We start from the raw sequence: 461373 nt of genomic DNA on the forward strand, positions 1-461373 counted from the left end.
TGACCGGATGCACCATGCCGTAACGCCGGCCCGAGGTCCGGTCACTGAGAACCGCCGACGGAATGGCAAAACAGACCGGATGCAGCGTGTTGCTGGTGATCCGCACCGGGAAATGCTCGGCAACGCTGGCCGCCACATCCGCCGGCGCATCGCGGTCGACAACGATGGTCGGGCCGCTTCCGTCCAGGCGCGGCGTGTGAAATGCCTCATGCAGCGACATGCCGCCATCAACCACATAGGAAATCAGCTGGGTCAGGGCCGGAAAGATCTGCCGTCCCCCGGCCGCACCGATGGCAAGCCAGGGCCTGCCGTCGCGGAGCAGGATGACGGGAGACATATTGGCCAGCGGCTGCGCGCCGGGCGCAATCGAGTTCGGCACCCCCTCGCGCGGGTCGAACCACATCATGCCGTTGTTCATCAGGATGCCGCTTTGCGGCAGCAGCACCTTGGAGCCGAAACGCGAAAGCAGCGTATTGGTCAGTGACACCATGTTGCCGGCCGCATCGACCACAGAGACATGGCTGGTGCAGTCCTCGCCCTTCTTGCTCGCATGCCCCATGGTCTTGAGCCGGTCCTGGTAGGTGCCGCGGATGGCACGCGCATAGGCGGAAGCGGCACCGGCACCGGTGACTGCGCCATCGGGCAGGCTCTCCCGCAGTGTGTCCATGGTCTGCAGCAGGCTTGGACCGCCACACAGGCCGGGAACAACATGCACATCGCAGTCGCGATAGGCACTGCTCTGCGACGTGGCCCAGCGCGGCGCATAGACGGCGAGATCCTCAAGGTCGATGACGGAGCCACCGGCCTGCAGGTCCTCGACAAGCCCGCGGGCGATCTCGCCCTCGTAGAAGTCGCGGGCGCCCCGCTGCGCCAGCTTGCGCAGCATTTTCGCCTTGGCCGGCATCGGCAGATAGGTTTCCTCGCCGGTCTGCGCCACCTTGCGAGGTTTGCCCTCGTCCAGAAACAGCGCCGCGGTATCGGGAAACTGAGACAGGCCGGCAAGATCGATGGTCAGGCACAGAGAGGTGAACCAGTCGACGATCATGCCGCGTTCGGCAAGCGCGATCGCCGGTTCGAGCGCTTCGGCCCAGCTCAGCGTGCCGTATTTTTCAAGCGCTGCGGCAAAGCCGGCAATGGCGCCGGGCACACCGATCGATGTGTAGCCGGTGATGTTGCGGTCACCCTCGACCGCCGGCCAGTCGAACCAGTCTCCGTCCCGACCGCCCTTGAGCGGGTACTGTTCGCGCGAGACATTGCGGCTGGCGCGGACATTGAAGTCGAGCGTGTCGACGGTTGTCCCGTCCGCATCGGCCCACAGCAACAGGCCGCCGCCACCGACGCCGCTGAGCCAGGGCTCGACCACAGACAGCACAAGCGCGGTGACCACCGCCGCATCCATGGCATTGCCGCCATCCGCCAGCACCTTGGCGCCGGCTTCGGCGGCCTCGAAATGCTGGGCTGCGACAATCCCCTTGCCGGTTTCCATCTGGCGCTTGTCTATGTTCCAGGTTTGCATCACGCGCCTTTCCAAGCCGGGTGATTGAACAGCGTCTCGGGGATGTCCGGCGACACATCATTGAGCCCCGGCGCCACCGCCCGGTGATGGGCGGCGACCTCCCCCACCGTTGCCACCCAGACATCGGAGCGCGACATCACCTCGGCCAGCAGCTTGTCGAGCATGGCCACCCGCGCACCCCGCCCGGAAATCCAGTCATGCACCGTCAGCATGAACAGCGATCCGAAGTCGAAACTGGCGAAGAGCTCTTCCTTCCAGGCGCCGAGCACCTGGTCGGTGCCGACCGGCGGCCAGCTGTCCATGCCGGGGCCGCCGAGAAACTTGAAGAAGATCGCATCATCCGTGGCCCAGTTGACCGGCACCTCGGTGATGCCGTCGACCGAATAGGGCGTGTCGTAACCCATCAGCGAACTGTCGTAGAAACCGTGGCGCTTGATCTCGGCCAGCATGTGCGGCGTCATTTCCCAGGCCGGAGACCTGAACCCTGCCGGTTTTGCCCCGGTCTGGGCGACGAAGAGATCGATCGAGGCCTCGAGCACGCGGGAAAACTCCTCGTTCTCGGTCTGGGTGACGAGCTCGTGGAAATAGCCGTGCAATCCGACCTCGTGGCCGGCGGCAACCAGTTCCGGCAGCATCCAGGGATGCGCTTCGGCAACCGCACCCGGCACGAAGAAACTGCCCTTGATGCCATAGCGCTCAAGCAATTGCGCAAACCGCGCCATGCCGACCCGCGGGCCGAAATGACGCTGCTCGAGCTGCGACAGCAGTGCCGGCGGATTGTCGCGATTGTTCCACATCCATGGCGAATGCGCGTCGACATCGACCGAGAAACAGAAGGCGGATGTCTTGTTGTCAGGCCACGGATAGGCTGCGGGAGGGGTCAGGCTGCTCATAGCGGTGTCTTCTTGTCCTGGTACACATCAAGGGTGCCGATCGAATTGCCGCCATCCACCGTCAGCGTCGCGCCGGTGATGTAGCCGGCATAGTCGCTGGCCAGATACATGGCAGCCGGCCCGATATCATCCATCGTGGTCGGGCGGCCGAGCGGGATCGCCTTGGTGACGCGAGCAACGTGTTCTTCCGACAATTTCGATACTTCCGAACCGGCGGAGAAGCCCGGCTCCAGTGCATTGACGCGAATGCCGAACAGCGCCAGTTCCTGGCCCATGCCCTTGGTCAGCCGGTCGAGCGCTGTCTTGGAGATGCAATAGGGCGCCGCCGTCAGCCGCATCTTGCGCGAGGCGCCGGAGCCAATATTGATGATGCTGCCCTTCACGCCCTTGCCGATCATCTGCTTGCCGAAGCCGCGGGTGAGGATGAAGGGCGCGCGCAGATTGACGCTCATCATCTGGTCCCAGTCCTCGATCTCCATGTCGAGCATGAAGTAGCTCGGATAGATCGCCGCATTGTTGATGACGACATCGGGCGCGCCCCAGTGTTCACCCACGGCGTCGATCAACCCGTTGAGATCATCGGTGTCGGTGAGGTCGCCGGCATGGGCAAAGGAGCCCTCGACACCCAGCTCTTCCACCAGCTTTTCAAGCCCCGCCTGGTCACGGTCGGTGACGCAGACTTTTGCACCCGCCCCGGCGAATGTTTCAGCCAGGCCGCGGCCGAAGAGCCCGAGCGCTCCGGTGATCACGACACCCTTGCCGTTGAAATGGTCTTTGAAGTCCATGGTACCTACCGCGATTTTGGATTGAGATATTCGCTCAGCCGGTCACCGATGAGGTTGACCGAGAGCACGAGAAGAAACAGGCAGATGCCGGGGAATGTGGCGATCCACCAGGCATTGGTGACATAGTTGCGGCCAACGCTGAGCATCGCGCCCCAGCTTGCCGTCGGCGGCTGGACGCCGAGTCCGAGGAACGACAATCCGGCCTCGAACAGCACCATCAGACCGAATTCGAGCGTTGCCACCACCGCCATGGCGGCAATGATGTTGGGAAGGATGTGCAACAGCAGAACCCGCGGCCAGCGCGCCCCCATTGCGCGGGCGAGCCGCACATAGGGCATGCTCGACACCGTCAGCGTCTGGCCATAGGCCACCCGGGCGTAACGCGGCCAGCGGGTCAGGGCCAGCACCAGGATGACATTGATGAAGCCGGGTCCGAGCACCGCGACTGTGATGATCGCCAGCAGGATCGCCGGGATCGACAGGAAGACATCGACCAGCCGCATGATGATGGTTTCGGTCCAGCCGCGCATGTAGCCCGCGGCCATGCCCAGCACGGTGCCGACACAACCCGACAGCAGCACCGACAGGAACGCCACCGACAGCGAGATCCGCGCGCCATAGATCAGGCGGCTGAGCAGATCCCGGCCGAGTTCGTCGGAGCCGAGGATGTAGAGCACGCCGCGTGCTTCCGTGCCCGGCGCCTTGAGCCGGCCCATCAGGTTTTGCGAATTGGGCCCTTCCGGCGCCAGCAGCGGCGCAAAGATGGCAATCAGCACCAGTGCGGCGACAATGATGACGAAGACGCCGACCGGAATGCCGCTTGAGTCGCGCGGAAACAGGGCCGCGCGGATTTTGCCCAGGGTCGCGCTCATCCGTCTGCTCCACCCAGGCGAATGCGCGGGTCGACGAGGCTGTAGAGAACATCGGCGAAGAAATTCATCAGGATCGTCACCAGCGCGCCGAGAAGCACCACGCCCTGCACCACCACGAAATCGCGCGAGACCACCGACTGGACGGTGAGCAGGCCGAGACCCGGCCAGGCAAACACCGTTTCCACGATGACCGCGCCGGCAAGCAGCTGCGAGATTTCCAGAGCCGTGATCGAGATCACCGGAATGGCCGAATTGCGAAGGAGATGATGGGTTACCAGCCGGCTCGTGCCGACGCCACGGGCGCGGGCGGAGCGGACATAGTCCTTGGACAGCTCTTCAAGCACCGAGCTGCGCATGATCCGGGCATAGGTGGCCATCGACAACAGCCCCAGCGCCACCGAGGGCATGATCATGTGCGACAGCGTTCCCGAGCCCGACGGCGGCAGCCAGCCGAGCCAGACGCCGAAGAACAGGATCATCAGGATGCCGCTCCAGAAGGTCGGCATGCTCTGGGCCGCCAGGACGATGCCCATCAGGCCATTGGTCCAGCGCTGCTTTCTGGCCAGGCCGAGAAGCAGGCCGACGGGAATGCCGATGGCGACGGCCACCACCAGCGCACCGCCTGCAAGCTGCAGCGTATAGGGCAGACGCGAGGCGATGATCGTGGTGACCGAAACATTCTGGATGAAGGATTTTCCGAAATCCAGATGCAGCGTGTTCCACAGGAAATCGAGATATTGCACCACCAGCGCCCGGTCGAGACCGAGTGCATGGCGCATGGCTTCAATGTCCTCCTGCGTGGCTGTTTCGGGCACAAGCAGGTAAGTCGGGTCTCCGGTCAGGCGCTGGATGAAGAACACCAGCGTCATCACCCCGAAGAGCGCAACCAGGGACTGGCCCAGCCGTCGCAGGAGGAATCTTGTCATGCTTTCGTTCCTCAGTCCGACCAGGACATGCGATTGAGGAAGAGGCTCTCATTGGCAGTCGGCTGCCATTTCAGGCCGGCATTGGCACCGTAGAGAACGGCTGCCTGATAGAGCGGCAGGATATAGGTGTTCTCTTCGACGATCTTCTGCACCTGGGCATAGGCCGCAAGACGGGCTTCCTCGTCGAGCGTGGTGCGTCCGGTTTCAAGCAGCTTGTCGAGTTCCGGATCATTGACGCGCGACCAGTTGGACGAGGAATGCAGCAGCGGATACTGCACGCCGTCGACATCCTGGCACGCACAGGACCAGCGGCCGAAGCTGAGATCGGGACGCTGGTCCTGCTCGGGGCTCTGGGCCAGCTTGAGATAGGTCGCCATGTCGGTCATCGAGATCTCGACATTGAAGCCGGCCTCGTTGAGCATCTGCTGGATCGCCTGGACAATGCGCTGGTCATAGACCGGCGAGGTCGCAAACTGCATCTGCACCTTGGCGGCATCACCCTTGGACGCGACGATCTCCTTGGCTTTTTCCAGATCGTATGGGATCGGTTCCGCACCTTCGACAAAGCCGAAATGGGAGGATGTGGCGAGCTGGGTGGCAACGCTTTCGCCACCCTGCAGAATGCCTTCGACGATGCCTTCACGGTCGATCGCCATGGCAACCGCACGGCGCAGTTCCGGATCGTTGAGCGGCGCCCGCACGGTGTTCATGCCCATGAAGCCGACGCGTTCGGTGGCTGCAGTGAGCACCTGCGTGTCGGCATTGCCGTCCAGCTGCATGGCAATATCGCTGTCGAGCGACACAACCAGGTCAGCCGTGCCTGCGCGCAGGTTGGCAACGCGGGTCGACGCATCGGGAACCGCCTTGAAGACCACGGTTTCAAAAGCGCCGGCATCGCCCCAGTAATCGGCGTTGCGGGTGAGCGTCACCTGGACGCCGCGATCCCAGCTGCCGAACTTGTAGGGGCCGGATCCGACCGGCGCTTCGTTGAAGCCTTCCTTGCCGAGTTCGGAAGCGACATGTTCCGGCACCACCGAGAGCTTGACCAGCTGCGCCATCAGCGCAGGGTAAGGCTCGCTGGTCACCAGGACGACGGTGTCCTCATCGACCTTCCTGGCGTCGACGATGGAGTTGAACTGACCGAGCTGCGGGCTCGAGAAGTCCGGATCGGTGATCCGCTTGACCGAATAGACCACATCATCGGCCGTCAGCGCCTCGCCGTCGTGGAAGGTGATGCCTGAACGGATGTCCATTTCCAGTTCGGTATCGGAAATCTGCTTCCAGCTTTCGGCCACCTGGGGAACGATCTTGCCGTCATTGTCGCGGGTGACGAGATTGTCGAAAATGTTGCGATAGACATAATAGCTGTCCGGATTCCACTGCATGTGGGGATCCAGCGTGGCTGGTTCATTGACCAGATTGATCACCAGTTCGTCCTTGGCAAGTGCTGCTTGCGCAGGCACGAGCGTCGCCAGGACGATGGCAATGGCTTTGAGTGAATTTGTGACAGACACGTTTGAAGCTCCTGTTGTCAGTGCGAGCGCTTGGTGCGTTCGCTTGGGGCAGTTGCGGCCGGCGATGTGAACCGCCGGCCCGGATTCAGCCTATTCCGACCAGCCCATGCGGTTGAGGAACATGCTTTCATTCGAGGTCGGCTGCCATTCCAGCTGCTCCGACGCACCATAAAGGATGGCGGCCTGGTACAACGGCAGGATAGCAGCCTTTTCGAGCGCGATCTCATTGATCCTGGCATAGAGCGCAGCGCGCTTTTCGAGATCCAGTTCACCACGTGCCTCGTCCAGCATGGCGTCGACTTCGGGATCGGCGAAGCGCGACCAGGATGATGAGGAGTGCAGCAGCGGATACATGATGCCGTCGGGATCCTGGCAGGCACAGGACCAGCGCGAGAATGTCAGCATCGGCGCCTGGTCATTGCTGGTCTGCTGATCCTTGAGCCAGGTGGCCATGTCGACGGTTTCGATCGAGGCATTGAGACCGACCTCGGTCAGCATCTGCTGGATGGCCTGAACCACGCGCTGGTCGAAGACCGGCGAGGTGGCAAGCTTCATCTCGGCCTTCGCCGCATCGCCGAGACCGGAAATGATCTCCTTGGCCTTTTCCGGATCATAGGCATAGCCGGTGATCCCGTCTTTCCAGCCGAAATGCGCCGGCGACAGCATCTGGTCGACGACCTTCGGGAACCCGCCAAGCAGGCCCTCGACGATAGCTTCGCGGTCGATCGCATAGCCGATCGCGCGGCGCAAGTCGACATTGTCGAGCGGCGGCAATGTGCTGTTCATGGCAAAATAGGCGACACGCTCGGTGTTGACATTGAGCACCTTGCCGCGGCCGCTGGCTTCGAGCTGCTGGGCCAGGTCGGCATTGAGCGTGACCACCAGATCGGCGGTGCCGGCCTGAAGATTGGCCATGCGGGTCGAAGCATCCGGAACGCCCTTGAAGGCAACGGTGTCGAAGGGTCCCTTGTCACCCCAATAGGCGTCGTTCTTCTCGACCACGACTTCGACGCCGCGGTCCCATTTGGCAAATTTATAGGGGCCGCTGCCGACGGGGGCCGCGTTGAATTCTTCGCCGCTCATCGTCGAGGCCACATGTTCCGGCACGATCGAAAGCTTGACCAGCTGCGCCAGCAGCGCCGGGTAAGGGCCATCAGTGGTCAGCTTGACCTGGTAGTCGCCAAACGCTTCGGCCTTGATGATCTTGTTGAACTGGCCAAGCTGCGGGCTTGCAAAATCGGGATTGGTGATGCGCTCGACCGTGTAGACCACATCTTCGGCGGTGAGCTTTTCGCCATCGTGAAACACGACATCGTCGCGCAGATCGAAAACGATCTCGGTGTCACTGACCTGATCCCAGGAGGTCGCGATCTGCGGCATGATCTCGCCGGCATTGTCGCGGGTCAGCATGTTGTCGAAAATATTGCGGTAGACGTAGTAGCTGTCCGGGTTCCATTGCTGGTGCGGATCAAGCGTCGCGGGTTCATTGACCAGGTTGATGGTCAGAAGTTCCTTGGCCGTGCTCAAGGCGGTGCCGGCCATGACCAGCCCGACCGACAGCAGCAACGGCGCCAGCCGCCGCGCAGTTCGCGTTATTGTTTTCATGATTCAATCCCCTTGTTGGATAACCGACCGCCTGAGGAGACGCGGATCGGTTCTTTTGAGGGCGCTGACTGTTTTTGCTTTTGATTGGGCGCCCCCGGTTTCAATTCTCCTCTGTCCATCGTCAGTTCGCTGCTGTCATTGAGCAGCGCCAAACTGACGAAACTTTGAAACTTTTCGATTTCGCGCGTCCGCGCCGCGCAAACCGCATCGGCGTCACCGGCGCGATAGGCCTCGACCAGCGCATCGGCATCCATTGCGCCATAGGGTGCGGCACCGCCCAGTTCGAGAAAGCGGATGATGCGGTCCGACTGGGCCCACAGGCTCGACAGGAAACTGGAGATGATCGGATTGACGCCCGCCAGCAGGATCTCCATCAGGTCGCGCTCATAGCCGCGCCGGGTGAGCAAGGAACCCGCCTCCACCCTATCGCCGATGATCGTGATCATGTGTGCAAGGCTCGAGGCTGCCGAGAGCGCTTCCTGGCTCAGCACCGCTTCGCCAAGCGCCGGCTCGACCAGGCGCCGGGCCGAGATCACCTGCCCGATCAGCGCACCGGACATCGGCAGAACCCGCCAGCCGAGCCGGGGAATCGGATGCATCAGGCCAAAGGCCGACAGCTTGGCCAGCGCCGCCCGAGTGGCAGCCCTGCCCAGGCCGAACCGTTCCGCCAGCTCGACTTCGGTTGCCGTCGAACCGGGAGTCAGCTCGCACCACAGGATCGCCTGCATCAGCCGGTCTTCGGCAAACTCGGTTTTCTGCCGTGGCTCGAGCGCGCTGGGCTTGGCGGTGAAGGGCGAATTGCGATCATACATGGACATGTCCTATTCTTCATATGGAAATGTCCATTAGGAGTGATGAACATGTCAAGGCTGTTTCATTGACATGGCAAAGAAAAAGCCGGGCGCGGGCCCGGCTTGATCAATCTGGAGGCGGAATGCCTGTTCAGGCGGCAGTTCGTGCCCGCGCCAGCGCCAGCCACAGGCCGATGCCGCGTTCGAGAATGGCATCGGGGAAGTCATAGGCGGGGTTGTGCAGGGGCGCGACATCGCCGGAGCCCAGGAACAGATAGGCGCCGGGACGGGCATTGAGCATGTAGGAAAAATCCTCCGTCCCCATTTTCGGCGCGCAGTTTTCCTCGATCGCCGCATCGCCGAACGCCGTGCGCGCCGCCGACAGCGCCGCCGCCAGCTGCGCGTCGTGATTGACAGTCACCGGATAACCGCTCTGGATCTCGAGGCCGATCTCGCAATTCTTGCTGATCGCCAGGCCCCGCGCCAGCCGTTGCATCCGCTCGATGACGTCGGCCATCGCCGCATCCGACAGTGTGCGGATGGTTCCGCCCAGATGCACCGACTGCGGAATGACATTGTAATTGTTGCCGGCGTGGATCTGGGTCGGCGATATCACCACCGCCGCGATCGGATCGATCTCCCGCGCCACGATGGCGTTGCAGGCATTGACGAAATCCATCGCCACGGCGATGCCGTCAATGCCGGTATGGGGCCAGCCGGCATGGGCACCCTTGCCCTCGATGCGAAGATCCCAGGCCCGCGCTGCCGCCATAACCGGACCGGGAACACCGGCAATCTTGCCCGGCTCAATGCCGGGCATGTTGTGCACGCCGAAGACTTCATCGCAGGCGAAGCTTTCAAACAGGCCATCGGCGATCATCTTCTCGCCGCCGCCACCGAATTCCTCCGCCGGCTGGAAGATCACCACCACGCGGCCTGGAAAATCCCGTGCCGCGGCAAGCGTCTTGGCCGCCCCCAGCAACATCGCCATGTGGCCGTCATGGCCGCAGGCATGCATGACGCCGGATGTCTTCGAGGCATGGGCAGCATTGGTCTGCTCCTCGATCGGCAGGGCATCGAGCTCGCAGCGCAGGCCGATCGATTTGCCGGGAGCGCCACTGCCCTCGATCACCGCAACCACCCCGGTGCCGCCCAGGCCGCATGTCGGCTCCAGTCCGAATGAGCGCAGCTTGTCGGCCACGAACCGGGCGGTTTCGGTCTCGACAAATTGCAGTTCCGGATGCGCGTGAAGGTGTCTGCGCCACCCGCGCGCCTCTTCGGCAAGACCGTTCAGATTTTCTAGCATCAGCTGCCTCGTTGTGATTTCGCGTTCGAAATGAGCGGTTTTTCCGGCTTCGAAAACCAATCCGGGGCCGGCACCGCGACTGGAAAGCGCGAATTAATGATCGGACCGGTGCCGGTTTGGCAAGAGCTGGCCGCGATTTTCCGCCCGGCGCATCCGCAATCGCCTGAACGTCTTCTCACCGCATAGGGGTGCGAAAGACACAAAACACGCCCTCCGATTGCATCATTGTTAACCTCCGGGAGTTATTGATTTTTCGACGACAGGAAAGTGGGGGCTTCTGCATGGATTCGACGTTTTTGCTGACCATGATCAATCCGGTCGCGGCCCTGACGTTCTTCATGACCTTCTACCTCGTCTGGCGCCAGCAGCCGCATCGCCGCTACATCATGACCTGGGCCTGGGGCTATGCCGCCGCCGCAATCGGCTTCGGATTCGAATGCGTCAACATCCTGGTCCCGGCGGTGCCGATCTGGCTCGGGTTCAACATTTTCCTGCCGGTCAGCGGCTGGTTTTTCGCCAGAGGCATGTGCAGAAGATATGGCGACGCGGTGCCCGAACGGCTGTTGCTGGCAATTCTGGGCCTGACCGTTGCCGGGGTGTTCTGGCTGGGTTTTGTCTCGCTCAGCGCGCTGGGCCGCGGCAGCGCTGCCAGTATAGGCCTGGCCGTGATCCTGATGGTCGGTCTGCGGGCCATCAGGCGAAGCCGCAAGAAAGAGACCCTCGACTTCGGCATCATGTTCGCGATCCTGGCGATGGTCTTTCTGTTGCTGGCGCGCCCGGTCGTCTCCTACATGCTGGAAGGCAATCCGCCGATCGGCCCGCTCGCGCTGAGCTCGTTCTGGGTGGTCTCGCTCAAGGTGCTGGGGCTGTTTGGCTGGATGCTGTTTGCCATCCTGTTCCTGGTGCGCATTGCCGACGATCTGCTTGCCGACCTGAAACGCCAATCCGTCACCGATTCGCTCAGTGGAATTCTCAACCGCCGCGGTTTCTTCGCCGCCGCCCAGCCCATGGCAGACGCTGCGGCCACGACGCTGCCAGCCTGCATGCTGATCCTCGACATTGACCATTTCAAGCGGATCAATGACAGCCATGGCCACCAGGCCGGCGATGAAGTCATCAAGCAGATTGCCCAGGTGATGCAGGCCGCAGCACCTGAAAATGCGGTGGTTGGACGGCTCGGCGGCGAGGAATTCGCCATCTTCCTGCAAAACACCGCCGGCCCGGCCGCCCGCGGATTTGCCGAATCGCTGTGTGCCGCCCTGCGGCTCCAGCACCATGCGGGAATTCCCGACGGCAGCCCGGTCACCGTCAGCATCGGGGTCGCCGAAGGACATGGCGAAAGCCTGGACGAGATGTTTCAGCGTGCCGATGCAGCGCTCTACCAGGCCAAGCATGACGGACGCGACCGGGTGCAACTCTCCGGGCCCGCCTGCCGAGACCCCGCAGCAGTCGCATCCCCTCAGCCTATGATGGCTGACAACGCCCCATGCCGCAGCGAAACCAGCGCAGCCCGGGCAATGCTTGGTTGAGCAGCGGTTCGGCTAAATCACCGGCCTGTCGCGGGTTTCTCGCCAGCGGCCGGTGCATCCTGTGTCTCGAAGTCCTGCACCATTCCATCATAGCCGGGATGGACCGTGCCCATCATCCGGTCCCAGATGGAAAAGAAATTGCCGTAATTGTAGCGGAACGATGAATGATGCAGGTCATGAAACGACGTGCAGATCATCGGCGACGGCCAGCGCGAGGTGGGCGAGGCAAAATATTCAAACCCCGAATGGCCGATCATGCCGGAAACTTGGTCAAACAGCCGCTGTGCGGCCAGCGCCAGAGCCGGCATCGGCAGCACGAACCAGACCACCAGATAGTAGCCGTGCTCGATCATGGTATCGATGGTGGTGGATGAATCATTGCTCCACACCGTGGGTGCGACCGACCGGTGATGCGGTGCATGCCAGCGGTAAAACATCTTGAGATGCAACAGCCTGTGGCCCCAGTAGAACCAGGCGTCATAGAGCACCATGGACACCGCAAACATCAGCGGCACCGACCACCAGCTTGTCTCGATCGGAGTGATGGTCCAGCCGCGGACCTGGGCGAAATAGCCGAATGACAGCATCGCCGCTGACACCGCCAGCGCCGACAGCGAGGAGCGGATCTCGATCCATTTGCGCTTGTCGCCATTGCGGGTTTTCTGGATGCGGCGCTCGGGATGACGGCGGTTGAGGATCGTGATGCCGATGCCGGTGGCGAAATAGACCGTCACCGTGGCGCCATAGACCACGGCGAAATACAGCAGATATTGCAGACCCGACTCCATCAACGAAGACATCATGCCGATACCGTTCTCCTGGTTGCCCGGCTGCAGTGCATTGGTCCGTTCCGGACCCGGGCAAGCCCGACTATTCCCATAAAGCCCGTCCGCTGCGCAAGCCGAATCGCCCTGATCCATTGCCGCACCGTTCCGCGACAGGAAGCCTGCCATGAAACACGCGCCAGGTGTCACCGTCATGGCAGCCCGGTCAAACCAGGTGGACAGGCCAAGACCGGCGTTGAAGCCGCACTCATTTGTCCGTAAGCTCGGCGGCAACTGGAATTTTCCAAAAAGCCGGCAATCGGATGAGTGCTGAAGCTCTTGTTCGGGGCGGAAGCGGCAGCCGCGCCTGTCATGCGAGGTTGAGAAGCCTCTGCAAAACAGACTTTCGGACAGGGACCATGGATCGTTGATGACCTTGATAGCGGAATTTGCACTGTTCTGGGCAGCGGCCTATGTGGCCGGCGTGACGATCATGTTTGTCGTCGCCCTTGCGGTGATCGCGATCAACAGGCGCCACCCGGAACGTCGGATCCAGAAGCGGCAGCCGACCCATTCCGCCCGCAAGGACATCATCTCGTCGCTGGGCCAGATTGCCGTGACCGCGACCTGCCTTTCGGCCGGCCTTTTTGCCCAGTGGAAGGGCTGGACCATCAACCCGGTTGCGCTGAGCTGGTGGTCGTTTCCGCTGTTTTTCGCAATCAGCGTCGTCCTGCACGACGCCTGGTTCTATTTCGGCCACCGCCTGCTCCACAGCAAGGCGTTCTACCGCTTTCACAAGCAGCACCACATGACCGTGACCCCCACCGTCTGGTCCAATGATGCCGGCTCGTCGGTCGACACGCTTTTTGCCCACAGCTATTACGCACTGGTGCTGTTCGTGATCCCGATACCGGCGCTCAGCCTCATCGCCCATCGCCTGTTCGATCAGGTCAGCGCCATCATCGGCCATTCCGGCCATGAATATTTCGCCAATGCCACCAGCCGCGCGCCATGGCCGCTGATCTGCGTGACCTATCACGACCAGCATCATTCCGAATTCGTCTACAACTACGCCAATTATTTCAGCTGGTGGGACCGGATCTGCGGCACCATCCACCCCCATTACGACCGCATCATCAAGGGCTGGGAAGAAACTGACGCCCGGCCACCCATGCCGAAGGCCAAGGAAAAGATTTCCGGCTAGCTCGTTTGCATCGAGCGCCCGTCATCCGCGCCGGGCCCTGCCCTTTCCGGTCCTCGCACGAAACCCGGCGCAGCCTGATACAGGCCGTTTGGAGCATTCAACCACCACCGGCATGGGTGTTGCGGGCGGCATCGAATGCTGCGATAGGTGGCGCTGTCCCGGCAATTTTTGCACATGCCGATGAGACCTGACGAAGTCTGGGGGATTGAAGCTGACCATTCGCCCGTATCTCCGCGAAGATGGCGCCAGCATGCATGTTGTCATCACCGGTGGGTCCAGCGGCATCGGTGCCGCGATCGCCCGGATCGAGGCGGCGCGCCGGGCGCGGATTTCCCTCATTGCCCGGCGGCTGCAGCCGCTCGAACAGATGCGCGGCGAACTTCTGGCACAATTCCCGAGCGCGCAGATCCGCATCCACGCGGCCGATGTGACCGATACAGCGGCACTGACGACAGCCATTGAGAATTGCGAAACAGAGTTCGGGCCATGCCACCGGCTCATCGCGTCCGCCGGCATTGCCGTGCCGGGCGAGCTGATGTCCCAGCCGCTGGAAACTTTCCGGGCGCAGATCGAATCCAACCTGTTCGGCACGATCAATGCGGTCCGCGCAGTCTATCCCGGCATGGCGCGACGGCAATCGGGACAGATCGTCATCATCTCGTCCGGCGCCGGGCTGATCGGAATTCACGGCTATACCGCCTATTGCGCCTCCAAACATGCGCTTGTCGGATTTGCCGAAGCCCTGCGGCAGGAGGCGCGGCCCGACGGGATCTCCGTCTCCATCTGCTTTCCGCCGGATACCGAAACACCGCAACTGGCGGCCGAAATACCGCTAAGGGCGCCCGAGGCACTGGCCATCACCGGGCTGGCAAGCCCCTGGTCCGCGGCCCGGGTCGCCGGTGTCATCGTCAAGGGCGCCGATCGCGGCCGCTTCGCGATCTATCCGGGCTTGAAGATGGCGCTTCTGGGACGTTTCGGCCAGGCCATCGCCCCAATCCTGCGCTGGTATTTCGACCGCAAGATCGCCGCCGCCCGCAAGAATTCCGGCCGTTGAGCGGTCCGTTTTTCACAACGCGACAAGCATCCCATCCGGCCCGGCATCCGCAATGCGCTGCTTCCCAAGCCACGGCCGTTATGCGACACAGGCACAGACCGTAAGCGCTGGAGAGTTCCTTGAAACCACTTGATCTGATCAAGACGCCGCTATACCTGGCGCAACTGGCCAGCGGCGCCAAGTCATTCAAGAAAAACCCGATCATCGGCAGTCCCTGGCTCAACCGGCACGGCTTGCACACTGCCCGCCTGCGCAGCGCCGAAAGCATGGCCGACAGCAGGCGGCGGCGGCTGACCCATCTGGTTGACAGCGAGGACGCTGAAAGCTTTGCCCGCGACGGCTATGTGGTGCGCCGCAATGCCCTGCCGGACGACGTGTTCACGCGGCTGCGCCGGCAGGTGGAAGACCATGAATTCGCCGCCCAGGAAATGCTGCAGGGCAATGCGGTGACCCGCTTCATCCCGATCACCCGGGCGATGATGGACACCCATGCCGATCTCGGCGCCTTTGTGCGCGGGCGATTGTTCCAGGGATTGCTGCGCTATGTCGCCGCCGCCAATGCCGATCCGATCAATTTCATACACACCGTCTTCGCCGAGCCCGCCAGGGGCCCGCGCGATCCACAGACCCTGTTTCATTCCGACACTTTCCATGCCACCGCCAAGGCCTGGTATTTTCTGTCCGACGTGACCGAGGACGGCGGGCCCCTGACCTATGTGCCGGGCTCGCATCGCATGACACCGGCACGGCTGGCATGGGAACATCAACAGAGCCTGACCGCCCGCAGCGACCCGAACGGCCACCACGCCCAAGGTTCGTTCCGGGTTGCCGATGAGCAGCTTCAGGAGCTGGGCTACAGAGCGCCGGTGCGTATCGCCGTGCCCGCCAACACGCTGGTGGTCGCCGATACCCACGGATTTCACGCCCGCGCGGTCAGCGAAAGGCCGACCACGCGGCTCAGCCTCTATGGCTCGCTGCGGCGCAACCCGTTCCTGCCCTGGACCGGACTGGATGTCTTTGACCTGCCGGGATTGAGCGGACGCCAGGCGGAAATCCACGATGCGATCAACAGCTGGAAAGCCAGACGGGGCGCGACGGGCCAGCCGCCGGTGGGCCTGGTCAGGCCGCTTGATCCGCCGCGGCGCTGGGAATAGCCCAGCTGCCAATCAGGGCTGCGGCAGACGCAACTCGCCCAGCATGTACCAGTGTTCGATATTGTCGATCACCAACGGCTCGAAAATATCGTTGAATTGCGCAATGGTTGCGTCGACCGGATAGGACCGCTCCGCGTCCTCCGTCCTGGCCAGAGGCGGCAGGACGCAGAGCGTGAACCGCGCGCCGCTGGTGCGTTTGAGATAGACCGGCACCAGCGTGCCGCCGGTGGAATTGGCGAGCTTGATCGCAACAACCGCATTGCCCTTGTCCGGCGGCGCGCGCCCGAACAGCGGCAGGTGAACCTGACGCGCGCGGACCTCATCGATGAAGATGGTCATCGACGCCGCGCCGCCACCGGCCAGCAGGCGCTGCAGCCGGAAAGCGCTGCGCTGACCCGGCGGAAAGATATACTGGTTGCGCCGCCGGCGGCTGTCATGGACGATCCGGTTGGTGAACCGGCTCGGCTCCGGTTGGAACGGACCGATATTGGGTGGGGCGATGCCCTGCTGGGCGGCGGCAAAAATGGCCTCCCAGGTCGACAGGTGTATCGATACGAAGATCAGCGGACCGCCTTGCGCCCGCGCCGCCGCCAGATTGTCAGCGCCTTCAACGGTAATCCGCCCCTTCGGCCAGAGCTGGTTGACGACGGAAAATTCGGCGATCGACCTGCCGATATTGCTCCACCAGGAGAGCAAGGCGGCCCGGTGGCGCTCGGGCGTGCCGCAGCGCTCCGGCGCAAGCCGCTGCAGGTTTGAGGAAATCCGTTTGGCGAAAATCCTGTTCCTGTAGCGCCAATGGGCCAACCGGCTCAGCCTGCAGGCAAGGTCCGAACCGAGATCGCAGGGAAGCAGCCGGAACAGCGCGTGGGAGATCTGGTTGACCCGGCCTTCAACCGGCTGCTTGAGCCAGTAGAGCCGGGCGCTTGCGCGCCGGTCGGACTGTTTCGCCCAGATATCGTGAAACGGCGGCGCGGCAGGTTCCTGCGGACAGGTTTCGGCAAAGGGAACCTCGGCCAGCGTCAGCGCGGGCCATCTGTTTCCGGTACTGCCCTGTTGCTTCGCCATCTGCGGTTCAAGCGGATCGGGCGTGAAGCGTCATCGGCAGCGTCTCGCCCGGTCGCAGCGTCAGCCGGCAGACCGGCTGCACATCGGTGCCGGGCTTCAGCCGCAGATCGAAATGCCGCGCCAGCATTGCCAGGCTCAGTATCGATTCGCTCATGCCGAATTGCAGGCCGGGGCAGATCCGCGGGCCGATGCTGAAGGGAACATAGCCATATTTGCCGGGTTTCATGCTGTCGTTGAGAAACCGTTCCGGCCAGAATGTATCGGGCAGATCCCACAGCACCGGATTGCGGTGCATGAGCCATGGAACCACCAGCACCAGCGAGCCTTTGGAAATCGGCTTGCCGCCGATTTCGGTCTGTTCGGTCGCCTCCCGCGCCAGGATCGGCACCGGCGGGTAAAGCCGCAGCGTCTCCTCGATCACGGCGCGCGTATAGGGCAGGCTGGCGATATCCGAAAATCCGGGTGTCCGGTCGCCAAGCACCGTGTCGATTTCGGCCTGCAGCCTGGCCGCAACGCCGGGCGACTGGGACAGCAGATACCAGGCCCAGGCCAGCGTATTGGCGGTGGTCTCATGTCCGGCCATGAAGATCACCGCGGCCTCGTTGCGGATGGCCTCGCGAGACAATGGCTTGCCCTGATCATCGCGGGCTTCCAGCAGGCCGCCGATCACCGAGGCCTCGCCGGCCTGCTTCTGCGCGTGGTAGCTGTCGATGATCTCGTCGAGAACGTCGAGAATGCGCGCCTTGGCCTTTTTCAGAGCGCTGCCGCGAAACCGTGGAAGCCATTCCGGCAGGCCGAAAATGGCGATCAGATCGACCTGGTCGATGTGTTTCTGGTACTCGGAGAATCCCCGCACGACTTCGCTGGCATAGTCCTTGCCGAGCTGACGCCCGAATATGGTGCGGCTGATGATTTCCGCCGTCAGATGCGCCATTTCGGCAAGCGCATCGACTTCGCTCCCGTCCGGTTTCGCCGCCCATTCAGCACGCTTTTCCGCGATCGTATCGACCATGATCGGGGCAAAGCCCGGAACCCGCGAGCCGTGAATGATCGGCGCGACCAGTTTCCGCCGCTTCGCCCAGGTCTCGCCATCGCTGACGAACAGGCCATCGCCCAGCAGCGGCTGCAGTGCATGGCGCATCTGCGGGCTCTTGCGTTGCAGGGCGGCATGATTGGACTGGAAGGCCTGGCGGACGACATCGGGCCGGTTGCACAGAATCAGCTCGCGACTGAAAATCTTCATGCTTCTCAGCCGCCCCTGGAAATCCCGGACACCCCAGACCGACAGAAAGTTCTTCTTCGCCAGGCCGATCAGCGTCCAGACCGGCGGCGTGACCTCATGGCGAAAGGGATAGGGCGGGACGAAATCGTCCCTCTGCTGGTTTTCGGCGACAGGGTCGGTCAGGCTCACGCCGGCTTCCACTTCAGCTGTCTCGTGTCCGGAATGGACTTGGACTGATTCAGTTACCCCTTTTCGCACGAATGGACCGGTTTGCCCAAGCGAATTGGCTGCGGGCGCGGCACGCGGTCACGACAGCCGGCAAGGCTGGCGCTCTTACCGCCATGACCGCGCGCGGCCTGCGACGACAAAGCCGTCCCCGTGCCCTTTCGCAAGCCCGGCCGGATGCGGTATAGAAGCATCACACCCGAGAGTGCAGCGCGGATTGTCGGCGGCCTTGTATCCTTGCGTGAGGAGAACCCCTGAAATGATGGCAATCACAAATACCGGCGATGCCGATGGCTGGGTTGCGGTCGCGGGCGAATTCGGTGTCCTGTTCGCCGTGGTCCTGCTTGCCCTGGTGATCGTGCTGGTCAGCGTCGGCCTGCTGTTCGAGTTTCTCAACGCCCGGCATCCCGAGCGGAAGATACAGAAGGGCCGGACCAACAAGCGCAAGTGGAAAGAGCTCTACCGCGCTCCGGGATCGCTCGCCATCATCGCATTGTGCTTTTCGGGTGGCCTGTTCGCGCAGATGAAGGGCTGGACAATCACGCCCTACCCGCTCAACTGGTGGACCGGCCCGCTCTTCCTGGTCGTGTCGGTGTTTCTCTACGACACCTGGTTCTACTGGATCCACCGGCTGCTGCACTGCAAGCCGTTCTACCGTTTTCACGCGCTGCATCACAAAAGCCTGGCTCCGACGGTGTGGAGCAACCACAATGAATCGCTGACCGAAGCCTTTCTCAACCAGGCCTTTTACCTGATCATTCCCTTCATCCTGCCGATACCGTGGCAGATGCTGGTGCTGCAGAAGCTCTATGACCAGATCAGCGGCATGCTGGGCCATGCCGGCTTCGAGCATTTCGCTTCACCCGCGGGCCGCAGGCCGTTTCCGCTGGCCAGCACCGTTTTCCACGATCAGCACCATTCCCATTTCGCCTATAATTACGGCCACACATTCTCGATCTGGGACCGGCTTCTGGGCACGCTCTACCCCAAATATGACGACACGCTGGAAAGCTTCGAAACCGGCAAGCCGGACAAGCGGGCGTAACGCACCGGTCATCAGCCTCGCCGCTGAAACGGACGGCAGAACTCAATTGGCCGTTCCGGGGACTTCGAGCCATTTTCTGCGCGCGTCCGAAGCATCATTTTCCCCGGTGATGCCGGACGGATCGCTGACGATGAGGAAATTGAAGCGCGGAATATCGGTCGGCTCCCTCGACAGCGACATGGTGTTGCCATTCCCCTCGATTGCGAACGGCTCGAACCGGCGCAATTTTTCCAGAACCGCAGGCTGATCGCCCCATCCGATCGCGTCAAGGATATCGACGGCGGCGGCAACCGCCTGCCCGGCCACCAGGTCCGATATTCCGCCATCGAGGAAATTCACCTTCAGCCGCACCGATGAGACGCTGTCGCTGCCCGTGCCGCGAGCCGAGACGAACAGCGATCCGGCGACCAGGGCCGGATCGTCAGCATCGGGCACAACCTTTTCGGCACCGCAGCTCCAGGGCCGGTCACCCGGCTCCGCCGCCTGCCAGTCCTGGCTCACCCAGCCCTGCTTCTGCAACGCGCCGCAGACATCGTCGCGACCTCGGCTGATGGTGCGGCGAAAGCCGTTCTGCGGAGCCGTTACCGGCGGATCCATCATCCGCTCCGGCATGTAGATCACCGGTTCCGGCGGCTTGGCACTCTGCACTGTTTCCGGCGCCGGCTCATCAACCAGCGGCGGCAGCGGTGGCACCGTCGCTGCGGAGCTGACACCGAACCGGGCGAGCAGCAGATCGAGATTGCGGGAATTGTTGGCGAGCAGCACGACACTGGCGAGCCCTCCCGCAATGACCAGCACCGCCACCAGGAACAAAGCCTTGCCCCTGCGTGGTGTCCTAGTCATGTTCCCATTGCCATTCATCGCTGGCTTTCAGAATTACCGGATGCATTCACATGTCGTGCTGTAAGGCACCCCATGATGATCAGAGCAATTGCCTGTTTGATCATGCCAATTTGGTGCCGGGCTGTCACTTCGGTCAATCCACAAGGCCGTCATACCGCAAATCGCGGTTAACTTCCCGTGCCCGTTGACGCCAATGCATATCTCCGGCATGCCGCAGTCAAGATTTTGCCACGACCGCAAAGCCGCGCGCAATCATTTCCGTTGCAATATCAAGCGTTTCACTGCCACATTTGACCGCCGTCCAGTCATCGGCTTCCTCGACAGGCAGGCAAAACACCTTTGCAGATGATAGCAGCTCCTCGAACGTGGTGCGGGCAATGATACCGCAGCCCCAGCGCCTGCCCTGCCGGTCGAGACAGATCTTCGAATTTGCCACCGGGTCAGCGCCCGCCAGCCGGTAGTTCTTCTTGTTGTAGGTAAAACTCACACTGTCGCGAACGCGGAAAAATCCGCGGATGCGAAACGAGCCTGCCGGCCGCGCATTGGGCGATGCCGTGGGCGGCCGCGGCGGCAGTCTTTCGTAATCCTGGGAGCTCGGGTCGACACGGCGCACTTCGCTGGGCCACAGCACCTCGTCGGCATGAGCCGGCTGCGAAAGCACCAGCATGGCAGCCGCGAAGACTGTCCCCGACCTCAGGCAGCGCCGGCTCACGTTCCCACGAAATCCATTACGTCGCTGATATCGATGGACGAGATGTCGACACCGAGATCGACGATCACCTGCAAGGCCTTCGCCGTCTCTACCGCGGCAAAGGCAAGCTGTTCTTCGGTGTGGTCGAAATTGATGAAGAAGCGCAACCGCGCCGAGCCTTCCGGTACCGCCGGAAACAGGATCGGCAGGACATTGATGCCGGCCTCGAGCATGGCCCCGGACAGCATGGCCGCCCGGATCGAATCCCCGACCATCACCGGAATGACCGCAAATCCCGCACAGGAGCCGGTGTCGAGACCGGCCGCTTTCAATTGCCCGACGAAATAATGCGACCGGTCGTGCAACCGGGTCACGCGCTGCGGTTCCTCGACGATGATGTCGAGCGCCTTGCTGGCAGCGGCAGCCAGCGAGGGAGGCAGTCCGACGCTGTAGACAAAGCCGCCGGCATAACCTTTCAGGCAATCGATCAGCTCGGCCTTGCCGGCGATATACCCGCCGCAGCTTGCGGTGGTTTTCGACAGGGTGCCCATCCAGATATCGACCTCGGCCGGATCGACACCGAAATGCTCGGCCGAGCCGCGTCCCGTGGCGCCAAGAACGCCGACGGCGTGGGCCTCATCGACCATCAGCCAGAAGCCGTGCTTCCTGCGCAGCTCGATCAGCCGCGGCAGATCGGCCAGGTCTCCGTCCATGGAATAGAGGCCCTCGACAATCACCATGACCCGCCGGTGCCGCGCCGACAGCCGCAGCAGACTGCGTTCGAGATCATCCAGATCATTGTGCTTGAAACTGCGCCGCGTCGCGCCGCAGGCCTGTGCCCCGGCAAGAACGCTGTTGTGGATCAGCTCGTCATGCAGGATCAGATCGGTGGCGCCCATCAGGCAGGTGATGGTGGTCAGATTGGTCAGATAGCCGCTGACCATGGCAACGGCGGCTTCGACGCCGTGAAACGCGGCCAGCTTGCCTTCCAGTTCCTGGTGAACGGGCCGTTCGCCGGCCACCAGCCGGCTGGCAGAGGATGAAACCCCATATTGCGCAATCGCCTCGACCGCCGCCGCCCGCACCCGGGGATCCTGGTTGAGGCTGAGATAGTCATAGGACGCGAAATTGGAATAGGTCTTGCCGCTGATCACCGTCATGGCGCCGGGAGCGCCCTCATGCGCCCTGTAGAACGGGTTTTCGATGCCCAGGGCGACGCCGGCGGCCTGATGCACTTTCATCTGCTTGTACTGGGGCAAATCGGAGAAAGCCGGAACCGGCCGCAGCGGCGCAGACCCGGAACCGCCCGGTTTCGCCTGCCGGCTGTCCGGCTGCGCTTTTGCGGTCTTGCTCCGCATGAAGTCCAGCGCGGCGCGCTTGGTGCCACCATCGGCCGCCGGGACGGGCTTGGTGTCATTGGTCATGAGGCCGATGCCTTTGCTTCCCTGGCTTTCGTGTGTCGCGTTGCCAGTTCCTCGACAATGTCCTTGTTGTCCACGTCCGCACCCTGTTCGCTCGTTCCCAGGATGCGCAGATAGAGCTTGTGACTGACATCGCCCACTGTGGTCGCATCGGTGATATTGTTCAAGGGCAGATTGAAGCCGGTCTTCTGCTGGAAACTCATCCCCAGTTCCATCGCCATCAGGCTGTCGATGCCGATATCCCTGATAACCCTTGTCCGGCGGATCTCGCTTGCCGGGATGTGCAATGTCCGGGCAATCTCGCCGGCGACGAGCTCGTAAATATAGGTCTCCGCCTCATCCGCCGACTTGCCTTCGATGGCGGCGGCGAGATCGAGCTGCCCGTCACTGAGCTCGGACGGATTGAGCTTGAGGATCCGCGAGGGAACATTGAACAGCGGCGAGCCGACGATTTTGAGGTTCTGCGCCGCGTTCCAGTGGATATCGGCAATATAGATCGCCGCCGCATCGACCGTGCCGGGGTCGATCGACAGCACTTCGCCCAGCCTGTCGAGCACATCGCCGGAGGTCATCGAGAATTTCTCGAGCCGCTTGGTCAGGGCAGCCTTGGCGTCCTCATCCGTCGTCAGATAGCCGACATCGGAGATCGCGGAAAAACCGACGGTGAGCGCCGGAAGCTTCATCTGCCGGCGTTCTCTAGCCAGACCCTCGAGATAGCCGTTGGCCGCCACATAATTGGCCTGCCCCGGATTGCCGATCAATGTGGTCATCGAGGAAAACATGATGAACTCCCTGATCGGGTCTTTCAGTGTCAGCCTGTGCAGCAATTCGGCGCCGCGCGCCTTGGTGTCGATAACCGCCTTGTTGCGCTCCGGCGTGAGATTGACCAGCAGCGCGTCATCTAGCTGCATCGCAGCATGGACGATGCCCGACAAGGGGCCATCGGCGCGAAGTTGCGTCAGCAGCGCCTTCAGATCGTCTTCCGAGGTCACATCGCAGGCATGGATGCTCACGCGGACACCAAGCCGCCGCCAGCGGGCAACCTTTTCCGTGCCGCTTTCGCTCAGGGCCCCGCGCAGCGAGGCCAGCGCCAGCCGCCGGCAACCGCGCTCGACGAGCCACTCGCTGGCCGCAAGCCCAAATCCGCGCGTGCCGCCGAAGACGAGATAAGCGCCATCCGTCTCGTCAAGCCGGATGCTTGCCGGTTTGCGCGCCACCGGATCCTGGCCGGGCCTTGGCGGCACCACGAGGATCTTGCCGATATGGCCGGATGCCTGCATCAGCCGGAAGGCGTCGCGGATCTCGTCATAGGCAAATTCGCGATAGGGCAGCACATAGTTTTCGCCGCTGTCGAACAGCGCCGCGATCCGCTCGAACACATGCGCGGTGATGCCGGGACGCGATTGCAGAAGCTGATCGGCGTCGATGCCGAAATAGCTGATGTTCTGGCGGAACGGCCGCAGCCCGATCTTTGTGTCGGAATAATAGTCGCGTTTGCCCAGCTCGAGGAAACGCCCGAAGGGCTTGAGCAGCGAGATGCTCCGCTCCATCGCCTCGCCGAACAGCGAATTGAGCACCACGTCGACGCCGCGGCCATCTGTGATCTCGTGCACGCCGTCGACAAAATCCAGCGATCGCGAATCGAACACGAAATCGGCGCCCAATGTCCGCAGCAGATCGCGCTTCTCGTCGGTGCCGGCCGTGGCAATCACCCCGGCGCCGACGCCCTTTGCAATCTGCAGCGCCGCCAGCCCGACTGCGCCCGCGCCGCCATGGACCAGGACGGTTTCGCCGGCCTGCAGGCCACCGAGTTCAACCAGCGCGTAATAGGTGGTCAGGAACGCCACCGGCAAGGTCGCCCCGGCCACGACAGGCACCGCGTTCGGAAGCTTCGCCACGCCCCGGGCGTCGGTGACCACATGGGTGGCAAAGGCCTGCGGCGCCACGCCGATGACGCTGTCGCCGACTGAATAATTCTTCACGCCTTCGCCAATTTCGGTGATCCGCCCGGAAAATTCCATGCCGATCGACGGTCCGGCAAAGCCGTCCTCGAAGGCCTCTTCCGACAGGAGTCCCATCGTCCACATCAGGTCTCGGTAGTTGAGCGCCGTTGCGGCCACTTCCACCCGCACCTCGCCGGCCTCGACCGGCCTTTGCGTGGCGACCTCCCAGCCCAGCGTGGCAATCGACGACACCGCATCGCTGCGCACGATCGCCGCCTCGTAGGACCGCGTCAGGTTCACCCCCGGCGTCGCCGGTCCGGGAACGGCACGGATTTCGCACAAGCCGCCCTTGCCCTGATCCCAATACCATTCCTGGTTGGCGCTTTTCGTCTCGCAGACCTGGCTGGCGAGCCTGACCTGATCCGCGATCGAAAGATCCGATCCGGAAAGATCGAACGAGTGGATCTCTATCGCCGGATATTCGTTGCGGGCCACCCGCAGGAACTGCCAGAGCCCGGCATTGCGGGCAGCGGCAAAGCTATCCGAGGCCGTGGCCAGCAGCGGCGCACCGCCGGGCAGCAGGACCGCGAGTTGCAGCGGCGCGGCGTCGGGATCGGAATCGGAGGCAGCCGGATGGTCAGCGGCCTTGACGAGGAGCGAGGACAGGATCTCGATATTGGCGAGCAGCGCGCGCGAACCTTCCTCCTCGCCAAAGCTCTCGCACATGACGGTCAGCACGGTGCCGGGCTGCCATTGGTCAGGGCCGCTTTCAAAAACCAGGTCGCTGTCGGTCTGGACAAGCCAGCGCGGCGCATCGGGTTTCCGGGCCGCGCCAGCCGCAGCATCGATGGTCTGCCGGCTTGCAATCACAATCGAGGCTACGGGCTGATCAAGCCCGGCCGGCACGGAGACTTCGCCGCCCCAGGCCAGCATCATGATTTCGCCGATCGGCGTGGCGATCAGAGCCTGGTCACTCTTGCCGACGGCAAGCTGCTCGGCGAGGCTCCGCCAGTCTTCGCTGCCCGGCTGATCGCTGATCGGAAACCGGGAATCGAGTGTGCCGGAGAACCAGCCATCGCGCAGGCCGAACACGAAGTCGTCGAAGAAGCTGCCGGTATCGACACAGGCGAGAAACGCGCCGCTGTGTTCCAGCACATTGACCAGGAATGTCCGGCCGGGTCCGTCCGCGGCGAGCTGCTTGTAACTGCCGGTCGACGCGCTGACCACGATGTCGGCATGCAGACCGGCCGGCGGTTCGGCCATCACCTCGACATGCGGGAAGGTGTCGAAAGCAAGTTCGAGATCACTCCGGCGCCGCTCATTGGTCTCGATCACCGTGAATTTGGCGCCAAACGTCTCGGCCAGCGCCGCCAGGTGCTGCGAGAAGATCTTGGAAACCGAAGCCAGCTCGACGATCTGGCGCACCGGCCGGTGCTCCTTCCTGCTGGCTTCCAGTGTCTGGCGCAGGGCCGAAAGCAGATATTGCGTCCGTGATCCGACCGTGCGTCCGTGGCTGTGAATATGCTCAAGCGTGCTGGCCGACATCTGCTCCATGACGCCATCGCAACCCTCCGGCTCCGTGGCGCCTGGCCGCAGGTTCAGCGCCGTGTAGTAGGCATCGTTGAGCAGGATCGCCTCGACCGAACGGGCGCCGTCTTCCTTGAAGAATTCCTTCAACAGATCGGCAAATTCCGGCAGCGGGCAATCGGCGGCCAGTTGCCAGCTTTCCCCGGCCTCGTCCCAGGACGCCAGATCAACCGGCACCAGGGCCTGAAGGCAACTGACGATGAAGCAGTCAACGGATTTGTCCGCTCCCAGATCCGCCATCGTCACACGCCCCGACGCAGGCGCCCAACGCCGGGTGACATCATAGGCCGCGCGGAACAATGCCGCCTTGAGGATTTGCGTGGCATCGGTTTCCGCTGGATCTGCGATGGCCTCGAGATCGAGCGTTGCCAGATCCACCGGTACGTCGGGCCTGAGCGCAGCGAAATTGTCCACCGGCACCGGCAGATCACTGGCAATTGCCTGATGGTGATAGGTCTGTGCCGACAGGGTTCTCCGCGCCTTCAGATGGGCGCGGCGCAAGCGGCAATCGCGCAGCCGGGCGACGATGACACCATCGGCATCGAGCAGGTCGAGGTTGGCCTTGATCGAATATTTGCTGGCGCGCTCGATGGAGATGACGGCCCGCCTGACCACGCAGCCGGGTTGGTAGACCTGGATTGCACCGAAATGCACCGGAATATAGGGCGCAGTGCCGTTGTCCGGCGCGAGGTGACCGAACAGCCCGACAAGCCCGTGCAGGGCGGCATCGGTCGAAATCGGATGCAATTCATGGCTGACATAGGGGTGACCTTCGCCAGCCGGCGCAGCCAGTTCTATCTCGAGATGCCTGTCGCCAAACCGCCGGACCTGCTTCAGCAGCTGGAATTGCGGGCCGTAATCCAGTTTGAACCGCTTTGCGATCCTGTAGACATCATCCGCATCGATTGTTTCGGTCGGCTCGGCAAGGGGCGTATTGATGGCGGTCGAGGCGGTGCTGGTCGACCGCCGCGTGCGGGCCACGACATTGAGCGACCAGTCCGCTTCGTTGAGCCGCTCTCGCGACTTGATCTCGACATGACCGGTTTCTGCCGACAGCACGGTCGCCACCTCGAGCACCTTGGTGGACGACAGCGCGAGCGGCTGCAGGATTTCGAGATTGGTGATTTCGAATGCCTGGTCGCCGTGAAATCTACGCGCGGCTGCAATCACCATGTCGATGAAGGCACTTGCCGGCAAGATCGCATTGCCGTCGACAACATGCTCGGCCAGGTCTGGATAGAGATGGGCGTCGATATTGTTGTGCCAGACATGGCTGGACAGGTCGACGCGCCAGCCGATCAGGGTGTGCACGTCACGCCGGCGGTCGCCGTAAAGGTCGAGCGCCTCGATGGTTCTCGGATAGACCGGCGCCTTGGCCTGGAATGGCAGCGGCGGCAGTTGCGCAAATGCGTTGCGGGCACCGATGGCTCGCGTTGTGTCGAAGGACGCGCCGGAGGCGGCAGCCTTGCAGAAAGACCGGAAGACCGGATCATGTTCGGACGATTCCTTGACCTCGAATGTCGAGATCACCGCGCCATTGACCTCTTCGGAGGCAACAAGCTCGCGCAGATAGGAGGCCAGGATCGGCCGCGGGCCGATCTCGACAAAGACTTCGGTGCCTTGCCGGATCGCGGTCTTCGTGGCTGCGATGAACTGGACCGGGCGCTGGATATTCCGCCACCAGTAATCGGGTCCGAAGTCGCTGCCCTCCAGGATCTCGCCGGTCACCGACGAAATGCAGGGAATCTCGGTCTTGCGCAAATCGATCGACCCGAAATCCCGGACGAATTCGTCATGGGCCGATCCGATCATCGGATGGTGGAAAGGGTAGTCGATATCGAGCACGCGCGCGGCAACGCCTTGCTTGCGGGCAACATCCCTGAAGGCCGAAATCTCGTCGGCAGGGCCGGAGATGGTCGATGATTTCGGACTGTTGAAGGCAGCGCAGACGATGTTTTCAAGCCCGGCGGCAACCGCCATGGCAACCGCGTCCTCCGCACCCAGCGCGACGGCAGCCATGCCGCCCTTGCCCGCCAGCGCATGCTGGTATTTCGAACGCAGGAACACGATCTTGACGGCATCGACCAGTGAAATTGCGCCGGCAAAATGCGCAGCAGCGATCTCGCCGATCGAATGGCCGTAGGTGATGTCGGGCCGCAGCCCGATTTCGGTCAGGCTGTGGGCCAGCGAGATCTGCGTTGCAAACAGCAGCGGCTGCGCGATCCGGGTGTCGGCCAGTTTGGTCTCGAGCTCGGGATCGGTCAGAAGCTCCGTCAGCGAGAAATCCGCAACAGTGCTGTAAAGCGCATCGATGACCTCGAAATGCCGCCGGAAACTGGCGGAGTTCTTCAGCGCATTGACACCCATCCCCACCCATTGCGACCCGTTGCCGGAAAACACGAAGGCGGTTTTCGCCTGGTTCTGGAAGGTGCGGCCGACCGCCGCGATTTCCGGCGTCTCGTCACTGAGATAACGCTCGATTTCCTCGCTCACCGCGGCCGGGTCACGCCCGTCCATCACGAAGCGGTGCCGCATGTGATGGCGGTTCGCGCCTATGGCGGAGAAGAGATCGGGAAGCTTGGACGCGTCGGTTGCGGCAAAGATTTCCTGATAGGAGCCAAGCAGCTGCCTGAGACTGTCTTCGCTCTGCGCGCTGACAAAGAGGATCTGGTTGTCTGCATCCTGGCGTTTCGGCACCGCGCGGTCGGGATCGCAGATGACGACATGCGCATTGGTGCCGCCGAATCCGAAGGAATTGACGCCGGCATAGCGGATCTGCTTGGAAGACAACAGGTCAAGCCCCATCGAGGCAACGCTGACATTGAGTCCCTTGAAATCGATCTCTTCATTGGTGTGTTCGGCATGAAGCGTCGGCGGAAGGAAGTCGTTTTCCAGCGCGAGCATCGCCTTCATCAGGCCGACCAGCCCGGATGCGGGCTCCGTATGTCCGACATTCGACTTGACCGAGCCGATCGGGATTGGCGCATTCCGGCGCTGGCCGATCTCTTTGCCGATGGCCCAGACTTCCGCGGGGTCTCCCACCTTGGTGCCGGTTCCGTGACCTTCAATGAACGCCATGCGCGAAAGATCGATGTTTTTGCTCTGGTAGATCGAGCGCAACAGGCTTGCCTGGGCCTCACCCGACGGCAGGGAAATACCGTTGGTATGCCCATCGGAATTCACACCTGTTGCAACGATCCGGGCATGGCTGCGGTCGCCCATCGCTGCAGCGTGCTCGGTCTTGCGCAGGATGATGGCCACGCCGCCTTCCGAGCGGACATAGCCTTCGCCGTTGTTGCCATAGGCCCGGCACAGCCCTTCCGGCGACAGCATGCGCGCCTGCGCAAAGCCGACAAAGGAAAGGGGATGGCCCAGGATATTGATGCTGCCGACAATCGCCGTGTCGATGTCGCCGACTTCCAGCGCGCGGACCGCCAGATCCAGCGCCACCATGCCCGACGAGCAGGCGGTGTCGATGGTCATGCTCGGCCCGCGAACACCAAGAACATGCGAAATCCGGTTGGAAACGATCGAAAGCGTGCTTCCGGTCATGAAATAGGGGCTGGCACCGGCCGGATCGCCGACAGCCAGATTGCCATATTCCACGTTCGAGGCGCCGACATAGACCCCGACCCGCTCATTCTTGAGGTCGTCGGCAGTCAGACTGGCATCTTCCATCGCGCGCCAGACCATTTGCAGGATCACGCGCTGCTGCGGATCAAGGCTTTCAGCCTCGCGCGGCGATATTCCGAAGACCGCGTGGTCGATATTCAGGGTATCGGGAACAATGCCTGCGGCAAAGGTGTAGGTCTTGCCCGGCACACCCATCTGCGGGTGCCAGTAGCGCGACTTGTCCCAACGATCGTCGGGAATCTCGCTGATTGTGCACCTACGCTCACACAGCAGCGTGAACAGCTCTTCAGGAGTATCGGCACCGGGCACTCGGCACGCACGTCCGACAATTTCAATACTCAAAGGCAAGCTCGCTTTTCTAGTCGCCTAAAATGGTTTCTCTCCAGCTTCCCTAGCAAGAAAGTGCATACATTAAGGCCGTTCATTGGATCAAGTTGAAACTCCCGATCCAAGCCACTGTTGCTGTATACGCCGAAGCTTTGGATCTGGTCCAGTTTTTGCTTCTTTTTCGGCCTCGTTCCGACACTTCTTACTATATCCGGCCCCGTCGAATCGTGCCTCCGCATCAAGGCGAGGCGCGTCCCCGGCCGGACCTGGCCGGTGATTCGGCGCTGCAACGCCAAATTGTACCGCAGCGGGCTCACGCTTCAAGGCGCGGTGTGTGTTCGCCCTCCATCCGCGGCGGCACCTCGACGAAGGCATCAGGGCAATTGACGGTGCCGCTGAGGATGCGGGACACGATTTCGGCTATGGCAACCTTGCGCCCCGCCCTGTTGTAGAAATCGCCCTTGACCTGAACCGTGGCGGCCAGCGCCCGGACATAATCGTCGCACAGATCGGGATCCACCGGCGCGGGGTCGGTCCAGAAACTGTCGAGGCCGGCCTGATGCGTCAGCCCCTCGACGTTATAAATGGCGCTGCCCAAAACAATGGTTGGCCGCCCCGACGAAATGCTGTTGAGCCCGACCGTCGAATTGACCACCACAACGCCGCTGACCTTCGGCATCAACTTGCCGATATCGCCCGTGTCGATAAAGTCGACGCGCGCACCGACACCATGCTCGTCGGCGATCCGCATCACCACCTTTTCCCAGCGTTCCAGGCCGTTGTCGAGCGGATGCTCCTTGACCACCAGGCGGGTGTGGTCCGGCGCGTGGGCGGCGAAAGACCGAATGACTTCCTCAACCATTTCCGACAAATGCGTATAAGGCGAATTCGTCCGGATCTGGTAATCGCTCTGAAGCTGCAGGGCGAGCAGGTAATGAGCCGGACTCCCCTCTCCCACATAGGCGTCCGGCATCACTTTCGGCCTGCGCAGCATGCGTGGCAACCACATCAGATATTCGTACATCGGGTTGTAATATTTGTCTGACTGGTAGTGCGGGAAGACCGGACGCCCGAAATAGGCCGCCAGATTGTACAGCACCTCATTGGCCGCTTCATTCCAGAATGAATGCGCATAGCGCACAACCAGGTCGACCGGACCGACCTGGCGGGCGATCGCCGATATCTGTTCCGGCTGATTCGGAAAATGCGAAAGCCGCCCCATGCCGCCGCGCTCCAGCGTGACCCAGTCCGGACGCAGATAGCCGTACTCGACCGCATGGCACCTTACGCCGAGGTCCTTGGCGACCTCATGAGCGATGCGGTGATAGGGTAGCTGGTCGGCGTAATAGAGAATATCGGTGATGTTTTCGCCGATGATCAGCTCTCTGACATAGTCAGCCCAATCGGACAGCGGCTTCCTGAAGTTCCGCGCACCGCGCTTCCACCAGTAAATGCGATCGCCGAGCGAAAAATTGACATGATGCGTCTTCGCCCCCGCATTTTCGAAACCCGTTGCAAGTTCGCGCCAGAACACGGATGGCGGCCCCTGAAGCAACAAAATGGCAGGATGCGGCACTCGACTTTGCATGGATCGACGCTTTCCGTACGCAACAACATCTTGGGGGCCGATCCGGACGACCGCGCCACGCTGTCATGAATTCTGCGACACTGTTGACGGACAACCGCACGCGCAATTTCCGTTTGCCTCATACTTGATAACGCAAGCAAATGAAATTCAATTGACCGTACGAACCGATCAAATAAGGGGATAAATCAACAAACACAACCACTTTGCTATGGGAGTGGCTACAATTTGTTGCCCGGAATACAACACTTCCAGTCAAGACCAGCGGCTGCAGACTGCGGTTGCCACCTGCCCGTGCATGAATGATAAGTGGCCGACAAGCGACAGCAGTGTTTGGGAATTTTTATGGCGCCTCTGACAATCCTGTTCCTGCAGGGACCCTCGTCACCGTTCCTGAAAAAGGTGGCGGACAATCTCGTCCGCAAGGGCTGCAGGATCCGCAAGCTGCATTTCTGCATTGGGGACGCGCTGATGTGGTGGCCCAAGCGGGGAGACTGGTTCAAGAAAAAGACCAGCGAATGGCCGGCCTTCCTCAGTGACTATATTCACGCCCATGGCGTGACCGACATCGTCATGCTCGGCGATGGCCGCACCCGGCATGCCGAAGCGCTCAGGGTCGGGCGGGAACTGGGACTGCGGATCCATGTCTTCGAGCACGGCTATCTGCGCCCAGACTGGCTGATGATCGAAACCCGCGGGGCTTCGGATCGCAACATGACAGCCGAATTCGATGGCAGTGCGGTAATACCCGATGCCGGAGCGGACCCGTCGCTGACCCGGGAGGTTTTTGTCCAGAGCTTTCTCACCTCATCGCTGTACGACCTGATGTTCCACCTGCCCAATGTCTTTTTCGGGTTTCTGGCGCATCCGCATTATGTGACCCACGGACCGGTCCACCCGCTTTCGGAATATGCCGGCTGGGTGAAGAAGTGGCTGCTTCTGAACAGCCGAAGGCGCATCGCACGGCAATTGCAGACCCGGTACCTGGAGGGCGAGACCGACTATTTCCTGTTCGCCTTGCAACTGGTCGGGGACTACCAGATCCGCAACCATGCGCCGTCCGGCGGGCTTTACAGGATCGTCAACGGCGCCATCAGCTCCTTCGCGCGCTCCGCGCCCCCTCACTCCCGGCTGCTGCTCAAGATCCACCCGCTCGACAATGGGCTTCACAACTGGACCCGCCACATAGCAGCCGAGGCCCGCAAACACGGGGTGGAAGACCGTGTCGACGTCATCGACGGCGGCGATCTCACGGCCCTGATCGGCAAATCGCGCGGGGTGGTCACAGTCAACTCAACCGTGGGTGTGACCGCCCTGCTGGCCCACAAGCCGGTTCTCGCGCTTGGCCGCGCCATCTATGATCGCGAAGGCCTGACGCATCAGGCCAGCCTCCGCGAATTCTGGACCGCACCGCAGTCCCCTGCTCCGGGCATGCCCAAGGCCTTCGCCGCCAGGCTGGTCGAATCAACCCATTTTCGTGGTGGCTTCATCGGCACGCCCGCCATGGAAGCCGGCGGCCGCAACATGGCGGACCGGATCCACGCCAATGCCATGAAAACCAGCCACGAGGTTTTCGCCGGCGCAGCCCGCTTCCGCTATGAAAGCGAGATCTTCGGCCCCTCCGGCGGCGAGAAAACTCGGGATTCAGCATGAGCGGATGTGGCAGATCGCTGATCCAGCGGCCTCCCGGGTCCGCGTGCGCCCGTGCGTTCTGACGGCACTGTAACCCGGCTGACATTTCTTAAGGAAATTGTGCAAAATTGACACACCACACGGGCGGACTAAAAATTATGCGCATGCTTCTCGTCATTGCCGCTTTAAAACTGTAGAGAATGTGCGACTACGGCATGGAATTGTTTGGGGATCTGGTTTGAGACAATCTAGAGTGATGACACATCTGGTGACACTTGGGCTTTGCTTGTCCCTGGGTGCATGCCAGATGGTCCCCGGCCAGGGCCCCCTGACCTCCGAAATCGTCGGCAATGCAGGCCAATCGGCAAAGGAGCTGTCGCTCCCGCACGCCACCGTGTTTGCGCTGGTGGAAATGGACACGCCGATCGCCAGGCTGCTGTCGCGCTACCGGTCCCGGACATTGAACACCCGGTTCGGCTTCGGTGATGGCCGCAATTCGGCTGCCATCGGCGTCGGCGACCAGTTGAAGATCACCATTTTCGAAGCCGGCAGCGACGGACTTTTCTCGACCACCGACACCAAGCAGATCTCCTTTGACCTGGTCGTCCAGCCCGACGGCACGGGCGCGATCCCCTATGTCGGCGATGTCCGCTTTGCCGGACGGACGCTTGCCCAGGCGCGCGCCACCATCAAGGCGGGGCTCGAAGGCAAGGCGGTTCAGCCCGACGTCATCGTCACGGCCGTGTCGACCGCTTCGCGCACCGTCACGGTCTCCGGCGCTGTCAATTCCGCGGGGCTGATTCCGATCAGTCTCGACGGCAGCCAGATTGCCGAAGTCATCGCCAAGGCCGGCGGCAACAGCGCCGAACCCTATGAGACCTATGTCACGGTGATGCGCGGCAACAAGATCGCCCATGTGCTCTACAGCTCGATCATCGAGAATTCGAACGAGAACATCTTCATCTATCCGGGAGACCAGATCTTCTTGACCCGGGACCCGCAGACATTCACCGTCCTGGGCGAAGCGATTTCCAACAAGCGAGATCGAATTTGGCTCCAGCAGCCTCAACCTGGCTGAAGCTGTGGCGCTGGCCGGTGGCGGCCAGGACAGCCGGGTGGATGCGAAAGGGTTCTTCGTGTTCCGCTTCGAACAGCGCGAGACCATCGAAGCCGTGCTGGGCAAGGACCGGTTCCGGGACCTGCTCGCCAAGGGCATGGAGCCGGATGAATTCGACCGCTACCCCATCGTCTACCAGTTCGACATGAGCAAGCCCGACAGCCTGTTCATCGCGCAGAATTTCCGCGTCAACAGCCACGACATCGTCTACCTGTCGCGCCATCCGGTGGTCGACATGGCGAAATTCGTGGCCGTCCTGCAGGGACCGCTGTCAATCGCCTCCTCCGTCACCAGCATCGCCAATCCCTGATCCGCAGCGCGCAGATCGTGCTGATTCAGGGTCCGGGCTGCGGGCAAGGTGACACCGGACAGCACCCCGTGTATCTTGCCCGAAAGGGCACCGCGAAATGCACATCAACGGCCTTGCCAATCAACCGCTCGCTCAGCAAACTGCTCACAGTGCGCTGCCGCGGCGAAGGCCGACAGCGCATGCCGGCACCAGCCTTCCCGCGGTGAGCCGGATTGCTTGCATCGCCGCATGCGCCGGACCGCATGGCGGCAGAATTCGAGTTCAGGATTGATCTTTCAGGCATGAGCATCATGCAGAACGGAGCCCTTGGAATGAACAAACAGGCATATAATGTCTTGCTTCTCTATCCTCGCTTCTCCGCGGGATCGTTCTGGAACTATGGCGCCACCTGCGAACTCATCGGCGCCAAATATCCCGCCCCTCCGCTGGGATTGATCACGGTCGCGGCCATGTTGCCCGAATCCTGGAATGCCCGGCTGGTTGACCGCAACACCGATGAACTGACCGATGCCGATTTCGAATGGGCCGACATGGTGTTCACCGGCGGGATGCTGCCGCAGCAGGCAGACTCGCTGAAAATGATCCGCAAGTGCAAGCAGATGGGCGTGCCCGCCGTCGTGGGGGGTCCCGATGCGACATCAAGCCCGGAAATCTACGCTTCGGCTGACTTCCGCGTTCTTGGCGAAGCCGAAGGCATCTTCGAAAAATTCCTCGAGGCCTGGGACCGCGGCGAGCGCAGCGGCACATTCGCGGCGGAAAAATTCAAGGCCGACGTGACCACCACGCCAATTCCGCGCTTCGACCTGCTCAAATTCGAAAACTACGTCCAGGTGAACGTGCAGTTCTCGCGCGGATGCCCGTTCACCTGCGAATTCTGCGACATCATCGAGCTCTATGGGCGCAGGCCGCGGACCAAGAACAATGCGCAGATGCTCGCCGAACTCGACCGGCTCTATGAGCTCGGCTATCGCGGTCATGTCGATTTCGTCGATGACAATCTGATTGGCAACAAGAAGGCGGTGAAGGCCTTCCTTCCGGAGCTGATCGAATGGCAGAAGAAGCACAACAATGCCTTCGAGATGTCCACCGAAGCCTCGTTGAACCTCGCCGATGACGAAGCCCTGCTGAAAATGATGCAGCAGGCACGGTTCTTCTCGGTGTTCATCGGCATCGAGAGCCCCGATCCAGACGTGCTGATTGCGGCCCAGAAGAAACAGAATACCAGACGCGACATCGCCAAGAGCGTGCACCGGATCTACGATGCCGGAATCTGGGTGCTGGCGGGCTTCATCGTCGGGTTTGACGAGGAAAACGATCATGTCGCCAACGAAATCTCGGCGCTGATCGAAGAGGCGGCAATCCCGGTTTCCATGGTCGGCCTATTGTTTGCCCTGCCCACCACCCAGCTGACCCGCCGGCTTGAACGGGAAGGTCGTCTGCACACCACCTTCGACACCTTCGATGAAGACACCGAAGATCATTTCGGCGACCAGTGCACGGCCGGCCTGAATTTCGAGACCAAGCGTGACCGGGTCAGGATTCTCAAGGACTACAGGGATATTGTCGACCGGATATACAAGCCGGAAGCCTATTTCAGCCGGGTACGGGATGTCAGCGACCGGCTCAACATGCAGGGCGAAAACGGCGCGCTTCTCGGCGCGGGCTTTCTTCACGACCTGAAGATCTTCGGCAAGCTGATCTGGTCGATGACATTTACCAACACCACCTATCGCGGACCGTTCTGGCGCACCCTGATCCACACCGCGTTTCACAATTTCCGTGCGATCAAGCCGGTGATGATGATGATCGCACTTTATGTGCATCTGGGCCCGTTTTCACGCTATGTCGTGCAGCAGATCGACAAGCAGATCGCCGAAGTTGAAAGTGGTGAATGGGTCGAACCTGCACTGGTAGCAGCGGAATAGCGCCAGCCGCGCGGATCCGTCTTGCCGTTTGACCGGCATGACCGGAGCGAGCCGCACCGCGGGACCTCGTCTCAGATCTGCGCCGGGGCGTTGACGGCCACGGGCCCGACCGGGCGCCAGATATGCCGCTTCTTGAGATATTTCTCCTGCGCGTCCGAGACGGCCATGAACAGCTGCATCTCGCGTCCGCGAATCCCGGGCAGCGCCTTGGGATCAAGCCCGGTCCAAGGCAGAAACGGATTGCGGCGCATGTGCCAGTGCAGTTCGCAGCGGATCGTCGGCTTGTCCGATGGGCTACGCCCGTGAAATGCAAAGGTATCGGCGACGATCAGCGTATTGGCGCGCACCGCCATGCGCACCGGTTGCGGCAGGCCGAGAGCTGACAATTCCTCCGTCCGCACCCGGAACGACCCGCTGGCATGATGGCCATCCGGATCGGCCGCCGCGGACAGGGAGCATTGATGCTGCCACTCCAGCCGCTCGGGCGTGAGCCGGTGCGAGCCCGGAACGAAGCAGAACGGGCCATCCTCCTCACCCACATCCTGCAAGAACAGCCATGCCTTGGATGTGGCATGAAACGTGTCCGAATGGATGCTCGTCTGCGGATCCTTTGCGCCCGAAGGGTCGACAATCACGGTCTGGAAAAAGCCGATCGGCTCGCCGCCCTGTGCGGCGGCGTAGCGGATCTGCGCAAGCGCGCGCGGGTCGCGAAGCGCGCGGGCCACCGCCGGGTGCCGTTTGAGCACCTCCGGCGGCAAGGGCACCATCCGGGTGATCGCCTGGCCCTGTCGCATTTCCCGGGCATCGAATCGCTCTTCGAATGCCGCCTTGCGCAGCGCCTCGAAATCGTCCCGGGGCAGAAAATCCTCGGTCAGGAAATAGCCGTTTTCGTCAAACGAGGCGCGGTCGGCGTCGGACAAGCTCGAAGCCAGCCGTGCACGCCGCATCCTTGCCATCCGCGCTGCCAACGACACGCGGCTGCGGTGCAGGCCGATCCGGTTCAGGAACGGACTGCCAAGGACAGGATTCTTTCGAAGCGACTTTTCCGAGCCGGCGACGCCGAGAAGCCAGAGCGGGAACTTGAAATAGGCAAGAGCCTTCATCGACCGGCATTCTCCAATTGTATCAACTTCTTGGCATGCTACGATCTCTTGGGAACGTTCTCCATAGCCTTTCTCCACAGGAAAGCCGCCCTGAAAGCATTCCCGGCACCCTGCAACGCTTTATGCTCCTGACAATCCGGGTCGCTTTGCTGCAAGATGCCGATCGCACGTCACCGCCATTGGCCAGGACAGGATATATTTTCATTGCTTTATGCGCTCAAGGCTTTACTTCAAAACCCTCTGAAAAGGAGAGCGTCATGAAGGGGATCATACTTGCCGGCGGCAGCGGCAGCCGGCTGTATCCGATGACCCAGGCAATCTCGAAACAGATGCTGCCGGTCTACGACAAGCCGATGATCTATTATCCGCTCAGCGTGCTGATGCTGGCCGGCATCCGCGAAATCCTCGTCATATCGACCCCGCGCGATCTGCCGATGTTCAGGCATCTGCTCGGCGACGGCAGGAAATACGGCATATCGATCGATTATGCCGAACAGGCTGCCCCCAACGGGCTGGCCGAGGCCTTCCTGATCGGGCGCAGTTTCATCGGCCGCGACAGCTGCGCGCTGGTGCTCGGCGACAACATCTTCTACGGCGCCAGTTTCTCCACGATCTGCAACGAAGCGACGCAGCGCAGCTCAGGCGCCACGGTGTTTGCCTACAATGTCCGGGACCCGGAACGCTACGGCGTGGTGACCTTTGACAGCGAGACCGGCCAGGCGCTGGACATCGAGGAAAAGCCGCAGGTGCCGAAATCGAGCTGGGCGGTCACCGGCCTCTATTTCTACGACAACGACGTGCTCGACATTGCCGCAGCGATCACGCCGTCCAGCCGCGGCGAACTTGAAATAACCGACGTCAACCGGGCCTATCTGCAGCGCGGCGATCTCTTCGTGCAGAAACTGGGCCGCGGATTTGCATGGCTCGACACCGGCACGCCCGACAGCATGCATGAGGCGTCATCCTTCGTCCGCACCATCGAGCATCGCCAGGGCATCAAGATCGCCTGCCTTGAGGAAATCGGCCTGGAAAGCGGCTGGCTCGACGCCGAACAGGTTCTGGCCATCGCTCACGACCTGGGCAAGACCGATTACGCCGCCTATCTGCGCCGCCGGGTCGGGGATCTGGCCTGATGCCGCGATTTGTCGAACTCGCCATTCCCGGGCTGATCGAAGTCATCCCCGATCGCCATGGCGACAGCCGCGGTTATTTCTCCGAAGTCTACAACAAGGCGCTTTGGCTCGACGGCGGCATTGAGGCCGATTTTGTCCAGGACAACCATTCGCTCAGCCGCGACACCGGAACCCTGCGCGGACTGCATTTTCAGACGCCCCCCATGGCCCAGGCCAAGCTGGTGCGTGTCGCCCGCGGCCGGGTGTTCGATGTCGCAGTCGACATCCGCCAAGGTTCGCCGACCTTCCGGCACTGGGTCGGCATCGAGCTGAGTGCGGAAACGGGCAATCAGCTGTTTGTGCCGGCAGGCTTTGCCCACGGGTTCCTGACGCTTGAGCCGAATACCGAATTTCTCTACAAGGTCTCGGCACCCTATTCCCGGCCGCATGACCGGTCCATCCGCCATGATGACCCGAGCATCGGCATCGACTGGCCGATCGGGGTCAATGTCGACACCCTGTCGGCAAAGGATCGTGACGCGGGCCTGCTGGACGAGACTGATACCGGTTTTGTTTTTGAAGGATGCAGCCCGATGAGGTTTCTGGTCACCGGCGGCGCCGGATTCATTGGCTCGGCAGTGTGCCGCCGGCTGGTGGCCAATCCGCAGCATCGCGTCATCAATCTCGATTGCCTCACCTATGCCGGCAACCTGGCCTCGCTGCAGCAGATCGAGAACTACCCCAATTACCGCTTTGTGAAGGCTGATATCTGCGACAGCCAGACCGTTGCCGAGATCCTGCGCGACGAAGACATCGACGTGATCATGCATCTGGCAGCCGAAAGCCATGTCGACCGCTCGATCGACGGGCCGGAAGCCTTCATCGAGACCAATATCATCGGCACCTTCCGCCTGCTCACGGCAGCCCGGGCCTATCGCGACAGCCTGCCGGCCGAACGCGCCGCGCGCTTCCGCTTCCATCATGTCTCCACCGACGAGGTCTTTGGCGACCTGCCCTTCGACAGCGGCATCTTCACCGAAGACACCCCCTATGCGCCTTCTTCGCCCTATTCGGCATCAAAAGCCGCCTCCGACCATCTGGTCCGGGCCTGGGGCCACACCTATGGGCTGCCGGTGGTGCTGTCGAACTGCTCCAACAATTACGGACCGTTCCATTTCCCCGAAAAGCTCATTCCGCTGGTCATTCTCAATGCGCTCGATGAACAGCCGCTTCCGGTCTATGGCAAGGGCGAGAATGTGCGCGACTGGCTTTATGTCGAGGACCATGCCGCAGCGCTCGAAGCGGTGGCGACACGCGGCCGGCCGGGTCAGAGCTACAATATCGGCGGCCGCGCCGAACGCCGCAACATCGATGTGGTCGAGACAATATGCCGGATTCTCGACGGCAAACGGCCACGTGCCGGCGGCAGCAGCTATCTCGACCTGATCACCATGGTCTCCGACCGGCCCGGTCATGACCGGCGCTATGCAATTGATCCGCACAAGACCGAGACGGAACTGGGCTGGAGCGCCGACGAGAGCTTCGAAAGCGGCATGGCCAAGACCATCGACTGGTATCTCGCCAATGACTGGTGGTGGAAACCGATCCGTGCGCAAAAATATGCCGGCAGACGGCTAGGCGAAAGGGCCGGTTGAGATGATACGGATCGCAGTCACCGGCAGGCACGGCCAGCTCGCCCTTTCGCTGCAGGAACGCGCCGCAGCCGATGCAGGGATCACCCTGATCTGTCTTGGCCGTCCGGACCTGGACCTCTCCCGGCCCGGCACCATCGCCCCGGCGCTTGCCGCCTGTCAGGCCGATCTTGTCATCAATGCCGCCGCCTATACCGCGGTCGACGCCGCCGAAAGCGATGCGGAGGCGGCTTTTGCCGTCAACGCCACCGGCGCCGGTGCGGTGGCCAGTGCGGCTGCAGGGCTGGGATTGCCGGTGATCCAGATCTCCACCGACTACGTCTTCGACGGTAGCGCCGGCGCGCCCTATTGTGAAACAGCGCCGACCAACCCGGTTTCGGTCTACGGCGCCAGCAAGCTGGCCGGAGAGGCAGCCGTGGCTGCGGCCAATCCGCGTCATCTGATCATCCGCACGGCCTGGGTCTACAGCCCGTTCGGGGCGAATTTCGTCAAGACCATGCTCCGCCTGGCGGGCGAGCGCGACACGCTGCGTGTGGTCGATGACCAGATCGGCAATCCGACATCGGCGCTTGACCTCGCCGACGGCATGCTGGCCGCGGCCCGCACGGTTCTGCAACCAGGCTTTGACAGATGGGGCGTCTACAACATTGCCGGCTCCGGCTCGACCTCCTGGGCCGGGTTCGCCGCTCATGTGCTTGCTGAAAGCGGCCGGGCCGGCGGCCCGAGTGCCAGGGTCGAGCCGATTCCCGGGTCGGATTATGTCACCGCCGCAACTCGACCATCGAATTCCCGGCTCGACTGTGCAAGGGCCGAAACGATCTTCGGCTACCGGGCACCGGACTGGCGGCAGTCTTCGGCGGAAGTTGTCCGCCGGCTGCTGACCAAGGTCTGACGACAGCCCGGATCCCCATCGGGCAAGGGCCGCGCGATGCTCCGGCCTGCCGCGCCTTGCCGCCCCGACACCCAAGCAGTGGTGAATGCTGCCGGCCAATTCTCTGGACGGGCCTATGTATTCTTTATCAAAAGATCTTGATTTTCTTGCCCGAGGGGTGAATAGCCCTATGTATGGCGATCGCTCGAACGTCAGGCCATCCGGGCGGTTGGAACGCAACCTGTCATCAGCGACCCCGTCAATCGCGCCATAGAGACGTGAAGTTGAATGTGATGGAATATCTGCGGGTCGCGCATGCTGATCCAGAATGGATGAATATCAAGATATTCGAATCCCTTGAACAGACATTGCCACTCCGGAAGTGCCGGTGCCCTGCGCACGGGTATTGTCCATCCTACGACCTTGGCCAGAGACGGAACCTTTCATGATTGACAGACTCTCAAAGGGCGCTCTTCGGCTTCGCTTGGAGATCCAGAGACGATTGGCGAGCCTGTCGGCACTCTGGAAGCCGCGCCTGCCCGTCAAGGACAATCTGGATTTTCTCAGTTCCGGCGGCTCATCCGCAACCGGGCAGTTCATGCAATATGAAATGCGGCTGCCCGACCATCAAAATGCAATCGATCTCCTGCCCGGATGGAGCTCGGCATTTCCCTCCGAACTCGGGCTGACGGCAGGCAGGATCCCGCTGTTTTCAGATGCAAGGATCCTCGCCGCGCTCGACACCTATGGTCCGATCAAGGGCCAGACCATTCTCGAGGTGGGACCGCTCGAAGGCATGCACACTTATATTCTCAACCAGCGCGAGCCCGCGCGGGTGGATGCGGTCGAGGCCAACAAGCTGTGCTTCCTGCGTTGTCTCGTCACCAAGGAAATCCTCAAGCTCAACCGGGTGAATTTCCATCTGGGCGATATCCGCAGCTGGCTGGCCGAAAAAGACACGGTCTATGACCTCTCGATCGCCTCCGGCGTGCTCTACCACATGCATGACCCGGCTGAATTCCTGTCGCTGATTTCGGCGCGCTCCAACGCTATCTTCATCTGGACCCATTTCTATGACGAGGCGGCGATGCCCCCGTCCGATCTGCGCAACCTGCCCTTCAGCGGCAAGGTGGAGATCCGGGATTTCGACGGATTGAAACTGCACTATCACGAACGCAGCTATCAGCATGCAAATACCGACGCCTCGTTCTGCGGCGGCATGCGGGACCGTCATTACTGGATGCGCAAGGACGAGATCCTGTTGCTGCTGGCGCATTTTGGCTACACTGACATTGTAGAACTGGATGTGAATCTGGACCATGCCGGCGGTCCGTGTGCCTCGATATTCGCGCGGAAACAGCCGGAATCGGTCCCTGCAGAACCATAGACGGGTCGCTCAATTGCTGTTCAATCTCGAATACGATCGCGAAGACATCATAGAGGGCTACCTCATCCCGGACGGTTTTTCCAACGAACCGGTGGTGAAGGTCACGCTGGATGACGGATCGTCCTTTCTGCAGCCTTGCGACCAGATGCGCCAGGCCGCGCTCGACGCCGGCCGGCATGCGACCGGACTGGTCGGCTTCCGGCTCGATGCGAGTAACACCCCTGACCTGGCCGCACAATCGGGCCTGTCGGTCCGCGACGCCGACACGGGCCTGCTGATCTACCGCCGGCCCGGAGCGCGCAAGACGCTGGACATGAAACTGTTCCGGCTGGAGCTGAGAATGATTCCGGCGATAAAGCTGGACAAGCAGTGCGGACACAAATTCCAGTATGCCATGTCGGCAGCCGAGCGGTTCGGCAACGAGACGACATTGCAGATGTTTCATCTCAACGCCATCAACTCGATCTATGTCAGCGGCCGCCTGCCCTTGCGCGGCTATGAAGAATTTCTCGACAAGGGCTTCCATTTCGTCGGCTCGATCCCCGAGCCCTATTATGAAATGGCCAGCCGGCTGTTTATTCTCAAGCGCCTGTCCCGCGAGCCGGTGACCTTCATCAGCGACCGCGATCAGATCTTCCTGCAGCCTGCAGCGCGGCATTTCGCCGAGGTCAACCTGCAGGACGAGGGCGCGGTCAGGCGCGCGCTCAAACGGGCGGACGGCAAGGTCAGGAACGTCCTGGTATCGCCGGTCACGCGGCAACTGGTCTGCAGCGACCCCGAACAGCAGGTGACCCGCCGCGACATTGCCGCAGCAATCGACGCGGTTTCCCGTTTCACCACGGTGGGCTATGACAATGATGTCGGCCATTTTCATCAGGCGATCGGAGAACTGCTCGACATCCCGCCCGTCGAACTGCCGATCACGCCCCGTTATGCCTTTCTTGAGGAAATGGCCGAAAGATTGCGCACCATGCAGATCGCCGAAACGATGTTGGAGGAGGATCTGATTTTTGATTACTATGTGCGCCAGGCTGTGGCACCGGAGCCAGCGACATTGACTGAGGCATCCTCATGACAAAGCCGCTCGACGCGCGCACGCAAACCGGTCAGCCGGAGGTCGACATGGCCAAGTCCGCGCCGCGTGGCTGGCTGAGCCGGCTTGGCTCGGACAGGCGCCGGCAGGTCCCGCCGCAGACGATCCCGACGCTGACCTTCGATCCGACGGTCGCGCCGGTTGCGCAGGCGGGCGGCAAGCCGCCCCGGGCGCTGATCAGCTTCTTCCTGATGGTGATCATCCCGTCGCTGATCTCGATCTTCTATTTCACGCTGCTGGCGTCCGACCAATTTACCGCCGAAGCCCGGTTTGCGGTGCGATCGCTGGCCGATGACAGCACGGAGGCGAGCCCGGGCGGAAACCTCTTCACCATGCGCGCGGCGAGCCAGGATTCCTATGTCGTCACCAGCTTCATCCATTCCTCCGAGATTCTGAGCCGGCTGGATGGCAAGATCGACTACAGGGCCATCTTCGAATCCCCGGAAGCCGACTTCTGGAGCCGCCTCGATCCGGAGGCGTCGCGGGAGGAATTCCTCGATTACTGGGCCGACCACGTCACGGCCTATATCGACGGCCCGTCTTCCATCGTCACCCTGACGGTTCGCACCTTCAATCCCGACGATTCGGTCCGGCTCGCCACCGCGATACTGGAAGAGAGCGAAAAGCTGGTCAACGAGCTGACAATCCGCGCGCGCGACGACCTTCTGGCAAGCTACCGCCAGGAGGTCGACAGAACCACCGTGCAATACCAGCAGGCCCTGTCCGACCTGAACCGGCTGCAAAAACAGACCGGCTTCCTGAGCCCCGATGACGAAGCCAAGCAGACCGGCACATTGCTCACCGGCCTGCTGTCCCAGGCGATGGAACTCGACAGCCGGATATTCGTCCTGCGCCAGTCAAACGGCACCGGATCCCCCAGCTATCAGCAGCTTCTCAATGCCAGGGAAAGCCTCACCCAGCAGATCGACAATCTGCAGCAGCGGCTCGTCGGCAGCGATGACTTGGCGCTGACCAACCTCATCACCGAATATTCGGAGGTGGAGACCAACCGCATCGTCGCCGAGAAACTGTTTGAAACCGCCAAGCAGAACTATGACCAGGCCTTTGCCGCGGCGCTGCGCAAGGCGCTCTACCTGACGGTCTTCATCGATCCGTCCCTGCCCGAGGAATCCTTCTACCCGCGCCGCTTTGTGTCTCCATTGCTGCTGTCGCTCGGATTTCTGGTGTTCTGGTCGCTGCTCTCGCTGGTGTGGGCATCGGTTGAAGACCACAGGCTTTAGGGTGCCGCAGTGATCCGGTTCAAGAACGTTTCCAAGCACTTCAAGACGCAAAAGCACAAGAAGATCATTCTCGACCAGGTCGATTTCGAGTTTGACAGCAGCCATTCCTATGGCGTCCTGGGCGTCAATGGCGCGGGCAAATCCACAACCTTGCGGATGATCGCCGGCACCATCCTCCCCAACTCCGGATCCATACGCAAGAACGTCCGGGTGTCATGGCCGCTTGGCTTTGCCGCCGGCTTCAACGCCCTGATGACCGGCAAGGAAAATCTGAATTTCGTTGCCCGCGCCTATGGCGAGGATGTCGTCAGGGTCGCGCGTTTCGTGGAGGATTTTGCCGAAATCGGCGATTACATCAACGCACCCGTCAGGACCTATTCCTCCGGCATGATGGCGCGGCTGGCCTTCGGACTGTCAATGGCGATCGAGTTCGAATGCTACCTTGTCGACGAGATCACCGCTGTCGGCGACGCCAGCTTCCAGCAGCGGTGCAAGACCGCCTTTGACAGCCGCCGCCGGAATTCCACCATCATCATGGTGTCCCACAGCATGCACACCATTGACGAATATTGCGACAAGGGCATCCTGCTTGTTGATGGTCGCATGATGCTCTATGACGATGTCGGACAAGCCATTGCAGCTTATTACCGGTTGAATCGATAGTCTTCGCAGCCAACGATCAGCCGGAATGACGTTGGAACAGGCACATGGAAAGCGTGGATACATATCCGTGACGCATACTGGTCAGCACGAAGACAATTCGGGTCGTCAGCAGGTCGGGATTCAGGCCAGTCGCGACGTGTCGGCGCGGCTGACGGCGGCCGCCCGTCTGCTGCGGCTCTCGACCTCCTCCAGGAGCAACCTTTTCAAGATCGTCGGGCTGCGCCCGCGCATGCTCGACCGGCTTTTCACCATCGTCTCGATCTTGCTGCTGGTCTTCTGCCTGATCGTGCCGAGTGTTACCGCGCTGGCCTATTACGGCTATTTCGCCTCCGACCAGTATGAATCCGAAACGCGCTTCACCGTCAGGTCCTCGGCCCCTGCGCTGGGCAATGACCAGATCGCCGAGGTTACCGGCATTCCTTCAGCGAAGATCGTCCAGGACACGCAGATCGCCATGAATTTCATCGGCAGCCACGAGATGCTCGATGTGCTGGAAGAGCGCGATATCAGCCTGCACGAAATCTACGGCGACAACTCCATCGACTGGTGGGCGCGGCTGCCCGACGATGCATCGCGGGAGGACCTGCTCGAATACTGGAACCACATGGTGTCCACATCAGTCAGCCCCTCGAGCGGAATTGTCGTGGTCACGGTGCGCGCGTTTACGGCCGAGGATTCCGCGCTGCTGGCACGCGCGATCCTCACCGCCGCGGAATATGTCGTCAACCGGGTGAACGACCGGATCTGGAAGGATGTCATCGAGACATCCAACACCAATCTCGAAAATGCCAAGACCCAGTTGCTCGAAGCCCGGCAGGCCCTGGCCCGCGCCCGCAACCGCGACGGCGTGCTCACCGTCGAAGGCAGCTCCGCCATCGTCACCAATCTGATCAGCGCGATGGAAGGCGAGAGGCTCAACCTGCAGCACCGCTATGATGCCAATCTCGCCGTGGTCTCGCCGACGGCGCCGCAAATGCTTGTGCTCAAGCGCGAGATAGAAAGCAAGCAACAGCAGATCGCCGAACTCAAGAGCCAGCTGGCCGGCAGCGCCGAGGGCGCGCGCAACCTCGCCGATGTGTCACAGGAGATGTCGCAATTGCAACTCGCCCAGAGCCTGGCCGAACAGCAATTCGCAGCCAGCCTGAAGACGGTCGAGCAGATCCAGTTCGTCAGCCGGCAACAGCTCCTGTATCTCGAGAGCTTTCTCGATCCGCGCACGCCGGACGAGGCGATGTATCCGAAGCGGATCCTGTCGATCTTCCTCAGTTTCCTGGCCAGCCTTCTGCTGTGGGGGGCGCTGCTGGGCATCCTGCACACCATACGCAACCAGATTTCGAATTGAGCCGGTCATGCTGATGCGCGGTTCCGGCATATGCAGACTGCCAAGGGCCTCCGCCTCGCGTGATGGCGCCGGCGGAAGGGCGCTGCCTCTTCCACATCCAGAGCCAGTAAACCGATGAGCGTGACACCCAGCGAGATACAGCCAAGGACCAGCATCGGGGCCGCCCTGCGGGAGAAGCGGAACGTGATGGGGGCTGTCATCCTGCGGGATGTCAGAAGCCGCTATTTCAATCACGGTCTCGGCTTTCTGATCGTCTCCATCTGGCCGCTGGTGCACATGCTGACCCTGCTTGCCATCTACAAGTTCATCGGACGGCAGGCGCCCTATGGCGACAGTCTCAACGTGTTCTTCGCAACCGGCCTGATTCCAACGCTGTCCTTCATGTATGTCTCGCGTTTCATGTCGCTGTCGCTTCTGCTCAACCGCCCTATGCTGGCCTTTCCGGTTGTCACCGTGGTCGACATTATGGCAGCGCGCGCCTTTCTCGAAATCACCGCAGCCGTGTTGACGCTGTGCTTCCTGTTCTCCATCCTGCTTTTCCTGGGCGACAACCCGTTTCCGGCTGATCCACACCAGGCGGCCTATGCCTATCTGGCAAGTCTCCTGCTGGCGGTCGGCGTCGGGTCGATTGCCGGTGTGATCGTCATGTTCATGCCATTTTTTGCGACCGTCTACGCCCTGACCATGATCTTCGTCTATGTGCTGTCCGGCATCCTGTTTGTCCCCTCCTCGCTGCCCGAACCGATCGCCTATGCCTTGTCCTGGAACCCGGTGCTGCATCTGGTCGAGTGGATGCGCACGGCCTATTATCTCGGCTACAGCGACAAATATCTCGACAAGACCTATGTGCTGGGTTTCGGCATGACATCGCTTTGCCTCGGATTGCTGATGGAAAGGGTGTTTCGCCTCAGGATGCTCGAATCATGAGCGACGCCATGGGGCTTTCCGTAACCGCAGGCGGTGATCTCGAACCCGATGCCGCCACGGGAGGCAACGCCTGGCAAAGCACCGGCAACGATCCGTTCTTCAAAATCCGCTACCCGTTGTTTCGCCAGCCGATCGTGGTCGCCTTTCTCAGGAGCGATCGCGACCTGATCGACCCGAAAGCCTATATCGACCGTGGCTCCGGGTTCCGGGAAGACGACGCCGTCACCTTCAGGTCCGGCTATGGCTTCATCATCATCGCAGATGTCGGGAGACTGGGACTCAACCGCTCGTTTCGCATCGATCCGGCCACCCTTCCCTGCGAATTCAAGTTTACCGTCGAGACTTTTGCAAACCGGGCGGATGCCGAGCGCGCCATCGGCCTGCGGCAGGCCCGCGACATGGGGCAAGCCCGGCGCTGCGATCTCGGGCGGCTTCCCCGCTTTACCCTGTCCCTAGATTTCGCTCCCCGGCGCCGCTCCAGAAACCGGGTCTCAGCCTTCGTCGACGCCCAGTACCGGCTAGCCGAAGCCGCGCCGACGGCGAAGCTGCCGCAGGACGATGGCATCTGGCTGAGCACCGTGGTGCCGGTCTACAATGCGCCACGGCGGCATCTCGATGATCTCCTGCGCTCGTTCGAAAGCCAGAACATTGCTGGCACGGAACTGATCCTGAGCGACGATGCCTCGACTTCCGAAGAAACCCTTAAATGGTATCAGGACCTGGGCGCCCGCGACCGGGTGCAAATCGTCCGCAACCCCGTCAATGGCGGCATCGCCAGGGCAACCAATGCCGGCCTCGCCGTGGCATCGGGCACCTGGGTGACCTTGCTCGATCATGACGACGTCGTCGCGCCGCATGCGTTCAAGCTGATCGCCAACACACTCGCCAGCCAGCCCGAAGTCCGCTTCCTCTATACCGACGAACTGGTGGTCAATGACGACCTCGCCCCAAAAGGGGTCATGCTCAAGCCCGCCTATGACCCGGTTTTGCTCACCGGGATGAACTACATCAACCACTTCTCGCTGTACCGGCGCGACCGGCTGCAGGCGATCGGCAATCTTCGCCTGGGTTTTGACGGGTCGCAGGATTACGACCTGCTGCTGCGTTACCTCGAAGGCCTGCCCGAAGGCCAGATCCTGCATCTGCCCTATTTGGCCTATTGGTGGCGCCGAAGCGGCGATACCTATTCGCAGCGTTTCATCGACAATGCCACCGTGGCGGCGCGGACCGCCATCAGCGAACGCTTTGCGCGCGCCGGCATGGCCGTGAACCTTGAGCCGGCACTGACCCCGACCTTGCACCGTGTCACCTTCCCGGTCGACAAGGAGACCTGCTGGCCGAAAATCTCGATCATCATTCCGAACCGGGACAAGTTCGAGCTGATCTCGACCATTATCGCCAATCTGTACGAGCGCACGGACTATCCGGATTTCGAGGTCATCGTGATCGACAACGGATCGACAGATGCCCGGGTCCTGGAGCTTTACGCCGGATATGAGCGCACGCAGCCCGGTTTCCGCGCGCTGATCAGGCAGGAGCAATTCAACTTTGCGCGCGCGATCAACCGCGGGGTCGCAAGCGCTTCCGGCGCGCATTACCTGATGCTCAACAATGACGTGGAGGTGATCGAGGCGGATTGGCTCAAGGAAATGGTGTCGTGCCTCAATTTTGACGGCACCGGCATCGTCGGCGCAAAACTGCTCTACCCCAATGACGTGATCCAGCATGCAGGCGTTATCGTCGGCTTCGGCGGCCTGGCAGGGCACTGGTATCACAACAAGCCACGCGACTTCGGCGGCCCGATGAACCGGCTGCACCTGCGCAATTCCATGACCTGCGTCACCGGGGCAGTGATGCTGATCTCCGGCGAATGCGCCCGCGCGGTCGGCCTGTGGGATGAAGAGCATTTCGCCGTGGCCTATAATGATGTCGATTACTGCCTGCGCGCCCACAAGGCCGGTTTTCGCATCGTCTGGACGCCCTATGCCTGCCTGTATCACCATGAATCGCTGTCGCGCGGTGATGACAAGTCCGGCGAACGCAAGCTCCGTTTCGACCAGGAAAAGGCCAATCTGCAGCGGCTGCACGCAACGGCCGGATTTCAGGACCCGGCAATCAACCCGGGATACCAGAGCGGCCAGTCTGTGCCGGGCTTGCAGATACCCGAAATGTTGTCTGAGGCCCGACCCGGCTTTCGCAGCGGAAGCTCCGGCAAGCAGGCTTCCGGCAAGTCCCGACACCAAAACTCTGCAAACATCGCCCGGCAGCAAAAAGAATAGATTTGATCGATACCGATTTGCTATAGAAACAATCTGCGGACAGACCGAATCCGGGCACGCTTTCCGGCGAAGCGGATATGGATATAGCGCCGCCGGGTACATCTGTGATGGCAGCGAGGCAGAATGTTTTCAATGAATTGGAAGGCCATGCGGCGCGCCAAGCCCCACCGAAACCTTGGGCGCCTGAAACTGCAGCGCTCCAAGCTTGCCATCGATCGTCTGTCCCGCTTTCGTCTCTTTTCCTCGTCGGATTACAGAGCCCGGCACGCGGACATCAACACCATGCCCTCAACCATGCACTTTGTCGGTTATGGAGCCGACGAACGGCGCAAGGCTGCAAACTCGGTGCACATCGCGCGCATCCTCGGCGAGTTTGCAAACACTCCTGTGCCGCGCACCGGTGCCACAGGCCCGACTCCTGATACTCGCCCACTTACTGTCGGGATCTTTGTCAGCAGCCTCGGCAACATATTCATGCGCGAGATAGCCTGCTGCCTTGGCGACACGCTTAGATCAGCCGGACATACGGTCATCGAGGCGGACGAGAATTCGGATATTGACGCCCGGCCCGAGCACTGCATCTATGTGTCGCCGCATGAATTCTTCTTCCTCGGACGCGGGCCGGAATGGGTCCGCGACGACGTGCTGGAATCGGCCTGCATGTATTGCACCGAACAGGTGCAAACCTCCTGGTTCTGGCAATGCCTGCCCATTGTTTTGATGGCAAAATCCGTCATCGACATGTCGCTGCCGCTCGCATCCGCCTTTTCAGAGGTAATGCCGGCTGCCTGCGTCTTTCCCTCTGTCGGCAAGACACCACCTCCGGTCAGCCCGGACCTGCTCGACCACCCGATGCTGCGTGCCCAGCGGTGGTGGACCAGCACGGCCGCAGACGGACCTGAGGGCAAGCGTCCTCTCGACGTGAGTTTCTTCGGGACCACAAGCCCCCATCGAGCCCGCTTTTTTGCGCGCAATGCGGAACGGCTCAGCCGTTTCGAAACCATGATCTATCTGCGTACGAAAAATGCTCTGGAACCGATGAATGCCGCAACCGGCGAGACAGGTCTGGTGGATGTGGCCCGATATGCCGCCCGCCATGCCCGTATATTGCTCAATGTGCATCGCGACGAGTTTCCCTATTTCGAATGGCACCGTCTTGTCTATCAGGGCATGGCCAACCGCAGCGTGGTGGTGTCCGAGCCCTGTTTTGCCAATCCGGGATTCGAGCCGGGCGTCCATTACCTGGCCGAGGAATCGCATCATCTCATGCATCTGCTGGAATGGGTCCTCAACGACAAGGATGGTCAGGACAAGGCCGATGCCGTCGCAGAAGCCGCGTTTCTCGCAGCCCATGACCCGATCGACGAAGCAGCACGAGCCCGAACGCTTGTGGCCATCTTGACAGCCCGGGGGCCGGCACATGCGAACCAGTGACAGCCGTACGATTCTGCAATGGGGGAAAATCCCCGCCGATACGGGCGTGTCCGTCGCCATCAGCCTCTACAATTATGCAAACCATATCGAGGAGTGTCTCGACTCCGTCGCCGCCCAGGACTTTGCCGACATCCAGCTTGTGATCGTCGATGACTGTTCGCGCAAAGACGATTCACTCGCCGTCGCAAAGGCATGGATGCAGGAGCACCAGGACCGTTTTCCCAGCGGCCTGCTGATCGCCCACCAGGCCAATTGCGGCCTCGCGGAAGCCCGCAATACGGGCTTTCGGGCTGCCGGATGTGACACGGTTTTCGTCATGGACGCCGACAACACCATTCACCCGTGCTGTATCCGCAAGCTTCACCGTGCCCTGCATGCCTCCGAAGCCGAGGCGAGCTATAGCCAACTGGTAATGTTCGGCGATGTCACCGATGTGGGTTATGCCGACTATTGGTCGAAACCGCTTCTGGCCAAGGGACCGTATGTCGACGCCATGGCCTTGGTGCGAAAACGCATCTGGGAGCGCGCTGGCGGCTACACCCACATCGACGGGGGGTGGGAGGACTATGATTTCTGGTGCAAGCTCGCCGAACTGGAAGCGGAGGTCTGCTTTGTCCCCGAACTGCTGTGCAGCTACCGGGTACATAAAACATCCATGCTGCGCACCGATACAGTGAACCGTTATGAAAGCCTCAAGAACGTGATTTCGCTGCGCCATCCCTGGACCCGGCTCACATGACCGGTTTGGCTGCCCGTGCAATGGACCCGCGGCGATGAACGGGAAACCGCATTTCCCCCGGCAAACCGCCGGCGTCCTATTTGACGACACCATACCGGCCATTCTCGAGGAATATGCGCGGGCCGAGCTCGATGTCGTGACACTGAGCCGCGTTGCCCCCTGCCCCGGCCCGATCATGTTTTCGGTCATGCGCGATGAAATGGAGATCATTGCGGATTTTCTCGAGCACTACCGCAATGCCGGCATCCGGAAATTCGTCATTCTCGACAACAATTCGACCGACGGCACATTCGAGCATCTCGGCAAACAGACCGATATCGACCTTTATCGCACCGGCGCTGATTTCACGACGATCCGCAAACAGGCCTGGCTCAACCTGCTGCTTGATACCTACAGATCACCGGGACAATGGTTCCTGTGCGCCGATGCAGACGAGCACATCGTCTTCGATGGCATGCAGGACGGACGGGATTTCCATCGCCTCGCCGCAGTGATGGACAAGGCAGGCATCCGGCGCGTTCGCGGCTGCCTGGTGGACATGTATTCCCACCACCCGGTTGCCAACACAAGTTTTCGCAAGGGAGAGACACTGATTGAAGCCTATCCGCTGTTCGACAGAACCGGTTACCGGGAATATGAGCTTCCTCCGCTGATTGCGCGCGAAGGCGGTCCGCGGCAGAAGCTGTTCGAGGACTCTTCGACCGGTGTGCAGCCGCAACTGACCAAATACCCGATGTTCAGGCTTGAGCCGGAAGACTTCTTCGTCAATCCGCATTTTCTCTGGCCCTATGATCAAAACTTCGCATCGAAATGCTATCTCGGGCTGCTTCACTTCAAGTTCGTGCCGCATTTCACCTCGAAAATGGATCGCGCGATATCCGAAGGCAACTATTGGGAGAACAGCATCGAGTATCAGATTTCCAAATCGGCGCTGCTGAAACAGCAAGACTTGTCATTCATTGGGGAAAACACGGAATTCTACAGAAATCCCGGCTCTCTTGTGGCTTATGATGTTATCGCGCCCATTCCCTGGTAGCGCGGCATCACATGATCCCTGGAGCAGGGCAGTCAGGTTTTGGTTCAGACAGAAACGCGCAGCTTGCGACCCCCGGACTCCCCATGTAGAGGTTATCAGGGGGATGAACAGAAATAGGTTCGAAATCTCATCACTGGACTGGAAACAATGGTGAGTACGGAATTGCATATCGGCAAGGGCATGGAAGATTTGTTGGACAACACCCCGCAAAAAGCTGAAGTCACTTTCGAAGAGAAATCCTACTATTTTTCCCATTCCGATGAGAAAGATCACATCTATTCCATCATACGTGACAAGGGTGAGTTCTACGAGCAGGAACTACTCAGCGCGCTCCGGCCCCTGCTTAATCCGGGCGACTGGGTTGTCGATGCAGGTGCCAATATTGGCAACCACACCGTCTATTTCGCCGGCGTCTGCGGCTGCAATGTCATCGCCTTTGAACCCAATCCGGTTGCTGCACGCCTTCTGCGGCACAATATCGAACTCAACGGGCTGCAGGATCAGGTCCAGGTTCACGAGATTGCTCTCGGCTCCCAGCCAGGCACGGGCAGCATCGTTTCGCCAGGCGACCACAATCTCGGCATGGCCGAAATTCACAGGACCTTGGGAGACACCGGCGCGGTGCGGATCGGCCTGCTGTCCGACCATGTCGGCGCACACCGCATAAGCCTGATCAAGATCGACACCGAAGGCATGGATGTCGAGGTGCTGCGCGGCGCGGCCCCGGTGATCGAGCGTGACAGGCCCGCGGTGACCATTGAAGCGTCGAACCGGGACCATTTCCTGCGCATCTCCGGCATGCTGGAGCAATATGGCTACACCGCCGCGGGCTCATTCAACTACACGCCGACGCATCTGTTTCTCGAAGATGACGGAAGCCGGCCGCACCGCACGCTCTCGCTGGTCGCCAGTGCAATCCGCACTCGACTACATCGATCATGCCGCACTGCGCGACGCGCTCAATCGCGGGCTGCGCACGGCCAACATCCAGCGCGAGCAGCAGTCGGCAAGACTGTCGGACTTTGCAAAGGATCTGCCGGCCCGGCTGAGCCAGGCCCAGGAGGAGACTGCCGGCAAGCTGCGGGATCATGTGTACGGCGAGATTGCCACGGCCACCGCGCAAATTGCCGGGCTTGCTTCCAAAACCGGCGCGCTGGAGGAAAATCTCGGCCGGCATATCCAGTCAGGCACACAGGCCACGGACCGGATTTCCTCCGAACTCAGCGCCCTGCAGTCAAGGATCGCAGGCATCGACGCGGCGGTTGAATCGGTCAAGGACCGGAGCGCCCGCACCGAGGGCAGGCTGGAAGCGCTGCTCGACGCGACGCGCGGGCTTGGCGAGAAACTCGACAGCACCACCCGGGCAATCATCGAAAAGAACGAACTGCTGAGCCAGGCCATCCTGCAGCTTTCGCAAGTGGCCGAACGCTCCGACAGCCGGCTTGACCGGATCGAGCAGGCCATCGGCCAGATGGACCAGATCCAGGCCGCCCGGCACGAGCACGGCGTTGCGGCCACGAGCGCCAACAGCGCGATGATTGCGCGCCTGCAGGGCAGCATCGAGGACATGGCGCAGCTCGCCGTTCTCTGGGCGGAAACCGGCACTTTGCACGAGGCGGCGCAAAGCCAGGCCCAGGCCCGGATGCAGCGCGACATTGAGCAGATCAAACGCCACAGCCTTGGGGATGCGGGAATGCCGGTCGGCACGGACAGCGCCCCGCTCCGGCTTGAAACCAGACAGACGGCCGACAGCAGCCCCACCGACAAGAGCTCGGTCTGGCGCGTGGTGCGCAAGGGCGCCGGCACACAACAGACGGCAATCGCCAGCACCGACCGCAGATCGGGCACGACCGCCCGCCGCGCGGTGGAACCGGAACTGATTGCCGATGAGACATTTTCGGCCACCTGGGACGGGCTCGGCTGGCCCACCGGCAAGGCGGCGCTCGACCCCGGGGGCATCGTCCGTGCGACAGGCGACACCGGCGCAGGCTTCGTCACCCGGAAATATCCCTTTGCCGAGGGCGGCCTGCTCGAAATCGAGATCGAGATGGCCGGAGAGCGGGCCGGCTCGCCGGGACCTGTGCTTTCCATCGTTTCGGATGCCGATGAAGGCATCGGTCCGGAGACGGCGCTCGAACCGGGCATCACCACCGTGCGGGCATTTGCGCCCGGCCGCACCCGCGAGATCAAGCTTCGCATCCATGCCCGCCAGACCCGGACCGGCGACAGCTTTGCAATCCGCCGGCTGGTTGTCAGGCGCATCGGCCTTGATGCCCATCAGCGCGAAGTGCGGGCCCGCATCGGCGAACCGGTGCTGGCGTCGATGGCCTCGATCCCGTCGCGGCGGACCATGCTCGCAGATGCAGTCGACAGCCTGCTGGCGCAGTGCGACCGGGTGCGGGTGTTCCTCAACAACTATCCCGACGTGCCCGATTTCCTGCTGCATCCACGCGTCGACGTGCGCCGCTCGCAGGACTGGGACGACCGCGGCGATGCCGGCAAGATGTTCTGGCTCGAGCATGACAAGCAGCCCGGCTACCGCCTGATCGTGGATGACGACCTGGTCTTCCCGCCCGATTTCTCCGATGTCATGTGCGGCAAGGTCGCCGCCAGGAACAAGCGCGCGATCTATGCCACCCACGGGGTGCTGCTGCGCCAGCCGGTGAGCAATTACTACGACAACCGCTCGCGCGCCGCGACCTTCCACTTCGAACACGCGCTGCCGGCCGATCGCCGGGTGCATATCGGGGCCACCAATGCGCTGTGCCTGCACAGCAGCGCCGTGTCGATGCACTGGGATGATTTCAAATATTGCAATTCCGCCGATGTCTGGCTGGCGCTGCATGCGCAGCACAACGACCTGCAGGTGCTCACACCGGCGCGGCGGGCGAACTGGGTGCGCGAAAACCGGCATGCCGCGCCGGAGGAAACCATCTACAGGCACTCGCTCAACCGCACCCGCACCCGCTTTGACAGCTCGCTGGTGCAGGACGCCGTGCTCAAGCACCACTGGCCGCTGACCATCAAGGCCGGCGAAGACCGCAAATATGCCCTGCTGCTAAAGCTCGACACTGTCGATGGCCTGGCCGCGCATCTCGAGCGCTGTCTCGCACTCGCCGCCAGCGAAACCGCGGAATGGGTGGTGCTGCTGGCCTATGACCGCGGCGATGCGGCGCTGGAAGAGGCCGTGGCCGCACTGCCGGTCGACCGCGAAACCCATCTCATCGACACCGCGAAAGGCGAGGCGCTGGCGCAGGCCGCCGGGCTGATGACAAAAACCGGCATCACGGCACTGCTGGGAATCGAGGCAGCAGCGCTGGCCACCGCGCCCGAGGGCGAAGCGCCGGGCACAGGCAAGCCGGTCAGCTGGGGCGGCCTGCAGATGGTCCGGCTCAGGACGGGCAGGCGCACCGCCGGCGCCATTCTTGCCGAAAGCAGGGATGATGCGGCCACCCTGCTTGCCCTGACCGGTGACCTGCGGCTCAAGCCCGCAAGCGGGCGCAGCGCCTTTGCAACCCCCGCCCCCGAACCCCGCGCTGCCCCGGCCGTGATGACCGGCGCGTCCGGAGCGACGATCAATTCCGTCTTCGAGCAGGTCCGCGTGCTCAATCTCGACCGGCGCACCGACCGCTGGGACAGCGTCTCGCGCAGCCTGGCGCTGGCCGGCATCACCGCCGAACGGTTCAGCGCCGTGGACGGCAGCCTGCCCGAGGTGGCGGCGGAATATGAGGCCTATCTGCGCGAGCCGCCGGTCACCGTCTCCGATGCCGTTCCGCCGATCAATTCGCAGCGCGATTTCTACATGGATTACGCCAGCCAGATGGCGCGCGTGGCCTATCTCGAACGCGACGGCAGGAAGGCCGTCGCCTCGCGCGGCGCCTGGGGCTATCTCAGATCCTACGAGGCCATTCTCGAACAGGCGCTTGCCAACAACAATGACAGCCTGCTGGTGATCGAAGACGACGTGATGCTGCACAGGAACGCCCAAGCGCTGTTTGCCGAGGCGATGACGCAATTGCCCGATGACTGGCTGATCCTGCAGCTAGGCACCCTGCAATACAACTGGACGCCGCCCTGGGCAGAGCCCGTCTCGCCGCTGCTTTACCGCACCAATGGCTCGGCCATCGGATCGCACGCCGTCGGCATGCGCTTTGATGTCATTCCCTACCTGCTCGACCAGACCAAGCGCCACGACATGCCCTATGATGTCGGCGCCCTGAGCGCCGCAACCCGCGCCTTCCCGGACCGCTGCTACGTCATCACCCCCCACCTCGCCATCCAGAGCCTGGTGGATTCGGATATCGGCACCTCGGATTTCCAGCAGGGAAACAAGCGCGAGGACATTGCAGCGACATACCGGTGGAAACTTGACGACTATCAATGACGCCCGGACCGCAAATCCGCAATTTCAGCCGGGGCCGCGCTGCCCTGCCAGTGACGACAACAGGAAAGGGATCAGGATTTTGCGTTTTTCAATCATCGTTCCCGTCTACAACAATCCGGCGGATCTGAGGAACTGCATCGAAAGCCTCAAGGCGCTTGATTATCCCGCGCAGGATTACGAGATCATCGTCGTTGACAACAATTCGACCGACGACACCGCCGCCGTGGCCAGGGAACTGGGCGTCACCTGCCTGTCGGAAACCCGGTTTCAGAGCTCCTATGCTGCGCGCAACACCGGCATCAAGGCGGCCAAAGGCAGCTTCATCGCGTTTACCGATTCCGACTGCGTGGCCGACAAGGACTGGCTCAAGGCCATTGACGCCGTAAGCGGTGACGAAGCCGCGGGCTGCTTTGCAGGCGAGATCCTGTCGGTGCCGCCGAGCACCACCGTCGAGCGCTTTTCGGACAGCATCGGGCTGTTGCGCCAGAAAGGCCCGCTGTCGGGCTGGCACTTCAAGCCCTATGCGCAGACGGCCAATGCCGTCTATCGCAAGGCGGTCTTCGACAAGATCGGCCTGTTCGACCCCACCACCAACTCCGGCGGCGACGCGGCCATCGCCTGGCGCATGCTCGACAAGACAGCCTACACGATCCGCTTCGTGCCCGAAGCCATCGTCTACCATCACCACCGCACAAGCGTGCCCGACCTCTATGCGCAGTTCCACCGCTATGGCGGCGCAGATATGGCCTTGGCCCTGCTCGACGAAAACTACCAACAACCTGCAGTCTCAGCGCTTGAAAATGATGTCATAGACCTGTCGGCCAAGCATCTGCAACAGATGGAAGACGCTGGCGTCGACGATGAAATTATATTTTCAGGATTGGAGTTGGTAGCGCGCGCAGCTCGTCTCTCAGGTTATCAGACGGCGATGCTTGGTTGCACAACAGAAGGTGCGCCGATTGACGAAATCCCCGGCATCGCTCGCAAGCGCGCGCCAACCTGCAATATTTGTGGATCGAAAAATTTTGAAGCCGGTCCAAACGGACGTCTCTTCGAGGGAAGAGCCCCAAAATGTATAGAATGCGGTTCATTGGAACGTCACCGCATGTTGTTCGGCTACCTCACCCGCAGATGGAATTCGCTAGGTAAATTGGCTGCCCAATGCGTGGGAGCGAGTTTGCCACGGCGAGCAACCATGGGCTTTGCATCATTTGAACACGTCAAAGAAGCGGAAATCACCAACCTTCCATCGCCCGCTCGATACGATATCGTTTTCTCCACAAACCAGTTGGCAGGCAAGTCGGTAGACGAGATCGGCGACTGGCTCGAGCAAGTCACGCTTGCCTTGGAAGACACAGGAACTCTGCTGCTGCTAGAGACCAAGCCCCGCCTCAATGTGCAGCAACTTTCTTCGACATTATCCGGGTTTTTGCCTTCCATAAAGGTGTCATCTGTCTTGCTACGAGACACGGTCACTGGCGATAGCGGAACGCTTCTGGTTCTTGAACCGGCAACAGCAAACGCGCGGGAGAACATGAATGCCTGAATTCGATTTTCAGAAGCTTTTCTCTCAGCCGGTGGTACCCGAGTATGTGGCAACCGTCATGAACGAGTACATGGATGTCACGCTTGAACGGTTGAAGATTTCAGAAGGTCATTCAAGTCCCGAAAATCCTGTCGTCATATCTGTGGTGCGCAATGAGAACGAGCGACTGCCGGATTTTTTCAGGCACTACCGGCAGGCTGGCATCGAGAAGTTCGTGTTCCTGGACAACGGCTCCAGTGACGGCACAACCGAATTTCTTGCCGAGCAGGCTGACACTGATGTCTACCGTTGCACGCGGCCATTTGACTGGATGAAAAAACATGGCTGGATCAATCTGTTGATTTCCATGTACGGCCGCGAGCGCTGGTACATTTATGTCGATGGCGATGAGCATCTGGTATTTGACGGAATTGATGAGGGGAAGACTTTTGCAGACGTGGCTAAAGTCATGCAAGACAGGGGCCTCCGCCGTGTCCGCGGTTGTCTGATCGACATGTATTCCGACGGCCCGTTGCTCAAATCAAGCTACAACCGTGGCGAACGCCTCCTTGAAGCCTACCCCTATTTTGACGGTGAGGGTTACAAGGAAGAAAAATACAAGGAAATCATTTCGCGCAAGGGCGGCCCGCGCCAGCGCGCCTTTGGACAGGCAGACAAGAATTTCCGGCCGGAAATGACCAAATATCCGATGTTTCGCCTCTCCGGGCATGACGTGTTCGCCAACCCGCATCACATCTGGCCCTATGAAGGCAATTTCGTTTCAGAGTGCTATTTCGGCATTCTCCATTTCAAGTTTCTACCGGATGTCCAAAAGAGGATAGAGGACGCCATAGAAAATGAAAACTACTGGGGAGGAAGCCTAGAATACAAATGCTACCAAAAAACACTAAGAGAGAACAATAGCACAACACTACTCTCTCCAATTAGCCAGAGATACAAACACGTATCGGACCTAGTGGAGCTAGTACATATATCAAAAATTCCAAAACGGTCAGTATAACCGGGTCGTAGCAAGTGCTTTCGACTGCCAAAGCCTTCCCATTTTTTCCAATGTGTATTCACTTAGGGAGAAAAAATAGACCAAATCCGAAGAACCGGTGACAACGTCATAGCCTGCGACTGAGACGGAACTCAACCCAGCAATCTGCTTTACGATACGCTGCGGAAAGTCTGCACCATAGTCGCGATAATGCTCAGCTATCTTAGGGTCAGGAAATCCCCAGTCTTTTGTCGTCCATGTGTGCGTGGGGGTGGGAACACATACATGAACCACCCCTTCCGAACCAACTAACCGAAGCGATTCGCGCATCGCTGCCATGTCGTCTGAAACATGCTCAAGTACATGAGTTGATGCGACGAGCTCAAATGAATTGGAGGCAAGGCCCGTATCCATCATGTCCATGGAGTTAACCCCCCATAAGCTGAGGGCACATATTCTTTAAACCAGGATCGATCAAAACTGCGGTCCGGCGCAAAATGAAGCGCTCTCCAATCCGACAGTATCGGACGGAGAGGCAAGTAAATTTCGCGAACTATTCGATGCCGTTCAACGCACTTGCAGTTCGCGCACATTGGCGCTTGACCGTTGGTCATCCGCCCTTGGTAGCCAGGAATAAACTCAGAATGTTCGCAAATACTGCAGCGCAAATCGTACCTCTAATCAGTTTCAGGGTGTGAATTCGATATTCAAATGCCGTGAACCACTGGACACCAAGAAAAGTGGGCAACAGCCGAAATAGGTAGATATTTCTTTTCATTCCTGTCTTGACGCAACTAATCAATAGATCTCCGGGCCGCCCACTGTCCAGCATGATCCATCAGCATAATCTCAAAATTATTCTGGCGACAAAAATCACGCACAGCACGGAACACACCATAGTGCCGGTGCTCTCTTCTGCACCAACAATCGTCTCCAAAGAGTATCCCATCTGGCGCCAACTTAGTAGCCAGTGCATTTAGCTCCGCCAGCGTCGGCTCATACTGATGGGTAGAATCAACATAGGCCCAATCCAAACTGGATTCATCCAGAGAATTAATCCACTCCACCCCCTTGCTGGTTACAATTTCAACCTCCGGAAACCTGCTCAGCCGATGTGACGCAGCTTGGTATGCAGCTTCGGTAGAGAGAGTACCGTTGGCGGTATATTCGCCCCAATTAGGGAAATGCTCTCCAAACGCCAGTTCCCAAGGGTCAACTGCAAAATATTTGATCGGCTTAGCAATCTGAATCAGCAGCTCTGAAAATTGACCTGTGAACACTCCAATTTCAGCTCCGCGCTTCCATTTCGGTATATAATTCAATATTGGCCGACGACGTTCAAACCTGGGATCTAAAACCGCTTCGACCTTTGCCAGCACCGGGTAGCGCGCATATACTGGCGACATATCGACCTGATCATGTGTATTTTCACTCATATTGTATCTACTTTTCCGCCCGAGAATTACTCACACATTTGCCATCGATCATTTAAGAGTGGCTTCATATTTCACCTGTTGGTGTGACCCGAATTTCTGCCGGTTCATAATCCTCAGAAATACGGGTCGGCACGTGACTGGTGCAAGATGTCCTAGCACCTTTGCTAGCAAATCGTAATCGCCTCAGTCCCTAAAGTGTACCATTTGGAGAATCTTGCTTAACTCTTGAATTATCGTTGTATAAAAATGCACACAAAATTGATGTCCGAGCCGTATCAGGATATGAAGGCTGGAACTCAGGATTCATTGATTTAATTCCAGAAATAGGTGAGAAAAATGTCCAAGGATTTTGATCAGGCGGAGTTTTGGATCAACCGTCATATCGTTTATAAAGATGACCCAAGATCGGTGGGAAATGCCGCGGTGAGCGTAGAGGCGAATTTGGATGGCGAGAAAGATTTGCAGGCGGCTATTGCTCAGCTTGCCAAGCGCTTTTCATCGCATAATTACTCCACTGTTTTGGATTTGGGATGCGGATATGGGCGCGTTGCGGATAGCTTCATATCCAATGGATTCAAGTATACCGGCATAGACATCTCGAAAGACGCACTAGAGACCGCAAAAAAACAATACCCACAGGGGAAGTTTATTCAGGGCGACTTACGAAATATAAAACTGGATAGTAAATTCGATGTCGTTTCAATTTTATACGTATTAGTGCATTTTGTAGATGATAGCGACTGGAAGTCATTTCTCCGCACAGCCTGCGAATATCTCACTCCGGGTGGGAAGCTTGTTTTTGCAGATCACTTTCCAACTGAACGCTCTTCACCAGTTGCACACGCCGTCTCTAGACCAATCGGCGACTATATTGATTTCTTCCGCGAAGTTGGAATGGAACTCGATAGCGAACTGCAGAAAGATTTTGCTAGCGAACCGTTTGCGTGCGTGCCGGCTTTTCGGTTTGCAAAGAAAGCCTAACTAGAGACGGCGCAGCGCAAACGAATCGTGACCGTTCGGCTCAACTGTTAGGTATGCAAATTTCCACCCATATTCCACACAAAATTTAGTGCAAGCTTCGACTACTCCATACGGCCAGGGTGTGATTACATTGCCGACACAAAAATCGTGCCCGGCAATGAAACCATCAGCCTTGACTTTTTCATTTGCAATTAGGAGCTCCGCCCAAGTTGTAAGATAGCTGTGATCGGTATCGATATATATCCAGTCAAACAGGCCATCTTCGAATATAGGTAAAATCTCCGTGGATAAACCAGTATTAACAACCATGCTTCCGCTGTCTATCAACTCAGAATGTTCCGACTCGATCGCCGCTAACCCGGCCTTGTAACGTTCCGAACTCCACACATCGACAAGATGAATTTTGCTGGGTTCATTTCTCTTAATAATCTCTCTTGTGAAATCACCAAAGGCAACGCCAATTTCCGCCACGACGCCATTTTTTGGCAATACATCCAATAAGGCCAATCTATCTGGCAGCAATCTTGCTCCCTCTAGGTTCTCAGGATTTAAGTAGACATGGGGACTTTGGCGTTTGATTGCTCTACGGTCATCAGGGGTCATAAAAAGGATAATCTCCGCGGTGTGACTAGGATTTTCAATGCTTTGAAGTGGATTTTATCCCCCAGTTTGTATGCCGTGGCAAGATAGAGCGGGAACAATTCAAAAGGAGTTTCCCTCATGTCTAACCTCTCTCCCCGTCACGCCCTGCCTTTTCTCTCCCCGTCCCAAGCCCAGAAACATGTCACGGTCAATGAAAGCCTGCGGCTGGTCGATGCGCTTTTGCAATGCGCCGTGGTTTCGGCCACCGTGGAGGTCGAGCCGACCGGGCCCCAGGACGGCGAAGCCTGGATCCTGCCGGCCGGCCGGTCCGGGCCGGCCTGGGATTTCATCGCGCCGGGACGCATCGCGGCCTGGATCGATGGCCGGTTCACCCCGATTGCCCCGCCCGCGGGTTTCCTTGCCTATGTAATCGACACGGGCGCCTTTGTGCTGTTTGACGGGACCGGCTGGTCGGCGATCCCGCTTTCTGGCGCCAATGTGCCGAGCTTCGGCATCAACACGACTGCCGACACCACCAACAGGCTGGCGGTCAAGGCGGATTCCGAACTGCTCAGCCACGATGATGTAACGCCCGGCAGCGGGGACGCCCGCAAGATCATCAACAAGCTCGATGCCGCGCACACCGCCTCGCTGGTGTTCCAGAGCGGCTATTCCGGCCGTGCCGAGATCGGTCTGATGGGCGACAACCAGCTCGCCTTCAAGGTCTCCGCCGATGGCGGCGCCTTCACCGAAGTGCTCCGCGCCGACACCGTCACCGGCCATTTGGCCCTGCAAAGGCCAAGCGCCGAGCGCACGCTTCATCTCGGCGGGCCGACCAATCCCGGCATTCGCCTGCAGGAGGATGGTACGGCCGGCTATGGCGAACTGGTCAATGTGAGCGCCGGGCAAACCCTGCTCAGCCATGTCTCGCCGCCCGGCGAAGGCGCCTTGATCGACCTGGCGCCGATCCCCGCCGACGGCACCAGTTCGGCTGCATTCCGCTTTTTCCGCGGCACCAACACCAGCCATGGCTGCTATCTCACCATCCATGCCGGCGATGGCACCGCCACCTATAATCACCAGCTGTCCGGCAAATGGGACTCCTATCTCAACGTAACCTACGGCAACCTGCGGATAGGGTCGGCAACGCCGCCGGTGTGCAAGCTTGATGTCGCCGGGCCGGTGCGGGTCGGCAGCTATGCGGTCGCCGCGCTTCCGGCCGCCTCAGCCGGAGCCGGACAGATCATCTATGTCCCTGATGAAACCGGCGGCGCCGTCCTCGCCTTCTCCGACGGCACCAACTGGCGCCGATCGACCGACCGCTCCGTGGTAACCTGACCGCGCCGGAGCGCCACGCCCACAGGCCAATGCGGGTTTGCCGTCTTCGGCAATGCCGGTTATGATCCCGGACACTATGGGCGTCCGGGGTCGCAATGAACGACAAGTCACCAAGTTTGTTGCGTTACCTGGATGATGAGGAAAACCGGTTCTGCATAGATCTGCCGCCGGAACTTGTTCCCGCCGAGCATTTTGCCGGCAGCGATCTGACCCGCCATCGCTTCTCCTTCTATGGCGAAAGCTTCGATCTTCCCGCCGGCATCGATTGGGAGACAAATCCCGGCACCTCGCAATGGGGCCATGATCTCAACCGGTTCGGCTTTCTGGTTCTGCACAGCCCGGATGACGAACAGCAGGCGCGCGCCATGGAGCGCCTGATCATCGACTGGATCCGCAAGAACGGGCCGGTTCGAAATCCTCAAAGTCCCTACGCCTGGCAGAACCTGCTCAATATCGGCATCCGGATCGAAAACTGGTGGCGCTTCCTGGCCCTTCGCCAGGCCGAGGGCCGATGCGGTTTCTCGCAAGCCGAGTGGAGACTGGTCAAGCACAGCGTGCTGCGGCAACTGCTGATCCTGCTGCGCCTGATCGATGAGCGGGGTCATGAGAGCAACTGGGCCCCGATCGGCCTGCGCGCCGCGCTGTCCGTGCTCTATGCCTCGCCCAAACTGCCGCTGCGCGAGAGGCTCATCCGGATTGCCTGGCGCGGCATCGAAACGGCGGCGGAGCGACAGGTTCTGCCCGACGGCGCCCAGCAGGAGCTCTCGCCGCATTATCACTGGGTCGCACTCGAACTGTTTGCGTCCTGCCGTGCGATGGCGCGCCAGGCCGGGCGATCAGAGTACCGCGCGCTGGATGAAACCATCATCGCTATGGCGCGGTTTCTCGATTCGCTGATTCTCCCCGATGGCGGCATCGTCGCCTTCGGCGACAGTGATTTCGATTACGGTCCGCGCATCAAGCTGTTTCTCGATGGTCTCAAGTCCGAACTGCCCGTTCCGCAGGCCGGACCGGTTTCGATCCATCCTTATGCCGGTATCGCCGTTCTGCGCAACGATGAGGACGGCCACGTCCTGGCCTTTGATGCCGGACCCTACGGCACGGCGCACCAGCACGAGGATGCCCTGTCCTTCTGGCTCACGGCATTCCGCGAGCATTTCCTCGTCGATCCCGGCCGCTATCTCTACGAGTACAAGACGGGGAGCATGTACACCCACCTCACATCCACGGCGGCCCATTCCACAGTCATGATCGCCGGTCACGGACAGGACGCCAAGGCGCGCCGGGACAGCTGGCGCCGCACCGCACCCGCCGGTCCGAACCTGTCACATCAGCAAGGAAAACCCTTGCTCACCGGTCGCTACGACGGCGGCTATGGCGAGACCTATCCCGACATCATTCACCAGCGCACAATCGAATCTGACATGACCAGTGCCAGTTGGCTGGTCCACGACCAGCTTGAAGGCAAAGGCAAAGTTCCGGTGGAACTGCGGTTCCAGTTTGCGCCATCGGCCTGGTCACTTGAAGGAAATACCTTTGTCTGCAGGCGCGGCGAGGTGGAACTGACGCTTGAATTCGGCAGCGAATGGCGCCCCTCGGTGAGCGAAGGGCAGATGTCGCCGAAATCCGGATGGTACTCGCCCGGGCTGAACCGGATCGAGCCTGCGCCGTGTCTGCTGCTTGAGGCCGAGATGGTGCTTCCGGTCGGGTTCACCACGCGGATCGAGGCCCGCCGGACCGGCACCGCCGTTCTTGCCTTCGGCGGTCAACCCGCTAATGTGCCACCGAACGCAGAATCGACGTCCGGAGAGCATTTCATGTCACGCAAGCCTCGCCAGAAAACCGTCACGGCCGCCCCGGGCGCGGCCGCCCCGGCGCCGCTGCCACAGGCCGTGCCGGACGCCCTGACCGGCGACACCGCCGCCCCGCCGGTCGACAGCGGCCACCCGATGCGCGATGCCTTTGCCCGCATGCAGGAGCTGCTCGGCGAGCGCATCGACAAGACCCGCGACAGGCTTCGCAGCAACGAGGAAAGTTTTTCCCGGATTGCCGATTACGAAGCCCGGATCGACCGTCTCGAGGCGGAGGTCAGGCAGTTGCGGCAATCCGAAAAGGCCTTGCAGATCCAGTCCAACCAGATGAGCGCCGAAAACGCGGTGTTGCGCAACCGGGTCGAGGCACTTCAGCATGTCAGCGCCGAGTCCGACAGGCTGCGGCAGGTGATCCAGCATCTGCACAAGACCGCCTGCGAAGAGGTCGGCCGGGTTGTCAGGGCGCTGCTGCCGGTCAAGAAGGGCGGCCTGGTCAAGAAGAACATGCCGTTGAGCGAACAGGCGCAGCTTCTCATCGACACCGGCGTGGTCGACGCGGAATGGTATCTCAGGCGTCACCCTGATGTTGCGGAAGTCGGGATGGAGGCCGCGGTCCACTACGTCCTGCACGGCGCCGAGGAAGGCCGGGTCCCCGGACCGGCGCTGGACCGGGCCGCCGAGGAAAAATGACAGCGCTGATCCCACCCGCACAGCCTTTCAGGCCCGGCCGCGGCACCGTCTGAACCGGGGCGCAAGCCAGCGTCCCGACTGAGCCACGGCATCCGACCAGGGCCGATACCGACTGCACGCGCCGGACAAGTCCGGCCTGTGTGACACTTCCAGACGAATTGGTCGTTCCGGCCGGTTCCAATCGCAAGCTCCGAGGGCATTCATGGTTCAGATTACAGTTGTCGGCATCGGATATGTGGGGCTGTCGAACGCGGTGATGCTGGCCCAGCACAATGATGTCATCGCCTATGACATCGATCCGAAAAAGGTCGAGATGCTCAACAACCGGATCTCGCCGCTCGCCGACGCCGACATCGAGCACTATCTGGCCAACCGGCCGCTGCGGCTGACGGCCACCAATTCGACAGCACAGGCCTTCGCCAGCGCCGATTTCATCATCGTCGCCACGCCGACCAATTACGATCCGCAGACCAATTCCTTCGACACCAGCAGCGTCAAGCGGGTGCTCGACGAGGTCCGGAACATCAACCCGATGGCGACCATCGTCATCAAGTCGACCATTCCGGTCGGCTACACGGAATCGATCCGTCAGCAACGCGGAGACGAGCGCATTTTCTTCTGCCCGGAATTTCTGCGCGAGGGCAAGGCGCTGCATGACAATCTCTACCCGTCGCGCATCGTGGTCGGCGCCCACACCCCGGAGGCGCATCAGTTTGCCCGGCTGTTGCAGGAGGCCGCAATCAAGCCCGACATTCCGGTGCTGTTCACCGGCGCCGGCGAAGCCGAAGCAATCAAGCTCTTTGCCAACACCTATCTCGCCATGCGCGTGGCCTATTTCAACGAACTCGATTCCTATGCCATCACCCATGGCATCGCCACCCGCGACATCATCGAAGGCATCAGCCTCGATCCGCGCATCGGCAAGCACTACAACAACCCCTCTTTCGGCTATGGCGGCTATTGCCTGCCCAAGGACACAAGGCAATTGCTGGCCAATTTCAGCGAAACGCCGCAAAATCTCATCGGCGCCATTGTCGACGCCAATGCGACGCGGATGGATTTCCTCGCCGCCGACATTCTTGCCCGCCAGCCCGGCGTCGTCGGCGTCTACCGGCTGGCGATGAAGCAGGGATCGGACAATTTTCGCGAGTCCGCGATCCAGGGCATCATGAAACGCATCTGCGATCGCGGCATACCGCTCATCGTCTACGAACCGGATTGTCCCGACAGCGATTTTTTCGGATCCGAAGTGGTCGCCGATCTTGCCGATTTCAAAAGCCGCGCCGACATCATCATCAGCAACCGGCGCTCGAGCGAGCTTGATGACGTGCCCGGCAAGGTCTATTCGCGGGATATCTATGGTACAGACTAGCCCGGCCGGATCATGAGACGCGGTATTCGTCCTGGCTCATGCGCCATGCCCCGGTCAGCGCGGGAAACACGATTCCCCATCAACATCAGGATGGACAGATGCCGGATACTATCTCTCATGATCCCACCCGCATCCTGGTAACCGGGGGCGCCGGCTATATCGGCTCCCATTGCTGCGTCGAACTCATCAACGAGGGCTATCAACCGGTCATCCTGGATGATTTTTCCAATGCCCAGCCCGGCGTGGTTGACAGCATCGAGACGATCACCGGCAAGCGGCCACCGGTCATTGCCGCCGACATTCGCGACCGGGCCGCCATCGCAACCGCCCTTTCGGACCAACGGATCGGCGCGGTGATGCATTTCGCCGCCCTGAAGGCCGTCGGCGAGTCGGTGCGTCTTCCGCTGGCCTATTACGATGTGAATGTATCCGGCACGCTGGCGCTGCTCGGCGCGATGCAGCAGCATGGTCTCAAGACCATCGTGTTTTCGTCCTCGGCCACGGTCTACGGCATACCGGACTCCCTGCCCGTGCGCGAGGATGCCCCGCGAATGGCGACCAACCCCTATGGCCGCTCCAAGATCATCGCGGAGGATTTCCTCACCGACCTCTTTGCCGCCGAACCGGACTGGCAGATCGCCGTGCTGCGCTATTTCAACCCGGTTGGCGCCCATCAATCCGGCCTGATCGGCGAGGATCCGAGCGGAATACCCAACAATCTGATGCCTTTCGTGGCTCAGGTCGCATCGGGAAAGCAGCCTTGCCTGTCGATCTTCGGCGATGATTATCCAACGCGGGACGGCACAGGCGTCCGCGACTTCATCCATGTCGTCGATCTGGCGAAGGGCCATGTCGCCGCCATCAGGCATCTCGAGACAGCCCCCGGGCTGATGACGCTCAATCTCGGCACCGGAACCGGCTATTCGGTCCTGGAACTGATCGAGGCCTTCATTGCAGCCAGCGGACGCGAGGTTCCCTACCGGATCGAGCCCCGCCGGCAGGGCGACGTCGCCGAGATCTATGCAGACCCTTCGCTTGCAGGCACGCGCATCGGCTGGCAAGCCACACGGACACTTGAGGACATGTGCCGCGACACATGGAACTGGCAATCCCGAAAGCCCTGACAGCGCGGGCGACGCAAGTGCTGGTGAGAGCATTGTGATACGGATCGGTCTTGCAGGGCTGCGGGAAGAGAGGAATGCAACGGATGGACGTCAAAGAGATTGCGATGCCGCAAGCGGATCTGTTCGGTGATGATCTGCGTCTGATTTCAGACCGGTGCGCGGACGAGAACCTGCCGGGGCTTCAGCGACTGCTGGAGGTCTACCTCCCCCATTCAGACGAGATCTCGCGCAGCCTCTACACCCGATTGCCCGTGGACGACCGGCCTGATTTCCTGGCTTTTCTCGCCAGGCGCTGGGCCGGCTTCGATCTTGTTCCAGACAGTCGGCTGAGAGCCTATGACGCTACGATTGCCGAAGCCCGCGCCCAACCGGCATCAGCCGTCACCGTCGCGGGACAGCGTTATCTGCGCCGGAATTTTGCGGCCCAGGGCGCCGACATCGATCTGATCGGATATGAGGCAGCGCTCTGTGTTCATACCATTGGCCTCGATCAGTATCGCCACAGAGACTTCTCCGTTGCACCGGGTGACATCGTCATCGACGGCGGTGCCTTCATCGGCGATACCGCTGTCTATTTCCACCATGTGACCGGCCGCCAGTGCCAGATCCACAGTTTCGAATTGCTCTCGGAAAACGCCGCGCTGTTCGAGGCGAACAGGCAGTTGAACAGGATTTCTTCTGACGAGATGGTGCTCAACCGCCTCGCCCTGTCCGACCGCTCGGGTGAAACCATGCGGATTGCCAACACATCCGCACCTGCCGCAGCCCGCGCTTCGACCAACGATGCCGGCGAAGCAATCCAGACCATATCGATCGACGACTATGTCGAAAGCCGCAATCTTGACCGCGTCGACGTGATAAAGCTCGACCTGGAAGGCGGCGACGTTCCTGCCCTGGCTGGAGCACGCGCGACAATCCGCCGTTTCCGCCCGAAACTCGCGCTCTGCCTCTACCACCGCTGGGACGACATCCTGGCGATCCCCGCCTTGATCCATGCCTCCGGCGTGGATTATCGCTTCGTGTTCAAATGGGTGCATCTGCGCGCAGGTTGGGAAGCGATCCTGATGTGTACACCGGTTTCGCCCGCAATCCCTTCGGCCGAGATCGACCAATCATCCCTGCGCGATTGACCGGGGCCGGACCGGTTTACCTTCCCGGCTCGATACAGGCGCCGCAGCCCCCGAACTCGGTGATGTCCTGCGCATCTTCGATCGCTTGTGCTTCGCAGATTTAACCCGGTCGCTAGGTCATCGGAAGCGCGGAAAGTCGCTCCCCGGCAGCGGAAAACTTTGGCAAAATGGTCCGGCAACCGCGAGCCGCCATACCTCTCCCGTCCGCCGTCCGGCAGCCCGGATCGCCTTCCCCCAATACGACGTTCCGCAACACCCTCTCGCACCAGAGCTGCATGGCAAGTTCTTGCCGTCGCGGCCCGGGCACAGATCCGCACCAAGGGTTCAGCCCTGAGACTGTAATATTAAACCAGACTCATTAAGTCTAATTCACAATGTAAGCGTAGCGTAACAAGTAGCTTCGTAATTAATCTTGACAAAAATTGTAACTGATACTTACTCTGAATTGCGTCAAAGACAATGTTTGACACCGTACAATCAGAAGGAGTTGGGAAAATGAAGAAACCGGACATCAGGGTCATGGAAGGCAAAAAAATCGAAATGCGGTTGCCGGTAAAGGATGTCGTGCGGAAAATGTCGCCGGAGGTGCGCAAGCAGGTTCAGGTGGCCGCTGAAAAGCGCGGCATGGAAATCGAGCAATTCGTCCAGGAACAGCTGACGGCACAGCTTGTCGACCAGGACCTGTTCCTGATGACCGCGATTGATTGGGATATCCGCGCCGACAGCAACCCGAGACGCGGCGATGTGCGTGTGGGCGGCGGCATTGGTGGCCGCTTCTGACTGCCTTTCTTCGCAACCGCAATTTGGATGACCGTGGCCCTGTGCCGGAACCGGGACTGACCGATCAGTTCCTTCCGGTTCACCGCGGCATTCAGCCCGCGCGCCGATCTCCCGCAAGGCGGACCATGCCCGGGTAGTGGGCGTGGCGTGAAAAGGGGCGTCCATGGATTTTGCAGATGCAGCACGCTTTTCGTCCTGTGAAGTGGCGCTGGTCGTGCCGCCATTCGCAGATGTGTTCCAGGCCAATCTGGCTTGCCATCTCCTCCAGGCCTGCGCCAAGGACGCCGGTTTCGATGTGAAGATCATCTATGGCAACATGCTGTTCGCCTCGATGGTCGGGCCAAGGGTCTATCGCGAGCTCATCACCGAACGCCTGGCGCTTGAGGCCGTTTTCCGGCGCGCCGCCTTCGGGGCTTTCGACACAGATCTCGACAGACGCCTTGCAAAGTCCGAGGCCTTTCAAAAGGCAGATGCATGTGTGTCCCCCTGGCTCGATGCGATCTCGGCGATCGTCGGGCAAATGGCGCCCCGGATTGTCGGGGCAAGCTGCTCCTTCGAGCAGATCACCTCGAGCATTGCCCTGCTTAAGCGGTGCAAGCATGACTTTCCCGATATCGTCACGCTCATCGGCGGTGCAAATTGCGAGGCGGACATGGCCGAAGGCCTGCTTTCAACCGGCGCCCGCATCGATCACGTCGCCTCGGGGGAGAGCGAGGACACCTTCATCACCCTGCTGCGGCAGATCCTGCGCGAGGGCACTGTCCCTGACCGCATCATCTACGGCAAGCCCTGCATGAAGATGAACGCGCTGCCGCTGCCTGACTATCATGCCTTCTTTGATCAACACGCGCTGTTCCTCGCGGGCAAGGACGGCGCCATCCAGGAGCCTGCCCTGCCCCACGAAAGCAGCCGCGGCTGCTGGTGGGGCGAAAAGCACCATTGCACATTCTGCGGGCTGAACGGCGGAGGCATGGCATTCCGGGAGAAATCCGCCGACAGGATCGTTAGCGAGATCGAGACATTGTTCGAGTGTTATCCGATCAAACAGCTCAACATGACCGACAACATCATGCCGCACCGGTATTTCCAGACGGTGCTGCCGCGGCTGGCCTCAAGCCTGCCGCCTGACGTGACGATCTTTTATGAGCAGAAGGCCAATATCAGCCTGGACAAGGCCCTGCTGCTGCGCGACGCGCATATTACCGAAATCCAACCCGGCATCGAATCCCTGAACACCGACCTGTTGACCCGCATGAACAAGGGCACCACTGCCGCGTTGAACCTGCGGCTGCTGCGGCTGGCGCGGATCCTCAAGATCGACGTGTCGTGGAATCTTCTGGTCGGCTTTCCCGGTGACAGGGCGGAAAGCTACACCGAGATGTTGCAGCTCATGCGCAAGATTCCGCACCTACAGCCGCCCAGTGACTTTGCCTTTCTCCGTCTCGACCGCTTCAGCCCGTATCACGAAAACCCGGCGCATTTCGGGATCGAGAACCTGCGCCCGCAGGAGATCTACCGGCAGCTTTTCCCGCCGCAGACCGATATCGACAAACTCGCATATTATTTTTCCGGCGATTACCAGTCCGGCGCTTTCGAGTGTCCCGACACAATCGAACAGATCAAGGCGGAGGCGAAGACCTGGCACGACCGGTGGCAGAAACGGGGGAAGCCGGCCTTGTCCCTGGCCCATCTTGCCGATGATCTCTACGCCCTGGTCGACACCCGGTTCGAGGGCCGCGGCACCCCTCTGGAGATCATTTCGACGCAGACGGCGCAGGCCGTGATGAACCCGGCGGACAGGATGAGCGCGTCTACGCGCGATTGGCTGTTGCAACGCGACATCGTGGCCGAGCTGGATGGCGCTCTGGTGCCCCTGGCCACCGCTCCTGTTGCACTGTTGCAGCGGTTCTCACGACCGGCGGAAAACCAGACACATGCCGATCTTGATGCACAGCTTCCCGCGGAATGATCCCGCCATGGACCGGAAAGGAGAATGCGCGCCATGCAGATTCAGACAGTTCCCATAGAGACACTGTTGTTGCCCGGTGAATTCGACGCCTATGTCCGCCCCGGCGGGCAGCCGGTGATTGCGCGCGGCTGGATGCATGGCTGGCCCGCGATGGACAAATGGGACTTCTCGTTCTTTCGCGATGTCTATGGCGACGATCCCGTCAAGCTTGCCGCGGATTCAATGAGCAACGAGGCAGCCTTCGTGACCACCATGGCGGCCTATATCGGCTACATCCTGTCGGATGCCACCGGATCGGAACTATCCGCAAAACACGCGGAGATCGGTGCAATACGGCCGTTTTACTGCACCTCCTACAAGCCCTTCGCCCACCATCCCGAGCTCGGAGATGATTTCGCGCTCCCGCCCTTTGCGCTCGACTGGTGGCCATGGATCAACCCGGCGTTCCAGGACGCGCATTTCCCCAACACCCAGGGATGGTTGCTGATCAGCCCAAAGGGGGCCGCATCGCGGATGCATATCGATTCCCACCACACTATCACCTGGCTCGCGCAGGTGCGCGGGCGCAAGACCGCCTATCTGTTTTCGCCGCAAGATTCCGAGGCAGTCTACAAGGGGGCAGTCGACCCGGCCGCGCCGGACTATGCGCGTTTTCCGAAATTTCGGGACGCGACCTGCCACAAATGCACATTGGACCCGGGCGACATGCTCTTTCTGCCGCCGGATTGGTGGCACCATGTCGTCACCGAGGAAAACTCGATCACGGTCAGCCAGAACCTCGTCAACCACACCAATTTCGGGCTCTATATCCGCCGCGCCTATGGCGCGCAATTGCCCGCATTCCTTGCCAGCCTGCCGCCCGACGGGGCAATGCGGTCCGGAGCAGAAGAGGTGTTGCGGGAGGAAATGAGCGATGTCTAGCCGCCCGACAGACCCTGCAGTTGCGGCGCAATGGTCGCTGGAAAAGCTGATTGCCCCCGTGTCGGCCGAGGACTTTTTCTCGACCTATCTGGAGCGCGATTTTCTGCATGCCACGCCGCGAACCGGCCGCTCGCTCGCAACACTGTTCCAGCTCGGCGATCTCGAGAAACTCATTAGCCAGATGCAGGATCCGGACGCCGTCAGGACGACGGGAGGGCGCGGCGGGAACAAGGACGGCCCAAATCCCTCGGCACGCGGAGGTACGCGGATGGGCAGTCTCTATGCCGACTATTCGCGTGGAAAGACCATTGTCGTCAACGGCATCCACCAGAGCTGGGAACCGGTCCGCGACCTGTGCGCCGCACTGACCTCCGATCTGGCGATGGCGCTTCAATGCAATCTCTATGTCACGCCTGCCCATGCACAGGGTCTTGATTGCCATTGGGACGGGCATGACGTGCTGATCCTGCAGGTGGACGGGTCCAAGGACTGGACACTCTACCCGATGATCGACACCCTGTCGGCGCCCGATGATGAGGGAAAGAGTGTCAGCCCCACCGCAGCGCCGCTCATGCAGCTGACGCTGCGCGCCGGAGATGTGCTCTACATGCCGCGCGGAATGCCCCATGTCGCCCGGGCGACGGACGAAACATCCGCGCATCTGACGATCGGCCTGATCGGGGTGACATGGCGCGACCTGATGCAGGCCGCCGTGCATGTCGCAGCCGAGACCCGACAGGACATGCGCCGGGTATTGCCCCCGGACTGGCTGTCAAAGGGCATTGCCGGGCCGTCCCTGCCAATGGCCTACAGGCAAGCCATCGCGGTGCTGGCGGATGAGGATGTGCTGCGCCGCGCCCTGGACCTGGTGGCGGCAAAGGTCATTTCCCAGTGCGCCCGTCCGGTCCAGCAGTCAGTTTCTGTCGCTCGATCTTGCGGATGCGATCACCCTCGACACCCGGGTGACGCGGCCATCGGCAAATCTGGCCCGCTGCGTGACCGGCGACGAGGGCGTCACCCTGCATTTTCCGGGCGGACAGATCACCAGTTCGGACAAGGCCCTGTGGGCGTTCGGTTTCTGTGCCGAAACGCCTGAGTTCCGTGTCCGCGACATTCCCGGATGGTACAGCGACGACGAACGCCTGACACTGGCGAAACAGCTGATACGGGCCGGCATGTATGCCATTTCGCACCTGCCCGAGCCTGCCACCTCAACCGACGCGCCGGCGCAGCCCGTGGCCGGCACAGGATGAGTGCCCCGCGCCATGCGACGCCTCGGGAGCAGGCCGATGGATGACACCCACGCACTCGACGACCAGCGCTACCGGCTCAACCCGCGCCTCAGGCTGACGCAATATGGGGGCGCGTTCTATGCCCATGATGCAGCCCTTGCCCAGGAACCGATGGTGCATATCGCGACCCAGAGGATAGCGGAAGCAGACTTCGCCACGCTTCGCGCGCTCAAGGGGCAAGGCCTGTTCATCGAGCCCGAGACAATGTCGTCCCTCAAGGCCGCGGTTTTGGCACTCGACGCCGATGCGGCAGCGCTTGACCGCTGGATCAAGGCGCGGTTTCTCCTCAGCCACACCTCCCCGGCGCAACAGGTCGAGGCGCGCCTGCTGCAAAGACTGTCGGATGACTTTGCGGCCATGCCGCAGCGCAGGGAATTTTCCGACCTTGAAACCAATCAGAGATTTTTCGCGCCGAATACATTCTTCAACCTGCCGCGCGATGTCGATCCGTCGCGGGCCCATGTCGGCATGATCGGGCTGCCCTTCGCCTCCCTGCCGGTCAGCGCGGGCACCCAGACCGCGCCCGAAGCCTTGCGGCTGCAATCGCGTGCCGTCTCCTGGCTCGATCTGCACAAAAACGGCGCCTATTCGGACATCGTCCTGTCCGGCGGCCGGCCCGGCGTGATCGGCCGGGGCATTGTCGTGCAGGACTGCGGGGATCTGCAAAGCCCGGACGGCACCCCTTGCGGGATGCTGGGCGCCCTTGAAATGCTTCTGGACCGCCTGGCTGACGACACCATTCGCCCGCTTTTTGTCGGCGGTGACCACGCCGTGACCTATCCGGTCATCAAGGCCATGCTCGCACGCGAGCCGCGCCTTGGCCTGCTGCATTTCGATGCGCATAATGACCTGTTTTATCAGGATGCGATCAGCTACAACCACGCGGCCTTCCTGTCCAACCTGATCCGCGACACCGACATCGAAACCGTGGTCTCGCTTGGCCTGCGCACAGCGCTCGACCAGCGCACGCAGGTGATGGACCGGGCCTATGCAAGCCATGGTGTTGGCGCTCGCGTCACATTGCTTCCGCTGATGCGGCTCAAGCAATTGCTGGCCTCCCCGGCCGCGCTGTCCGAGGCGATCGCCGCACTTGCGGGCCGTCCCTACTACATCACGCTTGATCTCGACGTCATGTCCGAAACCGCAATTGCAGGCCAGGTGTCAACGCCCTGCGGGGCCGGACTTGAATGGCACGAACTTCACACGCTGCTCCAGGCGATGTTTGCGCATCTGGATATTTGCGGCGCGGATGTGGTCGAATTCAATCCCGGCAACGGAAAAGCCGGAGGCGCGGCGCGTGCGGTCAACGCCATGCTGGTGCACCTGATCGACGGGCTCGCCAGATCGGACGGCAAGCCACCTGCGCCGGCACGGGACGAGCAAGACGATGCCCCATCAGACCGGCCTTGATCCCGCTGCGGCCCGGGGCGGATTCCTCGGCGAAACCGGAGAACTGCATCTCGCCTGCGCACCTTTCCTCAGACGCGAGAAGACGCCGCAGGGATATCTGGTGCAGGCGCCGATCCTGCAGGAGACGGTCGCACTGGATGCGGAGGACTGGGCCTTTCTCGATCACTTTCGCGGTCTTGAGACGGCCGGCGACGTTGCCGCTCTGCTGCTGTCGGAGGCTCAAAGCGCCGGAAAGTACCAAAGCCAGATGGAGATCTATCTCGGCGTGGAGCGGTTTCGCGCGATGGGGCTGCTGGTTGAAACCCGGTTGATGCCGGTGGCGGAACTTGCCACGCTCCTGCGTCCTGATCCCGGCATGCAGCCGGCATACGGCACGCCCGAAGACCCGGTGGCCATCACAAGGCGCATGGACGGGCGCTGGATCCTGGTGCAGGGCGACAGCGCCGTTCGCGCCGCCTTGCGCAGGCAGGTCCCGCTGCGCGCCAGCATTCTGAGCCATCCAGCGGCGCTGGCCCGGCTTGCCAGCCTGCCGGACGAATTCTTCGGCACGGCGCGCGGCGGGATCCCCTATCAGAGCATCTTTCACGAAGATGTGGAGATCGTGCGCGGGCGCAGGCCGGATCTGCACGAGCGCTTTGCCAAGATCGACCCTGCCGATCTGGTGGGCAAACGAGATCCTCGATCTCGGATGCAACATCGGCATGAACAGTTTCCAGGCGGCGCATCTTGGTGCCCGCGCCGTCCTGGGGCTGGACCTCGCCGCCTTTGCGGCGGCGGGACGGCGGCTCAATCTGTTTTTCGATGCGCCCTGCCGCTTCGAGGCGCAGGATCTCAACCTTGCCCCGGCATCCGTCGAGCCCTTTGACACCATTTTCCTTTTTGCGGTCCTGGGCCATCTGCAGACCCTGGACGGGATCGTGTCGACCATCAGGCGAAGCCGTGCAGGATCCGTCTATGTCGAGACCCATTGCGACCGCCAGGACCAGGGGCAGACAGAGGCGTTCCTGAACCTTGCTTTGTTTGAAACGGTCACGCCCCTGGGCCTGAGCTTCGACAATATCGTGCGCAAGACCCGGTCGAGACAGGTCTACAAATGCCGTATCCGCCCGTGATCCTGTGGCCCGACGCCGACGGCTTTGTCCAGCCCATGGCCAGTCTGGCAGCCATTCAGCCTGCCTGGCGCGCACCGCTCGACGAGATTGCGGCAACCTGCCGAAGCGCCTGCGGAAACAGCTTTCACAGCCTCTATATCCGGGGAAGCGTTGCCCTGGGACAGGCCCGAGACCGGCTGTCGGACATTGATGCCATCCTGCTGTCGGAAGGAAACATGGACACCCTCGACAAGCCCTGGCGTGACCGCCTCGGCGATCGGATCTCTAGATCATGGCCCTTTGTGCAGGAGGTCGAATTGCTGCCGGCGTCGGTTTCAAGCCTGCGCCAGTCGGACAAGCTGTGCGCGCTGTTGAAGACCCAGTCGGTCTGTTATGCGGGGGCGGATGTGACGGCGCACTTGCAGCCGCGGCGACTCGGCCTTGACCTGGTGTTCGAAGGCTGGAGCCTGCCCAACGACATAGCGCTGGCCCGCAAGCTGCAGACGACGCCGAAGGCGGGCAAGGCCAGGTCCTGGATGGCCAGGAAAATCCTGCGCAGCAGCTTCGAACTGGTGATGTGCGAGGCGGGTTGCTACACACGCGACCTTTCCGCCTGCCGCGCCTGTTTCCTGCGCGTCCACCCGGACCAGGCGCCCATGCTGAACGCCGCCTTCGACCTGGCACTCGGCCGGATTTCAGAGCAACCCGTCTTTGCCGCCCTCGCCGATTTCGGCACCGGCTGGCTCTACCCGGAAATCTGCCGGACCTACGGCGCCGACCTCATCACCCGCAATGCAAGCTCTGCTGTCACTGGCGCCCCGTGACCCCATCTACCATCAACACCGCCGTTCTTGCGCGGTGTGCGAGATCCAGAATTCATGCGCCGAACCGCTGTTGGCGTTGACGCCCTGATCGCTTCCCCGATCCGCGAGACGCTGCGCATGTCCACGCGGCTTCCGTCACCTTGCGGCGTCACCACCAGCACAACATCATCGGCAAGATAGAAGACCAAGGTGCGCACGGTTGCCTCAAGCCGGTGACGCTCCGCATCCGCGGCGACGATTTCCCAGCCCATGTCCTGTGCGACCGCCAGTGCGCGTTGACACGCTGCATCCGCGGGCAGTTCCGTCTCCAGCGGCGCGATGTCGGGATAGGTGGCTTTCTGCGCTATGGAAATCAAAGGATTGATTGATTTGCTGGCTGAAGTCGCCAATCGGACTTCGCACGCCCCGAAGTTGGGGGGATTTTTGGTAGCGGGAGAGGGACTTGAACCCCCGACACGCGGATTATGATTCCGCTGCTCTAACCAGCTGAGCTACCCCGCCGCCAGCCGCCGAAATTGATCGGGCCGGACGGGCGGCATATAAGGTGCGGCTTGCATCACTGTCAAGCAGGCATCGGGCTTTTCTCGCCTGTTTGTCGACATAGTTTGCCGGCGCCGGCGGCAGGCCTGCCCCGGCCCGGGTTTTGCCGTCCGCACCATCTGCATTTTGCCGGTACCGGCGCGCCGTTAGCAAGCCCCAAGGGCTGCTGGCTGACAGCGGCATGGCCTCGTCGGGCCTGCAGGCAGATATGCGCGCTGCGGTGCTTGCCCGCGGACGGACATAGCTCCGGTCCTGCCCTGCCAGCAGATATGCACGCTGCGTGGTCTGCCCGCGCCCGGACCTAAGCCGCGGCCCTGCCCTGCCGCCGCGTGGAGCAACGCGTGGTCTGCCCGCGCCCGGACCTAAGCCGTGGCCCTGTCCTGTCGCGCGCCAGTTCCCTGCCTTCGCCCGGCGTGCACCAGCGCCTTGCCTTGCCTCGGCGCGGCATCGGGTCTAATCCATGGCGCAAAGATCACGAGAAAGCACAGGACCAGCCATGCAAAGCGCTCTGCCCCCCAGGATTGCCGTCGTCGGCTGCGGTTATTGGGGATCCAACCATGCCCGCACATTCGCCGAACTCGGCGCGCTCCACGCTGTGTCCGACCGCCATCGGGACCGGGCCGACACACTGGCGGCCACCCATGGCGTCAAGGCCATGGCGTTCGACGCGGTGCTCGCCGATCCGGAGATCGACGGCGTGGTTCTGGCCCTGCCGCCGCATTACCATGCCGACCAGGCGATCGCGGTGCTGGAAGCCGGCAAGCATCTGCTGGTGGAAAAGCCCATTGCCCTGTCGGTGGCCGACGCCCGCCGGGTGGTGGACGCGGCCAAAAAGGCCGGCAGGGTGGCTATGACCGGCCATGTGCTGCGCTTCCATCCGGCCTTCGAGGCGCTCGAGGCGATGATTGCCGCAGGCGAGCTCGGCGCCATCCGCTACATCCATTCCCATCGGGTCGGACTTGGCAAGTTCCACGCCGAAAACGACGCGCTGTGGGACATCGCCCCGCATGACCTGTCGCTGATCCTGGCGCTGACCGGCGAAAAGCCGGTCAATGTCCGCGGCGTCGGCTCGGCCATGCTCAACCGGCTGTCGGATTTTGCCCATCTGCACCTGCAGTTCCCCAGCGGCGTGCGCAGCCATGTCTTCGCCTCGCGGCTCAATCCCTACCGCGAACGCAAGCTCACGGTGATCGGCTCAAAGGCCATGGCGGTGTTTGACGATGTCGCGCCCTGGAACCAGAAGCTGGCGATTTTCCACCACAAGGTCTGGGAAGACGACAATGGCTGGCAGTCGGAAATGGTGGATCCCGACTATGTCGACATCCCTGACGGCATGCCGCTGACACGCGAATGCGAGCATTTTCTCGATTGCATCCGCACCGGCGCCGCCCCGCGCACGCCGGTATCGGACGGCCTTGCCGTCATCGAGATCCTGTCGGAAGGCACCGTGCGCCACGATTGATCCGGCGCCGCGTCGCGCCGCCTCTGCAGCCGCGTCAGGGCCTGCAGCAGCCCCGCCTCAGGCGGCCGGCTGCAGCAGGCTCGACAACAGCGCCTGGGCTTCAGGCGAGCGCTCCGAGCGGTCTATGAAGCCGCCGCCGAGCACCCGGGCCTCGTCGCCCGGCGCCGAATAGAGCACGCAGGCCTGGCCCGGCGCCACGCCGGCCTCGCCATCGACCAGTTCCACCGAGATCTCGCCGTCGATTGCGCGCAGGATTGCCGGCTTCGGCGGCCGGGTCGAACGCACCTTGGCAAAACATTCAAATCCGTCGGCGCCGCTGGCTTCAAGCGGCGCATCGCCGAGCCAGTTGACATCGCGCAGCACCACACGGCGCGTCTCCAGCGCCTCGCGCGGACCGACGATCACCCGCCGCGAGCGGGCGTCGAGATGGACCACATAAAGCGGATCGCCAATGGCCACGCCGATGCCGCGGCGCTGGCCGATGGTGTAGTGCACGATACCGGGATGCTCGCCCAGCACCCGGCCGTCCATATGGACAATCTCGCCGGCCAGCGCAGAATTGGGCCGCAGCTTCTCGATGACATTGGCATATTTGCCCAGCGGCACGAAGCAGATGTCCTGGCTGTCGGCCTTCTTGGCCACGCCCAGGCCCATTTCTTCCGCCAGCTCGCGGGTGCGGGCCTTGGACAGCTCCCCCAGCGGAAAGCGCAGATAATCCAGCTGGTCCTGGGTGGTGGCAAACAGGAAATAGCTCTGGTCGCGCTCCGCATCGACCGGGCGGAACAGCGCCCGCCGGCCCGGATTGTCCGGCGAGGGATTGGCGCGTGAGCGGATGTAATGCCCGGTCGCCAGCGCATCGGCGCCGAGATCGCGCGCGGTAGCCAGCAGATCGGCGAACTTGACCGTCTGGTTGCAGGCAACACAGGGGATCGGCGTTTCGCCGGCGACATAGCTCTCGGCGAAGGGGTTGATCACCGCCTCGCGGAAGCGCTTTTCATAATCAAGCACATAATGCGGGATGCGGAGCGTTTCGCAGACCCGCCGCGCATCGTCGATATCCTGGCCGGCGCAGCAGGATCCGGCCCGGTGCACCGCAGCACCGTGGTCATAGAGCTGCAGCGTCACGCCGAGCACATCATAGCCCTGCCGCGCGAGAATGCCCGCCACAACGGAGCTGTCGACGCCGCCCGACATGGCAACCACCACCCGCGTGTCGCGGGGTTCTTTGTCAAAATCTAGACTGTTCACTGTCATCCCCGGCATTCAACAGCGTTCAAGGCGCTGATCAAGCGGTTGCAAGATATCCATTCAGGACACCCCCTTTATAGGGTTTGCGGCGATCTGCAACAAGATGCCGGATGGACGCACCGCACCTGTGCCAAATCTTACCAAATCATTGCCGCACCCTTAGGCAAATTTTAAACCCCCACCTGTAGGGTCCGGTGCATAGGTCTTGAGTATGTAAGAGAGTCCAATGACCGATATGGTACGACCCCGCGTCAAATATGTGATCGGCCCCGACGGGAGCCCGTTGACGATCGCTGATTTGCCACCCGCCAACACCCGTCGATGGGTCATAAGGCGAAAAGCTGAAGTGGTTGCCGCTGTTCGCGGCGGCCTTCTCAGCCTCGAAGAGGCCTGCGAGCGCTATACGCTGACAGTTGAGGAATTCCTCTCCTGGCAGTCGTCCATCAGCGACTACGGCCTTGCTGGCCTGCGCACGACGCGCATCCAGCAATACCGGCATTAGACCGCCATGCGTCCGCTCGGACGTGCAATGGAAGCCGCCTTTCCTTGAATTCAGCCCATAGCCTGTGTGACCCGGTTTTCGCCTGGCCGCATCGGCAATGATCTGCCCAAGTGGCTTAACTGTTGTCTGAAAATCCAGGCATTCGGCAATGGATGCCGCCCGGTCCGGACCGGGATCCCGCCATAGGCAGGGTCCCGGTTCTGGTCGCGGTGTGCGATCAGGCCCCGGCAGCCTTGCCATGCCTGCTGGCAAGCCCGTGCGCCAGCGCTGCCATCAGCGCCGATCCGGCGTAAAACCACAGTCCCGGCTGTGAAAAGGCCTCGGCGATGCCGCCGGTCTTGGCGGCGACGATCACCAGCGCCACCAGCACGACATCCATCAGCGACCAGCGGCTGAGATGCGGCACCAGCCGCATTGCCAGGCCGGACCGGTTTTCAATGCCCACCGCCTCGGCCATGATCGCCATCAGCTTGATCACCGGAAACACGACCGAAACCAGCGCCACCACCACGGCCAGCACCGGATCTCCGCCTGTCCACAAGGCCGCCACGACGCCCAGCAGCGATGGCGACTGGTTGAAAAAATACAATGTTTCGAACCGCACCAGCGGCAAGATGAGTCCCAGGCCGAAAAACAACGGCGCCAGCACCAGGGCTGCCGCGAGCACCAAACGCATTCCACACACTCCCCGGAAAACCCTTTTCGCGCCCGGTCCGGCGCGCCAGTCTGCACTGGACGGGCTCGACCCGCTGACGCGAACAGGACTTGCCCGCAACGCCTGCAGCGTCACATATTCGCTCGGCCGCGCAAAGCTGGCTGTAGCAGTTTGGCACGATGCATGTAAGCATGAAGCATGCAAGCCGGGTCCGGAAAAATCCCGGCTGGACACGGGCCTCGGCAGCGAGCCCGCCGGTGGCCGGCCGCGCGATCGGCCATTGACTATCGACAGGGAGTGAAACCATGGACATCGTTGATGAAGCCGGCCCCAGCGGCGGTCGCTACATTGCGCGCCTTGACGGCGTCGAGGCCGAAATGACCTTTTCCCGTGCATCGCCGCAGCTCGTCATCATCGATCACACCGGCGTGCCGGATTCCCTGCGGGGCAAGGGCGTCGGTCAGGCCCTGGCGCTTCACGCCATCGAGGCGGCGCGCGCCGGCGGCTGGAAAATCATCCCGCTTTGCCCCTTCTTCAAGGCCCAGGCCCAGCGAAATCCGGATTGGCGGGATGTGGTCGTATAGACGATCCCGCCCTGCCCCGGGCAAGGCCGTTCGGAACAGCGGATCCGCAGGCCCGCGGATCCGCAGGCCCGGTCGGGCCGGCCTGCACGCAAAAGCACCTGCGACCGGCCAGATGACCGGTCGCAGGCGATTGCAGGCATCAATGAATGTCGTGTTCCAGTGAGATCACCCGAACACGACATGCATTCATTCAGACTGCCCGGTTCGACCGATGTCCGGCATCACGCTCTTCAAGCGCGGTTGCCTTGTCGAACTCAGCCTGCGCCTCTTCGAGCGCCAGTTCAGCCGCATCAAGCTGCACCTTCAATTCCTTGATTGAGGTTTGCAGATTGTCGGATCGCTGGCGCGCCGCCTTGGCGAAGGTCGGATAGGCGAAATGGGAAGGATCGGTGTTACCCGCCTTCTTTTCCTCGGCGATGATCTGGTACTCCAGTTCGGCCGCCATCTTTTCCATTTCTGCCATCATCAGCTGGATCTGGCCCAGTTGACGGGTTTTTTCGTTGACCTGAAACTGTTTCAGGCGAACATGGCTCTCACGCGACTTCATACGCAATACTCCCGTGATGCGAGATCCCGGTTGGTGAAACTCGATACTCTGGCGAATTCACCAGTCCCGATTTGCAAATAATGACCGCAGCGTTAACTTTTTATCCACAGCGGTAACCATTCGTTTACGGGCATCATTAATAATAGCCGTCATGGTTTAAGGCGGAGTAAACGGGAACAATGATTTTTTCCGGCCTTTTTTCCAGAGTCCTTTGAATCACTTGGGTCGGTTTCGTGAAGTGTCACTTCAAGAAATCCAAGAGAATTTTTGGGAATGAAATCATGAGTTTGCCAGTGAAAATTAACATTGTGATAGTGGTTGCATAACCTGATCAGAATTTGTTAACCATTCCGTGGCAGCCTCCAAATCAGGCAACAACTGGATCCGTATAGCGTAAGTGGATCTCGAAACCTTGCGGCGGCGGAAAAGGGGATTAAAAAATGCGGGTTCTATTGATCGAGGATGACAGCGCGACCGCGCAGAGCATCGAACTGATGCTGAAGTCCGAAAGCTTCAACGTGTACACCACGGATCTGGGCGAAGAGGGCGTCGACCTCGGCAAACTGTACGACTACGACATCATTCTGCTGGACCTCAACCTGCCGGACATGTCCGGTTACGAGGTTTTGCGCACTCTCAGGCTTTCCAAGGTGAAGACACCGATCCTGATCCTGTCCGGCATGGCCGGAATCGAGGACAAGGTTCGCGGTCTCGGCTTCGGCGCCGATGATTACATGACCAAGCCGTTCCACAAGGACGAACTTGTTGCACGCATTCACGCCATCGTGCGCCGTTCGAAGGGCCATGCCCAGTCGGTCATCACCACCGGTGACCTGGTCGTCAATCTCGATGCCAAGACCGTGGAAGTCGGTTCGCAGCGCGTGCATCTGACCGGCAAGGAATACCAGATGCTGGAGCTGCTCTCGCTTCGCAAGGGCACGACGCTGACCAAGGAAATGTTCCTCAACCATCTCTATGGCGGAATGGACGAGCCGGAACTGAAGATCATCGACGTCTTCATCTGCAAATTGCGCAAGAAGCTCGCCACATCGGCAGGCGGCAAGAACTACATCGAAACGGTGTGGGGCCGCGGCTATGTTCTGCGCGAGCCGGAAGAAAACCAGATTCTCGAAAGCGCCTGAACTTCCTCCCTTTTTCAGGACTGCAACGAACAAGAACCCGCCTTTGTCAGGCGGGTTTTTTCATGGCTCAAGCGCGTGCGGAGAACAGTTCGGCATCCGGGATGCCGGCGTCAGGCGACGGCTGCCGCATAGGGCGCGAAGGCTTCGGTCAGGCTGCGCCGGTCAAAAGGCTTGAGCAGGAAATCATCCGCGCCCGCCCGTTTGCCGGCCATCATCTGCTTGAATTCCTTCTCGATCATCAGATAGTGGATCCGGACAGAATCACCGCCCTCCATCTGACGCACCGAGGCAATCAGGTCCAGGGCGCCGGTCATGCCGGCATCCACGCACAGCACATCGGGAAGCTGTGCATCGCACATGATCATGGCTTCGCCGGAATTTGACGCTTCTATCACGAGATAATCCAGCCCGCTGAGGATGCGCTTGGCAACCTTGCAGATAACGGCAGAATCATCGGCGATCATAAAGCGGCGCATGGCAGCCTCCCTTGGCTTCTTCCAGACCAACCCGGAACGGATCCGGTATTGTTGAGATGAAGTCTATTCCAAGGGAGCAAAGATTCCGTAATCAGACAGGCTTAACGGAGCGTTTCCGCCATGGCCTAAGCCGTCTCAGGCGGCGGCTGGGCGTTGCGCGGTAAACACCACTTCGTCCGCATTCGCCGAGCACGACAGCTCCAGTCCGGCTTCGTCGGCCAGCAGCACCGTGTAATAGGGCTGGATGGAATGGGCATCGACAGCTTCTTCCATTTCGCCCGAATAGATCTCGAGGAATTTCGGCGGCACCCGCACCATGCGGCCGCGGCAGGCCAGGCGGAAGCGCGGATCGGTTTCCGGCGTTTCAACCGTCACATCGATCTCGCCACCGCGCGGGATCGCGCCATAGGCAACCAGGAACAGGTTGAGCAGCAGTTTCACCTGGTTTTTCGGGATGATGGCGCGCGGACCGTTCCAGTTGACTTCGGTTTTCTTGTCGGCCGAGACATAGTCGATCACGGCTTTTTCGGCCTCGCCGGTGTCGATCGATGCGCCAACCGAGCCGGATGCGCCAAAGGCGAGCCGGGCAAATTTCAGCCGCACCGAGGCGTTGAGCGCGCTGGTGCGAATGAGATCCATCGCATCGGCGTCGGCGCCGCCCTCATCGAGCAGTTCGAGACCATTGTTGATCGCTCCGACGGGAGAAATGATGTCATGGCAAACACGGCTGCACAAAAGCGCGGCAAGGTCCGGTCCTGCCAAAGTCAGATTGAGGTTCTTCGACATAAAATTCTCCTCTTTGCGCCCCACGCCGAATCAGCGCGGTTGGAAATTCGCACCCGGTGCGGTCAATCGCAAGCACTGTCGGTCAGAAGTCGTTCAATGGCCCATTGCCGATGGCAACGTAAGCCGTCCGTTCCTAAAGACACCATATTTGGTAAACTGCTTATTAAGATCGGCGCGTCACAATGTGATCAATGTTTTCTGCGGTACCTACCGTCCCATCAACGGAGTGGATCTAATGATCGCGTCCCGCCTAGGCCTTCGCGCTTATGCCTCTATCTTTCTCTGCCTGCTGCTCATCGCCGGAGCCGCACCGGACGCGCGTGCGCAGTCGGCAAATGCCTCGCAATACACGACGCAGGAAATCGTCGATGCAGGGCACGGATTTTTCGGATCCACCTCCGGCGGCCTGGCCAAGATCGTCGAGAAGGCATTCCAGTCCTACGGCCTGCCCAATGGCTATATTCTTGGCCAGGAAGCCTCCGGCGCCTTCATCGGCGGCCTGACCTATGGCGAGGGCCAGCTGTTTACCAAGAATGCCGGCCAGCACGATGTGTTCTGGCAGGGTCCGTCGCTGGGCTGGGATTATGGCGGCAACGGCAACCGGACGATGATGCTGGTCTACAATCTTCCCAGCATCGAGGCTGTCTATGGTCGCTTTGGCGGCGTGTCGGGCTCGGCATTCGTGGTTGCCGGCCTGGGCATGACCGTTCTCAAGCGCGATGATGTCTATGTCGTGCCGATCCGGACCGGTGTCGGAGCCAGGCTTGGCATCAATATCGGCTATCTGAAAATGACACCCGCGCCGACCTGGAATCCGTTCTAGACGACCGTTTGCCTGACCTGCCAAACACCGGCGTCGCCGCGGGCATTGTCAAGAGACGCGCGGCGTACGGCGGCAAGCAAAACCGGGGTCTGTTCTTGACAAGCCAACAGTCTCTTCCTTCGCTTGCTGCTTGCCGAGGCCGGATGACCATGCTTAAAGCTCCGGCGGGCCTTTGCGGGGCCTTTTGAGCCCTGTTCCTGATTGTGTGGATTTGCCGTGATCGAGTTTGTGCTGTTATTCGCATTGGGTTTTCTGGCCGCCGCCCTGGTTGCGCTGATTGCGGCGCCGATCATCCAGCGCCGTGTCGTCAAGCTCACCGAACGCCGCATCCGTGCGAGCGTGCCGCTGTCGGCAGCCGAAATACGGGCCGAAAAGGACATGGCGCGAGCCGCCTTCGCCGCTGAAACCGCCCGCCTGTCTGTCGATCTCAAGCACAACCGCGAACAGCTCACCCAAAGCGTTGCCCGCAGCGCGCGCTTGAGCAATGACCTGGTGGCGCTGCGCAGCGAAAAGATCTCGGTCGAAAAGGCGGTGGAAGAGCGCGAGGCCGACATCCGCGATCTCCATGCCAAACTGAACGAGCGCGACACCACCATCGCCACCCTGACCGGCAATTTCAGCGACGCGGCGCGTCTGAGCGAAGCACTGAAACGGGAACTCGCCGCCCGCGATGACAAGATCAACCGGCTCGGCGCCGAGCTGGAAGAGCTCCGCATCGACCTGGTCACCCTCGACACCGAGGCTGAAAACTTCAAATCGCAGATCCGGGAACTGCGCGACGAGCGCAATGCCTTGCGTGATTCGCTGACCAAGGCCGGAACCGCCAACAGGGACCTGGAAATCCGCTTGAAAAACCATGACGAGCGACTGGCGCAAACCCAGGAAAAACTTGCCAAGACCATCACCGCGCTGACCGATCGCGAAAACGCGCTTGACCGGCGCGTGGCCGAAGTCGAGCGGTTCCGGCAGAAAAACCGGGAACTGTCCGACGAGATGCGGGCCCTCAAGAAGCAGGGCACGACCAACAGTGCCGCCCGGCAGCAGGCTGCCGAACAGCCGCCGGCCGCGCTCGTCAGCAGCAATGAGGCGCCGGTCACGGCGCCGGATGAATCCGATGAGCCGGCAGAGGATGCGGCGCTGCACGAGGAGCTTCCGGAAGCCGAAAAGATCGACCGGCTGCGCGCCCGGCAGGCGGCACTGGCCGAGCGGCTGCTCAAGGCCGACAAGAACGGCAATGATGCAGCCCTGCGCCGCGAGATCGCGGTTGTGGCGGCGATGATGGTGGAACTTACCGCTGCCCGCGACGGTAGCACCTCGCCGATCCACGCCATCCTCAAGGGCAGCGAGGATCCGTCGCTGTCGGGACGGTCCGACCCCAGTCTTGCCACCCGCGCCCGCGAGCTGCTTGTCTCCAGCCGCTGAGCCGGCCGGCACCCTGCCGCGCAAACGGCACGGCCGGTCAAGCGCTGCGGTTCAGACGCGGCCCATGCGGCAGGCCGCCTGCCACAGCGCGATGCCGCTGGCCGTTGCCACATTGAGGCTGTCCATGCCGGGCGCCTGTTCGATCCTGAGCGTGGTCAGCCGCTCGAGAATGTCGGCCGGCAGGCCCTCGCCCTCGGTGCCGGCCAGCAAGGCCACCCGGCGGCCGGGTTCAAACGCGCTGAGCGTCTGACTGCCCTGCGGCGACAGGCCGATGACCTCGAACCCGTTCAGCGTCAGGCTGCGCACCATCTCTGCGATGGATCCGGCGCGGCAGAACGGCACCCGCAACGCCGCGCCGACCGAAACACGGATCGCCTTGCGGTAGAGCGGATCGCAGCAGGACGAATCGAGCACGACGCCATCGGCGCCGAACACCCCGGCATTGCGGAAGATGCCGCCGATATTGTCGTGATTGGAAATGCCGCAGGCCGCCACCAGCAGCGCCCGGTCCGGCAGCCGCGACAGGAAGGCGTCGAACGAGGCCGGCGGGACATGCCGGCCGACGGCCAGAATGCCGCGATGCATGGCAAAGCCGACCGCGGCGTCGAGCACATCGCGTCCCGCCACATAGACCGGGCAGCCGGGCTCCACATGGTCCAGCAGATCGCCGGTGCCCTCGACCCGATTCTCAAGGAGCAGGATCTTTTCAAGCACGAAGCGCGCGTCGCCCGCCTGGGCATCGACCAGCGCCTGCAGCACGACCCGGCCTTCGGCGATGAAACGGTCGCCGCGGCCGGCCAGGTCCCGGTCGCGCATGGCGGTGAATTCGGCGATGCGCGGGTCGGCCGGATCATCTATGCGGATGAAACGCCCCTGCCCGTCCATGATCAGCGATTGATCACGACGATGTCGCCGACGATCCGGCCGACCGACATGTCATGGATGATCAGCCGTTGCGAGCCATCGGCGGCCCGACCGAAAAAGGCGATGCGGTTGCCATCAAGCGAGACGCTGTCGACCACGAAACCGTCGGGCAGGGCCGCCACGGCGGCGACCGGCGCATCCGAGGGCACGCTCATCGACGGCGAGGCCGACTGGCTGACGGGTGCACCCGCATCACCGGCCTGCGTGAATTTGTAGACAATTGCGCCCAGCACGGCCATAAGACCGATGAACATGACGCCGATCGACACGGCGAGCAGCCGCACCATCTTGCGCCGTACCTTTTCCATCTCCGGATCAAGCGGCTTTTCGTCGAGATCGTCGTCATTCACTGTCGACATTTCCATTCCTTGCCGGGCGGACCCTGATATTGAAGAACGCGACATCGTTTAGCGAAGCCCAGCCCGATAGGGAAGCCCAACCGGCTGCGAAAACCCTGGTTGTTGGCGAGGAGGATTCCGGCCGGCTCGATGCCTGGCTGGCAGCAGCGCTCGAACCCGACCTTTCGCGCAGCCGTCTCAAGGCGCTGATCGAGGCCGGTGCGGTGATGGTCAACGGCGTGGCCGCCAAGCAGGCCGGGCACAAGATCGCGCCGGGCGACCGCATCGAGCTGACAATTCCCGACCCCGAGGATCCCGAGCCGATCGGCGAGGACATCGCGCTGGAGATCCTCTACGAGGACGATGACCTGATCGTCATCAACAAGCAGGCCGGCCTCGTGGTCCATCCCGGCGCCGGCAACTGGACCGGAACCCTGGTCAATGCGCTGATCCACCATTGCGGCGACAGCCTGTCGGGCATCGGCGGCGTGCGCAGGCCCGGCATCGTGCACCGGCTCGACCGCGACACCACCGGGGTGATGGTGGTGGCCAAGAACGACATCACCCACCGCCATCTCGCCGAGCAATTTGCCGATCACGGTCTCACCGGCCCGCTGGAGCGCGCCTACAAGGCGATTGTCTGGGGCAAGCCGGACGGGCTCAAAGGCACCATCGACGCAAGCCTCGGCCGCGCCAAGGACCGGATCCGCCGCGCCGTGCGCACCGACGAGGGCGACGATGTGCGCCATGCCGTCACCCATTACCTGGTCTGCGAGCGCTACCAGGAAAAGCCCGACGGAAGCAGTGCGGCGACACTGGTGGAATGCCGGCTGGAGACCGGCCGCACCCACCAGATCCGGGTGCACATGGCCCATATCGGACATCCGCTGATCGGCGACCTGGACTATGGCGCCGCCTTCAAGACCAAGGCCAACCGGCTGCCCGACGCAGTGCGCGACACCGTGACCGGCTTCACCCGCCAGGCGCTGCATGCGTTTCTGCTGGTGATCGAGCATCCGATCACCGGCGAGACACTGCGCTTCGAGGCGCCGCTGCCGCAAGACATGGAGCAATTGCGGCTGGCGCTTGCCAATCTGTAAACCAGCCTTGCGCTTCACGCGACCGTGATGGGGCTTGCACCTTGATACCGGGTTTCGCCACAATTACATGACACATGGGTTGGTTCGGATGCGATGTTCGGTCCGAACCGTTTGGCTTGCCGCAAGGAAGCCGGAATCCGGGAATCAGGGGGTGCTGTTATGGCCCAGGGAAGTTTACCGTCCATTTCTGCCGGCGAGAACGGTCTCAACCGTTATCTCTCCGAAATTCGCAAGTTCCCGATGCTGGAACCGCAGGAAGAATACATGCTCGCCAAGCGTTTCCTCGAACATGAGGACACCAAGGCGGCGCACAAGCTCGTCACCAGCCATCTGCGCCTGGTCGCCAAGATCGCCATGGGCTATCGCGGCTACGGCCTGCCGATCGGCGAGGTCATTTCCGAAGGCAATGTCGGCCTGATGCAGGCGGTCAAGAAATTCGACCCCGAGCGCGGCTTCCGCCTTGCCACCTACGCGATGTGGTGGATCAAGGCCTCGATCCAGGAATATATCCTGCGCTCCTGGAGCCTGGTCAAGATGGGCACGACCGCAAACCAGAAGCGGCTGTTCTTCAACCTGCGCAAGGTCAAGAGCAAGATTCAGGCCGTCGAGGACGGCGATCTGCGCCCCGATCAGGTGGCCGAGATCGCCACCAAGCTCAACGTGTCGGAGGCCGAGGTGATCTCGATGAACCGCCGGCTGGCGGGCGACGCCTCGCTCAACGCACCGATCAAGGCCAGCGAAGGCGAATCCGGCCAGTGGCAGGACTGGCTGGTCGATGATTCCGACAGCCAGGAGGACATGCTGGTCGAGCAGGACCAGCTCGAGACCCGGCGCGGCATGCTGCAGGGTGCGCTCGACGTGCTCAACGAGCGCGAACGCCGCATCTTCGAGGCCCGCCGCCTGCGCGACGACCCAATCACGCTGGAGGACCTGTCGACCGAATTCGACATCTCCCGCGAGCGCGTCCGCCAGATCGAGGTCCGCGCCTTTGAAAAGGTGCAGGACGCGGTGCAAAAGGCCGCCGCTGCGCGTGACAAGGCGCTGGTCACCGTCGCCGACTGATCTGACGCCTGACGATAAAGGACCCCGGAAGCGGAGACGCTTTCGGGGTTTTTGTGTGGTGGGGTTTGAACTCGGGGCAACCCCACTTCCGTCATGCCGGACACCGGTCCGGCATCCGGTACGCCCAAGTCCTTGGGCTAAAGGAGTATCGGGCCCGGCAGACGCTCGCCCGCTGGATACCGGATCTGGTCCGGTACGACGGGTGTGAAGATCTCGCGGCCACTCCGTCCCCGCCCGGCTACTGTCTTCCGGACGCGCCGAAATCAGCGTCTCCGGCATCGCGCCACTGGTCTGCACCTATCGAGTAGCGGATGTGGTTGACCCATTTGTCATAAAGCCATTCGGCATTCTCGATCGTGCCCTGATCTGAAAGCCCGAGCCGTTCGCAGACCGCCCGGCTTCGCATGTTCCCCTCGGCCACCGGAATATCCACCCGCTGCAGACCGAGTTCCGTAAACGCATAATCGATGAAAAAAGCCGCGCAGCGGGATATGATGCCGTTTCCCTGATGGGCTTCAGCCAACCAGTAGCCGATGACAACGGACCGAGTGTGCGTGTCGATTTCATGGAACCCGCACAGGCCGACAAGCCTGTTGTCCCGGAACACACCACAGGCAAAACCTTTGCCTGCATCATGCTGATGATGGATGCTTTCAATGAAGGCGCGCGAGTCTTCCCGTGTGGTATTGCGATCGAGCCAGGGCAACCACTGCCGCAAATGGGCCCGGTTCTGGTCGACCACCTCAAACAGCAGATCGGCATCGTCAGGCTGAAGAAGCCGCAAGGACAAATTGGGGGCAATGTCAAATCTCATGGCGAAATATCTGCCATGGTTGACGGTGGAGGAAAACCCCACGCCAAAACCCCGCGCGCGAAACAAATTTCGCCGACGGTGTGGTGGCAGTCTCGGGGTCCGGCAGAAACCCGGACTCGTGGGGCGCGGGCGACGTGCCCGTGGTGGTCAAGAAGATGTGGCTTGGCGCGTGTCCCGCGCCCCACCGGTGAGGGACAGATGCGCCTTCCGGGCGCAAATGGGGCTCCTCCCCGCAATCAGGGCGACGCAGTCCCGGGCAGTTCGTCTTGTTCGGCTGAACCGCCAACCGAACCCGCCCTTGCCTGCCCGCTCCCGGCCTCAATACCGTCCAGCGAAACAGGCCTTGTCAGGACCGGCGTGTTTTTTGACGCCGCCGGTGCTGGTGCGGACCAGCAGGTCTCCGGTTCCGGCGCGCAGGCCGGGGTGTTCCCGATCGCGAAGCTTCTGACGCCGGGTGCGGCCCCCGCGCGCCAGAACTCACCGCCTTCCGCCGGCCAGGGCTCCGTGGGCCCGGGCCATCCGTTCGGGACGGAAGGCGCAGAAAGTGTGCCACGGCATCAAGGGGTGTGGAAATTTTAAGGGATTTTTTTGTCGGCGGAAGTTTTTTCGCGCGGCGCTAAGCTGGGCCTGAGGACGACCCGGCGAGGATGCCTCAGGCCGCAGCGCGGGTTTCGGTCTGCGCAGCGCTGTGCGCCTGATGCCGGGCGCCAAGTTGCTCGCGCAGGATCGCGACATTGCGCAGATTGGCCTTGAAGCCGACATCGAACAAATCGCCGATCACCGGGACCAGGCCGATGACATAGTCGGCGGCCGAATTGGCAACCATCCGGGCAATATGCCGCCGGCCGATCCCCATCTTGTGGCCGCGCCAGATGATCCAGGCCGACGGTGCCGCCACCAGCGTGTCGCCGATGCCCGGAATAAGGCCGACCACCGTGTCCAGTCCGAAGCGGATCGAGGTGCCCGGCAGCCGGAAGCGGCTGTCGAGTGTTTTGGCCAGCCGGTTCAAATGATCCAGCTCGCGCTCGATCACGATGAGGTCCCGGTCAAAATGTTGCGCTGTGTCTGTCATGGCAGACTAACTGTTTCGGGCGGGTTTGGTTCCCGTGGGGGGGCATCGGGGGAAGTGGCGGGCGTGTGGACAGGCGTCCACCGGTGAACACCGCTGCGCTTCGCTCAGGACTTCTTGGACGCAAATCACGGCGCCTCCGCCGGCCAAGTCTCCGTGGGCCCACCCATCGGTTCGGGACGGTAGGTAATGGTAGTGTGACACCGTGGAAAGGGTGTGGAAAAACTCGAGGAACCTTCGGGTTCGGGGCAGGTGAGGATTGCTTCAACAAAAATTGGGTTGAATCAAATCAACGTTGCAAGCATAGGGTCATCGAGTACAATGAACCCACTACTTCAAATTCGTAGTTAATGCGTTTTAGTGCGGGACCATATCTCGACGCTTGACATAGACAAGGGGAGCAAGATAGGCCGACAGCCAATCAGCATCTATCACTGCAGGCTCATGCCCGTCGGAAATTGTTGTGAAACTGAAGTGGTTTTGTAACAAAAATGATTTTCGCCCGCTTGGAAGAAGCTCCTTGCCGCAGGCTGAAATTCGCTTGCTAGCCTCATTTCAAACTTAGGTTAGTGCCTTTCGACAACGCCACATTTTAGATTGACAACAGCCACTTAACATCGACTTGCGACGAATTATGTTGGAAAGAACATTCACCAATGAATACACTTAGAGACTTACCTTCTTTTGGAGCAATTGCTGCAGAGGACGACGCTGTCTTGGAATACTTCCTTACTACAGATGCCGTGGAAAGTATTTCAAGCGGTCAAACTCTTCTCGTTCTAGGGAGAAAAGGAAGCGGAAAAACCGCATTGGTGAAGCACTTTACGGAAACATTCCCTGAAAAGCATGGTAAGCCACTTTCTCTTCGTAGTTATCCTTGGAACGCTCACGCGGGACTCGTAGATAAAGGTGCATCCGACACGGAGGCTTATGTCGCATCTTGGCGTCTGCTGATAGCGATTAGATTGGCCAGTATGGTAGTAAACTTAGGTGAAGGGAAATACACAGATACAATTGCAGGATTAACCAAATTTTTAATAAGCAATTTCGGAACAACGGAACCGGAGACTAGATCGATACTTTCTCGTCAGCGATTAAAAATAGTTGGGCTAACCCTAGGACCGCAAATAGCCGGGGTTTCCCTTGGCTCTATATCATTCGGTGATCGCGCAAATTCAAACGTCTTGGGCCTCGAACTGGATAGCCTAGCTAACTCGTTGTTGAAGGACGTCAGCACCGCAATCGAACAATTAAATATAGATAACTTATATTTGCATTTCGACGAGCTTGATCAAGGTCTGGACACTCTAGACGACACAAAAAAACGTATGCTTATAGGATTGGTTCTCGCAGCTCGCGAAATAAAAGGCTCAGGAAAATTTCGAGGGAATATTTCCCCCATAGTTTATTTGAGGTCTGACATCTGGGAACAGGTTAATTTTTCGGATAAGAATAAAATCACAAGAACCTCCACAGTTCGTTTGGCCTGGGACGAAGCCAGTCTAAAAACATTAATAGAAAACAGGTTAAGGTCAAAATTGGGAGCGACCATCACTTGGGAGGACGTCGAAGACGGCTCCAAAATGCGAGGATCCCAACCTAAGCTTCAACATATGTTCTCACGCACTCTTCTAAGGCCTAGGGATGTAATTCAATTTCTAAATGAGGCATTGGCTGTTGCTAAATCCAGAAGCGATGAACCTCTTATTTTTGTTAATGAAGACTTTAATGCATGCCGCGAGCAGTACTCCGAATATCTAAAGGAAGAGCTTGACGACGAAATAAATCCGCACTGGCCCCAGTGGACCCAAGCACTACAAGCATGCTCAAAAACTCAAACTATCACGTTTGAAAGAGATGTTTTTATTAAGAATTACAAGGCATTAAAAACGCCTGACAATGGGTTTTCCGCAGAATCCGCGTTGGAACAATTATATCGATTTTCAGTGGTAGGCTACCTGCAACCATCTGGTGGCGGAGGCTCAAGTTGGTTGTTTCGATATACCGACACTAGTTCGGCTTGGGATTCTACTGCTACAAGATTGAAAGTACATATCGGTCTAAAAGAACACGCTAAATTGAAAGAAGAAAGAATACCCGGCGCATGACAAGTACAGCAGTTGAGCAGGGCTTTAGCAGAGCATCAGCCACTTGGGGAAGGCCAACATCGTTACGCCCTCACAGCGCGGGTGTGACCGTCGCCTGAGTGTTCAGCGCCTGATTGAACACTTTCAGTTCAGCTGGAATCCTTTTCGAGTTTGATCAGCGCCTATCGGCCGCTGGCATAGACCACGAGGTTGTCGATCCAGTTGTGCTTGCGCAGCAGATCGATTTAGTATTAGCGTCGCGCGCTTCCAAAAAATAGTTGAGCATCGCCAAGCCAAATTCCGAGATGATCTTGGCCGGCGGGGCGATTAGCGGATGCCCCTCCCCCAACCTTGCCCCAAACCCGCGCACGCCTTCGCACTCAGTCTTCTTTCATGAGCCATCGCGGCATATGCTCGACGGAAAGCCTAGCAATTCCCTGGACACCCCATGCAACGCACCTTCTCCCTGATCCTGCTGGTCATCCTCGTCTCCCCCCTCTCCGGCTGCACCGGCGTGTCCTACTACGCGCAGTCTCTCTCTGGGCATGTCGAGGTGATGGCGGGGCGGCGGGATGTGGGCAGGCTGATCGAGGATGCTTCGACGCCTGACACCTTGCGCGCAAAAATGGCGGCGGCGCGGGACATCAGGCTGTTTGCCAGCGAGGCGCTGGCGCTGCCGGACAATGCGAGCTACCGATCTTATGTCGATATCGGCCGGGACTATGTGACCTGGGCGGTGTTTGCCGCCCCCGAATTCTCGCTTGCGCCGCGGATCTGGTGTTTTTCGGTGTTCGGCTGCGTGCCTTACCGGGGCTATTTTTCGCGTGAGACGGCGGAGCGGACCGCGGCCGGGCTCGCGCGCCAGGGATTTGACGTGCATGTCTCGGGCGTCACCGCCTATTCGACGCTGGGCTGGTTTAGCGATCCGCTGCTGTCGACCATGCTGCGCCGGGACGAGAGCTTTCTCGCCGGCCTGGTGTTTCACGAGCTGGCGCATCAGCGGGTCTATGTCGACGATGATTCCGCCTTCAACGAGGCCTTTGCCGTTGCGGTGGAACAGACCGGGGTGAAATCATGGCTGCGCGCGCGCGGCGACACGGCCGGCCTGCGCCGCTACGAGGCCGGGCTGACCCGCAATGCCGCCTTCCTGGCGCTGGTGGCGCAGACCCGGGTTGAATTGCAGGCTATCTATCAGGGGCCCGGCAGCGCCGCCGAGAAACGGGCGGCGAAGGCGGACGCGATCGAGCGGCTGAGGGCGCGCCACCGGCGGATGCGCGCGCGCCGCTGGGGCGGGTATTCAGGCTATGACGCCTGGATCGCGGCGCCGATCAACAATGCCAAGATCGCCGCGACCTCGGTCTATAATGACCGGGTGCCGGCATTTTTGCGGCTGTTTGCGCTCTGTACGCAGGATTATCCGCGGTTTTACGCTGCGGTGGCGCGCTTGGGCGCACTCGACAAGGCTTTGCGCGCCAAAGCAGTCGAGACCGCGGCCACGTGCGAGTGACGGCTCCGGTCTGACGGCTGGCGGGATGCGGTGAAAGCGGAATGCGGGGGCATTACCCCCTCTGTCGGCTGCGCCGACATCTCCCCCGCAAGGAGGGAGATTGAAGGGCGGCGGGTCAGTTCTGGGGGGTGGCGCGGGCCCAGGCGTCCAGCGCCTGGTTGAACACCTCGGTGCCGCTGGCGCCCTTTTCCAGGGTGATCAGCGCCTGGCGGCCATTGGCATAGACCACCGGAATGTCGATCCAGTTGCGCTGGCGCAAGAGATCGGTGTTGAAGGTGCGCGCCTCGTCGAGATCGTTGAGCGCCACCATGTAGAAATCCTGGGTGATCTTGGCCGGCACGGCCACCAGCGGATTGCCCTGGTCGGCCTCGGTCTGCTTCATGGCGATGCGCTGCAACTGGTCGATCGAGCCGCCGGCGAAATCGGACGGCACGGCGAAGACGACCTCGACAATGTGGCTGGCCGGCAGCGACGGGTCGGTGTTGCGCTTGATGGTGAGCAGCGCCGACAGGCCGGTGTCGGGATTGTTGATCTCGCCGCGGATCACCTGCTCGTCCGGGCCGTCGCCGGAGGCCTCGCTGACCAGGGTCCAGACCACGGTGCCGTTCTTGACCTCGAGCGACTGCTGGCCGAGACGCTCCTCATACAGGATCATCTTCTGCGCCACGCCGAGCGGCTGGGCATCGGGAGCTGCGGCATCGCCGGGCGCGGCTGCGGCATCGGCGGAAGTGTCCGCCGCCACCGCATCCTCGGCCGGGCCGGCATCGGTCAGCGCTGCAACCGAGCGGCCCTCGACCGTGTCGTCGACATCGGGGCCGGGCGCGGGGCCGGCATCGGTTTCGGTGCCGTCCGGATTGAGCCGCTGGGTGAACTTGGTGTCGTCGCCTTCAGCCGCGGTGGCGGGCACCTCGGGCGCGGCCGTTTCTTCCGGCGCGGCGGGCTCTTCCGCCGGGGTTTCCGGCGTCGCCAGCGCGGTTTCGGTCTCCGCCGGGGTTTCCTCGGTGGCGAGCGGCGTTTCCACCGCGGTGGAGCCGAACATCGCCGTCAGCGTGTCCTTGTAGGTCCAGCCGGCATAGGCGATGGCGCCGAGCACCAGGATCAGCGCCAGGATGGTCCAGCCGCCCTTGCTCGGCTTGTCCTGCCGCGCGGGCGCAGGACCGGCATCGCGCCGCGGCGCGGTGTCGAGACCGAAGGCTTCGTCATGGGCAGATCCCGCCAGGTCCGGCGGACGCGTGCCGGCCACGGGCTGCACCGGATCCATCTCGCCGGTCTCGCCCGGAAGCACCGAGGCCGCGCCGGGCTGGGCCACTTCGGCCGGAATCACCGGCGCGTCCGTTTCCGGCTCGGGCTCGGGCTCAGCTTCGGACCCGGATTCGGCTTCGGGAGATGCGGGCGCCGGCTCGATCGGCTGCGGCTCGGGCGGTTGCGGCGCCGGCTCGGCAAGCACCGGGCTTTTTTCCACCATCGACTCGAGTTCGGCCATCAGCGCATCGGCTTCGTCATCCTCGGCCGGAAGCGCCTCGGCATGTTCGGTCTCGACCTCGTCAATGGCCTTGTCGAGCTTGTCGAGCTGGCGGGTCATCACCTCGTCGGAGGGTTGCGGATTGATCGCCTCGAGCTGGCGCCGGATGGCAGCCCGCGCCTTGTCATAGACCCTGCTCCGGTTTTCCGGCGTGTTCTCGGGCAGATTGTCGACTGCCTTCCGGATGACTGCTACAAAATCCGCCATAATTTACCCTGGTTCGATCACGTCCTGCGCCGCATGGCCATGCGCGCTAACCTAGTCTTCAAACGGGTCCGTCACAAGTATCGTGTCGTCGCGCTCGGGGCTTGTGGACAACAGCGCCACCGGCGCGCCGATCAGCTCCTCGATCCGCCGCACATATTTGATCGCCTGCGCCGGCAGCTCGGCCCAGCTGCGCGCGCCGACGGTGGTTCCGTCCCATCCTGCGATGGTCTCGTAGATCGGTGTCACCCGGGCCTGGGCGCCCTGGCTGGCCGGCAGGTGATCGACGCGCTCGCCGTCGATCTCGTAGCCGATGCAGATCTTGAGTTCCTTCAGCCCATCGAGAACATCGAGCTTTGTCAGCGCGATGCCGGTGATGCCGTTGACCGCGACGGCCTGGCGCACAAGCGCTGCATCGAACCAGCCGCAGCGGCGCTTGCGCCCGGTGACGGTGCCGAATTCATGGCCGCGCTCGCCCAGGAACTGGCCGGTCTCGTCATTGAGTTCGGTCGGGAACGGGCCCTCGCCGACGCGGGTCGTATAGGCCTTGGTGATGCCCAGCACATAGCTCAGCGCACCCGGCCCGAGGCCCGAACCGGCAGCCGCCTGGCCGGCGATGGTGTTGGACGAGGTGACGAAGGGATAGGTGCCGTGATCGACGTCGAGCAGCGTGCCCTGGGCGCCCTCGAACAGGATGCGGGCGCCGGCGCGGCGCTTCTTGTCGAGAAGCAGCCACACGGTCTCGCGGAACGGCAGGATGCGTTCGGCGACCGAGGTGAGTTCGTCCAGAATGGTCTCGACGCTGAATTCGGGCTGGCCGAGGCCGCGGCGCAGCGCATTGTGGTGGGTCAGCAGCCGGTCGACCTTGGCCGGCAATGTTTCGAGATTGGCCAGATCCATCACCCGAATCGCCCGTCGGCCGACCTTGTCTTCATAGGCCGGGCCGATGCCGCGGCGGGTGGTGCCGATCTTGGTGCCGGAATTCGACGCGGCGTCTTCGCGCAGCGCGTCGAGTTCGCGGTGCAGCGACAGGATCAGCGTGGCATTGTCGGCGATGCGCAGATTGTCGCCATTGATGACGACGCCCTGCTCGGCCAGCCGGTCGATTTCGCTGACCAGCGCATGCGGGTCGATGACCACGCCATTGCCGATGACGCCGAGCTTCCCCGGCCGCACCACGCCCGAAGGCAGCAGCGACAGCTTGTAGACGGCGCCGTCGACGACCAGCGTGTGGCCGGCATTGTGGCCTCCCTGGAAACGCACGACCACGTCGGCCCGCTCTGAAAGCCAGTCGACGATCTTGCCCTTACCTTCGTCGCCCCATTGCGACCCGACAACAACTACGTTGGCCATATCATCCCCTTGGCGTGCGGACTCTTCCTGAGAGGCCCGGAAAACAAAACCCGCGCATGCATACAGACTCGGCCAACCAAAATCGACCCTCCCGCGCGGCGAAGAGCCGTTATTAAGTGACAATTTCACAAAAGCGGGAAAAACCAAACGGCCCGCCATGGAACACGCATCATTTTGCAGCACAAACCGCCCTGCCCGGCACTGAACCGGTGTCATAGCGCAGCGATATTGCGTCTGGCTGGACAGAATCGGTGTGTCAGGTAAGGTCCGGTCGGCCACATCCGCATCGGAGGTCATCCTGCCAAGCCCGGCCCGAGCCAGAAAGTCCCGTCGTGATCCTGCGCGCCTATCTGTTCCTGATCATCACCGCCCTGTCCTGGGGCGGCAATGCGGTGGCCGGCAAGCTGGCCGTCGGCCATATTTCGCCGATGATCCTGACCTCGGTCCGCTGGGCCCTGGCCTTCGCGATCGTGCTGATGTTCGCCCTGCCGCAGGTGCGCCGAGACATCAAGACCATCAGGAAACACCTGCCGCTGTTGTTCTGCTACGGCATGTTCGGCTTCACCTTCTTCAATGTGCTGCTGTATTCCGCGCTCGAACACACCACGGCGATCAATGTCGCCATCGAGCAGGCGGGCATGCCGATGGTGATCTTTCTCGCCAATTTCATCCTGTTCCGGATCAGGGTGACGCCGGCGCAGATCATTGGCTTTGCGCTGACGCTGATCGGCGTCGGCATCACCGCCGCAAGCGGCAGCCTGGCCCGGCTGATCACGCTGGAGCTCAGCCGGGGCGACGCGCTGATGCTGCTGGCGGTGCTGTTTTACGGCGGCTACACCGTGGCGCTGCGCTACAAGCCGGTGCTGCACTGGCAGTCGATGATCACGGTGATGGCGGGGTCGGCCTTCCTGACCTCGCTGCCTTTCGCGGCCTTCGAGCTCGGCCGCGGCACCGCCATCCTGCCCGACACCACCGGCTGGCTGGTGGCGATCTTCACCGCCGTCTTCCCGTCGCTGGTGGCTCAGGTGCTCTATATCAAGGGCAACGAGATCATCGGCTCCAACCGCGCCGGCATCTTCATCAACCTGGTGCCGATCTTCGGCACGATCCTGTCAGTGCTGATCCTCGGCGAGATCCTGCATCTCTATCACGTGGTCGCCCTGGTTCTGGTGCTGAGCGGCATCTGGCTGTCGGAGCGGCGCAAGGCCAATCCCTCGCTTCGCCCGGGCTGAGACCCGGGCCTAAGCGGCACCGCTCACGTTCCCGCGTCTGACGTGGAGCACAACCGCTCGGCAATCTGGCGGATCACCCGCGCGACCGGCGGGATCCGCGCCGGCCATTGCCGCCCCTTGCCGGAGATCAGCCACAGCTCGTGACTGCGGCCTTGCGGCAGGCCGACGATCTGCAGCCGGTCGCGCTGCGGATAGGCGTCATAGCCGCTGCGCGGCAGCAGCGTGTAGCCGATGCCATGGGCGACCGGCGCCGGGATCTGGCTGATCTGGTTGACGAAGGCGCGGACGCGCAACCGGTCGGCGCCGCGGAATTCATCAGGGAAATTCAGCGCAAACAGATCATCGGCATAGGCAAACCCGTCCGGATGGGCAATGAACCCGCGGGCGTCGAGATCCGCGAGGCTGAGATCACCCGGCACTTCGCCGGCTGGAAGCAGCAGGCACAATTCCTCGACGCCGAGACGGGTGGCCTCGAGCCGCGGGTGATCGGGCCTGTGGCCGACAATGCCGAGATCGAGCCGGCGGTCGAGCACAGCGGCAATGATGCCGTCGCGCGGCATGGCTTCCAGCCGCACGGTCAGCTTGGGCGCGGCCTGCATCAGCGGCAGCAGGCCGGGATAAAGCAGCATGGCGAAACTTCCGGAACAGCCGATACTGACCTCGCCGATATCGGGCGCGTCATGGGACACCGACTGCATCAGGCTCTGCTCCTCGCGCCGTCGCAACCGTCCCACCGCCAGCACCGCCTCGCCGGCGGGTGTCAGGCTGAAACCCTTGCCCTGGCGGGAAATCAGCGGATGCCCGACCTGGTCCTCGAGCTTGCGCAAATGCTGCGAGACGCCCGGCTGGGTCATGCCGCGCAATTCCGCCGTGCGGGTGAAATGCCCAGTTTCACACAGCGTGGTGAAGGTGTCGAGCCAGCCGGAATTCAGCATGATCATTCCATTTTGTTATTATTATTCTTATAAATGATAATTTCACATATTCAAGCGGCACGCCTATATCGGCCTCATCGCAATAGATAAAGGAGGCTGCCATGCTGCCGACACCGAGAAGTTTTTCCCATATCGGACTGTCCGTCCCCGACCTCGACGGCGCCGTCAAATTCTATTCCGAGGTGCTTGGATTCTACACCATCATGCAACCGACCGAGATTGCCGAGGACGACAGTGAAATCGGCCGGATGTGCACCGATGTCTTCGGACCCGGCTGGAAAAAGCTGCGCATCGCCCACATGGCCACGGCCGACCGGATCGGCATCGAACTGTTCGAATTCGACGGCAACCACGCCCCCGCCGACAACATGGATTTCCGCCAGCACGGCACCTTCCATTTCGCCATTCAGGATCCCGATCTCGAGACGCTTCTGGAAAAGATCGTCGCCGCCGGCGGCAAGCAGCGCATGCCGGTGCGGGAATATTTCCCGGGCGACAAGCCCTACCGCATGGTCTATGTCGAAGACCCCTTCGGCATCGTCTTCGAACTCTACAGCCATAGTTATGAGCTGACCTATTCGTCTGGGGCCTATGGCTGAACGAACGTGAGTGCGCCGCGCAGAGCAGGTGCGACTTTGTGAACGCATCTGACTGCGCGCGGGCGTACCGCAAACGGGCCATTGGAAGGGCTGCCGTTCATGGCCGTTTTCGGCCCTTTTGTATGTGCCGGCTGCTGTTCGCAATCGAGAAATTGGCACGATTTTCGGAAATCGCTCATATGTATCCGGCCTGTTGATCGGCTCGCGGGCCGTGGCCTTGATGGGGTTACGCACGCACCTTGGTCTCATTAGCGGATAGGTCTCTGAAGACCTAAAGGGCCGTCAGACTCTGGGGGCGTATCTTCTCCGTTCCATGCTGTCCTCTCTATCGCGAACTCCTTGGTGACCGTGGAAGGCGTCAGATCGCTTCCATGGCCGCGTCTTGTGGGGCATCGAACCGGGTGCCATTGCGCAGAATGCTCCAGGCGGTTCGAGCGAGTTTGTTGGCAAGCGCGATGGCCGCTTTGTTGCGCGGCATACGGGCTGTCGCCTCCGTCAGCCACGAGCCGAAACTGAAGTCGGACCATCGGTGTGGGCGCATCATAATCACTTTCGCCGCCTGCACGAACAACATCCTCAGATAGCGGCTGCCGCGTTTGGTAATCCGGCCGAGAATGGTGCGGCCACCGGTGCTGAATTGTCGGGGCACCAAGCCGACCCATGCCGCGAAATCACGCCCCCGGTCGAATGCCTCGCCTTTGCCGACGGCCGCGACCATCGCTGTCGAAATCATTGGACCGATGCCGGGTATTGTCATGATGTTGGCGCAGTTCTCTTCGGTGCGGCTGATCTCTTCGATCTCGCCAGAAACATCCTCGATCCGTTTGTCCAACCAGAGCCAATCGCCATAAAGACCAATCAGGATGCCGCGCATCCGAGGCGATATCTCATCCCGCCGCTGTTCGAGGATCGTCTCGAAAGAATTCTTCAGTGCCCGCAGCCCCGTCCTGACGGTGATGCCCTGTTCAATCAGAAAGGCCCGGATTTGGTTGATGGTGGCCGTGCGCCGCGAGACCAGCCGTGCCCGGACCCGGTGCAAGGCCTGAAGGTCGAGCTGATCCTGGTCCTTCTCAGAAACGGTCCGAAGGTTGGGCCGCAACGCTGCCTCTGCGATCGCCTCAGCGTCGTTGTAATCGTTCTTCTGTCCCTTGTTGAACGGCTTCACGTAAATCGCCGGGATGATCCGCGGCTCGAATCCCATGCCCCGCAGCGTTCGGCTGACAAAATGGGCGCTGAGGCAAGCCTCCATTCCCACGATGCAGCGCGGGAGTTGCTCAAAAGTGGTATTCAGGGCCAAGCGCTTGATCTGCTTGCGCATGACCAGCTGGCCGGACCGGTCGAACCCGACCAGGTGAAACGTATCCTTCCCGATGTCGATTCCGACGACGGCGAGGTCTTCGATGCTTCCTGTCTTCTTTGCACACATGGCTGCTTCTCCTTGTTGCGCGGTTGATTCCGGTTAAGAATAACCCAACGGTGAGGGGAGCAGCCGGCACATCCCATTAGCAGACATTCGGTGTCACGACCGCTTCTGCCGCGGCAGGCCAAACCTGACGATCGCGGTAGATGCGCGCCTCTATGGTGATCTCCTACCCTGTTCGCATTAAATGAGACCGAAGCATTGGATGAAGTTCGAAGTTCAGCGCTTCTGGCTCTTCTAGAAGCTCAATGTACTCGTGAGTATATGGGAAATGCGTGACACCGTTTAATTTTATCAGCAAGCACCCACATTCTGTAAGAAAATCTACGTATTTCTCAACAATGTCAAATTCATTTTTTGCATCAGCGGATTGGAACTTTACGCTATTTACTCGTCTTTCTTGAATCGCTGCAAGTAACTCTTGGTAAGACAGTTCAGACTGATTTGAAAACAACTCTCGAAGGATCACCTGGATGTCCGAAACTATATCTTTGTAGCCCGACGTAATCTGTTGCATCGAATGCTTCCCTGCCGCGGGTAGCGTTTTCTCAAGATGGAGCTTGCAAATCTTCTTTCGGCCTGCTTCTTCAAAGGCAAGCGCCAGCCAGACAAACAGATCTCTAGGGCCGCTCCTAAGGTTGGCGAACACATCTCTTTCGATGTCGACTCCCGTCTCGTCTATAAAATCACTTAACTTAACTCCAGCAGCGTTTAGCCTAAGCTTCAAAGCCCCACTTAAATCTGATGCCCCCCAAGTGAGTGAGGAAATGCGCGCCGGAAAAATGTTTGCGGTCTCCTCATAATCCATCACCCTGCGATAAAGGTGCGACTTCAAGAGCACAGTTACGTCAAAAACACCACCGAAGTTGGTATTTACTTGATCGGCCGCTTGTACCAGGCCAGCCAACGCGTCCCATCCTGTCTTCTCTGTTCCAAGAAGCATTTCTGGATCGTCGAAGAAATAATGAACTCTGATCTTTTGGGCCCTAATTGATGCGAATAGCTCGCGCGACGCCTCTCTATCGAAATTCTGAATTCGCGCGTCAACATCCTCGCTCAAATCGAATTTGAAGCCAAATGCTCCCGTCAGTCGTGCTCGCGCCTGCGAAAAAAGTACTTCAGTAGGGCCCTCTACCGGCCCGATAATGTCCTCTATCTTACTGAGAAATTGACGCGCTTTCGAACGTGGAGTCAAATTGTTTGCGCGGAAGAATGAAATTGCGCTCATGAGTAAGATGTTATAGAGGCGCTCGCGGTATTCGCCCGAGGTCCCTTTCGACAATTTTAATAGCTGGTCAGACCCCGGTGAAAATCCGAGCCGAAATACTCTCATCTCGCTTTCTGGGTTTCCTGTCGGCTGAGTGAAGTATTTGAATGCCGTAGATTTACCAATCCCTTTTAACCCCAAAACCAGTGAGATAGGCTCCGCTGCGGTCGCGATCGTGGACATACTCTCTGTGTCATGGGTATATTCGAGGACTTGGTCGTCGGCTCGTCCATCAGTTTTCTTGAGAAGCGATGACAACAGATTTGATTTTTCCTGGTCCATTTTCAAACACTCCAGAAAATTCTTTGATGCATCGCCATTCTAGATTGCCGAAATTCGAAATCGTCATTGAGAAGATCAAACATCTCTAGGCACTGGGCGAATTTGAACTCGTTTATACCAGGGCGCACTTCATCATAAAGCGAGCGAAGCGTGGGTGCGGAAATTGGAAAGTCTGCGGCTGATTTGTTTATTAACCGATTTCTGATGGTATCTTGTATCTGCAAAAAGCCAAATCCCTTTGGCTGGCAGAAGTCGTGAAGCAGCTGCCGAAGTTGAGTTTGAAAACCAGTAAGATTTGTTGACCCCATTAAAGGTGGGTTTGGCACAAGATCGCTGGTCAAAACCCCCAGATCAACGGACAGAGAAATGTATTTCGCTATTGTGTTGGCCTTAATCGGCAGGAGTTGATTGAGGAGAGAGCGCTGAAATGCGGACGGTCGCCCTTGCTTGATGCGTGAGGCGTTGTATTTTTCAACGCTACTAGCAAGAGCGAGCATCGTCGCGGAATTGATTCCCGCCGAGGTGCGCATGATCTCATACTGTCTAATAACGGAGTTTGACATCACTCTCTCAATATTCAGTTTCAACCGCCACCAAGAAGCCATCTGTGCTGTACTAGGTCAAGATGTATTGTATGGTCGGGCCTCGAATTTAACTGCTTTGAGAATTTTCCTTTGTCCACCTTCGCATCTGCCGCAAGTCTGCTTTCCGCCCATTGCAGTCAACCGGGAGCTTCTTCCAGAGGTCCACTCGGCATCCTTCGGCATCGCAGGTCATTCACTTTCAACTGCGCTAAGAACGACAGTATCTGTATCGGCAGAGCCCAAAAGCAAAACTGCCCCCCGAAGCTGGACGTCAGTTTCGGGGGGCAGAATATTCAGGCTTTGAACAGCGTCAGTCTCAATCCACGTTAAACACCAGCGGCTTGGCCTGCTTGATCGCGGCGTGGGCGGTGAGCTTGTCGAGCACGTCCTGGCTCACAACGCCGTCGACATAGAGCAGTGCGATCGCCTCGCCGCTTTCCTTGTCGCGGCCGAGCTGGAAATTGGCGATGTTGACGCCGGCGTCGCCCAGCGTGGTGCCCATGAAGCCGATCATGCCGGGCACGTCGGTGTTGGCGATGTAGATCATGTGCTGGCCGACATCGGCGTCGAGATTGATGCCCTTGATCTGGAGGAAGCGCGGCTTGCCGTCCGAGAACACGGTGCCCGCGACCGAGCGGGTCTGGCGCTCGGTGGTGACGGTGAGCTTGATATAGCCGTCATAGACGCCAGTCTTGTCGCGCTTGACTTCCGACAGCACGATGCCCTTTTCCTTCACCATGATCGGCGCCGACACCATGTTGACGTCGGAAACCTGGTTGCGGATCAGGCCGGCCAGAAGTGCCGAGGTCAGCGCCTTGGTGTTCATGCCGGCGGTGACGCCGTCATAGAGGATCTCGATTTCCTTGATCGGGCTTTCGGTGACCTGGCCGGCGAATGAGCCGAGCACATCGGCAAGCCGGATGAAGGGTTTGAGGATCGGCGCTTCTTCCGCGGTGATCGAGGGCATGTTGATGGCGTTGGAAACAGCACCGCGGACCAGATAATCCGACATCTGCTCGGCCACCTGCAGAGCGACATTTTCCTGGGCTTCGGTGGTGGAGGCGCCGAGATGCGGCGTGCAGACCACGTTGGGCAGACCGAACAGCGGGCTTTCGGTGGCGGGCTCGACCTCGAACACGTCAAAACCGGCGCCGGCGACATGGCCGGACTTGATGGCTTCGGCAAGGGCTGCCTCGTCAACCAGGCCGCCGCGGGCGCAATTGATGATGCGCACGCCGGGCTTGGTCTTGGCCAGCGCTTCGGCGCCGAGGATGCCGCGGGTCTTGTCGGTCATCGGCACATGCAGGGTGATGAAATCGGCGCGGGCCAGCAGCTCGTCGAGCTCGACCTTGGTGACACCCATCTCCTCGGCGCGCTCCTTGGACAGGAACGGGTCATAGGCAACCACATGCATCTTCAGGCCGATGGCGCGCGAGCAGACGATGCCGCCGATATTGCCCGCACCGATGACGCCGAGCGTCTTGCCGGTGATTTCGACACCCATGAATTTCGACTTTTCCCATTTGCCGGCCTGCGTCGAGGCGTCGGCTGCGGGCAGCTGGCGGGCGACGGCGAACATCAGCGCGATGGCGTGCTCGGCGGTGGTGATCGAATTGCCGAAGGGCGTGTTCATGACGATGATGCCGCGGCGCGAGGCGGCCGGAATGTCGACATTGTCGACGCCGATGCCGGCGCGACCGATGACCTTGAGATTGGTCGCGGCCGAAATCAGCTTTTCGGTGGCCTTGGTGGCCGAGCGGATGGCCAGGCCGTCATATTGGCCGATGATTTCGAGCAGTTTGTCCTTGTCCTTGCCGAGCTTCGGCATGAAATCGACATCGACGCCGCGGTCGCGGAAAATCTGGACGGCGGTTTCCGAGAGTGCATCGGATACGAGTACGCGAGGTGCCATGATGGCCTCCATTGCTATGATTTAATTATGAGAATTGGGCAGGTGGGCCACGCAGGATCATACCGGCGCGGCCGCCAAAGCAAGATCAGGCAGCCTGCCTGAGCGCGGCCTTTTCCTGGGCAAAGGCCCAGCTGAGCCACGGCATCAGCGCTTCGAGATCAGCGGTCTCGACGGTCGCGCCGCACCAGATCCGAAGACCGGCAGGCGCATCGCGATAGGCGCCGATGTCGAGCGCCACGCCTTCCTTGTCGAGCCGGCCCACCATCGCCTTGGCGAAAGCGGCCTGGGCGTCGGGCGCAAGCGCTGCAATTTCCGGATCGGCGATGACCAGGCACACCGAGGTGTTGGAGCGGGTCTCGTCGCGCTTGGCGAGATTGGCGATCCAGCCATTCGCCGCAACAAAGCGATGCAGCACATCGGCATTGGCGTCGGCGCGGGCCATCAGCCCCTTGAGGCCGCCAACGCTTTCGGACCATGTCAGCGCATCGATATAGTCCTCGACGCACAGCATCGACGGCGTGTTGATGGTCTCGCCCTTGAAGATGCCCTCGATCAGTTTGCCGCCCTTGGTCATGCGGAAGATCTTTGGCAGCGGCCAGGCCGGAACATAGCTTTCGAGCCGCTCGACGGCGCGGGGGCTGAGGATCAGCATGCCGTGACCGCCCTCGCCGCCCAGAACCTTCTGCCAGGAGAAGGTGGTGACATCGAGCTTGGCGAAATCGAGATCCTGGGCAAAGGCTGCCGAGGTGGCGTCACAGATGGTGAGGCCCGCACGGTCGGCAGGAATGAAATCGGCGTTCGGGACGCGGACGCCGGAGGTGGTGCCGTTCCAGGTGAAGACCACGTCGCGATCGAAATCGATTGTCGCGAGATCGGGAAGCTCGCCATAGGGCGCGGTGATCTTGCGCACATCGTCAAGCTTGAGCTGCTTGACCACATCGGTGACCCAGCCTTCGCCAAAGCTTTCCCAGGCAACCATGTCGACGCCGCGGGCGCCGAGCATCGACCACAGCGCCATCTCGACGGCGCCGGTGTCGGACGCCGGAACGATGCCGATGCGGTAGTCGTCCGGAACGCCCAGAATCTGGCGAGTCAGGTCGATGGCGTGGCCGAGTTTGGATTTGCCGATCTTGGCCCGGTGCGAGCGGCCCAGAGCCGCATCGATAAGCGCTTCAGGCGTCCACCCGGGACGCTTGGCGCAGGGACCAGAAGAAAAACGGGGGTTTGCCGGACGCAGGTCCGGCTTCGTCAGATCAGTCATTTGGCTATCCTTCCAGATAGTGGCCCCTCGTTGGGGAGGGGTGGCCCACTGGCGGGATTAGACCTCGGCAAAGTCCGAGTCAAGCGGCGCGATGCAGCGCAGCACAAAAAAGAGGGCGGTCATGCCGCCCTCCCCTCGTCACTTCTGCAGGTCTTTGGCGCCTACCAGATCGAGTAGCGCAGGCCGACCCGGATCTCGTGCTTTTCAAAACCGTTGTCGGAAACCTTGATGCCGGTTGCGCCGGCCGCAGCGCTGGTGGCGTCAAAGCCATACTGGTCGCCGGAGCGGATCTTCGAATATTTGTAGCCGAGGTCGATCTTGAGATCCTTGGTCAGATCGTAGGAGGCACCGGCCATCAGCGCATAGGTGAAGCGCCAGGTGTCAGACCCGGGATAGGTCCGGTCGGTGGCGGTGCCCGTGCAGATATTGCCGACTGCCGAGATGCAGCTCTGGTCGCTGTTGGCGGGTTCCCACAGCACGCGGGTCACGCCGGCACCGGCGCCGACATAGGGGGTGAAGCCGTTGACCGTGCCCAGATCGACATAGGCATTGGCCATGAAGCCATATTGCTCGAAATCCTGCGATTCGGCGCTGGCGCATTGTCCGGCCGCCAGTCCGGTGCAGCTGCCGGTGGAGCTTGTCGAGCCCGCGAAGCGGCCGCGGCTGTAATCAAAGGTGACGTCGGCGCGGAGATAGTCGGTGAAATTGTAGCCGGCACCGAAGGAGCCGGACCAGTCGCCGTCGAGCGAGGAGCCGGTGAAGGTCGCGCCGGTATAGGTGGCCGGCGGCCCGGCGCTGAAGATCGAGTAATCTGTCGCCACGCCGCGGGTCTTGGTGGAGTAGCCCAAATCGCCGCGCAGATACCATCCGGTGCCGATTTCGACCGGCTGGGTCACCGGCAATTCCGGTGCATAGATGATGTCATCAAGATCTGCGGCCTGAACCGGCGCCGACAGCGCGGTCAGGGTCACGATGCCCGAGGTCAAAGCAATTCGCATGAACATGGCCGATTTCCCTTCAATAGATCCGGTCTCGCTCAGTGCGTTCCGAATGCCTGTTGAGGGCACTATGGCCAAGACTGGTTAAGTCCCGGTTAAGCATGCTTGTTAACCGTGTTTTGCCGTGCATTTTTTACCGGCGGCCCGGTTTGGCTCAGCGCGAGACGGCCAAAACAAAACCGCCCGGCAGCACTGCCGGGCGGTCAAGATGTAAGCTTCGCAGGATTGAGGCGGGTGTCTACTTGTAGACAGCCGGCATGATCGGCGCAGGCTCGATATAGACTTCTTCCTGGGCGCAATCACCGGCACCGAGGCTGTAGCGAAGACCGCCGCGAACTTCGTGCGAGGCCATGTTCTTGTGATAGCCCTGCGTGCCATTGCTGTTAAGGCTCATGAACATCGCGCCGCTTGCCACATTGCGGTAGCGATAGCCGACATCGGCCTTGAGCTTGCAGGTCAGATCAACCGAGGCGCCGGCCATCAGCGCATAGGTGAAACGCCATCCCTCGACACCACGGTGGATCTCGGTCGGGTCGCACAGCGCCGGGTTGGCCGAGCTGCACGAGGTGTTGCTCAGGTCGTCCCACCTGACATAGGTGCCACCGATACCGGCACCGCCATACAGGGTGTAGCGGCCCGACTTGTAGAAATCGACATAGGCATTGGCAAGCAGGCTCAGGCCTGACACGCCGCTGATATCGGTCGATGTGCAGGGTCCGGCCGGCAGCACGCCGCAGCCGCCCGTGGTCGAGCCGCGGAAATCCGCGATGCTGAAATAGTCCAGCGTCACGTCCGAGCGCAGCTTGCTGTTGATCTGGTAGCCGACACCGCCGCCGACGCTGTAGGACGAGCGCAAGGATGCTGTGGTGAAGGGAACATAGGTGTTCAAGTCGCCTTGAAAGAAGGTGGGCTTCTCGGTCCGGTTCCAAGCATAGCCGGCATCGCCGCGGAGATACCAGCCGCTGGCGGCGGCGACCGGCTGGTGCACCGGCGTCTCATAGACCGGGGCATCGATGACCGGCGCTTCAATGACCGGCGCAGGATAGATGTCAGCAGCAGAGGCCGACCCTGCTCCGACAAGCACCATGGCTGCTCCAGCCAGCAAGATCTTGTTCATGGTAGACTCCATCGTCGAGACATGCGCTGTCACCGGTTCCGGAGACGACACGCTTAAGGTTCGGTAACGATAATGGAGCACAAAGGTTAAAAGCGGTTTAACCACGCTTCTTTACCAAGAAACGCAAAATATCCGCCCTGCAACCGACCCCGCAACAGGTATTTTTGGCGCACGGGGCGGTCATGATCGGGCAAACACCTATCAGCCGGAAATCCGGCCATGAGGCTTTGCAAGGATGGGGAAGAAGCGCCAGGAGGCGAAGCCGCCGGTCTGTACCGGCGGCGTGCTCAGGCGGCGTTGCGGACGCCGGAGATCACATTGATCAGCTGGTCGACCACTGTCTCGATCTGGCCGCGGTCATCGCCCTCGGCCATCACCCGGATCAGCGGCTCGGTGCCCGAGGGGCGGATGACAAGACGCGCCGAACTGCCCAGCGACGCCTCGGCCTCGCTGATGGCTGCCTTGACGAAGCTGTCATTGAGCGGATTGCCGCCCGAGTGCCGCACATTCTTGAGCACCTGCGGCACCGGTTCGAACCGGCGGCAGACTTCCGAGACCGGGCGTCCCATGCGCTGCACACAAGCCATAACCTGCAAGGCTGCAACCAGACCGTCGCCGGTGGTGGCGAAATCGGTAAGCACGATGTGCCCGGACTGCTCGCCGCCGACATTGAAGCCGTTCTGGCGCATATGCTCGACAACATAGCGGTCGCCGACCTTGGTACGGGCCAGCGACAGGCCGATATCGCCGAGAAACCGTTCGAGCCCGAGATTGGACATCACCGTGGCGACGATGCCGTTGCCCTGCAGGGTGTTGTCGGCGGCCCAGGATTCGGCAATCAGCGCCATCAGCTGGTCGCCGTCGATCACCGCACCGGTCTCGTCGACAATGAGCACCCGGTCGGCGTCGCCATCGAGCGCAATACCGATATCGGCACGGACTTCGTGCACCTTGCGGGCCAGAGCCACCGGATGGGTCGAGCCGCAATTGAGATTGATATTGGTGCCGTTCGGCTCCTCGCCGATGGCGATCACATCGGCGCCCAGTTCCCACAAGGCGGCAGGCGCCACCTTGTAGCCGGCGCCATTGGCGCAATCGATGACGACACGCAGGCCCGACAGGGTGATGTCCTTGGGCAAGGTGCGCTTGGCAAATTCGATATAGCGGTCGTGCACGCCGTCGATGCGCTTGGCCCGGCCGATGGCTTCGGGCCGCGCCAGCTGCAGATGGATGTCCTCATCCATCAGGTCCTCGATGCGGTGCTCGAGCTCGTCCGACAGCTTGAAGCCGTCCGGTCCGAACAGCTTGATGCCATTGTCCTGATAGGGATTGTGCGAGGCGGAGATCATCACGCCGATATCGGCGCGCAGCGAGCGGGTCAGCATCGCCACCGCAGGCGTCGGGATCGGACCCAGCAGGAACACGTCCACGCCGGCGGCGGTAAAGCCGGCAACGAGCGCGTTTTCGATCATGTAGCCGGAAAGCCGTGTGTCCTTGCCGATCACCACCCTGTGCCGGTGCTCGCCGCGTCGAAACAGGTTGCCCACTGCAATACCGACCCGCATTGCCAGATCCGGCGTCATCGGTGCCTTGTTGGCCTGACCCCGGATCCCGTCAGTGCCGAAATATCGTCTGCTCATGGAGCCCCCGTCCTCGTCCCGCATGTCACTATGTGTTTTGACTGTACTCCACCAAAATCGCGGCTGGATACAATCAGATTATGTTACAAACCGTTTCAATATACACAAAACAGCCGCCGAATTGGCGGCTGTTTCGGGGTTTTCTGGTTTTATAGTTGACGCGGGCGCCCGCTCACTGAGGCTGCGGTTCCAGACCGGAGTCCGGCTCGTCGCCCTTCTTTCCGGCACCGCCCTTCTTGGCACCGGCAGTCGGAACGGCGGTGCCACGGCTGGGCGGCGTGTCGTCATCGGTGTCGCGCGCAGGCTTCTCGCCGCGGATCAGCGCCTTGATTTCCTCGCCTGTCAGCGTCTCGTATTCGAGCAGGCCTTCGGCGATGGCGACAAAGCCCTTCTTGTGCTTGGTCAGGATCTCGCGGGCCTCGTGATAGGCCTGATCGATCAGGCGGCGCACTTCACTGTCGATGGTCTGGGCCGTGGATTCGGACACGTTTTTCTGCTGTGCCACGGAGTGGCCGAGGAACACTTCCTGCTGGTTCTCGCCATAGGCGACCAGACCGAGCTTGTCGGAAAAGCCCCATTCGGTGACCATGGCGCGGGCCAGTTTGGTGGCCTGGACAATGTCGGAAGACGCGCCGGAGGTGATGTTCTCCTTGCCGAAGGTCAGCTCTTCGGCGACACGGCCGCCCATCATGATGGCCAGACGCGAGACCATCCACTTGTAGCTCATCGAGTAGCGGTCGCCTTCCGGCAACTGCATGACCATGCCAAGCGCACGACCACGCGGAATGATGGTCGCCTTGTGCACCGGATCGGCGGCGGCAACATGCAGCGCGACGATGGCATGACCGGCCTCGTGATAGGCGGTCAGTTTCTTTTCTTCCTGGGTCATGGCAGTCGAGCGGCGCTCGGCTCCCATCATCACCTTGTCCTTGGCGTCTTCGAATTCGGCCATGGTGACGATGCGCTTGTTGCGGCGTGCGGCCAGCAATGCGCCTTCATTGACCAGGTTCATCAGGTCGGCACCGGAGAAACCGGGGGTGCCGCGTGCCAGCACCTTGAGGTCGACATTCGGCGCCATCGGCACGTTGCGGACATGGACCTTGAGGATCTTCTCGCGGCCATTGACGTCGGGAAGCGGCACGACGACCTGGCGGTCAAAGCGGCCCGGACGCATCAGCGCGGGGTCCAGCACGTCTGGACGGTTGGTGGCGGCGATCAGGATGATGCCCTCATTGGCTTCAAAGCCGTCCATTTCGACCAGCAACTGGTTGAGCGTCTGCTCGCGCTCGTCATTGCCGCCGCCGAGACCGGCGCCACGATGACGGCCGACCGCATCGATTTCGTCGATGAAGATGATGCAGGGCGCGTTCTTCTTGGCCTGTTCGAACATGTCGCGCACGCGGCTGGCGCCGACGCCGACGAACATTTCAACGAAGTCCGAACCGGAAATCGTGAAGAAAGGCACATTGGCCTCGCCTGCAACAGCGCGGGCGGTCAGGGTCTTGCCGGTGCCGGGAGGGCCCACGAGCAGAACGCCGCGCGGGATCTTGCCGCCGAGCCGCTGGAACTTCTGCGGATCACGCAGGAACTCGACGATTTCCTCGAGATCCTGCTTGGCCTCATCCACACCGGCGACATCGGCGAATGTCACCCGGCCATGGGCTTCGGTGAGAAGCTTGGCCTTCGACTTGCCAAATCCCATCGCGCCGCGGGAGCCGCCCTGCATCTGCCGCATGAAGAAAATCCACACGCCGAGAATCAGCAGGATCGGCAGCCAGGAGATCAGATAGCCGACAAGCGTGTTGGAGCTGTCGACTTCCGGCTTGGCGACAACCGTCACATTCTTCTCGCTCAACCGCTGTACGAGCGAAGGATCGCCCGGCGAATAGGTCTGAAACCCGGTGGCGGAATCGGTGTAGTTGCCCGAGATTCTCTCGCCGATGATGGTGACATCGCGCACACGACCGGAATCTATGTCCTTGAGAAACTGGGAATAGGCGATGTCACGCCCGGTTGTCCGTTCGCTCGGGCTTTGAAACATATTGAACAAAGCGATCAACAGGAGCGCGATGATTGCCCAGAGGGCAAAATTACGGAAGTTGGGGTTCATGCTCTTCCTCGGGGATCATGGTCAGCGGCCACCGGCGCACAACCGAATTTCGAATACTCAGCCTACAACATAGGAGCCCGACAGGTCATTGCCAAGGCTGCAGCATGCCTTTGTCATAGCACATCGGCCTTTGCGGACGCCAATTCACCTTTCGGCGTGTCCCAGGGACATGGCGGCGGTCCACCGGTTTGCACCAGACGGGCCAGGGATTGCGCCAGCGGCAACTCGCAAACCGGCAGGATTGCCGAGCTGCGGCCCAAGAGACGGCGGGATCTGAAACCGCCGATCACCTGTTGTGTGTTGCTCCACACTGTCTCTGGATGCAAATCGCGTCCAAACGAGGGCGAGACACCGTCACATCCGCCCGCAGACACGGTCAGACGGGCTTTTGCGTCGAGATTTTGCACCCGGTAGCGACCATCCCAGTCCGCGACGGCGCCCGGCGCAACATCAAGGGTTTCCAGCCCCCTGCTCTCCCGGCGGATCAGCAAATCCCTGCCCCTGTGGCGCAGCAGCGCGCGCCCGAGGGTGACAGCCCGATGGCTCGTGTCAGGTCCTTTGATGCAGTCCTTTGCCAAGGCGGCAAGCGTCGCTTTGCCGCGCCTGTCGAGCGGCTGCGCCGCCCCGCCGCACAGATCGATCAGCGCCGCAATCACGGCCGCCACCACCTCCGCGTCGTCGCCGGGACTGCAGCGCATGCGGATCGTCTCATCCTCGCCCGCGCGGCACCGGGCCCCGATGAAGGCAGCTGCCGATTCGGCAAGCCGGGACCGGGCTCCAGCAATCGCTTCGCTGTCCTGACCGCCATGCGCCGCCGGCCGGTCCTTGAGTTGCGCGCGCACCCGCACCCGCTCGAAACGGAGATCGCGGTTGGAGGGATCCTCGATCCAGTCCACCCCGGCATGGGCGAGATGAGCGCGGATCTCGGCCCGGGTGACGTCGAGCAGCGGGCGCAGCACCCACAGGCGGCCGTCAAACAGCGTGGCGCGGGAAATCCCGGCAAGGCCGGGCGCAGATTCCGACGGGCTGCGGGACCGGCGCATTTCCAGCGTCTCGTCCTGGTCGTCACTTGTATGGGCGGTCAGCACCGCGGCGAGCCCCAGCCGCGCCGCAGCCGAGCCGAGCAGCCGGTAGCGCGCCCGCCGCGCAGCGGCCTGCAGGCCGGCCTTCGGTGGTTCGGCCTCCCACACAAGCGTCTCGTGACAGATGCCGAGCCGGCGGCAATGGGCCTTGACCCGGCGGGCTTCATCCGCCGACCCGGCGCGCAGGCCATGATCCACCGTCAGCGCCACCAGCTTGTTGGGCGCGGCAAGACCGGCCAGGCCATGAAGCAGACCAAGCGAGATCCGAGCCGCCGGATACGGCCACGCCCAGCGGCCGGCGGTCGGTCAGCCGGGACAAAAAATCGGACAGGGATGAAATGAAACGGGAAGGCGTGGGAGCCGGACGGCCGGACAAAGGCGGCGTCATCGGCCGAAATCCGGACTCAGCAGCTCGCCAGTATCTGCTCTTCGCTGACCTTGGCACGCACGGCGGCGGAGGCGCCGGGATAGCGGATCAGGACTTCGCGCAGGGTGGCGCAGGCGGTATCGCGGTTGTCGAGCTTGGCCAGCGACATGCCGAGTTTGAGCAGCGCGTCAGCGCCCTTGTCGGCGCGCGGATACTGCTTGTGGGCATCGAGAAATGTCTTGGCCGAATCCTGGTAGTTGCCCTGCGAATACTGGGCTTCGCCAAGCCAGAACATCGCATCCGCAGCCCGCGACCCCTCGGGGTGATTGGCGACGTAATCGCGGAACACCTGCTCGGCCAGCGCGTAGTCTCCGGCCAGCATGTGGTTGTAGCCGACCTGGTAGAGGTCATCGGGCGAGGACAGCGCGGCGGTGTCTGTGCCGCGGTCGGGCTCTATGATGCCGCCGATCAGGTCGCCCTTGTCGTCGAACTGGATCGATCCGAGATCGGTCGCAGGCGCGCCGGTGCCCAATTCGCCCTGCCCGGTCGACGCGGTGGCCTGATCGCCGCTGTCGGGCAGCGTCATGATCGAGCCGGCGTCGCTGCGCTGGCTGCCACCCTTTTCGAGTTCCTGGAAGCGGAACTCGTTGTCCTGCTGCATCTGCCGCATCTGCTCCTGCATCTGCAGCATCTGGAACCCGAGTTCCTCGATGCGGCCGTTGAGAGCGCGAATCTGCTCTTCGAGCTGACCGATGCGGAACACGGGATCGCCCGACTGCGCCAGAACCAGCGGAGCCTGTTCGGGGGCTGCGGAGCTGATCCCGGCCGGCGGGAGCGGCGCGCTTCGTTCAAATCCGGACAACAGCGGCGCCGCATTGACCGGAAACGCGAGGGCGCCGAGCGCCACCACGGTTAGCAATCTTGGAATGATCTTCATCTGCCTGACCTCATTACACGGGCAATCGCCCGGATATATCGAATACCGCATGGCGGGTCCTCAAATCAACGCACAAACAGGCCAAACTATGGTCATGTCCCAATCCAACGCAAAGAGGGCGACCCGATGGCCGCCCTCTCGCCTGCAAACAGGATCAGCTTTTAGCTGCCGGCGCCGCCAAGGGCCGTGACTGCGCGACGGTTCTGCGACCAGCAGGAAATGTCGTCACAGACCGCCACCGGGCGTTCCTTGCCGTAGGAAATGGTGTTGATGCGGTTTGCCGCAACACCACGGGTGGCGAGATACTGCCGTGTCGCAGACGCCCGGCGGGCGCCCAGGGCAAGGTTGTATTCGCGGGTGCCGCGTTCGTCGGCATGGCCTTCGACCGTGATCTGGTAGTTCGGATACTGGTTGAGCCACTGCGCCTGACGATCCAGCGTTGCGGCTGCATCGGCACGGACCACCGAGGAATCGGTGTCGAAGAAGATCCGGTCACCAACATTGACGGTGAAGTCCTGCTGCGAGCCCGGCGTGGCATTGCCGGCAAGGCCGAGATCGGCCGCGTTGTTGGGCAGGTTGTTCTTTTTCGAGGCGCAGCCGGTCAGCACGAGCGCTGTGAAAAGCGCGAGCATTGCCGGGTTGCGGGCAAGAGTTTGCATGCGGCCCATGGCCGGTCTCCTTGAAAGTTTTGGTTGACCATTCGTAACCGGTCGCGGTTAACCGGCATTGAAGGAACATGGTTAAATTTGTCTAATTCGACGTCCCGAAAGGCGGATCTGACTGCACAATGAGGCGCAAACACGGCGAAAATCCGCCCTTTCGGAGAACTTGCTCTATTCCAGCAACGGCGACCATGCCGGATCCGACGCATAGGTCGGTGTCGGCACAAGCTGCTCATTGTAACCGGTCAGGTCGATGGAATAGATCTGCGGCCCGCCGGCGCCGGCAGATTGGCGGAAGAACATCAGCACCCGGCCATTGGGCGCCCAGGTCGGTCCTTCATTGTGAAACCCGGTGGTCAGGATCCGTTCACCGGAGCCGTCGGTGCGCATCACGCCGATGGAGAACTTGCCGCCCGACTGCTTGGTAAAGGCGATCAGATCGCCGCGCGGCGACCAGACCGGGGTTGAATAGGAGCCGTCACCGAAGGACACCCGGCGCTGGTTGGAGCCGTCCGCGCCCATGGCATAGAGCTGCTGGCGGCCGCCGCGGTCACTTTCGAAGACGATCTGGGTGCCGTCGGGCGAATAGGAGGGCGAGGTGTCGATCGCCGCCGTGCTGGTCAGCCGTGTCGTCGCCCGCGAGCGCAGGTCCATGGTGTAGATATTGGCATTGCCTTCCTGCTGAAGGCTCATGATCACCTTCTGGCCGTCCGGCGAGAACCGCGGCGAGAATGTCATGCCGGGGAAATTGCCGACCAGTTCGCGCTGGCCGGTCTCGAGCTGCAGCAGATAGACCCGCGGCTGACCGCCCTCGAACGACATATAGGTGATTTCCTGGCGCGATGGCGAGAACCGCGGCGTCAGCACGATGTCATTGGCATTGGTCAGCATGCGCAGATTGGCGCCGTCCTGGTCCATGATCGCCAGCTGCTTCTTGCGGTCGATCTTCGGGCCGCTTTCGGAAACAAACACCACGCGGCTGTCGAAATAGCCCTTTTCACCGGTCAGCCGCTCATAGATGGCGTCGGCGATGATATGGGCGACCCGGCGCCAGTTTTCCGGACGGGTGAAGAACTGCTCGCCGGAAAGCTGCTGGCTGGCGAATGTGTCCCACAGGCGGAATTCGGCGCGCAGCCGGCCATCGGCCTCGCGCACCAGCCGGCCGGTGACCAGCGCCTGGGCATTGATCACCTTCCAGTCGGCAAAGCGCGGCGCGACATCGGGATTGGAGATCTTTTCGATAAAGGCAGCCTTGGCGATCGGCGCGAACAGGCCGGAGCGCTTCAGATCGGCGGCGACAACCTCGGCGATCTGCGCGCCCACGGCGTCATTCGAGATGAAATCGGTGATGGCGATCGGCAACGGCTCGACATTGGCGCGGTTGATATCGATTTCCACCACGGCGCGCGCCGGGCTCGCCGCAAACACGGCAAGTGCAGCGGCCATCACCAATGGCAGGACAAGAATTCGGTTGATCATTTTCATAATGCAGCCTTTCAGCGCCATTTCTGTCACAGTCTTGTACCCCGCCTAGAACATCTGGCTGGGGTCGAAATTCACGATCACTTCGGACCATGAATCAAATTTCTCTTTGGGCAACTGGTACGGCTGGGCCTGAAGCACCGCGCGCCGGGCGCTGCCGGCGAGTGTGCTGCGGGTCGCAGCCGATCCGCCCGTGGCGGTCACATCCGGCTGGCCGACGATGTTGCCGGTCAGGTCGAGCCGCATCTTGACGATCACCCGGACATCACCGCCATCGGCCATGCCCGGAATGATGCTCCAGTATTTCTGGATCTGGCCGCGCAGCGCATCCATTTCGCTCTGGCTCAAAGTGTTGCCGCGCGTGGTCTGGGTTCCGCCGAGTGATGCCGTCTCGGTGGAGCGCTTGGCGCCGCCGCCGGCAGCCTCCTGCTTGTTGAGCAGGGCCGCAACCGCGTCGGCATTGAAATCGCTCTGCTTCGACGACGCCGATTCCGAGGCCGCCGGCTTGGCCGCAACCTTCGGCTGCTCCGGCTTGGGCGGTTCGGGTCGGGCCTGCGGCACCGGACCGGCGCTGGGCAGGGCGGCAAATTCGGGTTGCGGCGGGGCCGCCTCGGAGATTGCCTCGGCCACCGGGTCAGGCTTGGTTTCGGCCGGCAGGGCCGCGACTTCCACCGGCGCCGGCTTGGGCTCGGCAGGCTTTTCCTGGGCGACGGGCTTTTCCACCGGCGGTGTCGGCGCCGGTTTTTCAGCGGGCTTGGGCTCGGTCACCTTCACGGGCTCGGGCACGGGCTCTGGCGCCGGGGCCTCCGGTTTGGGCTCGGGCTTCGGTTCCGGCTTGGGCGCAGGTTTTTCCGCAGGCTTGGGCGGCGCTTCCGACACCACTTCCTTGGGGCTCGGCTTGGCGGCCTTCGCCGGGTTCAGATCAACGCTGTTGTCGCCGACATTCTGCGCATCAGCCACGGGATCGGGCCGGGCGGTGGGAATCGGCGCGGATTTTTCTGCCAGCGGCGCGGTCTTTTCGCCCTGCTGGATCTGGGTGATTTCCTCGATCGGCACGATGGCGACGGGGAAGGACTCCACATTCTCCACCTCAAGCGTCTTCGGCGCGCTGAAGGTCGACAATGCGAAGCCGAGCACCGCAATGTGCAAAACTGTTGATGTCGCCAGGCTTCCCTTCATCAGCGCGCCGTCAACTGTCCTGTTCCTGAAGCGTGACCAGGCCGAGATTGGTAAATCCGGCCGCGGAGATGCGCGCCATCACTTTCATGACGGTGCCATAATCCGCATTGGTGTCGCCCCGGACATAGATCCGTTCCTTGTAGCCGGTGGTGGCGATGGCCTCGAGCTTGGCCACCACTTCCTCGATCGGGATTTCGGTTTCCTGCAGATAGATCTGGCCATCCGAATTCACCGAAACCGTGATCGGCTGGGTGTCGGAATTCAATGCCTTTGCCGCCGTTTCCGGCAGGTCGATCGGCACGCCGACGGTGAGCAGCGGCGCGGCGACCATGAAGATGATCAGCAGCACAAGCATCACGTCGACAAACGGCGTGACGTTGATTTCGCTCAACAGCTGCTTGCGGCCACCGCGGCGTCCGCGGCGCGAGCCGCCGCCGGAACGACCTTGTGCGGACATGCCCATCCCGGCCCCCTATTCCGCGGCCTGACGGGCGTTCTGGCGCTCGTCGATCTGGCGGGAGAGGATGCCGGAGAACTCGTCGGTGAAGCCTTCCATGCGGGCCGACAGCTTGGCCGCATCGGAGGAAAACTTGTTGTAGGCGATCACCGCCGGAATGGCCGCCAGCAGACCGATGGCGGTCGCCAGCAGGGCCTCGGCGATGCCGGGCGCGACCACGGCGAGATTGGTCGATTTCGAGCCGGCAATGGCCTGGAACGAGGTCATGATGCCGACCACGGTGCCGAAAAGTCCGATGAACGGTGCCGCCGAGCCGATGGTCGCCAGCGAGCCGAGCTTGGATTCAAGCGCATCGGCTTCGCGCGCCAAGGTCACATCCATGGCCTTGTCGATGCGCATCTGCAGACCGATCGGCGATTTGGCGCCGCGCTCGAAGGATTTCTTCCACTCGCGCATAGCCGAGACGAAAATGGCGCTCATGCCGACGGACTTGCGGTCCGACAGCGTCCGGTACAGCTCTTCCAGTGACTGTCCCGACCAGAACACCTGTTCGAACTGGTCAAGCTGGCGGCGGAATTTGCCGAACGAGATCCACTTGTCGGCGACAATGGCCCAGGTCCATATCGATGCGCCGATCAGGCCGAGCATCACGAACTTGACCACGAACCCGGCCTGCATGAAGAGCGACCAGAGCGTCACTTCGCTGGTTGCCGCAAGTCCTACTTGTTCCATTCAAATAACCCTCAAATCCAAACGCCCGGTTTTGTCACCGGGCGGCCAAGACGTCACTTTTGCCGGGAGTCCAGAAGTGAGTGACCTTCGCCTATTCACTTTCCAGTCCTTCTCGCGGTCAATTTTGGTCAAAGGATGGCGCACCCAATCCGCGCAATCCTAACGGTTCAGGTAATAAATAATTATGGTTAAGGTTCCGTTAGGACTCGGTTTTAATGCGACGGGGGCAAACCGGGCCGCATCAATCGGGAAATGTGAGGATGATCGGACCGTTGCGGCCGGCAACGACCGTGTGCTCGAATTGCACCGTCAAGGCGCGCGGAACCGAGTGCAGGGTCCAGCTTGAGCCCTCGTCGTCGTCTTCGGCGAAGGTGGCGCCCAGGGACAGGAACGGCTCGACGGTGAAGACCTGGCCTTCCTTCATCACGCGCTTTTCGTGCCGGTCGGGCCAGGTCGCGATTTCCGTGGGATCTTCATGCAGGGACTGGCCGACACCGTGGCTGGCGAGATTGCGGATGAGCGTATAGCCATTCTTCCTGGCGAATTTGCCGACCGCGTCACCGATGGCGCCATAGCCGGCGCCGCTTCTGACCTGGGTGAGCCCCGTCGACAGCGCCCGTTTTCCGTCACGCAGCAGGCGCGCGGTCTTCTGCGCCACCGGAGCAACGCCAAAGGAGGCGCCGGTGTCGCCGAAATAGCCGTCCTTGAGCGCAGACACATCGATATTGACGAGATCGCCGGGCGCGATGACGCGGTCTCCGGGAACGCCGTGGGCCACTTCCTCATTGACCGAAATGCAGGTGGCGCCCGGAAATTCGTAACAGAATTCCGGCGCCGAGAGCGCATCATGCGCCTCGAGATACTGCCGTCCGACCAGATCCAGCTCGCGGGTGGTCATGCCCGGCTCCATCGCCCTGGCCATCACCTGTATGGTGTTGGCGCATATGCGCCCGATCTCTCTGAGCTTTTCCAGCTCTTCTTGCGTCGTGACCACCAAGGCGATCATCCTTTCGATGGGAGTTCAGGCGACCTGGTCGCCACTCAAACGCGCCAGCAGCGCCTCGGGCAACCGTCGCGCCCGGCCATGGCCATTGACCACCGCGACAGTGACCGCCGCCAGCGCCAGGGTGTCATCGCCGCGCTTGATGATCTGTTGCAACTGCATCCGCGCGCCGCGGATCTCGGCCGGCGTGGTGAGAATGGTCAGCACATCATCCATCCGCGCCGGTGCCTTGAAATCGATCTCCATGCGCCGCACCACAAAGGCCACGGCGTCCGCCGGCTCGGCGCCGGCATGCAGCGCACCCTGCGACACACCCAGCAGCCGGATGTAATCGGTTCTGCCGCGTTCGAAGAAGTGCAGGTAGCGGGCGTGATAGACGAAACCGGAAAAATCCGTGTCCTCGTAATAGACCCGCTGCGTCAGCCGGTGGCCGCCGTCAGCCAGGTGTCCCGACAGGGATTCATCCATGTTTTCAAACCTCGCTGGCATATTGCCCCTTGTTTTTTCACAGCCATCCGATGCATTTGGGGGCAATCGTCATTCTGTCATAAAACCGATCTATCAGGATTGAAACCGGATGGGCACAGGAGAATCATCGATGAAGATTGCAATCATGGGCGGCGACGGCTTTGTTGGCTGGCCAACGGCACTGCACCTGTCCAACGCCGGACATGAGATCCACATCATCGACAACCTGTCGCGCCGCTGGATCGACACCGAACTCGGGGTGCAGTCGCTCACCCCGATGGATTCGATCCAGGAACGCACCCGGATCTGGCATGCCGAGACCGGTCGCAAGATCCATTTCCATCTCATCGACCTGGCCCGCGACTATGATGTGCTGAAAAACTGGCTGGCCGAAGAGCGTCCCGACGCCATCGTGCATTTCGCCGAACAGCGCGCCGCCCCCTATTCGATGAAAAGCGACCGCCACAAGAATTACACCGTCAACAACAACGTCAATGCCACCCACAATCTGCTCAATGCCATGGTCGAACTGGGCCTCGACGCACATCTGGTGCATCTGGGCACCATGGGCGTCTATGGCTATTCCACCGTCGGTGCTGCCATCCCCGAGGGCTATCTGCCGGTCGGCATCGAGACCATGGATGGCGAGACGGTGCAGCAGGACATTTTGTATCCGGCCAATCCCGGCTCAATCTACCACATGACCAAATGCCTCGATCAGCTGATCTTCCAGTTCTACGCCAAGAACGACGCGCTCAGGATCACCGATCTGCACCAGGGCATTGTCTGGGGCACCCACACCGACCAGACCCGGCGGCATGACCAGCTGGTCAACCGGTTCGATTATGACGGCGACTATGGCACAGTGCTCAACCGTTTCCTGATCCAGGCGGCGATCGGCTATCCGCTCACCGTGCACGGCACCGGTGGCCAGACCCGCGCCTTCATCCACATCCAGGATTCGGTGCGCTGCATCGAGATCGCATTGAGCAATCCGCCGGCGCGCGGCTCCAAGGTCGAGATCTTCAACCAGATGACCGAGACCCACCGGGTGCGCGATCTGGCCAGGATGATTTCCGCCATGACCGGCGCCGAGATCGCCTGGCTGCCCAATCCGCGCAAGGAAGCGGCGGAAAACGATCTCGTCGTTCACAACGAGAAATTCCTCGAGCTGGGGCTTGAGCCGACGACGCTGAAGCAAGGGCTGCTGGGCGAAGTTGTCGATGTGGCCAAAAAGTTCGCCTATCGCGTCGACCGCTCGCGGGTTCCCGCCGTCTCGGCCTGGACCAAGGACATTGCCACGTCGATCAACCGCGATCCCGAAGGCAAGAAGCTCAAATCCGTCTCATGAGCAAAGTGGCAGCGACGCAGACGGGCGTGCAGGGCGGCAAGGCCGCTTCCGCGCGCGCCTTTGTCACGCTTGTCACCAATGCGGATTACGCCATGGGGGCTGTGGCGCTGGCCCGATCGATCGGCCTGAGCGGAAGTGCTGCCGATATCGTGGTGCTGCACACCGGCGCTGTGGTCGGGGCCGATCTGGCGCCGCTCGCAGCGCTTGGCTGCCGGCTGGTCGAGGTCGATCATTTGCCGCTGTCGGACGCCTTCAACCAGCGCCATGCCCGCGGCAATCTGCATGCAGCAGCGCCCTTTGCAAAAGGCCGCAAGCCGGCCTTCCATTCGCCGCTCGACAATTTCTGCAAGCTGCGGCTCTGGCAACTCACCGAGTACGAGGCTTGCGTCTTTATTGATGCCGACGCGCTGGTGCTGCGCAACATCGACAGGCTGTTTGACTATCCGGAATTTTCCGCCGCCCCCAATGTCTATGAGAGCCTGGGCGATTTTCACCGGCTCAATTCCGGCGTCTTTGTCGCCCGTCCATCTGAGGCGACTTTCGCCGCCATGCTGGACATGCTTGACCAGCCGGAAGTTTTCTGGCGGCGCACCGACCAGACCTTTCTGGAGACGTTCTTTCCCGACTGGCACGGGCTGCCGGTGTTCATGAACATGCTGCAATATGTCTGGTTCAACCTGCCGGAGCTGTGGGACTGGAAGCAGATCGGCGTGCTGCATTACCAGTATGAAAAACCCTGGGAGGCGGGCCATCCGAGATCAGCAGAGCTCAAGCCGCTGATCGATCTCTGGCAGGCCTTTTATGAGGGCGAGGCGATCCCCGACATTGCTTCGCTTGCAGGCCCAATCGCGGTCGCGAACGCATGAAGGCACTGATTTCCGGCGGCACCGGCCTGGTCGGCCGCTACATTGTCGAAGCTTTGCTGGACGCAAACTATGAGATCGTGGTCGGCGGGCGGACCCCGCCGGCAGGCGGGCTGTTTTCGAAACCCGTCGAATTCCGCCCGCTCAGCCTCGATCCGGACCGGAGCCCCGGTGACATGTTCGCAGATGTGGATGCCTTCATCCATGCAGCCTTCGATCACCTGCCCGGACGCTATCGTGGTGGCGAAGGCGATGATCCGGCCCGTTTCCGGCGCAGCAACGTTGAGGGAACGATCAATCTGTTCGAAGCCGCGAAGCGCGCGGACGTCCGGCGTGTAGTGTTTTTGTCCAGCCGCGCGGTCTATGACGGTGTGCCCCCGGGCACCCGGCTGACGGAAACCCTCGATCTGCAGCCGGCCTCGCTATACGGCGAGATCAAGCTTCTGGGTGAACGGGCGCTTGCAGGGTTGAATGCGCCAGATTTTGTTACATCAGGTCTGCGTTTGACTGGAGTTTATGGCGAATTGCGCCCAAACAAGTGGGACACGTTGTTCGCCGATTTCCTTGCTGGCCGCGAGATACCGGTTCGCGCAGGTTCAGAAGTTCATGGCCACGATGTCGGCCAAGCCGTGCGGCTGATGCTGGAATCCGAGCTGAAAAAGATCGGTGGCCAGGCATTCAATGTCTCTGACCTTGTAGCTGACACGTGCGACCTGCTTGAAACGCTGCACCAGAACAATCCAGGCTCTCCAGCGCTCCCACTTGCGGCAGACAAGTCGGGTGTGGCCGAGATGGATACGAGCAAAATCAGACGGCTTGGCTGGATACCTGGAGGTTGGCCATTGCTGAAAAAAACCACAGCAGTGCTTAGCCTAACTCAATGAGCAAGATTTCCGGCCAAGCGCCGATCCGTACCGGAAGTATCGAACAGCCCAAGCCCTTGGACACGATCATGTCGCGATTTTCCTCACGGTAGTGACCGAGTGGATACCGCCGCGACCCTGCGGACGCCGCCGCCGGTCGCCAACCGAATATGTTGACCTGACCGCCATGAGTGTGACCGCACAGCGTAAGGCTTACCCTGTCCGGTACACTGGGAAAAATATCCGGTTCATGCGCCATAAGGAGAACAGGAGCTTCGTCAGTTACCTGCGACAGCGTCCCGCGGAGATCATCGATCCCGACGACAGACGATCGTCCAGAGCCTGATCCCGGCAGGAGCGCCAATTGATCGCCAAGTCCCGCAATCCAGAAAGGGCGCCCATCCTTCTCCAACCGAACTGAATCGTTGATATAAGTCGCAATTCCCGCTTTTCGTAGCGCACTGGCCGCGATGTTTTCCGACCGCTGATCTTTCTGGAAAGCGAGGTCTTCCCAATAGTCGTGATTGCCAAGAATGGCGTGGACACCGAGGGGTGCCTGAAGAGACGCCAGTGCGCGAGACCAGTCCGCGGAATTAACGTAATCACTCACCAGCCGCGTTCCCGCAGCATAGTCCCCCAGCAGGAGAATAATGTCTGCCTCAAGCGAATTTGCCTTCTCACAAATCGACTTGATGCGTGACAGGTTCATCCACGGCTCGCAGGCGTGAAAGTCGGCAAGCGCGCAGATCCGAAGCTTCAATCCGTCTGTCCAGCCGGGCGGCTTGAGCGAGTAGCGCGTCACGCGAGGTCTGGCGAGCACTTCGACAAATGGATAGGCAGCGAGACCGGTCAGGCCCACAGCTCCGACAAGCATTGTCTTGAGAAAGGTCCGGCGCGTGAGCATTCATTCCTCTTCAAACAGGCTGGCCTGGGTGGCGGCGAGATCCCCGGGCGGGTTGAGCCCCATATGACCCCAGGCGCGCTGGGTCAGCACCCTTCCGCGCGGCGTGCGCTGCAGGAACCCCTGCTGGATCAGATAGGGCTCGATGATGTCCTCGATGGCATCGCGCGGCTCCGACAGGCCGGCGGCAATGGTTTCGATCCCCACCGGGCCGCCGCCGAAATTGCGCACGATCATGTCGAGATAGCGCCGGTCGAGCTGGTCGAGCCCGATGCTGTCGACCGAAAGCCGGGTCAGCGCTTCATCGGCGATGGCCCGGGTGACGGCCTCGGCCTTTGCCACTTCGGCAAAATCCCTAACGCGCCTGAGCAGCCGCCCGGCAATGCGCGGCGTGCCCCGCGACCGGCGGGCAATCTCCAGAGCGCCCTCGTCAGTCATGCCCAGCCCCATGATGCGGGCGCCACGGCGCACGATCAGCTCAAGCTCGGCAACGGTGTAGAACTGCAGCCGCACCGGAATGCCGAACCGGTCGCGCAGCGGATTGGTCAACAGCCCCAGCCGGGTGGTGGCCGCCACCAGGGTAAAGCGCGACAGGTCGATTTTCACCGAGCGCGCCGCCGGGCCTTCGCCGATGATCAGGTCGAGCTGGAAATCCTCCATCGCTGGATAGAGGATTTCCTCGACCGCCGGACTGAGCCGGTGGATCTCGTCGATGAACAAGACATCGCGGTCTTCAAGATTTGTCAGAAGCGCCGCCAGATCGCCGGCCTTGGCGATCACCGGACCGGAGGTGGAGCGAAAATTCACCCCCAGCTCCTTGGCCATGATCTGCGCCAGCGTGGTCTTGCCGAGACCGGGCGGGCCGACAAACAGCACATGGTCGAGCGCTTCGCCGCGGTTCTTGGCCGCCTCGATGAACACCTTGAGATTGGCGCGCGCATCGGCCTGGCCGGTGAACTCGTCCAGCGACTGCGGCCGCAGCGTCGTGTCGATGTCCTCGCCACGCTTTTCAGCATCGATCAAACGGTCGGATTCGCTCACGACAACAACTCCATGCCGGGCACGGATGCGGCGGCCTTTTTGTCAAAGGTCATGGTCTTCTCGCAGCCATTGTCCCGGTTGATCCCGGCGATGACGACATCGGAAAAATCCGGATGTGGCGAATGCAGCCATTCGGCCCAGTTTTTCATATGCAACATCTCCGGCACCTTGATTTCCACCGTGTCGAGCAAACCCGCCACCTGGCTGCGCGCGGTTTCCCGATCAGTCTTGTACACCCGTTCCAGCACCCAGATGGTCTCGGCAATGACCATCGGGTTGACGAAGAGCGGTCTGTCGGCGCCGCTGGCCTTGACCAGTGCTACCGCAGCATCAAATTGCGTCTTGTCATCCCGGGTCAGAAGCCGGACGATGATGTTGGTGTCAATCCCGATCATGCGAGTGCTCGTACCGATCGGAAATGACCTCGCCGATTGCCTCGTTCATGGTCTCCACTGAAACCGGCGCGCGATCCGGCTCGAAGAGAACGCCTGCAAAATCGAGCGCGCTTCGGTTCTTTGGAACCAGCACAACCTTGCCCTTGACGAATTCATAGCCGATGCGATCGCCCGCGCCGATCTTGAGATAGTCCCGCACCTCGATCGGAATCGTCGTCTGACCCTTGCTGGTAATCTTGGATTCGATGCCCATTTCCTTACCTCTACGCATATTCCTTACCTGTTATAATAGTAAGGAATAAATCTTCTTGCAAGGAAAGCCCTACCGGGCCAGTTCCTTCAGCCCCAACCGGATCAGCTTGGCTGAATCGACGTCCTCACCGGCAAGCTTCATCGCCGCAGCCACCGCATTGGCGGCCTGATCGCGGGAATAGCCCAGATTGGTCAATGCCGACACCGCATCGGCCACCGGTGCGGCGGCCACGCCTTCGCCCAGTTCCTGTTTCAGCCCCATGGCCTCCCCGGCGTCAACGGCATAGGCGGGAACCTTGTTCTTGAGTTCGGTGACGATGCGCTGCGCCACTTTCGGGCCGATGCCCGGCGCGCGCGCCACGGTGGCCTTGTCCTGCAAGGCGATCGCATTGGCGAGATCGGACGGCGTCAGCGTCGAAAGCACCGCCAGCGCCACCTTGGCGCCAACGCCCTGGACGCTTTGCAGCAGCCGGAACCATTCGCGCTCGAGCTGGCTTTCGAAACCGAACAGCCTGAGCTGGTCCTCACGCACATAGGTCTCGATGAACAGCACCGCCGCCTCGCCGGCCGAGCCAAGCCGCGACAGCGTGCGCGCCGAACAATAGGCCACGTAACAGACCCCGTGCACATCGATGAGCACATGGTCCTCTGCGATTTCTTCAATGCTGCCCTTGAGTTTGCCGATCATTGAACTCTCACGGATGGGTGTCGGGCGAAATCACCTCGACATCGGGGAAATAGGCTCTGTAGCCTTGCGGATCACGGGTCAAAACGGAATAGCCGCGCACGGCGGCATGCGCACCGATGAAAAAATCCGGCAGCACCTTCTCCCCGCGCCCTCCCCTCATCCGGTAGAGCCTGAACGCCTGACCTGCGGCAAAGGCCGCCTCCCAGGGCAGGTTCTCCCGCTGGATTCGTCCAGATCAAGCGCCTGGATCGCCGCGTCATAGCTCTCGTAACGCACGCTGAACTCGGAAAAGACGATCGGATTGATGACCAGCCTGCGCTCGAAAGCCTGCGTCAGTGCCGTTTGCGACCAATCGGCCCAGGCAGGATCGCCGACTGCCACATCCACCAGCACATTGGTGTCCACAAGCACCCGCATCACCGGTCCCGCGTCATCTGCATCAATTGATCGGCATCGATCGATTGATCGCCGGTTCCTTCCAGCCTGCGCAAGGCCTGCATGAATTGCTCCAGCCGGGCGCGATTGGCTTTCTCCTCCTGCCGGTCGGCTGCCGCAATGATCAGTCTTCCGCCGTCAAAATCCACCGTCACCTCGGAATTCGGCGCGATTCCAGCCCGTTCCCGGAGGTGTTTGGGGATTGTAATCTGGCCTTTTTCCGACACGCGCATCGCATTTTCCCGGTTTGAATTTGTAGGAAAATGTCGGAACCAAGAGAACATGTCAAGAACAAATAGGCTAGATCATTCCGCCGCCATGCGCCAGGCCGGCGATGTGCGGTGATGCGCATGACAGATGGCGATCGCCAGAGCGTCGGCAGCATGTTCGCTGTCAAAACTGGCCTTCGGCATCAGCATCTTGACCATCATCACGATCTGTTTCTTGTCACCATGGCCGACGCCGATCACCGCCTTCTTGACCGCATTGGGCGCATATTCGGCAACCCGCAATCCGGCGCGTGCCGGCACCACCATGGCAATGCCACGGGCCTGGCCGAGCTTCAGCGTCGCGGTGGCGTCCTTGTTGACGAAGGTGTTTTCCACCGCCGCCTCGAACGGCTGATATTCATGCAGGACAGTTTCAAGACCGTCGTAAAGCTGCATCAGCCGAGAGGCGAGATCGAGCTTGGCATCGGACTTCACCGTGCCGGAGGCGACAAAATGCAGGGAATTGCCGAGGCTCTCGACAACACCCCAGCCGGTGTTCCGCAAGCCGGGATCAATCCCGATAATTCGAATCGCTTCTCTCATCAAAAAACCCTAGCTTCCTGCGTCCGACCTTTCCATCAAAATGTGAACAAAGCAAAAACAAACCTCCTGATCACGAAACAGTTTTTGGCTTTCCACCGGTGACGTCCTACATGGTGGGAAGTAATTCACAGCCCCCTGCACAGCTTCGAAAGACACTTCATGACCGCGATTTCAATTCTCGATCTCTGCCCCATCGTCGAAGGCGGCACCGTCAGCGATGCGCTGGCCGCAACTCCGCTGATGGCCAAGCGCGCCGAGGACGCCGGTTACACCCGGTTCTGGCTTGCCGAGCATCACGGCATGAAAGGCATTGCCAGTGCGGCGACAGCGCTGGTGATCGCCGAGGCCGGACGGGCGACCAGCACTATCCGCATCGGCTCTGGCGGCATCATGCTGCCCAACCACGCGCCGCTGGTCATTGCCGAACAGTTCGGAACGCTCGAAGCGCTGTTTCCAGGTCGCGTCGATCTCGGCCTCGGCCGCGCGCCGGGCACCGACATGAACACCGCCCGCGCGCTCAGGCGCAATCTGGAAACCGGGGCCCAGAGCTTCCCCGATGACATTCTCGAATTGCAGCACTGGCTGGGCGAGCCCGACGACACCAAACTGATCGCCATCCCCGGCGCCGGCTCGCATGTGCCGCTGTGGATTCTCGGATCGAGCATCTACAGCGCCCATCTGGCTGCAGCACTTGGCCTTCCCTATGCCTTCGCCTCGCATTTCGCACCCGACATGCTGCTGGAAGCGCTCGATATCTATCGCGACAAGTTCACCCCGTCCGCCCAACTCGACGCGCCCTTCGTCATGGCCGCCGTGATGGGCGTGATGGCCGACACCGATGATGAGGCCGCGCATCTGTTCACCACCCTGCAGCAGAGCTTTGTCAACATGCGCCGCAACACGCGCGGGAAAATGCCCCGCCCGATCGCATCCATGGATGGCTACTGGAACGAGATGGAAAAGATCAATGTCGAGCACATGCTGCGCTATGCCATCGTCGGCGGGCCCGAAAGCGCCAAGGCGCAGATGCAGGATTTCATCAAGGCCACAAGGGCCGACGAGATCATGATCTCGATGCCGATCCATTCGCTCGACGCACGGCTGAAATCGGTCGATCTCTTCGGCGAGATGCGCGAAACGCTCTGAACAAGACAAAACCGCCGGCCCTGGAGGCCGGCGGTTGATTGTCTGCAGCAGTCTGACCGGTCAGGCCGAGAGCTTGGCCATGACTTCGTCGGAGACTTCGAAATTGGCATAGACGTTCTGCACGTCATCGTCGTCGTCGAGCGTGGCGATCAGCTTGAGCACCGATTCCGCCTTGTCCTCGTCGACCGGCGCCGTGGTCTGCGGCTTCCAGATTGCGCGGATCGACTGCGCTTCGCCGAGCGCCTCTTCCAGCGCGGTGGAGACTTCGCCGATATCCTCGAAGGCGCAGATGATGTTGTGTTCGTCTTCGCTGCTGGTCACGTCTTCGGCGCCGGCCATGATGGCGGCTTCCATGATCGCGTCGGCGTCGCCGGCTTCCGGCGGATAGATGATTTCGCCGACGCGCGAGAACATGAAGCCCACCGAGCCGGTTTCGCCCAGCGCGCCACCGGATTTGGTGAACGCCGCGCGCACATTCGACGCCGTGCGGTTGCGGTTGTCGGTCAGCGCCTCGACGATGACGGCAACGCCGCCCGGGCCATAGCCCTCGTAACGCACTTCATCATAATTCTCGCTGTCGCCACCGGTCGCCTTGTTGACGGCGCGCTGGATGTTGTCCTTGGGCATCGACTGCGCCTTGGCGTTCTGGATCGCCAGTCTCAGCCGCGGGTTCATCGCCGGATCGGGCGCGCCCATCTTGGCGGCGACGGTGATTTCGCGCCCCAGCTTGGAGAACATCTTGGAACGGACGGCGTCTTGCCGTCCCTTGCGGTGCATGATGTTTTTAAATTGTGAATGGCCGGCCATGACGCCTCTGTGGTTTGCTCTGGACTTGGGTTGCCCGCCTTATAAATTGCTTACTCCAATTCGTCCAGAAGGTTCCGGCCATGCATCACACCATCGTCCCGCCCCTGCCCCTGAGCGGCGGCTGCCAATGCGGCAGGATCCGCTACCGGCTGCGGGCGCGGCCGTTGGTGTTTTATCTGTGCCACTGCTCCGAGTGCCAGCGGCAGACCTCCTCGGCCTTTGGCGAGAGCCTGCGGATCCGGAGCGAGGGTCTCGATATCGACCCGGGCCTGCGGTGCATGAGCCGCGAAAGTGAATCCGGCAAACAGCGCCAGGGCTGGTTCTGTCCCGATTGCGGCGTCCGCATCTGGCACGGCACCAGCGGCTCGGAGGAGATCAACATCAAGGCCGGCACGCTGGATGACACTTCCTGGCTGATGCCCGCCGGACACATCTGGGCCAGTTCGAAACAGAAATTCATGGCGATCAGCGCCGACGAGATCAGTTATGAACGCCAGCCTGAGGACAATTACGCCGCGCTGAAACAACGATGGCAGCACATGACTGGCTAGGGTCGCACCATATCGGACTGAAGACAGGTCTTTACCTTGCGTCAGACTGCCCTACACTTAGCCAAGTGAAAGACATCAGCCACGGAGCCACCATCATGCCCCGTATCAAAGCCTTCATTCTTGTTGCCGCCACCTTGTTTCTGGGATCCCCTGCCACAGCCCAGGAGGGCCAGCGCCCGTTCAGCCAGTGCATGGCCGTGGCCCAGTCGCTGCCCGGCGTGACCTATGCCAATCTGACGCCGGCCGATACCGTCTCCGGGCGGGTTCAGCTCGCGGCAGCCGGATCCGGCGAAGTCGAGATCATGTTTGCCGGCCATTCCACCTATGTGATCACCACACCGGCCGGCATCACCATTGCCACCGATTTCAACGGCTGGGCCGGACGCGTCTCCATTCCCGATGTCGTCACCATGAACAAGGCGCATTCCTCGCATTTCACCCTGGCGCCGGACGAGCGGATTGACCATGTGCTGCGCGGCTGGAATTTCGACCAGAGCCCGGCTGAGCACCATCTGGTGGTGGACGATGTCTACATTCGCAATGTCACCACCGACATCCGCAATTTCGGCACCATGGAGCCCGACGGCAATTCGATCTTCATTTTCGAGGTCGCCGATCTGTGCATCGGTCATCTGGGGCATCTGCATCATCCACTGGAGGACCGGCATTTCGCGCAGATCGGGCGGCTCGACATTGTCATGGTGCCGGTCGATGGCGGATTGACCCTGAGCCATGAGGGCATGACCGGGCTTGCCCGGCGCCTGCAATCCTCGATCCTGTTGCCGATGCACCGTCGCGGCGCGCCGCTGTCGTCCTTCATCACCATGATGGGTGACCGGTTTCTGGTCGATTACGTCAATGCCGACAGCTTCACCATTTCCGCCCGCAGCCTGCCGCGCCAGCCGACCATTCTGGTTCTGAAGGGGATCTGATGATCACGCGGCGCAATGTTCTGGGCCACCTCGCGATGCTGGCCGTGGCTGCTGCAAGCCCGTCAGTGCTGCTGGCGGACACCGCCAGTCAACGCGACAGGCTGTTTGCGGCATTGAAGGCGGCCAGGACCGAGCAAGAGGGACGCGAAGCCGAGAACGCGATCTGGCGCTGGTGGCTCGACCAGGCGCCGACACTGGAAATCCGCGATGCCATAGATCATGGCATGGAGCGTCGCGAGAGCTATGATTTCGAAGCCGCGGAAACCGCCTTCGACATCGCTGTCCGCGATGCGCCGGACTATGCCGAGGGCTGGAACCAGAGGGCCTTTGCCCGCTTCCTGCGCGACAATGCCGACGGGGCGCTGTCTGATCTTGAACGCGCGGTTGAACTCGAACCGCAGCATTTCGGCGCCTGGTCAGGCATGTTTCACATCTTGTTGCGGATGGGGCGCACCGAAGTGGCCTATGCGGCGCTCGCCCGCGCCGTCGCCATTCATCCCTGGCTCAAGGAGCGTGGCATGCTGCCGCCGGATGCCGATGCCGAACGGCCGCCGATCAAGGGGCTGGAGCAGGATCTGTAGACGTCAGGACGGCCCGCTGGGTCAGCTCCAGAAATCCGGCATGGTTTCGCTCAGCCGCGGCCCGATCCTGAGCGGCGCGATCTTTTCGGCCAGCCCGGTGCGGTCGGAGACCTCGACGCCGACGCCGCTGATCGTCGCCGGCCCGGACGCCGCCTCGAAACGGCCCTTCGGAATCCGCGACAGGAACCGGTTGATCGGTTCTTCCTTTTCCATGCCGATGGAGGAATCATAATCGCCGCACATGCCGGCATCGGTCATATAGGCGGTGCCGCCATTGAGGATCTGCGCATCGGCCGTGGGCACATGGGTATGGGTGCCGACCACGAAACTGGCCCGGCCATCGACGAAATGCCCGAAACAGAGCTTTTCGCTGGTGGCTTCGGCGTGGAAGTCGAACACCACCGCATCGGCCTGCTCGCCCAGCGGACAGGCATTGAGGATCGCCTCGCCGGCCGAAAACGGATCGTCGAGATCGGGATGCATGAACACCCGGCCCATCACATTGGCAACGAGCACGCGCGCGCCGTTGCGGGCGATATAGAGATTGGAGCCGCGACCGGGAGTCCCGGGCGGATAATTGGCCGGGCGCAGGAACCGGTCCTGCCGGTCGGCATAGACCAGCGCCTCGCGCTGATCCCAGACGTGATTGCCGGTTGTCACCACATCGGCGCCGGCTTCCAGCGTTTCGAGAAAAATCGCTTCGGTGATCCCGAACCCGCCAGCGGCGTTCTCACCATTGACGATGACAAAATCCAGCTTGAGATCGCGGATCAGGCCGGGAAGGCGGTTCCAGACCGCGGTGCGGCCGGATCGTCCGACCATGTCTCCAAGAAATAACAGGCGCATCGGCTCTCTATAGAGATTGCGGACATGAGCGCAAGCCCAGCTCGGTCAGGATCATCGACAACGGCACGTCATGCGGCTCGGCGGGCACATGGTCAGCCTGCTGAAAGGAAAAGGCCGTGCCGATCAGTCGGGGTGCCAGACCCTTGCCGCGCAGCCGCGCAATTGCCCGGTCGTAATGGCCCGCGCCATAGCCGAGCCGGTTGCCTTCAGCGTCAAACGACGACAGCGGAACCAGCAGGATCTCCGGATCAAGAATCTCGGCCTCCGGGCCCGGGCCCGATGTGCCGAAACCGGTCTTGACCAGATCGGCGCCGCGAACGAAGTCGCGAAACACGATGGTTTCGCGGTCGAGCACCACCGGCAGGCACAATCGCGCGCCGCGGGCCCGGAACCGTGCCATCAACGGCCGCAGATCCGGCTCGGAGCGGATCGGCAGATAGCCGGAGATCACGGTGCCGGGATCAAAGGCAATCGCCTCGGCGTGGTCGGCCATGGCAAGGCTCATTTCAATGCGGCGGTCCGGCGCCAGCTGATCGCGCTGCGCTAGCGCCGAAGCGCGAATGACTGCCTTGCTGTCCATGAACGTCTCCAACCGGTCTTTGCGAACAAGGCGTAAGCCGGATTCCCGCTCAAGGTCAATCTCCGGGGCGGTTTTGCGCCAGGCCGGGGCGGGTGTGTCTCATTCTGGACACCCGCTTACGCATTATACACCGTTGTACCCGGGATCGGGTTGTCGCGGGCCTCGCGCCGGGGCTACACAAATCTCCACCAATTTTTCACTGGTCACATTTGCGGGTCTTGATGATTATCTCCTTGGAACCATTGACCAGTCCGGAACGGATCTGCCTGCAGCTGGTGGCGCGTGGCCGGGCGCATGACATCAAGGCCCTGACCTCTGCCTGCCGCAAGCTGATGGCCAGCACCACGATCGAGGCCGTCGCCCGCGCCCTCAAGCTCGGACTGATCCACTAGACAGGCCGCAGACCACCCTTGCCGCCCAAGATGCGGTGCAGGCAGATCCTGACCACAGGCCGCGCCCTATTGTGGGGCACTCATCAATAGCCCTCGACAGGCTCGATCATGGCCGTCGGAAAATCTTCAAAGGCCCAGCCATCGGTGCCTTCGGGAAACCAGAACACGCGCTCATAGCCATATTCCAAGGCGCGCTTGGCGGCATTCCACGACATCCAGCATTCGCTCAGGCAGAAGAACACCAGCGGCCGCGAGACGTCGCCATCTGTCGCGGCATCAAGGCCGTTTCGGAAATAGGTTTCGGTGACGGCAGCCAGCTTGCCATAGCCGACATTGGGCAGCCAGACTGCGCCGGGAATGGAAACGCGCGGCTGCTCGCGCCAGATCGTGCCTTCGGGCAGATTGTCCGGCTTGGGCGCGCGCGGCAGCACATCGACAAAAACCACCCGGCCGGTCTTCCACAGCGCGAAAGCCGCCCGGGCATCGACCACGGTCGCCCCGCTCAAGGTCAGCGGGACCGGGCCGCGATAATGTTGTGTTTCATAGTCTTCAGGCTCCGCTACGCCCTGCGCCAGCGCCGCCACAGGCAGCAACAGCGCAAGAATTGCGGCTTTGAAGATCACTGCACCGGGTCCAGCAGATCCGTTCCCATGTCATTGATCAGCGGCACCCCGGCCTCGCTCAGGATGGCGTTGATCTCGGCCTGGTTGCGCCGGATCAGCGAATTCAGCTTTCGCTGCCAGACCTTCTCGCCCTGGCGCACACCCATGGTGATACGGAAGAACAGCCGTGGCGGATGGGTTTCCTTGAGCAGCGGCGTGACCTTGAGGTCCGGAAAGCCCTGCTTGACCAGCGGCCCCGCGATCGGTCCCCAGACCAGCGCGCCGTCGATCTTTCCCTCCTTGAGGTCATTGAGCATGTCGGGAATCGGCGATTCATGGCGCCGGTCGACAAACAGATTGTAGGGCCGCGCCTTGCCGATCAGGCCGTTGCGGGCCAGATGGGTTGCCGGCGGCGAGCCGGCCACAATGCCAAGACTGAGCCCTTTCAGGCGGGAATCGGACAGGCTGTCGACATCGGCAATCGGGCCATCGGACCGGGTCACCAGCGTATAGGCCGAGGTGAAGTAATGATTGGTGTTGAGAACCATCTCGTGGCCCTGGGCATAGCCGATGACGACATCGCAGCGATTGGCGCGCAGCGTGTTGCGGATGAAGCCCGTGGCCATCGGGTACCATTCATACTGCACCGGGAGCTCAAGCCTGGCCGCGAAGAACTCGGCCAGCCTGTTCTCGAACCCGGTGCCGTCACGCGCGGACATCGGCGCATTGGCCGGATCGGCGCACACCCGGAAGCTCGACTGCGAGACCAGATCCGAAGTTTGCGCTGCCAGGGCGGTGGCCCAGAGCGCGGCGCCGCAAAATGCGAAGGCACTAACCCATGCACGCATTTTCATCCTCACGGATCACGTCGGATTTCGGTTCCTTCGCACCCGGACGACCTCTCGGGACGGCTTCCGTGCCGCGGGCCTTGAGATAGACATAGATGTCATCAAGGTAGCACATGACATTGGGGTTGTCGCCAAATGCCGGCATCACGGAATTCTCCGACGCATTGACCCGTTTGCGGCCGTTGACGACGACATCGATGAAATCATAGTAGTCGAGCTCGATGGCCGATTTCTTCAACGCCGGCGCATAGGTGGAGCCTTCGCCTTCGGGGCCATGGCAGACATGGCATTCGGAGTGATAGCGGCGGAAGCCGGAATAGGTCAGCCAGTCGATCCTGCCTTCTTCGTCGATATTGTAGGTGGGGATGTCGTCTTCGGTGAAATACCGGCCATTTTCCGAATAGGCGGCGTCAATGTTCGAGCTGTCCTGGGCCAGCGTGACCGACCCGGTTGACATCAGTACTGCCGTCACCAGCAGGGACGCGATATTCCGCATTAGTGTAACCTCTGAAAAATCTGAGCGAAGGATTGGCGCCGCCCGAAGGCCGCGCCAATCCAGATTGGTGAAGCATCCGCCTCAGTTGGGCAGGGCGAACACGGTCAGCTGACCACCAAGAGCGGTATAGTCGCTCAGTGCAGCGTAACCACCCACGGCACCCAGACCATCATTGGGGTTGGTCAGGCCGGCCGCAAGGCCGATCCCGGCCCAGCCGCCGACACCCGAGAGGATCCCGATATACTGCTTGCCATCATAGGTGTAGGTCATCACGTTTCCGATGATGCCCGACGGGGTCTTGAACTTGTAGAGCTCCTCACCCGTGGTGGCATCGACGGCCTTGAGATAGCCTTCGAGTGTACCGTAGAACACCACATTGCCGGCTGTTGCCAGCGCACCCGACCACACCGAGAACTGCTCGGGCAGCGACCATTCGATCTGGCCGGTCTTGCCGTTCCAGGCGATGAAGTTGCCCATGCCGCCATGGCTGTCGGGGGCCGGATACATTGCAAGCGTTGCACCGACATAAGGCTGGCCCGCAGTGTAGCTGACGCGGAACGGCTCATAGTCCATGCACACATGGTTTGTCGGCACGTAGAACAGCTCTGTCTGCGGCGAGTAGGCTGCAGGCTGCTGGTCCTTGGTTCCGAGCGCCGCCGGACAGATGCCGGTGGAGTTCACGTCTTCGCCGTTCTGCTCGGTCGAATATTCGGCAACGACCGCCGGGCGGCCATAGGTGCTGGAGTCCGGATCCATGTCGACACCCGTGGTCCAGTTGACGGCCGGGTCGAATTTTTCGGCCACCAGCAACTCGCCGGTCACCCGGTCCAGGGTGTAGCCCAGGCCGTTGCGGTCAAAGTGGGTGAGCAGCTTGCGCTCGACACCGTCGATTTCCTGCTCGGTCAGGATCATCTCGTTGATGCCGTCAAAGTCCCACTCGTCATGCGGGGTCATCTGATAGAACCATTTCGCAATACCGGTGTCGGCATCACGCGCCATGATGGTCATCGACCAGCGGTTGTCACCGGGGCGTTGCGCCGGGTTCCATGTCGAAGGGTTGCCGGTACCGTAATAGACCAGATTTTCATCCGGATCATAGGAATACCATCCCCATGTGGTGCCGCCACCGATCTTCCACTGGTCACCTTCCCAGGTGTTGGTGCCGGAATCGGCGCCGACCGGTTTTCCGAGATGGGTCGTCTTCTCGGGGTCAACCAGGATGTCGCTGTCCGGGCCCATCGAATAGGCGCGCCAGACCTGGCTGCCGTCCGCAATGGAATAGGCGGTCACGTGACCGCGCACACCGAACTCGCCGCCGGAAATGCCGACGATCACCTTGTCGCCGACCGGCAACACGGTCGCCGTGTTGGTTTCACCGATGGCCGCATCGCCGTTCATGACGCTCCAGACCTCGGCACCTGTCTCGGCATCGAGCGCGACCAGTTTCGTATCCGCCTGATGCAGGAAGATCTTTCCGTCAGCATAGGCCACACCGCGGTTGACGGTGTCGCAGCACATGACGGGGATCACGTCAGGGTCCTGCTTCGGCTCGTATTTCCAGATGATCTTGCCGTCATTGGCGAGATCGAGCGCATAGACGATGTTGGGGAACGGGGTGTGCACATACATCACGTTGCCGATCACCGGGGGCGAGCCCTCGTGGCCACGCAGGACGCCGGTGGAGAAGGTCCACGCAACCTGCAGATTGCCGACATTGTCCTTGTTGATCTGGTCCAGCGTGGAATAGCGCTGGTTGGAATAGTCTCCGGTTTGAATCGCCCATTGATTGGGGTCGTCAATCAGTCCTTTCAGCCCGTCGTTGGCCGAGACCATGGCGGTCATCCCCAACACAAGCGCTGATGATAAAGCCAGTAACTTTCTCATAGTCGTCTCCTCCCAAAGGTATGGTTTGCAGGCTATCGCCAATCCGGGCGGCCCTGCGCCTGCTGTAACAGGCAGGTCCCATTGGCAACTCGACAGAGCCAAGGGGAATTCAGTCGCGCGATCAGCCCTCCAGTGCCGTTGATCGTGCGAGATGAGCGATGTGGCCTGCGCGTGTTTCCTCCATGCGCAAACCGTCCAATATGTTCCCCGCGCCGACCCTGCCCTCCCGTGGCAGTGTTCGAGGCAGCTCCCCTGCCTCACGCGTGCGAACATTGTCCCTGGTTGCGTTCGGTGCGATGCCCGCCGCAAAAACTCCAGTGATGTCATGATCCTGCGTTCCCTGAAGGGGCGCAACCCGAACAGGCAGGACCTGAGCCGCGGCGAAACCGGCAGCAAGGGCGGGCACTTCGCATAAGCCGGTCATGTCTGCTCTCCCTTTCTGTCCCCGTTCGTCAGTGATCGTGCAATCTTTCGGCGTGCCAATGGACATGGTCCTCGGCAAAGCTCGAGACGAAGAAATAGCTGTGGTCATGGCCTGCGTGGGTCCGCAACACGCAGGGCTGCCGGCGCTTGGTCGCCGCTTCCGCGAAGGCCTGCGGCCGCAGAAGGTCTATGAACTGGTCGTCGGCGCCCTGGTCGATCAGGATGTCGCCGTGCCAACCGGCCTCCGACATCAGGATGGTGGCGTCGTATTGCGACCATGTCGATTCATCCTCGCCCAGATAGGCGCTGAACTGCTTGCGCCCCCAGTCCGACTGGCTGGGATTCATGATCGGGGCAAAGGCGGACAGCGACACGAAAAGCGAGGGGTTGCGCATGGCGATCGTCAGCGCGCCATGCCCGCCCATCGAATGGCCGGTGATGCCGTGGCGGTCCATGATCGGCAGCTTGTCGAGAACCAGATCGCGCAGTTCCTTGACCACGTAATCATACATCTGGAAATGCGGCTGCCATGGCTGCTGCGTGGCATTGAGGTAGAAACCGGCGCCGATCCCCAGATCATAGGCCTCGTCATCGGCCACCCCTTCGCCGCGCGGGGACGTGTCGGGAAACACCAGCGCAATGCCCTGTTCGGAGGCATATTTCTGAAATCCGCCCTTGGTCATGGCATTCTCGTGGGTGCAGGTCAGCCCCGAGAGATACCACAGCACCGGAACCGGTTCGCGGCGCGCCTGCGGCGGCAGATAGACCGCGAAGGTCATGTCGACGCCGCACACATCCGACGCGTGTTTGTAAACAGCCTGCTCGCCTTCAAAACATCTATTTCGAGAGACGAGTTCCATCGATCAGAACTCCACGACTGCGCGGATGCTCTCGCCCGCATGCATCAGATCGAAGCCCTTGTTGATCTCGTCAAGGCTGAGCTTGTGGGTGATCATCGGATCGATCTCGATCTTGCCCTGCATGTACCAGTCGACGATCTTGGGGACATCGGTCCGGCCGCGCGCGCCGCCAAAGGCGGTGCCGCGCCAGCTGCGTCCGGTGACCAGCTGGAAAGGCCGGGTGCTGATCTCCGCCCCGGCAGGCGCCACACCGATGATGATGCTTTCGCCCCACCCCTTGTGCGACGCCTCCAGCGCGGTGCGCATCACGCCGACATTGCCGGTGGCGTCAAAAGTGTAGTCCGCCCCGCCACCGGTTAGTTCGACCAGATGGGCCACGAGATCGCCCTCGACCTTGGACGGATTGACGAAATCGGTCATGCCGAAATGCCGGCCCATGGTTTCCTTGCTGTCATTGAGGTCGACACCGACAATCTGGTCGGCCCCGGCAAGACGCAGCCCCTGGATCACGTTCAGGCCGATGCCGCCCAGCCCGAAGACGATCGCCCGGCTGCCGATCTCGACCTTGGCGGTGTTGATCACCGCGCCGATGCCGGTGGTCACGCCGCAGCCGATATAGCAGATCTTGTCGAACGGAGCGTCCTTGCGGACCTTGGCCAGCGCGATCTCGGGCACAACCGTGTGGTTGGCGAAGGTCGAGCAGCCCATATAATGATGGATCGGCGTGCCATCGAGCATGGAAAACCGGGTGGAGCCGTCCGGCAGCAGACCCTGGCCCTGGGTGCTGCGGATTTTCTGGCACAGATTGGTTTTCGGGTTCAGGCAATATTCGCACTCGCGGCATTCGGGCGTGTACAGCGGGATGACGTGATCACCGACGGCGAGCGTGGTCACGCCTTCGCCGATCTCGAGCACAACGCCGGCGCCTTCATGGCCTAAAATAGCGGGGAAGATGCCTTCCGGGTCGGCGCCCGAGCGGGTAAATTCGTCGGTATGGCACAGGCCGGTGGCCTTGATCTCGACAAGGACCTCGCCCGCTCTGGGGCCGTCGAGATTCACCTCCATCACCTCAAGCGGTTTGCCAGCTTCGACTGCGACGGCTGCACGTGTGCGCATCAATATACCCCCAAAGGACCTGTCGGATGTTTTTCGATCCTTCCAAAAGTTAGTCGTAGGACGCCCTTCCGGACAACTACGACTTTGGTAACTGTTTCGTCGCGGCGGATTTGACGCCTTAGTGCAATGGCAATGGACTTAGCTGGCCGTTTTGCCTAGATTCCACGAGGGAGATCGCTGATGTCGCAGATACCAATCCTCGTCGTTGCAGCCCTTGCAGTGCTGCAGACCGTGCCCGCGCTGGCCAAGGATTTTTCCGACCCGACCTGGCCCTGCATACAGCGCAAGGTGGACCAGCTGTCGCTCGGTTTGATGTGGCCCTATCCCGTGCCGGAAGCTCAACTGGCGCCGGAGCTCAAGCCCGGGGCCGATGAACTGGTCGACACGCTGGTGTTGCGCCGGGTCTCGATGGACGAGGCCGAGGCGCTGGTCGCCGATTTCGACCGCGCCAACCCGGAGCTCACCGTCGAGGATCACGGCCTGATCTTCAAGGCGGTGTTTGACGACATCAACCATGACCGGTCGAGATTGATCGAGGGGATTTCCCGCTACTCGCTGCACCAGATCGAGGCAGCCGCGCGGATCGAAGCCACGCGCCAGGCCATCGACGCCGAGATGGCGAAAGACGAGCCCGATTATGACCGGGCCGATGCGCTCGAAGAGCAGCTTCACTGGGATGAACGCATCTACCAGGACCGCGCCCAGTCGCTGATCTATGTCTGCGAAACCCCGGTGCTCCTGGAAAAGCGGGCCTATGCCATCGCCCAGGCGCTGTCACGGGTGGTCAATAACTGACGCCGCCGCCAGGCTTTGGAACGGCTGGCTGGCTCGGATGCCCGGTGCCGGCGGATCATTCCCATTCGAGTTCGGTATAGGCCACCGTCGCATTGCGCGGATTGAACAGCTCGAACAGCGCCCAGTGATCCGACTGCGACTGGGCAACGGTTTCGGCCGCCTGCCCCAGCGTGTCGCCACGGGCGATTGCCGCGCGCGTGTCGTCGATCAGCACATCGAGATAGTCCTGCAGCGGTGCTGCAGCTTGCGGCCAGTCCAGCAGCGGCCCGCCATGGCCCGGCACGATCTTCTGGTAAGGCAATGCCTGCAGCCGTGCCAGCACGTCACGCCACCCCAGCGCCGAGCCGTCGAGCGCCGGGGCATGCTCGTCAAACAGCAGATCGCCGGCAAACAGTATGCCGGTGCGTGGGTCGCCGACCGTCAGATCGGTACCGCTATGGGCATCCGGCCAGGCCTGCAATGCAAGCACGCGGTTTCCCAGGTCGAGCTCCGCGGTCTGGTCGACCACGCTGTCGGGCAGCACCACCTCGGTTCCGAGAAATCCGGCCGCGCCGATCAGCCGGCCGAAATTGGCAAGATAGGCCTCCTGCCGGTCCTGCAGGGCGCGCGGCAGGCCGGCATGGCCGATCACCCTGGCACCGGCCTCGGCAAAGACCGATGCGCCCAGCACGTGATCGGGGTGCATATGGGTCAGGATGACATAGCCTATCGGAAGCGATGTCTGCCGCCGCACGGCGCGGTAGATGCTTTCGGCCACCTGGCGCGAACCGCCACTGTCAATCACCGCAACCACGCTCTCGCCGATCACGAAGCCGACATTTGACACATCGCCCGCATTGCCGGTCGCCGCATCGCTGATCATGCCGCGATGCACGAACACGCCGGGCGCGACTTCGCCGAAGCTCGCCACCGGCCCGGCGGGCGCGCAGCGGGGCTCGCCGCTGGAAAACCGGACTTTCGGGCCGGGATCCGGCCGGGGGATGGACTGGGATTGGCTATCGGCAAGCAAGCGCTCGCAGGCCGCGCGCGTGCCGGCTTCATAGCCTGGAACCAGCATATCCCGGCACAGCGCCGGGTCAGACAGCAGGCAGAGACCTATGATTGCCTCGAACAAGGGGCCGCCTCCTCCTGAAGATCATCGCTTCGGGTATGGCATCAAATCACAATCGCGCGAACACAGACCAAGGATTATAGCGCCACAAGCCGCAATTGTGCTAAGAATTGGCGCGACGGACGGAGGAACATGATGAAACATCTTCTCATAGCATCGTTGATTTCGCTCATTTCCCATGGCGCGATCGCCCAGGAAAACCTCTTGATCGACAGTACAAGCTGGGCAGAGCTTCAGGATGACTTCGTCGATGCGGCCGGCCTCAAGGATGGCGCGGACCTGTTTGCCGTTGACGCCCCCTATCGCGCGCATGATGCCGCGACCGTTCCGGTCACGATCTCCCAATCCGCCGATGCCGCGCCGATCGACCGCGCCATGGTGATCATTGATGAAAATCCGGCGCCGATGGCGGCCTCGCTTGTGTTCGGCGCGGCGATGGCGCCGCTGAACTTCGAGCTTCGCGTCCGGGTCAACCAGTATTCCAATGTGCGGGTGATTGCGCAGACGGCGGAAGGCAGCTTCATGAACGGGCGCTATGTCAAGGCCTCGGGCGGCTGTTCGGCTCCCGCCTCGCGCGACCCGGAGGTGGCGCTGGCCTCCATGGGACAGATGCGGCTGCGGCTGTTCGAACAACCCGCGCAGATGTCGGGACAGCGCCGCGAAGCGCAGATCATGATCCGGCACCCGAACTATTCCGGCCTGCAGCGGGACCAGATCACGCAGCTTTTCATCGGCGCCCATTTTATCGACGAGCTGGAAGTCTATCAGGGCGACGAGCTGCTCTTCAGTCTTGAGGGCGGCATTTCAATCAGCGAGAACCCGGTCTTCCGCTTTGGCTATCGCGACAATGGCAGTGCGGCATTCCGGGTACGCGCCAGCGACACCGAAGGCAATGTGTTCGAGCAGACCCTGCCCAAGGCGACGCAGAGCTGAACAGTGCCTCAGCGCTGGAAGCACAGGATTTCGGCTTCCGCCTGCGCCCGACGCAGCTCGGCAACCAGCGCATTGGCAGACGCCGCGGTGCGGAAGATCGCCATGCGCTCTCCCCCGACCTGCCGCATCGACAACACCGTCTCGGCCTCGACATATTTCTCATAGGGCAGGATCGTGGCGATATGGTCGATCGAGCAGGAGCACTTGATCAGCACGTCCTGTCCCTGCCCGTTGGCGGCCATGCAGCCGAACACGTAATCGGCCCGCGCCGCAGTGGGATAGTCATTGAGACGCTCCGCCACCGTCTGGGCGCTGGCCGTCGAGCAGCCGGCCAGCAGGGCGAAGAGGATGGCGAGCGGTCTCAACGGCTCTCTCCACCGGCGACCAGCACCAGGCTGTTGCTGTAGCCCGCAGCCCCGTCCGCGCCCGGCGCCTTGGCGGACAGCGAGACATACCATCCCGGCACCTCTTCGGACATGGTGAAGGTCAGTGCAAGGTCGGCATAAATTCCCATCTTGTCGCGGTTCTTGTCGGTTTCGAACGGATGCAGGGTGATCTGCTTGGCGGCCACCTGCCGCGAGCCGAAGGCGACCATCTCGTCTTCGACCGGCGCGGTTCTGTCCAGCGCGTCCTTGATCCGGTTGCGGATATAGAACGGGCTGCCGCCCGCCTCCTGCGCGACATCGCGCAGCACCGTTTCGACGAAATACATGATGATCGGATTGCCGACAGTGGCGGGAAACCGGCCCAGATTGCGGTACTGCTCTCCCTTGACGAAACGCAGCGCCGCCATGTCGTCGGGCGCGAATTCAAGTTCGACCTCGCCGGTGTTGCGTGCGGCAAATTCCGGATTGCCGGCGACGACGACCTGGCGCTGATAGTGCAACTCCGCATCTTCCGCGACATCGTCGAGCGTGCCGGTCTTGAAGATCAGGTCATAGGTTTCCGCCGCGTGCAGCGGTGTCGTCAGCAGCAGCGCCACAATCAGGCTTCGCAATAGTCTCATCATGCCCACCTTGTTGTTCGCGACCAGCCTACCCCCTCCGTCGCAAACGTCATTGCAGACTTTGGTCTTAACGGTCGTCGTTGACAGGCGGCGCGCGCCGTGTCTTCCAGTCGATCAGCGGCCGCAAGCGGGACAGTTTCACCGGCTTGGTCAGCACCGAGAACCGGTGCTGCACGCCCAGATCCTTGATCTTGCTTTCCTGATGGCCGGTGATCACGATCGCCGGCAGATCGACGCCGGTCTGGCGCCGCAGCGCCAGGATGCTGTCGACGCCCGTATCCGAGCCGTCGAGCTGGAAATCGGCCAGGATGATATCCGGGCTCATGTCGATGTCGGCGACCATCTGCAGCGCTTCGGCGGTCGAGGCGCAGGCCAGGACGCTGGCGCCCCAGCTTTCGAGCTTCTGCGCCATTGCAAACAACACGTCGGGGTCGTTTTCAATGAGCAGGATGATCAGATCCATGGCTGTGGAGGGACTGACCGAGGGATTGGCCTGATCAATCTCCGCCATCTCGCCGGTTTTTACCATCGGAAGGGTGATGGAAAACACCGACCCGACGCCGGGCTTGGAGCGGACCGCGACCTCGTGGCCCAGATGCGCACAGGCACGCTGCACGATCGACAGGCCCAGGCCCATGCCGTAATTGCTGCCCGAGGAGGAATCCACCCGCGTGAACTCCTGGAATATCCGCACCTGGTCGCGTTTCGAAATGCCGATGCCGGTGTCCCAGACCTCGAGCACCACCTTGTCGCCGCGCCGCCGGCAGCCGACCAGGACCCGGCCCTTTTCGGTATACTGGATGGCATTGTTGACGAGGTTCTGCAGCGAGCGCGACAGATAGCGCCGGTCGCTGCGAACCCAGACCCCGGACGGCACCACGCTCAGCCGCAATCCCTTTTCGGCCGCCAGCGGCCCGATGTCTTCGACAACCTTGTTGAGCACCGAATCCACGGCAAACTCGCTCACCTGCAGCTTCATGTCGACCGATTCCAGCCGGGCGATATCAAGCAGTCCGTGCAGCAGGGTCTCCGTCGAGCGGAACGAGCGGTTGAGGCGATGCACGATCTCCTCGGTCTGCGCGTTCAGCGCCATGTCGCCGAGCGACGAGATCAGCAGCTTGGCCGCATTGATCGGCTGCAGCAGATCGTGGCTGGCCGCGGCGAAGAACCGCGTCTTCGATGTCATCGCATTCTCGACCTCGGCCTTAGCAAGCCGCAGGTCTTCCTCGACCTGGGCCAGGGCCGCATATTGCCGGCGCAGCTCGGTGTTCACATTGGTCAGTTCCTGGGTTCGCTTCTGCACCCGGTTTTCCAGCTCCTCGGTGGTCTGCGACTGGGCGGTGACATCGACCACATTGACGATGCAGCCGCCGTCCGGCAGCGGGCTCACATCGATATCGAGCACGGTGCCGCTGGCGTGCCGGCGGCGCAGATGCAGGCTGTTGGCGCGCAGCAGATAGCGCATCAGCCCGGGGAAACTGCTGTGCGGCAGGGAGCCGACAAGTTTGCGGGAATCGAGATATTCGGTGATCTGGGCGTAGGAGGTGCCGACCCGCGTCAACTGGATCGGCAATTGCAGCAGGCTGACAAACTGCATGTTCTTGATCAGCAGGGTGCCGTCGGCGGAAAAGGTGCACACCCCTTGCGGCATGTTGTCGACCGCAGCCTTGAGGAAATGCTCCTGCGCGTCGATCAGCCGGTTCTTTTCCAGGCGGTTGGAGCGCACGATCGCGGTGATCTCGGTCTGCAGGACAACGGTGTTGTTGCGGCTGGTCTGGCGGTAGTTGATGACGAACCAGCGATCGTTCTTCAGGGCGAAGACGAACTGCGCCACGCCGCTGCCGCGTTGCAGCCTCTGCACGGTCAGCGGACCGGTGTCCTTGGCCGGCGTGACATCGCTGCTGTTGGTCACCGCATCGAAATATTGCGTCAGCGTCAGCCCCGGTTCGACAATGCCGCGCACATCCGAAATCAGTCCCTTGAAGAAGTCATTGCAGACCCGCAGCTTGCCATCGGTAAACAGCGCCAGTCCGCCATCGATCGATTCCAAGGCGTCGGTCAGGCTTTGTTGAGTCTGGTTGCGCGCCTCTTCCGAAGTTTCGAGTTCGGTGCTGGTCTGGCCCAGCGTGTTGAGCGCCGCCTCGAGATTGCGGGTTTTCTCGGACACCTTGCTCTGCAGGGTGACGGCCGACTGGAACAGCGAATAGGCCGAATGGCCCAGTTCGTGACGCTGGTTTGCCCGCCGCACCAGCGCCTTGATGATCTTGTCCTGCTTCGCAACCTGGATCTCAAGCGGCTGATTGTGATCGATCATAGAGTGATCTCGCGGCGGGGCGTGAAGAACGCGATGCCCAGGAAGGTCTGGTTCATGTGGATTCCGTCAAACTGTTCGCCATAGGTGTTGAAACCCACCACCCTGCGCTTTCGCAGAATGTCGGAGGCAGCCTCCGACAGGTTTTTCTGGTCGATCTCCAGGCGCCGCAACACGCAGTCGAAACCCAGCACGAAATGCGGCGCTTCGCCCTTCGGGCCGGCCACCGCCAGTTCGGCATTCATGGTCTCGATGATTTCCTTGCCGCGGCCCAGCGTCAGCACCAGCCCGTTCTCGATGGCAGACAGGAATGCCAGCGACCCGTCCTCCAGCGCCTCCTGGATCGCCCGGACGTACCAGCTGTCCAGATTGCGCACCAGCACCGGATTTTCGGCAAAGACCCGCGGCGACAAATCGGCCAGCTCGCAGCCGATCAGCCTTGCATATTCCTCCGCGGCGGGGCTGCCGTTTATTTCGTTGACGATCCGGTCCTCGGGATTGGCCTCGGTCACCACCAGCTGCTGTTCCGTAGGGGTGATGTGATCGAACTTGATGCGTTCGAAGTCGAGATCGGTTTCAACGATCAATAGCACCGCTGCATTGTCGTAGAACTTGCCGTCATGCAGCACATAGGTCGCGTCATAGGCAACGCCGTGGCCGGCCGAGCCGCCAAAGACCGGCATTCCGGCCAGCCCGGCCTCGAGCGCGGCCACCAGCACGTCTTCCTGTTTCGACAGCCCGTCGGCAATGGTGATTGCAAACCGGTTCCAGTTGGCCGTGGTGTGAAACCGCCGCGCCAGCGTCTGCGCTTCCAGCGCGGTCTTCTCGATGGAGACCGGCTTGAGCGGATGAAACAGCTTTGACGAACAGCGGAAATGGGCGCGCAGAAACGCCACCAGCACCAGCGCCTGGTCGGCATAGCCCTGCGGAGTGATCTGGCCGGCGCTGGTGCAGCCGAACATCGGCGTCTGCGGCAGATGCCGGTTGAGCGCGTCCGCCACCGAGGTTTCGCTCAGCCGCTCCGGCACGAACACCAGAATGAAACAGATGGCATGGTCGGACAGCTGGGCCGCGGCCTCGGCCACGGCGCTTTCGGCGTCTTCAGCCGTAGAGACCCCCACCGATACAATGCGTGACGTGGCAAAGGCATCATCGGTCTTGTTCATCGCATGCCTAGCTCAGCTGTCTGCGTGCATCGATGTCGGAGAGCTGGCTGGACATGTCCGGCGCGACATTGCTGACCAGCACCGCGGCCTGGGTGCGGTTGCTGACCCCGAGCCGGCGCAACAGGGCGGTGATATGCGCCTTCACCGTCCCTTCCGCCACCGACAGCTCATAGGCAATCAGCTTGTTGGGCTTGCCGGCACAGATCAGGTTCATGATCCTGGACTGCTGCGGTGTCAGCCGGGCGATCCGCTCCGAAATCTCGTGCACATTGATGGCATTGTGATCCTCGGACCGCGGGATCGGACAATAATTCGGCGGCAGAAAGATCGAGCCGTCCTGAACTTTTTCCAATGCCTCGGCCAGCACCGTTCGCGGCGCATGCTTGGGCACGAAGCCGGTCGCGCCCGCCTCCATCACCGCCTGGATCGTCTCGTCACTGGAATCGGCCGAGATTACCAGAATCGGCACATCCGGCAGGATGTCCTTCAGACTCAAAAACCCGCTGATTCCCTTGGCATCGGGCAATCCCAGATCCAGGATCACCAGGTCCGGCACAACCCCGGCCGACAGAAATTCACGCGCCTCCCGCAGTGAATTGACCGCCTTGACCTGCTGGATCCTGAAAGCCGTGGACAAAGACGCGGCCATTGCGTCGCAGTAAAGCGGATGGTCGTCCACAACCAAGGTCAGGTTGATGGATACACTTTTGGCCTTCCCGTTCTCTGGCATGTTAAATTCCTCCCGCGCCAATGTTAACGCGACCTCTGCGGGAGGCAAGTAAAGTTATATGAATTTAGGGGATTAACGTGGTTCAGCATCGGCGAGACTGGTGCGAAAACTGCGGCTGAAGTCCGCCTGCTCCGATTGAACCGGCGTCCTGCTGAACAAGACCTCGTCCAGCTGCGCCAGCAGCGTCCGGCGCGCCTCGGACGGCGCATGCAATGCATCCAGTGCGTGTGCCGTGCGCCGCAAGGTCACCGCGTCCTTGCGCCGCGCCGCCCGATCAAAGCGCCACAACAGCCGCTGCCGTCTGATCCGGGCTGTCAGGGGGCAAAAGACAGGCTGCGGCCGGATGACAGCGCAAACAGTGCCGCACCGAACGCCGCCAGTCCGGCCATTGCCACCAGCACCGGCCGCTGCCGGCTCTGGATGATCTCGACAGGTTCGGTCTGCCGGGCAGACCCGGTGACATCGCCGAAGGCGACCCGTTGCGCCGAGATCACCACATTGCGCATCTCGCGGGCCACGGTGTCGAAATAGCTGAAACGGATCGGCTCGAGAATCGCCGCATTGCCGTTTGTCGGCGTCACCGTCCAGCGCCAATAGGCAATCGCCTCCGGCCCGCGCGGGGTAAGGTCGACAAGACGTTTTTCCGGATGCGCGAATATCAGCGCCGACGGTGATTTCAGCTCCGGCATCGGCGGGATCATGTCCGGGCTTGCCCCGAGAGCCGACACGCGCACCACACGTAGCACGCCGGCGCCTTCGGCAAGCTGATCGGGTGCATTGGACCAGTTGTCGGCCACCTGCAGGCGACGGACGGGAAACCACCAGCCTTCCACCGCGGGTTCGGGCGACACCTCGATCGTCAGCGGTTCCGACTGCACCGTATGTTCAAACCACTTGTTGTCCTCATCCAGCAGGGTCAGCCGATGCTGGAAGGCGCCGATTTCCAGGCGGCCCGCCCTGTCCGGGAAAAGCGCCATGCGGCGGCGCATGTTCTTGACCGGAAGCCCATCCACCATGCTCTCGAACCAGTCGTCGCGGCCGAGCTGCATCCAGTTGAAGCCGTCAAGATCGGGTTGCACCAGCTGTTCCCGCGTGATGTGCCGCTTGTAGACCCCGTGAATGGTCACGAGGATCATCTCCTGCCGCAGCAGGGTTTCCGGCAGGGTTTCGACGCTCACGGTCAGGCTGAGTTCGGACGGATCGACCTGGCGGCTCTGGCCCCACCCCGGCACGGCCAGAACGATGACGGCCAGCGCCGCCACAACCAGTCGAAGAGCGATTACCATTCGGTGTCCTCCGCGATCTGCCCGGTGCCTTCGGCGCGGCGGCGCTTGTGTTCATGGCTGATGCGCTCGTTCAGATAGGCGCCCGGCACGTCTTCCAGCGTGGCGAGCCATCTGGCATTGGCGGTGATGAACTTGTCGTCAAAGACATGGCGGACCTGCTGTTCACGCCGTTCGATCGCCATTTCGGCCAGACCGAGCGAGGCCCCGGTATTGGTCACATCCGCACCCGATCCCGCCCCGCGCGCATTGCCGCGCGCAATCGGCGCCGGCGCCGTCTCGCCCTCGCGGTCTTCGGTCAGAAAGAAGGCGTCAGCATCGATGGCGGTGCCGGTGTAAACGGCGCGCAACAGATCGAAATTCGCCTGCGCCTGCGGATCATATCCCCTCGACAGCACCAAGTCATAGGCCTCCAGCGACGCCGCATAGGCGCCGCGCCGGGCATGCGCATTGCCGAGATTGTACAGCGCCTCCGGACCGGCCCGGTCCATCACGGCGGCCGCGGCATCGTAGTCACCGGCCCGGTAATAGGCCACGCCCTGCCACGCCGGATCGGAAAACAGTGTGGCTGCCAGCCGTGGCAAGCCGATGGCCAGCGCCACCCGCCCGAACGGCGCCGTGCCGCCGGCCAGCAGGGCTGCGCCCAGACAGACCAGTGCGGCAAGGGTGGTGATCCGGAGCATCAGCCGCGCTCCCTGCGGAAGAACATCAGCGCCGGCAGCAGCGCCAGGAACAGAAGGTAGCGGCCATAATCGACAAGCAGCAGCAGTTGCAGATCCTGCCGCTCCAGCCGCGCCGCGCTGGTTTCGCCGAAATCGGCCATCACCGCTTCCAGATCGCCGGTGTCATAGACCTTGCCGCCGCCCACCCGGGCGAACGTATCGAATGTCGCCTGGCCGACCGGTGGCGCGTCCGAGACCGTGGTCCGGCTGACGACGACGGACAATCGCCCGCCGATATCGGCGATGCGCTGCGCCGCACGCAGGGCATTTGCGTCCAGCCCCTCGCCGTCGGTCATCAGCACCACATCGCCGGCAAGAATATCTGCCGCCTGCAGCACATCGGCGGCGCGCCCGAGCGCCAGCGCAGGCCGGTTGCCGCGATCGGGCATGGTGTCCTCGTCAAGCAGCGAGACGGCCTGGCCGAGCTGCACGTGATCGGTGGTCAGCGGCGAAGCCAGATAGCTGTCGCCGCCATAGACGATCAGCGCCGCCGGCTTGCTTCCCAGAACGCTCAGCCCGGCGCGCGCCACATTGACCAGCTTCGGCCAGCTCTCGTCGCGCACCATCGAGCCCGACACGTCGATGACGAAGATCACCCCGTCGAGATTGCGAAAGGTCTGCGCCTCGCGCCGTTGCACCGCAGGCCCCGCCAGCGCCAGCACGACCGCACCGGCAACCAGGAAAGGAACCGAAGAGCCCAGACGGCGGCGCCCGGTTTCCACCCGTCCGAGCGCGGCCATGGCGGCCAGAAGATGCGGCTCGATGGTGGCCTGCCAGTCGCCCGGCTGTCCTGCGCGGCGAAGCCGCCAATCATCAGGCCGATCACGACCGGCAGGGCCAGCAGCCAGAAGGGCCGCAGCAGGACGATATCGGACAGGCTGTTCATGCCCATGACCGCAGCCCCAGTCCAAGGCCGAGCAGGCCGGCGAGCAGGGCCGGCCAGAGCCATAGCTCGTCATAGGCCTGCGCCGACAGGCCCGAGCGCGCGGTGGGTTCGAGACCGTCGAGCGTCCGCGCCGCCTCGCGCAGATCCTCGGTGGTGCGCACCCGGAACATCTCCCCGCCACCGATATCGGCCATGGCCTGCAGGGTTTGCGCGTCGACGGCCCCGCGTTTCTCCTCGGTTTCGCCCAGCGCGACCGGACCGAGTGCGATGGTGTGGATCCGAACCCCCATGCGGCTCGCCAGCCCCGCCACATCGCGCGGCGTGGCGGCACCGGCATTGTTGGCGCCGTCCGACAGCAGGATGATCACCCCGGTCTGCGCATCCGAGTTTTCCAGCCGCTTGAGCGAGATGCCGACGCCATCGCTGATATTGGTGGCGCGCCCCGATATGCCGATCACCAGCTCCGAGATGATCTGAGCAACCGAGTCGGTATCGAAGGTGGGCGCGGCGGCGACATAGGCTTCCGATCCGAACACCACCAGTCCGACCCGGTCTCCTGCGCGCGCCTTCACGAAACCGGCGCCCACTGCCTTGACCGCGTCCAGCCGTGTCACCTGTTTGCCGTCGAGTGCAAAATCCTCGCGCACCATCGACCCCGACAGGTCCAGCGCCAGGATCAGGTCACGACCGGACATCGGCAAGGCCTGCTGTGGCGCCAGAACCCGCGGTCCGGCCAGGGCTGTGACCAGCAGCGCCCAGATCAGCAACGGCGCCACCCGGCGCATGTCCCAAATGGCGGCAGATCCATGCGCGGCCCCGCCCAGAATGTGACGGCTGACGCCTTCGGGCACGATCAGCGCGCTGCCGCCCGGGCTGCCGCCGGGCGCAAGAAAATAGACAAGCACGGGAAGCCCGAGCAGGACGAACAGCCAGGGATCGGCAAATTCAAGCATCGGCTTTCATCCGCGACATCAGCACCGCTTCCAGCCTCGCCGCCTCGGGAAAACCGCCACGCCTGTAGAGCGAGGCGCGCAAACCGGGCAGCGCGTCGGGCGCCGTGGCCCTGATCAGCGACAGCAGCGCCAGCGCCCGGTCCTCCTCCGGCAATGCGGCAAGTGCGGCGATGCGGTCCGCCAGCGCCAGCTCCGCGGCAGGCTTGGGCGGCGGCCGCGTGACAAGCTTCAGCAGCACCGAAACTGCCAGCGCCAGCACCAGTCCAAGCCCGATCACCGCAATGAGTTCCGCCGCCAGCCCGCCCGGCGCCTCAGCCGGCAGCCGGATATCCTGCAACCCCACCAGCATGGTCTCGGCGCTGACAGCATCATCGGCCATGGTCTATCCCCAGGCCTGCGTCATGGCGTCATGGGTCGGCATCCCGGCATCAATGCGCAGGAGGTCATACCCGTCAACCTTCCGGGCCGCGTCCGGCCTTGCCGCGGCGCTGCGAAACCGCGCCGCCCGCCGCCGTCCATCGGGTCCGCGTATCGGGTAATGACCGGAGGGAAGCTCCTGCAGCGCGCGATCCTCGATCAGCAGGAACATCGGCCTGTGGTAGCGCGAAAGATTGCCAACCACCGCATCGAACCCCTCGCCCAGGCGATCCAGCGCGCTGGCGATGACCACGGATCCGCCGCGCGGCACGATCCGCTTCAAACCGTCAAGCGCCTGGCCAAGCTGCGGCTCATCGAGCCGGGTCGACTGACCGGCGGCAGCAAGGGCGGCCCGCATCGCGCTGTCATGCGCCTGGACCAGGCCGCCGATGACGGCGAGCATGCCGCGCGTGCCGCCGCGTGTCCCGACGATCAGCGGCGCCTCGGCAGTGATCGCCAGCAGCCCGACGCGGCCGCCGGCCTCGACCGATTGCCAGCCCAGCCAGGCCAGCGCCTCCGCCGCCGCCACGGACCGGAACGCCCGGCGCATGCCCCACAGCATTGACGGACGAAAATCGGCCACCAGAAAGGTGACCCGGTCGCGTTCTTCATGAAAGGTGCGCACATGCAGGATCCCGCTCCGCGCGGTGGCGCCGCGGTCGACATAGCGGATCTCGTCGCCCTGCACGAAGACCCGGCTGTCGGCGATCACCTGCCCCTGCCCGCGCTTGGAGATGGCAAAGCCGCCCGGCAGCGCACTGGTCGGCGGCGGTGTCCGCATCTGCTTGAGGACGGCCCGGCGCTGGTCGATCAGCATCTCTGCCGTCACGGTCGTGCCATCCCCGCCCGTCATAAGGCTTCGGTCTCCTGCAGCACATCCGCAATCACGTTCCTGGCCGTGCGGCCATCGGCGGATGCGGCCCATTTCAGCACCATCCTGTGCGCCAGCGCATCCGCGGCGACCGCGTCGACGTCTTCGGGCGTGGCGTGGTCACGGCCCGACAGATAGGCCCGCGCCCGCGACGCCGCGGCCAGGGCAAGCGATCCGCGCGGAGACACCGCATGTTCGATCTCCGCTGCGCGCGGCAGCGTGCGCGTCGCCATCACCAGGCGGACGATGTAATCACGCAGGGCGGGCGACAGATGCACCTCGGCGACATCGCGGCGGGCCTGCCTGATGACATCGAGATCCAGCGCCGGCGCCTTTGCCGTGCCCTCCCGGCTTTCGGTTTCGACCAGGTCGAGGATCCGGCGCTCGGTCGCCAGGTCGGGAAGCTGCACGATGACATGCAGCAGGAACCGGTCGAGTTGCGCCTCCGGCAGCGGAAACGTGCCTTCATGTTCGATCGAGTTCTGGGTGGCAACCACGAAGAACGGCTCTGGCAAGCGGTGGGTCTTGCCGCCGCTGGTGACCTGGGTTTCCGCCATCGCTTCAAGCAGTGCCGATTGCACCTTGGGCGGTGCGCGGTTGATTTCGTCGACCAGCACAAGATTGTGAAACACCGGACCGGGCGCAAAGGCGAACAGTCCCGATTCGGGGTTGAACACATCCGTGCCGGTAAGGTCGGCGGGCAGCAGGTCGGGGGTGCACTGAACCCGGGCGAAGCTGCCGCCGAGTGCGGCTGCCAGCAATTTGACCGCGCGCGTCTTGGCCAGACCGGGAGCGCCTTCGATGAGCAGATGTCCGCCGGTCAGAACCCCGATCAGCAGGCGTTCGATCAGCAGGTCACTGCCGATCAACCCGGCCTCAAGCTGCTGTCGCAGATCCTTGATCTGCTCGAAACAAGGTGTTGATTTGCTCTCAGGCACGGTCCACTCCCCAAACGGCCCATTGCCGCCACCCTGCTGCAAAAACCGGGCAAACAAAACCGGGCCAAAAGTCTACGGTTGTGGTCAGCGCGGCAGCGCCAGGCATCGTTGATCCAGCAGCGGCCGATAGGCGGGATTGTCAAGTGTCCGCACCGACCTGTCCAACAGCTCGTCAAAATGCGCCTTGATGAAGACGATCAGCTCATCGGAATTGACCGTCTCGAGATTTGCCGCCGCCAGCGAGTGCAGCATGAAGACATCGAAGGCACACAGCCCGCTCGGATTGCTCTTGAGCAACCCGGCCATGAAGCTTTCGGACTGCCAGGGCAGAAGGCGCAGATTGACCGGTCGCTCCTGCAGCTTGGACAGGAACGGTGTCTCGGCATCGAACTTGGCCACATCCCTGCCGAAACTGACGACCTGAAACAGCTCCTCGATCAGGATAGAGGTGAAATAGTCCCGTTCCAGCCGGGTCAGGTCGCGATGGTCCGGCTGGTTGACCAGCAGATGCGCCACCGGCCCGACGGCTCCGAAAAACACATTGACCTGCGCCGGCGTTGCCACCGGCTGCGCCCCGTGCGAGGGCAGACGGATGTCAAAATCGTGATCCAGCTGCACCAGATCAGCCCGGTAAAGCGCCGTCGGCAGCCGGTCGTCGTAAAGCCGCACATAGACCCGTTGCCTTGACGGGCAATTGCTGATGTCGCGCCCGGCAAAGGTAACGGCAAGGCGCCGGTCATAGATGTCGCGCAGCAGGTCGTTGAAGACGCCGATGATCTGCCGCGACAGCGCATGCGGCGGCGCGCCGAACAGGCAGATCTCGCCCTTGGCAACCTCGCCGCTGTTGAACCGGATCGGGGGAAATGCGGGGCTGCGGCGCTTGCGCGACGAACTCAGCTCGAAAACCCAGCCGGTCTGCGCCAGCCGCAGATAATCGTCACGTGTCGGCTGCGGTGCGTCGTCCGCGACACCGGGCGAAACGGACATCAACAGAGCGATGATCAAACCCCATATTGCCATTCCTGTCGGTCGCATCTGTCACCAATTCCAAAAAACACGCCCCTTCCCTAGCATAGATTGGCCTGTTCCGGACCGTCAATCGCACCGGACCAGCGGGCACAGCAACGCTTCCGTCACGACGGTTTGCCGCCCGGCCCCTTTCTGGCCATGCCGAAGGCCGGGTCGTAACCGATGATGCTGCCTGCGAGAAACACCGCAAAGGAAGCCAGCACCCAGATCAGTGCCACGCCGTTGAACTGTTCATACATCGCAAAGCGGATCAGTTCGACAGCATAGGTAAACGGGTTGAGCGCGCAGATGTCGCGCAGCAGCGGCGAGCTTTCGGCCATTTTCCACAGCGGATAGAGCGCGCTGGACATGAAGAACATCGGGAAGATGACAAAATTCATCACCCCGGCAAAGTTCTCCAGCTGCTTGATCGTCGAGGAGATCAGCAAGCCGAGTGCGCCGAGCATCAGCCCGCTCAGGATCAGCGCCGGCAGGGCATAGAGATAGCCCCAGAGCGGCAGCGTGATCCCGAACAGGGCGGCGATTGCCAGAAACACATAGACCTGCAGGATCGACACTGCCACACCGGCCAATAACTTGCTGAACAGCAACCAACCGCGCGGCAGCCGGCTGGTCAGCAACAGCCGCATCGAGCCCATTTCATGGTCGTAGACGAGGCTAAGCGATGATTGCATGCCGTTGAAAAGCTGGATCATGCCGCACAGCCCCGGAACGATGTAGACCTCATAGGTGATGTAGGTCTGGTAGGGCGCAATGATCGACAGGCCGAGCGCTGCCCGGAAGCCTGCGGCAAAGACCACCAGCCAGACAAGCGGGCGCACCAGCGCCGCCAGAAACCGCGAGCGCTGGTTGACGAAGCGCATGGCCTCGCGCCGCGTGATGGCCCAGAGCGAGATCAGATAGGGCATCACAGGCTTGGCACCGGCGTTTCTGTCATCGCGATGAACGCATCCGTCAAACTGCGGCCTCCCGAAATAGCTCTCGCGGTATCATGGGCCAGCACATGGCCCTTGTGCAGCACGACGACATCATCCTCCGGCCGGATTTCATCGACCAGATGGGTTGCCCACAGAACCAGCAGCCCGCTGTCGGCGAGATCATGGACATGGCCGGTGATCGCCTGGCGGCTGGCGGTATCAAGCCCGACGGTCGGCTCGTCGAGCAGCAGCACCTCCGGATCATGGATCAGGGCGCGGGCGATTTCCATGCGGCGGCGGTGACCGCCATTGAGGCTGCGGGCCTTTTCACTCGCCCGCTCGCGCATTGCCAACCGGTCGAGTGCCGCGTCGATGTTGCGTTGGGCGGTCTTGCCCGACAGCCCCTGAAGCGCTGCGAAATAGCGCAGGTTCTGCGCCACCGACATGTCGAGATCGATGGTTTGCTGCTGGAACACGATGCCGATCTTGCCCAGCGCCGCCCGCGGCTCACCGGCGAGATCATGGCCGGCGACGCGGATTGTGCCTTCGCTTGCCACCAGCAGTCCGGTCAGCAGCGAAAACAAAGTCGATTTGCCGGCGCCATTCGGCCCCAGCAGCGCACAGAAACGCCTCTGCTCAAGATCGAAACTCACAGTGTCGAGTGCCGTCTTGGCCCCATATTTATAGGTGACGTTCTGAACGCTCAGGGTGCTCATGGATTATTCGATCACGATTTCGACCCGCTGGCTCTCACCGGAGGACCCCGGCTGGTGCAGATCATATCTGCCGGGCTTGATCGCGACAAATTCGATTTCCATGGTGCCGGCCTCGTCAAACTCGACGCTGTCGATCCCGAGCGGGCGGATTTCCAGGCCGTTGATGACGATTTCATTGATCCAGATGGCGCGGAAGAAGCCGGCCCCTTCCAGCGCCAGCTCGCCGGTGCCGTCGGAAATGATCTCGATCTCGTAGGCGGTTCCCGATTTCAGCATCAAGGGAGCTTCGGCGATCGGCTTGCCGACCGACAATGTGATCGGTGCGAGGTCTTCCTTGTTGTTGGCCGACAGCACGCCGGCGAAACCGAGATCATGGGCTGCGACCGGTGTGGCCAGCATGAGTGCTGCCAGAAATGGTAAGATCTTCATGGTCTTGTTCTCCTAGGTTACGAGGGTTGCGGGGTGACCACCAAGGGTCAGGATGCGGGTCGCAAGACGTTTCGCCTCGCTTGCCGAATGGGTGACGAAAATCGTTGCCGGGTGGGTCTTGGCAATCAGGCTTTCGGTCAGCGACAGCATTTCATCGGCTGCCTTTGCGTCCAGCGAGACAAAGGGTTCGTCCATGATCAGCAGGTCCGGCTCGCCGGCAAATCCGCGCGCCAGCGACAGGCGGCGCTGCTGGCCCAGTGACAGCTGACCGGGAAACAGATCGGCCTTGTCGGAAAGGCCGACATCCTCCAGCGCGGCACAGGCCGCCTGTTTTGTCAGATGCGGATGCACGAGACGGATATTGTCGATGCTGGATCGCCATGACAGCAGGGTCGGCTCCTGAAAGACGATGGCGATCTTGTCCGGCCGGACGATGCGGCCTTCGAATTTCGGATCTATGCCGGCGATCAGGCGCAGCAATGTCGACTTGCCGATGCCCGAAGGCCCGAGCAGCGCAATCGTTTCCCCCGCCGCCAGATCGAAACGAATGTCCTTGAGCACCTGCACCGGACCGTAATGCTTGGCGCGCACATCAACGCTGATCATGCGCCCCTCCATCGCCGGGCACGGGTTTCCCACGGCTGCAGGAAAAGCCATTCGACCACCAGCATGAAGACGATGAAGGACAGCGCATATACCAGCACCAGAGCGACATCGAAGAGCTGGAAATAGAGATGGATCTGGAAGCCGATGCCGTTCGAGCGGCCCAGAAATTCGACCACAAGCACGATCTTCCAGATCACCGCCACGCCCGATCGTGCCGCAGCGGCAATGAAAGGCGCAAGTTGCGGCAGCATGACATGACGCAGCACACGGATCCGGTCCATCCGGAACACCCGCGCCATCGCCGCAAGCTGCGGATCGAGCGCCCGGGCACCTTCGCGGATCACCGTGGTCACATTGGGGATCTTGTTCAGCGTCACGGCGATGATGGCCGCCGTTTCGTTCAGCCCGATCCAGAGATAGCACAGCACGATCAGTACCAGCGCCGGCAGATTGAGAAACACCACCAGCCAGGGATCGAGCCATTGATCGAGCTTCGGAAACAGCCCCATGACCAGACCCAGCGCCATCCCGATCGACATGGCCAGGGCGAATGCCCAGACCACGCGGATCACCGTATGGCTGAGGTGGAACAGCAGCTCTCCCGAGGCGATCTCTGTCCACAGCGGCGCGAGCAGCTCCTGCGGCATCGGCAGGATCTGCGGATCTGCCGCGAACCAGGCAACCACCGTCCAGAGGCCCAACAGCCCGAGCAGAGAAAGAATCCGGATGGCCACGCGGTGGACTGCCAATTCAGTCCAGACCGACAAACAGCCCGTCCGGCAGCGTTGTCGCATTGCCGACAAGTCGCTCGCCACCCAGTTCCGCCATCAGCTCCAGCAATTGGCCGGCGCTTTCGGTGTTGACCGAGCCCGGATCAGGAATGCCCGCGCGGAAATCGTCCCGCAGCGTTTCGAATTGGGCATCATTGCTGGCATTCATCTGCGGACGGATCTCGTCCCATGCCGCGTCATCGCTGCGCAAGAGCTCCTTGGCATTGCGTGATGCGCTGTAGAGCGCTTTGGCAATGCCGGGATTTTCGGCAATGAAGCTCTCTCGCAGGACATAGCCCAGCAATGGCACGTCCGGATCAAGCCCGAGTGCGGCGGTTGCCTCTTCCACCGAAATCAGCTGGCGCATGCCACCGGCTTTCATCTTTGCCAGGAAATGCCAGAAATTGATGGCGCCGTCGATCTCGCCGGAAAAGGCGGCCTTCATGATCAGCGGCGGCGCGCCGAAGACTTGTTCGGTCTCGGCGGCCAGGTCCATGCCGAATTCCTGCACGGCATAGGCCTGCAGGATAAGCCAGCTCTTGTCGACCGGTCCGCCGGCGATGCCGATCTTGCGCCCGGCGAGATCAGCAAGCGTCCTGGCGGTACTGTCATTGGACACGACCAGTCCACCCACGGCCTTGGAATAGGGAATGAAGACATAGTCCCGGCCTTCCGCCCGCTGCTGCGCCACCCAGATCCAGTCGGCGACGAACATGTCGGCCTCGCCCCCGGCGACCGCGACGCGGGTGGCGCCATTGTCGGCATAGGGCTGCATTTCCAGCCTGAACCCGTTGTCGACATCGAAGCCGTGCCGGGTGATCGTGTCCAGCTCCCAGTTCACGGTGCCGATCTTCAGCGTGGCTGCCCGGATCACCGGCAGGTCGGATTGGGCAGAGGCTGCAACGGAGCCCATGACGAGGCCCAGCACGGCAAGTGCCGGTAGTAAAGTCCGTCCGAATAGCGACATCATCCCATCATCCCTTGATAAGTGGTTTATTGCTGTATGACGGCCACGCCCCAGGGCTGCTGCCCCACCTGGATTGACTTGACGGCCTTCTGGCTGGCCACATCAATGACGGTCACGTCATTTGAATTGCCATTGGTGGTGATCAGGAATTCCTCGCCGGGCGTGAACGCCATCTGCCAGACGCGCTGCCCGACCAGGATATAGTCGACGACCTCGAGCGTGTCGACGTCGATGACGGCAACGCGGTTTGCCGGTCCCAGCGCCACGAACAGCCACTTGTTGTCGCTTGTCACCTGCATTCCGACCGGCTGCAGCCATTCGGGCTGGACGCCGGACACGGCAAAGCTGATCTTGTCGGTGAGCACCGGGCCGCCTTCGGCGTTCGGATCAATCACGCTGACTGTCCCACCGATCTCGGAACTGACGAACAGCTTGCTGCCATCGGCGGTGTAGACCGCATAGCGCGGGCGCTGGTCGACCAGGATATTATGCTTGATCTTGTAGTCGGCGGTCGAAATGAAATGCGCCATATTGGTGGTTTCGGAGGTGTTGATCACGAAGCCCGCATCTGGGCTGATCGCCATGCCTTCGGGCTCGACCCCGACCGGGATCTCGGCGATGATCGTCCGGCTCCCGGTATTGACCACGGTGACGATGTTGTCGTCCTCATTGGCGACATAGAGCAGTTCGCCCGAAGGATGGATGGTAAACAGTTCCGGATCCGGCCCCGAGGGCAGCGTCCACAGCTCCTCATAGGTTTCGGTGTCAAACACCCGGATCGTGTCGTCATCGGATGCGCAGACATAGAGCTCTTTTCCATCGGGGCTGACGCCGATTCCGCGCGGGCGGTTTCCGCCCGGGAATTCCGCGATCTGCTCCCAGGTGTCGCTCTCGATCACTGTGATGGTGTTGCCCTTTTCATTGCTGACGAAAACCTTGGCCGCCAGCGTCTGCGACGTCAGGCCTGCGAGGGCCACACAGGCGCCAAGCAAAAGTTTGCGGTATCGCTTCATCTCATGCCTCTCATTGTTCAAACACCGTGCAGGCGCTTTCCGGCCGGTCAAGACCGAGTGTGTCCAGTGTTGAAACCTGGTGCAGATAGCCCTCCTGCGGCGAAACGCTGACCGTGATCTTGCTGTCGGTCAGCAGGATCGGCTGACGCAACTGGCCATTCCAGGATCTGAAGCTCACGCCGCGGCCCTTGAACGCCGCCAGGTCGAACTGATCGCTCAGCGCATAGGCCCTGAGTTGATCCGGCGCTGCGGAACTGGTCCGGATCACCGCCTCGCCGATCACCCGCAGCGCCAGCCAGACCTGGTAATCGGCCTCCTGCAGGAACCGGCCCGACAGGGCCTCGAAACGGCGTTGAAACTGGGTCGCGCCCCAGGCCTCATGCGCGGGATGAAAGGTGACCGGGCGCAGGCCGCCCGACCCCATCACCGGCCGCGGCGTCCACAGATGAAACGGAAGGTAAAGGGCAAACACATCTGATGCGTCGGCCGCGATCACCACGTCATGGTCTTGTGCATTCTGGGTAAAAACCGGGATCTGGCGCTGCACCAGCACGTGACCGGTATCGGTGCGCCGTGATCCGCCGGTGTCTTCAAACTCCCGCTCTTCGACAATCTCAGCCCCGAATTTGGTCGCCGCCCTGCGATAGGCATCGGCGAGAGCATGGTCCGCCGGATTGGAGCCGTGGATCAGAAAGACCTCGCGCCATTTCTTCCACACCGCGAACTGCATCACCGCATCGGCCATCATGTTCTGGCTCGGCGCTACATGCAGCACATTGGCGCGACACTTGTCGTCGCGCAGCGCGACATCGCGCGCCGTGGCATTGATCACCAGAACCCCGGGCCCGGCCCTGTCGGCGATGGTCAGCAGATCCTCGGCATTGGCCATCACCACCAGCAGATCGGCGCCGTCCTGCAGGATCTTGTCGAGCTGCCCGGTCAGCGCCTCGGGCGGCGTGGCAACCACGGCGGTTTCGAAATTCATGCCGAGAAAGGTGCCGGTCGTCTGGTTGTCCTCATCGGCCAGCGCCGCCCCGGCAAAGCCCAGATCATCCGGGTGCAGGTCATAGCGCGAAATTGGCAGCAGTGTCGGATAGTCGACGCGCAGCACCGTGGCGCGGATATCGAGCGCTTGCGCCGGGATCACCCCAGACACCAGCACAACCATTGCGGCACACAGATACGCGACTGCCCTCATGGCTCTGTATTTCCTCCCTGCGCCACGGGCCCTGAAACAGCGCCCGCCTCCCGGCACGGACATGTTGCACTGAAATGGAATGAAAACAAAACCATGACCTTTGGCTTATTGCCAGCTCTCGCGCGCCGCAGCTACTCTTGCCCACTGGCAATCGATCGACCTGCGGTCGCAGACAGAGAAATTTCAACCGACGACGCCACTGGAGTGAAAAAATGAAACTGAGCCGGCGACTTATCGTGCTGCTAGCAGTCTGCCTGCCGATGGTGGCCCAGGCCCATGGCCCCACACGGCAGAAGGTCACCCTGTCGGTCGAGGTCAGCGCACCGCCGGCCGAGGTCTGGGCGGTGATCGGCAATTTTCAGGACATGAGCTGGCATCCGGCCGTGTTTTCCAGCACCGGCACCGGCGGCAATGAAATCGACGCCACCAGAAAGCTGGTGCTGGGTGCGGAAGGCGGTCCGACCATCGACGAGATCCTGTACAAATACTCCGCCGATAAGATGAGCTATTCCTACCGCATCACCGAGGTCGCGGTCGAGGTTCTGCCTGTCACCAACTATTCCTCGCATCTCACGGTCAAGCCGGCCGGCGACGGCGGTTCAATGGTCGAATGGCGTGGGGCCTTCTATCGCGGCTACCCCAACAATGATCCACCGCCGGAACTCAATGACGAGGCGGCCATTGCCGCGGTGTCCGGAGTGTACCAGGCCGGACTTGACGCTCTTGCTGCACGCTTTGCCGGCAACTAGGAGGGCGGGCCTCATCACGCTGCTGGTGCTGGCCGGCACCTTGCCCGCAACGGCCGATATGGCGTTCGTGACCAATCAAAACAGCAGCGATCTCAGCATTGTCGACATTGACCGGCAGATCGAGGTCGCCCGCATTGCGGTTCCGGGCGAACCGGCAGGCATCGCGGTCGACGCCGCCCGCGGGGTGTTCTTCACCGTCAGCGCCGGCTCCAAGACGGTCCGCAAATTCGAACTGTTGACGGGCAATCAGCTGCGCGCGGTCGCCTTGGAGGGCGGGCCCATCGGCGTGGCCGTCCATCCCGACGGGGAGCATATCTATGTCTCGGACTGGTACAACGCGCTGATCCGGGTGCTTGACGCGTCGGATCTGTCGGAACGCGCAACACTGCCAACGGGAAGCGCCCCGGCGGGGCTGGTGGTCGATCCGGACGGTAACTGGCTGGCCTCTGCCGACAAGGACGCCGACCAGGTGTCGATATTCGACCTGGCAAGCAACACATTAAGGCACAGCGTTGCTGTCGGGGAACGGCCATTCGGAATTTCGGTCGGGCCGCGTGGCCGGATCTATACTGCAGATGTCGGCTCCAATTCCGTAACAGTTCTTGATCCGGATACAGGACAGATCATTGGCACGGTTCCCGTCGGCGAGCGGCCTTACGCTATTTCCTTTGCCGCAGGCTCCGGATTTGTTACAAATCAATATGCCGATACTGTCAGTGTCTTTGGCCTTGACGATCTGAAGGTCCATGCGACGATAGATGTTGGAGAATACCCGGAGGGGATCGACGCAAGCGCCGACGGCAGCCGGATCGTCGTCGCGAACTGGTTTTCGAACGCCGTCAGCGTGATCGACACCAGAACGCTGACGGTCATTGCCGAGATCGGCACCGGGGACGGGCCCAGGGCCTTCGGGCGTTTTCTGGCACCGGGATTTGGGGAGGAGACGCAGCCATGAAAGCATTTGCGGTGATCGGCGCACTCGGCGTTCTGATAGCAAGCCAGGCACACGCGCTGGAGCCGAGCTGGCCCGATCTGCGCGAAGAGCTTTATGGCGGCCAGTTCCTGGTGGAGACCGGCGACACGATCAGCATCGATGCGCCCTACCGATCCGAGATGGATTCGCGCACCCGGATCGGCGCCACGGTGACAGCACCCGACGGCGAGACGCTCGACAGCGTCACCGTCATTCTCGACGAAAACCCGATGCCGGTTTCGGCCGTCTTCCGCTTTGCCCGGCCGGTGTCGTCGTTCTTCTTCGACATCACGATGCGCGTCAACGGACCGACCCCGCTGCATGTCGTCGCCCGGACCGTGCGCGGGCAGCTTTTTGTCGCGGACAGCTTTGTCAAGACATCGGGCCAGGGCGCCTGTTCGGCACCGCCGGGTACCGATCCAGAACTGGCGCTGGCCACCCTTGGCGACATGACGGTGGAGGTGCAGCAGCTTTCGGACAGGCCGCCGCTGCTGCAGACAGCGCTTTCCGGATCCGCGGCGGCCGGCCTCGACAACGCCAAGCGCATGGACCTCGCCGTGCAGCATCCGAGCCACTCCGGCATGCAGATGAACCAGATCACGCTGCTCTACATCCCCGCACGCTATATCGACACCATTGCGGTCGATCTCGACGGCGCGCCTTTCGTCGGCATCACCGGCAGCATATCGCTGAGCGAGAACCCCGAGATCCGCCTGTCGATCCCGACATCTGCGCAATCCATCGACGTGACGCTGACCGATACCGGCGGAACCCGGACCACGAAGCACCGGTCGCTTCCGGGTTTTTGAACCAATACATGCAGCGCCAAATAAAATTCCGGCGACGTCAGTCTTCCGGTTGCGCCCAAACCGGCGCTAAAGTGCATATCGACTAAACTGTCCTCCATCGGCTCAAATATACCGGCACGTACTGTGCGGAATATTCAATTTCTGTAGGGAGGACACCATGTCACACAAATATGAGGGCGGCTGCGCGCATGTTCATACACATGCCGATGCCGAACCCATCGACAATCACACCTGTCACTGTTCCGTCTGCAAGGGCGTCACCGGCCAGCCGACGACCCATGTCGCCTTTTTCAAGCATGACGACCTGGCCGTCGACCACCCCGACAAACTCAACCGCCAGCCCTTCAATGCAAGCAATCCCGATGGTCCGCTCGAATTGTGCACCTGCCAGGAATGCGGCACCCCGATCATGCTCGACGACAAGCAGAACCGCATCCGGGCGATCGTGCCCAATCTGATGGGCTATGACGGGTCGTTTCCGGCAGCCAGCTATCACGCGTTCTATGACCCGTCGACCGGCGTGCCCAGACCGAGCGACGGCCGACCGGTGAGCGAAGGGTTGCGGTCCGATTTTGTCTGGCCCTCGCCTGCCTGAAGCGTGTTCCGCCAAGGCCTGTCAAGGCGATGCAGGGGTGTGGTCGGCATTGGCCGCCCGCCCCTGCCCGTTTCGCGCCGGCATGCCGGCAGATCTCGCGCGAAGGCGCGGATCACGGTTCGAGCCAGGGGCGACGCCGGAGTGCTGGGAAGGTGCGATCCACGACAACCGATGGATGTATTGATCCTGGGAACCTACAACGTAGGTGGGCGCCATGTGTCCGGACCCACGAGTCCGGTCAGGGACAGCACCCTATGGATCAATTAAGGCCCCAGGGTTCGTGTATCCTGTCGTGAGGCGCAGATCGCTTGCTGTATATAGGTCATCGCGTGGCTTCCGCCAATGCGCAAATCGGGAAATCGCACAACCGCGATTTTCGGATCATGTGACGGGGATTTCTGCCAAATCTCCGGCCCGCAAATCGCGGCGGAACCGGTCGTCCCAGGCGGACCTAATGGTCAGTCCCGCCCGCCAGCTTGCCGGCGATCTTCTCGACCTTGCCGGCCACCTCGATCAGCGCCTCTGTGATATCGCTGTCGACCTTGTCGACCTTGCTCAGCGCATTGTCGCGGGTCTTCTTCAGGGTTTCGACCTCTGCCTCGAGTCCGCGCATCCGCCGCTGCAGCTCGTGCAATTCGTCCATCACCATGATCCCGGCCATCACGGTGATCCGCAGATCGCCGATTTCGCCAAACTCGCCCTTGAGATGGCCGACATAGCGGTCGAAGCGGCCGGCAAGCTCGGTGAGATGCTTTTCCTGTCCCTCTTCGCAGGCCATGCGGTAGGTCTTGGAGTCAATGGTAACCGTGACTTGTGCCATTCAACATGTCCTGTACTGCATCAGCATGGGCGATCCGGCCTGTCTCCGGCCCGTTCCGCGTCTATCAGCGGTCTAACACCGCCCGGATTGTTTCCATGGCCGTCACCAGCCGGCGCGACACCTCGCGATTGGCCTCTTCCAGACGGTTCGCCCGGTCCTGCGCCTGGTCCAGCTCGAGCGCGATCCGCGAGCGGTCCTCGATCATCCGGTCGAGTTCCGCAGCGCTCTCGCTCGAACTGCGCGTGGCCTCGACTTGCCGATCAACCTCATTGTCAAGCTGATTCAAAGCCTTGTTCAACGCCTCAAGTGCTGTTTTCAATGTTTTTTCGGCAGGCATCGGTGGCTTCCCTGGATCTGGACTACAAGCCGAATCGCTTGAATTCCGGATACTTGTGGGGGCCAGTTTACGCATCAGCGCAACTATGCGTCAACAAAACCGAGCCCTGCATCCCCAGTCCTGAACATTCGGCCCGAATGTGGCCTGAGGCGTTTGCATGCCACGCCTTTGTTGACTCCGGCGAAGCAACTGCTATTTGTGCGCGGCCTTCGATCCGGACTGCTTTCGGCCCGGACCTGACCTGAACGCGACTGGCGGAACCATCATGATTTCACGCGAAAAACACGACCGGATGGCGAATGCAATCCGGTTTCTATCCATGGATGCTGTAGAGAAAGCCAAATCCGGGCACCCCGGCCTGCCGATGGGCGCAGCCGACGTGGCCACAGTGCTGTTCTCCCGTTATCTGACCTTTGATCCGAAAAAGCCCGACTGGCCGGACCGCGACCGCTTCGTGCTGTCGGCCGGCCACGGCTCGATGCTGATCTATTCGCTGCTGTATCTGCTTGGCTATGACGATATCTCGCTCGAAGATATCAAGAATTTCCGCCAGCTCGGCTCACCGACCGCCGGCCATCCCGAATATGGCCACGCTGCCGGCATTGAAACCACCACCGGCCCGCTCGGCCAGGGCCTGGGCAATGCTGTCGGCATGGCGATTGCCGAGCGCAAGCTCGCCAATGAGTTCGGATCCGACCTGGTCGAACACCACACCTATGCGCTGGCTGGCGACGGCTGCCTGATGGAGGGCATCAGCCAGGAAGCGATTTCGCTGGCAGGCCACCTCAAGCTCAACAAGCTGATTGTCATCTGGGACAACAATTCGATCTCCATCGACGGTCCGGTCTCGCTTACGGATTCGACCGACCAGCTCGCCCGCTTCGCGGCCTCCGGCTGGAACACGCTCGACATTGACGGTCACGATCCCGATGCGATCGCGCAGGCCATCGAGGCCGCGCAGAAATCCGACCGGCCGACCCTGATCGCCGCCAAGACCGTGATCGGCTTTGGCGCACCCAGCAAGGCCGGCACCAGCGGCGCCCATGGCTCGCCGCTCGGCGACAAGGAAATCGCCGGCGCCCGCGCAGCCCTTGGCTGGAGCGACGAGCCTTTCGTCGTCCCGTCCGACATTCTCGACGCCTGGCGCCTGGCCGGCCTGCGCTCGGTCAAGGACAGGAAAGCCTGGGAGTCACGCCTCGCCGGAACCGAAAATGATGTGCGGATGTCCTTTGAGCGCCGCATGACCGGCGAATTGCCGGGCGAACTCGAGCCGGCCATCCTTGCCTACAAGCGCAAGCTCGCCGACGATCAGCCGACCGTTGCCACCCGCAAGTCTTCGGAAATGGCGCTGGAAGTCATCAATGGCGTGGTGCCCGAGACCATCGGCGGTTCGGCCGATCTCACCGGCTCCAACAATACCCGCACCAGCCAGACCAAGGCGATCACGCCGGACGATTTTTCCGGACGCTATATCCATTACGGCATTCGTGAACACGGCATGGCCGCAATCATGAACGGCATCGCCCTGCATGGTGGCCTGATCCCCTATTCCGGCGGCTTCCTGATCTTCTCGGATTACTGCCGGCCTTCGATCCGCCTGGCGGCCCTGATGGGCATCCGGGTGATCCACGTCCTGACCCATGATTCCATCGGCCTTGGCGAAGACGGCCCGACGCACCAGCCGGTCGAACAGATGGCCGCCTTGCGCGCCATCCCCAACCTGCTGATGTTCCGCCCGGCCGATGCCGTGGAAGCAGCAGAATGCTGGCACATCGCGCTTGAATCGCAAAAGCGCCCCAGCGGCATTGCCCTGACGCGTCAGAACCTGCCGACCGTGCGCACCGACTACACCGAAGAAAATCTCTGCGCCTATGGCGCCTATGATCTGGTCTCCGTCAGCGAAGCCGAAGTGACGATCTTCGCTTCGGGATCGGAAATCGAGATCGCGCTGGAAGCCCGGCAGCAGCTTGAGGCGAATGGTCACACCACCCGCGTCGTCTCCGTACCCTGCTTCGAACTGTTCGAAGAGCAGAGCGTGGAGTATAAAAAGGCGGTGATCGGCGATTCCACCATCAAGATCGCCATCGAAGCCGGCATTCGCCAGGGATGGGACCGCTTCATCGGTTCGGACGGCCTGTTCGTCGGCATGACCGGGTTCGGCGCATCCGGACCCTACAAGGAACTCTACGAGCATTTCGGCATCACTGCCGAGGCCGCAGTGGCTGCGGTTGAAGCCCGCCTGCATGACAAGGCCTGATCTTATCCAAGACAGGCGCTCGCTGACCCAAGACGGAGAAACAGCATGAAAACCAGGATTGCGATTAACGGATTTGGCCGTATCGGCCGTAACGTGGTGCGTGCCATTTATGAATCCGGCCGCCAGGACATCGACATCGTTGCCATCAACGATCTCGGCCCGGTTGAAACCAACGCGCACTTGCTGCGCTGGGATTCGATCCACGGCAAGTTCCCCAAGACCGTTGAAGTCGACGGCGACACCATCAAGATCGAAGGCGGCGATTCCTTCAAGGTCTTCGCCGAACGCGACCCGAAAAACCTGCCCTGGGCCGATCTCGACATCGACATCGTGATGGAATGCACCGGCATCTTCACCGCCCGCGACAAGGCCGCTTTTCACCTCGAAGCCGGCGCCAAGCGGGTTCTGGTGTCCGCACCTTCCGCCGGTGCCGACAAGACCATCGTCTTCGGCGTCAACACCGATGTGCTGACCAAGGACGACCTGGTCGTCTCCAATGCCTCTTGCACCACCAACTGCCTGGCGCCGGTCGCCCATGTGCTGCACAATGCCATCGGCATTGAAAAAGGCATGATGACGACGATCCACTCCTACACCGGTGACCAGCCGACACTCGACACCATGCACAAGGACCTCTACCGCGCCCGTGCAGCCGCCATGTCGATGATCCCGACCTCGACCGGCGCCGCCAAGGCTGTCGGCCTTGTCCTGCCCGAGCTCAACGGCAAGCTCGACGGCATGTCGATCCGCGTGCCGACCCCGAATGTCTCGGTGGTCGATCTGAAGTTCATCGCCAAGCGCTCGACCTCGGTCGATGAGATCAACGCTGCGATCCGCGAAGCCGCCAATGGCGCGCTCAAGGGCGTCCTCAGCTTCACCGACGAGCCGAATGTCTCGATCGACTTCAACCACAACCCGCATTCGTCCGTGTTCCACATGGACCAGACAAAGGTCATGGACGGCACCTTCTGCTCGATCCTGACCTGGTATGACAATGAATGGGGCTTCTCCAACCGCATGGGCGACACCGCGGTTGCCATGGCAAAGCTCATCTAGGCCCTCGAATCAGCCCCGCTGATCCGACCGGATTTGTGACGATTGCGCCGCCGCCGTTTGAACCAACGGCGGCGGTGCTGATTCCGGCCTCGATCGGTTCGGAAATTTTGCGAGCCGGGCTCGCATATCTGCTCATTTTGACAAACTCTCACCTTGTTTGCGCGTGAATGTCCCGGCTTCGGCCTTCGGGACATTGCTCCGGGTGCCGCCATCTTTCATAATTGAAATCGATTGACTTCTTGCGGCTCACCTGTGGCGCCAGAACAAGGGACAAAGGTTGGACACTTTCTACATCGTGACATTGGCATCGATGTCACTCATTCTCATTGCTGCATTTTCCAGTCTCCTCGCCGAACGGTTCGGCGCACCGCTGTTGCTTCTCTTCCTGCTCATCGGACTTTTTGCCGGGGTCGATGGTCTTGGCATCGATTTCAGCAACAATTCCGGCGCCTTCATGCTCGGATCGATCGCGCTTGCGATCATCCTGTTTGATTCGGGCTACGGCACTTCGCTGCAATCATTCAGGCAGTCGGCGGTGCCGTCCCTGACACTGGCCACCCTCGGGGTGCTGTTCACCGCCATCCTGTTTGGCGCCGCCGCGCGCTTCCTGCTGGATTTTTCCTGGCTCGAAGGCCTGCTGCTGGGCTCCATCGTCGCCTCCACCGACGCCGCCGCAGTGTTCTTCCTGCTGCGCACCGGCGGCATCAACATCCGCGACAAGGTGCGCTCGACGCTGGAAGTCGAATCCGGCACCAACGACCCGATGGCGATTTTCCTCACCGCGGCGCTGGTCTCCATCATCGCCAGCGGCGAAGGGCTGGAAAGCGCCGGGCTGGATCTGCTCATGCTGTTCGTCAAGCAGATCGGCCTCGGTCTGCTGCTCGGGTTTGCCGGCGGGGTTCTCATCGTTCTTATCATCCGCCGTGTTGCGGTGGAACGCGGACTCGCCCCGATATTCGTGCTGGCGCTGGCCTTGCTGGTCTTCGCCTTCACTTCGGTGATTGGCGGCAGCGGCTTCCTCGCGGTCTATGTGGCCGGCATCTATGCCGGCAACAAGAAGATCCGGCCCAAGGCCTCGATCATGCGCTTCCAGGAGGGCCTGACATGGCTGGCGCAGATCGTCATGTTCCTGGTGCTCGGCCTGCTGGCGACACCGTCGCAGTTTCCGCAGATCATCCTGCCGGCCGTTGCGCTGGCGATCTTCCTGGTCTGCATTGCCCGGCCTCTGGCGGTGTGGCTGTGCCTGCTGCCCTTCGACTATACCCAGCGCGAGACCGGCTTCGTGGCCTGGGTCGGCCTGCGCGGCGCGGTGTCGATCCTGCTGGCAATCCTGCCGATTCTCGGCAATCTCGAAAACGGCCAGCTCTATTTCAACACAGCCTTCATCGTGGTGATGGTGTCGCTTGCCATTCAGGGCTGGACCGTCAAGCCGATTGCCCGCCGCCTGGGATTGATCGTCCCGCCGCAGATCGGCGCCATCGACAAGTTCGAGCTCGATCTTCCCGGCACCGCCAACCACGAATTGCTTGCCTACCGGGTCGCCGCCGACAGCCCGGTGCTGCGGGGTGAACGCATTCCGCGCTGGGCGCGGCCCTCGCTGGTGATCCGCGACGGCAAGTCGATGCGCTACCAATATGCCGGCCGGCTGCAGGAAAACGACCTGGTCTATCTCTTCATTGCCCCGGGATTTTCCCGCCTTCTCGACCGGTTGTTTGCCTCCCAGGTCGCCGTCGGCGAAAACGACAATGAATTCTTCGGCACCTTCACCATTGATCCGGGCCGGACCGGTGAGGAACTCGACCGGGCCTATGGTCCGGGGCTGCTCAGCGACGCCGACAAATCCCTCACCATTGCCGAATTGATGGAGCAGCGGCTGGGCGGCCGACCCGATTATGCAGACCGCGTCAAGATCGGCCGCATCGTGCTGATCGTCCGCCAGACCGATGACAAGGGCGACATCAAGACGGTCGGCATTTCGCTTGAACCGGTCGCCCCCGCCACCCGGCTTCCGCTGTTTCTCAATTTCCGCGAAATCATTCAGGGAATACGGGACTATGCCCGCAAACGCCGCGGCTGAAGACGAATTAGGAGACAGGAATTTCGGCTGCCCGCCTTGCGTCACAAGCCGGGCGGTGTAAATTCGCGCCGAAAACCCGCCGGACACCAACACGACGATCGGACCCTGCAATGCCCGCTTTCAAGACCCTTGATGATCTCACCGATGTTTCCGGCAAGCGCGTTCTGCTGCGGGTTGATCTCAATGTCCCGGTCAAGGACGGCAAGGTCACCGACACCACCCGCATCGAACGGGTCGCGCCCACCATCATGGAACTGTCCGGCAAGGGCGCACGGGTGATCCTTCTGGCGCATTTCGGCCGCCCCAAGGGCCAGGTTGTTCCCTCCATGTCGCTTGATCCCATCGCGGCCGTGGTCGAAAATGTTCTCGACCACCGGGTTCACTTCGCCGAAGACTGCATCGGCGAACCCGCGCGGACTGCGGTGGGAGCCATGGTCAAGGGCGACATCCTGCTGCTGGAGAACACCCGGTTTCACGCCGGTGAGGAAGGCAATGACCCCGACTTTGCCAAGGCGCTGGCGGAAAACGGCGACATCTATGTCAATGACGCCTTCTCTGCGGCGCATCGTGCCCACGCATCGACCGAAGGCCTGGCGCATCTTCTGCCCGCCTATGCCGGCCGCACCATGCAGGCCGAACTGATCGCGCTGGAAAAGGGTCTTGGCAACCCGGCCCGCCCGGTGGTGGCCATCGTTGGTGGCGCCAAGGTGTCGAGCAAGATCGATCTGCTCAAGAACCTGGTCAAGAAGGTCGATTCGCTGGTGATCGGCGGCGGTATGGCCAACACCTTTCTTGCCGCGCGCGGCATCGATGTCGGCAAGTCCCTGTGCGAGCATGACCTGGCCGAAACCGTCAGGGCCATCGAAGCCGAGGCAGAAGCCTCGGGCTGCGCGATCGTGCTGCCCGTCGATGGCGTCGTCGCGCGCGAATTCAAGGCCGGCGCCGACAACGAGACCGTCGACGTCACAGCCATTCCCGCCGATGCGATGATGCTCGATGTCGGGCCGAAATCGGTCGAAGCGATCAATGCCTGGATCAGCAAGGCCGACACACTGGTCTGGAACGGCCCGCTCGGCGCCTTTGAAATCCCGCCTTTCGATGCCGCCACCGTGTCGGCAGCCCGGCACGCCGCGCGCCGCACCGCCGAAGGGCTGCTGGTATCGGTGGCAGGCGGCGGCGACACCGTCTCCGCCCTCAACCACGCCGATGTGGCCGACGAGTTCTCCTATGTCTCCACCGCCGGCGGCGCATTCCTGGAATGGATGGAAGGCAAACCCCTGCCCGGCGTCGACGTCCTCAAAAGCTGAAACCCGCGCCATGGTCTCCCGGGGAGACCATGGCGGTTACCCAGCCCTTCAAAAAGCCATGTATATTCAATCGATTAAAAGATATTCAATCGATTCAAGCACCCGCCAGCCTATTTTCTCCCCGTTGCTGCATCTGTTAAAGCAGCCTCAGGATAGTGACAAACGGGGACCAAGGCATGATGAACCCAACCATGGCGCAACAGATGGCGGAGAAGGACGGCTTTATCGCCGCGCTCGATCAGTCGGGCGGCTCGACACCCAAGGCGCTGAAGCTCTACGGCGTCAACGAGGACGCCTATTCCAATGAGGAGGAGATGTTCGCACAGATCCACGCCATGCGCGCTCGCATCATCAAGTCCCCCGCCTTCACCGGCGAAAAGGTGATCGGCGCGATCCTGTTCGAGCGCACAATGGACGGCGAGATCGACGGCATAGCCACGGCCGATTATCTCTGGGACAAGCGCGGCATCGTGCCGTTCCTGAAGGTCGACAAGGGCCTGATGGAAGAAGACAACGGCGTGCAACTGATGAAGCCGATGGGCGATCTCGATGCGCTTCTCGACCGCGCCGCTGCCAAGAACATCTTTGGCACCAAGATGCGCTCGGTGATCAACGCCGCCAACAAGGACGGCATCGAGGCGATCGTCGCCCAGCAATTCGAAATCGGCAGGCAGATCCTCGGCCACGGGCTGATGCCGATCCTCGAGCCGGAAGTGAACATCAAGATTGCCGACAAGGCCGAAGCCGAGACATTGCTGCTGGCCGCGATCCGCAAGCACCTCGATGCCGCGCCTGCGGACCAGCGGGTGATGTTGAAACTGTCGCTGCCGACAGTGGCCAATCTCTACAAGCCGCTGGTCGATCATCCCGGCGTCATGCGCGTCGTTGCGCTGTCGGGCGGCTATTCCCGCGACGAGGCCAACCGCCTGCTCAGCACCAATACCGGCGTGATTGCCTCGTTCTCGCGGGCGCTGACCGAAGGTCTGTCCTATGGCCAGCCGGATGCCGCCTTCGATGCGACACTTGCCGCCACCATCGACAGCATCTATGAGGCCTCCCGCGCTGGCTGACCACCGGTCAGTGCCAATCCGGATTTGTTTCAACCCGCCGTGGCAACATGGCGGGTTTTCTTTTAAATTGCGATCGCAGAGACAATCATGATGAACAGGACTGGGGCACCACGCGCATGAACACTTTCCTGTCCGGTCCGGTCAGTTGGCTGCTTGCCCCGCTGGCCCTCATCAAGGGCCTCGGCGTGCGCAGGCTTGCGCCGCGGCTGCCGCCCCCGAGTGGCCGTCCCCGAGGCCAGGTCGGCGACGGGCCCGCGCAACTGCGCCTGCTGGTGCTGGGCGATTCGTCAGCCGCCGGGGTCGGAGCCGAGCGGATCGAGGATACTTTGGGGCCGCAGATCGCCGCATGTCTGAACGCCGCCACCGGCAAGCCGGTGTCCTGGCGCAACGCCGGCGCAAATTCCGCCATTGCCGCCCAGATCCGCGACCATGTGGTTCCCAATATCGAGGACCGCGACTACACCCATGTGGTGCTGGCAGTCGGCACCAATGACGCCAAGAATTTCGTCACCCGTTCGGCGTTCAAGAAGGGATTTGGCGGCCTGCTCTACGCTGCCCACGCCCGCTGGCCTGACGCGCGGATCTACTGGTCACCGGTTGTCGACATGAACCATGTCCCGGCCCTGCCGGCCTCGCTGGCCTACGTGCTCGGGCTGCGCGCCGGCATCATCAACACCATGGGCATCCAGCTTTGCCGCGAGCGCTACGCCACGGCCGCCGCTCCCCTTCAGATCGAGGGCCCCGAAGGCTTTGCCGCCGACGGTTTTCATGCCAATGCGCTGGGCTACCGGCACTGGGCCGCCCATCTGGCGCGGTTCATTGCGGACGCAGAACCAGCGCCATCATCATCGCAAAAACCAGGATAAGCGCGATCTTCCAGACGTCGGACCGGCGCTTGAGACCGGGAAGACCGAAGGGTTTGATCAGGTGCAGGACCATGGCGACCAGCACCAGAACAAGCAGTATTTTGGTTGACATGCGCTGCGCCTATTCGTGCTCTAGCCTTAAACCTGACATGATCGAGCTCAATCAGCTAGGCTGCTTGTTCATATCCGGTTTTGATTCCCGGTTCGCTCGATTTACGAAACGCTTTAACACATTGGTTCGTCATGCACCGCAATCTACTTCCAGTCCTTTCCTTGCTTTTGGGGTCGGCTTTTCTGCTGGCCGGCAACGGCCTGCACGGCCTGCTGCTGCCCATGCGCGGAACCGAAGAAGGCTTCTCGCCCACATCGCTGGGTCTGCTCGGCACCGCCTGGGCGTCAGGCTTCGTCCTTGGCTGCATCTATTCGCAGCGGCTGGTGCGGCGCATTGGCCATGTCCGGGCATTTTCGGCCTTTGCCGCGATGATTGCCATCATTGCGCTTCTGACCGGACTGCTGGTTGACCCGGTAAGCTGGATCCTGCTGCGCGTGATCACCGGCTTCTCGCTCGCCGCCTCCTTCATGATCATCGAAAGCTGGCTCAATGAGCGTGCGACCAACGAGACCCGCGGCCTGATCTTCTCGCTCTACATGACCGTCAATTACGTCGCCATCGTCGTCGGGCAGATGAGCATTGCCCTGGGCGACGTTTCTCAATCCACCTTCTTCATGATTGCCGGCATTCTCTATTGCCTGGCGCTGTTGCCGACAGCGGTGTCCACCGCATCGAGCCCGGCTCCGCTCAAGGAGGTCAAGCTCGACCTTCCGATGATCTTCCGCAATTCGCCGGTTTCCTTCGTGGCCATGCTGATGATCGGCGTCGCCAATGGCGCATTCGGCACGCTGGCGCCGGTGTTCGGCGCCAATGTCGGCCTGACCACCATCATCGTCGCCACCATGATGTCGATCACCATCTTCTCGGGCGCCGTCATGCAGATCCCGGCCGGCCGCATGTCCGACCGCATGGACAGGCGCTACGTGCTTGCAGGGCTTTCTGCAATCGCCGGGATATCCGGACTGGCCATCACCATGGTCAAGCCATCCAGCATCGCCGTGCTGTTCGGTCTGATCTCGCTCTATGGCGCGATGTCCTACACGCTCTATTCGATCATCGTCGCGCATGCCAATGACTATGCCGCAAGCGACCAGTTCGTCACCGTGTCGGGCGGGCTGCTGCTGCTGTATGGCATCGGCACCATTGTCGGGCCGCTTCTGGGCGGCCTGGTCATGGCCTATGATCCGTATATGCTGTTTGCAGTGACCGCTGCGGCCCATATCGCGGTGGCGATCTATGCTCTGTACCGCTCCCGCATGCGCGCGGCGATTCCGGTCGAGGACCGCGACAACTTCTCGTCGACGCCTCTGGCGCGCTCCGCCACGCCGGAATCGATCACGCTCGATCCCCGCGCCTCCGCGGCCGACGAATAGACGTCGGCCGCAAGACGCCGGGCAGCATGGTTCAGCTCACGTCGAGCACGATCTTGCCGATGTGATCGCCGTCTTCCATCCGCTGATGCGCCGCTGATGCCTGGTCCAGCGGGAAGATCGAATCCATCACCGGCAACACCTTGCGCTCGCCCAGCAACGGCCAGACATGCTGGCGCAGCTCCGCAGCAATGACCGCCTTGAAACCGATGTCGCGCGCTCGCAGCGTGGATCCGGTATGGGTCAGCCGCTTCATCATCAACAGCGCGAAATCGGCTTCGGCCTTGCGGCCGTTCAGAAAGGCGATCTGGACAATCCGGCCCTCGATCGCGGCTGCCTGGTAGTTGCGGTTGATGTAGTCGCCGCCGACCATGTCGAGAATCAGGTCGACACCCTTGCCGTCGGTTGCCTGCTTGACCTCCTCGACAAAATCCGTGTCGCGGTAGTTGATCGCCACATCGGCGCCGAGATCGAGCATTGCTGCGCATTTGGTCTCGGAACCGGCCGTGGCCAGCACCCGGGCGCCAAATGCCTTGGCGAGCTGAATGGCGGTTGTACCAATTCCGGAGGTACCGCCGTGAACCAGGAATGTTTCGCCCTTCTTCAGGCCGCCGCGCTGAAACACATTGTGCCAGACGGTGAAAAATGTCTCGGGGATCGCCGCCGCTTCCGACACAGTCAGGCTGTTGGGCGCCGGCAAGGCATTGGTTTCATCCACGGTGCAGAACTCGGCATAGCCGCCGCCGGGCACCAGGCCGCAGACCTGATCGCCGATCTTGAAATGGCTGACTGCCGCGCCGACTGCCACGACTTCACCGGCAATCTCGAGGCCGGGAATGTCGGACGCACCCGGCGGCGGCGGATATACGCCTTGCCGCTGCAGGCAATCGGGCCGGTTGACGCCGGCTGCCATGACCTTGACCAGCAGTTCGGTCTCGCCCTGGACCGGCTTGTCGCGCTCGGTCAGGCTGAGGACATCAGGACCGCCGGGTCGAGAAATTTCGATTGCACGCATTGATTCATTCTCCTGCTGATTTTTTCGCAACCTACAGCACTGTTTGGTCAATTGCACGGCGCTGTCGGCCCGGTCTATGCTCGAGACAGGACCTGCCTGCACCCGGCGCTGCGAGCGAACGGGACGGCACAGAAGCGTGCAGTGAGGAAAGCCGATGTTTGCAGATGACGACCGCCCGAAACCGAAAAAGCTTCACGAGCTCGGATGCGACCTGACCTACCTTTCAGCCGGTGAGCTGGAAGAGCGAATCACCTTGCTGAAGCAGGAAATCGCGCGTCTTGAAGCAGACAAGGCCTCGAAAACGTCCAGCCGCAGCGTTGCAGAGGGTTTATTCAAGTCAAAATAGAACAGAAAATCCAAATTCTTATCAAAAAACCGCCGCGAGTTAAGCTTCGGTTAAGCTTTACAAGTCTTTACTAATGGTATCCAGTCATTCTGGATTCGACAGCATGCCCCTGGGTCATTCTGTTTGACGCCTCCCTGTTAAACTCTTGAGAGCCGCTGATGCGGCTCTTTTTTTGTTCAGAATTCTGGGCAAAACTTCATCGCACCGGTTGATTGGACTTCCTCCCTCCAGACGGGTCCGGTACTGTGGCGAAGCACTCAGGAATGGCGAAAGAGAACCGGATCCCGCGACAGAAACGGGCCTGAGCGCGAACCAATCTGCACCTTTCCGGCGTTAACCCTTTCTTAAGAATAACCTTGCCGGAAGGCCAGCGTCGGTTCAGACTACAGATGCCCAGTGCCGATATGTGGTGCCGGGCGACAGCCGCCTAACCCAGTATTTTGTAATCAGGAATTTTCGGCCCATGTCTGAAACCAGCCGTAACACAGTCAATCTCGCGGATCGCATGGCCAATTCAGCCCAGTTCAAGGCGCTTTATGCCGAAGGCATGGGACTGGTTGAGGAAACCGCGAATTATCTTGATGGCCCTGGCCGTGCGGCATCAAAAGGCCTGCCACGGATGGCCGGTGTTCTCTATGCGGCGGAGTCGATGCGCCTGACCACACGCCTGATGCAGATGGCTTCCTGGCTGCTTCTGCAGCGCGCAGTCAACAATGGCGAAATGAACCGTGACCAGGTGCTGGCCGAAAAAAGCAAGGTCCGTCTCGACAGCTTCAATTGCGACCGAACGGCCCAGGGCTGGAACGATTTGCCTGAAACCTTCCGCGATCTGGTGGAGCGCTCGCTGCGCATCCAGAGCCGCGTCGCCATGCTCGACCGCGAGATCTACCGTCCGGAGGAAGCCGCAGCACTGAAGCCGGACAACGAAAACTCGGTCCAGGCCCAGCAGCATCTGTTGCAGACGGTGTTCAGCAAACGCTGACACCTCTCCCCGATACGAAACTATCCGGCAAGGCCTGCGAACACTCGCGGGCCTTTTTGCTATGGGCGGCAACGCCGCCATGGTGGTGTTGCGCAAGATTGACAAGACGCAAAAAAGCCCGCCGGAAACCGCGGCGGGCTTTTGCAATACTGTGTCTGCCGACCTGATTACAGGTTGAGGCCTTCGAAGCGCTTCTTGAACTTCGAAAGACGGCCGCCACGGTCCAGCATCTGCTGGTTGCCACCGGTCCAGGCCGGGTGCGAGGTCGGGTCGATTTCAAGATTCATGGTGTCGCCTTCGGAACCCCAAGTGGACTTGGTCATGTACTCGGTGCCGTTGGTCATGACCACCTTGATCATGTGGTACTCGGGATGGATATTCGCCTTCATCTTACTTGTCCTGCCGTTGGAAGGCCCTGCGCAACGATGCTTGCGGCAATTTGGCCAAATACGTAAATGAAGCCGATGCCAGTCAGGACAACGACTTCCCAATTCGATGGCGAGCCTATACATGAAGGCCCTGTCGATAACAAGGGCCGCGTCTTTTTTGCAGGCCCGCGCATGTGCTGAGCAGGCATACCAGGAGAAGATGTGGCTGAACAAACCGACACCCCCAAAAAGGCCTCCCGGTCCGTCCGCCCACTCGCACGACTTTTCCCCTATGTCCGACGCTATCCGGGTCTGGTGATCGGTTCACTGGTCTTTCTGTTGCTGGCAGCCGTCACAACCCTGAGCCTGCCGATGGCAGTGCGCCGCATGATCGACAATGGCTTCTCCGCCCAGGACGCAGGTTTCATCAACAGCTATTTCTCCATGCTGGCAGCGATCGCCATCCTGCTCGCGCTGGCCTCGGCCTGCCGTTACTATTTCGTCATCACGCTGGGCGAGCGCGTGGTCTCCGATATCCGCCGCGATGTCTTCGATCACGTCACCCGCCTGTCCGCCGCATTCTATGACGCCAACCGCTCGGGCGAGATCGTCTCGCGGCTGACCGCCGACACCACCCAGATCAAGTCGGCCGTCGGCGCCACCGCATCGCTGGCCCTGCGCAACACAATTCTGTGCATCGGCGCCGGCGGCATGATGTTCATCACCTCGCCGCAGCTCTCGGCCCTGGTGCTCGGCGCCATCCCGCTCATCGTCTTTCCGCTGGTCGGCTTTGGCCGCAAGGTGCGCAAGCGCTCGCGGGACGCGCAGGACAGACTGGCTGACGCCATGACCTTTGCCGGCGAGGCCATCGGCGCGACCCGGACCGTGCAGGCCTTCAACACCGAAGCCGCCGCCCAGGCCGGGTTCAGCCAGGCCGTGGAGGCCGCCTTTACTGCCGCCCGCAAATCCATCCTGGCGCGCTCCATCCTCACCGGCTTTGCCATTGCCATGGCCTTTGGCTCCGTGGTGGCAGTGCTGTGGTACGGAGCCCAGTCGGTGCTGGTCGGCGAAATGTCGCCCGGCACCCTGGGCCAGTTCCTGCTCTATTCGGTCTTTGCCGCAGGCAGCCTCGGCACCCTGTCCGAGGTCTGGGGCGAACTCTCGCAGGCCGCCGGGTCCGCCGAACGGCTCAGCGAACTGCTCGACGAGGTTCCCGGCATCCAGGCGCCGGCCTCGCCCGCCCCCATGCCGAGCCCGCCATTGGGCGATATCCGCTTCGACAATGTGCGCTTCGCCTACCCTGCCCGGCCCGACACCTCGGCGCTCACCGGCACCAGCTTTCATGTCAGGCCCGGGGAAACCGTGGCCGTTGTCGGGGCTTCCGGCGCCGGCAAGTCGACCCTGTTTTCGCTGATCCTCCGGTTTTACGATGCAAGCGCGGGACTGGTGCTGGTCGATCACGTCGATGTCCGCAAGGCCGATCCCGCAGATGTGCGCGCCCGCATTGCCATGGTGCCGCAGGATGTAACGATCTTTGCCGGAAGCGTCGGCAGCAATATCGCCTTCGGCAAGCCCGGCGCCAGCCAGGCGGAGATCGAGTCGGCGGCCCGTTCGGCCCAGGCGCATGATTTCATCATGGCGCTGGATGAAGGATATGAAACCCCGGTCGGCGAGCGCGGCATCACACTGTCCGGCGGCCAGCGCCAGCGCGTGGCCATCGCCCGTGCTATTCTGCGCGACGCCCCGATCCTGCTGCTCGACGAAGCCACCTCGGCGCTCGATGCGGAAAACGAGACCCTGGTGCAAAAGGCGCTGGAAGGGCTGATGCAGGACCGCACCACCATCGTCATCGCACACCGGCTTGCCACCGTGCTGCGGGCTGACCGCATTCTGGTGATGGACAAGGGGCAGATCGTCGAGGAGGGCACCCATTCCGAACTGGTGGCCAAAGGCGGCCTCTATGCCCGTCTGGCCCGGCTGCAGTTCGAGCACGGTGCGGAAGCGCTGACTCTCGAAGCCGGACCGGGCCCTGCGACGATCGCGACGCAAACGGCGTAAATTTACCCTGCGGCAGCTAGGCAACAATCTTGTGAAATCCCTCAAATCAGGGTAAAACTCCGGCGTTCGTCTGGAAGCCACGCGGGGGGACGGGACACCGGTCCGCGGGCTATAACGGGAACGTTCAGAAGGTGTATCCACAATGCGGAATGACGCGGAGTGGCGGACCCTGCTATTGGCAGGAGTTTGCTATGCTGTGTGGTTGTTGCTTGTATTCGGGTGGGCTGACATGCCGGACGTTGCGCGCGTCCTGCTGCTGATCCCTGCCATTACGCTGCATTCATCGCTACAACATGAATTTTTACACGGTCATCCTTTCAGGAACCAGAAAACCAACGATCTCTTGATCACCCCGCCAATTGGAGTGCTTGTGCCTTATCAGCGCTTCAAATCCTGCCATCTCACCCATCACATCAACGAAAACATCACCGATCCCTATGACGATCCGGAGAGCTATTATCTCGACCGCGATGTCTGGGTGGCGATACCCGGCTGGCTCAAGGCCCTGCTGGTGGCCAACAACACGCTGGCCGGTCGCATGACGCTCGGGCCGATGCTCGCCACCGTCGGCTTCCTCCGCAGCGAAAACCGCCGCATCAGGAACGGCGATCGGTCCATCCTTACGGTATGGTTGCGTCATATCCTGGCAGTAGCCTTGCTGTTCATGCTGATCGCTCGATTTGGCAGTCTTCATCCCGCAGCCTATTTCATCGCCGCCTATTTAGGCATGGGGCTGTTGATGGTGCGCTCCTTCATCGAGCACCAGGCGGTCGAAAAGGCCAATCAGCGCTCGGTGATCATCGAAACCAGCGGCCCGTTGAGCCTGTTGTTTCTCAACAACAACTATCATTCGGTGCACCATGCCTATCCGTCGCTGGCCTGGTATCGCATCCCGGCATTCTTCCGGGAAAACCGCAGCCGGTTCCTGCGCATGAATGGCGGCTACCGTTTCGAGAGCTATTGGGAGGTGTTTCGCCGTTTCGGATTCCGCCCCAAGGAACCGGTGGCCTGGCCGATCCAAGCCAGGCGCAAACGCCGCAGTGATGCGAAATGAACCCAGGCTCAAACCAGCGAGGCAGCGCCGTGAGTGGCGCGGCCTCGCTGCCGATGTATGACTGGCCGGAAATCCGTGATGCCACTGACACGCTCTGGACAGCCATTCGCGAGCAGCTGCTGCAGCGGGGCATCGACGCGCCTGTGCAGCTTCAGCGCCCTGCCGACCCGGAGCCGCTGTGGACCGCGCCGGACCTGCTCCTGTCACAGACCTGCGGTTATCCCTATGCCAACCGCCTGAGAGGCAGGGTGATGCTCTTGGGCACGCCTGCCCATGCGGTGACGGGCGCGCGTCCAGGGCATTATTTCAGCGTTCTGATCGCCCACAGAGACAGGCTGCCCGAACATGCGGGTGATCTGGCGGACAGACGCCTGGCCTTCAACATGACCCACTCGCAATCAGGTTTTGCAGCGCCGGTCCGGTTGCTCGCAGCAGGCGGCCATGCATCCTGGCCCGAACCGCTTGAAACCGGCTCGCACCGGGGCTCGATCAAGGCGGTGGCCGATGGCAGCGCCGACTGGGCGTCGATCGATGCGGTCACCTGGGAACTGGCCATGCGCCATGAGCCGGCGGCCGCGGATCTGGCAGTCTTCGCCACCACGCCGCAAACACCGGCGCTGCCGCTGATTGCCGGCGCAGCTTTTGCCGGCCAGTCGGATGCAATTGCCGGAGCGGTCGAGGCCGCCATCAAGGGCCTGGACGCCGGCATCCGCGATGCCGTGCTGATCACCGGGCTGGCACGGTTCAAGCCGGAGGATTACGCGCCGCTCGCTGCGCCGCTGCCGGTAGACAAGGCGTTGCCGACTTTGCCGCGCTAGCGCTCGGTAAGCTTGAGCTCGATGCGGCGGTTGGTGGCGCGGGCCTCGTCGCTGTCGCCGTCGGCAATCGGCTGGAATTCTCCGAAACCTGCCGCCACCAGGCGATTGGCCGGCACGCCGCCGGCAATCAGGTATTTGACCACCGAGGTCGCCCGGGCGCTCGAAAGCTCCCAGTTGTCGGCATAGCGACCATTGCCCGACAAAGGTACATTGTCGGTGTGACCATCGACGCGCAGCACCCAGTTGATCTCGTCGGGAATCTCCCGCGCCAGCTCGATGATTGCAGATGCCAGCTTGCCCATCTGTTCCTGCCCGGCCGGGTTGAGTTCGCTGCCACCGGACGGAAACAGAACCTCGGACTGGAACACGAACCGGTCACCCACCACCCGAACATCCTCGCGGCTCGACAGGATTTCACGCAGGCGCCCGAAGAAGTCGGACCGGTAGCGATTGAGCTCCTGCACCCGCTGGGCCAGCGCCACATTCAGACGGCGGCCCAGATCGGCGATCTTGGTCTGGGTCTCGCGGTCCTTGGTTTCGGACACCTCCAGCGCATCCTCGAGCGCAGCAAGCTGGGTTCTCAGCGCGGAGATCTGCTGGTTGAGCAATTCAACCTGGTTGAGCGCCCGCTGCGAGACCTTCTTTTCGGCATCAAGCGTTTCCGACAGCGCGCCGATCTTGGCTTGTGCCGTGGCGCTTGCACCGGTGCCGCTGGCCAAGAGTTCCTGCAGGCGGGAGCGGTCGGATTCAGCTTCGGAAAGCGACGACTGCAGATTGGCCAGCGTGTCTTCGAGGTCCTGCTTGCCTGAGCGCTCGAGCGCCAGCAGCTGGGTCAATTCATTGATCTGGCTGTTGAGCCGGTTGAGCACCTGGTCACGGCCGGAAATTTCGCGCGACAGGAAGAACTGCGCCAGCACGAACACGGTGAGCAGGAACATGATGGCCAGCAGCAGGGTCGACAACGCATCGACAAAGCCCGGCCAGTAATCGACCGATCGTTCCCGCCGCCGGTTTCGCGCCAGCGCCATGTCCTACTTGTCCCCGATCTTGTCGGCCAGCTTGTCCAGCGTCTCGCGCATCCGCCGCGACTCGACCTGCTGCGCCTCGATCCAGTCCCTGAGCATCTGCTGTTCGTTGCGCATGTTCTTGACCAGCCCCTGAATGCCTTCGGCAAGGCTCGCCATCGCCGCGGTGGTGCGCGGGGTCATGCCCGAATCCTGCGACAATTGCTGCATCCGCTCCGACAGCATGCGGATTTCTTCCGTCGCACCCGCACCATCGGAAGCAATGGACACCCCGGAATCAAGGTCAGTCATCGTCGACAGCCAGTTTTCAAGCTCGGTGTAGAAGCGGTTCTGGGCGCGGCCGGCCTGCAGGTCGAGAAAGCCGAGCACCAGCGATCCGGCCAGTCCGAACAGGGAGGACGAGAACGCCGTACCCATCCCGTCGAGAGGAGCCGACAACCCGCTCTTCAGCGTCGAAAGCACATCCTCGGTGCCGCCGGTCCCCGGATCGAGCGACTGGATCACCTGGTTGATCGAGCCGATGGTGCCAAGCAGGCCCCAGAAGGTGCCGAGCAGACCGAGAAAGACCAGAAGTCCGATCAGGTAGCGCGAGGTGTCGCGGGATTCGTCAAGCCGCGTCGCGATCGAATCGAGGATGGAGCGCAGCGACGAGGTCGACAGCGCCATTTCCTGGCGGCGACCGATCAGTGCCCGCATCGGCGCCAGCAGTACCGGATCGCGGCCCACCTTCTCGGCATCGCCCGTGGCGCGCAGCGAATTGACCCACCGCACTTCGGGACGCAGACGGAGCACATGGGTGAAGACCAGCAGCACCCCGACCCCGAGCACGCCGACGATCAATCCGTTGAGACCCGGATTGGCGACGAAGGCTTCCTGTATCTGGCGGTAGAGAATCGCGGCGACAAATCCGGTCAGGATGAGAAAGATCATCATGCTCCAGAAGAACACCATCGGGCTGGACAGTTTGTGCGGATCAGCTCCGCTGCCGTCTTCGGAGATGCCCCATCCAGACAATGTCAATTTTGCCATGCGTCGCCCGTCCCGGCCTGTGTCCCAAATCAGTTACTGCGGGAAACTCTAGCCGATTATGGGGCCGAAATGAAAGCATGCTTTCCAAACAAGGCCATGACTGCCGCGTCAGTTGCCCGGAACGGGCCGCTGCACCAGTTCGAGCAGGCCCTTGAGAATATATTCATTGCCCGCCGCGACCGATCTGGAGCCGAACATGTCGGTTCCGCCGGCCGTATCGGAGACGAACCCGCCCGCTTCGCGGATCAGGATAAGGCCGGCAGCCATATCCCAGGCCTCGAGCGGCTTTTCCCAGAATCCGTCAAGCCGGCCGGCCGCAACATAGGCCAGATCCAGGGCTGCAGCCCCCATCCGCCGGATGCCGGCACATTCACCCATGACATGGCGCAACTCGACCAGGAACTTGCCGTGATGGCCGCGTCCGAGATGGGGAACACCGGTGCCGATTACCGCATCGGACAGGGCCTTGCGGCCCGCGACCCGCAGACGTCGGTCATTGAGAAACGCGCCGCCGCCGCGCTCGGCGGTGTAGAGCTCATCCGTGGCCGGGTTGTAGATCACGCCGGCGACGATGTCGCCATTGCGCTCAAGCGCGATCGAAACCGCGAAATGCGGAATGCCGTGCAAAAAATTGGTGGTGCCATCCAGCGGATCGACGATCCAGCGATGGGCGCCATCGGTGCCGATCAGCTCCTTGCTTTCCTCGCCCATGAAACCATAGGTCGGGCGCGCCCGCAGCAATTCGGTCTTCAGGATGGTTTCGGCCTTGTGATCGGCCTGGCTGACAAAATCACCCGGTCCCTTGAGCGAGACCTGGAGGTTCTGGACCTCGCCGAAATCGCGGGACAGCGAGCGGCCGGCCTTGAGCGCCGACTGTACCATCACATTGAGAAGGGCAGAACGCGCCATCTATTTCATTCCTTGGTATCGGCGGCACGCTGACGCAAACACGCCAGACGCCGCAATCGACGGGTCCAGGCCGAAGCAAGGCTGCTTCGCCCGAATGACTATTCCGCAATGCGCCCCGGTCATACGGGGACGCAAAGGGCACTCTGACACTTTGACATTATGCAGGGCGTTCGGGATCACATGAACTCAGATGAACCCGGCTGCATCAATCCGCACGGCGCAAATAGGTCAATTCATTGGTATCGACAATCACCCGCTCACCGGCAGAGATGAAGGGCGGGACCAGAATGCGGACACCATTTTCCAAAATGGCAGGCTTGTAGGACGACGCTGCGGTCTGCCCCTTGACCACCGGGTCAGCCTCGGCAATCGCCAGGGTGACATGATCCGGCAGCGAAATGCCGATCGGCCGGTCTTCATAGAGCTCGACCGTCACCATCATGCCGTCCTGCAGGAAGGCGCGGCGGTCGCCGACGAATTCCTTCTGCAGTTCAAGCTGCTCATAGCTTTCCAGATCCATGAACACCAGGGATTCGCCCTGCTCATAGAGAAACTGGAAATCCTTCTGCTCCAGACGGATCCGCTCGACCGTCTCGGATGCCCGGAACCGCTCGTTGAGCTTGGTTCCGTCGATGAGATTCTTCATCTCGACCTGGTTGAATGCGCCACCCTTGCCGGGCTTGACAGCATTGGTTTTGACCACGGCCCACAGCGTCTTGTTGTGCTCAAGCACGTTGCCGGGGCGAATTTCATTTCCATTGATTTTCATGTGAGCGTTCCGCGTCAGCTTGATCCGGGCCGGTTTTCGGCGCCGCTTGGCGGCTTCAAGACCACAAATGACACAGCTTTTCAAGTCTGGTGCGGCCGGAGTTCATATGCATCGCTGCAATCGGCAGCACTCAAGCGCAGTTGAGTAGCCTTCCAATCCACCCCGAGAGTGGGCCGCATCCACCGGATCGAGAGGCCGATACCCGCAGCGCCGGCTGCCCGCTTCAGCGTTTGCCGAACCGGTTTGCCGCCTCAATCGCCTGTTTCTGCTGATCTTCGGTCAGGCCCTGGTAGAAATCGTCGAGCGAACGGTCGTTGAAACCGGCGCGGCGCGACAGGATGTACCATTTGCCGGCCTCGACCGGATCGCCGAGCGTGCCGATGGCATTGATGTGCAGCACCGCCATCCGGTTTTGCGCAACCACATTGCCGCGGTTGGCTGCAACCTGCATCCAGCGAAAGCCGTTTTCATAGTCCTTGGCGCCGCCGATGCCGTCGATCAGCCATATTGCGTAGTCGAGCTGCGCGGTGTCGAACCCTGCCCGCGCGGCCTTTTCCATCAGTTCGCGGGCCCGTCCGCGCTTTTCGTCCGAAATGCCGTTGGTGTTGCTGTAGATCTGCGCCAGCGCATATTGGGCGTCGGGTACGCCCTGCTCGGCGGCCCTCTCGAAATAGGGCAAGGCCTCGAAGATACCGGCATCGCCGGGTTTCTGCGAAACCAGGAACTGCGCGTGATTGAACTGGGCGAAGGCATTGCCGGCATCCGCCGCCTTTTTCATCAGCTCTTCGGCGCGGGCGCGATCGGCTTCGACATATTTGCCCTCGAGCAGCATGACGCCATATTTGAACTGGGCGGAGGCATCGCCGCTTTCGGCGGCTTGCGCATACCAGAAGGCGGCATCGCTCATATTGCGCGGCACGCCCAGACCGGCGGCGAACAGCTCGGCCAGCAGGGTCTGCGCCGCCGGATCCCCGAGCCGTGCTCGCGGAAGCGCCAGTTCCATCGCCGTGAGATAGTAGCCCCGCTGGAAGGCGCCGAACGCCCGCACGGTCGCATCAGACGGCGACGGTCCGGCCTCGACCGGCGCCGGTGCTGCGCTTTCGGCATCCTGCGCCAGAGCGCCGCCGCCATGCAGGGCCATCAGAACAGCGATCAACGGCATCCGCAATGAACGGCGTGACGCAGAACCGGTTCGCCGTGAAATCAAAGCTTCAATTTTGAACATCGGTCGCATTATCGGCCGAAACGTGGCGCTTTTTCGTCAAGCAGGGCATTGATTTCGGCTACGATGCGCGGCGCCTCTGCAGGATCGGCAAAGACCGCCTTGCCGAAGGCGATGAACTCGGCGCGGGTCTGCGCCATCTCTTCGGCAAAGGCGGTGCTGGTGCCGCCCATCAGGATGCAGGGAATCTCGATCATGTCGGCCCACCATTCAGCAAGCGCGATGTTCTTGGAATGTGGCTCGGGCTTGATGTCGCCGGCCACCGAGCCGAACATCACGTAATCCGGCTGCGCTTCCCCGATTGACAGCGCGGCGTGACGTTCGCGCGCGTTGCCGCCACCGACGATCAGGCCCGGGGCATGCTGCTGAACCGCTTCCGCCATGGCCGTCGGCCCGACTTCAATATGCAGCCCGTCGGCACGCACCCGCCCCGCGACCCGGGTGTCGCCCGCCACGAGGGCTGCCGCGCCCGCTGCCTGAATGACCGGGATCAGCGCTTCGCAACGTCTCTGAAAGCTTTTCTCGTCAAGACCATGCTGCGGAATGATCACCGAAGCGACATCGCCGCCGCGCAACGCGTCGCCGGTTATTGCAGCGAGCTGCGCCGCATCTTCGATATCAGGTGTCACCAATACGAGACGGCAGCGTTTGATCGGGTCTGTCATGGGAATTCCTGTCGGGTTCAACACTGAAAGCCGATATGGCCAATTGATTGCAAACGGGATAGACCGGCGCGGCACAAGGATCAACCACTGCGATGATGACTGACCCGTTCTTCTATGCCACGGCCATTCCTGCCGTGATCCTGGTAGGGCTCTCCAAAGGCGGTTTCGGCGGCGCGATGGCGCTGCTCGGCGTGCCGTTGATGGCCCTGACCATTTCGCCGGTGCAGGCCGCAGCCATCCTGCTGCCGATCCTGATCGTCATGGACATGGTCAGCCTGTGGACCTGGCGCAGCCACAAGGACACTCGGACACTGGTGATCATGTTGCCTGGCGCGCTGGTCGGAATCGGCATCGGCTGGATCACCGCCGCCTGGGTGACCGTCGCCATGATCAAGCTGATCGTCGGCGCGGTGGCGCTGTGGTTTGTCTGGCGCTATGTCGCGCAGAACCTCGCCGCCGCCCGCAATGGCGCCGAACATGCCGCCCGCGGCCACCGGCCGGTGCAGGGTGTGCTCTGGGGCACCTTGTCAGGGTTTACCAGTTTCGTCTCCCATGCCGGCGGCCCACCCTACCAGATGTACACCCTGCCACTCAGGCAGGACCCGAAGACCTATACCGGCACCAGCGTGCGGTTCTTCACGATCATCAATGCCGTCAAGCTCGCGCCCTATTTCGCACTCGGGCAGTTCGATTCAACCAATCTGTCGACTTCCCTGGCCCTCGCACCCCTGGCTCCGGTGGCGACGCTGGGCGGGGCCTATATCGTCAAGCGCATGAAACCGGACATTTTCTACCCCTTCATGTATGCGATGGTATTGCTGGCGGCGCTGAAACTGATCTGGGACGGCATGGTTTATCTCATGGCCTGATGACAGCCGGGCGTTGAGATGATTTGATGCCCCTCCGACGATCCACGAGGCACAGGAACCAGATCTTGAGCGCCAATCCCTACGAAACAGATCTCGATCGCAATCCCGCCAATTACCAGCCGCTGACGCCGCTTGCCCATCTCGAACGCGCGGCACTGATCCATCCCGATCACGTGGCCATCATCCACGGCAATTTGCGGGTGAACTACGCCAGCTTTCTCGAGCGCTCCAGACGCCTTGCCAATGCGCTGTCGGATCTCGGCATTTCCGGGGGCGACACCGTTTCGGTGATGCTGTCCAACACGCCGGCCATGCTCGAGGCCCATCACGGCGTGCCGATGACCGGCGCCGTGCTGCACTCGATCAACACCCGTCTCGACGCGCAGGCCATCGCATTCCAGCTTGACCACGCCGAATGCAAGGTTCTGATCGTGGACCGCGAATTCTCCGGCGTCGTCGCCGAAGCGCTGGCACTGGCAGAGATGCGCCCCACCGTCATCGATTATGATGACACCGAATATCCCGAGGATGCGCCCTTTCCCAAGGGCGAGCGCATCGGCACGCTCGACTATGATGACTTCGTGTCCGCAGGCTCCGCCGATTTCAACCGTACCGTACCTGTCGATGAGTGGGATTCGGTCTCGCTGAACTACACCTCCGGCACCACCGGCAATCCCAAGGGCGTGGTCTATCACCACCGCGGCGCGGCCCTGATGGGCTATGCCAATGTCATCGCCTCGGGCATGGGCCGTCATCCGGTCTATCTCTGGACCCTGCCGATGTTTCACTGCAATGGCTGGTGTTTCCCCTGGACGCTGGGCGTTGTCGGCGGCACCCATGTCTGCCTGCGCTGGGTGCGCGCCAAGGCCATGTATGACGCCATCGCCGATCATGGCGTTACCCATCTGTGCGGCGCCCCGATCGTCATGTCGACGCTGCTCAATGCGCCCGATGATGAAAAGCGCGACTTCTCGCACACCGTCAGCTTCAACACCGCTGCCGCCCCGCCGCCCGAGGCGGTGCTTGCCGGCATGGCCGATGCCGGATTCGAGGTGGTGCATCTTTATGGCCTGACCGAAACCTACGGCCCCGCCGTGGTCAATGAATGGAAAGACCAATGGTCCGAGCTCGAGCTCGGCGCCCGCACCACGAAGAAGGCCCGTCAGGGGGTGCGCTACCCGGCGCTGGAAGATCTGGCGGTGATGAATCCCGACACCATGGAAAAGGTGCCGGCGGATGGCGAAACCATCGGCGAGGTTATGTTCCGCGGCAATATCGTCATGAAGGGCTACCTGAAAAATCCCGCTGCCAGCGACGAGGCCTTCCGTGGCGGCTGGTTTCACTCCGGAGACCTCGGGGTCATGCACCCCGACGGCTATTTGCAGCTCAAGGACCGGTCCAAGGACATCATCATTTCCGGCGGCGAGAACATCTCCTCGATCGAGGTCGAGGATGCGCTGTTCAAGCACCCGGCGATCATGGCTGCCGCCGTGGTGGCACGGCCCGACGACAAATGGGGCGAAACCCCTTGCGCCTTTGTCGAACTGCGGCCGGGACACACTTTGACCGAAGCCGAGGTGATCGAACACTGCCGCGGGTTGCTGGCACGGTTCAAATGTCCGCGCACCGTGATCTTTCACGAAGTCCCCAAGACATCGACCGGAAAGATCCAGAAATTCCTGCTGCGCAATGAAGCCAAAACGCTGGGCTCGTCCTCATGAGGCCCATGCCCTGAAATGGACGAAAGACCGGAGCCGGAGCTGACGGCGTGATGTCCGGCGCTTGAGGATCAGCACAGCAGTTTTTGGCGGTGCGGGTGCGATAGTCTTGCAAACCGCCCGGTTTGACTGTGCCTGTGCCGCACAATGTCTGCCGCTGCAATGCACAAAAAAGCTTGCCCGGATAAACTCTTTGATTTAGCTTTGTTTTATGACCACGGATGCTTTCCAAGCTATCGCCGATGCCAACAGGCGCTATCTATTGGAAGAGTTGCGACGCCATCCCCGGACCGTCAATGAACTGGCCGCCGGCCTGCCGATCAGCCGTCCCGCGGTTTCCCAGCACCTCAAGGCGCTTCTCGAAAGCAATTTGGTGACGGTCAGCAGCCAGGGCACACGCCGGATCTACGCGATCAACACCGCCGGTTTCATGCATCTCAATCTCTGGATCGACCAGTTCTGGGATTGATCTCCCGTTGCAGCCTGCACCCGGCCGTGGCGATGCCGTCCCGGCTCGAATTCCGGTCACAAAAAAGGCGCGGGATGAAACCCCGCGCCGTGTCATCATGGTGTCACGCGAATCTGATCAATGCTGGGTCTCGGACCTGAGGCGGTTGATCTGATCCTTAAGGCGTAATTTGCGTCGTTTGATGTCAGCGATCATCTCGTCATGGACAGATGGCTGGGTTTGGACTGACCGAAGTTCAGCCTCCAGATCACCGTGCTTCTTTTCGAGTGTGGCAAGATGAGCATCAATCGACATGGGCGTCTCCTTTGTTGGGATGCGCCGGCGCCGGAACACCGGTGCAAATCACTTGTTGACGGCTGGAAGTGTGCCACGGCTTTTTCCTTTTGTCGAAGGTGATTTCTATCTGGGGATAACTTCCCGTTACACCTGTTTATGTGGTAGGAGCGCGGCAACGACAAAAAGGTCGGGCACGCGCCGACAGGATGAATAAGACGGGGAAACTGCATGTCCGATCAGGAACAGGCGGAATTGCGCATGTTGGTGGCACGGTTGCGCCATGAGCACGAGGACTTCGATGTCGCAATCAACGCCATGATCAAGGTGGGTTGTGACCAGCTGCGCATCCAACGCATGAAAAAGAAGAAACTTGCGATCAAGGACAAGATCAGCAAGATCGAAGACCAGATCATTCCCGACATCATAGCCTGACCTCGCGGAGCTGCGCATGACTGACAACCCGATTCCGAAGGTCGCCGTGATCATGGGGAGCCAGTCGGACTGGCCCACGATGAAACACGCCGCCGATACCCTGGCCGAGCTCGGCATTGCCCATCAGCCCCTCATCATCTCGGCGCACCGCACACCGGACCGCCTGGTTGCCTTTGCAAAAGGCGCCCGCGCCGACGGCTTCCAGGTGATCATTGCCGGAGCCGGGGGTGCTGCCCACCTGCCCGGCATGACCGCGGCCTTTACGCCGTTGCCGGTGTTCGGGGTTCCAGTCGAGTCCAAGGCGCTTTCGGGACAGGACAGCCTGCTCTCGATCGTGCAGATGCCCGCCGGCATCCCGGTCGGCACCCTGGCAATCGGCAAGGCAGGCGCGGTCAACGCCGCCCTGCTCGCCGCAAGCGTTCTGGCGCTCAATGATGCGGCGCTGGCTGACAGGCTCGATGACTGGCGCCAGGCCCGCACCGATGCCGTGGCCGACGCACCGGTCGATCAGCCATGAGCGCGCAGCCGCTGGCGCCGGGCGCCATGATCGGCATCATCGGCGGCGGCCAGCTTGGCCGGATGCTGGCGATGGCCGCAGCGCGCCTGGGCTACAAGACCATCATTCTCGAACCCGATATCCATGCGCCCGCCGCCCAGGTCGCCAACAGCCAGATTGTCGCAAGCTATGACGATCCGGAAGCCCTGGAGCAACTGGCCGAATTTTGTGACGTGGTCACCTATGAATTCGAGAACGTGCCGGTGGCAGCGGTTCAGTGGCTCGAAGCCCATGTCGCGGTCAGGCCGGGATCCAAGGCGCTGGAGGTGGCGCAGGACCGGCTGCTGGAAAAGACCATGGCGCGGGACCTCGGAGCCGAAACGGCCCTGTTCGCCGCAGTAGCGACCCGCTCCGAGCTGGACACGGCCATCACCACCACCGGGCTGCCGGCTGTGCTCAAGACCACCCGTCTGGGCTATGACGGCAAGGGCCAGGCCAAGCTGGTCAAGCCGGAAGACGCCGATCCCGCCTTGGCTGCAATGCACGGCCAGATGGCCATCCTCGAATCCTTCGTTCATTTCGATTGCGAAGTCTCGGTGATCGCCGCGCGCGGCCTGTCGGGTGAAGTTCGCGCCTTTGACGTCGCCGAAAATGTCCATCGCAACCATATCCTGCACACATCCACCGTGCCCTCGACGCTTGGAGCCGAAGCCCGCGCCGAGGCGATCAGGATCGCCGCCGCGATCGCCGGTCATCTGGAGTATGTCGGGGTGTTTGCCGTCGAATTCTTTGCCGTTCGCGATAGGGAGCGGCACCGGCTGCTTGTCAACGAGATTGCGCCGCGGGTTCACAATTCCGGTCACTGGACGGAAGCCGCCTGCGCCATTTCGCAATTCGAGCAGCATATTCGCGCCATCACCGGCCTTCCGCTGGGCGACCCCGCGCGGCATTCCGACTGCGTCATGGAAAACCTGATCGGCGACGACATCACCCGCGTGCCCGGCTTGGCGACCGAATCCGGCACCGTGTTGCATCTTTACGGCAAGTCCGACGCCCGCCCCGGCCGCAAGATGGGCCATGTCACCCGGATCAGCCCGCTGACATAGGCGCCAGGGGCCGGATTCAGGAGGGAAAAGGTCCCCCCGGAGTTGACAGCAAATGCCCAAGCGGCTACATGCGGTCCAACCGATGAGCGCGTCCCTTGGTGGCGCGTTTTTGTTTGAATGGGCAGCCTCTTTCGCCCGCATAACCCGCGGATCAGAACAATGAAGATCAAGAATTCGCTTAAATCGCTCAAAGCACGCCACCGCGACAACCGTCTGGTTCGCCGCAAGGGCCGCGTTTACATCATCAACAAGCAGAACCCGCGCTTCAAGGCTCGTCAGGGCTGAAGCAGCAGGTCGCTTTGCGATCACTGAAATTTGCATTTGATCTTTGGCGCAGACGGTCTAGTTTTCCGTCATGCGCCATTTTTCATTTTCAAGATTTTTGTTCCTGACCGTAGCTGTGGCCCTGTCCACGGCCATGGCCGGACATTCGGCTATGGCCCAGACCCGGCCCGAGCCGCTTCAATCGAGCGTCTCCGAGGCACCGGCAGACACGCTCGACAGCCTGTTTTCCCAGCTCAAGCGCACCCGCGACGCCAGGCAGGCCAAGCGAATCAGCGAGCGCATCTGGACACGCTGGCGCGATTCGGGAAGCGCCACCACCAACCTCCTGCTGCAATGGGCCGACAAGGCCATATCCGACCAGAAAAACGGGCTGGCGCTCGATCTGCTGGACCAGGTGATCGTGCTCAAACCGGATTTTGCCGAGGGCTGGAACCGGCGCGCCACGCTGCATTACATGATGGGCAATCATTCGAAATCGATGACCGACATCAACCGCGTGCTGGCGCTTGAACCCCGCCATTTCGGCGCCATCGCCGGCCTGGCCGCCATTCTCTCCGATTCCGGAAATGACGAGCTTGAGCTGCGCGCCTGGGAGCAGATGCTCGAGATCTACCCGGCTAATCACCAGGCCCAGGAGAAGGTCGCGGACCTGACCGACAAACTCACCGGCAGCAAGATCTGAGCTCCCCCTGAAACTTTTCTCTCTTGAAACAGTAGCGCATGAAAGGGCCTCCTGCCCTCGCCTTCAGCCAGATAGCGTCGCCCCTTGATGTTGCCCCACAGACCGATCCTCACCACCATGATCTATATTCTCGCCGCCCTGTTTCTGCTGATTGCCGGCCTTGCCATCTGGACCCGGATGAAGGCCCGCGAGATCGAGGCGCTCTATCCGCCGGTCGGCGAGATGATCGATGTCGGCGGGTACCGGCTTCACGCGGTCCACATTCCCCGCCCCGACACCGCCGACCTGCCGCCACTGGTGTTCATCCACGGCGCCAGCGGCAATCTCTTAGACCAGATGATCCCGTTCAGGCCGCAGCTCGAAGGCCGCGCCGAGATGCTGTTCATCGACCGGCCGGGCCATGGCTGGTCCGAGCGCGGCGATGCGGCCAATGATACGCCCGACGGTCAGGCCGCAGCCATCGTGCAGGCGATGCAGGCCAAGGGCATCTCCAAGGCGGTCATCATCGGCCATTCCTTCGGCGGAGCAATCGCGGCGAGCCTGGCGCTCGGCCATCCCGAGGCTGTTGCGGGCCTCGTGTTCCTGGCACCAGCGACACATCCCTGGCCCGGCGGCATTGCCTGGTATTACGGCCTGACCAGCACGCCGCTGATCGGCAAGCTGTTTGCCAATGTGCTGGCCCTCCCGGCGGGGCTGACACGGCTGGAAAGCGGCTCGGCCTGCGTCTTCGCCCCGAACCCGACACCCGCCGGCTACATATCTGAAACCGCACCGGCCCTGGTGCTCAGGCCACGGGCCTTTCGCTACAACGCCATCGATGTCTCGAACCTGAAGCCCTATGTCACGCGCATCGCCCCGCGCTACACCGAGATCACGGCGCCGACGGTGATTGTCACCGGCGACAGCGATGCGATTGTGCTGGCGCACATACATTCGGAAGGTCTGGCGCGGGATATCGAGGGAGCGGAACTGGTCTGGGTTCGCAATCTCGGGCACAAGCCTGATCACGTCACGACGACGCTTGCAGTCGCCGCCATCGAGAAGGTGTCCGGCCTCGAAGTGGATCTGCAGCAGGCTGCCGCGCGCGCCGAGACCGCGCTGGCCAATGACCATGCCAGCTGTCCCGGCGAAGTTTCCTCCGCCGGGTAAGGTTTTACAGGCTGATCCAAAGTCGCTCAGATGCCGGTCATGCCGTCAGAGCCGATATAGGCAATGCGCAGCATGTTGGTCGAACCGGGGGTTCCCAGTGGCACGCCAGCCGAAATGATGATGCGATCGCCCGGCTTGCCGAATTCCTCGCGGAACGCGATGCGGCAGGCGCGGTCGACCATGTCATCGAGATCGGTCGCATCATCGGTCACCACGCAATGCAGGCCCCAGACGACCGACAGCCGCCGTGCGGTCTGGATCACCGGTGACAGGGCAATGACCGGCACGTTCGGCCGTTCACGTGCCGAGCGCAGCCCGGTATTGCCGGACGAGGTGTAGCAAACAATCGCCGACAGATTGAGTGTTTCGGCGATTTGACGCGCCGCCAGCGAAATCGCATCGGCGCCGGTGGCGTCAGGCAGCGGGCGCTGGGAATAGATGATGCCGGGATAATTCGGATCACGCTCGACCTTGCGGGCAATCGAGGCCATCATCTGGACCGCTTCAACCGGATAGTCGCCGGCAGCGGATTCAGCCGACAGCATCACCGCATCGGCGCCTTCGAACACGGCCGTGGCCACATCGGACACTTCGGCGCGGGTTGGAACGGAGGCGGAAATCATCGATTCCAGCATCTGGGTCGCCACCACCACCGGCTTGCCGGCCTTGCGGCAGGCGCGGATAAGCTGCTTCTGGATGCCCGGCACCGATTCCACCGGCATTTCCACACCGAGGTCGCCGCGGGCCACCATCAGGGCGTCGGACAGTTCGATGATCTCGTTGATACGCTCGAGCGCCTGCGGCTTCTCGATCTTCGACATCAGCCCCACCCGGCCGCGCGCGATCTTGCGCACTTCCGCCAGATCTTCCGGCCGTTGAATGAACGACAGCGCCACCCAGTCGACATCGTCGACCGCCAGAACGGCGTCCAGATCGCTCCTGTCCTTCTCGGTCAGCGCTCCGCTTTCGAGCAGCGTGTCGGGCAGGCTGACGCCCTTCCGGTCGGAAATCTTGGTGCCGTTGACCACGGTGCAGGTGATCGAAGTCTTGTCGCTTTCAACAGCAATCAGCTGCAGCCGTCCGTCGTCGATCAGCAACCGGTGGCCCGGCTGTACCGCTTCGAGGATTTCAGGATGCGGCAGGAACACCCGCGTCGCGTCACCGGGAACATCCTTGTTGTCGAGCGTGAAGGTCTGGCCGGCAACGAGCGTCGCCGCGCCATCGGCAAATTTGCCCACCCGCAGCTTCGGGCCCTGCAGGTCGGCGAGAATGCCGATCGGGCGTCCGCATTCCTTTTCCACCGCGCGAATGCGGGAAACCAGTGTCCGCATCATCTCATGGGTCGAGTGACTCATGTTGATGCGAAACAGGTCTGCACCTGCCTCATGCAGTTTCTTGATCATCGCCTCCTCAGACGACGCTGGTCCGAGTGTGGCGAGAATTTTTACGTTGCGTAGCCGCTTCATCAATCTTGGCTTCCTGGCGCTTCCGGGGCATCCGACAGCTGGACCATCCAACTTCCCTGCCTTCCGGTATCGTATTCCTTGAATCCCACGCGCTGAAAGCCGCGCGCGAAACAGTCTTCGACCCCGACGATCCGGAATTCATTGTCAGCGACGCACATGTTGATGTCACCGCCCCAGCGGCCACCGCCGCCGGCATCCTCGGCATAGAGGTAATAATACCGCGACCGAATCTGACCTTCAATCAGCGTGGCGCAGGAATTGGCGGGAATCTGCCACCAGCCCTCCGTGACCCACCCCTCTTCGGTACGGTAACCGATCGCGCCCCCGACCAGGGACTGGGTGCCATTGCACACCCGGAAATCGGCTTTGGCCTCTCCCACGCCGGCAATCGCCAGCGCCCCGAGGGTCAGGGAAACGAGCGCAGCAAATTTGGCGATGGGGAAACAGGTTCGTGGCAACTCGCGAAACATCAATTCCGGTCAGTCTCCGCTAAAGGCATGTGCGTTGCTTTTTGCGCCGCGAGGCCGTGAAAGTCAACGAATGCAGCCCGACTAAAGTCGAGCTTCGCGCGCTTTCCCCGGCAATTATATGCCACGGGCGAGGAAAGACCGGATCGTGACGGTTGCCCGTGGGGAACGGCTGTGCAATTGATCGCGCGGTACCGTCCTTTCTGCACTCTGTTCAAAAATCTGCGATGTCCGGCTTCCAACCTTTTGAAATCATTCCCGGCGACCCGAGCCATTCACTGGTCCTGCTCGCCGATCATGCCATGAACCGCCTGCCCTCCGAATATGGCGATCTCGGCCTGCCCGCCGAGGCATTCGGCCGCCACATTGCCTATGATATCGGGGTCGAAGACGTCACCCGCGGACTGTGCGAACGGCTTGGCGTTCCGGCCGTGTTGGGGTGTTTTTCGCGGTTGCTGATCGATCCCAACCGCGGCGAGGACGATCCGACGCTGATCATGAAACTGTCCGACGGAATGGTCATACCCGCCAATCATCCGTTGGCCGAAGCAGAGCGCGAGCGCCGTCTCAACCTGTTCCACCGCCCCTATCATGACGCGGTCTCGACGGTGATTTCAGAAACATGGCGCAAGTCCCGCAAGCCGCCGCTGGTGGTTTCCGTGCATTCCTTCACCCATGCCTGGAAGGGTGTGCCAAGACCGTGGCACGCGGGCGTGCTGTGGGACACCGACCCCCGGGCGGCGCGGATGATGATAGAGCAGCTGGCGGCAGATCCGGCCCTGATCGTCGGCGACAATGAACCCTATGACGGCGCACTCAGGGGCGACACCATGCACCGGCATTGCTCGATGACCGGAATTGCCCATGCCCTGCTCGAGATCCGCCAGGATCTGATCGGCGATCAGGCCGGCGTCGAATCATGGGCCGACCGGCTGGCGCCGATCCTCGCCACGATGACCCGGCAGCCGGAACTGCACCAAATCGAATTGCACGGTTCCCGGGTGATTTGAGCGCATGATCCGGTAGCATCTCCACAGGATGTCGATTATTCAACCCCTATTCCGCAAACGCCCTTGACCCGACGGCCTCGTTTGGGCACTGAAGCGTCTTGCCATTGACCCCTCATCTGTCCTTTCAGGAGTGACCCCATGTCTGATGCCGGCGCCGTCGCCCGCGACCAGCTCCGTTCCTTTGTCGAGCGCATTGAACGGCTGGAAGAAGAAAAGAAAACCATCGCCGACGACATCAAGGATGTCTATGGCGAAGCCAAGTCAACCGGCTACGATGTCAAGGTTCTGCGCAAGGTCATCGCCATCCGCAAGCAGGATGCCAATGACCGGATGGAGCAGGAAGCCATTCTCGACACCTATCTGCATGCCCTCGGCATGGCTCCCGAGCCTGAAGACGCAAGCTGAGCCCTGCGCGCGACGCTTCGCGCACGCTGCAAGACCGTGACGCCATCATGGCCGCTCGATCGCGCTGATCGAGCGGCCATTTTCATGGTCATGTCCTGGAGTGTGGCGGGGCAGCCGGTACAGCCGGAAAAATCAGTTTCCGAAGCGGGCGACGGAGATGAAGTTGACCGCGGATCCGGTGAACTCGTTGTGCGGAAGATCGCCGCCTGGCGCAAAGGCATTGGCATAGACAACGGTCGGCGCGGCGCGCAACTGGTTGACGACAAACCGCCGTCCCTTGCCCGGCAAGGTCGACATCCTGTTCACCCGTTCCTGGGACAGCGCCCATGTCGAGATGATCGTGTCGGTCAGCTTCGGCTCGGTGCGGATCGCGCGTGGTTGCTGATCGACAACCGCGGTGGCGGTGGGCCGGTCACCCTTTCGGGATGCGGCCGCAGCGACAGAGGCTGCCTCAAGACGTGCGCCACGCTGCGCCGGGACCGGTACAGGCTCCAGCGATGCGAGTTCGATTGACGGACCACGGTCCCCGGTACGGTTGGCCGGCCTGCGGATCGGCAGCGGCACGAAATCATTATCTAGGGGCAATGGCACGCTCGCACCGGCAGCCGTGGCCGCTGCAGCAAGCTCAGGCTCTGGCGCCGGTGCCGGCACATCCGAAACAGGCTGCGCAGCATCGGCGAGCATCCGGGCTCTCAGGATATCGGGAACCGGCGGATTGGGAATCGCTAGGGCGGCGACCTCCACTGCAGGCGCCTCGGAGACATCCACAACCGGTTTTGGCGCAAGGGCGCGCTCGGCCAGCAGTTCCGGTATCGGCGCGCGAATTGAGGCCAGATCGATTTGCGCCGGCGGAAGCGTCGCAACATCCGCATTGGCGGCCGCAGCGAAGGCCTCGACCTCAGCCTGCGCCGGCAGCACCGGTTCCGGCGGGGCCAGCGCGGCCATCACCACCGGAGCCTCGGTTGTCGGCCGGGCGACGGGCATCGGTCCGCGGGCCGGAAGTGCGAAGGCCAGCTCGGCCGGCGGAGCATCTGCGGAGACGCCTGGCAGGGCCGCAATTTCGGTCTGCTTGGGCGCAGCCTTCGGAACCGGCGCTGCCGCGATTGCTTCTGGTTCCTCATCCTCGTCGCCGCCGCCAAACAAGGCTGCCAGCAATCCGCCCGAGCGCTTCTTGTCGGAGCCGGAGTCGCCGCCGCTGGTCGTCACGATGGCACCGCCGCGCCGCTTGTAGTCGGCCAGCGCGACCTGGTAGCCGGGAAGCGGCTTGCCGTCCGGCGGAAGATGCAGGGTCTTGCCGTCAGGAAACAGCTTGCTGAGCTCCTGACGGCTCATCCGCGGCCAGGCGCGCACGCTCGCCACATCGAGATGGACGAAAGGCGAACCGGATTTGGGATAATAGCCGACGCCGCCCCCCTGGATCTTCATGGCGGCACTGCGAAGCGTGGAGAGTTTCACGCCGGGAATGTAGAAATCCATGGCCTTGCCGACCATGTGCTGGCTTTTCTTGGCCTGACCGCCGCGGGTCCGGCGCAGCATGTCATTGGTGGCGGGAGACCGGTAGGCGGAAATCACGTTGATATAGTCGCGACCGCCGACCCGGTTGTAGACTTCCCAGACCAGATCAAACAGCCGCGGATCCATCTTGGTCGGCTCATTGCGGCGCCAGTCGCGCAAAAAACGGTTGAGTTTGTTCAAGCCGGCCTGATCATATTTGCCATTGCGCTTGAAAACGATCTCGGCCTTTTCCTTGGTGTGGATGTAGTAGAGTTTCAGCGAGCGGGTCTCGGCCGAAGCGCTGACGGTTGCCGCCAGCCCTGCAGACGCCGCGATCAATGCCAGCAGGCAGATCCGCAACGCCGCAAACAGCGCTGCCCTGTGCGACCGCGCCAGTATGCGCGCAACTGCCGACCATGCGGCCAGCGCCAAACCTGAATGTGTTGTCATTTTCGCCAAAGCTGTCCCCGAACGCCGGAAAACCGTGATCGATCATCATTTGATGACCAAATGCGGTGACACAATGGCAACACCTGCCATGTATCGCTGCGGCACAACTTATAGTGAATAATCACTTAACAAGGAATGAAGCAATTCGTCCGGAGAACAGCTTTTTTACTCCCGCAGGATCTTGGTTCAGGCGGCCTCGCGGTCCGGATCGTCGGGATTGATCGCGTAATCCTTGAGCTTGCGGTACAGCGTTGACCGGCCGATGCCGAGCCGCCGAGCCACTTCGCTCATCTGTCCGCGGTAAAACGAAAGCGCAAAACGGATGAGTTCTTCCTCGACCTCGGCAATCGGGCGCACTTCGCCCTCCGGCGTCACCGCGTTGACCGCAGGCACGCCGGCGCCCATCGGGGTGATCGGCGCCACGATGTCGGACGGTTCGAAACTCATCCGGTCGGCAGCCCGGGCCTGTTGCATCGGAGCCGCGACCGCGGTCCGCAGATCGGCCCACTCGGTCGGCTCCGGCTCATTGTCCGATGGCGAAAGCCGGTAACCGGGCACCTGGGCGGCAATCTGTGGAAACAGATCCACCGTCAGCGTGTCGCCGTCGCACAGCACAATCGCCCGGTGCATGGCATTTTCGAGCTCGCGGATATTGCCCGGCCAGTCATGTGCCGTCAGCAGCGCCATGGCATCCGGCGCGACGCTGCGCGCGCGGTTGCCGCCGATCGCATTCGAGAACCGTTTGGCGAAATGCCGCACCAGTTGCGGAATGTCTTCCTTGCGCTTGCGCAGCGCCGGGACATGGATCGGGAACACATTGAGCCGGTAATACAGATCCTCGCGGAACCGTCCTGCCTTGACCTCCGCGATCAGGTCCTTGTTGGTTGCCGAAATCAGGCGGATATCCACCTTCCTCGACAGCCGCGCGCCAACGGTCTCGATCTCGCCCAGTTGCACCGCGCGCAGCAGCTTGACCTGGATTTCCGGCGGAAGCTCTCCGATTTCATCGAGAAACAGCGTGCCGCCATCGGCTTCGGCAAACTTGCCGGCGTGGCGTTCATTGGCGCCGGTGAACGCGCCTTTCTCGTGACCGAACAGGATGCTTTCGACCAGGTTTTCGGGGATGGCACCGCAATTGACGGTGACGAATGGCTTGTTGCGCCGGCTGCTTTCCGCCTGGATGGCGTGGGCGATCATTTCCTTGCCGACGCCGGATTCGCCTTCCAGCACGACCGGAATGATCGATGCTGCCGCACGGCGGCCGAGCGAAATCACCCGTTCCATCGCCGGGCTGGCGGCAACGATATCCTGGAACCCGGTGTCCTTGCGCGACGGCCTGGGCACTGCGCCGATCCGGGAAGCCTTGAGAGCATTGGCAAGCGACAGCCCAAGCCGTTCGGGCGAGACAGGCTTGACCACGAAATCGAATGCGCCTGCGCGCATGGCCTTGACCACGGTCTCGATGCCGCCCTGGCCGGTCTGCACGATGATCGGAACGGAAATGCCTGCAGCATGCATGCGATCGAGCATTTCCAGGCCACCCATTTCGGGCATCATCAGGTCGAGCACCACCGCATCGATGTTCTGCTCGGGGCTGGTCAACCGGGCGAGCGCCGTGCGCCCGTCCTCAAACAGTTCGGTCTCGTACCCGCAACGTTCAGCCGCGGCCTTGAGCAGGCGACGCTGAACCGGATCGTCATCGACTATTAAAACACGATTGGACAAGGGTCTTGCTTCCTCACTCCCGATGATGCGGGCAACGCACTTTGGTTAGGACCCGAGGTTGCCAGAAAAGGCTGAAAAACGGATTTCGAGAAATGTTTGCATTTTAATCGTCGCTGCCAGTAAAACCGGATTACAGCTTCGCGATCCCGATTTTGAAAGTGAGTGCCTTCATGCCGAATTCAGTTCTGGGCCCTATGCCCGTCCACGCGCCCGCGACGTCCGGTGGACAGGATGCCGCCCTGGGTCAGTTGCCCGGATGGAACCTCGATGATCTCTACACCGGACCCGAAGCGCCCGAATTCAAATCCGATCTCGCCGAGGCGCTGAGCCGCGCCGAGGCATTCGAAGCGCGCTGGAAGGGCCGGATCACCGAGGCTGCAAGGACCTCCGGCGATGAAGGTCTGGGTGCGGCGATCGAGACCTATGAACAGCTCGAGGAACTGATGGGCCGCATCATTTCCTACGCCGGGCTGGCCTATTTCACCGACACCTCCGACACCAAGATCGCCAAATTCTACGGCGACGTGCAAAGCGCGATGACCGATGCCAGCGCCCATCTGCTGTTCTTCGGGCTGGAGCTCAACCGCATCGAGGATTCGGTGATCGAGGACAGTCTGAGCCGCGATCCCCGCGCCGCACGCTACACGCCCTGGATCCACGATCTGCGGCTCGACCGGCCCTACCAGCTCGAAGACCGCATCGAGCAATTGTTCCACGAAAAATCGATGACCGGCCACGCCGCCTGGAACCGGCTGTTCGACGAAACCATGGGCAGCCTCGAATTCACCATTGACGATCAGGCGCTTCCGCTGGAAGTGACGCTGTCGATGCTGCAGAATTCCGACGGCGCCAAGCGCAAGAAAGCCGGCCTGGCGCTGGCCGCCACCTTCAAGGAAAATCTGCGCACCTTCACGCTGATCACCAATACGCTGGCCAAGGACAAGGAAATCTCCGACCGCTGGCGCGGGTTCGAGGACATTGCCGACAGCCGCCATCTGGCCAACCGGGTCGAACGGCCGGTGGTCGACGCGCTGGCCCAGGCTGTCCGCGAGGCGGCGCCGCGTCTGTCGCACCGCTACTACGCGATGAAAGCCCGCTGGCTCGGGCTGGAAAAGCTCGAGTTCTGGGACCGCAACGCGCCGCTGCCCGAAACCCCGAGCGAGACCATTTCCTGGGATGAGGCCAAGAACACGGTGCTGTCGGCCTATCATGGCTTCGCCCCCGAAATGGCCGATATCGCCCGCCGGTTCTTTGACGAACGCTGGATCGACGCCCCCAGCCGTCCGGGCAAGATGTCGGGCGCTTTCGCCCATCCCACCGTGCCTTCGGTCCACCCCTATGTGCTGGTCAACTATCTGGGCAAGCCACGCGACGTGATGACATTGGCTCACGAGCTCGGCCATGGCGTGCACCAGGTGCTGGCCGCGGACCAGGGCGCGCTGATGTCATCGACACCGCTCACCCTTGCCGAGACAGCCTCGGTGTTCGGCGAGATGCTGACCTTCCGCGCGCTTCTCGAACGCACCACCGACCGCCGCGAGCGCAAGGCCATGCTGGCTCAGAAGGTGGAGGACATGATCAACACCGTGGTCCGCCAGATCGCGTTTTATGAATTCGAGCGCCGGGTCCACACCGCGCGGCGCGAAGGCGAGCTGACCTCGGAACAGCTCGGCCAGCTCTGGCTGGATGTCCAGTCCGAAAGCCTCGGACCTGCGGTTGAACTGTCGGACGGTTACGAGACCTTCTGGGCCTATATCCCGCATTTCATCCACTCGCCGTTCTATGTCTACGCCTACGCATTCGGCGATTGCCTGGTCAATTCCCTTTACTCGGTCTACGAAAAATCGCCCGAGCAGTTCCACGACCGCTATTTCGACATGCTCAAGGCCGGCGGCACCAAACATCACTCCGAACTGCTGCTGCCCTTCGGGCTCGACGCCTCCGATCCCGGCTTCTGGAACCAGGGTCTGTCGATGATCGAGGGCCTGATCGACGAACTGGAGGCGATGGACAGCTGAGCATCTGATTTCGCTTTATTGTAACAACAAAGTATGATTTACGCCGCCGCTACCGCCGCAGACGGCTGCAGCGCTTGTTAATGGAGCGAATGGCATGACCCAGCAGGATTATCCCGTCTATGGCGAGATCACCGGACCGATCGTATTGATCGGCTTCGGTTCGATCGGGCGTGGCACGCTGCCGCTGATCGAGCGTCACTTCAAGTTCGACAAGAGCCGGATGGTCGTCATCGACCCGCGTGATGACGCCGATGACATGGAAATCCTTGCCCAGCATGGCATCCGCCACATCAAGGCGCATGTCACCGGGGACAATTACAAGGACCTGCTCAAGCCGCTGCTGACCGAAGGCGATGGCCAGGGCTTCTGTGTCAATCTCTCGGTCGACACCGGTTCCGTCGACCTGATCAAGCTCTGCCGCAAGCTCGACGTGCTCTACATCGACACGGTGATCGAGCCATGGCTCGGCTTCTATTTCGACAAGAGCATGAAGAACTCCGAGCGCACCAATTATGCGCTGCGCGAGACCCTGCGCCATGAGAAGAACAAGAATCCCGGCGGAACCACCGCCGTCTCCACCTGCGGCGCCAATCCGGGCATGGTGTCCTGGTTCGTCAAGCAGGCGCTGGTCAATCTTGCCAGGGACCTGGACATCAAGTTCGACGAGCCCGACCAGAACGACCGCGAAGGCTGGGCCAAGCTGATGAAAAAGGCCGGCGTCAAGGGCGTCCACATCGCCGAGCGCGACACCCAGCTGACCAAGAATCCCAAGCCGCTCAATGTGTTCTGGAACACCTGGTCGGCGGAAGGCTTCATCTCCGAAGGCCTGCAGCCGGCGGAACTCGGCTGGGGCACCCATGAAAACTGGATGCCGAAAAACGCCAAGAAGCACAAGAAGGGCTGCAAGGCCGCCATCTATCTCGAGCAGCCGGGCGCCAACACCCGCGTGCGCACCTGGTGCCCGACACCGGGCCCGCAATACGGCTTCCTCGTCACCCACAACGAGTCGATCTCGATTGCCGACTTTTTCACGGTCCGCAACAAGGACGGCGACATCACCTATCGCCCGACCTGCCATTACGCCTATCACCCGGCCAATGACGCGGTTCTGTCGCTGCATGAAATGTTCGGCAATGGCGGCACCCAGCAGCCAGTGCTGCACGTGCTTGACGAGCACGAGCTGGTCGAGGGTCTCGATGAGCTCGGCGTGCTGCTCTATGGTCACGACAAGAATGCCTACTGGTACGGCTCGCGCCTGTCGCTGGAAGAGACCCGCCGCCTGGCCCCCTACCAGAACGCCACCGGCATGCAGGTGACCTCGGCGGTTCTGGCCGGCATGGTCTGGGCGCTCGAAAACCCCAAATCCGGCATCGTCGAGGCCGACGAGGTCGACTACAAGCGCTGCCTCGAAGTGCAGAAGCCCTATCTCGGCCCGGTCGAGGGCCATTACACCGACTGGACGCCGCTGACCGGCCGTCCCGGCCTGTTCCCGGAAGACATCGACGAGTCCGACCCGTGGCAGTTCCGCAATGTGCTGGTGCGTTAGACCGGCCACACAGGAGACAAACCGGACCGGCCGTCAGGCCGGCCGGACTGCCGTTGCCTTGCTTTCGCCGCGTGGTCGCGGCATTGTTGAAACCTTAGAATCGTATCTGCCATAGCTCGAGGGGAGCACCGCGCCATGAAACTGCACCGCATCATCGCCATCGGCGCGCTTGCCGGCCTTTTGGCCGCCTGCCAGTCACCCTCCTACAGCCCGCGTCCTATCGCGGTCCAGCCTCAGGGCATCGAAGGCCAGTGGGTTGATCCCAACGGCATCATTTCGAGCTTTTCGGCCGGCCGGTTCGAGACCCGCACCACCGACACCAATTCGCTGCTGGCGGAAGGATCCTACCGTCACATCTCCGACCAGATGGTCGAGATTGAGCTGACCTCGTTGCTGCGCCAGACCACATCGCGGGTCAATTGCGCGCTTGCCGGATCGTCCCAGCTCAACTGCACATCTTCGACCGGCGCGCAGTTCACCTTGGTACGCCGCGTCTAGGCCACTGCAGGGCCGGACTGAACCATAGGGCGTTCCAAGCAAGCACAGGCCGCACCGATGACCAGCCATTTCGACGATCGCGAAACCCGCACGCCTGACAGGCGCGAACGGGAAACCTTCGAAAGCCTGCGGACATTGCTCGAGCGCAGCCACAAGCGGCTGCCTGCGCTTGATGCCTGGCTCGGACATCCCGACCCGACAGCCCTTGTGGACCGGGCCGCGCTGGCGAAACTTCCGGTCCTGCGCAAGCCCGACCTGATGCAGATGCAGGAGGCCAGCCCGCCTTTTGGCGGTCTTGCCGATCCCGACGCCCTGAAGGGCAACCGCGTGTTCATGTCGCCCGGACCTGTCTGGGAGCCGCAGGGGCTGGGCATCGACCCCTGGGCCTCGGCCCGCGCCCTGTTTGCCGCGGGCTTCCGCTCCGGCGACGTCGTGCACAATGCGCTCGCATACCACATGACCCCGGGCGGGTTTATCCTCGACGAAGGCGCCCGGGCGCTGGGATGCCTGGTCTTTCCCGCCGGCGCAGGCAACACCGAAGCCCAGATCGACGCCATGGTCCGGCTCAAGCCATCGGGCTTCACCGGCACGCCGGACTATCTCAAGATCATCCTCGAAAAGGCCGACGAACTGGGCCACGACGTCTCCTCAATCAAGCGCGCACTGGTCTCTGGCGGCGCGCTGTTTCCGTCCCTGCGGCAATATTACGCTGACCGGCAGGTCTCGGTGCTACAGTGCTATGCGACAGCGGATCTCGGTGTCATCGCCTATGAGAGCGCCGACGCCGAGGGCGGCTTCCATCCCGGCATGATCGTCAATGAAGCAATCATCGTCGAAATCGTCCGTCCCGGCACCAATGATCCGGTGCCCGAGGGCGAAGTCGGCGAACTGGTCGTCACCACCCTCAATCCCGGCTATCCGCTGATCCGTTTCGGCACCGGCGATCTGTCTGCAATCCTGCCGGGCCAGTCGCCCTGTGGCCGCACAGGGCCGCGAATTCAGGGCTGGATGGGCCGCGCCGACCAGCGCACCAAGATCAAGGGCATGTTCGTCGACCCCAAACAGGTGGCCGAGCTTCTCAGGGCGCATCCGGACATCGCCCGCGCCCGGCTGGTCGTCAGCCGCGCCAGCGACGCCGACATGATGACGCTGATGGTCGAACCGGCACCGGGCGCAACACCGGACACAGCCGCAATCGAAGCAACATTGACGGCGCTGACCAAGCTGCGCGGCAAGGTCGAGATTGCAGCCTCGGCAAGCCTTCCCAATGACGGCAAGGTGATCGCCGACGAGCGTGATTATTCCGCTTGAAAACCGCTGGAAACAGAGCCGCCCCGCCGCTTGGCTCTTGATGTTGTCCGCCGATAATGAAACCATCACCCAAAGCCTCTGGCAAGCTCCGCACATGGGGATTGCCAACAGGGTCAGAGCACCAAAACAGGGAGCCATTCCATGAACACACTCATCAAACGGGCGCTTTTGTCCGCGTCCATACTGGGCCTGAGCTCAGGCGCGGCCTTTGCCGATTACACGCTGAACATCCTGCATATCAATGACTGGCACAGCCGCATTGAATCCAACAACAAATATGAATCCACCTGTTCGGCAGAAGATGAGACCGAAGGCAAGTGCTTTGGCGGCGCCGCACGTCTGGTGACAGCCATCGCCGACCGTCGTTCCGCGCTCGACGGCAGCAATGTGCTGCTGCTCAATGGTGGCGACAACTTCCAAGGCTCGCTGTTTTACACCACCTACAAGGGCACCGTCGAAGCCGAGTTTCTCAATCTGATGAAGTTCGACGCCATGACCGTGGGCAACCACGAGTTTGATGACGGCGAGGAAGCTCTGGTTCCGTTTCTCGACGTGATCGAATTTCCGGTGCTTTCGGCCAATGTCGCAGCCAGCGCCTCCTCCAAGGTCGGCGACCGGATCAAGCCGTCCATCGTCCTTGAGGTCGGTGGCGAGAAGATCGGCATCATCGGTGCGGTCACCAACGACACTCCCGACATTGCCTCTCCCGGCCCCAATATCCTGATTGCCGACGACATCCAGACAATCACCGCCGAGGTCGAGAAGCTGCAGGCGCAAGGCATCAACAAGATCATCGCGCTGACCCATGTCGGCTATCCGCGCGACAAGGAATTGATTGCGAAGATCCCGGGCGTCGATGTCGTTGTCGGCGGTCACTCGCACTCGCTGCTGTCCAACACCGACGACAAGGCCGAAGGGCCTTATCCGACGATGATCGACAACCCGGACGGTTACAAGGTTCCGGTCACCCAGGCCGCGTCCTACTCGAAATATCTCGGCGAATTCACCGTGACCTTCGATGACAACGGCATCGTCAAGGAAGCCAAGGGCGATCCGCTGCTGCTCGACAGCTCGATCACCCCCGATGAAGGCGTGCTGGCACGCATCAAGGAACTCGGCGCACCGATCGAGGAACTGAAGACACGTCTGGTCTCCTCCACTACCGCACCGATCGACGGCGGCCGCGACACCTGCCGCGCCGGCGAATGCGAAATGGGCAACCTGGTGGCGGACGCGATGATCGACCGGGTCGGCGATCAGGGCGTGACCATCGCCATCCAGAACGGCGGCGGTCTGCGCGCCTCCATCGATGCCGGTGAAATCTCCATGGGCGAAGTGCTCTCGGTGCTGCCGTTCCAGAACACGCTGGCCACATTCGAGATGAAGGGTGCCGACATTGTCTCTGCCCTCGAAAACGGCGTCAGCCAGATCGAGGATGGCGGCGGTCGTTTCGCACAGGTCGCGGGTCTTCGCTACACCTTCGACAAGAACGCCGAGGCCGGCTCGCGGATCGTCTCCGTCGAAGTCAAGTCGGGTGACGGCTTCGAACCCATCGATCCCGATGCCGTCTATGGCGTGGCCACCAACAACTACATGCGTGGCGGCGGCGATGGCTATTCCATCTTCGCGTCCGCCGGTATGAACGCCTATGACTTCGGCCCCGGCCTTGAACAGGTGGTTGCCGACTATCTGGCCAAGAACAACCCCTACACACCCTACACCGATGGCCGGGTGGTGGCCGCAGCAACCGAAATGGCGCCAGCCGCCGAACCTGAGGCGGAAGCGGCTCCGGCTGCCGAGGCAGCGGCACCTGCGGCAGAAACAGCTCCTGCTGCAGAGGCTGCACCTGCAGCAGAAACCGCCGCGGAACCGGCGATTGAAATGACCCCCGGCACGGCGCCGGTTCAGGTTCCCGAGCCGCTCGCAGGCTTCAAGGATCTCAGCAATTCCGCTCCGGTGATTGCCGAGGAGGCCAAGCCCGCCGAAGATGCGGCCATGACCAAGGAGGCGCCTGCAGCCACCGACGCCGCCATGCCGGCCGAGCAACATGTCGTTGCTGCCGGCGACACATTGTGGGATCTCGCCAAGACCTATTATGGCGATGGCGCAATGTGGACGAAGATTGCCGAAGCCAATGCATCCGCAACGGCCACGGACCTGACGATCGGATCCACCCTGACTATCCCCGCCAAGTAGGGTATTCCATCACGCGATTTGCAAGGGCCCGGTTCTTCCGGGCCCTTTTGCGTTGGAGCAAGCGCATGCACGGGAATTAGCCGCACCCCGGATGATTGATTTGTCCGATCGTGCCACTATGTTCCGACACAACGCATCAACGATCCTGCAAACCGAATGAAATGGACACCATCTTGAACACTCGCGTGATCCTGTCTGACGAGGCCAGCCGCAGCGTGGGCGAACTGCCGCCCGAACATCCGCCGGTCAAAATCCAGAAGATCGGCGTTCTGCTGGTCAATCTCGGCACGCCCGACGGCACCGATTACAAGTCGATGCGGCGCTATCTCAAGGAGTTCCTCACCGACAGGCGGGTGATCGAATGGTCACGTGTGTTCTGGTACCCGATCCTGTTCGGCATCGTTCTCAACACCCGGCCCGGGCGTGTCGGCAAGGCCTATGAGACGATCTGGAACAAGGATCTCGATGAAAGCTATCTGCGGACCTATACCCGCAACCAGGCTGACAGGCTCGGCGCCTCGCTGGCGGCCCATCCCTCGGTCAAGGTCGACTGGGCAATGCGCTATGGCCAGCCTTCAATTCCCGACAAGCTGCAGGCGCTCAAGGATGCCGGCTGTGACCGCATCGTGCTGTTTCCGCTCTATCCGCAATATGCTGCCGCCACCACCGCTACGGTCAATGACAAGGCCTTCCAGGCGATGATGGACATGCGCTGGCAGCCGGCGCTGCGAACCGTTCCGCCCTATCATGACGATCCGGCCTATATCGAGGCGATCGCCAATTCGATCGAGACCCATATCGCCGGTCTCGACTGGAAACCGGAAGTGGTTCTGGCCTCCTTTCACGGCATTCCGCAATCCTATTTCCTCAAGGGCGACCCCTATCACTGCCAGTGCCTGAAGACCGCGCGGCTGGTCCGCGAGCGGCTGGGCTGGTCGAAGGAAAAGCTGGTCCCGACCTTCCAGTCGCGCTTCGGGCCGGAAGAATGGCTGCAGCCCTACACCGACAAGACCGTCGAGAAGATGGCCCAGGACGGCGTCAAGCGCATGGCGGTGATCAATCCCGGCTTCGTCTCCGACTGCCTCGAAACGCTCGAGGAAATCGCCGTCGAGGCAGCCGAGACTTTCCATCACAACGGCGGCGAGCACTTCACCCATATCCCCTGCCTCAATGATTCCGATGGCGGTATGAAAGTGCTTGAAACCATTGTCAGGCGCGAATTGCAGGGCTGGGTCTGAACCGCGTTCTCGCCCTCCGGCCCAAAGTCTGACAGTTTTGCCAAGATAATCGCCCTGCGGGATCGTTAGGTCTTGCCGGACCGGCCGGCTGTGTGAAAGGGTCCGCGGAATCCGAGTTAAGAGGCTGAGGAGGCCTGGGGCATGTTGGGACTGGATATCACGGTCATCGTCGTCGTCGTCATCGCAATTCTGGTGCTGTTTTCCGGGATCAAGACTGTGCCGCAGGGCTTTGCCTTCACAGTCGAGCGCTTTGGCCGCTACACCAAGACGCTGACGCCGGGACTGAACATCATCGTTCCCTTCGTCGACCGGATCGGCCGCAAGATCAACATCATGGAACAGGTGCTCGACATTCCCACCCAGGAAGTCATCACCGGGGACAATGCGTCGGTTTCCGCCGATGCGGTGTCGTTCTACCAGGTCCTCAATGCTGCCGAGGCCGCCTACGAGGTCTCGAATCTCGAACAGGCGCTGCTCAATCTGACCATGACCAATATCCGCTCGGTGATGGGGTCGATGGATCTGGACGAACTTCTGTCCAACCGCGACGCGATCAATGACCGGCTGCTGCGTGTCGTCGATCAGGCCGCAGCTCCCTGGGGCATAAAGATCACCCGCATCGAGATCAAGGACATCGCCCCGCCGGTGGATCTGGTCGAAGCGATGGGCCGGCAGATGAAGGCCGAACGCGAAAAGCGCGCGGATGTGCTGGAAGCCGAAGGCTCGCGCAATGCCCAGATCCTGCGGGCCGAAGGCGCCAAGCAATCCGCCATCCTCGAGGCCGAAGGCCGTCGCGACGCCGCATTCCGCGACGCCGAGGCCCGCGAACGGCTGGCCGAGGCCGAGGCCAAGGCGACGCAGATGATGTCGGTCGCGATCGCCGAAGGTGATCCCGCAGCGATCAACTACTTCGTTGCGCAGAAATACACCGAAGCGCTGGGTCAGATCGCCTCGGCAAAGAACCAGAAGGTCATCTTCATGCCGCTCGAAGCCTCCGCCCTGATCGGCAGCCTGGGCGGCATCGGTGCAATCGCCCGCGACGTGTTCGGCAGGGATGGCGACCCGTCACCGGCCAGTCCATCGTCCGCGCCGCGCCAGTCGCGCAGCACCACCACCCCCGGCATTTCCGCCGGACTGACCCCGGAGCGGGACGCATGATTGCCGGACTGGCAGCCGAGCTCGGCCCGTGGATCTGGTGGATCATCGGGCTGGTGTTTCTCGGGCTCGAGATCCTGATCCCGGGCGTCTTTCTGCTCTGGATCGGACTGGCGGCGATCATCGTCGGCGCCCTGTCCTTCCCGCTATGGGGCACGCAAGTCTGGGGCTGGCAATTGCAGGTGCTGATTTTCGCTGTGCTGGCGGTGGTGATGGCGCTTGTCGGCCGCAAGCTCACCGGATCGAATGCGGAAAGCGACCAGCCAATGCTCAACCGCCGCACCGAAGGACTGGTCGGACGCACGGCAACCCTGCAAGATGCCATCAATGACGGCAAGGGCCGCATCAGGCTTGATGACACGACCTGGATCGTCGAGGGCCCGGAACTGCCCGCCGGCGCACGGGTGCGCATTGTCGCCGCGCAAGCCGGCAGCCTCACTGTCGAGCCTGCCTGACGCCTGCAAGCTGCCAGCGGTCAGGCCACGCCGATCCTGAGCAGATCATGGAAATGGACGATGCCGATCGGCAACAGGTTCTGATCGGTCACGATCAGCGCGCCGATGGCATTCTGGTTGAGGATGGCCATGGCGGTGCTGGCAAGCGCTGTCGGCGCGATCGTCTTCGGCGCGCTGGTCATGATCGTGTCGATCGGCCTGTCGACCAGGTTTTGCCCCAGATTGCGCGCCACATCGCCATCGGTGACAATGCCGATCAGCCGGCCATCGGGACCTGTCACACCCACACATCCGAACTTGCACTGGGAAAGCGTCATGATGGCTGCCTGCGCCGGCGTGCCCGAGGGCACCAGCGGCACCGAATCGCCGGTGTGCATGACATCGGCGACATGCGCCAGATTGGCGCCCAGCTGGCCGCCGGGATGGAAGGTGTGAAAATCGCCGGCTGTAAAGCCCTTGGCTTCCAGCAGCGCAACCGCCAACGCGTCGCCCAGGGCCAGTTGCATCAGGGTTGATGTGGTCGGCGCCAGGCCATGCGGACAGGCCTCCTGCTCGCGCGGCAGCAGCATGACGATATCGGCTTCCCGCGCCAGGGTGGATTGCTCGCCGGCCGTGAACGCCACCAGCGGGATCTGGAACCGGCGGGAATAGGCAAGGATGCCCTTGAGCTCGGCGCTTTCGCCGGACCAGGACAGCACCAGGATCGCATCGTCGCGCGCGATCATTCCCAGGTCGCCGTGATTTGCTTCCGCCGGGTGGACGAAATGCGACGGTGTCCCGGTCGAGGCCAGCGTTGCGGCGATCTTCGCGCCGATATGTCCGCTCTTGCCGACACCGGTGACAATCACCCGGCCGGTGATCACGCCCAAGGCCTCGACAGCCCGCACGAACGGCTCCGCCAGACCATTTTCCAGGGCTGCGGCGAGCGCATCCAGACCATTCTTCTCGGTCCGGATCGTGCGCCCCGCCGAAAGCACGATATCTTGGGTCGGGTAGTTTTCCAGGATCTTCTTCATCAGGCGGGAATATCGCGTTGCCGTGGCCGTGTCCATCAAGCAGGCGATCAATCTGCCAAAAGCCGGACCGGAAACCTTGCGTTAACCACAAGTGTTTACGGTTTCACAAGATTTGGATGAGTCCGGACCCGACCACGCATGCGCAATCCCAGCGACAAGATACAGACGAAAGCGACAGCGCTCCGCGCGGGCTATCGCCTGGGCGTGTCCGCGGCCTGCCTGCTGTCGGCGCTTGCTGCCGCTCAGGCGCAATCCGTCAATGGTTCGTCCACCCTCCCCGAGACCTACGACTTGCGCGGCACCACCACCCAGGCCTCCACGCCGCAATCAAGGGCCGCAGCCACCCTGTATGGCGCTCTGCCGACAAGCCGCGATGACCAGGCTTCGCTGCCCGGCATTGAGGAGGCAATCGGCACCACTCAAGCCGACGCACCGACGCAGCAGACGGATACGGCGCAGCCGCAAGACCAGACCGGCAGCATTGCCCCGCCCACCCAGCTGAGCCAGGCCGACCAGGACTTTGCCGACAGTCTCGGAGCCCAGAATGCCCGGATCGGCACCGTCGACGGGCTGCCTGAAGCAGAGCAGCCCGATCCCTCTGCGGTTCCGGGCTTCATGCTCGGAACCTTGACGCTGCGACCGACAATTGATCAGAAGATCGTGCGCGAGACCGTCAGCTTCGGGGCGGACAAGACCAGCCGGACCTACAGCGAGACGACCGTATCCGGCACCCTGCAGTCGGACTGGTCGCGCCATCAGCTTGCCATCGACGGTTCGGCGAGCTGGGAGGAAAACATTTCCGGCACCGGCACAGAATCGCCGGAGGCCGATCTCGATGCGCGTCTGAACCTTGATCTGGCAAATGACCTCACTGCGATCATCGGCGCGGGTTACAGCTATTCCCAGGAAAGCAGCACCGATGCCAATGCCATCGCCGGTGCGGCAACACAGTCAGGCATCCACGATCTGCGCGCCAGCGTCGGCCTGCAGCGGGATCTCGGCCTGTTGCGCGGCACCACCACTCTGGAAATGACCCGCACGCTCTATGGCGATGTCACCCTGCCCGATGGCGGCACGGTCGCCGTCAATGATCGCGACACCGTCGGCGCCGAACTCACCACCCGCATCGGCTATGCGCTGTCACCGGCGCTGATTCCCTTTCTGGAAGCCTCGGTCGGGCGCGAGAAATACGACCAGCGTATCGACAGCACCGGCGCCGAGCGCTCCTCGAACACCTATGGCGTGCGTGCCGGCGCCGAGATCGACATGGGCGAGAAGCTCTCCGGGGAACTGGCGGCAGGCTATCTTCTGCGGGAGCTCGATGACGCCAGCCTGAATGATATTTCCGGTCTCACCCTGGACGGCACCCTCACCTGGTCGCCGCTTCGCGGAACCAGTGTCCTGCTGGGCGTGGCCACGACGGTGGAAGCAGCCACGGCAGCCGGCGAATCGGGCGCGATCGTCTACCAGCTCAATTCCGGCCTGACCCAGCAGATCCACAGTGCCGTTGTGGCCCGCCTGGGCGGCACGGCGGAGTTTACCAATTACACCGCTGGCGGCGGCCGCGGCGACGAGCGCATCTATGGCGCCTCGGCCGGCCTGACCTGGAGCATCAACCGCTATCTCGACCTGGAGGCCGAGGCCAGCTACGAACTGACCCGCAACCCGGGCATTCCCGACGAGAAGACCACCCGCATCGGGCTCGGCCTGAAATTGCGGAGATGACCGGCCGGACCAGCGGCCCGGCACGGTGATCCTGTCAGCAAAGAACGCTAGGCGCGGTTGATCAGGCTCTTCAGCGCGGCTTCGACGCGCGGCCGGATATCTTCCCGTTCAAGCGCAAAGGCGACATTGGCCAGGATGAAACCTTCCTTGGAGCCGCAGTCATAGGTTTCTCCGCCAAAGGGATAGGCCGAGAAGGATTGCTCATCGGCAAGCTTGAGCATGGCGTCCGTCACCTGGATCTCGTTGCCGGCGCCACGTTCCTGCCTGGACAGGATGTCGAAAATTTCCGGCTGCAGGATGTAGCGGCCATTGATGAAGAAATTCGACGGCGCTGTGCCGGCGGCGGGCTTTTCGACCATTTCGGTGATGCGGAAGCCGCCGTCGAGCTCCTCGCCCTTGCCGACGATGCCGTATTTGTGGGCGAGATCGGGATCACACTCGCCCACGGCGACGATATTGCCGCCAACCTTGTTGTAGAGCTCCACCATGCCCGTCATGCAGCCGACCCGGTCGCGCATCACCATGTCCGGCAGCAGCAGGGCAAAGGGTTCGTCACCGACGATGTCGCGGGCACACCACACGGCATGGCCCAGGCCAAGCGGCGCCTGCTGGCGGGTGAAGCTGGTGGCGCCCGCCTTTGGCAGCATGTCTTCGAGCGATCGCAATTCGACGGTCTTGCCGCGTTCGCGCAGCATTGCTTCCAGTTCGAACTGGATATCGAAATGGTCTTCGATCACCGCCTTGTTGCGTCCGGTGACAAAGACAAAATGTTCGATGCCGGCTTCCATCGCCTCTTCAACGACGTATTGGACCACCGGCTTGTCGACAACGGTCAGCATTTCCTTGGGCACGGCTTTGGTCGCCGGCAGAAAGCGGGTTCCCAGTCCGGCAACCGGGAGAACTGCTTTTCTGATCTTGCGGAATTCGCTCATATTTTTCCCTCATTCTTCATCGATAAACCTGTCGGTTGCATCCTGGCCGCGCAATCTTGCACGACTGCACAAGCATTGGGAACCGGCAAAGGCTGCATCGCGTGTCTTTATATGGTAAACGATTTGTTGACGGCTACGGGTTATGATTGCCTATCAGTCACCCCTTGAAGCCCCAACGACAGGATGCTTGGAACATGATCCGATCGCCCAGGAATTTTGCTCGCGCCGCCGGCCTTTGCCTCTTTGCCGGAATTCTGGCTCCCTTGCCCGCCCATGCTGACGCCGGCTTCCGGCAATGGGTCTCAAGCTTCTACAGCACAGCGGCAAAATCCGGAATCTCGCGCTCGACCTATGAGAAGGCCTTCAACGGCGTCACCACGCCGGATCCCGAGGTCCTGGAAAAGGCGCGCTACCAGCCTGAATTCACCACCAAGGTCTGGGATTATCTCGATTCCCGGGTCAATCCCTACACCATTGCCAAGGGCCGTGAAATGGCGGCACGCCATGCCAAGACCCTGGCGGCCATCGAACGGCATTTCGGCGTGGACGCCTCCGTTCTTCTGGCGATCTGGTCGATGGAATCCAATTATGGCGAGATCCTCACCAAGACGGACCGGCTGCACTATGTGCCGCAAGCCTTGGCCACACTGGCCTATGCCGACAAGAAGCGCGCCAAGTTCGCCCGCAACCAGCTGGTGGCAGCGCTGAAGATCCTTCAGGCCGGCGACATCTCGACCCGGGAAATGACCGGGTCCTGGGCCGGAGCGATGGGCCACACCCAGTTCATTCCCACAAGCTATCTCGCCTTCGCCGTCGATGCTGACGGCAACGGCCATCGCGACATCTGGAACTCCATCCCCGACGCCTTGTCGACCGCGGCGAACCTTCTCAAGAAGAACGGCTGGAGACCCGGCGAGACCTGGGGTTACGAGGCCGTCACCCCACGCGGCGGCGCCAAATATTCGGGCCAGACCAAGACCCTGTCGCAATGGACGGCACTCGGCTTCACCCGGCCCGACGGCAGGAATTTCCCCAACGGGGACAGGCGCGCCGAGCTGAAAATGCCCGGCGGCGCCAATGGTCCGGCCTTCCTCATGAGCAAGAACTTCTTCGTCCTCAAGCGCTACAACAACTCCGATTCCTACGCGCTCGGCGTCGGCGTGCTGGCCGATGAGATCGCCGGCTATGGCGGCGTCGACCAGCGCTGGCCGCGGCCCGCGGGCACCCTCGACGTCAAGGAAAAGTTCGAGCTGCAGTCGCGACTCAAGAAACTTGGCTATTATGACGGCGAGATCGACGGCAATTTCGGCTCCGGGTCACGCGCCGCGATCGCCAGCTTCCAGTCGCGTGCCGGCTTGACCGGCGAAGCGATTCCGTCGCAGAAGATACTGGAGGCGATCCGCCGCCACTGATCACCGGTGAGCGCTGGGTCGCGACTGTTCCGAGGTCGAACCGGAGATAGATCCCGCGTGTTTGCTCGTTTGCCAATCCTGCGCCTTGTGGCCGTCCTGCTGATCGCTGTCCTGGCGGGCGGGACGGTGCTGCAGGGTGCGCAGACGGCTGCGGCGCAGGAGCGCGTCGAGCGCAAATCCATCCTGCAATTGCTGTTTGGTGGCAACAAGAGCCAGAAACCCGCGGCCTCCACCGCCACGGCGCCGCGCACCAGCCGGGTGAAGAAACCCGCACGCACCACCAGGGCAGCCGCCCCGCCGGAGCCGAAGGTGGAAAAGCTCGAAGACGCACGGAAGATCCTCGTGCTCGGCGACTTTCTGGCCAATGGCGCTGCAGACGGCCTGACCGAGGCCTTTGCCGAGGCGCCGGGCGTTGTGGTTGTCGACCGGACCAATGGATCATCCGGTCTGGTCCGTGACGATTATTACAACTGGCCCGAAAACGCGCCCGGTATCGTCGAAGAGGTCCAGCCGGCGATCATCGTCGTCCAGGTCGGATCCAATGACAGGCAGCAGCTCGTCGTCAATGGCGAGCGTGAGGCCGTCCGCTCGGTCAACTGGATGGCCGAATATGAGCGCCGCACCCAGCAGCTGATCAGGATCCTGCGGGCCGGCAACACGCCGCTTGTATGGATCGGCCTGCCGGCCTTCAAATCCCCCAGCATGACCACGGACATGGTGGCGCTCAACGGCGTCTACCGCAAGCTCGTCGCCCAGGCCGGCGGCGAATTCATCGACATCTGGGACGGCTTTGTCGACGAGGAAGGCAAGTTCATCTTCACCGGCTCCGATATCAATGGCCAGCAGGTCCGGCTTCGCGGCTCGGACGGCATCAACCTGACCAAGGCCGGCCGGCGCAAGATCGCGTTCTATGCGGAAAAGTCCGTGCGAAGGCTGCTTGGCGACGCTGCGGCATCCGGCGTGACCACGATGGATGATTCGGTATTTCCGGAACTGTTCATGCCGACGGCTCCCGGAGAGACTGCCGTCGCGGTGATGCGGACCATGCCCGTCGCCATGACCGATCCGGATCTGGACGGCGGTTCTGCCCTCCTGGGCGACATGCCGGCTTCAGCGAGCCTTGTCCGGTCGCCGCGCGACATGCTGGTGATTGACGGCATTCTGCCAGACCCGCCCGAGGGGCGCGCCGACAATTTTGCCTGGCCCAGGGCCAATCGCTGAATTCACACTGTGAGATTGCTTCTACTGCAGCTGTCCCCCCAGCGGGAGACAGCCGAGATGTTCCGTGCTCGTCGATCAGCGCGGCAGGTCGGTCGCGCCCATCAGGCTGAGATCGATTTCCCGCGCAGCCTGACGGCCTTCACGGATCGCCCACACCACAAGGCTCTGGCCACGCCGGACGTCGCCGGCCGCCCACAGCTTGTCGACCGATGTGCGGTAATCATCCTCATTGGCGACAATATTGGTCGAGCCGCGCCGGTCCACGCTCAGCGACAGCTTGTCGCCAAGCTCGCTGATGACACCGGTCTGCATCGCGCCCCGAAAGCCGATGGCGACGAACACCAGATCCGCCTTGATAACGAATTCGGATCCGGCAATCGGCTTGCGCTTTTCATCGACCTGGCAGCATTTCACGCCGCTCAGGACCCCGTTCTCGCCGATCAGTTCGAGCGTGCCGACCTGGAATTCGCGCACAGCGCCTTCGGCCTGCGAGGAGGACGTGCGCATCTTGGTTGCCCAATACGGCCAGACTGCGAGCTTGTCTTCCTTTTCAGGCGGCTGCGGCCGGATGTCGAGCTGCGTGACCTTGACCGCGCCCTGACGGAATGCCGTGCCGACGCAGTCCGATGCGGTGTCACCGCCGCCGATCACCACCACATGCTTGCCGCCGGCCAGCACCGGCTCCGACGGCCAGCCGACATTGTCGATGCTCTCGCGCGCAACGCGCTTGTTCTGCTGCACCAGATAGGGCATCGCATCATGCACGCCGACAAGGTCAGCGCCGGGAATGCCGACATCCCGCGGCGTCTCGGATCCGCCGGTGTAAAGCACCGCGTCATACTCGCCGAGCAATTCCTCGACACTCTTGTCGACACCGACATTGACGTTGCAGAAGAAGGTGACGCCCTCGCCTTCCATCTGCTCGATACGGCGGTCGATGAAATGCTTCTCCATCTTGAAGTCGGGAATGCCGTAGCGCAACAGGCCGCCGGGCTGGCTCTCGCGCTCATAGACGTGAACCTCATGGCCGGCACGGCCAAGCTGTTGGGCGGCCGCCATTCCGGCAGGACCGGAACCGATCAGCGCGACCTTCTTGCCGGTCTTGCTGGTGACGGCCTGCGGCACGATGAACCCGAGCTCATAGGCCTTGTCGGCTATTGCCTGTTCCACGGTCTTGATGGTGACCGGCGCATCCTCGAGATTGAGCGTACAGGCTTCCTCGCAAGGCGCGGGGCAGATCCGGCCGGTAAATTCCGGGAAGTTGTTGGTCGAATGCAGGTTGCGGATCGCCTCTTCCCAATTGTTGTTATAGACCAGATCGTTCCAGTCGGGGATCTGGTTGTGCACAGGACAACCGGTCGGTCCATGACAATAGGGGATGCCGCAATCCATGCAGCGTGCCGCCTGCTTCTGCACCTCCTGGTCGCTCATCCGGATGGTGAACTCGCGGAAATGGCGAATACGGTCCGACGCCGGCTGATACTTCGCCGTCTGCCGGTCGATTTCGAGAAAACCCGTTACCTTGCCCATAAATCTGTCCTGTTCACCTGAGAACCACGGCCGTTCCCGAGGCTGAAACCATCAGCATCGAGGAATTGCCACCGGCGGAGATGTTTTCATAATCGAGATCGATCCCGACGACTGCGTCGGCACCCATCCGGCTGGCCTCGTCCTGCATTTCGCGAAGCGCGATCTCACGCGCCTCACGCAAAGATTTTTCATATGACCCGGAACGGCCGCCGACAATGTCGCGAATGCCGGCGAAGAAATCCCGGAAGATATTGGTGCCGAGAATGGCTGCGCCCGTGACGATGCCCTTGTACTCGACGATCTCCCGCCCTTGGATGGTGTTGGTGGTGGATGTGATCATAGATCTCATTCCGCCGCCACGCCCATGCGCATCCGCTCCATGTCCTCAAGCGCACGCCGGTACTCGACCGGCATCACCTTGCGGAACTTGGGACGATAATCGGCCCAGTTGTCGAGGATTTCCTTGGCCCGCGTCGACCCGGTATAGTGCATGTGGTTGGAGATCAGCTGGAACAGCCGTTCCTCGTCATGCCGGGTCATGTCGCCGCTGACATCGACCCGGCCCTTGTGGGCAAGGTCGCCGCCATGGTGGTGCAGCTTCTCGAGAATGTCGTCTTCCTCGGGAACAGGCTCCAGCTCGACCATGGCCATGTTGCAACGGCTGGCGAAATCGCCGGCTTCATCCAGCACATAGGCCACGCCGCCGGACATGCCGGCTGCAAAGTTGCGCCCGGTTTCGCCGATCACCACGACCAGGCCACCGGTCATGTATTCGCAGCCATGGTCGCCGACGCCTTCGACCACCGCGATGGCGCCCGAATTGCGCACGGCAAAGCGTTCGCCGGCCACGCCGCGGAAATAGCATTCACCCTCGATGGCGCCATAAAGCACCGTATTGCCGACGATGATCGAGTTTTCCGCAATGACTTGCGAGTTTTGCGGCGGCCGCACGATGATGCATCCGCCCGACAGGCCCTTGCCGACATAGTCATTGGCGTCGCCTGCAAGATCGAAGGTCACGCCATGGGCCAGGAATGCACCGAAGGACTGCCCGGCGGTGCCGGTGAGCTTGACCGTGATGGTGTCTTCCGGAAGGCCCTTGTGACCGAACCGCTTGGCGATCTCACCTGACAGCATGGCGCCGGCGGAGCGGTCGACATTCTTGATCTTGACGTCGAACTCGACCTTTTCCCTGCTTTCAAGCGCAGGCATGGCCTTTTCGATCAAACGTCTGTCCAGTACATCGGCGATCGGATGGTTCTGGCGCTCGGTCCAGTAGGTCTTTTCCTTTGGCGCATCCGGCTTGTAGAAAATCCGGCTGAAATCGAGCCCGTTGGCCTTCCAGTGATCGATCATGCCATCCTTGGCCAGAAGCTCCGACTGCCCGATGATCTCATCGAGATTGCGATAGCCCATGGCGGCAAGCCATTCGCGCACTTCCTCGGCAACGAAGAAGAAGTAGTTTATGACATGCTCAGGCGTGCCCTTGAAGCGCTTGCGCAACACCGGATCCTGGGTGGCGACGCCGACCGGACAGGTGTTGAGATGGCACTTGCGCATCATGATGCAGCCCGCGGCAATCAGGGGTGCGGTGGAAAAGCCGAATTCATCGGCGCCCAGCAGCGCGCCGACGATCACGTCGCGGCCGGTCTTCAGCCCGCCGTCGACCTGCAGCGCAATCCGCGAGCGCAGCCCGTTGAGCACCAGCGTCTGGTGGGTTTCGGCAAGGCCGATTTCCCGAGGGCTGCCGGCATGCTTGAGCGAGGTCAGCGGCGACGCACCGGTGCCGCCGTCATAGCCGGACACGGTGATGTGGTCGGCGCGCGCCTTGGCCACGCCGGCCGCAACCGTTCCCACGCCAACTTCCGAGACCAGCTTGACCGAGATCGCGGCTTCCGGATTGACGTTCTTGAGGTCGAAGATCAGCTGCGCCAGATCCTCGATCGAATAGATGTCATGGTGCGGCGGCGGCGAGATCAGGCCGACGCCCGGCGTCGAATGCCTCGTCTTGGCAATCGTCGCATCAACCTTGTGGCCCGGCAACTGTCCGCCTTCGCCGGGCTTGGCGCCCTGGGCCACCTTGATCTGAATCATGTCGGCATTGACCAAATATTCGGTCGTCACGCCAAAACGGCCCGAGGCCACCTGCTTGATCGCCGAGCGTTCCGGATTGGCTCCGCCGCCATAAAGCGGCAGATAGCGATCGGGCTCCTCGCCGCCTTCGCCGGTGTTCGACTTGCCGCCGATCCGGTTCATGGCGACCGCAAGCGTCGAATGCGCTTCCCGGCTGATCGAGCCGAACGACATGGCGCCGGTCGAAAAACGCCGCACGATATCCGCCGCAGGCTCCACCTCGTCGAGCGGAACCGGCTTGCGGCCGCTGTCCTCACCCGTGCGGATCTCGAACAATCCGCGTATGGCGTTCATCCGCAGGGTCGAGCGGTTGACCATTTCGGCGAACTCGCGGTAGCGATCCTGCGCATTGCCGCGCACCGCATGCTGCAGCGCTGCCACCGCATCCGGCGTCCAGGCATGTTCCTCGCCGCGCATCCGGTAGGCATATTCGCCACCGACTTCCAGCGAGGTCGCCAGCACCGGGTCGTTGGAAAAGGCCAGACGGTGACGTTCCGCGGTTTCGGTTGCCACCTCGGCCAGTCCGACGCCCTCGATCGTGGTCGCCGTGCCGGTGAAATAGGTATTGACGAAATCGCTCGACAGTCCGATCGCGTCGAAGATCTGCGCGCCGCAATAGGACTGATAGGTCGAAATCCCCATCTTCGACATCACCTTGAGGATGCCCTTGCCGATGGCCTTGGTGTAACGCGCGACAACCTCGTATTTGTCGACTTCCGGCGGAAACTCGCCGCGATTGTGCATGTCGAGCAGCGTGTCGAAGGCCAGATAGGGATTGATCGCCTCGGCGCCGTAGCCGGCAAGACAGCAGAAGTGATGGATCTCGCGCGGCTCGCCGGATTCGACCACGAGGCCGACCGATGTGCGCAATCCCTTACGGATCAGATGATGATGCACCGCCGCCGTCGCCAGCAGAGCCGGAATCGCGATCCGGTCGGAACCGATCTGGCGGTCGGACAGGATGATGATGTTGTAGCCGCCGGTCACAGCCTCTTCGGCCCGGTCGCACAGCCGCTCCAGCGCGGCTTCCATGCCGCCCGAGCCCTTTTCGCTGGCATAGGTGAAATCCAGCGTCTTGGTGTCGAACCGGTCTTCGGTGTGGCCGATCGAGCGGATTTTCTCAAGATCGCCATTGGTAAGGATCGGCTGACGAACCTCGAGCCGCTTCTTCTTGGCAGCGCCCTTGTGATCGAGAAGGTTCGGCCGCGGTCCGATGAAGGACACCAGGCTCATCACCAGTTCCTCGCGTATCGGGTCGATCGGCGGGTTGGTCACCTGGGCGAAATTCTGCTTGAAATAGGTGTAGAGCAGCTTCGACTTGCGCGACATCGCCGAGATCGGCGTGTCGGTTCCCATCGAGCCGATGGCTTCCTGGCCGGTGGTCGCCATCGGCGCCATCAGGATCCTTGTGTCTTCCTGCGTGTAACCGAAAGCCTGCTGGCGATCGAGCAGCGACACATCCTTGCGCAGCGCGCGCGGTTCAACCGGCTTGAGATCTTCCAGAATCAGCTGAGTGCGTTCGAGCCACTCGCGATAGGGGTGCTTGTCCGCCAGTCCTGACTTCACTTCCGCGTCGGAAATGATGCGGCCTTCCTGCATGTCGATCAGCAGCATCTTGCCCGGCTGCAGCCGCCACTTCTTGATGATCGAGCTTTCGTCCACCGGCAGGACGCCGGCTTCGGATGCCATTATCACCCGGTCGTCATCGGTGACGATATAGCGTGCCGGGCGCAGCCCGTTGCGGTCGAGCGTCGCGCCGATCTGGACGCCATCGGTAAAGGCAACCGCCGCCGGTCCGTCCCACGGCTCCATCAGGGCTGCGTGATACTCGTAGAACGCCTTGCGGTCCGCGCTCATCGACGTGTTGCCGGCCCAGGCTTCCGGGATCAGCATCATCACCGCATGGGCCATCGAATAGCCGCCGCGAATCAGGAATTCGAGCGCGTTGTCGAAACAAGCCGTATCGGACTGGCCCTCATAGGAGATCGGCCACAGCTTGGAGATGTCGCTGCCGAACAGGGGCGACGAAACCGATGCCTGGCGCGCCGCCATCCAGTTGACGTTGCCGCGCAAGGTGTTGATTTCGCCATTATGGGCGACCATCCGGTAGGGATGGGCAAGCTTCCATGACGGGAAGGTGTTGGTCGAAAATCGCTGGTGCACCAGGGCGACGGCGGATTCAAACCGCGGGTCGCTCAGGTCCTTGTAATAGGCGCCGACCTGATAGGCCAGGAACATGCCCTTGTAGACGATGGTCTGCGTCGACAACGAGACGAAATAGAAGCCGTTGTCGCGCCCGTCGGTTTCGGAATAGACCCGGTTGGAAATGACCTTGCGAAGCACGAAGAGCTGCCGCTTGAACACGCTCTGGTCTTCGACGCCCTCACCACGGCCGATGAAAACCTGGACATGGCGGGGTTCGGTCGCTGCGATTTCCGGCGCCTTGGACAGCGACGAGTTGTCGACCGGCACGTCGCGAAAGCCGAGCAGGGTCTGGCCCTCGGCCGCCACAACCTCGGCGATGATGCCCTTGAGGTGATCGCAGAGCGCTTCTTCCTGCGGCATGAACACGAAGCCAACGGCGTAGTCGCCGGCTCCGGGCAGCGTCACGCCCTGGGCAGCCATCTCCTCGCGGAAAAACCGGTCCGGGATCTGCACCAGAAGGCCGGCGCCGTCACCCATCAGCGGATCGGCGCCAACGGCGCCGCGATGGGTGAGGTTTTCGAGCATGAACAAGCCGTCGCGCACGATCTGGTGCGACTTCACGCCTTTCATATGCGCGACAAAGCCGACACCACAGGCGTCATGTTCGTTGCGCGGATCATAAAGACCCTGTTTGGCCGGCAATCCAAAGGTCTGCACGGTGACAGGCTTGGTCTCGGCCTTGGCCGTACCAGCGCTCACATCCGTCCGAGATGGTGAAAGGTCTGCCATCTTCATTCCTCCTTCAAGACCGCCGCAGCGGTTGATTCCGGCTCGCCACCCGCCACCGCCGGGTGCGGCGACGCTTGCGTTCCGGATGCATCTGTCGTCTGGCCTCGCGTGCATGTTCTGCCTCACCCGGAAAGTCGCGGGCGCGCGGCGCGCTTTTGTATCATGAAGGGGCAAGACGGTCACCTTGAACCGGATGCTCGCGGAACAGCAATTTGCCATTCACATCCCCCTGCGCCCGCCTCGGCCTCAGCCAGGTGGCCAGAGCAGACACAAATAGGACAGTAAGGCTGTCCTATTTCGAGTGTTCTATGACAGAATGTATCCGCCTGCGCAAGATAGCGAAGCCAAAAACCTGATCGTCGCGACCGTAAATAATCGAAACGGGCGCCATGGCGCAAGATACTTACGTTGACATGCGGTTTTCCGGCGTTTTGCTGTTAAAGACCGAACCGGAGCGCTTTGCCGCTTTTTTGCACGCACGCCCTCTGGCGACGCACCGAAGACGCTTCAAGCCTGAAAGGTATTTTGAAAACAGCGGCATTTCGTGCCATAGCCTGTGCAACACCAGCTTCGGAGATTTACCGGTCATGATTTTCACTTCGGACAATTGGGCTGGCGCCCATCCTGCCATTTCCGCCTCGCTCTCGGCCCATTCAACCGGCTTCAGCGCGGCCTATGGCGCCAGCGATCTCGACCGCAAGGTCGAACAGACCTTCAATGATCTGTTTGAACGGGAGGTCGCGGTCTTCTTCGTCGGCACCGGCACCGCCGCCAATTCGCTGGCGCTTTCAGCGGTCAACCGGCCGGGCGGCGTCGCGTTCTGCCATCGCGAGGCCCATGTCATTGCCGATGAGTGCGGCGCCCCGGAATTCTTCAGCAATGGCGCGCGGCTTGCACCGGTGGATGGCGCTGCGGGCAAGATGGATCCGGCAGTTCTGGAAACACAGATCGGCCGCTTTCCCCCGTCCTTCGTGCATGGCGGCCAGCCCATGGCCGTGACGCTGACCCAAGCCACCGAGGCCGGCACCGTCTATACCGCCGATGAAATCCGCGCCATCTCGAAGATTGCAAAGGCCCATGGCCTGCCGCTGCACATGGACGGCGCCCGGTTTGCCAATGCCCTGGTGGCGCTTGACCTGACGCCCGCGCAAATGACGGTCGATCTCGGTGTCGACATCGTCTCCTTTGGCGGCACCAAGAATGGCTGCTGGTGTGCCGAAGCGCTGGTGTTTCTCGATCCCGCGATGGCCACCCAGGCGCCCTTCATCCGCAAGCGTGCAGCACAGCTGTTTTCCAAGAGCCGGTTCATCGCCGCCCAGTTCGACGCCTATTTCGAAAACGGCCTCTGGCTTGACCTCGCCCGTCACGCCAACGGTATGGCCGATCGCATCCGCAGCGGCATTGCCGCGTCAGGCCGGGCGCGGCTGGGCTGGGACAGCTCCGCAAACGAGATCTTCCCGATCATGCCCAAGTCCCTGTCCAAGGAGCTGATGGCGAAAGGCGCGATGTTTTACGACTGGACGCCGCCCCAGTCCGTATCCCATCTCGTCGGCGCAGACGAGACCATGCTCAGGCTGGTCACCAGCTTTGCGACAACTCAGGATCAAGTCGACAGGTTTGTCGAATTGATCGCCTGATCATGCAGATCGGCATGACGCCCAGTGAAATGCGGGAGATTTCACCGGGTTCTGGACGCATTTTGCAGCATTGTTGCGGATGATCATGTGCATCGATTTCGTTCACGCCCAACTCACGCGCAAGTGATGCCGAATAACGCGCGCTTGATTTCCATGTTATTGTGCAATTTGCCATTCTCCACGGGCCGGAACGAAAAATTCCGGAAATTGGGTTGAATAATACATTCAAGGAGAACAGCATGACGCAGAAAACACTTATCGGTGCATCAGCACTTGCAGGCGCAGTGGCCATGGCCATTTCGGGCGCAAGCTTCCTCGCCTCCACCGATGGCGCTCTCGCAGCCACCGAAAAATGCTACGGCGTGGCCATGGCCGGCAAGAATGATTGCAAGGCCGGCGCAGGCACCACATGCGCAGGCACCTCCACCGTCGACTATCAGGGCAATGCCTGGAAGAGCGTTGAAGCAGGCACCTGCACCACCATGAGCCTTGATGGCGGCCGCATGGGTTCGCTGACCGAACTGGATCGCGACCTCCCGGCCTGAACCGGATCCACTTGTTAAACGGGAGTTTCGAGATGACGCAGTCCGCCCCACATTTGCCGATTGTCGGGACGTCCCGTTTTCCAAGCATCCCGCTTCCGCCTCGCGCGGGAGCGGGACTGAAGACCGAACATGTCGACGCCATTCTGGCGGATGACTACCAGATCGGCTTTCTTGAAGTTCACGCCGAAAATTTCATGGGCGATGGCGGCCCCGCCCACCGCGCGCTGGCAGCCATTCGCGAGCGCTTTGCGCTGTCCATACACGGCGTCGGCCTCTCGATCGGCTCCGAGGGCGGCATCAGCAGCGAACATCTGGAACGCCTCGCCAGGGTCGTCGAGCGTTACGAACCGGCGATGGTGTCCGAACATCTTGCCTGGTCCAGCCATGACGCCGGCTATTTCAACGACCTTTTACCCGTCCCCTACAATGCCGAGACGCTCGAAAGGGTGGTCTCCCATGTCGGCCAGATCCAGGACCGGCTCAAACGCCCGATCCTGATTGAAAACCCCTCGACCTATGTGGCCTTCGAGCAGACGACGATGAGCGAGACCGATTTCATCCGCGAGATTGCCCGCAAATCCGGTTGCGGCCTGCTGCTTGATGTCAACAATGTCTTCGTGTCGGCCACCAATCACGGCTGGAAGCCGATGCATTACATGCGCGATTTCCCGCTGGAACTGGTCGAGGAAATCCATCTTGCCGGCCATGCCGAGGATGTCGACGACGAGGGCGACCCGCTTCTGATCGACGCCCATGACCGACCGGTCGCCGACGCGGTGTGGAAACTCTATGAAATCGTCATCAGCCAGGCGGGTGCGATCCCGACGCTGGTGGAATGGGACAATGACGTGCCCGAATGGCCGGTGCTGCGCCGTGAGGCCCAGCTTGCCGACGCCATCCTCGCCCGTTTGGGACCGGCGTCCTTGCTCGGGTCTCGTCATGCCGCGGAATGATGAACTCCCGCCGGCAGCGCAGCTCGGGTTCGGATCGGCCCTGCTGAATTCCGACCTTCCGGTGCCTGAAGGGGTGATCGGTCCGCGCGGCAAAAGTGCGACCAAACGGTTTGCAGTCTACCGCAACAACATGACCGTCAGTCTGATCGAGGCTCTTGCAAGCATTTTTCCAGCCGTTGAGCGGCTTGTCGGCGAAGACTTCTTCCGCGACATGGCGCGGGTCTATCTGCTGGAAGAACCTCCGCGCACACCCTTGATGTTTGAATATGGCGGCGGCTTTGCCGCCTTCCTCGAAGGCTTCGAGCCGGTGGCCAAGCTGGTCTACCTGCCGGACGTCGCACGACTGGAACGCGCCTGGCTCGACGCCTTTCACGCAGCCGACGCTTCGCCATTGCCCCCCGGGGCGCTGGGCGCGATCCCGCCCGAGTGCCTGGGAGACGTGGTTTTCACGCCACATCCGGCGACACGCCTGGTGCAAAGCCGATACGCCTCCGTGTCGATCTTTTCGGCCAGCCGTGAAGAGCGACCGCTGGATGCCATCCGGCCGCTTGACCCCGAGGACGGCCTGATCACCCGGCCGCATTACGACGTGCAGGTCCGGCAATTGCCGCCCGGCGCCGCGGTGTTCTTCAAAGCCCTTATGGCCGGAACTTCGCTTGGTGACGCCGCCGGCCTGACACTGGAACAGCATCCGGGATTCGATCTGCCGTCCGCCATTTCAGCCATGCTCGAAGCCGGCGTTTTTTCAGCCTGTTCTCCCGGTCGGGCCCATTCGGAGCACAGCGCATGACATCCTCAATCAATTTTCTCACCGACCTTCATAACCGGGTCTTCGGTTTTCTCGAACGGATCGGCGACAGCTGGCTGCTCGGGCTGATTGCCCGCTTTGCCTTTGCCTCGGTATTGTGGATGTATTTTCTCAATTCGGCGAAAACCAAGGTCGGAGACGGCCTGCTCGGGTTCTTCTCGGTGTCCTCCGGCGCCTATTACCAGATCGCGCTGCCGGCTGTCGAAGCTGCCGGGGGCGATGTCGATGCGGTGTCCTTCCTGCCCTGGGGCCTGATCGTCATCCTGGGCACCTATGCCGAATTCATTCTGCCGCTGCTGATCGTCATCGGCCTGTTCTCGCGCCTTGCCGCGCTGGGCATGATCGGCTTCATCGCGGTGCAGACATACGTCGACATCACCGTGCATGACATCGGCGCCAAGGCCATCGGCGCCATGTTTGACCGCTTCCCCGACGTCGTGGTGGCTGACCAGAGGCTGCTGTGGCTGGTGCCGCTGCTGGTCATCGCCATCAAGGGTCCGGGACTGTTGTCGGTCGATGCGCTGCTGGCAAAGCGGCGCGGCTGACGGACGGCCAGAACGGGACTCCGGGCCCCGACTTTGCTGAGATACAAAAAATGGCGCCCAGTTTCCTGAGCGCCACATGGCCTGCCCCGAAAGGGGTTGAAATCAGGCCGTTGTTGCTTCGATCTGCTTGGGCTCTGCCCCGGCATCGCTGGTAATGGCGATACGGCGCGGCTTCATGGCTTCAGGAAGCTCGCGAACCAGATCCACATGCAGCAGACCGTTGCGCAGCGAGGCTCCGGTCACTTCGACATGGTCGGCCAGCTGGAAGCGGCGTTCAAACGCGCGTTTGGCAATGCCGCGATAGAGGTATTCCGAGCCGGAATCCTCATTTTCCTCGACCTTTTCACCCTTGACCGTCAGCGCATGTTCGCGCGCTTCGATCGAGATCTCGGACTCTTCGAAACCGGCCACCGCCATGGTGATGCGGTAGGTGGTCTCGCCGGTCCGTTCGATATTGTAGGGCGGATAGGACTGAGCCTGATCCGGTGTGGCCAGGCTGTCGAGCATGGTCAGCAGTTTGTCGAAACCGACAGTGGAACGATAGAGCGGTGCAAAGTCAACGTGACGCATAAGTGTCCTCCTTGAGAGCGACTAGGGTTAAGCGTTCTGGCCCTTGGGCTGCCCCGCATTGGGCGGCATCCCGGCCAGCAGACCCGACAATCGGCGCCTGCGAGACCAATGTGGGAATTGCCGAAGGCCGGTTCAAGATCTTTTCAATGCAGATGTGAACCGCACAAGACGGGATGAATGCGGGATGAACAGCAGGTTCCGGGAGCGTTCATCTGCCATCGGCAATGATCGCACCTGTCAGGCCAACACGGGCCTGTCCCGCCCGGAACATCCCGTCCCTTCTGTTCCAGGCACCTGTCCGGGGCCGCATCCGATGCGGCTCCGGACCTTTTTCCTTTTGACCTTGGCCTGGGGAAGCACTAATCCCGATCCCATGAGCGATGATCCTCCCCAGCTGATCGAGACCGATGGCAATCCGGTGCCGGGCAACCATGTGGTTGGCTGGTTCAACGGTGTCGGCGGCAAGCGGCTGCGCTATGCGATCTTCAAGTCCGATGTCCCGGTGGCGGCCGGCACCGTGGTCTTGCTGCACGGCCGCAATGAATGCATCGAGAAATATTTCGAGACCATCCGTCATTTCACCGATCGCGGGCTCTGGGTGGCGACCTTCGACTGGCGCGGACAAGGGCTGTCGCAGCGGCTGCTGAAAAACCCCTTGCGCGGCCACCTGCGCCGGTTCCGGCACATGGAAGCGGATCTGTCGACTTTTCTCGAAACCATCGTATTGCCGGAAACAAGACTGCCGTTCTGCCTGGTCGCCCATTCGATGGGGGCGCTGGTGGCGCTGTCGATGGCGCCCCGGCTTGCCAACCGCATTGAACGCATGGCGCTGATTGCCCCCTTTGTCGAACTCTCCAACCAGCCGATCTCGTCCTGGACCACCCGGGTGATCACGCGGGCGCTTCGCCTGGCAGGTTTCGGCTGGCTCAGCTCCGGCAAGGATCGCTTCCCGCAGCCTTTCAAGGGCAATGCCCTGACCACCGACATCGACCGGTTTTCCCGCAACCAGGCACTCTATCTGGCCCATCCCGAATTGCGCCTTGGGCCGCCCACGGTCTGCTGGGTCAGCGAAATGCTGGGCGCGATGGGGCGGGCCACCAGCTTCGAGCATCTCGACCAGGTCCATGTCCCGACCCTGCTGATCGGAGCCGGCAACGACCCGATTGTCGCGCCGCATGCCATCGAAGCCGTCGGCAACCGTTTCCGCGCCGGCCGGGCGATCATGATCGATGGCGCCCGCCACGAAATCCTCCAGGAGGCCGACCGCTACAGGCTGGCAGCACTGGCTGCGATCGATGCCTTCATCCCGGCCGATCAGATGTCGAAAGTGCTCACGAAAAAAGCCGTCAGCCAGCCCGGTTGAGCAGCTCCAGCGCCGCCTGGTGCAGCTCGGGCGAGCCGCTGGCGACAATGCTGCCGCCATGTTCGGGGCGATCGCCGCTCCAGGTCGTCATCACCCCGCCTGCCTGCTCGACCAGCGAAATCAGCCCGCCGACATCATAGGCCTTGAGCCCGGACTCCACCACCAGATCGATATGTCCGGCAGCAACCATGGCATAGGCGTAGCAATCGCAGCCATAGCGGGCGAGCTGAACGGCATCTTCCACCCGCTTGTAGGCCGGCTCCAGATCGGCGGGGAAAATCGCGGGCGACGTGGTCATCATGGTCGCCTGGCTCAGCGGAACCCCCTTGCGGGTCTGCATCCGCGTTGACTTGCCATTGCGCCAGACGAAGGCGCCGTCGGGTGAGCCGATGAATCTCTCGCCGGTGAAGGGCTGGTCCATCATGCCCATCACCGCCCGTCCCTTGTGATAGAGCCCCACCAGCGTGCCCCAGACCGGCAAACCGGAAATGAAGGCGCGGGTGCCGTCGATCGGATCGATCACCCAGACATAATCCCGGTCCAGGCCGATATCGTCCTGCTCTTCGCCGAGAATTCCGTGGTCAGGATAACGTTCGGTGATCACCTGCCGGATGGCTTTTTCGGCCTCGCGGTCAGCCTCTGTGACCGGATCAAATCCGCCGACATGCTTGTTGTCGACGGTGACGGCCATGCGAAAACGGGGAAGCGTTTGCGTCGCCGCGGCTTCGGCGATGGTGTCGAAAAAGGCAATTTCAGGAAGCACAGCGAACTCCGGACTGGGACAGGATTGGGGGCGGGGCAAGGGATCCGTTTTTACGCATCTGTCCTGACCCGGGCCGGTATGAAAAGCAAGTGCGGCAAGCAAAGGCTCGACGGACTCTTCGCACATGCAAAATAATTCTTCGGCACAATTGACTTTTGTGCAATGCAGCATTAACAATTACTGACAGTCTTTTGACTGCAAATGCCCTCCTTGGGCGTTTCCTCCCTAGATTTTGCCGCGCCTCGTGCGCGGTTTTTTTTGGTCTTGCATCCCGGGATCAGCTATTCGGCGGCAAGGCGGTCATCACCGAGATCTTCGCGCACATGCGCCATCATCTCGCCGGCAAACTCGCCCAGATCGGCTTTCAGCAGGTCGAAGCCAGCGGTCTTCTCGAGCGTATCCTCATTGACATAGAGTCCGCGGTTGATCTCGATCTGCAGCGCATGCAGGCCCCGCGCCGGCCGGCCGTAATGCTCGGTGATGAACCCGCCGGCATAGGGCTTGTTGCGCACCACATTGTAGCCGAGGCTCGACAGGATCGACACCGCGGCGTGCGAGAGATCATGGGCGGCGCTGACGCCGTAACGGTCGCCGATGATCATGTCCGGCCGCCGGTTGCCGCCGGCCACGCGGATATTGGCCGGCATCGAATGGCAATCGATCAGGATCGCCTTGCCGAACTGGACATGGGTCTGGGCAATCATCCGGCGCAAGGTGGCGTGGTAGGGCCGGTACACCCGCTCGATGCGCGAGAGCCCCTCCTCCACGCTGAGCCGTCCCCGGTAGATATCCATGTTTTCGGCCACCAGCCGCGGAATCGTGCCAAGCCCCCCGGCCACCCGCATCGAGCCGATATTGGCAAATGACGGCAAGGTGCCGTCAAACATGCGCGGATCGAGCTCATAGGGTTCGCGGTTGACGTCGAGCCAGGCCCGCGGAAACTGCGCCGCCAGCAGCGGCGCCCCCAGCTGGATCACCCCGGCAAACAGTTCATCGACATAATGGTCCTCGGACCGCCGGATCGAAGTCCGGTCAAGCCGCGACATCGCCAGAAACGCGTCCGGATAGACCCGCCCCGAATGCGGCGAATTGAACACGAAAGGCTCGGTCTGTTGCATCGGGCGGCGAATCTCGAAGGGCGCAACAGCGTGCGAAACTGTGTCTGGCGCGTTGTTCGCACCCGGCATATCAGCTTCGCGCATATCTTTCCCTTTGCTGCAACCGCTTGAATCACCATGCCATCTGCCTCCACAGCTGTCCAGTGCGTCACAACTTGACCGCAAAAGCGCCATCATTCACCTGATGTTTACCGGAATTGCACATAGATGACTCAGGCAGCGCTGCGAGCGCACGATGACAGGTTTGGAAAAAGAAATGACGCCGAAGATCCTCCTCGCCGAAGATGACAACGACATGCGCCGGTTTCTGGTCAAGGCACTGGAAAAGGCCGGCTATGAAGTCCGATCCTTTGACAATGGCGCAAGCGCTTACGACCGGCTTCGTGAGGAACCCTTCAATTTGCTGCTGACCGACATCGTCATGCCGGAAATGGACGGCATCGAGCTGGCGCGCCGCGCCACCGAACTTGACCCCGATCTCAAGGTCATGTTCATCACCGGCTTTGCCGCCGTGGCGCTCAATCCCGATTCCAAGGCGCCCCGGGATGCCAAGGTGCTGTCCAAGCCGTTCCATCTGCGCGACCTGGTCGACGAGGTCAACAAGATGATTCTCGCCGCCTGACGAACCGGCCGAACCTCGTTCCACCACCACCCCGCATGCCCCGTTTCCCGCGGGGATATACTGCTTTCCGATGCCGCTGACGCCGTTGCGACGCAGGCCGCGACGCCTCTCCGCGCCATCGCGCCGGCCAGCCCGCAAGGGGCATGAAAAAAACCGGTGGATTTCATGTTGACGCGACAGGGTATTGTGTGGTGTATGCGGCGCATCGGATGGGCGTATAGCTCAGCGGGAGAGCACTACATTGACATTGTAGGGGTCACAGGTTCAATCCCTGTTACGCCCACCATCCGATCCTCTCATTTCAATAGCCGACGCACACGCGCCTAGAACCGGCGTGATGTCTTGCGCGGTTCAGTCGCGCATTTCGGCCCCGCCCAAGGGCCGGGCGGCACGCTCAGCGCTAGGCCGACGCTCCGGATTCCGCGGGAATCGCCTCGCGGCCCCATTCCCCCCGTTCCGCCATGCCCCCGATGCAGTTCAAGGCGCGGTCTGCAGCGGCAAGCCGAGCGAGGCACCGGCCTCAGGACTGACCCTATCAGAACAGATCCGTCGGCCCAAGGCAGGGCCCGCGCGACAACAGCGGCTGCAGCGCGGAAGCAACGCGCAGGGCTTCTCGCCCCCGTCCGCGCAACTAGTGCAGCGCAAAACAAGTCCTTAAAATGACTATTTCACACTACTTTGTTTGAATTCAGACATGTCGTTTTGAGACAACCCATAGTTTCCGCGATTAAGAGAAAGCTAATATAAAGATAACAAGTCGAGATTTACAAACTATAATATTTGTTTAGTATTTCCTCCACGAGATGTCAGCTTGGGAGAAATAATATGTCCATTGACGCGCCCGGTGTCGATATTCGTTACCCCACGGACGGACCACCACTAATTGCTGAGTTGAGCACCTCGGTTACTGCCTTTGTCGGCCCGACCCGCGTCAAACCCGCCGGTTCCGGAGGCAACATGGTGGTGCAGAAAATCCGGAGCTCCGATGAGTTCCTGCAGTCCTTTGGCACCCCGGGCGCCAATTACGGTCCGGTCTCCCTTTCCGGCACCGACAAGACCGACGTGGATTTGATGGGCCACAACATTCGCGGTTTCTTCGCCAATGGCGGATCGGAAGCCTATGTCATTTCGACGTCGGGCAACGGCGCTGCAACCGCTTCCCAGACCTATGCCTTTGACGGCGAGCCTCCGCTCAAGTTCAACGCAATCGCGGCCTCCGGTGGGCTCTGGGGCAATCAGGTTAGCGTGAGGATCACCAATTCCGCGGCCGCCAACCGGGTAGATGTCGAAATAACCTCCACTCTCGCCGGAGATGACGGCGATGTGGTCCGCACCGAACGCTACACCGCGGTTGAGGCGACTGCCGCCTCGATGACGGCACTGGCCTCTCAATTCGTGACCTTTGTCGCAATCGCGGAGGATGAGGTCGTTGCCGGGGCGCGGACGCTGGATCTGACGGCTGCGGCTGCCGGGATAAGCTTCGATCTGACCGGTGGCGCCGATTCCGGCGCACCGGCCGCAGATGCCGTCAGCTCGGCGATTCCGGAACTCGAAAAGCTCGAGGATGTCAGCCTGATCGTTCTGCCCAACAATGCCTGGCGCAACACCGATCCGCTGACCGCCAATGATGACTATCTCTTGATGGTGTCCCATGCCGAGGAAATGCAGGACCGGCTGGTCCTGGTGCATGTCGATGATTCCGTCGCGACCTTCGAGGCCAATGCTGCGGGCCTGCCGCTTTCCTCCTACATGGCCGCTTACTACCCCGCCGGCAAGATCGTGATCCCGCTGACAGGTGACGCGCTGTTGACGCAATCAAGCGGGCTGATCGGCCATGTCGCCGGAGTCTATGCCCGCTCAGACAACCAGATCGGCGCATGGCAAAGCCCGGCCGGATTGCAGGCCGACTTACGGGCCGTCACCGAATTGAGCAAACCGCTCAACCGCAAACAGCAGGCGCCGATGAACCAGAACGGGGTCAACGCGCTGCGCATCGTCAACGGCATCCAGACCGTCTATGGCGCACGCACGCGCGATATTGGCGGCCTCTATCAATATGTTGCCGTGCGACGGACGGCCTTCCTCATCGGCGACAGCCTGAGAAGCGCGCTGCAGCGGGTTGTCTTCGCGCGCAACATCGAATCCACCTGGCAGAATGTGAAGACCGCGGTCAATGGCTTCCTGCGATCCCTGTTCAACCGGCAAGCATTCCAGGGTGCGACGGCCGAGGAGGCCTATCAGGTACTCTGCGGCCTCGGCGAATCCATGACCCAGACCGACATCGACAATGGCAAGCTCATTGTCCGCGCCCGTTTCAAGGCCGCCAAACCCGCAGAGTTCATCACCGTTTCGATAGAGCAGATACTTCAGGGTGAGACCTGATGAGTGCCATTTGCCGACACGACACCGCGCCCCAGGGAGATTGAGACATGGCTGAAATCGGACTCTTTGACCCGTTTCTCACATTCAAGTTCAAGCTGTATTTTGACGGGGGTGCCCAGCCTGTGGCCGGAATCCAGAAAGTGGGGCCCATCAAGCGCAAGACCGAAGCGATCATGTGGCGCGATGGCGCCCATCCGCACAATTCCCAATCGGCCATCCCCGGCGGCAGCACCTTTGAAACCATCGCATTCGAACAGGGTCTTGGCCTTGATGACGGGCGATTTGAGGACTGGGCGCTCTCTGTCTCTGACTGGAAGAACGGCGACGGCGCTTTCAAGAAAGCCAATTACCGCCGGACATTGCGGATCGAGTTTCTCGACATGACCGGCCAGCTCGCCCAGACCACCGGAGGCAGGAAGCTCAATTATGTTCTCGATGGTGCCTGGGTCTCCGAATACCAGGCGCTGCCCGAACTGGATTCCAAATCCATGAACACCATCGGAATCAGCTCGTTCACCGTGAACATAGAGGGCTGGCATCGTCAGCAATAGGTGAGTGATAGCATGAGGGCGGGCAGCAATATGGTTGGCGCATATCCGGAGCCCGCTCACAGCCATGTCCGGATCGACCTTCAGGCGCGTCTGGACTGCATCGCCGCCATGATCGCGGACGAAAACGCGGCCGCGAGAACCTCCAGACTGATTTCCGTCCTGTTTGAAGATATAGCGGAAAGCCAGGCCGACAGGCTTTCCTCGAACCAGAGGCAGGTGCGGCTGCTACAGAAAGCTCTGGAACTGGGCCGGTGGCCGGCGCATTTCGTCACAACCTGCCGGCATTGCAAGGTTCTGTCCGATGTAACGGTCTCGCGGCAGGATTTTCAGGATTCGATCCAAAGCCAATGCCCTGCCTCCTGTCAGTTGACGCTCAACGGGCAGACGCTCACCTTCCGCGCCCCCACCGGCATCGAGGAAAAGACCGTGCTGGAGGACGCCGGCCTCGGCAGCGCCGCCTTGCTCGGCATCCTGCATGTGCCGCGCGACGCATCGCCCGCGGCAAACGGGTGCGAGGATGGCGAAGCATTGCCGGCTGTATCCGATGAGGATGCCGACGCGCTGCTGGTGAAAATCCTTGAAGAGTGCAGCCCCCCGGTCGGCGTTCTCAACCTCGATTGCCCCTCCTGCCAGAACCAGATCAGGTTCTGGTTCGACAGCATCGACTGGATTTCGCGTCATGTCTGGTCGGCCATCGACGAGGTGACTGTCCTGGCCCGGGCCTTCGGCTGGACGGAAGAAGCCATCTGCGCCCTGCCGCAATCGCGGCGTGAGCTTTATCTGAAAGAAGCGCGGGGGATGGTGCAATGAGCGGCATGCACCTGTTCCGGGCAATCGCATCCCAGCGCCGCTTTGACGTGGATACAGCCATTCCCAAGCCGGGCGCGGGCATTCCCGAGAACCGGTTTGCCGCATCCGGAAACCCGGACGCGCTTCTGATCGTGGATGATTTCACTGAGCCGGAAGACCAGCCATTGGCCCCGCAGGCGGACATGGACACTGCCGTTCACGGCACGGCGGACGGCATCAACGCACAGCTGGCGGACAACACGCGGAAAACCACGCCACTGGACTCAGAAAGGGACCTCACTCCCAGGACTGATGCCACGCGCGAGCCTCGGAATCACCGACCGGCTGCGCGCACCGTTGCACGAGATATTGCGGACGACGCGGAGCAAAACGCGTACCAGCCCGCCCAGGGTGGACCAGGCCGGACTGACGAGCCGGCGCCGGCCCTGCCCCGGATCGGCGACTTGGAACCGACCGAAACGCCGGGCACGCCCGGCAGCGACGTCATCCGTTTCCGCCGTCCGCAAACAATTCCGGAACAACCCGGTAGACAGCCTTCGATCGAGGAACGGGTGCTGCAGGAAATGTCCCGGCTCTCGGGGCTGGAACAGGTCGAAGATAATGCTGCCCAGGATGTCTCCGGCTTTGACGGCTTTGTCGATCCGCCGCGGGCGCCGGTGCATGATGTCCCGTCCGCCCCTGCGAGGGCGTCGGACACGCAACAGATGGCGTTTCCCGCGTCGGAAAAATTCGCCCCGTCCGGTTCCGCCGTGCAAGCCGCGCCGAGCCTTTCCATCGGCCGCATCACCATCAATGCCGAGACACCGCCGCCCCGGAAAACGCCGGAGCCGAAATCCCGGGCGCCGGATGTTGCAGGGCAGCTTCGCCGCGCCGGTCTGCAAAGGTTGTGACCGGTGGCTTTCGCACCCAGCCATTTCGTAGATGTCATGGGCCGCATGCGGCAGGTGCTGATTGATGAGCTCGCACCGCACATTCCCGATGTCCAGGTGGAAGTCGGATACCCGGCACAGTTCAAGGTCGGCTCTCGCCCGCTCATCACGCTGTTTCTCTACCGCATCGAGCGCGTTGGACAGGCGGTCGCGCCGGATCCCGGCCTGCCTGTGGGTCTGGCGCTGCACGTGCTGTTGACCGCAATGTCTCCGCCCATTGCCGGAAACGCCAGCATCGAGACCATCGGCATGCAGGAACTGAAAATCCTTGCCCTGGCTGCCCGGGTCTTTGGCGGGGATTATGATCTCGGATCCGTTCCGATCGCCGATGTGCCGGAGATCGGCCTGCTCGCGAAGATGCGGCCCGAAGATCTGCACGCGAAAGTGTCGCTGCAGAATCTCGACAATGAGGACATCAATCACATCTGGATGACCCAGACCGACACACCCTATCGCACCTCGATCGGCTACACCGTGCGTTACGGCCTGCTCACGCCATTTCATGCGCCGGATGAAGGGCCGCAGGTTCTGTCGGTCGAGCAGGACATGCAGGCCTATGACACAGCCGCCACGCTGCCGCTGCCGACTGATCCCGCCGAAAGCGTCCCGCTGACCCGTGTCTCCACCATCAACGGAGCCTTCATGCTGCTTGATAACGGCAAACTGGCGACCTCGACGACGGTTGAGCGGGACACCGACGAGACCACCGACATAGACCTTTCCCTCATCACCAGTGCGCATGATGCCATGCCGGTGGCGCTGGAGCTGGATGTGCTCGGCGCCGACAATGTCTGGGCGGAAGATGACGAGGACAAGCTGTCTCTGGCCCTGGTCAACGCGGTTGCAGCCCGTGATCTGCCGCCGGATCTCGCCGATGCGGCTGTCAGCGCCACGATATCTCCCTCGGGGACCGACACCGGGTTTCGCATCCGCGCAGCCCGGCAGGATGGCGCCGCCTTGCCATTGTTTCCTTCAATCGTTGTCTTGGTGGACCGCCCGCCCGGGGAGGCGTGACCATGCCTGACTTCGTCACACTGGACACGGGGAGCGGCGCCGATTCTCCTCTCATCAACCGCCTGGCGGCGGAATGGGAGCGGGCGTTCCAGCTTCTGCAGATTGCGGTCAGCCACCGCAAGGACAAGCCGGTCAGCCCCGACATGATGAACGCGCTGGCCCAGTCTTCGATACAGGTCGACACGCTGCGAAAATCCGGCGGATGGAAGCCGGTCGAGAATCTGACCGGGTTTCGCGCCGGCGGCAACCAGCTGCTGTTCGACCTGGTCGCCCTGGCAATCCTGCCCACCGTGCGGCCGTCCGCGGTCTTCGGCCTGATGAATTTGCAGCACCCCGCATCGACCGACCCCGCCCCCACTGCGGCCGCCATCTATGACATCCTGGCTCTGGACGGTCGCGATGACGCGGATTTCGCCCGGGCGCTGGCCGACATCGATGAGCTCGCCACGCGCGGCATCATGCGGTGCGACGGCGTCGGGCCGCTGAGAAGCTTTCATCCCGGCGCCCTGCTGACCACGCTGCTGTCTGGCACCGACCAACCGGTTTCCACGCCGGGAGGCGTCGTCCGCATGCCGGAGGGCAAGCCGCTTGAGACAGTGATCCTGCCCAAACAGAACATTCCGCGATTGCTGGAGGTTCTCGACATTGCGCGCTTCAAGGATCACGCGCGCAAGAATGGCGAGCATCTGGGCGGCCCGCTGGTTCTGCTCGCCGGTGGTCCCGGCACCGGCAAATCCTACGCGGCAAGCGCGCTTGCCCGCGAACTCAAGCGTCCGCTCTACCGCGTCGATTTCGGCATGGTGATGAGCAAATGGGTGGGCGAGACCGAGCGCAATCTCAACAGGATATTCGATTCGCTGAGCGGTCTGGGCGCGGCACTTCTGATCGACGAGGCCGACGCCCTGCTGGGCAAGCGCGTCATGGTCAAGGAAGGCCGCGACCAGTATGCCAATGCCACTGTCGGGCATTTGCTGGCCCGGTTTGAACGTCACGATGGCGCGGTCTTTCTCACCACCAATCTGATGGAGAACATCGACGACGCCTATTTCCGGCGGTTCGATTTCGTCATCGGTTTCCCCCGTCCCTCGGAAAGCGCCCGCAGAAAGATCTGGAACAACCATCTGCCCGGCGAATGCACCGGCGATGATCGCTTCGCCCTGATCCAGATGGCGGGAACGGTCTCCCTCACCGGCGGCGAGATCGCCAATGCCGCGGCCATGGCGCGGGCCTTCGCCCATGCCGGAAACACCCATGTGTCCGCCGCCCATCTCGCCCATGCGGTGTGGCGCGAGGTGACCAAGACGCCTCGCACGGTGGCCCGGCGCGATCTGGCAGCTCTTGCCGACTTCCTGAAAGCGGAGGAAGACTTGTGAAACCCCTGTCTCCCAGCCGCAATGGACTGAGCATCGGCTCGATTTCGATTGATGCCGGTCGCCTGAGCGCCGACGAAGCGCGTGCTTTCGGCGAGCGGCTGCGCATGGCGGTGGCCGGACTTGATGTGCCGAGCCTGACCAGACCCGTGCATATCGATGCCCTGTCGGTCCGGCTCCCCCAGTCCAAACGGCTGGCCACGCCCTCGATCAGGGCCGACGCGGTCCGCCACGCCCTCAATGACGCCATCCGGAACCATCTCGCCACCAAGGGAAGACTGTCATGAGCGCTCCCAGCCGCGGCGTCCTGATCGAATACACTGCCGCGTCCGACGCGATCATCCTGCCGTTTCAGTACAATATGGAAACGATGACCCGGACCCGCGGGGCCGCGTTGAAGGTAGCGGGAAGCGCAAGCGTTGGCGGCAGTTTCGCATTCTCGACGCCGATGGAAACACCGCGCGTCATGCAGAGCGCAGAGCTGGAAGACGAGACCCTGTCGATGGAGCTGATCTTCAGCGCCGGCGATTACATGGACCGGGATGGCTGGGAGCTCGGCACCGCCGGGATCGCGCCGGTGCTCGACGCGCTGCGATCGCTGGTCGAGCCGCGGTCGCAAAGGCCGGGCAGCATGCGGATCATGGGGGAACTGGGGCTGCTCGGCGACCGCGCATTCCAGCGCGATGTCTCGCCTTCGGTCGTCCTGTTCGTGGCCGGCGCCTATGTGCTGCCGATGGCGATGAAGAGCGTCAGTTACACCATCGAGGAATTCTATCCCAACCTGGCGCCAACCCTGGCCCGCGCCCAGATCGCCATGCAGATCATCGAGGCGAACAATCCATTCATCTTCGCCGAACGGCTCCGCCAGCAACGCAGCGCGCTGCGGCTGAAGGAACGGCCGGAATCCATCATCCCCGACCTGAAGGACATCTTCTGAGGACGCCATGGCAGAGAGACCGGAAAATCGCTACTCAACAACCGCGCCATTTGTTCCGCAGATCGGCGACCCCAACCCGTTTCGGGGATTGAAACCACGCTTGGTGCGGACCTTGCCCGGCTATGTCGAGCACACGCTCGCGCCCAGCGACCGCCTCGATACGCTCGCACTTTCCTATTTCGGCGACCCGCGCCTGTGGTGGGCCATTGCGCAGGCGAATCCGGCCGTCTTCTTCCCGGCCGACCTGGTCTATCGCGCCAACAGCGAGGAGGTTCCCGTCGCAGCATTCGGGACCATGCCCGCCAAGGCCGGCACCAAGATCCTGATCCCCCGCAAGCCGGAGACATCGACATGATCCCGAAGCTGCCGTCGATCTTTCCCGAAGGTGCCTCCGGCCCGGCTTCGCCGAAGATCTTTCTCGGCTCGTCCCCGGTTGAGGCCTCCGATGTCTACGGCTCGCTGTCGACCATCAAGGTCAACACATCACGCAAGGGACCAGCGCTCGCGACGATCGAACTGACATGTTTCCGGGATGAGGCCGGACGCTGGCCGATCATCGACAATGGCTATTTCCGACGCTGGAAGGCCATCCGGCTGGAAGTCGATTTCGAGGCCTTCAGCCAGCACTTGCTGACCGGCTACATCCTGAAAATGACGCCGGAATTTCCCGAGGATCGCGCCGAAGCCAAGCTGACCGTCGAAATCCAGGATGAGACGGCCCTTCTCGACAGGCAGCAGAAGGAGCGCATCTGGCCAAGCGACGGCTCCGGGCAAAGTGTCAGCGACGATTTCGTCGTCCGCGCCGTTGCCAACGACTACGTGCAGCCGCTGAGCCTGTCGCCCTACTCCGCCGAAGGCCAGATTTCCCGGACGCTCAATCAGTCCAAGACCGATTATGCCTTTCTTCTCGAGCGCGCCGACGCCAGCGCGTATGAATTCCGGATCGTCGACAGCGAGATCTATTTCGGCCCGCCCCGGCTGAGCAGCTCGGCACAACCGGCACTGCTGGTATATGCCGGTGGTGATACCAACACGACCGGTTTCAAGGTGGAAGACAGCGCCGACGCACCCGAGGCCGCAAACGCGGCGGCCACCGACGCGGCATCTGGCGCCGTCAACGACAACCGGATCACGCCGGACCTGCCGATTCTGGGTGATGTCGCGGTGGAAACCGGCGATGGCGTAGCGCCCTATGAGCTGCGGGTCGCCCCCCAAGGCGATCTGTCCGAATCCGCGCTGCGGGCGCTGGCACAAGGCCAGATCAACGAGGCCAGTCTGTCGATCCGGGCCGAATGCGAGATCGACGGCACGCTCTATGGGCATGTCCTGCTGCCGGGCCAGCTGGTCGAGGTCGACGGTGTCGGCGACCGTTACGGCGGCGCCTGGTATGTCGACACGGTCGAGCATGAGCTCGATGCACTGGGCTACAGGCAAAAGGCCGTTCTGCTTCGCAACGGCGTCGGAAGGGAGGTTGTCTGATGGCTGACATCGACATGTCCTCGATCAACGACGTACTGTCGGAGCTGCAGACCAAGAAATATGGCCGCTACAAGGGCGTCGTGACCGACAACATCGATCCCGACAGACGCGGACGTGTGAAGGTTCAGGTCGAGGCCGTGTTCGGTGCCACCGAAACCGACTGGATCGAAGGCATCTTCCCCCTGGGCGGCAATAGCGACGAGAGCTTTGTGTTCGTTCCGGCCATCGGGTCGATCGTGACGGTGGAATTCATCGGCGGCGACATTTCGGCCCCGGTCTGGACAGGGACCTATTACGCCCCGGACGTCACCCACACCGAAGCGCTCGATGAGGCGGGTGATGTGCTGTCGCTGATCCGGACTCGCTCCGGCCTGGAGATACGAATCCGCGACGATGGCGAAAAACACTCGCTGAAAATCCTCACCGCAGAAGGCGCCGAGATCGGCGTGGACGAGGACGGCAACCTGAAAATGACCGACAAGAACGGCGCCGGTGTCGAGATTGCCGCCGATGACAAGAGCGTCAAGCTCCAGGGCCACGGCCAGGGCAGCCTCACCATCGATGACAGCACCGTCACGGCGACCGATGGCAGCGCGTCGATCGAGATCAGCAACGGCAACATCACGATGGATGCCACCTCCATCAAGCTCAATGGCGACCAGGTCGACCTGGGCCGCGGCGCCTCCTCGCCCATCCTCAATGCAACGGCCTTCATGCAGCTTTACGCGGCGCATGTTCACACGCCGGCGCCACCCGGACCGCCGACCCCGCCGATTGTCCTGCAGGCCGTCAAACTGCTCAAGGTGAAGGGAGCATGAGATGAGTCTGCCTGATCCCATCAATGCACCCGGCGCCTATCTCGGCTTCCCCCTGCGCATCAGCGGCGATGGGGCACGCCAGTCCGGGCGCAAGCTCCATCTCAAGGAACTGGTGATCCAGTCCTTGCTCACGGCTGCCGGCGAACGCGTGTTCGTGCCGAATTTCGGCATCGGCATCCAGAGATTTGTCTTCGCCCCGATGACCGAAAACCTGTGGGAGCGCATTGAAAACAGGCTGATCGGCGATCTGTCCGAAATCCTGCGCGGCGATGCCGACACCAACAGCATCAGCGTTTCGGCCCGGCCCGATGCCGGGCAATCGGAAATCCTGCGCGTCGTGGTCCGCTACAGGCTGATTGCCATCGATCGCGAAGACAGTGTCGAACTGGCCATCAGCGGCGATGACATGATGAGCGCCGAAACCACCCAGAAGGAGCTTCGCTGATGGCCGAGCGCCCGCAACCCGAACTGGTCTGGGATGATGGCTGCCCCGATTGCGGCACCCGAAACACGGCTCTGCCTTCCGGCAGGGTTCCGGTTCTGGATGATTTCGACTGGTCGGTGCGCGATTTCGAGGGTTTTCGGCGCGTCATGCTCGAAGAGCTCGCAGCCGCTGATCCCGCCCGGGAGAAATGGACCCAGGGCGATCACGAAATCGTTCTGGTGGAAGTGCTGGCCGCAGCCCTCGACCGGTCCAGTCACGCACTCGACGACATCTTTTACGAACGTTTCCTCGAAACCGCGCGGCGCCCGGCCTCCGTCGTCCGCCTGCTTGAAGCCATTGACGGACGTGATGCGGCCGAATGGGCAATCGAATCCGTCATCAGCGTCAAGGAGGCGGAGGAATACGGCTTTGCCTCCACCGGCGGCGGCGACCGGAGGCAGGCCTTGCTCAACGCACTCGCGGCACGCCCGGACTTCATTCCGCTTGCCAAAGCCGCAGGTTCCTCGGCCCTGACCACCAATATCGCCCTGATCACCCAGGAAGACGTTGACCGGGCCCTGCTGGAATGCCCTGCCGTCGTGCAGTCGAGCACCCTGTTTTCGCTGGAAAAGGGCCTGCAGATCTATGGCGCGCGCATCCTGCTCAAAGGTTCCGGAGACCTGCTGCTGCACGATCTGGCGGGCGGCCTGCAGGAAGACGATTTTACCGATTTCAGGGACTGGTACGACCGGCGGGAGAATCTGACGATTCCGCCTGCAACCGACGATCCTGACAGCGGCAAGGTCGACGAAGACACCCTGAGGAACATGACGATCCGCACGGCCATCAAGCGGGTTCTAGAACCGCTACTGCCGGTAGGCTCGCGTTTCATGCTGACCGATGGCAAGCGGGTCGGCCTGTATCTGCGACTGTGCGTCAAGGTCGCGTCCAACCGCTACAAGTCGGAAATGCAGGCGGCTGTCCGCGCCGCGCTGCGTGCCTTCTTTGACGCCTCGTCCTGGCCCTTCGGCCTGCCGATCCGCGAAAGCGACGTGATCGAGGCGATTGCCGGGGTTGATGGCGTCGAGGGCATCATCATCAGCCGGATCAACATCGTCGGGCGTCCGCAGCTTTCGACCCGCATTGTCGAACCCTTGCCGGATGAAGCCATTGTCTTCGATTTTGAAAGCCCGTCGCCGACCGACGGGTACCTCGTTCTCGAAATCAAGGGAGGACGGCCAGGATGACCATGGCAAGGGATCTCACCCGCTGGAACCGGTCGGGCCTGTCCCGGTTCGACTATGTCAATGGCGGCGCGGCGGAGTGGCTGGAAGCGCTCAGGGTGCATTTCCTGCAATTGTCGGCCGGAAAGAACAATGGCAGCGTCCTGCCCGCCGCGCTGCCAAGCGATTCCGGCGAGTTTTCCGCCATGCTGGCGGGCGACAGCGCGCTCTCCATGGACGAACTATCAGCCCTTGGCGCCACCTGGCAATTTCTCGAAGCCCGCGAAACGGATCCGAAATTCAGGGGCTCGAACCGGGCGCGCAGTTTTGAAGAGGGGGTTCTTGCCCGCTACTACAACAATTCGCCTGACCAGGCGCAGCATATATCCCGCGCATTCGCGCGCGCGGTCTATCTGCTGTCGCGCTCGCTCGATGCCTATGCGCAGGAAGGCTTCATAACCACGGTCACCCAGCCGGAAAACATGCGCCGGCTGCTGGCGATGACCGGCTTCCGGGCCACTCCGCCCTCATCCGCTCAGATGCCTGTCGCGCTGATCCTGAAAGCGGATTCCGCAGACGAGAGTTTCGAGGCCGGCCTGCAGATCGAACCGAGGGTGCCAGGCGAAAAGGCGCCGCTGACATTTGAAAGTCTCGATCCGGTTGACGCGACGCCGGTTCTGAACAAATTCGACGCGGCCGGTAAATTCGAGCCCAGCGTGGCCTGGTCCGGCAACAGGACATCCGAAACCCTGGTCCGCTTCACCACCCTTTCTGCAGTCGAGGGCGTTGCCCGGCGCTCGATCGGCCTTTTGCTTCGCAGCAATGGCGCGCCCTTGCCCTTGCGCGTTGTCGAGATAGACGGCCGGCAGATCTCTGCGAACAGAATTCCCGCGGCAGCAAGTCCGGCCCAATCCGAAAGCCTGCTGCTGGCGCCATCCGTGTCGGCCGTGCCCCGGAAGACAGGACCGGGCTGGTATCCCTTGAACAGGGATCACGGATTGCGCATCGGCATGGCGGTGGCACCTTCTGCCTCGGCCACGAGCGGATACAGGATCTCCGCCGTTGCGGGCAGCGATGTCTATCTGACCGATCGCGACGGCGCGCCTGCCACCGCATCCATCTCGCAACTGTTCGAGGCCGTGCCCGAATCGGTGTTGGCGAATGCGAGCCGAAACGCGGCTGCCGTCCCGCCGGTGCCGACACTCCCCTTTCTGCTCAACACCTCGCCCGCGGATCTGAACGCGCTGACGGTCAGTCCGAGCGCCGGCCCCTTGCCGGTCAGCGACAGCATTCGCAACAGCCCGGAGAAACAGCTCTTCATCGACAATGTGGATGTGAAAGTGCTGGAACCGGGAGCGTGGCTGGTTGGCGAACTCGAGGATGGCGGGCTTGCAGCCTTTCTCATCATAGCCAGCGGCCAAGCCGATGACAGCACCTGGGTCGAGCTGGAGGCAGCCGACGGCCAGGACACCATCCACGCGATCAGAACCATCACTGCCGGCTTCAACGCCTCGCCTGTGATCGCCCGTGAGAAGCGCTCCAACAGCCCGCTGGTCCAGGCTGGCGGCATGATCAGGACCGGGCTTGCCCCGGACGCGATTGCGGAAACCATTCTGGGCCGCAGGCGAAATTTTCTCGTCGTTCCCGACGCGCCGGCCGGCGGTGCCGCCTATGCCATCTCCGGACGGCTGCAAAGGCAGGGCCAGTTTCTCCGCATCAACATCGACACCGGCGCCGCGCTGCAGGACTTGCGCAACAGTGCCCTCACAGCGGGCAACGTCAGCATCCATGGCAATGTCGTCACCTTCGGGCACGGCAAGACCATGCCGCCGACACCGCTGGGGTCCGGCTCCGGCACGGTCGAGGGGCAGTCCTTCAGTTTTGCCGGCGGGCCGCTGGCAACACGTCTCTCCGCCTTTGACGAAGGCGGCGTCGCCCCCGATCTGACGGTGCATGTCGGCCAGCGGGAATACCGACGGATTTCCTCGCTGGACAAGCTCACGGGAGAGGATGAGGCCGTCTATGACATCCAGGTTGATGTCGACGGGCGAAACCGGTTCATCTTTCCGCGCCGATTGCCCACTGGAACCGACAATGTGGTGATCTCCCGGCTGCGCATCGGTGCCGGCGAAATCGGCAACAGGGTTCCCGAATATGCCGTCACCAAGCTGTCGAAGTCGAAGGGGAGCATTGCTTCCGTGGTGCAGCCGCTGGCGCCGCAGCTTGGCCGCGACCTTCAATCGATCGAGACCCTGAAAAAGGACAATGGCAGGGCCATTCGCAATGTCTCCCGGGCCATCACCGACGAGGATTTCGCCATACTGGCGGAACGCCACGCAGGGGTGTGGCAAGCCAGTGCGCGCTCGACCATTGACGGCTTCGGCGGTGGACGCATCGTGGTTGCGGTCACCATCGTGCCGGCCGGCGGCGGTTCCATCGATAGCCTCACCGCGCCTCTTGCTGCCAGTTTGCAAGCCGCGGCCATCCCGTCGGTTTCGGTGCAGATATCGCGTTTCGTGCCGGTTCGGCTCACATGCAGCCTGACCTGCGTTTTGAAAAGCGGCTACACGGCCAGCGACGACATGGTGTCCGAAATCAAGGCCATCGTCCTGGCCCGCTATGGCCTGCAATATCGAACCATCGGCGACACGCTGTTCGTTTCGGGCATCGTCAGCGCCGTCGAGGCGCACCAGGCGATTGATTATCTGGATATGGAAACGGACCTCAAACCGGAGGCGAACGGAACCCTGCCTGCGGTGAAGGTGGTGCGCAATTCGGACGACAGCCTGCAATCCGTGATCGCCGGCAAGACCGAAAGCATCTTCATCGAAAGCGATGACCTGACCGTCGTCCTCACACCATCAACGGAGCGGTGAAATGGCAAATGATGTCTTCGACAGCCGCGTTGGCGCCCTGCTCTACAGCGAAGTCCCGGAGGTCTATCGCCTGTATGACGACCGGATCGCTCCCGGCGATGCCGGCGAGGCCGGACGCAAGGGCGATCTGGAGGCCTATCTCTACGGTCTCGGGCATCTGCTCGATCGCTTCGATTCCACCCTGGTTCAATTCTATGCCGATGGGTTTGCGGTCCCCGTCGAGGAGTTTGACGGCCGTTCCATGCAGCCTTGGCTGCTGTCCTATTACAGCAACCTGTTCGGTGTGGAGCTCCGGTCGCCGACACATGAAGGCCGGCTCAATGAATTGCGGCTGAGCAACTGGCTGGTGCGCCGCCGCGGAACAACCATCGGCATAGCAGAGGGCGCCCGCGCTGTCTTAAACCAGGCAAGTGTCGCGGTGCATGGCATGGACCGCATCTTGCGCGCGCCGCATCTCAAATCCGGCCTGACCACGCATTTTGAAGTCAGCCGCATCTGGCACCCGAAGGACGCGGTCATCATCGCCAAGCCATTGCCCGGCGGCGCCGAGGAAGTGAAGGGACTGTCGGCGCGCCGTCCCCGGAATCATGGCGGACTGCCAAACGGCACCCCGCATTTCGGAAAATTCATGCGCGCCCGCGCATCCGGCCTGGAAGCCTCCGACGCCGAAAGATGGCCGGCCGCGCTTTCCACCGGAACCACGGAGACGCCGGGTTTCGTGGTCAGGGACCGCCGCGGCTATCCCTGTTTCCCCGAGGGCTATGATGACCGTTCGATGCGCACCCCCGATATCCGCCAGGAGCGACGCAACCGCCGCAAGCATGTCGGCCAGACCAACCCGCGCACCCTGACGCTGTTTGTCAGGCCGCCGACAGGGATTTTCACCGGCGCGGAAACGGTCGTAACCAGTTCGAACCCGATTGAGAAAATACAGAAAATTCCACCTGGAACACCTCCGGGCCCGGCGACGGTCGCTGTGAGAGCGCAAAGACCGCTGGTCGCCGACAAGGAGATCCTGCACCGGCGCAACCTCATCAAGATCAGCAAGAAAACCGCCAATGACGACAACGGGGGATTTCGCCAGAACGCCAACGAGCTTCTCATTCGCGATCTGAAGCTGGACGGCGAGATCCTCATCACCCAGACGGACGGATCGGGCGACAAGACGATCATTTTCGAAAACTGCGCCATCCGAAAGGTCACCATCAACAGGTATTCGGCCCGGACCGCCCATGTCTTCGCGCATAACTGCATATTCGACGAGTTCTACCGCGACACCCATCAAGGCACCGGCAATGTCATATTCGAATATGTGACGATCATGGGCCGGGCGCGGATCGGACGGGTCTTTGCCTCCGACAGCCTGTTTGCCAATCTGCAAGTGCTGCAATCGCCCGGAAGCGACTGGTTCGGATGCATCCGTTACAGCCGGCTGCAGGCAGGTGCGCTGTCATCGGAAGACCGGCGCTTTCACGCCTACAAGTCCACCGAAGGCGGCATCGATTTTCTGCGTGTGCCCTGCCTGGCCGACCTTGATTCCGAGGAAGAGGTTCCGCCCCGGATCACCCGCATCGCTGCCTTCGGAGAGCCTGGATATGGCGTCCTTGATGATCAGGCTCCGACGGAAATTGCCGAAGGCGCAGAGGATGGCGGCGAGATCGGCGTCTACCACCGCGCCGCGCATCTGGCAGCCCTTGGCGCTGCCGGCGACAAGGCGCGCGATCTGATGCCGCCGCAACAGGGAATCTACATCCGCTACGACAACCGGTTGATGGTTCCGCTTGAAATACAGGACTAGGGAGAGAAATCATGAAGGGTGAAATCGGCAGACTGAGCCACGATCCGGCGAAGCGACTTTCCCTGCTGCCTCTGCAGGCGGGCTCCATGGTCACGGCGGAAGATCGTACCGAAGCCGACCAGATCCTGGCGGAATTGACCACCCAGGTCTCAAGGCTCGCCATCCGCACCGGCGTGCCGCAGGATGTCGGAATCCTCGATTTTGAAACCCGCACCACCAGCACCGGACGCGAACGCCTGGCGGTGTCACGGATCAAGCCCGGATTCTGCGTGGCCGGCGGACGCGTCGGCGAACTGGTCTGGGACGAGCTCGACAACCCGGTCGACTTCATCGGCCTGGAAGCGGACGAGATGGATGGGCCGGTACTTTGCTATGCAGATGTCTGGGACATGGACCGCTCGGCCGCTTCATTGCCGCGCCTTGTCGACGCGGCCTATCTGGGCGCCCGGACGTCGAATGCCTCCCAGCGCGTAGTCCAGATCAAGACGATGCCGGTTCGGATAGACGAGCTGGATGATGCGGCGTATCGCGATGCATTTTACAACCATGACATCCGCCTGCCACGCTTCGGCGTGATGCGGCTCATCTCGGTCGAACTGACCGATCCTGTCGACAGCCAGGACCCCTGCGATCCCTGCGCGACCGATTTCAATGATGAAGCGATCAACATCGGAAATCACCTGTTTCGGGTCGAGGTGCATGACAGTGACCTTGCCCAGCCGCATATGACCGCCGATGGCAAGGTCTTTCCCCATGACGGGGCTGACTCGCCTTCCATTATTCTCAAATGGAGCCGGGACAATGGCGGCCTCGATTTCGAGCGTTCGTCATCTGCCGTCGACGATCTCAGGACTGACGCGCGGTATCAGACCGCCTTGTTCGAGTTGACGTCCTTGCGCGGGGATCAACGCCAGGGCTCGAAGCTGCGCGGCGATGAGCGGCATTCGCGCCTTGTCGATCATGACGGCCTGCTTGCAGCTCTCGATGCCGATGAAGATTTTGCCTTCATACGGATATGGGACGGAGCGGCAGAATTCAGCTTCGACGGCCCGAACTCGGTGACGGTCAATCCGGTGGCAAATTCAGGTGCCGTTGCCGAATTGAGCAATTCACCCGATCCAGGCGTCCTGATGGTCAAGACAGCCGGCTTCGCGCTGAAATTCGCCGGATTGTCGATCGAGGAGGAGACGGAAGTGCGCGGCTTCGTCTTTCCGGGCGATGCATGGGTAGTCGAGATCCGCGAATTTGCCGCCGGAACACCTGAAGAGCCCCAGCTGATCTGGAAACAGGAACCGGTCGCGGTGCATCATGACTATCTCTTCATCGGCCTCAGCGACGAGGGCAAGTTCCTCTTCGATGATTCCACCGACATACGGGACCGCAATTTCCCGCCGCTCACAGATCTGGAAGCGCGCGATGTGTTCTTTGACAATGTCCGGGTGGGAACCGATGCCGCCAATGTCCAGGAGGCGATCGAGGACCTCTATTTCCGCAATTCCGGCGGATGCGGCGAAATCCCGGTGCCACCGGGGGTCAATCTGGCGGACTTCCTCGACAGCCTCTGGGCCACCGGCGTGATTGCCAATGGATCCGACCTGAAAATCTGCCTGGGCGCGCGGACCCATCTTTTGGACCGCCCGGTCCGGTTTCAGAACCTGGGCCATGTCACCATCACCGGAACCGGGGATGGCAGCACCGTTCGGATCCGCGTCGGCGATTTCGGCATGCAGTTCATTGGCTGCAGCAAAGTGTCCTTGCGGGATTTCAAGATCACGCGATCTGATGATCTGGTTTTGTGCCTGAACATCGAAAAATGCAAAACCGTATCGATGCAGGATATGCATATTGCCACCACGGGCAGTCCGAAACAATTCAAGCAGCATTCTGTCCGGATATTCGACAGCAAGAACGCCTCGTCAATTCAGCCGGATGTGACAATCGAGAAATGTCGCTTCATGGCAGCCCCACACAGCTCCGCCCTGCTGATCGTGGATCCTCGCAGACTTGTGGTGAGAGACAATATCTTCACCGGTACCAACCAGAATTTTGATTTGAAGAGTTTCCTCGAGCACAGCAACGGGAAGCAAATTCTGGCTCGGACACTGATGGACAAGATCGCGATGTTCGATCGGAAGATCGGCAACGAAACCTTCAACACGCTCGCCGAGAACGGGCACACACGGAGGATTCGCGTCAACATCGGCCAGGAGGTATGGGCGAAAAATGAAACCCAGTTTCTGACCGACTATGATTTTGACGATGTCGATTTCTGGTTGAAGATCTTCCGTTCAAACCGCACCAGCGGGAGTAATTACTATTCCTATACGCGTTCCTTTCGCAAGGCTCTGGCGAGCTGGTTGACGGGTGACGGCGACAGTTCCGTCTCACTCGACTCCGTCGCAAGGGCGCGTCTGACACAATTCGGAGAAAAGATTGGAAGGATGGTGCCCAAATCAGCAGCTGATTCAGCGATCTCGGTGGCATTCAATTCATCCCCTGAAATCACATTGGAGAATGATTTTACGGGAGGCCCCGATTTGGCCACGCCGGTCCTCGCCCAGTCTGACAATATGAATTCGGTTCTTGTCACCGGGAATTATATCGAGGGATATGCGCGGGGCATCTCGGTTGGCGCGAGTAAGAAAGGTCAGGCCGTCATCTATGATGAAGAGGAATTCCCCAGGATGGTCAGCGGGTTCTTCAGCTATTGCGGCCATGTGACCATCTCGGACAATCACATCCGATTGTCACTTCCTGTCTACCTGTCCGGCCGGTTTGGAGTTTTCGTCGGCAATGCCATCACGGCGACAATATTGCACAACCGGATCGAGAACCGGTATGCGACCGAATTGGAACCCCGGACGGTCCGCTGGCAGAACAGCGATGTCAAAGCAGGAAATTTCAGCAAGGTCACGCTCGGCATGCAGGACGTGCCTGACAGTCAGGGCGTGCGGCTGTGGGGGAATTACGCACAGCATGTCGACGTGAGCGGCAACAGCCTTTACGGATTAAGAACAGGAATTCAATTCAAGGAACTGAATCTTGCTGTGGCACAGAATGGATCTGTTTCAACACCAATCAAAAACGTAAGCTTCGAAAGAAACAGCTATTTCGGTCCAGGCGAGGCATTAATGAACTTAACCTAGAGCCACATTCCTGTTATACTTCATTCACCCGAGCGGTTGCTCGCTTGGTGTGTGGTTGGCGGAACTCAAGTGTCTCGCGAAAATTCCCGTCGCTTCGGCGACGGGAATTTTGAATTGCTACCGCAGATTTATCCGATTGAACCGGGACGATTTGTTCCATGGGCGATAAAAGCCAGGAAAAATCAAAGGATAAGAAGGCGCCGCTTGCGGGGCTTGCCGGCGCTGCGCCCTCCCCGCAAATTGCCGAGCAGAAGAAGGACGTCCGGGCGCTCACCCGCGGTGATGATCCGGGCGGAGGCGGCGGCGGCGGAGAACTGATGGTCGGCGCGGCCACCGATGCCGCCGAAAAGGAAGCTGACGCCCTGGCCGAGAAGGCCGTCGCGACGCCGGATCTAGACAAGGAAGCCGCCGGGGTAGAGCCCGCCGAAGCGCCGGCCCCCGAACAGGACAAGGACACCGCGTCAGCCCAAGTTGTGGAGCTGAGCAGCTATGCCGACGAGCGAAGGCCGGGACGCGGACCGCCTGAGACCCACAGCGGCCTTGATCCGCCGGCATATGCAGCGCAACCGGCTCCCGGTCCTCAGCCTGTCACCGGGACCGATGAAATTATCCGCCGGACGGCCGATCCCGACAGTCAGCCGGACACCGACACGCTGTCCAGCGTTCCGGCACTCGACCCCGGCTTGGCCGAGGTCAGCGTTTCCGCTCAGGAAGAAACCGATTTCGAGGAAACACTGGATGGTGACTGGTCGACGATGGAGTCTGCCGGCAACATCATGATGACACGCGACAGGGCGCCTGGTGCGGCCTTCCTGGCGTCGAGGAGTCTTTCCGGACGGATAAGAACCGCATCCGGCGGAGCCCGTCTGCCGGACCAGCAGCGCCGGCATCTGGAACGGGTGTTCAACAGCCGGCTCGATCACGTGCGCATCCATGTTGCGCCCGACCTGGTGCGAAGCATCGGCGCACGGGCCTTTGCGCGGCAGAACAACATCTGGCTGCGAAGTGCCTCCGACATGCACGACCGCAGATTGATGGCGCATGAGACCGTTCATGTCCTTCAACAGACACCGGCGCGCGGGCCACCGATGAGGGCGAACCACCAGGTCCATTCACGCGCGCCACCTTCCAGGCAAGCGCATGCACGCGCTCCGCCCGGGCGCAATCGTGATCGCACAAGTCACCGTTCTTCCCGGAACGAAGTTTCGCGCCGCAGCCGCGCCTCACACCCGTCCGCCCACCTCCGCAAGCCTCTCCCCCTCAGCCCGATACCAGCGCTAACGGTCGTTGAGACCGGCACCGACCGGATCGTGCGCCGGTTCACCCAGGGCGAGCCCGAACCCGAACAGGATACCGGCATGCTCGCGCGCGGTGCCGAGCGGCTCGCCGACAATCTCGACAGTTACCAGGTGCTCAAGGTCATCGTCGGGCGAAAGCTCTTCACCGGCGAAACCATCACCCGCAATGCGACCAATTTTCTCGGCGCCTTCATGCGCTTTGTCGGCGCTGAAGAGACCTTTGAACAGATGCAGCAATCGGGGACCATCGAGAACGGGTTCCGCTACATATCCGACCGCTTCACCGAATATGACCTGACCTGGGATCGGGTCAACCGCGTCTTCCAGCGTGCCTATGACGATTTCGACTGGTGGAGCCCGATCGAGAGTTTCACCGCAATCTTCGGCCCATTCTTCAAGGATGTGCTGAGCTTTGCGGCCGATGTTCTCAAGAAAATCGCCGAAATGGTGGCCGAGGCCTTTGTCATCGGCTTTGGCCCGCGCGGCCGCGCAGTGTGGGAAAAGATCGTTTCGATCGGCGAATCCATCTCGCTGGTCATCGCCGATCCGGGTGGCTTTGCCCTCAACCTGATCCGCGCAGTGGTGCAGGGCATCCAGGGTTTCGCGTCGCGGATCTGGACACATATCAAGAAGGGGTTCCTGTCCTGGATCCTCGGGCCCTTTGCCGCGATGGGCATAACGCTGCCCGAGACGCTTGATCTGCGCGGCATCATGAGCATCATCCTGCAGGTTCTCGGCCTGACCTATCCCCAGTTGCGCCCGCGCATTGTCAAGAAGCTCAATCCCTATGGCGAGATCAAGGTCGCGGTTGTCGAGAAGATGATCGAGGTCGTGCAGCTCATCCGTGACGAGGGCGTCGCCGGCGTCTGGCGCAAGCTGATCGAATATGCCGGAAACCTGCAACAGGCGGCAATCGAATCGATCAAGGGATGGGCCATCCAGGCAATCGTCACGGCGGGCATCCGCATGCTCGCCAACTGGACCAACCCGGCCGGCGCCATCATCGAAATCCTGTTCGGCATCTACAATCTGATTATGTTCTTCATCGAGCGGTTCGAGCAGATACTCGATTTCGCCAATTCGGTGTTTGAATCGATCGCCAACATTGCCCGCGGCCAGCTCAACCAGGCGGCCGACTATATCGAAAACGCGATGGCGCAGACGATTCCGATCATTATCTCCTTCCTGGTCCGGCTGCTCGGCCTGCCCGATATCGGCGGCGCGGTGCGGCGGTTCATCACCGCCATCCAGGAAAAGGTGCATGCCGCCTTCGACAAGATGCTGGACTGGATCCTGAACAAGGTGAAGAAGCTTTTCGCCAGGCTCGTCTCCCGCTTCAAGACCCAGAAGGGACCGCCGGAGGACACAATCACGCTTCAGGGAGAGCCGCACAAGATGGCACTGGAGCAGGCGGGCAGCGCCCGCAAGCTGATGATCCGCTCCGAAGCCACCGAGATGACCTCAGACTATCTGCAGGCCCAGACCGCCCGGATGGGCAGCATCTGCGAGGAGCCGCTGACGACCGAACTCAAACCCAATCTGGAAGCCGCCGGAACCGAGCTGCAGAAACTGGAGCGCGACGAGGCAGCGCTTGCGAGAAAGCCCGAACCCAATCGCGACACGCCCACGGAGGCCGAGCGGCGCGACCGGCAATTGGCGACGATCAAGACCAGGCTGGAGGCCGGGACCAACCAGGAGATCCTGACCGATCAGGAAACCGACACCGGTACCGAGGTCAACCCCGATCAACTAGGCACCGAGGAGGAAGTCACCGCAGACACCATTCCCGAACACCAGAAGGACCAGGTCAAGAATGATTTCGACAAGCCGGTGTTCCGCTTTGTGCTGCTCAACGAGAATGTCGATGGCGAGGGTTTCTCCGGACCCTGGAGCGAAGCCAAGGGCAAACGCGACGAGATCAAGGCCAGCTTCAACAATGGTGATGACGACAAGTCGGCAGGTGCCAAATATCTCATCGAGCTGGACCACAATCCGGAGCACCAGATTCTCTGGCGGCTTGCCTTTCTCGAACTTGATCCGGCCCCGCCGGAGCGCGTCGACAACCCCGACACGGCGGTGGAGACCGAGCCCAAGCGGAAGTTCCCGGGTCTTGCGGCGCAGTACAACAAGGACCCAAGCGCGCCCAGCGGATATGAGCGCGACTGGGGCCCCGGCGCCATGGCCATGGCCACCCGCCGCGAGGTCAACACCAGCGAGATCAATTTCCAGGCCGAGAGCGTCAAGGCGCTCGAGGCGGTCGCAGAATACAAGGACACCCGCAACCGCTATGTACATGACCCGGCCAAGCCACTGCCGGATTTCAAGGGTCTGGTGCTGTCCAAGGCCGGCGAGCACAAGAATGCGCTGATCGCAAATTACAAGAAATTCTATGATGCCAAGGACACGGACCAGCCGACATTCGATGCAATTCAGCGGAATGGACAGGGCATCATCAATGCCACCGCCGCCTATTTTGACGGCGCGACCGAGCCGGGATGGTCTTCGGCTGGTTCCGGGTCTGCGAACCTGTCCGGCATCGGGCTGAGAGCCGATCCGGTGGAGGCCGAGCTGCAATATGGAAAATACGCGGATGCGCTGGGCAAGAAGAAGGAAAAGGAGTTCGGAAATGTGCTCGAAACCCACCACATGATCGAGCAAAGCGTCCTGCGCAAATTACGGGAGAAAAGCGCCGAACCGCTCAATGTCGGCCAGATCATGAAAGGCGGCACCGAGGGACTTGGCGGCTGGGCGCCATCGGGACAGACAGCCTATGACGTACTGGCCGAGACCGTGGCGGACAAAACCACCGCTGAGGGCGGCCCCATCAACCAGGCAACTGAAAAAGGCGTGCTGTCCAGGATGCCGACGATAAATGTCAGCGGCGCCTTCGACAAGACACGCGACATCACCGCGGACGGATTCTCCGTCAATGTCATGCGTCAGGTCAACCAGTTGGCCAGAAGCAGCAGCGCCGATCAGCCACTGGAGACCATCACCACGCGCCAGAATGAAATTTTCGATCAGGCGAACCTGCGTGCCCAGAACGCGATCCGCCAGGCCTATGGCGAACTGCCTGACGAGGGCATCACCAAGCAGAACCTGACCGAAAGCCGCGCCAGGGCCAAGAAGCTGTTCACCGATGCGGTCTCCGGCAACAGCGACATGCAGCAGCGCGACGCCGTGAGGCAAGCCATTCATGATGCGGCTTCCACCGCCCACGCCACTTTCAGGCGGCTCCAGACCGATTCGATGAACATGATCACCCCGACCGAGGAAAGCGCACCGGTCTATGATGACTACACCGATGAACGCGGCCAGATCCACAGCCCGCGGCGTGTTCTGGCAGACCTGCGCCAGCGCGATGCAGCCCTTTCGGATGCCGCCTTGTTCCAGCAGGAAAACGAGAAGATCTGGCTCGTCTGAGGCTGCCGCCTCAAACCGGGTCGGGGCAAGACCGGCGACAGCGCCCTCCATGCCAGCGGATGCGCAGGCATTCGGTAACGCCTTGAATTGATGAATGGACGCTACCGGTCATGCGTGACCGTTTCGGGCGGCGGGACGCGGGATGGGCGCATCCTGTCCGGGCCGGGTTCCCGCTGACCTGACAAGGTTTTGCCCCGCCCATCCAACCAGTGAAGCAGCAGCTCCGGATATCGTTTTTTGGCGTTTACCTGCCAAAATCGTCGATCTAATGGATTTAATCGTGAGTTATTGACAATATTCGGCTCACTGCGTACTGAGGATCACCCGCGCCGGTTCCGGCTGTGCGCCTGCCCGAACCCGATGGGGAATCCGATGATATCCAAGTCCGCACGTGCCGATCTCCCCTCGCCGGCGCCACGCAGCTCCGACCCGGCGACACTGGCTGCGGAAATCATCGAGCGTCTGACCTATTCGATCGGCAAGGACGCCAAGGTCGCCCAGCCGCATGACTGGATGACGGCCACGATCCTGGTCATCCGTGACCGGGTCATCGACCGCTGGATGGAATCGACCCGCAAGACCTATGAGACCGGCGGCAAGCGGGTCTATTATCTCTCACTGGAATTCCTGATCGGCCGCCTGACCCGCGATGCGGTCTCCAATCTCGGCATGCTCGAAGAAGTCCGCCAAGCGCTGGAATCGCTCGGGGTGGATTTCGATGTGGTCGCAGCGCTTGAGCCGGATGCGGCGCTGGGCAATGGCGGTCTCGGCCGGCTGGCCGCCTGCTTCATGGAATCCATGGCGACCGTCGATGTTCCGGCCTATGGCTACGGCATCCGCTATGTCCACGGCTTGTTCCGGCAGCAGATGAGCGACGGCTGGCAGGTGGAACTGCCCGAGACCTGGCTTTCCCACGGCAATCCCTGGGAATTCCAGCGCAGCGAAAGCGCCTATGAAATCGGCTTTGGCGGCACGGTCGACATTCGCGAATCCGACACCGGCGAGACCCAGCGCTGCAGCTGGAAACCGCAGGAACGCATGATCGCGGTTGCCTATGACACGCCGGTGGTCGGCTGGCGCGCCAACCGCGTCAACACGCTCCGGCTCTGGACCGCGCAGCCGATCGACCCGATCCTGCTCGACGCCTTCAATGCCGGCGACCATATCGGCGCGCTGCGCGAGAGCAACAAGGCCGAAGCGCTGACCCAGGTGCTCTATCCGGCCGACGAAACCCCGGCCGGCCAGGAACTGCGCCTGCGCCAGGAATACTTCTTCTCCTCCGCCTCGCTGCAGGACATCCTGCGCCGCCATCTGCAGCAATATGGCGACCTCACATCACTGCCCGACAAGGTGGCGATCCAGCTCAACGACACCCATCCGGCGGTTTCCGTGGCCGAACTGATGCGGCTGCTGATCGATGTCCATGGCATGGAATTCGAACCGGCCTGGGACATCACCCGCGAGACCTTCAGCTACACCAACCACACGCTTCTGCCCGAAGCCACTGGAAAGCTGGCCGGTGCCGCTGTTCGAGCGGCTGCTGCCCCGCCACATGCAACTGGTCTACGCGATCAATGCCAAGGTGCTGGTCCATGCCCGCAAGGAACGCGGCTATGACGATGATCAGGCGCGCTCGGTCTCGCTCATCGACGAGGGTGGCGAACGCCGCGTGCGCATGGGCAATCTGGCCTTTGTCGGCTCGCATTCCATCAACGGGGTTTCGGCGTTGCACACCGATCTGATGAAACAGACGGTGTTCTCCGATCTTCACGGGCTTTACCCGGACCGGATCAACAACAAGACCAACGGCATCACCCCGCGCCGCTGGCTGATGCAGTGCAATCCGGGCCTGTTCTCGCTGATCCGGGACGCCATCGGTGATGACTTCATGGATGATGCGGAAGCCCTCAAGGCGCTGGAGCCTTTCGCGTCGGACGCCGAATTCCGCGCCCGTTTCGCCGCGGTCAAGCGCGACAACAAGACCCGCCTGGCCAATCTGGTGGCCCGCCGCATGGGCATCAAGATCGATCCCTCGGCGATGTTCGATATCCAGATCAAGCGCATCCACGAATACAAGCGGCAATTGCTCAACATCATCGAGGCCATCGCTCTCTACGACCAGATCCGCTCTCACCCCGAACGCGACTGGACCCCACGGGTGAAGATCTTCGCCGGCAAGGCGGCGCCGAGCTATCACAATGCCAAGCTGATCATCAAGCTGGCCAATGATGTGGCGCGGGTGATCAATCATGATCCGGCCGTCCGCGGCCTGCTCAAGATCGTCTTCATCCCCAATTACAACGTCTCCCTGGCCGAAGTGATCGTGCCGGCCGCCGATCTCTCCGAACAGATCTCGACCGCCGGCATGGAAGCCTCGGGCACCGGCAACATGAAATTCGCGCTCAACGGCGCGCTCACCATCGGCACGCTCGACGGCGCCAATGTCGAAATTCAGCAATGCGTCGGCGAAGACAACATTGTCATTTTCGGACTGACCGCAGCCGAAGTTGCCGATCGTCGCGCCTCCGGCCACGATCCGCGGGCCATCATCGAGGCCTCGAGCGAGTTGTCGCAGGCCCTCACCGCGATATCGTCCGGCGTTTTCAGTCCCGACGACCGCAACCGTTTCACCGGACTGACCGACGGGCTCTATGAGCATGACTGGTTCATGGTCACCGCCGATTTCGATGCCTATGCCGAAGCTCAACGGCGGGTTGACAGTTTATGGCTTGACGAAGAGGCATGGTATGGCCGTACTATCCTCAATACCGCGCGTGTCGGCTGGTTCTCCTCGGACCGGACAATACGTCAGTATGCAAAGGAAATCTGGAAAGCCGGCCCATGACCCCAAAGGGAACCGTGCACGACACCGACAGGAACAGCTTTCACCTGCCGGCGGACGAAGCAGAAGCGATTGCTTCCGGAACGCATGGAAACCCTTTTTCTGTTCTCGGCGTGCAGCAATTCGGTGACGGCTTTGTCGCGCGGGTGTTTGCACCCGGCGCCGACGACATTGCGGCAGTCACGCTGGACGGAACCCCCGTCGGTCAACTGGAACCAGGCGCAGCCACGGGCCTGTTTGAAGGTCCCATCACCATTACAGCCCGCCAACCTCTGCGCTACACCGCAGCCAATTCAACCGGCAGCTGGGACATCGAAGACCCCTACAGCTATGGTCCCGTGCTTGGCCCGATGGACGACTACTTCATCGCCGAAGGTTCGCATTTGCGGTTGTTCGACAAGCTCGGCGCGCATCTGATCCATCATGAAGGCGCTGACGGTGTGCATTTTGCCGTCTGGGCGCCCAATGCACAGCGGGTTTCGGTCGTCGGCGATTTCAACGACTGGGACGGCCGCCGCCATGTGATGCGCCGCCGCGCCGGGATCGGTGTCTGGGAAATCTTCGTTCCCGGCATCAAGCCGGGCGCTGCCTACAAATATGAAATCCTCGGCCCCGGCGGCGAGAGATTACCGCTCAAGGCCGACCCCTTTGCCCGCCGCGCCGAGATGCGTCCCGCCACGGCTTCGATCGTTGAGCCCGATCTCGACCATGACTGGAAAGACAGCGCCCACCGCGCCCACTGGAGCAAGGTCGACGCCCGCCGTCAGCCGATGTCGATCTACGAGGTGCATCCCGGATCCTGGCGCCGGCACGTCGACGGGTCGTTCATGTCCTGGGACGAACTGGCCGCCGAACTGATCCCCTATTGCGTCGAAATGGGCTTTACCCATATCGAATTCCTGCCAATTGCCGAACATCCCTATGATCCGTCCTGGGGCTACCAGACCACCGGTCTTTATGCGCCGTCGGCCCGCTTCGGCGAACCCGAGGGCTTTGCCCGCTTTGTCGATGGCGCCCATATGGTCGGCATCGGCGTTCTGCTCGACTGGGTGCCGGCGCATTTCCCCGTCGACGCCCATGGTCTGGCCCGTTTCGATGGCACGGCCCTTTATGAACATGCCGATCCGCGCCAAGGTTTCCATCCCGACTGGAACACCGCCATCTACAATTTCGGCCGGCGCGAGGTTTCGTCCTTCCTCCTCAACAACGCCCTGTTCTGGGCCGAAACCTATCATGTCGACGGATTGCGCGTCGACGCGGTCGCCTCGATGCTTTATCTCGACTATTCCCGCAAGGAAGGCGAGTGGGTCCCCAACAAGGATGGCGGCCGCGAAAACCTCGATGCAGTCGAGTTTCTAAGACAGATGAACAAGGCGGTCTATGGCAGCCACCCCGGCATTGTCACCATTGCCGAGGAATCGACGTCCTGGCCCAAGGTCTCGGCGCCGGTGCATGAGGGCGGGCTCGGCTTTGGCTTCAAATGGAACATGGGTTTCATGCATGACACGCTGTCCTATTTCCAGCGTGACCCGGTGCACCGCCAGTTCCACCATGACGAGCTGACCTTCGGCCTGGTCTATGCCTTTTCGGAAAATTTCGTGCTGCCGATCTCCCATGACGAGGTGGTGCACGGCAAAGGCTCCATGCTGACCAAGATGCCCGGCGACGAATGGCAGAAATTTGCCAACCTGAGAGCCTATTATGGCTTCATGTGGGGCTATCCGGGCAAGAAGTTGTTGTTCATGGGGCAGGAATTCGCCCAGCGTGGCGAATGGAGCGAGGCTCGGCAACTGGACTGGGATCATCTTGATGACCTGCGCCATCACGGCATGCAATGCCTGGTGCGCGATCTCAACCGGCTCCACGCCAGGACCCCCGCCCTGCATGGCCGCGATTGCGAGCCCGAGGGCTTCGAGTGGCTCATCGCCGATGACAAGGCCAATTCGGTATTTGCCTGGGTCCGCAAGTCACCGGGCGAAAAACCGGTTGTCATCATCTCGAATCTGACGCCCACTGTGCGGACCGGATACCGCATTGCCATGCCGCAGGACGGGGTCTGGCGCGAAATTTTCAACTCGGACGCCACCGTCTATGGTGGATCCGGCAAGGGCAATCTCGGTGAAGTTGTCACCCGTCTCGAGGACGGGCGCGCGATCTCGGAACTGACATTGCCGCCACTGGCGACATTGATGTTCACCACCGGCTGACCTGGCCGGGAAGGACACGAAAGGGAGGAAGAATGGAGAACAAGAGGGTCCAGCCTTTGGCGCGCGACGCCATGGCCTATGTTCTGGCCGGCGGCCGTGGCAGCCGTCTGAAGGAACTCACCGACCGCCGGGCCAAGCCTGCGGTTTTCTTCGGCGGCAAGTCGCGGATCATCGACTTCGCCCTGTCCAATGCCCTCAACTCCGGCATCCGCCGCATCGGGGTCGCCACCCAGTACAAGGCCCACTCGCTGATCCGCCACATGCAGCGCGGCTGGAACTTCCTGCGCCCCGAGCGCAATGAAAGCTTCGATATCCTGCCCGCCAGCCAGCGCGTGTCGGAAACCCAATGGTATGACGGCACCGCCGATGCGGTGTTCCAGAACATCGACATCATCGAGAGCTATGCCCCCAAATACATGGTTATTCTGGCCGGCGACCACATCTACAAGATGGACTATGAATTGATGCTGCAGCAGCACGTCAATTCCGGCGCCGATGTCACAGTCGGCTGCCTTGAAGTCCCGCGCATGGAAGCCGTCGGCTTCGGCGTCATGCATGTCAACGACAAGGACGAGATCATCGCCTTTGTCGAAAAGCCTGCCGATCCCCCGGCCATGCCCGACAAGCCGGATATGGCGCTCGCCTCGATGGGCATTTATGTCTTCAACACCGATTTCCTGATGGATGAGCTGCGGCGCGATGCCACCAATCCCGATTCCAGCCGTGACTTCGGCAAGGACATCATCCCCTACATCGTCGAAAACGGCAAAGCCGTGGCGCACCGGTTTGCCGAATCCTGCGTCCGCGAAACGCCGGAGAAGGAAGCCTATTGGCGCGACGTGGGCACGATCGATGCCTATTGGCAGGCCAATATCGACCTGACCGACATCCTGCCGGAACTCGACCTCTATGACCGGTCATGGCCGATCTGGACCTATGCCGAGATCCGGCCACCGGCAAAATTCGTCCACAATGAGGAAGGCCGCCGCGGCATGGCGCTGTCTTCGCTGGTCTCCGGCGACTGCATCATCTCGGGTTCGGAACTGCATCGCTCGCTGATTTTCACCGGCGTTCTGTGCCGCTCCTATTCGAAACTCAACGAGGCGGTGGTGCTGCCCGAATGCGTCATCGGCAGACATGCCAGCCTTTCCAAGGTGGTGCTTGATCGCGGCGTGAAAATTCCCGCCGGACTGGTCGTGGGCGAGGACCCTGAACTGGACGCCAGCCGTTTTCAGCGATCGGAATCGGGGATCTGCCTGATCACCCAGGACATGCTTGACCGAGCGGGATTGATTTACGAATGAAGGTTCTCTCCGTCGCATCCGAAGTCTATCCGCTGATCAAGACCGGCGGGCTTGCCGACGTCGCGGGCGCCCTGCCCGCGGCGCTGGGTGCCCATGGCGTGGACATGCGGGTGCTGCTTCCCGGCTACAAGCAGGTGCTGGCCAAGCTCAAGAAACCCTCGGCCGTGCTCGAATTCGCCGATCTGTTCGGCTCCAGCGCCACGGTGCTTGCGTCGAAGATCGACGGCGTGCAGTTTCTCGTTCTGGACTCACCCGATCTCTATGATCGCGACGGCGGGCCTTACACCGGTGCGACCGGCGCCGATCACCCCGACAACTGGCGCCGTTTCGCGGCACTCTCCCGCGCCGCGGCAATCATCGCGGAAGACGGGCTGGGCGGCTGGATTCCCGACATTGTCCATGCCCATGACTGGCAGGCAGGCCTGGTTCCCGTCTACATGAAGCAAGGCAAGGCCGCGGCCACGCCAACGGTCATGACGATCCACAACATCGCCTTTCAGGGCCAGTTCGGTCCCGACATCTTCCCGCAGCTCGAGCTGCCGCAATCGGTGTTTTCCGTCGATGGGCTTGAATATTACGGGGATGTGAGCTTCCTCAAGGGCGGCCTGCAGATGGCCACCGCGATCACCACCGTGAGCCCGACCTATGCCCAGGAAATCCGCACCCCCGCCTTCGGCATGGGCCTTGACGGCCTGATCAATGCCCGCGCCGACGCTCTGCACGGGATCGTAAACGGGATTGATTCCCAGGTATGGGATCCGGCGATCGATCCCCTGGTTCCGTTCCATTACAGCCACTCCAAGCTCAAGAAACGTCAGTCCAACCGCGAAGCGCTGGCCGAACGCTTCGGTTTGGCGGGCACCGACGGCCCCGTGTTCACCGTGGTCAGCCGCCTGACCTGGCAAAAGGGCATCGATGTGCTCACCGAGCTGGTGGACGACATCGTCGCCATGGGTGCCAAGCTCGTGGTGCTGGGCTCCGGCGACCAGGCGCTCGAGGCAGCGCTCGAGGCCGCCACCGCCCGCCATCCTGGTCATGTCGGCGTTGTCATCGGCTATGACGAACCGCTGTCGCATCTCATGCAGGCCGGCGGCGATGTCATCCTGGTGCCGTCGCGGTTCGAGCCCTGCGGCCTCACCCAGCTCTACGGGCTGCGCTATGGCAATGTTCCGGTGGTTGCGCGCACCGGCGGACTGGCCGATACCATCATCGACGCCAACGAGGCGGCGAGTGCTGCGCGGGTGGCGACAGGTTTCCAGTTCTCGCCGGTCACGCCGGACGCCCTGCGCGAAGCCTTGCGCCGCGCGGTTCGCGCCTTTGCCGACCCGAAGGTCTGGGCGCGGCTTCAGAACCAGGGCATGAAGGCCGACGTCTCCTGGGACCGCAGTGCCCTGCGTTATGCCGATCTCTATGCCGAACTTCTCGCGAATAAAGAGTGAAACTTCATGAACCGGACTGTATCCGTCACCCCTTCCCTGATCAGAAACCCGGCACATCGGGGCTTCGCAAGAAGGTCCCCGTGTTTCAGGAACCGGGCTATACCGAAGCCTTCATCCAGTCGATCTTCGACAGCCTCGAGGGCATAGAGGGCAAGACCCTGGTGATCGGCGGCGATGGCCGCTTTTACAACCGCGAAGTCATTCAGACAGCTATCCGCATGGCCGCCGCCAATGGTTTCGGGCGCGTCCTCGTTGGCCAGGGCGGCATATTGTCGACACCGGCGGCCTCGCACCTGATCCGCAAGAACAAGGCTTTTGGCGGATTGATCCTTTCGGCAAGCCACAATCCCGGCGGTCCCACCGAGGATTTCGGCATCAAGTACAACATTTCCAATGGCGGCCCGGCACCGGAGAAGATCACCGAGGCGATGTATGCCCGCACCCAGACCATCGACCGCTACCTGATCGCCGATTTCGATGATGTCGACCTCGACCAGACTGGCGTCTTTGAAGCCGGCGGCATGGCGATCGAAGTTGTGGACCCCGTCACCGATTACGCCGAACTGATGGAAACCCTGTTCGATTTCGACGCGATCCGTGCGCTGGTATCAGGCGGCTTCATGGTTGCCTTCGACGCCATGCACGCCGTCACCGGTCCCTATGCGCGCGAGATCCTTGTGCGCCGGCTCGGCGTCGACCCCGCTCTGGTGTTCAACGCCACGCCGCTTGAGGATTTCGGCGGGCATCATCCGGATCCCAACCTGGTCCACGCCAGGATGCTCTATGATCTGATGATGGGACCGGACGCTCCGGATTTCGGCGCAGCGTCTGACGGCGACGGCGACCGCAACCTGATCATCGGCCGCAACATATTCGTCACACCATCCGACTCGCTGGCGATGTTGGCAGCCAACGCCCATCTCGCCCCGGGCTACAAGGGCGGCCTCAAGGGCATTGCCCGCTCAATGCCGACCAGCGGCGCCGCCGACCGGGTTGCCGCCAAGCTCGGCGTCGAGATGCACGAGACCCCGACCGGCTGGAAGTTTTTCGGCAATCTGCTCGACGCCGGACGCTGCACCATCTGCGGCGAGGAAAGTGCCGGCACCGGCTCCGACCATGTCCGCGAGAAGGACGGGCTATGGGCGGTGCTGCTGTGGCTCAACATCCTTGCGGTCCGGCGTCAAAGCGCGCTGGAGATCGTCCGCGATCACTGGGCCGAATATGGCCGGACCTATTATTCCCGTCATGACTATGAAGCCATCGAGACCGAGAACGCCAACCGGTTGATGGCTGCTCTCGAGGACAGTTTCGGCAGCCTTGCCGGTCGCCAGGTCGGTTCCCTGACCGTCGAAAAGGCCGACAGCTTCTCCTATCACGACCCGGTGGATGGATCAGTCAGCCGCAATCAGGGCCTGCGGATCTTTTTCGAAGGCGGGGCACGGCTGGTCTTCCGCCTGTCGGGCACCGGCACATCCGGCGCCACGCTTCGGGTCTATATGGAGCGCCACGAGCCGGACGTCTCGCGCCACGACCAGGAAACCCAGACCGCCCTGGCGCCGGTCATCGAAGCTGCCGAAACACTTGCGGGCATCCGCAAGCACACCGGGCGCGACGCTCCCACCGTCATCACCTGATGGGTGCACTCGCTGACTTGGACGTTCCGCCGAAGCCGGGCGCGGAACTGACGGCTGACGGCGTGCGTTTTTCGGTCCGGGCGCCCGCGGCAACTTCGGTTGCTGTGTGCCTGTTTGATGAGGCCGACACCGAAATCGCCCGCCACGACCTTGCAGCTTCCGACGATGCCCTCTTTTCCGGTGTCGTGCCTGGCATCAAGCCCGGAGCCCGCTATGGGTTTCGCGCCGAGGGTCCCTGGCAGCCGGAACAGGGCCATCTCTTTGACAGCTCGAAACTGCTCGTCGATCCATTTGCCATCCGGCTTGATCGCCCCTTCGCCCATGATCCCCGCCTCGGGATATTCGGCGAAGACACCAGGGCCATCGTCCCGAAGGCGATTGTCGAAACGCCGTTGCCGACGCTCAATCCGGGACGGCCGGCGGTCCGGCCGGGCGGCCTGATCTACGAGCTGCCGGTTCGCGCCTTCACGCTTCTGCATCCCGAGGTGCCCGAGCAGGACCGCGGCAAGCTGCGGGCGCTGGCGCATCCGGCGATCATCGCGCATCTGCAGTCGCTGCATGTCAGCGCGGTGGAACTGATGCCGATTGCCGCCTGGATTGACGAAAGGCACCTTCCGTCGCTGGGGTTGAGCAATGCCTGGGGCTACAATCCGGTTACCATGCTGGCGCTCGATCCGCGGCTGGCGCCCGGCGGCATCGCCGATCTCCGCTTCGCAGCCGACGCCCTGCATGCCGCCGGCATCGGCGTGATCCTTGATGTGGTCTTCAACCACACCGGGGAAAGCGACCTAGAGGGACCGACCCTGTCGCTGCGCGGGTTTGGCAATGCCGCCTACTACCGTCACGCCAGCGATGGCACGCTGATCAACGACACCGGCTGCGGCAACACCCTGGCCTGCGACCGGCCGGAAGTCCAGGAACTGGTGCTTGCCACCATGCGCCACTTCGTAACCCAAGCCGGCATTGACGGGTTCCGCTTCGACCTGGCCCCGATTCTCGGCCGCGACGCCAATGGCTTTTCGGCCGAGGCGAATATGCTGCAACTCATTGTCGATGATCCGGTGCTGCATGACAGGCTGCTGATCGCCGAGCCATGGGACATCGGACCGGGCGGCTACCAGCTTGGCAATTTCGGCCCGCCCTGGCTGGAGTGGAACGACCAGGCCCGCGATGACATCCGGCGCTACTGGCGCGGTGACGAGGGGATGACCGGCGCGCTGGCGACACGGCTGTCGGGTTCATCCGACATTTTTCACCACAACGGCGCACGCAGAACCCGCAGCGTCAATTTCATCGCCGCTCATGACGGTTTTCCGCTCGGTGATCTAGTCGCCTTCGAGACCAAGCACAACGAAGCCAATGGCGAGAACAACGGCGACGGACACAATGCCAATTACTCCTGGAACGATGGCGTGGAAGGCGACACCCGCGACCCCGCCATCCTTGCAAGCCGCGAAGCCGATGCGCAGGCGCTGATTGCCACTTTGTTTGCCACCCGCGGCACCATCCTGCTCACCGCAGGCGATGAATTCGGTCACACCCAGGGCGGCAACAACAACGCCTACGCCCAGGACAACGCCGTGACCTGGCGGGACTGGCAAGGCCTCAATCACCAGCGCCTTGCCTTCACCCGCGCCTGGGCTGCGTTCAGACAGGCCTCGACGCAATTGACGCGCACGGGCTTCCTCAAGGACCCTGACGGTTCCGACAATCCGGACCAGGTCGCCTGGCTGACCCCGGACGGGCGCATGATGACTCCGGACGAGTGGGAAGATCCGCAGACACATGCATTGATGATGGTACTGGGACTGGAGGGCAACCGAACGGCCATCCTTTTCAACCGCGCCCGGCACCCCGTGTCATTCCGGCTGCCGGACACAGCCGGCCGGTGGAACCAAGCCACGCCGGCTGCATTGGGGGAAGGAACCGTGCCTCCCCGCGCAGTCATTAGCTGGCAGGAGACAACCGGTCATGAACGGTAGTGAACCATAACGAAGCAAAGGGTGCCTTTGTCGATTTGGGAAGTGTAAAGCTATCCTCAGGGTGGTTTCGATATACAGATGCAATGCCTGCGCGATCACCCTAGATTTGAGACGAGGCCAATGACCTGACACCCCGGGAGAAATATGTGAAGCGAGTGATTTCAATTGCCGAGGTCAAGGATCTGGTCGGCACCGAAGTTGGCGTCTCCGACTGGATGAGCGTGCCGCAATCGCGCATCGACCTGTTTGCCGATGCCACCGACGACCATCAGTTCATCCATGTCGATCCGGAGCGGGCGAAGGACACGCCGTTTGGCGGCACCATCGCGCATGGCTTTCTCACGGTGTCGATGCTGTCGGCCATGCATTCCGAAGCGGTTCCAGGCCTGCGCGAAGACAATGTCGGCATCAATTACGGGTTCAACAAGATCCGCTTCATGGCCCCGGTACCTGCCGGCGGACGGATCCGTGGCCGTTTTTTTCTCAAGGAAGCCCGGATGCGCGGCCCCGGCATGCTGATGACCACCTTTGACGTGACGGTGGAAATCGACGGCGGCAAGAAACCGGCATTGACGGCTTCATGGATGACCATCATCCAGTTTGATCCCAAGGATGTGCCGGGAGCCTAGCCGCTTACGCCAGGCAATCCTTGGCGGCTTCTGACAGCAGGGCAAAGGCGTAATCCGAGAACGAACGCCAGCACTCCACCCGGAACTCGGTCTCTCCGGTCCGAATGATCACCACCTCGATCTTGCCCATCACCGTGCGGCTTGCCGCGCCGACCGGAAACACATCATTGTTGAGATTCTGCGGGCATCCCGATGCCAGCGTCTCGCGCGCGCCCTGGCCCGAGACCAGGATCGCCGTGTTGCGGTGGGAAATATCAACCGCAGAATGGAGTACCTTGGCTTTGGCCAGATCCGTCATCGGATCGCCGGTTTCGTCAATGATCAGCCATTCGTCTGGACCGAGCCAGATGGCCAGACGGCCGCGCTCACTGCGCAGCGAGGATTTCGGCTCCACCGGCAGGTCGAGCCCCAGTGCCTTCGACAACGCCTTGGCATTGGAGGGATCGGCGCGCAACGACACGCGATTGGCAGGGGCAGCCGGTGCCAGGGCCACGCCTGCAGCGCTGCTGACCCGTCCGGCAAGCGGCTCGGCGCGGACAGCTTGAGCGGATTTAGCCATTGAGACGCACTCCCTCTTTGTCGATGAACACGGCATCGGTGATTTCTACTTCAATGGTCCGTTCCGGCATCGGCACATAGAGCGTCTGCCCCTTGCGCGCCCGGCCGTCGACAACCAAGCCCATGGCAATCGACCGGCCGCAATTCTCCGACCAGTAGGAGGATGTGACGTGGCCGATCATGGTCATCGGCACGGCCTGGTTCGGATCGGCAACGATCTGCGCGCCTTCTTCCAGAACAATGTTCGGATCCTTGGTCGTCAGGCCGACTAGCTGCTTGCGCCCGCCGCCAACCAGGTCGGGACGCTTCATGCCGCGAATGCCGACGAAGTCTGGCTTTTTCTTTGCCACCGCCCAGTTCAGCCCGGCATCGTCCGGTGTCACCGTGCCGTCGGTGTCCTGACCGACAATGATATAGCCCTTCTCGGCGCGCAGCACATGCATGGTCTCGGTGCCATAGGCGCAGGCGCCAAGTGGCTCTGCCCGCGCCCACAGCGCCTTCCAGACCGCCTCGCCATAGTCAGCAGGCACATTGACCTCGTAACCGGCCTCGCCGGTAAACGACATCCGGAACAGCCGTGTCGGCACACCGCAGATTTTGCCTTCGCGGACGCTCATATGCGGCATGGCTTCGGTGGAAAGGTCAATTCCCTCGACCAGCGGCGCGATGATCTCGCGCGCCCTGGGGCCCTGAACGGCAATCACCGCCCATTGCTCCGTTGTCGAGGTCGGCCAGACTCTCAGATGTGGAAACTCGGTCTGCAGATAGTCTTCCATATGATGCATGACCCGCGGCGCCCCGCCGGTGGTCGTGGTCACGTGGAAACGGTCTTCAGCCAGTCGTCCGACCACGCCGTCATCATAGATGAAGCCGTCCTCGCGCAGCATGATACCGTATTTGCAACGGCCCGGCTGCAGCTTGTCCCAGCCATTGGTGTACATCAGATTAAGGAACGCGGCCGCATCCGGGCCGACAACCTCGATCTTGCCCAGTGTCGTGGCATCAAACAGGCCCGCACTTTCGCGCACCGTCCGGCACTCGCGATTGACTGCCTGGTGCATGTCCTCGCCGGCGCGCGGATAATACCAGGCGCGCTTCCACTGGCCGACATCCTCGAACACCGCGCCATGGGCTTCTTCCCAGCCATGCATCGGTGTCCGGCGTGTCGGATCGAACAGATCGCCACGCGAATGATTGACGATGGTTCCGAAGGTCACCGGCGTATAGGGCGAGCGGAACGTGGTCAGGCCCACCTGCGGCAACGGCTTGTCGAGCATTTCTGCCGCAATCGCCAGGCCATGCATGTTCGAGGTCTTGCCCTGGTCGGTGGCCATGCCATTGGTGGTGAAGCGCTTGACGTGTTCAATCGAATGCATGCCCTCGCGCACCGCAAGCCGGATATCCTTGGCGGTCACATCATTCTGGAAATCGACAAAGGCCTTCACGGTGGTATCGGCACCCGCACCGGCGGCCGAGCCCATCATGCTTCCGGCCCAGGAGGTTTGCGTCTCGGCATCCGGCGCGGTCCAGGCCTTGCGGCTCTTCACACCGGCAGTCTTTGCTGCCTCGTGACCGGCTTTTGCGGCACCGGCAACCGCATCACCCAGATCGTCGACACCGTTGCAGGCGCCGATGCTGACACAGTCCTGAACATTGCGGCCGGGCAGAAAGCGCGCGCTTGCCTCGTCCCAGACCACCTTGCCGCGCGACTGCGAATACATGTGCACCGAAGGGGTCCAGCCAGCCGACATGATCAGCGCATCGATCTCGATGCTCCGCGCCGAGCCGCCGGACGGCCTACCGACCTTCATCGACTTGACCCGCAGCGCGCCGGACGTGTCGAGCACGGCCTGACCGGCCAGAACCTCGATGCCCAGTTCCCGGGCCTGCGCCACCAGCGCCGGATCGGGATCGGGGCGCACATCGACGATGGCCGGAATCGAAACCCCGGCCCGCTTGAAGTCAAAAGCGGCGTACCAGGCCGAATCGCAGGCCGTGTAGACGCCGACCTTTGCTCCGACGGCAACGCCGTAATGATTGAGAAATGTCCGCGCCGCCGAGGCCAGCATGATGCCGGGGCGGTCATTATTGGCAAAGACCATATGCCGCTCGATGGCGCCGGTGGCGATGACAACCTGTTTGGCCCGAACCTGCCACAGCCGTTCGCGCGGCAGGGCCGGATCCGGATTGGCAAGATGCTCGGTGACCCTCTCGACCAGTCCGACATGGTTTTGCGCCTGGTAGCCGAAGGCGGTGGTTCGCGTCAGCACCCGGACATTGTCCATGGCGCGCAGCTCGGCGGTTACCTTCTGCGCCCAGTCCCAGCCCGGCATGCCGTCAATGGTCGCATCGGTCTCGTGATGAAACGCGCCTCCGGTTTGCGGCTTTTCATCGCACAGGATCACGCTGGCCCCGGCATGTGCTGCGGCAAGGGCTGCCGAAAGACCGGCCGCACCGCCCCCGATCACCAGCACATCGCAATGGGCGAAATGATTGGCGTAATGATCCGGATCCGGCTGGCTCGGCGATACGCCAAGCCCCGCTGCGGCGCGGATGATCGGCTCGTAGATTTTCTTCCAGGCCGCTTTCGGCCACATGAAGGTCTTGTAGTAGAACCCGGCGGCAAAGAACGGCGAGGCATAATTGTTGAGCCCGCCGACATCGAAGGCCAGCGAAGGCCAGCGGTTCTGCGACTGCGACTGCATGCCGTCAAAGACTTCCTGCACGGTGGCCCGCACATTCGGTGTCCGCCGCGCGGCGTCCCGGCCGACATCCATCAGTGCATTGGGTTCTTCCGGACCCGCCGACAGCATGCCGCGCGGCCGGTGATACTTGAACGACCGTCCGGTCAGATGGATGCCATTGGCAATCAGCGCGGATGCCAGCGTGTCGCCTTCGACTGCCGACAGCGCCTTGCCGTCAAAAGTGAAGCGCACGACCCTTGCAGGCGTCAGCCGTCCCTGTCCCTTGATCCGGTTGGCGCCGCTCATTGTTCTGCTCCCTTGACCATCAACACCCCGTCCTCACCGCGCACCACGTCCACGCGCGGCTCGCCGGCCTTGTAGGTGGTGACAAACCGGTCGCTGACCGTGTCGCGTACGGCGTTGAAGAAACGCGCGCAGCCGTGAATGTGCCGCCAGCGCTCATAGGACACGCCCTTCGGGTTGGTCCGGATGAAGAAGAACGCCTCGAAGTCCTCGTCGCTGATGGCGGCGATATCTTTCGGCCGTTCGATATGCGCCTCGCCCGTGTTGCGGAATTCGAGCTCGGGCCGTTCTTCCTGGCAGTAGGGACAGTGGATCAGGAGCATTTTGCGTGGTCCTTGGTCAGATCTTGGTTTTGATCGCAGCGGTTTCGGGATTGCCGGTATTGGGCGTGCCCGCAGGCTCGATGATGAGAAGGTGAGTTTCCGCGTCGGCGCGCGGACAATGTTCAACGCCTCTGGGAACGACATACATCTCACCGGGTCCCAGCACGACATCGCCGTCACGCATCTGGATGGTCAGACGCCCCGACAGCACAAGAAAGAAGTCATCTGTGTCGGGATGGGAGTGCCAGTTGAAGTCACCATTGGCCTTGACCACCATCACATCATGGCCATTGAACCCGGCCACGATCTTCGGCGACCAGAGATCGGCAAAGCCGTCGAGTTTGTCTACCAGGTTGATGGGCTGACGGGTCATCGGCTCGGGCCTCAATGCGCCACGGCGGCAGCCGCCGCCTCATCGATCAGGCGACCGGTCTGGAATCGCTCCAGGTTGAAGGGCGCATTGATCTTGTGCGGCTCGTCGCGGGCAATCGTGTGAGCAAAGACATTGGCCGAACCCGGTGTCGCCTTGAAGCCGCCGGTGCCCCAGCCGCAATTGACATAGAGACCCTTGATCGGGGTTTTCGACAGGATCGGCGACCGGTCCGGCGTCACATCAACAATGCCACCCCAGGAGCGCAGCATCTTCATCCGGGTGAAGATCGGAAACATCTCGCAAATGGCGTCGAGCGTGTGGCTGAGAATGTGCAGCCCGCCGGTCTGGGAATAGGATGTATATTGGTCGGTGCCAGCGCCGATGACCAGCTCGCCCTTGTCCGACTGCGAAATATAGGCATGCACCGTGTTCGACATCACCACGCAAGGGAAGATCGGCTTGACCGGCTCGGACACCAGCGCCTGCAGCGGATAGCTTTCAAGCGGCATGCGGATGCCGGCCATTTCCATGATCACCGATGTGTGCCCGGCAGCGACGACGCCGACCTTTTTGGCGCCAATGAAGCCGCGGCTGGTGTCGACGCCGGAAACTGATCCGTCATCGCCGCGGCGAACGCCGGTCACTTCACAATTCTGGATGATGTGAACGCCCATGTCGGCGGCGGCGCGCGCATAGCCCCAGGCGACAGCGTCATGGCGGGCGGTGCCGCCGCGCCGCTGCAGAGCGGCGCCCACCACCGGATAGCGCGCCGACTGGTGGATGTTGAGCGGCGGGCAGAAAGCCTTGGCCTCTTCGGGTGTCAGCCACTCATTGTCGATGCCATTGAGCCGGTTGGCGTGAATGTGACGCTTGAACACCTGGGTGTCGTGGACATTGTGCGACAGCATCATCACGCCGCGGGCCGAATACATCACATTGTAATTGAGGTCCTGGGACAGGCCGTCCCACAGCTTGAGCGCGTGATCATAGAGCCCGGCGCTCTCGTCATAGAGATAGTTGGAGCGGATGATGGTGGTGTTGCGGCCGGTATTGCCGCCGCCGAGCCAGCCCTTCTCGATCACCGCGATATTGGTGATGCCGTGTTCCTTGGCAAGGTAATAGGCCGTGCCCAGCCCATGCCCGCCGGCGCCGACGATGATGACATCATAGCTCTTTCGCGGCTCCGGCGATGTCCATTGCGCCGGCCAGCCCTTGTGGCCGCGCATTGCCTCACGGGCAACGGCAAAAGCGGAGTATTTGCGCATGGCTGTCTGGCTCCCAATGTTCCTGGTATGCTATACCCCAGCAAGAGCAAATTCATTCGTCTTGCATCGGCTCTTTTGCGACCTCTGGACCACCATCAATGTCGCAGTAGCTTTTGTCGCACTTTTCCCTGCCGGGACGCGACAAAATCAGAATGGCCGGTAAGGAGATGAAAAATACGGGAGCGTCCCCAATGTCAAGTTGCCGGGGGACTGGACTTGCGCGTTCGAAACTGATATTTGCCACCTCAATCGTAACGCCCTTGGCCGAACGAACGGAATTTTTGTTTGCCAGGGTTGCTTCAGCAACCAAAAACTCGAAGGAACGGGATCAACGTGCAGGTACTTGTCCGCGATAACAATGTCGATCAGGCGCTCCGCGCTCTTAAAAAGAAAATGCAACGCGAAGGCATTTTCCGTGAAATGAAGATGCGTGATTTTTACGAGAAGCCGTCGCAGAAGCGTGCTCGCGAAAAGGCAGAAGCCGTTCGCCGCGTTCGCAAGCTGGCGCGCAAGCGCGCTCAGCGCGAAGGTCTTATCGGCGGCGGTCGTCCGGCTGCACCGACCCGTTGATCTAGTCGTTTTTCTGCCCATATGGGCTTGCATGAATGTGAGGCGGGGACGATGATTCGTCTCCGCCTTTTTCAGTGGCGGACCGGCTTTGTGCCGTTAGAGCAATGTGGGACCTACAGAATGCGTTTGATTGCACCAGCGAGAACACGAGACACAGGCGCAGCTCGTTCAGTATTGCTGGTCGCAGCAGCCGTCCTTACGCTGGCGGTATCGGGGTGCTCGACCACAGCCCCGATCGACGCGATTTCAATCGACAAGACCCAGGGCACGGACGAGAACATCTCGTCCCTGACCGACGTGATCCGCCGCAATCCGCGTGATCCGGAAGGCTACAATGTCCGCGGCGCCGCCTATGGCCGCTCCGGCCAGTACCGCAATGCGCTCGAGGATTTCGACCGCGCCATCCAGCTAAATCCCTCATTCTACCAGGCCTATGCCAACCGCGCCCTGATCCACCGCTCGCTGGGCAACCAGAACGATGCCGCACGGGACTACAACCGCGCCCTGCAGATCAATCCGCGCTATGACGTCGCCTATATCGGTCGCGGCAATCTCTACCGCCAGGCCGGACGGATGAACGAGGCGATGAATGATTACGATCGTGCCATCGGCCTTCAGACCACCGATCCGCGCGCCTATCACAATCGTGGCCTGATCAAGCAGCTGCGCAATCAGCATCCGCAGGCCATCGAGGATTTTTCGACCTCGATCTCGCTGGCGCCGAACTCGCCTGAGCCCTATAACGGCCGCGGCATTTCCTATGTCGCGCTCAATGATGACGACAATGCCTTTGCAGATTTCAATCGCGCCATCGAACTCGACCAGCAGATCGCCGAGTCCTGGTCCAACCAGGCGCTGATCTATGAGCGCCGCGGCGACAAGAAGCGCGCATCCCGATCCTATGCGCGGGCTGCCCAGCTCGATCCGAAATACCGCCCGGCCATCGACGGTCTCGCCCGCGTTCGCTGAGCAGCAACCATCTGCCCAGGGCAATGGAATGCTGTGCGGCCCCATGCCACAAGATGGTGACCCCGCAAATTGCATCATCGGCACCGCTGCCGGAACCATTTTCACGCGAGCCCGTTGATGGGATGAACCAATCAACGGGAAAGTGAATATTCATGATCAACACCACCAAAATGACCGCCGCAGCAGCACTCGTCGCCACACTGAGCCTGGGAACGGCAACCATGCCCGCCCATGCTGACAGCGTCGAACTGGGCCTGCTGGAATGCGTCGTCGAAGGCGGTACCGGCTTCATCTTCGGATCGTCCAAGGACCTGGCCTGTGAATACACCCCGGCCAATGCCGATGCAGCCACGGAGCCCTATTTCGGCGTCATCAACAAATACGGCATCGATATCGGCGTCACCGGCGCGTCCGTGATCGCCTGGGCTGTTCTCGCCCCGACCAGCGACTATGAATATCAGCCTGGCTCGCTTGCTGGCGATTATCGCGGCGTCTCCGCCGAAGCCACGGCAGCAGCCGGCGCCGGCGTCAATGTTCTGGTTGGCGGCTCCGACGACACCTTCTCGCTGCAGCCTGTCAGCGTCCAGGCCCAGGAAGGCCTCAATGTCGCCGTCGGCATCGCCGAGATCCAGCTGCGCTCGGCAGCCAACTGATTTCTGACACATGAATGAAAACGGGCCCGGAAGTGACTTCCGGGCCCGTTTTGTATGGTGACATCACTGATTGACGTGATCAGTGCTCGATGGCCTTGACGATATCATCGGTCATCTTCTTGGCGTCGCCCAGAAGCATCATCGTGCTGTCCTTGTAAAACAAGGTGTTGTCGATGCCGGCATAGCCCGAGCCGAGCGAGCGCTTGACGAAGAGGCAGGTGCGCGCCTTGTCGACATCCAGGATCGGCATGCCGTAGATCGGCGAAGACTTGTCGTCACGCGCTGCCGGATTGGTCACGTCATTGGCGCCGATCACATAGGCCACGTCAGCCTGGGCGAATTCCGAATTGATGTCTTCGAGTTCAAAGACTTCATCATAGGGAACATTGGCTTCCGCCAGCAGAACGTTCATGTGGCCAGGCATGCGGCCGGCCACCGGATGGATGGCGTATTTTACCTCGACACCGAGTTCCTTGAGCTTGTCGGCAAGCTCGCGGGTAGCGTGCTGCGCCTGGGCCACGGCCATGCCGTATCCCGGAACGATGATCACCTTGGAGGCATTTGCCATCAGGAAGGCGGCGTCATCGGCCGAACCGAGCTTGACCGAACGGTCGATGCCGTCGTCGCCGGCCGCTGCGGTTTCTCCGCCAAAGCCGCCGAGGATGACCGAAACGAACGACCGGTTCATGCCCTTGCACATGATGTAGGACAGGATCGCGCCCGAGGATCCCACCAGCGCACCGGTGATGATCAGCGCCAGATTGCCGAGCGTGAAACCGATGCCGGCTGCGGCCCAACCCGAATAGGAGTTGAGCATCGACACCACCACCGGCATGTCGGCGCCGCCGATCGGCACGATGAGCAGAACGCCGAGCGCCAGCGACAGCACAACGACCATCCAGAACACGGTATAGCTTTCTGTTGCCACAAGCACACCCACTAGCACGACGATGCCGATCAGCAGGCCGGCATTGATGACGTGACGCATCGGCAGCATGATCGGCTTGCCGGACATCCGCCCGTCGAGCTTGAGAAAGGCGATGATCGAGCCGGTGAAGGTGATCGCGCCAATGGCGACACCCAGGGACATCTCGATGAGCGCCTGCGCATGGATCTCGCCGACTTCACCGATGCCGAAGGCATGCGGCGAATAAAGTGCGGCGGCAGCCACGAGCACGGCAGCTAGGCCGACCAGGCTGTGAAAGCCCGCCACCAGCTGCGGCATCGAGGTCATGGCGATCTTGCGGGCGATATAGGCGCCGGCGCCGCCACCGATGACGAGACCGGCAACAATCATCCCGACGCCGCCCAGCGATGGTTTGGCCAGCAGCAGGGTGGTGATGATGGCGATGGCCATACCGACCATGCCATAGGTGTTGCCCTGACGGCTGGTGGTTGGGTGCGACAAGCCTCTGAGCGCCATGATGAACATGACACCGGAAACGAGGTAGGCGAATGCGGCGAAATTCTCTGACATCAGCCGGCCCTCACTTCTCTTTTTTCTTGTACATGGCCAGCATCCGCTGGGTGACGAGGAATCCGCCGAAAATATTGACCGAAGCCAGCACCAGAGCGACAAAGCCGAAGCCGGTGGCCCAGCCCGACAGCGACGCTCCGACCGCCAGCAGCGCACCGACCACGATCACCGAGGAGATCGCATTGGTCACCGCCATCAGCGGCGTGTGCAGAGCAGGCGTCACCGACCAGACCACATAATAGCCGACGAAAATCGCCAGCACGAAGATCGCCAGCCGGAAGATGAAGGGATCGATCGCCCCGCCGCTTGCCGCATGAACGGCCGCGGCAACGCCGTCGCCGGCCGGTCCGGCATTCTGGGCAGCCTCGCGGACTGCGCCTAAGGCCTGCTCCAGATTGTCAAGAGCGGTATCAAGTGCGGACCCTGCCATCACGCTGCTCCCTTTGTGTCTTCGCCGCCAAATGCGGGATGAATGATGGCGCCGCCATGGGTAAGCGCCGTTGCCTTGACCAGCTCGTCATCGAGGTTGACCGAAACCGTCTTGGTTTCCTTGTCGATCATGGTGTCGAGGAAAGTCAGGAGGTTCTTGGCATAGAGCAGCGATGCACTTGCCGCGATCTGCCCAGGCATGTTGAGAATGCCGATCACCGTCACGCCATCGACAGTCACGGTTTCGCCCGGAATGGCGCCCTCGATGTTTCCACCGCGCTCGACTGCCAGGTCGACGGCCACCGAGCCCAGACGCATGCTCTTGAGCATGTCGCGCGAGATCAGCTTCGGCGCCGGGCGTCCCGGGATCAGTGCGGTGGTGATGACGATGTCCTGTTTGGAAATGTGGTCGGCGACCAGGGCAGCCTGCTTGGCCTGGTATTCCTTCGACATTTCCTTGGCATAGCCGCCGGAAGTTTCCGCGGCCTTGAACTCGTCGTCTTCGACGGCGATAAACTTTGCGCCGAGCGAAGCAACCTGCTCCTTGGCGGCCGGGCGCACATCGGTTGCCGACACGGCAGCACCGAGACGGCGTGCGGTGGCAATCGCCTGCAGACCGGCAACACCGGCCCCCATCACGAAGACCTTGGCGGCGGCAACCGTGCCGGCCGCGGTCATCATCATCGGCATTGCCCGGTCAAACACATGCGCAGCCTCAATCACCGCCTGGTAACCGGCAAGGTTTGCCTGCGAGGACAGCACGTCCATCGACTGGGCCCGCGTGATGCGCGGCATCAGTTCCATGGCGAAGCTTGTCACCCCGGCCTTTGCCAGGGCGGCAAGCGCCTGTTCATTGCCGTAGGGGTCCATTTGGGCAAGCACGATCGCGCCTGATTTGAGAGACTTGATGTCCGTTTCCGACGGCCGCCGCACCCGCAGAACAACATCGGCCTTCTTGGCGCTCGCTGCTGTTCCCGTGGTTGCTCCTGCTGCGACGAAATCCGCGTCGGTGATCCTGGACTTCTCGCCAGCGCCCTTTTGAACGATGACTTCCAGGCCGAGCGCGGTCATCTTTTTCACGGTCTCCGGCGAAGCGGCGACGCGCGATTCAAGCGAGATCGGACTCTTTGGCTACAAATACAGTGGCGCCCACGAGAGCCCCTCCTCTAACAACAGGATGAGACGCGCCGGAACTGATCAATCATATCCCGGTGCGTGCGAATGATTCAGCGGGCGAGAATACATCCGCCGATGCTCAGAACCAGGAACGTCAGGAAGCTCACAATGGCGCCGGCGCCCGAAAAAAGAACACCGCCATGGCGACGAACAAAGCCACAATGCTGATTGTTCCGTATTTTGAGGCGGCAAGAAACCCGGCATAGGTCTTCTCGTGCTCGGCATAATCCATTGCAGCGCCAGTTTCGACAGGACCATCCATCTGCTTAGCCATGCTGTAACTCTCCTAATGACAATTTACCGAGGGATTACACAAAGCGCCGCCAATGTGCAATGGACAAGCCGCGGTAAAGCAAGGGATATATCCTGCCGGACGGCCGCAAGGCCCCCGCCATGCGCGCAAATTCGCGTGTCTTCAACCTGCCTGCTGAAGCGCGTAGCGTGCCGTCGGAAGAATTGTCAGCGGTGTGAGGCCGAGCACTTCGCGCGGCGCGAACATCATCTTGCGCTCATGCGGCTGCGAACGGAAAAACGGGTACCGGTCAAAAAGAGTTCTCTTCAACTCATGCGCATTCGCACCGTGCAGCTCGATATTGCTGTTGTAGCGCTCGAAATAGCGAGGTTCGGTCAGTTCAATTGACTGGAACACACGCTTGTAGAAGGCACGATGGTTGGGCTTGATCACCGAGAGACAGTAATCCACGTCGAAGAAGACCGTCGCCATGGTGGCGACCCGCAAGGTGAGATAGGGCAGCGCCGGATATTCGCGCATGATGTCGGGATCGGCCGCAAACCGCACCGGATCGATGAAGGTCTTGCCCGCATCCAGAAACGGATTGATGATATCGGGGAAATGCGACACCGCGACGCTGTCACGTTCGGCGGCGGTCACATGATGCACCCGGATCGTGGACACCAGCTGTTCATCGAAGAAGATGCCCATCACGTGAGCATTGGGCTTGAAGTCCAGATCGTCGATCAGGTGGGTTCCGTTTTGCGGGGCCAGGCCGACTGCCGAAAAGGCTTTCTGGCGAATACGCGCCACATCTTCAAGATCATCAGCATTGTCGATGCGACGATACTCGATGCTCTCGAGAAATCTCATCACGCTGGATCCGAACCCTGATACATTGCCTGGAGTAGCTATTGCCATCGATGACATCATCCCCATAATTACACAAAGAGAATGATATCTTTAATTTTTCATTAAGCAATCATATTGCGCCGTTAGTATCCTGTTAACACTCTATTATGGTTAACAAAACCGTCTGGACCCGGCAACGGCCCGCCACTGCCTGATCAATGCCGGCAATAAGGGATCAAGGGCTTGAAGACAGAGTCCGAGTTCTGACGGACCTGATTGCCGCGAACGCTAGCTGCGCGAGGGCTGGGTCAGCAGCCGGGCGTCCGAACCCGCCTTGGTCACGCCCGCTTTGGACAGCTTGGTGGCAAGCTCCAGAAACGCGCCTTTCGGCATCGGCGTGCCGAAAATGTAACCCTGGATGAGATCGGCGCAATTGTTCTCGCGAATCATCACCAGCTGCTCTTCGGTCTCCACCCCTTCGACGACAACATCGAGCCCGAGCTCGCGCGCCAGATGGACGACACCGCGCAGCAGTTTCAGCTTCTTGGCGTCCTCGGCCAGGTTGCGGACAAAGGAACGATCGATCTTGACCTTGTTGAGCGGCAAGATGTCGAGATAGCTGAGGCTGGAATAGCCGGTGCCGAAATCGTCGATGGCGATCTGCATGCCCATCGCCCGCAATTCGGTCAGGATATCGCGAGCCACTTCGAGATCGTTCATCAGTCCGCTCTCGGTGATTTCAAGCTGCAGCCGTTCCGGCGCCAGGTTGTAGCGGTCCAGCGCATCGGTGATCACAGAGACGATGGTCCGGTCACTGAGGTCATGGGCGGACAGATTGACCGAGACAAACAGCTCGCCGGGCCAGCTGACGCAGTCACCCACTGCCTTTTCAATCACGCAGCGGGTCAGATCCCCGATGATCCCCATCTCCTCGGCAAGCGGGATGTAGATCGCCGGTGACACCGGTCCGAGTTGCGGATGATGCCAGCGCGACAGCGCCTCGGCGCCGGCAACCTGCGTGCCTGCCGGGTTGAACATCGGCTGGTAGAACAGACCCATGGAATTGGTCCGGACCGCCTCGCGCAGTTCCAGCTTCATCCGCTGCCGCTCGGAATATTGCTGATCCATCGTCTCTTCGAACAGCGTCCAGCCATTCTTGTCTCGGCGCTTGGCTTCATAGAGGGCGAGATCCGCCTGGATATGCAGCTCCTCGATCTGCACCCCTTCGACCGGCACCATGGCCACGCCACCGGACAGGCTGATGAAAAGCTTGTGCCCGTCGATCATGTAGGTGCCACGCAATGTATCGATCACGTGGTCCATGATGGTCCTGAGTTCTTCGGCATTTTCAACATCGGGAAAGAACAGCACGAACTCGTCGCCGCCAAAACGCGAAATCACGATCTTCTGCCGTGACAGAGACCGCAAGCGGTTTGCGACAGCGCTGAGCAGCCTGTCGCCATTGACGTGACCCATGGTGTCGTTGACATGCTTGAAATCATCGATATCGAGCACCGCCAGCGCCAGGTTCTGGCGAGGTCTGGCCTTGGCATTCTTCAGCGCGACGATTTCCTTGAACCATGACCGGTTGGGCAGGTTGGTCAGGCTGTCGAAGCGCGCCATCTGCAAAATGCGCTTTTCCGATTCAATCCGGTCCGTAACATCTTCGAAAATCAGCACAACGCCCTTTTCACCCCGGTGCCGGGCACTGAATTCGAGCCAGGACTTCTTGTCCAGGCGCACCAGCGAACGGTCTTCGTCACCGCTGATCAGCTTTTCGAGATGTTCGTTGATCTGGGCGAAGTTTTCCTTGGCGATCATGCCGTTGCGGGCGCCGAGCCGCATCGCAGCCTTGATCGCCCGACCGGTCAGGTTGATATCGCTGTCGATATTGAAGAATTCACGCGCCTTGCGATTGGCGACCTCGATCCGTCCATCGCCATCGAGCATGAACAAGCCATGCGACATGTTGTTGAGCGCGGTGTCGAACCGCTCGGCGATCTCGGATGTCTTGCGCTCCGCAGTCACCGAATTGTAGAGGAAATCCCGCACCCCGTTGGCCATCGACCGCGTTGTCAGAAACAGCGGCAGCAGCAGGATCGCCATCAGGCTCATATAGGGATCGCGGGCCATGAGAAGCCCGGCCATCATCGGCAGGCAGGCGGCCAGAATGATCATGTCGACATTCAGCCGTGATCCGAAATTTCGCCCGACAACGGAAATCATGGTGGCCAGGATGACGGAAATCGAGACCAGTTCCGCAAACGGATCCTGCGCCACAACCAGAGCATGGCCGCACATGATGCCCAGGATGAAGGCCGCGACCAGCGCACCGGCAACATAGCGTCTTTCCCAATGCAGCGTGTCACTGAGGGTGAAGGTGGATTTGTCCAGCTTGTCGAAGGACAGCATGTCGAGATTGCGGAAGGCCCAGACCAGGAAGAGCGCGAAGCCGGCATAGAGATAAAACGGATCGTCAATGCGCAGATAAATCAGCATTGTGGTGAGCACATGCGCGATCATACCCGCAAACAACGTGCCGCGCTGCTGGTAGAGCGAGACTACGAAGGAGAGTCGTACGTCGTCTTCGAATGCTGTGTTTTCTGCTCGTTGCATGAACACTCACCTTGGAATTTAAGGTGCCAACGTAACCCGCGGAAATTAAGAACACATTGACCGCAGAGGGCTTTTTAATCAGAAACTCTCGATATTTGCCTATCAGGACACGCCCAGACGCCGGTCAAATGCCGTTTCAGCCCGTTTTTACAGCCATGGATTGCCGCACAAGAATATTCGCGTAAAGGGCATTCCCCACGGCGCAGCCGCTTCGGCGTCGGCCACGCCTTCGCCGCACCGTTTCTCGCTCCCGTCCCTCCGGCCTATTCGGCCGCCATGGCGTGAGCGCCCTGGTTGCCTGCGCGAATGGATGACGCGAGAGTGTCTTTTTTCGCATAGGCCTGCTGCTTGTTGCGCTTCTTGACGTGGCCATAACCGGTGATCCCCATCGGGTAGGACAGGAATTCCGCGATCTGCCCGGCATTGTCCGGGCGCAGCAGCGCGGTCATGTCTTCCATCTCGGCCATGAACTGCGCAAGCAGCCGGCGCTCCATGCGCCGCTCTTCGCTGTAGCCGAACACATCAAATGCCGTTCCGCGAAGAAACTTCAGCCTGGCGAGCACCGGAAACAGCGCCGACATGCTGCGGCCAAACGAGGACTTGACCGGATGACCATCGGAATCCTTCCGGCCCAGGACCGGCGGCGCCATATGGTATTCCAGCCTGGTGAAGCTCTCGAACTGCCGGGAAAGCTGGCGTTTGAAACTGCCGTCGCTGTACAGCCGCGCCACCTCGTATTCGTCCTTGATCGCCATCAGCTTGAACAGCGACCGGGCCGCAGCAGCCGACACCTCTCCGGGACGGCCGCAAGTCAGGGTTTCGGCTTCCACCAGCGGCCTCAGCGTCTCCCGGTAGGTCTCGGACCATGCCCTATTCTGATAATCCTGCAAAAACGCCGCACGTCGATCAATCAGGTCCGAAACGGTCTCTTCGCCTGTCTCGTCCGGAGCCGCAGCCGCACCGGAGACGATCGCCAGGACAGATTCAGGATCGTGTCCGGCCTTGCGGCCCCAGCGAAACGCTTCGATGTTCATGGCCACGGACTGGCCATTGAGCCGGATCGCCTGCTCGACCGACTCGGGCGACAGCGGCAGGGCGCCCTTTTGCGAGGCCATGCCGAGCATGAACATGTTGGCCGCTATCGCATTGCCGAACAACCGGGTTGCAGCCATGGTCGCGTTGAAGAAGCTGGTGCGCTCGACGCCGGCAGATTTGACAATGGCCTGCTTGAGCCGCTCGGTCGGCAGAGAGAAATTCACATCTCGGGTAAATTCGCCCGGCATGACCTCGCTGGTGTTGACCAGGAACGCGGTCTCGCCCTCACGCACCGAGGCCAGTACCTTCCGCGATCCCGACACCACCAGATCGCAGCCAAGGATCAGGTCGGCCTTGCCGGCCGAAATCCGGATGGCCTGGATGTCTTCCGGCGCGCGCGCGATCCGGACATGCGAGAACACGGCTCCGCCCTTCTGGGCGAGGCCGGCCATATCGATCATGCCGCACCCCTTGCCTTCCAGATGCGCGGCCATGCCCAGGATGGCGCCGATGGTGACAACCCCGGTTCCGCCGATGCCGTCGATGATCGAGGCCCATCCGCGTTCCAGCGACGCGATTTCCGGGGCAGGCAGCCCCAGCAGCGGATCCGGCGCAGATTTGAGAACGGTACTGTCGGCCTTGCGGATGCGCGCGCCATGCACGGTGACAAAGGACGGGCAGAATCCTTCGACACAGGAAAAATCCTTGTTGCAACTGGATTGATCGACCCGGCGCTTGCGTCCGAATTCGGTCTCGACCGGCTGGATCGAGACGCAATTCGACTTGACGCCGCAATCGCCACAGCCCTCGCAGACCAGTTCGTTGATGATGACGCGCTTGTCCGGATCGGGATAGGTCCCGCGCTTCCTTCGGCGGCGCTTTTCGGCCGCGCAAGTCTGGTCGTAAAGCAGCACCGATACGCCCGGCACATCGCGCAGCTCGCGCTGGACGGCGTCGAGCTCGGTGCGGTGATGCAGGCTCATGGCGCTGGGCCAGACCGTGCCGGCCGGGTAGCGATCCGGATCGTCGCTGACCAGCGCGATCCGCTCGACCCCCTCCGCGCGCACCTGCCGCGCGATCGCATCCGCGGTCAGGCCACCCTCATGGGTCTGTCCGCCGGTCATCGCCACCGCATCATTGTAGAGGATCTTGTAGGTGATGTTGGCGCCGGACGCGATTGCAAAGCGCAGCGCCAGCACGCCGGAGTGATTGTAGGTCCCGTCGCCCAGGTTCTGGAAAATGTGATCGCGCGTGGTAAATGGCGCCTGGCCGACCCACTGCGCCCCCTCGCCGCCCATCTGGGTGAAACCGACGGTGTCGCGGTCCATCCACAGCGCCATGAAATGGCAGCCGATTCCGGCGGCGGCGATCGAGCCCTCGGGAACCTTTGTCGAGCTGTTGTGCGGACAGCCGGAGCAGAAATACGGCGTACGAGAAGCCACATCCGTGACTGTGGCCAGCATGCTTTGGAACTGGCGGATGCGCTTGACCTTGGCGTCAATGTCCTCGGCATGGCCGATGACCCTGAGCACCCGTTCACCCACGGCAACCGCGATGTCGTTGGGATCGAGCGCGCCCTTGACCGGAAACAGCCAGTCGCCGCGCTCGTCGCGCTTGCCGACCACCACCGGCTGACGCGCCGTGCCATAGAGCGCCTCGCGCAACTGGCTTTCCAGCAGCGAGCGCTTTTCCTCGACAACAATCACCATATCGAGGCCGTCGACGAATTCGCTCATGTCGGCCAGATCGAACGGCCATGGACAGGCAACCTTGAACAGGCGCAGGCCGATCCTGTTGGCGCGCGCCTCATCAATGCCGAGATCGTCAAGCGCCTGGCGCACATCCAGATAGTTCTTGCCGACCGTCAGGATCCCGAGCTTCGGATTGGTGCCGCCGGAATAGACGATCCGGTTGAGTCCGTTTGCGCGGATATAGGCACTTGCCGCATCGCGCTTGAATTCGTGAAGCCTCATTTCCTGGCCCAGGAAATCGAGATCATTGGCGCGGATATTGAGCCCGCCCGGCGGCAGCGAGATTTCCGGCAGGATGATGTTCACCCGGTCCAGCCCGGCCTTGACCGAAGCGGTGGATTCGACATTGTCCTTGACGCATTTGAGCGCCGCCCAGGTGCCGGCGAAACGGGAGATGGCGAAGCCATGCAGGCCGTAGTCGATCATTTCCTGCACGCCGGCCGGATTGAGGATCGGGATCATCGTGTCGACGAAATTGAATTCGGTCTGGTGCGCATTGGTGGAGCTTTCCGCGGTGTGGTCATCCCCCATCAGCGCTAGCACCCCGCCATGCCGGGACGACCCGGCAAGATTTGCATGGCGAAACACATCGCCCGACCGGTCCACCCCCGGCCCCTTGCCGTACCACAGCGAGAAGACCCCGTCATACTTGCCGGTGCCGTCGAGACCTGCCTGTTGCGAGCCCCAGCAGGCGGTGGCCGCCAGCTCTTCGTTCAGTCCGGGCTGCAACACGATGTTGCGCGCCGACAGGGATCTCTGCGCGCGCATGATCTGCTGGTCCAGACCTCCCAGCGGAGACCCGCGATAGCCGGACACAAAGCCGGCGGTATTGAGCCCGGCGAGCCGGTCACGCTCATGCTGCATCATCAGGAGGCGGACCACAGCCTGCGATCCGGTGACAAAGATCCGATCCTTGCTCAGGTCAAATTTGTCGTCGAGCGATACATCATGTGCTGTCATCTGCGGCCTCCTCAAACCATAAAGTTCAGGCTTCCATCGAACCGCACCCATCGCGGCGGTGACTGAAACTGCACTCCCGATGCATGATCTTTGGACCAGTTGGCCCGTCGGTCAATCGAATTCATGGCACTGTCGTCACTGCGCAATCAGATGGATGGCACAGGCGGGCAAACGAAATTTTCTGTCGTGCGGCGAGACTTGAGCGACACAATCAACGGGCGATGGAATGGCCGCCATCGACCGTGATGGCGCTTCCGGTCATGTAGGCACCGGCTTTGGAGGCGAGAAGAAGAACCGCGCCGTCAAGATCATTCGGACTGCCCAGCCGTCCCAGCGGGTTCTGCCCCGCCATTACTGTCGAGCCCGCACCCTTGAGAAAGGGATCGGTCAGCGCCGTTGCGAACCACCCCGGCCGGATCTCGTTGACCCGGATCCTGTGCTTGGCCCACTCCAGCGCCAGGCAGCGTGTCATCTGGCTCAGGGCCGCCTTGGAGGTGCCATAGGCCGCCACCTGGCGCACCGGCACCTCGGACAAGACGCTGGACACATTGATGACCGATCCGCCGCGACCATCGCGGATCATCCGCCGCGCAGCCTCCTGCGCCACCATGAAGGCGCTGTCGACATTGACCGACATGACATTGCGAAGCGTCTCGCGCGAAAGCTGTGTCGCTTTGTCGCGATGGGCAATGCCGGCATTGTTGACCAGCACGCCGACCGGCCCGGCCCGGTTTTCGACCTCGTCAAAGGCTGTGCCGATCATCTCGTCCCGGCGCACATCAAGCGGCACCCAGATCGCCCGACCGCCGAGCGCGCCGATGGCTTCGGCCGCAGCCTTCAGGATTTCGGGCTTGTTGCCGGCAAGCGCCACAGTGGCGCCGTGAAGCGCCAGCGCCCGCGCCATGGCAAAGCCCAATCCCGTGCCGCCGCCGGTGATCAGGGCAACTTCGCCTGACATGTCGAACAATTCGCCTGCGCCCACCTGATTCCCCTTTTGGCTCCAATTCACCAAGCCTATAGCCACTGCCGGCAAAAGACACCACCGGGCTGCGTCTTCATCCTGCAAAACCGGCGCGGGGACAACTGGTAAAACAACTGCACCACTCGTTGCGTTGCATGCCTTTTTCCTGATATGGGCTGGCGCCGCACCGCGTAGATGGTATGGATGAACAACGGGAACCATGGTTGATCGCACTCCTATCAATTGGAGGCGAAACAACCGGGAGGACAATATGGGAAGTCTTTTGGCGTTGAGCCGGTTTATCGACCGGATCAACGAGTTTTTGGGTCGCAATGTCGCCTGGCTTATCCTGGCGGCGGTGCTGATCAGCGCAGGCAATGCGACGATCCGCAAAGTGTTCGACATGTCGTCAAATGCCTGGCTGGAGGTGCAATGGTATCTCTTCGGCACCGTGTTTCTGATTGCCGCGGCCTATACCCTGCAAAAGAACGAACACATCCGCATCGACTTCTTCTCCAACATGCTCACCAAGCGCACCCGCGACTGGATCGATCTGGTCTGCCACATCATCTTTCTGCTGCCGTTCACGATCCTCATCACCTATCTGTCGCTTCCCTGGGTGCTGAAGTCGATTAACTCGGGCGAGATCTCGGCAAACGCGGGCGGCCTGGTTCTGTGGCCGGCAAAGATCATGGTGCTGATCGGCTTCTCCCTGCTCACCCTGCAAGGTGTCTCCGAGATCATCAAGCGCTGGGCGATCATCACCGGCATCCTCGACGATCCGGCCGAAACCCATGACAATCCGCCCGCGGTCGAGGAAATGCTCTCCGCAACGCCGAAGGTGCACGGCAAATGATCGACCTTATCGCCCACAATCTTGCACCGATCATGTTCGTGTCCGTCATGGCGATGCTTCTGATCGGCTATCCCGTCGCCTTCACACTTGCCGCAGGCGGCCTGATCTTCTTTGTCATCGGCGTCGAAATGTCCAGCATTTCGCCCGAGATCCGCCTGTTCTGGCCGCTGTTGCAGGCCCATCCCGAGCGCATCTACGGCATCATGTACAATGATACCCTGCTGGCGATTCCATTCTTCACCTTCATGGGGCTGATCCTCGAACGATCCGGCATGGCCGAGGATCTGCTGGAAACCATCGGCCAGCTGTTCGGCCCGATCCGCGGCGGCCTTGCCTATGCGGTCGTCCTGGTCGGCGCGCTGCTGGCCGCCACGACCGGTGTGGTCGCGGCTTCAGTCATAGCCATGGGCCTGATCTCGCTGCCGATCATGATCCGCTATGGCTACAACCGCTCGATGGCGACCGGCACCATTGCCGCTGCCGGCACCCTGGCCCAGATCGTGCCGCCATCGCTGGTGCTGATCGTCATGGCCGATCAGCTCGGCCGCTCGGTCGGCGACATGTATATCGGCGCGCTCTATCCGGCCCTGATCATCGTTGCGGCCTATTGCCTCTATATCTTTGCCGTCACGCTGATCAAGCCGCAATGGGCGCCGGCGCTGCCGGTGGAAGCCCGCACGCTTGGCCGCGGCGTGACCTCGCTGCTGGCCGTGCTGGCGATTTCCATCGCTGTGCATTTCCTGGCCTACCACTTCATCTTCGACAGCCTGCGCTACGAGACCCGTTTCGTCTGGTCCGCAACCAGCGCCGCCGCACTGGCGCTGGGAATCTCGATGGCCAATCGGAAGTTCCAGCTCGGACTGATGTCGCGCCTGGCCGAACAGGTCGTGATCGTGCTGATCCCGCCGCTGGCGCTCATCTTCCTTGTGCTCGGAACCATCTTTCTTGGCATCGCCACACCGACCGAAGGCGGCGCCATGGGGGCCACAGGAGCCCTGGTGCTGGCCATCATCAAGCGGCGCATGAACACCAACACGCTCAAGCAGGCGCTGGATTCGACCACACGGCTCTCGGCCTTCGTCATGTTCATCCTGATCGGCGCCCGCGTCTTCGGCCTCACCTTCTACGGCGTCAACGGCAATGTCTGGATCGAGGAATTGCTGCTTGGCCTGCCGGGCGGCACCAGCGGCTTCCTGGTCGTGGTCACCGTGCTCGTCTTTGTTCTCGGCTGCTTCCTGGATTTCTTCGAAATCGCCTTCATCATGGTGCCGCTGCTGGCGCCGGTGGCCGAAAAGCTCGGCATCGACCTGATCTGGTTCGGCATCATTCTCGGCATCAACCTGCAGACCTCGTTCCTGACACCGCCATTCGGTTTTGCGCTGTTCTATCTCCGCTCGATCGCTCCGATGAAGGAATGGATGGACAAGCCGTCGGGACGCATGCTTCCGGGCGTGAAGACGACGGAGATCTACAAGGGCGCACTGCCCTTCATCATCATCCAGTTCATCGTCATCCTGCTCGTCATCGCCTTCCCCCAGCTTGTCACCCATTACAAGGACGACAAGGCGGTGCGCGATCCAAACATGAAGATCGAGATCCCCGGCTTCGGCGGCGGTGCTCTGGACGGCGGCATGCCCGGCATGACACTGCCGTCCCTGGGCGAGAATGGCGGCAATGGCTTGCCCGGACTGACGCTGCCAAGCCTTGGCATGCCCGGCGCCGAGCCGGCTGTTCCGGAAGAGCCCGCACCGGGTATGGATCTGAGCCAGCCGCCGAATTTCAACTGAGCCATCATCGAGCATATGAGAAAGCCCGGGACCACGATCTCGGGCTTTTTGCATGCGGCGCCCGCTGTTCCATGTCCTGCCTGCCCAGGTCCTGCCCGGCCGATCGATCGCTGGCGACGTGACGGCAAGCCGCGCAAGGCCGAACGGTGCCACAGGAATATCGGCCGCCGGTTGCCGTCACGCCGGGGCCATGGTCTCAGGGCAACAAAAAACCCCGGAGACGTTGCCATCTCCGGGGTTCAAGACAGTCAGGCAGGAAAGCTTAGAGCTTGCCTGAACGCTGCTGGATCATCATGTAGGTGTCGAAAGTGTATTCCGACAGCTGCTGCCAGAGATAGGCATCCTTGGCATAGGCGAGCTGCGAGTCGTAGATCTTCTTGAAGGTCGGGTTTTCGGCCGTCACTTCAGCATAGACTTCCTGGGTCGCAGCGTTGCAGGCATCAAGAACTTCCTGGCTGAACGGACGCAGCACGGCGCCGTCGGCCACCAGTTCCTTCAATGCAGTCGGGTTCTTGGTGTCGTATTTTGCCAGCATGGTCGCATTGGCAAAATAGCTGGCATTGGCCAGGATCGCCTGATAATGCGCCGGCAGTTCGTTGTACTTTTCCAGGTTCGTAAACGCGTGCAGCGCAGCGCCACCTTCCCACCAACCCGGGTAGTAGTAGTATTTGGCGACCTTGTTGAAGCCGAGCTTCTGGTCATCATAGGGTCCGACCCACTCGGTGGCGTCGATGGTGCCCTTTTCCAGCGCAGCATAGATGTCGCCGCCGGCGATCTGCTGCGGCGCAACGCCGAGCTTGCCGAGGATCTTGCCGGCAAATCCGCCGATGCGCATCTTGAGGCCATCAAGGTCGGCAACGGTGTTGATTTCCTTGCGGAACCAACCGCCCATCTGGGCGCCGGTGTTGCCGCAAGGAATCCCGTGCAGGCCCTGGGTGTTGTAGAATTCGTTCAGCATGTCGGTGCCGCCGCCTTCGATGAACCAGGCATTCTGCATGCGCGAATTCATCACGAACGGTGTCGCGGTGCCGAGCTGGAAGGTGGCGTCCTTGCCCCAGTAGTAATAGGACGCGGTGTGGCACATTTCGACGGTGCCATCGGAGACGGCATCAACAGCCTGAAGGCCGGGAACGATTTCGCCGCCGGCGAAGACCTGGATATCAAAGTTTCCGTCGGTAGCCGCTCTGACGTGATCCGCCAGGGTCTCGGCAGCACCATAAATGGTGTCCAGCGACTTGGGGAACGAAGACGTCATGCGCCATGTAATTTTCGGCATTGTCTGTGCAATGGCCGGTGCGGCCAGCGTGGTGGCAGCTGCAGCGCCTGCACCGGCTACCCCAGCCTTCTTGATAAATGAACGACGATCCATAAAAAACCTCCCAGTTGAAGCGAAGCCGCGAGCCCGAATGATTATTGACGGTAATAGCCCGGCGACCTTGCTGGACATAACCATGTTGCGCCGGGCCTTTCAAGCGAAAGGCCGCAAATACCGTGGCAAAGGTCAGGATTTTTGACCAGTCGGTCAGTCGGTCGAACCGTCCCCGGAGCACCGGAAAATAATGCCGCCGGAGCACCCATTCGCCGAATTGACAAAATCCGCGTGAAACGTGAAAACCAATAGGGCCGGATACACGCCGGCAGCTCCACAGACCAAAGGAATGACGCTATGCACAGCGGACTTGTTGCGATACCGGCCGACATTCGCAGCCTCGACGGCTATGTGTGGCACGCCGCGCCGGACCAGTACATCATGGCTGCCGTCAACGGCTCGGATGTCCTGCCGCTGATTGTGCCGGCCCTGACGGACGGAACCGATGTCGACATGGTGCTCGACCGGGTCGACGGCGTCCTGATCTCCGGCTCGCGCACCAATGTGCACCCCTCCCATTATGGAGAGGAAGAGACCGAACACCACGGCCCGTTTGATCCGGCCCGTGACCGGCTCTCCATGGCGCTGATCCGCCGCTCGATCGAGCGCGGCATCCCGCTGCTGGCAATCTGCCGCGGCATTCAGGAGCTCAATGTCGCGCTTGGCGGATCACTCGCCACGGAAATCCAGGAGCTTCCGGGGCGGTTCGATCACCGCAAGCCCGAGACCGAAGACCGCGATATCGCCTTCGGCATCCGGCACTCGATCACGGTGAAGCAAGGCAGTTGCCTGGCCTCGATCGTCGGCGATGGCGAGGTCCGGGTGAACTCGCTTCACCGCCAGGCGATTTCGAAACTAGCGCCACGGCTGGCCGTTGAAGCGGTTGCCGAGGATGGCACGGTCGAAGCTGTCAGCGTCATCGACGCGCCGGGCTTTGCCATCGGCGTGCAGTGGCATCCGGAATACTGGGTGGGCAGCGACACCATTTCGGACAAGATATTTGCGGCCTTCGGCGACGCTGTGCGCGCCCGGCATGCCCGTCCCGCCGAGGCTGCGGAGTAACCCGCAGCCTCGGTCAGGCATTCAGTCAGGATGGTTTTCTGTCCAGCGCCGCGCATTCAGGCACCGGTGTCAGCGCCGGACGGCCATCGAGCCATGCGGCAAGGTTGTCCACCACAAGATCGGCCATGGCATTGCGTGTCGAGACCGACGCCGAGGCCACATGCGGCAGCAGGCAGGCATTGGGCAGATCCATCAGCGCCTGCGGCACATTCGGCTCATCAGCAAAGACATCCAGTCCGGCCGCGGCGATCATGCGCTCGGCAAGTGCGGCAATCAGCGCCGGCTCGTCGATGGTCGATCCGCGACCGACACTGATCAGCACGCCATTGGGACCAAGCGCGCCGAGGATCTCGGCATTGACCGCCTTCTCGGTGGCAGCACCGCCCGGCACCACCACAATCAAAGTGTCGACAGCCGCGGCCAGGCTGGCCAGGCTGTCATGCCATGGGTAATCCACATCATTGCGCTTGGTGCGGGTGTGGTAGTGGATCGGCAGACCGAAGGCTTCGAGCCGCTGGGCAATCGAAAGCCCGATCCGTCCCAGCCCGAAGATGCCGACCGTCCGGCCACGCAAGGTCAGCGGCGTCAGCGGGTAAGCCCCCTCCGCGGCCCAGCGGCCGGCGCGCAGATAGGCTTCCGCCTTGGGGAATTCGCGCAGCGTGTTGAGCAGCAGGCCGACGGTGGTGTCGGCAACCTCGTCGGACAGCACGTCCGGTGTATTGCTGACCATGACGCCGCGGCTGGCGGCATGCTTGGCGTCCACCGCATCGTATCCGACGCCGAAACTTGCGATGATCGACAGGTTCGGAAAAGCATCGATGAAGTCTGCGTTGATCGCGGTCGAACAGGCAATGCCGCTGATCTTGGCACGGGCTTCCGCATCCATCAGCGAGGCGTCTGCTGATGCGATGGCAACGGCATCGAATTCGGCTTCGACCCGCTCACGGACGCGGGCATTGATATTGCCGGGGATCAGGACTGTCGGACGTGTCGCGCTCATCGGCCAGCTCCCGGGTTCAGCGGTGAAGTTGATTGCCTTATGCGCATCTCCGGCTTGATCAGGTGCAAGCCATCGGCCTCGCTCGAGCCATTGAGCTTGTCGAGCAGCGCCCGGGCGGCAAAGCGGCCGACTTCAGATTGTCCGTTCCACACCGTAGTCAAAGCGGGCGTTGCAATCGCCGCTTCCTCGAGGTCGTCATATCCAGTCACAGAAATATCCTTTCCAGGCGTAAGGCCTGCACGCGCGATGCCATTCATCATTCCAATGGCTACAAGATCGTTCCAGCACACGGCTGCAGTCGGTTTTAACGGATTGGCGAGAAAATTCACAGCCGCTTCAAAGCCGCTCTGCTTTGTTCGCGGCCCGGGAATGCGCAGCGCCGGATCAACCTCGAGACCGGCCTTGCGCAGGGCATCGGCATAGCCGGCATAACGGTCCCGCCCGGTCGATGTGTGGTCGGTGCCGCCGATCATGGCGATGCGGGTGTGGCCCAGACTGATCAGGTGATTGGTCGCAAGCGAGGTTCCGAAGGCGTCATCGCCGCGAAAGGTCGGCACATCGATTTCCGGCACCGATCGCGCGATCAGGATCGCGGGCATGCCGTTGTCCTCCGCCAGCCGGATGTCCGAGGCCGGCGTTCCGATCGCCGGCGACATGATCACGCCATCGCCGCCCAGCTGCAGCAGGGTCTCGATGAAATTGCGCTGCTTTTCGACCGAATCATAATGGTTGGACAGAATGAATGTCTGACGGCTGCGGTCGAGCTCGGTCTCGATCGACTTGAGAATTTCCGCATAGAACGGGTTCATGATGTCGTGCACCACGACACCGATAATGCCGGAGCGCGATGTTCTCAGCGATGCCGCCCGGCGGTTGTAGATATAGCCGAGCTCGATGGCCTTTTCCTTGATCCGGTCCCGGGTCACGTCAGCGACAAGCGGACTGTCACGCAGCGCCAGCGAGACCGTTGCCGTCGAGAGCCCCAGGGCCTCGGCAATGGTTGAGAGTTTTATCTTCTGAGCCAAATGCAATTTCCCCCGCCGGAGCAATGCTCCGATTCAAACGTTTAAACAAACTTAAAAGGTTTAAACCGCACTGGCAATCAGTCAGTTTGCGAAGGCAGGTCGTCTTCGCCGTTCCCGCCCTCGCCCACAACACGCCGGGCGCGGATTTCCGCGGCATTATCCGCTGATGGCGCACCAGCAAGTCCCAGGGTTGCGGCAATACTGGCGTCCACCCGGGACAGAAGATCGAGAAGTTCGGCAACCTCCTTTTTCTTCAATCCGGCAAAGGCCGCCTTTTCCGCCCGGCGCTGCGACTTTCGCACCGACCGGATCTGGTCGCGGCCCGCATCCGTCAGGAACACAAGCATCATCCGGCCGTCATCCGGCGAGCTCTGCCGCCGCACAAAGCCTTGAGCAGCCAGCCGTCCGATGGTCTTGGTGATGGTCGGCGCCTTCACGCCCAGCAAGGCCGCGATGGATCCCGGCGTCTGTCCGTCCTCGGCGTCCAGCGCCAGCATCACTGAATCCTGGCCGGCATAAAGACCGAGATCCAGCAGATGACGCGACAGCGCGGTCCGGGCGTTCCGGGCAACCTGGGTGATCATCGACAGCGCTTCGGCCTGATCGGACTTGTCGGTCTTTTTGACCTTGTTCTTCTTTTTCCGGACATGGACAGCTCCTTCTCGCGGACTTTGTTCCATCACCCTGGGGCGCTTGATGGTTTCATCTCACCATGAAGCGTTCTAGTGTCCAAACCCTAACCAAGCCTGAGCGGAAAAACCACCTTATGCCCGAACAATCCGTGCCGATCGCGATACTACCCCTGGGCGCCCATGAGCAGCACGGTCCGCACCTGCCGTTTGAAACAGATGCACTGATTGCCGAAGCCGTCGCGCAACGGCTTGTCGCTTCAGCGCCATCGCCCGTCGATCCGCTGTTGCTCCCCGTCGAGCCGGTCGGCTACTCCATCGAACACATGGATGTGCCTGGCACCCAAAGCCTTACCTATCACGAGGCCGTCGAACGCTGGCTCGGCATCGCCGCCAGATGTGCGGATCGGGGAATGGACCGGTTGATGCTGCTCAACGCCCATGGCGGCAACGCACCGCTTTTGACCCTCGTCGCCACCGAAGCGCGCGTGCGCTTCAACATACTGGTGGTTGCGACCAGCTGGACCCGCTTCGGCGTTCCCCCGGGCATCATCAGCCCGCAGGACAAGGCCCTCGACATCCATGCCGGCGATATCGAAACCTCTGTGATGCTGGCCATTCGACCCGATCTTGTTGGGCTGAACGCGCTGCAGGATTTCCCCTCGCGGCAGGCGGAATACGCCCGGAGATTTACCCATCTGCGCGCCTATGGACCCCACGCCTTCGGCTGGAAAATGTCCGACCTCAACAAGGACGGCGCCGTCGGCAAGGCCAGCCTGGCAACGGCCGAAAAAGGCGAAGCCATCCTCGCCCACGTCGTCGAAGGGCTTAGCCAGTTGCTTGCCGATATGGCCGCATTCGATGTGGACGAACTCACCTAGAGCCCGATGATCAGCCTGCCTTGAATTGCGCGGATTGTTGCTAGTTTGTGAGAGACAGGATTTCACCCGCATTCAGATAGGTAAATGCCATGTCCGACGCCGATATTGTTGTCATAGGCGCCGGCCTGGCCGGATTGACGCTCGCGCGCCAGCTGGCAAATGCCGGCAGGACGGTGGTGATTGTCGAGAAATCGAAATCGCCCGGCGGCAGGCTTTCGACCCGCCGCAGCGCGCATGGCGCATTCGATCACGGCGCGCAATACCTGACCTGTCGAACGCCGGAATTCACCGGCCTGATCAATCAGCTTTCCCAAACAGGCGACATGGCCAAATGGCAACCCGGCGGCAAGGACCGAAGCGGCGACTGGTGGGTCGGGCAACCCTCGATGTCGGCGCTCGGCAAGGCCCTGGCCCGGCCTCTCGATATCCGGTTCAAGACCCGTGCGATGCGGATCGAGAAGCAGACAGGGCACTGTCTGGTTCATGCGGAAACGGAAGGCGGTAGTCCCGTGATCTTTTCGGCATCGCGGGTCATCGCCGCCATCCCCGCGCCGCAGGCCTTCGTTCTGCTTGGGCCCTTGGACCCGGCATTTTCCCCCTTGAACCAGGTCGGCATGGCGCCTTGCTGGACAGCGATGTTGGCGTTCGAGGCGCCTTTGCCGGGGGTGCCGGATCTGCTCAGAGGCCGCGACGGCAGCATTTTGTCGTTGATTGTCCGCAACGGGACAAAACCCGGCCGCAGCGGCGAAACCTTCGTGCTGCATGCAACACCGCAATGGAGCCGGGCCCAGATGCAAGCCGGTCCGGACTCTGTCAGATCTGCGATGCTTGAAGCGATGCGGATCGAAACCGGGCTTGGTGCGGATCTGCCAACACCTGTCCATTTTGAAACCCATCGCTGGCTCCATGCGCTGGTGGAAAAACCGCTCGGAAAACCCTTCATCGGCAATGCCGACGATACGCTGTTTGCCTGCGGCGACTGGTGTATTGCGGCCAGGGCGGAGTCCGCGCATCAGTCCGGGCTGGCGCTCGCACACCACATCATTTCCTTGTGAGTGGCATAAGCCGGGCGAAACGCCTATATGGGGTCAAACACCCATTTCTGACAGAGAGAACTCATGAGCGAAGCGCCAGTCTCCATCCCCGTGGCCCCCATCCCCGTGACCGTGCTGACGGGTTATCTCGGCGCCGGCAAGACCACCCTGCTCAACCGGATTCTCTCCGAGCCGCACGGCAAGCGCTATGCGGTGATCGTCAATGAATTCGGCGAAATCGGCATCGACAATGACCTGATCGTGGAATCCGACGAGGAAATCTACGAGATGAACAATGGCTGCGTCTGCTGCACCGTGCGCGGCGACCTGATCCGCGTTGTCGAAGGCCTGATGCGCCGCCCCGGCCGGTTCGACGCCATCATCGTCGAGACCACCGGCCTCGCTGATCCCGTTCCCGTCGCTCAGACTTTTTTCATGGACGAGGACGTTCGCGCCAAGACCAAGCTCGATGCCGTCGTCGCCTTGGTCGACGCCCTGCATCTGCCGGCCCGCCTCAAGGACAGCCGCGAAGCCGAAGACCAGATCGCCTTCGCCGATGTGGTGATCCTCAACAAGACCGATCTGGTCACGCCGGAACAGCTCGAAGCCATCGAACGCACCGTGCGGGCGATCAATCCGTCAGCCCGTATTCACCGCACCGAACGCGCCGCCGTCCCGCTTGATGCCGTGCTTGACCGTGGCGCCTTTGATTTGAGCCGTGCGCTCGACAACGATCCGCATTTCCTCGATCACGATCACCCCGATCATGCCTGCACCCCGGATTGCGAACATGATCATGACCACCATCACCATGATCACGGGCATGACCACCACGGTCATAGCCATCATGATCATGCCGCCCCGTCCGATATTCACGATGCCACCATCGAGTCGATCTCGCTGCGCGCCGGGCCGCTCAACCCGAAGCGGTTCTTTCCCTGGATCGAAAAGATCACCCAGCTGGACGGTCCCAACATACTCCGGCTCAAGGGCATCATCGCCTTTGAAGATGATGCCGACCGCTACATCATCCAGGGCATCCACATGATCGTCGAGGGCGATCATCAACGCGCCTGGAAAGAGGACGAGAAGCGCGAAAGCCGCATCGTCTTCATCGGCCGGGATCTTGACCGCGAGAAGCTCGAGCGCACCTTCCTGGCCTGCCAGGCCTGAGGGAATTCGATCATGCCAACTGTTGCCCCGATTGACCTTGATGACCACTGCCTTGCCGTCGCATTTCTAGAAGACGTTCCGGTCTTTGCGCTGGCCTCGGGTCAGGTGGTCCGCCTTGACCACGGAACCCACCGCCATGACCTCCATGACGGCTTGCTTGCCACAGCCGTCACCCTCGATGGCAAGAGCCTGATCAGCGGCGGCGAAGACGGCAAGGTGATGCGGCTTGACGCCGACGGAACCGAAACCACGCTGCGCCCCGCTGCCCGCAAATGGGTCAACGCGGTAGCCGCCGGGCCGCAAGGCGTTGTTGCCTTTGCCGATGGCCGCACGGCCACGGTATTGTTGGCTGACGGAACAGAGCGGACATTCGAGCAGGCCCGCACCATCGAGGGCCTTGGCTTTGCGCCCAAGGGGCTGCGGCTGGCGATGGCACGCTACAACGGCGTGTCTCTGGTCTTTGTGCAAGGCAGTGCGCCGGCGATCGATTTTGAATGGAAGGGCGCCCACAATCAGGTGATGTTCAGCCCCGACGGCCGGTTTCTGGTCACCGCCATGCAGGAAAACGCGCTGCATGGCTGGAGGCTTGACGGCAAGCCCGGCACCGAACAGCGCCACATGCGCATGACCGGCTATCCGGCCAAGGTCAAATCGCTGTCCTGGTCCAACAAGGGCAAATGGCTGGCCTCCTCCGGGGCATCGTCGGCAATTGTCTGGCCGTTTTCGGGCAAGGACGGCCCCATGGGCAAGGGCCCGCTGGAACTCGGCCAGCGCGCCGACACGATGGTGACCTGCGTTGCCTGTCACCCGGTCGAGGATCTCGTCGCCATCGGGTTCGGCGACGGCATGGTGCTCGCCGTCCGCATTGCCGACAGCAAGGAAGCCCTGCTGCGGCGTCCGGGCAAGGGACCGGTCACGGGCTTGGCCTGGAACAAGACTGGTCGCCTGCTCGCGTTTGGATCACAAGCAGGCGATTGCGGCGTGGTCGACATAGCAGGCTGAAACCTTTCCCGGTCAGCCCCAGGACAGCTCCAGTTGCGGACGTCCGTTGGAGGTGCGCGCCCGGCTGACGCCGTCCTTGCCGATCACCCCGTTGACCCGTTTCCGAAAGGCCGAGAAGCTGTCGAAGGTGACAACATCGACGGCTTCATCCAGATCCAGCGACACCCGGAAATGTCCCGGCGTCGAGGTGATCGCCTGGATGCCGACTATTCTGGCGGTAAAGGGCTGTCCCAGATAGGCACCGCTGACACGGCTGCCGGGCGCGAGGCTTTCGGGTCCGGGCCGGTTGCCCAGCGCCGCATGCAGGGTGTTCCAGTCGTTGAACCCGTGCTGCGCGGCGATCAGCTCAAGCGCCTTCGAGTGGCCGATGGTTTCACCATTGGACTGTAGCCGGCTTCGCAGGCGGCGCGCCTGGTCTTTCAATATATTCAAATTTGGCAAAGGCGTGAAATCACGCATGACAGGTCTCCTGGTCGTGCATGCCGCAAGTGAGGGGTGTCCGCGTTCCGCCATCTGGCATGTCATCGAAAAGGTGACTGCTCGAAAGCTGGAGACTTCACCATGGCACAATGCCTGCGAACGGCCGGGGCTCCAGACCCGAGGGAGCTCAAATAGGTATGCCAGCAATGATTGTCAATCTGTGGCACAATGGCGCCACTTCAGCGCAAATCGGGCGTGTCTGCCGGGGCACGAGGAAGACGGAACCATTTTCGGCACCCGGCGTTGGGAAACAGGACCAGCAAGGAGATTTTCATGACCAAGCCAAAGTCCACCCTCCCGCTGAACGCCACCCGGCGCAGCATTCTGATCGGAGGATCGGCCCTGGCCGCGTCTGCCTTCGCTCAATTTCCAAACAATGCCTTTGCCGCCACCATCGATGCCGACGGCTTTCTGGAATTGTCCAAAAAGCTCACCGGCCACTCCGACCTTTCCGCCGACGACGCCCTGAAGATGTTTGAGGCTTTCAAGGCCATCGGCAAGGGCGACGACCTTGCCGCACTCGCAGAGGGTGATGCAGATCCGGAACTGGGCAACGAGGTAGTCGCCTCCTGGTACAGCGGCGTTTCGCCCGACCCCGACAGCGAAGAGGTGATCACCTATACCGAAGCCCTGATGTGGCCGGCGATGAGCTATACCAAGCCGATGGGCTATTGCGGCGGGGAAACCGGCTACTGGGCCGATCCTCCGGAAAGCTGACGCTTTTATATTCGTCCATATTTCAGATATTCCCGGGAGCCAGCATTATGGCCAATGACATCACCGCAGACATTCTCATCATCGGCACTGGCGTGGCAGGAGCCATTGCAGGCGCCAAGCTCGCCGCCAAGGGCCTCAGCGTCGCCTTTCTCGAAACCGGCAAGCGGATTGACCGCTACGAAGCGGTCGAGAAATTCTGGAACGCCAAGATCAAGGTGCCGGAATCGGCCTATCCGAACGACCCGACAGCCTCGCATCCGCTGACCCACCGTATCGAGGATTTCTACCAGCAGACCGGCCCGGAACTGTTCCGCTCCACCTATATCAAGGTGGTCGGCGGCACCACTTGGCACTGGCTCGGCACCACGCTGCGCAACCTGCCTTCGGATTTCAAGCTGAAAACCCTTTACGGCCACGGCGTCGACTGGCCGATCAGCTATGATGATCTTGAGCCGTTCTATCTGGCCGCGGAAAACGAGATCGGGGTTGCCGGCGATTCTGCCGAGGACCTGGGCTCGCCGCGCTCGGGCGAGTTCCCGATGCCGCAAATTCCGATGACCTATCTCGACAAGCATTTCGCCTCGGCGCTGGATGGCACCGCCTATCAGGTCCGCGCCACCCCGCAGGGGCGCAATTCCGTCTTTCACGGGGACCGGCCCGAATGCTGCGGCAACAATTCCTGCATCCCGATATGTCCGATCCAGGCCAAATACGACGCCACCGTCCACGTCGCCCTTGCCGAACAGGCCGGCGCAAAGGTCCACGAACAGACCACCGCCACCGGGCTAAATGTCGGCGAGGACGGCGAGATTGCCTCGGTCGACTTCCGACGCGCCGACGGAACCACCGGCACGGCATCGGGCAAGGTGGTCATTGTCGCAGCCCACGCGCTCGAAACACCCCGGCTGCTGCTGAACTCTGCTCAGGAAAAGGCGCCCAATGGCGTGTCCAACAGTTCCGACCAGGTCGGCCGCAACCTGATGGACCACCCGTCCCGCCTGAGCTGGGCCATGGCCGCCGAACCGGTCTGGCCCTATCGCGGACCGCTGGCCACCTCAGGCATCGAAAACCTGCGTGACGGCGAGTTCCGAAAGGAACGCGGCGCATTCCGCATTGAAATCGGCAATGACGGCCACAGCTGGCCGACCGGCGCACCGACCACCACGGCGTCGGACCTCGCTGCACAGGGCCTGCGCGGCGAAGAGCTTGACGCGGCAATTAAGGATCTGACCTCTCGCCAGATCCGTCTCGCATCGCTGATCGAACAGTCCCCCGACGCCGAAAACCGCGTGACGCTTGATCCGAAGAAGCGTGATGCCAACGGCGTGCCCCTGCCCCGCATCCACTATGATTTCGATGAATATACCCGCAAGGGTCTCGACGCCGCGGAAGCTGCGCATAATGAGGTGTTTGCCGCCCTGGGCGCGACCGACGTGCAGCATTCCTCCGTCATCCAGGGATCAGGGCACATCATCGGCACCGTGAGAATGGGGTCCGATGCCGGCTCCGCCGTGGTTGACGCCGACCAGCGCAGCTTCGATCACCGCAATCTGTTCCTGCTCGGTTCAGGCACCTTCCCGACCTCGGCCACGGCCAATCCGACGCTGACCATCGCGGCCCTGTCGCTGCGGTCGGTCGACGCCATTGCCGCCTCGGTCAAGTAAGCGCAGGCCTGCTGCCGGCCAGTCGCCTAATGGGTGATGACGCCGGCCAGCGCGTTTTCGCGATATTCCGTCGGGCTGACCCCGACACGCTCGCGGAAAGCCCGGTTGAACGGTGCCAGTGACGCGTAGCCGAGGCTGAAGGCGTGCTGGATGATCTGCTCGCGCGCCATCTCCGGATCCGACAGCCTCCGCTTGGCTTCGCGGATCCGGTAATCATTCACGAACGCCGCGAAATTGCGGTAACCGAGGCCGCCATTGATCAGCCGCCGCAGCCGGTGCTCGGGAACGGACAACAGATCGGCCAGCGCGCCAATGGTCAGGCCCGGTTCGAGATAGAGCCCGCCATCCATTGCCTTGACCACCCGGTCCAGCTCCAGCCGATCGGCTGCCGACAATTCGCCACGGCCGGCTTCGGCAACCGCCCCGTTGACCGGGCGCTGGAACAGGCCGTCCTTCAGCGCGGTCAGCCAGTAGGAGAACCCCAGGGCCAGGCAGAAATAGACGGCTGAATAGATCAGGCACAATTCCGCATTGAGCGGCGCCTCGATGCTGATCAGGTTGGCGACGAACACGAACAGGGTGAAGGGCGGCACCGTGAACGCCAGCGCCAGGCTGAAGCGGCGACGATCTTCGATCAGGTCGCTGGCCCGGTTGCGCAGTGCCCGGTAAATGATCAGGCCGAGCAATGTCGCGTTCATCACCACCAGTCCGACAGTGAAAGACAACCGCAAGCCTTCCGGCGCGAAAACTGCGCCTGTAACCAGCGGAATGGCAATAGCCATCGGCCAGAACATGGCCGCATGCCAGCTGAAGCGGTCGTCAAACAGCGCCATGACGAACCACCAGAGAAAGATGAAATGCATTTGCTGGAATGTCAGCACCAGGCCACCGGGTGGCGCCAGCATCTCGACAATCGTCGGGGCGTTGAGCAGGATTTCGACCAGACCGGTGACGCCGAACAGCACGCCGGTGAGGCACAGCGGGCCGAAATCCGGACGCCGCAGGAAACGCGTCACGAGCAGCAACAGGATTCCGAAGGTCGCACCGCGCAGGATGAGGTCGACAAATCCGGCCAGGGTCAGTTCGATTGACATGTTCGGTCCGCGAATTGCGCATCACCGGAACTGGTGCGCGTCAGCATGGCTCCGAGATAAGGACGATCGCCCGAACAGTCCAATCGATTCCGGAATTGTCGCGTCGAAAATGAAACTTCTGCTGCGGATTTCAAAGTCGCGGGGCGTTAGGGCCGTCCAATCCCCAGATTGCTGTCATCGCCGGTACCGCTCAGTCCTCCAGTAACAGCGGCACAGGCCAGACACATTCAAACCCGCTCTCAAAGGAGACAATCATGAAAAACCTGACCGCAGCCCTGGCCCTTTCTCTTGCCGCTGTCCTGCCCTTCACCGCCTCGGCTTCCCTTGCCGAAACCGCCGGCACCCAGGCCGACCTTTGCGTCACCGCGCCGGCCAAGGCCGCCAAGGCAAACATCGACTGCTCCGCAACGTCGAGCTTTGACCGCGAAGACAACGCCGCTGCCAAGAAATATCCGGCGGGTCCTGTCTACTCCGGCGGCGGGATCGCATTCTGAGCTCCTAGCAACCTGATGGCAGCGCCGCACCGTTTCGAGCTGCGGCGCTGTCTCACCCCACGCAAGCCGCATCCACTCGAAATCCCCTCCGGTTTCACGCGTCTTGCGCCGGCAGATGCGGCCGCTGCTCCAACCCGGGGCAGTGGCCGCATCCGCTTTGCCGGCACCAGTATTTGCCAAATGCACAACTCACGCGAGATCCTTTATCGCGCTGCAACGATCGGCTGTTTTGCCTTTGCCCCTTGAAAAACGCGTATTCTGAACGAATATCCGGTACCTGTTCAATTGCAACGACATTGACAGCGTCTGCCCCGGCCCGGCGCGAACCTCAAGGATCAGCCTTTCATGGATACATTGACCCGGATTCGCGCCTTTATCGACGTGGTCGAGGCCGAAGGCTTCTCGGCCGCCGCCCGCAAGGTTGGCCGCTCCAAGGCGCTGCTGTCGAAATATGTCCGCGAACTCGAGGACGACCTGGGAGCCTTGCTGCTCAACCGCACCACCAGGCAGTTTTCCCTGACCGAGGCCGGGCATATCTATTTCCGCACCGCCTCCGACATTCTCAAGGAAATCGACAATCTCGCCGATCTGGTGCGCGAAGGCTCGACGGATCTCAAGGGCCGCATCCGGGTGTCGGCTCCACGCACCTTCGCCGATGCCGCCATCGGCCGGTCGCTGATCGAGTTCGCCGCCGCCCACCCGGATGTCAGCCTGGAAATCATCTCCGATGATCGTTTCGTCGACCTGGTCGAGGAAGGCTATGACGTGGCGATCCGCATCACCAAGCTCGAGGATTCCGGTCTCATCGCCCGCAAGCTGTCCTCCTTTTCGCTGATTGCCTGCGCGTCACCGGAGTTTCTGGAAAAGCACGGGCCGATCACCCACCCGTCCCAGCTTGCCAATGTCCCCTGCATTGTCGACACCAATGGCCGGACGCTGAACAACTGGCGTTTTGAGAACAAGGACGGTTCGTCCTTCTCCGTCACTGTCCATGGCCGGCTCGAGGTCAACAGCCCGCTGACGGCCATGCGCGCAGCCGAAGCCGGGCTGGGTGTGGCGATTCTGCCTGACTTCATTTTCCGGGAACGCCAGCCGGTCGGCACGCTGGTGCCGATCCTTGAAGAGTACCTTTCCCATGATCGCGGTATCTATGCGATTTACCCGCATCGCCGCTATCTGCCCGCCAAGGTTCGCGCCTTCGTCGACTTCCTGAACCAGTGGTTCAAGAACAATCAATGAATCCGGTTTCCGGATAATTCCGGACCTGCCGGATTTTCGTCCAAATTCGGTGCCACCACACCATCCGCAACGGCACAAACAGATTGGCCAATCATGACCATGCACTTGACGCGACACCTGCCGGCCGCCACGGCGCTTGTTGCCCTTCTCGCTGCCACGCCTGTTTTGGCGCATCCGCATGTCTTTGCCGAAGCCCGGCTTGAGATCGATACATCCGCTGATGGCCGCGTGACGGAATTCCGCAATGTCTGGCGGTTTGACGAGGTGTTCTCGTCCAGCGTCATCCTGGATTTTGACGAGAACGCCAACATGGTGCTTGAGCCCGCCGAACTGGCCAAGATCGGCGACATGGTGACCCAGTCTCTGGCCGAATTCGACTATTACACCACCATCACCGTCAATGGCGCGGACAGGGAAATCGTGCTTCCCGAGGCGATCAAGGTCGACTACCAGGACGGCCAGCTGCTGATGTTCTTCGCGGTCCTGCCCAAGACCGAGCTGCAGCTCGACGGCAGGATTGCGGTGGGCGTGTTCGATCCGACCATGTATGCAGCTCTCGATTTCATCAATGACGAGGACATGATGGTGACCGGCGGCGGCGCCACCCAATGCACGCGTCAGGTGGTGCGGCCCGACCCCGACGAGGTGATAGCGCAGAACCAGGCCTCCCTGACCGAAGCCTTCTTCGAGACAACCACCAGCAATGACCTTTCAAAGCTGCTCGCGACGCGGCTGGAGCTTGATTGCCAATGAAACCCGTTCGCTTGCGCGTCATCCTCGCATCGGCCGCAATGCTGGTGCTTCTGGCCGGCGTCGCCCATGCCCAGTCCTCGCTCGGCATCGGCTCGGCCGAGCCCGCCTTTGCCCCCACAGGATTTGGCGGGTCCTTTCTCAACTGGATCAATCAGCAGCAGCAGGCCTTCTACCGGTTGCTCACCGGCTCGCTGAAAGCCATGCGCACCGACCCTTGGCAGATGTGGGGGCTGGTCGGCCTGTCGTTTCTCTATGGCGTGTTTCATGCCGCTGGCCCCGGCCACGGCAAGGCGGTGATATCGTCCTACATGCTCGCCAACGAGGTGGCGCTGAAGCGCGGTGTGGTGCTGGCGCTGCTTTCGTCCATGCTCCAGGCGCTGACGGCGATCACGGTGGTCGGCGTCGCCTATTACCTGCTGCGCGGCCTGTCGGTGTCGATGACCCAGGCAACCCATTTCATGGAAGTCGCCAGCTATGCGCTGATCGCCGCCTTCGGCCTCTGGCTGTTGAGCCGCAAGCTGCTTTCCCTGCGCCGCGTCCAACCGGCGCTGGTGGCTGCCGGGCTGCCCCAGCATCTGCATGTGGATCACGACCATGATCACGATCACCATCATGACCATCATCACCATGCTGCACATCACCACCATGCCCATGATCATGGCCACGATCATCACACCCACGCGGAAGGTGAGGTCTGCGCCTCGTGCGGTCATGCCCACTTGCCAGATCCGGGCCTGATTTCGGGCAAGGATTTCAGCCTGCGCGAAGCCTGGGGCGCTGTGGTGGCCGTGGGATTGCGTCCCTGTTCAGGCGCCTTGATCGTGCTGACATTCTCGATGCTCAACGGGCTCTGGCTGGCTGGCATCGTCTCGGCCTTCGCCATGGCGATCGGCACCGCGATCACGGTGTCAGCCCCGGCCACGCTTGCGGTGATGGCCAAGGGCGCAGCCGTGCGTCTGGCCGGCGCCAATATGGGCGGCCATGTCGGTACCTTCATCGAAATCGCTGGAGCGGCGATGGTGTTTGCGCTCGGAATGCTGCTGCTCGCTGCCTCGCTGCAATCCTGACCGGTCTATTCCGGGCGGTCGTCGCGCTTTTGCTGACGCTTGCCGCGCAGCCAGAACACTGCAAAGAAAGCCAGCACGAAGCTGATCGCCAGGGCATAGGACAGCCAGGGCGAGATTTCCGACAGGCTTATCATCATTGCCGGCATGAAATAGAACACCAGCCCGGTACCGCCGAGAATGATGGCTGCGGCGATCGCCGCAGACCGGCCTGAAGTTGCAGGGTCGCTCATGAACCGATTCCTTGTCTGGTGACGATCACGTCCCTTGAACATTGACTGGCGGCAGCGGCAAGGCGAGCCTTGCTTTCGAACTTCACTGTACCACCCCGATGTCCCGCATGCCGGTACCGGCCTCCGGGACATCAGCGGACATATGGACCACAACCCGGTCGGGTGCAATATCCTCATGATCGATGGTGAAGCCCTGTCTCTGGTACCACGCCAGCGCAGGGTTGAGGCTGTTGGTGATCAGTTCGACGCGATCCAGCCCAAGCTCCCGCGCCCGCGCAAATGTCGCCTCGAGCAGCAGGCGGCCCCTGCCCGTTCCCGCGGTCTGCGGCGCCGTGCCGATGGATTCAAGGAATAGCCCGTCCTCCATCAACCGCAGGATCAGGACCCCGGTGAGCGCGCCGTCATGCTCGTCGAGCCAGACCTCGCATTCCCTCATGATGGCTGCATAATCCCATTCGAGCGGGATCGCCCGCGCCCCGACAGCGGCTTCGGTGCGCGCATAGGCCGCGCGCTGGAATGCCTCGACCCGAGCCTGTTCATCTGCCCCGGCGCGGCGCAGCCCCTCATCGGCGAGCCTGCCGGATCTCCTCCAGCCGCTGCTTCTGGCGGCTATCGGAGCCGAAATTCGAAGGATCGAGCCATGCCTCGAAGGCAGCCTTGAGATCCGGCCACTCGCCATCGATCATCGAGAACCAGGCGGTGTCGCGGTTTGCCCCCTTGGACACGATATGCTGGCGGAAGACGCCTTCGAACTGGAAGCCGAGCCGGATCGCGGTGATCTTGGAGGGCGCATTCTCGTTGTGGCACTTCCACTCATAGCGGCGGTAATCTAGATCCTCGAACACATGCCGCGCCATCAGGTAATGCGCTTCCGTCGACATCGGCGTGCGCGCCATCGCTGCGCCATGGGCAACCGCGCCGACCTCGACCACGCCATTGGCCGGATCGGGCCGCATCAGCGACGCCATGCCGACGACCTCGCCTGTCCGGCGGCTGCGGAAAATGCAGACCACCACCCCCGTCCTGACGGTGCCCGCCAGGAAGTCTGACAATTGGCTCGGCCGTTCGAATGGTCCATTGGGAAAATATCGGATCAGATCATTGACGCCGATGCCACCCAGCGCGTCCCAGAGCGCAGTTTCGTGCACCTCGCGATCAAAGGGTTCGATCATCACATGGCGTCCCGTCACCGAGAAACCTTCGGGAGCCGGGCGCGGTTTCCAGTTGCTCAAGTCGTGCATCGGGGTCGCCTGAATTGAATTTCGCATCGGGATAGGACATGACTCTTGTTCGCAACACAACCATCCGGACAGGAAAAAACGTGATGATAAAGCCAGTCGCCGCTTTCGACCGCATCGGCGAGGAAAATGCCTTCGCCGTGCTGGCCCGCGCCACCGACCTCGCCAATCAGGGCCGGGACATTCTCAACCTCGGCATCGGCCAGCCGGACTTCAAGACCCCGGCCCATATCGTCGAGGCCGCCGTCAAGGCATTGCGCGATGGTCATCATGGCTACACACCCGCCAATGGTTTGCTGAAGACCCGCGAGGCCGTGTGCCGCCGGACGCTGGCGATGACCGGTGTCGAGATCTCGCCGGAATCGGTGATGATCATGCCCGGCGGCAAGCCGACCATGTATGCGGCCATCCGCATGCTGGGTGAGCCCGGCGTCGACATTCTCTATCCCGACCCCGGCTTCCCGATCTACCGCTCGATGATCGAGCATGTCGGCGCGCGGCCGGTTCCGGTGCCGATGCGCGAAGAGAACGGCTTTGCCTTTTCGGCCGAGGAAACGCTGGCTCTGATCACGCCGCAGACCCGGCTGCTGATCCTCAATTCCCCGGCCAACCCCACCGGCGGCGTCACTCCGAAGACCGAGATCGACAAGCTTGTTGCCGGCCTGGCTGCGCATCCGCAGGTGGTCATCATGTCCGACGAAATCTATGATGTGATGACCTATGACGGCGAACGCCACACCTCTCTGCTGAGCTATCCCGAAATCCGCGATCGGCTGATCGTGCTCAATGGCTGGTCCAAGACCTGGGCGATGACCGGCTGGCGCATGGGCTGGTCGATCTGGCCCGACAGCCTGATCGGTTATGTCCGCAAGCTCGCGGTCAACTGCTGGTCCTGCGTCAATGCGCCTTCGCAATTTGCCGGCATCGCCGCCATCGACGGGCCTCAGGATGCAGTGGCCGAAATGCTCACGGCTTTCGACCGCCGTCGCCGGCTGGTCACGGATCTGCTCAATGCGCTGCCGGGTGTGTCCTGCGTCCTGCCCAAGGGCGCCTTTTATGCCTTCCCCAACATCTCGGCCACCGGCTGGAAGGCCAAGCCGCTTGCCAGCGCGCTTCTCGAAGAAGCCGGCGTCGCCCTGATCGGCGGTCCGGACTTCGGAATTCTCGGTGAAGGCTATATTCGCGTCTCCTGCGCCAACTCCGATGACAACATCCAAGCTGCGATTTCACGCGTCGGACATTTTCTGGAAGGCAGCAAGACCTGAGCCTCTCCCGAAACAGATAAAGGGCGGCTTTCGCCGCCCTCATCCGTCATGCCGTTCTTGGGAGGAGGTAAGAGGCATGCCTGATCATCAGGCTGCGCCCAAAATCTTAACAAGACCTTAACACGAAATGACCGGTTCTCGCCCCTTATTCTCGGTTTTGGACAGCACGAGACGACCTTCCAAAATCCGCGTTTATCGGCACGGTCGGCGTGGTCAGAGCCCGGGCGAAAGCAGTTTGGCGCCGGCAAGGCCAAAGGCCATTGCGAACACCGCCTCGAACCAGCGCCTGAGCCGGACATAGATCGCCACAATCCGCGGATTTGAGAAAAGCAGTCCATACCCGACGAACACCGGCAGGCTCAGCAGGCCGACCGCGACCACCGCGGCGGCAATCTCCTCAGCTGCGCCACAACGGCCTCAGACAAGACTTCTGCTGAATCCATCCATCACCGGATGATCAAGGAGAGCGTCCTCGCCCGGCCCGAGACGTTGTTTCATCCGCCCGCACAGGTTAGGGAAGGACGCCGGCTGTTCCCGGCAATTTTGAAACCGAGACAGGGCCCCATGGGCCTTGATGTCCATCATGGTCAATCTTCCCTTAGCCTGGCTGGTCAGCGTCCTGGCGACAATTGCCGCCGTTGCCTTGCTGACAAACGGCAGAATGCCCCTGGTTGTTCGCATGTTCTTCGGCGTGTTTCTGATGGCGCTTGCCGCCATCGGCCTGCTCGTCGGCTTGCGGCTGTCCTTCGCGATGACCTGGCTCAGCCTTGTCCAGCCATTGATTGCACTGCTGCTCGGCCCCTCCGCCTATCTCGGGTTTTTCGCACTCACGCAGGAACATGGTGAAGCGCTGAAAAGGCCGCTGGCGATCAATGCCGCGATCGTGGTCACTGCCCAGCTTGCGATGCTGGCATCGTTTCCGGTCTCTGCCGACATTTTCGTTCTCGCCTTCAACACCGTCTATCTGGTCCGGATCGCCGTCTTCCTGGGACGGGATCCGGACGACTTCGTCCATGTCTCGCCCCAGGCGATGCCCGTCATGCGCTCGGCGCTTTACGCAACCATTGCGCTGCTCGGCCTGATGGTCGTGGCGGATTTTTCGATCGGGGCAGCGATCCTCATGGCTGGCGACGGCCAGGCGATGCAATTGCTGTCGGGCGCGGCCGGAATCATGGCCGCATTCTGCTTCGCCGTTGCGCTGATTGTGGCGCCGCAGGTACTGCGCATGCCGATGGCCGGAGCACCCCGCCAACACGCGCAACCGGCGCCGTCCGAAGACGACCGCCGGCTGCTGGCCGCTCTGGACGCGATGATGGAGCAGACCAGACTGTTCTCCGACAACACCCTGACCCTGGTCCGCATCGCGCGGCGCATGGGGGTTCCGGCCCGCCAGATTTCCAATGCCGTCAACCGCTGCACCGATGACAATTTTTCGCGCTACATGAACGGATATAGGATCCGGCACGCGCAGAAGCTGCTGCGCGAAACCGATCTTCCCGTCACCGAAATCATGCTGGAGGCGGGCTTTGTCAGCAAGTCCAGCTTCAACGGCGAATTCCGCCGCGTCACCGGCGTGACTCCGTCGCAATACCGGGCCGGCAAGCCGTCTGCCTAATCGGCGATGCAGACAACCTGATCGGCATCCGGGCCAAACATATCCTCAAGCAGCGACTTGCCCGGATTGAGCACAAAGCCGTGCCCGACAGACAGACCTTCCTGAATGGCGATCTGGTCATCCGAAGATCTGCCGACACGGTACTGGTCGCTGACGATGTCGTCCCCGGAAATCAGGGCCTGGACAAGCCCTGCATCATTGAGCGTCAGGCGTATGGTCTCGGCCCGGGTGGTGCCTATGCTGTCTCCGCCGAAATCTCCGGCAACAAATCTTAACGGCACCCGCAGGCAATTTTTACCGCCGGTCTCGCGAAGCAGCGCGAAGCCGCTGCCGGCAATGCCGCGCAAGTGCAGCAGAGAGGCTTCGCGGGCGTCTTCGACGATGACCACCCCGAAGGCGCCTCCGGGGATTGCCTCGCCTTGCAGGGTCCGGACCGTGGCGGCTGCGGTTTGACCGGCTTCGCTTTCGGACTTGGCAATGAGCGATGTGCCGAAAATCGCGACGGCGGCGAGGATTGCATAGGTATAGATGACGTGTTTCTTGTTCATCGGCATGGCGGGCTCCTTCGGGATGCGCTTGATTGAACTGCAGCGATACCGCCGCAGGTGAGTGCATCTGGCAGGATGTTTCCCGCCGCCGCGCCCGGAAGCGCGATCAAGGACGTCCGGAATCGCGATCTGGAACCCTGGTCCCGGTCAACCGACAAGATTCAGACGTTTGAAACCGGACAAAAAAAGGGGCGCTTGCGCGCCCCCAATTTGAATTTGGGTTTTGTTGCTCTGAGGTTCCCAATACCTATCTGGTGACGATCTCCGGTCCCATCAGACTATAGGGCAGCCAGGTCGACAGCACCGGCACATAGGTGACGATGATCAGGAACAGGAACAGCACGGCGACGAACGGCATCGCCGCGCGCACCACCTGCACCAGGCTCATGCCGGTGATGCCCGAGGTGACGAAGAGGTTGAGCCCGATCGGCGGGGTGATCATGCCGATTTCCATGTTGACCACCATGATGATGCCCAGATGCACCGGATCGACGCCGAGTTCCATGGCGATCGGAAACACAACCGGCGCCACGATCAGCAGCAGCCCCGAGGGCTCCATGAACTGGCCGCCGATCAGGAGCAGGATGTTGACCGCGATCAGGAAAGTGAACCAGGTGAAGCCGTAGCCCAGCATCAGTTCGGTGATGGCATCCGGGATCTCGTTCCGATGTCAGCACATGCGCAAACAGCAGCGCATTGACGATGATGAACATCAGCATGATGGTGGTCTTCGACGCATCCACCATCACCTTGCGGGTGTCTTCGTTGAAGAACGCCCGGCCGGCATTGCGGCCCATCAGCTTGAGGTTCCGTCCCCATACCGGCAATCCCGCAAGCAGCGCCGACGGCACGCCCGTAAGACCCTTGTCGCCACGCCAGGTGGTATAGGCCACCAGGATGATGAATGAGATCAGCAGACCTAGATTGGACCGGCCGGCGAATGTGATGGTTTCGGAATCATTGGTGGCAAAGAACGACAGGATCATCCAGACGAAGTAGAACGCCAAGGCATAAACGACACCGGAAAAGCCGGCGCGGGCAGGCTTTGAATCAGTCTCGCTGACCCAGGGCGTGCCGGCCATCGGTCCCATGTCGCGGTAGATGAAGATGGCGATGAAGAACGAATAGACTGCCGCCACGGCCGCGGCTTCGGTGGGAGTGAACACCCCGCCATAAATGCCGCCGATGATGATGATGATCAGGAACAGGCCCCAGCCGGCCTCCTTGCCGCCGGCGACAATCTCGCCAAATCCGCGCCAGGGTTCAGCCGGCAGTCCCTTGATCCGCGCCACGATATAGATCGCGATCATCAGCATCGCGCCCGCGACGATGCCCGGGATCACACCAGCCAGGAACATGCGGCCAACCGACACATCGGTTGCCGCCGCATAGACCACCATGACGATCGAGGGCGGAATGAGAATGCCGAGCGTTCCGGCATTGGCGATAATGCCGGCCGCGAATTCCTTGGAATAGCCGACCTGCCGCATCCCGGCGATGGCGATGGTGCCGATGGCGACCACGGTAGCAGGCGAAGATCCCGACAGCGCTGCAAACAGCATGCAGGCGAGCACGCTCGCCATTGCAAGGCCGCCACGGAAATGCCCCACAGTTGCAATCGCAAAGCGGATGATGCGCTTGGCCACGCCGCCGGTCGACATGAAGGCCGAGGCCAGCACGAAGAACGGAATGGCAAGAAGCGTGTAGTTCTGCGACGCCGTGAACAGCTGGATCGCAACCGACGACATCGAATCGGTGGAGAAAAAGGCGATCAGGATGATCGACGACAGTCCTAGCGACACCGCCACCGGCACACCGACAAACAGCAGCCCGAGAACGAGCACAAACAGGATGGTGGTTTCCATGACGGATCAGTCCTTCAGCACGTTGCGGTTTTCGGCAACGAGGTCTTCCGCCTCATGTCCGGCAATGATCAATTCGCGGTCGCCGCGCCAGATGGCCACCATGGCCTGCAGCGCGCGAAAACCGAACAGGCCCAGTCCGACGGGGAGAATGAGATAGGCAATCCAGCGCTGCACGCGCTCCCTCAGGCCGAAGCTCTCCTGCATCCATTCCGGATAGCGCAGGTCATCGAGCCCGATGCCGATCTGGTACATTTTCGACCAGTACACCATCGCCCCGCCACTCGTGTCGGCGCCAAGGACGCCCAGCCACGAGGATTCGATCAGGATGGCCGCATAGAGAAAGGCGCAGACCGCGCCGAATATCGCAAAGAAACGGAACACCGGCTTGGGAAACAGCCGCAGCAGTGCATCGACACCCAGATGCATGCCCTGTTTGAGGCCATAGCTCATGCCGAACAGGATCATCCAGGCAAACAGGATGCGGGTAAGCTCGAGCGCACCGGTCCAGCCGCTGTTGAAGCCGTAGCGGGCGACAACCTGGGTGAAGGAAACAAACGTGATCAGCGCCAGAATGATCGCGAGCACGTTTTCCTCGAACCGCGTGACCGAGTCCGGATTGCGGCGTTCGGCGAGATAGAACGCCAGGATCACCGCGCACATGATGAGATAAGGCAAGAATGTAATCATGGCGTCCCCCCGACTGCCTGCCCGCTGGCATGTGCGTCACTGGATCCGGGGGAACGTCCCCCGGATCCGCTTTTTCAATCAGAACCGGCTTAGCTGGCGTCGTTGGAAGACACCGCAGCTTCGATCAGATCGGTGCCGATATCGCCTTCGAACTTGGTCCAGACCGGCTTCATCGCATCGACCCAGGCCTTGCGCTGCTCGGCATTGAGTTCGCGGATCGTGCCGCCGGCATCAAGAATGTTCTGACGGTTCGCTGCTTCCGTCGCGGCGACCGCGGCATTGGCTTCGATCGTCACTTCATCGGCGATCTTGACGAACTGGTCACGGAAATCGGCATCGAGGCTGTTGAGCCATTCCGTCGATGTCACCAAGAGATAGGCCAGGAGCTGGTGGTTGGTTTCGGTCACGCCGTCCTGCACTTCGAAGAACTTCTGGGTGTAGATGTTCGACCAGGAGTTCTCCTGACCGTCGACAACACCGGTCTGAAGCGCGCCATAGACTTCCTTGAAGGCTAGCTTCTGGGCCGAACCGCCCATGGCTTCGATCATCGCCACGGCGACGTCGGATGTCTGGACCCGGAATTTCAGGCCATTGGCATCCGATGGTGTGAGCAGCGGCTTGTTGGCCGAGAACTGCTTGAGGCCCGAGGACCAGTAGCCAAGGCCGGTGTAGCCGACATCTTCCATCACCGTCAGCAGGCCCTTGCCCGAATCCGACTGCACGAATGTGTCAACGGCCTTGAGGCTCGAGAACAGGAACGGCAGGTCGAACAGGCGATATTTCAGCGTGTAGGCTTCGAATTTGGAAAGCGAAGGCGCGGCAAGCTGGACGTCGCCCAGAAGCAGCGCTTCAAGCACCTTGTCGTCGTCAAACAGCGTCGAATTGGCGAACACTTCCATGCAGGCCTTGCCGTTCATTTCCGTGTTGACCCGTTCGGCCAGCAGGGTTGCCGCGTCGCCCTTCGGGTGACCGGTCGCAGCCACGACGTGACTGAACTTGATGACCATTTCGCCGTCATCGCAATTGGCAGATGCTGCATTGGCGGTGAGCAGGAGTGCGGCGGCGGAAACGGCGCCGAGAAGAAGCTTTTTCATGAAATATCCTCCACTGGGGCAAAAGGCCCGGAACGTATCAAGCGAAGCGAAGGTGGGAGAAAACCAGAATGGCCGGGTGCGAAACCCAGCGTCCTCCCGGCGATGTCCTCCCGTCCATCGCATTCAGCTTAACAGGTTAGCAATCCCTGTGCCACTTCGGATGGCACGGGCAGACGGGAGCAAAAGGGCTCAGAACCCACCTGTGCGGACATCACACGGCCTGGCGCCGGCGCGTCAAGCCGGCGCGATGGGTACAAAACAACCCATCCAGCCGGACCGGTGGGTGGTCTATGACCCATCTCCGCGGGCATCGGCGCTGATGTCGAGCCGCCGCATCTTTTCGTAAAGGCCTTTGCGCGAGATGCCCAGGCTCTCATAGGTCGGCTTCAGCGCGCCATTATTGCGGGCGATTTCCGCCACGATCACCGCCCGTTCGAAGGCGTCGGTCCGGTCCGACAGATTGCCCGATCCCGGCTCCACCACCGCGCCCGGCGCGGCGCCGAAACCGGACCACATGCCCAGCACGAACCGGTCGGCGACATTGCGCAATTCGCGGACATTGCCCGGCCAGTCATGCGCCAGCAACCCGGCCTCGATCGGCGGCGTCAGATCCGGGATCTCGCGGCGGTAGCGCGCCCGCGCCTCGCGCGCCATGTGAAAGAACAACAGCGGAATGTCATCCTTGCGCGCCCTGAGCGCCGGGATCTCAAGGGTGATGACGTTGAGCCGGTAGTAGAGATCGGTCCGGAACGACGGGTTGTTTTCGAGATCCGCCTTTGTCGCCGCCACGAACCGGACATCAAGCGACACCTGCCGGTTCGATCCCAGCCGTTCGATCATCCGGCCTTCGATGGCGCGCAGCAGCTTGGCCTGCAGCTCGATCGGCATCGACTCGATCTCGTCGAGAAATACCGTGCCGCCATTGGCATGCTCGAGTTTACCGATCCGCAACTTCTGGGCCCCGGTGAAGGCGCCGGCTTCATGGCCGAACAGCTCCGATTCAAAGATGTCGGCCGGCAGCGCTGCGCAGTTGATGGCGACGAAATTGCCTTTGCGCCGCGGCCCGAAATCATGCAGCGCGCGGGCCACCACTTCCTTGCCGGTCCCGGTCTCGCCGGTAATCAGCACATCCGCATCGGTCTCGGCCACGGCTGAAATCTGCGCCCGCAAATGCTGGATGGCCGGATTGCGACCGACCAGCCGCGAAGACAGATCATCGCCGCCCTCAAGCGCACTGCGCAGAGACCGGTTTTCCAGCACCAGCCGGCGCTTTTCGATTGCCCGCTCCACCACCGAAAACAGGCGGTTGGCGGAGAACGGTTTCTCGATGAAATCATAGGCGCCCGCCCGCATCGCCTCCACCGCCATCTGGACATCGCCATGGCCGGTGATCAGCACCACCGGCATGGTCGGATCGATCGCCAGGATCTGGCGCATCAGCGTGAGCCCGTCCGTGCCCGGCATGCGGATATCCGAGACGATGACGCCATAGAGCGTGCGCAGCGGCAGGTCGCAGACCGCGCCGGCATCGGCATGGGCAACCACGCTCAGCCCCTCCAGCTGCAGGGACTGGGTCAGCGCATGGCGAAGATCCGCATCATCGTCAATCAGATGAACGACGCGATCACGCTGTCTCAAAACCGTCATGTCTTCCAAAGCCAGGCTCCTTCCGAGAGCGCTTGCGAAATCTGTGAGAACCATGTCCGCCGCAGCTTGTCCAGTGTCAAACCCGCTCGCCGGCATCTGCCCCCTGGCTGCCTGTGCCGGAAGCATCTCCTTGCGCGGATGCGGCGCGCAGCGTGACGGTGAAGCAGGCGCCGCCCCCGGGCCGGTTGCCGGCCACGATGGTTCCGCCGAAATCGCGGATGATATTGTCCACGATGGAGAGGCCGATGCCGATCCCCTCGCCTATACCCTTGGTGGTGAAAAACGGATCGAACACCTTAGCCAGCTGTTCCGCACCGATTCCGGGGCCGTTGTCCGACACGGTCACCACAACCCGGTCGCCGTCGCGGCGGGCATCGATCTCGACACGGGCATCATCGGTTCCGGCCAAAGCATCGATGGCATTGTTGACCAGATTGACAAACACCTGCCCGAGCCGGATCCGGCCGCCCTGCACATACAGATCGGCGACATTCGGCGTGACGAGAATATTGGCAATTCCCGCCGCTCTTGCCCGCGGCCGGGCCAGCAGCAGCGCCTCGTCAATGATGGTGCCCAGCGGCACGGGCCCGACAGTGGCGCCGGGCTTGCGCGAGAACGACAGCAAGGTGCGCGACAATTCCGCCATCCGCTCCACCAGCCCGTTGATGCGCGACAGATTGGCCAGCACCTCGGACGTCGCGCCACGTTCCAGGAACCGCTGGGCGTTGTCCGCATAGGAGCGGATGGCTGCCAGCGGCTGGTTGTATTCATGGCTGAGCGCTGCCGACATCTGCCCCAGCGCCGCGAGCTTGGAGGTCTGGACCAGTTCGGCCTGTGTCTTGCGCAAGCGGTCCTCCGCCTTGCGGCGCACCTCGACTTCATGGCTGAGCGAGCGGTTGGTGACCGACAGCGCCCGCGTGCGGTCGCGCACCACGCGCTCGAGCCGAAGCGCCGTCGCCCGGTCGGTTCGCGTCCGCAGGATCGCCACCTCGTTGCGGCGCAGCAGCACCAGCACGATCACCCCGGCGAGCAGGCACGCCAGCGTGGCGATCGCAGCCGCCGTGATCCTTGCGGTTTCCACCGGCGCCGGATCGGCCAGCACATGCAGGTTCCACTCCAGCAACGGCAGCCGCCGCACTTGATCCAGCCGGTCTTCGAACTGTCCGTTGATCAGGTAGCGCGATGGCTCGCCGGCCTGCCGCAGGTCGGATACCGGTTTGAGCCGCCAATCGGGATCATTGGCCAGAAACACGGTGCCGGTCCTGTCGGTAACAAAGATGCGCCGTGCCGACAGCGCCCATGCCGCTTCAACCCGGTAAAAATCGACATAGACAATGACGACGCCGACAAATTTCCCGTCGCGCCGCACTCCGGATGAAAACGCGTAGGTGCGGTCATCGCCGCCATAGGACAGCGCCGCGCGTCCGAGCCGCCCCTGCCGGGCCACCTCGATCAGCTCCGGCAATGCCACCGCACTCCTGGCATCGGGTCCGCGGGCATTGGCCAGCAGCTCGCCATCGGGAAAGAAGAAGGCAACGTCGCGGGCCGCCGACATGCCTGTGATCGACTCGGCGGTGCGGCGCGCATCGATGGTCTGGGCATTGCCGCCGGTATCGCGGACAAAAAGCGTGCGGATGGAAGACTGGCGCGAAAGCAGCGGCGGCAGCAGGCGGTACTTGTCGAGCACCCCGGAGAGGATCTCGGTCTGCACCGCCAGGGTTTCGCCGGCCTTCTGCATCACGTCCGAATGCGCCCGTTGCGTCGCGGAGCCGACCGACCAGGCAACGATGACCGCCGACAGGATCGCCCAGCCGACGAACAGGGCGGTTCGGATCAAGCGGAATTGCTTCTCGATGGCGACGCGTGACTGCATTCCCGGACATTAGCCGCTTTGCCGGTGTGGGCAAGCATCGCGCGTATCCATCTTGCGGATAGCAGCGCGACGCCCCGGGATTACGGAACGGGCATCGCGGAAACGGATCCGCGATCGCCCTGGCGTCACCAGTCAGGATCGGCCGGAATCAGACCTTGGCTGCAAAGACCGTTGCCTCGATATGATCGACCAGGGCATCGGCAAGCCCGAGCCTGCCGGCCAGGAGATCGAGGAAGCCGCGTTCGGCGCGGCTGTCAGGTTCGATGGCCAGCCGCGCTGCGGTGTACATCTCGACCTTCTGCGCATCATTTGCGGCAGCTCCGACGATCGCGTCCATATCGACGGGCTGCGCCAATTCCGCGTCAAGAAAACTCATCGCGTCCTCGCCAAGGCCTGACAGGGCCAGCTTGTCATGGATGCGCGCCCGTTCGGCATCGTCGATATGACCATCGGCGCGCGCTGCCGCGATCATCACCCGGACCAGCGAAAGCGCGAAATCATCTTTCACGGCAGCCGGTTCAATCGAAAACTCGGAATCCGATGGAGGCGGCAGCAATTCCGTATCAGTCGCTGCTTCGCTGGTCTGGGGGGCATTGCCGGCCTGATAATTCTTCCAGGCCTGGTAGCCCAGACCGGCGATCGCGGCCATGCCGCCGAGCCGCAATGCCGAGCCGCCCAGAGCGCGCCCGGCGCCGGTTCCAAGCAGCACTGCGGCAATTGCGCCGGTTGCCAGCGGGTTCTGCTTGGCGAGCTGTGTGGCCTGGCTGGCCTTGTCGCGCACGGTCCCTTCGGTGCCGGGAATGTTGGAACCGAGAAACTGGTCAAGCAGGGCTTTGGCATCGAACATGGCGATAGATCCTTGTCTTCCGGAATGCGGCAGGCCTGTCCGGCCGCTCGATATCACATAGGAAGACCCGGACCGGCTTTCAAACCGCCACACCAAATATACAGAACCGACCGCTGCGCCCGGCAGGGCGGACCTGTCGGTGATGCTTGTTGTTAATTCTGAACCGAAAGCTGGCAGGCTTCCCTTGCCAGGCGCGTGATTCCGTCCCAGTCGCCGTCTTCGACCAGTGCCGCCGGTGCAACCCAGGAGCCGCCGACGCAGACCACATTGGGCAGCGAGAGGTAATCGCGGGCATTGTCCGGGGTGATCCCGCCGGTGGGGCAGAACAGCGTACCGGCCAGCGGCGAAGACAGCGACTTGAGATAGGCAGCACCGCCCGCCTGTTCGGCCGGGAAAAATTTCAGAACCTCGTAGCCCTCTTCCCGCAGCGCCATCACTTCGCTGGGTGTTGCGGCACCCGGCAGCAGAGGAACCGGCGACTTGCGCGCGACATCAAGCAGTTCGAGCGTTGTCCCGGGAGACACGATGAACTGGGATCCGGCTTCGACGGCCTGGTGGTACTGGGCGGCATTGAGCACCGTTCCCGCGCCGGGCACCGCGCCCTCGACCTCATTGGCGACAGCCCGGATCGCCTGCAGCGCCACCGGCGTTCTCAGCGTGATTTCGATCGCCTTCAGTCCGCCCGCCACCAGCGCACGGGCCAGCGGCACCGCATGTGCAAGGTCCTTGATGACAAGCACGGGAACCACGGGCTGCAATTTCAAAATGGAAATGAGGGCTCGGGTCTTGTCAGTCATCGCGCTGGTCCTTCCAGGTCACCAATTGGAGAGCACCGAATAGCCTTTCACCGTATGCTTGTCCATGCCGGGACCATGCAGCCAGGTCAAACAGATCCGCAAAATCTGCCATGATCACAGCCTCCGGGCCGGGCCGGCATCATCTGGATCCACCTGCGTGAGCGCGGCACATGGCGGCCCGTGAGCGGCGCACAGACCGATTGCCTGAAACGCGCGGACACGCTATTCCGGCAGCATGAAGACAGCTCAGATTTCCCCTGCCCCCAACCAGCCGGTCGTTGTTGCCGCACTTTATCATTTCGCCCGGCTTTCCGGCCACGAACAGTTGCAACCACCTCTGGCGGAGCTGTGCCGCAACCTGGATGTGCGAGGCACTCTGCTGCTGGCGCGCGAGGGCATCAACGGCACCATCGCAGGCTCGCGCGCAGCCATTGATGCCGTGCTGGCGCATCTGCGCCAGATTCCGGGTCTCGAGACGCTGGAGCACAAGGAAAGCAGCGCCCACAGGATGCCGTTCCGGCGCATGAAGGTGCGCCTGAAGAACGAGATTGTCACCATGGGCGTTCCCGACATCGACCCGCTCGAGGACGTCGGCACCTATGTCGACCCGAAGGACTGGAACGCGCTGATCTCCGATCCCGACACGATCGTGATCGACACCCGCAATGATTACGAAGTCGGCATCGGCACCTTCAAAGGCGCGATCAATCCCGAGACCCACACCTTCCGGGAGTTCCCGGGCTGGGTGGAAAACGCCGGTATGGAAGACAAGAGCAAGCCGGTCGCGATGTTTTGCACCGGCGGCATCCGCTGCGAAAAGGCCACCGCCTTCATGCGCGCCAAGGGCTATGAGAATGTCTACCATCTCAAGGGCGGCATCCTGAAATATCTCGAGCAGGTGCCCGAAGAAGACAGCCTGTGGCAGGGCTCCTGCTTTGTCTTCGATGAACGCGTCGCCGTCACCCACGGCCTGCGCGAGAGCGACGAAATTCTCTGCCGCGCCTGCCGCAACCCGATCACGCCGGAGGCGCAAGCCTCGCCGCTCTACGAGGACGGCGTCTCCTGCCCGCAATGCTATGACAGCTGCACCGAGGACGACCGCGAACGCTTCCGGATGCGTCAGCGGCAGATGCTGGCCGAACGGCAAAGGGCCGCGGCCGGCGGAGACGGGGAATGACACGGCCAGCCAACCGGATCATCATAGTCGGAGCCGGGATTGTCGGCATAGCCACAGCCGCCCTGCTCTGCGAACAGGGCTATGCGGTCACCGTGATCGACCGCTCCGGCATTGCCGAGGAAACCAGCAAGGGCAATGCGGCGGCTCTCGCGTTTTCCGACATCATGCCGCTGGCATCACCCAAGATCCTGCTCAAGGCGCCGAAATGGCTGCTTGATCCGCTGGGCCCGCTGTCGATCCGGCCGTCTTATCTGCCGCGGCTGGCGCCCTGGTTGTGGCAGTTCTGGAAGGCCAGCCAGCCCGCCCGCCAGCAGGCCTCGATTGAGATGCAATCGGCGCTGATGTGGCTGGCCGAAACCGAGATGATGGCGCTGGTTGACCGCGCCGGCATGACCCACCGTGTGCGCCATGACGGTTCGCTGGAACTTTACGAAAGCGAAGCCGAAGTCAGATCCCATTCCGTTGGCTGGCAGCGTCGGGAACTGGCAGGCATTGCATTCGAGCATGTCCGCGGCGCCCGGCTGGCCGAACTTCAACCCGGTCTGTCGCCACGCTTTGTCGCCGGCACTTTCGTGCCCGGCTGGAAGACCGTCTCGGAACCGCAGCGCTTTGCGCAGGCGCTCTGGGCCCATGCCGAACGCTGCGGCGCCGTTTTCGAAAAGGCAGAAGTATCGGGGCTGGAGCTCTCCGAAACCGGCCCTTCCGTCCGGCTGGCCGATGGAACCACGCACGCGGCGGACCGGATTGTCATCTGCGCCGGATCCTGGTCGACACGGCTGATCAACAAGGTGACCCGGCTGCGCATTCCGCTCGACACCGAGCGCGGCTACAACACCACGCTGCCGCCGGGCGCCTTCGATCTCAAGCGCCAGCTGATCTTCGGCAATCATGGTTTCGTCATGACGCCGCTTGAGACCGGGGTGCGGGTTGGCGGCGCCGTCGAACTCGGGGGGCTCGACCTGCCGCCCAATTATGCCCGCTGCAAGGCCATGCTCGACAAGGCTGCCGGTTTTCTGCCGGGACTGAAGACCACCGGTGGCGTTGAATGGATGGGATACAGGCCGTCGCTGCCCGACAGCCTGCCGGTGATCGGTGCGCTGCCCGAAGATCCATCCGTGCTGCTCGCCTTCGGCAATGGCCATCTCGGCTTGACCCAGTCTGCAGCCATGGGGCGGCTGATCACCGATCTTGTCGGCGGCAAGCCCCCGTCCATTGACATTGCCGGCTGCCGGCCCGACCGTTTCTGACACGCCTTTCCGGAGATCACGCCATGGCGCGCAACCGTTTCTTCTGCATTGATGGCCATACCTGCGGCAATCCGGTGCGTGTCGTCACCGGCGGTGGCCCGCAGTTGAATGGTGCGACGATGCTCGAACGCCGGGCGCATTTTCTCAAAGACTATGACTGGATCCGCACCGGGCTGATGTTCGAGCCGCGCGGCCATGACATGATGTCGGGCGCCATTCTCTATCCGTCGACGCGTGAGGATTGCGACATCGCCTTCCTGTTCATCGAGACCTCGGGCTGCCTGCCGATGTGCGGCCACGGCACCATCGGCACCGTGACCATGGCGATCGAGAACGGGCTGGTCAGCCCGCGCGACCCCGGCCGGCTGGCAATCGACACGCCAGCCGGCCGCATTGTCGCACGCTATCAGATGAAGGGCCGCAAGGTCACCGAAGTGCGGCTGACCAATGTGCCTGCCTTTTTGCATTCCAGCGGCATCAGGACCTATTGCGAGGGACTGGGCGAAATCACCGTCGACGTGGCCTATGGCGGCAATTTCTATGCCATCGTCGATGCCCAGGAGAATTTCTCCGACATCGCCGATTTCTCCGCCGGCGATCTGGTCCGCATGAGCCCGGCACTGCGGCAGCGCATCAATGACGAGAATGAGTTCATCCATCCCGAACATCCCGACATCCGCGGACTGAGCCACATTCTCTGGACTGGTGCGCCAACCCGGCCTGAAGCCCATGCCCGCAACGCCGTGTTCTATGGCGACAAGGCCATTGACCGCTCGCCCTGCGGCACCGGCACATCGGCGCGGATGGCGCAATGGGCGGCGAAGGGCAAGCTCGGACCCGGTGACGATTTCGTCCATGAAAGCATCATCGGCTCCCTCTTCCACGGCCGGGTCGAGGCCGCCGTCCAGGTTGCCGGCAAGCCCGCCATCATCCCCTCAGTTGCCGGATGGGCGGTGGAGACCGGTCTCAACACCATCACCATTGACGACGAGGAAGACCCCTTCGCCCATGGTTTCGTGGTGCGCTGAGCAGGTGAGGATCAGGAGGATTTGGCATCCGCGATTGTCGCAGGCGTCCAGTCCTCGCCGTCACAGTTCCGGCACGACAATTCGCTGCCGCTGCGCAGCAAGGCGCAATCCATGCAGCACAGGCTGCCGGAATTCCCGTTCAGCGACGCCGGATCGACACGCGGCAGCGGACATATCTCGTGCGGCGGCACGATCGGCATCCCGGCAATCGGCAGGCTGGCGCGGAACACGCTGAGGCTGCCGCTGGCTTCGAGAAATGCGTTTTCGACCTCACCGAGATTGCGGATGCCCTCGAGCCTGAGCATCGCCAGCACCTCGGCCTTGCCCATGCCCCGGTCCGACGACTGATCGGTGTTGAGCCGCCCGTCCTGCACGATCCAGTCAGGCTTGCCGTCTATCGCCTTCTGCGCACTGTCGGAACGCAGGATCAGGAAATCGAGCCCCTTGTTGATCAGCACGATGATGGTGATGACCAGCATCGCGTGCAGCAACGGCACATCCGGGTAAAACAGCGAGTCGCCCACAGCCGACCCGAGCGCGATCACCAGCAGGAACTCGACCAGCGACAATTGCGAAATGCTTCGCCCGCCGATCCAGCGGATCAGGCTGAACGTGTAGATATAGATGACGACGGTGCGGAACAGGATTTCGAACAGAAAGGAGGGTGGAGCCTCGCCGAGCAGCATGCGCGCCCATTCGAAGGGAATGACGGTCTGATCCATGGCGACGGCTCCGGCTGAATATCTGCCGGATAACGTGCTGCCGCGGTCGTGGTTCCCTGGCCGCCCGCCGGAATTCAGTCTCTTATTTGCCGCAGTGCGCGGCGATCAGATCCCGGTACCAGTAACCCGACTGCTTGATGGTGCGCAGTTGCGTCTCATAGTTGACATGAACCAGGCCAAAGCGCATTGAATAGCCCTCTGCCCATTCGAAATTGTCCACCAGGCTCCAGGCGAAATAGCCTTGCAGCGGATAATTGTCGGCAACCAGGTCGGCAACGACCGAAAGATGGGTCGAAATATAGTCGAGCCGCATCGTGTCGCTGACCGCGCCGTTTTCCACCCCGGTGTTATCGGCAGCGCCGTTCTCGGTGATGTAGAACTCCGGCAGCGTGTAGCGGCCATAGAGTTGGCTGACGATATGGGAGAGACCCTGCGGCTCGACTTCCCAACCGATGTCGGTTTTCTCGGGCCTCACCGCCGGCGCAATGGCCACATGCGGAAACTCTGAAGCCGCGTCATCGCGAACCCGCATCGGCGTGTAGTAGTTCAGGCCCCAGAAATCGAGCGGCTGGCGGATCGTCTCGAGATCACCGTCCCTGATGTGGAGCGCCAGGTCAGGGCAGCCATCAAGCACCGATTGCGGATAAGCGCCTTCAAACAGCGGGCCGAAAAACACCCCATTGTGGAAATCATTGGCCCGCTCGGCAGCCTTGTTGTCAGCATCGCTGTCGCTTGCGGCCATTATGCTCATCGCATTGAGCACGATGCCGACCGGCATCTCGGCCCGTTCGGCCCGGATCGCCTGCACGCCAAGGCCATGCGCCAGATTGGTGACATGCAGCGCCGCCATCGCCGCTTCCATCGAGCGCTCTCCGGGGGCGTGAACGCCCATCAGATGCCCCAGATAGACCGAGCACCACGGCTCGTTGAAGGTGGTGATCGTGTCCAGCCGGTCGCCCAGACGCTGGGTGACGAGTCCGGCATAATCCGCAAAAGCCTCGGCGGTATCGCGGTCGGTCCAGCCGCCGCGGCCCATCAGCGCCAGCGGCAAGTCCCAGTGATACAGCGTTGCAAAAGCCTTGATGTTACGGGACTTGAGGCCGTCAAGCAGCCGGTCATAAAAGGCAAAGCCCGGCTCGTTGATTGCCCCGGCGCCATCGGGCAGCAGCCGCGGCCAGGCGAGCGAAAAGCGATAGGCTTTTGCACCCAGCTCCGCCATCAGATCGAGATCGGCCTCGAGCCGGTTGTAGTGATCGCAGGCCACATCGCCGGTATCGCCGCCCCTGACCCGGCCTGGCATGTGCGAAAACGCATCCCAGATCGACGGCTTGCGGCCATCGGCCTCGACCGCGCCCTCGATCTGGTAGGACGCGGTTGCCACGCCGAACAGAAAATCGGAGGGAAACCGGCCGGCCAGCGCCTGCGGCGAAGATTCACGTGTCATGGCAAGTCCGATCGAGGTTGGTTCCGCGGGGAGACAGATGTCAGGCTGCCGGGAGCCGATCGATGAAAGCCTTGATGGTTTCGCTCAGCTCGACCGGCTTTTCGATGCAAGGCAGATGCGCCGATCCCGGAATCTCCTGATACATCGCACCGGGGATGAGGCGGGCCAGTTCACCCACCAGCGAAGGCGGTGTGGAGCCGTCATCGGTTCCGACCACGCAGATGACCGGCAGGCTCAGTTCGGAACTCGATTGGGTGAAATCAGTGTCGCGGATGGCGGCACAGGTGCCGGCATAGCCTTCAACCGGGGTGCGTTCGAGCATCATCCGGTAGCCGGTGAATTCGGCATTGTCGGCGCTGCGATAGGCGGTGGTGAACCAGCGCTCGAGGATCGCGTCGGAGATCGAGGCAATGCCCTGCTCGCTGATCGCCGAAATCCGCGCATTCCACATGTCCGGCGTTCCGATCTTGTGGCCGGTGTCGCACAGGATCAGCGCCCGGACCAGATCCGGACGCTTGGCGGCCAGCCCTTGCGCAATCATCCCGCCGACAGACAGGCCGCACAGGATCACATCCTTGGCTTCGAAATGCTCGATCAGCGCGATCAGGTCGTCGATATGATCGTCCATGGTGATCGGGCCGTCACCGGATTCCGACAGACCATGTCCGCGCTTGTCATAGGCGATGATGCTGTAGTCACCGACCATGCGGACGATCACATCGCGCCAGATGCGGTAATCCGTGCCGAGAGAATTGGAAAAGACGATGGTCGGGCGATCGGGCGCCGCGCCGATCACCTGGTGATGGAGGACGACACCGTTCAGGCGGGCAAATTGCATGGCGAGGCTTCCTTCGGGCATTCTTTCTCGGGGTGGAAGCCGTTGATTTACGCCAGAGTGCATCCCGGCGCAATTGCCGGACGCAAATAGGGCTGCGGCGGCTCTTCAAACAGAACCGCCGCAGCCTGTTGTGAGATCAGTCAGACGTAGCGATTGACGACATTTTCCAGCCATTCCTGCTTGCCGGATCTCGGTTGCGGATCGATGTTTTCCGCTTCCACCCGTGCGGCGATCTGGTCGAGCGACATCGATCCGTCCAGCATCGCCTTGGCCTGCGCGCTGTCCCAGCCGGCATAGCGCGCGTCGACGAAGGACGACAGCGCCTTGTCCTCGACCATCTTCGCCGCCGCTTTCAGACCACGGGCGCAACAATCCATCCCGCCGACATGGGCAGCGAGCAGGTCTTCCGGATCGATCGACTGGCGGCGCAGCTTGGCATCGAAATTGGTGCCGCCGGTGGTGAAGCCGCCGGCCTGCAGGACTTCGTAATAGGCCAGCGCCATTTCCGGCACATTGTTTGGGAACTGGTCGGTGTCCCAGCCCGACTGGTAGTCATTGCGGTTCATGTCGATCGAACCGAAAATGCCCAGCGCCCGCGCAGTCGCCAGTTCATGCTCGAACGAGTGGCCGGCGAGAATGGCGTGGCCCTGCTCGATATTGACCCGAACTTCGTTTTCAAGGCCATAGCGCTTGAGGAAGCCGTAAACGGTGGCGACATCATAATCATACTGGTGCTTGGTCGGCTCCTGCGGCTTCGGCTCGATCAGGATGGTGCCGGTGAAGCCGATCTTGTGCTTGTATTCGACCACCAGATTGAGAAAGCGGCCCATCTGGTCAAGCTCGCGGCCCATGTCGGTGTTGAGCAGCGTCTCGTAGCCTTCGCGGCCGCCCCACAAAACGTAGTTTTCGCCGTTGAGCCGCTTGGTCACGTCCATGCAGGCTTTCACTGTTGCCGCCGAATAGGCAAACACGTCCGGGTCGGGATTGGTCGACGCACCGGACATGAAGCGCCGGTGCGAGAACAGGTTGGAGGTGCCCCACAACAGCTTGGTGCCTGTCTCCGCCATCTTGCCTTCGAAATAGTCGGCGATGGTTTCCAGGTTGCGGCGGCTCTCGGCGAAAGTGTCGCCCTCGGGCCGCACATCGAGATCATGGAAGCAGAAATAGGGATTCTTGAGCAGCGCGAACATCTCGAAGGCAACATCGGCCTTCAGCCGCGCCTGATCCATCGAATCGCCGAACCATGGCCGCTCGAAGGTCTGACCGCCGAACGGATCGCCGCCGGGCCATGTGAAGGAATGCCAATAGGCCACCGCAAAGCGCAGATGGTCTTCCATGCGCTTGCCCATGATCATCTCATCGGGATTGTAATACCTGAAGGCGAGCGGGTTGGTGCTGTCCGGTCCTTCAAACGGAATGGACGTGATGTCGCCGAAAAATCCAGTACTCATGACATGGCTCCTTTGATTGCGGGATAGAGGGCGCGATAGCGCTGATAGGCATCGTCGAAACCGGCAGCGAGATCACGATTGGGGTGAATGGTTCTGGCGGTCGCCGGTGGCGTGCAGACCGCGAAGGGATCGGCTGCTTCCGCGGCGATCAGGCCGAGCCGGGCGGCGCCGAAGGCCGCGCCGAAATCTCCGCCCTCGGGAATGTCGACCGGCATCCCCAGCACGGTGGCAAGCGCCTGGGTCCAGTAGCTTGAGCGCGACCCGCCGCCAATCGCGGTCACCCGCGACAGCGATGTGCCGGCCTGGGCAAGGGCTGCGAGACTGTCGCGGAAGGCGAATGCCACACCCTCGACCACGGCCCGGGTCATGGCGGCGCGGTCGGACTCATGGCCGAGACCGGCAAACACACCGCGAATGGCAGCATCATTGTGCGGTGTGCGTTCACCGGACAGATAGGGCAGAAACAGAACCGATCCGGGCGCCACAAGACTGTCGCCAAGCTCGGCGGTCAGCGCCGATGGCTCGGTGGAGGTAATGCCCGACAGCCAGTTGAGCGAATCCGTCGCCGACAGGATCACCCCCATCTGGTGCCAGGTGCCCGGCAGCGCATGGCAGAATGCATGCACGGCGCTGTCGGGATTGGGCAGATAGCGGTTGTTGGCGGCAAACAGCACGCCGGACGTGCCCAGCGAGGCGAAGGCCTGACCGTCAGCCACGGTGCCCATGCCACAGGCCGAGGCCGCATTGTCGCCTGCCCCGCCGGCAATCGGAATACCGGCCGGCAATCCAAGCTGAGACGCCGCTTCGGCGCGCAGGGCCCCTGCCCGGTCGGTGCCTTCGACCAGCGACGGCATCTGGCTGCGATCAAGCCCGGTGGCCGCAAGCAGGCCATCGTCCCAGGCGCGCTTGCCGACATCCAGCCAGGACGTTCCCGCCGAATCCGACATCTCGGATATGCTCTCGCCGCTCAGCCACAGCCGCAGATAGTCCTTCGGCAATAACACCTTGGCGACGCGCGCAAAGGCATCGGGTTCGTTCGCCGCCATCCATTTCAGTTTCGGCGCGGTGAAGCCCGGAAACACGATATTGCCGGTCAGCCGGCGGAATTGCGGATCGGCATCAAGTGCCGCGGCTTCTTCATAACTGCGCGTGTCGTTCCACAGAATGCAGGGACGGATCACCTTGCCGCCCCTGTCGATGGTGGTCGCGCCATGCATATGCCCCGACAGGCCGATGCCGCGCACCTTGGCAAGCTCCGCCGCATGGGTTTTCGCAAGCTCCGCCAGCGCCGCCTTCGTCGCCGTGATCCAGCTGTCGGGATCCTGTTCCGACCATCCCGGATGCGGCCGTTCGACGCTCAGCGGTGCACTGGCCGATCCGAGAATGCGCTGATCGGCATCGATCAGCAGCGCTTTGAGCGAAGATGTTCCGAGATCAAGTCCGAGATACATGGCGGAACGTCCTTTCCTTTGAAGACAGGGTGGTGGTTTCAGGGTTCATGGCAAATTGTCCCTGAGAAAAACATCGATGCGGATGCGCTCCTGCGCCGTCAGCAGGTCCAGCCCGTCCGCCCGCGCCTTGAGCACGCGGATGGCGCTGCGCACCTCGTGCCCGCAATCCTGATTGAGAACGGCGTCGAAGACGCCATCGGCCAGCGCCTGGCGCGAATGCTGCGTCACCTCATGGGCGACAACCGCAGACAGCTTGCCTTTGTGCGCGGCCAGCGCCTCGATCAGCCCGCGATTGCCGGCGCCGAGATTGTAGATGGCGACAATCTCCGGACCGGCCGCAAGCGCCGCCTCGACGCTGCGCCGGACGGTCCCGGCATCATCATTGGTTTCCACCGGGCCGATCAAGCCAAGCTCCGGAAACTCGGCTTCCAGCACCGCGGCAAACCCCGACGCCCTTTCCGCATGGTCGGACAGCTTCATCGAACCGGCCACCACCAGCACATTGCCCGGCCGTCCTGCGCAGAACCGCCCGATCAGGCTGGCGGCAGTTCGGCCGGCTGCGATATTGTCGATGCCGCAATAATGGATACGCTGTGACCCGGGCAGATCCGAAACGAGCGTCACCACCGGCACGCCCTGTTCGACCAGCCGGTCAACCGCACCGGTCACATCGGCGGTGTCGGTGGCGACCAGGCCAACGCCGCTGACCGTTTTGGGGTCGATCGCATCCAGCACGCTGACGATGGCTCCGGGGTCAAATGGCGGCACGGTCTCGATCCGGATCGAGGTGCGCTCGATCGACGAGCGTTGCGCGGCAGCGGTGATCTCGGCGGTGAGATTCTGCAGAAAGCTGTTAGGCCCGCCCGGCACGATGAAAACCAGCGGATAGACCCGCTTGCGGGCCAGATTGGCTGCCGTGACATCGCGCACATAGCCAAGCCGGCTGACCGCCGCCTCGACCTTGTCGACCGTCTGCCGCCGCACGCCCGGACGGCCATTGAGCACTCGGTCGACGGTCGCCAGACTGACCCCGGCTTCAGCCGCAATATCGTGCACTGTTGGTCGCATCCGTCCTCCTGACCGGCCTTCTAGACCAATATTTGAGGTACGTAAATCAAAAAGGTGTGGACGCTCCCGCACAGTTTGCCCTGCAGCAAAGCGGCCCATCGCGACCGCGCCATCCCTGCTCATACTTGACGCAACCGGCGCAATATGGCCTAAGGCAGCGCTTGCCGGTCTCCGCCGCGCCTCGCTTGGCCGCAGCGTATCCGGTGAACGATCGCAGCCGGCATCAGCCGCCGCGCGCACCATTCAACCGGACCTGGAAGCGGACGAAGACTCATGGCCAACACTGCAATGCGGGTGCGGATTGCACCGTCTCCGACGGGCGAACCGCATGTCGGAACCGCCTATATCGCCCTGTTCAACTACCTGTTGGCCAAGAAGCACGGCGGCGAGTTCATTCTGCGCATCGAGGATACCGATGCCGCGCGCTCCACGCCGGAATTTGAACAGAAAGTCCTCGACGCTCTGAAATGGTGCGGCCTGTCCTGGTCGGAAGGCCCCGATGTCGGCGGTCCCTATGGCCCTTACCGGCAGAGCGAGCGCAAGGACACCTATCTTCCCTATGTCGAGCAGATCGTCGAGAAAGGCCACGGTTTCCGCTGCTTCTGCACGCCCGAGCGGCTCTCTGAAATGCGCGCCGAGCAGCGCGCAGCCGGCAAGCCGCCCAAATATGACGGCCGTTGCCTGACACTGAAGGCCGAGGAAGTCACCGCCCGCATGGCTGCCGGCGAGCCCTCCGTGGTGCGGATGAAGATCCCGGCCGAAGGCGTCTGCAAATTCGTGGACGGCGTCTATGGCGAGGTCGAAATTCCGTGGGACGCCGTCGACATGCAGGTTCTGCTCAAGGCGGACGGCATGCCTACCTATCACATGGCCAATGTGGTTGATGACCATCTGATGAAGATCACCCATGTGGCCCGTGGCGAGGAGTGGTTGTCCTCGGTTCCCAAGCACATCCTGCTCTATCAGTATCTCGGGCTTGAGCCGCCGGTGTTCATGCACCTGTCGCTGATGCGCAATGCCGACAAGTCGAAACTGTCCAAGCGCAAGAATCCGACCTCGATTTCCTATTATGCCGCACTGGGCTATCTGCCCGAAGCGCTGATGAATTTTCTCGGCCTGTTCTTCATCCAGATCGGCGAAGACGATGAACTTCTGACCGTGGATCAGCTGGCATCCCACTTCGACCCGGAGAACCTGTCCAAGGCCGGTGCCATCTTCGACCTGCAGAAGCTCGACTGGCTCAACGGCCGCTGGCTGCGCGAAAGCGTTTCCGAAGAAGAGTTCATGACCCGCGTCATGGCCTGGGCCCAGGAAAACGGCCGTTTCCGCGAAGGCATGAAGCTGGCGCAATCGCGCATCACCAAGCTCTCCGACCTGCCTGACCTCACCGGCTTTCTGCTCAAGGGCGATCTCGGCCTGACCGCGGATGATTTCTCGAAGATCAAGAAGGTCTCGCTCGAGGATGTTCTGGTGACCCTGCAGACGGTTCAGCCCGATCTCGAAAAGATCTTCGAGTGGAACGCCGAAACCATCGAGGCGGAACTGCGCGCCATTTCCGAGCGCAGCGAAATCAAGCTGCGCAACATGCTGGCGCCGCTGTTCATTGCCGTTTCCGGCTCGTCGCGGTCCCTGCCGCTCTTTGATTCCATGGCCATTCTGGGCCGTTCCGTCGTCCGCCAGCGCCTCAAACAGGCCGAAACCGCCGTCAAGGCCGGTGTGGAAGCGGCAAAAGCAAACAACGGATAATTTCAATGACCGACAAGACGACTGAACCCGGCCTTTCATCCGACGTCACCGAAGTGCGGGCACAGAAGCTCGCCATTCTGCGTGAGACGGTCGGCGAGGTCTATCCGGCGCATTTCCACCGGACCATGACCAATGCCGAGCTGGCTGAAAAATACGCTGACATCGAAGCCGACACACTGACCGGCGACATCGTCACCGTAGCCGGCCGGGTCTATTCCTCGCGCAATTCCGGCATGTTCATGGACATCCATGACGCCTCCGGCAAGGTTCAGATCTTCAGCCACAAGGACACCACACCCGAAGATGTCCGCGCGCTTCTGCCGCTGGTCGACATTGGCGACATCATCGGCGTCACCGGGGAAGTGCGGCGAACCAAGCGCGGCGAACTGACCATCAATGCCCATGAGATCACCATGCTGACCAAGGCATTGCTGCCGATGCCCGAAAAATGGCACGGGCTTTCAGACATCGAGCTGCGCTACCGCAAGCGTCATCTCGACATCATGACCAATGAGGATTCGAAACTTCGCTTCCAGCAGCGCTCGAAGATCGTCTCCGGCATCCGCCGTTTCATGGAAGACGAGAGCTTCATGGAAATCGAGACCCCGATGCTGCACTCGGTCTATGGCGGCGCCACCGCCGAGCCGTTCAAGACCCACCACAACACGCTCAAGCTCGACATGTATCTGCGCATCGCACCGGAGCTCTATCTCAAGCGGGCGCTGGTCTCCGGGCTGACCGACAAGGTCTTCGAGGTCAATCGCAACTTCCGCAATGAAGGCGTGTCGACCCGGCACAATCCCGAATTCACCATGCTGGAATGCTACTGGGCCTATGCCGATTACGAGGACATCATGGGCCTCGTCGAGAGGCTGTTCGAGAGGCTGGCCTTGGCGATCCACGGCAAAACCGAGTTCATGTATGGCGACACCGAGATGTCGTTCAAGGGCCCGTTCAAACGGGTTGCCATGCCCGATGCGGTAAAAGATGCAACAGGCATCGATTTCCGCGCGATTACCACCGACGAAGAGGCTCGTGCCGCCGCCAAGGCAGCCGGTTTTGAAATCGAGGACGACTGGACCTGGGGCGAATGCCTGGCCTTCATCTTCGAGGAAAAGGTCGAATCCACCCTGATCCAGCCGGCGCATGTGACGCATTTCCCCAAGGATATCTCGCCATTCGCCAAGGAAGTGCCGGGCGAGCCGCGTCTGGTTGAACGCTTCGAGACCTATTGCAATGCCTGGGAACTGGGCAATGCATTTTCCGAGCTCAATGACCCGGAAGAACAGCGCAAGCGCATGGTCGAGCAGCTGGAGCAGGCGCATGCCCGCGGCGAGATGGAAAAGCAGCTCGATGAGGAATTCCTCGACGCCATCGACCAGGGCATGCCGCCCGCCGGCGGCCTGGGGATCGGCGTCGACCGGCTGATCATGCTGCTGACCAATGCGCCGTCGATCCGCGACGTCATCCTGTTTCCGGCCCGCAAGGCCCGCAGCGAATAGCTGAAACTACCGTGTGTTAGTGGCCGCCGGAACTTGCAGGCTCGGCGGCCTCTTCATGTCCTGTGGCAGCAACGGTCTTGGGATCCTCATCGACCACGTCGCCGTCACAGCCTTCGACCAGTTCGATCTCATGATTGATGGTTTCGAGTTCGGTCAGCCGCAAGTCGACCCGATCTCCGAAATACAGTCCCGTCTGGGTCGGAAGCGCATCGACATACCGCGCTTCCCAGGGTTTGCTGACGGCCGCTGTCTTGCCCGGATTTGGCGCATGCACGATCTCGACACCGATCGCCTGGCCGCGAAGCGCCGATCGCGCCGTCGGACCGCGGTGATCGGCAACCTGCACGATGACGAGATCAGGGTGCAATGTTTCAGCCAGATGGCGGGCGATGCGGACGCCGGTCTTGACCCGCGCCATCGGCTCAAGGTCATCGGTCGAGATCACGGCAATCAGCCGCTTTTCCTTGCCGCGCCGGAATTGCGACTGGTAGACGGTCTTGCAATGGCCGCCCACCTCTTCGCCGTAACCGGGCATCATGCTTGCCGGCGCGAAGACCAGCGCCGCCGTCCCCGAAACGCCGAGCACAAGCAGAAATCCGCCCGAAAGCAATGCCAGCTTTCGCGAAATTCGAAATGCCTGAAACATTCGGCTCATTGCCGCGGCCATGAAGTGGGGTACCTTTGCGCAAGACTCCTCCCCGCAGTTTACGCCCCACGCTCTTTCACAAATGTTAAGTCAGCCGCAATGACTTCCGCCGCGCCAGACCGTCATTCCGGAACGCGGAACCGGCGATCGATATCGCCTTCCCGTCCGGGGAGATGAAGCCGCATCGGCGAGCGCTCACGGCGGGCGATGACCTTGCCTCTTGCGATGACCAGCAGCCGGGTCGCCCGCAGCCGGATCGCCTCGATCGGATTGCCGGCATCCAGCACGACCAGGTCGGCGCGCTTGCCGACCTCCAGCCCATAGTCCTCGAGCCCCATGATCGCGGCACTTTGCGTGGTCACCATCTCGTAGCAGCGGCGCATGTCGGCCGGGCTTGTCATCTGCGCCACATGCAGGCCCATGAAGGCAACATCGAGCATGTCGGCGGTGCCCAGCGAATACCACGGGTCAAGCACGCAGTCCTGGCCGAAGCCGACGCGGATACCATGCTTGAGCATTTCCGGCACCCGGGTCATGCCGCGGCGCTTCGGATAGGTGTCGTGCCGGCCCTGCAGCGTGATGTTGATCAGCGGATTGGGGATCGCCGCCACCTCCGCTTCCGCAATCAGCGGCAGCAGCTTGGAGACGTAATAATTGTCCATCGAATGCATCGAGGTCAGATGCGATCCCGCCACCCGGCCCTGTAGCCCGAGCCGTTGCGTCTCATAGGCCAGTTGCTCGATATGCCGCGACAGCGGATCATCGGTCTCGTCGCAGTGCATGTCGACCATCAGCCCGCGCTGGGCCGCGATCTCGCAGAGCTCGGTGACCGAGGCACGGCCGTCGGCCATGGTGCGTTCGAAATGCGGGATGCCGCCAACCACGTCGACCCCGAGATCCAGTGCCCGGATGGTATTTTCGCGCGCCGTTGGCGAGCGGTAGAGCCCGTCCTGCGGGAACGCCACCAGTTGCAGGTCGATATAGTGGGAAATCTCCTGCTTGACCTCAAGCAGCGCCTCGACGGCGAGCAACCGGTCGTCGCAGACATCGACATGAGTGCGGATCGCCAGCAACCCCATTGACGCGGCCCAGTCACAATAGGTAAGCGCCCGTTCCTTCACCGCCTCATGGGTCAGAAGCGGCTTGAGTTCGCCCCACAGCCCGATCCCTTCCAGCAACGTTCCTGATGCATTGATCCGTGGAAGTCCGTAGGACAGCGTTGCATCCATGTGAAAATGCGGATCGACGAAAGGCGGCGACACCAGATTGCCGAAGATGTCGATGATCTCGCCGGCTTCCGCCTCAATCGCCGGAGCAATGGCCGCGATGCGCCCGTCTCGGATGGCGATGTCGGCGCTGGTGCCGTCGGGCAGAACCCCGCCCTTGAGCAAAGTGTCAAAACTCATCTCTCGCCTTTCTGATAGGGAATCATCAGTGCCTTGGGATAGGTCGCGCGGCGGGCCACGACGACCAGCGCCACAATCGACAGCACATAGGGCATCATCAGGAAAATCTGATAGGGAATCACCCCGCCGGTGATCTGCTGCAGCCGCACCTGATAGGCATCGAAGGCCGCAAACAGGATCGCGCCGATCAGCGCCTTGCCGGGCCGCCAGGAGCCGAACACCACCAGCGCGATGGCGATCCAGCCGCGGCCGTTGATCATTTCGAAGAAGAATGAATTGAACGCTGACATGGTCAGGAACGCGCCGCCGATCGCCATCAGTGCGGAACCGGCCATCACCGCACCGACGCGCACCGCGGTCACCGAAATGCCCTGCGCCTCCACCGCCGCCGGATTTTCACCCACCGCCCGCACCGCCACGCCGACCGGTGTGCGGTACAGCACAAAGGCGACAAGCGCGACGCTGAGATAGGCGAGATAGGTCAGAGGCGTCTGATTGAACAAGGCGGGGCCTAGCACCGGAATGTCCGACAGCACCGGCACCGCAAAAGGCTGGAACGGCTCGATCTTCGGCGGCGACGAGACTTCCGGCAACAGGATCCGGTAGGTGAAATAGGTAAGACTCGAGGCCAGCAGCGTGATCCCGATGCCGGTGACATGCTGCGACAGCCCCAGCGGCACGGTGAGAAAGCCGTGCAACAGCCCGAACATCGCCCCGGTCAGAGCCGCGACCAGCACCCCGGTCCACAGATCCCCGCCCATATAGACGGTGAACCAGCCCGAAAACGCGCCGGCCACCATGATGCCTTCGATGCCGAGATTGAGCACCCCGGCCCGCTCGCAGATCAGCTCGCCCATGGTGGCAAAGATCAGTGGCGAGGCGATGCGGATGGCGGCAACCCAGAAGCTGGCGGTGAACAGGATCTCGAAAGCTTCCATCATGGCCGGCCTCCATAACCTGGGAGGGCTACCCCCCTCTGTCGGCGATGCCGACATCTCCCCCGCAAGGGGGAGATTGGAAGCATGCTGACATGCCGCTCTTGTGCTCAAACCCTGCACCAGCGGTGGCCATTGGGCTGAGCGTAAATTGGCAATCGCCAAATCTCCCCCTTGCGGGGGAGATGTCACCAAAGGTGACAGAGGGGGTGCGCTACTGACAATCGATATCTCACATTCACCTCCAGCGCACGCGGTAGCGCATCAGCATGATCGCCGCGACCATGGTCAGCAGCGAAGTCGCGACCATGACCTGAGCGATGTAGCTGGGCACATTGGCGCTGCGGCTCATTGCGTCGGCGCCGACGAATATCCCGGCCACGAAGATCGCCGCGGCAATCACCCCGAGCGGGTTGAGCATCGCCAGCATCGCCACCACGATGCCGGTGTAGCCGTAGCCCGGTGACAGATCGAGCGTCAGATTGCCCTTGAGGCCGGCGACTTCGGAGAAGCCTGCCAGTGCCGCAAGTCCGCCCGACAGAAGCGCTGTCTTGGCAATCACCCGGTTGACCGGGATGCCGGCAAACCGCGCCGCTTCGACATTGTGCCCAACGGCGCGCATCTCGTAGCCAAGCGTGGTTTTCTTGATGATCACCCAGACCACGATGGCCGAAACGATGGCCAGCACAAAGCCGAAATGCAGCCGCTTGCCCTGGATCAGCCGCGGCAGTTGCGCTTCCGCAATCACCCGTTTCGACTGCGGCCAGCCGAGCCCCATCGGGTCCTTGAGTGGCCCCTCGAGCAGCATCGACACGAACAGCAGCACGATGAAATTCAAAAGCAGCGTGGTCACCACCTCGTCGACGCCGAAGCGGGTCTTGAGAATGGCAGGTCCGAGCAGGGTCAGGGCGCCGGTCAGCATGACGGCAACCATGATCAGCGGAATCAGCCCCGCTGAAGGAATTGTCACTGCACCGGTGCCAAGCACCACGGTCATCACCGCGCCGAGATAGAGCTGCGCCTCCGCCCCGATGTTCCACAGCCGCGCCCGGAAGGCGACAGCCACCGCCAGCCCGGTGAAGATCAGCGGCGTGGCGCGGGTCAGGGTTTCCAAGAGCGCAAACTGCGATCCGGCCGCACCCTTGGCCACCAGCCAGAACACCGTCAGCGGCGATGCGCCGGCGATCATCACCAGCACCGAGGAAAACAGCACCGTCGCCAGGATCGCGCTGGCCGGCCATAAAATAGTGGCGCCAAGCGACGTCGAAACTCTCGGCTCAAGCCGCATGATGCGCCCCCTCGTCCAGGCCATGCCCCGCCATCAGTTCTCCAAGCTCCATGACGCTGAGTTCACCCCGCAAGGAAGGTTTGGACAATTGTCCGCGGTGGATCACGACAATCCGGTCGGACAGCGTCTGGATTTCATCGAGATCCTCGGAAATCAGCAGCACCGCAGCACCTCTGTCACGCGCTTCGATCAGCCGCGCATGCACATAGGCCACTGCCCCGACATCCAGGCCGCGGGTCGGCTGGCTGGCCAGAATGATGTCAGGATCGCCATCCAGCGCCCGGCCTAAGATGAGCTTTTGCATATTGCCACCCGACAACAGCCGCACCCGCGCTTCCGGTGACGGGCATTTGACGTCATAGGCTTTGATGATGTCGCTGGCGAAAGAGGCTGCCGCCTTCCAGTCCAGAAAGCCGAACTTGGAAAACCGCGGACTGCGATAGGCTTCCGAGATCACGTTCTCGGCCACGCTCATGTCGCCGATCATGCCGGTCGCATGCCGGTCCTCGGGAATGCGGCCAAGTCCGCGATCAAGGGCTGCGCGCGGCGACCACTGAGTGGCTTTCTCACCATGCACAATGATATCGCCGTCGCGGGCCTCCAGCGTGCCGGCGATCAGCGCCGCAAGTGCGGCCTGGCCATTGCCGGAGATCCCGGCAAGTCCGGTGATCTCGCCGCCGGGCAATTGCATCGAGACCTGCCTGAGCGCCGCTCCGCCCAGCGTTGGCGTGGAGACACCCTTGAGTTCGAAAAGACAGGCGCCGGGCATCGAAGGCCCGATCTCGTTGACCGGCAATTGCCCGCCAACCATCAGCTCCGCCAGTTCCCGCCGTGTCGCGTCCGCGGTCCTGCGTTCGCCCGCAAGCTTGCCGCCACGCAACACCACCACGCGGTCGGAGACCGACTGAACTTCACCCAACTTGTGCGAGATGAAGATCACTGACAGCCCCGCCGCCACCAGCTTCTTCAGCGTGGCAAACAGCGCTTCGGTCTCCATCGGCGTCAGCACCGCCGTCGGCTCGTCCAGAATGAGAATGCGCGCCTCGCGGTAGAGCGCCTTGAGGATTTCGACCCGCTGCCTTTCGCCGACCGAAAGCTCTGAGATCATCCGGTCCGGATCGACCTCAAGACCATAATCGGTGGCAAGCGTCCGGATCCTGGCGCGCGCCCGCGCCTTGCCGAGATTGAACGACCACAATGGCTGTGTTCCGAGCACGATGTTTTCCAGCACCGTCATCTGGTCGGCAAGGGTGAAATGCTGATGCACCATGCCGATGCCAGCAGCCAGCGCGGCATTCGGATCACCCGGAGGCAGAGCCTTGCCAAAAACCTCGATACTGCCCTCGTCGGCGGTGTAATGGCCGAACAGGATGTTCATCAGCGTGGTCTTGCCGGCGCCGTTTTCGCCAAGCAGCGCCACCACCTCGCCGCGCTTCAGCGACAGCGAGATGGCGTCATTGGCGATCAGCGCGCCAAAGCGTTTGGTGATGCCCGCAAGGCGGAGAACAGGCTCCGCCTCCGGGCGTTCGCTCGGGTCCATCAGTTGGACTTGGGCTCTTCGTCGTTGACCTCGACCACGAAATCGCCAGCCTTGATTGCGGCTTCCCGCTCCATCACCAGCTTCATCGCCTCTTCGGGAACCTTGCCCTCGAACGTGCCAAGCGGAGCCAGCGAATTGCCGCCTTCTTTCATGTAGGAAAAGAGCCCGTAATTGTCAGCCTTGAAGGTGCCTGCCTTGACCATCTCGATGGCGTGATCGAGCGTCGGCTCGAAATGCCAAAGTGCCGAAGCCACCACGGTGTCGGGATAATCAGACTGGGTGTCGATCACATTGCCGATCGCCAGCACGCCCTTTTCCTTGGCCGCATCGGAGACGCCAAACCGCTCCGCGTACAAAATATCGGCGCCGCCATCAATCTGGGCGAAAGCGGTTTCCTTGGCCTTGGGCGGATCGAACCAGGAGCCGATGAAGGCCACCTGGAACTTCGCGTCAGGTGCGGTTTCCTTCACCCCGGCCATGAAGGCATGCATCAGCCGGTTGACTTCCGGAATCGGGAAACCACCGACCATGCCGATATTCTTGGTCTTGGTCATCGCGCCGGCAATGATGCCGGACAGGTAGGACGAATCCTGAATGTAGTTGTCGAACACGGCAAAATTCGGCGCGTCATCCTTGGGCAGGAAGCTCGATCCCATCAGATAGGCGGTCTCGGGATAGTCCGCTGCCACCTGGCGCGCCGCGTCCTCGACCGCGAAGACCTCGCCGATGATCAGGTCATGGCCGGCCTCGGAATATTCGCGCATGACGCGCTCATAGTCGTTGTTGGAGGTGTTCTCCGAAAACACATATTCGATATCGCCGCGCGCAACGGCGGCATTGGCGGCCTTGTGAATGCGGCTCACCCATTGCTGCTCGACCGGCACGGTGTAGATCGCCGCCACTTTCAGCGGTCCTTCGGCGCGGGCCCTGGTGAGAAAACCGGGCATCAGCAAGGCTGCGGCAGTGGCCGCCGTACCGGCAAGCACCTGTCTCCGGCTAAGCAAATTTGGGCGAACTGAGGAAGTCACTTTGGTCATGGCTAACGCTCCTGTTGGAAAAATTATGAACTGATCCCGATATTATTTTTACCAAAAGATAAAACGCGCGCCCGGCCTTGGCAACTGCTCATGCAGCCCTGTGCACAATCGCCGGGCCCAGCAAAGAAACAGCCATGCCAAAATCGCCACATCCACCAGACCAGCGGCAAAATGGGGTTGCACATCAGCCGCATTCCGGCACAACAGACCAGTAGACAGCACAGGAAGGATGAGGCCCGAATGTCCGATACCGCGCACCATAATCTGCTGGCGCTCAATTGCGGCTCGTCCTCGATCAAGTTCGCGCTGTTTGACACAAAATTCGTGCGCAGCTTTTCCGGACTGGTCGAAGCGATCGGTCACGGCCAGACGCCACAGCTGAAAACTTCCGACGGCGAGGCCCGTCAATTCGGCGGGTCGGATCAGGGACACGCCGATGTCCTGCCGAAGCTGATCCGCGACATCATTCTTCCCCGCGCCGGCGTGATCTCGGGCGTCGGCCACCGGGTCGTTCACGGCGGCGAACGCTTTGTCGCGCCGGTCCTTGTCGACGCTTCCGCACGCGCCGGAATTGCTGAGCTGACGCCGCTGGCGCCCGGACATCAGCCGCACAATCTGGCAGGCATCGACGCCGCCACGCTGGCCCTGCCCGGCACGCCCCAGATCGCCTGTTTCGACACCGCCTTCCATGCCGGGGTGCCGACCGTGCGCCGCGAGATGCCCCTGCCGCGCAGCTATGCCCGCGAGGGGCTGATCCGTTACGGCTTTCACGGCATTTCCTATGAACACATCGCGGCCCGGCTGCCGGATCTGGGCGTTTCCGGCAGCCGGGTGATCGCCTGCCATCTCGGCAATGGCTGCTCGGTCTGCGGCCTCATGGACGGAACGAGTGCCTGGACATCGATGGGCTACACCCCGCTCGACGGACTGATGATGGGGCAGCGTCCGGGACGGCTTGATCCCGGCGCGGTGCTCTGGCTGGTGGACCACCATGATGGCGACATCGCCGCCGTCAACAAGCTCCTCTATCACCAGAGCGGCCTCTCGGGCGTTTCCGGCCTGTCGGGCGACATGCGCACATTGCTGGCCAGTGACCTACCCGATGCCGCTTTTGCCATCGAGATGTATGTCGACCGGCTGGTGCAGGAAATCGGCGCGGCGGCGGCGAGCCTTGGCGGTGTCGATGCGCTGGTCTTCTCCGGCGGTGTCGGCGAGAACGCGGCACCGATCCGCTCCATGACCATGCAGAAGCTGGACTGGCTCGGGTTCAGGCTTGATGCCACCGCAAATGCGGCCGGCGCAGAACGCTTGACGACGGCCGACAGTGCCCGGCACGCCTATATCGTTGAAGCCGACGAGGAAGCTGTCATCGCACGCGCCGTCGCCCGCCTGATCGGCTGATCGCTGATTATTGCCAGTTGCCGGCCAGGGCTTTGAGCAGATCCGAGCGGCTGATCTGGCCGACCAGGCGGCCTTCCGACATCACCGGAAAGCGCCGGAACGAACTTGCCAGAAACGCTTCCGCCGCCTCGACAAGATCAAGCTCCGCATCAAGCGTCTGAACATTGACGGACATGTATTTGGCGACCGTATCGCCCCATTCCCGGTAGTAGCTGGCATGCAATGCTGCCTTGAGGCAGTCCTTCTGCGACAGCATGCCGACCAGGTTCCCGGCCGCATCCAGCACCGGCGCGCCGGAAATGTGATTGTCGATCAGCAGGTGCATGGCGCGGTTGATTTCCATGTCGGGCGTCAAGGTGACCAGTTCACGGCTCATATAGGTCCGGATCTGCGGCCGCGCACTCATGATTTACCGCCCTTGCGGCAGCCGCTGCAGGACAAACCGGTGGCGCAGGCCAGTCCGCCACAGGAGCCCTTCAGCGGCGCCCGTCCGAAAATCACCCCCAGCGCCAGTCCGAGCACCGACAGCAGCATCAGTCCAAATGCGAGCAGAAATGTCTCCATCACCTGTTCCTCCTATGCGCTGACGTGGTCGGCAAAACTGCCGGTCATGATCTCATGGCTGCCGCCCTCATCGAGCCGCACAAACAGGGCCGCAATCGAATGGGTCTCGGCAAAGGCCGCACCTCGGTCCATGCCCATCACCATCAGTGCTGTAGCCAGGCCGTCGGCGCGCATGGCGCTCTCTGCCAGCACCGACACCGACGCCGGCATTGCATCCACCGGGCGGCTGGTGCGCGGGTCAATCAGGTGGCTGATGCCGCCCTGCCCCAGCCTGACATTCTGCCGGCCCGTGCCGGATGTCGCCAGCGCCAGCAGACCCGGTGCAACAATATGCGCCATGACACCGGGCGCAGCATCGGGCCGTTCGATGCCGACCTGCCAGGGCCTTCCCTCCGGATGACGCCCCAGCGTGCGCACCTCGCCGCCAAGCTCGACCAGCGCTGTGTCCACGCCAACCGAGGGCAAGCCGTCGATGATCCGGTCCAGCGCATAGCCCTTGGCAATGCCGCACAGATCCAGCGTCAGACCCGGCGCCGCCTTGCACAACGCCCCGGCAGAGACCGACAGATCTTCCGGACGCGCCTGTGCGCCGTGGATGGGTCCGAAACCGAAACGATTGACCAGCGGACCGATGGTCGGATCAAAAGCGCCTTGCGTAAACTGCGACATCTGCAGCGCATGCTCAGCGACAGTGGCAAGCGGAGCGGAACAGTTTTGCCAATCCAGCGTATCGGTGCGATTGAAAACAGCCAGTTCAGACTGGGCGAGATAGGGCGACATCGCCTGATTGATTTCGGCGACAACCGAAGCCACCAACTGGCGCACCGCATCTGACCTGCCTGCGTCCGGCAAGCCCGCGCGCCATGTGCTGCCGAAGGCCGCGCCGTCAATGGCAATGGTGCCGGCCATGGCCGGGCCGATCCCGCAGGCCAGAGCGCCCGCGGTCGAAACCAGAAAATTGCGTCGCGTCATCTTCATGGGTCAGACTCCGAAATCATCTGAGAAGATGTGGGAAGGGTCCACACCGGCATCATCGAGCATCGCCAGCACCGCGCGGATCATCATCGGGGGACCGCAGAGATAATACTCGCAAGTCTCCGGCGCCGGGTGATCCCGCAAATAATTCTCCCAGGCCACCATATGCACGAATCCCGTTGCGCCCTGCCAATCGTCTTCGGGACGCGGGTCCGACAGGGCCACGGTCCAGTCAAAATTCGGATGCCTGGCCGCCAGCGCATCGAACTCGTTCTGGTAAGGCAGATCCGCCTTGTTGCGCGCGCCATACCAATAGCTGATGCGGCGTTTGGAGCCCAACCGCTCGAGCTGGTCGAAAATGATCGCCCGCAGCGGCGCCATGCCGACCCCGCCCCCGATGAACACCATCTCGGCCTCGCCGGGCTGGGCCCGGAAACTTCCGAACGGTCCGGATGTGTCGACCTGATCGCCGGGTTTGAGAGCAAACAGCCAGGACGAGACCACGCCCGGCATCGCCTCCGGCACCGACGGCGGCGGCAAAGCCAGCCGGATATTGAGCACGATCCGGCCCGCTTCCGTGTCTTGCGGCCGGTTCGACACAGAGTAAGCCCGCGTCACCGGATCGGCTGATGAGACCTGAAGCCTGAGCAAATTCTGCCAGACATCGGCGTGCTCTGGCGGAACCTCGATATCGGCATAGCCGAGCTCGAACGCCGGCGCGGTGACCTGAACAAAGGAGCCTGCTTCGATATCGGCCTTCATGCCCTCGGGCTGGTGCAGGACGATCTCGCGGATCAGCGGCGTCAGCGCCCGCACACTCTCGACCGTGCAGATGAAGCTTTCCGCCGACAGAAGATCGGTGTCGACCTCGACTTCCATGTCGCCGCGCAGCACCACCTGGCAGGCGAGATGAACCTGATCGCGCAGATCGGCCTTGGTCAGCCGCGCGGCTTCCGTCGGCAGCGGCGCTGCGCCACCCTTGAGGATCTTCACCCGGCACAGGCCGCAAGTGCCTGCGCCGGCGCAAGCGGACGGCACCAGAATGCCGTGCTCGTGAAGCGCCGCCAGCAGTTTGACCCCGGTGCGGGTTTCGAATTGGCTCGACCCGTTGACGGTCAGGGATGCAGGCCGCGACGGCGACAGGATCGAGCGCGCGCCCATCACGGTGATTGCCAGCACAAGAACGATCACTGTCAGCAGAGCGATGCCCAGAACAATCTCGGTCATGGCGTCACCAGCGAGAAGGCGGAAAAGCCGAGTGACATCAGCCCGGTGACGATGAAGGCACTGGCAAGCCCCTCGACGCCCCTGGGCATGTCACTGTATTTGAGCCGTTCGCGGATGGCGGCAAAGGTGATGATCGCCAGCGCCCAGCCGACGCCGCTGCCGATGCCGTAGGTGACGGATTCTGCGAAATCATATTGCCGCTCGACCATGAAAAGGCTGCCGCCGAGAATGGCGCAATTGACGGTGATCAGCGGCAGGAAGATTCCGAGCGCGCGGTAGAGCCGCGGCGCGAAGCGGTCGAGGATCATTTCAAGGATCTGCACCATGGCCGCAATCACGCCGATGAAACTGACCAGCTTGAGGAAGGTCAGATCGACGTCCGGCAATCCGGCCCAGGCCCAGGCGCCTTCGAGCAGCAGCAGATTGAAGATCAGGTAATTCACCGGAACCGTGATCGCCTGCACCACGATGACCGCCAGCCCCAGACCGAGCGCGGTATCGACCCGTTTGGACACGGCGAGAAAGGTGCACATGCCGAGGAAGAAGGACAGCGCCAGGTTTTCCTGGAAAATGGATTTGATCAGCAGTTCGATCATGACCGGCCATCCTCCGGCGATTGCAGCCGGAATTCGGGCTGTTCCACCTGTTCGGGACGCAGCACCCGCACCAGCCAGACCAGCAGGCCGAGAATGAAGAATGCGCTTGGCGCCAGTTGCATCAGCCCGAGCGGCTGAAACCAGCCACCATCGGCCACCGTGGTGACCATCGGCACACCCATCAGCGAACCGGTTCCCAGAAATTCCCGCAGCGCCCCGACAATCAGCAGCACCAGGCTGTAGCCGAGCCCGTTGCCGAGCCCGTCCAGCACGCTCGGGAACACCGGGTTGCGCATGGCGAAGGCTTCGGCCCGGCCGAGCACCAGGCAATTGGTCACGATCAGGCCGACAAAAATCGACAGCCGCTTGCTCATCTCATACATGAATGCCTGCATGAACTGATCGATGACGATGACGATCGATGCGACGATGGTGATCTGGATGATCAGCCGGATCGACGGCGGAATGTGATGCCGTATCAGGCTGATCATCCCGTTCGACAGCACCAGCACCACGGTCAGCGCCACCGACATGGTCAGCGCCGTCGACAAGTTGGTAGTCACCGCCAGCGCCGAGCAGATGCCCAGGATCTGCAGGGTAATCGGGTTGTTGCCGATCAGGGGGGCGGTGAGATGGTGTTTGAGCGACATCCTAAAGCCCTTCCTGCCTGAGCCGGGTCAGAAACGGGCCGAACCCCATGTCTCCCAGCCAGAAATGCAAAAGATTGGTGACCCCGTTGCTGGTATAGGTGGCCCCGGAAATGCCATCGACCTCGTAGGGCGTAGAAGCCTCTCCGCGTACAAGTTCGATGCGGATGGTGCCGGTTTCATCGGCGATTTTCTTGCCCGGCCACTGCGCCAGCCATTCCGGTTCTTCGATGCGCGCGCCAAAGCCGGGTGTGTCGCCTTGCTCGATGATTGCCAGCGCGGCAATGGTGACGAGATCGGCTTCGATCGCCAGCGCGGCACGAAGCGTCGATTGATAGCCGGCGCCGTAGACTGGCAGCACGATCAGCTTGAGATCGCCGTCCTTTTGCAGGAGATAGATCGGGGACTGATTGGCGCGCCGCTTGATCCCGGCGATGTCGACATCCGCCGGAAGGGCGATGCTGGCTTCCGGATCCTGCAATGCGGCTTCGAGATCGAAGGCTGCCGGATCCTCCGCATCGGAGAAACTGCCGTCGTCAAGATTGACCAGCCGGGTTTCCAGCGTGTCGACACCCGTCTCCATCATCAGGTCGCGCATGCCCGGCAAGGTGTCGAGCATCTTGTCCATCCGGGCCTGCTGTTCGGCGGCGCGATTGGCGTCCTGATAGGGCTTGAGCATGACCGAGGTCACGGACACGGCGGCCGACGAGACCAGCGCAACCAGCACCGCCATGCCGATGATCTTGACCAGGTCATCATTGGAGCGGGCAAAGAAGCTGCGAAGTGGGGATGGTCTAGCCATGCGCCTGCCTCCGTCGCCGGACGATCACCGCAACGGCGGCGTGATCGATCAGCGGAGCGAACAGGCTCGCCAGCAGCGAGGCAAAGACGATCGCCGCCGGCGCCACCGCCGGTCCGGCCACGCTGTCAAACACCAGGATCAGCAAGCCGGCCAGCGCGCCATACACCCAGCGGCCGAGTTGGGTCGAGGCCGCGGCCACCGGGTCGCCAATCAGAAACACGAGGCCGAACGCCACGGCGGTTCCGGTCTCGAGAAGTCCGCCGGTTTGGCCCTGCACAAACCCGGCCACGGCCAGAACGCCAAGGGCTGCGACCAGAACCCGCCACGAGACCAGGCCTGCCGCCAAGAGCAGGATTGCGCCGGGCAGCGTCGCCAGCGCCAGGGCCTGGCTGCTGCCGGAGAGTTGGGCGCCGGAGAACGAAAACACCAGGAAACCCGCCGCCGCCGCTGCCGCCGGCACGATGCCGTAGCCGCGGCCGCCGAACACCAGTTCACCGAAGACCATGCCGAAACTTGCCGCCAACCCCACCTGCCACAGCGGCAGTGTCGAGGGGATCAGCACGGTGATGATCAGGGCCGTTGTCAGCGAATGCCAGCTTGGCGACCGTCCGCGGATCAGGGCGAAGGCCATGTCCCAGACAAGACTGGTTACCAGCGCGGTCACCAGCACCGCGGCCATCGCTGTTCCCTGTTCCACCAGCCTCACCACAACCGGCGCGGCAAGCGCCAACATCTGCGCCAGCGTCACCCGCGCCGGGGTCCAGCCGGAATGCTGGCGCATGCGGTGGGGATCAAGCCGCCAATCGGTCATGCGTCCTCCGCCAGTTCATCAAGCACGTGACGCAGCATACGGCCGTAATCAGCGCCGCTGGTGCACACAAGCGATACGGCGGCGAGATCTTCCTCCAGCATTTCCAGACACCCCAGGCGGCTGGCGGTTTCCGCATCGCCAACGCTCAAAGCGCGCAGGAACGGCACTGCAGGCGTGTCAAAGCCAAGCATGGTTTCAAGCGCCGACGTCGGCACGATCGGCCCCGGGCGCGAGGACGGTTTTCGCAACTTCGCCAACCATCCCGTTCCGGGCTCAGGCTTCTGCGCGGCTCTGTCATCGAGCAGCGTGACCTGCTGGTGATAACGGCCCAGCCATGCCGCAGGCCGGCCGGTCAGCGCCGACCCGGACACCACGCTCACGGCCGAACCATCCCGGCCCGGCAGGATGTCGTCACTGATCAGATCCTGCAGATTTGCGCCGATGCTGGTCCGGATCAGGCGCGGATGTCTGGCGCGCGGTCCGCTCAACGAGACGACCCGGCTGAAATCCGCAATGCCGGTCTCGATCAAGCTGCCGATCGCCACGACATCCTGATAGCCAATGCTCCACACCATTGTCCGGGCGCCAACCGGATGCAGTCGGTGAATATGGCTGCCGGCCAGGCCCGAGGCGTGACCGGCAGGAAAGAACGATCCGCGAATCCGCTCGCCGAGTCCCGCCGCGATATCGGTGCCGCTGTTCTGGCAGGCATAAACGGGGCCCGCCGTCAGCAGCGCCAAGGCCTTCAGCCCGGCGCGGAATTGCTCGTGCCGCCCCTCAAGCACCACTCGCGGGTCGGGAGCATGCGGCCCCTCCGCTGTCGCCGTGACAAAAATGGCATCCGGCGTCACATCAGGCGCAGGAGTGCGACCGAACGGGCGCGTCAGAAAGCTGGGCCACAGGCCCTGCGCCAGAAGCATCGTGCGCAGTTCCGCCGCGGTCGACGCCGCCACGCGCTGCGGCGCGGGCGCGTCCGGTTCCGGTTCCACGCGGATCACCAGGGCAGACAGGCTGCGCCTCGGCCCCAGCGTGATCGAGTCGACGAGGCCGGACAGCGGCGCAACGAAATTGATTTCAGGATGGGCGCGATCGCAAAACAGCGGCTGGCCGCGGCTGATCCGGTCGCCCTCAGCGCAGGTGAATTTCGGCCGCAGCCCCGGCAGGTCCGCACCGAGCAGGGCAATCCGCTCGACCGGTGCGCCGTTGTCGATCACCTGTTCCGGCGGCGCGCTTTGGTCAGTTTTGAACCCAGGCAACACTGCGCACACCACCTTATCTTCCAAGATTGACCATTGCACCGACCAGCACCCCGGGCGCCGATATGAAGCGAAACTAGCAAGATTATTCCGCCCCGACCTTGAGCTATATCAAAGCCGGAGCCGGGCTTTGCTCCACAATGGGCAGATTAAAAGAGCATCCAGAAATGCCGGATACACGCCATCTGACTGAACCACTGGAGGTCTATCGTGTCTTACACTCGTACAGTGCTGCCGCTTCTCGCTTCGATCTTTCTCGCCCTGCCCGCCGCCCAGGCGCAGGAACATCCGTCGGTCTCTTCCATTGTCGAAGCCTGGATCGCCTCGCCGCATGGCGATCGCACATCCGAATCCTTCGTGCACTGGAACACCGAGGGCGCGGTGCCCGAGGATTGCGCGACCTGCCACTCCGGTCCCGGGCTGATGGATTTTCTCGGCGCCGACGGGACAATGGCCGGCAAGGTTGACGGACCTGCACCGATCGGATCGCCGATTGACTGCGTCGCCTGCCACAGCCAGGCCGCCACCGATCTTGAGCAGATCACTTTCCCGTCCGGTGAGATGATCACCGAGACCAGTTCCTCGGCGATCTGCATGGTCTGCCATCAGGGCCGGGAATCGGGCGACAGCGTCAATGCAGCCATCGCCGGCGGCGAGGACGACACCATCAATGGAGATCTCGGTTTCCTCAACGTGCATTACCGCGCGGCAGCGGCAACGCTGATGGGCGGCTCGGTTCGCGGCGGCTACCAGTATGATGGCAAAACCTACGCCGACCGCTTTGCCCATGTGCCCGACTTCAACACCTGCACCACCTGCCACGACCCGCACACCACCAAGGTGGTGGCGATCGATCAGTGTGTCGCCTGTCACAAGGGCGCGGAAACCGTGGCCGCCATCCGCATCACGCCGGCCGACATCGATGGCGATGGTGACGCCAAAGAGGGCATCAGCGCCGAAATCAGCACGCTGCATGAAAAGCTTGGCGAGGCCATTCTTCTCTATGCGGCAGATGTGAGCGGCGCGCCGGTGGTCTATGATTCGCACGCCTACCCCTATTTCTTCAATGACCTGAATGGAGATGGCGCCTCCAGCCCTGACGAGGCCATATTCCCCAACCGCTACCAGAGCTGGACGCCGCGCCTGCTGCGCGCCGCTTACAACTACCAGTTCCTGGCCAAGGACCCCGGCGCCTATGCGCACAATCCGCGCTACGCCATTCAGCTGGCCTATGACAGCCTCGAGGACCTGTCCTCCAAGGCGCCGGTTGACATGACCGGGATGGTCCGTCCGTGACCATGCGGAAAATCTGAAACTCAGCGGCCCGGAACCAGAATCTGTTTCCGGGCCGCTTCGTCGAATGACTGTGAGCTTGGACTGAACGGGGCGGCGGCTGGTGGAAAATTCTGAAGTTCTCATTGCCATCGGTATTCTGTTTCTGGCGGGGCTGGCGCTCGACAAGATCGGCCGGATTGTGCACGTCCCCCGCGTCACCTTGCTGATCCTGCTCGGCGCTCTCGTCGGCCCGCCACTGCTCGATTGGCTGCCGCACAGTTTTACCGGGGATTCAAACGCGTTCTACGCACCCACCGCCCTGACCATGGTTGCCTTCCTGCTCGGCGGCACATTGAATTCGGAAACGCTGAAGGCGCACGGCCGCGAGATCGTCATCATATCGTTGACGCTGGTCGCCGTCTCCGTTGCGGTGGTGGCGACGGGCCTGTGGATGATCGGGCTGCCGGTCGGCTTCGCCGTGCTCCTGGGCGGGCTTTCCGCCGCCACCGATCCGGCTGCCACACGCGATGTGGTCAATCAGGGCCGCACCAGGAACCGCTTTGTCACCAATCTTCTCGGCATCGTCGCCATCGATGATGCCTGGGGGCTATTGGTGTTTTCCATGGCCCTGACCTTCGCTGGCATCATGGCCGACCAGGATGCGGCCATCGCGCTCGTTCACGGGGTCCGCGAGGTCGCTGGCGCCATGGCTCTCGGGCTCGCCATCGGCCTGCCCGCGGCCTTTTTGACCGGACGGATAAAGCCGGGCGAACCGACGCTGATCGAAGCCCTCGGCCTGGTCTTCCTGTGCTCCGGCCTGGCGCTGTATTTCGACTTTTCCTTTCTGCTCACCGGGATGGTGTGCGGCGCGACGATCGTCAATGTCGCCCGCCATCACGATCGCCCGTTTCATGAAATCGAGCGCGTCGAATGGCCGTTCATGTTGCTGTTTTTTGTCATGGCCGGCGCCTCGCTGAAGACCGGTGATATGGCCGAAGTGGGCTATATCTGCGTTGCCTATGTGGTCCTGCGCGCGCTTGCCCGGCTGATCGGCGGCTGGCTGGGCGGACGTCTGGCCGGCCTTCCGGCGGTGGAAAGCCGCATGACCGGTCTCGGTCTGATGCCGCAGGCCGGCGTCGCTATCGGCATGGCGCTCGTGGCCAGCGAAAGGTTTCCCGCAATGGGCGAGGATCTGCTCGCCGTGGCCGTGGCCAGCACCATAGCCTTCGAACTTGTCGGCCCGTTCCTGACCCAGATTGCCATCCGCCGCAGCTCAGCCGGCTGACTGTCCTGTCCCTCGCCAGCCAAGGACCGCACCGCCCGGTCGCTGCCCTCATTTCCTGCTATTTAAGGCCTCATGCCATGTGCAGATCGATGGAACCTTCACCCCGATCGCGGGTTTGAGTGACAGCCCCGATTGCAACCCGGCTTGCGCCTGCAGCATTTTCAAGGTCAAATCCGTTCATGAGCTATCATCAACCCAGCTTTACCCTCGGCGTCGAAGAAGAGTATCTGCTTGTTGATCGCGACAGCCTTGATCTCGCCGCAGCACCCGAATCGCTGATGTCGGAATGCGCCGCAGAGCTTGGAGACAAGGTCAGTCCGGAATTCCTGCAATGCCAGATCGAGGTCGGCACCGGCGTCTGCCGGACCGTTGCCGAGGCCGGCGCGGATCTGGCGCGTCTGCGCTCGGTGATCGCGGAGGTCGCCGGCAAGCATGGCTTGGCGCCGCTGGCGGCATCCTGCCACCCCTTCGCCGACTGGAACAAGCAGCACTTCACCGACAAGCCGCGCTACCGTGAACTCGAGCGCGACCTGGGCGGTGTTGCCCGGCGCATGCTGATCTGCGGCATGCATGTCCATGTCGGCATCGATGATGACGAGACCCGCATTGATCTGATGGCGCAGTTTCCCTATTTCCTGCCACATCTTCTGGCGTTGTCGACCTCCTCGCCCTACTGGAAGGGCGACGACACCGGGCTCAATGCCTACAGGCTGACGGTGTTCGACAACATGCCCAGAACCGGCTTGCCGCCGCGGTTTTCGTCCTGGTCCGAATATGAGCGCTCGGTGCAGATCATCATCGACAGCGGCCTGATCGAGGACAGCTCCAAGATCTGGTGGGACCTGCGCCCCTCGTCCCGGTTCCCGACGCTGGAATCGCGCATTTGCGATGTCTCGCCGCGGCTGGACGACGCGCTTGCCATTGTCGCGCTGACCCAGTCGATCATGCACATGCTGTGGCGGCTGCGGCTGAGCAACCAGCGCTGGCGCATCTATGACCGGTTTCTCGTCGGCGAAAACCGCTGGCGCGCGCAACGCTATGGCGTCTCCAAAGGCATGATCGATTTCGCCCGGGGCAATGTCGTTGTCTTCGCCGATTTGCTTGACGAGATCATCGAGATGGTTCGCGAAGACGCCGAAGCCCTGGGATGCTGGGCCGAAGTCCAGTCCGCCCGGCGGATCGTCGAAAACGGCACCAGCGCCGACCGGCAGCGCTCTGTCCACGCCACCGCGATCGCCGGTGGCGCCAGCACCAAGGAAGCCCAGAAAGAGATCGTCAGATCGCTGATCGGGGAATTCACCGAAGGGCTTGCCGCCCACCGCAATTCGGAAGCCGTTGCCGGCCAGACCGCCTGACGCCACGCCCGGCCGGGTTTGTCCTAGCCGGCCTTGGCGCCTTCGACGGTGCCCGCATCAGGCGCGTGATCTGATTGAACATCCCGCTTGACCCGGAACACGGCGAGATACAGCGCCGGCGCAAAGAACAGCGTGATCACCGTGCCGGCAATGATGCCGCCCATCATCGCATAAGCCATCGGCCCCCAGAAGATCTGGCGCGAGATCGGGATCAGCGCCAGGCTGGCCGCCGCCGCCGTCAGCAGGATAGGCCGGGATCTGGCGTCGGACGCATTGAACACGGCATCCCAGGCCGATTGCCCCCTGCCCCTGAGCACCTCGATCTCGTCAATCAGGATGATCGAATTGCGGATCAGGATCCCGATCAGAGCCAGCACCCCGAGGATTGCGACGAAGCCCAGCGGCGCGCCCGAGGGTACCAGCGCCGCGACGACACCGATAAGCCCGAGCGGCGCCACGCAGATGACCACGAAAGCCAGCCTGAAGCTCTGCACCTGGATCATGATCAGCGTCAGCATGATCAGGATCATCAGCGGCACAACCGCCGCAATCGGCGCCTGGCTCTTGGCGCTTTCGGCCACGGCGCCGCCGACTTCGACATGATAGCCCGAGGGAAGGGTCTGATTGAACGCCTCGATCTGGTCCTCGAGCGCCTTGACGATGGTTGCCGGCTGATCCTTGGTCGAAATCGAAGCCTTGACCGTAATTGTCGGCTTTCTGCCGCGCTGGTGGATCACCGGCTGTTCGGTCTCGTAGCTGAAGGTCGCCACCGCGCGCAGCGGTATCACGACGGATCCCGAGCCCGAGAGCTGAAGCGCGGCCAGCGCCTCGACCGAGAGGCGGGACGGCGCATCGCCGCGCGCGACGATATCGATCAGATAGGCCTCATCGCGAAGCTGGGTGACCGAAACGCCATCATAGATCGCGTTCAGCGCGGACGCGATGTCGCGCTGGGTGATGCCCAGTTGCCTTGCCTTGTCCTGCAGAATGTCCACCCGCACGACGCGCGAGGGCTCATTCCAGTCCATGATGATGCCTTCCAGCCGCGCGTCAGACGCCACGACCGCGGTCAGGTCGCGGGCATGATCGCGCAAGGTCTCGATGTCCGGGCCGGAAATGCGGTACTGCACCGGCCGTCCGACCGGAGGTCCGATTTCGAGCAGCTTGACGAAGATATCGACTCCGGGAAATTCCGTGGCCGCGATCTCGTTCATTTCCGCCCTGAGCGCATCCCGCGCCTCGATGGACGGGGTCTGGATCACGATCTGGCCGATATTCGGTCCCGGTGTCGGCACATCATAGGCGAGCAGGAAGCGCGGTGCGCTCTCCCCGACATAGGTTGACCAGAACAGGGCATTCTCATTGCCCTCCAGCCGCTCCTCCATCCGCGCCATCTCCGCCGACGTGTGGGAAATCGAGGCATTTTGCGGCAGGGTGAAATCGAGGATGAGTTCCGGGCGGTCGGAGCTCGGAAAGAACTGCTGCTCGACGAAGCGCATGCTGAACACCGAAAAGGCAAAGACGGCGACCGTCAGCCCGATGGTGATCCATCGATGGCCCATGCTGGCCTTGAGCACCGTATGGAACATCCGGCGCACGCGGTCCGGTTCGCCCGTGTGGTGCTTCAGCTTGGCCGGCAGCAAGGTCACCCCCAGCAGCGGCGCAAACAGCACGGCCACCACCCAGGACACGGTCAGCGAAACCGCGATGACGACGAACAGCGAGAATGTGAATTCGCCCGCAGCCGAGGTGTTGAGGCCGATGGGAATGAAGCCCGCCACGGTCACCAGGGTTCCCGAAAGCATCGGGAATGCAATCGAGGTCCAGGCGTAGGAGGCTGACCTGTTGAGCGTCTCACCCCGCTCGAGCCGGGAGATCATGGTCTCGATGGCAATCATGGCGTCATCGACCAGAAGGCCGAGCGCGATGATCAGCGCGCCCAGCGAAATGCGCTGCAGGGTAAAGCCTGTGTAGTTCATCACCACGAAGGTGATCGCCAGCACCAGCGGGATGGTCAGCGCGACAATCAGGCCGGCGCGCAGACCGAGCGAAATGAAACTTACCGCCAGCACGATCAGGACTGCTTCGAGCAGCGCCTGCAGGAAATGTCCGACCGCTTCCTCCACCACATGCGGCTGGTCGGCCACCTGGTGGATATCGATGCCGATCGGCAGTTCGGCCTGGGCCTTGGCGATCACCGCATTGAGCTCTTCGCCGAAATCGACAATATTGGCGCCCTGCCGCATCCCGACCGCCAGGCCGATGGCTTCCTGGCCATTGTAGCGGAACATCGACGATGCCGGATCCTCGTAGGAGCGGCGGATATCGGCAACATCGGTGAGCCGGAAGAATCGGTCGCCGACCCGCAGATTGATGTCTTCAAGACTGTCTTCGCCGGAAAACTGGCCGCCGATCCGCACAAGCACGCGCTCGGGCCCGGCGTCGATCACCCCTGACGGCAGGATCGCGTTCTGGGCCGACAGCGTCGCCTGCACCGCCTCCTGGTTCAGCCCCATGGCTGCCAGGCGCTCGGTCGAGAATTCGAGATAGATAACCTCGTCGCGGGTGCCGAAGAGTTCGACCTTGCCGGCATCCGCCAATCCTTGCGCGGAACGGCGAACGTCTTCGGCATAGTCGCGCACTTCCCGCGGCGAGAAACCGTCGGAGGTGAAGGCATAGAGATTGCCGAAAACATCGCCGAAACTGTCATTGAATCTGAATCCGGCAAATTCTTCGGGAAATTCGCTGCGGATGTCGGACATCATGTTGCGCACGCGCTGCCAGATTTCCGGCAGGTTTTTTGCCTTGGTGGTCGCCAGCAGCTCGACATAGACGATGCTTTCGCCGGGGCGCGTGACCGACCGGGTGAAATCGAGCTCGTTGAGGTCCTCGAGCTTCTTCTCGATCCGGTCCGTGACCTGGGTCAGGGTTTCGCGGGTATCGGCGCCGGGCAGCCCTGCGGAGATGATCATCGTCTTGATGGCGAAATTCGGGTCTTCTTCCCGCCCGATCGCCATGTAGGAAATGATCCCCGCCACCAGCGAGACAATCATCAGGAACCAGACAAACGAACGGTGCTGCAGCGCCCAGTCGGAGAGGTTGAAGCTTTTCATTGCGACACACGCGGGCCGACGGCCTGCCCTTCTTCGAGCGAGTGGATGCCTTTGGTGACCACTTCGTCGCCAACCGACAGGCCACTGGTGATCACCGCGATGTCACCGGCAATATTGGAGACCGTCACGGGCCGGAGCGAGACCGTGTTGCTGGTCCGGTCGACAATCCAGACGGCCGGAGGTTCCAGCAGTGCAGAGTGCGGCAGCACGATGCTGGTGTCTTCGCCGACAGCAGGCAGCACGCGCACAAGCGAGCCGAGACGGAATTCCTCGGGCGCATTTTCCAGTCTCAGGTGAAGCCGGTAGGTGCGCGTCGTCCGTTCGGCAACCGGGTCGATCCGGGTCAGCACCGCTTCGGTCCGGATCGTTTCCTTCACCAGCAAGCTGGCAATGAAGCGGTCACCGGGCGCGCGCAGGGAGACTTCCTCCTCCGACAGGTCAATCAGTATTTCCCGCTCGCCGATTGCCGCGAGCTGCAGCACCGTCTGCCCGGCGGACAATGTGGCGCCGGGCTCGGCGAATGTTTCGGTGACGACACCGTCATAAGGCGCCGTCAAGGTCGCCAGATCCAGCGTGTCCGCGGCCCGGGCCTGCGAGGCCAGCGCCTGGTCAAGCCCGGCTTGCGCCGAGACCAGCGCGCGTTCGGCATCTTCAAGTCGGGTGGTGCTGTCGACGCCGCGTTCGGCCAGCGTCTTGGCCCGCTCACGCGCATCGGTTGCCGACCGCAACTGGGCCTTGGCAACGGTGACGCTGGCATCCGCGGTGCGCAGGTCGGCATTGAGGTCCTGGGTGTCGAGGCGGGCGAGAACATCGCCTTTTTCGACCAGGTCACCGGTGCTGACCGGCCGGGCGGCAACCGTGCCGCTCATGGGAAATCCGAGCCCGGTTTCCGTCTTCGCCACAACCGTACCGGTATAGCTCAGCGCGGTTCCGACCTGCGGATCCACCAGCAAAGAGACCACCGGCCGGGGCTGGGCATCGCTTTCGGGAATATTTTCAGCCTGTGCCGGCAGGGCAAGGGCAAGGCTCACAAGGGCGATTGAAAATCTCATTGATCTGCTCCCGCGCGGCGAACGGTGCGTCCGGGATAGAGCAGTTGCGCGCCCTTGGTGACGATCCAGTCGCCTTCCTCTACCCCGCTCTCGAGCAGGATCTGGCCGGTGACATAGCGGTCTATGGTGACCGGCTGCAACGCGACCTTCATGGTCTCCTGATCGACCCGCCACACGGCCGGGCCATCCGCCGAGGCGCTGATTGCGGAATAGGGCAGGCTCATCTGCGGCGCGCTCATCCGTGCCGCCATGCCGCGCACCGGCTCTCCAAACCGCAGGCTGGCGGGCGGATCGAGCACTTCCACCTTTGCCAGCACGGTGCCGGTGCTTTCATCGACCAGGGGCGATATTTCGGCCACGCGGCCTTCCAGCTCCTCGTCAAGCCTGGACAGCGGCGACAGCGTGATGCTCAAGGGCGGCGGAGCGTCGATCAGCATGACTTCGGGAACTTCGAAAACCGCTTCATATCCCTTGTCCAGGGCGAGCTCCATCGCTGTCTGTGCGGCCGCGATGATCTGGCCCGGCTCCACGTTGCGGCTGATCACTGTCGAGGCGGAGGGTGCGCGCAGCACCGTGTCCTCGAGCGCCTTTCTGGCGCGGTCGAGATCGGCCTCTGCCTGTTCAAGCGCGCCTTCCGCTGTTCGCAACGCATCGAAGGCGGCATCGCGCGCAGCGCGGGTGGTCGAGCCGCTGGACAGAAGCGACTCCGCCCGCTCGAGGTCTTCAACTGCCTGGCGATGATCGGCCCTGGCCGTGGTCAGGCCGGCTTCCGCGGTTCGGACTGCCAGCTCCTGCTGAATGGGATCAAGCTGCGCGAGCGGTGCGTTGCTTTCGACCTTGGCCCCGACCTCGACAAAAACATCCGTGACCCGGCCGCCGATGGCAAAGGCCGCCATCAGCGATTCCTTCGGGCGGATTTCACCGGTCAGCGACAGGGCTGTCTGGTCCTGGCTCCTGGTGGCGACGACGATCTCGACAGCCAGTGGCGTCTCGCTGTGGGCAGGCTGTACCGCCAATACGACGACTGCTGCAGTGCAGGCAATAATCAAACGTTTCAAAATAGCACCTGATTTTTGCATTATGACAATTCGCAGACCTCTACTATGACACCCACAGGCATTCCAGATCAATTCTTACCTGTCATGACGCGGAAGGTTCGATTCCGGGCGATACCCCGTGCACATTCTCGTGATGTGGTCCTGCAGTTCGGACTGCCCTTGGAGGGCTGCCTGTGCTATCGGATCTGGCTTGGATAATAATTGAGGCTTGAAGCTGATTTCACCGGCTCCCGAATTGATCATCTTTGACTGCGATGGTGTCCTCATTGACAGTGAGGTGATCAGCGCCCGCGTGCTGATCGGCGCGCTGGCCAGCGTCGGCGTCAAGGTCGATACCGCCCATGTGCAAACCCATTTTCTCGGGCGCAGCTGGGCCAAGGTCGCTGCCGAAATCCGCCACTCCCATGGCTATCTGCCGGGGACGGATTTCGAGGAGAGATACCGTACCGAACTGCTGTCCCGCTTTGAGCAGGAACTCGACCCGACCCCGGGCATCAAGACGCTTCTCGGGCAGTTGGGGCCCAAGACCTGCGTCGCCACCAGCAGCACCCCGAAGCGGGCGCTGCGCTCGCTCGAACTCACCGGGCTGGCCGGCTTTTTCGAGGCGCGGGTCTTTACCGCCTCGGAAGTGGAGCGCGGCAAGCCTGCGCCTGACCTGTTCCTGCATGCGGCCGCGAAGATGGACGCAAATCCCGCCAATTGCCTGGTGATCGAAGATTCGCTGCCCGGCATACAGGCAGCCCGGAACGCCGGCATGGAGGTGCTGCGCTTTACCGGCGGCAGCCACCTTCGGGGAATTGACGACGACACGCTGACTCTGGGCGGAACGATACGGTGCTTTGACAAATGGGATCGTTTCTTGGAAATGGTGCCCCAGGCCGATCGACAGACGAATGGATGGATGACCACATGAGCATTGCCGGCGATCACGAAACCAGCCGTCTTGACGACGCTGCCCGCGCCGGCTGGCTCTATTATGTGGCCGGCAACACCCAGGACGAGATCGCCCGCAAGCTCGGCGTCTCGCGGCAGTCTGCCCAGCGGCTGGTCTCCCTTGCCGTCAGCGAAAAGCTGGTCAAGGTCCGGCTGGACCACCCCATCGCCAAATGCATGGAGCTCGCCCATGGCCTGAAGACCAAATTCGGCCTCCTCACCTGCGATGTGGCGCCCACCGACCCGGATGCGCCAGCGGCACTGACCGGTGTTGCGCAGCTGGCCGCCAGCGAAATCGAACGCATCCTGAAATCGGATCACCCGAAAATCATTGCTCTGGGCACCGGCCGCGCGCTGCGGGCCTGTGTCGAACAATTGCCCAAGATGGATTGCCCGCAACACCGGATTGTCTCGCTGCTGGGCAACATGATGTCGGACGGCGCCGCCACGCCTTACAATGTGGTGATCCGCATGGCCGACCGGGTCAACGCCCGGCATTACCCGATGCCGCTGCCGGTGTTTGCCCGCTCCATGGAGGAAAAGCAGCTGCTGCAGAAGCAGGAGGCCGTGCACAATATCCTCGAACTGGCCCGCCAGGCCGACATCACCTTTGTCGGAATCGGCAATATCGGCGACAACGCGCCGCTGCTTGTCGACGGTTTTGTCAGCCGGGAGGAAATGCGCGCCATGCTCAAGGCCGGCGGTATCGGTGAGATCACGTCCTGGGTGTTTGACACCGAAGGCAAGCTGATCGACGGCCTGACCAATGACCGGGTGGCAAGCGCCGTCCTGCAGGTCTCGCCCTTGAAACCGGTCATCGCCATTGCCGTGGGCACAATCAAGTCCGAAGCAATTCTTGCGGCAATGCGCGGAAAGCTGATCAACGGGCTGATCACGGATGAAGCCACAGCTGAGCAACTGCTCACGCATTGAATAAAATGCGCTTCACATAAACCACTGATACCCAATAACTATTTTGAAATGCCGCCGGATATTGTGCAGGTGCAGCATAGATTCTGCCTTGACTCCAATTTGTAGTTGAGTGAATATTTGCCCGTCTAATTGGCAATTGCCCATGTCGGGCTCTGGGAGGAATTTATGAAGAGATTTGCAAACGCGCTTTTGTGCGCGTCGGCGCTGTCGATGCTCAGCACGGCTGCGCTTGCTGAGAAGCTGACGATCGCCATGGTCAACAATGGCGACATGATCCGGATGCAGAAGCTGTCCGATGATTTTACCGCCAAGAACCCGGACATTGAGCTGGAATGGGTGACGCTGGAAGAAAACATCCTCCGTCAGCGGGTCACCACCGATATCGCCACCAAGGGCGGCCAGTACGATGTCATGACCATCGGCACCTACGAAGTACCGATCTGGGGCAAGCAGGGTTGGCTGGTTTCGCTCAATGATCTGCCTGAAACCTATGACATCGACGATCTTCTGCCCGCCATCCGCGGCGGCCTGACAGTCGATGGCGAGCTTTATGCGGCGCCGTTCTACGGTGAATCATCGATGGTGATGTACCGCACCGACCTGATGGAAAAGGCCGGAATGGAAATGCCGGACGCGCCGACCTGGACCTTCATCCGGGAAGCTGCCGCCGCCATGACCGACAAGGATGCTGGCGTTTACGGCATCTGCCTGCGCGGCAAGGCCGGCTGGGGAGAGAACATGGCGTTCCTGACCGCCACCGCCAACTCCTTCGGCGCCAAGTGGTTCGACATGGACTGGAATGCCCAGTTCGACAGCCCTGAGTGGAAGGAAGCCCTGACTTTCTACATCGAGATGATGAATGAATCAGGACCTCCCGGCGCAGCCAACAACGGTTTCAACGAGAACCTCTCGCTGTTCCAGACCGGCAAATGCGGCATGTGGATCGACGCCACCGTGGCGGCATCCTTTGTGACCAATCCGACAGACTCCCAGGTTGCCGACAAGGTCGGCTTCGCCTTGGCGCCTGACAATGGTCTGGGCAAGCGCGGCAACTGGCTCTGGGCCTGGTCGCTCGGCATACCTGCCGGCACCCAGAAGGCTGAGTCCGCGAAGAAATTCGTCGAATGGGCAACGTCGAAAGAATATCTGGCCATGGTCGCCGAGAAGGAAGGCTGGGCCAATGTGCCTCCGGGCACACGCACGTCGCTCTACGAGAACCCTGAATATGCCAAGGTTCCCTTCGCCAAGATGACGCTCGACAGCATCAATGCTGCCGATCCTCAGAACCCGACAGTCGACGAAGTGCCGTATGTCGGCGTCCAGTTCGTCGCCATTCCCGAGTTCCAGGGCATTGCCACGGCAGTCGGCCAGCAGTTCTCTGCAGCCCTTGCCGGGACGACATCGATCGATGACGCCCTGTCCAACGCGCAGGCACTGACCACGCGCGAAATGCAAAAGGCCGGATACCCCAAGTAAGGGCTCCGTCCACATCGGGAGCCGGAACCTTCCCGGGCCGGCTCCCGTCCTCCATTCCCGATCTATTCCCGTCCCGTCAAGGAACCGAGCTATGGCGACCGCCCACTCAAGAAGTGCAGCACGCTTGATGATGTCCCCTGCAGTGATCTTGCTGCTCGGCTGGATGATCATCCCGCTGTCCATGACAATCTACTTCTCGTTCCTGCGTTACAATCTGCTGACGCCTGGCACGGAAGCCTGGGCCGGGTTTGACAACTACCGCTATTTTCTCACTGACCCGGCCTTCTTCGATGCGATGGGCAACACCTTCGTTCTGGTGCTGGGGGTCCTGCTGATCACTGTTGTCGGCGGCATCCTTCTGGGACTGCTGCTGGATCAGCCGTTTTTCGGCCAGGGCATTGTCCGGATCCTGGTGATCGCACCGTTCTTCGTCATGCCCACGGTCTCCGCGCTGGTGTGGAAGAACATGTTCATGAATCCGGTCAACGGGTTGTTCGCATATCTGGCGACGGCGGTCGGGCTCGAACCGTTCGACTTTCTCAGTCACGCGCCGCTGGCCTCCATCATTCTGATTGTCTCCTGGCAATGGCTGCCATTTGCGACTCTGATCCTGCTCACGGCCTTGCAGTCGCTGGACCAGGAACAGCTCGAAGCCGCCGAAATGGATGGCGCCGGACCAATCAACCGCTTCACCTTCATCATGCTGCCGCATCTGGGCCGGGCGATCACCGTAGTGATCCTGATCCAGACGATTTTCCTGCTCTCGATCTTCGCCGAAATTCTGGTCACCACCAATGGCGGCCCGGGCACGGCGACCACCAACCTCACCTATCTCGTCTACGTGCAATCGCTGTTGCAGTTCGACGTGGGTGGCGGTTCCGCCGGCGGCATCGTTGCTGTCATTCTCGCCAACATTGTCGCGATCTTCCTGATGCGGATGATCGGCAAGAACCTGGACGCTTGAGACCATGGCGCGCGCTGTATCAAACCGACGCAAACTCATCGTCACGCTTCTCGCATGGACGATCGGTATTGCAATCTTCTTCCCCATATTGTGGACGGTCCTGACCAGCTTCAAGACTGAAGCCGAGGCCATCGCCTCGCCGCCGTCCCTGTTCTTCTTTGACTGGACAACGGAAAACTACACCGAGGTCAATTCACGGTCGAACTACGGCCTGCACTTCTCCAATTCGGTGATCATCTCGCTGGGCTCCACCCTGCTGGGCCTGCTGATCGCGATCCCTGCGGCCTGGTCGATGGCATTCGTGCCGGGCAAGCGGACCAAGGACATCCTGATGTGGATGCTCTCGACCAAGATGCTGCCGCCCGTCGGCGTGCTGATCCCGATCTACCTGATGTTCCGCGACACCGGCCTGCTCGATTCCCGCCTCGGCCTGGTCATCGTGCTGACGCTGATCAACCTGCCGATCATCGTCTGGATGCTCTACACCTATTTCAAGGAAATCCCGGTCGACATCCTTGAGGCGGCGCGCATGGACGGAGCGGCACTGTGGTCGGAGATCATCTATGTCCTGACCCCGATGGCCGTGCCCGGCATTGCCTCGACGCTGCTGCTCAATGTCATCCTGGCCTGGAACGAAGCCTTCTGGACCCTCAATCTGACGGCCGCGAAAGCAGCGCCACTGACCGCCTTCATCGCCAGCTACTCGAGCCCGGAAGGCCTGTTCTACGCCAAGCTGTCGGCGGCTTCGACGATGGCGATCGCACCCATCCTCATTCTCGGTTGGTTCAGCCAGAAACAACTCGTCCGCGGCCTCACCTTCGGCGCGGTGAAATAGGAAAGCAACCATGGGACATATCGCACTCAAGAAAGTTACCAAGAGCTTCGGCACCACACAGGTGATCCCGCCGCTCGATCTGGAAATCAACGATGGTGAATTCGTGGTGTTTGTCGGCCCGTCCGGTTGCGGCAAGTCAACGCTGCTGCGCCTGATCGCCGGTCTCGAAGACGTCTCCGGCGGCGCCATCGAGATCAATGGTCACGACGCCACCCACATCCCGCCGGCCAAACGCGGCCTGGCCATGGTGTTCCAGTCCTATGCGCTCTACCCGCACATGTCGGTGCGCAAGAACATCGGCTTTCCGCTGAAGATGGCCGGCCTCGACAAGGCCGTCGCCGACAAGAAGGTGGCGGACGCAGCGGCCGTGCTCAATCTCACCGACTATCTCGATCGCCGGCCGGGCCAGCTCTCGGGCGGCCAGCGCCAGCGCGTGGCGATCGGTCGGGCGATCGTGCGCGAGCCCGATGCCTTCCTGTTTGACGAACCGCTCTCCAATCTCGACGCCGCCCTGCGCGTCAATATGCGGCTCGAGATCAGCGAACTCCACAACAGCCTCAAGACCACGATGATCTACGTCACCCATGACCAGGTCGAAGCCATGACCATGGCCGACAAGATCGTGGTGCTCAGAGCCGGCCATATCGAGCAGGTCGGATCGCCGCTGGAGCTTTACCGCGCCCCCGCCAACCTGTTTGTCGCCAGCTTCATCGGCTCGCCCAAGATGAACTTCATCGAGGGCAAGGACGCCGAAGCCCATGGCGCAAAGACCATCGGCGTCCGGCCGGAACATGTCATCGTCTCCAAGACCGAGGGCCTGTGGAAGGGCAAGGTCGGCGTCTCCGAGCATCTGGGCTCCGACACCTTCCTGCGGGTTGCCGTCGACGGTTTCGAACCGATGACCGTCCGCGCCGATGGCGAAGTCGACATCCATCACGGCGACACCGTCTACCTGTCTCCCGAGCCGTCCAAGATCTACCGGTTCGACGCCGCGGGCATGGCGATCTGATGCAGCGCCTTGCGGGCAAGACGGCGATGATCACCGGCGCCGCGCGGGGCATCGGCGAGGCCTTTGCGCAGCGCTACGCCGACGAAGGGGCGATCGTCGCCATCGCCGACATCGATATCGACCGGGCGACACAGACCGCCGCCCGGATCGGCGGCCAGGCTTTCGCGGTGCATCTCGATGTCACTGACCAGGCCTCCATCGACACAGCCGTCACAACCGTCAGCGACCGCTGCGGCGGGATCGACATATTGATCAACAACGCGGCCTTGTTCGATCTCGCGCCGATCGTCGAGATCACACGGGACAGTTTCGACAGGCTGTTTGCGATCAATGTCGCAGGCACGCTGTTTACGCTTCAGGCCGTGGCCAGATCGATGATCGCCCGCGGCACCGGCGGCAAGATCATCAACATGGCAAGCCAGGCCGGACGCCGCGGTGAGGCCCTTGTCGGTGTCTACTGCGCCACCAAGGCCGCCGTGATCAGCCTCACCCAGTCCGCAGGCCTTGACCTGATCAGGCACGGCATCAACGTCAACGCGATCGCCCCCGGCGTGGTTGACGGCGAACACTGGGACGGTGTCGACGCGCTGTTTGCCGGCCATGAAAACCTGGCACCGGGCGAAAAGAAGCGGCTTGTCGGAGAGGCCGTGCCCTATGGCCGCATGGGAACGGCCGAAGATCTCACCGGCATGGCCGTCTTTCTCGCAACGGCGGATGCCGATTACATCGTCGCCCAGACATACAATGTCGATGGCGGAAACTGGATGAACTGATGCCCGACTCCAAAGCGCCACAGTCTCACAACGACATGCCCGCACAGCGCCTGTGCAACGCTTCGCTCGCGCATCTGCCCGAAGGTGTGAGCACGCCCGGCTATGATCGCAGCACCCTGACCGCAGGTGTTCTCCATGTCGGCGTCGGCAATTTTCACCGCGCCCATCAGGCCAGCTATTTCCACCGCCTGTTCGAGCTTGGCGAGGATCATGACTGGGCCATCGTCGGCGCCGGAATGATGCATTTCGACCAGGCCATGCGCGACAAGCTTGCCTCGCAGGACTGGCTCACCACCATCGTCGAACTCAACCCCGAAGGCTTTCGCGCCAGTGTCATCGGGTCGATGATCGATTTCATCGCCATTGATCCCGGTGCCTTGATCGAAGCCATGCAGGATCCGCAAATCCGGATCGTGTCGCTGACGGTGACCGAAGGCGGATATTTCCTCAGCGCCGAGACCGGCGGCTTCGACCCGACCCATCCGGCCATCATCCGGGAAACCGGCAAGGGCCATCCGCCGCAGACTGTCTTCGGCGCCATCATCGCCGCCCTCAAGGCCCGGCGCGATCAGGGGCTCGCCCCGTTCACGGTGATGTCCTGCGACAATCTTCCAGAAAACGGCCATGTCGCCCGCGCCACGGTCCTGGGGCTGGCCCGGATGCTCGATCCGGAACTGGCGGACTGGATCGAGGCCAATGTCGCCTTCCCCAACTCGATGGTCGACTGCATCACGCCCGCCACCGGTCCGCGTGAAATCGACCTAGTCCGCAGCCAGTTCGGAATCGAGGATGCGGCGCCCGTCGTCTGCGAACCATTCCGGCAATGGGTGATGGAAGACACCTTCCCGCAAGGCAGGCCGTCTCTGGAGAAGGTCGGCGTCGAGTTCGTCACCGATGTCGCTCCCTACGAACTGATGAAATTGCGGATCCTCAATGGCGGCCACGCAGCGATCGCCTATTCCTCGGCCCTGCTCGGCCATCACTTTGTCCATGACGCCATGGCCGATCCGCTGATCGCCGGATTTCTCAACAAGGTGACCGTCGAGGAAATCCTGCCGACCGTGCCGGTCATCGAAGGGGTCAGCCTCACCGACTACATTGCGGTGGTGGCCAGACGCTTTTCCAATTCGGCCCTGGGCGACACCATCCCGCGGCTGTGCCTGGATGGCTCCAACCGTCAGCCGAAATTCATCCTGCCCACCATCGAGGCAAGGCTTTCATCAGGCCAATCCGTCAAGGGCCTGGCGCTCGAGGTTGCGCTCTGGGCGCATTATTGCGCCGGCGCGCGTGACGATGGCGAAACCATCAGGCTCGACGATCCGAATGCCGCGCGGTTGCGCGAACGCGCATTGGCCGCACAAGACAATCCGGCCGCATTTCTGGCGATGCCGGACATTTTCGGCGCGCTCGCCGACAGGCCTGACTTTGTCCGGGCCTTCTCCACGGCCTTGCAGCAGCTTCAGACCAATCCGACCCGGACCGTCCTTGCCAACTACCTGGCTTCCTGACCTGCCTGCACAACGGGCGCCGCAAGGTCTCCAGGCCACCGAAACGATGTATCCGCGCTGTGACGGGATGACGGCCTCGCCCCGCTGATCGCTGTCGCATGGTGCGCGCGCGGCCGCGATGCGGCCCGGCCGGATTTTTTCCCGCAAGCAAGGTCCCGCGTTATTGTCTTTATACAGAGACTTTATTCTCGGCCTTTCTTTTTATCCTTGCCGGAACGACTTGGACGTTGCTGCTTATTTGAATCTTGCAGATTCATATCGGTTGTGCGGGTGGACAGCTGGAGCTGTATCTGCAAACATCAGACTTGTTGACATATCGACAGGATGGCAACCGGCAAACCAATTGTCGGACCGTCTATAAGGGGAAGGGCGCAACAGCCCGTAGCAAGTAGGAGCGTGTTTTGGTATCAACCAACACGGATGATGGCTTCGTCGTATTCGACGGCGTCCAGAAAAGCTATGACGGTGAAAATCTCGTCGTAAAGGATCTCAATCTTTCAATTGCCCGGGGCGAGTTCCTCACAATGCTTGGACCATCGGGGTCCGGCAAGACCACCTGCCTGATGATGCTCGCAGGCTTCGAGACCGCCACCAACGGCGCGATCAGGCTGGGCGGCAAGGAAATCAACAACATTCCACCGCACAAGCGCGGCATTGGCATGGTGTTCCAGAATTACGCCCTGTTCCCGCACATGACGGTGGCCGAGAACCTCTCGTTCCCGCTGGAAGTGCGCAAGATGGGCAAGGCCGAGCGCGAGGCCAAGGTCCAGCGCGCCCTCGACATGGTACAGATGGGCGATTTCGGCGGCCGCCGGCCGGCGCAGTTGTCAGGCGGCCAGCAGCAGCGCATCGCGCTCGCCCGCGCCCTGGTGTTCGAAGCCGAACTGGTGCTGATGGACGAACCGCTCGGCGCGCTCGACAAGCAGTTGCGTGAGCACATGCAGTTCGAGATCAAGCATATTTCCGACAATCTCGGCATCACCGTGGTCTATGTCACCCATGACCAGACCGAGGCGCTGACCATGTCTGACCGCGTCGCCGTCTTCGAGGATGGCCGCATCCAGCAGCTGGCGCCGCCGGACGAACTTTACGAACAGCCGCAAAACAGCTTCGTCGCCCAGTTCATCGGCGAAAACAACACGCTGATGGGCAAGGTCGAAAAGATCGACCAGGACAGCGCGCTGGTCCGCCTCGACAATGGCGACCTCATCGACACCGTCCCCGTCAATGTCAGCAATGTCGGCGACCGGACGCTCGTCTCCATCCGCCCCGAGCGGGTCGAGTTCAACCGCGAGCGGCTTCTGCCCGACGCCCACACGCTCAAGGCCGAAGTGCTGGAATTCATCTATATGGGTGACATCTACCGCACCCGGCTCCGTGTTGCCGGCAAGGAAGATTTCATCGTCAAGACCCGCAACGCGCCGGATCAGCGCCGGCTCAAGCCGGGTGAAATCATCGAGATCGGCTGGCGTCCGCAGGACTGCCGCGCGCTCGACGCCTGAGACTTTCAGACCATACCCCCAATGTCTGCCCGGGCCGTGGGGGGAATTACAAACGGGTATCCTAACAAGGAGAACAAGAATGAAATTCAAACTAGCAACCCTGTTGTGCGGAGCTGCACTGGCAACGACCGGCGTACACGCCCAAGATGCCAAAATGTCCGACACCCTGACCCTCGTCAGCTGGGGTGGCGCCTATCAGAAGAGCCAGATCGCGGCCTATGCCGAGCCCTATCAGGCGATGCACCCGGAAGTGACGATCGTCTGGGACGAAAGCTCGGCTGAAGCGGTCGCCAAGCTGCGCGCCATGAACGAAGCTGGCAACATCACCTGGGACCTGGTTGACGTTGTCGCGGCCGATGCCATCCGCCTGTGCGATGAAGGCCTGGCGATGGAATTTGACGCCGACGAACTGCTGGCGGCTGCCCCCGATGGCACACCGGCATCCGAAGACTTCGGCGACCTGCTGGTCAGCGACTGCTTCATTCCGCAGATCGTCTATTCGACCACTTTCGGCTATCGCACCGACCTGGTCGGCGACACACCGCCCACCAATATCTGCGACGTGTTCGACCTTGAGAAATATCCCGGCAAGCGTTCGCTCGAGAAGCGCCCGATCAACAACATGGAATGGGCCCTGCTTTGCGACGGTGTCGCCAAGGCCGACGTCTATGACGTGCTGGAAACAGAAGAAGGCCAGACCCGTGCACTGGCCAAGCTCGACACCATCAAGGACCAGGTTGTCTGGTGGTCGGCTGGCGCCGATACGCCGCAGCTGCTTGCTGATGGCGAAATCGTCATGGGTTCGACCTATAACGGCCGTCTCTTCAGCCTGATCGAGGAACAGGATCAGCCTGTCGCCATGCTCTGGGACGCCCAGGTGTTCGACCTTGACGGCTGGATCATCCCGGACGGTCTGCCTGCCGATCGCCAGGCCCGTGTCGAGGACTTCGTGAAGTTCGCCACCGACACGCAGCGTCTTGCTGACCAGGCCAAGTACATCTCCTATGGTCCGGCTCGCTCGTCGTCCGCACCGCTGGTGGGTCAGCATGCCGATCTCGGAATCGACATGGCGCCGCATATGCCGACCGATCCGAACAACGCAAAGAACACCTTCCTGTACAACTACACATGGTGGGCTGATTACCGCGACGACCTGGATGCCAAGTTCCAGGCCTGGCTTGCCCAGTAATCACTGACATTGCGGGAGGGGCCGTTTGCGGCCCCTCCCAAGCCACCCGACATGATTTGACGCGACAGCAGGACGGACGGCCCCTATGACCGATGCCACCCACACTCCTTCAGACGGTGCGATGCTGTCAGCTGACGGAATGCCGCTGAAGAAGAGCCTGCAGATTGCCCTTCGCCGGCAGAAGCTCCGGGCGCTGATGCTGATCGCGCCGCTGCTGCTGTTCGTGCTGATAAGCTTCATTGCCCCGATCGCCGACATGCTGTTCCGTTCGGTGGAAAACGATATCGTCTCGGAAACCCTTCCGCGCACTGTCATAGCGCTGCAGAACTGGGATTATGACGACGGCAATGCCGAGGCGCCCGACAGCGATGTCTTTGCGGCGCTCTATGTCGACCTCTCCGAGGCTGAAGAATTCAAGACCCACACAAGGCTCGGTTCGCGTCTCAACTACGAGACCACGGGCATGTCCTCGCTGCTGCGCAAGACCGGCCGCGGCATTGGCCGTCTGGACACCGACATCTACACCGAGCAGTTCGAGGCGATCGACCCGAAATGGGCTGACCCCGCCGTCTGGACGGTGATGATGGAACAGCCCGGCATCGCCGAGGCCTTGCCCGAGACCGCCTCCGCCTGGAAGTCCTGGCAACGCATTGTCACCAACAAGGGTGACGTGCTGGCCGAGGAAAAGCCTGAGGACTTCGTCTACACCACGCTTTATCGCGACCTGTCCACGCAGCCGGCATCGGCCATCAATGCCTATGGCGGCGCCGAGGCCGATCTCCTCAAGGCAGCGGACAGCGCTGTCGACGGCTTCGAGACCGTTTCGCTCCGCGACGAGTTCATCAAGATGGACAAGGACTGGGCCGATCCGCAGGTCTGGGGCACCATCGAGGCCTTTTCCTCGCCCTATACCGCCGGTTATTTTCTTGCCTCCGTCGATCTGCAGCTGACGCCGTCCGGCATCGAGGAGCAGCCTGAAAACCAGAAGGTCTACCTGCTGCTGTTCGGGCGCACCATGTTCATGAGCATGGTGATCATGGGCTCGTGCATCCTGCTCGGCTACCCGATCGCCTATCTGCTGTCGAACCTGCCGCTCAGGACCTCGAACCTGCTTTTGATCCTGGTGCTGCTGCCGTTCTGGACGTCACTGCTGGTGCGAACCTCGGCCTGGAAGGTGCTGCTGCAGCAACAGGGCGTGATCAACGACATTCTGGTCTGGCTTGGCCTGGTCAGCGACGGCGACAGGCTGGTGATGATCAACAACCAGTTCGGCACCATTGTCGCCATGACCCACATCCTGCTGCCCTTCATGATCCTACCGCTCTATTCGGTAATGAAGACCATTCCGCAAACCTATGTGCGCGCCGCCAAATCGCTTGGCGCCACGGACTGGACTGCCTTCTGGCGGGTCTATTTCCCGCAATCGGTGCCGGGCATCGGCGCCGGATCTATCCTCGTCTTCATCCTGTCCATCGGCTACTACATCACCCCCGAACTGGTGGGCGGCACGACGGGCACCTTCATTTCCAACCGGATCGCCTACCACATCTCGTCCTCGCTCAACTGGGGCCTCGCGGCCGCATTGGGGACGATCCTGCTGGCGGTCGTGCTGTTGCTCTACTGGGTCTATGACCGCATCGTGGGCATCGACAATGTGAGCCTGGGATAGACCAATGCGCAAATCAACCAAGCCTGAAGTCGACCTCATCCGCTTCGTTCTGCCGATCATGGCGCTTTCCGGGGCAGCCTTCGGTTTCCTCGTCGGCACCGCCAACGGGTCGCCATTTACAGGAACCGTCATCGGCGCCATCTGCAGCGTGGCCCTTGGCTGGGTGCTGGCCACCTTCGTGCCGTCCAAGCGCACCGGCATTGCCGCGACAACCGTGCTGTTCGCACTTGCCGGCCTGCTGATGGCCGGAACCGGCGGCATTGTCGGCGGCCTGATCGTCGGCTTCGTGCTCGGCTGGCTGAGCTATTGGCTTTCCACCGGCAGCTACCGCTCCGGGACACAGATCTATGCAACGCCCGGCCAGGTGCTGTGGCACAACACCTACAAGCTCATCTGCGGCGTGATCTTCTTCTTCCTGATCGCCCCGATCCTGACGGTGATGCCGTTGAGCTTCAACGCCGAAAACTTCTTCACCTTCACCCCGGCCATGCTGTCCTTTGATCCCGAAGGCTATTCGCTCAAGCATTACCGCGACTTCTTCACCAATCCCGACTGGCAGCAGGCGCTGAAGAATTCGGTGCAGATCGCACCCGCGGCGACCATCATTTCGGTCTCGCTCGGCACACTCGCCGCCATCGGCCTGTCGCAACCGCATGTGCCGTTCCGGCGGGCGATCATGGCGATCCTGATTTCGCCGATGATCGTGCCGCTGATCATTTCCGCAGCCGGGATGTATTTCTTCTATTCCCGCATCGGCCTGCAGGGCACCTATATCGGCGTTGTTCTTGCCCATGCCGCGCTTGGCATTCCCTTCGTCATCATCACCGTGACAGCGACGCTGGTCGGCTTCGACAAGTCGCTGACCCGGGCTGCGGCCAATATGGGCGCCAACCCGGTGACCACCTTCTTCAAGGTGCAAATGCCGCTGATCCTGCCGGGCGTGATTTCGGGCGGCCTGTTCGCCTTCATCACCTCCTTCGACGAAGTCGTGGTGGTGCTGTTCGTCGGCTCGGCCGGGCAGAAGACCCTGCCCTGGCAGATGTTCACCGGCCTGCGCGAACAGATCTCGCCGACCATCCTCGCGGTCGCCACGCTTCTTGTCATCGTCTCGATGCTGCTCTTGACCACGCTGGAACTGCTGCGCCGCCGCTCCGAACGGTTGCGGGGCCTGTCGCCGGGCTGACACTGACCGGACCGCATTGATCTGAGCTGACGTCGCGAACCGGCCAAGCTATGTCAATTCGGGGATCGGATTTGGCATCATTCTCGGCTACATTGCCGGAACCGGTTTCACTTCCCGGTCAGGCCAACGCTCGCGGCACTAGGGTCGCGGGCCATCAGGCCCAATCGAAGCGATTCTCACATGACACATCTCACCAGCACTGACGACATGCTGCATGTCTTCCAATGGAAGAATGGCGAGAAGGAATTCTCGCCGTTCTCGGCCACCGAAATGGACCGGCGCCAAAACGCCATGCGCGCCCATCTCGCCGCCAAAGACATCGATGCCGCGGTTTTCACCTCCTATCAGGGCATCTGCTATTATTCGGGTTTCCTCTACTGCTCTTTCGGCCGCAAATACGGCTTCGTGCTGACCCCGGACTCCGCCACGACAGTCTCTGCCGGGATTGATGGCGGCCAGCCCTGGCGGCGCAGCCATGGCCACAACATCATCTATTCCGACTGGCGCCGCGACAATTTCTTCACAGCGATCAAATCACTCATTCCGACGGGTGCCCGCCGCGTCGGCATAGAATTCGACCATGTTTCGCTCGATTTCCGCACACTGCTCGGCGACGCCTTTCCGGGCGTCGAATTCGTTGATGTCGCCGAAGCCTCGATGTGGATGCGGACAATGAAATCCACCGAGGAACACGCACTGATCCGCGAGGGCACCCGCATTTGCAATGTCGGCGCCCGCGCGGTGATGGAAGCGATTGCGGAGGGCGTGCCGGAATATGAAGTATCGCTCGCCTCGACCCAGGCCATGGTTCGCGAAATCGGCAAGAGCTTTCCCTTTGTCGAACTGATGGACACCTGGACCTGGTTCCAGTCAGGCATCATGACCGACGGCGCCCACAACCCGGTCACCAACAAGAAGATTGCGCGTGGCGATATCCTGTCGCTCAACTGCTTCCCGATGATCTTCGGCTATTACACCGCCATCGAACGCACCCTGTTCTGCGAAGAGGCATCCGACGCCCATCTCGATCTGTGGCAGAAGAACTGCGCGGTGATGAAGGCCGGATCCGACATGATTGCGCCTGGCAGAAAATGCTCTGATATCGCCCTGGCGCTCAACGATATGTATCGCGGCTGGGACCTCTTGAAATACCGATCCTTTGGCTATGGCCACTCCTTCGGCGTGCTGTCGCATTATTATGGCCGTGAGGCCGGCGTCGAACTGCGCGAGGATGTAGACACGCTGCTCGAGCCGGGCATGGTAGTCTCAATGGAGCCGATGATCATGATCCCGGAAGGAACACCCGGTTCCGGCGGGTATCGCGAACATGACATTTTCATCATCACCGAGACCGGCGCGGAAAACATAACCAACTTCCCCTACGGCCCGGAAGAGATGATCATCCGGCGGTAGCGGCGCGCCAGCCCCAAACCAGTGAAGCCGCTGCCGGCAGTGGCTTCACTTTTCACCGCCGTCTTTGCCTTTGCCGGCTCTTGGACCCGCGATGATCAGCCGTGTGCCTGCAGCATCGAGCGCCGCAGCAATTTCGCCAGACACCGGTTCATCGGTAATCAGACAACCGATCGCCTCAAAGCCCGCCACAGACACCAGCCCCTGCCTGCCGAACTTGGTGTGATCGCTGACCACATAGCTTTGCGCGCCCCGCGACAGCATCATCCGGGCGAACTCGGCTTCCTCCAGATCGAAATCGATCACTCCGGATTCAGCATCGATCGCGCCGGCGGAAATGATTGCATGGGCGACCGAGAATTTGGCGATGAACTCGATGGCCGAAACCCCGAAAGCGGCGCCGGAATCGCTTCTGAGCTCGCCGCCGGCCATGTAGACCTTGTTGCCGTTGACCGTGGCCAGCGTCCGGGCAATGTCGGAGGAATTGGTCACCACGGTCAGTCGCCTGTGGCCGAGCAGTTCCCGCGCCACAAAGCTGGTGGTGGTGCCGGTGTCGAGCATCACCGAATCGCCGTCATGGATCAACTGCGCCATTTCCCGCGCGATGCGGCGCTTGGCTTCGGCATTGTCGCGCATGCGGCGCTGAAAGGGAGCTTCTCCGACCTGTCCCGCAAGTCCGACCGCGCCATGGATCTTCAGCACCGAGCCGTTTGCGGTCAGCGGGCGCACGTCGCGACGCACGGTCTCAAGCGAAACGCCAAGCCTGGCCGCGAGACCGGAAATGGTCACGGTACCCTCGTCAGCCAGTATCCGCATGATCTCGGTATGACGTTTGGACAGCATCGGCATACACCTTCTGATCTGCCTGATTTCTAAGCGACTATTGCCGCTTTATCAATCGAAACAAACATAACCGGGCATCAAAGCAAAAAATAACCACAGAATTGATTGACAAGGGCGGGGGTGTGGTGTGGGATCGGGCGGTTAACAAGTAACGCACGGCTGCGCTGAAATCAGGTCTTTGCAGACCAGAGCGATCCGGCGCCGGAATGCGGGACACAACAGGGTGAACAGGAGGCTCGACATGCATTCAGCCAATCTATTTTCCGGCCGCACTTTCAGGCAATTGACAGCGGCGCTCGTCATTTCGAGCGCTTCTTGCATTGGCCTGTCCGCTTCGGCTCTGGCGCAGGATTCCACAGACCCGATCAAACTGACGCTCCATGACTGGACCGGTCAGCTGATCACAACCGAAATCATGGGCGAAGTGCTCAAGAAGGCCGGTTATTCCATCGAATATGTCCAGGCCGACTATCTGGCCCAATTTGCCGGACTCGAATCCGGCGATCTGCATGTGGCCATGGAGATGTGGGAAACCACGGGCCGTGACGCCATGGATGCGGCCACCGCCACCGGCAAGGTGGAAAATTTCGGTCCGACCGGCATGAAGGCCAAGGAAGAATGGTGGTATCCCGCCTACATGACCGAGCAGTGCCCGGATCTGCCGAACTGGGAAGCGCTGAAGGACGAAGCCTGCGCAGAAGCCTTCTCGACTGCGGAAACCGCACCCAAGGGCCGTTACCTTGGTGGACCTGTGACCTGGGGTGGCTTTGACGACGAACGTGTCGAGGCGCTCGATCTGCCGTTCGAAGTCATCCATGCCGGCACCGATGCAGCGCTCTTCGCCGAACTTGAAAGCGCCTACCAGCGCAAGGCCCCGATCATGCTGTGGATCTACGCCCCGCACTGGGCTCCTGCAAAATATGACGGCGCCTGGGTCGAGTTCCCGGAATATTCCGCCGAGTGCTACAATGACCCCGCAACCGGCATCAACCCGGACATGGCCTATGACTGCGGCAAACCGTTCGGCGAAATCTGGAAGGTCGGCTGGGCCGGCGTGAAGGAAAAATGGCCCGGCGCCTATGACGCCATCAAGGCATTCACCATCGACAATGACGAGATGGGCAAAATGATCACCGAGGTCGATCTCGACGGCAAGACAGTCTCGGCTGTCGTCGGCGAATGGATGGACGCCAATGAAGACCGTTGGTCGGGCTGGATCAAGAAGTAAGACTCCAATCGGATGCCCCGGCATCTGCCGCTGACACCGCAACCGGGCGATCGCGCCCGGTTGCGCATCACGGGTGACGGACCGGCGCCGCACCGACCGGTTCAAACCGCCATATCTTCAAGCGTTCCCCGTACGAGTTCTCCATGACCACTCCAGAAGCCAAGCTTGTCTGTCGCAATGTGTGGAAACTGTTCGGCACCGACGCCGCCAGCTTCCTTGCCAGCCACGACGGCCATACTGATGCTGCGGCAATTGCCGAGGCTGGTCTGGTCGGTGCGGTGCGGCAGGTTGATCTCGACGTGCATGAGGGCGAGATCTTCGTCATCATGGGGCTGTCGGGCTCCGGCAAGTCGACGCTGGTCCGGCTGATGTCACGGCTGATCGAGCCTACCGGCGGCGACGTGCTGTTCAAGGGCGAGAACCTACTGAAAGTCTCGCAGGCGCGGATGATCGAAATCCGCCGCCACCAGATGGGCATGGTGTTCCAGCATTTTGCGCTGTTGCCGCATCTAACCGTACTCGACAATGTCGCCTTTCCGCTCGATATCCAGGGCATGAACCGCGCAGCCCGCGAGGCCCGGGCCCGCGAGATGATCGACCTTGTGGGCCTGTCCGGCAAGGAAGGCGCGTTTCCGCGGCAGCTCTCCGGCGGCCAGCAGCAGCGCGTCGGCATCGCCCGTTCCCTCGCCGTCGAACCGGAAATCTGGTTTCTCGACGAGCCCTTCTCGGCGCTCGACCCGCTGATCCGCCGCGAGATGCAGGACGAATTCATGCGGCTGCAGACCAAGCTGCACAAGACCATTGTCTTCATCACCCATGATTTCGACGAGGCCATCCGCCTGGCTGACAGGATAGCCATCATGAAGGATGGCGAGATCGTCCAGGCCGGAACGCCCGAAGAGATCGTGCTGACACCGGCCACATCTTACGTGGCAGAATTCACCAAGAATGTAGCTCGCGCCAAGGTGATCCGCACCCGCAGCCTGATGGTTCCTGTGGAGGGTGGCCATGTGGAAGGACCGCGCGTATCGGCACGGTCCACCATTGCCGACGCGGCACCGATGTTTCTCGACGGTATTGTCCAACTCGCAATCACCGATGACGCCGGTCAGGTCGTCGGCAGGCTCGACCGCGAAGCGGTTGTTTCGCTGATGTTGCAGGGCTGACCATGGCACTGTCCGGCGCGCCCCTGTTGGAACCCGAGACAGCGCAGCGGTCCGCACCGTCGGTCCGGCTGCCGATGGCCTGGCTGCTTGCCGTCGTCGCATTTGTCGTGTTCTGGCTCTACGCCAAGCCCTTGCTGCCTGCGGCCTTCGACTACCCCAAGGCCTATATAGTGAAGCTCGCCAAATGGATCAGCACCGCGATGAAATGGCTGATCGACGAGGCCACGTTCGGGCTTTTCACCTTCACCGAGTTCACCCGTTTCGTGTCAGCGGTGCTGGATGTGCCCTACACGCTTGCGGCGAGCCTGCTGTCGACCGGCTTTCTCGAAGGCAGCGGCTCGTCGGCGATCCAGCTCGTGCCGCCGCTGCCCTGGGTGGCGGTGATCGGCCTGGTGATGCTGCTCGGCCACTGGCTTGGCGGCAAGCCGCTGGCGCTGTTGTCCGGCGGCTGCTTCCTGTTTCTGGCGGTGTTCGGGCAATGGACCAGCGCCATGATCACGCTTGCCTCCATCCTGGTGGCGGCACCGCTGGGCGTGCTCTTCGGACTGCTGTTCGGTGTTGCCGCCTGGCGCTGGCGCTGGGTCGAGCGGATGATCATGCCGCTGCTCGACCTGATGCAGACCATTCCGGTGTTTGCCTATCTCGTGCCTGTCCTTTTCCTGTTCGGCTTTGGCCCCACCGCAGCCGTGATCGCCACCCTGATCTTCGCCACCCCGCCGATGACCCGCATCGCCATTCTGGCATTGCGCGCCGTGCCCTCCGAGATCATCGATCTGGGGCACATGGTCGGTTGCACCGAACGCCAGATGACCTGGCGGGTGATGGTGCCGGCGGCGCGCGAAAGCCTGATGGTCGGCATGAACCAAGTGATCATGCTGTCGCTCAACATGGTCATCATCGCCTCGATGATCGGCGCCGGGGGCTTGGGCTTCGATGTACTGGCCGCTTTGCGCCGGCTCGATTTCGGCGCAGGTCTGGAGGCCGGCTTCGCCATCGTCGCGCTGGCCATTGCCATGGACCGGCTGAGCCAGGCCGCCGCCGAAAAGCTCTCCGCGCCCTCGGCCGAAATCCGGACGTCGGGTCTGCTTGCACGCTATCCGCATCTGGTCGCCGCGGTAGCGCTGGTGCTGGCAACCGTCCTGGTGGGCTATCTCGTGCCGGGAATCCACACCTATCCGGAGGCACTGCAGCTATCGACCGGCACCTTCTGGTCCGAAGTCGTGGCCTGGATCAACATCAACTATTTCGACACGCTCGAAGCGATCAAGAACGCCATGCTGCTCAATGTGCTGATCCCCTTCAAGCGGTTTCTGGCTGACCTGCCCTGGCTGGGTGTGACGGCGTTTCTGGGCTTTGCCGGCTACAGGCTTGGCGGCTGGCGGCTGGCCCTGCTCACCATCTGCCTGCCGCTGTTCATCGCCGCGACCGGTCAATGGGAAAAGGCGATGATCACCGTCTATCTCTGCGGCATCTCCGCCGTGCTCGCCGCAATGATCGGCATCCCCATAGGCATAGTCTCGGCCACCCGCGACCGGCTCTGGTCCTGGGTGCAGCTTGCCATCGACACGCTGCAGACCTTGCCGAGCTTTGTCTACCTGATGCCGGCGGTGATGCTGTTCCGAGTCGGTGATTTCACCGCCATGATTGCCGTCGTCGCCTTCGCCATCGCGCCGGCCATCCGCTACACCGCACTCGGCATCCGCAAGGTCGACCCGAAACTGATCGAGGCCGGTCGCGCCATAGGCTGCACCGAATGGCAGATCCTCACCCGCATCCGGCTGAAACTGGCGCTGCCCGAAATCCTGCTTGGATTGAACCAGACCATCATGTTCGCCCTGTCGATGCTGGTGATCACCGCGCTGGTCGGCACCCGCGATCTTGGACAGGAAGTCTATATCGCGCTGACCAAGGCCGACACCGGCAAGGGCCTTGTTGCCGGCCTGTCGATTGCGGCGATTGCCATCATTGCCGACCGCCTGATCTCGGCCGGCGCCCGCCACGCCCGCCGCCGCCTTGGTCTGGAGTGACCCATGACTGACCCTGCCACCCTTGACCACATCCGCGCCCTGCCCTGCTTTTCGGGCCGTATCGACGTCGAGCCGCTGACCGGCGGGCTGAGCAATGAAAGCTGGCTCGTCACGGACGCTGCCGGCCGCCATGTCGTCCGGCTCGGCCGCGACTTTCCGTTCCACCATGTCGACCGCAAGCGTGAAGTGATGACCGCTCGCGCCGCTCACGAGGCAGGCTTTGCCCCGCGGGTGGAATATTCCGAGCCCGGCATCATGGTCTCTGAGTTTCTCGATGCAAAAACCTTCGAGCCGGCCGATGTCCGCGCCAATCCCGAACGCATCGGCCGGTTGATCCGCGATTTCCACACCACCATGCCGCGCCACATCGAAGGCGCAGGATTCATGTTCTGGGTCTTCCACGTCATCCGCGATTATGCCCGGACGCTGAAAGCCGGCCAATCGCGCATGGCTGACCAATTGCCGGCCTGGCTTGAAATCTCCGATCGCCTGGAAGCCGCCCAGTCACCGCTGCCGATCGTCTTCGGACACAACGACCTGCTGCCGGCCAATTTTCTCGACGATGGCCACAAGCTCTGGCTGATCGATTTCGAATATGCAGGGTTTTCAACGGCCATGTTCGACATCGCCGGTGCGGCCTCCAATGCCGAAATGACGGAAGACCAAGCCGCTGCGCTGCTTGAGGCCGCCCTCGGTTCCGCTCCGGATGCAGCACTGACGAAATCCTTCCACGCCATGCAATGCGCCTCGCTTCTGCGCGAGACATTGTGGAGCCTGGTCTCGGAACTGCATCTCGATGCGCCGGGTGTCGACTACCAGGCCTACACCGCTGAGAATCTCGCGCGCCTCGACGCCGCGCTCGACCAGTACCATTCGACCCATGGAAAGACATCATCATGACCCTTCCTGACAGAGCGCAGATCGTCGTCATCGGCGGCGGCATCATCGGTTGCTCGACCGCCTACCATCTAGCCCGCGACCACAAGGCCGATGTCATTCTGCTCGAACAGGGCCAGCTGACCTCGGGCTCGACCTGGCATGCCGCCGGTCTTGTCGGGCAGCTTCGGTCGTCCGCCTCCATCACCAAGGTGCTCAAATATTCCGTCGATCTCTACAAGCACCTCGACCAGGAAACCGGCCTTGAAACCGGCTGGAAAATGTCAGGCTCGCCTGCGGCTTGCCACCAACCAGGACCGATGGACCGAATACCGGCGGCTGGCCACCACCGCCCAGAGTTTCGGCATGGATATGGAATTGCTTTCGCCGCAGGAAGCCAAGGCCAAGTTCCCGCTGATGCAGGTCGACGATCTCGTCGGCGCCAGCTGGCTGCCGACCGACGGACAGGCAAGCCCCTCCGACATCACCCAGTCGCTGGCAAAGGGCGCGCGCATGCATGGCGCGAAGATCCATGAAAATGTCCGGGTCACCGGCTTCGACATGACCGATGGCCGCATCACTGCGGTCAAGACCAGCAAGGGCGACATCGCTTGCGAGAAGGTGGTCAATTGCGCCGGACAATGGGCGCGCCAGATCGGCGTCATGGCCGGCATCAACGTGCCGTTGCAGCCGGTCAAGCATCAATATGTCATCACCGAAAAGATCGACGGGCTGTCGAGCGATGCACCGACCATTCGCGACCCCGACCGCCGCACCTATTTCAAGGAAGAGGTTGGCGGGCTGTCCTTCGGCGGCTACGAGCCCAATCCGTTGGGCTGGACCACCGGCGACGTGCCCAATGACTTCGAGTTCCAGCTGTTTGATGATGATTATGACCATTTCGAACAGCACATGATGCAGGCGATGGAGCGGGTTCCCGCGCTTGCCAATGTCGGCGTCAGGCAGATGATAAACGGTCCTGAGAGTTTCACCCCGGACGGCAATTTTATCCTTGGAGCTGCGCCGGAATGCGCCAACATGTTTGTCGGCGCCGGCTTCAACGCCTTCGGCATTGCCTCGGGCGGCGGCGCCGGCTGGGTGCTGGCGCAATGGGTCATCGACGGCGAAGCGCCGCTCGATCTCTGGGTGGTCGACATCCGGCGCTTTTCCGAGATGCACAAGGACCGGCAATGGGTCAATGACCGCACGCTCGAAGCCTATGGCAAACACTACGCCATCGGCTTCCCGCATGTGGAATATGAATCCGGCCGCCCCCGCATCGTCTCGCCGCTCTATGACCGGCTCAAGGCGCATCGCGCGGTCTTCGGCTCCAAGCTCGGCTGGGAGCGCCCCAACTGGTTTGCGCCAGAGGGGACGGAACCGCGCGATATCCCGACGATGGGGCAACAGAACTGGTTCGAGGCTGTCGGCGAAGAACATCGCCATGTCCGCGAAAAAGTCGGCGTTTTCGATCAGTCCTCCTTCGCCAAATATGAAATCAGCGGTGCGGATGCGCTTGCCGCGCTCAGCCATATCTGTGCCAACACCGTGACCAAACCGGTCGGCCGGCTGACCTACACCCAGCTTCTCAACAGCCGCGGCGGCATCGAGGCCGATCTGACGTTTGCACGGCTTGCAGATGAGAAATTCTATGTCGTCACCGGCACCGGCTTCCGCACCCATGATCTGGCCTGGATCCGGGAACATGTCCCCGAGGGCGCCGATGTACGGATCGAGGACATCACCGAGGCCTATGGCACGCTGTCACTGATGGGACCGCATGCCCGCGATGTGCTGGAGAAGGTCACCAAAGCCGATGTCTCCAACGAGGCCTTCCCCTTCGGCCATGTCCGCGAGATCGACATTGCCGGCAGCACGGTGCGGGCGCTGCGCGTGACCTATGTCGGCGAACTGGGCTGGGAACTGCACATCCCGATCGAGGCAACCGGCGACGTCTTTGATGCGCTGATGGCAGCCGGCAAGGCCTGGGACATCCGGCCGATCGGCTACCGGGCGCTGGAATCGCTCAGGCTTGAAAAGGGTTATCGCGCCTGGGGTTCGGACATTACTCCCAATGACACGCCGTTCGAGGCCGGGCTCGGCTGGGCGGTAAAACTCAAGTCCAATACCGAGTTCAATGGCGCTCCCGCGCTTCGGGCGGTGGCCGGAAAGCCGCTGACCAAGCGCTTTGCCGGTTTTGTCATCGACGATCCCGATGCCGTGCTGGTCGGCCGCGAAACCATCCTGCGCAATGGCAAACCCGTGGGCTATCTGACCTCCGGCGGTTACGGTTACACCATCGGCAAGAGCATCGGTTACGGCTATGTCCGCAATGAGGGCGGCATCTCGGACGAGTTTCTCACCAATGCCAGTTACGAACTGGTGATAGCCCTTGAGAAATTCCCGGCCAGCATCCATCTCGGCCCGCTGGTCGATCCGGCCAACGCCAGGGTCAAGGCCTGATCAGGCAGTCCTGCAAACCGCAAAGACAAAAAAGGCGCGAGATTGTCTCTCGCGCCTTTTGTCGTGAATGAAGGCCGGAGCCCGGATCAGAAGTCGAACTGGAACTTGCGGATCAGGCCGATCTTGGCGGTGTACTGATCCTTCGAGCCTGCGGCGATCAACGGCGAATCGGCTGCATCGCCGACCAGGCGGTTCCAGCTCGCACCGGCTTCGCCAGCCCAGTTGTCGTTGAAGTCGTAGCGGACATTGGCTTCGATGCCCGCCGATTTGATGCCGCCGCCGGCATTGTAGGCGGCGAATCCGGACGTGACCGATTCCGCAGCCGTCACACCGAAATAGGTGTTGGTGTAGTCCGAAGAGGCAAAGGACAGCCGCGGCCCCAGGGACAGGGTCAGAGCGTCTATCGGCATGATCGCATAATCGGCGCCGATTTCGCCAACCACGCCATTGTGTCCGGTCACGCCATAGCGCAGTTCGCCAAAGACGCTGACCGGGCCGGCGGTGTATTTCAGACCGGCGCCAAGTTCGATTGAATCATCAACGGTGTTCATGCCGGCCAATGCCGGCTCATCGCTGGCGTCGCGTTCGCCGATATAGCCGAAGGACGGCTTGAAGGACAGGCCCTGGCCGTCACCGCCACCGAGCGAAAAACCGTTGCCAAGCCGGAGATAGTTGAAGCTGATGATCGGGTACGGGCTCAGCAGATAGCGGCTCGAGCCTTCATAGCTTGGCGCCACCACGCCACCCAGTCCGAGTTCGAAACCGATCCCGGGAACAGTCGCATCCTGTGCAGACGCCGTGCCCGTCACGGGCAGCATCAACATCGCAGCGCCAAGGCCAAGCATGGTGGTTCTGATACGCAGGGTGTGCAGGGTCATGGAAACTCGCTCTCGGTTAGGGGGCAGCCGGGTTCGGGCTTGCCGCGGGCAGTAGCATTCATCATTTTATGATTTGTCTAAATATTGCCTTTCCTTCCGGTATCAAGGGTCGTTTCGACGCTTATAGTACCTTCAGTGCAACACATCGGCTCGGTTCGGTGCCCGCTTCACCCGGCATTGAAATATAGGGACCGGTGTCGTCGATCAGCTTGAGCATGTTTCTGGCCTCGAAACCCGCGACATAAGCGGCAAAGGCGCTGCCCCACATCAGGTCCTTGATGGTCAGCACGATGACGCCGCCGGGCCGGCAGATCCGGATCAGATCGTCGAGTCCCTCTACGCCGACATGGCCTGCGGTGAACACCCCGGTGGAAATGATCGCGGCGAAGCGGTCGCTCGGAAATGGCAGTTCGCCCCCCAGCGGCGCCTGATGCAGGGCCGAATAGACCCCCTTGCGCGCGGCCACCTTCAGCATGCCTTCCGAGATGTCGAGCGCTTCGGCCTCCGGGTAGCCCGTGATTGCCAGCCATTCGCCGATCAGGCCGGTGCCTGCGCCGGCATCGAGCAGCGGTGCCGCCCCCTTTTCAACGTGACGGGCAAGCATTGCCAGTCCGATGGCCGGGTGCCGGTAACCGATTGCCGACATGTCGGCATCATAGGTTTCCGCCCAGGCATTGTAGACCCTGGCCAGCTCATCGGGCTTCTGTGCCGAATAGACCTGCCCCAGCCGTGCCGTCTTGTCCTGGTCGCTCATCAAATCTTCCCGTCGCGATTGAAACTTTGTCAGTCAAACCATAGCCTTGCACGACGCAATGTGGAACCTTGCCACGGACGATATTCCGGCAAAAGCGGTCAATGGAGACGAATATGGACGACGAAAACGAAGCGCGGCTCTCGCATGCCCTGGCCACGGTCTCGGCGCTGGACGGCCATATCGGGCCGGTCGAGCGGCTTGGCGGGCTGACCAATCTGGTGTTTCGCGTCGGCGATTACTGTCTGCGGCTGCCAGGCAAGGGCACCGAGGAATATATCAACCGCGAACACGAGGCGGTGGCGGCGCGCGAGGCAGCAGCGGCCGGCGTCAGCCCCGAGCTGATCCATGCCGATGCGGCCACCGGCATCATGGTCACCCGCTTCATCGAGGGCGCCAAAACCATGACGCCAGCAGCCTTTGCCGCCGACCCCGGCTCGGTGCGGCGCGCCGGCGAAGCGTTCCGGCAATTGCACCAATCCGGTGCCGAGTTTCCGTTCACTTTCGAACTCTTTGCCATGATCGATGACTATCTGGGCATCCTGTCGAAAAAAGATGTGGCGCTTCCGGAAGGCTACCACGATGTGGTTGCCCGGGCCGACGCCGTCCGCGCCGCCCTTGCCCGGCAGTCCCTGCCATCGGTGGCGTGCCATTGCGATCCGCTATGCGAAAATTTCCTCGACACCGGCGAACGGATCTGGATCGTCGACTGGGAATATTCCGGCATGAACGATCCGATGTGGGATCTTGGCGATCTTTCGGTCGAAGGCGGTTTCGACGCGGCCCAGGACCGGGCCCTGATGCAAGCCTATTCCGGAGGCGCGCCGGATCCCTCCGATCACGCCCGCATGGTCATCTACAAGGCAATGTGCGATCTTTTGTGGACCCTGTGGGGGCTAATCCAGCTCGCCAACGACAATCCGGCAGAAGATTTCCGCGCCTATGCCGATGGCCGTTTCGACCGCTGCAAAACGCTCATGGCCAGCCCCGAATTCGCCGACAGCCTGAAAACACTGCAAACCAACTGACGCCCGGCCGCCCCGTGGCCGGTCATCGTCAGCTCCTGTTCCCATTCTCGCCAGGTCACTGCCATGCGGATCCTTATCATTCAGCATTCGGACAAGGAGCATGCCGGTGGCTTTCGGCCGCTTTTTGCCCGCGACGGCCACGAGATCTCTGCCTGCGTCGCCCCCGATGAAATCGGCGATGTCGACCTTGATGGATTCGACGGTCTCTGGGTCCTTGGTGGCCCGATGCAGGTGTGGCAGGCGGAGGAATTGCCCTGGCTCGCGCGTGAGGTCGAGGTGATCCGTGACGCGGTGCTGGTTCGAAAGTTGCCCTTCTTCGGTATCTGCCTCGGCCATCAACTGCTGGCGCAAGTGCTGGGCGGCAGCGTGGCCCCGGCAGAACGATCAGAGGTTGGCCTGATGCATGTGCAGACATCCGGCGAGCCCGCCATGTTCAGCGGCCTGCCCGGACGATTGCCCTGTTTTCAGTGGCACAGCGCCGAAGTCAGTCACCTTCCGCACGGCGCTGGCATTCTTGCCAGATCCGCGCATTGCGCTGTCCAGGCCATGAGCTGGGGACCAACCGTCAGTTCGGTTCAGTTCCACGCCGAAATCGACACGGCCACACTTGCCGACTGGTATGAAATCGAAGGCTGCGAGGACATGCTGCGCCAGGAAATAGGCAATTTGGCCGATCATGTTTTTGACACTCTTGCCGCTGCCGAGGCCGATCTCGGCCGCATCAGGGCCAGCCTCTACCGGCATTTTCTCGCCGGTTTCGCGCCCTAGCGCCGCGTCTGCAAACCTCAAGTCACATTTGGAACTTAATTCGGCAAGCGACGTTGAAGGGGCAGTGGCCGAGGCGTGGTGCTGGCCTGTTATATCCAAGGAGATTTCCAATGCATGGAATTATTTACCTCGTCGGCCTCGTGGTCGTAGTCATGTTCATCCTGTCGCTTCTCGGCCTGCGTTAAGATCATGGAACCGACCGCAGTCGAAACTGCACCGATTTACTCGGAAAATTTGCCCAACGGCCAATCCTATCTTGAATGGGGCGCCGTATGGGGTGGTGGCGTCGTCGCCGTTGCCACAACCATCGTCCTCGGACAATTTGGCGGATCCGCCGGTCTGGCGCTGGGCGAGCCGATGCTCGCCAATGGTGACCCGTCCTGGCAGGTCGTTGTTGCCAGCCTCTGGCTGTTCGTCACTGCCCTGGCAAGCTCTGCCGGCGGCGGCTACATCGCCGGACGCATGCGCAGCCGCTGGAGTGATGCCGCCAAGACCGAAGTCGAGTTTCGCGATGGCGTCCACGGCCTGTCCGTCTGGGCCATCTCGACCATGGCCGTTGCCGGTTTCGCAGCCGTTGCCGCTGCATTGTCGAGCATCGGCGTGGAAGCAACCACCGCTTCGGACATTCCGGAAAACGTCGTCGAATACACCCGCACCATCAGCGTCGTCTACGGATTTTCCTCCGGCGCCGCTGCTGCTCTGGGTGCAGGCGCAGCCTGGTGGTTTGCCAGCCTCGGCGGCAGTCACCGCGATGAATCGACAGATGTGCATCTGTTGACCCCGGGCTTCCTGCGTCGCTGATCGAAGGCTTTCATCAAACGCATAAGGGGCGCCTCATGGCGCCCCTTTTTTTGCTGCCAGCACCTGGCATGGCAATGGACGCCTATTTCATCGAGGCCTTGACCTCGGCCACGTCCGCGGCAGTCATCTGGCCATTGGTGACGACCTCGCCACCCTTGATCTGCCACAGCCGGAACGGGCCGGAAATGTCGCCATACTGGTCAAACGACACATTGCCGATCACGCCCTGATAGTTGATCGCCTTGCCGTCATTGATCAGGGCCAGCGCCTTCTTGAACTCGTCCGGTCCGGCATAGATCACTTCACCTTCCGGATCGACCACCGAACGGATGGCGTCGCGGATGGCGTCGGCTTCCGCCTTGCCGGCCTTGGCCACGGCCAGTCCGACGATCGCGCCCGCATCATAGGACCGGTCGGCTGCCGGCGCCGATGGCGCAATACCGTCGGAGAAGGCTTCGTAATTGGCATAGAAATATTTGGTTGAATCGGTCTCGGTGGTGCCCGACGAGGTGCCATAGGCGCCCTCGAGATAATCCGCGCCGACGGCCTCGATGAAATCTGTCGAATTCATGCCGTCATTGAGCAGAAATTTCTGCGGTCCGCCCTGGCTGATCCAGGCCCGCGCCACGGTGGCGCCGTCGACGGGATAGCTGATCAGATACAGCGCGTCGGGGCTGCCTTCCATGGCAGCGGTCACTTCGGCGCTGTAGTTGGGCTGGTTCTCGTTATAAGGCGTCGCCGAGGTGATCTCGCCGCCGAGCGCCTCATAGGAAGCGGTGAACTCGCGCATCAAATTGAGGCCGAAATCATTGTTCACATGGATGATGGCGAGCTTGGTCAGGCCCGAATCCATCGCGTATTTTGCGGCGGCGATGCCCTGCAACGCATCCGAGGTGATGGTGCGGAAGAAATAGCCGCCGGTCTTGCCGTCACGGCTGAGCTGCGTCAGCGTCGGGCTCGAGGACGCCGGCGAAACCTGCACGACGCCGGCCGCGGCCGTCACCGAGGTCAGGATCGGGATCGACACCGAGGAGATGATGCCCCCGATCACGACCGGAACCTGCTTGATGTTGACCAGCTGCGTCGCCTGGTCGACCGCCACATTGCCCTGGCTCTGGCTGTCACGGGTGTCGGTCACCAGATCGCAGCCGAGCACGCCGCCGGCTTCATTGATGTCGCGAAATGCCATTTCCACGGATTTTGCCCCGGCCTGACCATAGGCGCCGGCCGGTCCGGTCAGTTCCATCACCATGCCGATGGTGATGTCGCAGGCTTGTGAACTCAATGCCGATGCGCAGAGCATGGCCATAGCAAGGCCCGATTTCTTGATCATGTTCATTCTCGTTCTCCTTGTTATCGGGCCTCTCTCGCCCGCTTTGTTATGGGGTAATCCAGGTTTCCTGAAGCTGCCGCCAGACCACCCCCTCAGGCGCCTCCGGGTCAGCACTGAACACGGCAGATGTGCGGCGAGCGGTCTTCTGGCCGTCGATCACCTGATGCTCGTCATAGGTCACCAGCGCGATATCATTGCCGATCTGGCGCGCCGAGACCATGTCCACCCTGATTTCGAAATCTGCTGGGCGCTTGCCACGCGCACTCGTGATCATGCCGACGATCTCGTCTGCGCGGATGATCTTGCCATCCGGCTCGATCATCAGCATGTCAGGCGCAAAGGCCCGCGCCGAGATCTCCATCTCTGCTTCGCCGGCACGTCCGGTGAACCATTCCACGAAGAAATGATGCCTGTTGACGACTTCAGCCTGTGCACGCGCGATCAGGTCCATCGGCTCAATGCCCCTCTTTGTTGAGATTGTATTTCATCACCGAGCCATGCTTGCCGCTGCGGTCGCGCTCCAGCGTATAAACGTCGCCCGGCACCGAATTGGCGCGCGCCAGCACTTCATTGATCTCGGCAAAATCCTCCGCGGTCAGGGCAATGTCGGGAATGGCCAGATTGCGGGCAAGGTGATTGCGGTTGCGCGCCCCGACGATCACCGCCGCCACGCCCGGACGCTCGAGGACCATCCGGCTGGCAATCGAGGCAATATCGCTGCCATGGCGCTGAGCGACGGCCGAAAGCGCCTTGAGCAGGTCCTGAAACAACGCCCAGCCGCCGAATTCGTCGACGATCAGCTTGTACTTGGTCACGGAGCGGTTTTCGAAAGGCGCCTGCGGCTCGGGCGCACCGAGGGACCGCTCGGAAAACAGCCCGCCGCCTACGGACCCGTAGCACAGAAGATTGATGCCATGCGCCTTGGCCGCCTGCACCATCTTGCGCGACGGCCGGTCATCAATCAGCGAGTACTGCACCTGCATGGACACCAGCGGCACCCCGGCCTCGACGATGCGCAGCATCTGCTCGGTGTCGAAATTGGTGCCGCCGATATTGGCGATCTTGCCTTCGTCGCGCAGCTCGGCAAGCCAGGTGGCAACCTCGACCTGGCGGTCGATCTCGTAATCCCACCAGTGGAACTGGACCAGGTTGAGCTGTTCCATGCCCAGCCGTGAAAGCGAGGTCTCGATGCCCTCGGCCACATCCGCCCTGCTGATGCTGGAAAGCTTGCCGAGATCCGGCACGAATTTCGTGTGCACCTTGATCCGGCTCAGCGCTTCGGCGCCGCGCAGATTCCCATATTCCTTCCGGAATGCGCCGATCAGCGCCTCGACACCGGTGTAGATGTCGGCGCAGTCAAATGTGGTGATGCCGGCATCGGCAAAGGCAATCATGTCCTCGATCACCGATTGCCGGTCGATCTCGCCATGGCCGCCGGCCAGTTGCCAGCCACCCTTGATCACCCGGGAGATCCGGTGATCCGGCGCCAGTTCAAACATTTGCATCATTGTCTCCCAAGGGCACGGCAGTTGTGTCGGCGTGATTGAAACGCCGCAATTTGGTCCGGGTGATCTTCAGCCGCGAAGGACAGTGCGGATCGGGACAGGCGATTTCCGCATCGGTGGACATCCAGTCATTCGAATCCGTCTGCCGTTGCTTGGCAGCCAGCAGCGGCAGCACCGAAGCCAGCGAATAGATCGATATGCCCTGCCCGGGAGGCAGAAACAGCATTTCGCCCTGCAGTTCGAAATAATCGCCGACATGAGCGCCGCACCAGATCTTTGCCCCTTCGGGAGCCACCACCTCGACCTTGAGGTCCCACAGCTCGAACCCGTCATCCTTGCTCATAGCCCGGCTCCGCTTTGCGTTTTCCAGAATTCCGGGTCCGCTTTTTCAAGAATGGCGAAGACCTGGCTGATATCGGCCGTTAGTTCGTTCGAAACCCGAGTCTTGTCGCCAGCCCGGATCGCCTCGAGAATGCCGCGATGATGCAGCGTCGCCGCCTTGTCGGTGAGCGGGCTGTGCAGTTTCGCGGCCGCACGCACATAGGGGCCGGCCTGCATCCACAAGCTTTCGACGATCGGCATGAACACGGACGAACCGGCCGCCTCGTAGAGATGAAAATGAAAGGCATGATTGAGCAGGGTGATGTCTTCGGCTTCCCGCGCCTGATCATAATCCTCGGTCAGTACTTCCAGCCGGTCGATCTCGGCGCCCGACAGATTGTCGATCGCACGCGCGGCCAGCTCACCCTCGATCAGCGTTCTGGCCTGGGCGATATCGCGAGCGCGCTCCAGCGACAGCAGGGGCACCCGCACCCGCCGGTTTGCCATGGCTTCCAGCGCGCGCTCCGACACCAGTCGGGCCAGAGCCTCGCGCACCGGCATCGAACTGACCGACATGCGCTGCGCGACATCGCCGGCCAGGAATATTTCGCCGGCGTCAAAGCGACCCTGGATCAGAGCGTCGCGAAGCTGCCGGTAGATCCGGTCCTGAACCGTTTCGCGCCCGACAGGCGACAGCCGGTTCAATCCCGATTCGTCCATTCCTGTGTTGGCCTGAATGTTCATTCCACCGATATCCACGCTCTGCGTTTGATACTTTACTTTAGGCATCAAACATGGTCCTGTAAATGATAAATGATAGTTGATCAACTTTGGCTGAGTGAATGACCCCACCCGTTCAGGCTTCCATCCTCAAGGCACGCGGCCTTACCAAATCCTTTGGCGGCCTGCGCGTTGTCGATGACATGTCGCTCGATCTGGGCAGCACCGAAATCCTTGGTATCATCGGTCCGAACGGCGCCGGAAAGACCACGCTTTTCAATCTGCTGGCCGGTGCCGTTCCGATCGACGCCGGAACCATCGTGCTGGACGGCAAGGATATAGGCAGGGCCCGCCCGGAAGCCCGGATCCAGTCCGGTCTGGGACGCACATTCCAGATCCCGCGGCCCTTTCCACGCATGACAATCCTCGAAAATGTGATGACGGCGGCACAGAACCAGCGCGGCGAAAGCCTGGTCTCGGCCGTGCTCGCACCGCGCCGGGTCGCGGCTCAGGAGCGCGCAAATGCTGCCCGCGCCCGCGACATTCTCGACTTCGTTTCGCTCTCGCATCTTGAAGACCAGCCGGCGGCGGTGCTGTCCGGCGGACAGCGCAAACTGCTCGAACTCGCCCGCGTGATGATGGCCGAACCACGCGCAATCCTGCTTGACGAACCGGCCGCGGGAGTGAACCCCGCGCTACTCGACCTGATCATCGACCGGATCATCGCCATCAACAGGCTGGGCATCGCAGTCCTGCTGATCGAGCACAATATGGAAATGATCGCCCGGCTCTGCCCGCGCGTCATTGTCATGGCGGCCGGCAAGTCCCTGGCCGAGGGTGCGCCGTCCGAGATCACCAAACGCGCTGATGTGATTGATGTCTATCTTGAAGGAATGCCGGCATGACCGCGCTTTCGGTGCAGGGTCTGCACGCCGGTTACGACCGTGATCTCCCCATTGTCAAAGGTGTCAGTTTCAGCGTTCCCAAGGGCGAGGCCGTGTGCATTCTCGGCCCCAACGGCGCCGGAAAATCAACCATGATCAAGGCCATTGCCGGGCAGGTCGCCTGTTTCGGCGGGCATGTCCGGCTCGGCGAAACCGACATCACCGGCCTGCCCTCCCATGAACTGGTTCGCAACGGCATGGGCTTCGTGCCGCAGACCGAAAACATCTTCACCAGCCTGACCATATTCGAGAACCTGCAGATTGCGGCGCAATTGTTGCCGCGTGCCGATCGGGCGGCGAGGATCGACGCCATGCTCGACATGTTCCCCGATCTTGGCGCCCGCCCGCGCGAGCTCGCCGGCGCGCTTTCCGGCGGGCAGCGCCAAATGCTGGCGGCAGCCCGCGCATTGCTGACCGAACCGCAGGTGCTGATGCTGGACGAGCCCTCGGCCGGCCTGTCACCCAAGCTGGTCGGGCAGGTTTTCGACACCCTGCGGCGCATTTCCGACTCCGGCGTGACGCTGGTGCTGGTGGAACAGAATGTCCGCGCGGCCCTGTCGCTGACCTCCCGTGCCCTTGTGCTTGTCGACGGCGAACTGGCCCATGACGGGTCGACCGAAGCGCTTCACGACGGCAGCCTGCTGGGTGAATTGTTTCTCGGCCACCGCGCTGCGGAGGCAAACGCATGAACCCGCAAGCCATCATCGACGGGCTGATATCCGGATCGACCATCGGACTGGGCGCCATCGGCCTGACGCTCACCTATTCCATCCTTCGCTTTGCCAATTTCACCCATGGCGATTTTCTCGCTTGGGGCGCCTATCTCACGCTGACCGTTGCCGGTGTGCTGGGCGGACTGGCAGCCGGTCTCGGTGCACCGCTCACGCCCTTCAGCTTTGGCTGGGGCCTGCCGCTTGCCGTGCTCGGCGGCGTCGTGCTCACCGTGGCGCTGGCGCTCGGGCTTGACCGCGTCCTGTTCGGCCGGTTGCGCGCCCGCGGCGCCGACGCCATCATCATCGTCATGGCAAGCTTCGGCGCCTCCATGGCGCTCAGATCGCTGCTCGAATTCATCTTCACGGCAAAGCCCGCCTATTTCACCAAGGCCCTGCAGATCGCCAAGCCATTGGGGCTGGGCATGCGCGCCACCCCGGACCAGCTTCTGGTTATCGGTCTGACCGCTGTTCTGGTGCTGATGCTGCATCTGCTGGTCACGCATTCCGCCATCGGACGGGCAATGCGCGCGGTCTCGGAGAACCCGGCGCTTGCCGGCGTGTTCGGGGTGGATGTCGACAAGGTGGTGCGCGTCACCTGGATCATCGGCGCCAGCATGGCCTGTCTGGCCGGCGTCATGGCGGGATTGCTGGTGCAGATCCGGCCCTATATGGGCTTTGACCTGTTGCTGCCGCTGTTTGCCGCAGCCATTCTCGGCGGCATCGGCTCCATTCCCGGCGCCATGCTCGGAGGCCTGATCATCGGCCTGACCGAAGCCTTCGCGGTGCAGATCATCGGCGCCGAATGGCGCGCCGCCATCTCCTTCATCATTCTCGTTCTGGTGCTGATGTTGCGCCCGCAGGGCCTCTTCGGCCGAAAGGGGGCTTGAATGGAAATTCTCGCCTATGCCGCCTTCTTTCTTACCGTGGCACTGACCTATGCGATTATGTGCCTGGGCCTGAATGTGCAGTGGGGACAAACCGGCCTGTTCAATGTCGGCATCGCCGGCTTCGTCGGGATCGGCGCCTATGTGTCGGCGGCCCTGACCACGCCGGATGTGGCCGAGCGCATCGGCGGTTTCGGCCTGCCGATCGCCGTCGGCTGGCTTGCGGCAATGGCTGCGGGCGGCTTGCTGGCGCTGGCCGTCGGGCTGCTGACGCTGAGAATGCGGTCTGACTATCTGGCCATCACCACCTTCGGCATTGCGGTTGCGCTGCAACTGGTTTTCCAGAACGCCGAAAGCCTCACCGGCGGCGCATTCGGAATGGCCTTTATCCCGCGGCCCTTTGCCGGGCTGCAGGGACAGGCCTTCGCCTTCAATGTCATCAATCTGGCGCTGACCGCAGCCGTGGTGCTGGTGTGTTATCTGCTGCTCGAACACCTCCTGCGCAGCCCCTGGGGCCGGGCCCTGCGGGCGGTGCGCGAAGATGAAACCGCCGCACAGGCCCTGGGCAAGAACCCGGTGCTGTTGCGGATCCAGGCTTTTGCGCTGGGCGGCGTCATCATGGCCCTTGCCGGCGCGGTTCAAGCCCATTTCATCGGCTTCATTGCACCGGGCAATTACCTGCCGATGATGACCTTCCAGGTCTGGGCCATGCTGATCGTCGGCGGCTCGGGCAACAATCGCGGAGCCATTCTCGGTGCCGTGCTTGTCTGGGCGATCTGGGCGCTGTCGGGTGCATTGATTTCGGAAGTCTTCCCGGCCGATCAGCAGGCCCGCGCCGCATCGCTGCAGATCGTGGCCATCGGGGTCATGCTGTGCGTCATTCTTCTCTGGCGGCCGCAGGGCATTTTGCCCGAGGTGCGCTCTGTCTCGCGCCATCTCGGCCGTCGCAACAAGGACCGGTGAATTCATGAAACCTGACCGCAAAGATCTCGCACCCGGCCTCTCCATCAGCCGCATTCTGACCGGCCTCTGGCAGGTGGCCGACCAGGAGAAGGACGGCACCACGCTCGATCCCGTGGCAGGCGCCCGCGCACTCACCGGTTATGCCGAAGCCGGCTTCGACACTTTCGACATGGCCGATCATTACGGCAGCGCCGAACTGATCACCGGCGAAATGCTGCGCGGCTGGAAGGGCGAGACCCGCCCCAAAGCGTTTACCAAATGGTGCCCGGAACCAGGACCGATGACAGCCGAGATTGTCCGCGCCGGTGTCCAGCAAAGGCTCGACCGCCTCAGTGTCGACCGCGTTGACCTGCTGCAGTTTCACTGGTGGACATTCGAACACCCGGCCTGGCTCGACGCCCTGCATGAATTGACCCGGTTGCGGCAAGATGGGCTGATTGGCGAGATCGGCGTCACCAATTTCGATGCCGCGCACCTCAACCTGGCCCTGGCCGATGGCATTCCGCTGGTCTCCAACCAGGTCTCCTTCTCGCTGATCGATCGCCGCGCGGCCGGGCATCTGGCGGAAACCTGCAGCAAACACAATGTGCAACTGCTCGCCTATGGCACCCTGTGCGGCGGCTTTCTGTCCGAACGCTGGCTCGACAAGCCCGAACCCGAGTCGGTCGCCGACTGGAGCGGCTCGAAATATCTGCGCTTCATCCACGCCGCCGGTGGCTGGGATGCCTATCAGGGCATCCTCAGGGCAGCCAGCCAGATCGCCACCAAACACAAGGTCTCGATTTCCAACGTCGCCACCCGCTGGGTCCTCGAACATGCCCATGTCGCCGGCGCCATTGTCGGGGCGCGATTGGGCGAGAACCAGCACCGCGCCGATAATCTGCGGCTGTTCCAGTTCGAACTCGACCGGGACGACCACGCATTGTTGGACCAGGCATTTGCGGCGACAACTCCAATTCCCGGTGATTGCGGCGATGAATACCGCCAGCCGCCGTTTCTCACTGCGTCAGGCGATCTCAGCCACCATCTGGCCGAAATGCCCAGCGCCATGGAGGCCGTCACCGATCCGGACAATCCGGACCGGGCGCGGGTCTTCTCCGGCTCGCTGTGGGAGCCGATCGCCGGCTATTGCCGGGCCTTGCGCGATAGCGACCGTATCGTTGTCTCGGGCACGACAGCCACCCACGGCGTCGACCATACCGTGGCGCTTGACGACGCCGGCGCGCAGACCACCTACATTCTCGACAAGATCGCGGCTTCCGTGCGGGCGCTTGGCGGAGACCCGAAGGATATCCTGCGCACGCGGATGTATCTGCGCGGCGATGAAGATGTCGAGCCCGCGGCACGCGCTCACGGGCTGCGCTTCACCACCAATCCACCGGCCAACACCACATTCCTGGTGGGCAATCTGATCGGCGACTTCCGGGTCGAGATCGAAGCCGAGGCGGTCGTCAGCAAGAAACGCGGATAGTCGCTCCAGACCTCAGATCCCGAGCCTGTCGCGCAGAAGCGCCCTCAAAACCGGTCAACACGATAGGGTTCCAGATCCACATTGGTTTGACGCCGCGAGGCAAGGTCAGCAACCATCCGTGCGATTTTGGGGCCGATCGTCAACCCGACATGCTGCCCGCCATAAGCATGCACGACATTGGGTGCGTTCACTGACTCTCCCACAACAGGAAGGCTGTCGGGTGTTGTCGGCCTGCGCCCCATCCATACCTTCTGGTATTCGAATTGGAGACCCGGATAGACTCTTCTCATATGTCTCGTGAGCAAATCCGTTGGTGCCTTCGCTGCGGGAGCATCCGACCCGCCGAATTCGACAACCCCAGCCGCCCGCAAGGCTCCTGCCATCGGAGTGACAACGAATTTGGCATCGGTAATCACATAGGGTTGTGGTGCGCTAAAATTCGGGTTGTGCATCGAGACATGATAGCCGCGTTCCGCCTCCAGTTTGACCGATACGCCCAGTTTGCGGGACAATTTCGCCGACCAGGCACCGGCACACAAAATGATCTTCTCACCCTGCAGTACCTCGCCTTCCGGCAGGGTCAGGCTGGGTTTCATGCCAGCTCTGATATCCACAACCTCGGCACGCTTGAATCGCCCCCCTTGCGCCAGGAAGTGATCGAACAAAGCAGCGACATAGGATCCGGGCGAGCTGATCCAGGCAAAGTCCTTGAAGACAGCACCGAAGGTGTAGGAAGGACCAAGATGCGGATCGCGTTCAACCAGTTGCTCCCGGTCCAGATGTCCAGGAACCAAACCGTATTTCTCGCGAATCGAGTTTCCGAGACGATTGGCATCAAAATCCGCTCTGGATCGGTAAAGCTCCACCAGTTCACCGGTTTCGATGAAATCTGCTGCAGGCGTTCCCTTGGCCAAATTCTGATGCTGCTCAACGGCGTCGTGGGTCAGTGACGAAAGGCTCGCCGCGATCTCCATGACCTTGTCGACGTTTCCGTTGCGCAAATATGGGACAAGCCAGGGCAGCAATCGCGGCAGATAGCGCCAGCGCAAGAACAGCGGTGAATCTGGGTCCAGCAACATGCCCGGCGCCTTTGCCAGAAGTCCGGGCATGGATACCGGAAGGACCGATGTATTGGCTAACAACCCGGCATTTCCATATGACGTCTGATCCGGATCTCCGGGGGAGACGCGATCAACCAGCGTCACGCTCCAGCCATCGCGGCGCAGCCATTCCGCCGCGCACACTCCGGTGATTCCGCCTCCAACGACAAGAATTGGTCTGGCTTGCATTATCCGTTGATCTCCTATTCAGAACCCCCAACTCAGATTCCAAGTCGGTCCCGCAACCGGTAGACCGCCACGGAGGGTGCCAGGAACCACGGATTTCCGGTATAGAAAGGCTGCGTCCTGAACGGGATCTGGCTGAAGGCGCCGAGGTCTTCGTCGATGCCGGCTGCGGCCTTGCCGACTTTCGCGCCGAGATAGCCGGCCATGCCGACACCCGAGCCGCAATAGCCCATGGCATAGAAGAGATTGTTGTCCTCGCCGCAATGCATCAGCGTGTCGAAGGTAAAGGCCACGATGCCGGCCCAGGAATGGCTGATGCGCGTTGCCCCGAGCTCGGGAAACAGCCGCACCAGTTCCGCCAGCAGTTTCGGCCCGCTCTTGCGCGGATCGGTTTCCTGCAGCGACACGCGGCCGCCGAACAGGATCCGCTTCCGGTCCGGCGATGGCCGGTAGTAATAGACCAGCTTGCGGGTGTCGGAGAGCACGCGATTGGTCGGAAACAACCGGTCCATCACGTCCTTTGCAATTTCCTCTGTGGCAATCACATAGGACCCGATCGGGATCACCCGACGCTGTTGCCAGGGCGTCAGCGGGCCGGTGTAGCCATTGGTGGCGATGATCACCTTCCCGGCGCGGATCCGCCCCTTGTCGGTCGAGACCTCGAAGGCCTCCCCGCTGCGCTCGAGCTCATTGACCCGGCAGTGGCTGACAATGCGCGCACCGGCGGCAATTGCCACCTTCAACAACCCGGCATGATATTTTCCGGGATCTATGCTGGAGTGCCGCGGAAAGACGATCCCGCCATAATAGGCTTCGGTGCCAAGTTCGGTGCGCAACTGGCTGCGCGGAACCATGAAGGCTTCGGTGTCGAAACCGGGATGGCTGATTTCGCAGTCGCGCGCCAGCTTGTCATATTGCCGTCCGGTATGGGCGCCATGGAAACGGCCGACCATGCCGAAATCGCAATCGATATCCTCGTCGCTGACGAAATTGGTCACGTGATCGAGCGAGGCCTGACCTTCCTTGAGAATCTCGATCGCCCGCGCAACACCGTAGCGCTGCGACAGCGCTGAAAACGAGGGTTTGACGCTGGTCGAAATCTGTCCGCCATTGCGGGTGCTGCAGCCGAAGCCGGCCGCTTCCGCGTCGACGACGACGGTTTCAAGCCCGGCCCGCGCCGTCTGCACAGCCGCATGCAGGCCGGTGTATCCGGCTCCGATGATCACCACATCCGCAGTGGCAGGCAGACCTGCCTGGCCGTCAGCCGGTCTCGGGCTGGCGTCCCACCAATAGGGCGCTGCCTTGAAATCGGGACTGAAGCAGTCGTCTGGTTGCGTCATCTTAGGCTCCCGCCTGGTCGGAAAGGATCATGTCCGCCCCTTTTTCCGCCACCATGATTGTCGGCGCATTGGTGTTGCCCGATGTCACGGTCGGAAACACCGAAGCATCGATCACCCGCAGATGTGACAGCCCGTGAACCTGAAGCCGCGCATTGACCACATTGTGGGTCTCGTCCTCTCCCATCCGGCAGGTGCTGACCGGGTGGAACACGGTGCCGGCCCGCGCACGGATATCGGCGATCATTTCCTCGTCCGTCTCCACCTGCCGCCCGGGACGGATTTCCTCTTCGAGGATCTCGGCGAAGGCCGGGGCCTGGGCCAGTTTGCGCAAGAACCGCACGCCTTCCAGTTGCTCGGCGACATCGTGATTGGTCGACAGGTAATTGGGATGAATCGCCGGCGTGTCGAACGGATCGGCGGATCTGAGTTCCAGATGGCCGCGACTCGTCGGCCGGGTCGGCTGGGTTCCCATGATCACGCCGGAGAACGGGTCCGGACTCATCAAGGGCCGCTTGCCCGGAGGCGCCTTGGTGTAGCTGACCGGCGAAAAATAGAGCTGCATGTTGGGCCGGTCCAGCTCCGGCCGCGTGCGAATGAACCCGCCACCCTGGTTGACCCCGAGCGACAGCGGTCCGCGGCGGCGCAGCACATAATCGATGCCGTGCCGCAATTTCCCGAGCAACGGTCTCAATTCATCATTGAGCGTGCGCACCCTCGCCCTGTAGGTGTGGTCGATACACAGATGATCCTGCAGATGCCGGCCCACATTCGGCTGCGCGTGCACCACATCGATCCCTTGCCGCCTGAGCACGTCTGCGGGACCGACGCCTGACAGCATCAGCAGTTGCGGCGAATTCACCGATCCGCCCGACACGATGACCTCGCGTCCGGCCAGGACCTGCTCGACCGTGCCGTTGCGGACATATTCGACGCCGGTCGCCCGCGTCCCGTCAAACAGGATCCGTGTCGCATGGGCGCGCGAGATGACCGTCAGGTTTCGCCGTTTGCGGGCCGGGTGCAGATAGGCGCGTGCCGCCGACATCCGGAACCCGCCCTTGGCGGTGTTCTGGTACAGCCCGATGCCCTCATTGCTGGCCGCGTTGAAATCCGGATTGTAGACCAGACCGCATTGCTCGCCGGCCCGGACAAAATTCTGGCAGGTCGGATGCAGGTCCTGATCCATGGTCGAGACATATAACGGCCCGTCGCCACCGCGCCACTCCGTTGCACCCTGATCGCTGGTCTCGCTCTTTTTGAAATAGGGCAGCACGTCGTTCCAGCCCCAGCCCGGATTGCCCATGGCTTGCCAGTCGTCGAAGTCACCGTGATGGCCACGGATATAGACCATGGCATTGATCGACGAAGAGCCGCCGATCACCTTGCCGCGCGGCCAGTAGCTGACGCGGTTGTCGGTTCCGGGGTCGGGTTCGGAGCGGTACATCCAGTTGATGCGCTTGTCGTAAAACGCCATGCCGTAGCCGATCGGCATCCAGATCTTGAAATTGCTGTCATGGCCACCGGCCTCGAGCAGCAGCACTGAATATCTGCCGTTTTCGGTCAGCCGGTTTGCCAGCACGCAACCAGCCGAACCTGCGCCAACAATCACAAAGTCATAAGTCTGCACGGGAAGCGCCAGTCTTTGGTTTCAGGGCTCAGGTTTGGGGTTTGTCGCGTTGCACCAGAATGGAAACCAGGGCGAGAAGCGCCGAGCCGACCATCAGGAAGAATGACACTGCATTAAGAACGGGCGTCGAGCCGACCTTGGCCATCCGGTCATACATGGTGATTGTCAATGGCGCTTCCGAGCCGACCAGAAACAGCGTCGTGTTGAAGTTCTCGAACGACACCAGGAACGCCACGATTCCCGCAGCCGCCATGGCCGGAAACAGATATGGCAGGGTGATCGTCCTGAGCACCCGCACTCGGCTGGCGCCAAGATTGAAGGCGGCTTCTTCCATCGATTCATCAAATTTCTTCAGCCGGGCGATGATCACCAGCGAGGTAATCGTGGTGATGAAGGAGAACTGTCCCAGAACCACCAGGATGATGCCGGGGCGCAGGAAATCCAGATCCAGAGACAGTGCCTCTTCCGCCCCATTGGCTATGTTGCTGGCCAGCAGCAGGATCGAGATGCCGAGAATGACGCCGGGAATGACCAGCGGCAGCACCATCATGATGTAGAAGAAATCCTTCGCAGGAAATTTGCAGCGCACGAACAGGAAGGCATTGCAGGTGCCGACAAAAACCGACAGCAGCGACACGAAGCTGGCGATCACGAAGGAATAATAGAGCCCCCGCAGCAGCCGGCGGTCATGAAACATCCCGAGCTTCGGCTCGGTGTCATTGAAGAACCAGTCAAGCGTGAAGCCCTGCCAGGGCAGCGACGGAAAAAGGGAATCGTTGAAGGCAAACATGCCTGCCGCAACCAGGGGCGCCGCCAGAAACAGGAAGAACGCGAAGACATAAAGCCGGTAGCTGGTCAGAAATGCGGTATTGGGTTTGATCGCCATCAGCTTCTCGCCACTGTGCTGTTAAGTGTCTGTCCGGACAGTTTCAGCCCACCCCAGATAACCAGCGATGTAAATGCCAGCAGCAGGAAGCCGAACGCCGCACCGGCTTCCCAATTGTAGCGGGTGATGAACTGGTCATAGATCTGCTCGGTGAACCAGCTGGAGTTCTTGCCGCCCAGAAGGATCGGCGTCAGGTAGCTGCCAGCCGTGAGCATGAAGACCACGATGCAGCCGGAGACGATGCCGGGCATGGCATAGGGGATGATGATCCGGCGCAGCACGGTCGGACCGTTGCCGCCAAGATTGTAACCGGCCTCGATCATGGAATCGTCCATGCCATCCAGCGTCGAGACCAGCGGCACGATCATGAACAAGATCACGGTGTAAACCAGACCGACAATGACAGTCGCATCATTGTACAGGAATTCGATCGGCGTGTTGATCAATCCGGCCCATTGCAGGCTGCTGGAAATAATGCCGGTTTCCCGGAGCAGAAGGATCCACCCGAAGGCGCGGATCAGGTCGCTGACCCACAGCGGAATCAGGCACATCAGGAACAGCGCGCCGCGGGTCCTGTTGCCGGCGATCTTGGCGATGTAATAGGCAATCGGAAACCCCAGCAGCAATGCCAGCGCGGTCACCAGCAGCGACATCGAACCGGTTCGGATCAGCGTGTTCCAGTATATCGGCTCGGCGAAGAAATTGATGTAGTTGCCAAGCCCGAATTCATACATCCTTGGCCCGACCTTCTCCTGCACGGAGATGTAGAACATCCCCAGATGCGGCAGGATGATCAGCAGCACGATCCACAGCGCAAAGGGTGCAAACAGCAGGATGAGCGACAGCCGCTTGATGTCGTTTTGCATCATCGGATCGCCCTCAAACCGTAAAGCTCATGGTCTGTTCGGCCGACCATGAAAGCGTGACGTGATCTTTTGGCTTGAGGTCCTGGGTTCCGCCGGTCAGCACCACGTCGGCCTCGATCAGCTCACCCGCCTGGTCGCGGACCAGAACCCGGCTGTTGGCGCCGTTGAACAGGATGCTGTCGATCCTGCCTTCGATTACATTCTGGCCGCCGGCGGATCGTGCGGCTGTCCCGTCGGATCGCTCCGCGGTGATGAATTCCGGGCGGACAAAGGCGCTGACCGCATCACCGACACTCGGCGCCTTGCCGCCACGCACGGAGCCGCGCATCGTCAGTCCGGCTTCTGTTTCAACCTCGACCGTGCCGCCTTCAACCCGCGCGACGCGTCCGGCCCAGCGGTTGGTGTCGCCGACAAAGCCGGCGACAAACGCCGCCGACGGCTTGTGATAGAGTTCCTGCGGCGTGCCGATCTGGACAAATTTGCCCTCGTTCATGATCGCCACATTGTCCGACATGACCAAAGCTTCCGACTGGTCGTGGGTGATGTAGACGAATGTCGTGTCGAACTGGTGCTGCAGCAGCTTCAGTTCGATCTTCATGGCTTCGCGCAGCTTCAGGTCGAGCGCGCCGAGCGGCTCGTCGAGCAGCAGCACATCGGGGTCGAGCACCATGCAGCGGGCAATGGCGATGCGCTGCTTCTGGCCGCCCGAAAGCTGGGTGATTTCACGGTTTGCAACATCGGGCAGGGAAATGCGTTCCAGAACATCATGCACCTTGGTGCGGATTTCCTCTTTCGACGCTCCGGCACAGCGCAGGCCATAGGCGATGTTTTCATAGACATTCATCATCGGAAACAGCGCCAGATGCTGGAACACCATCTTCACATTGCGCCGGTTCGGCGGCGTGCCGATCACCGACTTGCCCTTGATCTGGATATCGCCGGAGGTCGGGGATTCAAATCCCGCGATCATCCGCATCAGTGTGGTCTTGCCACATCCCGACGGCCCGAGGATGGAAAAGAACGATCCCTTGGGGATCTCGAATGAGACATCATCGACAGCTCGCACGGAACCGAAATGTTTCTTGACCTGGACACATTCCAGATCGTTCTCGGTGGTTGCCAGGTCATGTCCGGTGTTTGAATGCATCGAGTGCCCAGTGCAGTGACGTCAGAGATCTTTTGAAGGTTTTGATGCGGCTGTACAAATTGGATTGCGCAGCCGCATCATGTCACGAAGATATGTTCGGGGTGCCGGGCTTATTCGGAGCCGGTGGCAGCCTTGATCTTCTCAAGCGTCTTGCCTTCCATATCCTCGACACCGGCCGGGATATTGGCGAAGAATTTGAGATTGGCGATATCCTCGTCTGTGAAAGCGGCACTGACCGCAGCCTTCTTGTCATCAGGCAACATGTCCTTGGCGCCCTTGACCGATGCACTGGAGCCGGTGCTGGCAGACATGATCTTCACGTTTTCAGGCTCAAGCACGAAGTTGATCCACTTGTAGGCGGCATCATCGGCTTCACCCTTGCGCGGAAGCGCGAAAGTATCGATCCAGGCAAGCGCACCGGTCTTTGGCGGCACGAAGACAATGTCCGGATTCTCGCCGTAAAGCGTGTACGCGGTCGAATCCCAGGTTTCCGAAGCGACGATTTCACCCGACAACATCATTGCAGAGAGGTCATCGCGACCTTTCCAGTAGGCCTTGATGTTGGATTTGCAGTCGATCAGCTTGTCTGCGACCTTGTCCAGGATGGTCTGGTACTTGTCGAGATCGGCGTAAGCTGCGAACGGATCTTCACCCATGTCGAAGGCCATCCCGAGAAGGATGGTGCGCTTCAGGCGCATGGAGGTCTTGCCCGCATATTTCGGGTCGCACAGATCACCCCAGGCCTTGACGTCGGGCGCCAGTGACTTGTTGGCCATCAAGCCTGACGTTCCCCACTGATGCGGCACGGCATAGACTTCGCCGTCGATCGTTGTGTTGGCCTTGACGCCCTCGAGCAGCTTGGGCTCCATGACCGACGTATCGATCTTGGAGAGATCCAGCGGCTTGTAGAGATTGTATTCCTGCTGAACAGCAAAAATGCGGTCATGGCTTGGCTGAGCCAGATCGAAACCGGCGCCACCGGTTGCGCGCAGCTTGGCGATCATTTCCTCGTTGTTCGAGAATGTCACCTCGACAGTGATGTCGGGATTGGCCGCTTCAAACTTCTTCACCAACTCTTCAGGAGCATAGGAGCCCCATGTCAAAAGACGCAGGGTCTCTGCCTGCGCCGGCACGGCGGCCATCACTGTGGTGGCCAAAAGCCCGGCCATTGCTAGTTTCATGATCATGTTGAACTCCCTTTGAACCCTCTGAATATCAGCGCTTTATTGATTATAACCCGCGCAGATGACTGGAAGCGTAGCCCCTCATTGGACTGCACCGCATATCCATTCTAGATATTTTTCCATACCAATTTGTGACACTTGCCGACCCTTTGTCCGGCCGTTTCCAATCAGCCAACCGGCCCTGGGCCGGCCGGTCAATTCTGCACTGCCCCGGCAGCAGCACAAGGCAATTCGGGCCGCTCAGACGAAAAGTTGCGCCATGACGTCCATGCCCTGCCTGATTTCGCTTTCGCTGGCTGCTCCGTAGCCGATCACCACGCCCTTGCGGTCGATCGGGGCCAGGCAATAGCGGCTGATGCCGGAAAGGGTGAGTCCCGCCGCATGGGCCGCTTCGACGAACTCGGCCTCGCTCCGTGCCGGATCCCTGAAGAAGCCGACTGTGTGGAAGCCGGCCGAGGCGCGCTGGATATGCATGTGCTGGTCAAGTTGCCTTGCATGCTCGTGCAGGATCTCGTGCCGGCGCTTGTAGTGCTGCCGCATGGTGCGGATATGGGTGGCGAAGTGGCCCTCATCGATGAAATCGGCAACGATGGCCTGCGGCCAGGTCGGCACCCCGCTCAGCGCAGAGGTGAAAATGCTCGACATCGCATCCACCATGCTGGCGGGCGCCACCAGGAAGCCAAGCCGCAGCGAGGGGAACAGCGTTTTGGAAAATGTCCCGACATAGATGACCCGGCCATGGGTATCGATGCTCTTGAGCGTGGGAAGCGGCTGGTCACCGAAATAGAAATCGCCGTCATAATCATCCTCGACGATGAAGGCGTCCGCCCGGTCGGCCGCATCCAGCAGTGCCAGCCGCCGTGACAGGCTCAGCACCTTGCTCAGCGGCTGCTGGTGCGAGGGCGTGACAAAGGCAAGCCGGAAATCCGGTGCTTTCGCCAGCCCGTCCGCGACAACAATGCCTTCATCATCGACCGCCACCGGAACCAGTTCGGCGCCTTGCGAGATGAAGGCGTTGCGCGCGCCGATGGCACCGGGATTTTCGAACCAGACCTTTTCGCCGCGATCAAGCAGCATGCCGCCGATCAACGAAAACGCCTGTTGCGCCCCGCCGACGACAAAGATCTGGTCCGGATCACACTGGATCCCACGGCTGGCATTGAGATGGGTGGCAATGGCCCCGCGCAGTCGCGGCAATCCGAATGGGTTGCCATAGCCCATCACCGCATCCCGGTCGGACCTGAGATGCCGCGCCGATAGCCGCGCCCATTGCGCCATCGGAAACGAACTCAGCGCCGGAAGCGCCGTGACAAAGGCCTGCGACTTGTGCGGCAACCGCCTTCGTTCGGCAAACAATTGCTGGGCCTGGAGGGTTGCCGGCGACAAACGCGGCTGCCTCTCCGACTCGGCTCCGGCGGCCTGCGGCTTGACCGGCGTCCGCCCGGTCATGGTGTGGCTGACATAGGTGCCGGCGCCGATCCGCGATTCCAGAAGCCCTTCCGAGATCAGCCGGCTGACCGCATCCAGCGCCGTTGTCCGCGACACGCCGACCTCGCTTGCCAGGGTCCGCGTCGCCGGCAGCCGCTCGCCGCCGTTCAAGCCGCCGGACAGGATGATGTCGCGCAGCCCCATATAGAGTTGCACGCTGATTTTGCGGTCCAGCGTCCGGTCGATCCGGATAGAGGAGAGGATGGCTCCAGCCTTGGTTTTCATGAACGGCGTCTCGTTGCTGGTAAAATTGGTCTGGAAGCTTTGCGAGATTGGACCTTATCGTAAGTCCAATCGACCCGCTACGGTTTCTCAAAACGTCGGCACAGGTTTGCACATCATGAAAATCGCTCACATCGAAACGTTCACCAACGAGTTCGTCTGCTTCGTCAAGGTCACCACCGATACCGGCGACATCGGCTGGGGCCAGGTCGCGCCCTATTATGCTGACATCACAGCGCAAATCGTTCACCGGCAGGTCGCCCCCTATGCGCTGGGCCAGTCTGCGCTCGACATTGACCATCTCGTTGATCTGATCCCCGAGAAAGAGCACAAGTTCCCCGGTTCCTATCTGAAGCGGGCGATTGGCGGTCTCGATACCGCCCTGTGGGATCTGCGCGGCCGCATTGAAGGCAAGCCGGTCTGCGAACTGATCGGCGGCACGCCCGGCACCGTCCGCGCCTATGGCTCGTCGATGAAGCGCGACATCACACCGAAGGACGAGGCCGCCCGATTGAGCGGCCTGCGCGACACTTTCGGTTTCGACGCCTTCAAGTTCCGCATCGGCGCCGAATGCGGCCGCGGCAAGGATGAATGGCCCGGCCGCACCGAGGAAATCGTGCCCACCATGCGCAAGGCGCTGGGCGACGACGTGGCGCTGCTGGTCGACGCCAATTCCTGCTATGCGCCGCAACAGGCCATCGAGATCTCCAAACTCCTGGTCGACAACGGCATCAGCCATTTCGAGGAACCCTGCCCCTATTGGGAATATGAGCAGACCAGGCAGGTGACCGAAGCCCTGTCGGCACTGCCCATTGACGTCACCGGCGGCGAGCAGGACTGCGAATTGCCCAACTGGCGCTGGATGATCGACATGAAGGCGGTGGATATCGTCCAGCCCGACATCTGCTATCTCGGCGGGCTCACCCGCACATTGCGGGTGGCCGACATGGCCGACAAGGCCGGCCTGCCCTGCACGCCGCATTGCGCAAATTGGTCGATGGTAACGCTGTTCACCATGCACATGTTGCGCGCAATCCCGAATGCGGGAAAATATCTCGAATTTTCCATTGAAGGCGAGGACTATTATCCCTGGCAGGACGCGCTGTTCGTGGAATCGCCCTATGCGATCGTCGACGGCAAGGCGACCGTGACCGATGCGCCCGGCTGGGGTGTCGAGGTGAGCCCGGCCTGGCTCGAACAGTCCAGACACCAGATCAGCAGCGCCGCCGGCTGAGCCCTTGTGGGGCGGCATGGTGTGGACATTTTGAAGCGCTCGGTGTCGAATGGCTGACCCTGTAGCCAGAGAGACATCATGCAACAGCGTCAATTGGGAAAAGCCGGTCCACACGTGTCGGCCATCGGGCTGGGCTGCTGGAATTTTGCCGGCGCCTACGGCCCGACATCGGAGAAGGAAAGCCACGAGACCCTGGCGGCCGCGCGGGATCTCGGCATCACCCTGCTCGACACCGCCAATGTCTATGGCATGGGCGTATCCGAAACTGTCATCGGCAGTTATTTGCGTGACAACCCCGGACATTTCAAGCTTGCCACCAAGGCCGGCATCCGCCGCAATCCCGATTCCGGTGAGCGCTGGTTCGACAATTCGGATGAGCATCTGCACTCCGAACTCGAGGCTTCCCTGATCCGCCTCGGGGTCGATCATGTCGATCTGTTCTATATTCACCGGCGCGAGGCCACCCGGCCGATCGAAGAGGTTGTCGAAACACTTCAGCGTTTTCAGCGCGAAGGCAAGATCGGCGGCTTCGGCTTTTCGGAGATCTCGCCGGCCTCGCTCCGGCTCGCCCACGCGGTCGCTCCGGTGGCCGCGGTTCAGAGCGAATATTCGCTGTGGACCAGACAGCCCGATCTGGGGCTGGTTCAGGCCTGCAAGGAGCTTGAGGTCGCCTTCGTCGCCTTTTGCCCGCTTGGGCGCGGCATTTTCGCAGATCAGGCACCGGATCCCGCAACATTCGGGAAGCAGGACTTTCGCCGGTCAAATCCGCGCTTCGTCGAGCCCAACCTGTCGCGCAACCTCGCCGCCATTGCTCCGTTCAAGGACTATGCACGCGACCTTGGCGCCACGCCTGCCTCGCTTGCCATTGCCTGGCTGCTGGCGCGGGGCCCGCATGTGATTCCGATTCCCGGAACACGTTCCGCCAGCCACCTGACGGACTGCGTCCAAGGTGCGGCAATCGAGCTCACGCCCGCACAGATCGCCGAGATCGAGCAGATCCTCCCGGCCGGCTTTGCCCATGGCGACCGCTATTCCGCCGCGCAAGTGATCGGCGTCGAAACCTATTGCTGAGCCCGCGGGTCTAGACCCTGTCCGCACCTGCCCGCAGCTTCGCTGCGCTGCTGGACGTGCGCTGTGCCGGCCTGACGGGAACCGCCTGCCTGCCCCGGATCAGAAATATCCGTCGGCCATCTTGCCTTGAAAGCAAATGGTGCTAAAAATTTGATCATGGCGAATTTTTATGCAATTCCACAAGTGACCATGGCTGCGGATCCAAAACGCTTTCCCAGGAGATTGCGCGAGGGGCTGCAGATGCTGCTCTCCTCGATCTATCCCGGGCATGATCAGCAAGCCTTGCTGGACCAGACCCTGAACGCGTTCTGGCCCGAGGGCGAGCAGCCCAAGCGCCGTGGCCGTGTCCCCGGCAATTCACTGTGGAACGAAAAAGACAGTTATGTGATCACCTATGGCAACAGCTTCGTCAATGGCGAGCACAAGCCACTGGACCTGCTGTTTGATTTTCTGGACAACCGGCTCAAGGGCGTCACCACCGGTGTGCACATCCTGCCGTTCTTCCCCTACACCTCCGATGACGGCTTTGCGATCACCGATTACTACGCGGTCGACAGCGGGCTTGGCGCCTGGGAGGACATCGGCCGTATCGCCGGCGAGTTCCGGCTGATGTCCGATCTGGTGATCAATCACTGCTCCAGCCTGAGCAGCTATTTCAGCGAATATCTTCTCGGCCACGCCCCTTACGACAAGTTCTTCTTTGAAGCCTCGCCGGATGATGATCTCTCCATGGTGGTCCGGCCGCGCGCCCATTCGCTGCTCCGCCAGGTCGAGACCGCCAGCGGCACCAGGCATGTCTGGTGCACGTTCAGCCATGACCAGGTTGATTTCGACTTTTCCAATCCGGAGGTGCTGTTCGAATTCCTGCGCATCCTCCGCTTTCACATTTCGAAGGGCGTCCGTACCCTGCGGCTGGATGCGGTCGCGTTCCTTTGGAAGGAAGTCGGCAGCCCGTCCATCCATTTGCGGCAGACACATGAGATCGTCCGGCTGATCCGGCTGCTGGCTGACTATACCGGCGAACCCCTGGTTCTGCTGACCGAGACCAATGTCCCCAACACGGAAAATCTGAGCTATTTCGGCAATCGGAACGAAGCTCACATGATCTACAATTTCTCGCTGCCGCCGCTGTTGCTGCACGCCTTGCTGCACGGAACCTCGAAACACCTCAACGCCTGGCAGATGACCATGCCGCCGGCTCAGCTCGGCTGCACCTATTTCAATTTCACCGCCTCGCATGACGGCATCGGCATGCGTCCCGCCGAGGGGCTTCTGGACGAGGAAGACATCGCCCGCGTGATCGAAACTGTGCAGCAATTCGGCGGTCTGCTGTCGATGCGCAAAATGCCCGATGGCGGCACCCGGCCCTACGAAATCAACATCGCGCTGTTCGACGCCTTGAAGGGCACAATCGAAGGCGAGGATGAATGGAACGTCGAGCGATTCCTGTGCAGCCAGATCATCGCCATGGGCCTGGAGGGCATTCCCGGATTCTATATCCATTCCCTGCTTGCAACGCAGAACGACCATGAGGGCGTGGAAAAATCGGGGCACAACCGGGCAATCAACCGGCACCGCTGGCATTATCCGGACCTGCTCGAACAACTGGACGACCCCGCAAGCCATCACGCGCGGGTTTTCACGGCGCTGACCGGCGTGTTGAAGAAACGCTCGAAACAGCCGGCGTTTCATCCCAATGCCACCCAGTTCACCCTGCAGCTGGGCGACCAGTTTTTCGGTTTCTGGCGCCAAAGCATGGACCGGGCGCAAAGCATCTTCGCCGTCCACAATCTTACCAGCGACACGGTTGCGATCCCGGTCATGGCGCTCAACCTGATCGGCGGCGAGACATGGACCGATCTGATATCGGGCGAAGACATCGCTGGAATGACCGGTGAAATCGAATTTGCCCCCTATCAATGCCGCTGGATCACCAATTGACCGGTGGCACCGTGACCATCCCCGACATCTCCGGTCTGATCATCTTCACCGATCTCGACGGCACGCTGCTCGACCATCAAACCTATGCCTACACCGAGGCGCTTCCGGCTCTGGCCCGGCTGCGCGAGCTGCAGATTCCGCTGGTGCTGGCTTCCAGCAAGACCGCGGCGGAAATCATCCCCTTGCGCCGGGAGCTGGGCTTTGCCCATTGCCCGGCGATTGTCGAAAACGGCTCCGGCATCCTGGAAGGCGATGAAAACGCCACGCAGTCCGGCGACATGTATCAGTCCATCCGCGAGACGCTTGACGCGCTGCCGCCGGCATTGCGCAGCCAGTATCAGGGTTTTTCCGACTGGAGCGTGGAAGAGGTCTCACGACGGACCGGCCTGAGCCTCGAGCAGGCCGCCCTGGCCAAGCAACGCCGGTTTTCCGAACCCGGTCTCTGGCTTGGCACCGACAACTCCCGCGAAGAATTTGTTGCCATGCTCACCAAGAAGGGCCTCTCCGTCCTGCAGGGCGGGCGCTTCATGACCCTGTCATTCGGCGCCAACAAGGCACAGCGCATGATCGAGATTGCCCGACGGCATGCCCTAGAGACAGGCCATCGGGCCTTCACCGTGGCGCTTGGCGATGCCGGAAATGATGTGGCAATGATCGAACAGGCCGATCTGGGCGTGATCATCCCCAATCCGGGGCATGCCGGCATCCCGAGGCTTGCCCGCGAAGACAGCGGTCACATCATCCGGGCAGCGCAGCCAGGCCCCCGGGGCTGGAACGAAACCATCATGTCGCTCGTGCACACGGCGGCGAAATAGCAGGAGATTCCATGGCCGATTTTCACCAGAATGGCAGCGTGGCCACCCTCCACAATCTCACCCATATGCCGCTCGAGATGATGGAAAGCCAGCTTCGGCAGTTCTCCGCCACCCGCAAGATCACCCTGATCCTGCCATCCCTGTTTGCCGAACTGGGCCGCGATGCGCTGTCCCGGATCCTCGATGAGCTCAGCGGCGCGACCTATATCAACCATGTCATCATCGGCCTTGATCAGGCGACCGAGGAACAATACCGCTTTGCCCGCGAGTATTTCTCCCGCCTGCCGCAGAAACACGACATCCTGTGGAATGACGGACCGCGGCTCAAGGCCATCCACAACCAGCTCGAAGCCGCCGGCCTGGCGCCCAGCGAGCCCGGCAAGGGCCGCAATGTCTGGTACTGCATCGGCTACGCGCTGGCTTCGCAGAACTCCGATGTGGTGGCGCTGCATGATTGCGACATCACCACCTATTCCCGCGAAATGCTGGCCCGGCTGGTCTACCCGGTGACCAATCCGGCCTTCCCCTACCAGTTCTGCAAGGGCTACTATCCCCGCATCGCCGACGGAAAGCTCAATGGCCGCGTCTCGCGGTTGCTTGTCTCGCCGCTGCTGCTGTCGATCCAGAAGGTCTGCGGTCATCTCGACTATATCGAGTATCTCAAGGGCTTCCGCTATCCGCTCGCCGGCGAATTCGCCATGCGGGTCAGCATCCTGCCCGACATGCGGATTCCGTCGGACTGGGGCCTGGAGATCGGCGTGCTGTCGGAGGTCTGGCGCAATCTGTCCAACCGCTCGGTGTGCCAGGTGGACATCTCCGACGCCTATGACCACAAGCATCAGGAACTGTCCAAGGCCGATGCCTCCCAGGGCCTGTCGCGCATGTCCATCGACATTTCGAAAGCCCTGTTTCGCAAGCTTGCCACCGACGGGGTGGTGTTTTCGCAAGAGACCTTCCGGACTATCAAGGCCACCTACTACCGGACCGCGCTGGATCTGATCGAGATGTATCACAATGATGCGGTGATGAACGGCCTGCACACCGACCGGAACCAGGAAGAGGAAGCGGTGGAGCTGTTCGCGGCCAATATCGTCACCGCCGGACAGATCTTCCTGGAAAACCCGATGGAAACGCCGTTCATTCCGAACTGGAGCCGGATCCAGTCCGCCGATCCCGACCTGTTGCGCAATCTGCACGAGGCCGTCGCCGCCGACAGTGCCGGCGGATAGGACACCGGCCATACGAAGCGCAGATCAACGGTTGCCAGGTCGTCAGAAACAGCTCGGGCGCGGACGGCAAACCCGTCCGCGCCCGGAATTTTGTCAGCGCCTTGATCAGGCGATGTCGAAGCGATCGGCGTTCATCACCTTGGTCCAGGCGGCCACGAAGTCCCTGGCGAACTTGTCCTTGGCATCGTCCTGCGCATAGACCTCGGCAATCGCCCGCAGCTGCGAGTTGGAGCCGAACACCAGGTCAACCCGGGTAGCGGTCCATTTCGGTTCGCCGGTGACGCGGTCGCGGCCTTCGAACTCTTCCTCGTCCTCGTCGAGACCTTCCCACTTGGTGTCCATGCTCAGCAGATTGACAAAGAAGTCATTGGTGAGCGTGCCGGGGCGATCTGTGAAGACGCCATTCTTCGATCCCTCGTAATTGGCGCCGAGCACACGCATGCCGCCAAGCAGAACCGTCATTTCCGGCGCAGTCAGCGTCAGCAGCTGCGCCTTGTCGATCAGCAGTTCTTCAGCCGACGACGTGTACCGGGCCTTGAGGAAGTTGCGGAAACCGTCTGCAGCCGGTTCGAGCACATCATAGGATTCGACATCGGTCTGCTCCTGCGTTGCGTCCATGCGGCCCGGCGTGAACGGAACCTCGATGCTCCGGCCGGCGGCCCCGGCGGCCTGTTCGATGCCGACCGACCCGGCCAGCACGATGAGGTCGGCCATGGAGACCTTCTTGCCGTCGGTCTGGGCCTCGTTGAAGGCTGTCTGCACGGCTTCCAGCACGGACAGCGCCTTGGCCAGCTTTTCAGGCTCGTTGACCTTCCAGTTCCGGGCCGGGTCGAGCCGGACGCGCGCGCCATTGGCGCCGCCGCGCTTGTCCGAACCGCGGAAGCTTGACGCCGCAGCCCAGGCCGTCGAGACCAGTTCGGCCACGGACAGTCCGGTCTCGGCGATCTTGACCTTGAGCGCCGCGATGTCCTGGGCATTGACCAACGGGTGATCGACAGCCGGAATCGGATCCTGCCACAGCAGGTCCTCTGCCGGAACTTCGGGGCCGAAATAGCAGGTCTTGGGACCCATGTCGCGATGGGTAAGCTTGAACCAGGCCCGTGCAAACGCATCTGCGAATTCTTCCGGGTTTTCGTGAAAGCGCTTGGAGATCGGCGCGTAGATCGGGTCGAAACGAAGTGCCAGGTCGGATGTCAGCATTGACGGAGCAATGCGCTTGTCCGGATCATGCGCGGCGGGAACCGTGCCCGCGCCGGCACCGTCCTTCGGCTGCCACTGCCATGCGCCGGCAGGGCTCTTGGTCAGCTCCCATTCGAAGCCGAACAGATTGTCGAAGAAGTGATTGCTCCACTGCGTCGGGGTCTGGGTCCAGGTCACTTCCAGACCGCTGCCGATGGCGTCGGCGCCAAAGCCGGTTCCGTGCTTGCTGGTCCAGCCCAGGCCCTGCTCGGCAATGCCTGCAGCTTCCGGATCAGCCCCGACGAGCCCGGCATCACCGGCGCCGTGGGTCTTGCCGAAGGTGTGGCCACCGGCGATCAGGGCAACGGTTTCCTCGTCATTCATGGCCATGCGGCCGAATGTGTCTCGGATGTCGCGGGCCGAGGCCAGTGGATCCGGCTTGCCGCCCGGACCTTCCGGGTTCACATAGATCAGGCCCATCTGCACCGCCGCCAGCGGGTTTTCCAGCTCGCGCTCGGGGCGTTCGGGATCGTAGCGGGTCTTGTCGTCGAGCCAGGTGTCTTCCGAGCCCCAGTAGATGTCCTCTTCCGGCTCCCACACATCCCTGCGTCCGCCGGCATAACCGAAGGTCTTGAAACCCATCGATTCGAGCGCGACATTGCCGGTCAGGATCATCAGGTCAGCCCAGGAAATCCTGTTGCCGTATTTCTGCTTGATCGGCCAGATCAGGCGGCGGGCCTTGTCGAGATTGACATTGTCCGGCCAGCTGTTGAGCGGCGCGAAGCGCTGCGCGCCCGAGGTCGAGCCGCCGCGGCCGTCAGCCGTGCGGTAGGTGCCGGCACTGTGCCAGGCCATGCGGATGAAAAACGGGCCGTAATGCCCGAAATCGGCCGGCCACCAGTCCTTCGAATCGGTCATCAGCGCGCGAAGGTCCTGCTTGACCGCCTCGAGATCGAGCTTCTTGAACTCTTCGATATAGTTGAAATCCGCATCCATCGGGCTGGCTGCAGGCGAATTCTGATGCAGCATCGCGACGTTGAGCTGATTGGGCCACCAGTCGCGGTTCGAGCGGATGGAATTGTTGGTGGCGCCATGTACCACGGGGCATTTGCCGGCTTTCGCATCGATATTCATTATGTTCTCCAATCATATCTGGTTTGATCAGGCTCACCTCTCGATGAACCCGGAAATTCCTGAAGCTGGCAATTGTCGGCTCAACAGGCCGGGCCGGTTGCAGTCACTGCAACGTGACACCACGAGGCATGTACACGAGGGCCGTCGAAATCAATTGCGGATGAAATCCATCACCTCTGCAGCGGGTCGAACTGATGTATAGCAAAATCCATTCATTAACTTAAGTTGAATTATGTGATCGTAATGATAATTTAAAACTATGAGAAACCTGACCCTGAAGCAACTCCGCTATTTCGAGGCGCTTGCCCAGCACAGCCATTTCGGACGTGCCGCCAATGCCTGCGCGATCTCCCAGCCGGCCTTGTCCGTGCAGATCAGGGAGCTCGAGGATTCTCTCGGCACCAAGCTGTTTGAACGCGGCGCGCGCAAGGCCCGGCTGACCAGTTTCGGAGAGGAATTCGCTTTGCGGGTCCGCCTCATCCTGCGCTCGGTCGACGAGCTGGGCGAACTGGCGCTGGCATCGCGGGACCGCCTGGTCGGGCGGCTTCGCATCGGCATCATCCCGACAATTGCCCCCTATCTGCTTCCTGCCATAATCGGCGACATGTCCCGGCTCAACGCCGGGATCGACCTGCAGATCCGCGAAACGCTCACCCCGCAACTGCTTGATGAACTGATCGAGGGCCGACTTGATGCCGCGATCGTCGCGTTGCCGATCTCTGAGCCGTCGATGACCGAAGTCACATTGTTTGAAGAAAATTTCGTTCTCGTCCGCCCGGACAGGGATGACGGCAAACCGGTGCCCAATCGCGAAGCCCTGCGCGAAATGAAACTGCTTCTGCTCGAAGAAGGCCATTGTTTCCGCAATCAGGCCTTGTCGTTCTGCAATATCCAGTCTTCCCGGCCCCGGGAAATCCTCGATGCCAGCTCGCTCGCCACACTGGTGCAGATGGTGGGTTCGGGAATGGGCGTTACCCTGATCCCGGAAATGGCGATTGCCGTCGAAACCCGCTCGGCGCCGGTCTCGATCGCCCGCTTCAGCGCACCGCAACCGTCCCGGACCATAGGCATGATATGGCGCAAGACCAGTCCGCTGGCCAAACAGCTGACGGAAATATCGGAGGTCGTGAAGCAGTCCGCCGCCGCGCTCAACCAGAAAAATTGAGTGAACGTCTCACGCTGGAACCGGCCCGAACCTCATATATACTCCATTATTTTTAAGCCCCGGACCCTTTACCAAGTTTTCAGGTGTAAAGCCCCATACATTTCGCTCTGCCGGACCCAGGAGCCATTATGACCAGTTCTTATTTCAAATTTTCAAGTTATGGCCTGATGGCCGCATTGACTGTGCTTGCATCATCTGTCCCCGCTTCGGCAGATCAGACGCTGCGCATCGGCGGCACCGGCGCAGCCACGGTCCTGATGGAACGGCTCGGCACGGCGTTCACCGCCCGGGAGCCCGAAACAACGGTCGAGGTCATTCAGGGGCTCGGCAGCTCGGGCGGAATTGCGGCAACCCGGGACGGTGCTCTCGACATTGCCGTGTCCGCGCGCCCCCTGAAGCCGGAAGAGACCGGAATGACCGAAACTGTTGCCGTGATCACCCCTTACGGTCTTGTCAGCTCCAATCCGAATCCGGGTGATATCGCCAAAAATGATGTTGCCGCCTTTTACGCTTCGACGAGTGCAACCTGGCCCGACGGAACGCCGGTCAAGGTCATTCTCCGGCCCAAGAGCGAGAGCGACACCGCCTTGCTGGGCCAGACATTTCCAGGAATGGCCGCTGCCATCGACGAGGTCCGGACACGCATCGATGTCCCCGTGGCCGCAACCGACCAGGACAATCTGGAACTGGCGAAAACCATCGACGGCTCGCTTGTGGGCACAGGCCTGGCGCAAATGGTGACCGAGGGGCACCAGCCGGATCTGCGGTTCCTGACAATCGACGGCGTTGAACCGACGCTCGTAAATCTGGAAAGCGGTACATACCCCTATTTCAAGCCCTTCCGCTTTGTCTATCCCGAAGAGCCGTCACCGCTGGTGCAACGCTTTCTGGCCTTTATCGGGTCAAGCGAAGGTCAGAGCCTGCTGCATGAGGCAGGCAGTCTCCCGGCAACCCGGTGACCACGACATTGAACACAGCAATGCGGCTACGCATCGCGCTTGCCATCGGCATCGTGATCGCGCTGCTTCCGCCATTGTCCTACGGGCTGGTTTCCTACCGCTACCTTGCCAACGAGATCACCTTCGTCGCTGACCTGCAGTCTGCCAGGGTCTCGAAATATATCTATGCGCATGAAGATCTGTGGCAGTACCAGCTTGTCCGGATTACCGAAATCGTCGAACTGCATGTAGATCAGTCCTCCAAGACCGAGCAGCGCATCTTCAACAATGACGGAAAGCTGTTGCTCACGGTCGGGGAATCTCCCGGTTTGCTGCAACTGACCCGTGATGCACCGCTTGTCGTTGCCGACCGGCAAATCGGCCGTCTGGAGGTGTCGATCCCGCTTTCCGCACTGGCACTTGAGCTGTTTTTCTTCAGCCTGCTGTCCTCCCTGATCGGAATCGCGGCCTATTATGCCCGGGCGCTGCCACTGCGCAGACTTGACCAGGCTGTCGGCGAACTCGAAGCTGCCAAGAACATTCTCGAGCAGCGTTCGGGGCAGTTGAACGAGGCCCAGCATCTGGGGCTCATCGGCGACTGGTCCTATAATTTTGGCGAGGATACGCTTTGGTGGGCAGACGAGATCTTCAATCTGCTCGGCTATGATCCCGACACATTCGATCTGACCCGTGACCGGGTGATGGAGCTCTATGGCGACGATGATGCGAGCCGGTTGCTGGAGCTGCAGTCCGAAGTCGTGAAGCATGGGGTCGTCAGAAGCATCGACGTCAGGGTCCGGCGCGGCGACGGGGAATACGGGCATTTCGCTGTCACCACCAAGCTCAGAAGCGACAAGCATGGCGACAAGATAGGCGTGTACGGCACCATCCAGGACATCACCGACCGCAAGCTGGCCTCCGAGCAGCTGGAAAAGCTGGCGTTCCACGACCCGCTGACCGGGCTGGCCAACAGGACCCTGTTCCACAGGCGGGTGGATGATGCTCTCGGGCGCTGCGCCCGGACCGGTGAAATCGGCGCATTGCTGCTGCTCGATCTCGACCGGTTCAAGGACGTCAATGACACGCTCGGCCACGCGGTTGGCGATGCGCTTCTGGTCAAGGTGGCGCATTTGCTCGCCCGCACCCTGGGCAATGCCCATTTCGTGTCCCGGCTTGGCGGAGACGAATTTGCAGTGCTGCTCGAGGGCGTCTCCGACCGGGATGAGAGCGAACGCATTGCCACCGAAATCGTCGCGGTCATTTCCGGGATGACCGTGCTCGACCGCATCGAAGTCACCGTCGGCACCAGCATCGGCATTGCCATGCTTCTCGATCATGGCAGAACCTCGGACGAACTGCTGCGCAGCGCGGATCTCGCCCTCTACCGCGCCAAGGAAGAGGGACGTGGCCGCTACCGGATCTTCGAGTCCAGCATGGACGAGGCCGTGCAGGAAAAGGTCGCCCTGTCCCCGGATCTCCGCAATGCCTTGGCCGATGACCAGGGCCTTTCCGTTCACTACCAGCCGCAGATCGAGATCTTGACGGGACGGGTGATCGGATACGAGGCGCTGATCCGCTGGAACCACCCTGTCCGCGGAAACATCCCGCCCGCCTTGTTCATTCCGATTGCGGAAAGCTCCCATCTGATCTGTGACGTGGGCTACTGGGTGCTCAGACAGGCCGCCTTCCAGGCCAAGGAATGGCTCGATGCCGGTGTTCCCACGCCCACGATCGCCGTTAATGTCTCGGCAGCGCAGATATGGAATTCCGATCTGGTCAGCGATGTCGGCAAGGTGCTCGCCGAATCCGACCTGCCCCCTCACCTGCTGTGCCTGGAACTGACCGAGAGCCTGCTGATGGACCAGAACGAGTCCCGCGTGCGCAATGTGCTCAAGAGCCTGAAGGAATTTGGCGTGACCCTGGCGCTCGACGATTTCGGCACCGGCTATTCTTCGCTGGGTTATCTCACCCAGCTTCCATTCGACAAGCTGAAGATCGACCGAATTTTCATCGACGGCGTCAACACCTCGCAACGCTCGACCGAATTGCTGCGCGGCATCATCGCGCTTGGCCGCGGTCTGGGCATGACCACCATTGCCGAGGGCGCGGAAACCCAGGAAGAGGTTGCGGTGCTGCGCGAACTCGGCTGTGATCAGATCCAGGGTTTCTTCTTTGCAAGACCGGCACCGGCCGACGAGGCGCTGGCCTACGCATTGCGCATGGCCGCAGATGCACTGGTCGCTGCAACGCCGGACCGCTACCAGGCGGCCACCGCCTAGAGCCTCAGGCCGGATGGGACGGCCCTGGCGACGCCACCGGTCCAGACTGCGGCACTTCCATCTGCCGGTCCGTCTGGTATACTCATCATCAATTGTTGCATTTATCAGAGATTGCTATTTGTCCACGGCTCGCCGGATGTCAGGGTCGGAGGGCTCAGGTCATGATTCGCTGATGACAGCGACCGAGGAGAACATGGAAGCAATGAATCATACCGGGCCGATCGTCCGGCGCAAGCTGTCTGACGAAGTGCTCGAGAGATTGAAGCGCCTGATCACCGAAGGCGAGCTCAAGCCGGGTGACGAGATGCCGTCCGAACGCGAGCTGATGGCGCGTTTCCAGGTCGGGCGTCCGGCCATCCGGGAAGCGATGCAGGCGCTTGCCAGCATGGGGCTTCTGGCAATCTCGCATGGCGAACGCGCCAAGGTGCTCGAGCTTTCGGCCAAATCGATCATCAAGCAGGTCGATGAGACAGCCAAGTTCATGCTGGCATCATCGAAAGATTCACTCGAGCATCTCAAGAACGCGCGTATCTTCTTCGAGCGCGGCATGGTTCGGGAGGCCGCGGAAAAGGCATCCGAAGACGACATCACCCGGCTGCGCGAAACCCTTGCCGCCCAGCGCGCGGCGCTCGGTGATTCCGAGACCTTCATCAGCATCGACATGCGCCTGCACACCCAGATTGCCGTCATCTCCGGCAACCCGATCTACATCGCCTTCAGCGAGGCGATGCTCGGCTGGCTCAAGGAATACCACACCGAGATGCTGATCTGGACCGGCAAGGAAAACAACACCCTGACCGAGCACCACGAGATCATCGAATGCATCGCCAGTGCATGATGTGGACGGCGCCGAAAAGGCCATGATCAAGCACCTGGAACGCTCCCGCACGCTTTACGTGAAGGCAGCCGGAGCCTGACCGCCGATAGCGGCGCGCTCATGGTTTCACCCGAGCGCGCCGCATCCGGCCGGTTTTATCAAGACCCGGTTATGTGATCCGCTTAATGCTCGCGGCGATTTCGTCAGGCTCGAACACCCGCTTCCAGTCATCGCGCATCAGCACCGGGATGCCATTTTCAATTGCCTTGTTGCAGGCATCGGAGAAAACCCCCGGGGTTTGCCCGAAGATCACCGCCCCCAGAACATTCATGTGACCGAGCAGGAAGTCCATCGCAGTCTGCTCGTCAACGCCGCGCGCAACCACTTCATCGACGGCCTGTTTCATCACCACGAGCAGGGACGCGCAGACCGTTTCGGACAGGCCCGGCTCGAGCAGCGCCATATGTTCGACAGTCACCCGGTGCGACCGCATGACCGGCGCCCAGATCACTTTGGCGATCTCCTCGCCCTTTGCATAGTCTTCCTCCGGCCCCTGCATCAAGGCACTGACGATGTGCTGCTTTGCTTTGACGCCGCCGAAATGGTCGCGCTTGGCTTCCATGTCCGTTTCATCGTTGAAAATCGGCGGATGGCAAGGATGGGTGACGAAATAGGTCAGATCCGGCCGGTCCGGCAGATGTCCGGCAAAGGGTGCCGCCGCATCCAGCGCAATCACCATGGTTCCCGCCCGGATCTTGCTTTCGATGCCGGCCATGACCTTGCCGATATGGGTATCTGGGACAGCCAGAATGACGGCCTCGGCACCGTCCAGCGCGTCATCGGCGGAGACCGTGTCAATGCCCAGCCCGGACTTGAGGCGCTCGCAGCCTGGCTGGCTGACTTCCACGTGAGCGATTGTGTATCGTGACCCGCGAAAGTTCGTCGCGAGCCGGAACCCCATCTTGCCACCGGCCCCAAAGAGCGCAATTTTCGTCATCTCCACTACTCCATCTTCGATGTTTTGCCTTTGCACTCCTGCTTGCGAAGCGCGGCGTCAAATTGGGCGGCCCGCGGCGTGTCAGGTCAAGGGTCTGCTCACCGGTTCTGCCATGTCTTCATTCTTTTCATCATCCGCCTCGCGCGGCGGCATGCGCCGGCCCAGGATCGGCGCGCCGCTGGCAAGAAACAGAACCGCCAGCACAAGAAAGCCCTTCAGCACATTCTGTCCCGCATAGCTCCATCCGATCAGGTTCAGCAAGCCGTCCAGCAGGATGAAGAACAGCGCCCCGCCCCACACGCCTGCCGGAACCGCGCGGCCGCCGGTCATCAGGGTGCCGCCGATCACCACCACGGCAATCGAATCGAGCAGATAATCGTTGCCCAGTTCCACATTCGGAGCCGAAAACGAGGCCCGCAATGCGCCTGCCAGCGCCGCCAGAACCCCCGACGTCAGATAGACAACGACCATGATCTTTCTGGCATTCACGCCCGCATATTCCGCCGCGCGCCGGGCCTGACCGACAGCGAGCATTTGCGACCCCCATGTCGTCCATCTCAGGAACAGCGACACGACCACCGTCAGCAGCAGCACCACGATGGCGAAGGCCGGAATGCCCAAAGGCGCCCAGCTCAGGAACGCCTTCAACAGCGGATCGGCAGAGCCCTGAAACCCCTTGGCCAGGGTCAGCGAGATGGCCGAGGCGATGAGACTTGTGGCCAGTGTGGCGACGATCGGCGGAATCCGCACATAGAGAATCGCCACGATGCTGATCGACGCCATGGCGAGTCCCGCCCCGACGGCGGCCCCCAGGCCCAGGATCCAGGACCCCGTGACCTCCCCCACGGCAATGGAAAGCAGCCCGCCTAGCGAGAACACCTTGGCGACCGAAACATCGATATTGCCCGGCCCGGCACTCATCACCAGCATTTGCCCCAGGCCGACAAGAACGAGATAGGGCGCAACGGTAAAGGCCAGCGTCAGCGTCTGCGTGCCGCCGCGGCCCGACACGATATAGGTCAGCACCAGCACGATGACGGCGGCCAGGAAAGACCATGTCCAGGGCGGGATCGACTGGAGGCGCAGCTTGCTCATCGGGTCATCCGCTCCACCACAAGACGTCCGGCCAGAACGGCGATGACGATGAAGCCCTGGACCGCCGGCTGGATGTTCGACGACAGGCTGAGCAAAGTGAGCAGCACGGTCAGAAGGCCAAGCGTGACGGCGCCGGCGAGTGTGCCCCAGGCCACAGCGCGGCCGCCGGTGAACATGCCGCCGCCCAGGATCACGGCCGCCACCGTGGTCAGCGTATAGCCGGGCACGGCATTGACATCGCCGCCGCCGATTTCAGCCGTCAGCGTGATCCCTGCCAGCACGCCGAGAAGGCCGACGGTGGCATAGGCCAGCATGCGCGTGACGACGAGAGAGCCGCCGGACCGGGTCAGCGCAACAGGGTTGCTGCCCAGACTGCGGAAACGCACCCCGAGCCCGGTCCGTCGTGTCACGAACCAGGTCAGCGCCGTGGCGGCGAGCATGGTGATGACCGGAGCCGGGATCGACAGCGGCGGCTTCCAGAACGCATATTTGAACAGCCAGTCCGGCGCCATGCCCCCCGGCACCGGCAGGACAAACAGCCCCATCCCCAACCAGATGAAGGACGCCCCCAGGGTGGCGATCAGCGACGGCACCGAGCGAAGCTGAACCAGCGCGCCCAGAAGCGCATAGGCCAGCACGGAGCCGGCCAGCGCCAGCACACCCAGCAGCGGGGTTTCGCGCAGCAGCGTGGCGACGATGGTGGTGACCATTCCGACGAAGAAGCCGATGCCGAGATCGATATCGCCGATGCTCATCATCACCATCTGCGCCATCGAGGCGATGGCCAGCGCCACAATCGGCGACATGATCAGCGTGAGACCGTTCTGCGACCAGATCCGCGGCTGGATCATGCCGCAGATCACGAGGATCAGCACCATTGCAATCAAAGTGAGAAAACCGGGCAGGACCCGGCGGGCAAGGCCCTTTGGCGGGTTGAACCGGGCTTGTACGGGGACAGCGACACTCACGGGCGGGGCTCCCCGGCTTCGGCAAAGGACAGAGAAATGATGCGTTCATCGGTAATCTCGCTGCCATGCAGCTCGCCCGCGATACGCCCGGCGCGCAACACATAGGCCCGGTCGCAATGCTGCATCTCCGAGTTCTCGCTCGAATACCAGATGATCGTCCGCCCCTTGCGGGCTTCGGACTTGATCAATTGGTAGAGCTCGACCTTGGTATGGACATCAACGCCGCGAAACGGATCATCCAGCAGGATCGTGTCAGCGTCAGACGCAAAGGCGCGCGCCACGATAACTTTTTGCTGATTGCCGCCGGAGAGTCCGGCGATGGCGGCATTCGCACCGCCGCGGATCTTCAGCCGGTCGACCCATTCGGCAACGAGCGAATCCTCCTTGTCCGCCTGCCGCAGCCCGGTCCGGCTCAGGCCGGGCAGCGCCGTGATCGTCAAATTTCTGGCAACGTTCCAGATCGGAAGGATTCCGGAGCGCTGCCGGTCACCGGGAACATAGGCCAGAGCCGGGCTGACCTCGACATCTCCGCTGCGGCGCCACAACCGGTCAAGAACCTGTTCCTGCCCCTGGCCGGCAATGCCTGCCAGTCCGATGACCTCGCCCTTGTGGGCCACGATCTGCGTTGCCGCGCCATCCACCGTCAGCATCGGCACATTCACCGCAACCGGGCGCGAACTGTCTGCGGCAATTTTCGTTGCCCCCCTGCCGGCCGTCTGGATTGCCACCTCGCCGCCCATGGCCAGAAACAGATCCTGTTCTGTCACGCTGGCGGCGTGGTGGGTGGAGACAACGGCGCCATCCTTCATCACCGCGACCCGGTCGCACACGGACAGGATTTCCTTGAGCCGGTGGGAAACCAGAATGATGGCATGCCCGCTGTCGCGCAACTTGCGGACATATGCATACAGATGATCGACGGCGCTGCCGCTCAGTGACTCTGTCGGCTCGTCAAGGATCAGCAGACGCAGATCATCGGCAATCGTCGCGCGCGCGATCTCGACCATCTGCCGGTCGGCAAGCGGGAGATCATCGACATAATCGGACGGGCTGATCGTGTGATCCGGAAAGATCTCGTCAAGCCGCGCCGCGGCGCGCGCGGAAGCGGGCTTGTGCCATCTTTTGTCCGGGATCCAGTTGCGGCTGGAGAGATAGATGTTCTCGTAGACGGTGAGTTCATGGGCCAGAGACCCTTCCTGATAGGCCATGCGGACGCCGGGAAACCCTCTTTCCGACGGCCTGCCGGCACCACCTATCTGCACCGATCCGGAATCGACCGCATCAAGCCCGCTCAGCACCCGCATGAGAGTGCTCTTGCCGGCGCCGTTATGGCCGACAACACCGAAGACTTCGCCGGCGCGCACATCAAGCGTGACACCGGCAAGAGCCTTTGTGGGTCCATAGGTCTTGACTGCAGCTCTGACCTGAACCAGAGGATCATGATCGGCAGTATCGGAAACTGGAAATGTCTTTGTCAGCACGGCAGGTATGACACCTTTTTCGAGAGAGGTCTGCGCCGTCGGACCGGCGCAGACCGAAGCTGATTACCTGACCGGAACAGGAGGCAGTGCTGCATCAGCCACCGTTCCGTCGATATTGGCTTTCAGTTGCGCGTCGACCAGTTCCTGGGTCCACTGCCAGGACGCGATCTCGTCGTCACCAACCGCGGCAATCCACTGATCGCGCTCCTCGTCGCTCACCACCACCGGCGGGAAGATCGTTGTCCGCGGGACTTCCTGCCCGTTGTGGATATTGATGGCGGTAAACAGCGCCGCAACACCCTGGCCCGGATCGGACATGACCGCGACCGAGCCCGGCGCACCATTGCCTTCGCCCCAGAATTTCAGCGCTCGTCCGCTGGGTGCGAATGCCACCACCGGGATGTCGCGTCCCGCCGTCTGGAATGCCTGGACGGCGCCCAGCCCCTCGCCGCAGCCGATCACGCCGTCGACCTCGGGCAGGCTGGCGATGGTGCCGAGCAGGGCTTCTTGCGCCTTGGCACTGTCGCAGAAAGTGAACAGCTCGCCGACGACTTTGACATCGGGATTTGCCTTGAGCAGCTCGGTCTGGACGGCATACATTTCGATTTCGGGAGGCGATCCCCGGACGCCGCGGGCGATGATGACATTGCCCGCGCCACCAATGCCGTCAATGACGGCCTGTGTCGACAACCGCGCCCAGTCGCCGAAGCTGTTGGTGACGATATGGGCGCATTCGAGATCGGTGGAACTGTCGAAGACGGCGACCACGATCCCCATGTCGCAGGCCTGCTGCAATGTCGGATTGAGCGCGGTGGGCGAGGCCGGATTGACCAGCAGGATGTCGGGCTGATCGAGCAGCAGCGCCTTGAGCTGCGCGATCTGTTCCGTCGCCGAGTTCTCGCCCGGGGCGTTGGATACCTGGAATGACGCGATCAGGCCATCGGCCTGGGCTTTGGTCGCGGCTTCTTCAAATGCGGTGATCATCGAACGTCGCCAGGCATTGCCCAAAAACGCATTGCTCAGAGCGACGGTCGGCTTGTCGGCAGCAATGGCGGGAACGGCCACGAGGGCTGACGTTGCGGCAGCAGCGGCAATCAGCGTTGCAGTGATTAGGTTCTTCAAGTTTAATCCTCCCAGATTGTTGAATGACGGGCATCCCTCCCCGGATGGACGTCATGTCAGCAACATGTTATACCAGTTTCACATCAACGCAACAGATGTTTGGCAGATGCATTCAAAATCCCCCTATCTGTTTGAAATTTTGGAGAACGACTTTGTCTGATCTACTGGACGGTGCCGGTTTCGAGGCCTTCGACCCGCGCTTTTCCGCGTTGTTTGCCCCGCATATTCATGTCGAAAAACTCTGGACCGGGGCCCGGTGGTGCGAAGGTCCGGCCTGGTTCGCCGCCGGGCGCTACCTGGTCTGGTCGGACATTCCCAACAACCGGATGATGCGCTGGGACGAGACCGACGGCTCGACCTCGGTGTTCCGGGCGCCGTCCAACAATTCCAATGGCAACACCGTCGACCGCCAGGGCCGGCTTGTCAGCTGCGAGCACCTGACGCGGCGCGTCACCCGCACCGAGCATGACGGTTCAATCACCGTTCTTGCAGACAGCTTTGCCGGCAAAAGGCTCAATTCGCCCAATGATGTCGTGGTGCATTCGGATGGATCGATCTGGTTCACCGATCCGAGCTACGGCATCCTCACCGACTATGAAGGCGATGTCTGCGAACCGGAACTGGGCGGCAATCATGTCTACCGGATAGACCCGTCCGATGGGTCGATGCGCCAGGTCACCGATGATTTCGTCCAGCCCAATGGTCTTGCCTTCTCGCCGGATGAAAGCCTTCTCTACATCGCCGACACCGGCGCGACCCATCAGCCCGGCGGTCCTGCCCATATCAGACGTTTCGAGGTGCAGCAGGACGGATCTCTGTGCGGGGGCGAGGTCTTCGCAACCTGCACCTCCGGCTTCTTCGACGGTTTCCGCGTCGACCGCCAGGGCCGGATCTGGACCAGCGCCTTTGACGGCGTGCATTGCTACGATCCCGACGGAACCCGCATCGGCATCATCCGGATTCCGGAGATCGTCGCCAATCTGACCTTCGGCGGCGCCAAGCGCAACCGGCTGTTCATCTGTGGCACCACATCGCTTTATGCTGTCTATGTTTTTGCCAATGGCGTCACCATGGGGTGAGGAAGCCCGCGCCTCACCCGACCGGATCGATCACAAAGGACCGACAGCTTGCATTCGACCAACCGCCAGATCTTCGAGACCGGGACCACCCAGCCGCGCCCTGCCCGGCAGTCCGTCACCGCCGGCCACATCACCGCTGTCATCGACGCCGGCGCCTTGCGGCAGATCAGCTTCGGTCCGGTCGAGCTGGTCCGCCAGATCGATTTCCCTGTCCGCGACGAGAACTGGGCGACGCTTCAGCCGGATGTCACATCGGAAACGCTCGAAGATACGCCCGGCGGATTCCGCTTTGAGCGCCATTTTGAAGTTGCCGATGGCGCGCTGTCCTGCCGCGTGATCTTCGAAGCGCATGAGGATGGCACGGTAACCGCCACCGGCGAGGCCACGGCCCGGCGCAGCTTCATCACCAACCGCACGGGTTTCACCGTGCTGCACCCGCTCTCGGGCGTAACCGCCAATCCGGTGACCGTGACAACGCCGGCAGGCGAGCAGCAGCGCAGGACGATGCCCGATGCGATTTCACCGGGACAGCCGATCTTTGACATCGCCGGCCTCGGTTTCGACATTCATGGTGTCAGTCTGAAGATCGAATTCGAAGACGACGTGTTCGAGATGGAGGATCAGCGCAACTGGTCGGACGCCTCCTTCAAGACCTATTCCCGCCCGCTTGCCTTGCCCTTTCCCTATGAGATCGAAGCCGGCGCCACGGTTCGCCAGACAATTCGGCTGCGCATATCCGGTGACGCCGCTGCGGCTGCGACGGATTCCGGGACCCCGGCGATCAGGCTCGGTCCGCCGATGGACGAACCCGTCCCGGAGCTGTTGCTTGTGGCCCAGGCCGACTGGCTTCCTTCCGCAGACGAAACCAGGCTTCTGGCGCAAGGCAGGTTCAAGAGCCTGGTGCTGCGCACCGGCCCTGAAACCGCGGACGCCGATATCGCTGCCGCAGCCCGAGCACTTGATGCCACCGGTGGATGGCTGGATCTCGAAATCATCCTGGACGGCGACCGTCCCGCCGGTCCGCAATTGGACCGCGTGGTCTCGGCCTGCCTCAAGGCCGGCATCGCACCCCGCCACGTCACCGCCCTGCCCTCGGCCTATCTTATGAGCCACCAGCCCACCGCCCCCTGGCCAGACGGCCTCACACCTTCAGAAGCTTGCGAGGCCGCGCAACATGCCTTTCCCGATGCCCGGACCGGCTGCGGCATGCTGACCAATTTCACCGAGTTCAACCGCTGCCCGCCCGATCCCGGGCTGGCGGAATTCATCACCCACGGCAATGCCGCCACCGTCCACGCCGCCGATGACTGGAGCGTTGTCCAGACGCTGGAAACCCTGCCCGACATCTTTCGCAGCGCGCGCGCCATTGGCGGCGAGCATGGATACCGGCTTGGCCTGACCGCAATCGGGATGCGCTCCAACCCCTATGGCAAGGCAGTGTCGCCGAACCCCGAGCAACTGCGCCTGACAATGGCCACCTGGGATCCGCGCGCCCGCGCCCTGTTCGGTGCTGCCTGGGCGGTCGCGGCGCTGGCGCGGACGGAAGGCTTCGAGGTCGGGGCGATGGCGCTCGCAGCCCCTGTTGGCCCTTTTGGCGTCCTGTCGCGAGCCGGCCCTGTCGCCCGGCCCTGGTATGACGATCATCCCCAGGCAAGTGTCTATCCGATCTTTCACGCCCTGAGTTTCATCGCCGAGGGCGGTCTGCGCTACCGGGTGTTCGGCGTGCCGGAAGGAGTGCATGTCATTGCCTTTGCCACAAGAACCGCAACACGGCTGCTGATTGCCAACCCATCCGACACCCCGCGTCAGGTCCGCCTTGCCGAAACCGGCCGTGGCGCGACACTCGATGCGGAGAGTTTCGAGGCGGCCGCGTGCGATCCCGCATGGTTCGACAACAGCTCTGCGCCGCTGCCATCGCGGTCGCTCATTCTTCAGCCCTCGGCGATCCTGTTTCTTGAAACCGATGCCATCGAGACACCAGCAAAGTGAGTGCCATGCCTGATCCAGTTCGCATTGAGGCCGACTACCTCATCGAGACCGCTTTCGATCCGCGTCAGGCCGCCGAAATCATGGCGGGAGAGCAGTCCTCGGGAACCTTTGTCGCGGTACCCGGAGAAACCCCGGAGTTGAAGGCCCGCGCAGCCGCCCGGGTGGAGAGGCTGGACCTGGTGGACGAAGTCGCTGCACCCTCGCTTCCCGGCGCGGGCAAGCCGGCGGGATCGAAGCCGGTTTATCGCCGTGCCGTCGTCACCTTGTCCTGGCCCATGGACAATATCGGCCCGTCGCTGCCCAATCTGGTGGCGACGATTGCCGGCAACCTGTTCGAGCTCAAGCAGTTTTCGGGCCTGCGGCTCCTGGATCTGCGCTTACCCTCGTCATTTGCGCAGAAATATCCCGGCCCGAAATTCGGCATCGACGGCACCCGCCGGCTTTCGGGCGTGCATGGCCGCCCCTTGATCGGAACCATCATCAAGCCCAGCGTCGGATTGTCGGCCGAAGCCACCGGCGAGCTCGTCGGAACGCTTGCGGATGCCGGGATCGATTTCATCAAGGATGACGAGCTTCAGGCCGATGGTCCGGCCTGCCCGTTCGAGGACCGGGTGAGGGCCGTCATGGCTGCGGTGAACCGTGCCGCCGACCGGACCGGCAAGAAGACCATGGTCGCCTTCAACCTTACCGGCGAGATTGACGAAATGCGCCGCCGCCATGATTTCGTGCTGGCCCAAGGCGGGACCTGCGTCATGGCAAGCGTTCTGGCGGTCGGCCATGCCGGCATGATAGAACTTGCCCGCCACACCGAATTGCCCATCCACGGCCATCGCGCCGGCTGGGGCGCCCTGAGCCGCAATCCCGGCCTTGGCTGGTCGTTCCCTGCCTGGTCGAAACTTTGGCGGCTTACCGGGTGCGACCACCTGCACGTCAACGGGCTCGCCAACAAGTTCAGCGAATCCGATGAAAGCGTCATCACCTCTGCCCGCTCTCTGGCCGAGCCGCTGTTTGAACACGCGCCGATGACCACCGTGCCGGTGTTTTCGTCCGGTCAGACCATCCGCCAGGCGGCAGGCACATGGGCGGCGGTCAAGTCGCCCGACCTGATCTACACTGCCGGCGGCGGGGTGGTCGCCCATCCGCTGGGGATCGCCGCCGGTGTCGAGGCGCTGGTCGAAGCCTGGAATGCGGCCATGGCCGGCGTGGCGATCGAGACCCATGCCCAGGGCAATGCAGCCCTTGCCGCCTCACTTGATGCCTATCCGGCGCAAGGAGCCTGAAGTGAGCGATCCGCTTCTGGCATTTTACGGCGACGATTTCACCGGATCTTCGGCTGTCATGGAAGTGCTGTCATTTGCCGGCATTCCGACGGTGATGTTCCTTGAGCCACCGGACGCACAAGAGCTTGCCCGCTTTCCCGATCTTGCCGCCATGGGCATCGCCGGCGTCGCGCGGTCCTGCGATCCGGCCTGGATGGATGAAAACCTTCCGGCGGCGTTTTTGGCGCTGGCGGATTTCGGCGCCCCCATCGTGCATTACAAGGTCTGCTCCACCTTCGATTCGTCGCCCGGTTGCGGATCGATCGGCAAGGCCATCGACATCGGCACGCCGATTGTTGGCGGCAGCTGGCATCCGCTGATCATTGGCGCACCGGCGATCCGGCGCTATCAGGTTTTCGGCAACCTGTTTGCCGGAATGGATGACGGCGTCTACCGGCTCGACCGGCATCCGGTGATGAGCCGCCATCCGGCCACCCCGATGGACGAGGCCGATCTCCGGCTGCATCTGTCGCGCCAGACCGATCGCAGCATCGGCCTTGTCGACCTGGCACGGATCAAGTCCGGACAGGCCGACCGCGCGCTTGCAGAGCAGATCGACCGCGGCGCCGAAATCATCGCCATTGACGTTCTCGACGACGAGACGCTGAGCGAAGCCGGAAGGCTGTTGTGGAACGAGGGACGAGGCCCGGTATTTGCCATCGGGTCTCAGGGGGTGGAATATGCACTGGTGGCCCATTTGCGCGCCATCGGGCGGCTTCCGGCGGGTTTTGAGCCGCCCGGACTGGAACCGGTAGAGCAGATATTCTGCGTGTCTGGCTCGTGCTCCTCCATCAACAGCGCGCAAATCGAGGCCGCCGAAGCCCGAGGCTTTCACATCATCGACCTCGATGCCGCAAAGGCCGTCGATCCCCACGCGTGGGGCAATGCCCTAGAGCAGACGCTGCAATCATCGCTCGCATCGCTATCTCAGGGCCGCAATGTTCTCGTCGCCACGGCGCGAGGGCCGGATGCGGCGTCAAACAACCGCCTCACCCGGGCAATTCTCGGTGCAGGGCTTTCCGCCGCAGCGGTCAACACCAGGATCGGTGCCGGGCTCGGGCAACTCGTTGCCGATGTCCGCCGCAAGACACGGTTGCCCCGCGTCGCCGTCGCCGGTGGCGACACCTCCGGTCATGCGATGACCGCGCTCGGCGTGACAGCCCTGTCAGCAGTTGCGCCACTGGCGCCGGGCGCGCCGCTGTGCCGGGTCCATTCCCGAGATCCCGAGATCGACGGCCTGGAAGTGACCCTGAAGGGCGGTCAGATGGGATCCCGGGACTTCTTCAGCCACGCGAAAGACGGGCTGTAGAGCCGCGGCTGCATGCCGACCCAGAAGATGCGATCGGGCATGGACACATCGACGCCCTGCTCGGCCGGCTGCGCAAAAACTGCTGGGAGTGCTGCAGGCGGATTCCACCCTCGACAGCGATGTCCTGAAGCAAGCGCGCGCAATGATTTAGGTCCCGGGGACCGGGATCAGGGTGATCTCGGTTCCGGTCGGATCACGCCCGGTCAGTCCGGATGCCGCCGGTAGCAGGGTCCGGATATCGGCTATCACCGCAGGATCATGGACATGCAAGGCATAGCGGACCAGCCGCGCCATATTCGCGGGCGCCGGCGCGAGGTTGGGCCCGGCCCAGACATTCATCGCCAGCCGGTGGGTATAGGCGGCGCCTGCTCCCATGTCGGCAAAGCCCCAGTTTTCCAGCATCAGATTGCGGGCAAAGCCGATCCCCTCAAACCAGGCCGCAGCCGAATTGAGGTCTGCGACCTTGAAATGCATATGCGCGATGAAAGCGCGACCGGACAATTCCGCCTCGAGATCGGCACCCTCGGCATGGGCCAACTCCGCCCGGACATCCAGAGGCGCCCGTCCATTGTGCGGTTTCCCATCGGCATCGTAAAGAACAAGCCCGCGGGACATGTCGCCAAAACGGCCAAACCGTTCCGGTGTTTCCAGCGCGATCTCGATTTCCAGGCCATCGGGGTCACTGAGATACAGGGCCTTGGACATCAGATGATCGGTCGGCGAGACCGGTATGCGCAGTAAAGCCAGGCGTGCCAGCAGACGGGAGAATTCAGCCTGGTCCGGCATGCCGATGGCCACGTGATACAGTCCCAGATGGCGCGGCCTGACCGGCACCTCCGCGCCGGCATGAAACACGAAAAGCGGTGTTGTCCCGGTTCCCAGGATCGCCCTCTGGCTGTCGTGCTCGATCACGCGCAGTCCGAGCGCGGAGGTCCAGAACGCTACCGTGCGGCCAAGATCGGTGACCTGAAATTCGATCACGCCCCAGGAGAGACGTTCGGAGAGGCCCGCCCTTGCGGTGTGCCTGGCGAGGTCCAGTGCGTCGGTCTGCATTGTCGTGTCCTTTCAACCCCGCGCCCCGGGTCGAAGCCCGGAGCGCCTTGCTGGTTCGCTTAGCCCCGGGGAGCGATCACGGCCTTGCTGCTGCGGCCCCAGATGATCAGCACGGCGAGGCCTAGATAGATCAGGTTGAACGGCAGCGCCGCGAATTCACCGCGATAGGCATGGAACGGGATCGCCAGCACCTGAATGGCCAGCAGGCCCGCGGCTGCATAAATGGTCAGCCTTGGCAGGATGCGAGTCGCGGCGGGCAGAATGAGGCCGATCACGCCAGCAAGTTCGGCAAAGCCAATAAACCGGACCAGGGCCAGAGGCGCGGTTTGAGCCCAGACCAGCCCCATCTGCCCCATCTCGGCCGGCGACAACAGAAGCTTCATATAGACCGACATGCTGTAGAGCAGGGCCAGGGCGATCTGGGCTGCCCAAAGGCCGATGTGCCATTTGGAGTTCGATGGTGCGAGTGTGTCGTGTGTCAGTGTCATGGTCGTCTCCGCTTGATGCGCCCATGCCCCGCGGCAAGGCGTCGTTGATCTGTGAGACGAGATTTATTGGTTTCCGTAGAGAAGATCATCTGTTAGAAATTTGATGTTGAATTTCTTCTGAGTGAACGATCATGGACACACTTCTCAGCCTGCGGGTCCTTGCGGCCGTTGCCGAACAGAAGAGCTTTGCCGCTGTGGCTGAGCGTCTGGGTCTCTCGCCGGCCATGACCAGCAAGCATGTCCAGCATGTAGAGGCCCGGATCGGTGCCCGGCTTCTCAACCGCAACAGCCGCAATGTCAGCCTGACCGAAGCCGGCGCGCGCTATCTCGCAACCGTGCGCCCGCTGATTGAAGGGCTGGATGAGGCCGAGGCGCAATTGTCGGAGACATCGGTTGCGCCAAGGGGCGTGCTGAAGGTCAGCGCGCCGGTCTGGGTCACCAATCCCGCCTTCGCCCGCATCATTGCGGCCTATCGCCTGGAATATCCCGAGGTGACGTTGGATTTCGATCTCAGCGGCCGCATGGTCAATCTGGTGGAAGAGGGACTCGATCTGGCCCTGAGGGTGACCGATACGCTTGGCGAGGGCCTGATCGCGCGTAAACTTGCAGAAGTGCATTTCCCCCTGATCGCCTCGCCCGATTTTCTCGAAAGCTATGGCCGTCCGGCCTCGGTAGTGGACCTCACCGGCGCGCCCTTCCTGACCTATACGCCGATGGCGGCAGGAGGCCGGCTCCGCTACGGCGAAGGTGCGGATGCGATCGACATCCGCTTCAAGCCGGTGCTGCTCAGCGGCAATGAGACGCTGATCCTGATGGGCGCGCGCGAGGGCATGGGCTTTGCCTTCATGCCGCACTGGCTGGTCACCGACGACATTGCCGAAGGCCGGCTGGAGCTTGTCCTTCCCGACACGGCCTGGCCCAGGGTGCCGCTGCGCGCCATCTATCCCGATCGCAGCTATCTGCCGGCCAAAGTCCGCAGCTTCCTCGATTTCCTGGCAGGGCCGAAGGGACTTGGCACCATCCGTCCGCTTTCGTGAACCCTTTGAAACCAAGGCTTGGTGTCAGACCGCGCATCCGCACAGAAAAGGTTCAATCCTGCCGGCCGGACTGATGGGCTGATTTCAGACCGATCAGTGTGGCAAGCGCCGTGTTCAGCGGAACCCCGATCTTGACCGAAGCCGCCTGCCGGACAACTTCGCCGCACAGCGCCTCGATTTCGGTTTGGCGCCCCGCCTCCAGATCCTGAAGCATCGAGGGCTTGTGCTTCTGGTGCTCAGCGAGCGCGACATCGAGGTGCTGATAGACTGCGTCGCGTTCGACTGCAATTGCCTTTGCCCGCGCCACTGCAATGACCTCGTCGGCAATCACCCGGACCAGAGCGCGGCCCTTGGGATCAGCTGCAATCGCGCCAACCGGCCCGGCAATCAGCCCGCAGGTCGCATTCATGGCGCAGTTGAACGCCGCTTTCTGCCATATCTGCAATTCAGCCTCGGCCGAATATTTGAATCCCACCGGCGCAAGCACCTTTGCGATCGCTTCGGCGTCAGCAATCCCCGAATCCAGCAGCGGCTTGAACACGGTCCAGCTTTGCGCGGCCGACGACACATGGCCCGGCCCGACATATCCGCCCGGAATCATGGTGGATCCCATCAGGATCTGCGCCTCCGGAACCTTCCGCGCCACCCGCTGAACGTTGCCCAGCCCGTTTTGGATGGTCAGCACCCGTGCGCCCGAATCGATCACCGGCTGGACCGCGGCCAGCGCCGCATCGGTGTGAAAGATCTTGGTCAGCAGGACAATCAGCTCGACATCCCCCGGACATTCTTCGGGCCGCATGGCGGAGATGGAAATCCTGCGGGAGCCTTCCGGCGTGTCGAGCTGCAGACCCGAACGGTTGATTGCATCAATATGTGCCTGGTTGACGTCAAGCAGGCAGACATCAATACCCTGCTCGGCCATCAGCCCGCCGATCACCGACCCCAGTGCGCCGGCTCCCAAAATCGCGATCCTCATCACCCGTCTCCTCCAGCTCGAAGATTTGGTGCCATCCGCAACGCGCGGTCGCTCCACCTGCTCTGGCAGGCACAGCGACGTGCCGCTGTTCGCTGCCGATGACGATGTCATCAAGCAACCTGCGCGATCTCTGTCCCTTTCGGCTTGACCAGCGCCAATGGCAGATCGGCCGGACGTTCGGCCCCGACCTGTGCCATGACGTTTTCAAGTTCATCGCGCAGGATACGCACGCACAGCTGCGCGGTGTCGTGACCGCCGGCGGCAAGCGCATAGAGAAACGGCCGTCCGAGCATGACGAAATCGGCACCGCTGGCGAGACCCCGGGCAATATCGAGCCCCGAGCGAACACCGCTGTCGAAGATGATGGGAAAATCCTTGCCGACGGCGCCGCGAATGCCCGGCAGCACCGATATCGAAGACGGCGCTGCATCCAGCTGACGCCCGCCGTGATTGGAAACCCAGATCGCATCGGCACCTTCGGCCACTGCCATCCTGGCGTCATCGCATTGCATGATGCCCTTGAGAATGATCTTGCCGGGCCAGATCGCGCGGATGCACTCGACTTCGCTCCATGCCGGTTCGGGATGCAACTGCCTGCCGATTTCCGCCATCCGCTCGGCGGCGGCCACATCGGCAAAATACGGCGTCAGTGTCGCCAGTTCCGGACGTCCGACCTGCAGCACTGCCCGTGTCCAGCTTGGATGCAACAGCGCCTGCAACAGCATTCTGGGGGTGAGCCTCGGCGGCATCTGGAACCCGGCGCGCATCTGCCGTTCGCGCCGCGACATCATCGGCACATCGACGGTCACCACCAGGGTTTCAAAGCCGGCGCCATGAGCGCGGCTCAGGACATCCTTCTGGATCTCCTTGTCGGCCATCGGATAGAACTGGAACCAGCCCCTTCCCCTGGCAATCGGTCCAATGGTTTCCGGCGTCTGCGTGGCGACGCTGGCGAGCGTATAGGGCAGATTGGACTCAGCCGCGATTCCCGCCAGCACTTTTTCACCGCCCGGCCAGATCATGCCAGTCCCACCCACCGGCGCGATGCCGAAGGGCACGCTAAAATCCTGCCCCAGAAACGAGGTACTCAGATCTCGGGTCACTGGCCCGCGCATTGCCCGCGGTGACAATTGCACGCCGGCAAGATCGGCAGCATTGCGCTCCACAGCGTGATCAAGTCCCGTACCCGCTTCCATGAACTCACGCGCAAAAAGCGGCAGCCGCCGCCGCGCTTTCGCACGCAGATCGGATATGGCCGGAAAACTCGAAATCAGCTCTGCCACGCTCAGTCCTTCAGGATGCTGATTTCCAGAAGCGCATGCTGCTTGCGGTCCGAAATCGCTTCCAGTGCGGCTTCAATAGCGCCCGGCACATCCTCTGGCCTGTCGACCCTGCGGGTCCAGGCGCGGCTGGCTTGCGCCACGCAGACAAAATCCGGCGAGGGTTCGAGCGAGGTCAGCGGCACCTCGTTGGACTGCGCCGCATAGCCATTGGGATAGGTGCCGACAACCGACTGGCGCACCGCACCCCATTCGCGGTTGTTGAGCACGATGATCAGCACCGGCAGGCCCAGCGCCTCGGCAATCTGGTGACAGGCGGTGGGATTGGAAAAGATGTAAGAACCATCGCCCATCGTCGCCACGATAATCCGATCGCGGTCCGCCAACTGCCCGCCCATCGCCGCCGGAAAACTCCATCCAAGCCCGCCCGAATGCGGCTCCTGGAAAAAAGCATTGTGGCCCTTGCGCTCGAGCGTGCCGAGTTTGGTGCCGAGTTCGGAATAGACGGTGGATGTCTTGCCCTTCAGTGCCTCTCCAAGACAGGCGCTGACCCATTGCTTGGTGATGCCCTTGGCGGTCGAGGCTTGTGCTTCGGCTGCCTGCCTGTAGCGATTGGCTTGGGCTTTTTCTGCGACATTCGCACGCCGGGCCTTGATCACATCGACGTCGCCGCCAATTCGCGCCATGGCTTCTATCAACGCCGGAATGGTGTCGGCATTCTCGCCCGCAATCGACAGATTTGAGCGGAAATTGCGGATCGGGAAGCGGCTGAACAGCGGATCTGGCCCCATGTTGATGACATGTGCATCGTCAGCCAGCTTGTGCCTGTCGGGCCACCAGGGTGCGAGACTGTCGAGCACCAGAACCACATCGGCCTCAGCCAGCCACGGCCCGGGATCGTCACCGACATGGCAGGGGTGATCGGTATCGATCGCCAGATGCGTTGCCCACCAGGAACACACCGGAATGCCCCATTCTTCGGCCCATTCGCCAAACAGCGCGAAACTGTCGGCGTCGCCGGAACCGCGCTGGGCAATCACCAGCGGGCGCTTGGCCTTGGCCAGAGCCGCGGCGGCAATTTCAATTTCATGAGGCGATGGTCCGGCTTTCGCAGGCTGCATGGTCGAGGCAGCGCTGGTGCCGGCGCGGGGGATTTCCTCGCACAGCGTCTCCCGCGGCAGCGACAGATAGACCGGTCCCTTCGGCGTTGAATTGGCAATCGCAAAGGCCCGGTCGAGCACGCCGGAAATCTGCTCGGGGAACTTGAGCTCGTAGTCCCATTTGCTGGCCTCGCGCACCAGGGCGGTCTGGTCGCGCATTTCCTGGCCCCAGCCGATCGGCACTGTGCGTGCCCCGAAGCGGGTCTCCTCGGTCACCGGCGTGCGCCCCGACATCATCAGCATCGGCACGTGTTCGCAGGCCGCATTGATGGCGCCGGTCGCGCCGTTGGAGAGGCCCACATTGGTATGCAGCATCACCGCCTGGCAGCGGCCCGACATTTCATAATAGCCCATCGCCATCCCCATCGCCGCATGTTCATGCGGGATGACGACGGGCGTCGGCAGCTCGATATTCTTCTGCGCCGCCTCGACCAGACCTTCGACAATCGGCGGAAAATCGGTTCCGGAATTGACGAAGACATAATCGACACCAAGCGCCTTGAGCTTGGTGAAAATGGCGCCGCCCGCCGTGATGACGCTGTCGTCCTGGCTCATGCGTGTCTCCTGACCAACGATCAAATCGGGTAGTGCTGGTTCGGATCCTCGATCGTCACCCAGCGCAGATCGGTGAATTCATAGATCGCCGCCGTGCCGCCGAAACGGCCGTAACCGCTGTTCTTGACGCCGCCGAACGGCATCTGCGCCTCGTCGTGCACGGTCGGACCATTGATGTGGCAGATGCCGCTTTCAATCCGGTCGGCAAAGGCCTGGGCGCGGCGCACATCCTGGCTAAACACCGCAGCCGACAGGCCATATTCGGTGTCATTGGCCATGCGCAACGCCTCCTCCTCGGTATCGAAGCGATAGACGGCCTTGACCGGACCGAAGGATTCCTCGCGGAACAGCCGCATCTCCTCGGTCACACCAGTCAATATGGTCGGCTGATAGATCACGCTGTCGCTTTCGCCGCCGGTCAGCACTGTCGCGCCCTTGGCGACGGCGTCCTTGACCAGCGCATTGAGCCGGGAGGTCGAGGCCATGCCGACGAGCGATCCAAGCGGTCCGTTTTCACGCGGGTCCGCCGCCACCAGCGCCGAAGCCCGTGCTGCGAATTTCTCGGTAAATTCGTCGGCGATGGCGCTGGCAACCAGCACCCGCTCGGTCGACATGCAGATCTGTCCCTGGTTCATGAAGCAGCCGAACACGGCGGCATTGACCGCGCCATCGATATCGGCGTCTTCCAGCACCACCAGCGGTGCCTTGCCGCCAAGCTCGAGCAGCACCGGCTTGAGATATTCGGCCGCGACCTTTGCGATCTCGCGCCCGACACTGGTCGAGCCGGTGAAATTGATCCGCCGCACCGAAGGATGCGCGATCATGGTCCGGACCAGCTCCGCCGCATCCTCGGGAGCATTGGAGATGACGTTGACCACACCGTCTCCGCAGCCGGCCTCATGCAGGCATTCGGCAATCAGCAAATGGGTCATCGGGCAGTTTTCAGAGGATTTCAGCACCACGGTGTTGCCCACCGCCAGCGGCATCGCCAGGGCGCGCACGCCCAGGATCACCGGCGCATTCCATGGCGCCATGCCCAGGCACACGCCGGCCGGCTTGCGCACCGCCATGGCCAGCGAGCCCGGCTTGTTGGACGGAATGATCTCGCCCTTGACCTGGGTGGTCATGGCGGCTGCTTCACGCAGGATCTGCGAGGCCAGCATCACGTTGAACCCGGCCCAGCCGGCGGTGCTGCCGATCTCGGTCTGCATGGCGGCGATGAAGTCCCCGGCCCGTTCCGACAACAGGTCGGCAGCTTTCGACAGAACCGCGCGCCGGTGCGCCGGTGTCGAACTTGACCAGGCCTCAAACGCCTCTGCCGCCGCATTGACCGCAGATTTGGCATCAGCCGTCGTGGCTGCCGCAAACCGCGTTGCCACTTCACCGGTGACCGGGTCCAGGCGCGTGCTCGTCTTCCCGGCGTCAAGGTCGATGTACTTTCCACCGATAAACAATCTTGCGTCGCTCATTGCGTTTCCTCTCCAACTTGTCGCTCGTGACCCGGGCTCCGCCAGCCTCCATCCGGTTCTGGGCAGCCCCTTGCCATGATTTTTCATGATCCCGCGAATCTGCAGATTAGCGATTCCCTTCGGCATGAATAGCATCACCGGGATGATTGTCAGGCCCCTTGTTCCGAAATCCGGTGACCGTGTAACCGGCCGTTCATGCTACAGTGTCACCGACCGGTTCGGAAGTTGACTTCTACCATGTTACACGCAAGAATATTTTATGCTCGAACAGCGTGAGCACGGATTCAGAATCAGGGACGCCCGACAGGCGCACTCTGATCGCGAGGCAGATACGCCAGCCGGAAGGAGCCGGTCTGGCATGATTGGGAGGAAAGCATGAGGAAGATCCTGTCAGCCGCCATGGCTGCACTATTGGCAACGACAACAATGGCCTTTGCCGCGCCAGTGACACTGAAACTGGCGCATTTCTGGCCTATGGGCGCTGGCCCGCACAAGGATTTCACGGTCAACTGGACCAATGAAATCACCGAATGCTCAGGTGGTGAAATCACCTTTGAATTCTACACCGCCGGCACCCAGCTGGGCAATGTCACCAAGCTCGAGGACGTGCTGCGCGCGGGCCTCGTCGATGTGGCGCATGGTCTCAACCATCTGCCGCGCAACCGCTTCACCACGGCAACCATCATGGACACGCCGCTCCTGGCCAAGAGCGCCTATGCCAACTCGATGACGCTGTGGACGCTGTTCGAGGAAGGCCTGATTTCCAAGCCTTATGACGGCATCAAGGTGCTGGCGCTGCACGCGCACAATGCCGGCCTGATCCACACCAAGGAAAAGGCCGTCAAGACCCCCGACGATCTCAAGGGCATGCGTATCCGCGCGCCCTCGCCCGCAGCCGCAATGATGCTCGAGGAGCTTGGTGCGGTTCCGGTCGGCGTGCCACCCGGGGATACCTATGAAGTGATTTCCAAAGGCACGGCGGACGGCACCATCTTCCCGTGGGAAGGCGTGGCGGCGTTCAAGCTTGCCGAGATTCTCGACTACAGCTCCGACCTGAAGCTCAATGCTGCTTCGTTCTGGTTTGCCATGAACGAGAACAAGTACAACAGCCTGAGCGACAGCCAGCGCAAATGCGTCGACGATGCATCCGGCGAAAAACTGGTCAAGCAGACCGGCGCCTATTGGGACACCTGGGACGCCCCGGGCCTCGAGCAGACCAAGGCGGAAGGCAGCGAGATCTTCGTGCCGGACGAGGCCCAGCAGGCGGCCTGGACAGAGGCGATGAAGCCGGTGATTGCCAAATATCACGAGAGCCTCAAGGCAGATGGTTTCGACAATGTCGAGGAAACCTACGCCCGCGCCCAGGAACTCATGGCCGAATATCAGGCCGAGTACGAAGCTCAGAAATAATGATAAACGCCACCCCGGATCGCCATTGGTGAACCGGGGTGGCGTTGTCTGTCACAGTTGTTGCAAGTCCAAGGCTAGAGCGTTTCATGGCCAGATCGAACCATTCTAGATGAAAATACTGGATACCGCCTTTCGCTATCTGGCCCTGTTAGGCGCGGTCTCCTTTGCAGCCGCAGCCTGCATCACCGTGGTCGATGTCGTCATGCGCAAATTCAGCGGCGGCATTTTGGGCACCGTCGACTATGTGCAGCTCTTCATCGTCTCCGGCGCCTTTCTGGCCATGCCCTATGCCTTCAGGGTCAATGCGCATGTCTCGCTGGATCTGGTCTCCAACTTTCTTCCGCCCTTCGCGCAGTGGCTGCTCGGCCTGGCCACCAGCCTGCTGACGCTCGGCTTCTGCTGTCTGCTTGGCTACTATTCCACCCAATCCGCGCTGTCGATGCTGTCGAGCTCGGACATCTCGATGAACATCGGCATTCCGATGTGGATCTACTGGGCGCCCTTTGCGCTGGGTCTGGTCGGGTCGTCGGTCGCCATGGCCTTCAATGTCGCTGACCAGCTCCGTGCCGGCTGGAACGAACCCGGAAAGTCCGCCACATGACGCCGCCGCTTCTCGGAATTCTCGGCTTCTTCGTCGCCATGGCCCTGACCCTGGTCGGCGTGCCCGTCGCCATTGCCATGGCGGTGACCGGTGTTGCCGGCTTTGCCATTCTCAACGGCACCGGCGGCGCCATCTATGTTCTGGGCTCGGCGCCCTTCGAGGCGGTTTTTCCCTACAGCCTGTCGGTGATTCCACTGTTCGTCGCGATGGGCGTGTTTTCCGCCCATGCCGGCCTGTCGACCAGCCTGTTCAGCGCGATGAACATGGTGTTCAAGCGTTTCCGCGGCGGTCTCGCCATGGCCACGGTCGGCGCCTGCGCAATCTTCGGCGCGATCTGCGGCTCCTCGCTGGCGACAGCCGCCACCATGGGCCGCATCGCTGTGCCCGAGATGATCCGCGAGGGTTATTCGCCAAGCCTGGCCGGCGCCTCGGTGGCCGCCGCCGGTACGCTGGGCGTGCTCATCCCTCCCTCGGTGCTGATGGTGATCTACGCCCTGCTGACCGAAAATTCGATCGGCCAGCTCTTTGCCGCAGCGCTTCTGCCCGGCCTGCTGGCGACCGGCCTCTACATCACCGCCGTGGCGGTAACGGTGCGGATCAGTCCCAACGCGATCAAGCCGGTGGATCACCACGGCGATGACCGGCCCGAGACCGGCTTCGACAAATCCGTCATCGCCGCGATTTCGCTGTTCGTCGTTGTTCTGGGCGGGCTTTATTCCGGACTGTTCTCGGCCAATGAGGCCGCGGCCGTCGGCGCTTTCGGCGCAGTGGTGCTGGCAATCCTGATGAAGACCAGCTTCGCTTCCATGGTCGACGCGGCGCTGGAAACAGCCCGGACCAGCGCGATGATCTTCATGATCCTGGTCGGCGCGGCCCTGTTCAATTTCTTCATAGAGGGCACCGGTCTGGCGGGGATTCTGGGCAACTGGATCAGCGAGTCGGGGCTGCCGCCGACGGTGATCATGATCATGATCCTGTGTTTCTACCTGCTGCTCGGCTGCTTCATGGATTCGCTGTCGATGATCCTGCTGACCATCCCGATCGTCTATCCGATCGTCATCAATCTCGGCTTCGATCCAATCTGGTTTGGCATCATTGTCGTCTCGGTCGCTGAAATCGGACTGATCACGCCGCCGATCGGCATGAATCTCTTCGTGGTGCAGAATGTAGCGCCGCAGGTGAGCCAGTCGGATATCATCAGGGGCATCCTGCCCTTCGTGATTGCCGATGTCGTGCGGCTGTTCCTGTTCGTGGCGTTTCCGGCCATCATCCTGTTCCTGCCGACCCTGATGCGATGACCCCAACGGATCAGGCAAGGCCATGACCATCTCCACCCCTCCCCAGCTTGACCCGGTCTGCACATTGACCGTGGAACTCGGGCCGATCCGCGAGATGGGACAGGGGCGCGGCGGGGCCCGTCGCATCGTGCCGATCATCGGCGGCAGTGTGGAAGGGCCGTTGTTGAACGGCCGCATCCTCGACATCGGCGCGGATTGGCAGACGGTGTTTGCTGACGGACTGGCCGAGCTCGACACGCGCTACTCGATGCAGACCCATGACGGCGCCGTGATCGAGATCTGCAATTACGGCTTCCGCCATGGCCCGGCGGAGGTGATGCAGGCTGTGGCGCGCGGCGACACCGTCGATCCCCGATCCTACTACATGCGCACCCATGCACGACTTGAAACCGGCGATGCACGCTATGGCTGGGTCAACCGCACGCTCTTCATCGGCAGCGGCAGCCGCCTGGCAAGCGCAGTCGTCATCTCGCTGTTTGCAATCCGTTAGCCGGGCACAAAGGGTGCCCGGCACAACCAGCCTCTTGCATTTGCCAATATTCCATCTATATACCATCCATATGGATGATAAATCGAGGAGTCGCGGAAATGAGCAATGTCAAGCAATTGCGGGAAAAGACGCCCGAGACAGAGAAGATCACCATCAATTTAGGCTATGTCGATCTCGGCCGGATCGATCTTCTGGTCAATGAAGGGTTCTATTCCAACCGGTCAGATTTCATCCGGACGGCGATCCGCAACCAGCTCGACAGCCACCAGGACGCGGTCACAAGATCAATCGAACGGCACACGATGGAACTGGGCCTGCGCGACTACAGCCGCGCTGATCTCGAATCCCTGCGCGCCGCCGGCGAAGTGCTGCATGTCAAGGTGGTGGGTCTGGCGCGCATTGCAGACGACGTCACGCCCGAGCTCGCGCTTGCAACCATTGGAACGATAACTGTGCTGGGTGCGTTGCAGGCAAGCAGAGACGTCAAAACCGCACTGGCCGACCGCATCAGGTAGGCATTCAGACACCTCTCAAGGAACAAAATGATGACATTCTTCAATGCCGACGCGCTGCGTCAGGCAATGGCTTCCGCACGCCATGGCCATTTCGACCCTGACCGCCTGGTGCAGGAAACCCTGTCCCGTCACGGCCTGTTGCCGGAGACCGCCAAGGGGCGCACGCGCACCAAACCCACCGCGGCGTCCGGCCCCGGCCCTGTGTCGGCACCTTCACTCCGCTCCGGCCGTTCCGGCGTCTTTTCAGCCAGAACCGATGCACCCCTGCAGGACATTCCGGCCGGCGCCAGCTTCGCCCTGCATGGCTTCAGCTGTGATGCCGGCAGCCGCGACTTCCGGCTCTATATTCCAACGACTGCGGGCAATGGCGCGACGGCATTGATCGTCATGCTGCATGGCTGCAATCAGACACCGGAGGACTTTGCCGCCGGAACGGCCATGAACGAACTGGCCGAGACCCATGGCTTCATCGTCGCCTATCCCGGCCAGTCGCGCGGCGCCAACGGGCAGAGTTGCTGGAACTGGTTCAGCCGCGGCGATCAGAACCGTGACCGCGGCGAGCCGGCAATCATCGCCGGACTGACCCGACAGATCTGTGAAGCCCACGCCATTCCGCCGCAGCGCACCTTCATTGCCGGCCTTTCCGCCGGCGGCGCCATGGCGGTGATCATGGGCGAGACCTACCCGGAGCTTTATGCCGGTATCGGCGTCCATTCCGGCCTCCCCTATGGCGCCGCGCGCGATGTCGCCTCGGCCTTTTCCGCCATGGGCGGCAAGCCGATGCAGGCAATTGCGCGCGCGCCATCGGCACCAACACCGCGCACCATCATCTTTCACGGTGCGTCCGATTCCGTGGTCCATCCCGTCAATGGAGATCTGATTGCCCGCGGCGCCGAACCCTCCGGTTCGGGCGCGCAATACCAGACCTGGGAAAATGGCCCGTCGACCCGCCGGCAGGTCGAACGACGTGTCATCCCCGGCGCTGACGGCCAGGCACATGTCGAGCACTGGGTCATCGAAGGCCTTGGACATGCCTGGTCCGGCGGCCGACCCGCCGGGTCCTACACCGATTCCGGCGGGCCCGATGCCAGCGCCGCCCTTGTCCGTTTTTTCCTCAATCCCGACAATAAGAGCCTGTGACATGACCCAAGCCTCCTTGACATTTGACGCCGTAAGCGAGAGCCGGCCCGGCCCCAAATGGGCGACCCGCTGGGCCCGGTCCTGGCCCGCCTACGAGGCATGGTTCACCGCCGGTGGCGGCGACAACGGCCCCTCACGGGCCGATTGCGAAGCAGCGCTCGCCCGCCACATGCCCGAGCTCCTGCCGGTCTATCACCGGCTCGTAGGTCTCGCAGGCGGATCCGACCGCGCGGCCCGTTTCCTGTCGACCTGGTGTCCGCCGAACTATCTCGGCGGCTGTTCGCTCGCGGCCCTGGCCAGCCATGACGCGGTGCGGCTGGTGCGCAATTACGACCTGTCACCGAACCTCAATGAAGGCCTGCTGCTTCACTCCGAATGGACCGGGCGCAAGGTCATGGGCATGGTGGAATTCCTCTGGGGCCTTTCCGACGGCATCAACGAAGCCGGGCTGAGCATCGCGCTCGCCTATGGCGGCCGCCAGATCACCGGTCCCGGCTTCGGCATCACCACGATCCTGCGTTATGTTCTGGAAACATGTGACACGGTCGATGAGGCCCTGCTTGTCCTGCAGCGGGTGCCTTCGCACATGCCCTATAATGTGATCGTGGCAGACGCCAACGGCGCCACTGCAAGCGTCGAGATACAGGCTGGCGGCGGCGCCACGCTTGCCGCCGATATCGTCGCCACCAATCATCAGCATGACGGATCGCAGCCTGACCGGGCCGCCTTCACCCGGACCTTCGAGCGCGCGGCCCATCTTCGCGACATCGCCAGCTTGCGTGGCGACCCCAGGCAGCTCGCGGCGCATTTTCTCAAGGCGCCATTGCACCAGGACCGCCATGGCGAAGGTTTCGGAACGCTGTTTACCGCCGAATATGACCCGCTCAGCCACGCCCTGACGCTGCACTGGCCGGACCGAAAATGGAAGCAGAGCCTACATGATTTTGCCGAGGGGCAGACCCTCATCGCCTATCAGGACCGGCAACCGGTTGCCCCCTACAGAAACGCCGCGCAGGATATCGACTGGGTTGCGATCGGCATGCTCTACGCCTCGGGCAACCCGCCCGACTGGCGTGATTTTGTCGCGCAGGAGGTCCAAGCCGCCTGAGCCGGGCTGCAGATCGCCTGATACCCTGGCCGGCTTCGCGGTCAGGGCGAAACGTTGGCCACCGGTTCAGACACCGGTGGCGGCATGAATGCCGATTGCCAGCTTGTCGATCAGCTCCCCGACCTGGTCGGGGGTAATGATATAGGGTGGCGCCAGCAGAACGTGATCGCCGCTGCGGCCGTCGATCGTGCCCGACATCGGATAGCAGATCAGGCCGGCATCAAACGTCGCGGTCTTGATTTTCGGCGCAATCCGATCACCCGGCGCGAAAGGCTGCTTGGTCTCGCGGTCCTGCACGAGTTCCACGCCAACGAAGAGGCCGCGGCCGCGGATGTCGCCGATATGGGGGTGCTCGCCAAAACGCTCCTGCAGCCCGGCCCTGAGCAGCAGACCCATGTCCTCGACCTTCGGCAACAGGCCGCGCTCCTCGATTGCCCCCACCACGGCCAGTCCCGCGGCACAGGCGGTCGGATGCCCCATATAGGTATGGCCGTGCTGAAAGAAGCCGCTGCCGGCCTCGATAGCCCGGTAGATTTCACCCGAACACAGCATCGCGCCCAGCGGCTGGTAGCCGCCGCCAAGTCCCTTGGCGATGGCAATAATGTCCGGCCGGACGTCGTCCTGCTCTGATGCAAACAGCGTTCCGGTACGTCCCATGCCGCACATCACTTCATCCAAAATCAGCAGCACGCCATAGCGGTCACAAATCTCGCGGATCCGCTTGAAATAACCCGGAGCCGGCGGCACCGCACCCGATGTGGCGCCAACCACCGGCTCGGCGATGAAGGCCATCACTGTCTCCGGCCCGACCCGAAGGATTTCAGCCTCCAGCGCATTGGCGGCGCGCAAGCCATAGGCTTCCGGCGTTTCATCGGCCTGCCGCAAACGGTAGTCGTAACAGGGATCGATATGGCTCACATCCAAGAGCAGCGGACCGAACTGGGCGCGCCGCCACTCATTACCGCCGGCCGACAGGGCGCCGATGGTGTTGCCATGATAGCTTTGCTTGCGCGCGATCAGTCTGGAGCGTTTCGGTTCGCCCTTCTCGACGAAATATTGCCGGGCGAGCTTGATCGCCGCTTCGGTCGCTTCAGACCCGCCGGAGACGAAATAGACCCGGTCAATGCCTTCCGGCGCTCTGGAAATCAGCAGATCCGCCAGGGCCTCGGCCGGCTCGGAGGTGAAGAAGCCGGTATGGGCGAAGGCAATGGCGTCGAGCTGGGCTTTCACCGCGGCAATGACGTCCGTGTCACCATGGCCGAGACACGACACGGCAGCACCGCCCGATCCGTCGAGATATTGCTTGCCGCTCTGGTCAAACAGATAGCAGCCCTTCCCCGAAGCCACGACCGGCGGATGAATTTTCGTGTGGCGGGCAAAGACATGGCTCATGACGCGTAGGCTCCTCATACAGGAATATGGATCATCCGCTGATCCTCAACGAAATTATGGATATCGAATGGCCAGGTTCCCAAGGGCCAGCGAAGCTCCATTTGCCCCAGCCGGGGGCGGTAAATGGCTGTATAAAGCGTGCCAAACCCGTCGGCGAAGGCGGAGGAATAGAGCGGCGGCTTGAGAAAGGCCGAAATGAATTTTTCCTCGGTATCCCGGTGCATGGTCATGCGCTGCAGCAGATAGCGCTCCCGCTCGACGGTTGCTGTGAAACGGGCATGGGCCGCCCATTCGACCTTTTCCTGGTGATTGGTTGCAACCGCCGATTTGGTAATCAGCGTCGGCCGGTCGGGTGCCATATAGGCGGTGATGTAGTTCCGCTCCGCATCCAGCACCGTGACATTGTAGCTCATATGGCTGGGAACGCGGGACAGCACCGCCACCGCCTGTTCGGTGGTTTCGCAGGTCTGCAACACATAGCGCAGGATCAGCGGTACGCCGAAGCCGTCACCAACCACATGACGGCCGCCGAATGTCAGCGAAATCGCCAGTCCGGCATCGTTCATGCCGTCGACCAGCCCCCACAGACCGTCAGACGTACCCAGCACCGTGCGGCCCTGCCAGCCGGTGCGCATGATCAGCCGGTCGAAGGCCAGCGGGCTGTAGTCGTAATTGCGCACCAAGACCGGTTCCGCACCGGTCCAGACCGCCTGCGAACAGACCGACAGATAGGGCGGCGGATTGTAGAGGCTTAGAAAGCGGGCCGCCTCGTCGCCACCGCCGGCGAGCTCGCAGAGCTGCTCATAGAGCCCCAGCAGTTCCGGCATGTGCAGTTTCAGTGCCTGGAGACATTGCCAATAGGTCGGCCGCGCCTCTACGCTCTCGCTGCTCCACCAGACCCGGTAGTCCGGCCAGTATTCGGCAAATAGCCCGGCCCATTTCGGGCCGGGATCTGTCTCGTCGATTGAACGCCAAAGATGTTGCATTTGACGTCAATACTCCGGAATCTAGAGGATCTTGAAGGCAGGCTCTGAATAGACCGGGCCGACATCCGCTGCCGGCAGCGGCTTGGCCACAAAGCTGTTCTTGATCCCGTGAATCCACTTCTTGGCGCGGTCGTTGAGCTGGAAATTATTCGTCATCGAACGCCCGCGAGTCACCAGAATGCCGAGATCGGCGCCTTCATAGCGGTAATCGCCCGGTTTTTGAATGCGCAGGAAGAAGGCTTCGTTCTCGCTCTCGACGGCACGACGGTGATAATCGAAACGGTCAAACACCACCCGCCCGTCATCATGCATCTTGTAGATACCGGTCTGCGGCGCTTCAGTGATGATGTCGACGCTGTCTTCGGTGTGCTTGACCACCATCTGGCTCCAGCTGTCGATCATGTCCGGATCGGCCCAGCGCGAATTCAGCTCGGTGATGTCGAGATCGAATTTGACCTTCGAGAAATCGAGCAGATGGAACAGGAACAGCGGCGCATCGGCATGGGCGAATGCCGCATGGTTGGTCATCGAACTCGCCCCGGTAATGCGCGGATTGAGTTCGCCGAGCCAGATGTCGCCGGTCTTGGTGTCGATGAGAAAATCGAGCTCGAAATAGCCGCTATAGCCTTCCTTGCGCAATTGTTCGCCGAATTTGAAAGTGAGCTGCCTGGCCTTTTCACGCACCTTCTTCGGAAAGGCCGTGGAGAAGATCTCGTTGCCGCACCAACCGCCGCGATAGGGGGTGAGCTCCTTGAAGCCGACCAGCTCGGTCATCAACGGCCCGACAATCGTTCCCTTTGATGTGGTACAGGCCTCGATCGCCGAACCGCGGCAGTCGATCCGCTTCATGATCTTGATCTCGCCCTCGCCGATGATCTCGTCCGCATGGCTGCGGAAATCGGCTTCGGACTTGATGAAGAAGGTGGTGTGGCCGCTGTCGCCAAAGGCCGACTGCAGAACCAGGTCATGACCGATGCCGGCCTTGTCGCAGGTCTCGCGCAGATTCTCGTAGGAAGTCACCTCGGCCAGCACATTCGGCACGGAGGGAACACCGGCCTTGTTGCCGACCCGCACGGTCTCGATCTTGTTGTCCATCGAGGTCCGCAGCTTGGCGCTCGGGAACCAGACGACGGCGCCGAGTTCATTGGCAAGGCGCTCGGTCTCTTCATCGAACATCAGGAACACGAATTTCGGATTGCCGCCGCGGCGCTTGATGAAGTCGATAACTTCCTTGTGCTGCAGCAGGTAATTGTTGATGTCCTCGATCGACTGGAACTCGGCATGCGGCTGCTCGGAGGGGCAGAACACATTGGGGTGACGGCCGTCATAGCAGTCGAGATAGCAGATATATTTGAAATTCTTGCACCACTCGTCAATGCCGAGCAGGTTGAAGTTGGTGGCGGAAATGAAATAGATCGGATCTTCATTGCGGTGAAAAAACCGGCGGATTTCCGACATGTTTTTCAGCATTTTTCTCGGCATCTTAGTCCCCTTTTTTATTATTCGGCTTTGCCAGGGCGAGCCCAGCATGATTGTCCAGCGCCGCCTGGGTGAACACCCGCAGCCCGAGATCCGGCCTGTAGCCGTGGATCTCGCTGACATCGAGCGCGCGCATGAAGGCCAGAATTTCGCGTGACACCACCTGCCCCGGCACCAGGATCGGAAAGCCCGGCGGATAGGGGATGATGAAGGAGGCCGACACAATCTCGCGGCCGCTTTCAATCGCGTCGATGATCGAACCGTCGAGCTCGAGATAGTCGCAATTGCGGTCATCATAGCTGAGGAAGAAGGCCGACCTGATGTCGCCCTCGATGGTGTCGTGGTCGGTGCGGAACGCATCGTGGAACCGGCTGAAATCCGGCAGCGGCGGCAGATCATGCATCAGGTTCTTGACGCGTTTCTCGAAGCTCAGCCGCTCCATGCGCGAGGCATCGTCGAGAAGGTCATCAAGATCATTGGCGATTTCGACCAGCACCTCGATCAGATAGGCGACCGATGACCGCGTGGTGCCGATATTGGTCATGAACAGGACCGTGTTGCGCGACGTCTTGTTGATCTGGATGCCGTATTTGTCCATCAGGATCTTGTTCTTGAAGGTGTCGCCGTCCCACCCGGTGCCCCCGACCACGACCGTCACGCGGGTGGCATCGAGAACGAATTCGTCCTTCTCCCAGCAGTTCCAGATATCGGTCCAGCCCTGATCGGGATCGTAATAGCTCGTTACACCGCTCTCGCGATGGGCTTCCGGGATCATGTCGCCGGCGGTCAGCACCTTGAAATATTTCTTCAGCAGAGGATGCGTCGAGATCGCCCGGCGCATCGACATCGCCGCCTCGACCTGGCGCTGGACGAACTCGAAACCCTCCAGTTCCACCTGCCGCCGCCCGACATCCAGCGAGGCAATGATCTGGTAGTTCGGCGAGGTCGATGTATGCGTCATATAGGCTTCGTGAAAGCTCTGCTCGACCTCTCCCTTGAAGTCCTGGTCATTAACGTGGATCATCGATCCCTGCCGCAGCGCCGTCAGCGTCTTGTGGGTCGATTGCGTCGAATAGACCCGGATCCGGGAGCCCGGCGGCGGCAGAAGACACGTCTTGAGCAGCGTCTCGTCATCCGCATCCCTGAGCTTGGCCTGCTGTTTTTCATAGAGCTTGGCATAATGCGGCGTCTTGATCTTGTCGCGCAGGGTCTTGGCCGCATGCATGCCGGTGCGCTGGCGGTAGGTCGGGCCAAACCGGGCAAAGGCGAACCAGGCTTCATCCCAGAGGAACACCAGATCGGGCTTGATGGCGAGACATTCCTCCATCACCCGCTCGACATTGTAGACGACGCCGTCGAAGGTGCAGTTGGTCAGAAGCAGCATCCGGACCCGGTCAAGCTTGCCGGCGGCCCTGAGCTTAAGCAACTGGTGCTTGATTTCCTTAAGCGGCACCGCGCCATACATCGAATATTCATTCAGCGGATAGCTGTCGAGATAGACAACCTGGGCACCGGCCAGCACCATCCCGTAATGATGCGACTTGTGGCAATCGCGGTCGACCAGCACGATATCGCCCGGCCGCACCAGCGCCTGGACGACGATCTTGTTGCAGGTCGATGTGCCATTGGTGGAAAAGAAGGTCTGCTTGGCGCCGAAGGCGCGGGCGGCAAGCTCCTGCGCCTCCTTGATCGGGCCATGCGGCTCGAGCAGGCTGTCGAGCCCGCCGCTGGTGGCCGAGGTCTCGGCCATGAAGATATTGGGGCCGTAGAACGCGCCCATGTCCTGGATCCAGTGCGACCGGGAGATCGACTTGCCGCGGCTGATCGGCATGGCGTGGAACACGCCGGTGGGCTGCTTGGAATATTCCTTCAGCGCGGTGAAGAACGGCGTCTTGTAGCGCGCCTGAACACCACGAAGGATGTTCAGATGCAGCTCCATGAAGTCTTCCTGATTGTAGAAGACCCGGCGGCAGATCCCGAGATCGAGACCGGCAATGGCTTCAACCGAACGGTCCGTGACCAGATAGGCATCAAGCTCGGGACGCACTTTCGCAATCAAACGGCAGAGTTCCGGGCCGTAATCCTCGGGCGCGATTTCCTCGATTTCATCGATGCCGCCGGCGCGGTTGAGATAGCGGGTGAGCACCGGCAGCTCGACCTTGGATTCAAGCTTGAGCCCCGGGCGGACGATGATCGCCTGGATATTGTGGTTGAACAGAATGCCGATCAGCGCGTCCTGAAGACTTGGAACGACCACCGATTCATAGGTGAACTGGTCATCGGCACGCCGCATCGACTGAAGGCTGTTCTTGAGCCAGCGTTCCTGATGTTCGTTGAGATCATCGACGATCATCACTTCGAAATAGGGTTTGGTCAGCGCCCGTGCTTCCGGCGACAGGACCGCCTCGTCCTCGTTTTCCTCACTGTCGGCGACGTCCCGGTCGAGAGGGATGTGGCGGCGGCGATAGGCGCCGGTGGTCAGAGCACGCAGCACGCGGCGAACGCTGAACGCCGCATCGTCGATGTTGCCGTGCTGGAACTGGCGGTGCATGTGGGAGAAGGAGGCTACCCCTGGAAAGGCCCAGTAGGCCTCAATGAGCGACAGCGAGTCGAAAAGCTTGGCGATCTCGTTGCGCCTTGCGGCAGCCTTGCGGCCTTCGGGCTCGCGCTTGAGGAAATCCAGGGCTTCGCGCAACGCACTCCATCGATCCGTTCGAAGCTGAACCGCGGAGTAGTAATCGCTCATTGATTGCATCAATTCATCCTTTTCGGTGACTCAATCTTCTGCAAGATCTCCGGTACTGTTGTCGTTGTCTGGCCTCATGCGATTAACCCGCAACCGTCTTTCCGGCCGCCAGCGGCAGCCCTGTCGCCGGGGCGGCAGGTGCCTCGGAAAGCGGCTGAAGCGGATCGGCAGCCGGTGCGGCGGCATGTGGCAAACCGGCCTTCGATCCCTGCCCCGGCGTTTCGAGCTTGCCCAGTGTGTGCAGATAGGAATCGACGCCGTTGGCCCGGTCATAGACGGGAAAATCGACAGCCCGGTCCCTGAAGCTCTTGAGCACCTGACCCAGCCCCATAAAGCCTGTTTCGCGCTGGCGCCGGACCTGGTCGAGATCGATCTCGACGGGGAACATGTCCTCCCCTGCCATCGACCGGTGCAACATCGTTGCCGAGGGAGACACCACGCAGGACTGGCCGATGCCGCCCGCGCCAAGCCCGTTGATGTCGAAGATGTAGCACTGGAACTGCGCCGCGGTGGCTTGCGCAATCGCGATCTCGGTCGAGCGGTCAATGGTTCCGGTCAGCACCGGGTGGATCAGCACCTCGACCCCCATGCTGGTCAGATGACGCGTCGTTTCCGGAAACCAGATGTCATAGCAGATCGACAGCCCGAACCGGCCGACACCGGGCACGTCGAACACACAGAATTCCGTGCCGCCGGCGATCCCGGCCTCATAGGGCAGGAACGGGAACATCTTGCGGTAATGCGCAATGATGGCCCCCTCCGGATTGATCACCGTGGAAGTGTTGTAGATCAGCCCGTCTTCCGCCTGTTCGAACATCGAGCCCGGGATCACCCAGACATTGTAGCGCCGGGCCGCGGCCTGAAACCTCTCGATGGTTTCATTGAGCAGCGGCTGCGCAAAGCGCGACAGCGGGCCGAAGGGCGAGAGTTCGCTGAACACCACCATCTGTGTCCAGGGAAACCTGGCCATCACCACGTCGAGCTTGTGCAGCATGGAATCGACATTGGACTCGACGGCATTGACATACATCTGGATGCCGGCAATTGCGAAAGGTGTCATAGGGGGCGAACTCCGTGGATCATATTCAGATCGGTTGCGCTGGATCGCGGGTATGCTCCGGCTTGCTATTTTCTGACAACCAGCACCGAAACCGGCGAACGCCGAACCACCCGGTCGGCCTGCGAGCCCACCAGGAACTCACGCACCCGGTCGGGCGAGTGGCTGGCCATGACCACGAGATCGGCCTTGACCGTCGCAATGGCCTTCAGCACCTCCTCATGCACGACGCCATGCGCCAGATGGGCATGGGTCTCAACCGACGCATCGACATTGTCTTCGACAATCTTGCCAAGCTGTGCATTGGCGTCCTTGAGCGCATGGGTTTCAAACCCCGCGGGCAGATAGCCGGCAACCAGTGGCGACCGCACATTGGGCACCACCGACAGCACGTGCAGCACGCCGCCACTGGCCTTTGCCAGCGCCACCGCTTCCG

General features: G+C 61.7%; 402 protein-coding genes, 2 tRNA genes, 1 other RNA gene and 10 pseudogenes (2 of these 415 cut by a window edge). 207 read left to right on the forward strand and 208 right to left on the reverse strand.

Going from position 1 to position 461373, the window contains the following annotated elements:
• From OEG82_RS20410 to OEG82_RS20450, 9 genes are all read right to left on the reverse strand, one after another.
• Nucleotides 1-1516: the 5' portion of a gamma-glutamyltransferase gene (locus OEG82_RS20410; RefSeq protein ID WP_267615024.1), read on the reverse strand. It extends 44 nt beyond the left edge of the window; 1516 of the gene's 1560 nt are visible here — the first part of the coding sequence; its start codon is at nt 1514-1516; its stop codon lies beyond the left edge, outside the window.
• Nucleotides 1516-2409 carry a polysaccharide deacetylase family protein gene (locus OEG82_RS20415; protein WP_267614187.1) on the reverse strand — a complete coding sequence of 298 codons (894 nt, stop codon included), beginning with the start codon at nt 2407-2409 and terminating at the stop codon, nt 1516-1518. The genes OEG82_RS20410 and OEG82_RS20415 overlap by 1 nt, the downstream gene beginning before the upstream one ends.
• A complete protein-coding gene (locus OEG82_RS20420) occupies nt 2406-3194 on the reverse strand; it encodes an SDR family NAD(P)-dependent oxidoreductase (RefSeq protein WP_267614188.1) in 789 nt (262 codons plus the stop codon). The genes OEG82_RS20415 and OEG82_RS20420 overlap by 4 nt, the downstream gene beginning before the upstream one ends.
• A gap of 5 nt (nt 3195-3199) precedes the next feature.
• Nucleotides 3200-4066 (reverse strand): ABC transporter permease, encoded by an 867-nt coding sequence (locus OEG82_RS20425; RefSeq protein WP_267614189.1) that lies wholly within the window; start codon nt 4064-4066, stop codon nt 3200-3202.
• Nucleotides 4063-4992 carry an ABC transporter permease gene (locus OEG82_RS20430; protein ID WP_267614190.1) on the reverse strand — a complete coding sequence of 310 codons (930 nt, stop codon included), beginning with the start codon at nt 4990-4992 and terminating at the stop codon, nt 4063-4065. Before OEG82_RS20430 ends, OEG82_RS20425 begins: the two co-directional genes overlap by 4 nt.
• Nucleotides 4993-5003: 11 nt before the next feature.
• Entirely contained in the window at nt 5004-6506 is a 1503-nt protein-coding gene (locus OEG82_RS20435; protein ID WP_267614191.1) for an ABC transporter substrate-binding protein, read from the reverse strand.
• 90 nt (nt 6507-6596) lie between these two features.
• Nucleotides 6597-8111, reverse strand: a complete 1515-nt coding sequence (locus OEG82_RS20440; RefSeq protein WP_267614192.1) for an ABC transporter substrate-binding protein — start codon at nt 8109-8111, stop codon at nt 6597-6599.
• The gene (locus tag OEG82_RS20445; RefSeq protein WP_267614193.1) at nt 8108-8923 is read right to left on the reverse strand and encodes a GntR family transcriptional regulator; all 816 of its coding nucleotides are present in this window, start codon (nt 8921-8923) and stop codon (nt 8108-8110) included. Before OEG82_RS20445 ends, OEG82_RS20440 begins: the two co-directional genes overlap by 4 nt.
• A gap of 130 nt (nt 8924-9053) precedes the next feature.
• The gene (locus tag OEG82_RS20450) at nt 9054-10208 is read right to left on the reverse strand and encodes an amidohydrolase (RefSeq protein ID WP_267614194.1); all 1155 of its coding nucleotides are present in this window, start codon (nt 10206-10208) and stop codon (nt 9054-9056) included.
• Between the two features lie 281 nt (nt 10209-10489).
• Here OEG82_RS20450 and OEG82_RS20455 point away from each other — a divergent pair, with 281 nt between their 5' ends.
• Nucleotides 10490-11737: a GGDEF domain-containing protein gene (locus OEG82_RS20455; protein ID WP_267614195.1), complete on the forward strand. Its 1248-nt coding sequence runs from the start codon at nt 10490-10492 to the stop codon at nt 11735-11737.
• 17 nt (nt 11738-11754) lie between these two features.
• Here OEG82_RS20455 and OEG82_RS20460 read toward each other — a convergent pair whose 3' ends face one another.
• On the reverse strand, nt 11755-12540 hold the full coding sequence (locus tag OEG82_RS20460) for a sterol desaturase family protein (protein ID WP_267614196.1): 786 nt from the start codon (nt 12538-12540) through the stop codon (nt 11755-11757).
• Between the two features lie 391 nt (nt 12541-12931).
• Here OEG82_RS20460 and OEG82_RS20465 point away from each other — a divergent pair, with 391 nt between their 5' ends.
• From OEG82_RS20465 to OEG82_RS20475, 3 genes are all read left to right on the forward strand, one after another.
• The gene (locus OEG82_RS20465; protein WP_267614197.1) at nt 12932-13705 is read left to right on the forward strand and encodes a sterol desaturase family protein; all 774 of its coding nucleotides are present in this window, start codon (nt 12932-12934) and stop codon (nt 13703-13705) included.
• 250 nt (nt 13706-13955) lie between these two features.
• Complete coding sequence (locus OEG82_RS20470; protein ID WP_267614198.1) at nt 13956-14759, forward strand: SDR family NAD(P)-dependent oxidoreductase; 804 nt, start codon at nt 13956-13958, stop codon at nt 14757-14759.
• Between the two features lie 119 nt (nt 14760-14878).
• Entirely contained in the window at nt 14879-15913 is a 1035-nt protein-coding gene (locus OEG82_RS20475) for a phytanoyl-CoA dioxygenase family protein (RefSeq protein ID WP_267614199.1), read from the forward strand.
• Nucleotides 15914-15925: 12 nt separating this feature from the next.
• On the opposite strand, the gene OEG82_RS20480 is transcribed toward OEG82_RS20475, so the two are convergent.
• Together OEG82_RS20480 and OEG82_RS20485 are read right to left on the reverse strand one after the other, a co-directional pair.
• On the reverse strand, nt 15926-16978 hold the full coding sequence (locus OEG82_RS20480; protein WP_267614200.1) for a lysophospholipid acyltransferase family protein: 1053 nt from the start codon (nt 16976-16978) through the stop codon (nt 15926-15928).
• A 7-nt stretch (nt 16979-16985) separates the two neighbouring features.
• Nucleotides 16986-18389, reverse strand: coding sequence for a cytochrome P450 (locus tag OEG82_RS20485; protein ID WP_267614201.1), 1404 nt, complete (start codon nt 18387-18389; stop codon nt 16986-16988).
• Nucleotides 18390-18684: 295 nt separating this feature from the next.
• Here OEG82_RS20485 and OEG82_RS20490 point away from each other — a divergent pair, with 295 nt between their 5' ends.
• Complete coding sequence (locus OEG82_RS20490; protein ID WP_267614202.1) at nt 18685-19470, forward strand: sterol desaturase family protein; 786 nt, start codon at nt 18685-18687, stop codon at nt 19468-19470.
• 42 nt (nt 19471-19512) lie between these two features.
• On the opposite strand, the gene OEG82_RS20495 is transcribed toward OEG82_RS20490, so the two are convergent.
• The 5 genes from OEG82_RS20495 to OEG82_RS20515 all read right to left on the reverse strand — a co-directional run bounded on the left by OEG82_RS20495 (nt 19513) and on the right by OEG82_RS20515 (nt 31449).
• Nucleotides 19513-20313 (reverse strand): DUF6030 family protein, encoded by an 801-nt coding sequence (locus OEG82_RS20495; protein ID WP_267614203.1) that lies wholly within the window; start codon nt 20311-20313, stop codon nt 19513-19515.
• Between the two features lie 217 nt (nt 20314-20530).
• On the reverse strand, nt 20531-21025 hold the full coding sequence (locus OEG82_RS20500; RefSeq protein WP_267614204.1) for a hypothetical protein: 495 nt from the start codon (nt 21023-21025) through the stop codon (nt 20531-20533).
• Complete coding sequence (locus OEG82_RS20505) at nt 21022-22428, reverse strand: aminotransferase class I/II-fold pyridoxal phosphate-dependent enzyme (RefSeq protein WP_267614205.1); 1407 nt, start codon at nt 22426-22428, stop codon at nt 21022-21024. Before OEG82_RS20505 ends, OEG82_RS20500 begins: the two co-directional genes overlap by 4 nt.
• A complete protein-coding gene (locus tag OEG82_RS20510; RefSeq protein WP_324288968.1) occupies nt 22425-29936 on the reverse strand; it encodes a type I polyketide synthase in 7512 nt (2503 codons plus the stop codon). Before OEG82_RS20510 ends, OEG82_RS20505 begins: the two co-directional genes overlap by 4 nt.
• A 292-nt stretch (nt 29937-30228) precedes the next feature.
• Nucleotides 30229-31449 (reverse strand): capsule biosynthesis protein, encoded by a 1221-nt coding sequence (locus tag OEG82_RS20515; protein ID WP_267614207.1) that lies wholly within the window; start codon nt 31447-31449, stop codon nt 30229-30231.
• Between the two features lie 396 nt (nt 31450-31845).
• On the opposite strand from OEG82_RS20515, the gene OEG82_RS20520 reads away from it, so the two are divergent.
• The 4 genes from OEG82_RS20520 (at nt 31846) to OEG82_RS20530 (ending at nt 36484) form a co-directional block, all read left to right on the forward strand.
• Nucleotides 31846-33153 (forward strand): capsular biosynthesis protein, encoded by a 1308-nt coding sequence (locus OEG82_RS20520; RefSeq protein WP_267614208.1) that lies wholly within the window; start codon nt 31846-31848, stop codon nt 33151-33153.
• Between the two features lie 286 nt (nt 33154-33439).
• Nucleotides 33440-34210, forward strand: coding sequence for a polysaccharide biosynthesis/export family protein (locus OEG82_RS20525; RefSeq protein WP_324288969.1), 771 nt, complete (start codon nt 33440-33442; stop codon nt 34208-34210).
• A gap of 37 nt (nt 34211-34247) precedes the next feature.
• Nucleotides 34248-34559: a hypothetical protein gene (locus OEG82_RS24355; protein ID WP_324288970.1), complete on the forward strand. Its 312-nt coding sequence runs from the start codon at nt 34248-34250 to the stop codon at nt 34557-34559.
• A 311-nt stretch (nt 34560-34870) separates the two neighbouring features.
• Entirely contained in the window at nt 34871-36484 is a 1614-nt protein-coding gene (locus OEG82_RS20530; RefSeq protein ID WP_267614209.1) for a B12-binding domain-containing radical SAM protein, read from the forward strand.
• 71 nt (nt 36485-36555) lie between these two features.
• Here OEG82_RS20530 and OEG82_RS20535 read toward each other — a convergent pair whose 3' ends face one another.
• Entirely contained in the window at nt 36556-37587 is a 1032-nt protein-coding gene (locus OEG82_RS20535) for a phytanoyl-CoA dioxygenase family protein (protein ID WP_267614210.1), read from the reverse strand.
• Nucleotides 37588-37844: 257 nt separating this feature from the next.
• Between OEG82_RS20535 and rfbA the strand changes: the two genes are divergently transcribed.
• The 18 genes and pseudogenes from rfbA (at nt 37845) to OEG82_RS20625 (ending at nt 60293) form a co-directional block, all read left to right on the forward strand.
• Nucleotides 37845-38720, forward strand: coding sequence for a glucose-1-phosphate thymidylyltransferase RfbA (gene rfbA, locus OEG82_RS20540; RefSeq protein ID WP_267614211.1), 876 nt, complete (start codon nt 37845-37847; stop codon nt 38718-38720).
• Nucleotides 38720-39247 (forward strand): annotated as a pseudogene (gene rfbC, locus OEG82_RS20545) (dTDP-4-dehydrorhamnose 3,5-epimerase); the annotation flags it as partial. The gene rfbA and the pseudogene rfbC, both read left to right, overlap by 1 nt.
• A gap of 45 nt (nt 39248-39292) precedes the next feature.
• On the forward strand, nt 39293-40354 hold the full coding sequence (gene rfbB / locus OEG82_RS20550) for a dTDP-glucose 4,6-dehydratase (RefSeq protein ID WP_267615025.1): 1062 nt from the start codon (nt 39293-39295) through the stop codon (nt 40352-40354).
• Between the two features lie 4 nt (nt 40355-40358).
• Entirely contained in the window at nt 40359-41243 is an 885-nt protein-coding gene (rfbD, locus tag OEG82_RS20555) for a dTDP-4-dehydrorhamnose reductase (RefSeq protein ID WP_267615026.1), read from the forward strand.
• Between the two features lie 424 nt (nt 41244-41667).
• Nucleotides 41668-42609 carry a class I SAM-dependent methyltransferase gene (locus OEG82_RS20560; protein WP_267614212.1) on the forward strand — a complete coding sequence of 314 codons (942 nt, stop codon included), beginning with the start codon at nt 41668-41670 and terminating at the stop codon, nt 42607-42609.
• Nucleotides 42610-42622: 13 nt separating this feature from the next.
• A complete protein-coding gene (locus OEG82_RS20565; protein WP_267614213.1) occupies nt 42623-43684 on the forward strand; it encodes a hypothetical protein in 1062 nt (353 codons plus the stop codon).
• Nucleotides 43681-44943, forward strand: a complete 1263-nt coding sequence (locus OEG82_RS20570; RefSeq protein ID WP_267614214.1) for a KpsE/RkpR family capsule polysaccharide export protein — start codon at nt 43681-43683, stop codon at nt 44941-44943. The genes OEG82_RS20565 and OEG82_RS20570 overlap by 4 nt, the downstream gene beginning before the upstream one ends.
• Nucleotides 44944-44952: 9 nt before the next feature.
• Nucleotides 44953-45606, forward strand: coding sequence for an ABC transporter ATP-binding protein (locus OEG82_RS20575; protein ID WP_267614215.1), 654 nt, complete (start codon nt 44953-44955; stop codon nt 45604-45606).
• Between the two features lie 67 nt (nt 45607-45673).
• Nucleotides 45674-46948, forward strand: coding sequence for a KpsE/RkpR family capsule polysaccharide export protein (locus tag OEG82_RS20580; RefSeq protein ID WP_267614216.1), 1275 nt, complete (start codon nt 45674-45676; stop codon nt 46946-46948).
• Nucleotides 46949-47062: 114 nt separating this feature from the next.
• Nucleotides 47063-47875: an ABC transporter permease gene (locus OEG82_RS20585; protein WP_267614217.1), complete on the forward strand. Its 813-nt coding sequence runs from the start codon at nt 47063-47065 to the stop codon at nt 47873-47875.
• Nucleotides 47872-50154, forward strand: a complete 2283-nt coding sequence (locus OEG82_RS20590; protein WP_267614218.1) for a glycosyltransferase family 2 protein — start codon at nt 47872-47874, stop codon at nt 50152-50154. The genes OEG82_RS20585 and OEG82_RS20590 overlap by 4 nt, the downstream gene beginning before the upstream one ends.
• A gap of 474 nt (nt 50155-50628) precedes the next feature.
• Nucleotides 50629-51588, forward strand: coding sequence for a hypothetical protein (locus OEG82_RS20595; protein WP_267614219.1), 960 nt, complete (start codon nt 50629-50631; stop codon nt 51586-51588).
• Nucleotides 51575-52327 carry a glycosyltransferase family 2 protein gene (locus tag OEG82_RS20600; RefSeq protein ID WP_267614220.1) on the forward strand — a complete coding sequence of 251 codons (753 nt, stop codon included), beginning with the start codon at nt 51575-51577 and terminating at the stop codon, nt 52325-52327. Before OEG82_RS20595 ends, OEG82_RS20600 begins: the two co-directional genes overlap by 14 nt.
• A gap of 34 nt (nt 52328-52361) precedes the next feature.
• On the forward strand, nt 52362-53363 hold the full coding sequence (locus OEG82_RS20605) for a glycosyltransferase family 2 protein (protein WP_267614221.1): 1002 nt from the start codon (nt 52362-52364) through the stop codon (nt 53361-53363).
• Nucleotides 53364-53543: 180 nt separating this feature from the next.
• A pseudogene (locus OEG82_RS24325) lies at nt 53544-54122 on the forward strand (FkbM family methyltransferase); the annotation flags it as partial.
• A 109-nt stretch (nt 54123-54231) separates the two neighbouring features.
• Entirely contained in the window at nt 54232-57747 is a 3516-nt protein-coding gene (locus tag OEG82_RS20615) for a glycosyltransferase family 25 protein (RefSeq protein ID WP_267614223.1), read from the forward strand.
• The gene (locus OEG82_RS20620; protein WP_267614224.1) at nt 57731-59293 is read left to right on the forward strand and encodes a glycosyltransferase family 2 protein; all 1563 of its coding nucleotides are present in this window, start codon (nt 57731-57733) and stop codon (nt 59291-59293) included. The genes OEG82_RS20615 and OEG82_RS20620 overlap by 17 nt, the downstream gene beginning before the upstream one ends.
• Complete coding sequence (locus OEG82_RS20625; protein WP_267614225.1) at nt 59286-60293, forward strand: glycosyltransferase family 2 protein; 1008 nt, start codon at nt 59286-59288, stop codon at nt 60291-60293. The genes OEG82_RS20620 and OEG82_RS20625 overlap by 8 nt, the downstream gene beginning before the upstream one ends.
• On the opposite strand, the gene OEG82_RS20630 is transcribed toward OEG82_RS20625, so the two are convergent.
• Nucleotides 60285-60695, reverse strand: coding sequence for a class I SAM-dependent methyltransferase (locus tag OEG82_RS20630; RefSeq protein WP_267614226.1), 411 nt, complete (start codon nt 60693-60695; stop codon nt 60285-60287). The two genes, OEG82_RS20625 and OEG82_RS20630, sit on opposite strands and share 9 nt — an antisense overlap.
• A gap of 371 nt (nt 60696-61066) precedes the next feature.
• Nucleotides 61067-61708: a class I SAM-dependent methyltransferase gene (locus OEG82_RS20635; protein ID WP_267614227.1), complete on the reverse strand. Its 642-nt coding sequence runs from the start codon at nt 61706-61708 to the stop codon at nt 61067-61069.
• Between the two features lie 336 nt (nt 61709-62044).
• On the opposite strand from OEG82_RS20635, the gene OEG82_RS20640 reads away from it, so the two are divergent.
• Complete coding sequence (locus tag OEG82_RS20640; RefSeq protein WP_267614228.1) at nt 62045-62689, forward strand: class I SAM-dependent methyltransferase; 645 nt, start codon at nt 62045-62047, stop codon at nt 62687-62689.
• Here the strand turns inward: OEG82_RS20640 and OEG82_RS20645 are convergent, their stop codons facing one another.
• Nucleotides 62690-63292 (reverse strand): class I SAM-dependent methyltransferase, encoded by a 603-nt coding sequence (locus tag OEG82_RS20645; protein ID WP_267614229.1) that lies wholly within the window; start codon nt 63290-63292, stop codon nt 62690-62692.
• A gap of 117 nt (nt 63293-63409) precedes the next feature.
• On the opposite strand from OEG82_RS20645, the gene OEG82_RS20650 reads away from it, so the two are divergent.
• The 10 genes from OEG82_RS20650 (at nt 63410) to OEG82_RS20695 (ending at nt 77108) form a co-directional block, all read left to right on the forward strand.
• The gene (locus OEG82_RS20650; RefSeq protein ID WP_267614230.1) at nt 63410-64609 is read left to right on the forward strand and encodes a DUF2793 domain-containing protein; all 1200 of its coding nucleotides are present in this window, start codon (nt 63410-63412) and stop codon (nt 64607-64609) included.
• Nucleotides 64610-64704: 95 nt separating this feature from the next.
• Nucleotides 64705-67110: a heparinase II/III domain-containing protein gene (locus OEG82_RS20655; protein WP_267614231.1), complete on the forward strand. Its 2406-nt coding sequence runs from the start codon at nt 64705-64707 to the stop codon at nt 67108-67110.
• Nucleotides 67111-67312: 202 nt separating this feature from the next.
• Entirely contained in the window at nt 67313-68482 is a 1170-nt protein-coding gene (locus OEG82_RS20660; protein ID WP_267614232.1) for a nucleotide sugar dehydrogenase, read from the forward strand.
• 98 nt (nt 68483-68580) lie between these two features.
• Nucleotides 68581-69606 (forward strand): UDP-glucose 4-epimerase GalE, encoded by a 1026-nt coding sequence (gene galE / locus OEG82_RS20665; protein WP_267614233.1) that lies wholly within the window; start codon nt 68581-68583, stop codon nt 69604-69606.
• Between the two features lie 83 nt (nt 69607-69689).
• The gene (locus tag OEG82_RS20670) at nt 69690-70736 is read left to right on the forward strand and encodes an FkbM family methyltransferase (protein ID WP_267614234.1); all 1047 of its coding nucleotides are present in this window, start codon (nt 69690-69692) and stop codon (nt 70734-70736) included.
• A gap of 459 nt (nt 70737-71195) precedes the next feature.
• The gene (locus OEG82_RS20675) at nt 71196-71516 is read left to right on the forward strand and encodes a hypothetical protein (protein ID WP_267614235.1); all 321 of its coding nucleotides are present in this window, start codon (nt 71196-71198) and stop codon (nt 71514-71516) included.
• 163 nt (nt 71517-71679) lie between these two features.
• Nucleotides 71680-73485 (forward strand): RiPP maturation radical SAM C-methyltransferase, encoded by a 1806-nt coding sequence (locus tag OEG82_RS20680; protein WP_267614236.1) that lies wholly within the window; start codon nt 71680-71682, stop codon nt 73483-73485.
• A gap of 33 nt (nt 73486-73518) precedes the next feature.
• Nucleotides 73519-74406 (forward strand): cupin-like domain-containing protein, encoded by an 888-nt coding sequence (locus OEG82_RS20685; RefSeq protein WP_267614237.1) that lies wholly within the window; start codon nt 73519-73521, stop codon nt 74404-74406.
• Nucleotides 74399-75502, forward strand: coding sequence for a JmjC domain-containing protein (locus OEG82_RS20690; RefSeq protein WP_267614238.1), 1104 nt, complete (start codon nt 74399-74401; stop codon nt 75500-75502). Before OEG82_RS20685 ends, OEG82_RS20690 begins: the two co-directional genes overlap by 8 nt.
• 193 nt (nt 75503-75695) lie before the next feature.
• The gene (locus OEG82_RS20695; protein ID WP_267614239.1) at nt 75696-77108 is read left to right on the forward strand and encodes an arginase family protein; all 1413 of its coding nucleotides are present in this window, start codon (nt 75696-75698) and stop codon (nt 77106-77108) included.
• On the opposite strand, the gene OEG82_RS24330 is transcribed toward OEG82_RS20695, so the two are convergent.
• Nucleotides 77002-77811 (reverse strand): hypothetical protein, encoded by an 810-nt coding sequence (locus OEG82_RS24330; RefSeq protein ID WP_267614240.1) that lies wholly within the window; start codon nt 77809-77811, stop codon nt 77002-77004. The two genes, OEG82_RS20695 and OEG82_RS24330, sit on opposite strands and share 107 nt — an antisense overlap.
• On the opposite strand from OEG82_RS24330, the pseudogene OEG82_RS24335 reads away from it, so the two are divergent.
• From OEG82_RS24335 to OEG82_RS20710, 3 genes and pseudogenes are all read left to right on the forward strand, one after another.
• Nucleotides 77810-78022: pseudogene (locus OEG82_RS24335) on the forward strand (class I SAM-dependent methyltransferase); the annotation flags it as partial. The gene OEG82_RS24330 and the pseudogene OEG82_RS24335 overlap by 2 nt on opposite strands.
• Nucleotides 78023-78025: 3 nt before the next feature.
• A complete protein-coding gene (locus OEG82_RS24250; protein ID WP_324288972.1) occupies nt 78026-78220 on the forward strand; it encodes a hypothetical protein in 195 nt (64 codons plus the stop codon).
• Nucleotides 78202-79023 (forward strand): hypothetical protein, encoded by an 822-nt coding sequence (locus tag OEG82_RS20710; RefSeq protein ID WP_267614242.1) that lies wholly within the window; start codon nt 78202-78204, stop codon nt 79021-79023. Before OEG82_RS24250 ends, OEG82_RS20710 begins: the two co-directional genes overlap by 19 nt.
• Here OEG82_RS20710 and OEG82_RS20715 read toward each other — a convergent pair.
• Both OEG82_RS20715 and OEG82_RS20720 read right to left on the reverse strand, forming a co-directional pair.
• Entirely contained in the window at nt 78966-79412 is a 447-nt protein-coding gene (locus OEG82_RS20715; protein WP_267614243.1) for a DUF1499 domain-containing protein, read from the reverse strand. The genes OEG82_RS20710 and OEG82_RS20715 overlap by 58 nt on opposite strands.
• Before the next feature lie 35 nt (nt 79413-79447).
• A tRNA-Met gene (locus tag OEG82_RS20720) sits at nt 79448-79524 on the reverse strand.
• Between the two features lie 547 nt (nt 79525-80071).
• Between OEG82_RS20720 and OEG82_RS20725 the strand changes: the two genes are divergently transcribed.
• Entirely contained in the window at nt 80072-81025 is a 954-nt protein-coding gene (locus OEG82_RS20725; RefSeq protein ID WP_267615027.1) for a Gfo/Idh/MocA family protein, read from the forward strand.
• A 57-nt stretch (nt 81026-81082) separates the two neighbouring features.
• Here the strand turns inward: OEG82_RS20725 and mnmA are convergent, their stop codons facing one another.
• Complete coding sequence (mnmA, locus tag OEG82_RS20730) at nt 81083-82273, reverse strand: tRNA 2-thiouridine(34) synthase MnmA (RefSeq protein ID WP_267614244.1); 1191 nt, start codon at nt 82271-82273, stop codon at nt 81083-81085.
• 226 nt (nt 82274-82499) lie between these two features.
• On the opposite strand from mnmA, the gene sciP reads away from it, so the two are divergent.
• Nucleotides 82500-82775 carry a CtrA inhibitor SciP gene (gene sciP / locus OEG82_RS20735; protein WP_047028868.1) on the forward strand — a complete coding sequence of 92 codons (276 nt, stop codon included), beginning with the start codon at nt 82500-82502 and terminating at the stop codon, nt 82773-82775.
• A gap of 217 nt (nt 82776-82992) precedes the next feature.
• Here sciP and OEG82_RS20740 read toward each other — a convergent pair whose 3' ends face one another.
• Nucleotides 82993-83451, reverse strand: coding sequence for a paraquat-inducible protein A (locus OEG82_RS20740; protein WP_267614245.1), 459 nt, complete (start codon nt 83449-83451; stop codon nt 82993-82995).
• A 284-nt stretch (nt 83452-83735) separates the two neighbouring features.
• Here OEG82_RS20740 and OEG82_RS20745 point away from each other — a divergent pair, with 284 nt between their 5' ends.
• Nucleotides 83736-84014 carry a GNAT family N-acetyltransferase gene (locus OEG82_RS20745; protein WP_267614246.1) on the forward strand — a complete coding sequence of 93 codons (279 nt, stop codon included), beginning with the start codon at nt 83736-83738 and terminating at the stop codon, nt 84012-84014.
• 190 nt (nt 84015-84204) lie between these two features.
• Here OEG82_RS20745 and OEG82_RS20750 read toward each other — a convergent pair whose 3' ends face one another.
• Entirely contained in the window at nt 84205-84561 is a 357-nt protein-coding gene (locus OEG82_RS20750) for a flagellar export protein FliJ (protein WP_267614247.1), read from the reverse strand.
• A gap of 440 nt (nt 84562-85001) precedes the next feature.
• Between OEG82_RS20750 and ctrA the strand changes: the two genes are divergently transcribed.
• Nucleotides 85002-85703, forward strand: coding sequence for a response regulator transcription factor CtrA (gene ctrA / locus OEG82_RS20755; RefSeq protein WP_267614248.1), 702 nt, complete (start codon nt 85002-85004; stop codon nt 85701-85703).
• Nucleotides 85704-85813: 110 nt separating this feature from the next.
• On the opposite strand, the gene OEG82_RS20760 is transcribed toward ctrA, so the two are convergent.
• Entirely contained in the window at nt 85814-86179 is a 366-nt protein-coding gene (locus OEG82_RS20760; protein ID WP_267614249.1) for a response regulator, read from the reverse strand.
• Between the two features lie 135 nt (nt 86180-86314).
• The gene (chpT, locus tag OEG82_RS20765) at nt 86315-86965 is read right to left on the reverse strand and encodes a histidine phosphotransferase ChpT (protein WP_267614250.1); all 651 of its coding nucleotides are present in this window, start codon (nt 86963-86965) and stop codon (nt 86315-86317) included.
• Between the two features lie 235 nt (nt 86966-87200).
• Here chpT and OEG82_RS20770 point away from each other — a divergent pair, with 235 nt between their 5' ends.
• On the forward strand, nt 87201-87788 hold the full coding sequence (locus OEG82_RS20770) for a DUF1134 domain-containing protein (RefSeq protein ID WP_267614251.1): 588 nt from the start codon (nt 87201-87203) through the stop codon (nt 87786-87788).
• 216 nt (nt 87789-88004) lie between these two features.
• The gene (locus tag OEG82_RS20775) at nt 88005-89210 is read left to right on the forward strand and encodes a coiled-coil domain-containing protein (protein ID WP_267614252.1); all 1206 of its coding nucleotides are present in this window, start codon (nt 88005-88007) and stop codon (nt 89208-89210) included.
• A 51-nt stretch (nt 89211-89261) separates the two neighbouring features.
• Here the strand turns inward: OEG82_RS20775 and OEG82_RS20780 are convergent, their stop codons facing one another.
• Both OEG82_RS20780 and OEG82_RS20785 read right to left on the reverse strand, forming a co-directional pair.
• Nucleotides 89262-90095 (reverse strand): TrmH family RNA methyltransferase, encoded by an 834-nt coding sequence (locus OEG82_RS20780; RefSeq protein ID WP_267614253.1) that lies wholly within the window; start codon nt 90093-90095, stop codon nt 89262-89264.
• A 2-nt stretch (nt 90096-90097) separates the two neighbouring features.
• Nucleotides 90098-90493 carry a hypothetical protein gene (locus OEG82_RS20785; RefSeq protein WP_267614254.1) on the reverse strand — a complete coding sequence of 132 codons (396 nt, stop codon included), beginning with the start codon at nt 90491-90493 and terminating at the stop codon, nt 90098-90100.
• 29 nt (nt 90494-90522) lie between these two features.
• Here OEG82_RS20785 and OEG82_RS20790 point away from each other — a divergent pair, with 29 nt between their 5' ends.
• On the forward strand, nt 90523-91572 hold the full coding sequence (locus OEG82_RS20790) for an RluA family pseudouridine synthase (protein ID WP_267614255.1): 1050 nt from the start codon (nt 90523-90525) through the stop codon (nt 91570-91572).
• A gap of 159 nt (nt 91573-91731) precedes the next feature.
• Nucleotides 91732-92634: an RNA polymerase sigma factor RpoH gene (rpoH, locus tag OEG82_RS20795; protein WP_267614256.1), complete on the forward strand. Its 903-nt coding sequence runs from the start codon at nt 91732-91734 to the stop codon at nt 92632-92634.
• 238 nt (nt 92635-92872) lie between these two features.
• Here rpoH and OEG82_RS20800 read toward each other — a convergent pair whose 3' ends face one another.
• Nucleotides 92873-93448: a GNAT family N-acetyltransferase gene (locus OEG82_RS20800; protein ID WP_267614257.1), complete on the reverse strand. Its 576-nt coding sequence runs from the start codon at nt 93446-93448 to the stop codon at nt 92873-92875.
• 652 nt (nt 93449-94100) lie between these two features.
• Nucleotides 94101-94520, reverse strand: coding sequence for a DUF4112 domain-containing protein (locus tag OEG82_RS20805; RefSeq protein ID WP_267614258.1), 420 nt, complete (start codon nt 94518-94520; stop codon nt 94101-94103).
• 653 nt (nt 94521-95173) lie between these two features.
• On the opposite strand from OEG82_RS20805, the gene OEG82_RS20810 reads away from it, so the two are divergent.
• Nucleotides 95174-96625 carry a P-loop ATPase, Sll1717 family gene (locus OEG82_RS20810; RefSeq protein WP_267614259.1) on the forward strand — a complete coding sequence of 484 codons (1452 nt, stop codon included), beginning with the start codon at nt 95174-95176 and terminating at the stop codon, nt 96623-96625.
• A gap of 427 nt (nt 96626-97052) precedes the next feature.
• Entirely contained in the window at nt 97053-98111 is a 1059-nt protein-coding gene (locus OEG82_RS20815) for an aminopeptidase (RefSeq protein WP_267614260.1), read from the forward strand.
• 115 nt (nt 98112-98226) lie between these two features.
• Here OEG82_RS20815 and OEG82_RS20820 read toward each other — a convergent pair whose 3' ends face one another.
• Complete coding sequence (locus OEG82_RS20820; RefSeq protein WP_267614261.1) at nt 98227-99840, reverse strand: hypothetical protein; 1614 nt, start codon at nt 99838-99840, stop codon at nt 98227-98229.
• A 51-nt stretch (nt 99841-99891) separates the two neighbouring features.
• Nucleotides 99892-101190 carry an adenylosuccinate synthase gene (locus OEG82_RS20825; protein ID WP_267614262.1) on the reverse strand — a complete coding sequence of 433 codons (1299 nt, stop codon included), beginning with the start codon at nt 101188-101190 and terminating at the stop codon, nt 99892-99894.
• 332 nt (nt 101191-101522) lie between these two features.
• On the opposite strand from OEG82_RS20825, the gene OEG82_RS20830 reads away from it, so the two are divergent.
• Nucleotides 101523-102422, forward strand: a complete 900-nt coding sequence (locus tag OEG82_RS20830) for a DMT family transporter (protein ID WP_267614263.1) — start codon at nt 101523-101525, stop codon at nt 102420-102422.
• A 23-nt stretch (nt 102423-102445) separates the two neighbouring features.
• On the opposite strand, the gene OEG82_RS20835 is transcribed toward OEG82_RS20830, so the two are convergent.
• Complete coding sequence (locus tag OEG82_RS20835; RefSeq protein ID WP_267614264.1) at nt 102446-103357, reverse strand: LysR family transcriptional regulator; 912 nt, start codon at nt 103355-103357, stop codon at nt 102446-102448.
• Nucleotides 103358-103458: 101 nt separating this feature from the next.
• On the opposite strand from OEG82_RS20835, the gene OEG82_RS20840 reads away from it, so the two are divergent.
• On the forward strand, nt 103459-103956 hold the full coding sequence (locus OEG82_RS20840; RefSeq protein WP_267614265.1) for a lactoylglutathione lyase family protein: 498 nt from the start codon (nt 103459-103461) through the stop codon (nt 103954-103956).
• Nucleotides 103957-104314: 358 nt separating this feature from the next.
• On the opposite strand, the gene OEG82_RS20845 is transcribed toward OEG82_RS20840, so the two are convergent.
• The 18 genes from OEG82_RS20845 to ybgC form a co-directional block, all read right to left on the reverse strand.
• Nucleotides 104315-105382, reverse strand: a complete 1068-nt coding sequence (locus OEG82_RS20845; RefSeq protein ID WP_267613852.1) for an IS110 family RNA-guided transposase — start codon at nt 105380-105382, stop codon at nt 104315-104317.
• A 163-nt stretch (nt 105383-105545) separates the two neighbouring features.
• Entirely contained in the window at nt 105546-106925 is a 1380-nt protein-coding gene (locus OEG82_RS20850; protein WP_267614266.1) for a P-loop ATPase, Sll1717 family, read from the reverse strand.
• 2 nt (nt 106926-106927) lie between these two features.
• Nucleotides 106928-107488 carry a hypothetical protein gene (locus OEG82_RS20855; RefSeq protein WP_267614267.1) on the reverse strand — a complete coding sequence of 187 codons (561 nt, stop codon included), beginning with the start codon at nt 107486-107488 and terminating at the stop codon, nt 106928-106930.
• Nucleotides 107489-107825: 337 nt separating this feature from the next.
• Complete coding sequence (serA, locus tag OEG82_RS20860; RefSeq protein WP_267614268.1) at nt 107826-109421, reverse strand: phosphoglycerate dehydrogenase; 1596 nt, start codon at nt 109419-109421, stop codon at nt 107826-107828.
• Between the two features lie 85 nt (nt 109422-109506).
• Complete coding sequence (locus tag OEG82_RS20865; RefSeq protein ID WP_267614269.1) at nt 109507-110682, reverse strand: phosphoserine transaminase; 1176 nt, start codon at nt 110680-110682, stop codon at nt 109507-109509.
• Nucleotides 110683-110843: 161 nt separating this feature from the next.
• Nucleotides 110844-111686, reverse strand: a complete 843-nt coding sequence (locus OEG82_RS20870; protein ID WP_267614270.1) for an outer membrane protein — start codon at nt 111684-111686, stop codon at nt 110844-110846.
• Nucleotides 111687-111918: 232 nt separating this feature from the next.
• Nucleotides 111919-112797: an outer membrane protein gene (locus OEG82_RS20875; RefSeq protein WP_267614271.1), complete on the reverse strand. Its 879-nt coding sequence runs from the start codon at nt 112795-112797 to the stop codon at nt 111919-111921.
• A gap of 287 nt (nt 112798-113084) precedes the next feature.
• The gene (gene glmM, locus OEG82_RS20880; protein ID WP_267614272.1) at nt 113085-114437 is read right to left on the reverse strand and encodes a phosphoglucosamine mutase; all 1353 of its coding nucleotides are present in this window, start codon (nt 114435-114437) and stop codon (nt 113085-113087) included.
• Between the two features lie 172 nt (nt 114438-114609).
• Nucleotides 114610-116547: an ATP-dependent zinc metalloprotease FtsH gene (ftsH, locus tag OEG82_RS20885; RefSeq protein ID WP_267614273.1), complete on the reverse strand. Its 1938-nt coding sequence runs from the start codon at nt 116545-116547 to the stop codon at nt 114610-114612.
• 113 nt (nt 116548-116660) lie between these two features.
• On the reverse strand, nt 116661-117893 hold the full coding sequence (gene tilS / locus OEG82_RS20890; RefSeq protein ID WP_324288987.1) for a tRNA lysidine(34) synthetase TilS: 1233 nt from the start codon (nt 117891-117893) through the stop codon (nt 116661-116663).
• 140 nt (nt 117894-118033) lie between these two features.
• The gene (ybgF, locus tag OEG82_RS20895; RefSeq protein ID WP_267614274.1) at nt 118034-118933 is read right to left on the reverse strand and encodes a tol-pal system protein YbgF; all 900 of its coding nucleotides are present in this window, start codon (nt 118931-118933) and stop codon (nt 118034-118036) included.
• 161 nt (nt 118934-119094) lie between these two features.
• Complete coding sequence (gene pal, locus OEG82_RS20900) at nt 119095-119601, reverse strand: peptidoglycan-associated lipoprotein Pal (protein ID WP_267614275.1); 507 nt, start codon at nt 119599-119601, stop codon at nt 119095-119097.
• Nucleotides 119602-119766: 165 nt separating this feature from the next.
• Nucleotides 119767-121074, reverse strand: a complete 1308-nt coding sequence (gene tolB / locus OEG82_RS20905) for a Tol-Pal system beta propeller repeat protein TolB (RefSeq protein ID WP_267615029.1) — start codon at nt 121072-121074, stop codon at nt 119767-119769.
• Nucleotides 121075-121125: 51 nt separating this feature from the next.
• Nucleotides 121126-122256, reverse strand: a complete 1131-nt coding sequence (locus OEG82_RS20910) for a hypothetical protein (RefSeq protein ID WP_267614276.1) — start codon at nt 122254-122256, stop codon at nt 121126-121128.
• 10 nt (nt 122257-122266) lie between these two features.
• Nucleotides 122267-122719 (reverse strand): protein TolR, encoded by a 453-nt coding sequence (tolR, locus tag OEG82_RS20915; protein WP_267614277.1) that lies wholly within the window; start codon nt 122717-122719, stop codon nt 122267-122269.
• Between the two features lie 9 nt (nt 122720-122728).
• The gene (tolQ, locus tag OEG82_RS20920) at nt 122729-123445 is read right to left on the reverse strand and encodes a protein TolQ (RefSeq protein ID WP_267614278.1); all 717 of its coding nucleotides are present in this window, start codon (nt 123443-123445) and stop codon (nt 122729-122731) included.
• A 241-nt stretch (nt 123446-123686) separates the two neighbouring features.
• On the reverse strand, nt 123687-124451 hold the full coding sequence (gene map, locus OEG82_RS20925) for a type I methionyl aminopeptidase (RefSeq protein ID WP_425497604.1): 765 nt from the start codon (nt 124449-124451) through the stop codon (nt 123687-123689).
• 15 nt (nt 124452-124466) lie between these two features.
• Nucleotides 124467-124916 (reverse strand): tol-pal system-associated acyl-CoA thioesterase, encoded by a 450-nt coding sequence (gene ybgC / locus OEG82_RS20930; RefSeq protein ID WP_267614280.1) that lies wholly within the window; start codon nt 124914-124916, stop codon nt 124467-124469.
• A 130-nt stretch (nt 124917-125046) separates the two neighbouring features.
• Between ybgC and OEG82_RS20935 the strand changes: the two genes are divergently transcribed.
• From OEG82_RS20935 to OEG82_RS20945, 3 genes are read left to right on the forward strand one after another with little or no spacing between them, the layout of a single operon-like run.
• Nucleotides 125047-126267, forward strand: a complete 1221-nt coding sequence (locus OEG82_RS20935; protein ID WP_267614281.1) for an NAD-dependent epimerase/dehydratase family protein — start codon at nt 125047-125049, stop codon at nt 126265-126267.
• Nucleotides 126264-127133, forward strand: coding sequence for a glycosyltransferase (locus OEG82_RS20940; protein ID WP_267614282.1), 870 nt, complete (start codon nt 126264-126266; stop codon nt 127131-127133). The genes OEG82_RS20935 and OEG82_RS20940 overlap by 4 nt, the downstream gene beginning before the upstream one ends.
• A complete protein-coding gene (locus OEG82_RS20945) occupies nt 127130-128014 on the forward strand; it encodes an NAD-dependent epimerase/dehydratase family protein (protein ID WP_267614283.1) in 885 nt (294 codons plus the stop codon). The genes OEG82_RS20940 and OEG82_RS20945 overlap by 4 nt, the downstream gene beginning before the upstream one ends.
• On the opposite strand, the gene OEG82_RS20950 is transcribed toward OEG82_RS20945, so the two are convergent.
• The 8 genes and pseudogenes from OEG82_RS20950 to ruvC form a co-directional block, all read right to left on the reverse strand.
• Nucleotides 127998-128897 (reverse strand): metallophosphoesterase, encoded by a 900-nt coding sequence (locus OEG82_RS20950; RefSeq protein WP_267614284.1) that lies wholly within the window; start codon nt 128895-128897, stop codon nt 127998-128000. The genes OEG82_RS20945 and OEG82_RS20950 overlap by 17 nt on opposite strands.
• On the reverse strand, nt 128898-129935 hold the full coding sequence (gene ruvB, locus OEG82_RS20955; RefSeq protein WP_267614285.1) for a Holliday junction branch migration DNA helicase RuvB: 1038 nt from the start codon (nt 129933-129935) through the stop codon (nt 128898-128900).
• Nucleotides 129932-130330, reverse strand: a complete 399-nt coding sequence (locus tag OEG82_RS20960) for a type II toxin-antitoxin system VapC family toxin (RefSeq protein ID WP_267614286.1) — start codon at nt 130328-130330, stop codon at nt 129932-129934. The genes ruvB and OEG82_RS20960 overlap by 4 nt, the downstream gene beginning before the upstream one ends.
• The gene (locus OEG82_RS20965) at nt 130317-130601 is read right to left on the reverse strand and encodes an AbrB/MazE/SpoVT family DNA-binding domain-containing protein (protein ID WP_267614287.1); all 285 of its coding nucleotides are present in this window, start codon (nt 130599-130601) and stop codon (nt 130317-130319) included. The genes OEG82_RS20960 and OEG82_RS20965 overlap by 14 nt, the downstream gene beginning before the upstream one ends.
• A gap of 51 nt (nt 130602-130652) precedes the next feature.
• Nucleotides 130653-131270 (reverse strand): Holliday junction branch migration protein RuvA, encoded by a 618-nt coding sequence (gene ruvA / locus OEG82_RS20970; protein ID WP_267614288.1) that lies wholly within the window; start codon nt 131268-131270, stop codon nt 130653-130655.
• A gap of 7 nt (nt 131271-131277) precedes the next feature.
• Nucleotides 131278-131687, reverse strand: a pseudogene (locus OEG82_RS20975) (type II toxin-antitoxin system VapC family toxin).
• Entirely contained in the window at nt 131687-131938 is a 252-nt protein-coding gene (locus tag OEG82_RS20980) for an AbrB/MazE/SpoVT family DNA-binding domain-containing protein (RefSeq protein ID WP_267614289.1), read from the reverse strand. The pseudogene OEG82_RS20975 and the gene OEG82_RS20980 overlap by 1 nt, the downstream one beginning before the upstream one ends.
• Nucleotides 131939-132010: 72 nt before the next feature.
• Complete coding sequence (gene ruvC / locus OEG82_RS20985; protein ID WP_267614290.1) at nt 132011-132517, reverse strand: crossover junction endodeoxyribonuclease RuvC; 507 nt, start codon at nt 132515-132517, stop codon at nt 132011-132013.
• A gap of 159 nt (nt 132518-132676) precedes the next feature.
• On the opposite strand from ruvC, the gene OEG82_RS20990 reads away from it, so the two are divergent.
• Nucleotides 132677-133663 (forward strand): LLM class flavin-dependent oxidoreductase, encoded by a 987-nt coding sequence (locus tag OEG82_RS20990; protein ID WP_267614291.1) that lies wholly within the window; start codon nt 132677-132679, stop codon nt 133661-133663.
• Between the two features lie 60 nt (nt 133664-133723).
• Here OEG82_RS20990 and OEG82_RS20995 read toward each other — a convergent pair whose 3' ends face one another.
• The gene (locus OEG82_RS20995) at nt 133724-134470 is read right to left on the reverse strand and encodes a YebC/PmpR family DNA-binding transcriptional regulator (RefSeq protein ID WP_267614292.1); all 747 of its coding nucleotides are present in this window, start codon (nt 134468-134470) and stop codon (nt 133724-133726) included.
• Nucleotides 134471-134550: 80 nt separating this feature from the next.
• Between OEG82_RS20995 and OEG82_RS21000 the strand changes: the two genes are divergently transcribed.
• The 3 genes from OEG82_RS21000 (at nt 134551) to OEG82_RS21010 (ending at nt 136534) form a co-directional block, all read left to right on the forward strand.
• Nucleotides 134551-135021 carry a GFA family protein gene (locus tag OEG82_RS21000; protein ID WP_267614293.1) on the forward strand — a complete coding sequence of 157 codons (471 nt, stop codon included), beginning with the start codon at nt 134551-134553 and terminating at the stop codon, nt 135019-135021.
• A 95-nt stretch (nt 135022-135116) separates the two neighbouring features.
• On the forward strand, nt 135117-135953 hold the full coding sequence (locus OEG82_RS21005) for an MBL fold metallo-hydrolase (RefSeq protein ID WP_267614294.1): 837 nt from the start codon (nt 135117-135119) through the stop codon (nt 135951-135953).
• Entirely contained in the window at nt 135953-136534 is a 582-nt protein-coding gene (locus OEG82_RS21010) for a tetratricopeptide repeat protein (protein WP_267614295.1), read from the forward strand. Before OEG82_RS21005 ends, OEG82_RS21010 begins: the two co-directional genes overlap by 1 nt.
• A gap of 21 nt (nt 136535-136555) precedes the next feature.
• Here the strand turns inward: OEG82_RS21010 and OEG82_RS21015 are convergent, their stop codons facing one another.
• Nucleotides 136556-137380 carry a TIGR00282 family metallophosphoesterase gene (locus tag OEG82_RS21015; protein WP_267614296.1) on the reverse strand — a complete coding sequence of 275 codons (825 nt, stop codon included), beginning with the start codon at nt 137378-137380 and terminating at the stop codon, nt 136556-136558.
• A 7-nt stretch (nt 137381-137387) separates the two neighbouring features.
• Entirely contained in the window at nt 137388-137960 is a 573-nt protein-coding gene (locus tag OEG82_RS21020; protein ID WP_267614297.1) for a 5-formyltetrahydrofolate cyclo-ligase, read from the reverse strand.
• Between the two features lie 233 nt (nt 137961-138193).
• On the opposite strand from OEG82_RS21020, the gene OEG82_RS21025 reads away from it, so the two are divergent.
• Entirely contained in the window at nt 138194-138352 is a 159-nt protein-coding gene (locus OEG82_RS21025) for a hypothetical protein (protein ID WP_267614298.1), read from the forward strand.
• 83 nt (nt 138353-138435) lie between these two features.
• Here the strand turns inward: OEG82_RS21025 and OEG82_RS21030 are convergent, their stop codons facing one another.
• The 6 genes from OEG82_RS21030 to OEG82_RS21055 form a co-directional block, all read right to left on the reverse strand.
• Nucleotides 138436-138975: a PQQ-dependent catabolism-associated CXXCW motif protein gene (locus OEG82_RS21030; protein ID WP_425497605.1), complete on the reverse strand. Its 540-nt coding sequence runs from the start codon at nt 138973-138975 to the stop codon at nt 138436-138438.
• A complete protein-coding gene (locus tag OEG82_RS21035) occupies nt 138972-139802 on the reverse strand; it encodes a substrate-binding domain-containing protein (RefSeq protein WP_267614299.1) in 831 nt (276 codons plus the stop codon). The genes OEG82_RS21030 and OEG82_RS21035 overlap by 4 nt, the downstream gene beginning before the upstream one ends.
• Nucleotides 139786-140259: a c-type cytochrome, methanol metabolism-related gene (locus tag OEG82_RS21040; RefSeq protein ID WP_324288988.1), complete on the reverse strand. Its 474-nt coding sequence runs from the start codon at nt 140257-140259 to the stop codon at nt 139786-139788. Before OEG82_RS21040 ends, OEG82_RS21035 begins: the two co-directional genes overlap by 17 nt.
• 120 nt (nt 140260-140379) lie before the next feature.
• Nucleotides 140380-142182: a lanthanide-dependent methanol dehydrogenase XoxF5 gene (gene xoxF5 / locus OEG82_RS21045; protein ID WP_267614300.1), complete on the reverse strand. Its 1803-nt coding sequence runs from the start codon at nt 142180-142182 to the stop codon at nt 140380-140382.
• 452 nt (nt 142183-142634) lie between these two features.
• The gene (gene fghA / locus OEG82_RS21050) at nt 142635-143465 is read right to left on the reverse strand and encodes an S-formylglutathione hydrolase (RefSeq protein ID WP_267614301.1); all 831 of its coding nucleotides are present in this window, start codon (nt 143463-143465) and stop codon (nt 142635-142637) included.
• 3 nt (nt 143466-143468) lie between these two features.
• Nucleotides 143469-144581 (reverse strand): S-(hydroxymethyl)glutathione dehydrogenase/class III alcohol dehydrogenase, encoded by a 1113-nt coding sequence (locus OEG82_RS21055; RefSeq protein ID WP_267614302.1) that lies wholly within the window; start codon nt 144579-144581, stop codon nt 143469-143471.
• A gap of 180 nt (nt 144582-144761) precedes the next feature.
• On the opposite strand from OEG82_RS21055, the gene OEG82_RS21060 reads away from it, so the two are divergent.
• Nucleotides 144762-145376: a hypothetical protein gene (locus OEG82_RS21060; protein ID WP_267614303.1), complete on the forward strand. Its 615-nt coding sequence runs from the start codon at nt 144762-144764 to the stop codon at nt 145374-145376.
• 55 nt (nt 145377-145431) lie between these two features.
• On the opposite strand, the gene OEG82_RS21065 is transcribed toward OEG82_RS21060, so the two are convergent.
• Entirely contained in the window at nt 145432-146490 is a 1059-nt protein-coding gene (locus OEG82_RS21065; protein ID WP_267614304.1) for a quinoprotein relay system zinc metallohydrolase 2, read from the reverse strand.
• A 132-nt stretch (nt 146491-146622) separates the two neighbouring features.
• On the opposite strand from OEG82_RS21065, the gene OEG82_RS21070 reads away from it, so the two are divergent.
• Nucleotides 146623-147420 carry a quinoprotein dehydrogenase-associated SoxYZ-like carrier gene (locus OEG82_RS21070; RefSeq protein WP_267614305.1) on the forward strand — a complete coding sequence of 266 codons (798 nt, stop codon included), beginning with the start codon at nt 146623-146625 and terminating at the stop codon, nt 147418-147420.
• Between the two features lie 8 nt (nt 147421-147428).
• Here the strand turns inward: OEG82_RS21070 and OEG82_RS21075 are convergent, their stop codons facing one another.
• The 22 genes from OEG82_RS21075 to OEG82_RS21180 form a co-directional block, all read right to left on the reverse strand.
• Nucleotides 147429-147785: a hypothetical protein gene (locus OEG82_RS21075; protein WP_425497606.1), complete on the reverse strand. Its 357-nt coding sequence runs from the start codon at nt 147783-147785 to the stop codon at nt 147429-147431.
• Nucleotides 147782-148426 carry a hypothetical protein gene (locus OEG82_RS21080; RefSeq protein ID WP_267614306.1) on the reverse strand — a complete coding sequence of 215 codons (645 nt, stop codon included), beginning with the start codon at nt 148424-148426 and terminating at the stop codon, nt 147782-147784. Before OEG82_RS21080 ends, OEG82_RS21075 begins: the two co-directional genes overlap by 4 nt.
• 67 nt (nt 148427-148493) lie before the next feature.
• On the reverse strand, nt 148494-150740 hold the full coding sequence (locus OEG82_RS21085) for a hybrid sensor histidine kinase/response regulator (RefSeq protein ID WP_267614307.1): 2247 nt from the start codon (nt 150738-150740) through the stop codon (nt 148494-148496).
• Nucleotides 150737-151903 (reverse strand): FIST N-terminal domain-containing protein, encoded by a 1167-nt coding sequence (locus OEG82_RS21090; RefSeq protein WP_267614308.1) that lies wholly within the window; start codon nt 151901-151903, stop codon nt 150737-150739. The genes OEG82_RS21085 and OEG82_RS21090 overlap by 4 nt, the downstream gene beginning before the upstream one ends.
• A gap of 7 nt (nt 151904-151910) precedes the next feature.
• Nucleotides 151911-152633: a response regulator gene (locus OEG82_RS21095; protein ID WP_267614309.1), complete on the reverse strand. Its 723-nt coding sequence runs from the start codon at nt 152631-152633 to the stop codon at nt 151911-151913.
• A 72-nt stretch (nt 152634-152705) separates the two neighbouring features.
• The gene (locus tag OEG82_RS21100) at nt 152706-152921 is read right to left on the reverse strand and encodes a hypothetical protein (RefSeq protein WP_267614310.1); all 216 of its coding nucleotides are present in this window, start codon (nt 152919-152921) and stop codon (nt 152706-152708) included.
• Nucleotides 152922-152947: 26 nt separating this feature from the next.
• Nucleotides 152948-153919, reverse strand: a complete 972-nt coding sequence (locus OEG82_RS21105; protein WP_267614311.1) for a hypothetical protein — start codon at nt 153917-153919, stop codon at nt 152948-152950.
• The gene (locus OEG82_RS21110) at nt 153913-154599 is read right to left on the reverse strand and encodes a tetratricopeptide repeat protein (RefSeq protein ID WP_267614312.1); all 687 of its coding nucleotides are present in this window, start codon (nt 154597-154599) and stop codon (nt 153913-153915) included. Before OEG82_RS21110 ends, OEG82_RS21105 begins: the two co-directional genes overlap by 7 nt.
• Nucleotides 154599-155378, reverse strand: a complete 780-nt coding sequence (locus OEG82_RS21115; RefSeq protein WP_267614313.1) for a vWA domain-containing protein — start codon at nt 155376-155378, stop codon at nt 154599-154601. Before OEG82_RS21115 ends, OEG82_RS21110 begins: the two co-directional genes overlap by 1 nt.
• 142 nt (nt 155379-155520) lie before the next feature.
• Nucleotides 155521-156477, reverse strand: a complete 957-nt coding sequence (locus OEG82_RS21120) for a VWA domain-containing protein (RefSeq protein WP_267614314.1) — start codon at nt 156475-156477, stop codon at nt 155521-155523.
• Nucleotides 156470-156856: a hypothetical protein gene (locus tag OEG82_RS21125; RefSeq protein WP_267614315.1), complete on the reverse strand. Its 387-nt coding sequence runs from the start codon at nt 156854-156856 to the stop codon at nt 156470-156472. The genes OEG82_RS21120 and OEG82_RS21125 overlap by 8 nt, the downstream gene beginning before the upstream one ends.
• Before the next feature lie 3 nt (nt 156857-156859).
• Nucleotides 156860-157747, reverse strand: coding sequence for a DUF58 domain-containing protein (locus OEG82_RS21130; RefSeq protein WP_267614316.1), 888 nt, complete (start codon nt 157745-157747; stop codon nt 156860-156862).
• Entirely contained in the window at nt 157744-158703 is a 960-nt protein-coding gene (locus OEG82_RS21135; RefSeq protein WP_425497607.1) for an AAA family ATPase, read from the reverse strand. The genes OEG82_RS21130 and OEG82_RS21135 overlap by 4 nt, the downstream gene beginning before the upstream one ends.
• 84 nt (nt 158704-158787) lie before the next feature.
• Nucleotides 158788-159738, reverse strand: a complete 951-nt coding sequence (locus OEG82_RS21140; RefSeq protein ID WP_267614317.1) for a hypothetical protein — start codon at nt 159736-159738, stop codon at nt 158788-158790.
• Between the two features lie 98 nt (nt 159739-159836).
• The gene (locus OEG82_RS21145) at nt 159837-160643 is read right to left on the reverse strand and encodes an ABC transporter permease (RefSeq protein WP_267614318.1); all 807 of its coding nucleotides are present in this window, start codon (nt 160641-160643) and stop codon (nt 159837-159839) included.
• Complete coding sequence (locus OEG82_RS21150) at nt 160640-161365, reverse strand: ABC transporter ATP-binding protein (RefSeq protein WP_267614319.1); 726 nt, start codon at nt 161363-161365, stop codon at nt 160640-160642. The genes OEG82_RS21145 and OEG82_RS21150 overlap by 4 nt, the downstream gene beginning before the upstream one ends.
• A gap of 3 nt (nt 161366-161368) precedes the next feature.
• Nucleotides 161369-161794, reverse strand: coding sequence for a cupredoxin domain-containing protein (locus tag OEG82_RS21155; protein ID WP_267614320.1), 426 nt, complete (start codon nt 161792-161794; stop codon nt 161369-161371).
• A gap of 12 nt (nt 161795-161806) precedes the next feature.
• Nucleotides 161807-162400: an ABC transporter ATP-binding protein gene (locus OEG82_RS21160; protein ID WP_267614321.1), complete on the reverse strand. Its 594-nt coding sequence runs from the start codon at nt 162398-162400 to the stop codon at nt 161807-161809.
• Nucleotides 162397-163194, reverse strand: coding sequence for an ABC transporter permease (locus tag OEG82_RS21165; protein ID WP_425497608.1), 798 nt, complete (start codon nt 163192-163194; stop codon nt 162397-162399). Before OEG82_RS21165 ends, OEG82_RS21160 begins: the two co-directional genes overlap by 4 nt.
• Entirely contained in the window at nt 163151-164137 is a 987-nt protein-coding gene (locus tag OEG82_RS21170) for an ABC transporter substrate-binding protein (RefSeq protein WP_425497660.1), read from the reverse strand. The genes OEG82_RS21165 and OEG82_RS21170 overlap by 44 nt, the downstream gene beginning before the upstream one ends.
• A 26-nt stretch (nt 164138-164163) precedes the next feature.
• The gene (locus OEG82_RS21175) at nt 164164-165150 is read right to left on the reverse strand and encodes a PQQ-dependent catabolism-associated beta-propeller protein (protein WP_267614322.1); all 987 of its coding nucleotides are present in this window, start codon (nt 165148-165150) and stop codon (nt 164164-164166) included.
• A gap of 10 nt (nt 165151-165160) precedes the next feature.
• Nucleotides 165161-166348 carry an ABC transporter substrate-binding protein gene (locus OEG82_RS21180; protein ID WP_267614323.1) on the reverse strand — a complete coding sequence of 396 codons (1188 nt, stop codon included), beginning with the start codon at nt 166346-166348 and terminating at the stop codon, nt 165161-165163.
• Between the two features lie 212 nt (nt 166349-166560).
• On the opposite strand from OEG82_RS21180, the gene OEG82_RS21185 reads away from it, so the two are divergent.
• The 4 genes from OEG82_RS21185 (at nt 166561) to OEG82_RS21200 (ending at nt 169474) form a co-directional block, all read left to right on the forward strand.
• Nucleotides 166561-167097 (forward strand): SRPBCC family protein, encoded by a 537-nt coding sequence (locus OEG82_RS21185; RefSeq protein WP_267614324.1) that lies wholly within the window; start codon nt 166561-166563, stop codon nt 167095-167097.
• Nucleotides 167072-168052 carry a YncE family protein gene (locus OEG82_RS21190; protein ID WP_267614325.1) on the forward strand — a complete coding sequence of 327 codons (981 nt, stop codon included), beginning with the start codon at nt 167072-167074 and terminating at the stop codon, nt 168050-168052. Before OEG82_RS21185 ends, OEG82_RS21190 begins: the two co-directional genes overlap by 26 nt.
• Nucleotides 168049-168879: a quinoprotein dehydrogenase-associated SoxYZ-like carrier gene (locus OEG82_RS21195; protein WP_267614326.1), complete on the forward strand. Its 831-nt coding sequence runs from the start codon at nt 168049-168051 to the stop codon at nt 168877-168879. Before OEG82_RS21190 ends, OEG82_RS21195 begins: the two co-directional genes overlap by 4 nt.
• 157 nt (nt 168880-169036) lie before the next feature.
• Complete coding sequence (locus tag OEG82_RS21200; RefSeq protein WP_267614327.1) at nt 169037-169474, forward strand: GFA family protein; 438 nt, start codon at nt 169037-169039, stop codon at nt 169472-169474.
• A 152-nt stretch (nt 169475-169626) separates the two neighbouring features.
• Here the strand turns inward: OEG82_RS21200 and ssrS are convergent.
• The 3 genes from ssrS to OEG82_RS21215 all read right to left on the reverse strand — a co-directional run bounded on the left by ssrS (nt 169627) and on the right by OEG82_RS21215 (nt 170631).
• Nucleotides 169627-169783: non-coding RNA, 6S RNA (gene ssrS, locus OEG82_RS21205), on the reverse strand.
• A 142-nt stretch (nt 169784-169925) separates the two neighbouring features.
• Nucleotides 169926-170294: a cell division protein ZapA gene (locus tag OEG82_RS21210; protein ID WP_267614328.1), complete on the reverse strand. Its 369-nt coding sequence runs from the start codon at nt 170292-170294 to the stop codon at nt 169926-169928.
• A 64-nt stretch (nt 170295-170358) separates the two neighbouring features.
• Entirely contained in the window at nt 170359-170631 is a 273-nt protein-coding gene (locus OEG82_RS21215) for a DUF4164 domain-containing protein (protein ID WP_267614329.1), read from the reverse strand.
• 265 nt (nt 170632-170896) lie between these two features.
• Here OEG82_RS21215 and tkt point away from each other — a divergent pair, with 265 nt between their 5' ends.
• The 6 genes from tkt to OEG82_RS21245 all read left to right on the forward strand — a co-directional run bounded on the left by tkt (nt 170897) and on the right by OEG82_RS21245 (nt 179264).
• Nucleotides 170897-172888, forward strand: coding sequence for a transketolase (tkt, locus tag OEG82_RS21220; RefSeq protein ID WP_267614330.1), 1992 nt, complete (start codon nt 170897-170899; stop codon nt 172886-172888).
• 45 nt (nt 172889-172933) lie between these two features.
• Nucleotides 172934-173944 carry a type I glyceraldehyde-3-phosphate dehydrogenase gene (gene gap / locus OEG82_RS21225; RefSeq protein WP_267614331.1) on the forward strand — a complete coding sequence of 337 codons (1011 nt, stop codon included), beginning with the start codon at nt 172934-172936 and terminating at the stop codon, nt 173942-173944.
• Between the two features lie 277 nt (nt 173945-174221).
• Nucleotides 174222-176021: a potassium/proton antiporter gene (locus OEG82_RS21230; protein ID WP_267614332.1), complete on the forward strand. Its 1800-nt coding sequence runs from the start codon at nt 174222-174224 to the stop codon at nt 176019-176021.
• Nucleotides 176022-176131: 110 nt separating this feature from the next.
• Complete coding sequence (locus OEG82_RS21235; protein ID WP_267614333.1) at nt 176132-177328, forward strand: phosphoglycerate kinase; 1197 nt, start codon at nt 176132-176134, stop codon at nt 177326-177328.
• Nucleotides 177329-177504: 176 nt separating this feature from the next.
• Nucleotides 177505-178398 carry a fructose bisphosphate aldolase gene (locus tag OEG82_RS21240; RefSeq protein ID WP_267614334.1) on the forward strand — a complete coding sequence of 298 codons (894 nt, stop codon included), beginning with the start codon at nt 177505-177507 and terminating at the stop codon, nt 178396-178398.
• Nucleotides 178399-178514: 116 nt separating this feature from the next.
• Nucleotides 178515-179264: an SGNH/GDSL hydrolase family protein gene (locus OEG82_RS21245; RefSeq protein WP_267614335.1), complete on the forward strand. Its 750-nt coding sequence runs from the start codon at nt 178515-178517 to the stop codon at nt 179262-179264.
• On the opposite strand, the gene OEG82_RS21250 is transcribed toward OEG82_RS21245, so the two are convergent.
• Nucleotides 179215-179376, reverse strand: a complete 162-nt coding sequence (locus tag OEG82_RS21250; RefSeq protein WP_267614336.1) for a hypothetical protein — start codon at nt 179374-179376, stop codon at nt 179215-179217. The genes OEG82_RS21245 and OEG82_RS21250 overlap by 50 nt on opposite strands.
• 131 nt (nt 179377-179507) lie before the next feature.
• On the opposite strand from OEG82_RS21250, the gene OEG82_RS21255 reads away from it, so the two are divergent.
• Entirely contained in the window at nt 179508-180749 is a 1242-nt protein-coding gene (locus OEG82_RS21255; protein WP_267614337.1) for an MFS transporter, read from the forward strand.
• A 31-nt stretch (nt 180750-180780) separates the two neighbouring features.
• On the opposite strand, the gene OEG82_RS21260 is transcribed toward OEG82_RS21255, so the two are convergent.
• Nucleotides 180781-181761, reverse strand: a complete 981-nt coding sequence (locus OEG82_RS21260; protein ID WP_267614338.1) for an NAD(P)H-quinone oxidoreductase — start codon at nt 181759-181761, stop codon at nt 180781-180783.
• 154 nt (nt 181762-181915) lie between these two features.
• On the opposite strand from OEG82_RS21260, the gene OEG82_RS21265 reads away from it, so the two are divergent.
• Nucleotides 181916-182107: a DUF1192 domain-containing protein gene (locus OEG82_RS21265; protein WP_267614339.1), complete on the forward strand. Its 192-nt coding sequence runs from the start codon at nt 181916-181918 to the stop codon at nt 182105-182107.
• 463 nt (nt 182108-182570) lie between these two features.
• Entirely contained in the window at nt 182571-183089 is a 519-nt protein-coding gene (rcdA, locus tag OEG82_RS21270) for a protease adaptor protein RcdA (RefSeq protein WP_267614340.1), read from the forward strand.
• A 167-nt stretch (nt 183090-183256) separates the two neighbouring features.
• Here the strand turns inward: rcdA and rpmE are convergent, their stop codons facing one another.
• Entirely contained in the window at nt 183257-183478 is a 222-nt protein-coding gene (gene rpmE / locus OEG82_RS21275) for a 50S ribosomal protein L31 (protein WP_267614341.1), read from the reverse strand.
• A gap of 201 nt (nt 183479-183679) precedes the next feature.
• Here rpmE and OEG82_RS21280 point away from each other — a divergent pair, with 201 nt between their 5' ends.
• The 3 genes from OEG82_RS21280 to OEG82_RS21290 all read left to right on the forward strand — a co-directional run bounded on the left by OEG82_RS21280 (nt 183680) and on the right by OEG82_RS21290 (nt 187387).
• Nucleotides 183680-185515, forward strand: coding sequence for an ABC transporter transmembrane domain-containing protein (locus OEG82_RS21280; RefSeq protein WP_267614342.1), 1836 nt, complete (start codon nt 183680-183682; stop codon nt 185513-185515).
• A gap of 229 nt (nt 185516-185744) precedes the next feature.
• Entirely contained in the window at nt 185745-186569 is an 825-nt protein-coding gene (locus OEG82_RS21285) for a fatty acid desaturase (protein WP_267614343.1), read from the forward strand.
• A 29-nt stretch (nt 186570-186598) separates the two neighbouring features.
• On the forward strand, nt 186599-187387 hold the full coding sequence (locus OEG82_RS21290; protein ID WP_267614344.1) for a phosphate/phosphite/phosphonate ABC transporter substrate-binding protein: 789 nt from the start codon (nt 186599-186601) through the stop codon (nt 187385-187387).
• Here the strand turns inward: OEG82_RS21290 and OEG82_RS21295 are convergent.
• From OEG82_RS21295 to OEG82_RS21320, 6 genes are all read right to left on the reverse strand, one after another.
• Nucleotides 187384-188415, reverse strand: coding sequence for a peptidoglycan -binding protein (locus OEG82_RS21295; RefSeq protein WP_267614345.1), 1032 nt, complete (start codon nt 188413-188415; stop codon nt 187384-187386). The two genes, OEG82_RS21290 and OEG82_RS21295, sit on opposite strands and share 4 nt — an antisense overlap.
• A 3-nt stretch (nt 188416-188418) precedes the next feature.
• The gene (locus OEG82_RS21300) at nt 188419-189441 is read right to left on the reverse strand and encodes a MotA/TolQ/ExbB proton channel family protein (protein WP_267614346.1); all 1023 of its coding nucleotides are present in this window, start codon (nt 189439-189441) and stop codon (nt 188419-188421) included.
• A 108-nt stretch (nt 189442-189549) separates the two neighbouring features.
• Nucleotides 189550-190350, reverse strand: a complete 801-nt coding sequence (locus tag OEG82_RS21305) for an inositol monophosphatase family protein (RefSeq protein ID WP_267614347.1) — start codon at nt 190348-190350, stop codon at nt 189550-189552.
• A 205-nt stretch (nt 190351-190555) separates the two neighbouring features.
• Nucleotides 190556-191119 carry an elongation factor P gene (efp, locus tag OEG82_RS21310; RefSeq protein WP_267614348.1) on the reverse strand — a complete coding sequence of 188 codons (564 nt, stop codon included), beginning with the start codon at nt 191117-191119 and terminating at the stop codon, nt 190556-190558.
• A 223-nt stretch (nt 191120-191342) separates the two neighbouring features.
• The gene (locus OEG82_RS21315; RefSeq protein WP_425497609.1) at nt 191343-192281 is read right to left on the reverse strand and encodes a tetratricopeptide repeat protein; all 939 of its coding nucleotides are present in this window, start codon (nt 192279-192281) and stop codon (nt 191343-191345) included.
• Nucleotides 192282-192352: 71 nt separating this feature from the next.
• Entirely contained in the window at nt 192353-193006 is a 654-nt protein-coding gene (locus tag OEG82_RS21320; protein ID WP_267614350.1) for a thiamine phosphate synthase, read from the reverse strand.
• A gap of 92 nt (nt 193007-193098) precedes the next feature.
• Here OEG82_RS21320 and OEG82_RS21325 point away from each other — a divergent pair, with 92 nt between their 5' ends.
• From OEG82_RS21325 to OEG82_RS21335, 3 genes are all read left to right on the forward strand, one after another.
• Nucleotides 193099-193875: a sulfite exporter TauE/SafE family protein gene (locus tag OEG82_RS21325; protein ID WP_267614351.1), complete on the forward strand. Its 777-nt coding sequence runs from the start codon at nt 193099-193101 to the stop codon at nt 193873-193875.
• Between the two features lie 65 nt (nt 193876-193940).
• Complete coding sequence (locus OEG82_RS21330) at nt 193941-195596, forward strand: acyl-CoA synthetase (RefSeq protein ID WP_267614352.1); 1656 nt, start codon at nt 193941-193943, stop codon at nt 195594-195596.
• A 208-nt stretch (nt 195597-195804) separates the two neighbouring features.
• The gene (locus tag OEG82_RS21335) at nt 195805-196062 is read left to right on the forward strand and encodes an ArsR/SmtB family transcription factor (RefSeq protein WP_267614353.1); all 258 of its coding nucleotides are present in this window, start codon (nt 195805-195807) and stop codon (nt 196060-196062) included.
• 117 nt (nt 196063-196179) lie between these two features.
• On the opposite strand, the gene OEG82_RS21340 is transcribed toward OEG82_RS21335, so the two are convergent.
• Entirely contained in the window at nt 196180-196356 is a 177-nt protein-coding gene (locus OEG82_RS21340; protein ID WP_267614354.1) for a YdcH family protein, read from the reverse strand.
• Nucleotides 196357-196566: 210 nt separating this feature from the next.
• Between OEG82_RS21340 and OEG82_RS21345 the strand changes: the two genes are divergently transcribed.
• The 6 genes from OEG82_RS21345 to OEG82_RS21370 all read left to right on the forward strand — a co-directional run bounded on the left by OEG82_RS21345 (nt 196567) and on the right by OEG82_RS21370 (nt 200488).
• A complete protein-coding gene (locus OEG82_RS21345) occupies nt 196567-196770 on the forward strand; it encodes a YdcH family protein (protein ID WP_267614355.1) in 204 nt (67 codons plus the stop codon).
• 16 nt (nt 196771-196786) lie between these two features.
• Nucleotides 196787-197287 (forward strand): 5-(carboxyamino)imidazole ribonucleotide mutase, encoded by a 501-nt coding sequence (gene purE / locus OEG82_RS21350; protein WP_267614356.1) that lies wholly within the window; start codon nt 196787-196789, stop codon nt 197285-197287.
• Nucleotides 197284-198372, forward strand: coding sequence for a 5-(carboxyamino)imidazole ribonucleotide synthase (locus OEG82_RS21355; protein WP_267614357.1), 1089 nt, complete (start codon nt 197284-197286; stop codon nt 198370-198372). The genes purE and OEG82_RS21355 overlap by 4 nt, the downstream gene beginning before the upstream one ends.
• 159 nt (nt 198373-198531) lie before the next feature.
• Entirely contained in the window at nt 198532-198657 is a 126-nt protein-coding gene (gene ykgO, locus OEG82_RS21360; protein WP_045649046.1) for a type B 50S ribosomal protein L36, read from the forward strand.
• Between the two features lie 70 nt (nt 198658-198727).
• Nucleotides 198728-199339, forward strand: a complete 612-nt coding sequence (locus OEG82_RS21365; protein ID WP_425497610.1) for a tetratricopeptide repeat protein — start codon at nt 198728-198730, stop codon at nt 199337-199339.
• Nucleotides 199340-199426: 87 nt separating this feature from the next.
• Entirely contained in the window at nt 199427-200488 is a 1062-nt protein-coding gene (locus OEG82_RS21370) for an alpha/beta fold hydrolase (RefSeq protein ID WP_425497611.1), read from the forward strand.
• Nucleotides 200489-200514: 26 nt separating this feature from the next.
• Here OEG82_RS21370 and pyk read toward each other — a convergent pair whose 3' ends face one another.
• On the reverse strand, nt 200515-201954 hold the full coding sequence (gene pyk / locus OEG82_RS21375) for a pyruvate kinase (RefSeq protein WP_267614359.1): 1440 nt from the start codon (nt 201952-201954) through the stop codon (nt 200515-200517).
• Nucleotides 201954-202424, reverse strand: coding sequence for a DUF1036 domain-containing protein (locus OEG82_RS21380; RefSeq protein WP_267615037.1), 471 nt, complete (start codon nt 202422-202424; stop codon nt 201954-201956). Before OEG82_RS21380 ends, pyk begins: the two co-directional genes overlap by 1 nt.
• A 224-nt stretch (nt 202425-202648) precedes the next feature.
• Between OEG82_RS21380 and OEG82_RS21385 the strand changes: the two genes are divergently transcribed.
• Together OEG82_RS21385 and OEG82_RS21390 are read left to right on the forward strand one after the other, a co-directional pair.
• Complete coding sequence (locus OEG82_RS21385) at nt 202649-203431, forward strand: N-formylglutamate amidohydrolase (protein ID WP_267614360.1); 783 nt, start codon at nt 202649-202651, stop codon at nt 203429-203431.
• A gap of 138 nt (nt 203432-203569) precedes the next feature.
• Nucleotides 203570-203836, forward strand: a complete 267-nt coding sequence (locus OEG82_RS21390; RefSeq protein ID WP_267614361.1) for a DUF2312 domain-containing protein — start codon at nt 203570-203572, stop codon at nt 203834-203836.
• A 132-nt stretch (nt 203837-203968) separates the two neighbouring features.
• Here OEG82_RS21390 and OEG82_RS21395 read toward each other — a convergent pair whose 3' ends face one another.
• The gene (locus tag OEG82_RS21395; protein ID WP_267614362.1) at nt 203969-205780 is read right to left on the reverse strand and encodes a peptidoglycan L,D-endopeptidase MepK; all 1812 of its coding nucleotides are present in this window, start codon (nt 205778-205780) and stop codon (nt 203969-203971) included.
• A 186-nt stretch (nt 205781-205966) separates the two neighbouring features.
• Nucleotides 205967-207505 (reverse strand): sigma-54-dependent transcriptional regulator, encoded by a 1539-nt coding sequence (locus OEG82_RS21400; RefSeq protein ID WP_267614363.1) that lies wholly within the window; start codon nt 207503-207505, stop codon nt 205967-205969.
• A gap of 194 nt (nt 207506-207699) precedes the next feature.
• On the opposite strand from OEG82_RS21400, the gene OEG82_RS21405 reads away from it, so the two are divergent.
• The 8 genes from OEG82_RS21405 (at nt 207700) to OEG82_RS21440 (ending at nt 217922) form a co-directional block, all read left to right on the forward strand.
• On the forward strand, nt 207700-209523 hold the full coding sequence (locus tag OEG82_RS21405) for a M3 family oligoendopeptidase (protein ID WP_267615038.1): 1824 nt from the start codon (nt 207700-207702) through the stop codon (nt 209521-209523).
• Nucleotides 209524-209617: 94 nt separating this feature from the next.
• Nucleotides 209618-211069, forward strand: coding sequence for a homospermidine synthase (locus OEG82_RS21410; RefSeq protein ID WP_267614364.1), 1452 nt, complete (start codon nt 209618-209620; stop codon nt 211067-211069).
• 135 nt (nt 211070-211204) lie between these two features.
• Nucleotides 211205-211567, forward strand: a complete 363-nt coding sequence (gene omp10 / locus OEG82_RS21415; RefSeq protein ID WP_267614365.1) for an outer membrane lipoprotein Omp10 — start codon at nt 211205-211207, stop codon at nt 211565-211567.
• Nucleotides 211568-211624: 57 nt separating this feature from the next.
• Nucleotides 211625-212878 (forward strand): phenylacetate--CoA ligase family protein, encoded by a 1254-nt coding sequence (locus tag OEG82_RS21420; RefSeq protein ID WP_267614366.1) that lies wholly within the window; start codon nt 211625-211627, stop codon nt 212876-212878.
• A 141-nt stretch (nt 212879-213019) separates the two neighbouring features.
• A complete protein-coding gene (locus tag OEG82_RS21425) occupies nt 213020-215074 on the forward strand; it encodes a 5'-nucleotidase C-terminal domain-containing protein (RefSeq protein ID WP_267614367.1) in 2055 nt (684 codons plus the stop codon).
• A 161-nt stretch (nt 215075-215235) separates the two neighbouring features.
• Nucleotides 215236-216312: a ferrochelatase gene (hemH, locus tag OEG82_RS21430; protein WP_267614368.1), complete on the forward strand. Its 1077-nt coding sequence runs from the start codon at nt 215236-215238 to the stop codon at nt 216310-216312.
• Nucleotides 216313-216453: 141 nt separating this feature from the next.
• A complete protein-coding gene (locus tag OEG82_RS21435) occupies nt 216454-217470 on the forward strand; it encodes an SPFH domain-containing protein (RefSeq protein WP_267614369.1) in 1017 nt (338 codons plus the stop codon).
• Nucleotides 217467-217922: an NfeD family protein gene (locus tag OEG82_RS21440; RefSeq protein WP_267614370.1), complete on the forward strand. Its 456-nt coding sequence runs from the start codon at nt 217467-217469 to the stop codon at nt 217920-217922. The genes OEG82_RS21435 and OEG82_RS21440 overlap by 4 nt, the downstream gene beginning before the upstream one ends.
• Before the next feature lie 20 nt (nt 217923-217942).
• Here the strand turns inward: OEG82_RS21440 and OEG82_RS21445 are convergent, their stop codons facing one another.
• Nucleotides 217943-218938 carry a KpsF/GutQ family sugar-phosphate isomerase gene (locus OEG82_RS21445; protein WP_267614371.1) on the reverse strand — a complete coding sequence of 332 codons (996 nt, stop codon included), beginning with the start codon at nt 218936-218938 and terminating at the stop codon, nt 217943-217945.
• 138 nt (nt 218939-219076) lie between these two features.
• Between OEG82_RS21445 and OEG82_RS21450 the strand changes: the two genes are divergently transcribed.
• Nucleotides 219077-220663 carry an outer membrane beta-barrel protein gene (locus OEG82_RS21450; protein ID WP_267614372.1) on the forward strand — a complete coding sequence of 529 codons (1587 nt, stop codon included), beginning with the start codon at nt 219077-219079 and terminating at the stop codon, nt 220661-220663.
• A 47-nt stretch (nt 220664-220710) separates the two neighbouring features.
• Here the strand turns inward: OEG82_RS21450 and galU are convergent, their stop codons facing one another.
• Complete coding sequence (gene galU / locus OEG82_RS21455) at nt 220711-221595, reverse strand: UTP--glucose-1-phosphate uridylyltransferase GalU (protein WP_267614373.1); 885 nt, start codon at nt 221593-221595, stop codon at nt 220711-220713.
• 194 nt (nt 221596-221789) lie between these two features.
• Here galU and OEG82_RS21460 point away from each other — a divergent pair, with 194 nt between their 5' ends.
• Entirely contained in the window at nt 221790-223007 is a 1218-nt protein-coding gene (locus OEG82_RS21460; protein ID WP_267614374.1) for a lytic murein transglycosylase, read from the forward strand.
• 57 nt (nt 223008-223064) lie between these two features.
• On the forward strand, nt 223065-224228 hold the full coding sequence (locus OEG82_RS21465; protein WP_267614375.1) for an SGNH/GDSL hydrolase family protein: 1164 nt from the start codon (nt 223065-223067) through the stop codon (nt 224226-224228).
• Between the two features lie 75 nt (nt 224229-224303).
• On the opposite strand, the gene OEG82_RS21470 is transcribed toward OEG82_RS21465, so the two are convergent.
• From OEG82_RS21470 to gltB, 3 genes and pseudogenes are all read right to left on the reverse strand, one after another.
• Nucleotides 224304-225758 (reverse strand): glutamate synthase subunit beta, encoded by a 1455-nt coding sequence (locus OEG82_RS21470; RefSeq protein ID WP_267614376.1) that lies wholly within the window; start codon nt 225756-225758, stop codon nt 224304-224306.
• Between the two features lie 13 nt (nt 225759-225771).
• Complete coding sequence (locus tag OEG82_RS21475) at nt 225772-226098, reverse strand: heavy metal-binding domain-containing protein (RefSeq protein ID WP_267614377.1); 327 nt, start codon at nt 226096-226098, stop codon at nt 225772-225774.
• Between the two features lie 5 nt (nt 226099-226103).
• Nucleotides 226104-230741: pseudogene (gene gltB / locus OEG82_RS21480) on the reverse strand (glutamate synthase large subunit); the annotation flags it as partial.
• A 671-nt stretch (nt 230742-231412) separates the two neighbouring features.
• On the opposite strand from gltB, the gene OEG82_RS21485 reads away from it, so the two are divergent.
• The 5 genes from OEG82_RS21485 (at nt 231413) to OEG82_RS21505 (ending at nt 235313) form a co-directional block, all read left to right on the forward strand.
• Nucleotides 231413-232462, forward strand: a complete 1050-nt coding sequence (locus tag OEG82_RS21485) for a threonine aldolase family protein (RefSeq protein WP_267614379.1) — start codon at nt 231413-231415, stop codon at nt 232460-232462.
• A 239-nt stretch (nt 232463-232701) separates the two neighbouring features.
• Nucleotides 232702-233007 (forward strand): BufA1 family periplasmic bufferin-type metallophore, encoded by a 306-nt coding sequence (locus tag OEG82_RS21490; protein WP_267614380.1) that lies wholly within the window; start codon nt 232702-232704, stop codon nt 233005-233007.
• A gap of 32 nt (nt 233008-233039) precedes the next feature.
• A complete protein-coding gene (gene bufB, locus OEG82_RS21495) occupies nt 233040-233960 on the forward strand; it encodes an MNIO family bufferin maturase (RefSeq protein WP_267614381.1) in 921 nt (306 codons plus the stop codon).
• Nucleotides 233947-234750 (forward strand): HvfC/BufC N-terminal domain-containing protein, encoded by an 804-nt coding sequence (locus OEG82_RS21500; protein ID WP_267614382.1) that lies wholly within the window; start codon nt 233947-233949, stop codon nt 234748-234750. Before bufB ends, OEG82_RS21500 begins: the two co-directional genes overlap by 14 nt.
• Nucleotides 234747-235313 carry a DoxX family protein gene (locus tag OEG82_RS21505; RefSeq protein ID WP_267614383.1) on the forward strand — a complete coding sequence of 189 codons (567 nt, stop codon included), beginning with the start codon at nt 234747-234749 and terminating at the stop codon, nt 235311-235313. The genes OEG82_RS21500 and OEG82_RS21505 overlap by 4 nt, the downstream gene beginning before the upstream one ends.
• A 102-nt stretch (nt 235314-235415) precedes the next feature.
• On the opposite strand, the gene OEG82_RS21510 is transcribed toward OEG82_RS21505, so the two are convergent.
• Nucleotides 235416-235883 (reverse strand): Hsp20 family protein, encoded by a 468-nt coding sequence (locus tag OEG82_RS21510; protein WP_267614384.1) that lies wholly within the window; start codon nt 235881-235883, stop codon nt 235416-235418.
• 373 nt (nt 235884-236256) lie between these two features.
• On the opposite strand from OEG82_RS21510, the gene OEG82_RS21515 reads away from it, so the two are divergent.
• Nucleotides 236257-237246, forward strand: a complete 990-nt coding sequence (locus tag OEG82_RS21515; RefSeq protein WP_267614385.1) for an alpha/beta fold hydrolase — start codon at nt 236257-236259, stop codon at nt 237244-237246.
• On the opposite strand, the gene hisN is transcribed toward OEG82_RS21515, so the two are convergent.
• The gene (gene hisN / locus OEG82_RS21520; protein ID WP_267614386.1) at nt 237230-238009 is read right to left on the reverse strand and encodes a histidinol-phosphatase; all 780 of its coding nucleotides are present in this window, start codon (nt 238007-238009) and stop codon (nt 237230-237232) included. The two genes, OEG82_RS21515 and hisN, sit on opposite strands and share 17 nt — an antisense overlap.
• A gap of 281 nt (nt 238010-238290) precedes the next feature.
• Complete coding sequence (locus OEG82_RS21525) at nt 238291-239196, reverse strand: N-formylglutamate amidohydrolase (RefSeq protein ID WP_425497661.1); 906 nt, start codon at nt 239194-239196, stop codon at nt 238291-238293.
• A gap of 187 nt (nt 239197-239383) precedes the next feature.
• On the opposite strand from OEG82_RS21525, the gene cpdR reads away from it, so the two are divergent.
• From cpdR to OEG82_RS21655, 26 genes and pseudogenes are all read left to right on the forward strand, one after another.
• Complete coding sequence (cpdR, locus tag OEG82_RS21530; protein ID WP_047032170.1) at nt 239384-239749, forward strand: cell cycle two-component system response regulator CpdR; 366 nt, start codon at nt 239384-239386, stop codon at nt 239747-239749.
• Between the two features lie 211 nt (nt 239750-239960).
• Nucleotides 239961-240035: transfer RNA gene (locus OEG82_RS21535), tRNA-Val, on the forward strand.
• Nucleotides 240036-240574: 539 nt separating this feature from the next.
• Nucleotides 240575-242131, forward strand: coding sequence for a phage tail sheath C-terminal domain-containing protein (locus OEG82_RS21540; protein ID WP_267614388.1), 1557 nt, complete (start codon nt 240575-240577; stop codon nt 242129-242131).
• A 47-nt stretch (nt 242132-242178) separates the two neighbouring features.
• Nucleotides 242179-242682, forward strand: coding sequence for a phage tail protein (locus OEG82_RS21545; RefSeq protein ID WP_267614389.1), 504 nt, complete (start codon nt 242179-242181; stop codon nt 242680-242682).
• 30 nt (nt 242683-242712) lie between these two features.
• A complete protein-coding gene (locus OEG82_RS21550) occupies nt 242713-243492 on the forward strand; it encodes a hypothetical protein (protein WP_267614390.1) in 780 nt (259 codons plus the stop codon).
• On the forward strand, nt 243489-244382 hold the full coding sequence (locus tag OEG82_RS21555) for a hypothetical protein (RefSeq protein WP_267614391.1): 894 nt from the start codon (nt 243489-243491) through the stop codon (nt 244380-244382). The genes OEG82_RS21550 and OEG82_RS21555 overlap by 4 nt, the downstream gene beginning before the upstream one ends.
• Before the next feature lie 3 nt (nt 244383-244385).
• Entirely contained in the window at nt 244386-245435 is a 1050-nt protein-coding gene (locus OEG82_RS21560; protein ID WP_267614392.1) for a Pvc16 family protein, read from the forward strand.
• Nucleotides 245436-245437: 2 nt separating this feature from the next.
• Complete coding sequence (locus tag OEG82_RS21565) at nt 245438-246808, forward strand: ATP-binding protein (protein ID WP_267614393.1); 1371 nt, start codon at nt 245438-245440, stop codon at nt 246806-246808.
• Complete coding sequence (locus OEG82_RS21570) at nt 246805-247092, forward strand: hypothetical protein (protein ID WP_267614394.1); 288 nt, start codon at nt 246805-246807, stop codon at nt 247090-247092. Before OEG82_RS21565 ends, OEG82_RS21570 begins: the two co-directional genes overlap by 4 nt.
• Nucleotides 247089-247742, forward strand: a complete 654-nt coding sequence (locus OEG82_RS21575; protein ID WP_267614395.1) for a hypothetical protein — start codon at nt 247089-247091, stop codon at nt 247740-247742. The genes OEG82_RS21570 and OEG82_RS21575 overlap by 4 nt, the downstream gene beginning before the upstream one ends.
• Before the next feature lie 7 nt (nt 247743-247749).
• The gene (locus OEG82_RS21580; protein WP_267614396.1) at nt 247750-248097 is read left to right on the forward strand and encodes a hypothetical protein; all 348 of its coding nucleotides are present in this window, start codon (nt 247750-247752) and stop codon (nt 248095-248097) included.
• On the forward strand, nt 248094-249221 hold the full coding sequence (locus tag OEG82_RS21585; protein WP_267614397.1) for a phage late control D family protein: 1128 nt from the start codon (nt 248094-248096) through the stop codon (nt 249219-249221). The genes OEG82_RS21580 and OEG82_RS21585 overlap by 4 nt, the downstream gene beginning before the upstream one ends.
• Nucleotides 249221-250039 (forward strand): phage baseplate assembly protein V, encoded by an 819-nt coding sequence (locus OEG82_RS21590; RefSeq protein WP_267614398.1) that lies wholly within the window; start codon nt 249221-249223, stop codon nt 250037-250039. Before OEG82_RS21585 ends, OEG82_RS21590 begins: the two co-directional genes overlap by 1 nt.
• 1 nt (nt 250040) lies before the next feature.
• A complete protein-coding gene (locus tag OEG82_RS21595) occupies nt 250041-250484 on the forward strand; it encodes a GPW/gp25 family protein (RefSeq protein ID WP_267614399.1) in 444 nt (147 codons plus the stop codon).
• Entirely contained in the window at nt 250484-251710 is a 1227-nt protein-coding gene (locus tag OEG82_RS21600; protein ID WP_267614400.1) for a hypothetical protein, read from the forward strand. The genes OEG82_RS21595 and OEG82_RS21600 overlap by 1 nt, the downstream gene beginning before the upstream one ends.
• Nucleotides 251707-254562: a baseplate J/gp47 family protein gene (locus tag OEG82_RS21605; RefSeq protein WP_267614401.1), complete on the forward strand. Its 2856-nt coding sequence runs from the start codon at nt 251707-251709 to the stop codon at nt 254560-254562. Before OEG82_RS21600 ends, OEG82_RS21605 begins: the two co-directional genes overlap by 4 nt.
• A 1-nt stretch (nt 254563) precedes the next feature.
• Nucleotides 254564-256360 carry a hypothetical protein gene (locus OEG82_RS21610; RefSeq protein WP_267614402.1) on the forward strand — a complete coding sequence of 599 codons (1797 nt, stop codon included), beginning with the start codon at nt 254564-254566 and terminating at the stop codon, nt 256358-256360.
• A 173-nt stretch (nt 256361-256533) separates the two neighbouring features.
• Nucleotides 256534-259506: a hypothetical protein gene (locus OEG82_RS21615; RefSeq protein ID WP_267614403.1), complete on the forward strand. Its 2973-nt coding sequence runs from the start codon at nt 256534-256536 to the stop codon at nt 259504-259506.
• 158 nt (nt 259507-259664) lie between these two features.
• The gene (locus OEG82_RS21620) at nt 259665-264227 is read left to right on the forward strand and encodes an eCIS core domain-containing protein (protein WP_267614404.1); all 4563 of its coding nucleotides are present in this window, start codon (nt 259665-259667) and stop codon (nt 264225-264227) included.
• A 372-nt stretch (nt 264228-264599) separates the two neighbouring features.
• Nucleotides 264600-267072 (forward strand): annotated as a pseudogene (locus tag OEG82_RS21625) (glycogen/starch/alpha-glucan phosphorylase).
• A complete protein-coding gene (gene glgB / locus OEG82_RS21630) occupies nt 267069-269276 on the forward strand; it encodes a 1,4-alpha-glucan branching protein GlgB (protein WP_267614405.1) in 2208 nt (735 codons plus the stop codon). Before OEG82_RS21625 ends, glgB begins: the two are co-directional and overlap by 4 nt.
• Before the next feature lie 32 nt (nt 269277-269308).
• Complete coding sequence (gene glgC, locus OEG82_RS21635) at nt 269309-270580, forward strand: glucose-1-phosphate adenylyltransferase (RefSeq protein ID WP_267614406.1); 1272 nt, start codon at nt 269309-269311, stop codon at nt 270578-270580.
• Nucleotides 270577-272019 (forward strand): glycogen synthase GlgA, encoded by a 1443-nt coding sequence (gene glgA / locus OEG82_RS21640; RefSeq protein ID WP_267614407.1) that lies wholly within the window; start codon nt 270577-270579, stop codon nt 272017-272019. Before glgC ends, glgA begins: the two co-directional genes overlap by 4 nt.
• 20 nt (nt 272020-272039) lie before the next feature.
• Nucleotides 272040-273653: an alpha-D-glucose phosphate-specific phosphoglucomutase gene (locus tag OEG82_RS21645; protein ID WP_267615039.1), complete on the forward strand. Its 1614-nt coding sequence runs from the start codon at nt 272040-272042 to the stop codon at nt 273651-273653.
• A gap of 17 nt (nt 273654-273670) precedes the next feature.
• On the forward strand, nt 273671-275635 hold the full coding sequence (gene glgX / locus OEG82_RS21650) for a glycogen debranching protein GlgX (protein ID WP_267614408.1): 1965 nt from the start codon (nt 273671-273673) through the stop codon (nt 275633-275635).
• 146 nt (nt 275636-275781) lie between these two features.
• Nucleotides 275782-276264 (forward strand): MaoC family dehydratase, encoded by a 483-nt coding sequence (locus OEG82_RS21655; protein WP_267614409.1) that lies wholly within the window; start codon nt 275782-275784, stop codon nt 276262-276264.
• A 4-nt stretch (nt 276265-276268) separates the two neighbouring features.
• On the opposite strand, the gene OEG82_RS21660 is transcribed toward OEG82_RS21655, so the two are convergent.
• The 5 genes from OEG82_RS21660 to OEG82_RS21680 are packed head-to-tail and all read right to left on the reverse strand — an operon-like array spanning nt 276269 to nt 281770.
• Nucleotides 276269-276823 (reverse strand): sarcosine oxidase subunit gamma, encoded by a 555-nt coding sequence (locus OEG82_RS21660; protein WP_267614411.1) that lies wholly within the window; start codon nt 276821-276823, stop codon nt 276269-276271.
• Nucleotides 276816-279812 carry a sarcosine oxidase subunit alpha gene (locus OEG82_RS21665; protein WP_267614412.1) on the reverse strand — a complete coding sequence of 999 codons (2997 nt, stop codon included), beginning with the start codon at nt 279810-279812 and terminating at the stop codon, nt 276816-276818. The genes OEG82_RS21660 and OEG82_RS21665 overlap by 8 nt, the downstream gene beginning before the upstream one ends.
• Entirely contained in the window at nt 279809-280132 is a 324-nt protein-coding gene (locus OEG82_RS21670; protein ID WP_267614413.1) for a sarcosine oxidase subunit delta, read from the reverse strand. The genes OEG82_RS21665 and OEG82_RS21670 overlap by 4 nt, the downstream gene beginning before the upstream one ends.
• Nucleotides 280133-280148: 16 nt before the next feature.
• Nucleotides 280149-280505: a cupin domain-containing protein gene (locus tag OEG82_RS21675; protein WP_267614414.1), complete on the reverse strand. Its 357-nt coding sequence runs from the start codon at nt 280503-280505 to the stop codon at nt 280149-280151.
• Nucleotides 280506-280516: 11 nt separating this feature from the next.
• Nucleotides 280517-281770: a sarcosine oxidase subunit beta gene (locus tag OEG82_RS21680; protein WP_267614415.1), complete on the reverse strand. Its 1254-nt coding sequence runs from the start codon at nt 281768-281770 to the stop codon at nt 280517-280519.
• 333 nt (nt 281771-282103) lie between these two features.
• Here OEG82_RS21680 and rpsU point away from each other — a divergent pair, with 333 nt between their 5' ends.
• The 3 genes from rpsU to OEG82_RS21695 all read left to right on the forward strand — a co-directional run bounded on the left by rpsU (nt 282104) and on the right by OEG82_RS21695 (nt 283962).
• Complete coding sequence (rpsU, locus tag OEG82_RS21685; protein WP_047028749.1) at nt 282104-282340, forward strand: 30S ribosomal protein S21; 237 nt, start codon at nt 282104-282106, stop codon at nt 282338-282340.
• Nucleotides 282341-282460: 120 nt separating this feature from the next.
• Nucleotides 282461-283309: a tetratricopeptide repeat protein gene (locus OEG82_RS21690; RefSeq protein ID WP_267614417.1), complete on the forward strand. Its 849-nt coding sequence runs from the start codon at nt 282461-282463 to the stop codon at nt 283307-283309.
• Nucleotides 283310-283461: 152 nt separating this feature from the next.
• Nucleotides 283462-283962, forward strand: a complete 501-nt coding sequence (locus tag OEG82_RS21695; protein ID WP_267614418.1) for a DUF992 domain-containing protein — start codon at nt 283462-283464, stop codon at nt 283960-283962.
• Nucleotides 283963-284041: 79 nt separating this feature from the next.
• On the opposite strand, the gene OEG82_RS21700 is transcribed toward OEG82_RS21695, so the two are convergent.
• The 8 genes and pseudogenes from OEG82_RS21700 to OEG82_RS21735 all read right to left on the reverse strand — a co-directional run bounded on the left by OEG82_RS21700 (nt 284042) and on the right by OEG82_RS21735 (nt 295448).
• A complete protein-coding gene (locus tag OEG82_RS21700; RefSeq protein ID WP_267614419.1) occupies nt 284042-285439 on the reverse strand; it encodes an NAD(P)(+) transhydrogenase (Re/Si-specific) subunit beta in 1398 nt (465 codons plus the stop codon).
• A 10-nt stretch (nt 285440-285449) separates the two neighbouring features.
• Nucleotides 285450-285869 (reverse strand): NAD(P) transhydrogenase subunit alpha part 2, encoded by a 420-nt coding sequence (locus OEG82_RS21705; protein WP_267614420.1) that lies wholly within the window; start codon nt 285867-285869, stop codon nt 285450-285452.
• A pseudogene (locus OEG82_RS21710) lies at nt 285869-287021 on the reverse strand (Re/Si-specific NAD(P)(+) transhydrogenase subunit alpha). Before OEG82_RS21710 ends, OEG82_RS21705 begins: the two are co-directional and overlap by 1 nt.
• A 126-nt stretch (nt 287022-287147) precedes the next feature.
• Nucleotides 287148-287318, reverse strand: coding sequence for an aa3-type cytochrome c oxidase subunit IV (locus OEG82_RS21715; RefSeq protein ID WP_425497612.1), 171 nt, complete (start codon nt 287316-287318; stop codon nt 287148-287150).
• A gap of 141 nt (nt 287319-287459) precedes the next feature.
• Nucleotides 287460-288149: an N-acyl amino acid synthase FeeM domain-containing protein gene (locus tag OEG82_RS21720; protein ID WP_267614421.1), complete on the reverse strand. Its 690-nt coding sequence runs from the start codon at nt 288147-288149 to the stop codon at nt 287460-287462.
• Nucleotides 288150-288416: 267 nt separating this feature from the next.
• The gene (locus OEG82_RS21725; RefSeq protein ID WP_267614422.1) at nt 288417-290744 is read right to left on the reverse strand and encodes a putative bifunctional diguanylate cyclase/phosphodiesterase; all 2328 of its coding nucleotides are present in this window, start codon (nt 290742-290744) and stop codon (nt 288417-288419) included.
• 263 nt (nt 290745-291007) lie between these two features.
• Nucleotides 291008-294490 carry an indolepyruvate ferredoxin oxidoreductase family protein gene (locus OEG82_RS21730; protein ID WP_267614423.1) on the reverse strand — a complete coding sequence of 1161 codons (3483 nt, stop codon included), beginning with the start codon at nt 294488-294490 and terminating at the stop codon, nt 291008-291010.
• 211 nt (nt 294491-294701) lie between these two features.
• Nucleotides 294702-295448 carry an SDR family NAD(P)-dependent oxidoreductase gene (locus tag OEG82_RS21735; RefSeq protein ID WP_425497662.1) on the reverse strand — a complete coding sequence of 249 codons (747 nt, stop codon included), beginning with the start codon at nt 295446-295448 and terminating at the stop codon, nt 294702-294704.
• Nucleotides 295449-295722: 274 nt separating this feature from the next.
• On the opposite strand from OEG82_RS21735, the gene OEG82_RS21740 reads away from it, so the two are divergent.
• A complete protein-coding gene (locus tag OEG82_RS21740) occupies nt 295723-296307 on the forward strand; it encodes a TRAP transporter small permease subunit (RefSeq protein ID WP_267614425.1) in 585 nt (194 codons plus the stop codon).
• Entirely contained in the window at nt 296304-298094 is a 1791-nt protein-coding gene (locus OEG82_RS21745; protein ID WP_267614426.1) for a TRAP transporter large permease, read from the forward strand. The genes OEG82_RS21740 and OEG82_RS21745 overlap by 4 nt, the downstream gene beginning before the upstream one ends.
• A gap of 262 nt (nt 298095-298356) precedes the next feature.
• Here the strand turns inward: OEG82_RS21745 and OEG82_RS21750 are convergent, their stop codons facing one another.
• Nucleotides 298357-299463 (reverse strand): TRAP transporter substrate-binding protein, encoded by a 1107-nt coding sequence (locus OEG82_RS21750; protein WP_267614427.1) that lies wholly within the window; start codon nt 299461-299463, stop codon nt 298357-298359.
• A 297-nt stretch (nt 299464-299760) separates the two neighbouring features.
• Between OEG82_RS21750 and OEG82_RS21755 the strand changes: the two genes are divergently transcribed.
• A complete protein-coding gene (locus OEG82_RS21755; RefSeq protein ID WP_267614429.1) occupies nt 299761-300525 on the forward strand; it encodes a gamma-glutamyl-gamma-aminobutyrate hydrolase family protein in 765 nt (254 codons plus the stop codon).
• Nucleotides 300526-300550: 25 nt separating this feature from the next.
• On the opposite strand, the gene OEG82_RS21760 is transcribed toward OEG82_RS21755, so the two are convergent.
• The 3 genes from OEG82_RS21760 to OEG82_RS21770 all read right to left on the reverse strand — a co-directional run bounded on the left by OEG82_RS21760 (nt 300551) and on the right by OEG82_RS21770 (nt 303230).
• Nucleotides 300551-301525: a 2-hydroxyacid dehydrogenase gene (locus OEG82_RS21760; RefSeq protein WP_267614431.1), complete on the reverse strand. Its 975-nt coding sequence runs from the start codon at nt 301523-301525 to the stop codon at nt 300551-300553.
• Nucleotides 301522-302550: a LacI family DNA-binding transcriptional regulator gene (locus OEG82_RS21765; protein WP_267614432.1), complete on the reverse strand. Its 1029-nt coding sequence runs from the start codon at nt 302548-302550 to the stop codon at nt 301522-301524. The genes OEG82_RS21760 and OEG82_RS21765 overlap by 4 nt, the downstream gene beginning before the upstream one ends.
• A 77-nt stretch (nt 302551-302627) precedes the next feature.
• Nucleotides 302628-303230 carry a MarR family winged helix-turn-helix transcriptional regulator gene (locus tag OEG82_RS21770; protein WP_324288973.1) on the reverse strand — a complete coding sequence of 201 codons (603 nt, stop codon included), beginning with the start codon at nt 303228-303230 and terminating at the stop codon, nt 302628-302630.
• A gap of 32 nt (nt 303231-303262) precedes the next feature.
• Here OEG82_RS21770 and OEG82_RS21775 point away from each other — a divergent pair, with 32 nt between their 5' ends.
• From OEG82_RS21775 to OEG82_RS21790, 4 genes are all read left to right on the forward strand, one after another.
• Nucleotides 303263-304060, forward strand: a complete 798-nt coding sequence (locus tag OEG82_RS21775; RefSeq protein ID WP_324288974.1) for a creatininase family protein — start codon at nt 303263-303265, stop codon at nt 304058-304060.
• A gap of 89 nt (nt 304061-304149) precedes the next feature.
• Entirely contained in the window at nt 304150-305115 is a 966-nt protein-coding gene (locus tag OEG82_RS21780; RefSeq protein ID WP_267614433.1) for an NAD(P)/FAD-dependent oxidoreductase, read from the forward strand.
• A gap of 63 nt (nt 305116-305178) precedes the next feature.
• Nucleotides 305179-306267: a CobW family GTP-binding protein gene (locus OEG82_RS21785; protein WP_267614434.1), complete on the forward strand. Its 1089-nt coding sequence runs from the start codon at nt 305179-305181 to the stop codon at nt 306265-306267.
• A gap of 12 nt (nt 306268-306279) precedes the next feature.
• A complete protein-coding gene (locus tag OEG82_RS21790) occupies nt 306280-307269 on the forward strand; it encodes a WD40 repeat domain-containing protein (RefSeq protein ID WP_267614435.1) in 990 nt (329 codons plus the stop codon).
• A gap of 12 nt (nt 307270-307281) precedes the next feature.
• Here OEG82_RS21790 and OEG82_RS21795 read toward each other — a convergent pair whose 3' ends face one another.
• On the reverse strand, nt 307282-307728 hold the full coding sequence (locus OEG82_RS21795; RefSeq protein ID WP_267614436.1) for a glyoxalase superfamily protein: 447 nt from the start codon (nt 307726-307728) through the stop codon (nt 307282-307284).
• A 294-nt stretch (nt 307729-308022) separates the two neighbouring features.
• Here OEG82_RS21795 and OEG82_RS21800 point away from each other — a divergent pair, with 294 nt between their 5' ends.
• Both OEG82_RS21800 and OEG82_RS21805 read left to right on the forward strand, forming a co-directional pair.
• Entirely contained in the window at nt 308023-308466 is a 444-nt protein-coding gene (locus tag OEG82_RS21800; protein ID WP_267614437.1) for a sugar dehydrogenase complex small subunit, read from the forward strand.
• 47 nt (nt 308467-308513) lie between these two features.
• Nucleotides 308514-310130 (forward strand): GMC family oxidoreductase, encoded by a 1617-nt coding sequence (locus OEG82_RS21805; protein WP_267614438.1) that lies wholly within the window; start codon nt 308514-308516, stop codon nt 310128-310130.
• A 26-nt stretch (nt 310131-310156) separates the two neighbouring features.
• On the opposite strand, the gene OEG82_RS21810 is transcribed toward OEG82_RS21805, so the two are convergent.
• Complete coding sequence (locus OEG82_RS21810) at nt 310157-311224, reverse strand: helix-turn-helix transcriptional regulator (protein ID WP_267614440.1); 1068 nt, start codon at nt 311222-311224, stop codon at nt 310157-310159.
• A gap of 254 nt (nt 311225-311478) precedes the next feature.
• Between OEG82_RS21810 and OEG82_RS21815 the strand changes: the two genes are divergently transcribed.
• The 4 genes from OEG82_RS21815 (at nt 311479) to OEG82_RS21830 (ending at nt 314777) form a co-directional block, all read left to right on the forward strand.
• The gene (locus OEG82_RS21815) at nt 311479-311718 is read left to right on the forward strand and encodes a hypothetical protein (protein WP_267614442.1); all 240 of its coding nucleotides are present in this window, start codon (nt 311479-311481) and stop codon (nt 311716-311718) included.
• 345 nt (nt 311719-312063) lie between these two features.
• Nucleotides 312064-312957, forward strand: a complete 894-nt coding sequence (locus OEG82_RS21820; RefSeq protein ID WP_267614444.1) for a LysR family transcriptional regulator — start codon at nt 312064-312066, stop codon at nt 312955-312957.
• Between the two features lie 93 nt (nt 312958-313050).
• Nucleotides 313051-313710, forward strand: coding sequence for a DUF1007 family protein (locus OEG82_RS21825; protein ID WP_267614446.1), 660 nt, complete (start codon nt 313051-313053; stop codon nt 313708-313710).
• Nucleotides 313707-314777: a nickel/cobalt transporter gene (locus OEG82_RS21830; RefSeq protein WP_267614447.1), complete on the forward strand. Its 1071-nt coding sequence runs from the start codon at nt 313707-313709 to the stop codon at nt 314775-314777. The genes OEG82_RS21825 and OEG82_RS21830 overlap by 4 nt, the downstream gene beginning before the upstream one ends.
• A gap of 5 nt (nt 314778-314782) precedes the next feature.
• Here OEG82_RS21830 and OEG82_RS21835 read toward each other — a convergent pair whose 3' ends face one another.
• The 3 genes from OEG82_RS21835 to OEG82_RS21845 all read right to left on the reverse strand — a co-directional run bounded on the left by OEG82_RS21835 (nt 314783) and on the right by OEG82_RS21845 (nt 316248).
• A complete protein-coding gene (locus OEG82_RS21835) occupies nt 314783-315007 on the reverse strand; it encodes a hypothetical protein (protein ID WP_267614449.1) in 225 nt (74 codons plus the stop codon).
• A gap of 82 nt (nt 315008-315089) precedes the next feature.
• Entirely contained in the window at nt 315090-315443 is a 354-nt protein-coding gene (locus tag OEG82_RS21840; protein ID WP_267614450.1) for a GNAT family N-acetyltransferase, read from the reverse strand.
• Nucleotides 315444-315570: 127 nt separating this feature from the next.
• Nucleotides 315571-316248, reverse strand: coding sequence for a GNAT family N-acetyltransferase (locus tag OEG82_RS21845; RefSeq protein ID WP_267614452.1), 678 nt, complete (start codon nt 316246-316248; stop codon nt 315571-315573).
• Between the two features lie 83 nt (nt 316249-316331).
• On the opposite strand from OEG82_RS21845, the gene OEG82_RS21850 reads away from it, so the two are divergent.
• A complete protein-coding gene (locus OEG82_RS21850) occupies nt 316332-317510 on the forward strand; it encodes a pyridoxal phosphate-dependent aminotransferase (protein WP_267614453.1) in 1179 nt (392 codons plus the stop codon).
• A gap of 213 nt (nt 317511-317723) precedes the next feature.
• Here OEG82_RS21850 and OEG82_RS21855 read toward each other — a convergent pair whose 3' ends face one another.
• The gene (locus OEG82_RS21855; RefSeq protein ID WP_267614454.1) at nt 317724-317891 is read right to left on the reverse strand and encodes a hypothetical protein; all 168 of its coding nucleotides are present in this window, start codon (nt 317889-317891) and stop codon (nt 317724-317726) included.
• A 202-nt stretch (nt 317892-318093) separates the two neighbouring features.
• On the opposite strand from OEG82_RS21855, the gene OEG82_RS21860 reads away from it, so the two are divergent.
• Nucleotides 318094-319125, forward strand: coding sequence for a helix-turn-helix domain-containing protein (locus OEG82_RS21860; protein WP_267614455.1), 1032 nt, complete (start codon nt 318094-318096; stop codon nt 319123-319125).
• Here the strand turns inward: OEG82_RS21860 and OEG82_RS21865 are convergent.
• The 8 genes and pseudogenes from OEG82_RS21865 to OEG82_RS21905 form a co-directional block, all read right to left on the reverse strand.
• On the reverse strand, nt 319122-319679 hold the full coding sequence (locus tag OEG82_RS21865) for a hypothetical protein (protein WP_267614456.1): 558 nt from the start codon (nt 319677-319679) through the stop codon (nt 319122-319124). The two genes, OEG82_RS21860 and OEG82_RS21865, sit on opposite strands and share 4 nt — an antisense overlap.
• A 241-nt stretch (nt 319680-319920) precedes the next feature.
• Nucleotides 319921-321538 (reverse strand): annotated as a pseudogene (locus tag OEG82_RS24255) (TRAP transporter large permease).
• A 6-nt stretch (nt 321539-321544) separates the two neighbouring features.
• Nucleotides 321545-322225: a TRAP transporter small permease gene (locus OEG82_RS21880; RefSeq protein ID WP_267614457.1), complete on the reverse strand. Its 681-nt coding sequence runs from the start codon at nt 322223-322225 to the stop codon at nt 321545-321547.
• Between the two features lie 89 nt (nt 322226-322314).
• The gene (locus tag OEG82_RS21885; protein ID WP_267614458.1) at nt 322315-323319 is read right to left on the reverse strand and encodes a DctP family TRAP transporter solute-binding subunit; all 1005 of its coding nucleotides are present in this window, start codon (nt 323317-323319) and stop codon (nt 322315-322317) included.
• A gap of 288 nt (nt 323320-323607) precedes the next feature.
• Complete coding sequence (locus OEG82_RS21890; RefSeq protein WP_267614459.1) at nt 323608-324966, reverse strand: sigma-54-dependent transcriptional regulator; 1359 nt, start codon at nt 324964-324966, stop codon at nt 323608-323610.
• A 76-nt stretch (nt 324967-325042) separates the two neighbouring features.
• The gene (locus tag OEG82_RS21895) at nt 325043-326839 is read right to left on the reverse strand and encodes a sensor histidine kinase (protein ID WP_267614460.1); all 1797 of its coding nucleotides are present in this window, start codon (nt 326837-326839) and stop codon (nt 325043-325045) included.
• Between the two features lie 148 nt (nt 326840-326987).
• Nucleotides 326988-327686 carry a tellurite resistance TerB family protein gene (locus tag OEG82_RS21900; RefSeq protein WP_267614461.1) on the reverse strand — a complete coding sequence of 233 codons (699 nt, stop codon included), beginning with the start codon at nt 327684-327686 and terminating at the stop codon, nt 326988-326990.
• A 152-nt stretch (nt 327687-327838) separates the two neighbouring features.
• Nucleotides 327839-328483, reverse strand: coding sequence for a 2-dehydro-3-deoxy-phosphogluconate aldolase (locus OEG82_RS21905; protein WP_267614462.1), 645 nt, complete (start codon nt 328481-328483; stop codon nt 327839-327841).
• Between the two features lie 235 nt (nt 328484-328718).
• Between OEG82_RS21905 and trhO the strand changes: the two genes are divergently transcribed.
• The 3 genes from trhO to OEG82_RS21920 are packed head-to-tail and all read left to right on the forward strand — an operon-like array spanning nt 328719 to nt 331935.
• On the forward strand, nt 328719-329660 hold the full coding sequence (gene trhO, locus OEG82_RS21910; protein WP_267614463.1) for an oxygen-dependent tRNA uridine(34) hydroxylase TrhO: 942 nt from the start codon (nt 328719-328721) through the stop codon (nt 329658-329660).
• Nucleotides 329657-330907, forward strand: a complete 1251-nt coding sequence (locus OEG82_RS21915; RefSeq protein WP_267614464.1) for an NAD(P)/FAD-dependent oxidoreductase — start codon at nt 329657-329659, stop codon at nt 330905-330907. The genes trhO and OEG82_RS21915 overlap by 4 nt, the downstream gene beginning before the upstream one ends.
• A gap of 23 nt (nt 330908-330930) precedes the next feature.
• Nucleotides 330931-331935 (forward strand): 4-hydroxyproline epimerase, encoded by a 1005-nt coding sequence (locus OEG82_RS21920; protein WP_267614465.1) that lies wholly within the window; start codon nt 330931-330933, stop codon nt 331933-331935.
• 11 nt (nt 331936-331946) lie between these two features.
• Here OEG82_RS21920 and OEG82_RS21925 read toward each other — a convergent pair whose 3' ends face one another.
• From OEG82_RS21925 to OEG82_RS21950, 6 genes are all read right to left on the reverse strand, one after another.
• Nucleotides 331947-332657 (reverse strand): DUF421 domain-containing protein, encoded by a 711-nt coding sequence (locus OEG82_RS21925; protein ID WP_267614466.1) that lies wholly within the window; start codon nt 332655-332657, stop codon nt 331947-331949.
• Between the two features lie 82 nt (nt 332658-332739).
• Nucleotides 332740-334101, reverse strand: coding sequence for a GH1 family beta-glucosidase (locus OEG82_RS21930; protein ID WP_267614467.1), 1362 nt, complete (start codon nt 334099-334101; stop codon nt 332740-332742).
• Between the two features lie 40 nt (nt 334102-334141).
• Nucleotides 334142-334939: a 3-oxoadipate enol-lactonase gene (gene pcaD, locus OEG82_RS21935; RefSeq protein WP_267614468.1), complete on the reverse strand. Its 798-nt coding sequence runs from the start codon at nt 334937-334939 to the stop codon at nt 334142-334144.
• Between the two features lie 140 nt (nt 334940-335079).
• Nucleotides 335080-336390, reverse strand: coding sequence for a xylose isomerase (xylA, locus tag OEG82_RS21940; protein ID WP_267614469.1), 1311 nt, complete (start codon nt 336388-336390; stop codon nt 335080-335082).
• Nucleotides 336387-337841: a xylulokinase gene (gene xylB / locus OEG82_RS21945; RefSeq protein WP_267614470.1), complete on the reverse strand. Its 1455-nt coding sequence runs from the start codon at nt 337839-337841 to the stop codon at nt 336387-336389. The genes xylA and xylB overlap by 4 nt, the downstream gene beginning before the upstream one ends.
• Before the next feature lie 45 nt (nt 337842-337886).
• Complete coding sequence (locus OEG82_RS21950; protein WP_267614471.1) at nt 337887-338909, reverse strand: LacI family DNA-binding transcriptional regulator; 1023 nt, start codon at nt 338907-338909, stop codon at nt 337887-337889.
• Nucleotides 338910-339182: 273 nt separating this feature from the next.
• On the opposite strand from OEG82_RS21950, the gene gltX reads away from it, so the two are divergent.
• On the forward strand, nt 339183-340655 hold the full coding sequence (gene gltX, locus OEG82_RS21955; RefSeq protein ID WP_267614472.1) for a glutamate--tRNA ligase: 1473 nt from the start codon (nt 339183-339185) through the stop codon (nt 340653-340655).
• Between the two features lie 5 nt (nt 340656-340660).
• Nucleotides 340661-342157: a lysine--tRNA ligase gene (gene lysS, locus OEG82_RS21960; RefSeq protein ID WP_267614473.1), complete on the forward strand. Its 1497-nt coding sequence runs from the start codon at nt 340661-340663 to the stop codon at nt 342155-342157.
• A 16-nt stretch (nt 342158-342173) separates the two neighbouring features.
• Here the strand turns inward: lysS and OEG82_RS21965 are convergent, their stop codons facing one another.
• The 6 genes from OEG82_RS21965 to OEG82_RS21990 all read right to left on the reverse strand — a co-directional run bounded on the left by OEG82_RS21965 (nt 342174) and on the right by OEG82_RS21990 (nt 349009).
• Nucleotides 342174-342812, reverse strand: a complete 639-nt coding sequence (locus tag OEG82_RS21965; protein WP_267614474.1) for a hypothetical protein — start codon at nt 342810-342812, stop codon at nt 342174-342176.
• 113 nt (nt 342813-342925) lie between these two features.
• Nucleotides 342926-344209: an amidohydrolase family protein gene (locus tag OEG82_RS21970; protein WP_267614475.1), complete on the reverse strand. Its 1284-nt coding sequence runs from the start codon at nt 344207-344209 to the stop codon at nt 342926-342928.
• Entirely contained in the window at nt 344206-345147 is a 942-nt protein-coding gene (locus tag OEG82_RS21975; protein WP_267615043.1) for an ABC transporter permease, read from the reverse strand. The genes OEG82_RS21970 and OEG82_RS21975 overlap by 4 nt, the downstream gene beginning before the upstream one ends.
• A gap of 235 nt (nt 345148-345382) precedes the next feature.
• Nucleotides 345383-346432 (reverse strand): ABC transporter permease, encoded by a 1050-nt coding sequence (locus OEG82_RS21980; RefSeq protein WP_267615044.1) that lies wholly within the window; start codon nt 346430-346432, stop codon nt 345383-345385.
• Nucleotides 346422-347972 carry an ABC transporter ATP-binding protein gene (locus tag OEG82_RS21985; protein ID WP_267614476.1) on the reverse strand — a complete coding sequence of 517 codons (1551 nt, stop codon included), beginning with the start codon at nt 347970-347972 and terminating at the stop codon, nt 346422-346424. Before OEG82_RS21985 ends, OEG82_RS21980 begins: the two co-directional genes overlap by 11 nt.
• Nucleotides 347972-349009: a BMP family protein gene (locus tag OEG82_RS21990; RefSeq protein ID WP_267614477.1), complete on the reverse strand. Its 1038-nt coding sequence runs from the start codon at nt 349007-349009 to the stop codon at nt 347972-347974. The genes OEG82_RS21985 and OEG82_RS21990 overlap by 1 nt, the downstream gene beginning before the upstream one ends.
• Before the next feature lie 240 nt (nt 349010-349249).
• Between OEG82_RS21990 and OEG82_RS21995 the strand changes: the two genes are divergently transcribed.
• The gene (locus OEG82_RS21995; RefSeq protein ID WP_267614478.1) at nt 349250-350410 is read left to right on the forward strand and encodes an acetate/propionate family kinase; all 1161 of its coding nucleotides are present in this window, start codon (nt 349250-349252) and stop codon (nt 350408-350410) included.
• Nucleotides 350411-350417: 7 nt separating this feature from the next.
• Here OEG82_RS21995 and OEG82_RS22000 read toward each other — a convergent pair whose 3' ends face one another.
• From OEG82_RS22000 to OEG82_RS22040, 9 genes are read right to left on the reverse strand one after another with little or no spacing between them, the layout of a single operon-like run.
• On the reverse strand, nt 350418-350816 hold the full coding sequence (locus OEG82_RS22000; RefSeq protein ID WP_267614479.1) for a CBS domain-containing protein: 399 nt from the start codon (nt 350814-350816) through the stop codon (nt 350418-350420).
• Nucleotides 350813-350977: a hypothetical protein gene (locus OEG82_RS22005; protein WP_267615060.1), complete on the reverse strand. Its 165-nt coding sequence runs from the start codon at nt 350975-350977 to the stop codon at nt 350813-350815. Before OEG82_RS22005 ends, OEG82_RS22000 begins: the two co-directional genes overlap by 4 nt.
• A 9-nt stretch (nt 350978-350986) precedes the next feature.
• Nucleotides 350987-351952, reverse strand: coding sequence for an FAD:protein FMN transferase (locus OEG82_RS22010; protein ID WP_267614480.1), 966 nt, complete (start codon nt 351950-351952; stop codon nt 350987-350989).
• Nucleotides 351953-351955: 3 nt separating this feature from the next.
• Complete coding sequence (gene nqrF / locus OEG82_RS22015; protein ID WP_267614481.1) at nt 351956-353176, reverse strand: NADH:ubiquinone reductase (Na(+)-transporting) subunit F; 1221 nt, start codon at nt 353174-353176, stop codon at nt 351956-351958.
• Nucleotides 353173-353772: an NADH:ubiquinone reductase (Na(+)-transporting) subunit E gene (nqrE, locus tag OEG82_RS22020; protein ID WP_267614482.1), complete on the reverse strand. Its 600-nt coding sequence runs from the start codon at nt 353770-353772 to the stop codon at nt 353173-353175. Before nqrE ends, nqrF begins: the two co-directional genes overlap by 4 nt.
• The gene (locus OEG82_RS22025) at nt 353769-354422 is read right to left on the reverse strand and encodes an NADH:ubiquinone reductase (Na(+)-transporting) subunit D (RefSeq protein WP_267614484.1); all 654 of its coding nucleotides are present in this window, start codon (nt 354420-354422) and stop codon (nt 353769-353771) included. The genes nqrE and OEG82_RS22025 overlap by 4 nt, the downstream gene beginning before the upstream one ends.
• Before the next feature lies 1 nt (nt 354423).
• Nucleotides 354424-355221 carry an NADH:ubiquinone reductase (Na(+)-transporting) subunit C gene (gene nqrC, locus OEG82_RS22030; RefSeq protein WP_267614486.1) on the reverse strand — a complete coding sequence of 266 codons (798 nt, stop codon included), beginning with the start codon at nt 355219-355221 and terminating at the stop codon, nt 354424-354426.
• On the reverse strand, nt 355214-356032 hold the full coding sequence (locus OEG82_RS22035) for an RnfABCDGE type electron transport complex subunit D (protein ID WP_267614487.1): 819 nt from the start codon (nt 356030-356032) through the stop codon (nt 355214-355216). Before OEG82_RS22035 ends, nqrC begins: the two co-directional genes overlap by 8 nt.
• Entirely contained in the window at nt 356029-357315 is a 1287-nt protein-coding gene (locus OEG82_RS22040) for a hypothetical protein (protein WP_267614488.1), read from the reverse strand. The genes OEG82_RS22035 and OEG82_RS22040 overlap by 4 nt, the downstream gene beginning before the upstream one ends.
• A gap of 183 nt (nt 357316-357498) precedes the next feature.
• Between OEG82_RS22040 and OEG82_RS22045 the strand changes: the two genes are divergently transcribed.
• The 3 genes from OEG82_RS22045 to OEG82_RS22055 all read left to right on the forward strand — a co-directional run bounded on the left by OEG82_RS22045 (nt 357499) and on the right by OEG82_RS22055 (nt 361203).
• Nucleotides 357499-358584, forward strand: coding sequence for a polyheme membrane-associated cytochrome C (locus tag OEG82_RS22045; protein ID WP_267614489.1), 1086 nt, complete (start codon nt 357499-357501; stop codon nt 358582-358584).
• Between the two features lie 100 nt (nt 358585-358684).
• On the forward strand, nt 358685-359848 hold the full coding sequence (locus OEG82_RS22050; protein WP_267614490.1) for a cation:proton antiporter: 1164 nt from the start codon (nt 358685-358687) through the stop codon (nt 359846-359848).
• 179 nt (nt 359849-360027) lie between these two features.
• On the forward strand, nt 360028-361203 hold the full coding sequence (locus OEG82_RS22055; protein WP_267614492.1) for a carboxylate-amine ligase: 1176 nt from the start codon (nt 360028-360030) through the stop codon (nt 361201-361203).
• Between the two features lie 23 nt (nt 361204-361226).
• Here the strand turns inward: OEG82_RS22055 and OEG82_RS22060 are convergent, their stop codons facing one another.
• From OEG82_RS22060 to OEG82_RS22070, 3 genes are read right to left on the reverse strand one after another with little or no spacing between them, the layout of a single operon-like run.
• Nucleotides 361227-364316: an efflux RND transporter permease subunit gene (locus tag OEG82_RS22060; RefSeq protein ID WP_267614494.1), complete on the reverse strand. Its 3090-nt coding sequence runs from the start codon at nt 364314-364316 to the stop codon at nt 361227-361229.
• Nucleotides 364313-365368 carry an efflux RND transporter periplasmic adaptor subunit gene (locus OEG82_RS22065; protein WP_267614495.1) on the reverse strand — a complete coding sequence of 352 codons (1056 nt, stop codon included), beginning with the start codon at nt 365366-365368 and terminating at the stop codon, nt 364313-364315. The genes OEG82_RS22060 and OEG82_RS22065 overlap by 4 nt, the downstream gene beginning before the upstream one ends.
• Nucleotides 365365-366426, reverse strand: a complete 1062-nt coding sequence (locus OEG82_RS22070; RefSeq protein ID WP_267614497.1) for an efflux RND transporter periplasmic adaptor subunit — start codon at nt 366424-366426, stop codon at nt 365365-365367. Before OEG82_RS22070 ends, OEG82_RS22065 begins: the two co-directional genes overlap by 4 nt.
• A 208-nt stretch (nt 366427-366634) precedes the next feature.
• On the opposite strand from OEG82_RS22070, the gene OEG82_RS22075 reads away from it, so the two are divergent.
• The 13 genes from OEG82_RS22075 (at nt 366635) to OEG82_RS22135 (ending at nt 381813) form a co-directional block, all read left to right on the forward strand.
• Nucleotides 366635-367339: an HAD family hydrolase gene (locus OEG82_RS22075; protein ID WP_267614498.1), complete on the forward strand. Its 705-nt coding sequence runs from the start codon at nt 366635-366637 to the stop codon at nt 367337-367339.
• Complete coding sequence (locus OEG82_RS22080; RefSeq protein ID WP_267614499.1) at nt 367336-368292, forward strand: sugar-binding transcriptional regulator; 957 nt, start codon at nt 367336-367338, stop codon at nt 368290-368292. The genes OEG82_RS22075 and OEG82_RS22080 overlap by 4 nt, the downstream gene beginning before the upstream one ends.
• Before the next feature lie 165 nt (nt 368293-368457).
• Nucleotides 368458-369768, forward strand: coding sequence for an ABC transporter substrate-binding protein (locus OEG82_RS22085; RefSeq protein WP_425497613.1), 1311 nt, complete (start codon nt 368458-368460; stop codon nt 369766-369768).
• Nucleotides 369769-369859: 91 nt separating this feature from the next.
• The gene (locus OEG82_RS22090) at nt 369860-370732 is read left to right on the forward strand and encodes a carbohydrate ABC transporter permease (protein ID WP_267614500.1); all 873 of its coding nucleotides are present in this window, start codon (nt 369860-369862) and stop codon (nt 370730-370732) included.
• A 4-nt stretch (nt 370733-370736) separates the two neighbouring features.
• Complete coding sequence (locus tag OEG82_RS22095) at nt 370737-371567, forward strand: carbohydrate ABC transporter permease (RefSeq protein ID WP_267614501.1); 831 nt, start codon at nt 370737-370739, stop codon at nt 371565-371567.
• 10 nt (nt 371568-371577) lie between these two features.
• A complete protein-coding gene (locus OEG82_RS22100; RefSeq protein ID WP_267614502.1) occupies nt 371578-372576 on the forward strand; it encodes an ABC transporter ATP-binding protein in 999 nt (332 codons plus the stop codon).
• Nucleotides 372576-373349, forward strand: coding sequence for an L-iditol 2-dehydrogenase (locus tag OEG82_RS22105; RefSeq protein WP_267614504.1), 774 nt, complete (start codon nt 372576-372578; stop codon nt 373347-373349). The genes OEG82_RS22100 and OEG82_RS22105 overlap by 1 nt, the downstream gene beginning before the upstream one ends.
• Nucleotides 373349-374857, forward strand: a complete 1509-nt coding sequence (locus OEG82_RS22110; RefSeq protein ID WP_267614505.1) for a mannitol dehydrogenase family protein — start codon at nt 373349-373351, stop codon at nt 374855-374857. The genes OEG82_RS22105 and OEG82_RS22110 overlap by 1 nt, the downstream gene beginning before the upstream one ends.
• 401 nt (nt 374858-375258) lie before the next feature.
• Nucleotides 375259-376359 (forward strand): ABC transporter ATP-binding protein, encoded by a 1101-nt coding sequence (locus OEG82_RS22115; RefSeq protein ID WP_267614506.1) that lies wholly within the window; start codon nt 375259-375261, stop codon nt 376357-376359.
• A 79-nt stretch (nt 376360-376438) separates the two neighbouring features.
• Nucleotides 376439-377548: an extracellular solute-binding protein gene (locus OEG82_RS22120; RefSeq protein ID WP_425497614.1), complete on the forward strand. Its 1110-nt coding sequence runs from the start codon at nt 376439-376441 to the stop codon at nt 377546-377548.
• Nucleotides 377549-377633: 85 nt separating this feature from the next.
• Entirely contained in the window at nt 377634-379217 is a 1584-nt protein-coding gene (locus tag OEG82_RS22125) for an ABC transporter permease (RefSeq protein ID WP_267614508.1), read from the forward strand.
• 439 nt (nt 379218-379656) lie between these two features.
• The gene (locus tag OEG82_RS22130) at nt 379657-380400 is read left to right on the forward strand and encodes an ABC transporter permease (RefSeq protein ID WP_425497663.1); all 744 of its coding nucleotides are present in this window, start codon (nt 379657-379659) and stop codon (nt 380398-380400) included.
• Nucleotides 380401-380580: 180 nt separating this feature from the next.
• The gene (locus OEG82_RS22135; protein ID WP_267614509.1) at nt 380581-381813 is read left to right on the forward strand and encodes an aminopeptidase P family protein; all 1233 of its coding nucleotides are present in this window, start codon (nt 380581-380583) and stop codon (nt 381811-381813) included.
• Nucleotides 381814-381858: 45 nt separating this feature from the next.
• Here OEG82_RS22135 and OEG82_RS22140 read toward each other — a convergent pair whose 3' ends face one another.
• The gene (locus OEG82_RS22140; RefSeq protein ID WP_267614510.1) at nt 381859-382653 is read right to left on the reverse strand and encodes a DeoR/GlpR family DNA-binding transcription regulator; all 795 of its coding nucleotides are present in this window, start codon (nt 382651-382653) and stop codon (nt 381859-381861) included.
• Nucleotides 382654-382894: 241 nt separating this feature from the next.
• Between OEG82_RS22140 and OEG82_RS22145 the strand changes: the two genes are divergently transcribed.
• The 5 genes and pseudogenes from OEG82_RS22145 (at nt 382895) to OEG82_RS22165 (ending at nt 390413) form a co-directional block, all read left to right on the forward strand.
• Nucleotides 382895-383881 carry an ABC transporter substrate-binding protein gene (locus OEG82_RS22145; RefSeq protein WP_267614511.1) on the forward strand — a complete coding sequence of 329 codons (987 nt, stop codon included), beginning with the start codon at nt 382895-382897 and terminating at the stop codon, nt 383879-383881.
• A 143-nt stretch (nt 383882-384024) separates the two neighbouring features.
• Nucleotides 384025-385047, forward strand: a complete 1023-nt coding sequence (locus OEG82_RS22150; RefSeq protein ID WP_267614512.1) for a quaternary amine ABC transporter ATP-binding protein — start codon at nt 384025-384027, stop codon at nt 385045-385047.
• A gap of 2 nt (nt 385048-385049) precedes the next feature.
• A complete protein-coding gene (locus tag OEG82_RS22155; protein WP_267614513.1) occupies nt 385050-387074 on the forward strand; it encodes an ABC transporter permease in 2025 nt (674 codons plus the stop codon).
• A 3-nt stretch (nt 387075-387077) separates the two neighbouring features.
• A complete protein-coding gene (locus tag OEG82_RS22160; protein WP_267614514.1) occupies nt 387078-387974 on the forward strand; it encodes a choline/ethanolamine kinase family protein in 897 nt (298 codons plus the stop codon).
• Nucleotides 387971-390413, forward strand: a pseudogene (locus tag OEG82_RS22165) (GcvT family protein). Before OEG82_RS22160 ends, OEG82_RS22165 begins: the two are co-directional and overlap by 4 nt.
• Nucleotides 390414-390499: 86 nt before the next feature.
• Here the strand turns inward: OEG82_RS22165 and OEG82_RS22170 are convergent.
• Together OEG82_RS22170 and OEG82_RS22175 are read right to left on the reverse strand one after the other, a co-directional pair.
• Nucleotides 390500-391291, reverse strand: coding sequence for a MipA/OmpV family protein (locus OEG82_RS22170; RefSeq protein WP_267614516.1), 792 nt, complete (start codon nt 391289-391291; stop codon nt 390500-390502).
• A 121-nt stretch (nt 391292-391412) separates the two neighbouring features.
• A complete protein-coding gene (locus tag OEG82_RS22175) occupies nt 391413-392045 on the reverse strand; it encodes a class I SAM-dependent DNA methyltransferase (RefSeq protein ID WP_267614517.1) in 633 nt (210 codons plus the stop codon).
• Between the two features lie 113 nt (nt 392046-392158).
• Between OEG82_RS22175 and OEG82_RS22180 the strand changes: the two genes are divergently transcribed.
• The 3 genes from OEG82_RS22180 to OEG82_RS22190 all read left to right on the forward strand — a co-directional run bounded on the left by OEG82_RS22180 (nt 392159) and on the right by OEG82_RS22190 (nt 394639).
• Nucleotides 392159-393070 (forward strand): choline/ethanolamine kinase family protein, encoded by a 912-nt coding sequence (locus tag OEG82_RS22180; RefSeq protein WP_267614518.1) that lies wholly within the window; start codon nt 392159-392161, stop codon nt 393068-393070.
• Nucleotides 393071-393133: 63 nt separating this feature from the next.
• Entirely contained in the window at nt 393134-393838 is a 705-nt protein-coding gene (locus OEG82_RS22185) for a type 1 glutamine amidotransferase (protein WP_267614519.1), read from the forward strand.
• Between the two features lie 189 nt (nt 393839-394027).
• Nucleotides 394028-394639 (forward strand): hypothetical protein, encoded by a 612-nt coding sequence (locus tag OEG82_RS22190; RefSeq protein ID WP_267614520.1) that lies wholly within the window; start codon nt 394028-394030, stop codon nt 394637-394639.
• An 82-nt stretch (nt 394640-394721) separates the two neighbouring features.
• On the opposite strand, the gene OEG82_RS22195 is transcribed toward OEG82_RS22190, so the two are convergent.
• The 5 genes from OEG82_RS22195 to OEG82_RS22215 form a co-directional block, all read right to left on the reverse strand.
• Nucleotides 394722-395948: an ABC transporter substrate-binding protein gene (locus tag OEG82_RS22195; protein WP_267615048.1), complete on the reverse strand. Its 1227-nt coding sequence runs from the start codon at nt 395946-395948 to the stop codon at nt 394722-394724.
• 70 nt (nt 395949-396018) lie between these two features.
• Nucleotides 396019-396423, reverse strand: a complete 405-nt coding sequence (locus tag OEG82_RS22200) for a DUF4440 domain-containing protein (protein WP_267614521.1) — start codon at nt 396421-396423, stop codon at nt 396019-396021.
• A gap of 4 nt (nt 396424-396427) precedes the next feature.
• A complete protein-coding gene (locus OEG82_RS22205) occupies nt 396428-397477 on the reverse strand; it encodes an aldo/keto reductase (RefSeq protein WP_267614522.1) in 1050 nt (349 codons plus the stop codon).
• On the reverse strand, nt 397464-397820 hold the full coding sequence (locus OEG82_RS22210; protein WP_267614523.1) for a TIGR04076 family protein: 357 nt from the start codon (nt 397818-397820) through the stop codon (nt 397464-397466). Before OEG82_RS22210 ends, OEG82_RS22205 begins: the two co-directional genes overlap by 14 nt.
• The gene (locus OEG82_RS22215; protein ID WP_267614524.1) at nt 397817-398542 is read right to left on the reverse strand and encodes a GntR family transcriptional regulator; all 726 of its coding nucleotides are present in this window, start codon (nt 398540-398542) and stop codon (nt 397817-397819) included. Before OEG82_RS22215 ends, OEG82_RS22210 begins: the two co-directional genes overlap by 4 nt.
• Before the next feature lie 98 nt (nt 398543-398640).
• Between OEG82_RS22215 and OEG82_RS22220 the strand changes: the two genes are divergently transcribed.
• Genes OEG82_RS22220 through OEG82_RS22240 form a run of 5 tightly spaced genes read left to right on the forward strand, consistent with a single transcriptional unit; the run spans nt 398641 to nt 403493 of the window.
• Nucleotides 398641-399423 carry an ABC transporter ATP-binding protein gene (locus OEG82_RS22220; protein WP_267614525.1) on the forward strand — a complete coding sequence of 261 codons (783 nt, stop codon included), beginning with the start codon at nt 398641-398643 and terminating at the stop codon, nt 399421-399423.
• A complete protein-coding gene (locus OEG82_RS22225; RefSeq protein WP_267614526.1) occupies nt 399420-400151 on the forward strand; it encodes an ABC transporter ATP-binding protein in 732 nt (243 codons plus the stop codon). Before OEG82_RS22220 ends, OEG82_RS22225 begins: the two co-directional genes overlap by 4 nt.
• Nucleotides 400148-401062: a branched-chain amino acid ABC transporter permease gene (locus OEG82_RS22230; protein ID WP_267614527.1), complete on the forward strand. Its 915-nt coding sequence runs from the start codon at nt 400148-400150 to the stop codon at nt 401060-401062. Before OEG82_RS22225 ends, OEG82_RS22230 begins: the two co-directional genes overlap by 4 nt.
• Nucleotides 401063-402022, forward strand: a complete 960-nt coding sequence (locus OEG82_RS22235; RefSeq protein WP_267614528.1) for a branched-chain amino acid ABC transporter permease — start codon at nt 401063-401065, stop codon at nt 402020-402022.
• A gap of 4 nt (nt 402023-402026) precedes the next feature.
• Nucleotides 402027-403493, forward strand: a complete 1467-nt coding sequence (locus OEG82_RS22240; protein WP_267614529.1) for an aldo/keto reductase — start codon at nt 402027-402029, stop codon at nt 403491-403493.
• Between the two features lie 44 nt (nt 403494-403537).
• Here OEG82_RS22240 and OEG82_RS22245 read toward each other — a convergent pair whose 3' ends face one another.
• From OEG82_RS22245 to pdxR, 8 genes are all read right to left on the reverse strand, one after another.
• Nucleotides 403538-404782, reverse strand: a complete 1245-nt coding sequence (locus tag OEG82_RS22245) for an NAD(P)/FAD-dependent oxidoreductase (RefSeq protein WP_267614530.1) — start codon at nt 404780-404782, stop codon at nt 403538-403540.
• Nucleotides 404783-404814: 32 nt separating this feature from the next.
• On the reverse strand, nt 404815-406119 hold the full coding sequence (locus tag OEG82_RS22250; RefSeq protein WP_267614531.1) for an NAD(P)/FAD-dependent oxidoreductase: 1305 nt from the start codon (nt 406117-406119) through the stop codon (nt 404815-404817).
• A gap of 1 nt (nt 406120) precedes the next feature.
• The gene (locus tag OEG82_RS22255; protein WP_267614532.1) at nt 406121-407743 is read right to left on the reverse strand and encodes a GMC family oxidoreductase; all 1623 of its coding nucleotides are present in this window, start codon (nt 407741-407743) and stop codon (nt 406121-406123) included.
• 28 nt (nt 407744-407771) lie between these two features.
• Nucleotides 407772-408629, reverse strand: coding sequence for an ABC transporter permease (locus OEG82_RS22260; protein WP_267614533.1), 858 nt, complete (start codon nt 408627-408629; stop codon nt 407772-407774).
• Complete coding sequence (locus OEG82_RS22265; RefSeq protein ID WP_267614534.1) at nt 408629-409498, reverse strand: ABC transporter permease; 870 nt, start codon at nt 409496-409498, stop codon at nt 408629-408631. The genes OEG82_RS22260 and OEG82_RS22265 overlap by 1 nt, the downstream gene beginning before the upstream one ends.
• 10 nt (nt 409499-409508) lie before the next feature.
• On the reverse strand, nt 409509-410642 hold the full coding sequence (locus tag OEG82_RS22270) for an ABC transporter ATP-binding protein (protein ID WP_267614535.1): 1134 nt from the start codon (nt 410640-410642) through the stop codon (nt 409509-409511).
• Nucleotides 410643-410752: 110 nt separating this feature from the next.
• Complete coding sequence (locus OEG82_RS22275; protein WP_267614536.1) at nt 410753-411829, reverse strand: extracellular solute-binding protein; 1077 nt, start codon at nt 411827-411829, stop codon at nt 410753-410755.
• 237 nt (nt 411830-412066) lie between these two features.
• Complete coding sequence (gene pdxR / locus OEG82_RS22280) at nt 412067-413539, reverse strand: MocR-like pyridoxine biosynthesis transcription factor PdxR (protein WP_267614538.1); 1473 nt, start codon at nt 413537-413539, stop codon at nt 412067-412069.
• 115 nt (nt 413540-413654) lie between these two features.
• Here pdxR and OEG82_RS22285 point away from each other — a divergent pair, with 115 nt between their 5' ends.
• The 5 genes from OEG82_RS22285 (at nt 413655) to OEG82_RS22305 (ending at nt 419826) form a co-directional block, all read left to right on the forward strand.
• On the forward strand, nt 413655-414770 hold the full coding sequence (locus OEG82_RS22285) for a mandelate racemase/muconate lactonizing enzyme family protein (protein WP_267614540.1): 1116 nt from the start codon (nt 413655-413657) through the stop codon (nt 414768-414770).
• 78 nt (nt 414771-414848) lie between these two features.
• Nucleotides 414849-415841 (forward strand): aldo/keto reductase, encoded by a 993-nt coding sequence (locus OEG82_RS22290; protein WP_267614541.1) that lies wholly within the window; start codon nt 414849-414851, stop codon nt 415839-415841.
• A gap of 156 nt (nt 415842-415997) precedes the next feature.
• Nucleotides 415998-417782 (forward strand): sugar phosphorylase, encoded by a 1785-nt coding sequence (locus OEG82_RS22295; RefSeq protein ID WP_267614542.1) that lies wholly within the window; start codon nt 415998-416000, stop codon nt 417780-417782.
• A complete protein-coding gene (locus OEG82_RS22300) occupies nt 417779-418597 on the forward strand; it encodes an HAD-IIB family hydrolase (protein WP_267614543.1) in 819 nt (272 codons plus the stop codon). Before OEG82_RS22295 ends, OEG82_RS22300 begins: the two co-directional genes overlap by 4 nt.
• 11 nt (nt 418598-418608) lie before the next feature.
• Nucleotides 418609-419826 (forward strand): glycosyltransferase family protein, encoded by a 1218-nt coding sequence (locus tag OEG82_RS22305; protein WP_267614544.1) that lies wholly within the window; start codon nt 418609-418611, stop codon nt 419824-419826.
• A gap of 105 nt (nt 419827-419931) precedes the next feature.
• Here the strand turns inward: OEG82_RS22305 and katG are convergent, their stop codons facing one another.
• On the reverse strand, nt 419932-422139 hold the full coding sequence (gene katG / locus OEG82_RS22310; protein WP_267614545.1) for a catalase/peroxidase HPI: 2208 nt from the start codon (nt 422137-422139) through the stop codon (nt 419932-419934).
• Between the two features lie 259 nt (nt 422140-422398).
• Here katG and OEG82_RS22315 point away from each other — a divergent pair, with 259 nt between their 5' ends.
• The 4 genes and pseudogenes from OEG82_RS22315 (at nt 422399) to OEG82_RS22330 (ending at nt 427438) form a co-directional block, all read left to right on the forward strand.
• A complete protein-coding gene (locus tag OEG82_RS22315) occupies nt 422399-423304 on the forward strand; it encodes a hydrogen peroxide-inducible genes activator (protein WP_267614547.1) in 906 nt (301 codons plus the stop codon).
• A gap of 128 nt (nt 423305-423432) precedes the next feature.
• A complete protein-coding gene (locus OEG82_RS22320; RefSeq protein ID WP_267614548.1) occupies nt 423433-424263 on the forward strand; it encodes a substrate-binding domain-containing protein in 831 nt (276 codons plus the stop codon).
• 20 nt (nt 424264-424283) lie between these two features.
• Nucleotides 424284-426521, forward strand: coding sequence for a putative bifunctional diguanylate cyclase/phosphodiesterase (locus OEG82_RS22325; protein ID WP_267614549.1), 2238 nt, complete (start codon nt 424284-424286; stop codon nt 426519-426521).
• Nucleotides 426522-426723: 202 nt separating this feature from the next.
• Nucleotides 426724-427438, forward strand: a pseudogene (locus OEG82_RS22330) (transcriptional regulator NanR).
• A gap of 69 nt (nt 427439-427507) precedes the next feature.
• Here OEG82_RS22330 and OEG82_RS22335 read toward each other — a convergent pair.
• The 5 genes from OEG82_RS22335 to OEG82_RS22355 all read right to left on the reverse strand — a co-directional run bounded on the left by OEG82_RS22335 (nt 427508) and on the right by OEG82_RS22355 (nt 433001).
• Nucleotides 427508-428335 carry a phosphogluconate dehydrogenase C-terminal domain-containing protein gene (locus tag OEG82_RS22335; RefSeq protein ID WP_267614550.1) on the reverse strand — a complete coding sequence of 276 codons (828 nt, stop codon included), beginning with the start codon at nt 428333-428335 and terminating at the stop codon, nt 427508-427510.
• Nucleotides 428336-428416: 81 nt separating this feature from the next.
• Complete coding sequence (locus OEG82_RS22340; RefSeq protein WP_267614551.1) at nt 428417-429430, reverse strand: ABC transporter permease; 1014 nt, start codon at nt 429428-429430, stop codon at nt 428417-428419.
• A complete protein-coding gene (locus OEG82_RS22345; protein WP_267614552.1) occupies nt 429427-430398 on the reverse strand; it encodes an ABC transporter permease in 972 nt (323 codons plus the stop codon). The genes OEG82_RS22340 and OEG82_RS22345 overlap by 4 nt, the downstream gene beginning before the upstream one ends.
• On the reverse strand, nt 430395-431879 hold the full coding sequence (locus OEG82_RS22350; RefSeq protein ID WP_267614553.1) for a sugar ABC transporter ATP-binding protein: 1485 nt from the start codon (nt 431877-431879) through the stop codon (nt 430395-430397). Before OEG82_RS22350 ends, OEG82_RS22345 begins: the two co-directional genes overlap by 4 nt.
• Before the next feature lie 63 nt (nt 431880-431942).
• Entirely contained in the window at nt 431943-433001 is a 1059-nt protein-coding gene (locus OEG82_RS22355; RefSeq protein ID WP_267614554.1) for an ABC transporter substrate-binding protein, read from the reverse strand.
• 152 nt (nt 433002-433153) lie between these two features.
• On the opposite strand from OEG82_RS22355, the gene OEG82_RS22360 reads away from it, so the two are divergent.
• The 4 genes from OEG82_RS22360 to OEG82_RS22375 are packed head-to-tail and all read left to right on the forward strand — an operon-like array spanning nt 433154 to nt 438697.
• Nucleotides 433154-434080, forward strand: a complete 927-nt coding sequence (locus tag OEG82_RS22360; RefSeq protein ID WP_267614555.1) for an SMP-30/gluconolactonase/LRE family protein — start codon at nt 433154-433156, stop codon at nt 434078-434080.
• Between the two features lie 48 nt (nt 434081-434128).
• Nucleotides 434129-436069: a D-apionate lactonase family protein gene (locus tag OEG82_RS22365; RefSeq protein WP_267614556.1), complete on the forward strand. Its 1941-nt coding sequence runs from the start codon at nt 434129-434131 to the stop codon at nt 436067-436069.
• 5 nt (nt 436070-436074) lie between these two features.
• On the forward strand, nt 436075-437349 hold the full coding sequence (locus tag OEG82_RS22370) for a ribulose-bisphosphate carboxylase large subunit family protein (protein ID WP_267614557.1): 1275 nt from the start codon (nt 436075-436077) through the stop codon (nt 437347-437349).
• A 1-nt stretch (nt 437350) separates the two neighbouring features.
• Nucleotides 437351-438697, forward strand: a complete 1347-nt coding sequence (locus OEG82_RS22375) for a four-carbon acid sugar kinase family protein (protein WP_267614558.1) — start codon at nt 437351-437353, stop codon at nt 438695-438697.
• Between the two features lie 147 nt (nt 438698-438844).
• On the opposite strand, the gene OEG82_RS22380 is transcribed toward OEG82_RS22375, so the two are convergent.
• Nucleotides 438845-439750 (reverse strand): VOC family protein, encoded by a 906-nt coding sequence (locus OEG82_RS22380; protein ID WP_267614559.1) that lies wholly within the window; start codon nt 439748-439750, stop codon nt 438845-438847.
• Between the two features lie 59 nt (nt 439751-439809).
• The gene (locus tag OEG82_RS22385) at nt 439810-440238 is read right to left on the reverse strand and encodes a DoxX family protein (RefSeq protein ID WP_267614560.1); all 429 of its coding nucleotides are present in this window, start codon (nt 440236-440238) and stop codon (nt 439810-439812) included.
• Nucleotides 440239-440369: 131 nt separating this feature from the next.
• Here OEG82_RS22385 and OEG82_RS22390 point away from each other — a divergent pair, with 131 nt between their 5' ends.
• A complete protein-coding gene (locus tag OEG82_RS22390) occupies nt 440370-441275 on the forward strand; it encodes a LysR family transcriptional regulator (RefSeq protein WP_267614562.1) in 906 nt (301 codons plus the stop codon).
• 52 nt (nt 441276-441327) lie between these two features.
• Here OEG82_RS22390 and OEG82_RS22395 read toward each other — a convergent pair whose 3' ends face one another.
• From OEG82_RS22395 to OEG82_RS22410, 4 genes are all read right to left on the reverse strand, one after another.
• A complete protein-coding gene (locus OEG82_RS22395; protein WP_267614563.1) occupies nt 441328-442251 on the reverse strand; it encodes a ketopantoate reductase family protein in 924 nt (307 codons plus the stop codon).
• Between the two features lie 110 nt (nt 442252-442361).
• Nucleotides 442362-443534, reverse strand: a complete 1173-nt coding sequence (locus tag OEG82_RS22400; protein WP_267614564.1) for an alpha-hydroxy acid oxidase — start codon at nt 443532-443534, stop codon at nt 442362-442364.
• Between the two features lie 2 nt (nt 443535-443536).
• Nucleotides 443537-445246 carry a thiamine pyrophosphate-requiring protein gene (locus OEG82_RS22405; RefSeq protein ID WP_267614566.1) on the reverse strand — a complete coding sequence of 570 codons (1710 nt, stop codon included), beginning with the start codon at nt 445244-445246 and terminating at the stop codon, nt 443537-443539.
• A 20-nt stretch (nt 445247-445266) separates the two neighbouring features.
• On the reverse strand, nt 445267-446715 hold the full coding sequence (locus OEG82_RS22410; RefSeq protein ID WP_267614568.1) for an aldehyde dehydrogenase: 1449 nt from the start codon (nt 446713-446715) through the stop codon (nt 445267-445269).
• Nucleotides 446716-447090: 375 nt separating this feature from the next.
• On the opposite strand from OEG82_RS22410, the gene OEG82_RS22415 reads away from it, so the two are divergent.
• From OEG82_RS22415 to OEG82_RS22445, 7 genes are all read left to right on the forward strand, one after another.
• Nucleotides 447091-448125: a TRAP transporter substrate-binding protein gene (locus OEG82_RS22415; RefSeq protein WP_267614570.1), complete on the forward strand. Its 1035-nt coding sequence runs from the start codon at nt 447091-447093 to the stop codon at nt 448123-448125.
• Nucleotides 448126-448234: 109 nt separating this feature from the next.
• Complete coding sequence (locus OEG82_RS22420) at nt 448235-448726, forward strand: TRAP transporter small permease (protein ID WP_267614571.1); 492 nt, start codon at nt 448235-448237, stop codon at nt 448724-448726.
• Nucleotides 448723-450024: a TRAP transporter large permease gene (locus tag OEG82_RS22425; RefSeq protein WP_267614572.1), complete on the forward strand. Its 1302-nt coding sequence runs from the start codon at nt 448723-448725 to the stop codon at nt 450022-450024. The genes OEG82_RS22420 and OEG82_RS22425 overlap by 4 nt, the downstream gene beginning before the upstream one ends.
• Before the next feature lie 22 nt (nt 450025-450046).
• Nucleotides 450047-450514, forward strand: a complete 468-nt coding sequence (locus tag OEG82_RS22430) for a DUF3237 domain-containing protein (protein ID WP_267614573.1) — start codon at nt 450047-450049, stop codon at nt 450512-450514.
• 98 nt (nt 450515-450612) lie between these two features.
• A complete protein-coding gene (locus tag OEG82_RS22435) occupies nt 450613-451029 on the forward strand; it encodes a CopG family transcriptional regulator (RefSeq protein ID WP_267614574.1) in 417 nt (138 codons plus the stop codon).
• 30 nt (nt 451030-451059) lie between these two features.
• Entirely contained in the window at nt 451060-452169 is a 1110-nt protein-coding gene (locus OEG82_RS22440) for an extracellular catalytic domain type 1 short-chain-length polyhydroxyalkanoate depolymerase (protein ID WP_267614575.1), read from the forward strand.
• Between the two features lies 1 nt (nt 452170).
• On the forward strand, nt 452171-453277 hold the full coding sequence (locus OEG82_RS22445; RefSeq protein ID WP_267614576.1) for a C45 family autoproteolytic acyltransferase/hydrolase: 1107 nt from the start codon (nt 452171-452173) through the stop codon (nt 453275-453277).
• A 66-nt stretch (nt 453278-453343) separates the two neighbouring features.
• Here the strand turns inward: OEG82_RS22445 and OEG82_RS22450 are convergent, their stop codons facing one another.
• The 6 genes from OEG82_RS22450 to OEG82_RS22475 all read right to left on the reverse strand — a co-directional run.
• Entirely contained in the window at nt 453344-454669 is a 1326-nt protein-coding gene (locus tag OEG82_RS22450; protein WP_267614577.1) for an aspartate aminotransferase family protein, read from the reverse strand.
• Nucleotides 454670-454683: 14 nt separating this feature from the next.
• Nucleotides 454684-455655 carry a C45 family autoproteolytic acyltransferase/hydrolase gene (locus tag OEG82_RS22455; protein WP_267614578.1) on the reverse strand — a complete coding sequence of 324 codons (972 nt, stop codon included), beginning with the start codon at nt 455653-455655 and terminating at the stop codon, nt 454684-454686.
• A gap of 21 nt (nt 455656-455676) precedes the next feature.
• A complete protein-coding gene (locus OEG82_RS22460) occupies nt 455677-457137 on the reverse strand; it encodes a biotin carboxylase (RefSeq protein ID WP_267614579.1) in 1461 nt (486 codons plus the stop codon).
• Between the two features lies 1 nt (nt 457138).
• Nucleotides 457139-459889, reverse strand: coding sequence for an aminotransferase class I/II-fold pyridoxal phosphate-dependent enzyme (locus OEG82_RS22465; protein ID WP_267614580.1), 2751 nt, complete (start codon nt 459887-459889; stop codon nt 457139-457141).
• Nucleotides 459890-459962: 73 nt separating this feature from the next.
• Nucleotides 459963-460940 carry a carbon-nitrogen hydrolase family protein gene (locus OEG82_RS22470; protein ID WP_267614581.1) on the reverse strand — a complete coding sequence of 326 codons (978 nt, stop codon included), beginning with the start codon at nt 460938-460940 and terminating at the stop codon, nt 459963-459965.
• Nucleotides 460941-461005: 65 nt separating this feature from the next.
• Nucleotides 461006-461373, reverse strand: the 3' portion of a protein-coding gene (locus tag OEG82_RS22475; RefSeq protein WP_267614582.1) for a universal stress protein. It continues 64 nt past the right edge of the window; 368 of the gene's 432 nt are visible here — the last part of the coding sequence; its start codon lies off the right edge, out of view; the stop codon is at nt 461006-461008.

Origin of the sequence: Hoeflea ulvae, from assembly GCF_026619435.1 — a bacterium.
In the GTDB taxonomy this organism is placed as follows: domain Bacteria; phylum Pseudomonadota; class Alphaproteobacteria; order Rhizobiales; family Rhizobiaceae; genus Hoeflea; species Hoeflea ulvae.

Coding starts and splice junctions, on each gene's coding strand:
- OEG82_RS20415 (WP_267614187.1), bottom strand. CDS start 2,409: ATGAGCAGCCTGACCCCTCCCGCAGCCTATCCGTGGCCTGACAACAAG.
- OEG82_RS20420 (WP_267614188.1), bottom strand. CDS start 3,194: ATGGACTTCAAAGACCATTTCAACGGCAAGGGTGTCGTGATCACCGGA.
- OEG82_RS20425 (WP_267614189.1), bottom strand. CDS start 4,066: ATGAGCGCGACCCTGGGCAAAATCCGCGCGGCCCTGTTTCCGCGCGAC.
- OEG82_RS20430 (WP_267614190.1), bottom strand. CDS start 4,992: ATGACAAGATTCCTCCTGCGACGGCTGGGCCAGTCCCTGGTTGCGCTC.
- OEG82_RS20440 (WP_267614192.1), bottom strand. CDS start 8,111: ATGAAAACAATAACGCGAACTGCGCGGCGGCTGGCGCCGTTGCTGCTG.
- OEG82_RS20445 (WP_267614193.1), bottom strand. CDS start 8,923: ATGTATGATCGCAATTCGCCCTTCACCGCCAAGCCCAGCGCGCTCGAG.
- OEG82_RS20450 (WP_267614194.1), bottom strand. CDS start 10,208: ATGCTAGAAAATCTGAACGGTCTTGCCGAAGAGGCGCGCGGGTGGCGC.
- OEG82_RS20455 (WP_267614195.1), top strand. CDS start 10,490: ATGGATTCGACGTTTTTGCTGACCATGATCAATCCGGTCGCGGCCCTG.
- OEG82_RS20460 (WP_267614196.1), bottom strand. CDS start 12,540: ATGATGTCTTCGTTGATGGAGTCGGGTCTGCAATATCTGCTGTATTTC.
- OEG82_RS20465 (WP_267614197.1), top strand. CDS start 12,932: ATGACCTTGATAGCGGAATTTGCACTGTTCTGGGCAGCGGCCTATGTG.
- OEG82_RS20470 (WP_267614198.1), top strand. CDS start 13,956: ATGCATGTTGTCATCACCGGTGGGTCCAGCGGCATCGGTGCCGCGATC.
- OEG82_RS20480 (WP_267614200.1), bottom strand. CDS start 16,978: ATGGCGAAGCAACAGGGCAGTACCGGAAACAGATGGCCCGCGCTGACG.
- OEG82_RS20490 (WP_267614202.1), top strand. CDS start 18,685: ATGATGGCAATCACAAATACCGGCGATGCCGATGGCTGGGTTGCGGTC.
- OEG82_RS20495 (WP_267614203.1), bottom strand. CDS start 20,313: ATGACTAGGACACCACGCAGGGGCAAGGCTTTGTTCCTGGTGGCGGTG.
- OEG82_RS20505 (WP_267614205.1), bottom strand. CDS start 22,428: ATGACCAATGACACCAAGCCCGTCCCGGCGGCCGATGGTGGCACCAAG.
- OEG82_RS20520 (WP_267614208.1), top strand. CDS start 31,846: ATGGCGCCTCTGACAATCCTGTTCCTGCAGGGACCCTCGTCACCGTTC.
- OEG82_RS20525 (WP_324288969.1), top strand. CDS start 33,440: ATGGTCCCCGGCCAGGGCCCCCTGACCTCCGAAATCGTCGGCAATGCA.
- OEG82_RS20530 (WP_267614209.1), top strand. CDS start 34,871: ATGAACAAACAGGCATATAATGTCTTGCTTCTCTATCCTCGCTTCTCC.
- OEG82_RS20535 (WP_267614210.1), bottom strand. CDS start 37,587: ATGAAGGCTCTTGCCTATTTCAAGTTCCCGCTCTGGCTTCTCGGCGTC.
- rfbA (WP_267614211.1), top strand. CDS start 37,845: ATGAAGGGGATCATACTTGCCGGCGGCAGCGGCAGCCGGCTGTATCCG.
- rfbB (WP_267615025.1), top strand. CDS start 39,293: ATGAGGTTTCTGGTCACCGGCGGCGCCGGATTCATTGGCTCGGCAGTG.
- OEG82_RS20560 (WP_267614212.1), top strand. CDS start 41,668: ATGATTGACAGACTCTCAAAGGGCGCTCTTCGGCTTCGCTTGGAGATC.
- OEG82_RS20570 (WP_267614214.1), top strand. CDS start 43,681: ATGACAAAGCCGCTCGACGCGCGCACGCAAACCGGTCAGCCGGAGGTC.
- OEG82_RS20585 (WP_267614217.1), top strand. CDS start 47,063: ATGAGCGTGACACCCAGCGAGATACAGCCAAGGACCAGCATCGGGGCC.
- OEG82_RS20590 (WP_267614218.1), top strand. CDS start 47,872: ATGAGCGACGCCATGGGGCTTTCCGTAACCGCAGGCGGTGATCTCGAA.
- OEG82_RS20595 (WP_267614219.1), top strand. CDS start 50,629: ATGCGCGAGATAGCCTGCTGCCTTGGCGACACGCTTAGATCAGCCGGA.
- OEG82_RS20600 (WP_267614220.1), top strand. CDS start 51,575: ATGCGAACCAGTGACAGCCGTACGATTCTGCAATGGGGGAAAATCCCC.
- OEG82_RS20605 (WP_267614221.1), top strand. CDS start 52,362: ATGAACGGGAAACCGCATTTCCCCCGGCAAACCGCCGGCGTCCTATTT.
- OEG82_RS20615 (WP_267614223.1), top strand. CDS start 54,232: ATGACGGAAGCCGGCCGCACCGCACGCTCTCGCTGGTCGCCAGTGCAA.
- OEG82_RS20625 (WP_267614225.1), top strand. CDS start 59,286: ATGCCTGAATTCGATTTTCAGAAGCTTTTCTCTCAGCCGGTGGTACCC.
- OEG82_RS20630 (WP_267614226.1), bottom strand. CDS start 60,695: ATGGACATGATGGATACGGGCCTTGCCTCCAATTCATTTGAGCTCGTC.
- OEG82_RS20635 (WP_267614227.1), bottom strand. CDS start 61,708: ATGAGTGAAAATACACATGATCAGGTCGATATGTCGCCAGTATATGCG.
- OEG82_RS20640 (WP_267614228.1), top strand. CDS start 62,045: ATGTCCAAGGATTTTGATCAGGCGGAGTTTTGGATCAACCGTCATATC.
- OEG82_RS20645 (WP_267614229.1), bottom strand. CDS start 63,292: ATGACCCCTGATGACCGTAGAGCAATCAAACGCCAAAGTCCCCATGTC.
- OEG82_RS20650 (WP_267614230.1), top strand. CDS start 63,410: ATGTCTAACCTCTCTCCCCGTCACGCCCTGCCTTTTCTCTCCCCGTCC.
- OEG82_RS20655 (WP_267614231.1), top strand. CDS start 64,705: ATGAACGACAAGTCACCAAGTTTGTTGCGTTACCTGGATGATGAGGAA.
- OEG82_RS20660 (WP_267614232.1), top strand. CDS start 67,313: ATGGTTCAGATTACAGTTGTCGGCATCGGATATGTGGGGCTGTCGAAC.
- galE (WP_267614233.1), top strand. CDS start 68,581: ATGCCGGATACTATCTCTCATGATCCCACCCGCATCCTGGTAACCGGG.
- OEG82_RS20670 (WP_267614234.1), top strand. CDS start 69,690: ATGGACGTCAAAGAGATTGCGATGCCGCAAGCGGATCTGTTCGGTGAT.
- OEG82_RS20675 (WP_267614235.1), top strand. CDS start 71,196: ATGTTTGACACCGTACAATCAGAAGGAGTTGGGAAAATGAAGAAACCG.
- OEG82_RS20680 (WP_267614236.1), top strand. CDS start 71,680: ATGGATTTTGCAGATGCAGCACGCTTTTCGTCCTGTGAAGTGGCGCTG.
- OEG82_RS20685 (WP_267614237.1), top strand. CDS start 73,519: ATGCAGATTCAGACAGTTCCCATAGAGACACTGTTGTTGCCCGGTGAA.
- OEG82_RS20690 (WP_267614238.1), top strand. CDS start 74,399: ATGTCTAGCCGCCCGACAGACCCTGCAGTTGCGGCGCAATGGTCGCTG.
- OEG82_RS20695 (WP_267614239.1), top strand. CDS start 75,696: ATGGATGACACCCACGCACTCGACGACCAGCGCTACCGGCTCAACCCG.
- OEG82_RS24330 (WP_267614240.1), bottom strand. CDS start 77,811: ATGCCGATGTTGCATCCGAGATCGAGGATCTCGTTTGCCCACCAGATC.
- OEG82_RS20710 (WP_267614242.1), top strand. CDS start 78,202: ATGCCGTATCCGCCCGTGATCCTGTGGCCCGACGCCGACGGCTTTGTC.
- sciP (WP_047028868.1), top strand. CDS start 82,500: ATGACCGATATGGTACGACCCCGCGTCAAATATGTGATCGGCCCCGAC.
- OEG82_RS20740 (WP_267614245.1), bottom strand. CDS start 83,451: ATGCGTTTGGTGCTCGCGGCAGCCCTGGTGCTGGCGCCGTTGTTTTTC.
- OEG82_RS20745 (WP_267614246.1), top strand. CDS start 83,736: ATGGACATCGTTGATGAAGCCGGCCCCAGCGGCGGTCGCTACATTGCG.
- OEG82_RS20750 (WP_267614247.1), bottom strand. CDS start 84,561: ATGAAGTCGCGTGAGAGCCATGTTCGCCTGAAACAGTTTCAGGTCAAC.
- ctrA (WP_267614248.1), top strand. CDS start 85,002: ATGCGGGTTCTATTGATCGAGGATGACAGCGCGACCGCGCAGAGCATC.
- OEG82_RS20760 (WP_267614249.1), bottom strand. CDS start 86,179: ATGCGCCGCTTTATGATCGCCGATGATTCTGCCGTTATCTGCAAGGTT.
- chpT (WP_267614250.1), bottom strand. CDS start 86,965: ATGTCGAAGAACCTCAATCTGACTTTGGCAGGACCGGACCTTGCCGCG.
- OEG82_RS20770 (WP_267614251.1), top strand. CDS start 87,201: ATGATCGCGTCCCGCCTAGGCCTTCGCGCTTATGCCTCTATCTTTCTC.
- OEG82_RS20780 (WP_267614253.1), bottom strand. CDS start 90,095: ATGGACGGGCAGGGGCGTTTCATCCGCATAGATGATCCGGCCGACCCG.
- OEG82_RS20785 (WP_267614254.1), bottom strand. CDS start 90,493: ATGTCGACAGTGAATGACGACGATCTCGACGAAAAGCCGCTTGATCCG.
- rpoH (WP_267614256.1), top strand. CDS start 91,732: ATGGCCCAGGGAAGTTTACCGTCCATTTCTGCCGGCGAGAACGGTCTC.
- OEG82_RS20800 (WP_267614257.1), bottom strand. CDS start 93,448: ATGAGATTTGACATTGCCCCCAATTTGTCCTTGCGGCTTCTTCAGCCT.
- OEG82_RS20805 (WP_267614258.1), bottom strand. CDS start 94,520: ATGACAGACACAGCGCAACATTTTGACCGGGACCTCATCGTGATCGAG.
- OEG82_RS20810 (WP_267614259.1), top strand. CDS start 95,174: ATGAATACACTTAGAGACTTACCTTCTTTTGGAGCAATTGCTGCAGAG.
- OEG82_RS20815 (WP_267614260.1), top strand. CDS start 97,053: ATGCAACGCACCTTCTCCCTGATCCTGCTGGTCATCCTCGTCTCCCCC.
- OEG82_RS20820 (WP_267614261.1), bottom strand. CDS start 99,840: ATGGCGGATTTTGTAGCAGTCATCCGGAAGGCAGTCGACAATCTGCCC.
- OEG82_RS20825 (WP_267614262.1), bottom strand. CDS start 101,190: ATGGCCAACGTAGTTGTTGTCGGGTCGCAATGGGGCGACGAAGGTAAG.
- OEG82_RS20835 (WP_267614264.1), bottom strand. CDS start 103,357: ATGCTGAATTCCGGCTGGCTCGACACCTTCACCACGCTGTGTGAAACT.
- OEG82_RS20840 (WP_267614265.1), top strand. CDS start 103,459: ATGCTGCCGACACCGAGAAGTTTTTCCCATATCGGACTGTCCGTCCCC.
- OEG82_RS20845 (WP_267613852.1), bottom strand. CDS start 105,382: ATGTGTGCAAAGAAGACAGGAAGCATCGAAGACCTCGCCGTCGTCGGA.
- OEG82_RS20850 (WP_267614266.1), bottom strand. CDS start 106,925: ATGGACCAGGAAAAATCAAATCTGTTGTCATCGCTTCTCAAGAAAACT.
- OEG82_RS20855 (WP_267614267.1), bottom strand. CDS start 107,488: ATGTCAAACTCCGTTATTAGACAGTATGAGATCATGCGCACCTCGGCG.
- serA (WP_267614268.1), bottom strand. CDS start 109,421: ATGGCACCTCGCGTACTCGTATCCGATGCACTCTCGGAAACCGCCGTC.
- OEG82_RS20865 (WP_267614269.1), bottom strand. CDS start 110,682: ATGACTGATCTGACGAAGCCGGACCTGCGTCCGGCAAACCCCCGTTTT.
- OEG82_RS20870 (WP_267614270.1), bottom strand. CDS start 111,686: ATGTTCATGCGAATTGCTTTGACCTCGGGCATCGTGACCCTGACCGCG.
- OEG82_RS20875 (WP_267614271.1), bottom strand. CDS start 112,797: ATGAACAAGATCTTGCTGGCTGGAGCAGCCATGGTGCTTGTCGGAGCA.
- glmM (WP_267614272.1), bottom strand. CDS start 114,437: ATGAGCAGACGATATTTCGGCACTGACGGGATCCGGGGTCAGGCCAAC.
- ftsH (WP_267614273.1), bottom strand. CDS start 116,547: ATGAACCCCAACTTCCGTAATTTTGCCCTCTGGGCAATCATCGCGCTC.
- ybgF (WP_267614274.1), bottom strand. CDS start 118,933: ATGAAGATCATTCCAAGATTGCTAACCGTGGTGGCGCTCGGCGCCCTC.
- pal (WP_267614275.1), bottom strand. CDS start 119,601: ATGGGCCGCATGCAAACTCTTGCCCGCAACCCGGCAATGCTCGCGCTT.
- tolB (WP_267615029.1), bottom strand. CDS start 121,074: ATGATCAACCGAATTCTTGTCCTGCCATTGGTGATGGCCGCTGCACTT.
- OEG82_RS20910 (WP_267614276.1), bottom strand. CDS start 122,256: ATGAAGGGAAGCCTGGCGACATCAACAGTTTTGCACATTGCGGTGCTC.
- tolR (WP_267614277.1), bottom strand. CDS start 122,719: ATGGGCATGTCCGCACAAGGTCGTTCCGGCGGCGGCTCGCGCCGCGGA.
- tolQ (WP_267614278.1), bottom strand. CDS start 123,445: ATGGAACAAGTAGGACTTGCGGCAACCAGCGAAGTGACGCTCTGGTCG.
- map (WP_425497604.1), bottom strand. CDS start 124,451: ATGATCGCCTTGGTGGTCACGACGCAAGAAGAGCTGGAAAAGCTCAGA.
- ybgC (WP_267614280.1), bottom strand. CDS start 124,916: ATGGATGAATCCCTGTCGGGACACCTGGCTGACGGCGGCCACCGGCTG.
- OEG82_RS20935 (WP_267614281.1), top strand. CDS start 125,047: ATGAAGATTGCAATCATGGGCGGCGACGGCTTTGTTGGCTGGCCAACG.
- OEG82_RS20940 (WP_267614282.1), top strand. CDS start 126,264: ATGAGCAAAGTGGCAGCGACGCAGACGGGCGTGCAGGGCGGCAAGGCC.
- OEG82_RS20945 (WP_267614283.1), top strand. CDS start 127,130: ATGAAGGCACTGATTTCCGGCGGCACCGGCCTGGTCGGCCGCTACATT.
- OEG82_RS20950 (WP_267614284.1), bottom strand. CDS start 128,897: ATGCTCACGCGCCGGACCTTTCTCAAGACAATGCTTGTCGGAGCTGTG.
- OEG82_RS20960 (WP_267614286.1), bottom strand. CDS start 130,330: ATGATCGGGATTGACACCAACATCATCGTCCGGCTTCTGACCCGGGAT.
- OEG82_RS20965 (WP_267614287.1), bottom strand. CDS start 130,601: ATGCGTAGAGGTAAGGAAATGGGCATCGAATCCAAGATTACCAGCAAG.
- ruvA (WP_267614288.1), bottom strand. CDS start 131,270: ATGATCGGCAAACTCAAGGGCAGCATTGAAGAAATCGCAGAGGACCAT.
- OEG82_RS20980 (WP_267614289.1), bottom strand. CDS start 131,938: ATGCGCGTGTCGGAAAAAGGCCAGATTACAATCCCCAAACACCTCCGG.
- ruvC (WP_267614290.1), bottom strand. CDS start 132,517: ATGAGAGAAGCGATTCGAATTATCGGGATTGATCCCGGCTTGCGGAAC.
- OEG82_RS20990 (WP_267614291.1), top strand. CDS start 132,677: ATGACCGCGATTTCAATTCTCGATCTCTGCCCCATCGTCGAAGGCGGC.
- OEG82_RS20995 (WP_267614292.1), bottom strand. CDS start 134,470: ATGGCCGGCCATTCACAATTTAAAAACATCATGCACCGCAAGGGACGG.
- OEG82_RS21000 (WP_267614293.1), top strand. CDS start 134,551: ATGCATCACACCATCGTCCCGCCCCTGCCCCTGAGCGGCGGCTGCCAA.
- OEG82_RS21005 (WP_267614294.1), top strand. CDS start 135,117: ATGCCCCGTATCAAAGCCTTCATTCTTGTTGCCGCCACCTTGTTTCTG.
- OEG82_RS21010 (WP_267614295.1), top strand. CDS start 135,953: ATGATCACGCGGCGCAATGTTCTGGGCCACCTCGCGATGCTGGCCGTG.
- OEG82_RS21015 (WP_267614296.1), bottom strand. CDS start 137,380: ATGCGCCTGTTATTTCTTGGAGACATGGTCGGACGATCCGGCCGCACC.
- OEG82_RS21020 (WP_267614297.1), bottom strand. CDS start 137,960: ATGGACAGCAAGGCAGTCATTCGCGCTTCGGCGCTAGCGCAGCGCGAT.
- OEG82_RS21035 (WP_267614299.1), bottom strand. CDS start 139,802: ATGCGTGCATGGGTTAGTGCCTTCGCATTTTGCGGCGCCGCGCTCTGG.
- OEG82_RS21040 (WP_324288988.1), bottom strand. CDS start 140,259: ATGTCAACCGGGTCGGTCACGCTGGCCCAGGACAGCTCGAACATTGAC.
- xoxF5 (WP_267614300.1), bottom strand. CDS start 142,182: ATGAGAAAGTTACTGGCTTTATCATCAGCGCTTGTGTTGGGGATGACC.
- fghA (WP_267614301.1), bottom strand. CDS start 143,465: ATGGAACTCGTCTCTCGAAATAGATGTTTTGAAGGCGAGCAGGCTGTT.
- OEG82_RS21055 (WP_267614302.1), bottom strand. CDS start 144,581: ATGCGCACACGTGCAGCCGTCGCAGTCGAAGCTGGCAAACCGCTTGAG.
- OEG82_RS21060 (WP_267614303.1), top strand. CDS start 144,762: ATGTCGCAGATACCAATCCTCGTCGTTGCAGCCCTTGCAGTGCTGCAG.
- OEG82_RS21070 (WP_267614305.1), top strand. CDS start 146,623: ATGAAACATCTTCTCATAGCATCGTTGATTTCGCTCATTTCCCATGGC.
- OEG82_RS21080 (WP_267614306.1), bottom strand. CDS start 148,426: ATGAGACTATTGCGAAGCCTGATTGTGGCGCTGCTGCTGACGACACCG.
- OEG82_RS21085 (WP_267614307.1), bottom strand. CDS start 150,740: ATGATCGATCACAATCAGCCGCTTGAGATCCAGGTTGCGAAGCAGGAC.
- OEG82_RS21090 (WP_267614308.1), bottom strand. CDS start 151,903: ATGAACAAGACCGATGATGCCTTTGCCACGTCACGCATTGTATCGGTG.
- OEG82_RS21095 (WP_267614309.1), bottom strand. CDS start 152,633: ATGCCAGAGAACGGGAAGGCCAAAAGTGTATCCATCAACCTGACCTTG.
- OEG82_RS21105 (WP_267614311.1), bottom strand. CDS start 153,919: ATGGTAATCGCTCTTCGACTGGTTGTGGCGGCGCTGGCCGTCATCGTT.
- OEG82_RS21110 (WP_267614312.1), bottom strand. CDS start 154,599: ATGCTCCGGATCACCACCCTTGCCGCACTGGTCTGTCTGGGCGCAGCC.
- OEG82_RS21115 (WP_267614313.1), bottom strand. CDS start 155,378: ATGGCCGCGCTCGGACGGGTGGAAACCGGGCGCCGCCGTCTGGGCTCT.
- OEG82_RS21120 (WP_267614314.1), bottom strand. CDS start 156,477: ATGCTTGAATTTGCCGATCCCTGGCTGTTCGTCCTGCTCGGGCTTCCC.
- OEG82_RS21125 (WP_267614315.1), bottom strand. CDS start 156,856: ATGGCCGATGATGCTGTCAGCGCCGAGACCATGCTGGTGGGGTTGCAG.
- OEG82_RS21130 (WP_267614316.1), bottom strand. CDS start 157,747: ATGACGGGCGGGGATGGCACGACCGTGACGGCAGAGATGCTGATCGAC.
- OEG82_RS21140 (WP_267614317.1), bottom strand. CDS start 159,738: ATGCGACCGACAGGAATGGCAATATGGGGTTTGATCATCGCTCTGTTG.
- OEG82_RS21150 (WP_267614319.1), bottom strand. CDS start 161,365: ATGAGCACCCTGAGCGTTCAGAACGTCACCTATAAATATGGGGCCAAG.
- OEG82_RS21155 (WP_267614320.1), bottom strand. CDS start 161,794: ATGAAGATCTTACCATTTCTGGCAGCACTCATGCTGGCCACACCGGTC.
- OEG82_RS21160 (WP_267614321.1), bottom strand. CDS start 162,400: ATGATCAGCGTTGATGTGCGCGCCAAGCATTACGGTCCGGTGCAGGTG.
- OEG82_RS21165 (WP_425497608.1), bottom strand. CDS start 163,194: ATGCGACAACGCTGCCGGACGGGCTGTTTGTCGGTCTGGACTGAATTG.
- OEG82_RS21170 (WP_425497660.1), bottom strand. CDS start 164,137: ATGTCGCTATTCGGACGGACTTTACTACCGGCACTTGCCGTGCTGGGC.
- OEG82_RS21175 (WP_267614322.1), bottom strand. CDS start 165,150: ATGAAGCGATACCGCAAACTTTTGCTTGGCGCCTGTGTGGCCCTCGCA.
- OEG82_RS21180 (WP_267614323.1), bottom strand. CDS start 166,348: ATGAGGGCAGTCGCGTATCTGTGTGCCGCAATGGTTGTGCTGGTGTCT.
- OEG82_RS21185 (WP_267614324.1), top strand. CDS start 166,561: ATGAAACTGAGCCGGCGACTTATCGTGCTGCTAGCAGTCTGCCTGCCG.
- OEG82_RS21195 (WP_267614326.1), top strand. CDS start 168,049: ATGAAAGCATTTGCGGTGATCGGCGCACTCGGCGTTCTGATAGCAAGC.
- OEG82_RS21200 (WP_267614327.1), top strand. CDS start 169,037: ATGTCACACAAATATGAGGGCGGCTGCGCGCATGTTCATACACATGCC.
- OEG82_RS21210 (WP_267614328.1), bottom strand. CDS start 170,294: ATGGCACAAGTCACGGTTACCATTGACTCCAAGACCTACCGCATGGCC.
- OEG82_RS21215 (WP_267614329.1), bottom strand. CDS start 170,631: ATGCCTGCCGAAAAAACATTGAAAACAGCACTTGAGGCGTTGAACAAG.
- tkt (WP_267614330.1), top strand. CDS start 170,897: ATGATTTCACGCGAAAAACACGACCGGATGGCGAATGCAATCCGGTTT.
- gap (WP_267614331.1), top strand. CDS start 172,934: ATGAAAACCAGGATTGCGATTAACGGATTTGGCCGTATCGGCCGTAAC.
- OEG82_RS21235 (WP_267614333.1), top strand. CDS start 176,132: ATGCCCGCTTTCAAGACCCTTGATGATCTCACCGATGTTTCCGGCAAG.
- OEG82_RS21240 (WP_267614334.1), top strand. CDS start 177,505: ATGATGAACCCAACCATGGCGCAACAGATGGCGGAGAAGGACGGCTTT.
- OEG82_RS21245 (WP_267614335.1), top strand. CDS start 178,515: ATGAACACTTTCCTGTCCGGTCCGGTCAGTTGGCTGCTTGCCCCGCTG.
- OEG82_RS21250 (WP_267614336.1), bottom strand. CDS start 179,376: ATGTCAACCAAAATACTGCTTGTTCTGGTGCTGGTCGCCATGGTCCTG.
- OEG82_RS21255 (WP_267614337.1), top strand. CDS start 179,508: ATGCACCGCAATCTACTTCCAGTCCTTTCCTTGCTTTTGGGGTCGGCT.
- OEG82_RS21260 (WP_267614338.1), bottom strand. CDS start 181,761: ATGCGTGCAATCGAAATTTCTCGACCCGGCGGTCCTGATGTCCTCAGC.
- OEG82_RS21265 (WP_267614339.1), top strand. CDS start 181,916: ATGTTTGCAGATGACGACCGCCCGAAACCGAAAAAGCTTCACGAGCTC.
- rcdA (WP_267614340.1), top strand. CDS start 182,571: ATGTCTGAAACCAGCCGTAACACAGTCAATCTCGCGGATCGCATGGCC.
- rpmE (WP_267614341.1), bottom strand. CDS start 183,478: ATGAAGGCGAATATCCATCCCGAGTACCACATGATCAAGGTGGTCATG.
- OEG82_RS21285 (WP_267614343.1), top strand. CDS start 185,745: ATGCCGGACGTTGCGCGCGTCCTGCTGCTGATCCCTGCCATTACGCTG.
- OEG82_RS21295 (WP_267614345.1), bottom strand. CDS start 188,415: ATGGCGCTGGCGCGAAACCGGCGGCGGGAACGATCGGTCGATTACTGG.
- OEG82_RS21300 (WP_267614346.1), bottom strand. CDS start 189,441: ATGGCAAAATTGACATTGTCTGGATGGGGCATCTCCGAAGACGGCAGC.
- OEG82_RS21305 (WP_267614347.1), bottom strand. CDS start 190,350: ATGGCGCGTTCTGCCCTTCTCAATGTGATGGTACAGTCGGCGCTCAAG.
- efp (WP_267614348.1), bottom strand. CDS start 191,119: ATGAAAATCAATGGAAATGAAATTCGCCCCGGCAACGTGCTTGAGCAC.
- OEG82_RS21315 (WP_425497609.1), bottom strand. CDS start 192,281: ATGCCGTTGATCGCTGTTCTGATGGCCCTGCATGGCGGCGGCGCTCTG.
- OEG82_RS21320 (WP_267614350.1), bottom strand. CDS start 193,006: ATGACAGACCCGATCAAACGCTGCCGTCTCGTATTGGTGACACCTGAT.
- OEG82_RS21325 (WP_267614351.1), top strand. CDS start 193,099: ATGATGACTGACCCGTTCTTCTATGCCACGGCCATTCCTGCCGTGATC.
- OEG82_RS21335 (WP_267614353.1), top strand. CDS start 195,805: ATGACCACGGATGCTTTCCAAGCTATCGCCGATGCCAACAGGCGCTAT.
- OEG82_RS21340 (WP_267614354.1), bottom strand. CDS start 196,356: ATGTCGATTGATGCTCATCTTGCCACACTCGAAAAGAAGCACGGTGAT.
- OEG82_RS21345 (WP_267614355.1), top strand. CDS start 196,567: ATGTCCGATCAGGAACAGGCGGAATTGCGCATGTTGGTGGCACGGTTG.
- purE (WP_267614356.1), top strand. CDS start 196,787: ATGACTGACAACCCGATTCCGAAGGTCGCCGTGATCATGGGGAGCCAG.
- OEG82_RS21355 (WP_267614357.1), top strand. CDS start 197,284: ATGAGCGCGCAGCCGCTGGCGCCGGGCGCCATGATCGGCATCATCGGC.
- ykgO (WP_045649046.1), top strand. CDS start 198,532: ATGAAGATCAAGAATTCGCTTAAATCGCTCAAAGCACGCCACCGCGAC.
- OEG82_RS21365 (WP_425497610.1), top strand. CDS start 198,728: ATGCGCCATTTTTCATTTTCAAGATTTTTGTTCCTGACCGTAGCTGTG.
- OEG82_RS21370 (WP_425497611.1), top strand. CDS start 199,427: ATGTTGCCCCACAGACCGATCCTCACCACCATGATCTATATTCTCGCC.
- pyk (WP_267614359.1), bottom strand. CDS start 201,954: ATGAAGCGGCTACGCAACGTAAAAATTCTCGCCACACTCGGACCAGCG.
- OEG82_RS21380 (WP_267615037.1), bottom strand. CDS start 202,424: ATGTTTCGCGAGTTGCCACGAACCTGTTTCCCCATCGCCAAATTTGCT.
- OEG82_RS21385 (WP_267614360.1), top strand. CDS start 202,649: ATGTCCGGCTTCCAACCTTTTGAAATCATTCCCGGCGACCCGAGCCAT.
- OEG82_RS21390 (WP_267614361.1), top strand. CDS start 203,570: ATGTCTGATGCCGGCGCCGTCGCCCGCGACCAGCTCCGTTCCTTTGTC.
- OEG82_RS21395 (WP_267614362.1), bottom strand. CDS start 205,780: ATGACAACACATTCAGGTTTGGCGCTGGCCGCATGGTCGGCAGTTGCG.
- OEG82_RS21405 (WP_267615038.1), top strand. CDS start 207,700: ATGCCCGTCCACGCGCCCGCGACGTCCGGTGGACAGGATGCCGCCCTG.
- OEG82_RS21410 (WP_267614364.1), top strand. CDS start 209,618: ATGACCCAGCAGGATTATCCCGTCTATGGCGAGATCACCGGACCGATC.
- omp10 (WP_267614365.1), top strand. CDS start 211,205: ATGAAACTGCACCGCATCATCGCCATCGGCGCGCTTGCCGGCCTTTTG.
- OEG82_RS21420 (WP_267614366.1), top strand. CDS start 211,625: ATGACCAGCCATTTCGACGATCGCGAAACCCGCACGCCTGACAGGCGC.
- OEG82_RS21425 (WP_267614367.1), top strand. CDS start 213,020: ATGAACACACTCATCAAACGGGCGCTTTTGTCCGCGTCCATACTGGGC.
- hemH (WP_267614368.1), top strand. CDS start 215,236: ATGGACACCATCTTGAACACTCGCGTGATCCTGTCTGACGAGGCCAGC.
- OEG82_RS21435 (WP_267614369.1), top strand. CDS start 216,454: ATGTTGGGACTGGATATCACGGTCATCGTCGTCGTCGTCATCGCAATT.
- OEG82_RS21440 (WP_267614370.1), top strand. CDS start 217,467: ATGATTGCCGGACTGGCAGCCGAGCTCGGCCCGTGGATCTGGTGGATC.
- OEG82_RS21445 (WP_267614371.1), bottom strand. CDS start 218,938: ATGAAGAAGATCCTGGAAAACTACCCGACCCAAGATATCGTGCTTTCG.
- OEG82_RS21450 (WP_267614372.1), top strand. CDS start 219,077: ATGCGCAATCCCAGCGACAAGATACAGACGAAAGCGACAGCGCTCCGC.
- galU (WP_267614373.1), bottom strand. CDS start 221,595: ATGAGCGAATTCCGCAAGATCAGAAAAGCAGTTCTCCCGGTTGCCGGA.
- OEG82_RS21460 (WP_267614374.1), top strand. CDS start 221,790: ATGATCCGATCGCCCAGGAATTTTGCTCGCGCCGCCGGCCTTTGCCTC.
- OEG82_RS21470 (WP_267614376.1), bottom strand. CDS start 225,758: ATGGGCAAGGTAACGGGTTTTCTCGAAATCGACCGGCAGACGGCGAAG.
- OEG82_RS21475 (WP_267614377.1), bottom strand. CDS start 226,098: ATGATCACATCCACCACCAACACCATCCAAGGGCGGGAGATCGTCGAG.
- OEG82_RS21485 (WP_267614379.1), top strand. CDS start 231,413: ATGATTTTCACTTCGGACAATTGGGCTGGCGCCCATCCTGCCATTTCC.
- OEG82_RS21490 (WP_267614380.1), top strand. CDS start 232,702: ATGACGCAGAAAACACTTATCGGTGCATCAGCACTTGCAGGCGCAGTG.
- bufB (WP_267614381.1), top strand. CDS start 233,040: ATGACGCAGTCCGCCCCACATTTGCCGATTGTCGGGACGTCCCGTTTT.
- OEG82_RS21500 (WP_267614382.1), top strand. CDS start 233,947: ATGCCGCGGAATGATGAACTCCCGCCGGCAGCGCAGCTCGGGTTCGGA.
- OEG82_RS21505 (WP_267614383.1), top strand. CDS start 234,747: ATGACATCCTCAATCAATTTTCTCACCGACCTTCATAACCGGGTCTTC.
- OEG82_RS21510 (WP_267614384.1), bottom strand. CDS start 235,883: ATGCGTCACGTTGACTTTGCACCGCTCTATCGTTCCACTGTCGGTTTC.
- OEG82_RS21515 (WP_267614385.1), top strand. CDS start 236,257: ATGAGCGATGATCCTCCCCAGCTGATCGAGACCGATGGCAATCCGGTG.
- OEG82_RS21525 (WP_425497661.1), bottom strand. CDS start 239,196: ATGCCGGGTGCGAACAACGCGCCAGACACAGTTTCGCACGCTGTTGCG.
- cpdR (WP_047032170.1), top strand. CDS start 239,384: ATGACGCCGAAGATCCTCCTCGCCGAAGATGACAACGACATGCGCCGG.
- OEG82_RS21540 (WP_267614388.1), top strand. CDS start 240,575: ATGTCCATTGACGCGCCCGGTGTCGATATTCGTTACCCCACGGACGGA.
- OEG82_RS21545 (WP_267614389.1), top strand. CDS start 242,179: ATGGCTGAAATCGGACTCTTTGACCCGTTTCTCACATTCAAGTTCAAG.
- OEG82_RS21550 (WP_267614390.1), top strand. CDS start 242,713: ATGGTTGGCGCATATCCGGAGCCCGCTCACAGCCATGTCCGGATCGAC.
- OEG82_RS21555 (WP_267614391.1), top strand. CDS start 243,489: ATGAGCGGCATGCACCTGTTCCGGGCAATCGCATCCCAGCGCCGCTTT.
- OEG82_RS21565 (WP_267614393.1), top strand. CDS start 245,438: ATGCCTGACTTCGTCACACTGGACACGGGGAGCGGCGCCGATTCTCCT.
- OEG82_RS21575 (WP_267614395.1), top strand. CDS start 247,089: ATGAGCGCTCCCAGCCGCGGCGTCCTGATCGAATACACTGCCGCGTCC.
- OEG82_RS21580 (WP_267614396.1), top strand. CDS start 247,750: ATGGCAGAGAGACCGGAAAATCGCTACTCAACAACCGCGCCATTTGTT.
- OEG82_RS21585 (WP_267614397.1), top strand. CDS start 248,094: ATGATCCCGAAGCTGCCGTCGATCTTTCCCGAAGGTGCCTCCGGCCCG.
- OEG82_RS21590 (WP_267614398.1), top strand. CDS start 249,221: ATGGCTGACATCGACATGTCCTCGATCAACGACGTACTGTCGGAGCTG.
- OEG82_RS21595 (WP_267614399.1), top strand. CDS start 250,041: ATGAGTCTGCCTGATCCCATCAATGCACCCGGCGCCTATCTCGGCTTC.
- OEG82_RS21600 (WP_267614400.1), top strand. CDS start 250,484: ATGGCCGAGCGCCCGCAACCCGAACTGGTCTGGGATGATGGCTGCCCC.
- OEG82_RS21605 (WP_267614401.1), top strand. CDS start 251,707: ATGACCATGGCAAGGGATCTCACCCGCTGGAACCGGTCGGGCCTGTCC.
- OEG82_RS21610 (WP_267614402.1), top strand. CDS start 254,564: ATGGCAAATGATGTCTTCGACAGCCGCGTTGGCGCCCTGCTCTACAGC.
- OEG82_RS21620 (WP_267614404.1), top strand. CDS start 259,665: ATGGGCGATAAAAGCCAGGAAAAATCAAAGGATAAGAAGGCGCCGCTT.
- glgB (WP_267614405.1), top strand. CDS start 267,069: ATGACCCCAAAGGGAACCGTGCACGACACCGACAGGAACAGCTTTCAC.
- glgC (WP_267614406.1), top strand. CDS start 269,309: ATGGAGAACAAGAGGGTCCAGCCTTTGGCGCGCGACGCCATGGCCTAT.
- glgA (WP_267614407.1), top strand. CDS start 270,577: ATGAAGGTTCTCTCCGTCGCATCCGAAGTCTATCCGCTGATCAAGACC.
- OEG82_RS21660 (WP_267614411.1), bottom strand. CDS start 276,823: ATGGCTAAATCCGCTCAAGCTGTCCGCGCCGAGCCGCTTGCCGGACGG.
- OEG82_RS21665 (WP_267614412.1), bottom strand. CDS start 279,812: ATGAGCGGCGCCAACCGGATCAAGGGACAGGGACGGCTGACGCCTGCA.
- OEG82_RS21670 (WP_267614413.1), bottom strand. CDS start 280,132: ATGCTCCTGATCCACTGTCCCTACTGCCAGGAAGAACGGCCCGAGCTC.
- OEG82_RS21675 (WP_267614414.1), bottom strand. CDS start 280,505: ATGACCCGTCAGCCCATCAACCTGGTAGACAAACTCGACGGCTTTGCC.
- OEG82_RS21680 (WP_267614415.1), bottom strand. CDS start 281,770: ATGCGCAAATACTCCGCTTTTGCCGTTGCCCGTGAGGCAATGCGCGGC.
- OEG82_RS21690 (WP_267614417.1), top strand. CDS start 282,461: ATGCGTTTGATTGCACCAGCGAGAACACGAGACACAGGCGCAGCTCGT.
- OEG82_RS21695 (WP_267614418.1), top strand. CDS start 283,462: ATGATCAACACCACCAAAATGACCGCCGCAGCAGCACTCGTCGCCACA.
- OEG82_RS21700 (WP_267614419.1), bottom strand. CDS start 285,439: ATGTCAGAGAATTTCGCCGCATTCGCCTACCTCGTTTCCGGTGTCATG.
- OEG82_RS21705 (WP_267614420.1), bottom strand. CDS start 285,869: ATGGCAGGGTCCGCACTTGATACCGCTCTTGACAATCTGGAGCAGGCC.
- OEG82_RS21715 (WP_425497612.1), bottom strand. CDS start 287,318: ATGGCTAAGCAGATGGATGGTCCTGTCGAAACTGGCGCTGCAATGGAT.
- OEG82_RS21720 (WP_267614421.1), bottom strand. CDS start 288,149: ATGAGATTTCTCGAGAGCATCGAGTATCGTCGCATCGACAATGCTGAT.
- OEG82_RS21725 (WP_267614422.1), bottom strand. CDS start 290,744: ATGCAACGAGCAGAAAACACAGCATTCGAAGACGACGTACGACTCTCC.
- OEG82_RS21730 (WP_267614423.1), bottom strand. CDS start 294,490: ATGACAGCACATGATGTATCGCTCGACGACAAATTTGACCTGAGCAAG.
- OEG82_RS21735 (WP_425497662.1), bottom strand. CDS start 295,448: ATGTCAGGCGAAGTTGCCCTGATCACCGGCGGCGGCACGGGATTGGGC.
- OEG82_RS21740 (WP_267614425.1), top strand. CDS start 295,723: ATGGGAAGTCTTTTGGCGTTGAGCCGGTTTATCGACCGGATCAACGAG.
- OEG82_RS21745 (WP_267614426.1), top strand. CDS start 296,304: ATGATCGACCTTATCGCCCACAATCTTGCACCGATCATGTTCGTGTCC.
- OEG82_RS21750 (WP_267614427.1), bottom strand. CDS start 299,463: ATGGATCGTCGTTCATTTATCAAGAAGGCTGGGGTAGCCGGTGCAGGC.
- OEG82_RS21755 (WP_267614429.1), top strand. CDS start 299,761: ATGCACAGCGGACTTGTTGCGATACCGGCCGACATTCGCAGCCTCGAC.
- OEG82_RS21760 (WP_267614431.1), bottom strand. CDS start 301,525: ATGAGCGCGACACGTCCGACAGTCCTGATCCCCGGCAATATCAATGCC.
- OEG82_RS21770 (WP_324288973.1), bottom strand. CDS start 303,230: ATGGAACAAAGTCCGCGAGAAGGAGCTGTCCATGTCCGGAAAAAGAAG.
- OEG82_RS21775 (WP_324288974.1), top strand. CDS start 303,263: ATGAAGCGTTCTAGTGTCCAAACCCTAACCAAGCCTGAGCGGAAAAAC.
- OEG82_RS21780 (WP_267614433.1), top strand. CDS start 304,150: ATGTCCGACGCCGATATTGTTGTCATAGGCGCCGGCCTGGCCGGATTG.
- OEG82_RS21785 (WP_267614434.1), top strand. CDS start 305,179: ATGAGCGAAGCGCCAGTCTCCATCCCCGTGGCCCCCATCCCCGTGACC.
- OEG82_RS21790 (WP_267614435.1), top strand. CDS start 306,280: ATGCCAACTGTTGCCCCGATTGACCTTGATGACCACTGCCTTGCCGTC.
- OEG82_RS21795 (WP_267614436.1), bottom strand. CDS start 307,728: ATGCGTGATTTCACGCCTTTGCCAAATTTGAATATATTGAAAGACCAG.
- OEG82_RS21800 (WP_267614437.1), top strand. CDS start 308,023: ATGACCAAGCCAAAGTCCACCCTCCCGCTGAACGCCACCCGGCGCAGC.
- OEG82_RS21805 (WP_267614438.1), top strand. CDS start 308,514: ATGGCCAATGACATCACCGCAGACATTCTCATCATCGGCACTGGCGTG.
- OEG82_RS21810 (WP_267614440.1), bottom strand. CDS start 311,224: ATGTCAATCGAACTGACCCTGGCCGGATTTGTCGACCTCATCCTGCGC.
- OEG82_RS21815 (WP_267614442.1), top strand. CDS start 311,479: ATGAAAAACCTGACCGCAGCCCTGGCCCTTTCTCTTGCCGCTGTCCTG.
- OEG82_RS21820 (WP_267614444.1), top strand. CDS start 312,064: ATGGATACATTGACCCGGATTCGCGCCTTTATCGACGTGGTCGAGGCC.
- OEG82_RS21825 (WP_267614446.1), top strand. CDS start 313,051: ATGACCATGCACTTGACGCGACACCTGCCGGCCGCCACGGCGCTTGTT.
- OEG82_RS21830 (WP_267614447.1), top strand. CDS start 313,707: ATGAAACCCGTTCGCTTGCGCGTCATCCTCGCATCGGCCGCAATGCTG.
- OEG82_RS21835 (WP_267614449.1), bottom strand. CDS start 315,007: ATGAGCGACCCTGCAACTTCAGGCCGGTCTGCGGCGATCGCCGCAGCC.
- OEG82_RS21840 (WP_267614450.1), bottom strand. CDS start 315,443: ATGAGGGAATGCGAGGTCTGGCTCGACGAGCATGACGGCGCGCTCACC.
- OEG82_RS21845 (WP_267614452.1), bottom strand. CDS start 316,248: ATGCACGACTTGAGCAACTGGAAACCGCGCCCGGCTCCCGAAGGTTTC.
- OEG82_RS21850 (WP_267614453.1), top strand. CDS start 316,332: ATGATAAAGCCAGTCGCCGCTTTCGACCGCATCGGCGAGGAAAATGCC.
- OEG82_RS21860 (WP_267614455.1), top strand. CDS start 318,094: ATGGTCAATCTTCCCTTAGCCTGGCTGGTCAGCGTCCTGGCGACAATT.
- OEG82_RS21865 (WP_267614456.1), bottom strand. CDS start 319,679: ATGCCGATGAACAAGAAACACGTCATCTATACCTATGCAATCCTCGCC.
- OEG82_RS21880 (WP_267614457.1), bottom strand. CDS start 322,225: ATGATTACATTCTTGCCTTATCTCATCATGTGCGCGGTGATCCTGGCG.
- OEG82_RS21885 (WP_267614458.1), bottom strand. CDS start 323,319: ATGAAAAAGCTTCTTCTCGGCGCCGTTTCCGCCGCCGCACTCCTGCTC.
- OEG82_RS21890 (WP_267614459.1), bottom strand. CDS start 324,966: ATGACGGTTTTGAGACAGCGTGATCGCGTCGTTCATCTGATTGACGAT.
- OEG82_RS21895 (WP_267614460.1), bottom strand. CDS start 326,839: ATGCAGTCACGCGTCGCCATCGAGAAGCAATTCCGCTTGATCCGAACC.
- OEG82_RS21900 (WP_267614461.1), bottom strand. CDS start 327,686: ATGTTCGATGCCAAAGCCCTGCTTGACCAGTTTCTCGGTTCCAACATT.
- OEG82_RS21905 (WP_267614462.1), bottom strand. CDS start 328,483: ATGACTGACAAGACCCGAGCCCTCATTTCCATTTTGAAATTGCAGCCC.
- trhO (WP_267614463.1), top strand. CDS start 328,719: ATGAAGACAGCTCAGATTTCCCCTGCCCCCAACCAGCCGGTCGTTGTT.
- OEG82_RS21915 (WP_267614464.1), top strand. CDS start 329,657: ATGACACGGCCAGCCAACCGGATCATCATAGTCGGAGCCGGGATTGTC.
- OEG82_RS21920 (WP_267614465.1), top strand. CDS start 330,931: ATGGCGCGCAACCGTTTCTTCTGCATTGATGGCCATACCTGCGGCAAT.
- OEG82_RS21925 (WP_267614466.1), bottom strand. CDS start 332,657: ATGGATCAGACCGTCATTCCCTTCGAATGGGCGCGCATGCTGCTCGGC.
- OEG82_RS21930 (WP_267614467.1), bottom strand. CDS start 334,101: ATGACACGTGAATCTTCGCCGCAGGCGCTGGCCGGCCGGTTTCCCTCC.
- pcaD (WP_267614468.1), bottom strand. CDS start 334,939: ATGCAATTTGCCCGCCTGAACGGTGTCGTCCTCCATCACCAGGTGATC.
- xylA (WP_267614469.1), bottom strand. CDS start 336,390: ATGAGTACTGGATTTTTCGGCGACATCACGTCCATTCCGTTTGAAGGA.
- xylB (WP_267614470.1), bottom strand. CDS start 337,841: ATGTATCTCGGACTTGATCTCGGAACATCTTCGCTCAAAGCGCTGCTG.
- OEG82_RS21950 (WP_267614471.1), bottom strand. CDS start 338,909: ATGCGACCAACAGTGCACGATATTGCGGCTGAAGCCGGGGTCAGTCTG.
- gltX (WP_267614472.1), top strand. CDS start 339,183: ATGGCCAACACTGCAATGCGGGTGCGGATTGCACCGTCTCCGACGGGC.
- lysS (WP_267614473.1), top strand. CDS start 340,661: ATGACCGACAAGACGACTGAACCCGGCCTTTCATCCGACGTCACCGAA.
- OEG82_RS21965 (WP_267614474.1), bottom strand. CDS start 342,812: ATGAGCCGAATGTTTCAGGCATTTCGAATTTCGCGAAAGCTGGCATTG.
- OEG82_RS21970 (WP_267614475.1), bottom strand. CDS start 344,209: ATGAGTTTTGACACTTTGCTCAAGGGCGGGGTTCTGCCCGACGGCACC.
- OEG82_RS21975 (WP_267615043.1), bottom strand. CDS start 345,147: ATGGAAGCTTTCGAGATCCTGTTCACCGCCAGCTTCTGGGTTGCCGCC.
- OEG82_RS21980 (WP_267615044.1), bottom strand. CDS start 346,432: ATGCGGCTTGAGCCGAGAGTTTCGACGTCGCTTGGCGCCACTATTTTA.
- OEG82_RS21985 (WP_267614476.1), bottom strand. CDS start 347,972: ATGGACCCGAGCGAACGCCCGGAGGCGGAGCCTGTTCTCCGCCTTGCG.
- OEG82_RS21990 (WP_267614477.1), bottom strand. CDS start 349,009: ATGACCAAAGTGACTTCCTCAGTTCGCCCAAATTTGCTTAGCCGGAGA.
- OEG82_RS21995 (WP_267614478.1), top strand. CDS start 349,250: ATGTCCGATACCGCGCACCATAATCTGCTGGCGCTCAATTGCGGCTCG.
- OEG82_RS22000 (WP_267614479.1), bottom strand. CDS start 350,816: ATGAGTGCGCGGCCGCAGATCCGGACCTATATGAGCCGTGAACTGGTC.
- OEG82_RS22010 (WP_267614480.1), bottom strand. CDS start 351,952: ATGAAGATGACGCGACGCAATTTTCTGGTTTCGACCGCGGGCGCTCTG.
- nqrF (WP_267614481.1), bottom strand. CDS start 353,176: ATGACCGAGATTGTTCTGGGCATCGCTCTGCTGACAGTGATCGTTCTT.
- nqrE (WP_267614482.1), bottom strand. CDS start 353,772: ATGATCGAACTGCTGATCAAATCCATTTTCCAGGAAAACCTGGCGCTG.
- OEG82_RS22025 (WP_267614484.1), bottom strand. CDS start 354,422: ATGTCGCTCAAACACCATCTCACCGCCCCCCTGATCGGCAACAACCCG.
- nqrC (WP_267614486.1), bottom strand. CDS start 355,221: ATGGCTAGACCATCCCCACTTCGCAGCTTCTTTGCCCGCTCCAATGAT.
- OEG82_RS22035 (WP_267614487.1), bottom strand. CDS start 356,032: ATGACCGATTGGCGGCTTGATCCCCACCGCATGCGCCAGCATTCCGGC.
- OEG82_RS22055 (WP_267614492.1), top strand. CDS start 360,028: ATGAGCTATCATCAACCCAGCTTTACCCTCGGCGTCGAAGAAGAGTAT.
- OEG82_RS22060 (WP_267614494.1), bottom strand. CDS start 364,316: ATGAAAAGCTTCAACCTCTCCGACTGGGCGCTGCAGCACCGTTCGTTT.
- OEG82_RS22065 (WP_267614495.1), bottom strand. CDS start 365,368: ATGAGATTTTCAATCGCCCTTGTGAGCCTTGCCCTTGCCCTGCCGGCA.
- OEG82_RS22080 (WP_267614499.1), top strand. CDS start 367,336: ATGAGCATTGCCGGCGATCACGAAACCAGCCGTCTTGACGACGCTGCC.
- OEG82_RS22085 (WP_425497613.1), top strand. CDS start 368,458: ATGAAGAGATTTGCAAACGCGCTTTTGTGCGCGTCGGCGCTGTCGATG.
- OEG82_RS22090 (WP_267614500.1), top strand. CDS start 369,860: ATGGCGACCGCCCACTCAAGAAGTGCAGCACGCTTGATGATGTCCCCT.
- OEG82_RS22095 (WP_267614501.1), top strand. CDS start 370,737: ATGGCGCGCGCTGTATCAAACCGACGCAAACTCATCGTCACGCTTCTC.
- OEG82_RS22100 (WP_267614502.1), top strand. CDS start 371,578: ATGGGACATATCGCACTCAAGAAAGTTACCAAGAGCTTCGGCACCACA.
- OEG82_RS22105 (WP_267614504.1), top strand. CDS start 372,576: ATGCAGCGCCTTGCGGGCAAGACGGCGATGATCACCGGCGCCGCGCGG.
- OEG82_RS22110 (WP_267614505.1), top strand. CDS start 373,349: ATGCCCGACTCCAAAGCGCCACAGTCTCACAACGACATGCCCGCACAG.
- OEG82_RS22120 (WP_425497614.1), top strand. CDS start 376,439: ATGAAATTCAAACTAGCAACCCTGTTGTGCGGAGCTGCACTGGCAACG.
- OEG82_RS22125 (WP_267614508.1), top strand. CDS start 377,634: ATGACCGATGCCACCCACACTCCTTCAGACGGTGCGATGCTGTCAGCT.
- OEG82_RS22130 (WP_425497663.1), top strand. CDS start 379,657: ATGCCGTTGAGCTTCAACGCCGAAAACTTCTTCACCTTCACCCCGGCC.
- OEG82_RS22135 (WP_267614509.1), top strand. CDS start 380,581: ATGACACATCTCACCAGCACTGACGACATGCTGCATGTCTTCCAATGG.
- OEG82_RS22140 (WP_267614510.1), bottom strand. CDS start 382,653: ATGCTGTCCAAACGTCATACCGAGATCATGCGGATACTGGCTGACGAG.
- OEG82_RS22145 (WP_267614511.1), top strand. CDS start 382,895: ATGCATTCAGCCAATCTATTTTCCGGCCGCACTTTCAGGCAATTGACA.
- OEG82_RS22150 (WP_267614512.1), top strand. CDS start 384,025: ATGACCACTCCAGAAGCCAAGCTTGTCTGTCGCAATGTGTGGAAACTG.
- OEG82_RS22155 (WP_267614513.1), top strand. CDS start 385,050: ATGGCACTGTCCGGCGCGCCCCTGTTGGAACCCGAGACAGCGCAGCGG.
- OEG82_RS22160 (WP_267614514.1), top strand. CDS start 387,078: ATGACTGACCCTGCCACCCTTGACCACATCCGCGCCCTGCCCTGCTTT.
- OEG82_RS22170 (WP_267614516.1), bottom strand. CDS start 391,291: ATGACCCTGCACACCCTGCGTATCAGAACCACCATGCTTGGCCTTGGC.
- OEG82_RS22175 (WP_267614517.1), bottom strand. CDS start 392,045: ATGAGCGACCAGGACAAGACGGCACGGCTGGGGCAGGTCTATTCGGCA.
- OEG82_RS22180 (WP_267614518.1), top strand. CDS start 392,159: ATGGACGACGAAAACGAAGCGCGGCTCTCGCATGCCCTGGCCACGGTC.
- OEG82_RS22185 (WP_267614519.1), top strand. CDS start 393,134: ATGCGGATCCTTATCATTCAGCATTCGGACAAGGAGCATGCCGGTGGC.
- OEG82_RS22190 (WP_267614520.1), top strand. CDS start 394,028: ATGGAACCGACCGCAGTCGAAACTGCACCGATTTACTCGGAAAATTTG.
- OEG82_RS22195 (WP_267615048.1), bottom strand. CDS start 395,948: ATGGCCATGCTCTGCGCATCGGCATTGAGTTCACAAGCCTGCGACATC.
- OEG82_RS22200 (WP_267614521.1), bottom strand. CDS start 396,423: ATGGACCTGATCGCGCGTGCACAGGCTGAAGTCGTCAACAGGCATCAT.
- OEG82_RS22205 (WP_267614522.1), bottom strand. CDS start 397,477: ATGCAAATGTTTGAACTGGCGCCGGATCACCGGATCTCCCGGGTGATC.
- OEG82_RS22210 (WP_267614523.1), bottom strand. CDS start 397,820: ATGAGCAAGGATGACGGGTTCGAGCTGTGGGACCTCAAGGTCGAGGTG.
- OEG82_RS22215 (WP_267614524.1), bottom strand. CDS start 398,542: ATGAACATTCAGGCCAACACAGGAATGGACGAATCGGGATTGAACCGG.
- OEG82_RS22220 (WP_267614525.1), top strand. CDS start 398,641: ATGACCCCACCCGTTCAGGCTTCCATCCTCAAGGCACGCGGCCTTACC.
- OEG82_RS22225 (WP_267614526.1), top strand. CDS start 399,420: ATGACCGCGCTTTCGGTGCAGGGTCTGCACGCCGGTTACGACCGTGAT.
- OEG82_RS22230 (WP_267614527.1), top strand. CDS start 400,148: ATGAACCCGCAAGCCATCATCGACGGGCTGATATCCGGATCGACCATC.
- OEG82_RS22235 (WP_267614528.1), top strand. CDS start 401,063: ATGGAAATTCTCGCCTATGCCGCCTTCTTTCTTACCGTGGCACTGACC.
- OEG82_RS22240 (WP_267614529.1), top strand. CDS start 402,027: ATGAAACCTGACCGCAAAGATCTCGCACCCGGCCTCTCCATCAGCCGC.
- OEG82_RS22245 (WP_267614530.1), bottom strand. CDS start 404,782: ATGCAAGCCAGACCAATTCTTGTCGTTGGAGGCGGAATCACCGGAGTG.
- OEG82_RS22250 (WP_267614531.1), bottom strand. CDS start 406,119: ATGACGCAACCAGACGACTGCTTCAGTCCCGATTTCAAGGCAGCGCCC.
- OEG82_RS22260 (WP_267614533.1), bottom strand. CDS start 408,629: ATGGCGATCAAACCCAATACCGCATTTCTGACCAGCTACCGGCTTTAT.
- OEG82_RS22265 (WP_267614534.1), bottom strand. CDS start 409,498: ATGATGCAAAACGACATCAAGCGGCTGTCGCTCATCCTGCTGTTTGCA.
- OEG82_RS22270 (WP_267614535.1), bottom strand. CDS start 410,642: ATGCATTCAAACACCGGACATGACCTGGCAACCACCGAGAACGATCTG.
- OEG82_RS22275 (WP_267614536.1), bottom strand. CDS start 411,829: ATGATCATGAAACTAGCAATGGCCGGGCTTTTGGCCACCACAGTGATG.
- pdxR (WP_267614538.1), bottom strand. CDS start 413,539: ATGAAAACCAAGGCTGGAGCCATCCTCTCCTCTATCCGGATCGACCGG.
- OEG82_RS22285 (WP_267614540.1), top strand. CDS start 413,655: ATGAAAATCGCTCACATCGAAACGTTCACCAACGAGTTCGTCTGCTTC.
- OEG82_RS22290 (WP_267614541.1), top strand. CDS start 414,849: ATGCAACAGCGTCAATTGGGAAAAGCCGGTCCACACGTGTCGGCCATC.
- OEG82_RS22295 (WP_267614542.1), top strand. CDS start 415,998: ATGGCGAATTTTTATGCAATTCCACAAGTGACCATGGCTGCGGATCCA.
- OEG82_RS22305 (WP_267614544.1), top strand. CDS start 418,609: ATGGCCGATTTTCACCAGAATGGCAGCGTGGCCACCCTCCACAATCTC.
- katG (WP_267614545.1), bottom strand. CDS start 422,139: ATGAATATCGATGCGAAAGCCGGCAAATGCCCCGTGGTACATGGCGCC.
- OEG82_RS22315 (WP_267614547.1), top strand. CDS start 422,399: ATGAGAAACCTGACCCTGAAGCAACTCCGCTATTTCGAGGCGCTTGCC.
- OEG82_RS22320 (WP_267614548.1), top strand. CDS start 423,433: ATGACCAGTTCTTATTTCAAATTTTCAAGTTATGGCCTGATGGCCGCA.
- OEG82_RS22325 (WP_267614549.1), top strand. CDS start 424,284: ATGCGGCTACGCATCGCGCTTGCCATCGGCATCGTGATCGCGCTGCTT.
- OEG82_RS22335 (WP_267614550.1), bottom strand. CDS start 428,335: ATGACGAAAATTGCGCTCTTTGGGGCCGGTGGCAAGATGGGGTTCCGG.
- OEG82_RS22340 (WP_267614551.1), bottom strand. CDS start 429,430: ATGAGCAAGCTGCGCCTCCAGTCGATCCCGCCCTGGACATGGTCTTTC.
- OEG82_RS22370 (WP_267614557.1), top strand. CDS start 436,075: ATGCCTGATCCAGTTCGCATTGAGGCCGACTACCTCATCGAGACCGCT.
- OEG82_RS22380 (WP_267614559.1), bottom strand. CDS start 439,750: ATGCAGACCGACGCACTGGACCTCGCCAGGCACACCGCAAGGGCGGGC.
- OEG82_RS22385 (WP_267614560.1), bottom strand. CDS start 440,238: ATGACACTGACACACGACACACTCGCACCATCGAACTCCAAATGGCAC.
- OEG82_RS22390 (WP_267614562.1), top strand. CDS start 440,370: ATGGACACACTTCTCAGCCTGCGGGTCCTTGCGGCCGTTGCCGAACAG.
- OEG82_RS22395 (WP_267614563.1), bottom strand. CDS start 442,251: ATGAGGATCGCGATTTTGGGAGCCGGCGCACTGGGGTCGGTGATCGGC.
- OEG82_RS22405 (WP_267614566.1), bottom strand. CDS start 445,246: ATGAGCCAGGACGACAGCGTCATCACGGCGGGCGGCGCCATTTTCACC.
- OEG82_RS22410 (WP_267614568.1), bottom strand. CDS start 446,715: ATGAGCGACGCAAGATTGTTTATCGGTGGAAAGTACATCGACCTTGAC.
- OEG82_RS22415 (WP_267614570.1), top strand. CDS start 447,091: ATGAGGAAGATCCTGTCAGCCGCCATGGCTGCACTATTGGCAACGACA.
- OEG82_RS22420 (WP_267614571.1), top strand. CDS start 448,235: ATGAAAATACTGGATACCGCCTTTCGCTATCTGGCCCTGTTAGGCGCG.
- OEG82_RS22425 (WP_267614572.1), top strand. CDS start 448,723: ATGACGCCGCCGCTTCTCGGAATTCTCGGCTTCTTCGTCGCCATGGCC.
- OEG82_RS22430 (WP_267614573.1), top strand. CDS start 450,047: ATGACCATCTCCACCCCTCCCCAGCTTGACCCGGTCTGCACATTGACC.
- OEG82_RS22435 (WP_267614574.1), top strand. CDS start 450,613: ATGAGCAATGTCAAGCAATTGCGGGAAAAGACGCCCGAGACAGAGAAG.
- OEG82_RS22440 (WP_267614575.1), top strand. CDS start 451,060: ATGACATTCTTCAATGCCGACGCGCTGCGTCAGGCAATGGCTTCCGCA.
- OEG82_RS22445 (WP_267614576.1), top strand. CDS start 452,171: ATGACCCAAGCCTCCTTGACATTTGACGCCGTAAGCGAGAGCCGGCCC.
- OEG82_RS22450 (WP_267614577.1), bottom strand. CDS start 454,669: ATGAGCCATGTCTTTGCCCGCCACACGAAAATTCATCCGCCGGTCGTG.
- OEG82_RS22455 (WP_267614578.1), bottom strand. CDS start 455,655: ATGCAACATCTTTGGCGTTCAATCGACGAGACAGATCCCGGCCCGAAA.
- OEG82_RS22460 (WP_267614579.1), bottom strand. CDS start 457,137: ATGCCGAGAAAAATGCTGAAAAACATGTCGGAAATCCGCCGGTTTTTT.
- OEG82_RS22465 (WP_267614580.1), bottom strand. CDS start 459,889: ATGCAATCAATGAGCGATTACTACTCCGCGGTTCAGCTTCGAACGGAT.
- OEG82_RS22470 (WP_267614581.1), bottom strand. CDS start 460,940: ATGACACCTTTCGCAATTGCCGGCATCCAGATGTATGTCAATGCCGTC.